431 protein-coding genes, 7 tRNA genes, 1 other RNA gene and 14 pseudogenes (2 of these 453 cut by a window edge) are annotated in these 461,373 nt (G+C 49.0%); 203 read left to right on the top strand and 250 right to left on the bottom strand.

What is annotated here, in order from left to right; translation table 11 throughout:
- Positions 1-134, top strand: partial view of a BCCT family transporter gene (locus MCB1EB_RS08605; RefSeq protein ID WP_045365153.1) — the 3' portion only. Its footprint begins 1,537 nt before the window's first position; only the last 134 of its 1,671 coding nucleotides appear in the window; its start codon lies beyond the left edge, outside the window; it ends in the stop codon at positions 132-134.
- Positions 135-197: 63 nt separating this feature from the next.
- Here the strand turns inward: MCB1EB_RS08605 and MCB1EB_RS08600 are convergent, their stop codons facing one another.
- From MCB1EB_RS08600 to MCB1EB_RS08590, 3 genes and pseudogenes are all read right to left on the bottom strand, one after another.
- Positions 198-917, bottom strand: a complete 720-nt coding sequence (locus tag MCB1EB_RS08600) for a 3'-5' exonuclease (RefSeq protein WP_026921236.1) — start codon at positions 915-917, stop codon at positions 198-200.
- Positions 914-2,791 (bottom strand): DUF294 nucleotidyltransferase-like domain-containing protein, encoded by a 1,878-nt coding sequence (locus tag MCB1EB_RS08595; protein WP_045365156.1) that lies wholly within the window; start codon positions 2,789-2,791, stop codon positions 914-916. Before MCB1EB_RS08595 ends, MCB1EB_RS08600 begins: the two co-directional genes overlap by 4 nt.
- A gap of 473 nt (positions 2,792-3,264) precedes the next feature.
- Positions 3,265-3,402, bottom strand: a pseudogene (locus MCB1EB_RS08590) (ISNCY family transposase); the annotation flags it as partial.
- A 314-nt stretch (positions 3,403-3,716) separates the two neighbouring features.
- Between MCB1EB_RS08590 and MCB1EB_RS12100 the strand changes: the two are divergent.
- The 3 genes from MCB1EB_RS12100 to MCB1EB_RS08580 all read left to right on the top strand — a co-directional run bounded on the left by MCB1EB_RS12100 (position 3,717) and on the right by MCB1EB_RS08580 (position 5,511).
- Positions 3,717-4,064 carry a hypothetical protein gene (locus tag MCB1EB_RS12100; RefSeq protein WP_161566174.1) on the top strand — a complete coding sequence of 116 codons (348 nt, stop codon included), beginning with the start codon at positions 3,717-3,719 and terminating at the stop codon, positions 4,062-4,064.
- A 351-nt stretch (positions 4,065-4,415) separates the two neighbouring features.
- A complete protein-coding gene (locus tag MCB1EB_RS08585; RefSeq protein WP_026921234.1) occupies positions 4,416-4,595 on the top strand; it encodes a hypothetical protein in 180 nt (59 codons plus the stop codon).
- Between the two features lie 10 nt (positions 4,596-4,605).
- Positions 4,606-5,511 (top strand): LysR family transcriptional regulator, encoded by a 906-nt coding sequence (locus MCB1EB_RS08580; RefSeq protein WP_045365162.1) that lies wholly within the window; start codon positions 4,606-4,608, stop codon positions 5,509-5,511.
- Positions 5,512-5,548: 37 nt separating this feature from the next.
- Here MCB1EB_RS08580 and xth read toward each other — a convergent pair whose 3' ends face one another.
- The 6 genes from xth to MCB1EB_RS08550 form a co-directional block, all read right to left on the bottom strand.
- Positions 5,549-6,328, bottom strand: a complete 780-nt coding sequence (xth, locus tag MCB1EB_RS08575) for an exodeoxyribonuclease III (RefSeq protein ID WP_045365165.1) — start codon at positions 6,326-6,328, stop codon at positions 5,549-5,551.
- Positions 6,329-6,384: 56 nt separating this feature from the next.
- Positions 6,385-7,062, bottom strand: coding sequence for a glycine zipper 2TM domain-containing protein (locus MCB1EB_RS08570; protein WP_045365168.1), 678 nt, complete (start codon positions 7,060-7,062; stop codon positions 6,385-6,387).
- Between the two features lie 141 nt (positions 7,063-7,203).
- Positions 7,204-8,712, bottom strand: coding sequence for a lysine--tRNA ligase (gene lysS / locus MCB1EB_RS08565; RefSeq protein WP_045365171.1), 1,509 nt, complete (start codon positions 8,710-8,712; stop codon positions 7,204-7,206).
- A 20-nt stretch (positions 8,713-8,732) separates the two neighbouring features.
- A protein-coding gene (gene prfB / locus MCB1EB_RS08560; RefSeq protein WP_174232250.1) for a peptide chain release factor 2 occupies positions 8,733-9,837 on the bottom strand; the annotation gives its coding sequence in 2 pieces (ribosomal slippage) (positions 8,733-9,764 and positions 9,766-9,837; 1,104 coding nt in all).
- A 137-nt stretch (positions 9,838-9,974) separates the two neighbouring features.
- Positions 9,975-11,666: a single-stranded-DNA-specific exonuclease RecJ gene (recJ, locus tag MCB1EB_RS08555; RefSeq protein ID WP_045365174.1), complete on the bottom strand. Its 1,692-nt coding sequence runs from the start codon at positions 11,664-11,666 to the stop codon at positions 9,975-9,977.
- Positions 11,663-12,844, bottom strand: a complete 1,182-nt coding sequence (locus tag MCB1EB_RS08550) for a hypothetical protein (RefSeq protein WP_045366411.1) — start codon at positions 12,842-12,844, stop codon at positions 11,663-11,665. Before MCB1EB_RS08550 ends, recJ begins: the two co-directional genes overlap by 4 nt.
- Positions 12,845-12,916: 72 nt before the next feature.
- On the opposite strand from MCB1EB_RS08550, the gene MCB1EB_RS08545 reads away from it, so the two are divergent.
- Together MCB1EB_RS08545 and lolD are read left to right on the top strand one after the other, a co-directional pair.
- Positions 12,917-14,170 (top strand): lipoprotein-releasing ABC transporter permease subunit, encoded by a 1,254-nt coding sequence (locus MCB1EB_RS08545; protein ID WP_045365177.1) that lies wholly within the window; start codon positions 12,917-12,919, stop codon positions 14,168-14,170.
- Positions 14,163-14,882, top strand: a complete 720-nt coding sequence (gene lolD / locus MCB1EB_RS08540; RefSeq protein ID WP_026921225.1) for a lipoprotein-releasing ABC transporter ATP-binding protein LolD — start codon at positions 14,163-14,165, stop codon at positions 14,880-14,882. The genes MCB1EB_RS08545 and lolD overlap by 8 nt, the downstream gene beginning before the upstream one ends.
- A gap of 17 nt (positions 14,883-14,899) precedes the next feature.
- On the opposite strand, the gene MCB1EB_RS08535 is transcribed toward lolD, so the two are convergent.
- Entirely contained in the window at positions 14,900-15,277 is a 378-nt protein-coding gene (locus tag MCB1EB_RS08535) for a CCDC90 family protein (RefSeq protein WP_052394035.1), read from the bottom strand.
- A gap of 212 nt (positions 15,278-15,489) precedes the next feature.
- Between MCB1EB_RS08535 and MCB1EB_RS08530 the strand changes: the two genes are divergently transcribed.
- From MCB1EB_RS08530 to MCB1EB_RS08495, 8 genes and pseudogenes are all read left to right on the top strand, one after another.
- Positions 15,490-18,006 (top strand): DNA internalization-related competence protein ComEC/Rec2, encoded by a 2,517-nt coding sequence (locus MCB1EB_RS08530; protein ID WP_045365180.1) that lies wholly within the window; start codon positions 15,490-15,492, stop codon positions 18,004-18,006.
- 214 nt (positions 18,007-18,220) lie between these two features.
- Positions 18,221-19,897 (top strand): CTP synthase, encoded by a 1,677-nt coding sequence (gene pyrG, locus MCB1EB_RS08525; RefSeq protein WP_026921223.1) that lies wholly within the window; start codon positions 18,221-18,223, stop codon positions 19,895-19,897.
- Entirely contained in the window at positions 19,894-20,748 is an 855-nt protein-coding gene (gene kdsA, locus MCB1EB_RS08520) for a 3-deoxy-8-phosphooctulonate synthase (protein WP_045365183.1), read from the top strand. Before pyrG ends, kdsA begins: the two co-directional genes overlap by 4 nt.
- Before the next feature lie 47 nt (positions 20,749-20,795).
- Complete coding sequence (gene eno, locus MCB1EB_RS08515) at positions 20,796-22,091, top strand: phosphopyruvate hydratase (protein WP_045365186.1); 1,296 nt, start codon at positions 20,796-20,798, stop codon at positions 22,089-22,091.
- A 108-nt stretch (positions 22,092-22,199) separates the two neighbouring features.
- Positions 22,200-22,505: pseudogene (ftsB, locus tag MCB1EB_RS08510) on the top strand (cell division protein FtsB); the annotation flags it as partial.
- A 102-nt stretch (positions 22,506-22,607) separates the two neighbouring features.
- Complete coding sequence (locus MCB1EB_RS08505; RefSeq protein WP_081953574.1) at positions 22,608-25,043, top strand: penicillin-binding protein 1A; 2,436 nt, start codon at positions 22,608-22,610, stop codon at positions 25,041-25,043.
- Positions 25,044-25,196: 153 nt separating this feature from the next.
- Positions 25,197-25,979, top strand: a complete 783-nt coding sequence (locus tag MCB1EB_RS08500) for a GNAT family N-acetyltransferase (RefSeq protein WP_313790305.1) — start codon at positions 25,197-25,199, stop codon at positions 25,977-25,979.
- Positions 25,980-26,117: 138 nt separating this feature from the next.
- A tRNA-His gene (locus MCB1EB_RS08495) sits at positions 26,118-26,193 on the top strand.
- A 66-nt stretch (positions 26,194-26,259) separates the two neighbouring features.
- Here MCB1EB_RS08495 and MCB1EB_RS08490 read toward each other — a convergent pair.
- The 11 genes and pseudogenes from MCB1EB_RS08490 to MCB1EB_RS08435 all read right to left on the bottom strand — a co-directional run bounded on the left by MCB1EB_RS08490 (position 26,260) and on the right by MCB1EB_RS08435 (position 37,539).
- Positions 26,260-27,387: a site-specific integrase gene (locus tag MCB1EB_RS08490; RefSeq protein ID WP_045365193.1), complete on the bottom strand. Its 1,128-nt coding sequence runs from the start codon at positions 27,385-27,387 to the stop codon at positions 26,260-26,262.
- A complete protein-coding gene (locus MCB1EB_RS08485) occupies positions 27,350-27,580 on the bottom strand; it encodes a DUF4224 domain-containing protein (RefSeq protein ID WP_045365196.1) in 231 nt (76 codons plus the stop codon). The genes MCB1EB_RS08490 and MCB1EB_RS08485 overlap by 38 nt, the downstream gene beginning before the upstream one ends.
- 13 nt (positions 27,581-27,593) lie before the next feature.
- Positions 27,594-28,837, bottom strand: a pseudogene (locus MCB1EB_RS08480) (2-hydroxycarboxylate transporter family protein).
- A 135-nt stretch (positions 28,838-28,972) separates the two neighbouring features.
- Positions 28,973-30,370: a DEAD/DEAH box helicase gene (locus MCB1EB_RS08475; protein WP_045366421.1), complete on the bottom strand. Its 1,398-nt coding sequence runs from the start codon at positions 30,368-30,370 to the stop codon at positions 28,973-28,975.
- Between the two features lie 2 nt (positions 30,371-30,372).
- On the bottom strand, positions 30,373-30,660 hold the full coding sequence (locus tag MCB1EB_RS08470; RefSeq protein ID WP_045365199.1) for a PDDEXK family nuclease: 288 nt from the start codon (positions 30,658-30,660) through the stop codon (positions 30,373-30,375).
- Positions 30,661-30,760: 100 nt separating this feature from the next.
- Complete coding sequence (locus MCB1EB_RS08465) at positions 30,761-32,941, bottom strand: DNA polymerase (protein ID WP_081953575.1); 2,181 nt, start codon at positions 32,939-32,941, stop codon at positions 30,761-30,763.
- On the bottom strand, positions 32,942-33,538 hold the full coding sequence (locus tag MCB1EB_RS08460) for a Rha family transcriptional regulator (protein WP_052394041.1): 597 nt from the start codon (positions 33,536-33,538) through the stop codon (positions 32,942-32,944). It lies immediately after the preceding gene.
- Between the two features lie 578 nt (positions 33,539-34,116).
- The gene (locus tag MCB1EB_RS08455; protein ID WP_026921842.1) at positions 34,117-34,692 is read right to left on the bottom strand and encodes a DUF2815 family protein; all 576 of its coding nucleotides are present in this window, start codon (positions 34,690-34,692) and stop codon (positions 34,117-34,119) included.
- 184 nt (positions 34,693-34,876) lie between these two features.
- Positions 34,877-36,112, bottom strand: coding sequence for a DUF2800 domain-containing protein (locus MCB1EB_RS08445; RefSeq protein WP_045365205.1), 1,236 nt, complete (start codon positions 36,110-36,112; stop codon positions 34,877-34,879).
- A 3-nt stretch (positions 36,113-36,115) separates the two neighbouring features.
- The gene (locus MCB1EB_RS08440; RefSeq protein ID WP_152034322.1) at positions 36,116-36,616 is read right to left on the bottom strand and encodes a hypothetical protein; all 501 of its coding nucleotides are present in this window, start codon (positions 36,614-36,616) and stop codon (positions 36,116-36,118) included.
- A gap of 200 nt (positions 36,617-36,816) precedes the next feature.
- Entirely contained in the window at positions 36,817-37,539 is a 723-nt protein-coding gene (locus tag MCB1EB_RS08435) for an XRE family transcriptional regulator (protein WP_026921839.1), read from the bottom strand.
- 128 nt (positions 37,540-37,667) lie between these two features.
- Between MCB1EB_RS08435 and MCB1EB_RS08430 the strand changes: the two genes are divergently transcribed.
- From MCB1EB_RS08430 to MCB1EB_RS08325, 21 genes are all read left to right on the top strand, one after another.
- Positions 37,668-37,883 carry a helix-turn-helix domain-containing protein gene (locus MCB1EB_RS08430; RefSeq protein ID WP_232034100.1) on the top strand — a complete coding sequence of 72 codons (216 nt, stop codon included), beginning with the start codon at positions 37,668-37,670 and terminating at the stop codon, positions 37,881-37,883.
- Between the two features lie 189 nt (positions 37,884-38,072).
- On the top strand, positions 38,073-40,346 hold the full coding sequence (locus MCB1EB_RS08425) for a phage/plasmid primase, P4 family (RefSeq protein WP_081953576.1): 2,274 nt from the start codon (positions 38,073-38,075) through the stop codon (positions 40,344-40,346).
- Between the two features lie 570 nt (positions 40,347-40,916).
- Positions 40,917-41,231 (top strand): DUF5681 domain-containing protein, encoded by a 315-nt coding sequence (locus tag MCB1EB_RS08415; protein ID WP_045365210.1) that lies wholly within the window; start codon positions 40,917-40,919, stop codon positions 41,229-41,231.
- Positions 41,221-42,624, top strand: a complete 1,404-nt coding sequence (locus tag MCB1EB_RS08410) for a terminase large subunit domain-containing protein (RefSeq protein ID WP_045365212.1) — start codon at positions 41,221-41,223, stop codon at positions 42,622-42,624. The genes MCB1EB_RS08415 and MCB1EB_RS08410 overlap by 11 nt, the downstream gene beginning before the upstream one ends.
- On the top strand, positions 42,621-44,573 hold the full coding sequence (locus MCB1EB_RS08405) for a hypothetical protein (RefSeq protein WP_175577356.1): 1,953 nt from the start codon (positions 42,621-42,623) through the stop codon (positions 44,571-44,573). The genes MCB1EB_RS08410 and MCB1EB_RS08405 overlap by 4 nt, the downstream gene beginning before the upstream one ends.
- 3 nt (positions 44,574-44,576) lie before the next feature.
- Positions 44,577-45,635 (top strand): hypothetical protein, encoded by a 1,059-nt coding sequence (locus tag MCB1EB_RS08400; protein WP_045365215.1) that lies wholly within the window; start codon positions 44,577-44,579, stop codon positions 45,633-45,635.
- A gap of 87 nt (positions 45,636-45,722) precedes the next feature.
- The gene (locus MCB1EB_RS08395; RefSeq protein ID WP_045365218.1) at positions 45,723-45,977 is read left to right on the top strand and encodes a type II toxin-antitoxin system Phd/YefM family antitoxin; all 255 of its coding nucleotides are present in this window, start codon (positions 45,723-45,725) and stop codon (positions 45,975-45,977) included.
- A 7-nt stretch (positions 45,978-45,984) separates the two neighbouring features.
- The gene (locus MCB1EB_RS08390; RefSeq protein WP_045365221.1) at positions 45,985-46,389 is read left to right on the top strand and encodes a type II toxin-antitoxin system VapC family toxin; all 405 of its coding nucleotides are present in this window, start codon (positions 45,985-45,987) and stop codon (positions 46,387-46,389) included.
- Between the two features lie 344 nt (positions 46,390-46,733).
- Positions 46,734-47,780 carry a phage major capsid protein gene (locus tag MCB1EB_RS08385; protein WP_045365224.1) on the top strand — a complete coding sequence of 349 codons (1,047 nt, stop codon included), beginning with the start codon at positions 46,734-46,736 and terminating at the stop codon, positions 47,778-47,780.
- Positions 47,781-47,839: 59 nt separating this feature from the next.
- A complete protein-coding gene (locus MCB1EB_RS08380; RefSeq protein ID WP_052394047.1) occupies positions 47,840-48,151 on the top strand; it encodes a hypothetical protein in 312 nt (103 codons plus the stop codon).
- A 5-nt stretch (positions 48,152-48,156) separates the two neighbouring features.
- Positions 48,157-49,578 carry a gp53-like domain-containing protein gene (locus MCB1EB_RS08375; protein ID WP_045365227.1) on the top strand — a complete coding sequence of 474 codons (1,422 nt, stop codon included), beginning with the start codon at positions 48,157-48,159 and terminating at the stop codon, positions 49,576-49,578.
- A 46-nt stretch (positions 49,579-49,624) separates the two neighbouring features.
- Positions 49,625-50,050: a hypothetical protein gene (locus tag MCB1EB_RS08370; RefSeq protein WP_052394049.1), complete on the top strand. Its 426-nt coding sequence runs from the start codon at positions 49,625-49,627 to the stop codon at positions 50,048-50,050.
- Positions 50,047-51,048 carry a collagen-like protein gene (locus MCB1EB_RS08365; RefSeq protein ID WP_045365229.1) on the top strand — a complete coding sequence of 334 codons (1,002 nt, stop codon included), beginning with the start codon at positions 50,047-50,049 and terminating at the stop codon, positions 51,046-51,048. Before MCB1EB_RS08370 ends, MCB1EB_RS08365 begins: the two co-directional genes overlap by 4 nt.
- Positions 51,045-51,731: a phage adaptor protein gene (locus MCB1EB_RS08360; protein WP_045365232.1), complete on the top strand. Its 687-nt coding sequence runs from the start codon at positions 51,045-51,047 to the stop codon at positions 51,729-51,731. The genes MCB1EB_RS08365 and MCB1EB_RS08360 overlap by 4 nt, the downstream gene beginning before the upstream one ends.
- Positions 51,732-51,734: 3 nt before the next feature.
- The gene (locus tag MCB1EB_RS08355) at positions 51,735-53,129 is read left to right on the top strand and encodes a hypothetical protein (RefSeq protein ID WP_045365237.1); all 1,395 of its coding nucleotides are present in this window, start codon (positions 51,735-51,737) and stop codon (positions 53,127-53,129) included.
- The gene (locus MCB1EB_RS08350; RefSeq protein ID WP_052394051.1) at positions 53,129-53,806 is read left to right on the top strand and encodes a hypothetical protein; all 678 of its coding nucleotides are present in this window, start codon (positions 53,129-53,131) and stop codon (positions 53,804-53,806) included. Before MCB1EB_RS08355 ends, MCB1EB_RS08350 begins: the two co-directional genes overlap by 1 nt.
- Positions 53,807-53,822: 16 nt before the next feature.
- Complete coding sequence (locus MCB1EB_RS08345) at positions 53,823-54,401, top strand: hypothetical protein (protein ID WP_045365240.1); 579 nt, start codon at positions 53,823-53,825, stop codon at positions 54,399-54,401.
- A 43-nt stretch (positions 54,402-54,444) separates the two neighbouring features.
- Entirely contained in the window at positions 54,445-55,692 is a 1,248-nt protein-coding gene (locus MCB1EB_RS08340) for a hypothetical protein (protein WP_045365243.1), read from the top strand.
- Positions 55,692-57,485 carry a hypothetical protein gene (locus MCB1EB_RS08335; protein ID WP_045365246.1) on the top strand — a complete coding sequence of 598 codons (1,794 nt, stop codon included), beginning with the start codon at positions 55,692-55,694 and terminating at the stop codon, positions 57,483-57,485. The genes MCB1EB_RS08340 and MCB1EB_RS08335 overlap by 1 nt, the downstream gene beginning before the upstream one ends.
- 9 nt (positions 57,486-57,494) lie before the next feature.
- Positions 57,495-57,920, top strand: coding sequence for a glycoside hydrolase family protein (locus MCB1EB_RS08330; RefSeq protein WP_045365249.1), 426 nt, complete (start codon positions 57,495-57,497; stop codon positions 57,918-57,920).
- The gene (locus MCB1EB_RS08325; RefSeq protein WP_052394052.1) at positions 57,920-58,489 is read left to right on the top strand and encodes a hypothetical protein; all 570 of its coding nucleotides are present in this window, start codon (positions 57,920-57,922) and stop codon (positions 58,487-58,489) included. The genes MCB1EB_RS08330 and MCB1EB_RS08325 overlap by 1 nt, the downstream gene beginning before the upstream one ends.
- Here the strand turns inward: MCB1EB_RS08325 and MCB1EB_RS08320 are convergent.
- The gene (locus tag MCB1EB_RS08320; protein ID WP_052394055.1) at positions 58,486-63,030 is read right to left on the bottom strand and encodes an NACHT domain-containing protein; all 4,545 of its coding nucleotides are present in this window, start codon (positions 63,028-63,030) and stop codon (positions 58,486-58,488) included. The two genes, MCB1EB_RS08325 and MCB1EB_RS08320, sit on opposite strands and share 4 nt — an antisense overlap.
- Positions 63,031-64,229: 1,199 nt before the next feature.
- Here MCB1EB_RS08320 and MCB1EB_RS08315 point away from each other — a divergent pair.
- Positions 64,230-64,538, top strand: a complete 309-nt coding sequence (locus MCB1EB_RS08315) for a group II intron maturase-specific domain-containing protein (protein ID WP_126353998.1) — start codon at positions 64,230-64,232, stop codon at positions 64,536-64,538.
- A 231-nt stretch (positions 64,539-64,769) separates the two neighbouring features.
- On the opposite strand, the pseudogene MCB1EB_RS08310 reads toward MCB1EB_RS08315, so the two are convergent.
- From MCB1EB_RS08310 to istA, 6 genes and pseudogenes are all read right to left on the bottom strand, one after another.
- Positions 64,770-65,920: pseudogene (locus tag MCB1EB_RS08310) on the bottom strand (IS3 family transposase); the annotation flags it as partial.
- Between the two features lie 202 nt (positions 65,921-66,122).
- Entirely contained in the window at positions 66,123-67,109 is a 987-nt protein-coding gene (locus MCB1EB_RS08305; protein ID WP_126353997.1) for an IS110 family RNA-guided transposase, read from the bottom strand.
- A gap of 4,539 nt (positions 67,110-71,648) precedes the next feature.
- The gene (locus MCB1EB_RS08295; RefSeq protein WP_052394060.1) at positions 71,649-72,008 is read right to left on the bottom strand and encodes a hypothetical protein; all 360 of its coding nucleotides are present in this window, start codon (positions 72,006-72,008) and stop codon (positions 71,649-71,651) included.
- A 26-nt stretch (positions 72,009-72,034) separates the two neighbouring features.
- A pseudogene (locus tag MCB1EB_RS08290) lies at positions 72,035-72,876 on the bottom strand (transposase).
- A 38-nt stretch (positions 72,877-72,914) separates the two neighbouring features.
- Positions 72,915-73,079: a hypothetical protein gene (locus tag MCB1EB_RS12095; protein ID WP_161566211.1), complete on the bottom strand. Its 165-nt coding sequence runs from the start codon at positions 73,077-73,079 to the stop codon at positions 72,915-72,917.
- 60 nt (positions 73,080-73,139) lie between these two features.
- A complete protein-coding gene (istA, locus tag MCB1EB_RS08285) occupies positions 73,140-73,808 on the bottom strand; it encodes an IS21 family transposase (protein WP_161566210.1) in 669 nt (222 codons plus the stop codon).
- 190 nt (positions 73,809-73,998) lie between these two features.
- Between istA and MCB1EB_RS08280 the strand changes: the two genes are divergently transcribed.
- From MCB1EB_RS08280 to MCB1EB_RS08265, 4 genes are all read left to right on the top strand, one after another.
- Positions 73,999-74,190, top strand: coding sequence for a hypothetical protein (locus MCB1EB_RS08280; protein WP_045365261.1), 192 nt, complete (start codon positions 73,999-74,001; stop codon positions 74,188-74,190).
- 9 nt (positions 74,191-74,199) lie between these two features.
- Positions 74,200-74,625, top strand: a complete 426-nt coding sequence (locus tag MCB1EB_RS08275) for a glycoside hydrolase family protein (protein ID WP_045365263.1) — start codon at positions 74,200-74,202, stop codon at positions 74,623-74,625.
- Positions 74,559-75,164, top strand: a complete 606-nt coding sequence (locus MCB1EB_RS08270) for a hypothetical protein (RefSeq protein ID WP_161566209.1) — start codon at positions 74,559-74,561, stop codon at positions 75,162-75,164. Before MCB1EB_RS08275 ends, MCB1EB_RS08270 begins: the two co-directional genes overlap by 67 nt.
- A gap of 397 nt (positions 75,165-75,561) precedes the next feature.
- Positions 75,562-79,137, top strand: a complete 3,576-nt coding sequence (locus MCB1EB_RS08265) for an NACHT domain-containing protein (protein WP_052394067.1) — start codon at positions 75,562-75,564, stop codon at positions 79,135-79,137.
- Positions 79,138-79,823: 686 nt separating this feature from the next.
- Here MCB1EB_RS08265 and MCB1EB_RS12545 read toward each other — a convergent pair.
- Positions 79,824-79,949, bottom strand: coding sequence for a hypothetical protein (locus MCB1EB_RS12545; protein ID WP_269471763.1), 126 nt, complete (start codon positions 79,947-79,949; stop codon positions 79,824-79,826).
- A 55-nt stretch (positions 79,950-80,004) separates the two neighbouring features.
- On the opposite strand from MCB1EB_RS12545, the gene MCB1EB_RS08260 reads away from it, so the two are divergent.
- The 5 genes from MCB1EB_RS08260 (at position 80,005) to MCB1EB_RS08235 (ending at position 97,172) form a co-directional block, all read left to right on the top strand.
- Positions 80,005-85,032 (top strand): NACHT domain-containing protein, encoded by a 5,028-nt coding sequence (locus MCB1EB_RS08260; RefSeq protein ID WP_126353995.1) that lies wholly within the window; start codon positions 80,005-80,007, stop codon positions 85,030-85,032.
- Positions 85,033-85,038: 6 nt separating this feature from the next.
- Positions 85,039-88,986, top strand: a complete 3,948-nt coding sequence (locus MCB1EB_RS08255) for a WD40 domain-containing protein (protein WP_052394068.1) — start codon at positions 85,039-85,041, stop codon at positions 88,984-88,986.
- Between the two features lie 632 nt (positions 88,987-89,618).
- Positions 89,619-89,903, top strand: coding sequence for a hypothetical protein (locus MCB1EB_RS08245; RefSeq protein ID WP_232034099.1), 285 nt, complete (start codon positions 89,619-89,621; stop codon positions 89,901-89,903).
- 14 nt (positions 89,904-89,917) lie between these two features.
- A complete protein-coding gene (locus tag MCB1EB_RS08240) occupies positions 89,918-92,536 on the top strand; it encodes a WD40 repeat domain-containing protein (protein WP_052394070.1) in 2,619 nt (872 codons plus the stop codon).
- A gap of 376 nt (positions 92,537-92,912) precedes the next feature.
- On the top strand, positions 92,913-97,172 hold the full coding sequence (locus tag MCB1EB_RS08235) for an NACHT domain-containing protein (RefSeq protein ID WP_052394073.1): 4,260 nt from the start codon (positions 92,913-92,915) through the stop codon (positions 97,170-97,172).
- A 192-nt stretch (positions 97,173-97,364) separates the two neighbouring features.
- Here the strand turns inward: MCB1EB_RS08235 and MCB1EB_RS12090 are convergent, their stop codons facing one another.
- Both MCB1EB_RS12090 and terL (MCB1EB_RS08230) read right to left on the bottom strand, forming a co-directional pair.
- Positions 97,365-97,532 (bottom strand): hypothetical protein, encoded by a 168-nt coding sequence (locus tag MCB1EB_RS12090; protein WP_161566208.1) that lies wholly within the window; start codon positions 97,530-97,532, stop codon positions 97,365-97,367.
- Between the two features lie 298 nt (positions 97,533-97,830).
- Positions 97,831-99,038 (bottom strand): annotated as a pseudogene (gene terL, locus MCB1EB_RS08230) (phage terminase large subunit); the annotation flags it as partial.
- Positions 99,039-99,565: 527 nt separating this feature from the next.
- Here terL (MCB1EB_RS08230) and MCB1EB_RS08225 point away from each other — a divergent pair.
- Together MCB1EB_RS08225 and MCB1EB_RS08220 are read left to right on the top strand one after the other, a co-directional pair.
- Positions 99,566-100,267 carry a hypothetical protein gene (locus MCB1EB_RS08225; RefSeq protein WP_052394079.1) on the top strand — a complete coding sequence of 234 codons (702 nt, stop codon included), beginning with the start codon at positions 99,566-99,568 and terminating at the stop codon, positions 100,265-100,267.
- Between the two features lie 311 nt (positions 100,268-100,578).
- A complete protein-coding gene (locus MCB1EB_RS08220) occupies positions 100,579-100,833 on the top strand; it encodes an addiction module antidote protein (RefSeq protein ID WP_197721995.1) in 255 nt (84 codons plus the stop codon).
- On the opposite strand, the gene MCB1EB_RS08215 is transcribed toward MCB1EB_RS08220, so the two are convergent.
- Complete coding sequence (locus tag MCB1EB_RS08215) at positions 100,830-101,033, bottom strand: hypothetical protein (protein ID WP_081953577.1); 204 nt, start codon at positions 101,031-101,033, stop codon at positions 100,830-100,832. The genes MCB1EB_RS08220 and MCB1EB_RS08215 overlap by 4 nt on opposite strands.
- A 40-nt stretch (positions 101,034-101,073) precedes the next feature.
- On the opposite strand from MCB1EB_RS08215, the gene MCB1EB_RS08210 reads away from it, so the two are divergent.
- From MCB1EB_RS08210 to MCB1EB_RS08165, 8 genes and pseudogenes are all read left to right on the top strand, one after another.
- The gene (locus MCB1EB_RS08210; protein WP_197721974.1) at positions 101,074-101,244 is read left to right on the top strand and encodes a site-specific integrase; all 171 of its coding nucleotides are present in this window, start codon (positions 101,074-101,076) and stop codon (positions 101,242-101,244) included.
- Between the two features lie 183 nt (positions 101,245-101,427).
- A complete protein-coding gene (locus MCB1EB_RS08205; protein WP_126353993.1) occupies positions 101,428-102,615 on the top strand; it encodes a hypothetical protein in 1,188 nt (395 codons plus the stop codon).
- Positions 102,616-103,119: 504 nt separating this feature from the next.
- Positions 103,120-104,496 (top strand): hypothetical protein, encoded by a 1,377-nt coding sequence (locus MCB1EB_RS08195; RefSeq protein WP_126353992.1) that lies wholly within the window; start codon positions 103,120-103,122, stop codon positions 104,494-104,496.
- Between the two features lie 933 nt (positions 104,497-105,429).
- Positions 105,430-106,623 (top strand): hypothetical protein, encoded by a 1,194-nt coding sequence (locus MCB1EB_RS08185; protein ID WP_126353991.1) that lies wholly within the window; start codon positions 105,430-105,432, stop codon positions 106,621-106,623.
- 716 nt (positions 106,624-107,339) lie between these two features.
- Positions 107,340-111,359, top strand: coding sequence for an NACHT domain-containing protein (locus MCB1EB_RS08180; RefSeq protein WP_126353990.1), 4,020 nt, complete (start codon positions 107,340-107,342; stop codon positions 111,357-111,359).
- A gap of 67 nt (positions 111,360-111,426) precedes the next feature.
- Positions 111,427-111,684, top strand: a pseudogene (locus tag MCB1EB_RS08175) (transposase); the annotation flags it as partial.
- Positions 111,685-111,787: 103 nt separating this feature from the next.
- On the top strand, positions 111,788-114,382 hold the full coding sequence (locus MCB1EB_RS08170; protein WP_052394083.1) for a WD40 repeat domain-containing protein: 2,595 nt from the start codon (positions 111,788-111,790) through the stop codon (positions 114,380-114,382).
- A gap of 879 nt (positions 114,383-115,261) precedes the next feature.
- Positions 115,262-119,209 carry an NACHT domain-containing protein gene (locus MCB1EB_RS08165; RefSeq protein ID WP_052394085.1) on the top strand — a complete coding sequence of 1,316 codons (3,948 nt, stop codon included), beginning with the start codon at positions 115,262-115,264 and terminating at the stop codon, positions 119,207-119,209.
- A 32-nt stretch (positions 119,210-119,241) separates the two neighbouring features.
- Here MCB1EB_RS08165 and MCB1EB_RS08160 read toward each other — a convergent pair whose 3' ends face one another.
- A complete protein-coding gene (locus tag MCB1EB_RS08160; protein ID WP_045365291.1) occupies positions 119,242-119,445 on the bottom strand; it encodes a hypothetical protein in 204 nt (67 codons plus the stop codon).
- 243 nt (positions 119,446-119,688) lie between these two features.
- Here MCB1EB_RS08160 and MCB1EB_RS08155 point away from each other — a divergent pair.
- Positions 119,689-120,561: pseudogene (locus MCB1EB_RS08155) on the top strand (helix-turn-helix domain-containing protein).
- 231 nt (positions 120,562-120,792) lie between these two features.
- Here MCB1EB_RS08155 and MCB1EB_RS08150 read toward each other — a convergent pair.
- Positions 120,793-122,019 carry an IS256 family transposase gene (locus MCB1EB_RS08150; protein WP_034956854.1) on the bottom strand — a complete coding sequence of 409 codons (1,227 nt, stop codon included), beginning with the start codon at positions 122,017-122,019 and terminating at the stop codon, positions 120,793-120,795.
- Between the two features lie 31 nt (positions 122,020-122,050).
- Here MCB1EB_RS08150 and MCB1EB_RS08145 point away from each other — a divergent pair, with 31 nt between their 5' ends.
- From MCB1EB_RS08145 to MCB1EB_RS08135, 3 genes and pseudogenes are all read left to right on the top strand, one after another.
- Positions 122,051-122,347: a Mu transposase domain-containing protein gene (locus MCB1EB_RS08145; protein WP_197722002.1), complete on the top strand. Its 297-nt coding sequence runs from the start codon at positions 122,051-122,053 to the stop codon at positions 122,345-122,347.
- A pseudogene (locus MCB1EB_RS08140) lies at positions 122,284-122,513 on the top strand (ATP-binding protein); the annotation flags it as partial. The gene MCB1EB_RS08145 and the pseudogene MCB1EB_RS08140, both read left to right, overlap by 64 nt.
- 178 nt (positions 122,514-122,691) lie before the next feature.
- Positions 122,692-123,948 (top strand): hypothetical protein, encoded by a 1,257-nt coding sequence (locus MCB1EB_RS08135; RefSeq protein ID WP_126353989.1) that lies wholly within the window; start codon positions 122,692-122,694, stop codon positions 123,946-123,948.
- An 895-nt stretch (positions 123,949-124,843) separates the two neighbouring features.
- Here the strand turns inward: MCB1EB_RS08135 and MCB1EB_RS08130 are convergent.
- The 3 genes and pseudogenes from MCB1EB_RS08130 to MCB1EB_RS08115 all read right to left on the bottom strand — a co-directional run.
- A pseudogene (locus MCB1EB_RS08130) lies at positions 124,844-125,787 on the bottom strand (IS110 family RNA-guided transposase).
- Between the two features lie 5,939 nt (positions 125,788-131,726).
- Positions 131,727-131,924 (bottom strand): hypothetical protein, encoded by a 198-nt coding sequence (locus tag MCB1EB_RS08120; protein WP_126353987.1) that lies wholly within the window; start codon positions 131,922-131,924, stop codon positions 131,727-131,729.
- 343 nt (positions 131,925-132,267) lie between these two features.
- Positions 132,268-133,418: pseudogene (locus MCB1EB_RS08115) on the bottom strand (IS3 family transposase); the annotation flags it as partial.
- 40 nt (positions 133,419-133,458) lie between these two features.
- On the opposite strand from MCB1EB_RS08115, the gene MCB1EB_RS08110 reads away from it, so the two are divergent.
- From MCB1EB_RS08110 to MCB1EB_RS08070, 9 genes are all read left to right on the top strand, one after another.
- Entirely contained in the window at positions 133,459-133,986 is a 528-nt protein-coding gene (locus tag MCB1EB_RS08110; RefSeq protein WP_045366667.1) for a hypothetical protein, read from the top strand.
- Positions 133,987-134,013: 27 nt separating this feature from the next.
- Entirely contained in the window at positions 134,014-134,634 is a 621-nt protein-coding gene (locus MCB1EB_RS08105; RefSeq protein ID WP_045366665.1) for a hypothetical protein, read from the top strand.
- A 40-nt stretch (positions 134,635-134,674) separates the two neighbouring features.
- On the top strand, positions 134,675-135,988 hold the full coding sequence (locus tag MCB1EB_RS08100; RefSeq protein ID WP_126353986.1) for a 2-hydroxycarboxylate transporter family protein: 1,314 nt from the start codon (positions 134,675-134,677) through the stop codon (positions 135,986-135,988).
- Positions 135,989-136,002: 14 nt separating this feature from the next.
- Positions 136,003-136,320, top strand: coding sequence for a hypothetical protein (locus MCB1EB_RS08095; protein WP_126353985.1), 318 nt, complete (start codon positions 136,003-136,005; stop codon positions 136,318-136,320).
- 13 nt (positions 136,321-136,333) lie between these two features.
- On the top strand, positions 136,334-136,636 hold the full coding sequence (locus tag MCB1EB_RS08090; protein ID WP_045366593.1) for a hypothetical protein: 303 nt from the start codon (positions 136,334-136,336) through the stop codon (positions 136,634-136,636).
- A 9-nt stretch (positions 136,637-136,645) separates the two neighbouring features.
- Entirely contained in the window at positions 136,646-136,924 is a 279-nt protein-coding gene (locus tag MCB1EB_RS08085; protein ID WP_045366596.1) for a DUF4224 domain-containing protein, read from the top strand.
- The gene (locus MCB1EB_RS08080; RefSeq protein WP_045366599.1) at positions 136,905-137,975 is read left to right on the top strand and encodes a tyrosine-type recombinase/integrase; all 1,071 of its coding nucleotides are present in this window, start codon (positions 136,905-136,907) and stop codon (positions 137,973-137,975) included. The genes MCB1EB_RS08085 and MCB1EB_RS08080 overlap by 20 nt, the downstream gene beginning before the upstream one ends.
- 124 nt (positions 137,976-138,099) lie before the next feature.
- Positions 138,100-140,700 carry a WD40 domain-containing protein gene (locus MCB1EB_RS08075; RefSeq protein ID WP_126353984.1) on the top strand — a complete coding sequence of 867 codons (2,601 nt, stop codon included), beginning with the start codon at positions 138,100-138,102 and terminating at the stop codon, positions 140,698-140,700.
- Positions 140,701-141,629: 929 nt separating this feature from the next.
- The gene (locus MCB1EB_RS08070; RefSeq protein ID WP_126353983.1) at positions 141,630-146,855 is read left to right on the top strand and encodes an NACHT domain-containing protein; all 5,226 of its coding nucleotides are present in this window, start codon (positions 141,630-141,632) and stop codon (positions 146,853-146,855) included.
- Between the two features lie 5 nt (positions 146,856-146,860).
- On the opposite strand, the gene MCB1EB_RS08065 is transcribed toward MCB1EB_RS08070, so the two are convergent.
- The 27 genes from MCB1EB_RS08065 to MCB1EB_RS07945 all read right to left on the bottom strand — a co-directional run bounded on the left by MCB1EB_RS08065 (position 146,861) and on the right by MCB1EB_RS07945 (position 165,144).
- Complete coding sequence (locus MCB1EB_RS08065) at positions 146,861-147,403, bottom strand: hypothetical protein (RefSeq protein ID WP_052393546.1); 543 nt, start codon at positions 147,401-147,403, stop codon at positions 146,861-146,863.
- Positions 147,393-147,683 (bottom strand): phage holin family protein, encoded by a 291-nt coding sequence (locus MCB1EB_RS08060; RefSeq protein ID WP_045361450.1) that lies wholly within the window; start codon positions 147,681-147,683, stop codon positions 147,393-147,395. Before MCB1EB_RS08060 ends, MCB1EB_RS08065 begins: the two co-directional genes overlap by 11 nt.
- Positions 147,684-147,698: 15 nt before the next feature.
- The gene (locus MCB1EB_RS08055) at positions 147,699-148,124 is read right to left on the bottom strand and encodes a glycoside hydrolase family protein (RefSeq protein ID WP_045365305.1); all 426 of its coding nucleotides are present in this window, start codon (positions 148,122-148,124) and stop codon (positions 147,699-147,701) included.
- Between the two features lie 68 nt (positions 148,125-148,192).
- Positions 148,193-148,612, bottom strand: a complete 420-nt coding sequence (locus MCB1EB_RS08050; RefSeq protein ID WP_045361453.1) for a tail fiber assembly protein — start codon at positions 148,610-148,612, stop codon at positions 148,193-148,195.
- Positions 148,613-148,664: 52 nt separating this feature from the next.
- Positions 148,665-149,522 carry a gp53-like domain-containing protein gene (locus tag MCB1EB_RS12085; RefSeq protein WP_045361459.1) on the bottom strand — a complete coding sequence of 286 codons (858 nt, stop codon included), beginning with the start codon at positions 149,520-149,522 and terminating at the stop codon, positions 148,665-148,667.
- A complete protein-coding gene (locus MCB1EB_RS08040) occupies positions 149,519-150,172 on the bottom strand; it encodes a baseplate wedge 1 family protein (protein ID WP_045361462.1) in 654 nt (217 codons plus the stop codon). The genes MCB1EB_RS12085 and MCB1EB_RS08040 overlap by 4 nt, the downstream gene beginning before the upstream one ends.
- 12 nt (positions 150,173-150,184) lie before the next feature.
- On the bottom strand, positions 150,185-151,330 hold the full coding sequence (locus MCB1EB_RS08035) for a baseplate J/gp47 family protein (RefSeq protein WP_045361464.1): 1,146 nt from the start codon (positions 151,328-151,330) through the stop codon (positions 150,185-150,187).
- Positions 151,331-151,489 carry a hypothetical protein gene (locus tag MCB1EB_RS12080; RefSeq protein ID WP_161566207.1) on the bottom strand — a complete coding sequence of 53 codons (159 nt, stop codon included), beginning with the start codon at positions 151,487-151,489 and terminating at the stop codon, positions 151,331-151,333. It abuts the gene before it with no gap.
- Between the two features lie 90 nt (positions 151,490-151,579).
- A complete protein-coding gene (locus MCB1EB_RS08030; RefSeq protein ID WP_045361467.1) occupies positions 151,580-151,927 on the bottom strand; it encodes a contractile injection system sheath initiator in 348 nt (115 codons plus the stop codon).
- Positions 151,924-152,622 carry a Gp138 family membrane-puncturing spike protein gene (locus MCB1EB_RS08025; RefSeq protein WP_045361469.1) on the bottom strand — a complete coding sequence of 233 codons (699 nt, stop codon included), beginning with the start codon at positions 152,620-152,622 and terminating at the stop codon, positions 151,924-151,926. The genes MCB1EB_RS08030 and MCB1EB_RS08025 overlap by 4 nt, the downstream gene beginning before the upstream one ends.
- Complete coding sequence (locus tag MCB1EB_RS08020) at positions 152,619-153,458, bottom strand: phage protein (RefSeq protein WP_045361471.1); 840 nt, start codon at positions 153,456-153,458, stop codon at positions 152,619-152,621. Before MCB1EB_RS08020 ends, MCB1EB_RS08025 begins: the two co-directional genes overlap by 4 nt.
- Entirely contained in the window at positions 153,455-153,772 is a 318-nt protein-coding gene (locus tag MCB1EB_RS08015; protein ID WP_045361473.1) for a phage baseplate plug family protein, read from the bottom strand. The genes MCB1EB_RS08020 and MCB1EB_RS08015 overlap by 4 nt, the downstream gene beginning before the upstream one ends.
- A gap of 3 nt (positions 153,773-153,775) precedes the next feature.
- The gene (locus MCB1EB_RS08010; RefSeq protein ID WP_045361476.1) at positions 153,776-154,516 is read right to left on the bottom strand and encodes a phage baseplate protein; all 741 of its coding nucleotides are present in this window, start codon (positions 154,514-154,516) and stop codon (positions 153,776-153,778) included.
- Positions 154,513-156,177, bottom strand: coding sequence for a phage tail tape measure protein (locus MCB1EB_RS08005; protein ID WP_045361477.1), 1,665 nt, complete (start codon positions 156,175-156,177; stop codon positions 154,513-154,515). Before MCB1EB_RS08005 ends, MCB1EB_RS08010 begins: the two co-directional genes overlap by 4 nt.
- Positions 156,167-156,298, bottom strand: a complete 132-nt coding sequence (locus MCB1EB_RS12540; protein WP_269471762.1) for a hypothetical protein — start codon at positions 156,296-156,298, stop codon at positions 156,167-156,169. The genes MCB1EB_RS08005 and MCB1EB_RS12540 overlap by 11 nt, the downstream gene beginning before the upstream one ends.
- Positions 156,299-156,324: 26 nt before the next feature.
- Positions 156,325-156,726: a phage tail assembly chaperone gene (locus MCB1EB_RS08000; RefSeq protein ID WP_045361478.1), complete on the bottom strand. Its 402-nt coding sequence runs from the start codon at positions 156,724-156,726 to the stop codon at positions 156,325-156,327.
- Entirely contained in the window at positions 156,723-157,163 is a 441-nt protein-coding gene (locus MCB1EB_RS07995; protein WP_045361482.1) for a phage structural protein, read from the bottom strand. The genes MCB1EB_RS08000 and MCB1EB_RS07995 overlap by 4 nt, the downstream gene beginning before the upstream one ends.
- A gap of 5 nt (positions 157,164-157,168) precedes the next feature.
- The gene (locus MCB1EB_RS07990; protein WP_126353982.1) at positions 157,169-158,692 is read right to left on the bottom strand and encodes a DUF3383 domain-containing protein; all 1,524 of its coding nucleotides are present in this window, start codon (positions 158,690-158,692) and stop codon (positions 157,169-157,171) included.
- 16 nt (positions 158,693-158,708) lie between these two features.
- Positions 158,709-159,209 carry a phage neck terminator protein gene (locus MCB1EB_RS07985; RefSeq protein WP_045366619.1) on the bottom strand — a complete coding sequence of 167 codons (501 nt, stop codon included), beginning with the start codon at positions 159,207-159,209 and terminating at the stop codon, positions 158,709-158,711.
- Positions 159,133-159,501, bottom strand: coding sequence for a hypothetical protein (locus MCB1EB_RS07980; protein ID WP_045366622.1), 369 nt, complete (start codon positions 159,499-159,501; stop codon positions 159,133-159,135). Before MCB1EB_RS07980 ends, MCB1EB_RS07985 begins: the two co-directional genes overlap by 77 nt.
- Complete coding sequence (locus MCB1EB_RS07975) at positions 159,491-159,952, bottom strand: hypothetical protein (protein ID WP_045366625.1); 462 nt, start codon at positions 159,950-159,952, stop codon at positions 159,491-159,493. Before MCB1EB_RS07975 ends, MCB1EB_RS07980 begins: the two co-directional genes overlap by 11 nt.
- A gap of 2 nt (positions 159,953-159,954) precedes the next feature.
- Positions 159,955-160,317, bottom strand: coding sequence for a DUF4054 domain-containing protein (locus MCB1EB_RS07970; protein WP_045366628.1), 363 nt, complete (start codon positions 160,315-160,317; stop codon positions 159,955-159,957).
- A complete protein-coding gene (locus MCB1EB_RS07965; protein WP_126353928.1) occupies positions 160,318-161,286 on the bottom strand; it encodes a DUF2184 domain-containing protein in 969 nt (322 codons plus the stop codon).
- Between the two features lie 29 nt (positions 161,287-161,315).
- A complete protein-coding gene (locus MCB1EB_RS07960; protein ID WP_126353980.1) occupies positions 161,316-161,846 on the bottom strand; it encodes a structural cement protein Gp24 in 531 nt (176 codons plus the stop codon).
- Between the two features lie 25 nt (positions 161,847-161,871).
- Positions 161,872-162,972 carry a DUF2213 domain-containing protein gene (locus MCB1EB_RS07955; protein WP_052393547.1) on the bottom strand — a complete coding sequence of 367 codons (1,101 nt, stop codon included), beginning with the start codon at positions 162,970-162,972 and terminating at the stop codon, positions 161,872-161,874.
- Positions 162,969-163,802 (bottom strand): phage head morphogenesis protein, encoded by an 834-nt coding sequence (locus MCB1EB_RS07950; protein ID WP_045361487.1) that lies wholly within the window; start codon positions 163,800-163,802, stop codon positions 162,969-162,971. The genes MCB1EB_RS07955 and MCB1EB_RS07950 overlap by 4 nt, the downstream gene beginning before the upstream one ends.
- Positions 163,738-165,144 carry a DUF1073 domain-containing protein gene (locus MCB1EB_RS07945; RefSeq protein WP_052393549.1) on the bottom strand — a complete coding sequence of 469 codons (1,407 nt, stop codon included), beginning with the start codon at positions 165,142-165,144 and terminating at the stop codon, positions 163,738-163,740. The genes MCB1EB_RS07950 and MCB1EB_RS07945 overlap by 65 nt, the downstream gene beginning before the upstream one ends.
- A gap of 192 nt (positions 165,145-165,336) precedes the next feature.
- Between MCB1EB_RS07945 and MCB1EB_RS07940 the strand changes: the two genes are divergently transcribed.
- Both MCB1EB_RS07940 and MCB1EB_RS07935 read left to right on the top strand, forming a co-directional pair.
- Positions 165,337-165,579, top strand: a complete 243-nt coding sequence (locus tag MCB1EB_RS07940; RefSeq protein ID WP_026921980.1) for an antitoxin — start codon at positions 165,337-165,339, stop codon at positions 165,577-165,579.
- Positions 165,579-165,980 carry a type II toxin-antitoxin system VapC family toxin gene (locus MCB1EB_RS07935; RefSeq protein ID WP_045361497.1) on the top strand — a complete coding sequence of 134 codons (402 nt, stop codon included), beginning with the start codon at positions 165,579-165,581 and terminating at the stop codon, positions 165,978-165,980. Before MCB1EB_RS07940 ends, MCB1EB_RS07935 begins: the two co-directional genes overlap by 1 nt.
- 6 nt (positions 165,981-165,986) lie before the next feature.
- On the opposite strand, the gene terL (MCB1EB_RS07930) is transcribed toward MCB1EB_RS07935, so the two are convergent.
- The 8 genes from terL (MCB1EB_RS07930) to MCB1EB_RS07895 all read right to left on the bottom strand — a co-directional run bounded on the left by terL (MCB1EB_RS07930) (position 165,987) and on the right by MCB1EB_RS07895 (position 170,949).
- On the bottom strand, positions 165,987-167,522 hold the full coding sequence (gene terL, locus MCB1EB_RS07930) for a phage terminase large subunit (RefSeq protein ID WP_045361500.1): 1,536 nt from the start codon (positions 167,520-167,522) through the stop codon (positions 165,987-165,989).
- Positions 167,473-167,943: a terminase small subunit-like protein gene (locus MCB1EB_RS07925; protein WP_045361503.1), complete on the bottom strand. Its 471-nt coding sequence runs from the start codon at positions 167,941-167,943 to the stop codon at positions 167,473-167,475. Before MCB1EB_RS07925 ends, terL (MCB1EB_RS07930) begins: the two co-directional genes overlap by 50 nt.
- A gap of 166 nt (positions 167,944-168,109) precedes the next feature.
- On the bottom strand, positions 168,110-168,349 hold the full coding sequence (locus tag MCB1EB_RS07920; RefSeq protein ID WP_126353924.1) for a hypothetical protein: 240 nt from the start codon (positions 168,347-168,349) through the stop codon (positions 168,110-168,112).
- Positions 168,346-168,747 (bottom strand): hypothetical protein, encoded by a 402-nt coding sequence (locus tag MCB1EB_RS07915; RefSeq protein ID WP_126353923.1) that lies wholly within the window; start codon positions 168,745-168,747, stop codon positions 168,346-168,348. Before MCB1EB_RS07915 ends, MCB1EB_RS07920 begins: the two co-directional genes overlap by 4 nt.
- Positions 168,747-169,166, bottom strand: coding sequence for a RusA family crossover junction endodeoxyribonuclease (locus MCB1EB_RS07910; RefSeq protein WP_126353979.1), 420 nt, complete (start codon positions 169,164-169,166; stop codon positions 168,747-168,749). Before MCB1EB_RS07910 ends, MCB1EB_RS07915 begins: the two co-directional genes overlap by 1 nt.
- A gap of 22 nt (positions 169,167-169,188) precedes the next feature.
- The gene (locus tag MCB1EB_RS07905) at positions 169,189-169,842 is read right to left on the bottom strand and encodes a DUF6475 domain-containing protein (RefSeq protein ID WP_126353978.1); all 654 of its coding nucleotides are present in this window, start codon (positions 169,840-169,842) and stop codon (positions 169,189-169,191) included.
- A gap of 7 nt (positions 169,843-169,849) precedes the next feature.
- The gene (locus MCB1EB_RS07900) at positions 169,850-170,686 is read right to left on the bottom strand and encodes a phage replication initiator YdaU family protein (protein WP_126353977.1); all 837 of its coding nucleotides are present in this window, start codon (positions 170,684-170,686) and stop codon (positions 169,850-169,852) included.
- Positions 170,687-170,748: 62 nt separating this feature from the next.
- The gene (locus tag MCB1EB_RS07895; protein ID WP_045361507.1) at positions 170,749-170,949 is read right to left on the bottom strand and encodes a hypothetical protein; all 201 of its coding nucleotides are present in this window, start codon (positions 170,947-170,949) and stop codon (positions 170,749-170,751) included.
- A 29-nt stretch (positions 170,950-170,978) separates the two neighbouring features.
- Here MCB1EB_RS07895 and MCB1EB_RS07890 point away from each other — a divergent pair, with 29 nt between their 5' ends.
- Complete coding sequence (locus tag MCB1EB_RS07890) at positions 170,979-171,224, top strand: hypothetical protein (RefSeq protein WP_045361510.1); 246 nt, start codon at positions 170,979-170,981, stop codon at positions 171,222-171,224.
- Between the two features lie 133 nt (positions 171,225-171,357).
- Here the strand turns inward: MCB1EB_RS07890 and MCB1EB_RS07885 are convergent, their stop codons facing one another.
- Positions 171,358-171,576, bottom strand: coding sequence for a helix-turn-helix domain-containing protein (locus tag MCB1EB_RS07885; protein ID WP_045361513.1), 219 nt, complete (start codon positions 171,574-171,576; stop codon positions 171,358-171,360).
- A gap of 111 nt (positions 171,577-171,687) precedes the next feature.
- On the opposite strand from MCB1EB_RS07885, the gene MCB1EB_RS07880 reads away from it, so the two are divergent.
- The 3 genes from MCB1EB_RS07880 (at position 171,688) to MCB1EB_RS07870 (ending at position 173,641) form a co-directional block, all read left to right on the top strand.
- Entirely contained in the window at positions 171,688-172,155 is a 468-nt protein-coding gene (locus MCB1EB_RS07880) for a helix-turn-helix domain-containing protein (protein WP_052393550.1), read from the top strand.
- A 260-nt stretch (positions 172,156-172,415) separates the two neighbouring features.
- Positions 172,416-172,706, top strand: coding sequence for a hypothetical protein (locus MCB1EB_RS07875; protein ID WP_045361516.1), 291 nt, complete (start codon positions 172,416-172,418; stop codon positions 172,704-172,706).
- Positions 172,707-172,819: 113 nt separating this feature from the next.
- Positions 172,820-173,641, top strand: a complete 822-nt coding sequence (locus MCB1EB_RS07870) for a phage antirepressor KilAC domain-containing protein (RefSeq protein WP_052393551.1) — start codon at positions 172,820-172,822, stop codon at positions 173,639-173,641.
- A 286-nt stretch (positions 173,642-173,927) separates the two neighbouring features.
- Here MCB1EB_RS07870 and MCB1EB_RS07865 read toward each other — a convergent pair whose 3' ends face one another.
- The gene (locus MCB1EB_RS07865; protein WP_045361519.1) at positions 173,928-174,260 is read right to left on the bottom strand and encodes a CCDC90 family protein; all 333 of its coding nucleotides are present in this window, start codon (positions 174,258-174,260) and stop codon (positions 173,928-173,930) included.
- Between the two features lie 102 nt (positions 174,261-174,362).
- Between MCB1EB_RS07865 and MCB1EB_RS07860 the strand changes: the two genes are divergently transcribed.
- From MCB1EB_RS07860 to MCB1EB_RS07795, 15 genes are all read left to right on the top strand, one after another.
- Positions 174,363-174,671 carry a hypothetical protein gene (locus tag MCB1EB_RS07860; protein ID WP_045361522.1) on the top strand — a complete coding sequence of 103 codons (309 nt, stop codon included), beginning with the start codon at positions 174,363-174,365 and terminating at the stop codon, positions 174,669-174,671.
- Positions 174,668-174,808 carry a hypothetical protein gene (locus tag MCB1EB_RS12075; protein WP_161566206.1) on the top strand — a complete coding sequence of 47 codons (141 nt, stop codon included), beginning with the start codon at positions 174,668-174,670 and terminating at the stop codon, positions 174,806-174,808. Before MCB1EB_RS07860 ends, MCB1EB_RS12075 begins: the two co-directional genes overlap by 4 nt.
- A gap of 21 nt (positions 174,809-174,829) precedes the next feature.
- Positions 174,830-175,624 carry a RecB family exonuclease gene (locus MCB1EB_RS07855; protein ID WP_045361524.1) on the top strand — a complete coding sequence of 265 codons (795 nt, stop codon included), beginning with the start codon at positions 174,830-174,832 and terminating at the stop codon, positions 175,622-175,624.
- Positions 175,625-175,637: 13 nt separating this feature from the next.
- Entirely contained in the window at positions 175,638-176,609 is a 972-nt protein-coding gene (locus MCB1EB_RS07850; RefSeq protein ID WP_232034098.1) for a hypothetical protein, read from the top strand.
- Between the two features lie 42 nt (positions 176,610-176,651).
- The gene (locus MCB1EB_RS07845) at positions 176,652-178,364 is read left to right on the top strand and encodes an AAA family ATPase (RefSeq protein WP_045361527.1); all 1,713 of its coding nucleotides are present in this window, start codon (positions 176,652-176,654) and stop codon (positions 178,362-178,364) included.
- 27 nt (positions 178,365-178,391) lie between these two features.
- Entirely contained in the window at positions 178,392-179,012 is a 621-nt protein-coding gene (locus tag MCB1EB_RS07840) for a hypothetical protein (RefSeq protein WP_045361530.1), read from the top strand.
- 40 nt (positions 179,013-179,052) lie between these two features.
- Entirely contained in the window at positions 179,053-180,366 is a 1,314-nt protein-coding gene (locus MCB1EB_RS07835; RefSeq protein ID WP_126353976.1) for a 2-hydroxycarboxylate transporter family protein, read from the top strand.
- A gap of 14 nt (positions 180,367-180,380) precedes the next feature.
- Complete coding sequence (locus MCB1EB_RS07830) at positions 180,381-180,707, top strand: hypothetical protein (protein WP_126353975.1); 327 nt, start codon at positions 180,381-180,383, stop codon at positions 180,705-180,707.
- Positions 180,700-180,903: a hypothetical protein gene (locus tag MCB1EB_RS07825; RefSeq protein ID WP_126353948.1), complete on the top strand. Its 204-nt coding sequence runs from the start codon at positions 180,700-180,702 to the stop codon at positions 180,901-180,903. The genes MCB1EB_RS07830 and MCB1EB_RS07825 overlap by 8 nt, the downstream gene beginning before the upstream one ends.
- A gap of 43 nt (positions 180,904-180,946) precedes the next feature.
- A complete protein-coding gene (locus MCB1EB_RS07820; RefSeq protein ID WP_126353974.1) occupies positions 180,947-181,249 on the top strand; it encodes a hypothetical protein in 303 nt (100 codons plus the stop codon).
- 9 nt (positions 181,250-181,258) lie between these two features.
- The gene (locus tag MCB1EB_RS07815; RefSeq protein ID WP_045361534.1) at positions 181,259-181,537 is read left to right on the top strand and encodes a DUF4224 domain-containing protein; all 279 of its coding nucleotides are present in this window, start codon (positions 181,259-181,261) and stop codon (positions 181,535-181,537) included.
- Positions 181,518-182,588, top strand: a complete 1,071-nt coding sequence (locus MCB1EB_RS07810) for a tyrosine-type recombinase/integrase (protein WP_045361537.1) — start codon at positions 181,518-181,520, stop codon at positions 182,586-182,588. Before MCB1EB_RS07815 ends, MCB1EB_RS07810 begins: the two co-directional genes overlap by 20 nt.
- Positions 182,589-183,155: 567 nt before the next feature.
- A complete protein-coding gene (locus MCB1EB_RS07805; RefSeq protein WP_052393552.1) occupies positions 183,156-186,971 on the top strand; it encodes an NACHT domain-containing protein in 3,816 nt (1,271 codons plus the stop codon).
- Positions 186,972-187,852: 881 nt separating this feature from the next.
- On the top strand, positions 187,853-191,683 hold the full coding sequence (locus MCB1EB_RS07800) for a WD40 domain-containing protein (RefSeq protein ID WP_052393553.1): 3,831 nt from the start codon (positions 187,853-187,855) through the stop codon (positions 191,681-191,683).
- Between the two features lie 329 nt (positions 191,684-192,012).
- Positions 192,013-195,885, top strand: a complete 3,873-nt coding sequence (locus MCB1EB_RS07795) for an NACHT domain-containing protein (RefSeq protein ID WP_126353973.1) — start codon at positions 192,013-192,015, stop codon at positions 195,883-195,885.
- Positions 195,886-196,620: 735 nt separating this feature from the next.
- On the opposite strand, the gene MCB1EB_RS07790 is transcribed toward MCB1EB_RS07795, so the two are convergent.
- The 35 genes from MCB1EB_RS07790 to MCB1EB_RS07630 all read right to left on the bottom strand — a co-directional run bounded on the left by MCB1EB_RS07790 (position 196,621) and on the right by MCB1EB_RS07630 (position 220,097).
- Complete coding sequence (locus MCB1EB_RS07790) at positions 196,621-197,163, bottom strand: hypothetical protein (RefSeq protein ID WP_052393554.1); 543 nt, start codon at positions 197,161-197,163, stop codon at positions 196,621-196,623.
- Entirely contained in the window at positions 197,153-197,449 is a 297-nt protein-coding gene (locus MCB1EB_RS07785; protein ID WP_045361549.1) for a phage holin family protein, read from the bottom strand. The genes MCB1EB_RS07790 and MCB1EB_RS07785 overlap by 11 nt, the downstream gene beginning before the upstream one ends.
- 16 nt (positions 197,450-197,465) lie before the next feature.
- On the bottom strand, positions 197,466-197,891 hold the full coding sequence (locus MCB1EB_RS07780) for a glycoside hydrolase family protein (protein WP_045361552.1): 426 nt from the start codon (positions 197,889-197,891) through the stop codon (positions 197,466-197,468).
- A gap of 52 nt (positions 197,892-197,943) precedes the next feature.
- Entirely contained in the window at positions 197,944-198,381 is a 438-nt protein-coding gene (locus MCB1EB_RS07775; RefSeq protein ID WP_045361555.1) for a tail fiber assembly protein, read from the bottom strand.
- 54 nt (positions 198,382-198,435) lie between these two features.
- The gene (locus MCB1EB_RS07770; protein ID WP_045361558.1) at positions 198,436-199,401 is read right to left on the bottom strand and encodes a gp53-like domain-containing protein; all 966 of its coding nucleotides are present in this window, start codon (positions 199,399-199,401) and stop codon (positions 198,436-198,438) included.
- Positions 199,398-200,051 carry a DUF2612 domain-containing protein gene (locus MCB1EB_RS07765; RefSeq protein ID WP_045361562.1) on the bottom strand — a complete coding sequence of 218 codons (654 nt, stop codon included), beginning with the start codon at positions 200,049-200,051 and terminating at the stop codon, positions 199,398-199,400. The genes MCB1EB_RS07770 and MCB1EB_RS07765 overlap by 4 nt, the downstream gene beginning before the upstream one ends.
- A 12-nt stretch (positions 200,052-200,063) precedes the next feature.
- Positions 200,064-201,209, bottom strand: coding sequence for a baseplate J/gp47 family protein (locus MCB1EB_RS07760; RefSeq protein WP_045361564.1), 1,146 nt, complete (start codon positions 201,207-201,209; stop codon positions 200,064-200,066).
- Positions 201,210-201,350: a hypothetical protein gene (locus MCB1EB_RS12070; protein WP_161566205.1), complete on the bottom strand. Its 141-nt coding sequence runs from the start codon at positions 201,348-201,350 to the stop codon at positions 201,210-201,212.
- A gap of 133 nt (positions 201,351-201,483) precedes the next feature.
- Entirely contained in the window at positions 201,484-201,831 is a 348-nt protein-coding gene (locus tag MCB1EB_RS07755) for a contractile injection system sheath initiator (RefSeq protein ID WP_045361570.1), read from the bottom strand.
- Positions 201,828-202,529, bottom strand: a complete 702-nt coding sequence (locus tag MCB1EB_RS07750; RefSeq protein WP_045361573.1) for a Gp138 family membrane-puncturing spike protein — start codon at positions 202,527-202,529, stop codon at positions 201,828-201,830. The genes MCB1EB_RS07755 and MCB1EB_RS07750 overlap by 4 nt, the downstream gene beginning before the upstream one ends.
- Positions 202,526-203,356 carry a phage protein gene (locus MCB1EB_RS07745; RefSeq protein ID WP_045361576.1) on the bottom strand — a complete coding sequence of 277 codons (831 nt, stop codon included), beginning with the start codon at positions 203,354-203,356 and terminating at the stop codon, positions 202,526-202,528. Before MCB1EB_RS07745 ends, MCB1EB_RS07750 begins: the two co-directional genes overlap by 4 nt.
- Positions 203,353-203,670, bottom strand: coding sequence for a phage baseplate plug family protein (locus MCB1EB_RS07740; RefSeq protein ID WP_045361579.1), 318 nt, complete (start codon positions 203,668-203,670; stop codon positions 203,353-203,355). Before MCB1EB_RS07740 ends, MCB1EB_RS07745 begins: the two co-directional genes overlap by 4 nt.
- A 3-nt stretch (positions 203,671-203,673) precedes the next feature.
- Entirely contained in the window at positions 203,674-204,414 is a 741-nt protein-coding gene (locus MCB1EB_RS07735; protein WP_045361582.1) for a phage baseplate protein, read from the bottom strand.
- Positions 204,411-206,075 carry a phage tail tape measure protein gene (locus MCB1EB_RS07730; RefSeq protein WP_052393555.1) on the bottom strand — a complete coding sequence of 555 codons (1,665 nt, stop codon included), beginning with the start codon at positions 206,073-206,075 and terminating at the stop codon, positions 204,411-204,413. Before MCB1EB_RS07730 ends, MCB1EB_RS07735 begins: the two co-directional genes overlap by 4 nt.
- The gene (locus MCB1EB_RS12535) at positions 206,065-206,196 is read right to left on the bottom strand and encodes a hypothetical protein (RefSeq protein ID WP_269471761.1); all 132 of its coding nucleotides are present in this window, start codon (positions 206,194-206,196) and stop codon (positions 206,065-206,067) included. The genes MCB1EB_RS07730 and MCB1EB_RS12535 overlap by 11 nt, the downstream gene beginning before the upstream one ends.
- Before the next feature lie 26 nt (positions 206,197-206,222).
- Positions 206,223-206,618 carry a phage tail assembly chaperone gene (locus MCB1EB_RS07725; RefSeq protein WP_045361585.1) on the bottom strand — a complete coding sequence of 132 codons (396 nt, stop codon included), beginning with the start codon at positions 206,616-206,618 and terminating at the stop codon, positions 206,223-206,225.
- A complete protein-coding gene (locus MCB1EB_RS07720) occupies positions 206,615-207,055 on the bottom strand; it encodes a phage structural protein (protein ID WP_045361588.1) in 441 nt (146 codons plus the stop codon). The genes MCB1EB_RS07725 and MCB1EB_RS07720 overlap by 4 nt, the downstream gene beginning before the upstream one ends.
- A gap of 5 nt (positions 207,056-207,060) precedes the next feature.
- Positions 207,061-208,584 carry a DUF3383 domain-containing protein gene (locus MCB1EB_RS07715; protein WP_045361592.1) on the bottom strand — a complete coding sequence of 508 codons (1,524 nt, stop codon included), beginning with the start codon at positions 208,582-208,584 and terminating at the stop codon, positions 207,061-207,063.
- A 17-nt stretch (positions 208,585-208,601) separates the two neighbouring features.
- Complete coding sequence (locus tag MCB1EB_RS07710; protein WP_161566204.1) at positions 208,602-209,102, bottom strand: phage neck terminator protein; 501 nt, start codon at positions 209,100-209,102, stop codon at positions 208,602-208,604.
- Positions 209,026-209,394: a hypothetical protein gene (locus MCB1EB_RS07705; protein ID WP_045361598.1), complete on the bottom strand. Its 369-nt coding sequence runs from the start codon at positions 209,392-209,394 to the stop codon at positions 209,026-209,028. The genes MCB1EB_RS07710 and MCB1EB_RS07705 overlap by 77 nt, the downstream gene beginning before the upstream one ends.
- The gene (locus tag MCB1EB_RS07700; RefSeq protein WP_126353971.1) at positions 209,384-209,845 is read right to left on the bottom strand and encodes a hypothetical protein; all 462 of its coding nucleotides are present in this window, start codon (positions 209,843-209,845) and stop codon (positions 209,384-209,386) included. Before MCB1EB_RS07700 ends, MCB1EB_RS07705 begins: the two co-directional genes overlap by 11 nt.
- A 2-nt stretch (positions 209,846-209,847) precedes the next feature.
- Positions 209,848-210,210 carry a DUF4054 domain-containing protein gene (locus MCB1EB_RS07695; RefSeq protein ID WP_126353956.1) on the bottom strand — a complete coding sequence of 121 codons (363 nt, stop codon included), beginning with the start codon at positions 210,208-210,210 and terminating at the stop codon, positions 209,848-209,850.
- Complete coding sequence (locus MCB1EB_RS07690) at positions 210,211-211,179, bottom strand: DUF2184 domain-containing protein (protein WP_126353955.1); 969 nt, start codon at positions 211,177-211,179, stop codon at positions 210,211-210,213. It lies immediately after the preceding gene.
- A 30-nt stretch (positions 211,180-211,209) separates the two neighbouring features.
- A complete protein-coding gene (locus tag MCB1EB_RS07685; RefSeq protein ID WP_126353954.1) occupies positions 211,210-211,719 on the bottom strand; it encodes a structural cement protein Gp24 in 510 nt (169 codons plus the stop codon).
- A gap of 26 nt (positions 211,720-211,745) precedes the next feature.
- Complete coding sequence (locus MCB1EB_RS07680) at positions 211,746-212,843, bottom strand: DUF2213 domain-containing protein (protein WP_126353970.1); 1,098 nt, start codon at positions 212,841-212,843, stop codon at positions 211,746-211,748.
- Positions 212,840-213,673, bottom strand: coding sequence for a phage head morphogenesis protein (locus tag MCB1EB_RS07675; RefSeq protein WP_126353969.1), 834 nt, complete (start codon positions 213,671-213,673; stop codon positions 212,840-212,842). Before MCB1EB_RS07675 ends, MCB1EB_RS07680 begins: the two co-directional genes overlap by 4 nt.
- Positions 213,609-215,015, bottom strand: a complete 1,407-nt coding sequence (locus MCB1EB_RS07670) for a DUF1073 domain-containing protein (protein ID WP_126353968.1) — start codon at positions 215,013-215,015, stop codon at positions 213,609-213,611. Before MCB1EB_RS07670 ends, MCB1EB_RS07675 begins: the two co-directional genes overlap by 65 nt.
- 120 nt (positions 215,016-215,135) lie before the next feature.
- Positions 215,136-216,671: a phage terminase large subunit gene (gene terL, locus MCB1EB_RS07665; protein WP_045361605.1), complete on the bottom strand. Its 1,536-nt coding sequence runs from the start codon at positions 216,669-216,671 to the stop codon at positions 215,136-215,138.
- Complete coding sequence (locus MCB1EB_RS07660) at positions 216,622-217,092, bottom strand: terminase small subunit-like protein (protein WP_045365346.1); 471 nt, start codon at positions 217,090-217,092, stop codon at positions 216,622-216,624. The genes terL (MCB1EB_RS07665) and MCB1EB_RS07660 overlap by 50 nt, the downstream gene beginning before the upstream one ends.
- A 167-nt stretch (positions 217,093-217,259) precedes the next feature.
- Complete coding sequence (locus MCB1EB_RS07655; RefSeq protein WP_045361607.1) at positions 217,260-217,499, bottom strand: hypothetical protein; 240 nt, start codon at positions 217,497-217,499, stop codon at positions 217,260-217,262.
- Positions 217,496-217,897 (bottom strand): hypothetical protein, encoded by a 402-nt coding sequence (locus tag MCB1EB_RS07650; protein ID WP_045361609.1) that lies wholly within the window; start codon positions 217,895-217,897, stop codon positions 217,496-217,498. The genes MCB1EB_RS07655 and MCB1EB_RS07650 overlap by 4 nt, the downstream gene beginning before the upstream one ends.
- Complete coding sequence (locus MCB1EB_RS07645) at positions 217,894-218,316, bottom strand: RusA family crossover junction endodeoxyribonuclease (protein ID WP_126353966.1); 423 nt, start codon at positions 218,314-218,316, stop codon at positions 217,894-217,896. The genes MCB1EB_RS07650 and MCB1EB_RS07645 overlap by 4 nt, the downstream gene beginning before the upstream one ends.
- A 23-nt stretch (positions 218,317-218,339) precedes the next feature.
- The gene (locus MCB1EB_RS07640; protein WP_126353965.1) at positions 218,340-218,993 is read right to left on the bottom strand and encodes a DUF6475 domain-containing protein; all 654 of its coding nucleotides are present in this window, start codon (positions 218,991-218,993) and stop codon (positions 218,340-218,342) included.
- Positions 218,980-219,837 carry a phage replication initiator YdaU family protein gene (locus MCB1EB_RS07635; protein WP_126353964.1) on the bottom strand — a complete coding sequence of 286 codons (858 nt, stop codon included), beginning with the start codon at positions 219,835-219,837 and terminating at the stop codon, positions 218,980-218,982. The genes MCB1EB_RS07640 and MCB1EB_RS07635 overlap by 14 nt, the downstream gene beginning before the upstream one ends.
- A 56-nt stretch (positions 219,838-219,893) precedes the next feature.
- Positions 219,894-220,097 carry a ribbon-helix-helix protein, CopG family gene (locus MCB1EB_RS07630; RefSeq protein WP_126353963.1) on the bottom strand — a complete coding sequence of 68 codons (204 nt, stop codon included), beginning with the start codon at positions 220,095-220,097 and terminating at the stop codon, positions 219,894-219,896.
- 26 nt (positions 220,098-220,123) lie between these two features.
- Between MCB1EB_RS07630 and MCB1EB_RS07625 the strand changes: the two genes are divergently transcribed.
- A complete protein-coding gene (locus tag MCB1EB_RS07625; protein WP_045361612.1) occupies positions 220,124-220,369 on the top strand; it encodes a hypothetical protein in 246 nt (81 codons plus the stop codon).
- Between the two features lie 54 nt (positions 220,370-220,423).
- Here the strand turns inward: MCB1EB_RS07625 and MCB1EB_RS07620 are convergent, their stop codons facing one another.
- Entirely contained in the window at positions 220,424-220,720 is a 297-nt protein-coding gene (locus tag MCB1EB_RS07620; RefSeq protein WP_045361614.1) for a transcriptional regulator, read from the bottom strand.
- 120 nt (positions 220,721-220,840) lie between these two features.
- Here MCB1EB_RS07620 and MCB1EB_RS12255 point away from each other — a divergent pair, with 120 nt between their 5' ends.
- Positions 220,841-221,260 (top strand): hypothetical protein, encoded by a 420-nt coding sequence (locus tag MCB1EB_RS12255; protein WP_197721973.1) that lies wholly within the window; start codon positions 220,841-220,843, stop codon positions 221,258-221,260.
- Between the two features lie 207 nt (positions 221,261-221,467).
- Positions 221,468-222,319 carry a phage antirepressor KilAC domain-containing protein gene (locus MCB1EB_RS07610; RefSeq protein WP_081953427.1) on the top strand — a complete coding sequence of 284 codons (852 nt, stop codon included), beginning with the start codon at positions 221,468-221,470 and terminating at the stop codon, positions 222,317-222,319.
- A gap of 280 nt (positions 222,320-222,599) precedes the next feature.
- On the opposite strand, the gene MCB1EB_RS12210 is transcribed toward MCB1EB_RS07610, so the two are convergent.
- Positions 222,600-222,986, bottom strand: a complete 387-nt coding sequence (locus MCB1EB_RS12210) for a CCDC90 family protein (protein ID WP_045361617.1) — start codon at positions 222,984-222,986, stop codon at positions 222,600-222,602.
- Between the two features lie 102 nt (positions 222,987-223,088).
- On the opposite strand from MCB1EB_RS12210, the gene MCB1EB_RS07600 reads away from it, so the two are divergent.
- The 16 genes from MCB1EB_RS07600 (at position 223,089) to MCB1EB_RS07535 (ending at position 239,690) form a co-directional block, all read left to right on the top strand.
- Positions 223,089-223,397, top strand: coding sequence for a hypothetical protein (locus tag MCB1EB_RS07600; protein WP_045361619.1), 309 nt, complete (start codon positions 223,089-223,091; stop codon positions 223,395-223,397).
- Complete coding sequence (locus MCB1EB_RS12065) at positions 223,394-223,546, top strand: hypothetical protein (RefSeq protein ID WP_161566203.1); 153 nt, start codon at positions 223,394-223,396, stop codon at positions 223,544-223,546. The genes MCB1EB_RS07600 and MCB1EB_RS12065 overlap by 4 nt, the downstream gene beginning before the upstream one ends.
- A gap of 34 nt (positions 223,547-223,580) precedes the next feature.
- Entirely contained in the window at positions 223,581-223,817 is a 237-nt protein-coding gene (locus tag MCB1EB_RS12205) for a hypothetical protein (RefSeq protein ID WP_175577355.1), read from the top strand.
- Entirely contained in the window at positions 223,802-224,395 is a 594-nt protein-coding gene (locus MCB1EB_RS12200; RefSeq protein ID WP_052393560.1) for a hypothetical protein, read from the top strand. The genes MCB1EB_RS12205 and MCB1EB_RS12200 overlap by 16 nt, the downstream gene beginning before the upstream one ends.
- Positions 224,388-225,050, top strand: coding sequence for a lambda exonuclease family protein (locus MCB1EB_RS07590; protein ID WP_045361621.1), 663 nt, complete (start codon positions 224,388-224,390; stop codon positions 225,048-225,050). The genes MCB1EB_RS12200 and MCB1EB_RS07590 overlap by 8 nt, the downstream gene beginning before the upstream one ends.
- Positions 225,051-225,142: 92 nt before the next feature.
- Positions 225,143-225,760, top strand: a complete 618-nt coding sequence (locus MCB1EB_RS07585) for a hypothetical protein (protein WP_045361624.1) — start codon at positions 225,143-225,145, stop codon at positions 225,758-225,760.
- A 40-nt stretch (positions 225,761-225,800) separates the two neighbouring features.
- Complete coding sequence (locus MCB1EB_RS07580; RefSeq protein ID WP_126353962.1) at positions 225,801-226,757, top strand: 2-hydroxycarboxylate transporter family protein; 957 nt, start codon at positions 225,801-225,803, stop codon at positions 226,755-226,757.
- A gap of 12 nt (positions 226,758-226,769) precedes the next feature.
- Positions 226,770-228,149 (top strand): IS4 family transposase, encoded by a 1,380-nt coding sequence (locus MCB1EB_RS07575; protein ID WP_126353912.1) that lies wholly within the window; start codon positions 226,770-226,772, stop codon positions 228,147-228,149.
- Positions 228,150-228,152: 3 nt separating this feature from the next.
- Positions 228,153-228,656, top strand: a complete 504-nt coding sequence (locus tag MCB1EB_RS07570; protein ID WP_348535748.1) for a 2-hydroxycarboxylate transporter family protein — start codon at positions 228,153-228,155, stop codon at positions 228,654-228,656.
- Positions 228,657-228,670: 14 nt separating this feature from the next.
- The gene (locus tag MCB1EB_RS07565) at positions 228,671-228,997 is read left to right on the top strand and encodes a hypothetical protein (RefSeq protein WP_126353960.1); all 327 of its coding nucleotides are present in this window, start codon (positions 228,671-228,673) and stop codon (positions 228,995-228,997) included.
- Positions 228,990-229,193: a hypothetical protein gene (locus MCB1EB_RS07560; RefSeq protein WP_126353948.1), complete on the top strand. Its 204-nt coding sequence runs from the start codon at positions 228,990-228,992 to the stop codon at positions 229,191-229,193. Before MCB1EB_RS07565 ends, MCB1EB_RS07560 begins: the two co-directional genes overlap by 8 nt.
- A 43-nt stretch (positions 229,194-229,236) precedes the next feature.
- On the top strand, positions 229,237-229,539 hold the full coding sequence (locus tag MCB1EB_RS07555; protein WP_126353959.1) for a hypothetical protein: 303 nt from the start codon (positions 229,237-229,239) through the stop codon (positions 229,537-229,539).
- Between the two features lie 9 nt (positions 229,540-229,548).
- Complete coding sequence (locus tag MCB1EB_RS07550; RefSeq protein WP_045361631.1) at positions 229,549-229,827, top strand: DUF4224 domain-containing protein; 279 nt, start codon at positions 229,549-229,551, stop codon at positions 229,825-229,827.
- Positions 229,808-230,878, top strand: coding sequence for a tyrosine-type recombinase/integrase (locus MCB1EB_RS07545; protein WP_045361633.1), 1,071 nt, complete (start codon positions 229,808-229,810; stop codon positions 230,876-230,878). Before MCB1EB_RS07550 ends, MCB1EB_RS07545 begins: the two co-directional genes overlap by 20 nt.
- Before the next feature lie 140 nt (positions 230,879-231,018).
- Positions 231,019-233,673: a WD40 repeat domain-containing protein gene (locus MCB1EB_RS07540; RefSeq protein WP_052393561.1), complete on the top strand. Its 2,655-nt coding sequence runs from the start codon at positions 231,019-231,021 to the stop codon at positions 233,671-233,673.
- A gap of 953 nt (positions 233,674-234,626) precedes the next feature.
- A complete protein-coding gene (locus tag MCB1EB_RS07535) occupies positions 234,627-239,690 on the top strand; it encodes an NACHT domain-containing protein (RefSeq protein WP_126353958.1) in 5,064 nt (1,687 codons plus the stop codon).
- Positions 239,691-239,886: 196 nt separating this feature from the next.
- On the opposite strand, the gene MCB1EB_RS07530 is transcribed toward MCB1EB_RS07535, so the two are convergent.
- The 29 genes from MCB1EB_RS07530 to MCB1EB_RS07400 form a co-directional block, all read right to left on the bottom strand.
- Entirely contained in the window at positions 239,887-240,411 is a 525-nt protein-coding gene (locus MCB1EB_RS07530) for a hypothetical protein (protein WP_052393562.1), read from the bottom strand.
- Positions 240,401-240,691 (bottom strand): phage holin family protein, encoded by a 291-nt coding sequence (locus MCB1EB_RS07525; protein WP_045361638.1) that lies wholly within the window; start codon positions 240,689-240,691, stop codon positions 240,401-240,403. Before MCB1EB_RS07525 ends, MCB1EB_RS07530 begins: the two co-directional genes overlap by 11 nt.
- Positions 240,692-240,707: 16 nt before the next feature.
- Positions 240,708-241,133: a glycoside hydrolase family protein gene (locus MCB1EB_RS07520; protein ID WP_045361641.1), complete on the bottom strand. Its 426-nt coding sequence runs from the start codon at positions 241,131-241,133 to the stop codon at positions 240,708-240,710.
- Between the two features lie 62 nt (positions 241,134-241,195).
- Positions 241,196-241,615: a tail fiber assembly protein gene (locus tag MCB1EB_RS07515; RefSeq protein ID WP_045361453.1), complete on the bottom strand. Its 420-nt coding sequence runs from the start codon at positions 241,613-241,615 to the stop codon at positions 241,196-241,198.
- 52 nt (positions 241,616-241,667) lie between these two features.
- The gene (locus tag MCB1EB_RS12060) at positions 241,668-242,657 is read right to left on the bottom strand and encodes a gp53-like domain-containing protein (protein ID WP_045361644.1); all 990 of its coding nucleotides are present in this window, start codon (positions 242,655-242,657) and stop codon (positions 241,668-241,670) included.
- The gene (locus tag MCB1EB_RS07505; protein ID WP_045361648.1) at positions 242,654-243,307 is read right to left on the bottom strand and encodes a baseplate wedge 1 family protein; all 654 of its coding nucleotides are present in this window, start codon (positions 243,305-243,307) and stop codon (positions 242,654-242,656) included. Before MCB1EB_RS07505 ends, MCB1EB_RS12060 begins: the two co-directional genes overlap by 4 nt.
- A 12-nt stretch (positions 243,308-243,319) precedes the next feature.
- A complete protein-coding gene (locus MCB1EB_RS07500; protein ID WP_045361651.1) occupies positions 243,320-244,465 on the bottom strand; it encodes a baseplate J/gp47 family protein in 1,146 nt (381 codons plus the stop codon).
- Positions 244,466-244,624: a hypothetical protein gene (locus MCB1EB_RS12055; protein WP_161566202.1), complete on the bottom strand. Its 159-nt coding sequence runs from the start codon at positions 244,622-244,624 to the stop codon at positions 244,466-244,468.
- 88 nt (positions 244,625-244,712) lie between these two features.
- Positions 244,713-245,060, bottom strand: coding sequence for a contractile injection system sheath initiator (locus tag MCB1EB_RS07495; protein WP_045361654.1), 348 nt, complete (start codon positions 245,058-245,060; stop codon positions 244,713-244,715).
- Complete coding sequence (locus MCB1EB_RS07490; protein WP_045361658.1) at positions 245,057-245,758, bottom strand: Gp138 family membrane-puncturing spike protein; 702 nt, start codon at positions 245,756-245,758, stop codon at positions 245,057-245,059. The genes MCB1EB_RS07495 and MCB1EB_RS07490 overlap by 4 nt, the downstream gene beginning before the upstream one ends.
- Entirely contained in the window at positions 245,755-246,585 is an 831-nt protein-coding gene (locus MCB1EB_RS07485) for a phage protein (protein WP_045361661.1), read from the bottom strand. The genes MCB1EB_RS07490 and MCB1EB_RS07485 overlap by 4 nt, the downstream gene beginning before the upstream one ends.
- Entirely contained in the window at positions 246,582-246,899 is a 318-nt protein-coding gene (locus MCB1EB_RS07480; RefSeq protein WP_045361664.1) for a phage baseplate plug family protein, read from the bottom strand. The genes MCB1EB_RS07485 and MCB1EB_RS07480 overlap by 4 nt, the downstream gene beginning before the upstream one ends.
- A 3-nt stretch (positions 246,900-246,902) precedes the next feature.
- Positions 246,903-247,643, bottom strand: a complete 741-nt coding sequence (locus MCB1EB_RS07475; RefSeq protein ID WP_045361667.1) for a phage baseplate protein — start codon at positions 247,641-247,643, stop codon at positions 246,903-246,905.
- Positions 247,640-249,304 carry a phage tail tape measure protein gene (locus tag MCB1EB_RS07470; RefSeq protein ID WP_052393563.1) on the bottom strand — a complete coding sequence of 555 codons (1,665 nt, stop codon included), beginning with the start codon at positions 249,302-249,304 and terminating at the stop codon, positions 247,640-247,642. The genes MCB1EB_RS07475 and MCB1EB_RS07470 overlap by 4 nt, the downstream gene beginning before the upstream one ends.
- Entirely contained in the window at positions 249,294-249,425 is a 132-nt protein-coding gene (locus MCB1EB_RS12530; RefSeq protein WP_269471759.1) for a hypothetical protein, read from the bottom strand. The genes MCB1EB_RS07470 and MCB1EB_RS12530 overlap by 11 nt, the downstream gene beginning before the upstream one ends.
- Positions 249,426-249,451: 26 nt before the next feature.
- Positions 249,452-249,853, bottom strand: coding sequence for a phage tail assembly chaperone (locus tag MCB1EB_RS07465; protein ID WP_045361670.1), 402 nt, complete (start codon positions 249,851-249,853; stop codon positions 249,452-249,454).
- The gene (locus tag MCB1EB_RS07460; RefSeq protein WP_045361673.1) at positions 249,850-250,290 is read right to left on the bottom strand and encodes a phage structural protein; all 441 of its coding nucleotides are present in this window, start codon (positions 250,288-250,290) and stop codon (positions 249,850-249,852) included. Before MCB1EB_RS07460 ends, MCB1EB_RS07465 begins: the two co-directional genes overlap by 4 nt.
- A gap of 5 nt (positions 250,291-250,295) precedes the next feature.
- Positions 250,296-251,819 carry a DUF3383 domain-containing protein gene (locus tag MCB1EB_RS07455; protein WP_045361676.1) on the bottom strand — a complete coding sequence of 508 codons (1,524 nt, stop codon included), beginning with the start codon at positions 251,817-251,819 and terminating at the stop codon, positions 250,296-250,298.
- 17 nt (positions 251,820-251,836) lie between these two features.
- Positions 251,837-252,337: a phage neck terminator protein gene (locus MCB1EB_RS07450; protein WP_161566201.1), complete on the bottom strand. Its 501-nt coding sequence runs from the start codon at positions 252,335-252,337 to the stop codon at positions 251,837-251,839.
- Complete coding sequence (locus tag MCB1EB_RS07445; RefSeq protein ID WP_045361679.1) at positions 252,261-252,629, bottom strand: hypothetical protein; 369 nt, start codon at positions 252,627-252,629, stop codon at positions 252,261-252,263. Before MCB1EB_RS07445 ends, MCB1EB_RS07450 begins: the two co-directional genes overlap by 77 nt.
- Complete coding sequence (locus MCB1EB_RS07440) at positions 252,619-253,080, bottom strand: hypothetical protein (RefSeq protein ID WP_126353957.1); 462 nt, start codon at positions 253,078-253,080, stop codon at positions 252,619-252,621. The genes MCB1EB_RS07445 and MCB1EB_RS07440 overlap by 11 nt, the downstream gene beginning before the upstream one ends.
- A gap of 2 nt (positions 253,081-253,082) precedes the next feature.
- Positions 253,083-253,445 carry a DUF4054 domain-containing protein gene (locus MCB1EB_RS07435; protein WP_126353956.1) on the bottom strand — a complete coding sequence of 121 codons (363 nt, stop codon included), beginning with the start codon at positions 253,443-253,445 and terminating at the stop codon, positions 253,083-253,085.
- On the bottom strand, positions 253,446-254,414 hold the full coding sequence (locus MCB1EB_RS07430; RefSeq protein WP_126353955.1) for a DUF2184 domain-containing protein: 969 nt from the start codon (positions 254,412-254,414) through the stop codon (positions 253,446-253,448). It lies immediately after the preceding gene.
- A gap of 30 nt (positions 254,415-254,444) precedes the next feature.
- Positions 254,445-254,954: a structural cement protein Gp24 gene (locus MCB1EB_RS07425; protein ID WP_126353954.1), complete on the bottom strand. Its 510-nt coding sequence runs from the start codon at positions 254,952-254,954 to the stop codon at positions 254,445-254,447.
- Positions 254,955-254,980: 26 nt separating this feature from the next.
- A complete protein-coding gene (locus MCB1EB_RS07420) occupies positions 254,981-256,081 on the bottom strand; it encodes a DUF2213 domain-containing protein (protein WP_052394127.1) in 1,101 nt (366 codons plus the stop codon).
- On the bottom strand, positions 256,078-256,911 hold the full coding sequence (locus MCB1EB_RS07415) for a phage head morphogenesis protein (protein WP_045366582.1): 834 nt from the start codon (positions 256,909-256,911) through the stop codon (positions 256,078-256,080). Before MCB1EB_RS07415 ends, MCB1EB_RS07420 begins: the two co-directional genes overlap by 4 nt.
- Entirely contained in the window at positions 256,847-258,244 is a 1,398-nt protein-coding gene (locus MCB1EB_RS07410) for a DUF1073 domain-containing protein (protein ID WP_052394123.1), read from the bottom strand. The genes MCB1EB_RS07415 and MCB1EB_RS07410 overlap by 65 nt, the downstream gene beginning before the upstream one ends.
- 145 nt (positions 258,245-258,389) lie before the next feature.
- Positions 258,390-259,925: a phage terminase large subunit gene (gene terL / locus MCB1EB_RS07405; RefSeq protein WP_126353953.1), complete on the bottom strand. Its 1,536-nt coding sequence runs from the start codon at positions 259,923-259,925 to the stop codon at positions 258,390-258,392.
- Positions 259,876-260,346, bottom strand: a complete 471-nt coding sequence (locus MCB1EB_RS07400; RefSeq protein ID WP_045365369.1) for a terminase small subunit-like protein — start codon at positions 260,344-260,346, stop codon at positions 259,876-259,878. The genes terL (MCB1EB_RS07405) and MCB1EB_RS07400 overlap by 50 nt, the downstream gene beginning before the upstream one ends.
- A gap of 272 nt (positions 260,347-260,618) precedes the next feature.
- Between MCB1EB_RS07400 and MCB1EB_RS07395 the strand changes: the two genes are divergently transcribed.
- Together MCB1EB_RS07395 and MCB1EB_RS07390 are read left to right on the top strand one after the other, a co-directional pair.
- Entirely contained in the window at positions 260,619-260,918 is a 300-nt protein-coding gene (locus tag MCB1EB_RS07395) for a type II toxin-antitoxin system RelE/ParE family toxin (RefSeq protein ID WP_045361684.1), read from the top strand.
- A 1-nt stretch (position 260,919) separates the two neighbouring features.
- Positions 260,920-261,225, top strand: a complete 306-nt coding sequence (locus tag MCB1EB_RS07390) for an addiction module antidote protein (RefSeq protein ID WP_045365370.1) — start codon at positions 260,920-260,922, stop codon at positions 261,223-261,225.
- 21 nt (positions 261,226-261,246) lie between these two features.
- Here the strand turns inward: MCB1EB_RS07390 and MCB1EB_RS07385 are convergent, their stop codons facing one another.
- From MCB1EB_RS07385 to MCB1EB_RS07360, 6 genes are read right to left on the bottom strand one after another with little or no spacing between them, the layout of a single operon-like run.
- Positions 261,247-261,480 carry a hypothetical protein gene (locus tag MCB1EB_RS07385; RefSeq protein ID WP_045361687.1) on the bottom strand — a complete coding sequence of 78 codons (234 nt, stop codon included), beginning with the start codon at positions 261,478-261,480 and terminating at the stop codon, positions 261,247-261,249.
- Positions 261,477-261,878, bottom strand: coding sequence for a hypothetical protein (locus MCB1EB_RS07380; RefSeq protein WP_045361690.1), 402 nt, complete (start codon positions 261,876-261,878; stop codon positions 261,477-261,479). Before MCB1EB_RS07380 ends, MCB1EB_RS07385 begins: the two co-directional genes overlap by 4 nt.
- A complete protein-coding gene (locus tag MCB1EB_RS07375; RefSeq protein ID WP_045361692.1) occupies positions 261,875-262,297 on the bottom strand; it encodes a RusA family crossover junction endodeoxyribonuclease in 423 nt (140 codons plus the stop codon). The genes MCB1EB_RS07380 and MCB1EB_RS07375 overlap by 4 nt, the downstream gene beginning before the upstream one ends.
- A 23-nt stretch (positions 262,298-262,320) precedes the next feature.
- The gene (locus tag MCB1EB_RS07370) at positions 262,321-262,974 is read right to left on the bottom strand and encodes a DUF6475 domain-containing protein (protein WP_045361694.1); all 654 of its coding nucleotides are present in this window, start codon (positions 262,972-262,974) and stop codon (positions 262,321-262,323) included.
- Complete coding sequence (locus tag MCB1EB_RS07365; RefSeq protein ID WP_126353951.1) at positions 262,961-263,818, bottom strand: phage replication initiator YdaU family protein; 858 nt, start codon at positions 263,816-263,818, stop codon at positions 262,961-262,963. The genes MCB1EB_RS07370 and MCB1EB_RS07365 overlap by 14 nt, the downstream gene beginning before the upstream one ends.
- 56 nt (positions 263,819-263,874) lie before the next feature.
- Positions 263,875-264,075 (bottom strand): ribbon-helix-helix protein, CopG family, encoded by a 201-nt coding sequence (locus tag MCB1EB_RS07360; protein WP_026921972.1) that lies wholly within the window; start codon positions 264,073-264,075, stop codon positions 263,875-263,877.
- A 29-nt stretch (positions 264,076-264,104) separates the two neighbouring features.
- Here MCB1EB_RS07360 and MCB1EB_RS07355 point away from each other — a divergent pair, with 29 nt between their 5' ends.
- The gene (locus MCB1EB_RS07355; RefSeq protein WP_045361699.1) at positions 264,105-264,356 is read left to right on the top strand and encodes a hypothetical protein; all 252 of its coding nucleotides are present in this window, start codon (positions 264,105-264,107) and stop codon (positions 264,354-264,356) included.
- Between the two features lie 120 nt (positions 264,357-264,476).
- Here the strand turns inward: MCB1EB_RS07355 and MCB1EB_RS07350 are convergent, their stop codons facing one another.
- Positions 264,477-264,698 (bottom strand): transcriptional regulator, encoded by a 222-nt coding sequence (locus tag MCB1EB_RS07350; RefSeq protein WP_045361702.1) that lies wholly within the window; start codon positions 264,696-264,698, stop codon positions 264,477-264,479.
- 95 nt (positions 264,699-264,793) lie between these two features.
- Between MCB1EB_RS07350 and MCB1EB_RS07345 the strand changes: the two genes are divergently transcribed.
- Both MCB1EB_RS07345 and MCB1EB_RS07340 read left to right on the top strand, forming a co-directional pair.
- Positions 264,794-265,474 (top strand): S24 family peptidase, encoded by a 681-nt coding sequence (locus MCB1EB_RS07345; protein WP_052393566.1) that lies wholly within the window; start codon positions 264,794-264,796, stop codon positions 265,472-265,474.
- A 487-nt stretch (positions 265,475-265,961) separates the two neighbouring features.
- Positions 265,962-266,792, top strand: a complete 831-nt coding sequence (locus MCB1EB_RS07340; protein WP_081953429.1) for a phage antirepressor KilAC domain-containing protein — start codon at positions 265,962-265,964, stop codon at positions 266,790-266,792.
- A gap of 1 nt (position 266,793) precedes the next feature.
- Here the strand turns inward: MCB1EB_RS07340 and MCB1EB_RS07335 are convergent, their stop codons facing one another.
- Positions 266,794-267,192, bottom strand: a complete 399-nt coding sequence (locus MCB1EB_RS07335) for a CCDC90 family protein (protein WP_045361705.1) — start codon at positions 267,190-267,192, stop codon at positions 266,794-266,796.
- 102 nt (positions 267,193-267,294) lie between these two features.
- Here MCB1EB_RS07335 and MCB1EB_RS07330 point away from each other — a divergent pair, with 102 nt between their 5' ends.
- The 15 genes from MCB1EB_RS07330 to MCB1EB_RS07265 all read left to right on the top strand — a co-directional run bounded on the left by MCB1EB_RS07330 (position 267,295) and on the right by MCB1EB_RS07265 (position 278,164).
- A complete protein-coding gene (locus MCB1EB_RS07330) occupies positions 267,295-267,606 on the top strand; it encodes a hypothetical protein (protein WP_045361709.1) in 312 nt (103 codons plus the stop codon).
- Positions 267,607-267,654: 48 nt separating this feature from the next.
- Complete coding sequence (locus MCB1EB_RS07325) at positions 267,655-268,584, top strand: hypothetical protein (protein WP_045361712.1); 930 nt, start codon at positions 267,655-267,657, stop codon at positions 268,582-268,584.
- Entirely contained in the window at positions 268,581-268,727 is a 147-nt protein-coding gene (locus tag MCB1EB_RS12050) for a hypothetical protein (RefSeq protein WP_161566200.1), read from the top strand. Before MCB1EB_RS07325 ends, MCB1EB_RS12050 begins: the two co-directional genes overlap by 4 nt.
- A 236-nt stretch (positions 268,728-268,963) precedes the next feature.
- The gene (locus tag MCB1EB_RS07320; RefSeq protein ID WP_045361716.1) at positions 268,964-269,644 is read left to right on the top strand and encodes an ATP-binding protein; all 681 of its coding nucleotides are present in this window, start codon (positions 268,964-268,966) and stop codon (positions 269,642-269,644) included.
- A complete protein-coding gene (locus MCB1EB_RS07315) occupies positions 269,632-270,273 on the top strand; it encodes a hypothetical protein (RefSeq protein ID WP_045361719.1) in 642 nt (213 codons plus the stop codon). The genes MCB1EB_RS07320 and MCB1EB_RS07315 overlap by 13 nt, the downstream gene beginning before the upstream one ends.
- 7 nt (positions 270,274-270,280) lie before the next feature.
- Positions 270,281-270,778 carry a siphovirus Gp157 family protein gene (locus MCB1EB_RS07310; RefSeq protein ID WP_045361721.1) on the top strand — a complete coding sequence of 166 codons (498 nt, stop codon included), beginning with the start codon at positions 270,281-270,283 and terminating at the stop codon, positions 270,776-270,778.
- Between the two features lie 83 nt (positions 270,779-270,861).
- Positions 270,862-271,143, top strand: a complete 282-nt coding sequence (locus tag MCB1EB_RS07305) for a hypothetical protein (RefSeq protein WP_045361724.1) — start codon at positions 270,862-270,864, stop codon at positions 271,141-271,143.
- Positions 271,144-271,199: 56 nt separating this feature from the next.
- On the top strand, positions 271,200-272,543 hold the full coding sequence (locus tag MCB1EB_RS07300; protein ID WP_081953431.1) for a 2-hydroxycarboxylate transporter family protein: 1,344 nt from the start codon (positions 271,200-271,202) through the stop codon (positions 272,541-272,543).
- 17 nt (positions 272,544-272,560) lie between these two features.
- Positions 272,561-272,884 (top strand): hypothetical protein, encoded by a 324-nt coding sequence (locus MCB1EB_RS07295; RefSeq protein ID WP_126353949.1) that lies wholly within the window; start codon positions 272,561-272,563, stop codon positions 272,882-272,884.
- Positions 272,877-273,080, top strand: coding sequence for a hypothetical protein (locus MCB1EB_RS07290; RefSeq protein ID WP_126353948.1), 204 nt, complete (start codon positions 272,877-272,879; stop codon positions 273,078-273,080). Before MCB1EB_RS07295 ends, MCB1EB_RS07290 begins: the two co-directional genes overlap by 8 nt.
- 43 nt (positions 273,081-273,123) lie before the next feature.
- Complete coding sequence (locus tag MCB1EB_RS07285) at positions 273,124-273,426, top strand: hypothetical protein (RefSeq protein ID WP_126353947.1); 303 nt, start codon at positions 273,124-273,126, stop codon at positions 273,424-273,426.
- 9 nt (positions 273,427-273,435) lie between these two features.
- Positions 273,436-273,714: a DUF4224 domain-containing protein gene (locus tag MCB1EB_RS07280; protein WP_045361631.1), complete on the top strand. Its 279-nt coding sequence runs from the start codon at positions 273,436-273,438 to the stop codon at positions 273,712-273,714.
- Positions 273,695-274,765, top strand: a complete 1,071-nt coding sequence (locus MCB1EB_RS07275) for a tyrosine-type recombinase/integrase (RefSeq protein ID WP_081953432.1) — start codon at positions 273,695-273,697, stop codon at positions 274,763-274,765. The genes MCB1EB_RS07280 and MCB1EB_RS07275 overlap by 20 nt, the downstream gene beginning before the upstream one ends.
- Before the next feature lie 36 nt (positions 274,766-274,801).
- A complete protein-coding gene (locus MCB1EB_RS07270; protein ID WP_052393569.1) occupies positions 274,802-275,176 on the top strand; it encodes a DUF1828 domain-containing protein in 375 nt (124 codons plus the stop codon).
- A gap of 300 nt (positions 275,177-275,476) precedes the next feature.
- On the top strand, positions 275,477-278,164 hold the full coding sequence (locus tag MCB1EB_RS07265; protein ID WP_052393570.1) for an NACHT and WD40 repeat domain-containing protein: 2,688 nt from the start codon (positions 275,477-275,479) through the stop codon (positions 278,162-278,164).
- 790 nt (positions 278,165-278,954) lie between these two features.
- Here MCB1EB_RS07265 and MCB1EB_RS07260 read toward each other — a convergent pair.
- The 4 genes from MCB1EB_RS07260 to MCB1EB_RS07245 form a co-directional block, all read right to left on the bottom strand.
- Positions 278,955-279,045, bottom strand: a tRNA-Ser gene (locus MCB1EB_RS07260).
- Between the two features lie 93 nt (positions 279,046-279,138).
- On the bottom strand, positions 279,139-279,693 hold the full coding sequence (gene phaR, locus MCB1EB_RS07255; protein WP_045361731.1) for a polyhydroxyalkanoate synthesis repressor PhaR: 555 nt from the start codon (positions 279,691-279,693) through the stop codon (positions 279,139-279,141).
- 63 nt (positions 279,694-279,756) lie between these two features.
- Positions 279,757-280,596, bottom strand: a complete 840-nt coding sequence (gene pgeF, locus MCB1EB_RS07250) for a peptidoglycan editing factor PgeF (RefSeq protein WP_126353946.1) — start codon at positions 280,594-280,596, stop codon at positions 279,757-279,759.
- A 14-nt stretch (positions 280,597-280,610) separates the two neighbouring features.
- Positions 280,611-281,741 carry an RluA family pseudouridine synthase gene (locus MCB1EB_RS07245; protein ID WP_045361734.1) on the bottom strand — a complete coding sequence of 377 codons (1,131 nt, stop codon included), beginning with the start codon at positions 281,739-281,741 and terminating at the stop codon, positions 280,611-280,613.
- A gap of 17 nt (positions 281,742-281,758) precedes the next feature.
- On the opposite strand from MCB1EB_RS07245, the gene MCB1EB_RS07240 reads away from it, so the two are divergent.
- Complete coding sequence (locus MCB1EB_RS07240; RefSeq protein WP_045361737.1) at positions 281,759-282,562, top strand: outer membrane protein assembly factor BamD; 804 nt, start codon at positions 281,759-281,761, stop codon at positions 282,560-282,562.
- Positions 282,563-282,611: 49 nt separating this feature from the next.
- On the opposite strand, the gene rpiA is transcribed toward MCB1EB_RS07240, so the two are convergent.
- From rpiA to rnr, 3 genes are all read right to left on the bottom strand, one after another.
- Positions 282,612-283,328: a ribose-5-phosphate isomerase RpiA gene (gene rpiA, locus MCB1EB_RS07235; RefSeq protein WP_045361738.1), complete on the bottom strand. Its 717-nt coding sequence runs from the start codon at positions 283,326-283,328 to the stop codon at positions 282,612-282,614.
- 61 nt (positions 283,329-283,389) lie between these two features.
- Positions 283,390-284,133: a 23S rRNA (guanosine(2251)-2'-O)-methyltransferase RlmB gene (gene rlmB / locus MCB1EB_RS07230; protein ID WP_026921959.1), complete on the bottom strand. Its 744-nt coding sequence runs from the start codon at positions 284,131-284,133 to the stop codon at positions 283,390-283,392.
- Positions 284,134-284,148: 15 nt separating this feature from the next.
- Positions 284,149-286,572: a ribonuclease R gene (gene rnr, locus MCB1EB_RS07225; RefSeq protein WP_045361740.1), complete on the bottom strand. Its 2,424-nt coding sequence runs from the start codon at positions 286,570-286,572 to the stop codon at positions 284,149-284,151.
- A gap of 241 nt (positions 286,573-286,813) precedes the next feature.
- Between rnr and rimO the strand changes: the two genes are divergently transcribed.
- The 6 genes from rimO (at position 286,814) to MCB1EB_RS07195 (ending at position 293,673) form a co-directional block, all read left to right on the top strand.
- Positions 286,814-288,190 (top strand): 30S ribosomal protein S12 methylthiotransferase RimO, encoded by a 1,377-nt coding sequence (rimO, locus tag MCB1EB_RS07220; protein ID WP_026921957.1) that lies wholly within the window; start codon positions 286,814-286,816, stop codon positions 288,188-288,190.
- Positions 288,191-288,224: 34 nt separating this feature from the next.
- Positions 288,225-289,400: a cystathionine beta-lyase gene (locus MCB1EB_RS07215; protein ID WP_045361743.1), complete on the top strand. Its 1,176-nt coding sequence runs from the start codon at positions 288,225-288,227 to the stop codon at positions 289,398-289,400.
- A gap of 6 nt (positions 289,401-289,406) precedes the next feature.
- The gene (serB, locus tag MCB1EB_RS07210; RefSeq protein WP_045361746.1) at positions 289,407-290,246 is read left to right on the top strand and encodes a phosphoserine phosphatase SerB; all 840 of its coding nucleotides are present in this window, start codon (positions 289,407-289,409) and stop codon (positions 290,244-290,246) included.
- 101 nt (positions 290,247-290,347) lie between these two features.
- The gene (locus MCB1EB_RS07205) at positions 290,348-290,890 is read left to right on the top strand and encodes a DUF6013 family protein (RefSeq protein WP_232034097.1); all 543 of its coding nucleotides are present in this window, start codon (positions 290,348-290,350) and stop codon (positions 290,888-290,890) included.
- 756 nt (positions 290,891-291,646) lie between these two features.
- The gene (locus MCB1EB_RS07200) at positions 291,647-292,582 is read left to right on the top strand and encodes a LysR family transcriptional regulator (RefSeq protein ID WP_045361749.1); all 936 of its coding nucleotides are present in this window, start codon (positions 291,647-291,649) and stop codon (positions 292,580-292,582) included.
- 26 nt (positions 292,583-292,608) lie between these two features.
- On the top strand, positions 292,609-293,673 hold the full coding sequence (locus MCB1EB_RS07195; protein WP_232034096.1) for an ABC transporter substrate-binding protein: 1,065 nt from the start codon (positions 292,609-292,611) through the stop codon (positions 293,671-293,673).
- A gap of 264 nt (positions 293,674-293,937) precedes the next feature.
- Here MCB1EB_RS07195 and MCB1EB_RS07190 read toward each other — a convergent pair.
- From MCB1EB_RS07190 to thiC, 4 genes are all read right to left on the bottom strand, one after another.
- Positions 293,938-294,011: transfer RNA gene (locus MCB1EB_RS07190), tRNA-Met, on the bottom strand.
- 86 nt (positions 294,012-294,097) lie between these two features.
- Positions 294,098-297,523 carry a hypothetical protein gene (locus tag MCB1EB_RS07185; protein ID WP_045361754.1) on the bottom strand — a complete coding sequence of 1,142 codons (3,426 nt, stop codon included), beginning with the start codon at positions 297,521-297,523 and terminating at the stop codon, positions 294,098-294,100.
- A gap of 451 nt (positions 297,524-297,974) precedes the next feature.
- Positions 297,975-298,193, bottom strand: coding sequence for a YMGG-like glycine zipper-containing protein (locus MCB1EB_RS07180; protein WP_045361756.1), 219 nt, complete (start codon positions 298,191-298,193; stop codon positions 297,975-297,977).
- A gap of 204 nt (positions 298,194-298,397) precedes the next feature.
- Positions 298,398-300,350 carry a phosphomethylpyrimidine synthase ThiC gene (gene thiC, locus MCB1EB_RS07175; protein ID WP_045361759.1) on the bottom strand — a complete coding sequence of 651 codons (1,953 nt, stop codon included), beginning with the start codon at positions 300,348-300,350 and terminating at the stop codon, positions 298,398-298,400.
- A gap of 389 nt (positions 300,351-300,739) precedes the next feature.
- On the opposite strand from thiC, the gene rimP reads away from it, so the two are divergent.
- From rimP to MCB1EB_RS07125, 10 genes are all read left to right on the top strand, one after another.
- Positions 300,740-301,174, top strand: a complete 435-nt coding sequence (gene rimP / locus MCB1EB_RS07170) for a ribosome maturation factor RimP (protein ID WP_045361761.1) — start codon at positions 300,740-300,742, stop codon at positions 301,172-301,174.
- Between the two features lie 12 nt (positions 301,175-301,186).
- Complete coding sequence (nusA, locus tag MCB1EB_RS07165) at positions 301,187-302,662, top strand: transcription termination factor NusA (protein ID WP_026921948.1); 1,476 nt, start codon at positions 301,187-301,189, stop codon at positions 302,660-302,662.
- Positions 302,663-302,760: 98 nt separating this feature from the next.
- Positions 302,761-305,688: a translation initiation factor IF-2 gene (gene infB / locus MCB1EB_RS07160; protein WP_045361764.1), complete on the top strand. Its 2,928-nt coding sequence runs from the start codon at positions 302,761-302,763 to the stop codon at positions 305,686-305,688.
- A 14-nt stretch (positions 305,689-305,702) separates the two neighbouring features.
- A complete protein-coding gene (gene rbfA / locus MCB1EB_RS07155) occupies positions 305,703-306,071 on the top strand; it encodes a 30S ribosome-binding factor RbfA (RefSeq protein ID WP_045361766.1) in 369 nt (122 codons plus the stop codon).
- 41 nt (positions 306,072-306,112) lie between these two features.
- Positions 306,113-307,099 carry a tRNA pseudouridine(55) synthase TruB gene (gene truB, locus MCB1EB_RS07150; protein ID WP_045365395.1) on the top strand — a complete coding sequence of 329 codons (987 nt, stop codon included), beginning with the start codon at positions 306,113-306,115 and terminating at the stop codon, positions 307,097-307,099.
- A gap of 461 nt (positions 307,100-307,560) precedes the next feature.
- Positions 307,561-308,286, top strand: coding sequence for an osmolarity response regulator transcription factor OmpR (gene ompR / locus MCB1EB_RS07145; protein ID WP_026921943.1), 726 nt, complete (start codon positions 307,561-307,563; stop codon positions 308,284-308,286).
- Between the two features lie 26 nt (positions 308,287-308,312).
- Positions 308,313-309,692, top strand: a complete 1,380-nt coding sequence (locus MCB1EB_RS07140) for an ATP-binding protein (RefSeq protein ID WP_045361772.1) — start codon at positions 308,313-308,315, stop codon at positions 309,690-309,692.
- A gap of 171 nt (positions 309,693-309,863) precedes the next feature.
- A complete protein-coding gene (locus MCB1EB_RS07135; RefSeq protein WP_026921942.1) occupies positions 309,864-310,412 on the top strand; it encodes a peroxiredoxin in 549 nt (182 codons plus the stop codon).
- A gap of 59 nt (positions 310,413-310,471) precedes the next feature.
- Positions 310,472-310,996, top strand: a complete 525-nt coding sequence (locus tag MCB1EB_RS07130; protein WP_045361775.1) for a carboxymuconolactone decarboxylase family protein — start codon at positions 310,472-310,474, stop codon at positions 310,994-310,996.
- Between the two features lie 37 nt (positions 310,997-311,033).
- Positions 311,034-311,120 (top strand) — tRNA-Leu (locus MCB1EB_RS07125).
- 176 nt (positions 311,121-311,296) lie between these two features.
- Here the strand turns inward: MCB1EB_RS07125 and MCB1EB_RS12525 are convergent.
- Complete coding sequence (locus MCB1EB_RS12525) at positions 311,297-311,419, bottom strand: site-specific integrase (RefSeq protein ID WP_269471760.1); 123 nt, start codon at positions 311,417-311,419, stop codon at positions 311,297-311,299.
- 95 nt (positions 311,420-311,514) lie between these two features.
- Here MCB1EB_RS12525 and MCB1EB_RS07115 point away from each other — a divergent pair, with 95 nt between their 5' ends.
- Positions 311,515-311,844 carry a hypothetical protein gene (locus MCB1EB_RS07115; RefSeq protein ID WP_045361778.1) on the top strand — a complete coding sequence of 110 codons (330 nt, stop codon included), beginning with the start codon at positions 311,515-311,517 and terminating at the stop codon, positions 311,842-311,844.
- A gap of 5,155 nt (positions 311,845-316,999) precedes the next feature.
- On the opposite strand, the gene tnpC is transcribed toward MCB1EB_RS07115, so the two are convergent.
- Positions 317,000-318,538, bottom strand: coding sequence for an IS66 family transposase (gene tnpC / locus MCB1EB_RS07105; RefSeq protein WP_045366642.1), 1,539 nt, complete (start codon positions 318,536-318,538; stop codon positions 317,000-317,002).
- A 152-nt stretch (positions 318,539-318,690) separates the two neighbouring features.
- Here tnpC and MCB1EB_RS07100 point away from each other — a divergent pair, with 152 nt between their 5' ends.
- The gene (locus MCB1EB_RS07100; RefSeq protein WP_034956854.1) at positions 318,691-319,917 is read left to right on the top strand and encodes an IS256 family transposase; all 1,227 of its coding nucleotides are present in this window, start codon (positions 318,691-318,693) and stop codon (positions 319,915-319,917) included.
- Here the strand turns inward: MCB1EB_RS07100 and tnpB are convergent.
- The 3 genes and pseudogenes from tnpB to MCB1EB_RS07085 form a co-directional block, all read right to left on the bottom strand.
- Positions 319,898-320,284 carry an IS66 family insertion sequence element accessory protein TnpB gene (gene tnpB / locus MCB1EB_RS07095; protein WP_126353943.1) on the bottom strand — a complete coding sequence of 129 codons (387 nt, stop codon included), beginning with the start codon at positions 320,282-320,284 and terminating at the stop codon, positions 319,898-319,900. The genes MCB1EB_RS07100 and tnpB overlap by 20 nt on opposite strands.
- Positions 320,278-320,607 (bottom strand): IS66 family insertion sequence element accessory protein TnpA, encoded by a 330-nt coding sequence (tnpA, locus tag MCB1EB_RS07090; RefSeq protein ID WP_045361781.1) that lies wholly within the window; start codon positions 320,605-320,607, stop codon positions 320,278-320,280. The genes tnpB and tnpA overlap by 7 nt, the downstream gene beginning before the upstream one ends.
- 161 nt (positions 320,608-320,768) lie before the next feature.
- Positions 320,769-321,031 (bottom strand): annotated as a pseudogene (locus MCB1EB_RS07085) (integrase core domain-containing protein); the annotation flags it as partial.
- Between MCB1EB_RS07085 and MCB1EB_RS12765 the strand changes: the two are divergent.
- From MCB1EB_RS12765 to MCB1EB_RS07045, 9 genes and pseudogenes are all read left to right on the top strand, one after another.
- Positions 321,017-321,140 (top strand): annotated as a pseudogene (locus MCB1EB_RS12765) (IS5/IS1182 family transposase); the annotation flags it as partial. The pseudogenes MCB1EB_RS07085 and MCB1EB_RS12765 sit on opposite strands and share 15 nt — an antisense overlap.
- A 566-nt stretch (positions 321,141-321,706) precedes the next feature.
- Positions 321,707-322,204: a tRNA adenosine(34) deaminase TadA gene (gene tadA, locus MCB1EB_RS07080; RefSeq protein WP_052393571.1), complete on the top strand. Its 498-nt coding sequence runs from the start codon at positions 321,707-321,709 to the stop codon at positions 322,202-322,204.
- Complete coding sequence (gene ldcA, locus MCB1EB_RS07075) at positions 322,201-323,124, top strand: muramoyltetrapeptide carboxypeptidase (protein ID WP_045361786.1); 924 nt, start codon at positions 322,201-322,203, stop codon at positions 323,122-323,124. Before tadA ends, ldcA begins: the two co-directional genes overlap by 4 nt.
- A gap of 1,067 nt (positions 323,125-324,191) precedes the next feature.
- Positions 324,192-324,401 (top strand): hypothetical protein, encoded by a 210-nt coding sequence (locus MCB1EB_RS07070; protein ID WP_126353942.1) that lies wholly within the window; start codon positions 324,192-324,194, stop codon positions 324,399-324,401.
- A 95-nt stretch (positions 324,402-324,496) separates the two neighbouring features.
- Positions 324,497-326,680, top strand: a complete 2,184-nt coding sequence (locus tag MCB1EB_RS07065) for an NACHT domain-containing protein (RefSeq protein WP_045361789.1) — start codon at positions 324,497-324,499, stop codon at positions 326,678-326,680.
- A 577-nt stretch (positions 326,681-327,257) separates the two neighbouring features.
- Entirely contained in the window at positions 327,258-331,043 is a 3,786-nt protein-coding gene (locus tag MCB1EB_RS07060; protein WP_126353941.1) for a WD40 domain-containing protein, read from the top strand.
- A 288-nt stretch (positions 331,044-331,331) separates the two neighbouring features.
- Complete coding sequence (locus MCB1EB_RS07055) at positions 331,332-332,351, top strand: IS110 family RNA-guided transposase (protein ID WP_126353940.1); 1,020 nt, start codon at positions 331,332-331,334, stop codon at positions 332,349-332,351.
- Positions 332,352-333,101: 750 nt separating this feature from the next.
- Positions 333,102-334,415: a group II intron reverse transcriptase/maturase gene (ltrA, locus tag MCB1EB_RS07050; protein ID WP_126353939.1), complete on the top strand. Its 1,314-nt coding sequence runs from the start codon at positions 333,102-333,104 to the stop codon at positions 334,413-334,415.
- 82 nt (positions 334,416-334,497) lie between these two features.
- Positions 334,498-334,968 (top strand): annotated as a pseudogene (locus MCB1EB_RS07045) (IS110 family RNA-guided transposase); the annotation flags it as partial.
- Positions 334,969-335,440: 472 nt separating this feature from the next.
- On the opposite strand, the gene MCB1EB_RS07040 reads toward MCB1EB_RS07045, so the two are convergent.
- A complete protein-coding gene (locus tag MCB1EB_RS07040; RefSeq protein WP_045361793.1) occupies positions 335,441-336,100 on the bottom strand; it encodes an MBL fold metallo-hydrolase in 660 nt (219 codons plus the stop codon).
- A gap of 77 nt (positions 336,101-336,177) precedes the next feature.
- Positions 336,178-336,672: a helix-turn-helix domain-containing protein gene (locus tag MCB1EB_RS07035; protein ID WP_126353938.1), complete on the bottom strand. Its 495-nt coding sequence runs from the start codon at positions 336,670-336,672 to the stop codon at positions 336,178-336,180.
- Between the two features lie 328 nt (positions 336,673-337,000).
- On the opposite strand from MCB1EB_RS07035, the gene MCB1EB_RS07030 reads away from it, so the two are divergent.
- From MCB1EB_RS07030 to MCB1EB_RS07025, 3 genes are all read left to right on the top strand, one after another.
- Positions 337,001-337,723 carry a hypothetical protein gene (locus MCB1EB_RS07030; RefSeq protein WP_045361800.1) on the top strand — a complete coding sequence of 241 codons (723 nt, stop codon included), beginning with the start codon at positions 337,001-337,003 and terminating at the stop codon, positions 337,721-337,723.
- Positions 337,724-337,945: 222 nt separating this feature from the next.
- Positions 337,946-338,122 carry a hypothetical protein gene (locus MCB1EB_RS12045; protein ID WP_161566199.1) on the top strand — a complete coding sequence of 59 codons (177 nt, stop codon included), beginning with the start codon at positions 337,946-337,948 and terminating at the stop codon, positions 338,120-338,122.
- A gap of 119 nt (positions 338,123-338,241) precedes the next feature.
- Entirely contained in the window at positions 338,242-339,666 is a 1,425-nt protein-coding gene (locus MCB1EB_RS07025; protein WP_126353937.1) for a 2-hydroxycarboxylate transporter family protein, read from the top strand.
- 218 nt (positions 339,667-339,884) lie between these two features.
- On the opposite strand, the gene MCB1EB_RS07020 is transcribed toward MCB1EB_RS07025, so the two are convergent.
- The 24 genes from MCB1EB_RS07020 to MCB1EB_RS06910 form a co-directional block, all read right to left on the bottom strand.
- Positions 339,885-340,652, bottom strand: coding sequence for a class I SAM-dependent methyltransferase (locus MCB1EB_RS07020; RefSeq protein WP_197721971.1), 768 nt, complete (start codon positions 340,650-340,652; stop codon positions 339,885-339,887).
- Positions 340,653-341,149: 497 nt separating this feature from the next.
- Positions 341,150-341,290 (bottom strand): hypothetical protein, encoded by a 141-nt coding sequence (locus tag MCB1EB_RS12040; protein WP_161566198.1) that lies wholly within the window; start codon positions 341,288-341,290, stop codon positions 341,150-341,152.
- A 269-nt stretch (positions 341,291-341,559) separates the two neighbouring features.
- Positions 341,560-342,606, bottom strand: a complete 1,047-nt coding sequence (locus tag MCB1EB_RS07015; protein ID WP_045361807.1) for a hypothetical protein — start codon at positions 342,604-342,606, stop codon at positions 341,560-341,562.
- 208 nt (positions 342,607-342,814) lie between these two features.
- Positions 342,815-343,537: a hypothetical protein gene (locus MCB1EB_RS07010; RefSeq protein WP_152034320.1), complete on the bottom strand. Its 723-nt coding sequence runs from the start codon at positions 343,535-343,537 to the stop codon at positions 342,815-342,817.
- Positions 343,538-343,682: 145 nt separating this feature from the next.
- Complete coding sequence (locus tag MCB1EB_RS07005; RefSeq protein WP_045361810.1) at positions 343,683-344,741, bottom strand: hypothetical protein; 1,059 nt, start codon at positions 344,739-344,741, stop codon at positions 343,683-343,685.
- 143 nt (positions 344,742-344,884) lie between these two features.
- Entirely contained in the window at positions 344,885-346,090 is a 1,206-nt protein-coding gene (locus tag MCB1EB_RS07000; protein ID WP_045361814.1) for a carbon-nitrogen hydrolase family protein, read from the bottom strand.
- A gap of 71 nt (positions 346,091-346,161) precedes the next feature.
- Entirely contained in the window at positions 346,162-347,355 is a 1,194-nt protein-coding gene (locus MCB1EB_RS06995) for a hypothetical protein (protein ID WP_052393573.1), read from the bottom strand.
- A gap of 30 nt (positions 347,356-347,385) precedes the next feature.
- Positions 347,386-347,973 (bottom strand): type 4 pilus major pilin, encoded by a 588-nt coding sequence (locus MCB1EB_RS06990; RefSeq protein WP_081678064.1) that lies wholly within the window; start codon positions 347,971-347,973, stop codon positions 347,386-347,388.
- Positions 347,974-348,046: 73 nt separating this feature from the next.
- Positions 348,047-349,201 carry a hypothetical protein gene (locus MCB1EB_RS06985; protein ID WP_045361817.1) on the bottom strand — a complete coding sequence of 385 codons (1,155 nt, stop codon included), beginning with the start codon at positions 349,199-349,201 and terminating at the stop codon, positions 348,047-348,049.
- Positions 349,174-351,090 (bottom strand): GspE/PulE family protein, encoded by a 1,917-nt coding sequence (locus MCB1EB_RS06980; RefSeq protein WP_052393574.1) that lies wholly within the window; start codon positions 351,088-351,090, stop codon positions 349,174-349,176. The genes MCB1EB_RS06985 and MCB1EB_RS06980 overlap by 28 nt, the downstream gene beginning before the upstream one ends.
- Positions 351,091-351,154: 64 nt before the next feature.
- On the bottom strand, positions 351,155-351,679 hold the full coding sequence (locus tag MCB1EB_RS06975; RefSeq protein WP_045361820.1) for a hypothetical protein: 525 nt from the start codon (positions 351,677-351,679) through the stop codon (positions 351,155-351,157).
- A complete protein-coding gene (locus tag MCB1EB_RS06970) occupies positions 351,666-352,973 on the bottom strand; it encodes a type IV pilus inner membrane component PilO (RefSeq protein ID WP_045361823.1) in 1,308 nt (435 codons plus the stop codon). Before MCB1EB_RS06970 ends, MCB1EB_RS06975 begins: the two co-directional genes overlap by 14 nt.
- The gene (locus MCB1EB_RS06965; protein WP_045361826.1) at positions 352,973-354,715 is read right to left on the bottom strand and encodes a type II secretion system protein GspD; all 1,743 of its coding nucleotides are present in this window, start codon (positions 354,713-354,715) and stop codon (positions 352,973-352,975) included. The genes MCB1EB_RS06970 and MCB1EB_RS06965 overlap by 1 nt, the downstream gene beginning before the upstream one ends.
- A 16-nt stretch (positions 354,716-354,731) precedes the next feature.
- A complete protein-coding gene (locus MCB1EB_RS06960) occupies positions 354,732-355,502 on the bottom strand; it encodes a TrbG/VirB9 family P-type conjugative transfer protein (protein WP_052393575.1) in 771 nt (256 codons plus the stop codon).
- On the bottom strand, positions 355,499-356,791 hold the full coding sequence (locus MCB1EB_RS06955; RefSeq protein ID WP_045361829.1) for a TraB/TrbI/VirB10 family type IV secretion system protein: 1,293 nt from the start codon (positions 356,789-356,791) through the stop codon (positions 355,499-355,501). Before MCB1EB_RS06955 ends, MCB1EB_RS06960 begins: the two co-directional genes overlap by 4 nt.
- The gene (locus tag MCB1EB_RS06950; protein ID WP_052393576.1) at positions 356,792-357,718 is read right to left on the bottom strand and encodes a TrbG/VirB9 family P-type conjugative transfer protein; all 927 of its coding nucleotides are present in this window, start codon (positions 357,716-357,718) and stop codon (positions 356,792-356,794) included.
- On the bottom strand, positions 357,715-358,446 hold the full coding sequence (locus tag MCB1EB_RS06945; RefSeq protein WP_045361832.1) for a VirB8 family type IV secretion system protein: 732 nt from the start codon (positions 358,444-358,446) through the stop codon (positions 357,715-357,717). Before MCB1EB_RS06945 ends, MCB1EB_RS06950 begins: the two co-directional genes overlap by 4 nt.
- A gap of 20 nt (positions 358,447-358,466) precedes the next feature.
- Positions 358,467-359,486 carry a TrbL/VirB6 family protein gene (locus MCB1EB_RS06940; RefSeq protein ID WP_026921916.1) on the bottom strand — a complete coding sequence of 340 codons (1,020 nt, stop codon included), beginning with the start codon at positions 359,484-359,486 and terminating at the stop codon, positions 358,467-358,469.
- The gene (locus MCB1EB_RS06935; RefSeq protein WP_026921915.1) at positions 359,483-359,770 is read right to left on the bottom strand and encodes a hypothetical protein; all 288 of its coding nucleotides are present in this window, start codon (positions 359,768-359,770) and stop codon (positions 359,483-359,485) included. The genes MCB1EB_RS06940 and MCB1EB_RS06935 overlap by 4 nt, the downstream gene beginning before the upstream one ends.
- 19 nt (positions 359,771-359,789) lie before the next feature.
- Positions 359,790-360,608 carry a TrbJ/VirB5 family protein gene (locus MCB1EB_RS06930; protein ID WP_052393577.1) on the bottom strand — a complete coding sequence of 273 codons (819 nt, stop codon included), beginning with the start codon at positions 360,606-360,608 and terminating at the stop codon, positions 359,790-359,792.
- Positions 360,595-363,225 (bottom strand): VirB4 family type IV secretion system protein, encoded by a 2,631-nt coding sequence (locus MCB1EB_RS06925; protein ID WP_045361836.1) that lies wholly within the window; start codon positions 363,223-363,225, stop codon positions 360,595-360,597. Before MCB1EB_RS06925 ends, MCB1EB_RS06930 begins: the two co-directional genes overlap by 14 nt.
- Positions 363,219-363,542: a VirB3 family type IV secretion system protein gene (locus tag MCB1EB_RS06920; protein ID WP_126353936.1), complete on the bottom strand. Its 324-nt coding sequence runs from the start codon at positions 363,540-363,542 to the stop codon at positions 363,219-363,221. Before MCB1EB_RS06920 ends, MCB1EB_RS06925 begins: the two co-directional genes overlap by 7 nt.
- Before the next feature lie 24 nt (positions 363,543-363,566).
- Positions 363,567-363,884: a hypothetical protein gene (locus MCB1EB_RS06915; RefSeq protein ID WP_126353935.1), complete on the bottom strand. Its 318-nt coding sequence runs from the start codon at positions 363,882-363,884 to the stop codon at positions 363,567-363,569.
- Positions 363,868-364,947, bottom strand: coding sequence for a TadA family conjugal transfer-associated ATPase (locus tag MCB1EB_RS06910; protein WP_045361840.1), 1,080 nt, complete (start codon positions 364,945-364,947; stop codon positions 363,868-363,870). The genes MCB1EB_RS06915 and MCB1EB_RS06910 overlap by 17 nt, the downstream gene beginning before the upstream one ends.
- 678 nt (positions 364,948-365,625) lie before the next feature.
- Here MCB1EB_RS06910 and MCB1EB_RS06905 point away from each other — a divergent pair.
- Positions 365,626-366,273 (top strand): hypothetical protein, encoded by a 648-nt coding sequence (locus MCB1EB_RS06905; protein ID WP_045361842.1) that lies wholly within the window; start codon positions 365,626-365,628, stop codon positions 366,271-366,273.
- Positions 366,274-366,501: 228 nt separating this feature from the next.
- Here the strand turns inward: MCB1EB_RS06905 and MCB1EB_RS06900 are convergent, their stop codons facing one another.
- The 5 genes from MCB1EB_RS06900 to lptF all read right to left on the bottom strand — a co-directional run bounded on the left by MCB1EB_RS06900 (position 366,502) and on the right by lptF (position 370,799).
- Positions 366,502-366,969 carry an RES family NAD+ phosphorylase gene (locus tag MCB1EB_RS06900; RefSeq protein ID WP_045361846.1) on the bottom strand — a complete coding sequence of 156 codons (468 nt, stop codon included), beginning with the start codon at positions 366,967-366,969 and terminating at the stop codon, positions 366,502-366,504.
- A 40-nt stretch (positions 366,970-367,009) separates the two neighbouring features.
- Positions 367,010-367,951 (bottom strand): LysR substrate-binding domain-containing protein, encoded by a 942-nt coding sequence (locus MCB1EB_RS06895; RefSeq protein WP_045361852.1) that lies wholly within the window; start codon positions 367,949-367,951, stop codon positions 367,010-367,012.
- A 25-nt stretch (positions 367,952-367,976) separates the two neighbouring features.
- Positions 367,977-368,420, bottom strand: coding sequence for an Xre family toxin-antitoxin system antitoxin (locus MCB1EB_RS06890; protein WP_026921908.1), 444 nt, complete (start codon positions 368,418-368,420; stop codon positions 367,977-367,979).
- An 84-nt stretch (positions 368,421-368,504) separates the two neighbouring features.
- Entirely contained in the window at positions 368,505-369,683 is a 1,179-nt protein-coding gene (gene lptG / locus MCB1EB_RS06885; protein WP_034957254.1) for an LPS export ABC transporter permease LptG, read from the bottom strand.
- Positions 369,684-369,701: 18 nt separating this feature from the next.
- A complete protein-coding gene (lptF, locus tag MCB1EB_RS06880) occupies positions 369,702-370,799 on the bottom strand; it encodes an LPS export ABC transporter permease LptF (RefSeq protein ID WP_045361855.1) in 1,098 nt (365 codons plus the stop codon).
- 94 nt (positions 370,800-370,893) lie between these two features.
- Here lptF and MCB1EB_RS06875 point away from each other — a divergent pair, with 94 nt between their 5' ends.
- The gene (locus MCB1EB_RS06875) at positions 370,894-372,420 is read left to right on the top strand and encodes a leucyl aminopeptidase (protein WP_045361856.1); all 1,527 of its coding nucleotides are present in this window, start codon (positions 370,894-370,896) and stop codon (positions 372,418-372,420) included.
- 13 nt (positions 372,421-372,433) lie between these two features.
- On the top strand, positions 372,434-372,850 hold the full coding sequence (locus MCB1EB_RS06870; RefSeq protein ID WP_045361860.1) for a DNA polymerase III subunit chi: 417 nt from the start codon (positions 372,434-372,436) through the stop codon (positions 372,848-372,850).
- Between the two features lie 6 nt (positions 372,851-372,856).
- Here MCB1EB_RS06870 and ilvD read toward each other — a convergent pair whose 3' ends face one another.
- Complete coding sequence (ilvD, locus tag MCB1EB_RS06865) at positions 372,857-374,530, bottom strand: dihydroxy-acid dehydratase (protein ID WP_045361862.1); 1,674 nt, start codon at positions 374,528-374,530, stop codon at positions 372,857-372,859.
- Positions 374,531-374,711: 181 nt separating this feature from the next.
- Here ilvD and lgt point away from each other — a divergent pair, with 181 nt between their 5' ends.
- Positions 374,712-375,614 (top strand): prolipoprotein diacylglyceryl transferase, encoded by a 903-nt coding sequence (gene lgt / locus MCB1EB_RS06860; RefSeq protein ID WP_045361863.1) that lies wholly within the window; start codon positions 374,712-374,714, stop codon positions 375,612-375,614.
- Positions 375,615-375,662: 48 nt separating this feature from the next.
- Here lgt and ssrS read toward each other — a convergent pair.
- From ssrS to MCB1EB_RS06845, 3 genes are all read right to left on the bottom strand, one after another.
- A non-coding RNA gene (gene ssrS / locus MCB1EB_RS06855) (6S RNA) lies at positions 375,663-375,842 on the bottom strand.
- Positions 375,843-375,933: 91 nt separating this feature from the next.
- Positions 375,934-376,275: a cell division protein ZapA gene (locus MCB1EB_RS06850; protein WP_045361866.1), complete on the bottom strand. Its 342-nt coding sequence runs from the start codon at positions 376,273-376,275 to the stop codon at positions 375,934-375,936.
- Between the two features lie 16 nt (positions 376,276-376,291).
- Positions 376,292-376,561, bottom strand: a complete 270-nt coding sequence (locus tag MCB1EB_RS06845) for a hypothetical protein (protein WP_045361868.1) — start codon at positions 376,559-376,561, stop codon at positions 376,292-376,294.
- Here MCB1EB_RS06845 and MCB1EB_RS06840 point away from each other — a divergent pair.
- The 3 genes from MCB1EB_RS06840 (at position 376,560) to MCB1EB_RS06830 (ending at position 380,443) form a co-directional block, all read left to right on the top strand.
- Positions 376,560-378,566 carry a TonB-dependent receptor domain-containing protein gene (locus MCB1EB_RS06840; protein WP_052393578.1) on the top strand — a complete coding sequence of 669 codons (2,007 nt, stop codon included), beginning with the start codon at positions 376,560-376,562 and terminating at the stop codon, positions 378,564-378,566. The genes MCB1EB_RS06845 and MCB1EB_RS06840 overlap by 2 nt on opposite strands.
- Positions 378,567-378,623: 57 nt before the next feature.
- Positions 378,624-379,616, top strand: coding sequence for a FecCD family ABC transporter permease (locus tag MCB1EB_RS06835; RefSeq protein WP_081953578.1), 993 nt, complete (start codon positions 378,624-378,626; stop codon positions 379,614-379,616).
- Positions 379,617-379,702: 86 nt separating this feature from the next.
- Positions 379,703-380,443 (top strand): ABC transporter ATP-binding protein, encoded by a 741-nt coding sequence (locus MCB1EB_RS06830; RefSeq protein WP_045365439.1) that lies wholly within the window; start codon positions 379,703-379,705, stop codon positions 380,441-380,443.
- A 15-nt stretch (positions 380,444-380,458) separates the two neighbouring features.
- Here the strand turns inward: MCB1EB_RS06830 and MCB1EB_RS06825 are convergent, their stop codons facing one another.
- Positions 380,459-382,132 (bottom strand): electron transfer flavoprotein-ubiquinone oxidoreductase, encoded by a 1,674-nt coding sequence (locus MCB1EB_RS06825; protein ID WP_081953437.1) that lies wholly within the window; start codon positions 382,130-382,132, stop codon positions 380,459-380,461.
- A 155-nt stretch (positions 382,133-382,287) separates the two neighbouring features.
- On the opposite strand from MCB1EB_RS06825, the gene MCB1EB_RS06820 reads away from it, so the two are divergent.
- The 4 genes from MCB1EB_RS06820 to MCB1EB_RS06805 all read left to right on the top strand — a co-directional run bounded on the left by MCB1EB_RS06820 (position 382,288) and on the right by MCB1EB_RS06805 (position 390,924).
- Positions 382,288-384,534 carry a RelA/SpoT family protein gene (locus MCB1EB_RS06820; RefSeq protein ID WP_431311527.1) on the top strand — a complete coding sequence of 749 codons (2,247 nt, stop codon included), beginning with the start codon at positions 382,288-382,290 and terminating at the stop codon, positions 384,532-384,534.
- 75 nt (positions 384,535-384,609) lie between these two features.
- The gene (locus MCB1EB_RS06815) at positions 384,610-385,350 is read left to right on the top strand and encodes a sulfite exporter TauE/SafE family protein (RefSeq protein WP_045365445.1); all 741 of its coding nucleotides are present in this window, start codon (positions 384,610-384,612) and stop codon (positions 385,348-385,350) included.
- Positions 385,351-386,676: 1,326 nt separating this feature from the next.
- Entirely contained in the window at positions 386,677-387,390 is a 714-nt protein-coding gene (locus MCB1EB_RS06810; RefSeq protein ID WP_045361879.1) for a hypothetical protein, read from the top strand.
- A gap of 810 nt (positions 387,391-388,200) precedes the next feature.
- The gene (locus MCB1EB_RS06805) at positions 388,201-390,924 is read left to right on the top strand and encodes a WD40 repeat domain-containing protein (RefSeq protein WP_052393580.1); all 2,724 of its coding nucleotides are present in this window, start codon (positions 388,201-388,203) and stop codon (positions 390,922-390,924) included.
- Positions 390,925-391,038: 114 nt separating this feature from the next.
- On the opposite strand, the gene MCB1EB_RS06800 is transcribed toward MCB1EB_RS06805, so the two are convergent.
- A complete protein-coding gene (locus MCB1EB_RS06800; protein WP_126353934.1) occupies positions 391,039-391,815 on the bottom strand; it encodes a hypothetical protein in 777 nt (258 codons plus the stop codon).
- Positions 391,816-392,087: 272 nt separating this feature from the next.
- Here MCB1EB_RS06800 and MCB1EB_RS06795 point away from each other — a divergent pair, with 272 nt between their 5' ends.
- On the top strand, positions 392,088-392,381 hold the full coding sequence (locus MCB1EB_RS06795) for a site-specific integrase (protein WP_126353933.1): 294 nt from the start codon (positions 392,088-392,090) through the stop codon (positions 392,379-392,381).
- A gap of 258 nt (positions 392,382-392,639) precedes the next feature.
- Here the strand turns inward: MCB1EB_RS06795 and MCB1EB_RS06790 are convergent, their stop codons facing one another.
- Together MCB1EB_RS06790 and MCB1EB_RS06785 are read right to left on the bottom strand one after the other, a co-directional pair.
- The gene (locus MCB1EB_RS06790) at positions 392,640-392,975 is read right to left on the bottom strand and encodes a BrnA antitoxin family protein (RefSeq protein WP_045361888.1); all 336 of its coding nucleotides are present in this window, start codon (positions 392,973-392,975) and stop codon (positions 392,640-392,642) included.
- Positions 392,962-393,228, bottom strand: coding sequence for a BrnT family toxin (locus tag MCB1EB_RS06785; RefSeq protein WP_045361892.1), 267 nt, complete (start codon positions 393,226-393,228; stop codon positions 392,962-392,964). The genes MCB1EB_RS06790 and MCB1EB_RS06785 overlap by 14 nt, the downstream gene beginning before the upstream one ends.
- A gap of 614 nt (positions 393,229-393,842) precedes the next feature.
- Between MCB1EB_RS06785 and MCB1EB_RS06780 the strand changes: the two genes are divergently transcribed.
- The 3 genes from MCB1EB_RS06780 (at position 393,843) to MCB1EB_RS06770 (ending at position 401,491) form a co-directional block, all read left to right on the top strand.
- Complete coding sequence (locus MCB1EB_RS06780) at positions 393,843-394,616, top strand: tetratricopeptide repeat protein (RefSeq protein WP_126353932.1); 774 nt, start codon at positions 393,843-393,845, stop codon at positions 394,614-394,616.
- 42 nt (positions 394,617-394,658) lie between these two features.
- Complete coding sequence (locus tag MCB1EB_RS06775) at positions 394,659-397,244, top strand: hypothetical protein (protein ID WP_126353931.1); 2,586 nt, start codon at positions 394,659-394,661, stop codon at positions 397,242-397,244.
- A gap of 116 nt (positions 397,245-397,360) precedes the next feature.
- Positions 397,361-401,491 (top strand): NACHT domain-containing protein, encoded by a 4,131-nt coding sequence (locus MCB1EB_RS06770; protein ID WP_126353930.1) that lies wholly within the window; start codon positions 397,361-397,363, stop codon positions 401,489-401,491.
- A 163-nt stretch (positions 401,492-401,654) separates the two neighbouring features.
- Here the strand turns inward: MCB1EB_RS06770 and MCB1EB_RS06765 are convergent, their stop codons facing one another.
- The 35 genes from MCB1EB_RS06765 to MCB1EB_RS06605 form a co-directional block, all read right to left on the bottom strand.
- Positions 401,655-402,215 carry a hypothetical protein gene (locus MCB1EB_RS06765; protein ID WP_045361901.1) on the bottom strand — a complete coding sequence of 187 codons (561 nt, stop codon included), beginning with the start codon at positions 402,213-402,215 and terminating at the stop codon, positions 401,655-401,657.
- Complete coding sequence (locus MCB1EB_RS06760; protein WP_045361904.1) at positions 402,205-402,501, bottom strand: phage holin family protein; 297 nt, start codon at positions 402,499-402,501, stop codon at positions 402,205-402,207. The genes MCB1EB_RS06765 and MCB1EB_RS06760 overlap by 11 nt, the downstream gene beginning before the upstream one ends.
- Positions 402,502-402,517: 16 nt before the next feature.
- Positions 402,518-402,943, bottom strand: a complete 426-nt coding sequence (locus MCB1EB_RS06755) for a glycoside hydrolase family protein (protein WP_045361907.1) — start codon at positions 402,941-402,943, stop codon at positions 402,518-402,520.
- Positions 402,944-403,011: 68 nt separating this feature from the next.
- Positions 403,012-403,431 (bottom strand): tail fiber assembly protein, encoded by a 420-nt coding sequence (locus tag MCB1EB_RS06750; RefSeq protein WP_045361909.1) that lies wholly within the window; start codon positions 403,429-403,431, stop codon positions 403,012-403,014.
- A gap of 52 nt (positions 403,432-403,483) precedes the next feature.
- Positions 403,484-404,473 (bottom strand): gp53-like domain-containing protein, encoded by a 990-nt coding sequence (locus MCB1EB_RS12035; RefSeq protein WP_045361912.1) that lies wholly within the window; start codon positions 404,471-404,473, stop codon positions 403,484-403,486.
- Positions 404,470-405,123, bottom strand: a complete 654-nt coding sequence (locus tag MCB1EB_RS06740) for a baseplate wedge 1 family protein (protein WP_045361914.1) — start codon at positions 405,121-405,123, stop codon at positions 404,470-404,472. Before MCB1EB_RS06740 ends, MCB1EB_RS12035 begins: the two co-directional genes overlap by 4 nt.
- A gap of 12 nt (positions 405,124-405,135) precedes the next feature.
- Positions 405,136-406,281, bottom strand: coding sequence for a baseplate J/gp47 family protein (locus tag MCB1EB_RS06735; RefSeq protein WP_045361917.1), 1,146 nt, complete (start codon positions 406,279-406,281; stop codon positions 405,136-405,138).
- Positions 406,282-406,422: a hypothetical protein gene (locus MCB1EB_RS12030; RefSeq protein WP_161566196.1), complete on the bottom strand. Its 141-nt coding sequence runs from the start codon at positions 406,420-406,422 to the stop codon at positions 406,282-406,284.
- A gap of 133 nt (positions 406,423-406,555) precedes the next feature.
- A complete protein-coding gene (locus MCB1EB_RS06730; RefSeq protein ID WP_045361919.1) occupies positions 406,556-406,903 on the bottom strand; it encodes a contractile injection system sheath initiator in 348 nt (115 codons plus the stop codon).
- Complete coding sequence (locus MCB1EB_RS06725) at positions 406,900-407,598, bottom strand: Gp138 family membrane-puncturing spike protein (RefSeq protein WP_045361922.1); 699 nt, start codon at positions 407,596-407,598, stop codon at positions 406,900-406,902. The genes MCB1EB_RS06730 and MCB1EB_RS06725 overlap by 4 nt, the downstream gene beginning before the upstream one ends.
- Positions 407,595-408,425: a phage protein gene (locus tag MCB1EB_RS06720; protein WP_045361925.1), complete on the bottom strand. Its 831-nt coding sequence runs from the start codon at positions 408,423-408,425 to the stop codon at positions 407,595-407,597. The genes MCB1EB_RS06725 and MCB1EB_RS06720 overlap by 4 nt, the downstream gene beginning before the upstream one ends.
- On the bottom strand, positions 408,422-408,739 hold the full coding sequence (locus MCB1EB_RS06715; protein WP_045361928.1) for a phage baseplate plug family protein: 318 nt from the start codon (positions 408,737-408,739) through the stop codon (positions 408,422-408,424). The genes MCB1EB_RS06720 and MCB1EB_RS06715 overlap by 4 nt, the downstream gene beginning before the upstream one ends.
- Positions 408,740-408,742: 3 nt before the next feature.
- On the bottom strand, positions 408,743-409,483 hold the full coding sequence (locus MCB1EB_RS06710) for a phage baseplate protein (protein WP_045361931.1): 741 nt from the start codon (positions 409,481-409,483) through the stop codon (positions 408,743-408,745).
- Positions 409,480-411,144: a phage tail tape measure protein gene (locus tag MCB1EB_RS06705; protein ID WP_045361934.1), complete on the bottom strand. Its 1,665-nt coding sequence runs from the start codon at positions 411,142-411,144 to the stop codon at positions 409,480-409,482. The genes MCB1EB_RS06710 and MCB1EB_RS06705 overlap by 4 nt, the downstream gene beginning before the upstream one ends.
- Complete coding sequence (locus MCB1EB_RS12520) at positions 411,134-411,265, bottom strand: hypothetical protein (RefSeq protein WP_269471759.1); 132 nt, start codon at positions 411,263-411,265, stop codon at positions 411,134-411,136. The genes MCB1EB_RS06705 and MCB1EB_RS12520 overlap by 11 nt, the downstream gene beginning before the upstream one ends.
- 26 nt (positions 411,266-411,291) lie before the next feature.
- On the bottom strand, positions 411,292-411,687 hold the full coding sequence (locus tag MCB1EB_RS06700; RefSeq protein ID WP_045361936.1) for a phage tail assembly chaperone: 396 nt from the start codon (positions 411,685-411,687) through the stop codon (positions 411,292-411,294).
- Positions 411,684-412,124 (bottom strand): phage structural protein, encoded by a 441-nt coding sequence (locus tag MCB1EB_RS06695; RefSeq protein WP_045361939.1) that lies wholly within the window; start codon positions 412,122-412,124, stop codon positions 411,684-411,686. The genes MCB1EB_RS06700 and MCB1EB_RS06695 overlap by 4 nt, the downstream gene beginning before the upstream one ends.
- 5 nt (positions 412,125-412,129) lie before the next feature.
- Positions 412,130-413,653 carry a DUF3383 domain-containing protein gene (locus tag MCB1EB_RS06690; RefSeq protein WP_045361943.1) on the bottom strand — a complete coding sequence of 508 codons (1,524 nt, stop codon included), beginning with the start codon at positions 413,651-413,653 and terminating at the stop codon, positions 412,130-412,132.
- A 16-nt stretch (positions 413,654-413,669) separates the two neighbouring features.
- The gene (locus tag MCB1EB_RS06685; RefSeq protein ID WP_161566195.1) at positions 413,670-414,170 is read right to left on the bottom strand and encodes a phage neck terminator protein; all 501 of its coding nucleotides are present in this window, start codon (positions 414,168-414,170) and stop codon (positions 413,670-413,672) included.
- Entirely contained in the window at positions 414,094-414,462 is a 369-nt protein-coding gene (locus MCB1EB_RS06680; protein ID WP_045361946.1) for a hypothetical protein, read from the bottom strand. Before MCB1EB_RS06680 ends, MCB1EB_RS06685 begins: the two co-directional genes overlap by 77 nt.
- A complete protein-coding gene (locus tag MCB1EB_RS06675; protein WP_045361949.1) occupies positions 414,452-414,913 on the bottom strand; it encodes a hypothetical protein in 462 nt (153 codons plus the stop codon). Before MCB1EB_RS06675 ends, MCB1EB_RS06680 begins: the two co-directional genes overlap by 11 nt.
- A 2-nt stretch (positions 414,914-414,915) precedes the next feature.
- A complete protein-coding gene (locus tag MCB1EB_RS06670) occupies positions 414,916-415,278 on the bottom strand; it encodes a DUF4054 domain-containing protein (RefSeq protein WP_045361952.1) in 363 nt (120 codons plus the stop codon).
- Entirely contained in the window at positions 415,279-416,247 is a 969-nt protein-coding gene (locus tag MCB1EB_RS06665; RefSeq protein WP_126353928.1) for a DUF2184 domain-containing protein, read from the bottom strand.
- A gap of 29 nt (positions 416,248-416,276) precedes the next feature.
- Positions 416,277-416,807 (bottom strand): structural cement protein Gp24, encoded by a 531-nt coding sequence (locus tag MCB1EB_RS06660; protein WP_126353927.1) that lies wholly within the window; start codon positions 416,805-416,807, stop codon positions 416,277-416,279.
- A 25-nt stretch (positions 416,808-416,832) separates the two neighbouring features.
- Positions 416,833-417,933 (bottom strand): DUF2213 domain-containing protein, encoded by a 1,101-nt coding sequence (locus MCB1EB_RS06655; RefSeq protein ID WP_052393587.1) that lies wholly within the window; start codon positions 417,931-417,933, stop codon positions 416,833-416,835.
- Positions 417,930-418,763 (bottom strand): phage head morphogenesis protein, encoded by an 834-nt coding sequence (locus tag MCB1EB_RS06650; protein WP_045361955.1) that lies wholly within the window; start codon positions 418,761-418,763, stop codon positions 417,930-417,932. Before MCB1EB_RS06650 ends, MCB1EB_RS06655 begins: the two co-directional genes overlap by 4 nt.
- Complete coding sequence (locus MCB1EB_RS06645; RefSeq protein ID WP_052393591.1) at positions 418,699-420,105, bottom strand: DUF1073 domain-containing protein; 1,407 nt, start codon at positions 420,103-420,105, stop codon at positions 418,699-418,701. Before MCB1EB_RS06645 ends, MCB1EB_RS06650 begins: the two co-directional genes overlap by 65 nt.
- Positions 420,106-420,225: 120 nt before the next feature.
- Positions 420,226-421,761, bottom strand: a complete 1,536-nt coding sequence (gene terL, locus MCB1EB_RS06640; protein WP_126353926.1) for a phage terminase large subunit — start codon at positions 421,759-421,761, stop codon at positions 420,226-420,228.
- Complete coding sequence (locus tag MCB1EB_RS06635; RefSeq protein ID WP_152034319.1) at positions 421,712-422,182, bottom strand: terminase small subunit-like protein; 471 nt, start codon at positions 422,180-422,182, stop codon at positions 421,712-421,714. The genes terL (MCB1EB_RS06640) and MCB1EB_RS06635 overlap by 50 nt, the downstream gene beginning before the upstream one ends.
- A 167-nt stretch (positions 422,183-422,349) precedes the next feature.
- Complete coding sequence (locus MCB1EB_RS06630; protein ID WP_126353924.1) at positions 422,350-422,589, bottom strand: hypothetical protein; 240 nt, start codon at positions 422,587-422,589, stop codon at positions 422,350-422,352.
- On the bottom strand, positions 422,586-422,987 hold the full coding sequence (locus MCB1EB_RS06625) for a hypothetical protein (protein WP_126353923.1): 402 nt from the start codon (positions 422,985-422,987) through the stop codon (positions 422,586-422,588). Before MCB1EB_RS06625 ends, MCB1EB_RS06630 begins: the two co-directional genes overlap by 4 nt.
- Positions 422,987-423,406, bottom strand: coding sequence for a RusA family crossover junction endodeoxyribonuclease (locus tag MCB1EB_RS06620; protein WP_126353922.1), 420 nt, complete (start codon positions 423,404-423,406; stop codon positions 422,987-422,989). Before MCB1EB_RS06620 ends, MCB1EB_RS06625 begins: the two co-directional genes overlap by 1 nt.
- A 23-nt stretch (positions 423,407-423,429) precedes the next feature.
- Positions 423,430-424,083 (bottom strand): DUF6475 domain-containing protein, encoded by a 654-nt coding sequence (locus MCB1EB_RS06615; protein WP_045361961.1) that lies wholly within the window; start codon positions 424,081-424,083, stop codon positions 423,430-423,432.
- Positions 424,070-424,876: a YdaU family protein gene (locus tag MCB1EB_RS06610; RefSeq protein ID WP_052393592.1), complete on the bottom strand. Its 807-nt coding sequence runs from the start codon at positions 424,874-424,876 to the stop codon at positions 424,070-424,072. The genes MCB1EB_RS06615 and MCB1EB_RS06610 overlap by 14 nt, the downstream gene beginning before the upstream one ends.
- 161 nt (positions 424,877-425,037) lie before the next feature.
- A complete protein-coding gene (locus MCB1EB_RS06605) occupies positions 425,038-425,238 on the bottom strand; it encodes a ribbon-helix-helix protein, CopG family (RefSeq protein WP_045361964.1) in 201 nt (66 codons plus the stop codon).
- Positions 425,239-425,266: 28 nt separating this feature from the next.
- Between MCB1EB_RS06605 and MCB1EB_RS06600 the strand changes: the two genes are divergently transcribed.
- Positions 425,267-425,512, top strand: a complete 246-nt coding sequence (locus MCB1EB_RS06600; protein WP_045361967.1) for a hypothetical protein — start codon at positions 425,267-425,269, stop codon at positions 425,510-425,512.
- 75 nt (positions 425,513-425,587) lie between these two features.
- On the opposite strand, the gene MCB1EB_RS12415 is transcribed toward MCB1EB_RS06600, so the two are convergent.
- Positions 425,588-425,833, bottom strand: a complete 246-nt coding sequence (locus MCB1EB_RS12415) for a Cro/CI family transcriptional regulator (RefSeq protein WP_081953440.1) — start codon at positions 425,831-425,833, stop codon at positions 425,588-425,590.
- Between the two features lie 82 nt (positions 425,834-425,915).
- On the opposite strand from MCB1EB_RS12415, the gene MCB1EB_RS06590 reads away from it, so the two are divergent.
- On the top strand, positions 425,916-426,581 hold the full coding sequence (locus tag MCB1EB_RS06590) for an XRE family transcriptional regulator (protein ID WP_161566194.1): 666 nt from the start codon (positions 425,916-425,918) through the stop codon (positions 426,579-426,581).
- A 350-nt stretch (positions 426,582-426,931) separates the two neighbouring features.
- Positions 426,932-427,657, top strand: coding sequence for a phage antirepressor KilAC domain-containing protein (locus tag MCB1EB_RS06585; protein WP_052393596.1), 726 nt, complete (start codon positions 426,932-426,934; stop codon positions 427,655-427,657).
- Between the two features lie 64 nt (positions 427,658-427,721).
- On the opposite strand, the gene MCB1EB_RS12410 is transcribed toward MCB1EB_RS06585, so the two are convergent.
- Both MCB1EB_RS12410 and MCB1EB_RS06580 read right to left on the bottom strand, forming a co-directional pair.
- Complete coding sequence (locus MCB1EB_RS12410; protein ID WP_232034095.1) at positions 427,722-427,874, bottom strand: hypothetical protein; 153 nt, start codon at positions 427,872-427,874, stop codon at positions 427,722-427,724.
- Positions 427,875-427,937: 63 nt separating this feature from the next.
- Entirely contained in the window at positions 427,938-428,222 is a 285-nt protein-coding gene (locus tag MCB1EB_RS06580; protein WP_026921967.1) for a CCDC90 family protein, read from the bottom strand.
- Positions 428,223-428,324: 102 nt separating this feature from the next.
- Between MCB1EB_RS06580 and MCB1EB_RS06575 the strand changes: the two genes are divergently transcribed.
- From MCB1EB_RS06575 to MCB1EB_RS06525, 12 genes are all read left to right on the top strand, one after another.
- Positions 428,325-428,633, top strand: coding sequence for a hypothetical protein (locus tag MCB1EB_RS06575; protein ID WP_045361970.1), 309 nt, complete (start codon positions 428,325-428,327; stop codon positions 428,631-428,633).
- Positions 428,630-428,770 carry a hypothetical protein gene (locus MCB1EB_RS12025; RefSeq protein ID WP_161566193.1) on the top strand — a complete coding sequence of 47 codons (141 nt, stop codon included), beginning with the start codon at positions 428,630-428,632 and terminating at the stop codon, positions 428,768-428,770. Before MCB1EB_RS06575 ends, MCB1EB_RS12025 begins: the two co-directional genes overlap by 4 nt.
- Entirely contained in the window at positions 428,734-429,675 is a 942-nt protein-coding gene (locus tag MCB1EB_RS06570; RefSeq protein ID WP_161566192.1) for a YqaJ viral recombinase family nuclease, read from the top strand. Before MCB1EB_RS12025 ends, MCB1EB_RS06570 begins: the two co-directional genes overlap by 37 nt.
- A 24-nt stretch (positions 429,676-429,699) precedes the next feature.
- Positions 429,700-430,641 carry a hypothetical protein gene (locus tag MCB1EB_RS06565; RefSeq protein WP_045361976.1) on the top strand — a complete coding sequence of 314 codons (942 nt, stop codon included), beginning with the start codon at positions 429,700-429,702 and terminating at the stop codon, positions 430,639-430,641.
- A 51-nt stretch (positions 430,642-430,692) separates the two neighbouring features.
- Positions 430,693-431,295, top strand: a complete 603-nt coding sequence (locus tag MCB1EB_RS06560) for a hypothetical protein (protein ID WP_045361978.1) — start codon at positions 430,693-430,695, stop codon at positions 431,293-431,295.
- A 39-nt stretch (positions 431,296-431,334) separates the two neighbouring features.
- A complete protein-coding gene (locus MCB1EB_RS06555) occupies positions 431,335-432,678 on the top strand; it encodes a 2-hydroxycarboxylate transporter family protein (protein WP_052393598.1) in 1,344 nt (447 codons plus the stop codon).
- Positions 432,679-432,694: 16 nt separating this feature from the next.
- Positions 432,695-432,973 (top strand): hypothetical protein, encoded by a 279-nt coding sequence (locus MCB1EB_RS06550; protein WP_045361981.1) that lies wholly within the window; start codon positions 432,695-432,697, stop codon positions 432,971-432,973.
- 72 nt (positions 432,974-433,045) lie between these two features.
- The gene (locus MCB1EB_RS06545; RefSeq protein WP_045361983.1) at positions 433,046-433,258 is read left to right on the top strand and encodes a DUF4224 domain-containing protein; all 213 of its coding nucleotides are present in this window, start codon (positions 433,046-433,048) and stop codon (positions 433,256-433,258) included.
- 52 nt (positions 433,259-433,310) lie between these two features.
- Positions 433,311-434,309, top strand: coding sequence for a tyrosine-type recombinase/integrase (locus tag MCB1EB_RS06540; protein WP_232034094.1), 999 nt, complete (start codon positions 433,311-433,313; stop codon positions 434,307-434,309).
- Between the two features lie 87 nt (positions 434,310-434,396).
- Positions 434,397-434,471: transfer RNA gene (locus tag MCB1EB_RS06535), tRNA-Gly, on the top strand.
- Between the two features lie 25 nt (positions 434,472-434,496).
- Positions 434,497-434,571: transfer RNA gene (locus MCB1EB_RS06530), tRNA-Arg, on the top strand.
- A 111-nt stretch (positions 434,572-434,682) separates the two neighbouring features.
- A complete protein-coding gene (locus tag MCB1EB_RS06525) occupies positions 434,683-435,888 on the top strand; it encodes an MFS transporter (protein WP_045361986.1) in 1,206 nt (401 codons plus the stop codon).
- 18 nt (positions 435,889-435,906) lie between these two features.
- Here the strand turns inward: MCB1EB_RS06525 and MCB1EB_RS06520 are convergent, their stop codons facing one another.
- The 6 genes from MCB1EB_RS06520 to MCB1EB_RS06495 form a co-directional block, all read right to left on the bottom strand.
- Positions 435,907-437,652, bottom strand: a complete 1,746-nt coding sequence (locus tag MCB1EB_RS06520; protein ID WP_045365476.1) for an ArnT family glycosyltransferase — start codon at positions 437,650-437,652, stop codon at positions 435,907-435,909.
- Between the two features lie 114 nt (positions 437,653-437,766).
- A complete protein-coding gene (locus MCB1EB_RS06515; protein WP_026921882.1) occupies positions 437,767-438,039 on the bottom strand; it encodes a type B 50S ribosomal protein L31 in 273 nt (90 codons plus the stop codon).
- Between the two features lie 183 nt (positions 438,040-438,222).
- Positions 438,223-439,485 (bottom strand): transcription termination factor Rho, encoded by a 1,263-nt coding sequence (gene rho, locus MCB1EB_RS06510; protein WP_026921881.1) that lies wholly within the window; start codon positions 439,483-439,485, stop codon positions 438,223-438,225.
- A 174-nt stretch (positions 439,486-439,659) separates the two neighbouring features.
- Entirely contained in the window at positions 439,660-439,986 is a 327-nt protein-coding gene (gene trxA, locus MCB1EB_RS06505) for a thioredoxin TrxA (RefSeq protein WP_026921880.1), read from the bottom strand.
- Positions 439,987-440,463: 477 nt separating this feature from the next.
- Positions 440,464-440,841, bottom strand: a complete 378-nt coding sequence (locus tag MCB1EB_RS06500) for a hypothetical protein (RefSeq protein WP_045361991.1) — start codon at positions 440,839-440,841, stop codon at positions 440,464-440,466.
- A 110-nt stretch (positions 440,842-440,951) separates the two neighbouring features.
- Positions 440,952-441,260, bottom strand: coding sequence for a hypothetical protein (locus MCB1EB_RS06495; protein WP_045362000.1), 309 nt, complete (start codon positions 441,258-441,260; stop codon positions 440,952-440,954).
- A 424-nt stretch (positions 441,261-441,684) separates the two neighbouring features.
- On the opposite strand from MCB1EB_RS06495, the gene tig reads away from it, so the two are divergent.
- The 6 genes from tig (at position 441,685) to MCB1EB_RS06465 (ending at position 449,926) form a co-directional block, all read left to right on the top strand.
- Positions 441,685-443,073 carry a trigger factor gene (tig, locus tag MCB1EB_RS06490; RefSeq protein ID WP_045362003.1) on the top strand — a complete coding sequence of 463 codons (1,389 nt, stop codon included), beginning with the start codon at positions 441,685-441,687 and terminating at the stop codon, positions 443,071-443,073.
- A 95-nt stretch (positions 443,074-443,168) separates the two neighbouring features.
- A complete protein-coding gene (gene clpP, locus MCB1EB_RS06485; RefSeq protein ID WP_045365479.1) occupies positions 443,169-443,822 on the top strand; it encodes an ATP-dependent Clp endopeptidase proteolytic subunit ClpP in 654 nt (217 codons plus the stop codon).
- A gap of 115 nt (positions 443,823-443,937) precedes the next feature.
- Entirely contained in the window at positions 443,938-445,218 is a 1,281-nt protein-coding gene (clpX, locus tag MCB1EB_RS06480) for an ATP-dependent Clp protease ATP-binding subunit ClpX (protein WP_045362005.1), read from the top strand.
- Positions 445,219-445,279: 61 nt separating this feature from the next.
- Positions 445,280-447,712 carry an endopeptidase La gene (gene lon, locus MCB1EB_RS06475; protein ID WP_045362007.1) on the top strand — a complete coding sequence of 811 codons (2,433 nt, stop codon included), beginning with the start codon at positions 445,280-445,282 and terminating at the stop codon, positions 447,710-447,712.
- 130 nt (positions 447,713-447,842) lie between these two features.
- Positions 447,843-447,918, top strand: a tRNA-Val gene (locus tag MCB1EB_RS06470).
- A 97-nt stretch (positions 447,919-448,015) separates the two neighbouring features.
- Positions 448,016-449,926, top strand: coding sequence for a SurA N-terminal domain-containing protein (locus tag MCB1EB_RS06465; RefSeq protein WP_045362008.1), 1,911 nt, complete (start codon positions 448,016-448,018; stop codon positions 449,924-449,926).
- Positions 449,927-449,979: 53 nt separating this feature from the next.
- Here the strand turns inward: MCB1EB_RS06465 and MCB1EB_RS06460 are convergent, their stop codons facing one another.
- From MCB1EB_RS06460 to pgi, 3 genes are read right to left on the bottom strand one after another with little or no spacing between them, the layout of a single operon-like run.
- Positions 449,980-450,348 carry a LexA family transcriptional regulator gene (locus tag MCB1EB_RS06460; protein WP_045362009.1) on the bottom strand — a complete coding sequence of 123 codons (369 nt, stop codon included), beginning with the start codon at positions 450,346-450,348 and terminating at the stop codon, positions 449,980-449,982.
- 13 nt (positions 450,349-450,361) lie between these two features.
- Positions 450,362-451,675, bottom strand: a complete 1,314-nt coding sequence (locus tag MCB1EB_RS06455) for an FAD-dependent oxidoreductase (RefSeq protein ID WP_045362011.1) — start codon at positions 451,673-451,675, stop codon at positions 450,362-450,364.
- 9 nt (positions 451,676-451,684) lie between these two features.
- A complete protein-coding gene (gene pgi / locus MCB1EB_RS06450; protein ID WP_045362013.1) occupies positions 451,685-453,304 on the bottom strand; it encodes a glucose-6-phosphate isomerase in 1,620 nt (539 codons plus the stop codon).
- Between the two features lie 263 nt (positions 453,305-453,567).
- On the opposite strand from pgi, the gene MCB1EB_RS06445 reads away from it, so the two are divergent.
- The 8 genes from MCB1EB_RS06445 to purL form a co-directional block, all read left to right on the top strand.
- Complete coding sequence (locus tag MCB1EB_RS06445; RefSeq protein ID WP_052393600.1) at positions 453,568-453,882, top strand: hypothetical protein; 315 nt, start codon at positions 453,568-453,570, stop codon at positions 453,880-453,882.
- A complete protein-coding gene (locus MCB1EB_RS12655; protein WP_081953441.1) occupies positions 453,866-454,180 on the top strand; it encodes a leucine-rich repeat domain-containing protein in 315 nt (104 codons plus the stop codon). Before MCB1EB_RS06445 ends, MCB1EB_RS12655 begins: the two co-directional genes overlap by 17 nt.
- Complete coding sequence (locus tag MCB1EB_RS12650) at positions 454,167-454,373, top strand: leucine-rich repeat domain-containing protein (protein ID WP_081953442.1); 207 nt, start codon at positions 454,167-454,169, stop codon at positions 454,371-454,373. The genes MCB1EB_RS12655 and MCB1EB_RS12650 overlap by 14 nt, the downstream gene beginning before the upstream one ends.
- A complete protein-coding gene (locus MCB1EB_RS12645) occupies positions 454,334-454,615 on the top strand; it encodes a hypothetical protein (RefSeq protein WP_126354057.1) in 282 nt (93 codons plus the stop codon). Before MCB1EB_RS12650 ends, MCB1EB_RS12645 begins: the two co-directional genes overlap by 40 nt.
- A gap of 69 nt (positions 454,616-454,684) precedes the next feature.
- Positions 454,685-455,474 (top strand): IS5 family transposase gene (locus MCB1EB_RS06425; RefSeq protein ID WP_126353921.1). Its coding sequence is split into 2 segments (ribosomal slippage): positions 454,685-454,947 and positions 454,946-455,474, totalling 792 coding nucleotides; the frame shifts between segments, so codons are not numbered across the junction.
- Between the two features lie 791 nt (positions 455,475-456,265).
- Complete coding sequence (locus MCB1EB_RS06420; protein WP_126353920.1) at positions 456,266-456,862, top strand: leucine-rich repeat domain-containing protein; 597 nt, start codon at positions 456,266-456,268, stop codon at positions 456,860-456,862.
- A 58-nt stretch (positions 456,863-456,920) separates the two neighbouring features.
- Entirely contained in the window at positions 456,921-457,547 is a 627-nt protein-coding gene (locus MCB1EB_RS06415) for a hypothetical protein (RefSeq protein WP_045362019.1), read from the top strand.
- A gap of 195 nt (positions 457,548-457,742) precedes the next feature.
- On the top strand, positions 457,743-461,373 hold the 5' portion of the coding sequence (purL, locus tag MCB1EB_RS06410) for a phosphoribosylformylglycinamidine synthase (protein WP_045362020.1). 422 nt of this gene lie beyond the right edge of the window; the window shows 3,631 of its 4,053 coding nt (coding positions 1-3,631); it begins with the start codon at positions 457,743-457,745; its stop codon lies beyond the right edge, outside the window.

Raw genomic sequence — 461,373 nt, 5'->3', positions numbered from 1 at the left:
TTGCCCTGTTGTTGGGCGGAGGTTTGATCGCGTTGCAAGCCATGGCGGTTTCCACGGGTTTACCGTTTGCCATTGTCTTGCTGCTGGGCTGTATTTCTCTGGTCAAGGGATTGATGTCTGAACCGCGAGCCTGACCCATTAGTAAAGTGTTAACCCCATTGTGGCGAGGAAGCGTGCTCCCTCGCCACAATGTCATTTCAATCCCACAATTGCCTGATGGCGATGGATGGGCTGTAGTGAGTGGCTATTTGCGCTTGCAGCAGCTCCGCGGTAGCTAGGGCATCGGTCAAGGCATGATGGGCGTGATAGGGCGGCAGATGGTAGCGCACGCGACTGTCCGCTAGCCGGATAGAGGCAGGGGACCGCCGAAACAGCCGGTAAAGCCAACCGCGATCACCGCAGACCTGTCGCGCCTCCAATTGCATGGTGTCAATCACCGGGAAATGCAGGCCTTCCCCGAAGTGGTGGCGTAACGCCTGATCTAGAAAGTTGCGCTCAATGGCTCGGTAATGCACGACCATGATTTTCCCTTCCATGGTCTCCAGCACTTTTTTCATGACGTCCGGCAACCGAGGTGCATGGCGGACGTCGGCGTGGGTGATGCGGTGAAACGTCACCGATTCATGGCTCAGCTGCGAAGGCTTGATCACCCAATACAAGGCTTCGCCACAGCGTATCCGCTTCAGGGTGAAAGGTAGCAGGCCGATACTGACGATACTGTCGGTGAGCGCATCCAAACCGGTGGTTTCCAGGTCCATGGCCAGCAGTTCTACCTGCTCCAGCGGGGTCTGGGCGCTGATGACGCCAGCCTGATAGAAACGCTGCAGCAGGGGGTGCCGGGCTTGCTGCGCTAGTAGCTTAAAGCGTGCCGCCCAGTCTAGAGTTTCCTGCCCCTTCGGGGTCTGTGGGTGGTTCATCGTGTTGGCCGGGCATGACCGGGATAACGGAACCGCAAGAATTTCTGCGCATTACTCAATACCTGAAACGCTTCCTTGAGGTTGTGACGCTCAGTCGTGGAAAAGCGCTCAGGCTCGATGTAGTTGTCCGGTTTGTGGCCTTGTTCGATGGCATTGGCCTGGTGTCGAATGCGCACCATCGAAAGAAATTCCAGTGCGTAGCGTAAATGCTCGATGGCTTCGGGTTGCACCAGCTGCGTGGTGCTGATGGCTTCGAGTCGATCAAAGGAGTTTTGCGCTGTGGTCCCGCAAGCCAGGGCATGGATGCGGATCAGGTCGGTCAGGGGCCCTGTACCACGGCCCTTGAGGTTGATGATCTGTTTCTGCCTGCCATCGGTTTCCATCACAAATGTGCGAAAGAAACCTAACGGTGGCGTCCGGTTCAATGCATTACGGGCCATCGCCGCTAGGAAGGCGGGCGTCACTCTGGATCTTTCAGCGCAGAGTGCCTTTAGCGCGTCCACCATGTCCAGCTGACCATAGACCCCGTCCAGATCAAAGAAGATGTAACTGTTGAGAAGGGTGGCGGCGTTCGGCTTCTCGATCCACTGGCTGAAATAGTCGCGCCACACCCGCAATGGCTGACGCCATTGGACATTGGTTGCCATGATGCCGCCCTTGCAGTAGCTATAGCCACATTGTGCGAGCCCGTCGCTGACGAAGGTGGCCAGTTTCCTGAAATATTCGTCGTGCTGCGCCGGGTCGAATCTATCGTCCAGCACCAGTGCGTTGTCCTGGTCGGTGACCAGCAATTGCTCGTCCCGCGCCATCGATCCCAGCACCATGAAGCAGTACGGAACCGGAGGCGGTCCCAGCTCCCGCTCGGCCAATTCGAGCAATCGCTGGGTGAAGGCGCGGCCAATGCCCGAGATGGCGCTGCCGATCATATGGGCCGTCGCGCCATTGCGCACCATGCGAATGTAGGTGCCGCGCAGATCCCTGTGCCGCGATCGCAGGCCGTCGACGGAGGTCTGGTTGGAGATGCTGTTAACCAGGTACAGGCTGCTCTGGGACTCGTGCCGGATAATGTCCGACAGGTTGATCAGGCCCAGTGTACGGCCCTTGTGGACCACCGGCAGGTGATGAATATTGCCCCTGAGCATGCACAACATGGCTTCGAACAACGAGTCATCGTCCTGGATGACCACCAGATCGGTCGACATCACTTCGCCGATGGCGGTGTCGCCAGTGCGGTTGGCGGCTACCACGCGGGTACGCAGGTCCCGGTCGGTGACGATGCCGAGCATTTTTTCCGGATTTTGCCCGGCCGGCTCCAGGACCACGATACAGGAGACACTTTCCTGGGACATCAGCCGTGCGGCTTCGTGGACGCTAGTCTTGGGGGTTACCCAGACCAGATCCCGCGAAATCAGCGCACGGGCCTTGAGCTGGATCAGTTCGCTTGCACGCCCCTGGGCCTCGACCGCCGACTTCAGCCTTGAGTGACCTTCGGCCTCGACAAAATCGGCGAAGCTGTCATATCGCTCACACAGCTGGGCAAAAACATCCGCTGGGATGAAATAGATCAGGCTGTCTTCAAGGGCCCGTGCTGGGAAGCGAACCTTGTTACTACGCAACAGGCCGGCCTGACCGAAGATATCGCCCTCCACCAGACGGTTGTAAAGCTCGCCACTGCGCCGATAGATTTCGACTGCGCCACTGCGCACATAATGCAGGTCGTGAATGACGGCACCGGCCTCGAGGATCTCGCTGCCGGCCTTGAAGTAGCTGACCTCGACGCGTCGGGCGATGGCTTCCAGGGTTTCCTGGGGCAGGGCGTCGAAAGGGGGAAAGCGATGAAAATGCTCGCTGATTTCCAGTAACTCGATCTGCATGGAACCTCGTGGTGTCAACCGCAATTGAAAATTGATACAGTTTTTGAAGAAGCAGTAACCCTGCCCGATTTTGACGTACAGTCATTTTTTATTGCAGAAACTTAAATGACGTTCATATTGAGCAGGAGATTGATAATCAATTGCGGAATGCAAACAATATGAATTATAAAATCCCTCAATCCAATTTACTAAATCAATATTGACCCCGAAATCACCGTAGAACACGTGGCGCGCAGGCTCGGGGTGTCGGGTTTATCCACCTGGGATCGCTATCTACCCGCTGTGCGCCAAATGGCGCAAGGGGTGAAAGGATAATCATATAGCTATTTTCCAGTTAAGGAAACGTTGATTTAATGGAGAATTTCCGCAGGCATGAAAATTGCTACTGAAAAATACAGAATCAATGAAATGGTGTGCAATTTTTGAGCTTAAACAAGCCATTTTTGTCTGAATTTCCCGTTTAACCCGCAGCTACGTTCTATTTGTTGACGACTCAAGTCAAGCCATTCTGCTGCTTTCCACGGCATTAATAAACCATCTACCACAGCCTGAATCACTTTAAGTCGATCTACTTCCTGCATCTTCATGGTAATCGTATCTGGTGCAGCCATACCTCGCTCCTATATCAAGGAGCTCGAGCATGACATGCGACATCTGAACTTTGGTGCGACCTGAAAAGTCGTTTGAATTTCTGTCTTACAGGAGAAATATAACCAGATAAGACCGATTGCTCCATCAATCGTTCCCTAGTCGGACATGCGGGGCTGGCAACGGTCCGGTGTGAAGCTCCGATGACAATGTAACCGCCGAGTAATCGGTAAGCCGAGCCGCGAGGCAAAGCCGAATCTGCTAGCACTAAAGCGGAGAGGGGCTAGGGATGTGCGAATACGATCAACACACGTGAATCTCTGTAATTGTCGTTAAAATGAACAGGCCAAAGGTGCTGGGCCTGAACCAAAATGGTACGCGGTTAGGTTTGGTCGCTCAAAGTTCGGCCAACATGGACAAACAACCGCCGGCAAAGAAGAGGGATCCGACTCGCACTGAAATTCAAGCGGAACAGGATAAGCCCGTAACGCTGCCAGAAATGGTAGGCAAACCGCGAGGAATGCTGTTGGCGCTGCGGGTACAGGAAGGAGCAAAAAGCGAAGGCCGCCTTGTAATGAGGGGGATAAAGAGTGAAACATTCTCTTGCGCGAAAGCGAGCAGACTTGCTCTTGGTCAGAGTGGGCAAGAAATCTTGGCAAACCGTTATACGCGGGAAAGCAGATGAGGCAGACCGTTTAGGTTTGTTGTGCGCTTGCGCGCCCAGGTGAATTAAGAAACCAGGTCAACTGGTTCGATTTTACCAGAAGGGCGAAATGGCTCCAGGCGTATATTGCTCAGGCAGCCAGTTTGTTAGACTGCCCGGTGCCTTAGCCAGCGCTGGACTCTTGGCTTGAGCCGTGTGCGAGGTGACTCGCCTGCACGGTTCTTAGGAGAGGGAGGGTTAGTAATAGCCCTTCCTTATCCGACCTCTTACGCGACGGCATGATTTTTATTATCTTATGCCAAATAAATCTAGAATTTCTCTGTGAGCTTATCGTACTTAGGAAAGTATCCCTAAGTTAACCTTAAAAAGGTTATGATTAAAGCTACTTTTGTGGCGGGAAGGTTTTGCATAAATGGTGAGCGCAAAGACGAGTTATTTGATATAGAAAAAGCAAGGGCTTTGTTAACAGAAGCAGGCCAGTCTAAAGGTTTTTTCAATGTTTCTTGGAGTTTTGTTGGCGCAACGCTGTTTACGGGCGTTAGCGTGAAATAAAGGCAAATTAATGAACGAGATTAACCAACGGCGCATGCAGTATTTTTACGAAGTGCTTACCCAAGGCTCTATCCGTGAAGCAGCAGAAACTTTGAATACCGCCCCTTCAGTGGTGACTCGGCAAATTCGATTGTTGGAAAAAGAACTGGCCGTGACGTTATTTGAGCGTCACCCACGTGGTTTGCAGCCGAATGAAGCTTCTGAAATTGTGCTTGAATATTGCCGGAGCTGCCACTCGCACCAAAAGCGTTTAGAAACCTATCTGCAGGAAATGCGTGAGCTACAGCGTGGTTATATCCGCCTTGCAGTGAATCAAGGGTACATTGGGCCGCTGATGGATGACGTACTGAATGACTTTTGTCGACAGTATCCTCGCTTAAAGATTCATGTCGAGACGGTATTGACCAATGAAGCGGTGACCCAGGTGATGCAAGATATTGCGCATATTGGCTTGGCGCATAATCCGCCAGATGTTCCTGAACTGCGTTCCTGTGCTCGAGCGAAACGGTTAGTGCGTTTGGTGGTAGGCAAAAATCATGTGTTGGCTCGTCAGCATAAGGTTACGGTAGCGGATGTCTTGCGCTATCCACTAGCGCTTTTTTCCTCTTCTGCAGGGTTGTCGCAAATACTTCAAGCATTAGAGGAGTCGGAGAAAATAAGATTAACCCCCACTTTGACGACTAATTCAATTACTGTGCTGGAACGGTTTGTGAATGCCGGCAAGGGGGTGGCATTTATGGTGACGAGTCTAAAACCAGAAGTTGAAGAAGTTCATGGCTTGGTTCCTTTGGAGGTCGAAAATCTTATCCTGAGCAATACGGAGAGCCGTTTATTTGTTAGGCGAGGCCGGCCCCTTTCTGCTGCGGTGAATCAACTGGTAAGGCAGATCATCACTCAGTTATCGCTGTTTAAATAAAATTTTGGCTTGGGCGCTGCAGCCCCACTGCTAATAGTCAATCTCTGATTTCAGCAATGACTGGGGCATGGTCAGAGGGCTGGAGCCAGCCACGCGGGGTTTTATCAATGATGCAGCGCTCGCAAGCCGCAGTCAGTGGGGGCGATAACAGGATATGATCAATTCTAAGTCCGGCATTGCGACGAAACGAAAGCATGCGGTAATCCCACCAACTATAAGATTTTTCAGCCTGCTCGAAGCAGCGGAAGGCGTCGGTAAGACCTAGTGAACAAAGTTTGGCAAATGCCGCTCGCTCAACGGGAGAAACGAGATTTTGCCCTTCCCAGGCTAATGGATCGTGTACATCGCACTCGGCTGGGGCAATATTATAATCTCCGAGTAAGGCTAACCGGTCGTACGTGGCCAATTCGGTCGCCAACCAATCGCTGAGTGCGTCCATCCATTTGAGTTTATAAGCGAATTTGTCGGTTCCTGGCGCTTGACCGTTCGGAAAATAGGCGCAAATGATCCGGATGCCGTCCAGTGTAACTGCAAGCAGCCGTTGCTGCGGATCCTCAAAGCCTGGAATATTGCGTTGAATGCTAGCTTCATTAAATGGCATGCTGTCCCGCGCGAGGATGGCTACCCCATTATAGGTTTTTTGGCCTAAATAGAAACTGTGATAGCCGATGGCTTTTAACTGTGCATAAGGGAATTTTTCATTTGGCAGCTTGAGCTCTTGCAAACAAAGCACATCGACTGGATTAGCGCTAAGCCAGTCGATAACATGCGGTAGGCGGACGTTGAGTGAATTAATGTTCCAGCTTGCGAGTTTCATCCCATTAGTATAACTTGCCCAGATTGAAACGGTTGACTAGATTAAGCGTTTAGGGCTTAGGTGATGCGTGAAAGCGAGCCGTGCAGGACGCGCACTCGATTACCAGGTTGATAAGGAGGCGCATAGTGATAAGTAAAGGTCCGCCGGTAGCCGTTTTCCATGCGCACTCTGACTTTGTAGATGGCTTGGGTGTTGATATTGCGCTCGACTGAATTACCGGCGAGCCCGCCACCTAAAGCGCCAAGAAGCGTCATTGCAGTGCGGCCGCCGCCACTGCCAAATTGATTGCCGACGACGCCGCCTGCGATGGCGCCGCCTAGTGCACCAACACCGGAGCTATGGCCAGGCAGTTGCACGACTCGTACCGATTCAACTACGCCGCACAATATGCATGACGCGGTGGATTGTGATTGACCTACTGCGGGCTGAGCGGGATTGAGTTGCTTAGGTTGTAAGGCAAGCTCGGCAGGCTGGATGGGGCCGTCGGTTTGCCCGTTGTGCAGGAGTTGTGCATCAGTTGCGACCGGCGCAGGCATGATCTGCGCTAAATTATTTGGCGCGCTTGAATTCGGTAGCGCTTGGTCGGGCTTGGTTTTACTGAATGCGGTTGGCAAGACGCCCGTAACGGTGGCGACCACGATTAAGCATGTGATCAGTACGGCCGCCGTGGCTAGCGTAACCAGTGGGTGCAGTTGAGTAGAATGGTGGGTTGCAGGCGCGCTTGAATTTTTCATGCTGGATCCCGTTGACAGACGTTTCATTTGCTATGAAACGTAGTGTCGGTGATCCGCGCGCTGACAGTTGTTTAAATTTGTAAGGAATTGTTGAATACGTATGAAATTAAGAAGGTGCACATAGACAATCGCCTAATCGTGTTACGCTGAATCTTCGCGCCGTAGATGCGGGAACAAAATCACATCGCGAATACTTGCATTATCAGTTAATAACATAACCAGCCGATCGATGCCAATACCGCAACCACCAGTAGGGGGCATCCCATATTCAAGTGCGCGAATATAATCGGCATCATAGTACATGGCTTCTGCGTCCCCCGCATTTTTCTGTTCGACCTGTTTTTTAAAGCGCATGGCTTGGTCCTGCGGGTCATTCAATTCAGAAAAGCCATTGGCAATTTCACGGCCAGCAATAAAGAGCTCGAAGCGCTCGGTAAGGCCGGGTTGGGTATCTGATGCGCGCGCTAGCGGTGAGACTTCAAGCGGATAATCAATAATATAAGTCGGCTGCCATAGCTTGGCTTCAGTCGTTTCTTCAAATAATGCGAGCTGTAGCGCGCCAATGCCGGCATTGAGAAATTTGGCATCGTGAATATTCACGCCGAGCTTTTCAAGCTCGTTGATCAAAAACTGTTTATCGTCTAAAGGTGCGTCACGGTAGACACTATTATAGTGTGTGATCGCTTGCGTGATGCTTAAGCGCTGAAAGGGCGCAGTCAGGTTGAGCGGTTGGCCTTGATAGTGAATCTGGGCAGCGCCTAACGCGTCAATCGCCGCTTGTTGAATCAGTTTTTCAGTGAACTCCATCAGCCATTGATAATCAGTATAGGCGGCATAGAATTCCATCATCGTAAATTCAGGGTTATGTCGCGGCGAGACGCCTTCATTCCGAAAATTACGGTTGATCTCAAAGACGCGTTTAAAGCCGCCCACAATCAGCCGTTTTAAATAAAGCTCGGGTGCAATCCGCAAAAACATTTGCATATCGAGCGCATTATGATGCGTCGAGAAAGGCTGGGCGGCTGCTCCGCCCGGGATCGGGTGCAGCATGGGCGTTTCAACTTCCAGAAAATCCGCGGCTTCCATCTGGCGGCGGATAGATGAAATCGCGTTCGTGCGTGCTATAAAGGTTTTGCGGGTGCTTGGCGTAACGATTAAATCAACATAACGTTGCCGATAGCGCATCTCCTGATCAGCGAGCCCATGGAATTTGTCGGGTAGCGGGCGTAAGGCTTTCGCCAATAACCGTAGGTTGGTGCAGCGTATTGACAGCTCCCCTTTATTGGTGCGAAAGAGTAAACCACGCGCTGCGATAATATCGCCGAGATCCCATTTTTTAAACGCTTCGTAGGCTTCGGCTCCGGCTTCGGCGGGAGTAATAAAAAATTGAATTTGCGCCGCACCATCTTGAATCGTAGCGAAGCTGGCTTTACCCATAATACGCTTGAGCATCATGCGTCCGGCAAGGGTCACTTCGAGCGCCTGCGCTGCGAGCGTTTCTTTGTCAGCCTCCGCATATTGGGCGTGGAGCTCGCTGGCTTGATGGCTGGGCCGAAAATCGTTTGGATAGGCGCAACCTTGCGCGCGTAATGCGTTTAACTTTTCTTGCCGCTCATGAATACTGGTCGGCATTGGGGTGGCATCAGTCATAATGTGTTTTTAGCTAGTGTTTATACACCTTGTTTTAGGCTGGCGCCGATCAAGTCGTCAAGATCGCCGTCTAATACTGCGCGCGTATTGCTGATTTCGACGCCAGTGCGTAAATCTTTAATACGGCTTTGATCCAGTACATAAGAGCGGATTTGATGGCCCCAGCCCACATCGGTTTTGTTGGATTCAAGTTTGTCTTGTTCGGCTTGCCGCTTGCGCAGTTCAGCCTCATATAAACGCGCCTTGAGCATGGACATCGCTTCAGCGCGATTACGGTGCTGCGAGCGGTCACTTTGGCATTGCACAACGATCCCGCTTGGCATATGGGTGAGACGCACGGCAGAATCTGTTTTGTTAATATGCTGTCCGCCTGCGCCCGAGGCGCGGAACGTGTCAACGCGTAAATCAGCCGGATTAACGTCTACTTCGATTGAATCATCGACTTCTGGATAGACAAATACAGAAGCAAATGATGTGTGCCGTCCACCGGATGAATCAAATGGAGATTTACGCACGAGCCGGTGCACACCGGTTTCGGTCCGTAAATAGCCATATGCATATTCGCCTTCGACCTTAATCGTTGCGCTTTTAAGGCCTGCCACCTCACCCGCGGATTCTTCTAGCAAGCTGGTTTTAAAACCTTTGCGTTCGCAGTAGCGGAGGTATTGTCGCAAGAGCATAGAAGCCCAATCACACGCTTCGGTTCCGCCTGCGCCTGATTGAATATCCACGAAGCAATGATTAGGGTCGGCCGGGTGATTGAACATGCGGCGAAACTCAATATCCGCAACCTGGACGGCTAACGTCTCGACGTCTACTTCAACGGCTGAAAGCGTGTCTTCATCTGCTTCTTCGCGCGCCAGCTCGAAAAGATCTTGGGTATTGCGTAAGTCATCATCCAAAGAAGCCAGCATCGTGACGACCCCTTCGAGCTGCTTTTTTTCTTTGCCAAGAGCTTGTGTGCGCTTTGTGTCGCTCCAGACAGCAGGGTCTTCAAGCTCTTGATTGAGGGTGCTTAAGCGAATTTTTTTGGCATCGTAGTCAAAGAAACCCCCGAAGCTCTTCAGCACGAGTGCATAAGCTGGTGAGGGTGGCGTTGATGGAGTTTAGGCGTTCTGCTTCCATATAAGCGTATTCTTTGCTGAAAAAAAAGAATTATAACGGATTGGCGAGGATGACGCCCTGTAAGCTACGGTTCATGCGGGTCTATGATTGAATCAATTAGGGCCGTAGCGTGCGACCGTTACCGCCCAAAAGTTTAATCAAGTTGCATGCTCGACCACCAATTGCAGACGCGCAACGCCATTCCAGGTATCGCGCACGAGTCGATATGCAATCAGGGCGCGGGCCGGCAATGGCTCGGTGCGGTTGAACCAAATGGCTTGATAACGATGTCTGCCGCGTATTAATTGGAGTTTTAGATGCCGCTCTTTAACTAATGCTTGTGAGGCAATCTCAAATTCAGTGGAAAAAATCGGTGCTGGAAAACCTTGTCCCCAAACTAAATTGTCGAGTAATTCGACAAATTGCGGGGTGAAATAAGCTTCTTCAAGATCGCCATCGGTTTCTAACACGCGGGTTAGCGCGTTAGGACCCAGCCATTCTCGGCCAATTGCTTCAAAAGCTTGCTTAAAGTGCGGCACATCGACGGTGCGTAGGGTCAATCCGGCCGCCATTGCATGGCCGCCAAATTGAATTAATAAACCTGTATGCCGCTTTGAGATCAGGTCGAGCGCATCACGTAAATGAAAGCCTGGAATCGAGCGTCCAGAGCCTTTCACCCGCTCGCCGCCGTCATCCGCCAGCGCAAAGGTTATCGTGGGCCGGAAAAAACGTTCTTTGAGCCGTCCTGCAACAATCCCGATGACTCCTTGGTGCCAACTTGGATTGAAGAGGGTCAGGGTGGCGCAATCCGCTGGATCAACCTCGTTTAGCTCAGCAAACGCTGTTTGTTGCATCTCGGCTTCGATTTCTCGCCGCTCGCGGTTGATGGCATCAAGTTGCTGCACTAGCGCCCAAGCACGCCCAATATCATCCGTCAGCAAGCATTCAATGCCAAGCGTCATATCCGCCAATCGGCCGGCGGCATTCAGGCGGGGGCCAAGCGCAAAACCAAGATCAAAACCTGATGCGCATTTCGCATCGCGGCCAGCGACGCGAAAGAGGGCTGCGATACCAGCTTGCATCCGGCCAGAGCGGATGCGCGCGAGTCCTTGGGCCACCAAGATTCGGTTATTGGCATCGAGTTTAACCACATCAGCCACAGTGCCGAGCGCGACTAAATCAAGCAAGCTATCTAAGCGGGGTTCTGGACGATTGCTAAAGGCGCCGCGCTTACGAAGTTCGGCGCGTAAGGCAAGCAAAACATAGAACATCACCCCTACTCCAGCGAGGTGTTTGCTAGCAAATGTGCAGCCTGGTTGATTCGGGTTAACAATCGCGCGCGCCGCCGGCAAGGTTGCACCAGGCAGATGGTGATCTGTGATCAGCACATCTAGGCCAAGCGCTGTAGCGGCAGCCACCCCATCGACGCTGGCGATGCCATTATCAACTGTAATCAGGAGCTTGGGCTCTCGCTGCGCGGCAAGCGCAACGATATCCGGGGTTAGGCCATAGCCGTAAGTAAAGCGATTGGGGACTAAATAATCGATCTGTGCGCCAAACAAGCGTAGACCCCGTACGGCAAGGGCGCAAGCGGTTGCGCCATCGCAATCATAATCTGCGATGACAATCATTTTGCCACCCGTTTGCAGGGTGTCGGCAAGCAAAGTGGCGGCGGTATTCATGCCTTTGAGTTGATCTGGCGCGATGAGGCGCGCCAAGTGAGTTTCAACCTCATCGGTGTGACAGATGCCGCGCGCGGCATAGAGGCGGGCCAGCACAGGATGTAATCCGCTACGAATTAAAACTTCGGTCTGGGCGGGCGTAGGTAAGCGCGGAATAATTTGAGTCATGCTTCAAGCAGAGAGACAGTTGAGCGGCGGCGCCAGAATTTGCGCAGATCAGCGCGCGTGGCGGTTAACGTAATTGAGGAAATTTCGCCACATAGAGTTAAAGTCAGGGTGCGCAAGGTTCCGTTTTGCAGCGCAGCAAGCGCGGGTGCAAACCAATTTTGCTCAAGAGCTGAGAGCGCGGCAGCCCAGTCAGGCCAATCTTGCTGCAAAAATGGCGCACTTAGAGTATCGAGCTCAACCAGTATTTTGGCTGCAGCTGCGCGCGTAGTGGGTGCAGTGGTAAAGGGCTTGAGCAAGTTAAAATGAGCAGGCGGAAAGCCGATTTGATGCGGCGCGCTTAATCCGGCGGCAAGTGCGAGGCCGCGTGCCGCCGGCGTCTTCGCTAAAATGCTGGTAAACGGACGGGTGACGGACCGTTTTTCGCCTTGCGCATGGAGCCAGATCGAATTTGCCGTATAAGCGCCGCGTGTTTCGCGTGCCTGATTGATCGGATGTTCAAACCAAGCCATTTGGACTTCATTTTGCACCTTTAACCAGGTGCGCGAAGGGGCGTCTGTCCGCGTTTCGCGCGGCAGCCAGATTTCAATATTACGCCCCGCGGCGCGTAGGGGAGAAGCGCCTGAGATTCCGTGCAATGAGGGCGCTGAGAGATACCAACGTAATGGGGTGGGCGCAACCAGCGTGATGCCTAGCGAAGTAATCAGGGGTTGAGCCGTTTTAAGAAGCGCGGCGGCCTCCTCCGCAGCAAGCACTAGATGCGTTGGATCAATAAGGATGAGGTGATCATGCGCGATTTGCAGATGCACCGGTTCTACGCACGCCCAAACGGTTGACTCGTCTGGCTGAACGATAGTATTGGGAGGGTTATCATCAAGCGCCGCCGCTGCGGTATGCGCGACTGTCTCAGCCTGAGCTTGTGCTTGATCGGCTAGCAGCATATAGGGCGCGAGCGGCGCTTCATCAACGGAAGTTGATCCAATCACATTAAAGCGCTGCGCTAGCCAACGCTCATGCGGTAAGGTCCGCTGAAAATCTGCGCCGAGCGATTTTTCTGTTAAGGTTGCACGGGCGAGGAATTTAGCTAGTGCACCTTGTTCTAAAGCGGGTAACGTATAGTTGGCGGCGCGCTGGGCCGGTAGCGAAAACGGCAATAGAAGGTGCAGCTCAGGAGATTGCATAGTCATAGCAATCGCATTGTATGGCAAACTCCACCCTCATTTAATATAGATTTTTGATTTTGGTAGCTTAACTTGAAACTTCCTTACGAATGGCAGATCGGCTGGCGCTATACGCGCGCGGGTAAAAGGACCACCGGCAATGGCTTTATTTCCTTTATTGCGCTGATGTCGATGACGGGTATTGCGCTGGGCGTAGCGGCGCTGATTATCGTGCTCTCAGTCATGAACGGTTTTCAGAAGGAAGTGCGTGATCGAATGCTGTCAGTGCTTGCCCATGTTGAAGTTTTCGCACCTAACGGAGGGCTGACTGATTGGCGGCAAACCGCGCATGAAGCATTGCGCAACCCAGCCGTGCTGGCGGCTGCGCCTTACGTCGAAGCGCAGGGATTATTGACTCGCCAAGGTGCGATGAGAGGCGTTGTACTGCGTGGGGTAGAGCCATCCCTTGAACAACAAGTATCGGGCCTAGGCGCAGAGATGAGGGCGGGGCGGTTAGCTGATCTAAAGCCGGGTGATTTTGGTATTGTATTAGGCGCCCAACTATCGCAACAGCTTGGGGTCGAAGTGGGCGACAAGCTGATTTTGCTTGTGCCGCAAGGCTCACTGACGCCGCTTGGCATGCTGCCACGGTTTAAGCAATTTACAGTAGCCGGTATTTTTGAGTCGGGACATTACGAATTTGATAGTGCCTTAGCATTAATCAATATCGCTGATGCCCAGACGCTTTTCAGTTTGGCCGGCCCCACCGGCGTGCGACTCCGTATACAAGATATGCAGCGCGCACCAGAGATTGCGCTTGAGCTGACCCGTTCGTTGTCAGGGAATCTTTATATTCGGGACTGGACTCGACAGAATCAGACGTGGTTTGCGGCGGTGCAAATTGAAAAACGCATGATGTTCATTATTTTGACGCTGATTATTGCAGTCGCTACCTTTAATTTAGTTTCCTCATTGGTTATGACGGTGACGAACAAGCAGGCCGATATAGCGATTTTACGCACGCTAGGCGCGCAACCTGCCTCGATTATGAAAATCTTTATGGTGCAAGGCATGACTATTGGTTTGTTCGGCACTCTGTTGGGGGTGGCGTTAGGCTGTTTAATTGCGGTCAATATTCCGACTATTGTGCCGTTTATTGAGCATATATTGGGCATCCGCTTTCTACCCCCTAGTATTTATTTTATTAGCGAGTTGCCATCAGATCTTAAGCTGTTAGACGTGGCCAAAATTGGTGCCATCTCTTGTTTATTATCTGTGCTGGCAACGCTATACCCCAGTTGGCAGGCTGCCCGCGTGCAGCCTGCGGAGGCTTTACGTTATGAGTAAACTCAGCCCGCCGCTCAATCCGGCCGCAGAAATTGTATTGCAAGCGAGTGGAATTACAAAAACTTTTGTCCAGGCTAACACACACCTGGAAGTTCTACAGAATGTGCAGCTAGCGGTGCAGCGCGGAGAAAAGCTCGCCATTGTCGGCGCATCGGGTTGCGGCAAGAGCACTTTATTGCATATCTTAGGCGGGCTGGATGCCGCGGATAAAGGGGAGGTGTCCCTGTTGGGTAAAGCATTTAGTGCGCTGAATGATCGAGAACGAACCACGTTACGTAACCAAGCATTAGGTTTTATCTATCAATTTCATCATTTGCTGCCTGAATTTAGCGCACTGGATAATGTTGCCATGCCGCTTTTGATCCGTCGTCTTACCCTAACAAAGGCGCGTGAGATTGCTGCTCAAATGCTAGCGCGAGTGGGCTTGATGGCGCGCGCCAAGCATCGTCCAGGCGAGCTGTCAGGCGGAGAGCGGCAACGAGTGGCGGTAGCGCGCGCATTGGTCAATGATCCTGCTTGTGTGCTAGCGGATGAACCCACTGGCAATCTTGATGCCAGCACGGCCAAGACAGTATTTGAGTTGTTGATTGAATTATCACAAACCTTAAATACAAGCTTTGTGATTGTCACGCATGACGCCGAGCTTGCTATGCGTTGTGATCGGATCTTGCGGCTAAAAGAAGGGGCCTTACTCGAGACGAAAGTTGTTTGATGGTTTTTTCTGAATAACTATAGAAAAGTTGAAACGAGGGCTTTTATAAAAATGCCCAATGCCCCTAAGCCGGCAATCAAAATACCGCCAATAATGGAGCTTATTTTAATCACTAAATGTAGCTGAAGGTTTTCTAATTTAGCATAGACCGCCGTAAACTGCGTGTTCATATCTTTACGTAGATCGCTTATTTCATGGCGCAGTTCGATCGAAAGCTTTTCTAAGTCTGCGCGAATGCTTGTTTCAAACAAACTGAAATCTTTTTTAGTGACGAATTCCGCTATTTTATACGAATCATGCACTGCAGTAGAAATGGCTTTGGCTTGCTTTTCATCGATGCCTGTTTCTGTAAGAGTTTCAACAAATAATAGCGCATCAAACGAGATAGCACTCATTACATTTAACCTTGTGAAAGTTTAAATTTAAACCAAATAATAGCATGAATTAAAAATTTTTCTGAACCCAATTTTTAATTCATTACAACATAAAATAGCTAAATACAGACGGTAAGTTTTATAGACCTAATAGCCAATTTTAGAGGTACGTTAGGCTAGGCTGACGCCATTTGTTCATAATTAAAGCAACGAGAAACTCAATATGAGCCAATATGGTAAGAGTTGCGTTAGTTTGCTTTGCAGCGGGGACTTGGGCATTACAGCAAAGTGCTGAACTTCCTTCGCTCTGTGGCGGCCTAGGCTTAGGAGTTGCATCGCTTAGCCTTTGCGCCCTGGTCCCCCGCGTTTTGCATCATATACAGTGGCCGTGGGGCAGAGTTCTATGGTTCATGTGTGCGGCTTTTTTGGCAGGGTATAGCTGGGCCGCCTGGCGCGCACAGCTTCGCTTAGCCTATACCTTGCCGCTTGAATTCGAGCGGCGCGATATTCAAGCGACGGGCATCATCGCCAGCGTGCCACTATCTGATGCACGTCGTACGCGTTTTGTCTTCAAAATTGAGCAGAGCGATCCCGCTGTGCCTTGTATGCCGCGTTTGGTCCAACTTAGTTGGTACGCGCAAAGAGGGCTGCCGCCTGTACGCATACATCCAGGTGAACGTTGGACGTTCACGGTGCGGTTAGTGCGCCCACATGGCAGTGCTAATTATCACGCGGCTGATTTTGAGGCATCTATGCTTGAACGTAATCTGCGGGCAACGGGTTATGTGCGTGACCGCCCCACGCCACCGCGTATGGTGGGGCATGCGAACGGTATTCTGATTACGCTTGAAGGTTGGCGCGATAGACAACATAAGCGTATCAATGAAGTGTTAGGTAATGCACCGCATACAGGAATCGTGAGTGCACTGGCGATTGGACTGCAAATGGGCATCTCGCCAGAGGATAGGCGGCGCTTTACGCGCACTGGCACAAATCATCTGGTGGCAATCTCGGGTTTGCATATTTCCCTGGTCGCCGGTTTTGCAGCGGCGCTAGCGGGTTGGTTATGGCGGCGCTCTTGCTGGATCAGCAAGGATTGGCCATTAAGGCTGGCGGCGCCGCGAGTTGCTGCCGTGGCCGGTGCTGGCGCTGGCTTGCTCTATGCTGGCCTGGCTGGATTTGGCATCCCCGCACAACGAGCATTGCTGATGCTCTTGATCGTGGCGCTGTCTTTTTTAAGTGCGCGTCGAGTTGCAGCCTCGGCAGTCTTGGCTTGGGCCTTGGCGGTGGTGGTTGCACTTGATCCTTGGGCGCTGATGTCAGCAGGTTGCTGGCTCTCGTTTGGTGCGGTGGCGGTGATTTTATTGGCGGCTAGCGCCAGTCGTGTCACTCAATCTAAGTCTATCGATCAAGTAACTAAAGTCAAAGCTGGGGGGCAGTTGTTTGTCTCCGGCATTTATAGCTGGCTAGCCTTTCGATGGTGCCGGATGTTATCAGGATTCAAGGCAGCGGCTCGAATTCAGGGAGCCGTCAGCCTTGGTCTGATCCCGTTGACGGCTCTGTGGTTTTCTCAAGTACCGTTGTTAAGCCCGTTAGCTAACGCCTTTGCGATTCCGTGGGTGAGCTTTTTAGTCACGCCTCTTGTACTGATAGGGATGGTGGTGCCAGCTCCGCTCGATGCTCTGGCGTTGCAAGCAGCGCATGCATGCTTGGTGGTGTTGGCTGCGCTGCTGGATGTGATTGCTGCTCCATCGTGGGCGCTGTATTCATTACGCACGCCAGATGCGTTGGCACTGGCATTGGCTGCGTTTGGCATTAGCTGGAGTTTGCTGCTACCTGGTTGGCCCTTGCGTGGTGCGGCGCCAATTTTGTTTTTGCCACTGGCTTTGCCACCTTCATCCGCTCCCGCAGAAGGTGAATTTCGTATGACGGTGCTAGATGTAGGGCAAGGAGCCGCAGCTTTGATTGAAACCGCGCATCATCGCCTGCTGTTTGATACCGGACCGCGTTACGACGTGACTTCTGACGCAGGGCAGCGAATTATTATGCCGTTTCTTCGTGCGCGGGGCATTAAACAACTCGAGGCGCTGGTGATTAGTCATGCAGATATGGATCATGCAGGCGGTGCGAGGACTGTGTTGACAGAGTTGCCAGTCGTTCGCATGCGGGCCTCGCTAGCGCCTAAGCATCCGTTATGGAGTCAGGCGCGCGCGCAGCAAGTTAGGGACCTTGCCGCATGTCGCACAGGCGAAAGTTGGGTGTGGGACGGCGTGACTTTTACCATGCTATGGCCGGATGAACAGTCTAGGCGCGGGGCCACCTTAAAAGCCTTTCAAAAAAGTCGGGGACGTGAGGCGCGCAATCAAGTAAGTTGTGTATTACACGTGAGTAACGCGCATCATGCCGCATTGCTGCCAGGCGATATTGAGGCGCGCGAAGAGCGTGCTTTGTTGGCGCAGCAACCGGCGGCATTAAGCGCAACTATATTGTTGGCGCCCCATCACGGCAGTCGAACCTCATCAACGGCGAATTTTTTGGCGGCCGTTGCGCCGCGCGATGTGGTTTTTCAAGTGGGTTACCGTAATCGCTTTAAGCACCCTAATGCAGGGGTAGTGGCTCGTTATCAAGCGCATGGCATTACCTTACATCGGAGTGATCAGGATGGCGCGGTGCAGTTTCAAAGCATCGGCGCTAAAATTTTTGTTGAACGCTATCGCACTGCGCACCGACGTTATTGGATGGGACACTGATGGCATGAGCAAAGTTAAGCCAAACTAAGGCCCGCTTATTTGGAGCACTGGTTGGGACAAAATTAGAGTGCTCTAAAGAGGCCAAAACTGAAGATTTGGCAAGGGCGCATAAACACATACGCAGATACACACATAAGCGTATAAGTGTGTAAGAGCATAAACACATAAGTGCTTGCACACGGTATAATTCGGCTTTCCTGCGAGCAATTTAGCAATGACTCAATACGTGTTTGTGACCGGCGGTGTCGTCTCTTCTCTTGGCAAAGGCATTGCCGCTGCTTCATTGGCCGCGATTCTTGAATCGCGTGGCCTTAAAGTAACCCTGCTTAAACTTGATCCGTATATCAATGTCGATCCTGGCACCATGAGCCCATTCCAGCACGGTGAGGTGTTCGTGACGGAAGATGGCGCAGAGACGGATCTTGATCTCGGCCATTATGAGCGTTTTATTAGCACTAAGATGCGCAAGGCGAACAACTTTACGACTGGGCAAATTTATGAATCAGTCATTCGTAAAGAGCGTCGTGGCGAATATCTTGGTAAAACCGTGCAAGTGATTCCGCATATCACGAACGAAATTCAGGCTTTTATAGAGCGTGGTGCGCAAGCGGCAACGTGTGGCAAACCTGATGTTGCGATAGTTGAAATCGGCGGTACGGTAGGCGATATTGAATCCCTTCCTTTTCTTGAGGCAGCTCGGCAAATGAGTTTGCGCTTGGGTCGTCGCCAAGCTTGCTTTGTGCATTTGACATTGGTTCCTTATCTAGAGGCTGCGGGTGAACTGAAAACCAAGCCCACTCAACATAGCGTACAAAAGCTGCGAGAAATTGGCATTTTGCCGCACGCCTTGCTGTGCCGCGCCCAAAGCCCGATTCCGGCTGATGAGCGCGCTAAAATTTCGCTCTTTACGAATGTGCCGCAAGAGGCTGTCATTTCAGTCTGGAATGTCGATAATATTTATAAAATTCCACAGATGCTGCATAACCAGGGCCTCGATGAAATTATCTGTAATGAACTCGGGTTAACGCCTGCGCCAGCTAATTTATCGGTATGGGCTAAGCTGGTTGAGGCTCTTGAGCATCCCCAGCAGCGTGTGGTGATTGGGATGGTGGGTAAATATGTTGAGTTGACTGAATCTTATAAATCGTTAATCGAGGCGCTGAAGCACGCAGCCATTCACACTTCGACCAAAGTCAGCATCGAGTATATTGATTCAGAGCTGATCGAAAGAGAGGGGCCACATAGTCTTCAGCATTTAGATGCAATTTTAGTGCCAGGTGGTTTTGGTGCACGAGGTACGGCAGGCAAAATCGCTGCGATTCAATACGCGCGCGAAGCCAAGGTTCCTTATTTGGGTATTTGCCTAGGGATGCAACTCGCGGTGATTGAATTCGCCCGTCATGTGGCCGGACTGAATCAGGCAAATAGCACTGAGTTTGAGCCGGCAACGCCATATCCGGTAGTTGCGCTGATTACTGAATGGCAAGAGAGCGATGGTCGGATTGAAAAGCGCAGCGCGAACTCAGACTTGGGGGGAACCATGCGTTTAGGCGCTCAGCGCTGTCCCATCAGACCAGCTACGCGCGCTGAAGCAATCTATGGCGCTTATGTTAACGAGCGTCATCGTCATCGTTATGAGGTCAACAATCATTTCGTGCCAATGCTTGAAACGCAGGGAATGTTAATCAGCGCCCGCACGCCGACTGAAAATCTACCTGAGATGATGGAATTGCGCAGCGATTTACACCCCTGGTTTGTGGGGGTGCAGTTCCACCCTGAATTTACTTCGACCCCGCGCGATGGGCACCCGCTTTTTAAAGCCTTTGTGACAGCGGCGCTGAATTATCAGTGCAGCCGTAGCGAGACTGCACCCGCAGGGAGCCTTGCATGAAGCTTGGCAATCTCGAAGTTGGCCTTAACCAGCCATTTTTTTTGATTGCGGGTACCTGTGTTATCGAATCTGAGCAGCTCACGCTAGATACGGCTGGCACGCTCAAAGAAATCTGTGCTGAGTTAGGTATTCCGTTCATTTATAAAGGCTCATTTGATAAGGCCAACCGCAGCTCAGGCGAGTCATTCCGTGGCTTGGGCATAGATGCAGGACTGCATATTCTGGCAGAAGTAAAGCGGCAGATTGGCGTGCCGGTGCTTACGGATGTGCACACCAAGGATGAAGTGCCGTTGGCAGCTGAAGTCGTCGATGTCTTGCAAACCCCAGCTTTTTTATGCCGCCAAACGGATTTTATTCAAGCTTGCGCGCGTTCCGGCAAGCCAGTAAATATTAAAAAGGGTCAGTTCCTTGCTCCGCATGATATGAAGCACGTTATCGACAAAGCACGTAGCGCCGCGCGCGAGGCAGGGCTTGATGAAGATCGGTTTATGGCGTGCGAACGGGGCGTGTCATTTGGTTACAACAATCTTGTTTCCGATATGCGAGCGCTAGCGATTATGCGCGAGACGGGTGCGCCGGTCGTATTTGACGCCACCCATTCAGTGCAATTACCCGGTGGGCAGGGCACGTCTTCAGGCGGCGAGCGTCAGTTTATTCCAGTGCTGGCTCGGGCAGCAGTGGCAACGGGCATTGCTGGGCTTTTCATGGAAACCCATCCAGAGCCGTCTAAGGCAAAATCAGATGGCCCGAATGCGGTGCCGCTTAAACGCATGCGCGCGTTGCTTGAAACCCTTAGCACATTAGATGCGGCGGTCAAGCGAACGCCATGGCTTGAGCAAGATTTTAATTAAATCAGTGCTCTCTAATCTAACAACTTAACGACTTTTTTGAGGACAATATGAGTGCCATCGTTGACATTATCGGCCGCGAAATACTCGATTCCCGGGGTAACCCTACGGTCGAATGCGATGTATTGCTCGAATCCGGCACCATGGGCCGGGCGGCTGTGCCATCAGGCGCTTCAACCGGCTCACGCGAGGCGATTGAGCTGCGCGATGGCGTTGACGGGGATCAGCCGAGTCGCTACCTAGGTAAAGGGGTGCTCAAAGCGGTCGAACATATTAATACTGAAATTTGTGAAGCCGTGATCGGTCTTGATGCTTGTGAGCAGGCGTTTTTGGATAAAATCTTACTCGAGCTCGACGGCACTGACAACAAAGGGCGGCTTGGCGCTAATGCATTGCTAGCGGTATCCATGGCGGTGGCGAAAGCCGCGGCTGAAGAAGCCGGTTTACCGCTATATCGCTATTTTGGCGGCTCAGCAGCGATGCAAATGCCGGTGCCGATGATGAATATTGTCAACGGTGGCGCGCATGCGAATAACCGCTTGGATATTCAAGAATTTATGATTGTGCCGATAAGCCAGCCGAGTTTCCGCGAGGCTTTGCGTTGCGGCGCTGAAGTGTTTCATGCGCTCAAAAATATTTTGGTAAAGCGCGGAATGAGCACAGCCGTTGGCGATGAAGGCGGTTTTGCGCCGGATTTTGCGAGCAACGAGGAATGCTTGTCGACAATATTGCAAGCAATAGAAGCGGCAGGCTATCGGGTGGGCGAAGATGTTTTACTGGCGCTTGATTGCGCCGCGACCGAATTTTATCGAGAAGGGCGTTATCAACTTGCTGGAGAGGGGCTGCAACTGCACGCGCATGAGTTTACTGATTACCTAAGCGCGTTGGCTGATAAATTCCCGATTGTCTCCATCGAAGACGGCATGGCTGAAAACGACTGGGATGGTTGGCGGTTATTGACCGATAAATTGGGCAAAAAAATCCAATTGGTTGGTGATGATTTGTTCGTCACCAACACGCGTATTTTGAAACAAGGCATTGACAGTGGCATTGCCAACTCAATTTTGATCAAAATTAATCAAATCGGCACGCTAACGGAGACTTTTGCCGCGATTGAAATGGCGAAACGCGCTGCTTATACTGCCGTGGTCTCGCACCGCTCGGGCGAGACGGAAGATGTGACGATTGCCGACATTGCGGTAGGTCTCAATGTAGGGCAAATCAAAACAGGATCGCTGTCACGTAGCGACCGAATTGCAAAATATAATCAACTACTGCGAATTGAAGAAGATTTAGGCGAGATCGCCAGCTATGCTGGTCGCGCCGCATTCTATAATCTGCGGTAATGGGTCACTGTAAAGCGCTGGTTTTTTGTAGCGCTTATTTGCCTAGACGACCGCAACTGTCTAGTGCGTAAGCGCGAAATTGAAGTGCCCTAGCTTTTTTGTTATACGATGCGGCTTGTCACAATTGTTTTAACCATTCTCTTGGTCCTCATCCAGTATCCATTGTGGTGGGGACGGGGTGGTTGGTTGCGCGTGCATGAACTTAAACAGCAGCTTGCACGTCAGCAACACAAGAATGCGGAGCTAAAATTGCGTAATGAGCAATTAGTGGGAGAAGTACGCGATCTGCAGAACGGTGAGGCAGCCATTGAGGAGCGCGCCCGCTATCAACTGAACATGGTTAAAAAAGGAGAAATTTTTGTCAGGGTAGTGTCTGATCCGCCGCCTCGTGTCGAAACTGGAGGAAGCGCAGCTAAGCCTAAACCGAACCGTAAATAGCTGTATTCCGCTCAGCCGGCAAGAAAGCGAGCTAGGCACAATGCAAAGACGAAATTTCTTTTATAGGCGATACGCTCGATGCAACCCAACCATACCCCTTCCCCTGAGCCCACGCGCGCTAAGCGCCATCCTTTACTAGATAAACGCAGGCTATTGGCGTGGCTTGGCGGCGCCGTGGCAGTTTTCTTGTCATTAAGCGTGCTCTTCGCTATTTATCTGTTGGTTGTGGTGATCCCTAGGCTTCCCCCACTTGATGCTCTGACCGATTACCAGCCTAAAGCTCCGTTGCGGGTCTACACTGCCGATCATGTTCTGATTGGCGAGTTTGGCATTGAACGGCGCCAAGCAGTGGACTTAGACGAAATCCCACAGACCATGAAAAATGCGGTGTTAGCGATTGAAGACGCTCGTTTCTATGAGCATGGCGGGGTTGATTTCATTGGCATGATGCGGGCGCTGCTGGCCGATATATTGCACACTGACGCAGTTCAGGGGGCGAGTACGATTACCATGCAAGTTGCGCGTAATTTCTTTTTAAGCAACGAAAAAAGCTGGGGGCGTAAACTCGTTGAAGTGCTATTGGCCTATCGAATTGAAGCAACTCTGAATAAAAATCAAATTCTTGAAGCCTATATGAATCAGATTTATCTGGGACAACGGGCATATGGGTTTGCTGCCGCCGCCAATGTATATTTTGGTAAAGAGCTTAAAGATATTACCCTGGCGCAAGCGGCTATGCTGGCGGGCCTGCCTAAAGCGCCGTCCGCCAATAATCCAATTGTTAATCCAAAGCGCGCAAAAATCAGACAAGCGCACATTCTAAAGCGTATGCGTGATTTGCATTATATTGACGCGACTCAATACGAAACGGCTTTACGCGAAGAATTACAACTTAAGAGTGCGAGCAATCAATTTAGCATGCATGCCGAACATGCCGCCGAAATGGTCCGTCAGTATATGTATGAACAATATCAAGACGAAATTTACACCCAGGGTTTTAACGTAGTCACGACGCTTCGATCAGTCGATCAAATGGCGGCTTATCGAGCCATGCGCAAAGGGATTATGGATTATGAGCAACGCCATGGCTATCGCGGACCCGAAGCCTATATTAAGTTACCGGCCAAAGCAGAAGCTCGTGAGCAAGCCATTGTTGAAGCCTTGCAGAAAGAGCCAGACGAAGAATTGATAAGAGCGGTGGTGCTATCAGCGCAGCCGAAGAAAGTACAAGCTGAATTATTAAACGGCGATTTGATCACGCTTGAGGGCGATGATTTACGTTTTGCATCACTCGCGTTAAGTACGGGTACGCCAGAGGCTAAGCGAATTAAAGCAGGCGCTATTATCCGGGTGATACGTAAGAAAAACGGCCGTTGGGCGATTACACAAATGCCACAAGTGGAAGGCGCATTAGTATCGCTGACCCCTCAAAATGGCGCAATACGCGCGTTAGTAGGGGGCTTTGATTTTGGCAGAAATAAATTTAATCGCGTTACGCAAGCCTGGCGCCAACCTGGCTCTAGCTTTAAGCCATTCATTTACTCTGCCGCATTGGATAAAAAAATAGGGCCGGCCACGATTATCAACGACGCACCGCTTTATTTTCCATCTGGTCCTGGAAGAGACGCATGGGAGCCCAAGGACGATGATCAGCCCGAAGGCCTAATGACTTTACGCACCGCTCTTGAAAAATCGAAAAATCTAGTCTCGATCCGTATTTTGAATTATATTGGCTTGCAATATGCGCGGGATTTCATTACCAGCAAATTTGGTTTTGAAGAAAGTAAACTTCCTCCGTATTTGCCCTTGGCCCTTGGCGCAGGGTCGGCCACACCTCTACAAATGGCAAGCGCTTACGCAGTATTCGCCAATGGCGGCTACCGCGTGGTACCCCATCTGATTACCAAAATAACCACTGCAAACGGCGAAGAACTGCCAAGTCCCCCGCCCTTAATCGCCGGCCAAGACGCCCCGCGAGTGTTGGAAGAACGTAATGCTTGGATGATGACCCAACTGCTGCAATCTGTTGCGCAAAATGGTACAGGGGCCGGGACAAATGTCTTAAAACGCGCCGACTTAGCGGGCAAAACGGGGACGACTAACCAGGCGCGGGATGGCTGGTTTACCGGTTTTCAGCACAATTTGGTTGCGGTCGTCTGGATCGGATATGATCAACCCAAAAGCTTGGGTACCCGTGAATATGGCGCGCGGCTGGCTTTGCCAATTTGGGTCGACTATATGGGCCGTGCTTTGCGCAATGAACCCCAATATCAGGCGCCCATGCCAGCTAGCATCGTCTTATTCGACGGCGAGTTCTACTATAATAACGTGACCCCAGGCGTGGGTTTCGTTAAAAAGATTGAGCTTGATCTTGAGCATATCAACGTATCCGAGCTTCCGACTGAGGTCGAGGCAAGCGAAGGGGGCGAGCCTTCTGCTGAAGATAGGCCTCCCGCGTTGCCAGCCGCGGCCGATTCAATTGAGCGCAACCAGATCCTTGACTTATTTAAATAGCCACCGCCATGATTTTAGATACGTTGTCAGCTTGCAACAATTCCATTAAGGGGGAACTGGAGGCATGATATCTAGCTGCTTTATAGTATCGAGTGGTGACCAAGGAATTGGCGAGAGTGAGATACTAATTACATGGAACAAAGGCTAAATCGAGTGCAATGGTCGAGCTCTGATACGCCATTCTGTGTGGGTGATAAGCACGCAAAACCATTGTTGGTGAATTGGGCGCGCGATGAGGCTGAGGTGCGCGCTGCGCAACGTTTGCGCTACACGGTATTTGCCGAAGAACTGGGCGCTCGCATTGGGGGCGCGCCTGGCCTGGATAACGACGAATTCGATGCGCACTGTGATCATTTACTTGTGCGCGATCCGCAAACATTTGAAATAGTAGGCACTTACCGCGTTTTACCGCCACATCGGGCTATGCGCCTTGGACGTTTATATGCACAAGGCGAATTTAATATTGAGCAATTAGCGCCTTTACGCCATAAAATGGTTGAAGTAGGTCGCTCGTGCGTGCATCGTGATTACCGCCGCGGCATGGTCATTATGTCGCTATGGACAGGTTTGGCTGAATATATGTTGCGCCACGGCTATGAAACTATGCTGGGTTGTGCGAGTGTTTCCGTAGCTGATGGTGGGCATTTTGCGGCTAATCTATACCGGGCCTTAGAAGCTGAATCGATGACTACTGCGCAATTTCGCGCCTTTCCGCGTGTCGCTTTGCCCATCGACTCTTTGCAAACAGGGGCAAGCGTTACATTGCCACCTCTGATCAAAGGCTATTTACGCCTTGGCGCAAAAATTTGCGGCGCACCGGCATTTGATCCGGCTTTTAACACGGCTGACTTTCTTACACTATTCAATCTCTCGGAAATTAATCCCCGTTACGCCAGGCACTTTTTAGTTGCTGAACAACGTAGTGAGTGTTTTTAGAAAGCGCCAGTGGACGATTGAAGTTGAAGTGTAATGCATAAGATTGCTAAATAGTACTAGCGAAAGAGCCTTGGGCTTTGTATAATGCGACTCTTTCTGCAAGCTATTTCTTGGCTGGCAGATATATGTTTATCAGTGGTGGCCGTAGCTCAGTTGGTAGAGTCCTGGATTGTGATTCCAGTTGTCGCGGGTTCGAGCCCCGTCGGTCACCCCACCGCATAAGGCTTTGCGGGAAGTGCCCACCCCAATTTGTCAACGAAATTCCCGATTTGTCAATTTTCTAATTTGTAGCAGCGGCTTTTTTAACCTTCCGACGATCATAATGTTTGTGCGTGGTTGTAGGGTTTGCATGGGCCGCAAAATCATAAACATCCGCATCTCTGCGCTCTAATTTTTTAGTAATTGCCGTTGGGCGACCATCGTTTAGAGTGAAGTAAAAGGTCTCCCTAATCTGGTTTTCGGGTTGGTTTACTTTTTCTGCCTCGGTTTTAATCCAAGCTTGCATTGCATCCTGCCACACTGCGCCCCAGCCACTGCGCGTATAAGCCAGTCCCTTTTTGTTTCCGAACAGCGCTGAACCGAAAAATCGTCGGTTTTGCTGAGCACGGGCAACGACAGTGCGTAGCCGAGGGGACCACTCGCGTAATTTAAAAACAGCTTTTTCGCCCTTTTTACGTTTGGCGCTTTCAACTATCACCCCTTCCTTTTTGATTCCATTCATATCAAATGGGCGCACCTCGGCTGCCCGAAAGCCCGTTAGGTACGCGAATAAAGCCGCACATCCCATGGTTTTAAAGGGTAAATCTTGTTTGACTGCCCATAAATAAAAGCGGATAACTTGGCGGGGCGTGACAGTACGTGTTTTGGTTTCTGTTTTATTGAGGAGTAAGCCAATGAAAGGATTCGCTTCAATGACTCCCCATCGAACCGCATAGTGACAAATAGTTTGCATGGCTGCTATATCTTTATTAGCGCTGGCCGGTGCACCCGCCTTGGCGCGAGCATCCAGATATTGATAGCCGTGCACCATTTTGAGTGAGCGAGGAGCCATTTTGCCGAAGAATTTCTGTAAATTCGCGTAGCGCAGCTTACGTACATCGATACCGTGTTTGGATTGATCTCTGTAATGCACCGGGTCGATTTCACTCAGGAAGCGATCAATCAATTCAGCAATCGAACCGACAACGATTTGACCGGCTTGAATATCCAAAGCCCGACGCTTGGCTATTAATTCTGCTCTTGCCGCTGCTGAACGATCCCCGCGTGGTGCGGATGCAAGAGTTTCACCGCGTCCATCTGGATAAAGGTAAATGAACGAGGTTTTTGTAATGCCGGTACGCTTATACAGGCGAGCAATCCCTGTGGGTTCTCTACGAAGCGAAGGCTTGGAGGTTGGGAGTTTCTGCATACTTTGTTTGAAATTTTTCTTCAAAAATGCCCATTTTTTTGTTGTGATAGGCACGAGCTACTTTGGGTAACCCAAATCGATCTATTACAAATCTCCAGCGATGGTTTTCAAGCCACCTAATCATCTGGTTGCGTTGATTAGATTTACAGCCGACCAAATTGGCTAATTCGCTTGCGGATAAATAATCATTCATTACAATTCCTTCTTCACACGGAACATTGACTAAACATCATCAGTGCGATGATGATCGTGAGCGCTCCGCCAATACGCGTTGCCAATTGTGCGAATGGCATCAGTTGCATACGATGCGCGGAAGTCAGAATGGCCATATCGCCCACACTGCCCATACCGCTGTGGCAAACATTGATGATGGCGCTTTCAATCGGGTTTAAACCAATCCAGCGCCCGACAATCAAACCTGTCAAAGCGAGGGTCACGACGGTCACAAAGATCGTCACGAAATAAGCGGGGTTAAGGGCTGAGAGCAAAGTTTCCCACGGCGTGAGCGTGAGTCCCAATCCAAACAAAATGGGATAGGCGGCGGCTTTGGCAAAGAAGTGGTGCATTAAATAAGCCCCTTCTTCTAGGTTGGATGAAAGGCTCAAAGTGAGTTTGATGAGTACGGCCAGGCCCAGCATTACAAGCGGCGCAGGCCAGTCGGTGAATTGATTCACCAAAACCCCGACCAGATAGAGACCCAGGGCCAACATGCCTACTGAGGCCAGTGATTCCATCAGAGCGGTTGGTGTTGAATAGTTCTGTCTAGCCCTAGGGTGATCCGCAGACAGTTTTTGGCCGGTCTGACTGAGGTGAGGAAAATGTTGGCCTAGGTGGTGAAGCCCGCCCGCGCAAGCCACCGCTGCCAGATTGCCGAGAACAATCGGGGGCATGACTTGTGCAAAGAGTTCAGGCTGCGAGATGTTTAGAATCGCCGCATAACCTAGCGTGAGCGGAATGGCCCCTTCGCCTAGGCCGCCGGCCATAATCGGCACCACGATATAAAAGAATGTGTGACGGGCGCTCAGCCCCAATGCCACGCCGTGAGGGTGCCGATGATCGCTGAGGCTATTGAGCCGGCAGCAAGGGGAATGAAAAGCTTAACGAACCCCTTGATTAGAATATGCCGATCCATGCTCAGAATGCCGCCGACTACTACCGCTACCGTAAACAGATAAAGAATATTCGTTGCGTGCCAGAAGTCGCTGATTGAGCCGACTAACTCAGTGGGCATTAACTCGCTGTAGACGAAATAAGACGGTAGCAAAACTGTCACAATGACGGGACCGCCCATGTGACGCAACAGGGGTAGATGTTTGCCCATTTCGGCGCAGCCAACGCTAAGCACTGCCATGATGGGCAGCACCACCGAAATTTCGCTCGGCACTTTGCCCAATGTAACAAGCGCAATCAGGCAAAACCCAATCAGGCTAAAAATAGGCAAGGGAATCATGCCGATTTTGAGATTCATCCATCTAGGCGCGCTTGCCCGATGTGGTGCAACCTTCAACCAACTTTGATAGCAGTGTCTGGCGTAATAGAAAAAAGCGTGCATGATTGGATCTCCATCTGTTTAGATAGCCTGGTTTCAGGCGGCTCTCTTTCTCTTCATGGCTTCTAGCAATAAATCTTGAATGCCCCGTTTTGAATCTCGTCGCGCCATCACACTTTCATCCACGGTGTCCGCTGCGACGATGGAGTAAACGAATACCGGCCGGTTATGTCCTGCTTGGGCTTGGCGAGTCGGTCCGATCCGTTCGATAATCTGTAAGAATTGTTCAAGGTCCCACCAGTGGCCGAAGAACACTAAAATATTTCCACCGTCTTGCAGATTTAAGCCATGGCCTGCGCTAGCAGGATGGGCAAATAGAACGGGTATTTTTCCTGCGTTCCAATCTCGTATCGTGTGAGGGTTTTGATCAAGTGCACGGCCTTTAGGGAAGGCTTTTTGTAATCGGATCAGGTCGCTTTTGAAGTGGTAAGCGACGAGCACAGGCATACCGGCTGCTTCTTCAATAATTTCTTCGAGCGCTTGTAATTTGACATCGTGAACTTCGGCCCACGCACTGCCAGTATCGTCTGTATAGATTGCCCCGTTTGCAAGTTGTAAGCATTTGATCGTTTTGCTCGCTGCATTCAATGCCTCAATTTCAGTGCCGCAGTCCAGCGCCAGAAACATTTCACGCTCCATTTCTGTATAAATCTGACGGGCTTTGGTCGGCAACTCAACGTAAATGGTGTGCGTGACAGGCTGTGCGGTATCAAAATAGTCTCGCGCATCCAGGGAGATACACAGGTCGCGTAACCGCTCTTCAATTTGCTCTTGAGCAAAGGGTAAGGGGTTGAGCTTGACCGCGTGCCGATCAGAACCCACTTGAATCGACTGGAACCAGCGGGATTTAAAAGCTTCAAAACTGCGTCCAAGCCGCACCCCTTGATCGAGGAACCATGCTTGCCCCCAAAGATCTTGTAATCCGTTCGGACTAGGGGTGCCGGTTAATTCAATAAACCGGTTTATTTTGGAATGAGCCACACAGCCTAGCGCATGCGCACGCTTACTGCCCTGACGGATTCTAAAAGATTTAAGTTTTGTCGATTCGTCAGCGACGACTTTGAGGAACGGCCACTTATTGCCATAGTGCTCAACTAACCAGGGGAGGTTGTCGTAGTTAGTGGTGTAGACGGTAGCAGGGCGTTTGAGTGCGGCACAACGCTCAGCCGGTGTGCCGACTACTGCGGAAACTTCGACGTCTTTTAAATGCACCCATTTCTTCGCTTCATCCGGCCAGGTGCAGGCTGCAACGCGTAATGGCGCTAACACTAAGGCGGGACCCGGCTCAACCAACTCCAGAATATCCAGCGCGGAGAGCGTAGAAACAGACTTACCCATGCCCATACCCGCCCAAACAGCACCGCGTTTGGTCGATAGCGTGTGATCGATCATCCTGTGCTGGTAGGGCCGGGGGGTGAATGTCTGACGGGCCATGTTCATCCTCGGTTTTGGATACTGAAAAGCAGGTCATCCACGCCTTCCAAGGAGTTGATGACAAAAACACGCTGCCCCATTCGCTTCATGCGTTCGTGCTCGCGGATTTGGTGAGGACGGCAATTCTTACCGGCGGCTTTGAGTTCAACCCATAGCGGGCCGCAGACATCGGGCAACATCGCTACGCGGTCCGGTGCGCCGCGCCGACCGATCCATTTAACTTTGCGAATTTCTCCGCCCAGTGTTTTGACGCGCTCGACCAGATGTTTTTCAATCATGCTTTCTTTCATGCTGAGCGCTCCCAAGAAAGGCGGAGTGCTACGTTCAATGAAAATCCCCAGCTGCGGTACATAGAGAAAAGGCGAGTGGCATTGATGATGCGTTGCATGTCTATTGCTTCCTATATCTGTAGGTTTCAAAACCTGTAGCGGCAAGCGGTAATCCCTCAGCCCATAGGGGATTGCTTGACATCATCGCTGCGAGGCGGTCGACATTGAATTCTTCGGAATCGGGCGTTTCTGTAATCAGCTCGTCATGTACGGAAAGCACAATCTTGTAGCCGGCATCCTCAATCGCCTGCATATTCGCGGCAAGGAGGTCGCGGCTAACCGCTTGAGTGATGTTCTCGGCCAACTTCCCGCCGTATGTGTTTAGACGGCTCCATTTACGGGTGTACTGGTCTACGCCCATGTAAGAGATTTTTTCGGATTCACTGATTTTCGGGCTGGGGTAACAGAGGTATCGGCCGGAGGGCAGGTGAATCCGCATCCATGCACCATCGCGCTGTAGCTTGAGGCGGCGGCAAGTAAAAGTCATACCTGGACAAAAAATAGCTGAGCGTGCCGCTTCTTCCAGTTCTTTCCAAAAGGAGGTGATTTTCGGGTGCGCGTAGCGCCACGAGCGCTTAAATGAATCGCAGACTAACCATGCTCTCTCGGATAACCCAAAGGTGGGGCGTTTCATCATCCTAGCCCAAGCGAGCGCTTTTTCGGCTTCTGCTAGGAGATTGCCAGGTATTGAGCCAATGGCTTTTTCGCTCATCGCTTCTAGATCGATGCGGTAGACTGCTGAAAAGGTCAAAAACGCGCCCACGCCCCCTTCATAGCCGAGTGCGAGTTCTTGCACCTTGCCGACTTGCCGATTTTCGTCCGTCACGTTTTCTGGCTTAATCCCAAAGGATTTGGCAAAAGCCAGTTTGTAGAGATCCTGCCCAATACCCGCATCAAAATCACGAAAGGCTTGCAACTTCCACTCTTCGCCCGCAAGCCAGGCCAATACACGGCCTTCAATATTGGATAAGTCTGCGATCACCAGTTTTTTACCTTGTGGTGCAATAATGCTGCCCCGAATGGCGCTGCTGGTCAGTTCCATCACATTATCGAAAATCAGGTCAGCACAATCCGATTTGATGGCGTCAATACCGATATTGATATGAGACTGGCTCAACGCAGGTTTTGGGATGTTTTGAGGTTGAAACAAGCGACCCGCCCAACGACCGGTACGATGGGCACCATTAAATTGCAAGGTGCCGCGTAGCCGATCGTCTTTGCTAACGCCATTGACCAGGGTCTTATATTTGCTGGTGCTGGTCGTGCTGGCTTGTAATCGGATAGCAAGTAATTCACGTAGTCCCGAAGGCAATGCGGGGTCTTGAATGCGACGCTCCAGCGTGCTTTTTTGCAAGTCTGGCAATTCGATACCGTGCGTCTTTAATAAATAACCTAGCAGGGCATCTCGTTGGGTCGCTGTATTGACGTCGCCTTCCGTCAGCTCTTGGGTGCGCGTCGCCAGTTTCTCTTGCTCGCGGTTTACTGTTTCAATCGCCGCATGGGCTAAAGCGGTGTCCACCAGAAAGCCACGATCATTGATGCGCTGATCCAGGTGCCACAGCGCAAGTTCAGCGCCGCGATAATTCCATTCGGGCAGCTTCTGATCAATGGCGCGCATCGCCTCTATGTCCAGTCGGGCGTACTCGACAAACTTAGCCCACTCTGCCGGATGGGTTTCGCGTGTAGCACGGCGTATCTTGCTGGTAGCAGGACGGGGTTTGCAGAATAAATTGACTAACTGGAGACCTTCTTTATCTTTGGCTTGGTCTGTGGGTATCTTGAAAATTTCACACAGGGTACTCAGTGCGCCAGGTAGAGAATGGGCAAACGCTTTTACCAGAGTGTCGCGCCAGCGCTGGACATTTTGGGCGGCAAGATAGGCTGCCGGAAATGGAGCTGCATGGGCGAGTACGGTACGATCAAAATGTGAGTTGTGCGCCCAAATCTCTACTGAGGGATCGTTGAATGCGCGGAGTAGATCGGGCGGAACTGCTGGATCCGCTGTGCAGTCCCACACATTCACAGCGCTATCATCCAGCGCCCAGGCAAACAACATGATCTCTGCATTTTCAGCATACGCATGCGTGCCATGGGTAATCGGCGTTTCGCAGTATGTCTCAAGGTCAATGTAGAGCTTTTTTATGGCAAGGCCTTCCCGATAATGGACTGCTTGAGCTTGCTTGGCCAGGGCCGAGACAAGAGCATCCTTATCGTATTGAGAATGTATGGAGTGGGCGAGCATTTAGACCTCCTCCAGTTCATGTTTTGGCGCTAATTTCTTGGTAGGAGATACGTGAAATTTCCAGGTGGGCCAGTTCTCGTGAATCTCAGCAGATGTATCGAGGACGTTAACGTAAGAAGGCACAGGTTTATTCAACCTTGGGCAGCGTCCTCTTAGCAAACGAGAAATGTCCGTGACATCACCGAAAGGCTGACTGAGTGGGTTAAATAGATTGCTCAAGCGATCCAAACGGATTTGGAGTTCTTTGATTTGCTCTACAGGCAAAAGCGTAGTCGATGGTAAAGATCGCTGTGCAGCTTGTTTTTCTAGTTCATGCCACCGTTGGATGATAGACCAACGGTATTTAACACTATAGCCACTGACGATTAGATCGCATTCTAGACGAGGGAGGTTATAGACAACACGGGTACGATTGTTTGCGAATTTTTCGATCTGCTCAAATCTGAGCAGATCGATTTCAGCTTGAATTAAAACGTTGCGAATGTCCCTTAAAACATTATTGTGCGTTTTATCAGTTAACCTAGCGATCTCCAAGCTAGACATCGTAGGGATATTGGATCGGGCAATTGCGCCCGTAGTAATAATGGACGTAGTCATGAAACGCTCCTTATCGAGACGTTGTGATAAACGTCTTGCCGGAGCGTTTCTAGACACATCCGGCAAGGCGGCCGGGAGGCTAGAAACCTAGGATAAGCTAGGTGGACTTCTTTCCCTTTTGGGTCTTGTATCCGTCGCCCTCCCGGCCATGGCTGAATGTCCGGGGCGTAAAAAAAACGCAAATCTATCGGGTGCGGGCACCGCTTATCCTTGGAGGTTCTAGGCTCCATCTCTCTCGAGACAAGACTAGAATAGTTGAATCCGTTAAAAATTGCAAATAGAGTGTCGTAAATATTTTTGTAAAGGTTCTCAAATTTGGAGGGCCTTGCTTTGATCTGCATTAAGTCGTTCGCAATCGGCTTTTTACTACCTGTTTTCGCTAATTCAATTCTGTTTAACATGGCGTGTCCCGCTGACAATATGTTGTACGTTCAGGCTATTTCGGCGAAAGCGACTGCTTACGGCAGTCAATCGGCCAGGTCACGATTTAAAAGGAGGAAAAAATCGCCCTGGCTGCCAGGATTCCTCCTGGCTGAAGATTCGGCATTACTTCTGCAAGAAGAAGAATGAAAGTCTCTCTATGCGGCTGCTTTCATTAGAGGCACAAGATCTTCAATGTTGGTATCTACGCTAAGATCATCAAACTCTTCTTCACTGGCGCAGCCGCCACCAGTGAATGCATCGCCTTCGGCGAAGAACTGGACGCCGCGTAAAGTGGCATTGATACGTTTTCCATAGTTGTTGTCTTGTGCCCAGAGTTCTACGCTAGCGTTTACGTAACAGCCCGCATAGGGTCTACCCTCCATTTCGACCAAGGGGGTTTTATCGAGGTCGAGAACCAGAGGACGTGCGCTGTTGCGGGCGGATAGGTATAAATTGCCTTCAAAGCCGTCGTAATCTTTTTTTGAGTCGCTATCGCCATCGTGCAGAGCGGTTTTATCCTGGTTACGTAATTGCTTGAGGATGCTTTCTGCTTTTGCGCCCCACTTCTCTTTTGCAGTTATATCGAAGGCCTGCATGATGATTTTGACTTGAGGATCATGTTTGCTTATCAGGAAAACGGCGGAAAACGAAGGCTTGCCTTCACCATTCACAGTTTTGGCTTCAAATAACGCAGGGAATGCGAGACGTACATTATTTAGTTTGAGTTTCATATCTATTCCTATCTAAAAAATTGTGGGTACTTTCGTTTAATCCAATCGGTGGCCTGGTCGATTGCTTCTATCCTCGACTGCGAGTCGCATATAGAAATCGGGGTTTGCGCTGCATGGTGCAGTAGCTTGGCTGCATGAAGCGGTAGTACTTTTGCAAGCCCAAGTGGGTAGTCCTGGTCGTCTTTCACGCTGCTTCTTTCAAATTTTCAAAGTCATCAGAGACCGATGCAATACCAAGTGCGGGGCGCTTATCGGATTCAGGCGCAACGCTTGCTTTACCCTCTGACTGAGTAATCAGCGCTTGCAACTTGGGCCATTGGCGCGGACCAATGCTGCCGGATTTGTGCAGTTTCTCAGCTGTTGTTGGGGAGATTAGCGAAAGCTCATACATCTGCTCGGTTTTTAAACGCATGGTTTTGAGCGTTTTTTCGACTTCGGCTGCATCCATCCATTTACGGGAGCCACGGCGACCCTCAACTAACTTGTAGCCAGATACTGGATTGCCGGTTAGGAGTTCGCTTTCGACTTTGCCGCGGATGGCTTTGCACCAGTTCTCGATCAAATCCACGGATCCAAGCAGATTGCCCAGAGTTTTGTTATCGACCGTACGATTCGTAGCGTTTTCGATCTGCGGTGCAATGGGTTTGGCTAAATCTACAAAATCATCAGCAACAGTCGTTAGTACATGCTGGGCTAATACGGGACAGGTTGCTTTTGCTTTGCAGAAGCGGCATTGCTTTTCGCCTGGCATGAAATAATTGGGATGAAGCGTATTGTGTTGCTTAAAGTAGGTGACAGCGGCTTTGCATCGATCCGCGCCGATCTTGACGCGATCAGTAAAAGATTGAAGATAATCGAGGCTGCTGCTGGCCCATTCACTAATATGGCCTAGACGAGGCTGAACAATGACCAGACGCATGCGTTTAAATTCACCAAGGAACCCAAACGCGTCAAGTGCAGCCTGGGCATAAATTGCCAATTGCTCGTTATGGTCAGCCTCTACTTTGACGCCACGGCCATATTTAAGGTCGACAATGATAAGTTCATCGCCAGCCAGAATCACAGCATCCGATGTGCCTTTGGCTCCTTCTTCACCCGTAATATCCTCGATGGGTAAACGTTGTTCGACCATCAGCACACCTTTGATGCTACGGACGTAATCCAGATATTTCTGAACATATCCGGTCATCTCATCAGTGAACTCCCACTCTTTGTTGTTGACTTTGGTGGTGCGCCCCAGGTAAGCAACCGCATCTTTACCTTCTGTAAGAGCCAGAGCAGCCAAGTCGTGAGCGGCGGTCCCTTCGTCCGCGAATTCGCTTGACTCATCAAGATAGGCAGCCTCAAGGGCTACGCTAGCGGGGCAGTACAGCCAACGATGTGCGCTGGAAGGGGATAGTTGCGCATGTGCCAACGCCATGACTTACCCCTTTGCGGCCATTACAGCTTCAATCACTGCTGCATAGTTTTCCGGCTTAATCTCAGGCAGGTTATTTGCACCGAATTGCCTCAACACGGCTTTAACCGTACCGTATCCATCGGTCTTTGAGAATTCGAGGAGCACTTTCGCGGCCTCTTCGTATGTGTAGGTTGGTTGCTTATTAGCTACCAATATTGCTGGCACCTCGGTGGTCGTAAGATTTGCTGGCGCAGAGCTATCCTTTTTAACCGTTTCTTTTTTGGGCGCAGTTTTGCTCTTGGCATTTATTGCAGGGGAGGTATTGATTACTGGCTCGTTATCTGCATTTTGAAATAAGGCCATAACGGCATTGAATTGTGCCTGGTTGCTGATGGTGACGGTGATTGGAAACATAGAAGCTCCTAAATTCTTAAGTTGGTTTGAGTCATTTAGACGGACATCATTTGCCGCTTCTTCATTTTTGATACCCGAGTGAATAATGTTATTTCGTGTTTTATATGTCAATACGTAAACGTATATTAAATAAACTTAAAGCGAAAAAAATCCCGCCGATGGTAAATGGGCGGGATTTGCGCAGTTGGAGGAGATGGCTATCGGGCCTGTTGGAATAAGCAATAGTCAGGATATTCGTTGTATCACTGCTGCCATGCTGGAGGTCTCAAAATTAAATTAGTATTTTTACTCTAAAATATTTTTCTGTCTTTCTACTCAGCTTTATAAGCTTTGCCTCTCGGGATAATGGCTGCGACATATTGTAATTTTAGGTCTTTAGTTGGAATGCTGATGGGCACAGAATTACCGTTAATGGGGCCTAGGGTAACGTCTCCATCACGAACATAAAGCAGTTCTCTTAGCATCTTCTTTCCATCATCGAAAATGACAATAACGTCATCAGCTGAGCGAGGTTCAGTGAACGGCTCAACAATAATAAATTCTCCAGATCGAATCCTGGGGCGCATGGCTTCGCCTTTGATTCTTAGGGCGTAGACATCTTTGCCTCGGCCTGGGTACTCAATGACCAAGTTGCTGAAATCCTCGGTGGGCCTCATTTCTTTTAAAGAACCGTCTGTTGCACCTTCTACAGTACCTATAACTAGCACTTCCTTCATTTTTTTTACAAGTGGAGCTAGAAACGCAACGTTGGTTGCCGCGTTGTTCTCATCTTTGAGGTTTTCCATAAGCTTTAGCATCGTCTCTGCAGGGTGCTTTTCATACATCCGTTCTAGATCTATGCTGCGCAACGCTTCAGCAGAACATCCAAAGTATTCCGCCAAAGGGGCTAGGGTAGTTGAGCGAGGATCATCACTTTCCCCTGAAAGAATGCGGTGGACTGTTGGCTGGTTAATCCCAGTGGCTTTCGCCAGTTTGGTGGCATTGATGCCGGCCTTTTTTATTAAAAAAGCCAAATTTTTGTTCACGGTTTTCATATATTTCCCCGGTTAAACCACGCATGCGTAAACGTATATTATTATAATACAAACCATTAAGGTATTTCATTTTTTGGAAAGTATAGCTATAGTATGCGCTCCTGATCAAAACGAAAGGGTATTTAATAGTGAACAATATCCCACAAGCATATCTGCACACACCTTCTGAGCTTGTTGTTTTGTTAGTTAGGGCGGGTTGGTCTCAGGAGGAGATTGCCAATGAGACTGAATCGACACAAGCCACCATTAGTCGGATTTTGCACGGTATGCACAAAGACCCGAAATACAGTCTGGTAGTTAAATTACGTAATGCTGTTCTTAAACTGGAGGAGTTAGTTGAATGAATGTGAATAGAGGTGAAGAGACGATAGTAGCAAACGCCCATGTCAAAGCACTTTATTGAAAGAGAATGTAATGAATTTCTTCCACAATATGAAATGTTGCAAGAAGAACGCTTCTGTTAAACAATTTTTTGAAAGCGTAAAGAATCTCCGTCATGTTCGCCAGTACTCAGCAAGTTTACAGGATGGCGCATGATGAATGCTCCCTCGTTGTTGAAAGAGATGCGTGGCTGGCTGGTGTGGAAATTTGTCCAGGAGCCAGGGGGGAAGAAGCAGCTCAAGGTACCTTTTTATGTTAACGGCGTACCACGTAACGGCAAGCAAGGCAGCGTGGCGGATAGAGCGAACCTTGCTTCGTTCGATGAGGCTATCGCGGTATTCGAGGCAGGTGGCTGGGATGGAGTCGGCTTCGCCATGCTACCGGACTGGGGCTTGGTCGGTCTGGACTTCGATGACGTCGTTGACCTGGAGGGGAATTTACTGCGGGAAGTCGAATGTCTCATCGCAGGCACCTACGCCGAATGGTCGCCCAGCGGCAAGGGCGTACATGCCTTCATGCGCGGCATGCTTGCCGACAAAAAATCTCGTGCAAGGCCAGGCGTTTTCGGCTTCGAGACGTTTTGTAGTCGAGGTTTTCTGACCTTTACTGGGGATGTCTTGCCTATTTGCGAAATGCTTGGTTTCGAAGACAGGATAGAAGACCTGAGTGATGACATCCTGACGCTGTTTAACGAACGATTTCCCGGGGCCTCGACTCATCCAGCGATAACTGATGATGACGATCCTCTAATGACGTATGTTTCTCCGCTTAATGCTTCAGATGATGAGATACGGGAATGGCTGTCCTGTCTAGATCCTGATATGGGTTATCTAGATTGGTTACAAGTCGGGATGGCGCTGCATCATGAAACCGGTGGGGAGGTGAGGGGGATAGATTTGTGGGATGCCTGGAGCGATAGCGAGAAAACAGGAAAGTATCCTGGGAGAGAATTGCTCGAGGCCAAATGGGATGGTTTTGGACGCTTAGGAAGCCGGCCTCCAGTGACATTGCGATATATTCGTCGGGCCGCGACTCTGGCTAAGAGCAAAGATGATGTGGTGTTAGATGCCAAAGATTTTATCAGCATGGCGCATCGCTACATCGAGTGTGAGGCGCAGGGCGACGAAGGTCAGACTCTGCAACGAGTCCAAGGGGTATGGTACCGGCACGTCGGCAGCCACTGGGTCGAGATGTCTGACGATGAAATTCGTGCGTCCTTCTGGTTGTGGTTGGGAAAATCTAAAAAGTATGCCAAGGAAGGTGGAATTGAGCCTTTCAAACCGAGCAAGTCGCAAGTGGAAAGCGGCTTGGACGCATTGCGGGCAGTTGGCGCTTTGCCTGGGGTCGCTGCGCCTCGCTGGTTGCCTGGATACAGCGGCGCTGCACCCCATGATCTAATTACCGTGGCGAATGGCCTTCTCCACGTGAAGAGCCGGCAGCTTTTGCCGCATACGCCAGGTTACTTCAATCTCAACGCACTTCCTTATCCATGGGATGCCGATGCCACGCCGCAAAACTGGCTAACATTCCTCGACCAGGTTTTTGAGGGGGACACCGAGAGCATTCAGACATTGCAAGAGATGTTCGGCTATTTAATTACAGCTGATACTCGCCAGCAAAAAATGTTTCTCCTTATCGGGCCCAAGCGCTCGGGCAAAGGCACCATTGGCCGTGTGCTTTCTGTACTGGTGGGGCGTAGCAATGTAGCCAGTCCGACACTGAATAGCTTGGCTTTGAACTTTGGTATGCAGCCCCTGATCAACAAGTTACTCGCCCTGGTGCCTGACGCCCGTATTAGTGGCCAGTCGAATACGCAAGCTATCGTAGAACGCCTGCTAATGATCTCGGGCGAGGATGACATAACGATTGACCGTAAAAACAGGGAGGCGTGGCATGGACGCTTATCTACTCGGTTCGTGGTGTTGACCAACGAGACGCCCCAACTTGGTGATGCCTCTGGGGCTCTAGTAGGCCGCTTCATCATCCTATCTCTACGCCAGTCGTTCTACGGACGGGAAGACCTTGGGCTAAGCGATCGGTTAATCGCAGAGATGCCAGGTATTTTGCGGTGGTCACTGGAAGGGCTGGATCGCCTTCGCCAGCGAGGGCGCTTTATACAGCCAGCAAGCGGGCAAGTTGAGGTTGACGAAATGGCTGCGTTAAACAGCCCGATTGGGGCGTTCGTGGACGAGGTTTGCGAACTAGGCAGTGAATTTTTTACCCCGACCAGTGAACTTTTTGGAGCCTGGCGAAGCTGGTGTAACGAACAGGAACGCAAGCAATTGTGGAACAGGGAAATTTTTGCAAAGAACTTACGTGCAGCTTTTTGCGGATTGAGGGCGATGCGGCACAGAGTTGGCGATGCGCGGATATGTGGCTATACGGGTATACGCGTTAAACACGTAGATTTATGCGGATTCGCTTGATCGTGGTCAGGGTCGGTCAGGGCTTGTCCAGGGTGATTGTCCAGGGTTAAAGTCAATAATCATAAAGGTTGGTCAGGGTGGTCATGGTTATTTTCTATTTATTACATATAAATAAATAAATAAATATATATATATAAAGAGTAAAGGGATTGTTTCCCTACCCACCCTGACCAAGCCTTGTAGTTACTGGCTTTTCACCCTGACCCGGAACCCTGGCCAAGCCCTGGCCGACCGTGGGCAAACAAAAAATTATCTAATCAGTAGAAATTTATATGTTTCTAAAAACTGTAGCAGTGAATGACAGGGGCTTAAGGATCGGCGAAAGCCATCACATGGCGAGGCTGACGAATAGGGAAGTCGAACTGATCCGAGATTTGCACGATGAGGGGATGGGTTACGAGGCCCTGGCTGAGAAATTTGAGATCAGCCGGTGGACCGTTGGACGCATCTGTCGGTTCGAATGTAGAGCGCAGTTGCCTACAAGATATAAGAAGGTGCATGTACCGAAGAATTTCAGGTGTAGAGTGATGCGGAGTGAATCTTTTAACGTATTGAGAGCAAGCGATAACAATGCCGTTTAAAAAAGGTAAATCGGGCAATCCAGGCGGACGGCCCAAAGAAATTACCCATGTTCGGGAGTTGGCGCGCCAACATACGACCTCGGCGGTCGAAACACTGGTTCAAATCATGCACGACCCCAAGGAAAAGGGCCAGGCGCGCGTATCAGCCGCCAAAGAGCTGCTTGATCGTGGATTTGGTAGGCCTCCACAAGATATTGATGTGAAGAGCGATGGTAAGGCGCTGCAATCGGGTGTACTAGCGATTCCTGTGCTGCAAGGCGAGTGGGAACAGATTGCTCCTACGATGCAAAGTCATGGCAAGTAAATTGCCTGATCATGTTGTTTGGACACCGTTGCCAGGTAGCCAAATGCTTTTTCTGAGCTGCCCAATCTTCGAGGCGTTATTAGAAGGCACGCGCGGCGGCGGGAAGACGGATGCGTTGCTGATGAGTTTTGCTCAGCACTGCGGCAAAGGCTTTGGTGAGCACTGGCGGGGCGCGTTGTTTCGATTGACCTACCCCCAATTGGCTGATGTAGTCGCTAAATCCAAGCGCTGGTTCTATCGCATTTTCCCTGGCATTCAGTTTAATGAGTCTAACTATGTCTGGAAGTGGCCGACTGGCGAGATGCTGTTTTTTCGGTATGGCAGCAGCGAAGAGGATTATTGGAACTATCACGGCCATGAATATCCCTGGCTGGGTTTTGAAGAGCTAACCAACTGGCGCACGCTGGGCTTTTACGAGGCGATGCATTCGACGTGCCGCTCCTCATGTCCCAATATGCCGCGCATGGTGCGAGCCACATGTAATCCCTATGGAGTAGGGCATGCCGCTGTGAAGGCGCGTTTTAAGCTTGGCATAGAAGGCGCGCCTCCTGGCACCGTCATTCGTGAGTCGGACCAACAACCCCGTGTGCGCATTCATAGCCGCCTTGAAGAAAACCGTCATTTGCTCCAGAACGATCCGAATTATTTGCCAACGTTAGAAAGCATTAAAGACCCAAACCGCAGAAAAGCTTGGCTCGAAGGCAGTTGGGAGATTCACGCGGGGGCTTTTCTCGAATCTGTTTGGCAGCCTCAGAAGCATATCGTCGCGCCTTTCCCAATCCCATCTACATGGAAGGTCTGGAAGGCGCTGGATTGGGGCTATGCTCGTCCGTACGCGGTGTATTGGTTTGCGCTGGATCAAGATGGGTGCTATTACATTTGGCGCGAGCTGTACGGCTATGGCGGCAAAGACAATACCGGCACACGTGAAGATGCGGCGGCGGTGGCTAAAAGAATTAAAACCATTGAAGAGCACGATGCCCGTTTAGGCTATGACTATCGCCAAAACCTAGCTGACCCATCGATTTTTAGCAAGATTGGCGCGGATCGATCGATTGGGCAAATTTTTAAAGAAAGCGGAATCCGTTGGCAAGAGGCTTGGAATGGACCGCGCTCACGGGTCAATGGCGCCCAGGAAATTATCCGGCTACTCAGTGAAGACAAGCTGAAAGTGTTTTCAACGTGTAAGCACTGGATCCGCACGATACCGGCGCTGCCTGCCGACCATATGAATCCAGAAGATGTTGATAGCGATGCAGAGGATCATGCTTGGGATGCAACGCGCTACGGCTTAATGCGCCGCCGTCGCATGCCCGAAGAAGAGCGCGCATCAGCCCATCTCGATCATCCTGATTATCAGCACGAAAACGATTGTTACTCATTCAACGTATGAAACTTGAAGAAAACCCATCAAGCAGTTTGCCCAAACCAGAGCCGGATGCATTGGCGCGGCAGTGGAATCAACGCTTAAGCACTGCTCGTAAGCACTGGGATACGCTGCATAAGCGGATGCGCCACAATCGTAAGCTGGTGAGTGGTTTTAACTGGAGCAAAGAGCCAGATAAAGAAGATTTTTATACGCTGCGCACCAACCTGATTTTCGCTACGGTAGCGGCGACACTCCCAAATATTTATGCGCGTAATCCTGAAATCAGTGTCTCACCGCTTCATGCCAATGTGGATCGCTCGCTCTTTTGCAAAACGCTAGAAACCGTATTAAATCGCTCTCTGGCGGATGCCAAGCTCAAGAAGCGCGCTAAATCGGCGGTGCTCGCTGCAATGGTGACCTACTATGGGGCTTTAAAAGTCACTTATCAGCGCGACATGCATCAAGATTCACTCATTATGGATCGAATGAACGATGCTCAGAGCGCTCTAGCGCATTTAGAGCATCTGATGCAACGTACACAGAGACCTGAAGAGGCAGCACAGCACGAAGCCCACCATGCGGAATTAAAGCAGACTTTGCAAGCCTTACAAGAACAAGTGGATGTGGTGTCGGCAGAAGGGATCGTGATCGATAAGGTGCTGTCGGAAAACGTGTTGATCGATCCAGCGGTATGTGAGTTTCACGATTATGAGTCAGCGGACTGGATGGCGCAACTGGTGCCGATGAAACGCGCTCAGGCTGAATCTGTGTTTAAGGTCGATTTACGTGGGGCCAAACCGTATAAAGAAGCGAATGGTCAAGCCACAGAGCACAGTAGCCGCTTCGCGATGCCGGATGCGCCAGCAAGCGAAGACGAACAAATTTGCCTGATTGAAATTTGGGATAAGCAATCGAAGCGGGTGTATACCTTGGCGGATGGATGCGATTTTTTTGTGCGTGAGCCGTATTCGCCAAGCCGAGTGGGCTGCCGCTGGTATCCGTTTTTCCTGCTGCCCTTTGCTGTACTGGATGGGCAATTCACAGCGCCTTGCTTGGTGGACTTGACCGAGAAATTACAGCGTGAATACAACGATACGCGAGAAAAATTTGTTCAGCATCGAGACATGAACAAACCGCATTGGGTGGCGTCCTCCGATATTTCAGAAAAAAGTATTGAGCGACACATTCAGACGGCGATTGGTGAAATTGTTTTACTGGATACAGATGGTCGTCCAGTCAATCAAGTGATTACGCCAGGGCAGGGCATACCCATTCAACCAGCAGATTACGATACCGGCCCGATTCGGGCGGATTGGGAGCAAGTCACGGGCTTGCAAGATGCGGCGCGCTCGACGATTGTGACACCCAAAACGGCGACCGAATCGAACATTATGCAGCAGGCACTATCTGGCCGCATTGGTGAGTTTCGGGACAAGGTCGAGGATTGGTTGCAAGAAATGAGCATCTACACGGCGCAGATTCTGTTGCAGGAACTCACGCCAGAACAGGTGCAACGTTATATGGGACCGCCTAAAGAGCAAATGACTCCTGACGGTCAAGTGATTGAAATTTCATCGTTTGATTGGCCGCAAATGTCACGCGAACAGGTGTTTGATATGGTCGAAGTGACGATTCGAGCTGGGACCACGGGCGCACCTGACAAATTGCAGAATCAAGAGGGGTGGGCTAAAGCATTGCCGATTGTACAGCAGATGATTATGCAAATGATTCAGTTGTCGGCGCAGGGCGTCGATATTGAGCCGATCAAAGCCTTGTTGCGCGAGACGATGACTCGATTCGATGAGCGGATTGATATTGAGCAGTTTATCCCACGCCCGCCACAACCTGCGCCAATGGGCATGCAGGGAGCGCCTTCAGACATGCCCCCTGAAATGAGCGAGCATTCTCTGCCTGGTGGCCCTGCCGGGCTGCCGCCTAGCGAGTCCCCTGTTTCTACTTTTAATGGAGTTTAAATCGTGTCACAAGATGAAATCGCAATCGAAACGGCTGACCAGGATGTATCGGGGCTGGCTGAGTCTGAGTTAGAGCAAGGCCATGAAGCCTCCTCAGAACCGTATAGTGTCGATAATCTGCCCCCAAAAATGTCAGCGTTATTGGATTCGATGACGGCGAACGGTGATGAGACGTCACAGCCTGTGCCAGATGAAGATCAAGACGAAGAGCCAGAGCCGCCCTCGCGTGGTTCAGATGGGCGCTTTTTACCTAAAGAGAGCGCACCGCAGGGCGAGACTGAGGTATTACCAGGCAATCAGGAAGAGGGCGAATTGTTAGAAAGCCTGAACTCTGAGCGTGGGCGTGAACGCATTCGCCAAGTGTTTGCTGAACGTAAGCAGTACGAATCAGATCTGAATGAAATCCGCACGATGGTGAGTGCAACGGGCATGTCGGCACAGGATTTTGCGCAAACACTAGAATATGGCCGTCTAGCAATGTCGAATAATCCTGCTGATTGGCGCGTAGCGTTGCAAATGGCTGATGCGCAGCGGGATACGCTGTGTAAACGCTTAGGGGTGGATGCGCCTGGGGTGGATACGTTAAGTGATTTTCCCGATTTGGCGCAAGCGGTCACTGGTGGGGAAATCCAGCGCGAGCGAGCCATAGAGATGGCGATGCTACGGCGAGAACGTCATGTTATGCAGCAACGCCAACAGGCTGAATTTGCTGCGCAGCAAGAACAGCAAAAATTTACGGTGTCCGTTGAGGAAGGAAAAGCTTCGATGGCACAGTATTTGCAAAGCCGTAGCCATGAAATGGATCATTCTGCACGGATGAAAGTGGTTGAGTCGTATTTTGCTGACCCGAGCAAGCTTCAAGAATTTGCTTCAACCTATCAGCCGCAGCAGTGGGCCTCAGCGGTTCGTATGCTCTACGATTCAGTCCAAATTGCTGCGACGCAACCAAAATCCCCATCGCCGATTAGCTCGCGTCCGTCTACGTTAGGCCGGCCCGCTGTCAACTCTGCACAAGAGCCTGAAAAGCGGATCGAGCAGATTATGAATAGCATGGGGTTGTAACGATTTTTTAGCCAAAAGTAAAAAGCATTTGTAGTATTGCCAAAACCTTGATAGACTAGTCATAAACCTAGTCACCTTGGAGTTATTATGCATATTTGGCCCGTACAAGACGCTAAAGCTCGTTTCAGCGAGTTACTTGACACCTGCATAAACGAGGGACCGCAGGTAGTAACCCGGCGTGGCACAGAAACCGCTGTGCTCGTGCCTATCGTGGAATGGAACCGATTGACTAATGCGGCACGCCCCTCCCTCAAGGCTTTGCTAATGTCCGATGTGGGCCGTGCTGATTTTGATCTACCTCAGCGCGGATTGGCAAAACGTCGAACGATTGTAGAGTTGTAAGAGCACCATGTTTCTTTTGGATACGAATATTGTTTCGGAGCTACGCAAACCACGACCGCATGGAGCAGTTGTGGCGTGGCTTGAAAGCGTTGCTGATGCTGATCTTCATCTTTGTGCTGTCACACTCGGCGAAATTCAAGCGGGTATTGAAATCACCCGTGAGCAAGATGCCGCTAAAGCAGCAGCGATAGAGGCATGGGCCGATCAGGTCGGAGCAACCTACAATGTATTACCGATGGACGTAGCAACCTTTCGGCAATGGGCAAAACTGATGCACCGGCAGTCGAATACTGTTTATGAGGACGCTATGATTGCAGCCAGTGCGCTTGTGCACAAGTTCACAGTTGTTACTCGAAATACGCGGGATTTTGATCGCTTCCAAGTGCCTGTGTTTAACCCGTTTTTGGGATGACATTCATTGGGCGCTTTGCTGTATAGATTTTTAAGTAATAAATATTGACTTATAAATTACTATTGGTTATATTATTTCGTAGGTGTAACCTGTTAATGCGATTTGTCTGGAAATACAACTTGATTAGTTCGTGTGCAGCCAGATGAACAGTCTTAACGGGAAATGCCGTCACACTTGAATTTGTCGCTGTTACCGCGGGGATCGCGTCCCGTAGCGCAGTGGTTTGTTTGACTAAGTCGAAGTAATCCGAAGGTCGCGCACGGAATCAAACAAGCCTATTTTCCCAGCTTTGCGTTCTGGGTGGTGTGAAAGTTGTTTATTTAACTTTCATTCTAGAGCGACAAATGCCTATATCCCAAGCTGACCTGGCGGAACTCGCCAAGGTCTCATTAGACGAATATCTACGCAATATCCCGGTCGATAACATCGGCACGGAACATCCCTTCCTTAAGAAACTCCTGTCCAAACGCAAGTCGTTTATGGGCGCAAAGCAAAATATTGTTGAAAACGTCCGTAAGGAATACGGCTCTGGCTTTAAATGGGCTTACGGAGCTGAACCCGTTGTTTTCAATAAACGCAATACAACCGAATCTGCTGCCTTTCCATGGCGTCGTGCGGTGGATGGACTTTATCTTGAGCATGATCGACTGTTTGGTAATGGTATTAAAGTGCGCGAAGGTAAGCGTGGCGCACACAAGCTTGAACAAAATGAAAAAGTCCAACTGATTAATTTGCTCAACGAGCAGATGGAGGCGTTGCGGCTTGGCTTTTTAGAAAGGCTGGATATTGAGCTGCATCGTGATGGGACGTCCTCGGCCGATGCGATCACGGGCCTGGATGCGATTATTGCGACTAAACCCACGACAGGGATCATTGGCGGTATCAACCGCGCTACGGCAACCTACTGGCGTAATTACGCTGACTTAACATTGGATACGACGGCCGAAGGAGACCTCTCTGGCAAGCTAGAAAAAGCTTGGCGTGCGTGTATCCGCAATGGCGGTAGTCCAAACTTTATTTTAGCGGGTTCGGATTTTATCGACGCGTATAAGCAAGAAATAACCCTTACTCAAAACGCGGACGCAGCCAAACCCAAAACGGTAGATTTGGGGATTGGCACAGCGACCTCTACAGGTCTCTTCTATAAAGGCATTGAGATTATTTGGGATCCTATCTTTCAAACGTTGGATACGCTTGAAACGCCAGAGACTCAGTGGGAAAAGCGTTGCTACTTACTCAATACTCGGTATTTGAAATATTCCGATGACGATATGGATATTGTGACGCCCACACGTCCGCATGACACGTTAGCGCTCTACACAATGGTCAATCTACGATGTGCATTGAGTACCGATCGAAGTAATGCTCACGCCGTCTTGGCGATTAAATAACTACCTCGCGCCGTTAGTAGCGATACGAGCGGTGCGGGCTTCATTAAGAGAATTCAACTATGACTCAAGCCCCTATTGTGTCCGTCGAAATTCGGCGGGACGCGCATACCACGACGCCGACTAGCGTGTTCAAGCATGAACTCGGTATTTTGTGCAGTCTGTACGGTAAGGAAAACGTGAGTGTCGGTAACCCGCTTTGCGAACGCGAGATCGACCTCGATAACGAGTATTCACGTTTGGTTGGCAAGTATGGTGAGAAAGTTGTTGCGGGTATTTTTGGTGTGGCCGAATCGCCAGCGCTGGCCAATGTCATTCAATCTAATGCCCAGCAAAAGCCGGTTGCTAAGGCGACTGCCTCGGCTAAAGGATAGATTCGATGCAGCCGCCTCGTTATCACCGGCAAAAGGATTTTGCCGTCGATTATGGCAATGAAACCGATCACACCGCATTGAATGCCGAATTGGATCGGGTCGCGTCTTCGATTAATCCGCTGCGGCAAAATTTGGTATTGTTGCAGTTAGACGATGGCAGTTTGCGTGATGGCATTGTCGAGGAAAGGAGTCTGACACCTGCTTTTCGGGATGACCTGGTGAAATATCTATCCGGCGAGATCAAGGCAAATGTACAAGAAGCCTCAGCGGCAGCGAATGAAGCGACGCATGCAGCGATTGCTGCGCGTGATGCCGAGCAAGTGGTTGAGCAAGCGCGAACACGAGCAGACGAAGCGGCAGAGACAGCCCAATCCAATTCAGAGCTGATCATTTTAAATGTGCAAACGGCTTTAGAGGCGAAAGAAGAAGTGGTGCAGTTACATGCACAAGCAGATGAGGCCCAAAAAGCGATAGTTCAGTTGCAGGCAAAAGCCCAGGAATCGCAAATTGCAGCCTGCGGCTTTGCATTGCGCGCTGAAGCAGCACACGGGCAAGCAAAACATTATGTGGAACAGTGCCGGCAATTGCAAGAAAAGGCAGAACGGGATGCGGATCATGTGGCCGGAGTTGCCAGGGAGTTTGCGCAAACGTCTCGACAGGCGCTCCAATCTGCCAGCGTAGCGCAAGAAGCGAAAAATAGTGTGCAAGAAATGGTTCAGCAAACGAATCATCTCAGTGAGTGGGTGAATAAAGCGGCTCAGACCGTTCAATTAAAAGCGGAGCAAGTGCAGACTCAGGCGGAGATCTGCAAAGCTCAGGCGGAACAAGCACAGTCGCTGGTAGAGGAAGATAGGGCGCAAATTATCAGGACAAAAAAAGAAACAGGGGACGCGGCTCAACGCGCATCGCAATATGCGAATACAGCGCGAGAAGCGATCAGTCGTGTGCAAAAAATGGTCCGCCAAGCTAAGCAGCTTAGTACGCCCGCCGATGGAAGTGTCACCACCGACAAGCTCGCCCCTGATCTCTTTTTGATCGGCACGCCCAACGCTTCGACGCCCGATGCAGATGATAAGAGTACACGGATCGCCACGACCGCTTTCACACAAACGGCTATTTTGAGGATGTTTGACGAGCCTAGGTATAAATCAATCGCAGACGATGGTTATCAAAAACTACCAGGGGGGTTCATCCTCCAGTGGGGCGAGATCATTACCAGGGCAGGCGGCATTGCAGACATCAAGTTTTTAACGCCTTTCTTAAACAAGTGTTTGTGCATTCAAGGCATGTATAGAGGCAGACTATGCGTGACAGTTACCGAATCTTCGTCGGGACGATCGCAAGAAGGGACTCAATTACGCTGCTTTGATAACACTGCAGAAGGCCACGCAGGGTGGGAAATTCAATGGTTTGCGCTCGGTTATTAATCAGACTTGCTGATTCAATCAATTCATTATGTCTCGGACTTCACAGATGGAACCCACTACCTCTACGGGTATAGCTGCGCTAATTAAGTATATCGGCGCGCAAGCCGCCATTGCAGTGATGACGATCATCCTGACGCTGTTGCTTTCCTGGCCTAAAAATGCTCAGGAGGGCGCGGCTCGCTTGGCCGGCACATTCTTTTTATCGTTCATCTTTGGGCCATTGGCCGCGATGGCAGCGTATTGGGCTTGGCCTGGCTTATTCGAGGTTGCCAAGCGTCTGACTCAAGCGCATCAATTTGATCCGATGTTTGGCTATCTGTATGTCTGTGCACCGTTTCAAGTGTTAGCAGGGTTGCCTGCTTGGTGGATTGTCGGGGCGATAGTGCGCTGGTTTGAACGCCGCAAAGGGATGGATATTGGCGAGATTATTGAAGACGGTCGCCGCACGCTTTCAGGTCGAAGCAAAGTATGAGTCAGCCCAGACCTTATCACCGTAAGAAGAATTTTTTAAATAACAATCCAGACCGGACCGATCATGGCGCATTGAATGCTGAGTTGGATGCAGTCTCGCAGACGCTTTCTGATGTGCGTGCGAATGCAGCGTTGCTTCAAGAAGATGATGGGTCGCTCAAAGCGCAGACGGTAGGCGCCAGGCACTTGATGCCCGAGGCGCTCGCGGCGCTGGCTGCGGCTGGACTGCAAGGCGAGCCAGGTCAGCCAGGCCCTAAAGGGGATAAAGGCGAGGTTGGCCCTCGTGGTGAAGTGGGACCCTCTTTTGAAGCCAAGGTGCGCGCATTAGAAAGCGAGCGGACGAATTATGGGGCGAATCCAGAAGGATTTTCTTTTTTAGCCATCGATACCGGGCGGCTCTATTTTAAGCTTTCGGATGAGTGTGATGATTGGTCTGAGGCGTTCGAATTTAGTCGGGGTCCTAAAGGAAATAAAGGCGATAAAGGGGCACAAGGCATTCAAGGATTACGTGGCCCGAAAGGCGACAAAGGCGAATGCGGCGAGTCGGGCGTACAGGGGCCAACGGGTAGAGTGGATTACGCCCGTGTCATTTTAAACGACCTGGATACCGATCAATCGCTACAAGGTGGCTTAGCGGCGCGCACGATCTCAGGGGCTATTTCAGCTGCTGCACCGCGTTATGATTTTTCCGGTGCGAATATTCGCTTGCGTCCGAACAATACGCGCTTACGGGTCGATGATGGGCGGGATAGTGCTGCGTTGGTTGATTTAGAAGTCGGGCGGCTGCATACCGCGGGAACCGGAGCCGCGAATACGGGTGTGAAGATTGCGACCGGCGCGGACATTGGCACGCTATTTGATCCAGCCGGTAGCGCTGCGTCTAAACTGGCAAGCGTTGATCCGAGTAAACATACAGTGTCGATCGCAGGTAAATCGACCTTGACCTTGTCGCTATCGGTGGTGAATAACCAGGTGATTTTGAAGGTGGAAGCGGCATGAGTGAAGGATTGAATCGCACATTAGGCGAGTTGCGCAAAGCGTTGCGGGTGCGCATGGGGTTCGTTCATCAAGGCCCCGCCTCTGAAAACAACCGTGATCTTCTGAATGCGTTTTTACAGGAAGCGCATACCTATGTGGCGAAAGTCGGCGGCCTGCCTCTGCGCCGCAAGCGGGCTACGATCACGACTTCACCCGGTTCATCCCTTTATGACTGGCACAACAGGCAGGAGGATCAGCCGATTGAGCCAGCGCAGGTACGTTCGATCTCAGTCAAAAGGGGCAATGCCTACTCCCCGTTGGTCCACGGTATCGCACAGCCTTCTTGTACCCAGGGTATGCCCAGTCACTATGACACACTGATGAACCAACTCGAAGTGTGGCCGGTACCTGACGCTCGATATGAATTACTCATTGAGTATAGTGCGCCGCAGGGACGCTTTGAGCGCGATGATGATCGGCCTTGTGTACCCGATGAATTGGTTTTGCTCTATGCGCTGGCGGTAGCGAAAGCCCATTATCACCACTCCGATGCGCAAGTAGCGGGGCAATCCTTTGAACGATTATTGGCGCGCTATAAAAGCGAACAGCACGGCCAGCGACGCTATTTTGCAAAAAATACTGATTCAACCCTTTCATCTCAAGTGGTACGTACCGCTCGGGGCTATACCGTCTCGGGGCAATAAAACATGGTAGTTAAATCCATTACATTTGACCGATTTGATCTCGGCATTGATTTAAGAAAAGGCGCGAGCGTGTCAGATGCGAATCGTTTACGTGAAATGAAGAATGCCTATGTGACAACGGGGCTGGCGACACAAAAGCGCCCAGGCTTGGTGAAGGTGACAACGCTTGAGCCAGGCACGCGAGGACTCTTTGCGGCGTCTGGCAAATTGCATACATTTTACGGGCAAGGATCTGTAACGCACGCCGATACTCGATTTGAAGCGCATAAAGTGGCTCATCCAGAGGGTGAACAGGCACTGAAACAAGTTTGGTTTACCGATGTGTTTGATGCATTTATCTATGCTTCGGTTGAGTATCAGGACGGGACAATTCGACATCATTATTTAGACGGTAGTCCTCAGACAGCGATTACGGATCCGCAGTGTCCGCATACGCCCGCCGTAATTAAAGCCGCGTCGAGAATTTTTGCGGTGGCGGGCGATGTCGTACGGTATAGCGCAGCAGGTAGGCCGCGCGACTGGTCCAGCCCTAATAATGCGGGGGCTTTGCCCACAGGACTGAATGCGCGGGGTGAACGTAACGCCAATGCGCTGGGGATATATCGGAATGAACTGGCTGTTTTGTCGCGTGACAGTGTTCAGATGTGGGCGCTCGACTCAGATCCGCAAGCGATGAAATTGTCGGACGTCGTGGAAAACGTGGGGACCTCTTTCTCGCGCACCGTCACTAATGTGAGCGGCGATTTATATTTTCTGTCAGATTTTGGATTCCGCTCGATTACGACGATGCAGTATACGGATCGTCTGACCCATGTCGATATTGGCAGTCCAATCGATGTGCTGGTGCGACGGGAAACCCAGGCGGCGCAGTCCGCTCCGATGGCGTATTTCCATTACGGCACAGGGCAGTATCTATGCATGATGGGGTATCAGATTTTTGTTTATTCTATATCAGCGACGTCAAAAATCGCCGCGTGGTCGCGCTACGAGTTGCCGTTTCAGGTAGAAGCCTTTGCTGAACTGGGTGGCATTCTGTATCTACGCAATGGAGATGACATTTATCGCTTTGATGAAAATGCGCACGATGACGCGGGTACGCCAATTGAAGTGCTGTTAGAGCTGCCCTATATGGACTTCAAAACGCCAGGGCAACTCAAACGGATACAGGGGGCGGATTTGGTGATGGAGGGAGAGTGCACGTTCTCTGTAGCGTTTGATGTGCGCCAGTCAGATGCCTTTACCTCGCCGGTTCGTATTCGTGGCAATACCCGATCTGGCGGGAAAATTCCAGTTACTTGCGCAGGTACGGCCTTCTCGTTGAGGTTTCACCATTTGTCCAATCAGCCCTTCAGGCTGGAGGCAGTCACGTTGTATTACGATGTATTGGGAGCTAGATAATGAGTTTTTTGGGAAACGCGCTTGGTTTTGTGGGAAACATGTTTGGTCTTGGTGGCGATGGTGGTCATGATGATGGCAGCGCTGCACGTCAGATAGAGTTTGAGCGTCAACAACGAATTAACTTATCCATGCAGAAAATCAATGAGATTTTCAATCAGGCGAAGCAAAACCCTGGGTATGAGGCGCATCGACAGGACATTACAGATTTAAATGCACGAGACGTCGAGCGGCAGTTTACGGAAGCTGAGCGGGCCAATTTGTTTGGCTTGGCAAGGTCAGGTCTGCGGGGCGGTTCTGTTGATACTTATAGCAATGCTGAGCTGCAACGCCGTAGAGACGAAGGGGTACTCAGAGCAAAGAGGATCGGTGACCAAGCATTAGCCAATTGGCAGAATGCAGACGACCAGGCGCGACACCAGTTGATCTCGCAGGCGCAAGCAGGGATTGATCCGGCAGAAATGGCTAGGATGGCGCACGCCACCTTAGCGACAAACTCGCGCAACGCGATGTTGTCCAATACAGGGGCGAATATAAAGGGTCTGTTTGACAGCCTGGCGAATGCCCATCTGCACACTAAGCAGATGCAGGGTCAGCGCTCAGGTTACGCGCCGTTTCAGCAATGGAACCCGAGTATGGCGCACAGTGTACGTGACGGGGATAGCGGCCGGATTGTGTAAAAAAAGAGGAGATTAAATGATTCCGTTATGGGCCGCGCTTGCGTCGATGGTAGCAGGTACTGCGTTGCGTCAGAAAACATCGCAGGATGCACATAGACGCCAGCAGCATGAAATAAATCTATCCCTGCAAAGGCAGCACGACTATCAGCAGCAGGCGCAAAAGGCCGTAATGGACATGGCTCGTCAATTTGAGCCTGAAGTACGCCAACAACAGCGCGGGCAGTTGGTTGAGCAGTTCGAGCAGGAAATGATGCAGCCGATTAGAGCATCGATCCAGCAGCAAAAACCTCAAGTGCAGGGGAATGTATCGTCTTCTTATCTGGATGAATTTAAACACTCTCAGGAAAGACGATTGAAGGATGCGCAAGCGCTGGCCCGTATTCTGAGCGGTATAAAAGCGACGGAGCAACTACGGCGAAATGAGATACGAGGGCTGGCAGATACTGGCCAAAGGGTCGGCCTGCTGGGGAATTATAGCCAGGGTCAGATGAGAGCCGATCGCACCGGAATTCAACAAGCGGGGATTCCGAATGGATGGATGCAGCTTGGAGGTAGCGTGCTATCAGGGCTTGGGCAAACGGGTATGATGGGTTAATCCCATTGAGTTTAAAGAAGTTTTATCGTTTTTGGATAGGCAGATGAGTTTCGAACTAAACGGCTTGGCAGCCGAGCCGATCAGTGCAGGGATCAATAAACTGTTCCAGGCCATAGCCATGGGGCCGATGGTCAAAGAGAAAGCGCAGATGCAAGCGGGCTTAATGGGTGCTCAACAGATGCGAGCGCAGGCAGAAGCTGACGCCTCAAACTACACGCTGGACAATCGAAAAAACATTGCTCAGTGGCTGGATAACGATCCCGATATTCAGAAGTTAGCGCAACAGAATCCTCACTATGCGCAAGCCCTGCGTCTAGGCTACAAAATGTTTGGTCAGACCGGCCACCACGATGTTTCTAAGTTTGTAGGGGACGCGCAGAAACAAGCACTAATCGGTGAAGCACGCCAGGTGATTCCGGCGGATTCGCAGGATCTTGATTTACAGAACCGGCTGGTTTCAATTGCGTCGAGCAAGCCTTATGAGCCGTTTAAGAATATAAGCAACACCGGCTATATGGCTAATCATGCTACAGGTCAGATTCTCCCAGGTAACGCGGAGACGGTGGATTTTTTTAGACAGGCCCAAAATGCCCAAAATGCATTGCGTAATGCACAAACTCAAAAAGTCTTAGAGGAAGCGTCATCGCCGTTGACGCAGCTTAAAATTGAAAATGAGCGAGCCAGGCTTGCTGATACGCAGGCCAAAACTGCGGGGCGTCATAAAAAAGCTGAAACAACTTTACGAGAGCATACAGCATTGCATGAAACGAATGTAAAGTCACTTAACCGCGCTTTGGGATTTTTGGACCGGGTGCTGAAGAATGAAGAAGGTTTGAAAGGCATAAGTGGTCCTCAGCTAAGCCATAAGCCTACTGTGCTGATGACACCTGCTCAGTCCAATGCCAAGTCTGACCTAGAAACAATTAAATCGAAAGTTTCATTAGGTGTGATTCAGGATATGCGCAAGGGCAGTGCGGCAGGGGCAACGGGCTTTGGTAATATGAATGAAAGACAGACAAAGCTTATTGAGGAAGCGTTAGGAAGTCTGGATCGAGCGCAAAGTTATGAACAGGTGGTGGGAAACCTAAAGATTATTCAGCAGGCTTTTCAGGAAATGCGCAATAATTCGTTGCAGGATATGGACCGAATAAACTTGGAGTTACTTCAATTTCCTGCTCAGAAAGAGGGTACGCGTGTTTCGCAAACGCCACGTAAGATTATCAGACGCGGAAAATTGAAAGATGGCCGAGTAGTAATTCAATATTCAGATGGCGATACGGAGCTTAAGTGATGAGCTTGCTTCCTGAGAAAACAGTGCCGGCTAGATCCCCTAAAATTGCACCTGGGATTAACCTGGAAGAAGTCATTTGGGAGGATGAACTTGATGCTACGCCACCCCAAGCCCATGGGCCTAAAATTGCCCCAGGAATTAATTTGGAAGAAGTGATTTGGGACGATGAGGCTCCATCCTCACTCAACACCCCAAATACATCTGCTGCGTCTCCTACGTCTTGGCAAAAAGCGGCGTTTGTTCCAATGCAAATGCTCAAAGGCGTCAGCGATCTACCCGACGCACTCGCACAGAATGTCATGAATGCCTTACCGGATAAGGTCTCTGGCGCAATCAATCAAGGTATTCAGTATGTGAATGATCTGCCCATCGTCGGTCCAGTCACTCAAGCATTGGGCCTGGTGCCTCTGAGCAATGAAGCCTTCAAGCAAAGAGAAGCGGCTTATCAAGCGGCGCGTCAGGCAATGGGGCAAAGTGGAACGGATTGGGCGCGCCTATCTGGCAATATGGGTATAACAGCGCCGTTGGCTGCTGTGGTACCCGCTGCGGGGCCTGCATTAGCGGGTCGCTTAGCAGCCGGTGCGGGTACAGGGGCCGTGCTGGGCGCACTCGAGCCGGTGACAGACGGGGAGTTCTGGAAAGAGAAAAACAAGCAAATTGCCTTTGGAGCCATGACAGGCGGTGCAACGACGGGGGTGGCTGGCGCTTTAGCGCGGATCTTAAGCCCCAAGGCCTCGACCAATAAGAATGTTCAGCTACTACTTAAAGAAGGCGTTACGCCAACGCCAGGGCAGGTCATGGGCGGTACGGCCCAAAGGATTGAAGACAAATTAACCAGCGTACCCATAGTGGGTGATGCGATTACATCCGCTCGCCGACGCGCTGTGGAAGATCTTAACCGTGCCGCCTATCATCGGACTTTAGACCCGATTGAAGAAAAGGTTTCTAGCGAGGTTGGACGTGAAGGAGTGAGGCACGTCTCGCGCCAACTGTCTGATGCGTACAATAAATTGTTACCCAACTTAAAGTTTCGCGCAGATAACCAATTTAAGACGGAAATCAATCAACTGCAATGCATGGCTCAGACGTTACCGAAGGCAGAGGCGCAAGCGTTTAAGACAATTCTGCGTGAAAAAGTGCTTCGCCATTTAACGCCACAAGGTCATGCAACAGGAGATAGTATTAAAGTCGTAGAAAGTGAGTTGGGTCGCTTGTCTTCAGGCTATCGAGGTGATCCATCATTCGATAAGCGGGAGTTAGGTACCGCACTGAATGAGATAAGCACGTCCATTCGGGCTAGCTTGCAGCGCTCTAACCCTGAACATGCTGGGCAATTAAAAGCAATTAACGATGGGTATGCCGCTTATACGCGCATTCGAGATGCATCAGGGCGCATCGGTTCTACCGACGGAATTTTTACACCCGCTCAACTCGCTTCTGTTGTGCGTTCGATGGATAAAAGCGTGGGTAAAGGAAATTATGCACGGGGATCGGCCTTGATGGAAGATTTATCGGATGCAGGAAGAAGCGTATTAGGTTCAGCTTATCCTGATTCAGGTACAGCAGGTCGACTGCTTAATATGGCTGCCCTTGCCAGTGGATTAAAGCAGCCCGCTATTCCGCTGAGCCTCGCGGCAGCGAGTATGCCGTATTTACCGTTTTTGAATCGCCTGACGGCAGCAGCGCTTGCGAAGCGCCCACAGGCTGCACGACCCATAGCTGAGCGCATACGCCAGCTCGGACCTAAAGCGAGTGTTTTGACGACACCGGCGGCATTCGAAGCTTCGAATTGAGTCAATCGAATGGATCAGCACACCAGATCTTTGCTCACTGCTGAGCTTAAGCGCGATGAAGGCGTGAGCCTTAAACCTTACACGGACACGGTGGGCAAGCTCACGATTGGCACGGGACGTAATCTCAGCGATATGGGTATTAGCGCCTTTGAAAATGATTATTTACTGAGCAACGACATTGTCCGTGTTGAAAGCGGGCTGGATGAACATATGCCGTGGTGGCGAACGCTTGACCCTGTGCGCCAACGGGTATTGGCGAATATGTGTTTTAACCTTGGGATTAGCAAATTGCTAGGGTTTAAACATACGCTGCACTTGATACAAAGAGGCCAATACACACAGGCAGCTGATGCGATGTTGCAATCGAAATGGGCTGTGCAAGTGAATCAACGAGCGGTGCGATTAGCAAACATGATGCGTTTAGGTCAAACGTAATGGGCCGGTTCATACGCCTTTTTAGCCAGCGGCTGCCAGCTTTACTCATACTGACGAGTGCCTTAATGGCGAGCAGCGTAGCTTGGAAAGTACAGGAATGGCGCTATGCAGGGCAGATTCACCAATGTAAAGCCGAGCTTGAATCCTATCAGGCGCGTATAAAAATGGCTGTGGCTCAGCTTACTAAAGCCCAAGCCAAAGTCGTCATACAAACTGAAATTCAATACCGTGACCGGATCAAAATTGTCAAAGAGAAAAGTGAAACCATCATCAAGGAGGTCCCTGTCTATGTTACCCAAGCTGATACTCACCACTTTGGCGTTAATGTTGGCTTCGTGCGCCACTACAACTCTGCATTTACCGGCGAGCCTGCCGGATCTCCCGCCGAGTTTGACCGAGGACCCACCGGCATTTCGCTTGCTGAGCTGGCCGAAGTGAATGCTTATAACGCCAGTGTCTGCTGGCAATGGCGCGAGCAAGCACTTGGATTAAGGGCATTTTATCGGCAGTTGCAGCACGCTCAACAATCCACTACAACAAAGAGTCAACATTCGGTGTCAAGTAATTAAACTCCCGGCCAATTAGTAATGAGGGCCGGCTTACTTAATGTATCTTTTTGGTCAGGCGGCTCACACCGTGCTCCCCTTTGTCTGAGCAAACGCGTATCCGTTGAACTCAAACCATCAGCGTTTTGGATAGACATGTTGTTTACATTCAATGCGCTTTGAGACGGAGCCCAATATAAATTCAGTTCCCTATCCTCTATTTTTTTATCTATTGGTCCCGAAATCTTAACCCCACGACATCCTTCAGAAAAATCCCCGTAGTCGAATGCGCAATTGTTAGGAATTGATTTTAAAATTATTGAATTTATTTTTATAATATGACCCGTTATCGTTACTTTAAATCTCGTATCACGCATTAAGAGTCCCGAATTTTCCCCTCCTAAATTTTCCCGTCCTAAAACCTTCTCTGAAAGCAAATAGTCCTCACAATAGAAATACGAATAACTATCCCACCTCCAATTAATGGCTTCGAAATTCGTAAATGGCTGATAGTTTTTATCCGTTACGTACTGCAGTTCTACTGTGCCATCAATACTTTCAGATACAACCGCGGCACCCCCCTTTTCTGATAACAAAAAGGTCATTCTGACCACCTCCCCACTATGCCCTGGTAGCGTATGCATCAATTCTCCGCTTTCTACTCGCCATAGCTGCACTGTGCCATCTATACTCCCCGATGCCACCATTTCTCCTGACGCAGAAAAACTTATACTACTCACCTCGCTATTATGCCCTGGCAGCGTATGCATTAATTCTCCGCTTTCTACTCTACATAGCTTCACACTACCATCTACATTCCCCGACGCTAGAATTTTTCCTGATGGCGAAAATGCCTTTCTATTCACCTCACGACTATGTTTTTCTAATGTACGTAATTCTATGATATCAGCTTTATAATATTTAATCTGATCGCCTATATGCATGGTGTTAGTAGCTAACCAAGAGCCATCAGGTAAATCATAACTTCTACTATCTATAGCCTTTAGCTCTAAATTAGGCAGCTGCCCAAAGTTAACCTCATCCAGTTTCGCCTTTTCCAAATTCGCGCTTTCCAACCATGCACCTTGGAAATCTACTCCGCTCAAATCAGCACCTTTAAATTGGGTTTCCTCAAACAATCCATCACTTAAGTCTGCTCCCGGCACTTTGATTCGGCTTAAATCCAATCCATTCAACCGCACACCTGCTTTAACCACAATCGTTAGCGCATTCGCCGCTGCTCTTTCAACATTATCTCGGGCCTTTGAAGCTTTTACCCAACCTAAAAGCGGTTTCAATAAACCTGGATCCTGCCGTACTTGCTCTATTAAAAAACTCTGTACTGCTGGGTCTTTCACTACGTTTAGCACATTGAACAAAGCCGACTGCTCCAAATCCAAGCCATCTCTCAAATCGTCCCACAGCCGACCTATATTTTTTACTACACTAAGTTTCTTAGATAACTCTAAATCCTCACCATCAGCATTCCCTCTCAGCTCTTCCCCCAGTGCCTGCGCCACAAAATAATCCTGTAACGATTTATGGATAAACCGATACTCTTGGCCTGAGCCACTAGTTTTGTTTTGACAGATCAATGGCGCATTTAAGCGTTTTAATTTCGTTTGCACGCTATCGTTACTGAGTAGCCTCTTGCGCCAATTGTTTTCTGGAGCAGCATTGATCCTTCGCTCCCGCGTAGCGGTCGCTGAGTAAGTAGTCACCACTTCTCCTGCTAGGTACATTTCCTTAGCTAATTCTTTGCTAAAATCCATTCCATGCTCCGCGAATCCCTCCTGCTCTAGGCGTTTAAACTCTGTAATTTCTTCTGCATTGAGTTGAATTTGAGCCAGACGCTGTTGCGAGCGATCAAACCAGCTCTTCACAAACTGGTCATAAAGGGCAATTCGGGTAAAACGCTGACTTTCTGCTTGTCGAATCTGACTCAGTATGGGTAGCTCACCCATGGCCATTTTGAGCAAAAAGGGATTACTCACCAACTCTTTTAAGCCCGGTTCTTCTAAGGCTTTTTTGTATCTTTCTGCGCTCCATAAAGCGTGTGGATGAGTTTCGCTATATCGATCAATATACAGTTTTACCGTTTTCTCGGAAAAAGGTGCTAACCAATATTCCTGCAGTGCAGTGGATTCTTCTGACGAGTGGAATTTGTATTGATAATTAGGCCCTAAATATTCTGGGCGGCTACTAATGATGATTTTGGCGTTTTTCCATTTATCTAATTGGTTATCTTTATAAAATGACCGATGACGATCCTTGATTTCATCGAAACCATCCAGAATCAATACGAAGCGATGTTTGATTTGTAATTCCCTAATTTGCTCTTTTGAGAATTCTTGCGTTTCAAAGAATGTACTGACCAGATTTGGGCCCGTTTCTGGCAGGCTTGACAACGAAATAAACACAGGGATTACAATATCTTCTGCCGCACTGGTTTGGATATAAGTCTCCCATAAAGTACAGGCAAGGTGACGGTTAAAGGTGGATTTGCCTGAGCCAGCGTCACCCAACAAAAGCAATGTTTTTTTGTCTGAGTTCAAAAAATCTTGAACCTTACTCTTCAAATCAAAACGGCCTGTATCGTTAAGTAATATCCCTTCGGGAGCGACATAGTTTGTTAGCGCATCCTTGATCTCTTTGTCTTGCTGCAGGCCCTCTAAATATGTGCTTTTCAACTTCTGAATATTGTCCTGCAGGTTGCCCAACAGCTTCTGGAGCAGTAATTTTTTCAACTTGGCACGAGCCGCGTCTAACAACTGGGTGCTTAAATCACTTTGGCTTACCGAACCCCAGCCCCAGGATACATCAATATCATTAGACTCAAGCTGAGTGGCGCGCCTCTCCAATTGTTCTAAGGTTGTTTGCGCTTTCTGTTTGACTTTCGCGGAACCTTGCTTAAATAATGCCTGTGCCCCAGCCTTCTCATTCATCCATAGAGTGGTATCTTGTTGCAGACTTTGTAAGAACTGGATTGCCTGTTTTTGGATTGTCTCGTCTTCTTGAGTACAGATAATCCTCTCTAAGCGTTGGCATATCCCCTGTAAAAAATCGGCATTTTGACGGTAAGCGCTTTGACGCACAAATGCTTCGAACTTCACCCACTCTTTAGTTCCAATCAGCATATCCAAACATTGCAGGGCGGCGTACCATCCTTTCTGGCGACTCCTATCTTGACAGTCTGCTTTGAGCTCGTCAAACGAGGCACTCGCTTCTTTTACACTATTGATCGCTTCTTTGAGACCACTCGATGATCCTATCGTATTAGCTACCTCAAGGACGCCTGCGAAAGTGTCCTCAAAGTGGTCAAAACTCTCCAGCAATTTACCTACATCGCAATTTTTAACTGCACTTGCTAATTTCAAAATCCCTACTCCAGCATTAAAGAGGCAACGCAGCACGGCTTTCGCTGTACTCTCATCATTGGGTATATAAGCCAAGGCTTCACGCGCATAACGAATTTGCCAGGCGAGCTCCGCGTCTTTATGAGGATTAAGCTTGTCTTCATCTCGTAGCTCATCATTGAGTGGCTTTTGCAACTGCTCGCGACTTATGCCCGCAACCCCCGCTTGCACCATCGCATCGAGCAACTGCGAGATCGACTGTACTAACTGCTGCACAGGCACAGTCTCGCCTTTATGTACAATTTTTAGACGTTCCAGCGAAACACTCAATATGCTTGTCCAGATATTCGCATTCACCCCCCCTTCTTTTTTCAACAGTGGCTCCGGGCAGTTCCGCACGATTATGGCTAGACCTTGCACCACATCTATATTGAGGGTGGGGTGCAGCTGGAGGTTAAGTGCCTGCACCGCGTGGTCAATTAATTGACTATATATTTTTATATATGGAACCGTGGCTAATTCAGCCGCTTCTCGCATGCATATTAGGTCTTTGCCTTTTCTTTTACCGAATTGTTCAATCACCTCACGCGCAAGTGAATATAATTGTTTTTGCACTTCGCTAGATTCAGGATCACAGGCAGTTTTTTGCAAGCACCATGCCAAGTGCCGAGTATCGGTAATATCGTTAGGACCGACAAAGCGATAGGACTTAAGAGGTTGGTTGGGCGTAGAGGAGGATGTGGTGCCAGTAAAAAATCCGGCGGGTAAGCCAGTTATTGAAGCAAGTATAGCTGGCACAGAAGAGGGAGGAAGAGTGGGTTTTCTCTGTATCTGCCGATGGGCGGGGGAAGCCGGAAAACTAGCCAGGCAAGCTCTTATCTCTTCTTGTTTATTTTCATCCAAAAGATAGCGCTGTGCTTTTGTATAGTTCTTGCGTACCTCTTCAATCGTAAAGTTTTGACTGAGTTTCAAGAGGTCTGCGCATTTCAGATAAACTTCTCCGAGCAAAGGCTTAATCTCGGTTTCTTTCCCGCTTGGAAGAGCGTGTTTCAAGGCGGCTTTTGCTTTATCAAGACTATGCTGTGCCTGAGCGGATTCATTTTTTCCTATAAACTCATCAGCTTGTTTTAACAAGTCCTCCCCGCGTTTCATAGCACTTGCCTTCGGTTGCAATGACTCAACAAATTTTACGGTGATTTTTGAAAGCATAGTTTTTACCTCTCTTTTATTTTGAACGAGTTGTAAAAGGGCCCACCGAGCTTTTGCTAAAAAAACCAGCCTTCCCAAAATCAGTATAGGCTAAGAAATGCTGAAGCATTCGAAAACGATATTGCCGCATTTTAATTTTAAGGTTGCCCCAAAATCACCATACAGCATGAGCGTTAATGACACATCTGGGTGGAAACCATAGTTTTATCAAGAAAAAAATACAAGCAGATTTTTGTCAATGACATCCCGTAAATGCTTATAAACACAGAGCGTTATTCTGCAATATTATTGACAATTATTTTTATTAAATTATTGATTTATAAAGATAAAGTGCGTTTTGCCGTCCGGATTGTGATTCCAGTTGTCGCGGGTTCGAGCCCCGTCGGTCACCCCACCACATAAGGCTTTGCGAGGTTTTTGAATCGAAACTTTACAACGGATTTTGGAATTTTACAATTTAGTGGTTCAGCCTTAATTTTCATCAAGATAAAAATAACTTAGAAATTAACTGCAATTTTAGGCGGCAAATATCACTATCTAGCAGGTCGTGATTTGCTCATATTGAACTCACTATTGTCTTTTTAAAACGATTGGAATAAAAGCCGAAATAAAGGTCAGACTTTTTCATGAAAAAATTGCTGTGTTGAAATAAAAAATACTGTGACCTCGAAAATTAGTTAGTTCACTCTATTGTTAAAAAGGCTGCTAGAATCAGCTCAGCAAAAAGAAGTCGAAGTAAAAATGCGCAGTTGAATGGCGCTGAGGGGTTCTATGTCCATCAGGTGAGCATAGAGCGTTGACCGTACAACGAGGATGCGGACTGAATCGGTCAGCCAGAGGCGGGGCGCTTTACCTCCCCTAGATGCTGAATGCTGAGAAAACGCATAAAGACCATGACATCAACAATATCGGCAGTTTCCAGTTTCAAGCGCACCGTGTTGGGCCACGACGCTCATTATTACATTAAAAAAGCACCGACTATTTAAATCGGGCCGACCAGCAGCACCAAAAAAAGTATTTTTCTGAAGCGCAACGCTTAGTCGACAAAGCGCACAGCACCTTTAATAAACTTCTACCCAAAACGAGCCTGTCCGCATGTGCAATTCACATTCCTCGGTTTTACGTTCAGGCGGAGGAAGGCTCAGAGCAAACAAGGCAAGATATTTACTAGTTTCCTGCCGGGAGTGAGCAATGATGCCATGAAACACATGCGGCAGACCGTGCGAGGATGGAAGCTTCATCGACAAACGCTGAAAACGCTTGCTGATTTGGCGCAGCAATGCAACTCAACGACCCGAGGGTGGTGGAACTACTATGGGGCATTTTATCAAACGGCAATGCGCAAGCTAGTCCGATATCTGGATCAACGGTTTGAGCAATGGGCCAGAAGGAAATACAAAACACTGCTGCGTCACAAGCGACGCAGTATGGAATGGCTCCGCAAGATGAAGAATGAGTATCCACGGATGTTTCACTACTGGCAGGCAGGGGGAAGTAGGGTTGGATGACAGGAGCCGTATGAGGCGAGAGTCTCACGTGCGGTTCTGTGAGCACCTGAGGGTGATGTTGCCCCCTTCTCACGGACAGTAAAGGGTTTCCATAAATCAATTGGAAACAGAGATGAAATTGTTTTGTAAGTCGGCATGAATACTAGGTAAAACAGAATCCATTGTGCCCAGTATCAGACCCTCTGACTCGTATAGAGAGTCATCAGGCTGAATGTCGTTTTTTTGCAAATGTTTCCTTTCAAAATGAATCGGTGAAACGTAATCAAGAGAGGAATGCCTACGTTTAGGGTTATACCAAGCCTCAATCCACGTAAATACAGCTAAGCGAGCGTCAGACTTACTTTTAAAGCTACGCCGATCCAGCAATTCGCACTCAAGACTGGCAAAGAAGCTCTCTGCCATCGCATTGTCGTAGGCATCACCAACGCTGCCCATAGACAGTTTCACGCCCGCTGCCTTGCAGCGATTGCTAAAGGCAAAACTGGTGTATTGACAGCCCTGGTCGCTATGATGAATCACATTCTCAGGCTGACGTTGTTCAAGTGCCATATTCAAAGCGTCGAGCATCAGCTCTGTAACGAGAGACTCGCCAATGGCCCAGCCCACGACACGTCGACTCCACACATCCAAGACAATGGCCAGATAGATAAAGCCAGCTCCAGTCGGCACAAACGTAGCATCCGCCACCCATAGCTGATTCGGCTCATCAGCAACAAATTGACGCTTCACCAGATCAGGTGCGGGCGGCTGCCGTAAGTCACGCCGAGTGGTCACTTGATAGCGACGACGGCACACGCCACGTAGGCCCTGAAGGCGCATCAGCCTTGCTACTCGGCGACGGCTAACGGCCCAGCCTTGCTCCATCAGCTCAGCTCGAATACGGGGCATTCCATACGTCGCATCTGACTCAGCATGAATGATGCGAATCTCTTCTATCAGCTGCGTATTTTCTTGTTGACGAGCACTCGGTTTACGCTGACTCCAAGCGTAATACGCACTACGCGAAACTTTTAACACTCGGCACAGCACCTGCACGGGGAATTCGGCCTGATTCGCCATCATGAGCTCGAAGAGGGGGTAGATATCTTCTCGCCTTTTGCGGCAAACCAGGCCGTAGCCTTTGCCAAGATATCGCGCTCCATTTGAAGCTGTCGTACTTGACGCCGTAAGCGACTGAGCTCTTCTCCCTCTGCCGTAGTTAGGCCCACCTTGATCGATGATTTAGGGGCTTGAGCTATTGAGGCTTGGGCGACCCAACTCAAGATTGTTTTAGTGCAGCATCCGAACTCTTTAGATAGCTCTTTAGCGCTCTTACCTGCTTGCACAAGCTCTACGATTTGTTGACGAAAGGCCGATGGATATGGCGCTTTGCTTTTACGCATTACAGACTCCTTTTTGATAGTTTAAGGGTGTCCGTGAAAAGTGGTCAACATCAGGGGGCGGTTCCCTCGGGTGACTCGACGAGATTTTGGTATTGCCTAAGCGCCAGCTCGAAGCCTTGAGTTTTATTTCGTGAAAGCCAGATTGTTAACTGGTGTCTTCAGAGATAAGTAAACACAAAATATAGAGATACCGTCTTCCAAGTCAAGCAATATTTCGATAATTTTCTTGGTAAGGCATACGTGTTTTAAGCACGCCAAAACACAGGTGAACCAGTTTTCTCATGCAAGCGCCCAGAGCCGACATAGCGGATTTACCGCGCGCGCGTAGACGTTCGTATAGAGCTTTGACGTGTGCGTTATAGCGTATAGCGACAACAGCGGCCATATAAAGCTTAGCGCGGATTTCAGGAGAACCTGCTTTAGAAAGTCGGGAGCGGCCCAATACAGAGGAACCGGATTGTCTTTCTACGGGCACTAGGCCCAAGTAAGCGGCGAGTTGTTCGGCCGTTTTAAATGAATGGGTTTGCATCACAGAAAGCATCGCTTTGCCGACTTGTGGGCCAATCGCGCGAATGCTTTTTAGCAAACCTAAGTCTTCTCTCAAAGCAGGATGCTTGTCGATATGATCATCGATCTCTTGTTGAAGTTGTTTTAACTGGGTTTGCAGAAAATGAATGCTGTCATCAAGCGATTTCTGAACACGCTCTGGAGTAGTCGAAATGCTGGCTTTTTCTTGGCGATTACGCTCACGCTGTAGGTCTTCAGAAATAGCTTCCTGGCGGGCGAGCAAAGCTTTAAGCGCTCTTGCTTCTGGAGCTGAAGGAACCCAAACATCAGGTTTGCATAGCAAGCCAAAACGAGCGATCAAGAAACTGTCAACTGCGTCAGTTTTAGTCCGTATGGCTAGGGTCTTTCCTAAAGCCTTTATTTGGGCCGGATTGACGATGGAAACCGCAACACCTGCATCGTGTAAGGCTTGAGCGGCTTGCTCATGATAACCCCCCGTAGCTTCCATTGTGACGTGAAGCTCCGTAAGCTCAATACCTTGTTTGGCAAGCCAGGTTAATAGTTCACTGAACCCAGCTTGGCTATTGGTTACTTTTTTGGATTTACGTTTAAGACCGGTTTCATCCAGTAAAAACGAGCAATCCAGCTTGGCTTTGGCGACATCGATTCCGAGGTAATACATCTTTATGTTCTCAATTTACAATAGAATTACCAACTCACTCACTATCCTTGTGCATACAGGGTCGAACCCTTGGCTACCGTTCAGTTTTATGTTGGTGAGAAGTGAAGTGAAGGGTTTGATCTTTATAACAAGGTCTATGCCTTAAGAGGAGTAACAAACTCTCTTCACTTCGTGTGATGGGAGCTAACCACCACGGAAATAATGATACAAGAGGAGTAACAAACTCTCTTCACTTCGTGTGATGGGAGCTAACCACCACGGAAATAATGATACAAGAGGAGTAGTCAGCAATGTTGTCAATTTCAGGTTCAAATGTCCCCCATATCTCCAACGCTTCGACTCGGTCCAATCTGCTGACACGGGTTGAAGCAATTCATGAGCAAGCGAGCGGAGAGGGACAGACCATTGTGCAAGCCAGCGAAAATTGTTTGGTGAGCAATCAAGCCTCTGGAGATAACAATGTATTTACAACGTACATTGCCTTAACGGCTTCAGATTCAAATGCCAAGTTAGTATTTGAAAAGTTGAATGGCCATGCAGAGGCCGCGCGTTATAAGCCCTTGGCTCAATTAGGCACGCATATTGAAGAGCTAAGGACTGCCTACCTTAATGTGCTCGAAGAAATTGATGAAGTAAGAGACGGTCTCAAGCTATATATTCCTTCTGAAGGACAAGAAACGGCGGATAGTAAAATTATCTTTCCACTCATTGATAAAGTACGCGAATTTTTATCGTCTAGCAAAAAAGTACTTTTGCTACTTGGAGAGGCGGGCTCAGGTAAATCCACCTTTAATAGACATTTAACGCGCATGCTATGGGATGAGTATCAACAATCCTCTACTACCCCTATCCCGGTTTTTATTGCACTTGCTGAACATACGCCGTCTTGTAAGGATTTAATAGAGAGCTATTTACTGGAACAAGAGTTTTCGCCAGAAGCGATTACTGGGCTTAGAAAAGCAAAACGTCTGGTTTTTATTCTAGACGGTTTTGATGAAATTCAAGATCGTACACAAGCCTTTTATACTGAGAATAAGCTCGATCACTGGAAGAATGCTCAAGTTATTATTAGTTCACGCCCCGAGTATCTCGGAGGAAACTATCGTAGTCAATTTCAGAAACGGGGGCAGACTTCTGTTTTACAAGAATATTGGCTTTCTACGATTTCAGATGATTGGATCACCGCCTATATACAAAAATATATTCAACATACCCAACGCACTGGATGGAATCTAAAACGATACCAGGACGCCTTAAATAATTTACCGACGTTAAAAGAAGCGATCCGCCGTCCATTTTTACTGCGGATGGCGCTTGATCTTTTACCCGATTTGGCCGAAAGCGGGTCAGCGCCGATGACTCGTATTGCACTATACGACGAATTTATATCGCGTTGGTGGAATCGATCAGAAGAGCGGTTGCTGCATATTACTTTAACCGATGAAGAGAAAAAAGCACGAAGTAAGTTGGGGCAACATCTGGTTGCAAAAGGGCTAAAGGCGAGCCAAGAGATGGCGATTGCTCTAACTCAAAAACACCTTGTACAGGCTTTCTATGACCCTGAAAAAGAAGAGATTATTCCAAAAGCCTGGGGGAAGTACTTTAATGAAAAGGATGCAGAAAAACGTTTATTACTGTTCAATGCACCGCTGATTCACCAAGGACAACACTATCGTTTTATCCATAAATCGATTCAGGAATATTTAGTGGCTCGAGCGATTTGCGGTCCTGATTTTAAGGTGACGGAATCCTATCCAAAAGATGTAATTAATCAGCTTTCTTTGGTTAAAGAGCCGGTTATTTTAGATTTTCTTGTGGAGCGGGTTAAAGAACGAGCGCAGTTTAAGGCCTATCTTCACGCGTGGATAGAAGCCTCTAAAAACCCAAATATTTCTGTAATGGTAGGGGCGGCGAATTCGATGACGGTATTGGTCAGAGCCGGGATACAATTTAACAGTGCGGATTTAAATGGAATCCGGATACCAGAAGCGGATTTGAGTAATGGTGTATTCGATTCAGCGCAATTACAAGGAGCGGATCTAAGAAAGGTTAAGTTTCACACGAGCTGGCTACGGCAGGCGAATTTAAGAGGAGCGCAGATGACCGATGTGCAGTTCGGCGAATGGGTGTATTTGCAGGAAGAGAGTGAGGTATTTTCCTGTACCTATTCGCCGGATGGTAAAACCTGTGCGATGGGCTTTGATAACGGCGTGATTCGTGTGCATGATACGTCAAACTGGGCAACAATCCACACCTCAGAAGGCCATACCTCCCGTGTTATGAGCGTGGTGTATTCGCCGAGCGGTTTGCAGCTCGCCTCGGGGAGTGATGATTGGACGGTACGTCTGTGGGATGCGCAAAGCGGCGCGGCGGTGCACACCTTAAAAGGCCATACTCGCTCTGTTTGGAGCGTGGTGTATTCGCCGAGCGGTTTGCAGCTCGCCTCGGGGAGTGTTGACGGGACGGTGCGTCTGTGGGATGTGGAAAGTGGCGCATCTGTGCACACTTTAGAAGGCCATATCGCCACTGTTAGAAGCTTGGTGTATTCGCCGAGTGGAGCGCAGCTCGCCTCGCACAGTAATGACAAGACGGTGCGTCTGTGGGATGCGAAACGCGGCACGGCTGAGCATACCTTAGAAGGCCATACCAACATTGTTACTACGGTGGTGTATTCGCCGAGCGGAACGCAGATCGCTTCGGGCAGTTGGGATGCTACGGTACGTCTGTGGGACGCGGAAAGCGGAGTTGCTGTGCACACTTTAGAAGGCCATAATTCCTGTGTTAATAGCGTGGCGTATTCGCCGAGCGGAGCGCAACTTGCCTCGGGCAGTGATGACGACACGGTGCGACTATGGGACGTAGAAAGCGGCGCGGCTGCGCACACTTTAGAAGGGCATAACGAGGCTATTAGTAGCGTGGTGTATTCGCCGAGTGGTTTGCAGCTCGCCTCGGGGAGTTATGACTGGACGGTATGTCTGTGGGATGCGGAAAGCGGCGCGGCTGAATACACTTTAGAAGGCCATCTCGACGCTGTTAGAAGCTTGGTGTATTCGCCGACCGGAGCGCAACTCGCCTCGCGCAGTGATGACGAGACAGTGCGTCTGTGGGACGCGAAACGCGGCACGGCTGAGCACACCTTAGAAGGCCATACTTACCCTGTTAGTAGCGTGGTGTATTTGCCGAGTGGCGCGCAGCGTGCCTCGAGCAGTTGGGACAATACAGTTCGTCTGTGGGACGCGCAAAGCGGCGCGGCTGTGCATATCTTAGATGGCCATACTTCCATTGTTAAAAGCGTGGCATATTCGCCAAGCGGTTTTCGGATCGCCTCGGGCAGTGCTGACAAAACGGTGCGTCTGTGGGACGCGCGAAGCGGAGCAGCTGAACGCACCTTAGAAGGACATACAAGCGCTGTTATTAGCGTGGCGTATTCGCCGAGCAGTACGCAGCTTGCCTCAGGTAGTGCTGACAACACGGTACGTCTGTGGGATGCGGAAAGCGGCACGGCTGTGCGCATCATAGAGGGTCATACCAGTGGTGTTAGGAGCGTAGTATATTCACCGAGCGGAGTGCAGCTCGCCTCGGGCAGTGCTGACAAAACGGTACGTCTATGGGACGCGCAAAGCGGAGAGGCTGTGCGTACCTTAGAAGGCCATGCAGAAGTTGTTACTAGTGTGGTGTATTCGCCGAGCGGTTTGCAGCTCGCCTCTGGCAGTAATGACAGGACGGTGCGTCTGTGGGACGTGCAAAGCGGAGTGACTGTGCGCACCTTAAGAGGACATACCGGGTGGATTTATAGTGTGGTGTATTCACCGAGCGGATCGCAGCTCGCCTCGGGCAGTTATGATAAAACGGTGCGACTGTGGGATGTGAAAAGCGGAGTGGCTGTGCGTACGTTAAATCATACTGACTTTGTTGATAGCGTGGCGTATTCACCGAGCGGATCGCAGCTTGCCTCGGTCAGTTCTGATAAAACAGTGTGGCTGTGGGAAGTTGTCTCGGGGAATTGTCTAAAAATCATTGAAGATTTTAGTTGGCAAGTTTCTAGTATTGCCTGGACAGTTCTGAATGGACAACAGTATTTGGCGACGGGTGGCCGAGATAAGTCAGTGCGGCAATGGGAGCTCAAAAAAGAAGGATCAGGGTATCAAGCGAAACTGTGCTGGGGTAATCCGAGGCATGAAGTGCTGAACTTGAGGAATATGCAGATAGAAGGGGTGCAAAGCTTAAGCGAGAGGAATGTGCGGCTTTTAAAACAGCGTGGAGCAATAGAAGAAATGCGAGGCTTAAGTGTGGAGAACGAGGAACTCTTAAAGCCGCATTGGGCACTAACAGGTGATGTGATAGAGCAAAGTAAATCATTTATAAAGAGAGGTTTAAAGAAAGTGCTAAAATCAAAGTAGAGAAGATTGGTTGCTATCAAAATTGAATAAAATCAAGCGGCAAGGAAATAAATATTAATGTGTTCTAATAGGTTTTCGTTTTAAATAGATGATATTTTGCAAAGCCCTAAGCTTAATGTTGAAAAATAGCGATAAGGAATTATTTTCGATCGTATCTCATGGTGTAAGGCGAGGGTGCTGTCTCTATTTGTGAGCTTTGTAACTGCCGATAAAACGCTCTCAATCCAAGCGCCTGCTCACGCCATTGCCAGCAGACGTTGGCGTTATAGGCATTGACTTCGGCAATCTCAGCAATCGAAATGCTGGCGGGTTCTCGGTCAAACTCGTTGGGAGGTCCGGTAGGTTCGTTGGCAAATGCTGCGTTGTAGAGGCGCACGAAGCCAACGTTAACGCCAAAACGGTCAGTATCAGCTTGGGTAACATAGATAGGCACTTCCTTAATAATCGTTTCACCTTTTTCTTTGACGATTTTGATGCGGTCGCGGGGTAATCCCCCCATTTTTAATAGATTTTAAAAGTAGAAAGCTAAGCCACAAGGGCCAATTTTTGTTTAGGGGTAATGCCTCCAATGGCCATATTGGGGCGTTCGTGATTATATGTCCATAGCCAACGTGTGGCGCAATCCTGCACCTGCTCAAGCGTATCAAATAAATCCTGAGCCAGCCAATCGTAGCGAACAGTTCGATTGTAACGCTCAATATAAGCATTTTGCTGCGGCTTACCCGGCTGAATAAACTCCAGGGTGATACGGTGTTTTTGAGCCCAAGTTTGCATTACAACACTGACATTTTCCGGACCATTATCGCAACGAATGCGCTTTGGCTGACCTCGCCACTCAATGATTTGTTCCAACGAGCGAATCACGCGCTCTGAGGGCAGAGAGAAATCCACTTCGATACCTAATCCCTCGCGATTAAAATCATCGATGACATTAAATAGCCGGATGCTTCTTCCATCCGAGAGCTGATCGTTTTCTGAAGACTGCTTAGGCTTATAACGGTAGCATGTTTGGCTTACCCCAAACATCTCACAAGCCAGCCGGACACTCACTTCCTTTGTCTCTACTGCCCATTGCGCCACCTTGCGTCGGCAAGATGGCGTCACCACTTTTTTTGCATGGCCTCCTGGATAATTTCCGCCTTTAATCTTTCTTCTGCATACATCTTTTTTAGACGACGATTCTCTTCTTCAAGCTCTTTTAGCCTCGCTATCATCGACGCATCCATTCCCCCGTATTTGCTCCGCCATTTATAAAATAGCGACGAGCTCATCCCATGCTCTCTGCATAGCTCTGGTACCGGCGATCCCGCTTCCGCCTGATTCAAAATACTGATGATCTGGCTTTCTGAAAACTTTGATTTCTTCACGTAAAACTTCCTTTTTCTCTTTGGAGGAAATTCTACTTTCAAATCCTATCAATTTGTGGGGGGATTACCATAGGGCGTCCACTATGGCAGGAGTGTTTGCGTTGAGCGAGTTCTCGGCAGCGTATAGCCAGCCAGTCATTGAGTTCGACCAGATTAGAAAAGCGCGCAAGCGGCGTGAATAACCATTCCCGTACATTGCCCACCTGATTCTCAATTTGCCTTTTCTCCCAGCCTGCGGCTGGTGTACAGGCGACTGGCTCGAATCAGTAATGATTGGCTAGAGTCAGAAAACGCCGATTAAATTGACGCTCCTTACCGACTAAAATGGTATCCACCACCGTCTTGAGATTATCGTAGATGATTCGGTTGGGCACGCCACCCAGAAAAGTGAAAGCCTGTCTATGTGCATCGAATACCATCTCTTGGGTTTCGCGCAGATAGGCTACAACAAAGAGCTGACGGCTATACGCCAGCCGAAAATGGGCCACCTTAACTGTTTGCCCAACACCCCCTAATTCGACATGCTCATGGCTCCAATCAAATTGGCAAGCATCAGCAGGCTCAAAGACGAGGGGTACAAAAACTTGTGTGACTCGCGGTCCTTGAGCCTTTAGTTTCCAATCCTTAACAAAGCGTTGCACGCTGTCGTAAGCGCCCGGGTATCCTATTTCTTGTAACCCTTCAAACAGTCGACGAGCAGTACGACGGCGGCCACGGGGAAACTTGGCTTCCTGTTCTAACCACTGCTTTAGTTGTCCTTCATAAGCACCCAATTGGGGCCGTATCGGTTGTGTTCGATCGTACTTGGGTTCCTTTACCGTCTCAATATGTTTGCGCACTGTCGGACGCGATAAACCCATCTCTCGTGCTATCGCGCTGATGCTCTGCTTTTGTACTTTGTATCGACGTCTTATCTCGTAAATCATTTCCATGTAAAACACTCCAGTTTCCCCGGCAAATTCGCCGGATCTTTGCATAAATAGGATGGAAACTTTTGGACGCTGTTTCCTCTAATAAACTGGTAAGTTTTGCACGCTGTTTTACAGTTCAAAGTATCCCGATTCAGGTACAGCGGGCCGACTGATACTCAATAACACTACGGCATTGATGACAGCAGGGAAAATGATTAATCCAGCTATTCCGTTGAGCCTCGCGGCAGCAAGTATGCCGTATTTACCGTTTTTGAATCGCCTGACGGCAGCAGCGCTAGCAAAGCGCCCACAGGCGGCGCAGCCCATAGCCGAGCGCATACGCCAGCTCGGACCTAAAGCGAGTGTTTTGACGACACCGACGGCATTCGAAGTCTCGAATTGAACAAACCGGATGGATCAGCACAACAGATTTTTGCTCACTGCTGAGCTTAAGCGCGATGAAGGCGTGAGCCTTAAACCTTACACGGACACGGTGGGCAAGCTCACGATTGGCACGGGGCGTAATCTGAGCGATATGGGTATTAGCTCCCATGAAAATGATTATTTACTGAGCAACGACATTGTCCGAGTTGAAAAAGGGCTGGATGAACACATGCCGTGGTGGCAAGCGCTTGACCCTGTGCGCCAGCGAGTATTGGCAAATATGTGTTTCAACTTAGGGATTGGCAAATTGCTAGGGTTTAAACATACGCTGCACTTGATGCAAAGTGGCCAATACACGCAGGCAGCCGATGCGATGTTGCAATCGAAATGGGCTGTGCAAGTGAATCAACGAGCGGTGCGATTGGCAAACATGATGCGTTTAGGTCAAACGTAATGGGCGGGTTTGTACGCCTTTTTAGCCAGCAGTTGCCAGTTTTACTCATACTAACGAGTGCCTTACTGGCGAGCAGCGCAGCCTGGAAAGTACAGGAATGGCGGTATACAGGACAGATTTACCAGTGCAAAGCTGAGCTTGAAATTTATCAAGCGCGTATTGCAACCGCTACGGCCCAACTCGCCGAAGCCCAAGCCAAAGTTGTTATACAAACTGAAATTCAATACCGTGACCGCATCAAAATTGTCAAAGAGAAAGGTGAAACCATCATCAAGGAAGTCCCTGTCTATGTTACCCAAGCTGATACTCACCACTTTGGCGTTAATGTTGGCTTCGTGCGCCACTACAACTCTGCATTTACCGGTGAGCTTGCCGGAGTTGCCACAGAGCTTGACCGAAGACCCGCCGGAATTTCGCTTGCTGAGCTGGCCGAAGTGAATGCCTATAACGCCAGTGTTTGCTGGCAGTGGCGCGAGCAAGCACTTGGATTAAGAGCGTTCTATCAGCAGCTACAGAATACACACAAAGAAATGCCATAGCGCCTTCTAGCATTTATATAGTAAGTACAAATTGCTTCGAGAGCAGGAAGGGAGAATCAGCTTTGGTAGTACGCTCGGGAAGCTTGCGCCGGATTTTTAATTCGAAAAAAATGAATAAAAATTAATGAAAAAAAAGATAGGTTACTCTCCGCTTCGGAGTTCAATCCAAATTAAAGATTTTTATGCCTTATTAAAAATTAAGTATGAGCTTTCCGAAACAAATTTGAAGTAGAATTTCTCGAGTAAAACCTCAAATAAAAGTCGAATTCTCTCGAAGGTTTGGGAGTTGTCTACGAGCCAGCTTTGAAGTGAGGGGTTTCATTCAGCAAAAGCTGGATTTTTAGCTGGTAGAAGTGTATTGAGCCGATCAATAAATTATTAGAGAGGAGCGACCACCATGTTGCCTATTTCAAATCAAAAAAGTCATCCGCCTTCTTCTATCCCCTCGAATACGCCAGCACGGCCGGATTTGTTTCATGTCGTTCATGAGGCAGAGGTGAGTTCCTACACACAAACCAGCGTAGGCTTAGTCAGTATCCCAATCCATGGTTCGCATAACGAGAATACCATACATTACCATGGAACGGCTTTAGATCCTAAGTTGTTAGAAACCTTAATTCAAGGGTATGAGAAGAGTTTGGCGGCGCAGAAGGAAGCGCTGCAGTCAAGCCCTGAACCCCTTGCGATACTGGGCAAAAGTATCGAGAAATTCAAGGAAGAGTATGAAAAGAGTTTAAAGGGTAAGGGGGAATGGGATGTGCTATCGATGTATGTTCCGGTGCAGGGGATTAAGAAAAGTGGACTGAGCGAAGAAACCGTCGATCTTGAAGCAGAATTAGAGCGATTCTTTGCGTCAGATGCGACGGTCTTCTTATTGCAGGGCGTAGCGGGGACCGGGAAATCGACGTTTAATCGTCATTTGGCCCTTAAAAAGCTGGGAGAGTATCAGCATCTATCCGAAACCCAAAACGATCCGCCGTTAGTATTTTTTGTCGAGCTTAGAAGCATAGAAAATCCGAATAAGCAGGTAATCCAACAATTTTTGCAAAGTAAAGGATTTGCGCTGGAACAGATTGAAGCTTTACGGACACATTCACATCAACGCTGTATTTTTATTTTCGACGGATATGATGAGATCAAGGAGCGAAATCGTAATTTTTATGATTTAAATGAATTATGGCAGTGGGAAAATGCAAAATTTGTGATTACAAGCCGACCTGAGTATTTGGAGGCGAATTATCAAACGTATTTCCGTCCTAAAGGAGCGCGTGATGGATTTAGGGAAGCCTGGATGGCGCCGTTTTCTGCAGATCAGAGGTTTCATTATATTGAAAATTATGTGAACAAGATGAACCCTCCGTGGACGGTAGGGCAATATGAGCAGGCATTAAACCAGTTGAGTACTTTAGGCAAAGATCTGGAGCGTCCGATCGTATTGCGCATGCTGTTGCAGATACTGCCTGAGCTGGGGAAAACGGATCAAAACCAAAAAGCGTTAACGCTAGGAGCGGTATACGAGCATTATCTTCAGCATTGGTGGGGGAATTGGCAATCTCGCTTGGGAGCCATTGCATTAACTGATGACGAGGAAAAAGCAAGAAAAGAACTGTGTGAACACGCAGGCGGATTTGTGGAACAGGGTTTTAAATATATAAACAAGTGTGCCGTAGAGTTGAGCAAAGCGGGGTTGACGTTTGCTCAGGATAGCGAAGATTTTGAGAAGCAATATAAAAAAGTTTATTCGGCATTTTTTGCCAATGATGCAAAGACGCGTCTACTGCGCTTTAACGCACCATTCCAAATGAGGCAAAAGCAGCACTATGAGTTTTCGCATAAGTCGATGCAGGAATATTTAGTGGCCCGAACTATTTGTACGCCTGATTTAAAAGCAAGAGAACCGCATCCAGAAGATGTGCTAAATCAGCTCCCTTTAGTTCAAGAACCGGTTATTTTAGATTTTCTAGTTGAGCGGGTTAAAGCGCAACCTCAGTTTGAGGCGTACCTTCATGCATGGATAGAAGTTTCTAAAATCCCAAATACTCCTGTAACGGTAGGGGCGGCGAATGCGATAACGGTGTTGGTTAGAGCAGGAGTGCAGTTTAATGGGAAGGATTTAAAGGGAATCCGAATACCTGGAGCGGATCTGAGCTATGGAGTATTTGATTCGGCGCAGTTGCAAGGATCGGATTTGAGCCGGGTCAAGCTTCGCACAAGTTGGCTGCACCAGGCGAATTTAAGCAGGGCGCAGATGGCCGGGGTGCAGTTTGGCGAATGGCCGTATCTGGAAGAGGAGAGCGATGTGAGATCCTGTGCCTATTCGCCGGATGAGAAATTCTGTGCGATGGGTCTTGGTAACGGCGTGATTCGCGTGTACGAGACGTCAAGCTGGACAAAAATCCGCGCCTTGACGGGCCATACCGACTCTGTTTTGAGCGTGGTGTATTCGCCGAGTGGCGCGCAGATCGCTTCGGGAGGTTATGATGGGACGGTGCGGCTGTGGGACGCGAACAGCGGCGCGCAGACCGCTTCGGGAGTTTGGGACAAGATGGTGCGGTTATGGGGCGAGAAGTGTGGTGCACCCATCCTCACCTTGATGGGCCATACCGGCTGGGTTTACAGTGTGGTGTATTCGCCAAGCGGTTCGCAGATCGCTTCGGGAAGTGCTGATCATACGGTGCGGCTGTGGGACGCGAAGAGCGGCGCACCCATCCTCACCTTGACTGGCCATACCGACTGGGTTTATAGCGTGGTGTATTCGCCGAGCGGTTCGCAGATCGCTTCGGGAAGTTCTGACGAGACGGTGCGGCTGTGGGACGCGAAGAGCGGCGCGTCTGTCCTCACCTTGAAGGGCCATACCAAACCTGTTACTAGTGTGGCGTATTCGCCAAGCGGTTCGCAGATCGCTTCGGGGAGTAGGGACAATACGGTGCGGCTGTGGGACGCGCACAGCGGTGTGGCGGGGCACACCTTAACCGGACATACCAACAGGGTTAATAGCGTGGCGTATTCGCCGAGCGGGTCGCAGATCGCTTCGGGAAGTGAGGACAATACGGTGCGTTTGTGGGAAGCGAAGAGCGGCGCGTCTGTCCTCACCTTGAGGGGTCATACCGGCTCTGTTACTAGCGTGGTGTATTCGCCGAGCGGTTCGCAGATCGCCTCAGGGAGTGTTGACAAGATTGTGCGACTGTGGGACGCAAAGGGCAGCGTGCGTGGTCCCACTTTGACTAGCCGTCCCGACTGGGTCAATAGCATGGCGTATTCGCCCAGCGGTGCGCAGATCGTTTCGATGAGTTGGGACAATACGGTGCAGCTGTTGGACGCGAAGAGCGGCGCGTCTGTCCTCACCTTGAGGGGTCATACCGGCTCTGTTACTAGCGTGGTGTATTCGCCGAGCGGTTCGCAGATCGCTTCGGGGAGTTGGGACAATACGGTGCGTTTGTGGGACGCGAAGAGCGGCGCGTCTGTCCTCACCTTGAGTGGCCATACCAAACTTGTTACTAGCGTGGCGTATTCGCCGAGCGGTTCGCAGATCGCTTCGGGGAGTTGGGACAATACAGTGCGTTTGTGGGACGCGAAGAGCGGCGCACCCATCCTCACCTTGACTGGTCATACCGGCTCTATTACTAGCGTAGCGTATTCGCCCAGCGGCGCGCAGATCGCTTCGGGAAGTTCTGACGAGACGGTGCGGCTATGGAATGTCATATCGGGAGAGTGTCTAAGAGAGATTCGAGATTTTACTGGGGGAGTCTGTGACGTAGCCTGGAAAGCGACGTCGGAGGGATCGCATTTGTTGACAGGCAGTGGTAATAAGTTTGTTCGTCAGTGGGAAATAGGAGAGGGAGCTGAAGTGCGGGTTCGCTTAAACTGGGTGTTCCCGCATGCGACGCTGAATGTGAATAAAACAATAATAGAAGGAGTAGTAGGGCTAAGCGAGATGAATCGAGCACTGATAAAGCAACGGGGGCGCAAATGATGGAGTTGTATTGTCAGACTTCGCGTGAGAGAGACTAAGTTAACGTAGGGTGTTAACAGGGCGTATTGGAAGTTCCTCACGGGACTTCCAATAGGTAAATGTTGGATTTAACTAAAATCATTTCGAGATTATTTTATCTAATATAGGAGATATTTATCTCGCTTCAATTCCTAATTTTTTGGTTCAGGCCAAGTGTATACACAAGGCTTTATAGAAAGAAAGACAAGTAAAATTTTGTCAACGGCATCTGGCAAATCCTTATAAATACTATATGGCTTTTTGCCAAGCTGTTGACAAGTATTTTCTCTAGTCTATTGATTTATAAGCAAAAAATGCGTTTTGCCACTAGGATTGTGATTCCAGTTGTCGCGGGTTCGAGCCCCGTCGGTCACCCCACCGCATAAGGCTTTGCGAGGTTTCTGAATCCAAACTTTACAACGGATTTTGCAACTTTACAACGAACGCCGATTTCGTAGCTGTCCAAATCCTAAAAAACTGAGCACTAAAAAAGCACTAAGAATAGTGCAAAATATCTGTATGGATGTACAGTAAAAAGCATTTTCACTCTAAAAAATTTGAGTTACTATTTTGGTGAGTCACCGTGGTGCAAGAGCAGCAGTAATTTTGCGCATAGAAAAACTCTCCCGTAGTCAAGAACAATAAAACGAAAAACACTTTCCTTGTTTTTATAGAGCAGTGCCACTAATATCCATTAAATCTTCTTGTATCGGGTCGACATATTCGACCGAAATCAGCTTTGCGCAATCTGTATCGAGCATGAGCGAATGACTTCCCGCGATAGCGGTGCGCACTCAAGTACTCCAGCCTGATCTAATTAATACGAATCAAAGAAAATAGGGACTAAAAATGTTAGGAAATATATCCCCCTCGGCGTTACCAGAAACCCTCGCCCGGAACCTCGGTGATTATTATTTAGGTCAAGCTCGCGCTGAGAAGGAAAAGGGAAACTTGGATACAGCGCTGACCTTATACGATCAGCTGAAAGACACATTGAAGTCGCTTGGTAGCGTAAAAGAAGCCTTGAGGAAAGCGCAATATCCTCACACATTAGCAGATGAGACATTGCGAAAGATGATGGCCGATGCCTATTTCGAACGTGGGAAAGTGTTAGAAGGCTTAAATTTATTTTCCAAAGCAAGGGTCAGCTATTGTAAGGCTGAAACATGGGGGCACGATGAAGCCAAGCAACCTCCTGCTGAAGCTGTGCAATTCCCTCTATCAGTACATAGCGCTCCCTCAAGTAAATGGGAGTCGGTTCGGACTGCCATACCCGCCTTAATATCTGTCCAGAAAAAAAGTAATCTGGTGGATTATCTGTTTAAAAAGGCGCTGTTGACGCTGAACTCCTTAAAGGTGTCGAATAAACCGAGTCTTTTTCTGGTGTATGCCCACAACAACGTAGATCACGGAAAGGCCGAAGCTGAGACGTCGAAGTATTTCATCGAGAGGTTATCTGAACTCGAAGGGGTTAAGCTGTATTCGGACCAAGCGCCAATGGGTCGCCCGTACATAATGTCGCCGGAAGAGCTGAAAAAGGACGGGAAACTAGGAGATATCTTAACCAATCAGCTGTGTTTGTTGCCGGCCCAGGTAATAAAAGATGTGAAACCGGTCGATAAGGCCGTGGTGTGTTGTTCTGAGGTATTAGGAAGCTACCTAAAATGGGCGGACTATAAAAAATTTCATGAGGAACTTCGAGAAGCTTATTTCAAAGATCTAGAGGCCTATGGCAAAAACAATGAACAAAATGACACTGTAGCCATACGTAAGGTGCTGAAGAAATTCTCAGAAGAAGCAGAATATAAGGCGGGGTTCCATCATGTGTTGACAGAAATAGCTTTTTTGCAAATCCGTGCAGAGCAGCCCAAAGAGCACGGTATTCTCCCGGTTTCATTAACGCTCAATAGCTATGAGGAGTGCCTAGGGGCTTTTATAAAAGCGACGGTGGTTCGGATAGAGGATATTCCCAGATTGGAGGGGCAAGCGCAAAAAGGAGGAGAAGTCTATCAGAATCAAAGTCGGCACCTGGTGCTGTTTAAGTTGATCGAACGGCTGTTAGTGGGCAGTCCTGAGTCGAAAACGTTTCTGGACAAATTTTGGACGGGGCACAGCACTCTTATTACGCTTTTAAAGAATAATTCAAAGCTTGGCGAGCTTGAGTTTAGCAAACTATTAGAGAGCATCTTCGACGGCATCCAGAGAGCGCAGCACAGCCAGCTTGCCGCAATCATGCAGGAACAAAACGAGCAGCGGTGGGCACTCAATGCAGATCCCAAGGTCGAGTTGGAGACACGGTATTTTGATAGCCTTAAGCAAGATGAGGCGTTTGATCAACTGCTACAACTCTATGTTGAACCCCGTGGCAAAGCGAAGCTGCATGAGGCCGGGACCCACAGCGATAGCGACAACAACAGCGTCAACAATTCCTCTGGCCTCTTACCGCAAGTTGAAGCGTTTCTAAAAGATAAAAAAGTGATTTTGTTGACGGGAGACTCTGGGGCGGGCAAGACGACCTTCAACCGCCGCCTAGAAAAGCACTTATGGGAGCACAAAAAAGCAGACGATGCGATTCCGTTGTTTATATCTCTGCCGAGTATTGACAAGCCTGAGCACGATCTCATCGCCAAAGCGTTAAAGAAAAGAGGGCTGTCAGAATTACAGATTCAGAAATTAAAAAAAGAAAAGTTTGTCTTTATTTTGGATGGGTATGATGAGATACGTCAGACGCAAAATCTGTATGTGAGCAATTTCATCAACAAGTCTGACGGCTGGCAGGGTCAGATGGTGATCAGCTGTCGCAGCGAATATCTTGGCCAGGACTATTGCAGTCGTTTCCAACCGAATCCTATGCTGCAGGACAAGGATACGTTGTTTCAAGAGGTCGTGGTCGAGCCATTTTCAGAAAAAGAGAGCGATCAATATCTAGAAAAATATGTGGCGCACAACCCAACGGGCTGGACGGCACAAGCCTACCGAGAAGCTTTCTCCCAACAATCTAATTTAAAAGACTTGATTAGCAACCCCTTTTTGCTGCGTGTGGTGCTAGACGCGTTGCCGTACGTCGAAAAAAAGGGGAAAGCGGTCTCTGCTATTCAGTTACGTCTGGACCTGTATGATCAGTTCGTCAAACAATGGTTCGAGCGCAACCAGCAGCGCTTAAGCACACAAGAGTTAACGGGAAGCAAAAGAGAGGTCTTTAGAGAATTATCCGATGATGATTTTGCTGAGCACGGTATCGCGTTTGCGCAAGAGTTAGCGGTGCACCTATATACAGAGAATGGAGGTAAACCGGTAGTTGAGTATTCATTGCGTAAAGACAAGGGGAGTTGGAAGGATGCATTTTTCGATCGAAAAGAAGAAAACCAACTGCTGCGAGAAGCGTGGCCGCTGATCCGAAGTGGGACTGAATATCGTTTTATCCATAAATCGCTGCTGGAATATTTTGTGGCAAGGTCGCTGTTTGAGTCGTTCGATAGGTGTATGGATCTAAGCGCCCGCCAGCGTCGAGGTAGCGCTGCTTCAGTCTATAGTTTTGAAGAGCGCGCTGTTTTGCCGCCAAAAACGCAACGAGAGTTATCGTTAACCCCAAAGCATTGGACTGGCGATCTGGGCATTGTGCGCTTGTTGACTGATCGCGTTCAGCAAGAGTCAATATTTAAGGAGCAGCTGTTAGCGATAATCGAGCGCTCGAAAACGGATAAAAGCGTACGCCAAACAGCGTCGAATGCAATGACGATTTTGGTCAGAGCGGGCGTACCGTTTCCTGATGCGGATTTAAAAGGGATCCAAATACCCGGAGCAGATCTGAGTTTTGGGTTCTTCGACTCAGTGCAGTTGCAGGGTGCGGATTTAAGAAAGGCGACGCTTCGCGCGAGTTGGCTACACAACGCCAATTTAAGCGGTGCGCAGATGGCAGGGGTGCAGTTTGGCGAATGGGCGTATTTGCAAGAAGAGAGCGAGGTGAACTCGTGTGCCTATTCACCGGATGGGAAAACCTGTGTGATAGGACTTGATAACGGTACGATCCGTGTGTATGCGACGTCGAATTGGGAAAAGATGCACACCTTAACCGGCCATACCTCCTGTGTTTTTAGCGTGGTGTATTCGCCGAGCGGTTCGCAGATCGCCTCGGGGAGTGGTGACGATACGGTGCGTGTGTGGGACGCGCAGAGCGGTGCGGCGGTGCACACCTTAACCGGCCATACCAACAGGGTTACTAGCGTGGTGTATTCGCCGAGCGGTTTGCAGATTGCCTCGGGGAGTGGTGACGATACGGTGCGTGTGTGGGACGCGCAGAGCGGTGCGGCGGTGCATACCTTAACCGGCCATACTGGCAGGGTTTTTAGCGTTGTGTATTCGCCGAGCGGTTTGCAGCTCGCCTCGGGGAGTTCTGACAAGACGGTGCGTGTGTGGGATGCGCAGAGCGGTGCGGCGGTGCACACCTTAACCGGCCATACCGACTCTGTTAGGAGCGTGGTGTATTCGCCGAGCGGTTCGCAGATTGCCTCGGGGGGTGGTGACAAGACGGTGCGTCTGTGGGACGCGCAGAGCGGCGCGGCGGTGCACACCTTAACCGGCCATAACGAGGGTGTTAATAGCGTGGTGTATTCGCCGAGCGGTTTGCAGATTGCCTCGGGGAGTAGTGACGATACGGTGCGTCTGTGGGACGCGCAGAGCGGTGCGGCGGTGCACACCTTAACCGGCCACACCAGCTGGGTTAATAGCGTGGTGTATTCGCCGAGCGGTTTGCAGATTGCCTCGGGGAGTGGTGACAATACGGTGCGTCTGTGGGACGCGCAGAGCGGTGCGTCGGTGCACACCTTAACCGGCCACACTGGCTGGGTTAATAGCGTGGTGTATTCGCCGAGCGGTTTGCAGATTGCCTCGGGGAGTGGTGACGATACGGTGCGTGTGTGGGACGCGCAGGGCGGTGCGGCGGTGCACGCCTTAACCGGCCATACCGGCTCTGTTAGGAGCGTGGTGTATTCGCCGAGCGGTTTGCAGCTCGCCTCGGGGAGTGTTGACACTACGGTGCGAGTGTGGGAGGCGCAGAGCGGTGCGGCGGTGCACACCTTAACCGGCCATACCAACTGGGTTAATAGCGTGGTGTATTCGCCGAGCGCTTTGCAGATTGCCTCGGGGAGTTCTGACAAGACGGTGCGAGTGTGGGAGGCGCAGAGCGGTGCGGCGGTGCACACCTTAACCGGCCATACCTGGGATGTTTATAGCGTGGTGTATTCCCCGAGCGGTTTGCAGATCGCCTCGGGGAGTGCTGACAAGACGGTGCGAGTGTGGGAGGCGCAGAGCGGTGCGTCGGTGCACACCTTAACCGGCCATACCAAAGAGGTTAATAGCGTGGTGTATTCGCCGAGCGGTTTGCAGATTGCCTCGGGGAGTGGTGACGATACGGTGCGTCTGTGGGACGCGCAGAGCGGTGCGGCGGTGCACACCTTAACCGGCCATACTGGCAGGGTTTTTAGCGTGGTGTATTCGCCGAGCGGTTTGCAGCTCGCCTCGGGGAGTAATGACAAGACGGTGCGTCTGTGGGAGGTTGCCTCGGGTCACTGTCTGAGCGTGATTCAGGCGTGGAGCGCCGTGTTGAGTGTGGCTTGGAGGGGGCAGAATGGACACAACTATTTGGTGAGCGGTAGTGCAGACCGGTTGGTGCGGCAATGGGAGCTGAAAAAAGATCCAGAAAAAGGCTATCAAGCCGTATTGTGCTGGCATATGCCGAGGCATACAGAGTTGATGGTGAAGGATATGCTGATTGAAGAGGCTCAAGGTTTAAGCGAGCTGAATGTGGCCCTTTTAAAGCAGCGTGGCGCGGCGGTATCGCCGAAATTAATGCCAGCAGCAATGATACAAGAGGAGTAGTCAGCAATGTTGCCAATTTCAGGTTCAAACGCCCCCCTTATCTCTAATGCTTCGACTCGGCCCAATCTGCTGACACGGGTTGAAGCGATTCATGAGCAAGCGAGCGGAGAGGGGCGGACTATTGTGCAAGCCAGCGAAAACTGTGTGGTGAGTAATCAAGCCTCTGGAGATAACAATGTATTTACAACGTACATTGCCTTAACGGCTTCAGATTCAAATGCCAAATTAGTATTTGAAAAGTTAAATACCCATGCAGAGGCTACAAGTTATAAGCCTTTGGCCCAATTAGGCACACAGATTGAGGAGTTGAGAGCGGCCTACTTCAATGTGCTGGAAGAAGTTGACGAAATAAGAGATGGCCTCGCACTATATGTTCCTTCTGAGGGACAAGAAACGGCGGATAGCAAAACCTCTTTTCCGCTCATTGATAAAGTACGCGAATTTTTATCGTCTAACAAAAAAGTGCTTTTGCTGCTTGGCGAGGCGGGTTCAGGTAAATCCACCTTTAATAGACATGTAACGCGCTTGCTCTGGGATGAATACCACCAATCCTCTACTACTCCTATCCCGATTTTTATTGAGCTTGCCGAACATAAGCTGTCTAGTGAGGATTTAATAGAGAGCTATTTGCTGAAACAAGATTTTTCGCCAGAATCGATTAATGAGCTTCGGAAAGAAAAACGCCTGGTTTTTATTCTAGATGGTTTCGATGAAATTCAAGATCGCACGCAAGCATTTTATATACATAATAAGCTTGATTACTGGAAGAATGCCCAAGTTATTATAAGTTCACGCCCCGAAGATCTTGGAGAGAATTATCGCACTAAGTTTCAGAGGCGTGGTCAAACCTCGGCTTTGCAAGAATATTGGCTTTCGCCCACTTCAGATGATTGGATCACCGCATATATTCAAAAGTATATTCGGCTTTCCCATCACACTGGTTGGGATTTAAAGCGATACCAGGAAGCCTTAAATAATTTACCCACTTTAAAAGAAGCGACCCGTCGTCCATTTTTACTGCGGATGGCGCTTGATCTTTTACCTAATCTGAGCAGGAATGAGTCGGTGCCGATCACTCGGATTGCGCTGTATGATGAATTTATATCGCGTTGGTGGAATCGCTCGGAAGAGCGGTTGCAGCATGTCAAATTGACCAAGGAAGAGAAAGATGCACGAATCCAACTGGGACCGCACCTTGCTGCAGAAGGGCTGAAAGCAAGCCAGGAGATGGCGCTAGCTCTGACCCAAAATAGACTTGTACAAGCCTCCTATAATCCTGAGAAAGGTGAAGTTGCTCCAGAAACCTGGCGAACATATCTTAATAAAAAAGATGCAGAAAAACGTTTGTTACTCTTTAATGCGCCGCTGATTCATCAAGGACAACACTATCGCTTTATCCATAAATCAATCCAGGATTATTGTGTGGCGCGGGCAATTTGTAGTCCGCAATTTAACGGCGCTCAGCCCGATGTTAACGCGGTGTTGAATCAATTCTTATTAGTGGATGAATCGCTGATTCTTGATTTCTTGGTGGAGCGAGTTAAACAGTACTCGGCTTTTAAAGCCTACTTATATAAGTGGATAGAAGCCTCTAAAGATCGTGCTGCTGCGGTGACGATGGGAGCGGCCAATGCGATAACGATTTTGGTCAGAGCTGGGGTGCAGTTTAACGGGGCAGATTTAAAGGGAATCCAGATTCCCGGGGCTGATCTGAGAGAAGGTGAATTCGATTCTGCTCAATTGCAAGGGTCGGATTTAAGGAACGTCAAGCTTCGTAATAGTTGGCTGCGCAATGCAAACTTAAGTGGTTCAGAGATGGCAGGAGTACAGTTTGGCGAATGGCCGTTTCTCAAAGAGAAGAGCGGGGTAAGGATTTGCGCGTATTCACCGGATGGGAAATCATTCGCTGTGGGTCTCGATAATGGTGCAATCAGCATATATGCTACTTCGAGCTGGGAAAACATACCCACCTTAAGCAGACATAACAATTGTGTTGTGAGCTTGGCATATTCGCCCAACAGCGAGCAGATCGCTTCCGGTAGTAATGACAGAACAGTACGGCTTTGGGACGCGCGAAGCGGTCAGCTGAGTCATACATTATGTGGACATATCAATTATGTTCAGAGCGTGGTGTATTCGCCGAGTGGACGTCAGATCGCTTCAGGCAGTTGGGACTGGACGGTGCGGCTGTGGGACGCGCGCTCTGGCCAGCTCCGCTTCATCTTAAACGGACACACCGATTCTGTTACAGGAGTGGCATATTCGCCCAATGGCGAACAGATTGCCTCCCGCAGTGAGGACAAGACAGTGCGTCTGTGGGATGCGCAAAGCGGTCAGCTCCACCATATCTTAAGTGGACAATTAGGGCCTGTTTTTAGCGTGGCGTATTCGCCTAACGGCAATCAGATTGTCTCCTGCGGTAGGAGAGGAGTGCGTCTGTGGGATACGCGCTCTGGCCAGCTCCGCTACATCTTAAGCGGACATACCAATTCTGTTATAGAAGTAGCGTATTCGCCCAATGGCGATCAAATTGCCTCCGGCAGTACTGACAATACAGTACGTCTGTGGGACGCGCGAAGCGGTCATCTCCGCCACACTTTAAGCGGACATGCTAAAAATGTTACTAAAGTAGTGTATTCGCCCAATGGCGCTCAGATTGCTTCCTGTAGTGATGACAAAACAGTGCGTCTATGGGACACGCAAAGCGGCCAGTTCCGCCATATCTTAAGCGGTCATACCCACTATATTATGAGCGTGGTGTATTCTCCCAGTGGTAAGCAAATCGCCTCGAGCAGTTTGGACAAAACAGTGCGTTTGTGGGACGCACAAAGCGATCAGCTTGGTCGTGCCTTTATCGGACATACTAACGGAATTACTAGCGTGGCGTATTCGCCCAACGGCGCTCAGATCGCCTCTGGCAGTGATGACAAAACAGTGCGTCTGTGGGACGCGCGCAGCGGTCAGCTCCGCCACACCTTAAGCGGGCACACCGATTTTGTTAGGGGCGTAGTGTATTCGCCAAGCGGCGAGCAGATTATTTCCGGCAGTTTTGACAATACAGTGCGGCTGTGGGACGTACGCTCCGGTCAGCTCCACCAAATCTTAACCGCAAATATCGTTTGGGTTACCAGCGTGGCATATTCGCCCCGCGGCGATCAGATCGCCGCCGGTGGCGTCGGCGCAAAAGTGTTTCTGTTGGATGCGCAAAGCGGTGAGCTTCGCCACACCTTAAGCGGACATACCAATTCTGTTAATAGCGTGGCGTATTCGCCCAATGGCGCTCAGATCGCCTCCGGCAGCGAGGATCGTACAGTGCGTCTGTGGGACGCTCAAAGCGGTGAGATCCGCCACATCTTAAGCGGGCATACTAGTATTGTCAGGAGCGTGATGTATTCGCCCCACGGCAATCAGATCGCCTCGGGCAGCGAGGATCGTACAGTGCGGCTGTGGGACACGCAAAGCGGTGAGCTCCACCACACCTTAAGGGGGCATACCGGGTCTGTTGATAGCGTGGCGTATTCGCCCAACGGTGAACAGATTGCTTCAGGGAGTTATGATCAGACAGTGCGACTTTGGAACGTTACTTCGGGTCAGTGTCAGGGAGTGATTCGAAATTTTAAGGGTTCGGTTAAGAGTGTGGCCTGGAAAGCGACTGCCGATGACAACTATTTGGTGACGGGTTGTGAAGATAGGTCCGTTCGCCAGTGGAAGGTGGAAAGAAATGGAGAACAATATAAATTGGTTCTATGCTGGAGTTCAACGCATGAGGCTCTGATCGTGACAGATACCTCAATCGAGAACGTGCAAGGGTTAAGCTGTATCAATAGTCAGCTCTTAAAGCAGCGCGGCGCAATACAGGCGAAGTTCAGTAAATTACAACAGAAGCCACAGGTTAATGAATCGCTACAGCAGCCACAGGTCGATGAATCGCAGCAGAAATGTTTGTTGATGTGATTCTCTAGGAAGGGTACTGCATTTGTTGTAACTGCCAATAAAATTTTTTGAATCCAAGTGGCTGCTCACGACGCTGCCAGCAGACATTGCACCCATAACACTCTCCCCAATGCAAGTTGCAGGTCGAACACCTGAATGCTCTCCCCAGAGGAAGGGGGCCTACCATTCCATCTACTTTTTATTCCTATCAATTTGGGGGGGATTACCTGAGGAGCGTTGGGGGGAGATGAGCGCATTTCTATTCAAGTATTCAAAGAAGATGACTCAAGTCTTGGCAGGTGTAATGTGGAATATGAACTAGTGCCTCAATTTTGGGTCTCTGAAGAAGAGCCCGCTCAACGCTCCAGTCCATGCTGAGGATTGGAAATGGAAATGAGTGAGGTTTTTTTAACGGAAGCGCAGGTGGATGAGCTGACAGGGATCAGACGAGGCAAGACGCTGGAAGCTGGGACCGCGTATGCGCCGCAAGGCAAGCAAATATGAAAGACAGGAAGTGTATTTAAAAGAGCAGGGGTTCGTATTTTTTATAAATGTGCGAGGTCGCCTAATTGTAGCGCGTGCAGCGGTAGAGGGCTGGTCAGAAGAAGTGAAAGCGAAAAGTTGGCAACCGAAATTGGCAGTTTAGTTGAATGATGAGCCGAACCGAGCCTAATTTACCGCCGCGGATGTCGGCGAGGGTACAGCGCAGCGGTCAGACGTATTATTACTATGATACGGGTCATTCCTCGAGGCAGGTGATCGCGCTCGGCGCAGATTATTTAGAAGCGCTGCAAAAGTGGAGTGAGCTGGATAGTCAAAACCAGTCAAGAGTTTTTGTTCAATGGTGCCGAAGGAGACATGTAAAATTTGATGGCCCACATCGTGGGTTGAAAGGAGCCCAGGATGACTGGGATCATTTGAATGAACCTTTTAAGTAAATAAGAGAATATTTATGCTCACCTCTATTTCGAATTCTGCCATTACGTATTATCCGGCGGCACAAAAGACCGTAAAACCATCATACCTTTCACTACCCATAGAAATTCGAGAAGAAATAGAAAAGCCGCTGGATTTTTCGAATCGGCAGGCTTTTTTTAAAGCGCTGACTACAGTGACGCGCAATGGTGCGCCTATAAATTCGCCCGCTCTAAAGCTACATCTGATCAAAGATAGGATTCAATCTCAATATCAAGGGGCTTTAATTCGCTCAGACGAAGAGTTAAAGGAACTTGCATTGAATCAATTACATAAGTTATCGGACTCAGGGCAACTCGATAAGGTTGTGGAGAAATTAGCCCTTTTTGAGTTGGTAAGCCTTGTTAACGATGCAGAGATATTTAAATTTTTACAAGAAAAGGTCCAGAAAGATACACAGATAAAAGAGAAATTATTGAACTGGGTGGAAAGGTCGAAAACAGAAGAAGTACAGCCTGTAGCCGCTAATGCGTTAACGCTATTGGTCAAAGCAGGCATGAGTTTTAGTGGGCAAGATTTCCGTGGAATACGCGTGCCTGGAGCAGATTTAAGTTATGGAGTATTTGACTATACTCAATTTCAAGATGCAAATATAAAAGATGTAAATTTGACAGGGGCTTGGCTGAGAGGAGTTAATCTAAATGGAGCTAATGTTACGGGGATGGAGTTGGGTGAAAAGCCAGCTTTAAAAGGGGGGGGCTTTAGTTATTCGCAAAATGGTTGTTGGCTTGCTGTGGCAAATTCTCGGGATATTTTGCTTTATAAAACTGGGAATTTGCAAAAAGTTCATACATATATGACGGAGCATGAGGGTTATATAAGTAGTATCGTTTTTTCTGCCGACAGTCGTTGGTTAGTCTCGGGAAGTCGGGATGGGGCGATAAAATTATGGAACGTATTGGGCGATCGTTCTCTCATACATACCTATGTTGGCCATTCAAAATTAGTGAATAGCGTCGCATTTTCATCTGACAATATATTTTTAGCGTCTGGAAGTACAGATAAAACAGTGAAATTGTGGCATGCCTCAGGTGAGCGCTCTCTGGCACATACTTATGTTGGGCATAAGGGGGGCATAGAAAGTATCGCTTTTTCACCTGATGGTCAATGGTTAGCATCCGCAGGTGGAATGGGCGATGGAAAAGTCAAGCTATGGAATGTAATTGGCAAGCACACTCTTGCACACACTTATATTTGGCCCAGTATGTATGTAAACAGTGTGGCGTTTTCTGCCGATGGGCGCTGGCTGGCGTCTGGAGATGGTAAAGGTCGGATAAAATTATGGAATGTTTTAGGCGGCCGCGATCTCGTGCACACCTGTGTTGGGCATAAGGAGCGTGTGCATAGTGTCGCCTTTTCGGGCGATGGTCAATGGTTAGCTTCTGGAAGTAGTGACCGTACAATCAAACTATGGAGCGCCTTGGATGACTGGTCTCTTGTGAATACGTATGCTGGGCACGGAAGCTTTGTATCTCGTGTTGCATTTTCGATCGACGGGAAATGGTTAACCTCTTCAGGCGGGGACGCGGTAAAAATATGGAGGGTTTCGTGCGAGCGCCCTTTCTCAAACAACTATGCCGGCCATGAGGGTGCAATAAATAGTGTCGCATTTTCGTCTGACGGAAAGTGGCTAGCGTCCGGAAGCGATGGTGGCATGGTGAGATTATGGAGTGTCTCAGGCAAACACTCTCTTATACATACGTATGAAGCGTGTCATGGTAGCGTAAGGAGTGTCGCGTTTTCCGCCGATGGCCAATGGGTAGCTTCTGGAAGTCAATATTCTTTGAAATTATGGAGCGTTTCTGATAGAGGCTCTTCTCCGCACGAATACGTTGGGCATAAGTTTGGGGTGCGGAGTGTCGCGTTTTCTGTCGACGGTCAGTGGCTAGCCTCCGGAAGTTCTGATAATACAGTAATGCTATGGAGCGTTCCAGGCGAGCGCTCTCCCATACATACCTATAACGGACATAGTTTCTGGGTTACAAGCGTGGCTTTTTCTACAGATGGGAGGCTATTAGCGTCTGGGAGTCCTGATAATACAATCAAATTGTGGGAGGTCTTAGGGGGGCGTTCTCTCCTGCATACCTATGATGGACATGAAAAAGGGGTAAATAGCGTAGCGTTTTCTAATGACGGCCAGTGGTTAGCGTCTGGAAGTGATGATGGGGCAGTAAAACTATGGCATGTCTTAGGCAATCGATCTCTTGAGTATACGTATGCCGGGCATGAGGGCAACGTGGATAGCATAGCATTTTCGCCAGATGGTCAGTGGTTAGCTTCTGGAAGTCGTGATAGTACGGTGAGAATATGGTCTATTTACTCTAATAGATGTCAAGCCATACTGCGAGGTTTTTTGGGAGGCATTCATAGCGTTGCATGGCATTTTTCATCAGATGGGGCTGCCGTCCTTGCCACAGGTGGGGAGGATAATACAGTTCGTCTTTGGCGGATTCCTAATGATTTAACACAAGAGCAAATTAGGTTGGAATGGGCCTCGCAGCAGAACTCGTTAACTGCGGCAGATGTATTAATCGAAAATGTCCACAATTTAAGCTCAGAAAACAGAGCCTTGCTTATGCAACGTGGTGCAACTTAGGCCGAATGTATTTGGGCATTGATTTAAGAAGTATGCTGTATTTGCTGTAACTGCCGATAGAATGCTTCAATCTAAGCGCTTGCTCGCATCATGGCGATGCATTCACTTCGGCAACCTCAGCAAGCGAAATTCCGGCGGGTTCTCGGTCAGACTCGGCGGCAAGCACGTCGGACTCGCGGGTAAATGCTGCGTTGTCGAGGCGCACGAAGCCAACGCTAGCGCCAAAATTATCAGTATCCTTTCAAAGTTTATAATATTGCCCATGCTGTCGTAATTTTGGGTAGATAGGTTTTATTCAATGAAAACTGAATTTTTGTCCGATAGTAAGTTATTCAGATATAGGTTAAATACAAATTATTAAAAAGAGGTCGCCAGCATGTCGCCGATTAATCCAAGCCAAAGTACTCTTCCTTCCCTAGCTTCAACTTTTCCTCAAATAGATTCATCTTTTCCAAATAAGCGAGCACGAACTGATTCAACGCATGAGGCTTATGATGCAGAGATGCAATCTGTCACACAAATTAGCACAGGCTTAGTGAGTATCCCAGTGAGTGGTTCGAATCACCAAGTGGAAGTTCATTACCATGGAACAGGTTTAGACCTGAATCTTTTAGAAACTCTAATACGTCATCAAAACTTTGCCTTGCAACCTAATACTGCCCCCCTAGCTAATTTGGGTGAGAGTGTTGAAATGATGCGAAAGAATTATTTATCGGGTCTACAAGTTGACGAAGCGATAAGAGATGCACTGAGTCTTTACGTTGGGCCTGAAGGTAAGGCGGTGGGCAGCGGAGAATCGGGTAAGCGTTTTGATTTAAGGCACAAGCTCAATGTGTTTTTAGAGTCGGATAAGAAAGTCTTTTTACTGTTAGGAGAGGCTGGGTCAGGGAAATCGACGTTTAATCGGTATTTAGCGCGCGATTTATGGAAAAAATATGAGCAGGCTGATAAGAACGAAAATGAGCGTATTCCGGTATTTATCCAGCTCACGACATTAAAAGATCCGAATGAAAACTTGCTCACTGAATATTTTACTGAGGAAGGTTTTTCAAAAGAGCAGATTCAACAACTACGGCAAAACCATCGATTTATCTTTATTTTGGATGGCTATGACGAGATTAAGTATCGTCATAGCGCTTTTTATACGAATAATAAGCTTGATAAGTGGGATGCTAAAGTGATCATCAGTAGTCGCCCAGAATATTTAGGGCCAAGTTATCAAAGTAAGTTTTATCCTTCCGGTCAAGCGAAAGTATTTGAAGAATGTGAGCTAGCGCCCTTTTCTAAGGCTGCAATTAGAGGCTATGTAGAGAGCCATGTCAGACAAGCTCAAGATCCCAACTGGAATGTGGAGCATTATCAAAGCGCTTTATCGCATCCTGACTTACAGGCGCTGATAGGCAATCCATTTTTACTTAAGATAGTGCTAGAGGTGTTGCCTTCGTTGGTTTCAAAAGAAGGCTTTTCTAATCGGAATTCGTATACTCGAGGAGCGCTCTATGAGCAGTTTGCGAAGAACTGGTTTGCCCGCTCTCAAAGCCGATTACAAGGGATTCGGTTGACAGAAAAAGAACAAGAAACATTTGACCGTTTAGCCGAAGGCGATTTTATTGGTGATGGGATTCATTTCAGCCAAGAATTTGCGCTTGCGTTGTATAAAAAACAAATACTGGTTGCGACGTATTCGAAAGGGAAAGGTAGCGATGGACAAGATTGGAGTCATTTTTTAAGCAATGATAATGAAAAGACGCGGCTCTTACGGTTTAATGCGCCGTTATCTCGTCAAGGAGACCAATATCGGTTTATCCATAAATCGGTACGGGATTATTTTGTGGCGCGAGCATTGTGGGAAGAACTCAGCACTAATGGCAAGCTTGCGCCTTCCTCTTGGTTGAATACACTAAATATTGTGAACGATCCGGCGGTATTGCGGTTTTTAGCAGAGCGCGTGCAGCAAGAGCAGGAGCTAAAAGAGCGTCTTTTAGGGGTGGTTGAGCAATCTAAAGGGGAGGATGGCGCTTATTTTGAGAGAGGCGCGTCGAATGCATTAACCATCTTGGTAAAAGCCGGTATGCAGTTGATTAACAAGGATTTCAATGGAATACGTGTGCGCGGGGCAGATTTAAGTTACGGGGTATTTGACCATACGAAATTTCAAGATGCGGATTTAAGAGAGGTGAAGGGCTACGGCACTTGGTTACGAGGAGCCAATTTAAATGGAGCCGATCTTGATGGATTGAAATTGGGTGAAAGGCCAAACTTAGAGATGGACGATTCTGTTTCTGATTGTTGTTATTCGCGGAATGGGCGCTGGTTTGCTGTGGCAGAGAGCACTCAAATTCATCTCTACGAGAGCGGGAATTTTCAAAAAGTACACACCTATGCTGGGCATTGGGGTTGGGTGAGGAGTATCGCGTTTTCGGTCGATGGTCAGTGGTTAGCATCTGGAGGTGATGATAAGCGAGTGAACCTATGGCATGTGAATGGAGACCGCTCACTTGCGCACACGTATGCTGGACATAAGAAATTGGTGACTAGTGTTGCGTTCTCGGTCGATGGCCAGTGGTTAGCGACTGGAGGACATGATGAGACGGTGAAGCTGTGGAATGTTTTGGGAGATCGATCTCTTGTGCACATTTATGAAGGACATAAGTCTTTTGTGAATAGTGTTGCATTTTCGGTCGATGGTCAGTGGTTAGCGTCTGTAAGTGGAGATAAGACGGTGAAGCTATGGAGTGTTACGGGCGCTCGATCTCTTGCGCACACGTACGCCGGGCATGAAGATTGGGTAAATAGTGTTGCATTCTCGGTTGATGGCCAGTGGTTAGTCTCTGGAAGTAGTGATAAGACGGTGAAGCTGTGGAACGTTTTTGGAGATCGATCTCTTGTACACACGTATGAGGGGCATAAAAGTGGTGTGGATTGTGTCACGTTTTCGGTTAATGGTCAGTGGTTAGCGTCTGGAAGTAGTGATAAGACGGTGAAGCTGTGGAATGTCACGGGCATTCGATCTCTTGCGTACACGTATATAGGGCATGGGTATGCTGTGAAAAATATCGCGTTTTCGGTAGATGGTCAGTGGTTAGCGTCGTCGTCTGCAAATTCGAAAGCAGTAAAGCTGTGGAATATCACGGATGCTCAATCTTTTGTGAACACGTATGCCGGGCATGAGGGTTGGATAAATAGTGTCGCATTTTCGGTCGATGGTCAGTGGTTAGTCTCTGGGAGTGCTGATAATACGGTTAAGCTATGGAATGCCACTGGCATTCGATCTCTTGCGCACACGTATACCTCCGGAGACAAATGGGGCGTTCAAAGTGTTGCGTTTTCGGTCGATGGTCAGTGGTTAGCCTCTGGCGGAGATGAGACGGTAAAGCTGTGGCGTGTCACGGGCGCTCGATCCCTTGCGCACACGTATGCCGGGCATACGGATCGGGTGACTAATGTCGCGTTTTCGGTCGATGGCCAGTGGTTAGCGTCTGGAAGTGAGGATAATACGGTGATGCTGTGGGATGTTTTGGGAGATCGATCTCTTGTGCACATATATGAGGGGCATGAAAAGGAGGTGACTAGTGTTACGTTTTCAGTTGATGGCCAGTGGTTAGCCTCTGGAAGCTATGATAAGACAGTGATGCTGTGGGATGTTTGGGGAGATCGATCTCCCGTGCATATGTATGAAGGACATAAGTCTTTTGTGAATAGTGTTGCGTTTTCGGTCGATGGCCAGTGGTTAGCGTCTGGAAGTGAGGATAAGAAGGTGAAGTTATGGAATGTCTTCAGAAATCGATCACTTGCGCACACGTATGAGGGGCATAAGGGGGGCGTGAATAGTGTTGCATTTTCGATCGATGGCCAGTGGTTAGCCTCTGGAAGCTTTGATCAGACGGTAAGGCTATGGTCAGTTAAAACAGGCGCTTGTCAAGCTGTTCTAAAAAGCTTTGTTAGCACGGTACAAGCTGTTGCATGGCAGCCAACGCAGAATGACGAGGCAATATTAAGCACAGTTGGAGGAGATAATACGATTCGTCTTTGGCGAGTTGCTTATGAGTCAGACCAAATTGACAAAATCATATTAGATTGGACTTCAAGACAAGACATGCTGAGTGCTTCGGGAGCCTTGATCGAAACTGCGCGCAACTTAAATACTGAAAATAGGACATTGCTCTTGCAACGTGGTGCAGGGCGGGCTGAGGTTGGCGAAAGTGCTATAGCATTTTTTGAAGAAGGCTCAAACGAAATATCCTCGGAAGAGGAATATTATACTAGTGAGCTTTCCGAAGAAGATTCAGACGAAATATCCTCGGAAAAAGAAGATTTTGCTGCATCTGATATGAGTCAACCCTTTGATTCAGGAGGGTTATCTGAAGACGCATTTGATTTATTCAGTATAATTAATCCTCCCCTTCAGGATAGCATGGATTTAAGTTTGGCTGAGATTGACCGTATTAGGGGTGAGCTTTTGGCTGATCTAGAACAAGGAAATGAATCAGAAATTGTTAATGGGTTGACCATGCCTAGTCAAAGAACTTTTTCTAGGCAATTAACGTTGATAAGGGAAGAACAAAGAGAGGAGTATCTAGATTTGCCACATAAGCAGCATAAGAGGCATGTGAATAATCAAAGAGATAACGTCTGAGCTTCTCATCGCTGCCCTTGGCTACGAGATAACTGGCACGAAGCTACAAGAAGAATTTAGAAAAATTCACCCCAATGAACCATGCCCTGATAGATATACTTTTAATAAATACTTAGCGCAGATGAGGCAAGAGCAAATAGATAAAAATCCAGCATTGACGGATAATTTGCGATAGTTCAGATCTGATCTGAACTAATATAGCTTATCCACTGTAAGTTGGTGGCGATCCAATGCGATAAAGCTTTGCAGTGCACCCTGTCGGATGCGTTTAATCTCTAACGGCGTCTCGGGGTCCTCGCCGGCTAAGCTGATATACAGTGCCGAGCCAATTTGAGCGGTACATCGTGATGAGTTCATCATGTCCAACGACCTTGCGCCACGCGTATTGGTTATAGGCCATCTTGTCGCTGGCCATCCATGAGGTCTGCGATCAAATTGGTCAGGCTCCTTGAGTGGTGCGGCTTGACCGATCAATGTAGGTTTAGCCCGTTTGACTTTTTTAGAGGCGCGCATCTCGAATTTATATTGCTTTAATAAAATTTAACCCAAATGGTAAAATTATGTATAATGGTGGTCGGGTGCTTGGTGTTCCTACCTCACTGGAAGTTCTCCTCATAACTCCTTGGAATGCTGAGTGCCCACCTTCCTAAGCTTTCCTCTAAGTCCATCCAGACCAATCCGAGCTTTTCGCTAAACAATCGGTAATCGCATCAATCATGGGATCGATCCGGTCATCGTGCGCGTGCGTGTTATTGGCCGTGAAGGCTTCGCATTCGGCAATAAAATCCTCTACCCAAGGCGCTGTTTGGGGCAGCACAATGCGTCCTGACTCAATGTAAGCCAGCACACCCATGATGCGGGTGAGCTTATCGGTGCCGCGGGGAATGCCTTTAACGGAGATATGGCCGTTTTCCTGAATGTCTTGAATCAGAGCCCGATGCCGGAAGATTTATCCTCGACCAACATTTGCGCTAACGATGCGCTGGTCTTATGGTCATAGGGTTTATGACTATTCCAAAAAGCAATCGCACGACGCTTGAGTTCAGGCGCAGGCCATTTGCCGCGGATGAGATCCAGCAGATAGAGTCGGTTATCTTCCCCCAAGCCCCACAGCTGAAACATGCTGTAATTGTTGTGCTCAGCGGTCTTTTGCGCGGTGTCCGCATACACCTTGCGTAAGAGAATGCGGGGCGGTGTTTCGTAATATGAAAACCATTCGCTTTTGATTAAATCACCACCGAGTGCGCGGGGTTGCTGCTGGTACTGACTGGTGAACACATAGCGATCCGCCTGTTCAAGCGCGCATAAATCGTTGAGTGGCTCTTTATATGGCCAGTAGCTAAAGCGCCCATGTTCGTCCCGTAGCGAGGCATCTATCCTGTCTCGATAGCCAGAGGGCAGGGCGGCCACATACGCATCCTCCAACAACGCCGGAATCGAAACGAAGGTCCAGTCGCCAGGCACTTTGCCCATTTGGATAAAGCCGGTAGGGTCTTCCTGGGCTAAGCGCTGCATGATGACAACAATCGGTGTATCCGGCTGGGCTTTACGGCTTTTAACAGTCGAGACCAGTTTACGATTTGCTTTGTCACGGGCAGCTTTGCTATAGGCATCTTCGACTTTAAGCGGGTCATCAATGATGAGCGCGCCTTGCCAGCCGGGGGCCATATGGCTGGCTCTAAAACCGGTAATTTGACCGCCTAATGAGACCGCGTAGACGCCACCGGCCTTCTTACCGTCGAGCAGCACATTCCAGCGTTTTTTACTCTTAGCATCCTGAGCAATCGCGAGCGGCCACAGCGCTTGATATTCCTCGCTACGGATGATTTCTCGCGCCATCTCAAAATTGAGTAAGGCTAAACCGTCAAAGGTAAAAGCAAACAGGCATAAAAAAAGCAGCTTTTAGGCTGCCTGAGGCTGAAAATGAGTGGAAAAAATCCAGTAAAAAGCGCTCAAAAAAGCTGCTGAATCTTCAGGACGGTTTGACCAGCACAAATATTGTCACTTTACAGAACTTAATTTATCACTTTTAGCGGTGCGTCTAAATTTGAAATGTAATAAGAGGCTATCGCAGAAAACACACTCTAAGAACGTTAGTGTTTCAGAAGCACTCAAAGGGCTTTAAATAATATTAAAAATGGGGTGCTACTAGGAGTAATACGTTGCTCTTACTCGACGTTTGACGATGCAGGATTGACCTAAATCAACGCGTGACATTTCGAATCTACCCGAATTCTGCGTCTGCCTCAATTATTGAGAATTTAGAAGAGGCATTCTTCATAAAGAGACACGAAGGATAGTAAAGAAAAATGAATTACTAAAAATCACCTTTCATTTTTACCCACTAGAGTATTTAAAAATCGTTAAATTTCTAAAAATCCATAGGCGTTATTATGACAGACAGAATAAGCAGTTCATCTAATAATTTAAACATTGTAGATACGGATAAAGTAGATACCAAAACGAGTTCGGCATCTACTTTATCTCATACCTCTGCACCTGCCAGAAGCTCTCCTGAACTTGATGAACTTAAAAAAAGGCAAGAATTTGTTGCAAATAAAAGCAATTTTAAACACCAATTTTCTGCCGATAAAGAAAAAAATAAAAATGAAAAAACTTCTAAACCTATATCTCCTTACAAATATGAGTCTAATTATAAAGGGTCAAATAATTCTATATATGGAGAATTTAAAAATAAATTTAAGCCTAAAAAATGGACATTTATAGAAAATATTCGGTTTGACGACGAAAGGAATTTTTTTGCATCCGATATTGCTCAATACCAATATACGCAAGTTTCAGAGAAACATGGCTTTCAAGGTAAGTTGCCAGATATAATAAAAAGAGAGTGCGTTGCAAATGATGATACATTAGAGGGAATAAAAGGACTAGAAAGTGGAACTCAGGAACTTCAGGATAAATTTCTCACGTCCACCCCAAATGGAAAAACTTCCCAAAGAATTATGAATGATTTTGGTTTAACCGCGACTAAAGTTGAATTAAGAAATCCTGAATATGAATCGATAAACGAAAAAGGAGAAGGTGAACTTAAAGGTGTGGATATATTGATTCATGTAAAACCTAAAGATTCTTAATTAGATGAGTATTTCTAATAATTTTCCCGGTAATTCCTTCACAAAATGATTGACTAGGGCCACTTGATTTATAACCCATAGCCTTTCTTTGGAACACGATTTATCTTGACAGATAGTGGGTTATAAAAATACCATTTTTACTTTCAAAAGCGAGGGGTATGATCATGTGGTGGTAATAAGAGCACACAAGCAGATGACGTCAAGAAAGCACAACGCCTAGCAAATGAATAAAATGGCTGAATAATTTAAACCTATGATCCTGCAGAAGACCTAGCGTCTGAAGAAGCGACTGTACTTTTTATGGCAGAAGCATTCCATTCAAGACCGGTGATGTTGGATATATTGCACATGCGCTAGGTGTTGTTGCTCGAGCTAAAGGGATGAACCAAATTGCGAGCCAAACAGGGCTTTCCAGAGAGCAACTTTATCGCTCTTTTAGTGAGCAGGGCAACCCTACCTTGAAAACAACCATAAAGGTCATGAAAGCGCTCGGTATCGAACTAACAGCCTATTGCCAACCTCACCCGCATTTTCAGGTTGACGGTGTTGGGCAGGCTTGGGATTAGCCATGCCAGCGATATAAGGCAAATCCGCCTCGTTTAGAGAAAAGGGGGCGATGGAAAACATAGCCCGTCGCCTCAAGTTCACGAATGACATTGGCAATTTGTATTCTGGCTCGATGTTTCTGTGCTGATGAGGGGGCATTGCCGACGATAGATTTCACTAAGTCCTTCATCCTAAAATCACGCTCAGAATAGGCGCTCATCAGGTCAGGAGAGCGAGGCGCATTAAAGACGCTACAAGCGATGTTTGCGCAAGCGTGCACTGCAGCAGGCGTATGCGCAGAAGAGTATCAATTTCGAGATTTAAGAGCGCAAGCGGGCACGGATAAAGCGGATTTATCAGGGGAATATAAGGCGTGCACAAAAGCAGTTGGGGCATACGAGCATCAAAATAACGGAGCACTATGTGTGTAATCGGCGGGGTGAAAAAGTAGAGCCGACGAAAGAGCCATCAAATGTATGGTTAGAACATTTAATGCAGCATGTAGATAAGAATGCATTCGTGCCTTGTTGAATGATTTCGCATGGCAGCCCGTAAGAAAAAATAAAGAGATTTAGTCTCCTGGCAGAGAAACCCTTTGATAAAAGAAGGCTGACATGCGCCATATTTCTAAAAATCCCTCACCAATTTACCCTCAACAATCTGTATCCAGCGCAGGAGAAACGCCTTCCAGCAGTGGGAATATGCGTCGGGCAAGGAGTCCATCCCCGCTGGGTTCGTCCCCTCTGGCAAAACGTAGACGTGGAGAGGCAGAAGAAGCACAAAAAAGCAATTCAGGAGGTTTTGATAGAGCACGATTTGATGAAGTCGATTACAGAATAGATAATCTTTACGAGCAGTATGGAATTACAACGGATATAAATTCTCTAACGATAGACGATTCGAATAGTTTTTTTGCAGAGGAATTTGAGGCGACATCTCCTTTGTATAAGCAAGATGGAGTCTTAGAAAGCGACTTTTTTCAATCGGAAATGTTATGCGATTCGGAAAGCCAAGAAAGGTTAGAGGAAAGGGGAGAAAATCAAAGCGATAGTGCAGAAAATGCCTTAACGGATTTGCCCACTGCTCATACGGATGATTGGTTAGCAGATGAAGATTGTGAAATGAGTTCGGAGGGAGAGTCAGAAGCGAGTCATGCTGCGCTTTCCGTTAATGATTTTCAGGCTGTAGAAGAAAATACAAGTTTGAAAAGGAAACGCGGCCGTCCTGAAGTATGGACGACTAAATTGAGAAAGATCGCTGAGGAACTTATTGAAGCTAATGCTAATGCCAACCCTAAGCTGAATGGGAGAGAACTGTACGATAAATTGAAAGCGAAGTGTGTTGCCAACAAGCCAGAATTAGCATGTCCTAGTTCTGAATCCTTTCGGATAAATTATCTAAAGCAAGGCCGTAAAAGTCCGGCGCAATGGACGACTGAATTGGATGCGATCGCTAAGGAGATTATTAAAGCTAATGCAAACACCGTTCCTAAGCTGGATAAGATACATCAGCACGCTCAATTGAAAAAATGGTGTAATGATCAAGAGCCAAAATTAGACTGTCCTCTTTATGAAGCCTTTCGAAGGAGATTTAAAAAGGAGCTGAGCGAAACCCACGTGCAATGGACGACCGAATCGAAAAAGATGGCTTATGATGTAATTAATAAAAATCCTAGCCTTAGTTATAGAGACCAATATAAAATATTAAAGCGAAAATGGGAAGAAAAATATCCGTCATTAGGGCTTCCTAAATCGATTGCTTTTTTTAATTTTAAAAATCGAATGAACCAGCAAACGCGATAGTGGATAAAGCGGAAAGATAATCTAAATTTGAGTGCACCGATGAGACCAACAAGTTAGAGTGGATATCTGATCGGCGTGATAACTAATTTAAGATCTGTCATATCTTGACCAAAATTTAGATTGAGAAAGTTGTTTATTTTGCGGAATTTTCCCATCGGGTTTTTGGGGCTTTTTACACAGACACGGCGGAATTATCAGGAGATATTCGTCGAGCGCAAAAGCAATTGGAGCATACGAGTATCAAAATGACGCAGCACTATGTGCGGAATCGTCGAGGCGAAAAAGTGGAGCCGACGAAGTAAGGATTAATAGAGTCCAAGGTTGGCTTGACAGGCGGCTTTTATAAAAAACGAACTCAGGCAAAGTATGAGGCAATGAGAGGGTTTGAATCCTATTAAAAAAGGAGGCTTCGCGAAAATTTGAATCATTTCGTGGGAAGACTGTAAAGAAAGGCAGCAGGATATAAGGTGATGGCATGAAAATATTTTCAAATGAAAGGTTATTATGCATCCATCCTCTATATCAAGACGGCAATTTCAAACACCAGTTACAGAATCAAAGGATTTGAGTTCAAGCCTGGCTGGGCGAAATAATACGAAAAAAAGAAAGGCTTTTTCATCGGCCTTAAATAATATCAACGCTTATAACGACAGTTTAAATAAAGCGTCTCAGAGAGAAGTAAAAAGAAGGAGCGTACGACCTTTTAACTCTCCAAAAGAAACAATACAGAGTGGGGTCGTGCCTGATCGTGGATTGGGAGTTGGAATAGTCACGAGTGATAATCCGGAGAAGGCAAGCAGCCAGCTAAGTTATTCTGACATGCAATATCAAGCATTTTATCAACCAATAGAAACTTTTTGCCGTCAGCCAGATGTATTGAATGCTTTACGTGAAGAGGATTTTTCTTTAGATTTTTTAGAGCAAGGGGTTTCTTATCATGAAAATAATCAGCCAGGAAGTCAAAATGCAGAAATGAGTTTGGAGGGAGAGCCAGAAGCGAATCATGCTGCGCTTTCCGATAATACTTTTCAGGCTGTAGGATTTGGAGTTAGAACAGGTACAAGTGATAATCGGGAGGAGGCAAGTAGCTCGCTAAGTTATTCTGACATGCAATATCAAGCATTATATCAACCAATAGAAGCTTTTTGCCGTCAGTCAGATGCATTGAATACTCTACGTGAAGAGGGTTTTTCTTTAGATTTTTTGGACGAAGAGCTAGAAGCGAATCATGCAGCGCTTTTCGTTAATGATTTTCAGGCGGTAGAAGAAAATACAGGTCAGCAAGCAAAATTGAAGAGCGCCAAGCGTGTGAAATGGACAGATGAATTGATAGAGATTGCTGAGGAGATTATTAAAGCTGATGCAAATGCCGATCGTAAGCTGAATGGGAAAGAACTGCACGCTCTATTGACAGATTGGTGCAATGATCAAGAGCCAAAATTAGCATACCCTGGTTATGACTCCTTTCGGAGAAAATTTCTAGAGCCAAGCCAAACCCTGGTGCAATGGACAGATGAATTGAGAGAGATCGCTGACGAGATTATTAAAGCTAATGTAAATGCTGTTCCTAAGCCGAATGGGAGAAAACTGCACACTCTATTGAAGGATTGGTGTAATGATCAAGAGCCAAAATTAGTATGCCCTGGTTATTCCTCCTTTCTGAGAAAATTTCTGGAGCAAAGTCGTGAAACCCCAGTGAAATGGACAGATGAATTGAGAGAGATCGCTGAGGAGATTATTAAAGCTAATGCAAATGCCGATCGTAAGCTGAATGGGAGAAAACTGCACAATAAATTGAAAGCGAAGTGTGATGCTCACGAGCCAAAATTAGTCTGCCCTAGTTATATCTCCTTTTGGGAAAATTTTCTAGCAAAGCCATGAAACCCTGGTGCAATGGAAGCCTGAATTGAGTGATGTACAGACATCGTTTCCCTTTTCTGGAAACGAATTTGATACCTATATTTCTATATCAGCTTAATTCTAATAACTGTACTGGCTGTATATGTAGCCGTCGCTAAACCAATCTCAATATTACTAATTAGGCTCTTTTGGCGAGCCAATTAAACACAATTTACGCGCCCGAGGCCTTTGTCTAATTGACTTAACTCTTGTTGCCACTGCTTAAGTATCATATTCCAAACATTCATATAAGGCAGCATACGTTTCCTTTGCTGCTAATACTTTGTATTTGTCCGCTCCATTTTAATCAGCTGCTTCTCTTCGCGTTTATTAACGTATTTCAATTGAAACAATGTCTGTAAGTCACACAGTTTAAGAGGGAATTAATTTCAAGGGTTGCATGTTTCGTTGAGCCTTCTATTTTGGCCCACTTTTCTCTATCTGAAACGGTCCAGACTTTTTTCTGAATTGACTTCATGGTTGGATGGGGCAGGGCGCAAGCTATGCAGAAAATACTTTTAAGCCCTGACTGAGCCCAACCGTTTTGTTTTTGTATTGATCGTTGTGATAAACCCAACAACAAAGCTGTCGAAATAACCCATTCTGAAGCAAAAAACCGGCGCATCATGTGGTGCGATGGGGCTAAACACGGGGCGAGAAGGGGTAGTGCGAAGCAAAGCAAAAGCAGTTGGGGCATACGAGCATCAAGATGACGGAACACTATGTGCGTAATCGGCGGGGTGAAAAAGTAGAGCCGACGAAATAGCCATCAAATGTGTGGTTAGAACATTTAATGCAGCATGTAGATAAGAATGGATTCGTGCCTTGTTCAATGATTTCGCATGGCAGCCCGTAAGAAAAAATAAAGAGATTTAGTCTCCTGGCAGAGAAACCCTTTGATAAAAGAAGGCTGCCATGCGCCATATTTCTAAAAATCCCTCACCAATTTACCCTCAACAATCTGTATCCAGCGCAGGAGATAAGCCTTCTAGCAGTGGGAATATGCGTCGTGCAAGGAGTCCATCCCCACTGGGTTCGTCCCCTCTGGCAAAACGTAGACGTGGAGAGGCAGGAGAGGTACAAAAAAGCAATTTAGACGGTTTTGATAGAGCACGATTTAATGAAGTCGATGACAGAATAGATAATCTTTACGAGCAGTATGGAATTACAACGGATATAAATTCTCTAACGATAGACGATTCGAATAGTTTTTTTGCAGAGGAATTTGAGGTGACATCTCCTTTGTATAAGCAAGATGGAGTATTAGAAAGCGACTTTTTTCAATCGGAAATGTTATGCGATTCGGAAAGCCAGGAAAGGTTAGAGGAGAGGGAAGGAAATCAAAACGATAGTGCGGAGGACACCTTAACGGATTTGCCCACTGCTCATACCTATGATTGGTTAGCAGATGAAGATTGTGAAATGAGTTCGGGGGGAGAGTCAGAAGCGAATCATGCTGCGCTTTCCGTTAATGATTTTCCGGCTGTAGAAGAAAATACAGCGCAGCAAGCAAAATTGAAGAGCGCCAAGAGAGTGAAATGGACGTCTAAATTGAGAGAGATCGCCAAGAAGCTTATTGAAGAGAATGCAAATGCCGATCCTAAGCTGAAGGGGACAGAACTGCACATTCTATTGAAAGCGAAGTGTGATGCTCACAAGCCAAAATTAGAATGCCCTGGTTATAACTCCTTTCGGGAAGAATGTCTAAAGAAAATCTATGAAACCCCGGTGCGATGGACGTCTGAATTGAGAGCGATCGCCAAGAAGCTTATTGAAGAGAATGCAAATGCCGACCCTAAGCTGAAGGGGACAGAACTGCACGTTCTATTGAAAGCGAAGTGTGATGCTCACAAGCCAAAATTAGAATGCCCTGGTTATGTATCCTTTTGGGCAGAATATCTAAAAAAAAGCCATGAATCCTCGGCGCGATGGACGCCTGATTTGAGAGAGATCGCCAAGAAGCTTATTGAAGAGAATGCTAGTGCCGATCCTAAGCTGAGTGGGGTAAAACTGCACGTTCTATTGAAAGCGAGGTGTGATGCTCACGAGCCAAAATTAGCATGCCCTAGTTATCCATCCTTTTGGAAAGAATATCTAGCAAAGCTGTAAAACCCAGCGCAATGGACGCCTGAATTGTTGAGTCATCTGTTTTGGCCCGTTTTTTTCCATCTGAAACGCTCCAGACTTTTTAGCTGAATTGACCTCACCTCATCGTTGGGTTGGGCAGGGGGCAGGCTATGCATAAAATACTTCTAAGCTCCGACTGAGCCCAACCGTTTTCTTCTTGTGTTGATCGTTGCGATCAGTCCGCCCACGAAACAGCTGAAATAATCCATTCCGAAGCAAAAAACCAGCGCAGGGCTTGTTGCGATGAGGGTAACCAAGGATTTGGAAGAGGGGGAACGAAGCAAAAACCGGCGCAGAAGCGGAGGTTTTAAACGGGAAAGCCTTATAGAATCAGGGAATTGGCGGAAAGGGAGGGATTTGAACCCTCGATACTGGGGACCAGTATACCCTCGAGTCCTGGAGGGAAATCAACAAAGATGAATATAATCAATAGGATAGACGATTCTCTGCTTCGGAACAATAGCCAAATTAGGGCTTTTTAGGCCTTATTAATGCGAATTAGGCATAAGTTTTCCGAAGCAATTTTGACGTAAAATTGCGCGCACAAAACTTCGAGTAAAAGTCGAATACTTTCGAAAGTTTTGGCGTTGCCTATGTGCCAGCTTTGAAGCCGGGGGTTTTATTCAGCGAAAGTTGGATTATTAGCGGGTAGTGAGGTATTCAGAAAATCAACGAATTATTAGAGAGGAGTGCCCAGCATGTTGCCGATTAGTCCGAATCAGAGCACTCAACCTTCCTTAGCGTCATATATTCCGAAATTGGCTTCAGCTTTTTCTGATACTCAAGAACGAGCCGATGATCTAAGTGAAAGTAATGTGCAAATCGGTAATGGTTTTTTAAATAATTTAACCATTGGAAATAATAATACAGCGAATAACCATATACATTTAGCGGCGGCAGATTCGAAGTTGATAGAAACCCTGATGTTGCAGCATATTTTTGCCTTGCAGCCTAATATTAAGCCGTTGGTCAACTTAGATTCGGCTATTGAGGCGTTGCAGAAAAGGTATGAAAAAAGTTTAGAGGAAGACAACGAAGTTAAAGATGCGTTGTCGAACTATGTGGAGCCGGAAGGGATGGAGCTTCACGATTCAACCCGCTTTGATTTAAAAAGCAAGGTTCAAGATTTTTTGAACTCCAATAAAAAAGTCTTACTCCTACTAGGTGAAGCCGGTTCAGGCAAGTCGACTTTTAACCGAGATCTCGCGGTGAGCTTGTGGGAAGCCTGTATCCAAGGCGGTAAGTCGGAAAATATGCCAATTCCGGTATTTATAGGATTATCGAGCTTGTTAGGGCCGGATCGGAATCTAGTGAGCGCCTTTTTCGAAAGGCATGGATTCTCGAAAGAGCAGATCAAAGAATTACAAAGTAAACATCGATTTGTATTAATTTTAGATGGATTTGACGAGATCGAGCATCGGCAGCAGGTATTTTATAAAGATAATGAGTTAAATGACTGGAAAGGCGCAAAAATCATAATCAGCAGTCGCCCGGAATATTTAGGGCCAAACTATCAATATAAATTTCATCCACCAGGTGAGCGTACCGCTTTACAGGAGTATCGGCTGGCACCATTTTCGGAAGAAACGATAAAGCGGTATGTTGATCGATATAGCGAAATACACCCTGATGCTTTGTGGAGCGCGGAGAAATACAAAAAAGAGTTGGAGGAGCCAAGCTTAAAAGAGCTGGTGAGTAATCCATTTTTGCTGAAAATAACCTTGAGCGTGCTGCCTGAATTGAGCCAAAGTGGCCAAATAGAGAATCAGAGCTTAACTCGAATTGCAATTTACGATCAGTTTGTAAAGAGCTGGTTTGACCGTTCACAACAGAGGCTAGATCAGATACTTGAGCTTAATTCAAAAGAAAGAGATGAGTTCAAAAAAATCGAGCGAGGAGGATTTGCCAACTTCGGGGTGGAATATAGTCAAGAGCTAGCCTTGGAAATGTACCAAGCTGGGGAGGTGATAGCGTCTTATAAAGCCAGTACTTATGCGAAATGGAAAAAAAATAACTCAGCTACAGAGGGAGATTGGCGCAGACGCCTATTAGGCGATGAGGAAACTAGCACAGTGCTGATGCGCTTAAATGCGCCCTTAATCTGCCAGGACAGGCCAAATGATTTGGGCAAAGAATATCGCTTTATCCATAAATCGTTGCGGGATTATTTTGTAGCGCGTGAAATGTGGCAAGAGCTGGAAAGTACAGCTGGATCGGATGCATCGATAGGCGAGCCATTGAACGAAATGAAGAATGTGCAGGGTCTATGGAAGATGCTGAATGATTCGGATCAGGTAGATCAGAAAGGGTTATTGAACCGCTTTAATCTGGTGGAGGATGTGGCGATTCAGCGGTTTTTAGTGGAGCGCGTGCGACAGAACAAAGCGCTGATGAAACCGCTGCTGGCATGGATCAAAGCCTCCAAGCAGGTGGAATCTGTGAGTCAAGGGGCGGCGAATGCAATCACGATTTTGGTCAAGGCAGGGATCCAGTTTAATGGGATGGATTTGAAGGGTATCCGGATCCCTGTTGCGGATTTAAGTTTTGGGATGTTTGACTCAGCGCAATTGCAAGGGTCGGATTTAAGCGGTGTGAAGTTTAGCACGAGCTGGCTGCGGGAAGCGAATTTAAGCGGCGCGCAGATGTCGGGGGTGCAGTTTGGAGAGTTGGCCTATCTGGAAGAAGAGAGTGGAGTGAACTCGTGTGCCTATTCTCCGGATGGTCAAACCTGTACGATGAGCCTTTCGAGTGGTGAGATTTGCGTGTATGGCACGTCAAGCTGGACAAAAAGCCACACTTTGAAGGGCCATACCGGCTCTGTTGGGATAGTGGTGTATTCGCCGAGAGGAGAGCAGATCGCCTCGGGGGGTATGGACAACACGGTACGACTGTGGGACGTGAAAAGCGGCGCGCCCGGTCCCATCTTTAAGGGCCATACCGAAAGGGTTTTGAGTGTGGTGTATTCACCGAGCGGAGAGCAGATTGCATCGGGCAGTGGGGATAGAACGGTACGACTGTGGGACGTGAAAAGCGGCGCGCCCGGCCTGATCTTGAAGGGCCATACCGACTGGGTTGGAAGCGTAGTGTATTCTCCGAGCGGTTCGCAGCTCGCCTCGTGTAGTGATGACTATACGGTACGACTGTGGGACGTGAGAAACGGGTCGCCCGGCCCGATCTTGAAGGGCCATACCGACAGGGTTTTGAGCGTGGTGTATTCACCGAGCGGAGAACAGATTGCCTCGGGCAGTAGAGACAAAACGGTACGACTGTGGGATGTGAAAGGCGGGTCGCCTGGCCCGATCTTGAAGGGCCATACCGGCATGGTTAATAGCGTGGTGTATTCACCGAGCGGAGAACAGATTGCCTCGGGCAGTGGTGACCTTACGGTACGACTGTGGGACGTGAAAAGCGGTGCGCCCGGCTTGACCTTGAAGGGCCATACCGACTTTGTTGGTAGCGTGGTGTATTCGCCGAGCGGAGAACAGATTGCCTCGGGCAGTGGCGACCATACGGTACGACTGTGGGAAGTGAAAAGCGGAGCGCCCGGCCCGACCTTGAAGGGCCATTCCAACTGGATTAATAGCGTGGTGTATTCGCCGAGCGGAGAGCAGATTGCTTCGGGGAGTAGTGACAAGACGGTCCGCTTGTGGGAAGTGAAAAGCGGCGCGCCCGGCCCTATCTTGAAGGGCCATACCAACTGGGTTAATAGCGTAGTGTATTCGCCGAGCGGTTCGCAGCTCGCATCGGGCAGTTGGGATAGTACGGTACGATTGTGGGAGGTGAAAAGCGGCGCACCCGGCCCGACCTTGAGGGGCCATACCCGCAAGGTTTTGAGCGTGGCGTATTCGCCGAACGGTGAGCAGGTCGCATCGGGGGGTATGGACAACACGGTACGACTGTGGGATGTGAAAAGTGGTGCGCCCGGCCCCACGTTGAAGGGCCATTTCTCCTATGTTCGGAGCGTGGTGTATTCTCCGAGCGGAGAGCAGCTCGCATCGGGTAGTGCTGACGAGACGATTCGACTGTGGGAAGTGAAAAGCGGCGCGCCCGGCTCTATCTTGAAGGGCCATACCGGCTATGTTAATAGCGTTGCGTATTCGCCGAGCGGCTTGCAGCTCGCCTCGTGCGGTAATGATAGTACGGTACGACTGTGGGAAGTGAAAAGCGGCGCGCCCGGCCCTATCTTGAAGGGCCATACCGACTATGTTAATAGCGTTGCGTATTCGCCGAGCGGCTTGCAGCTCGCCTCGTGCGGTAATGATAAGACGGTACGATTGTGGGAAGTGAAAAGCGGTGCGCCCAGCCTGACCTTGACGGGCCATACAAGGTCAGTTAATAGCGCTGTGTATTCGCCGAGCGGAGAGCAGATCGCCTCGGGCAGTGAAGATAAGACGGTACGGCTATGGGAGGTAATCTCGGGAGCGTGTCTCAGAGAAATTCAAATGTTGAGTGGTGTAGTTAATAGTGTAGCTTGGACAGTGTTGGATGGAGAAGAGTATTTGGTGACAGGTAGCGTAGATCATTCCGTGCGGCAATGGGAGCTTAAAAAAGAGCTGGAGGGCTATCAAGTGAAATTGTGTTGGAGTTCAGTAGAGTCTAAAGAGTTGACGGTGAAGGATACGTTGATTGAAGAGATAGAGGGCTTAAGCGAGGTGAATCAAAGGTTGTTAACTCAGAGGGGAGCCGTGTTAGCTGCAAATAGTATAAGCGGGCAGTAGAATAGCTAAGCTATAGAGGCGCGTAAGCGCCTTTTGTAATGATTTTAGGCGAACTGACTAGCAAGAAGTCATTCCTTTTTTTGCTTATCCGCAAGAGGTCCGTAAAGTTATTTATACAACCGATGCCATCGAGAGCCTACATATGCAGGTGCGTAAGGTGATTAAAAATCGGGGTCATTTCCCCAATGACCAAGCTGCCATTAAGCTTATTTATTTGGCTTTGCGAAATATCACTAAAGATTGGAAAATGCCACCTATCACGTGGCGGACTGCAAAAATTCAATTTGCCATCTTATTTGGCGAGCGTTTTACAGCTTCATTATAAGAAGCTGTAAAATTTAACCAGAACTTTGGACACACAAAAATTCTGACAGGCTCGACTATAGAGTTTCTAATTGCTTTGTACGAGGCATTTTGAGAGAATATTTATGTTAACACCCATTTCTAACTCTGCCATTACGTCTTATCCAGCAGCCCAAAAGACCGTAAAACCATCGTTCCTTTCGCTCCCCTTAGAAACCCGAGGAGAGATAGAAAAGCTACTAGATTTTTCGAGTCAGCAAGCTTTGTTTAAAGCATTGACCACAGTGACTCGCAATGGTGAACCTATGGATTCGCCTATTTTGAAGTTGCACTTAATCAAAGATAGGATTCAAGCTCAATATCAAGGGGCTTTAATGGACTCGGATGAAGAGTTAAAGGGTTTTGCGTTAAGTCAATTACAAAAGTTAACGGACTTAGGACAATTCGATCAGGTTGTGGAGAGAGCAGCCCTTTTTGAGTTGGTATGGCTTGTTAATGATCCAGAGATATTTAGATTTTTACAAAAAGAAGTCCAACAAGATGCACTGTTAAAAGAGAAATTATTAAACTGGGTCGAACAGTCCAAAACCGAAGAGGTACAGCCAATAGCAGCTAACGCGATGACACTATTAGTGAAGGCTGGGGTGCAATTCAAGGATAAAGACCTGAAAGGGATACGTGTGCCTGGGGCGGACTTAAGTTATGGCGTATTCGATTCCGCGCAGTTGCAGGGTGCAGATTTAAGGGGGGTTAATCTCAGCGCGAGCTGGCTGCGCCAGGCGAATTTGAGCGGATCACAGATGTTTGGAGTGCAGTTTGGTGAATGGCCTTATCTGCAAGAAGAGGGCGCCGTGAATTCGTGCGCGTATTCACCGGATGGGAAAAACTGTGCGATAGGCCTCGAAAACGGTGAGATCAGCGTATATGACACGTCAAACTGGTCAAAAATCCATACCCTGGTAGGGCATCGCTCCTCTGTTCGTAGCGTGGTGTATTCACCCAGCGGTCAGCAGCTCGCCTCGGGTTCGATCTCAGTGCGATTGTGGAACGCGAAAAGCGGCACGCCTGAGAGTACTTTGATATTCCATGAGGGGATTACTAGTGTGGTGTATTCGCCCAACGGAGAGCAGATCGTTGCGGGTGGTGATGACGCAAGTGTGAATTTTTGGGACGCGAGAAGTGGCGAGCATAAAGAAAGATGGGGACATCCCTCCTATGTTAATAGCGTGGCGTATTCGCCGAACGGCATGCAAATTGTCTCGGGCATGAGTGACCCACTGATGTGTCTGTGGGATGCAAAAAGCGGTGAGCTTAAGCACACTTGGTGTGCCCATAACACCGATGTTCATAGCGTGGTGTATTCGCCTAGTGGAGCGCAGATTGCTTCGGGCAGTGCCGACTCCTCGGTTCGGCTGTGGGACGCGCAAAGTGTCGTAGCTATGCGTACTTTAGAAGGACACACCGACGAGGTTATGAGCGTGGCATATTCGCCGAACGGCACGCACATTGTCTCGGGTAGTAGAGACGAAACAGTGCGGCTGTGGGACCTACAAGGTGGAGCGCAGCACGTCTTGATGGGCCATACCTCTGCTGTTAATAGCGTAGCGTATTCGCCGAATGGATCGCAGATCGCTTCGGGCAGCGATGATGGAACGGTGCGGCTGTGGCATACCCAAAGGGGGGCGCTTGGGCACACCTTGCCAAGCTATACTGACACCGTTAGGAGCGTGGCGTATTCGCCCAGCGGATCACAGATCGCTTCAGGCAGCGATGACGGAACGGTGCGGCTATGGGATGCGCAAAATGGCACTCTTGGGTTCACTTTGACTGGCGAAATCGAACGAGTTACTAGCGCGGTGTATTCGCCCAGCGGAGAGCAGATCGCATCAGGCGGTGCAGACGGAAAGATGCAGTTGTGGGACGCGAAAAGTGGCGAGCGAGGGCTCGGCTGGACAGGCCATACTGACCTTGTTACTAGTGTAGTGTATTCACCTAACGGAGGGCAGATTGCTTCAAGCAGTATGGACAACACAGTGCGGTTGTGGGACGTGGAAAGCGGCGAGCTAAAGTTTACCTGGACAGGACATACTGGCGCTGTTAACAGCGTGGTGTATTCACCCAGCGGATTGCAGATTGCTTCGGGCAGCGATGACAGGATGGTGCAGTTGTGGGACGTGAAAAGCGGCGAGCTAAGGTTTACCTTGACAGGCCATAACGACGCTGTTAATAGCGTGGTGTATTCGCCCGGCGGAGTACAGATTGCTTCGGGCAGTTCGGACAAAACGGTACGGTTATGGGACGCACAAAGCGGCACGCCGAGGTACACTTTTACAGGCCATACCTCCGTTATTAGTAGTGTGGTGTATTCGCCCAATGGAGCGCAGCTCGCTTCGGGCAGTCGGGATAATACGGTGCGTTTGTGGGAGGTTGCTTCAGGTACGTGTCTACGAGTGATGCAAGGATTTGACGGATGGGTCACTAGCATAGCTTGGAAAGCGATGCTTGGGGGTTCTTATCTGTTGACCGGTAGTGCAGATAGGTCATTACGGCAATGGGAGATCAAAAAAGAAAGGGAGGAGTATAAGATAGTGTTGTGTTGGAGTCAGGGGCGTGAAGTATTGACTGCAGCAGATATGCTAATAGACGGAGTAGAAGGGTTAAGTGAAATTAATAAGCGACTACTCAAGCAAAGGGGGGCATTGGAAAGAAAAGCAGCGTGAGTGTTCATCTCTTAAGATGCTTAGCTGATTGTATTTGAGCACATTGTAATTGCCGATAGGGTGCTCTGAGTCTTAACGCTTGCTCGCACGATTGCAATGGATTAATTTTGGTAAACTCAGCAATCGAAATTCCGGTGGGTTTTTTTATACCTAGTGCCAGGCCCACCGGTAAAAGCAGCATATATTAGTACAAGAAACCAACAGATCTGGCCGTTCCCTTCCCTATAAAACATCTAGAAATTTCCCCAGCTTGGACTTGCTATGCTGTGTTCTCCACAGCAAGGCGCAAGACGATAAAAAATAATCTCAAGTTTCGACTTAACTCAAACATTTTTTTCTTGCGTTTATCGTTGCGATCCACTCGCCCACGAAACTGACGAAATAATCCATTCCGAAGCAAAAGACCGGCGCAGGGCTTTTAACTATGGGGCCAAACCAGGGATCAGAAGAGAGACAGCGAAGCAAAAACCGGCGCATAAGCGAGGGAGTGAAACTTTAAAACCTTATAAACACAGGGTTTTGGCGGAAAGGGAGGGATTTGAACCCTCGATACTGGGGACCAGTATACCCTCGAGTCCTGGAGGGAAATCAACAAAGATGAATATAATCAATAGGATAGACGATTCTCTGCTTCGGAACAATAGCCAAATTAGGGCTTTTTAGGCCTTATTAATGCGAATTAGGCATAAGTTTTCCGAAGCAATTTTGACGTAAAATTGCGCGCACAAAACTTCGAGTAAAAGTCGAATACTTTCGAAAGTTTTGGCGTTGCCTATGCGCCAGCTTTGAAGCCGGGGGTTTTATTCAGCGAAAGTTGGATTCTTAGCGGGTAGTGAGGTATTCAGAAAATCAACGAATTATTAGAGAGGAGCGCCCAGCATGTTGCCGATTAGTCCGAATCAGAGCACTCAACCTTCCTTAGCGTCATACATTCCGAAATTGGCTTCAGCTTTTTCTGATACGCAAGAGCGAGCCGATGATCTAAGTGAAAGTAATGTGCAAATCGGTAATGGTTTTTTAAATAATTTAACCATTGGAAATAATAATACAGCGAATAACCATATACATTTAGCGGCGGCAGATTCGAAGTTGATAGAAACCCTGATGTTGCAACATATTTTTGCCTTGCAACCTAATATTAAGCCGTTGGTCAACTTAGATTCGGCTATTGAGGCGTTGCAGAAAAGGTATTTAAAAGGGCTACAGGAAGACAACGAAGTTAAAGATGCGTTGTCGAACTACGTGGAGCCGGAAGGGATGGAGCTTTACGATTCAACTCGCTTTGATTTAAAAAGCAAGGTTCAAGATTTTTTGAACTCCGATAAAAAAGTCTTACTCCTACTAGGTGAAGCGGGTTCAGGCAAGTCGACTTTTAACCGAGATCTCGCGGTGAGCTTGTGGGAAGCCTATATCCAAGGCGGTAAGTCGGAAAATATGCCAATTCCGGTATTTATAGGATTATCGAGCTTGTTAGGGCCGGATCGGAATCTAGTGAGCGCCTTTTTCGAAAGGCATGGATTCTCGAAAGAGCGGATCAAAGAATTACAAAGTAAACATCGATTTGTATTAATTTTAGATGGATTTGACGAGATCGAGCATCGGCAGCAGGTATTTTATAAAGATAATGAGTTAAATGACTGGAAAGGCGCAAAAATCATAATCAGCAGTCGCCCGGAATATTTAGGACCAAACTATCAATATAAATTTCATCCACCAGGCGAGCGTACTGCGTTACAGGAGTATCGGTTAGCGCCGTTTTCGGAAGAAACGATAAAGCGGTATATTGATCGATATAGCGAAATACACCCTGATGCTTTGTGGAGCGCGGAGAAATACAAAAAAGAGTTGGAGGAGCCAAGCTTAAAAGAGCTGGTGAGTAATCCATTTTTGCTGAAAATAACCTTGAGCGTGTTGCCTGAATTGAGCCAAAGACTCCAAATAGAGAATCAGCGTATTACTCGAATTGCAATTTATGATCAGTTTGTGGAAAGCTGGTTTGGTCGTTCGCAACAGAGGCTAAACCAGATACTTGAGGTTGGCTCAAAAGAAAGAAAAGAATTCAAAGATTTAGAAAGAGAAGGCTTTGCTGGTTTCGGAGTGGATTTTAGCAAGGAACTGGCATTGGAAATGTATCAAGCAGGGGAAGTGATAACGCATTATCAGGCAGTAACCCATGCGAGATGGAAAAAAAATAATACCTCTACAGAGGCAGATTGGCACAAGCGCTTACTAAGCAATGAAGATACAACGACTGTGTTGATGCGCTTAAATGCACCCTTAATCTGCCAGGACAGGCCAAATAACTTAAGCAAGGAATATCGATTTATCCATAAATCGTTGCGGGATTATTTTGTGGCGCGTGGTATGTGGGAAGAGTTTAGTACAGATAAAAAGCTCGAGGCTTCCTCGTGGTTTAATAGTTTAAATATCGTGAAAGATCCTGCGGTATTGCAGTTTTTAGCAGAACGCATGCAACAAGAGCGGGAGCTAAAAGAGTATCTTTTAAGCGTGGTAGAGCAATCTAAAGGAGAGGACGGTGCTCAATTTGAGAGAGGTGCGGCGAATGCAATAACGGTGCTAGTCAGAGCAGGTGTGCAATTTAACGGAGAGGATTTAAAGGGTATCCGAATCCCTGGTGCAGATTTGAGTTATGGGGTATTTGATTCAGTGCAGTTGCAAAAGGCAGATTTAAGCGAGGTCAACTTGCGAGGTGCTTGGCTACGAAAAGCGAATTTTAATGGTACGGATCTAGCCGGAGTTCAATTTAATGAAAAACCTTCTTTGTATGTGTCAGGGATGGTTTATGACTGCTGTTATTCCTCGGACGGCCTTTGGTTTGCTGTGGTGGACAACGATGTTATTGATCTATATGACGCGGATACCTTGGAACAGGTAGATATTTATTCGGGGCATAAAGATAAGGTAACGAGTATTGCCTTCTCACCTAACAGTGATTGGATTGTGTCTGGTAGTTATGACAACACGGTAAAACTATGGAATGTATTAGGTGAGCAGAGCCTCAAGCAAACTTATATTGGGCATCAGGATGCAGTATGGAGTGTTGCATTTTCACTTGACGGAAAATGGATTGCATCGGGCAGTGATGATAAAACATTAAATTTATGGGATGTATCGGACACACAGGCCCCTATACATACGTATCCTAAGCACAAAGATCGGGTTGGTGATATTGCATTTTCACCGAATGGTCAATGGATTGCATCTATTGATGATCATAAGATTAAATTATGGAATGTATCGAGTCCATGGACACTTGCCCATACTTATGTCGGAGATGAAAAATTGTTCCATGGTATCGCGTTTTCGCCAGATGGGCAGTGGCTTGCATCGAGTGATTTAAATGATGCGGTGAACTTATGGAATATAGTATCTGGCGAGCGAAACCCTGTACACAGATATTTTGAGCACGGGGATGGCATACAAAGCATCGCATTTTCTCATGACAGTCAACTTATCGCATCTGGTAGCGATGATTCAACCGTAAAGTTGTGGAGTGTTTTAGGTGAGCGGGCGCTTATACACACCTATGCAGGGCAGGAAAATAGCATCTTTAGAGTCACCTTTTCACCAGATCGCCAGTGGCTTGCATATGGTGGAGACGGTGGGAAAGTGATGTTTTTGAGAGTATTGGACACACCGAACATTATTCATGCCTATGATAGCCATGATAGTTCTGTGCAGAGTGTTGAATTTTCTCGAGACGGTCGGTGGTTTGCCTCGAGCAGCTGGGACAAGACAGTGAGGCTATGGGATCTGTCGACAGATGTTCCAACGTTGGCGCGTATTTATACTGAACAAGATTACATTAATAGCATCTCATTGGCACCTGATGGCCAATCGATTGTATCCGGTATTTGGGACGGAGCGGTAAAGCTGTGGAGCGTATCAGACACAACAGCGCCCACTCATGAATACGGCAGACGTGATGAACGGGTGACAAGTGTTTCGTTTTCTTTGGATGGAAAGTGGATTGCCTCTGGTAGTTATGATGCAACTGTGAAGTTATGGCATATGTCAGGAGAGCGTGGGCTTGAGCATACTTATAAAGGGCACGAAGACAACATATGGAGTGTCGCGTTTTCGCCCAATGGCTGTTGGCTGGCTTCCGGTAGTGGTGATAAAACAATAAGGTTATGGGATGTATCCGTTCCAAGTATGGACGCGCGTATTTATAGTGAGCATGAGGGCGCGGTGAAGAGCGTGGCATTTTCGCCTGATAGCCAATGGCTAGCATCTGGTAGTAGAGACAATACAGTGAGACTCTGGTCTGTGCGGAAAGGGGACTGTCAAGCAATATTGGAAAGCTTTGTTGGGAGTATATATGCAGTAGCATGGGGCCCGTCGCTGCCTGGAGGATGGATGCTTGCCACGGGAGGCGAAGATAAAGCGGTTCGCTTTTGGCGAGTTTGTGAAGACTCGGGTCAAATAGATCAAGTTAAATTAGAATGGACTTCGTTGCAAGACAGCTTGATGGCAACAGGTGCATTAATAGGAGAGGCGGTAAATTTAAGTGAGTCGAATAAGCTACTTTTGGGGCTTCAAGGAGCGGTATTGCCAAAGAGGAATGAGGTTAGCACAGTAGAGGAAAATCCTGATCAACCCGATATAGGCGTCGTTGCTAAATTGAAAAATTTAATTCAAAGTAAATTCAGCTCGAAAACCTATTATGGAGCATATCGTTTGGTTCTGCACATGTTAGAGCAAAAGATTAAATCTTTTCAGGCACAGGAACTAGAAGAAATTGAGGCAGAGGAATCTGACGAGGTATCTCTTAATGAGGAGGAGAATATTATAGAGCTAGCTTAGAATAAGGTTCGGAACTATAAATGCGAGAGGGGCTACGGCATAGCTTGTATATGCTGTAGTTTCCGATAGAAAGCTTTTAATCCAAGAGCTTGTTCCAGCCACTGCCAGCAGACGTTGGCGTTATAGGCATTGACTTCGGTCAGCTCAGAAAGCGTAATCCTGGAGGCGCTTCGGTCGAATTCGGGAAGCCAGATAAAAACAGCGAGGTCACTTTCAGAGTTTCTGATATTGCCCATGCTTCCATGATTTTGGGCAGATAGGTTTTATTCAGTGAAAGCTGAATTTCTATCAGATAGAAAATCATTCAGATGTAGGTTAAATACGAATTATTAAAAAGGAGTAGCCTGCATGTTGCCAATTAATTGTATTAGTTCCGACTTGATCGTACAGTAAGGCTATTGCCAAATGGTGGGGTTATCCGGTTTGATAGAGGTGCGAATCTTTATTAAACCAGCGCATAAGCGCGTAGGAATAACCCCATGTATAGTGTTCATCAAAATATCATTAAACACAAGGTCGGTCTGCTCAATTTGGCAACAGAACTTGGCAACGTGTCTCGCGCCTGTAAGGTGATGGGATTTTCGCGCGACACATTTTATCGCTATCAAACGGCGGTAGAAACCGGCGGAGTGGATGCGTTGATCGATGCCAATCGTAAAAGCCCAATCTTAGAAATCGTGTTGAAGAAACCACCGAAATAGCGGTAGCTGAATTTGCTCTGGAACAGCCTGCTTTTGGCCAAGTCCGCGTCTCCAACGAACTGCGTAAGTGGGGGTATTTTTGTTTCCCCATCGGGAGTGCGGTCAGTTTGGCTACGGCGCGATTTAGAGTCATTTAAAAAGCGCCTTTCAACGCTAGAGAAGCACGTTGCTGCAACGAGTGGGGTTCTAACTGAAGCACAAGTTGTTGCGCTCGAAAAAAAGCAGGGCGACGACGTAGTGCACGGCGAGATCGAAACATCTCACCCTGGTTATCTTGGCAGCCAGGATGCATTTTATGTTGGCACGATCAAGGGTATAGACCGAATCTACCAGCAAACCTTCGTGGATATCTACTCGAAGCGGGTTGCGGCTAAACTTTCCACAACCAAGTCCAAGGTTCGACATCCGAAGACGAATGGAATTTGCGAGCGATTTCATAAAACTATCCTGCAAGAGTTTTATCAGGTCACATTCCGCCGTAAAATCTATTCTTCAATCGAACAACTGCAAAATGATCTCGAGGATTGGCTGGCGTATTACAACAACGATCGTACACATCAAGGAAAAATGTGCTGCAGTCGAACACCGATTCAAACATTAATTGACGGAAAGGAGGCTTGGCGAGATAAAATCTCAATACTGAACAACTGAATTTGACCTGACAACTACTCTCGTCAAACCGGGTAACTGTCAGATCAGATCGCGACTAATACACATAAGCTGTTAAAGCAGCGTGGTGCCGTATTCTCGGTAAATAGATTATTAAATCTTCTCTATAAAAATATGAAAGCTTGATAGGTGTGGTCGAGGTTACTTTTAAAGTAAAAAGCGAGCCTGTCATTATTTTTGTGTGCGATGAAGCCTCACCAAGAAATTACAGTCTCATGCTAAAGAAACAGTAAATCGGTCGCCAAATAAGATGGCAAATTGAATTTTAGCTGCTCGCCATATAATCGGAGGCATTTTCCACTCCTTAGAGATATTGCGCAAGGCTAAATAAATTAATTTAATAGCGGCTTGGTCGTTAGGGAAATGGCCTCGATTTTTAATCACCTTACGCACGCGCATATGCAAACTTTCAATGGCATTCGTTGTATAGATGATTTTACGAACCTCCAGGGGGTAGGCAAAAAACGGAATAACTTCTTGCCAATGACGTTGCCAAATTGAAGCAATGGGCGGATATTTGAGGCCCCATGGGCCATTGGCAAAGGCTTCAAGCGCTTGAGCCGCTTCCTCTTCGGTCGTGGCTCGATAAATCGTTTTCAATTCTGCCGCCACCGCTTTGCGGTCTTTCCAGCTCACAAACTCTAAGCTATTCCGTATTAAATGGACAATACAGGTCTGAATTTGCGTTTGCGGGAAAGCGGCTGTGATCGCTTCTGGAAACCCTTTGAGCCCATCTATTACAGCAATCAAGATATCCGTCACGCCCCGATTTTTGAGCTCTGTCATCACCCTAAGCCAGAATTTTGCCCCTTCAGTCTGCTCTACCCAGATGCCTAAAATTTCTTTCAGGCCATCGGGTCTTACACCTAGCGCCAGGTAAACCGCTTTATTCTTTACGCTGCCTTCATCCCGTATCTTCACTCGCAGTGCATCAAAAAATACCAACGGATACACGGACTCCAACGGACGATTCTGCCATTCAGTCACCTCATCCATTACGCTTGAGGTCACCTTTGAGATTAGGTCTGGCGAGACTTCTAGACCATAAAGTTCCGTCAGATGCCCTTGGATCTCTCTTACCGGTAAACCCCTTGCGTACAGGGAAATCACCTTATCATCGAACCCAGGTAAGCGTCTTTGGTGCTTCGCTATCAATTGTGGATCAAAATTCCCCTCCCGATCTCGAGGTATATTCAACTCTATCTTATCCTGAGACGCTAATACTGTCTTCTTGCTACTCCCATTCTTATAGTTACTTTTTATTTCTCCCGCATTCCGCTCTTGAGCAAGATGATGGTCTAATTCCGCTTGCAGCATTCTCTCTGCTAATGCTTTTTTTAGCTGACCAAATAACCCGGCCTCTGTAAATAGCGATTGCGGATTCGACGGATCTACTCCTTCTAAGATTTTATCTAATAGTCCTTCGTCTAACTTTGTCATAGGATTCCTTTTTTATTACTTCTATTATCAGATGAATTCCTCTGCACACAAAGTTTCTGACACGCTCCGCGTGGATAGAAATCGTTATAGCGTTCCGGTTCGCTTTGCCGGACAAGCCGTGTCCGTACGTATGAGCGCCAACCTAATCCAGGTGGTGGCCCAGGCTCAGGTCGTTGCGACTCACCAGCGAGTCTTTGGGCGTGACCAACTCATCTGCGATCCTTGGCATTATCTGCCTGTGCTAGAGAAGAAACCCGGTGCCCTACGCAATCCAGTGGCGCACTGTTATTCCAGCTCATCGGACAGCTTTATGAGAAAACTTCTTTAATCATCCCACTAATCTCTCATTTAGCGAATGGGTACAAGTCTTCGGCGACGCAAAAATGACCACCGCTCTGTTAGACCGCATTACTCATCATTGCCACATCCTTGAAACTGGCAATCAATCTTACCGTTTCAAACATCGAAATATCCCTTCTCATTTAGTCCCTTAACTGGAAACTTTTCGGCGCTGTTTACTGGCAAATTTTGGACGCTGTTTGACAATTTAAGGCAGCATGTAGAAAAGGATGGATTCGTGTCTTGTTGAATGATTTCGCATGGCAGCCCATAAGAAAAAATAAAGAGATTTAATCTCCTGGCAGAGAAACCCTTTGATAAAAGAAGGTTGCCATGCGCCATATTTCTAAAAATCCATCACCAACTTACCCTCAACAATCTGTATCCAGCGCAGGAGAAACGCCTTCCCGCAGTGGGAATCTGCGTCGGGCAAGGAGTCCATCCCCGCTGGGTTCGTCCACTCTGGCAAAACGTAGACGTGGAGAGGCAGAAGAGGCACAAAAAAGCAATTCAGGCGGTTTTGATAGAGCACGGTTTGATGAAGGCGATGCAGGAATAGATAATCTTGTTACGCATAAAATTACAACGGATATGAATTTTCTAACGATAGACGATTCGAATAGTTGCTTTGCAGAGGCATTTGAAGCGACATATCCTTCTTATGAGGGGGATTGGAGATTAAGTAGCGATTTTTTCCCATTGGGAATTCTATGCGATTTGGAAAGCCAGGAAAGGTTAGAGGAGAGGGAAGAAAATCAAAGTGATAGTGCAGAGGATGCCTTAACGGATTTACCCATTGCTCATGCGGATGATTCCTTAGCAGATGAAGGTTGTGAAATGAGTTCGGAGGGAGAGCCAGAAGCGAATCATGCGAGGCCTTCCTCTGGGGTGTGGGAGAGTCTGCCTGGGCAGACGCGGATGAGGATTAATCACAAAGCCCTCCAGTCTTTTATCAAGACAGAGTCACCGGATTTGTCGATGAGAATATGCAAGCTGCGAGAAAAATATATAGAGAAATACGGAGAAGAATCGTGTCCTAATTCCCGTGTTTTTGCAAGCGGCTTACAAAAGTTGAAGGCTAAGCAGGTAGGGAAACATCCGAATCAGCCGAAGCTGCGGCGGAAGTATATAAATGCTGACCGCGGTGCCCTCCAGAATTTTATCAAGGCAGTGTCACCGGATTTGTCAATGAGCGCAGAGAAGCTGCGAGATGCATATATAAAGACCTACGGAAAAGAATTGTGTCCTGGCCTCGCTGGTTTTTCAAGAGTTTTAGGAACGTTGAGGGATGAGTGGACAAGGGAAAATCCGAATCAGCCGAAGCTGTGGCAGCAGCATATAAATGTCGACCACGATGCCATCCAGAATTTTATCAAGACAACGTCACCGGATTTGACGATGAGCTTAAAGCAGCTACACGATAAATATAAAAAGACCTACGGAGAAGAATCGTGTCCTAGTCAAGGTGTTTTTTATACAGATTTACAAAAATTGAGGGATAAGTGGGTAAAGGAAAATCCGGGTAAGCTGAAGCCGTGGGAGGTGCATACAAAAGTTCGGAATTTATCGAAGCAGTGTCACCAGATTTGAGTATGGGCGCATCGAAGCTACGAAATAAATATATTGACACCCACGGAGAAAAATCGTGTCCTAGCCCGAAGGTTTTTGACGGAGTTTTATGAAAATTGATAAATCATGTAGAGGAAAATCAGGGATACAAGTTAGCTCGTTCTTGAACTGCTCCCAAAGTTAGATACTGATCTAAATTTTTTTGAGATAGTTTAAGAGGAAATTAATTTCAAGGGCTACATGTTTTGTTGAGACTTCTGTTTTGGCTCGCTTTTCTCTATCTGAAACGCCCCAGACTTTTTTGTTGAATTGACCTCATCGTTGGATTGGGCAGGGCATAGGCTATCCAAAAAATACTTCTAAGCCCTGACTAAGCCCAACCGTTTTGTTCTTGTATTGATCGTTGCGATAAGTCCGCCCACGAAACAGACGAAATAACGCATCCCGAAGCAAAAGACCGGCGCAGGGCTTTTAGCGATGGGGCCAAACAAGGAATAGGAAGAGGGATAACGAAGCAAAAACCGGCGCAGAAGCGGAGGTTTTAAACGGGAAAGCCTTATAGAATCAGGGAATTGGCGGAAAGGGAGGGATTTGAACCCTCGATACTGGGGACCAGTATACCGGATTTCGTACAGGACGTACGTGGACGCTCCCAGTTTGTCAAGGTTTCAATTCATGAAGGCATGAAGGAAAAGATTGCACCCGTACATCCGGACTGTTAGCGTGAAATTGAATCACTGTCCTTAATGGGAATTGCTGGTCGGCACCTCAATCGAGTCCATGCACTTTGTGTGCTTCGAAATCCACGGGTTTTGCCAACCACGGTCTGACCTGTTTTGCCATCACTTCATGTTCGCTTGAGCAATCGGAGGAGTGTTTCTCGTTAAATTAGGGTTATCTGTTTAGCCTGCTTGAATTATGCAGCGGCTCTCAAGGAGGAGTAATTTACTTCATATTGCCGATCATGGGCTAACAATGCCCAAACAATGCGCGCATTTTTGTTGGCCAGTGCGACGGCGGCTACATTGTTGTTTCGTCGATTAACGACGCCGTTAATCCAAGGGTGCAACTGAGGTTTTTTTGACGCATAGTAAATCACAGAACGCGCGCCATGTATAAGTAGCGATCTGAGATACGAGTCGCCTCGCTTGCTGATCCCCAGCAGGTTCTGCTTACCGCCGCTGGAATGCTGTTTGGGTACGAGTCCTAGCCACGCCGCAACTTGCCGCCCACTCTTAAAGTTTTTAGCATCCCCTATTGAGGCAGCCAAAGCGCTAGCGGTAATCGGCCCAATCCCCGGAATTTGTGCAAGCTTACAACTGGCGGTATCGTTGCGATGCCAACTTTGAATCTGCCCTTCAAGTTCACTGACCTGGCGATCAAGTTCCTTGAGATGATCCAGCAGCCGTTGCACAAGCAGACGAAATGGGCCTGGCAATTCATGACTCGCATCTTCAATCAGCTCAGGTACCTGAGTCTTGATGTAGCCAATGCCTTGCGGGATAACCCTTCCGAATTCACCAAGCAGCCCGCGAATTTGATTGGCTTGGGCAGTACGTGCCTTCACAAAGCTTTGGCGCACTCGATGTAGCGACAGTACTGCTTGCTGCTCCAGATTTTTTATCGGTACAAATCGCATGTTGGGTCGACTCACGGCTTCGCAGATTGCCTCGGCGTCAGCCATATCATTCTTGTTGGTCAGGCCTCCATGCCAATCAGACAAGTGGGTAGGTTGGCGAAGAATTCAATCATCTGACCACGGCTTAACTTCTTCTTAAGTACTGTTTTGCCAGATTTGCCTACGGCGTGCAATTGGAACCATGTCTTTGCTAAATCGATGCCTACTGTTGAGATCTCCATGGCGAATGCTCCTGTCTATCAATGGGTGAGATTGAACTCCCATTTTGGCACAGCATGATGCCGTTTAAAGGGGGGAGCGTCCATCCCATTGAGTCCGGAGAAAAAGTAGATAAAAATCAATAAAAACAAATATATAGGCTATTTTTTTGCTTCGGAGCAATAGCCAAATTAAGGGTTTTTAGGTCTTATTAATACGAATTAAGCATAAGTTTTCCGAAGCAAATTTTGATAGACTTCAGGCGGATGAATTCTTTGATACGCGCTAACTGGCATGAGCAAAAAAAGCCTCGGCTTTAAGTATCGAAAGCAGGGAGGTTCATTAACAAAGGCACGCTTAAGAAGTACAAAATTTTGTAAGTGACAGGCTCAGTTATTGATGCTGTTCAAAGTGACCTAAAGAATTCTTTGCAGTGCCAACAATTTTTAAAGAAATAAGACAAAGTTAAGAAAGGGGGAAAAATATGCTATCAAAAATCGTGGTTGGACTCGGCATTCAATCTTCTCAACCCAAGCTTGCTGCTTTTGAGCAGGGTAAAGAGCATCTAGAAAAGGCGCGAATTCATTGTCAAAGACAGGCTTATAAATTAGCTACAGAAGAGTTTAATAAGGCTAAAGAGGCATTTAAAAAAGCGGTGTTTAACGCAGTTAATATAGAAAATAAACAGGAAAGCGAAGCCCTACTAGGGCAATCTTATTTAGAGCGCGGCGATACTTTACATAAGCTTAAAAAGTTTGATAAAGCGCGACTTAGCTATGAGAAAGCGCGCCCGTATCTACCGAAAGAGACCGTTGAGGAAAAATTGAGGCTTTTACTGAGCGTTGAGCCACAATCTCCATCCAAAGCCCAAGCTCAACACCTGAGTCAATTAACGCACCAATTTGCCCTATCTGCGTTGAGCGCAGCCAACCCATTGATTGCGGCGGTCGCTTCTCTTTGCTTTAAGCAGGACCCTAGCCCAGCAGTATATGGATTTGATCGCAACGCGGAGATAGATGATCTACACAATACTCGCCATCTGGCATATTGCTTGCAGGAAGATGGATTGTCTGAGGAGCGTAGAAAAGCATTAAAGAAAACCGCTGTTGCTGTGCTTGAAGCGTTCTCGCAGAAAGGGTTCAAAACGTTAGAGCTGATTCAAGAAATTGTCCCGCTAGCGATGGTAGGGGATTTAGCCCTCCATCGAGGGCTGATTAGCCTGGCCGTTGATGAGCTGGCTTCACATCGCGTCCTTGTCAATAGAGACTTAGCGCGAGGGTTAGCGGCCATGATCCGGCTTAGTCCCTCTAGCGGTTTGAACTCAGGAGATTTAACGCGCATCCTGAATGTTTTCAAGATAAGGCTGGAAACTGCGCACCGAGAAAGAAACGACGAAGAACTACAAAGCTTGCTCCAGGCTGTGACGCAGCTATTAGATGGCATGGTGCAAAGGGGTGTAAGAGGAATCGACCGAATTCGTTTACAAGAGCCGCTAAACGTTATTTTAAAAGAATTAAGTGAATCTCCAGGGATACTGGGATGGCAAGCGGGCTATGCACGCCAGGCTTTGGCACATATATCTAATAATGAAAGCAAGCTGCATGAGATATGGCGTCACACGTTTAATACATTAGGGGTTCTGACGTATTTCAGTGGCGGCGTGATTAAGGCGGGCAATGGGGATATAGAACCTGATAAATTTTATGATGCTTTAGCCAAATTTTTTGAAGTTAAAGGAAGTATAGAGCAGGGTCAAATGAGGCGTGCCAACTGGTATTTAGCGCTCAGAGTGTCAGATTACTTGCTTGAAACGAATCAATTGATGAGGTTCGAGGCCTTCGTAAAGAATAATCAATGCGGTGCAGACCCTAATTTTTTACAAGGCATCTGTCATCGCCTAGAGCAAATTGCGTGTACTCACCCTGATGAACACATTCGCCAAGGTGCCGTGGGGTTCTTAAGCAAACTATCGCAGTCTAATGGTCAGGAGCGATTGTCAGAGGTTGCACAAAGTGCGAAGCATGCATTAGACCGGATTGAACGAGGCCATCATGCCGAAGTTCTTCCGGTCTGGGACCTAAGCGGGTCTCAGCCAGGCGAAAGTATTTTATTAAAAGAAGAGCTGCTTAAATTAAAAGAAGCGCGCTTAAAAGAAGCGCAGCGTACGCAGCTACAACCCGATCGTGAGCCGTTAGCCATTTTAGGAGATGACATCCAAAAAATGCGGAATAACTATCTATTGGGTTTGCAAAAGGATGAAACGGTAAAAGATGCGCTGAACCTTTATGTTGCCCCCGAGGGTAAGGCTGTGGACAGTGGCGAATCGGGCGAACGTTTTGATTTAAGTAGTAAGCTGAATGCATTTTTAGAGTCGGATAAAAAAGTCTTTTTACTGTTGGGCGAGGCCGGTTCAGGGAAATCGACGTTTAATCGTTATTTAGCCCGCGATTTATGGGAGAAATATGAGCAAGCGGATAGTAAAGAAGATGAGCGTATACCAGTCTTTATCCCGCTAACGACACTAGAAGACCCGAATAAAAATCTTCTGACTGAATATTTTACTGAGGAAGGCTTTTCAAAAGAGCAGATCCAACAGTTACGTCAAAAGCGTCGTTTTATCTTTATTCTGGATGGCTACGATGAGATTAAGCATCGTCAACGAGCTTTTTATACGGATAACAAGCTCGATAAGTGGGGCGCTAAAGTTATAATCAGTAGCCGCCCAGAATATCTAGGGCGAAATTATGACAGCAAATTTTATCCGTCCGGCCAAGCCGGCGTATTTGAAAAATGCGAGTTAGCGCCCTTTTCTAAGGCTGCAATTAGAGGCTATGTAAAAAGCCATATCAGGCATGCTCAAGACCCCAAATGGAATGCGGAGCAGTATGAAAGCGCTTTATCGCATCCCGACTTACAAGCGCTGATAGGCAATCCATTTTTACTTAAGATTGTGCTAGATGTATTGCCTTCATTGGGTTCAAAAAAAGATTCTTCTAATCGGAATTCGTATACTCGAGGAGCGCTCTACGAGCAGTTTGCGAAGAACTGGTTTGAACGCTCGAAAAGCCGATTACAAGGTATTCGGTTGACAGAAAAAGAACAAGAAACATTTGACCGTTTAGCCGAAGGCGATTTTATTGAGGATGGCATTCATTTTAGCCAGGAATTTGCGCTTGCGCTGTATAAAAAACAAGTACTGGTAGCGACGTATTCGAAAGGAAAAGGTAGCGACGGACAAGATTGGAGTCATTTTTTAAGTAGTGACGATGAAAAGACGCGGCTATTACGGTTTAATGCGCCATTATCGAGGCAGGGGGATCAATACCGGTTTATCCATAAGTCCTTGCGAGATTATTTTGTAGCTCGGGTGCTATGGGAGGAGTTAGAAAATTCGGCTGGATTAGATACATGGAGGGTTTCTGAACCGTTAGACGGACTGAAAAATGTGCGACGGTTATGGGATGAGCTCAAGGATTCAGAGCAGGTTGATCGAGAGGGATTATTGAACCGATTCAATCTGGTGGAGGATGCGGCGATTCAGAGCTTTTTAGTGGAGCGGGTAGAGCAGGACAGGGCGCTGGTGCAACCGCTGCTGGCGTGGATCCAAGCATCAAAGCAGACAGACACCTTGAGTCAGGGCGCAGCGAATGCGATGACGATTTTGGTTAAAGCAGGGATCCAATTTAATGGGATGGATTTACAGGGTATCCGGGTCCCTAGAGCGAATTTGAGTTATGGCATATTTGATTCTGCGCAGTTGCAAAAGGCAGATTTAAGAGAGGTCAATTTTAGCAAGAGTTGGCTGCGCGAGGCGAATTTAAGCGGAGCGCAGATGGCAGAGGTGCAGTTTGGCGAATGTTCATATCTCCAGGAAGAGGGCCAAGTGTGGTCCTGCGCTTATTCACCAGATAAGAAAACCTATGCCGCAGGGCTTGATAACGGTAAGATCAGCGTGTATACGACCCCGAATTGGGAAAAAATCCATACCTTAAAAGGCCATACCGATACTGTTTGGAGCGTGGCATATTCGCGCGACGGCGATCAGATTGCGTCGGGTAGTTCGGACAAGACGGTAAGGCTGTGGGACGTGAAAAGCGGAACCGTTAGCCGCATCTTAGAAGGCCATAGCGCTGCTGTTTTTAGCGTGGTGTATTCGCCCAGCCGCGATCAGATTGCGTCGGGCAGTTTGGACAAGACGGTAAGGCTGTGGGACGTGAAAAGCGGAACCGTTAGCCGCATCTTAGAGGACCATACTGATGCTATTAGAAGCGTGGCGTATTCGCCCGATGGCTATCAGATTGTGTCGGGAAGTTGGGACAAGACGGTAAGGCTGTGGGACGCGAAAAACGGAACCGTTAACCGCATCTTAGAAGGCCATGCCGCTACTATTGTGAGCGTAGCGTATTCGCCCAACGGCGATCAGATTGCGTCGGGCAGCAAGGACAATACGGTAAGGCTGTGGGACGTGAAAAGCGGAGCCGCTGACCTCACCTTAAAAGGCCATGCTGATGCTGTTTTTAGCGTGGTGTATTCGCCCCGCGGCGATCAGGTTGTGTCGGGCAGTTTGGACAAAACGGTAAGGCTGTGGGACGCGCAAAGCGGAGCCGCTGGCCTTACCTTAGAAGGCCATACCGATGCTGTTGCGAGCGTGGTGTATTCGCACGACGGCGATCAGATTGCGTCGGGGAGTTGGGACAATACGGTAAGGCTGTGGGACGCGCAAAGCGGAGTCGCCGGCCTCACCTTAAAAGGCCATACCGATGTTGTTAGAAGTGTGGCGTATTCGCCCGACGGCGATCAGATTGTGTCGGGTAGTTGGGACAAGACGGTAAGGCTGTGGGACGCGAAAAGCGGAGCCGCCGGCTTCACCTTAAAAGGCCATGCCGCTACTATTGTGAGCGTAGCATATTCGCCCGACGGCGATCAGATTGCATCGGGCAGCAAGGACAATACGGTAAGGTTGTGGGACGCGAAAAGCGGAACCGTTCGCCGCATCTTAAAAGACCATACCGATGCTGTTTTGAGCGTGGCATATTCGCGCGACGGTGATCAGATTGCGTCGGGCAGTGTGGACAATACGGTAAGGCTGTGGGACGTGAAAAGCGGAACCGTTCGCCGCATCTTAAAAGGCCATACCGGTGCTGTTATAAGCTTGGCGTATTCGCCCGACGGCGATCAGATTGCGTCGGGGAGTTGGGACAAGACGGTAAGGCTGTGGAACGCGCAAAGTGGAGCCGCTGGCCTTACCTTAGAAGGCCATACCGCTCTTGTTTGGAGCGTGGTGTATTCGCCCCGCCGCGATCAGATTGCGTCGGGCAGTTCGGACAATACGGTAAGGTTGTGGGACGCGAAAAGCGGAACCGTTAGCCGCATCTTAAAAGGCCATACCGGTGCTGTTTGGAGCGCGGTGTATTCGCACGACGGCGATCAGATTGCGTCGGGCAGTTTGGACTGTACGGTAAGGCTGTGGGAGACCCAAACGGGTGAGTGCCAAATCCTCATTCAGGATAGCGGGTCGGTGGCGAGCCTTGCTTGGAAAAAGATCTCCGATGGCGATTATTTAGGGATAGGCAGTGTGGATAAATCAGTACGGCAATGGGAATTAAGAAAAGAGGATGGGAATTATAAGGCGCATTTTAACTGGAGTACGTGTCATAATTTTTTGACAGTAAGAGGAGCGTTAATAGGAGGAGTAGAGGGCTTAAGCGAAGTGAATCAAAAGCTGTTAACCCAGAGAGGAGCCGCGTTGGCGTAGGGTGTATGGGCGCGTAAGCGCTTGTTTGTAATGAGTGGAGCTATCTCTTTACAGAGTTTTAATATCCCTGTATGAGGAGTTTTGAGGCTCGTTGGTAGAGTTTGAATCGCCGATAGAAAAATAGGTCGGAGCGGGTTCTCGCTGCTATAGGCATTATACAGTATGGTATTTGCATCTTTACGGTATGTGTAAAGCGGTAGATTTCGATTAATCGTGAGAGGAGCTATGGCATGCTTGTGTATGCTGTAGCTGCTTATAAAACGCTTTTAATCCAAGTGCTTGTTCACGCCATTGGTAGCAGACGTTAGCGTTAAATGCATTGGCTTCGGCAATCTCAGCAATTGAAACGTAGGCGGGTTCTCGGTCAAACTCGGTGGCAACTGTGTGTCCAGCGAAGGCTGGCATGTTCAGCAGGAGTTAGTCCTGCCGGGGTAAAAGTCAGAAGCCTCGTAGCTTGGATAGCAGGGTGGCGGGAAACCAAAATTCTGAAGCCTATCGACAATCGCTCTGTAAGAGAGCGCGCGAGTCATCGGGCCGTAATGAAAGTGAACGCAAAAGTGGCCTCGAAAATGATGTTGCCCCCTTCTCACGGACAGTAAAGGGTTTCCATAAATCAATTGGAAACAGAGATGAAATTGTTTTGTAAGTCGGCATGAATACTAGGTAAAACAGAATCCATTGTGCCCAGTATCAGACCCTCTGACTCGTATAGAGAGTCATCAGGCTGAATGTCGTTTTTTTGCAAATGTTTCCTTTCAAAATGAATCGGTGAAACGTAATCAAGAGAGGAATGCCTACGTTTAGGGTTATACCAAGCCTCAATCCACGTAAATACAGCTAAGCGAGCGTCAGACTTACTTTTAAAGCTACGCCGATCCAGCAATTCGCACTCAAGACTGGCAAAGAAGCTCTCTGCCATCGCATTGTTGTAGGCATCACCAACGCTGCCCATAGACAGTTTCACGCCCGCTGCCTTGCAGCGATTGCTAAAGGCAAAACTGGTGTATTGACAGCCCTGGTCGCTATGATGAATCACATTCTCAGGCTGACGTTGTTCAAGTGCCATATTCAAAGCGTCGAGCATCAGCTCTGTAACGAGAGACTCGCCAATGGCCCAGCCCACGACACGTCGACTCCACACATCCAAGACAATGGCCAGATAGATAAAGCCAGCTCCAGTCGGCACAAACGTAGCATCCGCCACCCATAGCTGATTCGGCTCATCAGCAACAAATTGACGCTTCACCAGATCAGGTGCGGGCGGCTGCCGTAAGTCACGCCGAGTGGTCACTTGATAGCGACGACGGCACACGCCACGTAGGCCCTGAAGGCGCATCAGCCTTGCTACTCGGCGACGGCTAACGGCCCAGCCTTGCTCCATCAGCTCAGCTCGAATACGGGGCATTCCATACGTCGCATCTGACTCAGCATGAATGATGCGAATCTCTTCTATCAGCTGCGTATTTTCTTGTTGACGAGCACTCGGTTTACGCTGACTCCAAGCGTAATACGCACTACGCGAAACTTTTAATACTCGGCACAGCACCTGCACGGGGAATTCGGCCTGATTCGCCATCATGAGCTCGAAGAGGGGGTAGATATCTTCTCGCCTTTTGCGGCAAACCAGGCCGTAGCCTTTGCCAAGATATCGCGCTCCATTTGAAGCTGTCGTACTTGACGCCGTAAGCGACTGAGCTCTTCTCCCTCTGCCGTAGTTAGGCCCACCTTGATCGATGATTTAGGGGCTTGAGCTATTGAGGCTTGGGCGACCCAACTCAAGATTGTTTTAGTGCAGCATCCGAACTCTTTAGATAGCTCTTTAGCGCTCTTACCTGCTTGCACAAGCTCTACGATTTGTTGACGAAAGGCCGATGGATATGGCGCTTTGCTTTTACGCATTACAGACTCCTTTTTGATAGTTTAAGGGTGTCCGTGAAAAGTGGTCAACATCAAGGTGACGCAAGCAGATGAGCGTACTGTCAAGGCGCTGTCTGCGCACGAATCGGTTCTGGCGTGGAATGAGATTGCCGATGCATTGGCCCCTAATGGTATTCCAGGAGAAATGCTTGCCGAAGCTTTGACGCCGCTCAATGAGCGTTTGGAAGACTCGGCTGCGATCACAGAATGGGCGCAGGTTGTGGTGACAAAGGATATGCAGGTGCAAGCGGGTGGCCGTTCATATGCGCTGTTATCGGAATCGGAGAAGTGGCGAGTGGATGCGATGTTGGCGGAAGCAATCTCTTATCTGTCCAAAATCAAACTGCTGGTGCTGGATCGGTTTGATGTACTGGATTTGAAAGGCCGAGAAGGGTTATTGGCGTGGCTGGATATTCTGGCCCAAGGCGGAGAGATCGATACCGCGCTGATTTTTGGCACGCTTAAAGCACTGCCTCAAAGTTTTTCCCAAAACATAGAGACGCACTGGCTGGAAAACGGGGTGATTGTCCAACTCAAAGAAGCGGCTTGAATCCAGCCCACACAGATAAGGAAAGTTATGTATCAGTTAAATATAGAAGCCGCGCGGCTAGCGGAACAGCGCAGCAGCCGTATCACAGCGCCAGGGGCATATGAGGGTCAGTTTATGCAGGCGGTAGAGGTGACGAGTCCGCATAAAACTCGTGGTATCGAGTTGGTGTTTGAAACGGAGAACAAGGCGAGGGCATATTTTACGTTGTGGACGTTGGATATAGATAAAAAAGAGCTGTATGGCTATCGGTATCTGAATGCGCTGATGGTGTGTTTGGGGCTTGAAAAGTTGGAATCGGAGCCAGGGGCGATCAGGAAGTGGGAGGAGAATGAGATGGTGAATAAGCGCGTCCAGGTTTTTAAAGCGTTATTGGATAAAGAAATTGGGGTGCTGTTAGACACCGAAGAATATGAAAAGCGGGATGGCGGAATTGGAATCAGGGTAGCGCCGGTGGGATTTTTCTGCACCAGCACGAAGCGAATGGCCTCAGAGATCTTGGACCAAACAAGAGAAGCGGAGCAACTGAAGGAATTATCGAAAATGCTCAAGCATCGCCCGCTTAAAAAAAGCAACATTCCATTCAGTCGTGAGTCATGTGCGACGGCCCCGAGTCCGTTGAGCGATATAGACGACGATATTTCATTTTAAAGCTGTCACACAGGCTCGATGAGCACTTGGAGGCTGAATCATGCAACCCTTATTTCATTATGCCAAACGATTAAGAAACTGGCTCAGTTCAAGGCCCACTCGAATTGGGATGGTTCCGTTACCGGTGTTTGGACTGATGTGGTTATGTTTACTGAGCTTTATCGCGCTGGGTGAGATGCCAGGAGAACTCTCGGTGATGTTGGCGGTGGTGGCGGTATTGGGATTTAGCTGCGCCGAGATCGGTAAACAAATACCGGTTCTGCGGTACTTGGGCGGCCCCGTGATGGTGACCGTGCTCTTACCGTCGTACTGCGTATATAGCGAGCTCATGCCGATGGAGCTGGAAAGCTCGATACGGGAATTTTGGGAGAACACGAATATCCTGTATCTGTTTACGGCTGCGGTGGTGGTGGGCGGTATTTTGAGTATGGAACGGAGTCTTTTGATTAAAGGTTTTGTGAAACTCTTTGTGCCGCTTGCTGCGGGTTCTGTAGCCGCGGCAATCGTCGGCACCCTGACGGGGATGGCGTTGGGACTAAGCGCACACCACACCTTCTTCTTTATCGTGATTCCGATCATGGCGGGTGGCCTGGGTGAGGGGGCGATTCCGCTGACTCTGGGCTATGCGGCGATTTTACACACGTCCCAGCCAGAATTATTTGCACAGGTGATGCCGCCAATCGTGCTGGGGAATCTGACGGCGGTGGCATGTGCTGGGATGCTGCATCGACTTGGGCAGCTTAACTCGGACCTGAGCCAACTAGGTCAAAAGCTGTCCGCAGGGCATTTAAAAAGCCGGCCCACCGATTCAACACCCGCCGCTTTGATGGAGTCGTTGGCCTCGGTGGGGATGGTGGCTTTGAGCCTCTATATGGTGGGGGTTTTGGTACATCAATTGACCGGTTGGCCCGCGCCGTTGGTGATGCTGGGCTTGGCGGTCCTGATCAAACTCACGGTGACGCTTTCATCCGGACTGGAAGAAGGGGCGTATCTGATGCACCACTTTTTTACCAAAGCGGCGGCGTATCCGGTTCTGTTTGTGCTCGGACTGACCTTAACGCCTTGGCAGGTCTTACTTTCGGTTTTAACGCCGGTTTATTTAATCACGATTGTGGTGACGGTGCTGACGTTGGCGCTGGTGGGTCTGATTGTAGGTCGTTGGGCGGGATTAAACCCGATAGAAAGCGCCCTTATCAATGTTTGCCATAGCGGGATGGGTAGCGTGGGGGACATGGCGATTTTGACCTCAGCGCATCGGATGCACCTGATGCCGTTTGCGCAGTTGGCGACGCGTATGGGGGGAGCGCTCACGATAGTGATTGCGCTGATGATGTTTAGCGTTTACCAAAATTAATTTAAAGAAAAGTCATGATGAAGAGCCAAGAAAGTGCAAAGCGTTATAGATATGCGGTGCTGAACTATGGCGAACGATTTGAAGATGGATATGGTTTTGAATCGAAGCTAGATGAAGATGAGGTTGAAGATTTAGTGCGAGCAGCAGCGGAGCATATTGATTCGGAGAGTTTTTGGTGGGCGGATAGTGGAAAGGGTGAAATGGTTATTGAAGTGTTTAAAGAGGATGGTTTAAGTCTAGGTGTTTTTGGAGTTTATAAAAAACGGATAACCCGTTTTAGTATTTATCCAAAAAATAAAAGCCTAGATTCAACGACCCAGGGCCAACGGTAAGCAGTAAAACCCCATGAATGAATGGAGAAAAGAGATGAAGACGTATAAATACATTGTGGATGAACGTTGGGGATTTGAAGATGCGGATTGTTTAGAGTCAACTTGGGGTGAAGAGGATGCCGAGTATGTAGCCAGAGAGGTGGCAGGGAATTATTACTCAGAAAGTGAGGGAACTTGGGAATGGAATGAATCTATTTCAATTCAAATCTTCAAAGAGGATGGGACAAGCCTCGGAGTATTTGAGGTGGGATACGATTTGGAACCTCAATTTTGGGTTTTTGAAGAAAAGCCGGCTCAACGCTCCAGCCTATGCTGAGGAGTGGAAATGAGTGAAGTTTTTTTGACCGAAGCGCAAGTGGATGAGCTGACAGGGATCAGGCGGGGCAAGACGCTGGAAGCGGGAACCGCATATGCCCGCAAGGCGAGTAAATACGAAAGGCAGGAAGCCTATTTAAAAGAGCAGGAGATCGTATTTTTTATGAACCAGCGAGGTCGGCCGATTGTGACGCGTGCCGCGGTAGAGGGTCGGTCAGAAGAAGTGAAAGCGAAAAGTTGGCAACCAAAGTTAGCGGGTCAGGTAAAAGATGAGCCAAACCGAGTCTAATTTACCGCCGCGGATGCGGGCGAGGGTACAGCGTAGTGGCCAAACCTATTATTACTACGACACGGGCCATTCCTCGAGACAGGAGATCGCGCTGGGTGCAGATTATCTAGAAGCGCTGCAAAAGTGGAGTGAGCTGGATAGTCAAAACCAGTCGGAGGATCGAGTCATGGTGACGTTTCGCCATGCGGCACAACGGTATAGACAGGACGTAATCCCAACGAAGGCCCCTCGCACGCAGAAAGATAATTTGGCGGAGTTGGTTAAATTGCTGGAATTTTTTGATAATCCGCCCGCGTTAATAGATGAGATCAGGCCGATCCATATTCGTCAGTTTTTAGATTGGCGCGTGAAAGAAACCGTGAGAAAGCTGAAAGAGGCTGGCAAGGCAGTGAAGGGCACGGAAGGTCAGATCCGAGCGAATCGAGAGAAGTCATTGTTCTCGCATATCTGGAACAAAGCCAGAGAATGGGGGTATACGGATCAGCCGAATCCTTGTTTAGGGATCAAGGGTTACCGAGAAGAGGGGCGTAGTGTCTACATCGAAGACAGTGAATATGGCGCGATTTATACGAAAGCGCGGCAACCGTTACGGGATGCGATGGATTTAGCGTATCTGACGGGTCAGCGCCCCTCGGATATTCTAAAGATGACAGAGCAGGATATCAAAGAAGGCTGTCTACTGGTGCAGCAAAACAAGACGAAGACGAAACTGAGAATAGCGATCACCGGTCATTTAGAAAAGACGCTGGAGCGCATATTAAAGAGAAAGGCTGGGCATAACACTGGCTATTCTGATCTCGTGGTGAATGAGTTAGGAGAGCGCATTGCGTTAAAAACGTTGCAAGCGATGTTTGCGCAAGCGCGGGCAAAGGCAGGCTTATGCAAAGCAGAGTATCAGTTCCGAGATTTAAGAGCGAAAGCGGGCACGGATAAGGCGGAGCTATCGGGGGATATTCGTCGAGCGCAAAAGCAGTTGGGGCATACGAGTATCAAGATGACGGAGCACTATGTTCGTAATCGCCGAGGCGAGAAAGTGGAGCCGACGAAATAATAGAAACCGATGAGTTTAATTTATTTCTGTAAAATCTGGCGGCTCACATGGGTGAGTGATAATAAGCTCTGGACCAGGGCCTATCAAGATTGATTAAATGAATTTACTTTAAAGAACAAGATTTATGTTGAACTCTATTTCAAGCTCTACCAGCCTGCATTATCCTGCAACACAAAAATCTACAGAATCTCGTTTTCTCTCGCTTCCTGTGGAAATCCGAGAAGAAATAGAAAAGCTACTGGATTTTTCGTGTCGCCAGGCTTTGTTTAAAGCACTGACTACGGTAACTCGCAATGGCGAACCTATAGAAGCACCTGCTCTGAAATTACACTTAATCAAAGATAGGATTCAATCTCAATATCAAGGGGCTTTAATGAGCTCGGATGTAGAGTTAAAGAAGTTTGCATTAAGTCAATTGCAAAAATTATCGGACGCAGGGCAACTCGATCAGGTTGTGGAGAAATTAGCCCTTTTTGAGTTGGTATGCCTTGTTAATGATCCGGGGGTTTTTAAATTCTTACAAGAAAGAGTACAACAAGATGCACAGCTAAAAGAGAAATTATTGAATTGGGTGGAAAGGTCGAAAACAGAAGAAGTGCAGCCTATAGCAGCTAACGCGTTGACATTATTAGTGAAAGCTGGCGTGCAATTCAATCATAAGGACCTCAAAAGGATACGCGTGCCTGGTGCAGATTTAAGTTACGGCGTATTCGATTCAGCACAGTTGCAAGGAGCGGATTTGACCGGAGTCAAATTTCGGGCGAGTTGGCTGCGCCAGGCGAATTTAAGCGGTGCGCAGATGGGTGGTGTGAATTTTGGTGAATGGTCTTATCTCCAGGAAGAGAGTTATGTAAAATCGTGCGCGTATTCCCCGGATGGGAAAGCGTTTGCGGTGAGCCTAGAAAACGGTAGGATCAGCGTCTATGAAACCTCGAGCTGGGAGAAAATCCGCACCTTACAAGGGCATGTCTCCAATGTTATGAGCGTGGCGTATTCACCGAATGGTCAGCAGATCGCCTCGGGGGGTTATGACCAAACGGTTCGTCTGTGGGACGCACACAGCGGGGAGGCCGTTCACACCTTACAAGGGCATACCTCCTCTGTTACTAGCGTAGTGTATTCGCCGAGCGGTCATCAGATCGCCTCAGGAAGTTGGGACAATACGGTTCGTCTATGGGACGCGCACAGCGGAGAGGCCGGCCATATCTTACAAGGGCATACTAGTAGAGTTACTAGCGTGGTGTATTCGCCGAGCGGTCAGCAAATTGCCTCGGGTGGTGACAGTACGGTTCGTCTGTGGGATGCACACAGCGGGGAGGCCGTTCACACCTTACAAGGGCACACCTACGGGGTTTTTAGCGTGGCGTATTCGCCGAGCGGTCATCAGATCGCCTCGGGCAGTGCTGACAAGACGGTTCGTCTGTGGGACGCGCACAGTGGGGAGTCTGTCCACACCTTACAAGGGCATACCGATGCTGTTATGAACGTAGTGTATTCGCCGAGCGGTCATCAGATCGCCTCGGGGGGGTATGACAATACGATTCGTCTGTGGGACGCACTCAGCGGGGAGGCCGTTCACATCTTACAAGGGCATACCGCGTATGTTTTGAGCGTAGTGTATTCGCCGAGCGGTCATCAGATCGCCTCGGGGGGGTGGGACAAGACGGTTCGTCTGTGGGACGCGCACAGCGGGGAGACCGCCCGCACCTTACAGGTGCATACCGGCTCTGTTAGGAGCGCGGCGTATTCGCTCAGCGGTCAACAGATCGCCTCGGGCAGTGATGACAAGACGGTTCGTCTGTGGGACGCGCACAGTGGAGAGGCCGGCCACACCTTACAAGGGCATACCAACTCTGTTAGCAGCGTGGTGTATTCGCTCAGCGGTCAACAGATCGCCTCGGGCAGTTGGGACAATACGGTTCGTCTGTGGGACGCGCACAGTGGGGAAGCTGGCCTCACCTTACAAGGGCATACCGACAGGGTTACTAGCGTAGTGTATTCGCCGAGCGGTCATCAGATCGCCTCGGGAAGTTGGGACAATACGGTTCGTCTGTGGGACGCATACAGCGGGGAGGCAGTCCACATCTTACAAGGGCATACCGACAGGTTTACTAGCGTAGTGTATTCGCCGAGCGGTCATCAGATCGCCTCGGGTAGTGGCAGTACGGTTCGTCTGTGGGACGCGCACAGCGGGGAGGCCGTCCATACCTTACAAGGGCATACCGGCTTTGTTAATAGCGTGGTGTATTCGCCGAGCGGTCATCAGATCGCCTCGGGTAGTGGCAGTACGGTTCGTCTGTGGGACGCGCACAGCGGGGAGGCCGTCCATACCTTACAAGGGCATACCGGCTCTGTTAATAGCGTGGTGTATTCGCCGAGTGGTCATCAGATCGCCTCGGGCAGTTCTGACAAGACTGTTCGTTTGTGGGACATCGTTTCGGGTGAGTGTCTCAAAGTGATTCAAGTGTTTATGGGCGCGGTCTTTAGTGTGGCCTGGAAAACGACGGACAACACGCAGTATTTAGTGAGTGGCAGTGCAGATAAGTCGGTGCGTCAGTGGGAGGTCGAAAAAGACGCAGAAGGCTATAAGGTGAAACTAATTTGGAGCTCCAAGCATGAGGTACTAAGCTTGACAGATACGTTAATAGATGACATACAAGAGTTAAGCGAGGTTAATGAGCGCTTACTCAAGCAGAGGGGCACACTAGAAAGAAAAATAGCGTGAGTGCTTGAGATGCTTAGCTGATTGTATTTGAGTACTTTGTAACTGCGGATAGGGTGCCCTGAATCTGAGCGCTTGCTCGCGCCATTGTAATGCACTCACTTTGGCAAACTCAGCAATCGAAATTCCGGTGGGTTTTCTTTCAGACTTAGTTCTAGGCCCACCGGTAAAAGCGGTATATATAAATTACAGAAACCGACAGATTTGGCAGTTACCCCCAATCTAAAGCATCTAGAAATCTTTCTGGTCAAAATGTGCTCCGCTGTTCCGTTCAATAGGGCGCAAGGCGGCAACAAAATTCATTCCTCACCCCGACGCAACTCAAACGTTTTCCTCTTGCATTGATCGTTGCAAAACGCTAGCCGACAAAACGGCTTAAATAATCGATTTCGAAGCAAAATACCGGCGCATAGCGAGTTGCGATGGGGCTAAACAAGGAGTGAGAAGAGGGAGTGCGAAGCAAAAACCGGCGCAGAGGCGAGGGTTTGAAATTGAAAGCCCTTATAAACACAGGGAATTGGCGGAAAGGGAGGGATTTGAACCCTCGATACTGGGGACCAGTATACCGGATTTCGAGTCCTGGAGGTAAATCAACAAAAGTTAATATAAACAACAGGATAGCGGTTTTTTTGCTTCGGAGCAATAGCCCAATTAGGGCTTTTTAGGCCTTATTAGGGCGAATTAGGTATAAGTTTTCCGAAGCAAATTTGACGTAAAATTTCGCTGGTTAAATTTCGCTGGAATAGCGTCGATGTCAGCGAAATTTTAGTGAATTCAGGTGGTTTCCTGGTGAAGTGGAGCTCGCTTGGGTGGCGTTAAATGAATGATCCTGATTCCCTATAAGGGGGAGAGAAGACAAGACGCTGCTTTTATTCTGGTAAGCAGCGTTTTTTATCCACGCAGTTCTAAATAAGTTATAAGAGGGGAAGAAGATGTTTAATTTGAATGCATTGAGGGGGATTGGGAGTAGAGAGGTTAATACGACACCCATTTCAGTTTCTGGCTTGTCAGCAGCTAATAAGCTTCGAGAGGAAGCAACGCGCTATGAGAAGCAAGGAGATCTAGAGAAAGCAAAGGACTGCTTTGAAGGAGGCATTCGCAAAGCAGAAGACGTGCTGCAAAGCACTCAAAATGAGTCTGACTTAAGAAAAATAAGAGAGCAACTTGCCGCAAGCCATTTTTACTATGGCACTTTTCTACGCAAAGACGATAAATTCGGCGCTGAGGAGAATTATAAAAAGGCGTTAGAGTACGCGCCTTATATGGATATGAAGCAAACTGGCGCGCGAATGTTGCATCAACAAATAAGCGCACGGTACAGCTCATTTTTAATTAAAAATGAGAGTGTGAGCGAGGGGAATAGAAAACAACTGGATCCAACAAAAGAGTGGGTTGCAAATGCGCGGCCTTCAAAACTGAGTCTAACGCCTCCGCAACGAGAGGTTGATGTGTCTATCGAAGAAAAAAGCAAGCAGATGGATTACCTGTTTGAAAAGGCGCTATCGACGCTGGGAGCCTTAAAGGTCGCGAATAAACCCAGCCTGTTTTTAGTATATGCGCATGACAATCCAGCCCACGGAAAGGCTGAGGCCTCTACCTCTAAATATTTAATTGAAAAGCTCTCTCAAATTCAAGTGATTTTGTATTCGGATCAAACGCCGATGGGGCAACCGTATTCAAGTGTTTCGAGAGATCTGAAAAAGGACGGCAAGCTAGAAGATATTTTAACCAATCAGCTGTGTCTATTACCGGGGCGGTTGCGAGGCGATGTGACCCCGGTCGATAAGGTCACGGTGTGTTGTTCTGAGGTATTGGGAAGTTATCTAAAGTGGTCGGATTATGGCCACTTTTATCAGAAACTGCGAGAGGCGTATCGCAAAGATCGAGAAGCGTATCTGAAAGATAGTGAGCAAGATAGCGCGATGGCGATACGTGAGGTGGTCAGAGAATTCTCGCAAGAGGAAAGCTATAAGGCCGGGTTCCATCATGTATTGACAGAAATGGCATTTTTGCAAATCCGAGCAGAAGAGCTTAAAGATAAGCATGGGATTATTCCGGTTGCGTTAACCTTGAATAGCTACGATGCGTGCTTGTCAGATTTTGTTTCAGCGACAGCGGTTCGGATGGAAGACATACCGCGCTTTGAAGAACAAGCGCAAGCAGGGCGAGAAGTGTATGCGAATCAAAGTCGGCATGGGGTGCTCTTTAAGCTGATCGAGCGGCTGTTAGCGGGTAGTGACGAAGCCCAAACGTTTCTGAATAAGTTTTGGCAGGGGTACAGCGATTGTATTTCGCATTTGAAGAACGATTCAAAGTTTGATGGGCTTGAGTTTACCCAACTCGTAGACAGTATTTTCGATGATATACGGAAAGCGTTACACAACGAGCTTGCCCTTACCGTGCAGCAACTCCATCAACAATTGAAGCATCAGCAAGAAAAAGAACTGAAATCGAAGAAAGAGCCACTTGCGATTTTAGGTGAAAGTATCCAGGCAGAATATTTCAAGGACTGGGAAGAGCTTGGAGAAATCCAGGATGGTTTGGCGATGTATGTTGCACCGCAAGGTAAGCTCACAGCGGAGGCGACAGAACATTTTGATTTAGAAGGGAAGGTCAATGAGTTTTTGGATTCGGATAAAAAAGTCTTGTTGCTGTTAGGTGAGGGCGGAAGCGGAAAGTCAACATTTAACCGTTACATGGCACGTCGGTTATGGAAAGACTATACACAAGCGGAAAATACCCAAGAAAAGCCAATCCCATTATTCATATCATTGGCTACGCTAGAGAACCCTGGCAGAAATTTGATCGAACAATATCTGGAAGAACAAGGTTTATCGAAACCCGAGATAGAAAATTTACGTAAAGGTGGTCGGTTTATTTTTATTCTGGATGGGTATGACGAAATAGCGCAACGTTCACGCGCCTTCTATGCGGATAATAAACTAGAGCGTTGGCAAGCGAAAGTGATTATCAGCAGCCGGCCGGAATATTTAGGAGATCATTATCAAAATAAGTTTCATCCAATAGGCAGACCTGGCGCATTGGAAGAATATCGGTTGTCGTCGTTTTCGGATGCATCGATAGAGCACTATATTGATCAATATGTGAGTTATACGAAACCGAAGTGGAAAGCAGAGGATTACAAACAGTTATTTAAAGAAATCGCAGAGTTAAAAGAATTAGTGCGCACGCCGTTTATGTTGAAAATGACGTTAGAGGTGTTGCCGAGCCTAAAAGCGGAGGAAGAGCACTCGAAGCTGACGCGTATGGGGTTATATGAGAGGTTCGTGGAAAATTGGTTCAACCGATCACAGGAAAGGTTGGCGCGCATCCCACTCAAACCTAAGGAGCAGCAAGCGTTTGAGGATCTGGATGATGAATTTACACTGCACGGCTTGGAGTATAGTCAGAATCTGGCGTTAGCGATGTATGAAGAGCAGTTGGTGTCGGTGATGTATTCAGAAGCGAAGGATGGAAAAAAAGGGGGGTGGCGAGCGCAGTATTTAGGGGACGCAGAAGAAAAGACGCGGCTGTTGCGGTTTAATGCGCCATTAATTCGCCAAGGAGATCAATATCGGTTTATCCATAAATCGATTCAGGATTATCTGGTGGCGCGCGGCATCTGGCAAGAGGTGGAAGAGTCGGCGGGAGGGAACGCAGGCGAACCCGTGAACACGATGAAGACTGTCCAGGCCCTTTGGAAAGCGCTGAATGACTCGGATCGGGTGGATCCGGAAGGATTATTGAACCGATTTAATCTGGTGGAGGATGCAGGGGTTCAGCGGTTTTTAGTGGAGCGTGTGCAACAGAACAAAGCGCTGGTGAAACCGCTGCTGGCCTGGCTCAAAGGCTCAACGCAGACAGATTTTGTGAGTCGGGGTGCGGCGAATGCGGTCACGATTCTGGTGAAAGCAGGAGTGCCGTTTACTGGGTGGGATTTAAATAGAATTCGGATACCTGGAGCGGATTTGAGCTATGGGGTATTTGATTCTGCTGAACTGCAAGGGGCAGATTTAAGGAAGGTGAATTTACGCAAAAGTTGGTTACGCCAGGCGAATTTAAGCGAGGCAAAAATGGAAGGGGTGCAGTTTGGTGAATGGCCCTATATCCAAGAAGAGAGCAGAGTATATTCCAGTGTGTATTCACCCGATGGGAAAACCTGTGCCATAGGGCTTGAAAACGGTAAGATTAGCGTGTATGGGACCTCGAATTGGGAAAAACTCCGTACTTTAGAAGGGCATACAAATGGAGTTTATAGCGTAGCGTATTCGCTGAGGGGAGATCAGATAGCGTCGGGGAGTGGAGATAAGACGGTGCGACTGTGGGATATAGAAAGCGGAGAGCAGAAGCAGAAGTTAGAAGGGCATACAGATGTAGTTTGGAGCGTAGCGTATTCGCCGAGAGGAGATCAGTTAGCGTCGGGGAGTTTTGATAATACGGTGCGGCTGTGGGATATAGAAAGCGGAGAGCAGAAGCAGACTTTAGAAGGGCATACAAATAGAGTTTATAGCGTAGCGTATTCGCCGAGAGGAGATCAGGTCGCGTCGGGGGGACGGGACACTACGGTGCGGCTGTGGGATCTAGAAAGCGGAGAGCAGAAGCAGACTTTAGAAGGGCATACACATGGAGTTGTGAGTGTAGCGTATTCGCCGAGAGGAGATCAGGTCGCGTCGGGGAGTTTGGACAATACGGTGCGGCTGTGGGATATAGAAAGCGGAGAGCAGAAGCAGAAGTTAGAAGGGCATACAAATGTAGTTGTGAGCGTAGCGTATTCGCCGAGAGGAGATCAGTTAGTGTCGGGGAGTTCTGACAATACGGTGCGGCTGTGGGATATAGAAAGCGGAGAGCAGAAGCAGAAGTTAGAAGGGCATACACATGCAGTTTTTAGCGTAGCGTATTCGCCGAGAGGAGATCAGGTTGCGTCGGGGAGTTATGACAATACGGTGCGGCTGTGGGATCTAGAAAGCGGAGAGCAGAAGCAGAAGTTAGAAGGGCATACAGATGGAGTTCGGAGCGTAGCGTATTCGCCGAGAGGAGATCAGGTCGCGTCGGGGAGTTGGGACAATACGGTGCGGCTGTGGGATATAGAAAGCGGAGAGCAGAAGCAGAAGTTAGAAGGGCATACAGATAGAGTTTTGAGCATAGCGTATTCGCCGAGAGGAGATCAGGTCGCGTCGGGGGGGTGGGACAATACGGTGCGGCTGTGGGATATAGAAAGCGGAGAGCAGAAGCAGAAGTTAGAAGGGCATACAGATGAAGTTTATAGCGTAGCGTATTCGCCGAGAGGAGATCAGGTCGCGTCGGGGGGACGGGACACTACGGTGCGGCTGTGGGATATAGAAAGCGGAGAGCAGAAGCAGAAGTTAGAAGGGCATACAGATGGAGTTGTGAGCGTAGCGTATTCGCCGAGAGGAGATCAGGTCGCGTCGGGGAGTGAGGATAATACGGTGCGGCTGTGGGATATAGAAAGCGGAGAGCAGAAGCAGAAGTTAGAAGGGCATACAGATGGAGTTTTGAGCGTAGCGTATTCGCCGAGAGGAGATCAGGTCGCGTCGGGGGGGGGGGACACGACGGTGCGGCTGTGGGATATAGAAAGCGGGGAGCAGAAGCAAAATTTAGAAGGGCATACACATGGAGTTTTTAGCGTAGCGTATTCGCCGAGAGGAGATCAGGTAGCGTCGGGGAGTTGGGACAATACGGTGCGGCTGTGGGATCCCCAAACGGGAGAGTGCCAAATACTGATTGAAGATAGTGGACGGATTGCAAGCCTAGCCTGGAAAGAGGCATCGGGTATTCACTATTTAGGGATAGGTAGTCTAGATAACTCAGTTCGGCAATGGGAATTGCGAAAAGAAGAGGGGAAATATAAGGCGTATTTCAGTTGGAGTACGGGTCATAATTTTTTGACAGTGAGAGGAGCGTTAATAGAAGGAGTGGAAGGGTTAAGCGAGAGGAATGAGAAGCTGCTAAAACAGCGAGGTGCGATAGTAGATGAAGATCTGTGGGAAACGAGTTCGGAAGAAGAAAGTGTAGTTGAAAAAATTAATAAGCAGGGGAAGAAAAAGATAGTGTTTAGAGAGCGCCAAATAATGCAACGAACAATTTTAAAGAAAGGATTAAATAAGGCAAGAATGTATGCTAGGTCAGGTGCTGGCTAAGCTATTTATTGGCTAAGAGAGTTTGAGGCTGCTGCTTGAGCATTTCGTAACTGCCGATAGAAAGCCTTCAATCCAAGCGCTTGTTCACGCCACTGGTGGCAGATATTGGCGTTAAAGGCATTAGTTTCGGCAATCTCAGCAAGCGAAATTCCGGCGGGTTTTCGGTCAAACTCGGCGGCAAGTCCGGCAGGCTCGTTGGCAAAAGCCGCATTGTAGTGGCGCACGAAGCCAACGTTAACGCCGAAACGGTTAGTATCAGCTTGGGTAACATAGATAGGCACTTCCTTGATCATGGTCTCGCCTTTTTCCTTGACGAGCTTGATGCGTTCACGGTATTGAATTTCGGTTTGTATGACGACTTTGGCTTGGGCTTCAATCAATTGGGCACGGGCCATGGCGAGCTGAGCCCTATAGTGCACGAGCGCTGAGCGTTCTTTCTGAATACGCGGTTTGTAATAGAAAGAACCTGCGCACCCTGCGCCAAGGCTGAATGCGGTTGCTGCAACGCACAATGGTCGTAGGAGAGAGACAATCCAACTATTCAGCATGATTGCGTTTTCCCAACCAGCGTTGTACAGCTAGTTCCAGATAAGACTGGCCGAGAATGCCGAAAGCTGCACCCAGGCCCGTAATCGCAATCGCAGGCAATTCAGGCAAGAGCGTAAGGACGGAACTCGCGGCGACGCTTAAGCCGGCCCCTACAATCATGCGCCCGATAATGAGCCGAGCGGTGATTTTCTCGCCGCCATCGAGCAATTTACCAATTCCAAGCACAGCACCCATCGTAGCCAATATGGCAAGCATTCGGTCATGTTCGTGAAGATTCATTTTTAATATTGAGAGTTAAATTTTTCCGGTGCGCATCCTATTGGCGAGGCGTAGCGCTCGTTGGCCGACTTGATTCGCCCATTTGGAAGCGAGCATCTCATTCGCCGCGGCTGCGTAGTTGTTGCGTTGCATGGCGTTAAGAGTATTAACAAAGGTGAGGAGATTGCCACCCAAGTTAAAGGCCATATGGATCAATACGCGTTGCCGTACTGCATCCAAGGTCCTCCACCAGGGTAAATGCCGATCCAGCCATCTAAGCGTTCGCGCAATATCGTTGTGCAAAAGGATCTCGCATTCGCTCTGAGAGATGCCCCCATCCGTCAAATTGCGCCCGACGCCGATGGTGATTTTGCCGACGGTATCGAAGTAGGGTTTAAAGCGTTCGCCTTCATCGCGTTTAAGCTCTGAAACGAGTGTGGCCCTGTCAAAGGTGTCGGTCATGAATTTTTTATAAGTGTGTAGACGAAAAAAAGACCGCTCTAAGGCGGTCTGCACAATATTGACTGAGTTCAATTCTCATCCGGCGGTTTAGGCCATTCGATCTCGGCGGAAAGGCTAGAGTGCTGCTCAATGCGGTTGAGAGCAACTCGATAAAGTTTCCATTCTTTGAGAAGCTGTTTTTCGTCATCCGTGGCGATGTTGAGGTCTACGGCATCCTGTAAAGGAGCGACTTTTAAAGCCGCTTGACTCAACCGAGCCTGTCGACAGCGTAAATTAATGTCGGCCCACTCCTCAGGGGTAAGTGGAGGCGGGTCAACAGCCACGGGGTAGCCGTTCTCATTAGACTGGATCCATTTGCCTTTGGATTGGGCATTGAGCAATGCGGTGTGCTCTTCTTGAGTAATAGAGACAGCATCTTTAGGGATGTTATCGCCATGTATCCCGACGCAGTAAAATCCGGGTTCTGATTTTGAATAATAAAAAGTCATACTATGAAGAGGGTTTAAATAGAAAACAGAAGAATAGACATGAGAGGGCAAATTAATGTCCAATAGCAAACCAATGAAGGCCCCATCCTGCGCGGGTCATGGCATTTTCATCGAGAGTGCGCAATGTGGCGCCTATATTGGTTCGAGTCCCGACATATTCGATGACGGTTGCACATCCAGTGCCGAGATGAGTGCCATGAATGGCCAGACATTTCGTTGAAAACTTGACAGGGAAAATCACGTTAGACATTCCATTGCCGTGGGTAGAGGTGAAACCCCATTGGAGAATGAGGCCGCCTGGAAGTTTCTGGAACCCGTTGCCTTGAAAGGATTGTCGGTCAGGTCCAGTGAACAGGCTAAGAAGGGTGGCCCAGGTGGAAGCGGTGGTAGCGATACGGGTACTCCTGTCTTGAGCTGACGGAGTGGGTGCGGTAGGCTGGCCGGTGAAAGTTGGGTTAGCAATGGGTGCCGCATCGGTAATACCGTAACCGTCTAATGTTGTTGGCGTTTTGGTGATTTTGGGCCAGGCCAATTCACCGTCTTTGGGGTGAAAGTGCGCATCGAGGGCTTCGCGCGTAAGACCCCATTCTTCCCATTCGGCTAAGCCAGTTGAAGGCACTTTGCCTTGATTCGCTACTTTGGCTCGATAGGTTTTGCCGCCATGCTGAATATAGCTGCCTTCGGGATACTCTTCAGTATTGGACCATTCAGGCAAGCCTCTTTGCATCAGATAGCGTATCGCTTCATCAGCGCGTTTACCGATAAAATTAAACCATTCCATCGGTGGGATGCCGCCGGTCTGTTCAAAGGCAACGCCCCAACCGCGTGAGAGATCGGGAAAGGGTTGAACTTCTCCAGGGCGCGCGCCCTCAGCAAAGATATGTTCATCAGGACGTTGATAAAGGGTCATAAATACCTCGCAAATTTTCCATGGTTAAAAGCGAATGCGCCAGGTGAGTTGGCGAATCCGAAAGCGATAATGTTGGCTAAAACGACATAGTTGACGTTGACGCCTGCGGGTCGGGGCAGAATATCGAGCGTCTGAATGGCATAGCGTTTAAAGGTGGTAATTTGATCGCTGCGAATGGTGACGGTGAAACTCATGTCGTACTGATCATAGACACTGGCTTGCCCGCCAAAGATAAAATCCAGCGCGTGTGTAATGTCAGGAATGGTGCCCGTCATATGATTTTTGGCGATGCGGCATTTGATGAGAAAGCGAAAGTCATCGTCATCGAGCACGACGGAATCGGTAATGACATCGCCCTTGCGATACCATTTGCCGCCGCCACTCCCCATGTTGCTCAACCCCTGAGCGCCAGGGGCGCGTTCAAAGCCGAACAAGCTGCGAGGGGCCAGCCCTTTTAAAATGCGAGATTGCCCGACATGTTGGCCTACCAGGTCTAGGTTTTTGCCTGTTGCGGCCTCAATATGGAGTGCATTCGGTAAATCGGCGAGGCCGCGCCATGTGTCGGTAAAATAGTGATCGATCAGTTGTGCGGTAGCCCGTGCTTTGGGCTTGCCTCTGTATTGCCAGATGAGCAGTGATGGATAGGACATGGTGTGTGATTTTTAGAGCACGACGACTTCAATATCCTTAGGGGCAAAGCGGGCCATCTCGCGCACGCCGATCTCAATATTGCTGGCAGCGAGCGTTTGGCCGTGTCGGCCAATGTTGAGTGTTTCCACCCAAAACCCCTGTACGGTATTGATGGGGCTGTATAAGCGCGAGAGCAGCACGGTTTCGCCAATGCTGAACGCTGTTTTTGTTAGTGTGGCTTTAATCGCCTCGACGTCGACCGCCGTAAAATGGGCGTTACGGCGCACTTCGAGATAAGCGGCGCAAGCGACGACCGCAGGTCGATCAAAGCGGATTGAGCGCGCCATACCTGTGTTGTCGAGAATCTGCGTTTGCACCGCGCCGCGTAGCCCTGTGCCAGCGGTTTTATTCTCAAAGATCACCTGAGCAATCTCGGTATCTGAGCCGCCCTCGACAATAATATTAAGGCTATGCGCCGGTACATTGTTCGCATCGGTTCGATGGCTGTCATTTTCTAAACACACCGCTTGGCGGACATCAGATAGCTGTAAAAGCTTAACGATCATCCCATCGACGGAGTTTTGAGCCGCTTTTGTACGGCTAATAAAGAAACGGCGTCGCAATTCAGCATCGGTTTCTTCCTCTTCTCCGACTTCTGCGGCTTGACTGCTTTGAGCGGAGCGCCAGCCTAAAAAGAGCGTTTCGAGGGTGAGTTCGGTTTGGGCGGGCAGAGGAAAGGCACCGAGCGTTTCGCTTCTTAAATCAGCGTGCGCTGAGCCATTTTCATTCAACGTCGTATCGGCAACCAATAACCACCGTCGATGATGCGGATCGGTGAGGACTGCGCCAGCCGGAATCAAAGTTCGGGGCGTGCCGGTCAAGATCGCATTGCGTAGAGAGCTATAGCGTGCTTGCCGGCGCGTGAGTCCGGCATAGGCGACGCGCTGTTCAAGCCAAACGCCGCTGGCGGCTTCAGGATCGAGCGCTTTGTAAATGGATTCAGCAAGCTCTTCTAGATCGGTTTTAATTTGTGCAATAAGGCCAATCAATTGCCCATCGGGGCTATCAGGATCGGTATTAATGTCCGCGCCATAAATCGTGCGAAAGCCTGCATCGAGCTGAGCGAGGTTGGCATCCAGCCGCTCAATGATGAAGCCTTGTTCAGTGAGTTGAGCCATTTAGTGTGTGGCTTGAATGTATTGACATGCGACAGAGCACACCGCCTTAATCAGCTCAGGCAAACGCCAGATAATTATGCAAATCCATATCTTTGCGGCGATATGCCATAGGGTTTTATGGAACTCGGTAGGGGTAAATGTGACAGTGACAGTTTTCATGAATATCCTATACAGTGTTAAGGTGGAGAATAAAAAAGCCCCGACTGCTTGCTGATTACAGTTCGGGGCTTTTGCTTTTTAGGGGTGAATCTAATTCGTAATGTTGATCAATTGATCATCGTGATTTTTAAGTTGGGCGGTAATGGTTAAACGACGCGTACTAGCGTCCCATTCCAGCTCTAAATTCAGAAGCTCGCGCACCCCGTGCGTGTGTAAAATCGTGCGTTTCACCAGGTGTTCAATCTGCCGCAAATCCGCAGGCCGCTCAAAGTGGGGCAGCCAAGGTAAGCCGTGCTCTAGATCCAAAAACCAATCGCCCTGAAACGACAATAAGCGAGACTTGACGCGCTGGGCGACCGATTCAGCGAGGGTTGCATAATTGGCTCGCCCTTGTCCAAAGGTCCAGTCATGGTTGGCATCGAGCCGCCGCACTTTCATTGTGGGCCACCTGAGCAGTCCCCACCGGCTTTGACGCCGTCATGCCGGTGAGCGTGCAGCGTCACACCATTGGAAATGAGTTCACCTCCGCTATGCGAGATCGTGCCGTTAATGGTGGTACCGGCTGCGCTGCCGGTACCGCTCAAACCTGCTTGGTAGGTTAAAAGCTGTTCAACGATGACGGGGCATTGGATCGTCAATTGGGTGCCTTTGATCGTCATTTTTCCTGCTTGATCTAATTTGAAGTAAGCGCTGCCATCGAGCGTACGCATCATTAATGCATCCATTGCATACTCTGGAATAGCGCGAGGTAAAGAAGAAAACCCGACTAAAGCAAAGCCATCGGAGAGATCATGCAAGCGATAATCCAGTGGAATGCTAGATTGCCCACTGGCAAACCAGCCGTCGATACAGCGTTCGGCAAAGAGAATGAGGCATTCATCGCCTGGCGCTACCGGAAAAGTCATGACAAAGGCTCCGCCGCGTGGAAAGTGCACCGGCACATCGGTGAGCATCGGCAACGGGGCGGCTTGCTCGTTCTGTAAAAGTTGCTCGATCAAGGGCTGCACGGAAGCGGTTTGCGTGCTGGGATCAAAACTCACAATTCGACCTGGCAAGGCGACATGCAGCTTTTTGAGCGCGGCGGAGATGCTGGCCTCAATGGCGGCATCGAGGGAAGGCATATGCCATTTCATTTTTGTCTATCCTGTTGATGAAGGGGAGTGAAATTTCCTCCTATGGCTGTCATCATGGTGAGCCATTCATCGCCATAGGTATCACCGCAATGCGAGACGCTGATGACTTTATAATCGCCATTGAACGATTCAGTGATAGAGTGCACGCGTATTAAACCGCCGATACGGATGGCGGGATTCAGTAAAGCGGTGACGATAAGCCCATCCTCGCTTGCTTCAGGTGCGCCGATCATGCCGGTGTCTTGTGAAACCAAAACGGCTTCATCAGAAAGCACCTGTTGGGCAGGCAGCATCAGCAACTCGCCATCTTGAATCGACCAGTCAGCCTGATTGGCCTGAGCGATTTGACTTAATGCATCGCGGGTATTGCCGCAAAAGATGCGCCCACGAGGCAGGCTATTCAGCCGTCCTTGAGCCACCGTACCGAGTTGGGTTTGATCCAATGAGTGCGCAAGCTGCTGAATGGCCTGTTGATCGGAGGTACCTGCTTTGAGCGTGAGTGAGACACGCGCAGTCCGATAATCGGTATCGCCATCCGCGCACTCCAGTACCAGAATCGAATCGAGTCCATCGCGTTGTAGCGTGGCTTTGAGGATGTCGCCGGTATAGAGCAAGCGTAACTCCGCATAACCGACAGATAAGGCCACGCGTTTAAACGTGCCGCTTAAGAGCTGATTCAAATGCGTGCGATTCAGGTTCCAAATGCAAATCTGAGCCGGATTGGGCTTAGCGTCAATGGTTTTACAGAGGTCAAACGAGACGCGTAGCGCGTCAATCAACACACCATCGTGCGGATTGCCCAGCGCCAACTGATAGCGTCGGCCAAATTGTTTCATAGAGGAATCTGCGTTTTATCAGCAATGTAAAGTAAACAGCGCTGGCCTAAATCTTCTCCGCCGACTGGATCGAGGCCGATACCGCTTTCGTCGGTGAGGATGAAGCAATACTCAACCGGTCTGCGCCATAAAAGAGGAACGCCAACGACCAACGGTAGCCCTTGAGCGGTATAGAGATCCTGCTTTAAATCAAACACATCCATCGCCCAATAATCGGCAAGGCTGTTGTGGCGCAGCGTTAAGCGCAACGAATGCGCTTTAAACGCAATCGTCATTTCTTGATATGGCGCGGAATCAACGGGGATCAAATGCATGGCTTAGCCCAATAGATGCTTCAGCAAAGACTTCTTTTTATCGGCGGGCTGGAGTTGCACTTTGCCTTTTTGCGTTTTAGCGGCGGCTTGCTTGCGGGCGCGGCCAGATTGGCGCTGAATGCCGGCGATCGATTGTGTCGATACGATTAAAATCTCCCGACAGGTGATCGTGAATTCAGCGATGCCATCTTGCATCTGATTCAGGCTGATGGACTGGAGGAGCATATTGGAATACAGCTTAGCGCCCGTTAGAATCTCGATCGGCTCAATGGACCGTTGTAATTCCAGTAGGGCATCATAGACCTGCTGCACGCGTTCTTGCGTTGTGCTGGAATCGATTCCGCTCCAGGCTGGCAACCAGGGAACGAGAGGGCGGGTTTGCTCTAGGGTATTTGCGATTGACTGCTGAAGGGTGTGTGCAGAACCGAGTTCGCGCTGCATCCGCGAGGCGGCTTGCATCGTGACCGACTTGACTTCAGTTGGCAAAGGGAGCTGATTAAAGAAGTCGGGACTTTTGCGCAAAAATGCGCGATTCATTCCTGTGGGGTAGGTGATCGGTGGCTGGTAATCGGTGACAATGCCTGTGATCGTAATTTGTTTTGGCTCCAGCGCCGCATGATCGGCAATCAGCGCACCGGATTCAATCGGGTTTTCAGAAATGCGTAACACCGACTGATGTTGCTCAGCGAGCGTTGCATCGAGCGTGACGGTGCCGATGCGGCGGTGCAGCACCGAGATCGTCATAGCTTGGCCGCACTGTGGCTATTATGCGTAGCAATGCGTTGTTGACGCAGTGCATCTACGGTGGCGCGGCCTGCTGCGACGGGATCGGAAGAGGCGATATGAATTTTAATGTCTTGATTGACTGTCTGTTGCTGAGTGCGCTGCGCATGATGTGTCGTATGGTGGGTCACAGTGTTACTTTGATGCGCAGCTGGATGAGCGGAAGCTGAAGCCAGGTTGACGGCTTGAGAAATATCAATGGCTTGTGTCAGATTCAGTTTTTCGCCCATCCAACGGAAGCTGGATTGAAGTTTGGCCCACCCTTTCGAGATCCATCCAAACACGTTGTCCCAGGCGCACTGTATGCGGTTAAAGGCCGTTTCAAAAGCCTGAGCAATCCCATCCGTGATATTCGTCCATAGCGTGCGAGCGGATTCCAAGAGCGAGAGAAATAGCGTTTTAAGGCGGGTAACAAGTGCAGAACCCTTGGCCAGGATGCTTTCCCAGGTTTGACGAGTGAGCTTAACCAACTGAGCCAAGGTTGAATCAAAAAGTGTTTTGATTTTGCCAGCCACCTGCGCCAGAGTCTTTTGAAAACGGGCTAAATAAGCTTGGCACTGAACAAATCCATTCTTGGCATATTGGATTCCCTTGCCAAGAAAACTCCAAAATTTGGCCAAAGTGGCTTCCCCGCCCTGGATATGGGTCATCAAGTCATCGATCAAGACAATTAGCCCTGCGATAGCCGCAGCGAGCCAAGCAACAGGATTGACGATAAAGGCTGCAATCGTCGCACGTTTAACCCAAGCTAAGACACCCACTAAAGCCCATAGAGCCGCTTTCCAGCCGATCGTATGACGGATCACGCGATCGATGGCGATGCCGGAGTGATAAAGGGCCTGTACGGTAGCAAAAACGATGTCGATGAACCGGCGCAACCCATCCCGAATGAGTTCTTTATTGCGTAACAAAAAAGCTTTGAAGCGATCCGCGAGTAGAATTAACTGAGGCGCTAAGCCCAACGCAATTTGTGTACGCAAAGACTTGAATATCCAGCCCATGCGGGCCATTGCATCGCCCCAGGCAGAAGCCCTATCGGCTTGCTCTTGTGTCGCTATCCCTAAATCCTGTGCCTCTTGCATCAGCTCGAGCAGCTCAGCTTTGGATAAGCGCAGCGTTTGCAGCATCGACGCATCGATACCCATCTTTTGTAAAAAGGCGCTGCGCTGAGGATCAGAGAGGCGCTGCATTTTGTCTTGCAATTCATCCATCATTTGCGTGACCAATTTAATCGAGCCATTGGCGTTTTTGGCGCTTAAGCCGTAATGCTCAAAAGCGCGTGCGCCACGTCCTATGCCATTGGCTGCCTCGCCGATGACTTTAGAGAGCCCGCGTACCGAAGCGGTGGCCGCTTCAAGAGACGCGCCATTTTGCGCCGCAGCAAAGCCGAGCTGCTGTAAATATTCAGCGCTGACGCCGGTTTCGCGCGCCGCTTGATTCAGCGTATTGAGGCCCGTCAGCGCTTTGGCAAAGAAAGCGGTGAGGCCGCCTGCCAGTGCGCCCACGGCGGTTGTAGCAATCGAAGCTTTGCGGGCGACATCAGAAAGCGTTTGGCGAAAGTGCTGAGCTTGCTTAAGATCCGCGACGACGCCGAGCTTAAAGAGAAATTCGTCAACGACCATGGGTGCTTTGAGTTAGTTCGGTTTGAATGATGTCCCACTGTGCAATCGTCTGATGAAACTCGACCAAGTCAGACAATGTATAAACAGAACGCAGTTCATTCAGGGTGCAGTGCTTGCGCATAATGGGTAGCCAAATAAACCAGTCGATTAGGTCTGAACCGGAGTGGGCATGAGGGCGCTTAGACTGTTCCAAGCACCCCCTTTGAAAAAATCAGCGAATTGCACCTTACAGCCTTCCAGCAAAATGCGAATGAGGTGCGAGCGATGTTGATTAAAGTGAACTTCAAGCTGATGGGCTAGGCGAAAGGGTTTATCTTGATTGGCTTGAACAGTCGTATGTTCGTAAATTAGACGTTCGATCTCAGCGACTTGCGGGCTGCCTAAATGGGCTAAAAGCGTGCCGATTTCGATCTCGCCCTGACTATCCGGCGAAACCTTAATCCCTTCAAGTAATTTGCCCGCTTGCTTTAAAGCGGTCCAGCCAGCCATCGCATTCGCGGGCGTCATGCGATAGGTGATGCTATCTAGTTCAAATTGATGCGGGTTCATGAGTGAGCCAATCCTTTTTCTAGAGTAATCGTGAGCTGTTCAAACACCAGCGTCCAGGTCACGGCGTTATGGCCCATGCCTCGCGTATAGTCAGGGGACGTCGTGAAATAGCCATTGAGGCCGCTGACTTTGTCATCATTGAGTAGATCGACAATCGAGAGCGTCATCGGCGTGAAGGTTTTAAGGGTCGAACGCTGCTGCTTGAATAAACGATCTAAATAATGGTTATCGGGGCTATGTTGCTTGATTTTGAGGGTGAGCGTGCCGGATTGATCGGGATTCGCAATAAAAACCCCGGTGCCATTCGCGCCCATCGTGTAGCTGCCAGCATCGGCATTCAATTTCGCCTGAATCACATCGTTGCCGTCGCTCCAATCGGAGAGGCGCACGCCATTAATTAAAACAGAGACCTCGCGGGGACTAAAAGTAGTGCTCATAGGAATTAACGATCAAAATTAATGAGAATGTCAGCGGCATGAATCGCGCCGGCGAGTTTGAGCGCCACTTGAATCGGGGGCGCTTTACGGGCTTCACGGTCGCTGCTGGAGAGGCGATCAACGGTATCGACCCAGACATAAAAGCCTTCTTCAAGCCGCTCGCCGGTGTGACAATGCCCAAACGGATCGCCCCGCCACACGCCTGCGGCAAACGCGCCATTATGTACGCCCTCACGGCAGACTTTTTCGACCGCAGCTAAGAGCTGATGCGTGCCTGCATCCGTCAGAGGGATCTTGGTCGGACTGCGGTGTAATGTGGCGACGACTTCTTTTTGCACGGCATCGACGAACCAATCGAGGCTGTGCACCTCATCAAAGAAGCGCCCGCCTAATACCGTCCCTTCGGCGACCATCGCAGTTTCATCAAAGTAGGTGTAGTAATTGATCCCTAAGGCTTTGCATTGATTGGCTTCAGTGAGCGTTAACGGATGCGGGGTGACGCCAGGCAGTTGCTTGAACTTCATCGTGATCGTCGTGTTATTCCCAGCGAAGTTCACCGATAAAGCACGCGCGAGCCAGCTTAAGACCTCATGGGGATTATCTTTGTCATACAAAGCGACGACGCGTTCATTCTTCTGATCGGCCAACTGCTTAAATACATTTAAAAAACTGGGTTCTAGGTGCTGAGGGTTAGAAGTCGTCAACCCCAAAATCTTTTTATCGGCAGCGAGCACCCAATTGGCGACCTCTTTGATTTGGACATCAGTTAAGGGGTGAAGAATGTTAAGGGCATACCAGTGATTAAAGCGGGCCTCAAGCTGTGAGAGCGCTTCGGTGAGAGATTGTGCTTCAAGGGTGACGGCATCGGTGCCGGCGACTGAATAGGCATCCGCGCTATCCAATTTGAGTAGAGTGCCCAAATAAGAGGGCGAGCTACTTACCGTCAGCGGCTGGCCATCGCTGTTCATTAAACTTAATGTGCGACTTGCGCCGGCTTGATCCGCTTCGACGATAAAGCGCTGGCCCGTACTGTCCCAACGCACGGTGAGTTTATCGGCGGAGGTTTTAGCGGTGATCAGGGTTGCAATCTCTTCATGCGTATTGGCACTAGAGAGATTGATTTTGGAGTAGTTTTTAAGGGAGGAACCGACCTTAATCGAGAAATAGCCAACAGAGATCGCTTTGAGTTGTTCTAATGGGGCGGTCATCGGTCCGCCATAGAGTTTAGAGTGGGTTGCAGCTATCGTGCGTTTAATACGAACCCAGCGCGAAACCACCAGGCGTTTAGGACGTGGGGTTTGAGCAAAGAAGAGGCGAGCGGCCTGAGCGGTGGTGCTATGGCTGCCAAAAGCTTGCTCAACGCTGTTAGCATTCGCAAATTCAGCATACAGCGTATGGGCATCATTAAACACCTGACCGGCTTCAGGGGTCATTAGATTCAACACGCCAAAATCCCGTCGGCTTGGGGCGAGGGGTTGGACGTTGAGTTGAACATTGATAATTTCGCTAAGAGGCAGCGAAGTCGCCATATAAATTCTCCAAAAATTAAATGTTTGAGTGCGTCAGAACGGAGGCGTGCTCAATTCGTTTTAAATCGATCTCAACGCAATCAGAGTGCGAGAAAGTGGCGTCAAACTGAGCGCGTTCCTCAGTTCCTGCGCCCATCACTATGGTTAAATCGCGTAACGGCGAGAGGGTAACTAAACCGGCGTTGAGGCGATTGCGCATCATGGCTTGCGTCGAGCTGGCCTGTAACAGCGTCGTGAGTGTTTGCATTAGCGCGTAGGCATTATTGCCAAAGGCTTCAATCGATATGGTGGTGAGCCGTGCGGTGCTTAAGCGCTCGATTTCACGTGTGCCATCAAACGCTTGTCGGGTGGTGCCGATTTCAACCGAAGTCAGCACAGAAACAATCACACAGGGTTCAGTGCCGGAGGGTCCAGCCTGATAGCTCGGTCGTACCGCGCCATTAGGTAACGACAAAACCTCGCGCAGTAGGCTGCGCAGTCCCTTCATGTCGAACTGCTGTTGCGTCGTAGTAGCCATAGTGAGAGAAGTTAGACAACTGAGTTAAGCGCCAGCGGTGATTTTGATGCAATGCAATATCGCCTTCGATCAGGGGGTCTTGGCTCAAAATCCGAATCGCGGGCAAATAGCGCTCGCCTTCAGGAAGCTTTAAAAGATCGTCCTGACCGGCGGGATAGACAATCGCTGTGACCTCAAGCATGTAATACTGTTCTAACCACTCACCATGGTCGGGATGATGCTGACCATAGCGGCGAGAAAGGGTGAGGCGCTGCGTCAACTCGCTTTCATCAAAGAGTGCCTTAAGATTCATTGACCTCTCGCACGATAGAGGTGATCGACTGATGCAGTTGACCGATATCGATCAGCGGCTGACTGGATTTTTTACGCTGAATTGTTGCGGCTTTGAGTGGCTTATGGGTACCGTGGCGTATTTCGTGCTGGACATTGCTTGCTGCCTTGAGTCCAACCACCTGATAGGCTTGCTCGGGCGATTGCTTCTGCCTCACCGACTTGCGCATCTGTGTAGCAAGTCCATCGGTATAAACCTGCTTATTTCGAATCAATGTCGATCTTAAAAAGGGCCGTGCGGGAATGCCTTTGTTGGATGCGCCAAATTCATGCACGGCAGCAATTTGAGCGTTACTGAAGCTGGCTTTTTGATCCTTGCGTGGCGCGGTTTTAGCGATGACGCCCACACAGATTTCCTTTTGGCCCAGCGCTTTGATTTGATTGAGCAGACCATCTAATTTAGAAAAGTTCATCGTCACACCACGAGCGCACCGAAGCCCACCTGCTTGCGTAAGCTAAGATATTGTTGACCGTAGCTGGTGGCCGCAAGCCAGGCATCTTGCATTTCTAGCGGGCTAGGGGACGCATAGCTAAGCTGAACCTCGCCGGCTTTACGCGCAGTCACAGCATAAACCGGAGCCGTTTCGCCCTTGTCTACTTTCTGCTGCATGCTCCAGAAATGGGCGACCAATAGACAGGCCCCCCTTGGATAAAACGCGCCCCAGCGATCGATATTAAAGAAGGGGCGCGTATCGTCAATCAGGAGTTGAAGCTGCGCCTCCTCCACGGCATCGAGTACAGGAAAGCGCGCTTTAACGTCAGCGGGCGTAATAGCCATTTAAATCCCGTCGATATACAAAGCAGATTTCGGATAGCGGAATTCAACACCGGAGTATTTGTATTCGCCGTTAACAAGTAATTCCATTCCACGTTGCTCAGGCGCATGGAACATCAGGGGCATGGGGATATGAAAGACGAGGTTAACGGGATCTTTTTCGTAGACGACCATCCGAGCGCTTTGATTTTGACCCGCGCGATCGAGGTCAATGCCGCCTCTAAAGTCAATATCGATATTCTTCTCGGCTTTGGCGATGTTGTTTTCGCGCACGTACTGCAAAATAGTTTTATCCGATCCTTTGCTGCGTGGAGTGCTCGCGAGATGAGCATAGTGAGAGCCCGGCAGAATAATCGTATTGGGTGTGCTATTGCGCTTGGTCTGTGTCCAAACTTGCGTAATCGCTTCATTGAGTTCTTTTAAAACCTGTTCAGGCGTCGCCGTTGTCCAGCTACCGAGACCCGCTTGTACTTGAGGGACAGAGGGAGAGTTGAATAAACCCGTAAGTTCTTTTTCGCCAAATAATCCCACCTGGTTGAGATGGGCGCGATAGGCATAAAAAGCGGCTTCAGCGCGATCCTGATCAATCGCTAAGTTTAATTTAGCGGACATGCGCAACTCATCAAACGTATAGGCATAGCCAATCGCTCCTGAGACGACCGGTATGGTATTTTTCTGATAATGAACATCGACGCGAGGAATATCATCGCCTTTGCCGCTATGGCGCTGGCCTTGACCGGCAAAATCCTTCATGCGATAGGTAATCGAAGTGGCCCATTGACCGGCTGCGGTTGAAATAGGGATCAGTGCCTCATAATCGAGCGGCGCGCGCTTTTTCTGATAAATCTGAGTTTCAACGAATTCAAGCTGGCCGGTTAAGAAGGCGAGGGCGTGAGATGAATCTAGAGTAAATTCTGGCGTGCGTAAAAGGGAGGTGCGGTTGAGCGCATCGGCAATCATTTGATTAGACATGATGAAATCTCTGGAAAGTGAATGGGGGGTTAGGAAACGCTCGATGCGCTGTCGTCTGACTCTTTTTTCTTAGACGTGGATGACGTAGGTGGGATCGTATTAGGCGTGAAGAAGAGGTTAATCCGAACACGCGCAATCGCTCCGGCTGCGGCTTGGGTTTCCCATACAGCGCCAGGAACTGCTATCGCTGTGCCAGTCGACAGTGCGCCGTTGGCATCGGTGGTCACAGGATCTCCAGGACTGACCGCCGTTTGAGCGATGGCCCAAAGCCGTCCAATTTCCATGACGGGTACGGTAGCTTTGGGCGCATAGCTGACGTTGCCGGTTTGATTCGCTTGCATCGTAGCGTGGCGTACGCTCAAACCGATGATGCGGCAGCCTGTAGAAGGCAGCACCGCAGTATCTGCGTCAACGCCTGCGGCAACGGCTAAACCAAAGTCAATCTCAGTAGTACTGGCATTACGGCGGTTCACAATACTGTTGGGGCCGTTATCGGCTTCGAGTCCAGGGATACCCCGCTCGAGCTGTGCATCGCCATAGTCGGCGAGTTGAATTGACATAAAAACTCCTGATTGAATAAATAAATTAAGCGGTGTAGGTTGTTTGTAACTGCTGAATGTATTGAACGCGTGCGGCCTGCGGGTCTAACGGGCTGCTATCGGTGTTCATTTGCGTGTTCAGTGCATCCAGAACAGGATCTCGGCGAGGGGTGCTTTGAGGTATCGCGCTTAACACCTTAAAGGCGCGTTGAATCATGGCCTCGTCGGCGCTGTCGAGCGAGTATCCGGCGAGCAGCGCATCGACCACGGGTTTGTGCTTTGGATAAAGCTGCTTAACTACTTCGTGCCGGATCGCATGACAACTTTTATCGGTCGTCGTGATCGTGGGCATTAACTGCTTAGCATCGGTCACCGTTTCAGCCCAATCGGCAATCCAGGCATCGCGTACCGCAGGGGTAGCCTCCTTTTGGCGGAGTGTCTGGTTTTCGGCTTCAAGCTTTTTAATCATTTCAGTCAGCGTGTCCATTTGGATTTGTATCTCGCCGCAGTCATGGCAGGGCGTCGGGGCTGTTTGAACGGTAGATACTGCGTCGGTGCTTTGAGCCGTGGTTTGATCGGGTGTGTCAGACATAAGGAGTTCTCCATGAGGGTTAGAATCTTCAATGCGGCAGGTCGGTCCGCAACGAGGGGTGCGCGTGAGTGCGATATGGTTGACGCGAATATTTCTTTGAATGCCGTCATAGGGCTGTCCATTAGGCGTGATGCCAGGCGTCATATCCTTTTGAGATTGATAGCCTGCGGAGAGCCCCACCTTGCCGCTTTCAATCAGGGCAATGGTGCTTTTGTCTTGAACGATCAAGTCTCCGACGACATAACCCTCTTGCTGCCGGATATTGCGTACAAAGCCCAGCGCCAAATGTCGCCAGTTATCGGCGGTAACAAAAAAAGAGGGCGGATGGTCATTCGTGAGCGGCACGCCTTCATAAGACGCCAGAGATTCGGGCGCAAAGACTTCTTCAGGGGGGCGATAGATATTGAGAATGCGCATCGGATCGCCCGATTTTTCAGCGTATTCGACGGCGCGATAGGGCTGAATCCCACAACGTGCGAGCTTGGCGGGCGCAATTAAAAAACCCTCTGGCGTGTAGGTTCGCTCAGAGGGCAGGCTATCTAAAATTTCGATCATGTTAAGTCAAGAATGGGTAAGGCGACACAGCGACAAGCAATCTCATGGCCTGGATGGCCGGACTCGGGTGGGTTCTCCCATTTAAATCGTTTGCCATCGTTGTCCGCGTGACTGTCTCGCACGCGTTCATCGCCACTGGTTTGCCATTCGTATTCGGTGATGCCGAGTGCCGTTTGTCGGGCTTGGGCAATCGCCGCATGCGTTTTAGCGGTTTGGTCTCGGGCAATTAGACGTGCGCGCTTTTCAGTCGTATGCTTGAGTTTCTGAATCTCCGCAGCCAACTCCGTATAGCGCCGTCCTTCCAAGACTCCGGTTAAAACCGAGGTGCGGAGTGAGTCAAAGTAACGCTGTGGAATCGACCGGATCAAATGCACATTCGTTGCCATCGCCAACTGCAAAGGCGCATTGAGCGTTGGAATATTCAGTAATGGGGTGATATCGATGCCAAAGGCATAGCGAATACTGCCAATCAGCGCCGTGCGGTTGTCTTCATCGACCTGCTCAACTATGCGGTGCGCCCAACGGTGTGCGTGGGCAATCAACGCTAGAAAGGCCCGAGACACACGCTCTAACGCGGCTTGAATCCGTTGAACCAGCGATTCTGATAACGCATCCTGCGTATAGCCGTCCTCTGGTTCTTTCAAGATCGGCAAAATCTCTTCTTTAACGCGCTGATGCATCTGTTTCACCAGGCTCAACAACTGATTGCGGTAAGCGACTTCGGCTCGACGGTTGAGTTTTGCTGACCGTAGTACGCGAGGGCGCTTAGACTGGCGTTTTGTCGTGTGTTTGAGGTGTGCCTTGATCAGGGCGGGTAGCGTCAGGTTCATCCGGTGTGTCTAATTCTTGCGCGAGTGCCTGCGCTTCGTCTAAATCTTCATCGGTAATCGCATAGGTATCATTCGCTTTGAGGCGTTTGAGGCTATGCGCTTCGTGAATCACCCCTTGCATCAGATAAATTTGATCGGTCTCAGCGCGGATTTTTTCAGCGTTGGCGCGTTCCGCTTCACACAATTGCCAGAGCGGATTAAATTCGATCACGAGGTCTTTGAGTGGATGGCCCAGCTCAGACATCGCCATAACGTCGTAAATCTTTTCGACTTGAGGGCGTAAGATGTTTTCTTGCTTGGCTTTGAGCGCATCGTAGTAGTTGCGAATATCGCTTTCCCCCGTGGCGCTCATGCCGGTTGGAGATTGGCCCAATAGACGTGTCGCAGGAATGTCAGCAGCGCCTGAAATACGCTGTAAAAACATCGTAGCGACTTCGCTGACGCCGCTGAAATTAATGGTTTTTTGCTGATACTCATCGGCGCTATCGAGCAGCATCATCCGGTTAAAAGATTTGGCCGTATTGGTGACTTCAAAGCGCTTCTGGACTTCGCGTGTCCCTTCATCGCTATTCAGCTTGGTCGTGAGTCCATCAATTTTTAAGATATCGACGCACATTTCAAAGAACATGCTGGCGGTGCCACTGGCGACCGTATCGCCGCGTTGTAGCTCGTCGTAAAGGGCTTGAAGTACGCTATCGTGCCAAAATCCTTGGTTTTTTAAATCACTGACCGGCACCAGCGCGCCATCGGAGAAGATGAGACGGCTGGCATGAATGATTTGCTGGGTATCGGCAACGCGATAATGCTCCGGCCGCCAATATTCGGGGCGGTTTAAGTCAACCAGGCAAGGTTGCTTATCTACCGTGAGTTGGTGTTGATCCAGAACGAGAAAGCCCTGTAGCGCCCCACGGCGGATACGTTCAATCTCTAATGGTGTCTCGGGGTCCTCACCTGCTAAGCTCATGTAGAGCGCCGAGCCGCCGAAGAGCCGACCCCATTTCAAATTATTCGTGAGGAGCGTCACGAGCTTAAAGCGCTTTTCGGCCGCTTCCAGAGCGTCTTTACTCTTTTCGTCTCCCGTTTCAAGGCTTAGCCATTCACGCGTCATATCCTCAGCCGGCGCATCGATGATTTTGCGGGCAAGCCAGTTAGACCGATACATCGTGGCAAGCTCGGAACGGCTGACTGTTTTGCGAAACGCATAATGGTTATACGCCATCTTGTCGCGGCTATTCATCAGGCCTGCGACGAGATTGGTGAGGCTATCTTGGGTGATGTCCGTTGGCTGGACTGCCAAGGCGGGTATTGCTTGCACCCCTTTATTTTTATGTTTTTTTGACAAAATTTAACCTAAACAGTGAATTCGGGTAAAATAAGAATTGGGCGTTTGGTACTCCCTTCATTGGATTGATCTCCAGTGGCCCGCTAGGGATACTGAGCGCCCACCTTCATAGTTAAGAAAGCCGGACGCAAACTTTGACAAGCGCCAAATAGTGATTTAGCATATGCTTAAACATATGCCAAGGAGGCTATCATGGTGAATACTTATCCAGAACGCCACGTTAAACTATTCAGGAATGGAAAAAATCAAGCTGTGCGCATCCCTGTTGAATTTGAGTTAAACGGGTCTGATGCCATCATGCGTCGTGAAAATAATCGACTGATTATTGAGCTTGCGCCACCGCGCTCTTTATCTGCGCTGTTAGCAAGCTGGACTCCGCTCCAAGAAGGGCTACCGGAGATCGTAGATCTTCCCCCCGAAGACGTGGAGCTTTGATGGCGCTGTATCTGCTTGATACCAATATCCTTTCAGATATTCTGAAAAACCCACAAGGACTCGCTGCGCAAAAACTCACCGAGCATCCGCAAGAATCCCTATGCACCAGTATTATCGTTGCAGCGGAGATGCGCTACGGTGCAGCAAAGAAAAATGCAGAAGCATTAACCGAGCGAGTAAACCAATTACTTGACGTGATTAAAATACTTTCGTTCTCACCCGACGCGGACCACTGCTATGGGCAAGTTCGCGCCGAACTTGAACGAAAAGGGCAAACCATAGGTGCGAATGATTTACTGATTGCTGCTCATGCTTTATCGGTAGATGCGATACTTGTTACAGCGAACGTCAATGAATTTAGCCGAGTCTCCGGATTGGCGATGGAAAACTGGTTAGCCTAGGCCGAACTAAGTCCACCCCGACCAATCCGAGCTTTTCGCTAAACAATCGGTAATTGCATCGATCATCGGATCAATCTGGTCATCGTGTGCGTGGGTGTTATTGGCCGTGAAGGCCTCGCATTCGGCAATAAAATCTTTCACCCAAGGCACGTTTTTAGGTAGCGCAATCCGCCCTGACTCAATGTAAGCCAGCACGCCCATGATGCGGGTGAGTTTGTCGGTACCACGAGGAATGCCTTTAACAGGGATATGCCCATCTTCTTGAATATCTTGAATTAACCCTGTGCCTGAGGATTTATCCTCGACCAGCAGTTGCGCTAAGGGTGCGCTGGTCTTATGGTCATAGGGTTTATGACTATTCCAAAAGGCAATCGCACGACGCTTGAGTTCAGGCGCAGGCCATTTGCCGCGGATGAGATCGAGCAAGTACAGCCGGTTATCTTCGCCGAGGCCCCAAAGCTGAAACACGCTGTAATCGTTGTGCTCCGCGGTCTTTTGCGCAGTGTCCGCATACACCTTGCGTAAGCGAATGCGGGGCGGTGTTTCGTAATATGAAAACCATTCACTTTTGATGAGATCACCGCCGAGTGCGCGGGGTTGCTGCTGGTACTGGCTAGTAAATACATAGCGATCCGCTTGCTCCAGCGCGCATAAATCACCTAATGGCTCTTTGTACGGCCAGTAGCTAAACCGCCCATGTTCGTCTCGTAGCGAGGTATCTATCTTGTCTCGATAGTCAGAGGGTAGGGCAGCCACATACGTATCATCTAATAGGGCGGGAATCGAAACAAAGGTCCAATCGCCAGGCACTTTGCCCATTTGGATAAAGCCGGTAGGATCTTCCTGGGCCAAACGCTGCATGATGACAACAATCGGGGTAGCCGGTTGGGCTTTACGGCTTTTAACGGTGGATACGAGCTTACGATTTGCTTTGTCACGGGCGGCTTTGCTATAGGCATCTTCGACTTTAAGCGGGTCATCAATGATGAGCGCGCCTTGCCAGCCTGGCGCCATGTGGCCGGCTCTAAAACCGGTAATCTGACCGCCCAATGAGACCGCGTAGACGCCACCGGCCTTCTTACCGTCGAGCAGCACATTCCAGCGCTTTTTACTCTTTGCATCCTGAGCAATCGCGAGCGGCCACAGCGCTTGATATTCCTCACTACGGATGATCTCTCGCGCCATCTCAGAATTGAGTAAGGCTAGATCGTCAGAGTATGAAATGTGTAAAAAGCGTGCTCGAGGATTCAGCGCTAAGCCCCGTGCGATCAAGTTAATCGCCACCAGTTCGGTCTTGGAGGAGCCTGGCGGCACATTAATGACGACATTTTTAAGCTCGCCATCAATCACCTTTTGCACCGTATCGGCAATCAACGCATGGTGCCAGTTCAAATGAAACGGAATGCCCTGGCGGTGCTTGAAGAAATACCGCGTAAAAAAGAGGTGATCCCGCTCGCACTTAGCCTTAGCCACCGCCCGAAGCACCTCGGGATCAATAGTTTTCCTCGAGGTGGGCGACAGTGGCTTTGACTTGGACTTCATCGACGATAGTGATTTTTTGTTCAATCGGGCCATCATGTGCGCCGCTGATATTCTGCTGGATGCGGTCACCATACTTCTTGGGCGCTAATTGCCCAGCGAGCCATTTACGAGCATCGACGCGGAGTTTAGAGCGTTGCACGGCTTCGTGGCGCACGCGTTCATGGCCTTGCTCGTCGACTTGCATATCCTGAGTAGCGTCGTCGGCAATATCTAAAACCTCATCGGCAAGCGTGTCGGCTTGCACCTCGCGTGCGCGTGCGTATTGATCTCGAAATGACTCGGACTGCGTGAGCCATCGATACACAGTCGCTTGATAGGGCATATTCTTTTGCGCGCATATGGAGCGCAAACTTTGACCGACCATCAAGCGTTCACAAATCTTTTTTGCTAGAGCAATCGTGTATTTGCTGGGTCGAGCCATCGTCAGAGGTAAAAGCAAACAAGCATAAAAAAGGCAGCGTCTAGGCTGCCTGAGGCTGAAAATGAGGGGGAAAACATCCGTAAAAAATGCTCAAAAGAGCGTCTGAATCTTTAGGACGGTTTTTCCCACCGCCATTGTCGTGGTTTTTGTCGCGGTTTGCAAAAGTTCATGTCGTGGTTTTCCATCGATAAAGCGTATAGCCTCCGTTGCCTGCCCGCGAAGGTATTTTAAATATTCTTCCCATCTCGGTGAGCGTATCCAAAACGCGTAATACCCCTCGATGGGTAGCACAGCGCTCTTTCTTACTTTTTGGATTCGGATTAGCGTGTCGCACGATTTCAATCATTTTAAAATTCCGTTCAGGATACGCACTCATCAGGTCCATAATCTCCCGCGCATATTTCATCCAAAAGCCCTTTCGATTCGATAGCATCCGCTTCTTAAAATGGTTTCATAAGTGGCAAGCGACATTTTGAGGCGTCGCGCAGCGCCAGTTCTGCCATAGTGTATTCGACCAGACTCCCACGGATTAATGTACTCAGCTTTCATCACGTGTTGCTCCTGTTTCAGCATCGCAACGTAAGCCCGCTGCACAATCTTGGCATTCGGGGCGTAGGGTGGAGGGAGAGACGTTTCGGCCTCGCCTAGATCACTTGGCGCACGATAGTAACGCTCAGCCGAAGCACATTGCGTAGGCGGCAGAGGATGCGGCCAGGGGCCAGACCAGCACCAGCGAACCCAATTTTGTATTTCATACTCGACCCACTCGGGAATGCTCCGCCATGAACCTGTGCTTTGCTTCATTAGCTTACCCTCACCTCGACTTCAACGCGGGGCGCGCCATATCGCTTGCTGGCGTGTACGTCGATGACTTGTGAATCATCTTTCCAGGTGACACCGTTCGCGCCGTCCTTAACCGCTTTGACGATGTTATCCAGGTCTGGGCGTTTGGTAGGCATGAATTCGCCGATTGCTGCCGCTCGCTGCTTTTTAAGGCTCCAACTGGCTGGAATCGGTAGGAATGCTCGTACAATCAGCGCTATGGCAGATTCGATTGGGCTTTGTCCGTCCATCGCTTTCTGAGCAGCAAGCTTCACAAGGTTTTCATATCGCACTGTTTTTTCTGGGGTGTAGTGCGCGATGTGGCCGTTACGGATACACGAGCGAGCACGGCCTTTGGCAATGGGCTTGCCTGGGATCATGAAGGTAATTGCGTTAAGCATTTTTTGTTTGAAATGAAAAAGATTAAGCGGCGATTTGTTGAGCTTCGTTTTGCAAAAGCACGGGTAAATTTTTTACGTTTAGCAGTGTGAATTCAAGCAGCGGTTGATCGGTTCCTTGGCGCATGACTTGCTGCGCCATGGCAGCACTGCCGACTAAAAGTGGCGGTGCGACTTCAAACCCAAGTTGTTGATTCGTCATTTCTGCGATGCCAATCAACACGGGTGGATAGTCAGGCACTTCGCTGCGCATCCGGTATCCACGGTAACGATTCACAAACTCATTGCGTACAAACGGCCAGTCGTCCTCATGCTTTGTGCTGAGTTGAATCCAGCCGCCCATTTCTGACAAGACGCGATGAATCAGCGGATCATCAAAAATCACGCTTTGGTACGGGCCTTTCTCACGCATGGTTCGATCTACTTTGCTCCAAGCAGTCAACGCAGAATCTTGCGTAGAGCCTTGCAGCATCTTGTGAATATCGGCAATTTTGGGCATGAACTGGCCCGTATCGGGGTTGTTCACATGCCGGTTGAGCGCTTCGCGTACAGCGGCGAGGTCATAGGCTTGCAAGCCTTGCCAGTAGAGCGCAATGACTCCAGAAGTCAAGTCACGTCCGTACATGGCTGCGACGGCTTGCAGCAATCCATCGAATGCGTTGAAGTCACAGGATTTCATAAACTTCTTACCCGAAAATGAGTGCCTTGGCTTGACGCCCCGCTTCGGCATTTCTGGCCTCCAACTCAGCCTGTTTGCTGAGCTTCGGTGACCCACGGCGATTAAGCCCAAACAGCCCCTTCCAGCTGCTCACGATGCTTTGATCGATCACAGCGGAAGGGTCATGACCGTCGTCCCGAAGCCGAGAAAGCTGAGCAATTGCCCGAACTTGAGCCTCATCGCTCATCGGCGCTTTCAAGCGCTTTCGATGCTTCACGAAAGCTTCCCAATCGGCCAAAGCCAGCCAGTTCGGCAAGGCCACAGCGGGCGCATCGCGTTCGCCAGGGGTTGAAGGGGATTTATCCCCTTTAGGTTTTGAAGAAGAAGGTGAAGATGAAGAAGAAGATGAAGGGGGGGGATATTCTTCATCAGGAAGGGGGGTTTTAGGTTTTGTTTCATAACCCCCCTTATCTTTCTTAGGCCTCCCCCCTTTGTATCCGTGTTCAGCGCCTAATTTGCCAAATTCTTTACCCCCCTTGCCACCTTCGGCGCGGATATTGCGCAGCCGTTCATCATTGATCATTCTGCGTGAATAAATCCCCCCTTCTTCAGTACGGTAAAACACCCCCGCGCTTTCAAGTTCGTTAAGCAAACCCCTAACCACTTTCTCAGTTTCGCCAATCAAACGGGCAAGCTGAGCGACGCTCATGGCTTTACCGTTAATGGCGAGATGCCCGTATGGCTTACACTCATGCATAATACACAGCATCTCAATCCATAAGCCGCGAGCAGCGACGGAACAGCTTTGTAAGGCAGAGTCTTTGCGCCAATCGGCAGGGTAGAATTGAAAAGCAGGAGGCTTCATTTTTAAGTTTTTCCTTTATCTCACGGTTCAATACTTACTCTTTAATATTTAAATTTGCGGTCCTATTCGTCCCGCACCCTCCCTGCCATTAAGTCCCGATCCGGCCTAAGCTTGCCGTATACGAATTCGCTGAGAACGAGTCGAATGAAAGGACTTAAGGAGCCGTAGCCTTTGGCTGCCGCTAGCTCTTTTAGGTCTGCTTTGAGCTTTTCGCCCAACCAAACTCGAATATCGTCTGTGAGTTTTTCACGTTTTTGATTCATGACTTCCCCAACTTGGTATGAAAGTACATATGACTGAAAATGAAATTAAGCTTGGCTCATTAGTATTAGAGCCGCAAAGTAATAGGGTGCTTGCCAAGGCCACTTTTGAACGCATGAACTCTGGAATTCGAGAAAGAATCTCGGCAGAAGTCTTGCTCCCCGTTCATGGCAAAACTTTGGAAGCCATTCAAGAACAATTTTTTCGGCATACTTCCAAACTGCTCGAAGAGTTTTGGTTTGCGAATGATCCACAGAAGTTTTGGCGACCGGCTTGATCTTCTTTCGCTGTTCATGAAAGAAGTTGCAGGTCCATTTGGTAGAGTTTTTTTGATGTGCATTCAAGTGATTTTCTCGTCGGATTTGCGCAGATATTTCCGGTTCACGCAAGCGCACTTTTAATAAAGTAAATTATTCACAGAGCGATAAGACCTGTCGTAGCTCCATACAGTCTTTAGGTGTAACGCTACCGCCAGTGATTTGCTCTATTTGTATGGCTCTATGTAGATTTATTTCGCGGCGGCCATGAAGCCAATTCCCAATGCAACCTTGCGAAACAGGCGGCTTAAGTCGCCGCCCAAATTCTGCCTGGGTGATTCTATTAAGTTGTAAATATTGGTTGAGATGCATATGCGTTCCTTTTTCAATTCATTTTGAACTAATTCGAAATGAATTGCAATACTTCGTTTTAATACGAAACGCTAATGGAGAAAGTTAGCTGGTTCTATCACAATTTAGAATATGGAAAAATGGTTTGATCGTGCTAAGCAGGTGATGCGAGAAAAAAAGGTGAGCCAGGAGCATTTGGCGGAGGAGATGGGAATGTCTCAACCTGGGCTTAGCGCATGGCTCCGTGGTTTCCGCGAACCCGCTTTACATGACATCAATAAAATCGCTGATTTGCTTGGAATATCTCAAGTATGGCTTACTCACGGAGAAGGTTCTAAATACAGACTTGATATGCTTCCAGTTCATGCGCAGCGCCTGATTGAACAACTGATCGAATATCAAACTAATGAGCAAGCTTCAGAGAGAATTTGGCAGGCGCTCGAGGCTGTAGTAAAAGCGACGATACCTCTAAGCAACTTGAAAGATGATGGCGCATATGGTCAGCACTCACCATCTGAACATAGATTGCAGTCAGAGTCTATCCATAGAAAATTTAACTTCAATGGGCGTAAGCGGTCATCGTTCAAAAAAGCTGGGTAGCTCATTAGCCACTAATCTTATGGAGATTTTGGCGATCTAGCTATATCAGTTATTGCTTAAGTCCCGCCTAATGCCAAGCTTTCCTTGGTATTTCTGCCATATTAGCTATGGCAGGCATCCCTTACATTGATGAAGTACTTTCGGAAACTTTTTGTTTTTTGGAGTTGCCTTGATATATGCATTTGGTTGTTACTTTGTTTCTTTCTTCAGGCCGCCTGTGAAGCTTAAGAAAAATTAAGAATTCAATTGGAGAAAGGACGGTGAGTAAGGAGACGCCTTCTGGCAGTGGACAAGAAAACGTTATCTATTTACTTGATTACATACCGCAAAAATTAAGAAAAAAGCGGTTAACCAAGGGAAAAGCACAAAGTCAACTGACTTTGAGTGCCAGTCTGCCACACACTGCACAACTTGTTGTCAAACTTTATCCTGACCAAACTGCGGATTCTCACATAGTGGGAGTGCATGAATCAAATGCTATCAATATGCTTCGTGTTATGGTGAATGCAATGTCCGACGTACTTGATCAAATACCCCTGAAGAAAAATTAGAGCCATCAGCTATCTGCCGTTCGATTGGCTACATCAAAAATATTTCGAAACGTATTGACTTTATTTAATACGTTTTGTAATATTTAATCATCGTCATAAACAAACAACGACAGATGAGCCAAATAGCCAACACCCACATTTATTCCATCTCTCCAGGAAGCCCGAATAGTTTTGTTGCCATTCCTCAGCAGGAAATTGATGCAACGGAAAAGCTGATAGCCATTACGCCTACGAGGTTGAAGGGCCGTTCTGCGCCAACCGTTAATGCACGTAACTTGCACGCGTTTTTAGGAATTGGAAAAGACTTTTCGACCTGGATTAAAAACCGCATCGCGCAATACGGTTTTATTGAAGATCAGGACTTTGTACTTTTCCCCAATTTCGGGGAAAACCTCACCGGAGGTCGTCCAGCCAAAGAATACGCGCTAACTCTCGATATGGCGAAAGAATTATCGATGGTCGAGCGCAATGAAAAAGGCAAGCAGGCCAGACAGTATTTCATTGAATGCGAGCGCCGCATTCATTCGCCTGCAATAGATTTGCACAGTTTTCTTAATGATCCCAAACATCTGCGAACGATATTGCTGGCGTATACCGAAGAGGTCGGGACGCTGCGAAGCCAAGTGGAAGAATTAAAACCTAAAGCGGATTTTTATGACGACGTTGGAAAAGCGATCAATGCTCAAACGGTGCAAGAAGTGGCTAAAGTCATTGGCACCGGGCCTAAAAGGCTTTTTTCCTGGTTGCGTGAGCGCCGTTTATTGATGAAGAACAATTTACCGTATCAAGAACAGATTGAGGCAGGGCGCTTTCGCGTGATTGAGCGGCAGTATGAAGACCCGAGAGGCGAAAACCATATCTATGCGCGCACTTTGGTTACCGGAAAAGGCTTGACATGGATTCAAAAGCAGTTTGCTCAAGGAGCGACCGCATGAATTACAAAGTTATTAATAAGAACACTCCATATCAGTGCGCTTCTTTATGCGTGAAAAATAAACTCACCTTCGTGGGATCTGGAGAAAGTACGTACATGTTAAGACCAGCAAGTGCAATCAGACAGGATAACCACAGAGCAGGGCCTCGGCGGTGGTATAACAGCGCTATAAAGAGAAGTCCCACCGCTATCATTACAGCGCCAATTGTAGAAAGTTTAATCATACTTTGGGCTAGAGCATCAGATATTCAGTGGAATATTTTGGGAAAGATTAGCTCAGAAGAAAATCAAAAAAAGGCTTTGCCAACGAGCGCGAAGATACCGGCAGCGACAAAGCCCAATATCCATTTCAGTGCAGACATTTCGGCGCTTATAGCGATAAATCGGGCTTCCGTATCTTTTCGCAAATCGCTGATCTCATGGCGCAAATTCGTTTCGAGCTTTTCTAAGTCATTTCTTATAACAGATTCATATTCTCGAAAGTCAGCTTTGGTTGCGAGGTCCGCTGTTTCATGTGAACTTCTTACGGCTACGGAAATAGCTTTCGCTTGGGCTTCGGGTATACCGGATTCCTTAAGTGTTTCGACAAACTGCAATGTATCAAATGTAACTACGGCCATAGCTAATACCTCCTGTCTCCAAATTCTAGCACAAGATTTTCTTTGTGATGTTTATACCAGAAAAGCTGCAAACGAGGGCGAATACGACCCATGGAGCTTGGCATGAGCGTGAACGAATTGATGCATAAGGTTGAAGCCCACTACGACCGATTACAGGCACGCTCAGAAGCGGCCGACGAGGATTATTGCGTGCGTGCTAACGAAGTTGAAGAAAACATGACTTTCGATGACTTACTCGAAGCGATGGTTAAGTTACCCGACTCGGTGAAGAAGCAAGCGCTACGTGATGCTGCCCAGGCGCGATCTACGGACTTGTTTGCTGACACTTATGAGCGCCTTTGGGAAACGCAGACAGGCAAAGCACTACAGAGGGCTATTGACTGCGCGTATCAGAGAAAAGATATCGCATGAAACGCCTCGAAAACGACAACGCATTGCTGCGCGCCGCAATACGGGCGGATCGGATTGAGGTTTTCATCAAAGCCAGCGCAGGGATGTTCTTACTCGCTCTGTGTCTCGGTGCAGCCATTCTATTTTTTAACCAGTAAAAGCACTTTTTAGGAAAGGCGATGACACCTGTCACGATTCGAGCCTCAAGCCTGGGTAAGTTATTTGATTGTCCGGCGAGTTGGGCCGCTACTTACCTTTATGGAAAACAAATGCCGTCCAATGGCAAGGCGCTGTTGGGCAAAGCGGTACACGCGAGCACGGCGGTTTTCGACCAATCCAGAATTGACGGAGTGGGCCTCACGATTGACGAATCCGCTGCTGCCGCGGTGGATATGATCCGCCGCCCAGATGAGGAGGTGACATGGGGCGAGGATAAAGCGAGTGACGCTGAGAGGATAGCGCTGTCACTGCACACCAAGTATTGCCAGATGATCGCCCCCCAACAGACTTACCGAGCTGTTGAAGTGAAGTTCGAAGGATTAGAAATTAGTGATTTGGGTCTGATTTTTACTGGCACGACGGACCGCATACGCGAAACTGCAGAAGGTTTATCGATTTGCGATTTGAAGACGGGCAAGGCGGCGGTGGGTTCAGATGGCAAGGTTAAGACGGCTGGGCATGCCTATCAAATAGGCGTTTATGAGCTGCTGGCTGAGCGCGCTGGTGGTATACCGATCACCGCACCGGCGCAACTTATAGGGATGAACACGGCTAAGACGTCGGATTCTCAGCGTATTGGGATGGGCGAAATTTCTGGGGCGCGAGCGTTACTCCTGGGGGATAGTGAATCGCCTGGCATCCTCGAATACGCAGCCAAAATTATTCACAAGGGCATGTTTTGGGGCAACCCAAAATCGATGATGTGCCACGAGCGTTATTGCGTGGCTTTCTCCACCTGCAAATTCCGTCAATAAGGAGTCTCACATTATGAGTGCATCAGCACAACTCGCCACCCTTGCCAAGCTTCGTGAACCGCAAGAGCCACAAGCTGTGGTCAAAATGGGTTTCAGCGATCTCCAGTCGTTTGAATTGATGCAGCGAGCGGCCAAGCTGTTATCGACTTCTACAATCGTCCCAGCAGCCTATCGAACGGTGATTGAGAAATTTGACAAATTCGGCAAATTAAAAGAAACCACGGAAAATAAGAATGGGCTGTCCAATAGCGTGGTAGCGCTGAATATGGCGATCCGGATGGGGGTTGATCCGCTGATGGTGATGCAAAATCTTTACATTGTGGAGGGCCGCCCTTCCTGGTCGTCGCAATGGATTATTGCTTCTATCAATGGCTGCGGTCGCTTTTCTCCTTTGCGGTTTGAGCTTAAGGAACTGGGTGTTAAGGAAGTCGAACGCACGGAGGCTTGCTGGGACAACGGTCAGCGCAGCACGCGTATTGTCAAAATTAAGGTCACCGACAAGGTATGTGTTGCCTGGGCAATAGAAAAGGACACCGGAGAGCGCATTGAGTCCCCTGCCGTATCGATTGAAATGGCGGTGAAAGAAGGGTGGTACACAAAAAACGGCAGTAAGTGGCAGACGATGCCGGAATTAATGCTGCGCTATCGGAGCGCGAGCTTTTTTGGGAAGCTGTACGCGCCTGAGCTGCTGATGGGTTTGCAAAGCCTGGAAGAAGTCCATGACATTATCGAGATGAATCAGGACGGCAGTATCGCCAGCGTAAGCAGTGAGTCGCTGCGCACGAAAGAAATAAAAACGCCTGATTTAACTCAGCCTGCGGCCACGCCTGAGACGGCGAATCACAAAACCGGTGAAATACATAATGGGCCTCCTGTTTTTGCTGAATCGAAACCTCCTCCGTCACTCGAGAAGAGGACGCAGGCGTTTGGCGAGCACGAGCCGCCGAGTACACGCCCTGGACGTGTGATGAGCAGTATCGAATAACTCGGCCCCATTCAAGCTATTGAACCCTGAACAGGAGATTGTATGAAGTTATCACGTTTGAGCATTAAGAATTTTCTGGGCGTGCACGAGGTTGAAATGCCGCTCACGCATCCCGTTACATTGTTTTCGGGCAAGAATGGAGCGGGTAAATCGAGCCTGCAAGAGGCGGTACGTATGGCGCTCACCGGTGAAACCGTGCGTGTGGGTCTTAAAAAAGAGTGCATCCAACTGGTGACCGAGGGCGCTAAATTGGGCTTTGTCGAGGTTGAGATCGACCATAAGATATGCGTCGCACTCTGCTTACCGGCGGGCAAAGCCACGTTGTCGGAGGACTATGTACTGCCGAGAGCGCTGCCGCATGTGCTGGATGCGCAACATTTTACGCGGCTTGGATGCAATGAGCGCGGCAAATTTTTGTTTAGTTTGATGGGTCTGAATGCGGGTCGTACGGAAGTGCAAAGACGGCTATTAGAGAAAGGCTGTGATACGCAAAAAGTAGAAGCGCTGATGCCGCTGCTACGTTCAGGCTTTGATGCAGCACACGAAGGGGCGAAGGACAAGGCTCGCGATCAAAAAGCGGCGTGGCGCACGCTCACAGGAGAAACGTACGGCGAAAAGAAGGCGGCCACGTGGCAAGCCAAAAGGCCAGAGTTTGACCGTGCGGCATCGGCTGATTTGCCCCACCGGTTATCTGCCCTCGATGCTGAACTGGCCGAGACCCACCAGCATCTGGGTGGATTGCAGGCGGATCACAAACGGTATGCCGACTCTGCGCAGCGGCTCGCTGAATGGCGTGAGAAAGGTAGCCAGCATGCGTGTATTGCCGACACGCTCGCCCGTGATCAAGCAGAACTCAAAGAGTGGGAAACAAAAGTCGCCACGCTCAAAGCATTGAGTTTTTCAAAAAATGCGCTGCCTTGCCCACACTGCGACACGCTGTTGGCGCTTGAAGATGGAGAGTTGCATGCCGTGCCGTTAACACAGGGCATAGAGGAGAACCTTAGCCGATTGCCAGAATACGAAGAGGCGGTGTGCCAGTTGAAGCAAGCGGTCACCAACGACGAGCGAGCGTTAGCCGATGCTAAGGCCGCCGTGAAAGCGATTGCTGAATTAGAGTTGGCGCTTGGCGCGAAGCCGGACGAAACCACACTCCAAGCTGCGCGCGAGCACCTCGAAAAACTCAAAATCGACCGCGGTGCTCTAGCAGAAAAATGGGCGGCTTATCAAGAGGCTGAGCGCCAGGTGACGCAAGCAGATGAGCGTACTGCCAAGGCTCTGTCTGCGCACGAATCGGTTCTGGCGTGGAATGAGATTGCCGATGCATTGGCTCCTGAGGGTATCCCAGGGGAAATGCTGGCCGAAGCTTTGACGCCGCTGAATGAGCGTTTGGAAGACTCGGCTGCGATCACAGAATGGGCGCAGGTTGTGGTGACAAAGGATATGCACGTGCAAGCGGGTGGCCGTTCATATGCGCTGTTATCGGAATCGGAGAAGTGGCGAGCGGATGCAATGTTGGCGGAAGCAATCTCTTATCTGTCCAAAATCAAACTAGTGGTGTTGGACCGGTTTGACGTATTGGATTTGAAAGGCCGTGAAGAGTTATTGACTTGGCTAGATCGTCTGGCCCAAGGCGGAGAGATCGATACCGCACTGATTTTTGGCACGCTTAAAGCGTTGCCTCAGAGTTTTTCTCAAAACATAGCGACGCACTGGCTGGAAAAAGGGGTGATTGTCGAATTCAAAGAAGCGGCTTGAGTCAAGTCCACACAAATAAGGAAAGGTATGTATTCGTTAAATATAGAAGCCGCGCGGCTAGCGGAACAGCGCAGCAGCCGTATCACAGCGCCAGGGGTGTATGAGGGGCAGTTTATGCAGGCGGTAGAGGTGAAGAGTCCGCATAAAACTCGGGGTATCGAGTTGGTGTTTGAAACGGAGAACAAGGCGAGGGCATATTTTACGTTGTGGACGTTGGATATAGATAAAAAAGAGCTGTATGGCTATCGGTATCTGAATGCGCTGATGGTGTGTTTGGGGCTTGAAAAGTTGGAATCGGAGCCAGGGGCGATCAGGAAGTGGGAGGAGAATGAGATGGTGAATAAGCGCGTCCAGGTTTTTAAAGCGTTATTGGATAAAGAAATTGGGGTGCTGTTAGACACCGAAGAATATGAAAAGCGGGATGGCGGAATTGGAATCAGGGTAGCGCCGGTGGGATTTTTCTGCACAAGCACGAAGCGAATGGCCTCAGAGATCTTGGACCAAACAAGAGAAGCGGAGCAACTGAAGGAATTATCGAAAATGCTCAAGCATCGCCCGCTTAAAAAAAGCAACATTCCATTCAGTCGTGAGTCATATGCGACGGCCCCGAGTCCGTTGAGCGATATAGACGACGATATTCAATTCTAAAGCTGTCACACAGGCTCGATGAGCACTTGGAGGCTGAATCATGCAACCCTTATTTCATTATGCCAAACGATTAAGAAACTGGCTCAGTTCAATACCCACCCGAATTGGGATGATTCCGTTACCGGTGTTTGGACTGATGTGGTTATGTTTACTGAGCTTTATCGCACTGGGTGAGATGCCAGGAGAACTCTCGGTGATGTTGGCGGTGGTGGCGGTTTTGGGGTTTAGTTGCGCCGAGATCGGCAAACAGATACCGATTCTACGGTACTTGGGCGGCTCCGTGATGGTGACGGTGCTCTTGCCATCGTACTGCGTGTATAGCGAGCTCATGCCGATGGAGCTGGAAAGCTCGATACGGGAATTTTGGGAGAACACGAATATCCTGTATCTGTTTACGGCTGCGGTGGTGGTGGGCGGTATTTTGAGTATGGAACGGAGTCTTTTGATTAAAGGTTTCGTGAAACTCTTCGTGCCACTGGCGGCTGGTTCTATCGCTGCGGCGATCGTCGGCACCCTGACAGGGATGGCGCTGGGACTAAGCGCACACTACACCTTCTTCTTTATCGTAATTCCGATTATGGTGGGTGGCCTGGGCGAGGGGGCGATTCCGCTGACCTTGGGCTATGCGGCGATTTTACAAACGTCCCAGCCAGAGTTGTTTGCTCAAGTGATGCCGCCAATCGTGCTGGGGAATTTGACGGCGGTGGCGTGCGCGGGGGTGCTGCATCGATTGGGGCAGATTAATTCAGACCTGAGTCAAATGGGTCAAAAGCTATCCACAGGGCATTTAAAAAGCCGACCCACCGATTCAACGCCTGCCGCCTTGATGGAATCGCTGGCCTCAGTGGGAATGTTGGCTCTAAGCCTCTATATGGTGGGGGTTTTGGTGCATCAGTTAACGGGTTGGCCTGCGCCGTTGGTGATGCTGGGCCTGGCGGTCCTGATCAAACTCACGATGACGCTTTCACCCAGACTGGAAGAAGGGGCGTATCTGTTGCACCACTTTTTTACCAAAGCGGCGGCGTATCCGGTTCTGTTTGTGCTCGGACTGACCTTAACGCCTTGGCAAGTCTTACTTTCGGTTTTAACGCCGGCGTATTGCATTACGATTTTTGTGACCGTGCTGACGTTGGCGCTGGTCGGTCTGATTGTAGGTCGTTGGGCCGGATTAAATCCGATAGAGAGCGCGCTTATTAATGTTTGCCATAGCGGGATGGGCAGCGTGGGGGATATGGCGATTTTGACCTCAGCGCATCGGATGCATTTGATGCCGTTTGCGCAGTTGGCGACAAGGATAGGCGGAGCGCTCACGATAGTGATTGCGCTGATGATGTTTAGCGTTTACCAAAATTAATTTAAAGAAAAGTCATGATGAAGAGCCAAGAAAGTGCAAAGCGTTATAGATATGCGGTGCTGAACTATGGCGAACGATTTGAAGATGGATATGGTTTTGAATCGAAGCTAGATGAAGATGAGGTTGAAGATTTAGTGCGAGCAGCAGCGGAGCATATTGATTCGGAGAGTTTTTGGTGGGCGGATAGTGGAAAGGGTGAAATGGTTATTGAAGTGTTTAAAGAGGATGGTTTAAGTCTAGGTGTTTTTGGAGTTTATAAAAAACGGATAATCCATTTTAGTATTTATCCAAAAAATAAAAGCGTAGATTCAACGAACCAGACGGAGAGGTCACATGGGTGATATGGGTGAAGATTTCAGAGCGATGAGGGATGACAGGAATGCGCGGCGTGCGAAGTACGGGGTTGATTGTCCGCGCTGCGCGGAGGTGCGGCCCCGCGCCCCCGCATCGATTTTGCTGCCCCAACAGCGCTGCCGTGTGGACGGCTATGTTGATCCACGCTCCGAGCTGACGGACGAACAATGGAATGACGTATGAAACCTGGCTTCATGCAAATGCCAACGGTAAGCAGTAAAACCCCATGAATGAATGGAGAAAAGAGATGACGACGTATAAATATATTGTGGATAAACGTTGGGGATTTGAAGATGCGGATTGTTTAGAGTCAAGTTGGGGTGAAGAGGATGCCGAGTATGTAGCCAGAGAGGTGGCAGGGAATTATTACTCAGAAAGTGAGGGAACTTGGGAATGGAATGAATCTATTTCAATTCAAATCTTCAAAGAGGATGGGACAAGCCTCGGAGTATTTGAGGTGGGATGCGATTTGGAACCTCAATTTTGGGTTTCTGAAGAAGAGTCCGCTCAACGCTCCAGCCTATGCTGAGGAGTGGAAATGAGTGAAGTTTTTTTGACCGAAGCGCAAGTGGATGAGCTGACGGGGATCCGGCGAGGCAAGACGCTGGAAGCGGGGACGGCGTATGCCCGCAAGGCGAGTAAATACGAAAGGCAGGAAGCCTATTTAAAAGAGCAGGAGATCGTATTTTTTATGAACCAGCGAGGTCGGCCGATTGTGACGCGTGCCGCGGTAGAGGGTCGGTCAGAAGAAGTGAAAGCGAAAAGTTGGCAACCGAAGTTAGCGATCCAGGTAAAAGATGAGCCAATCCGCGTCTAATTTACCGCCGCGGATGCGAGCGAGGGTACAGCGTAGCGGGCAAACCTATTATTACTACGACACGGGCCATTCCTCGAGACAGGAGATTGCGCTGGGGCCAGATTATCTAGAAGCGCTGCAAAAGTGGAGTGAGCTGGATAGTCAAAACCAGTTGGAGGATCGAGTCAGGGTGACGTTTCGTCATGCGGCACAACGATATAGGCAGGATGTGATCCCAACGAAAGCGCCTCGCACGCAGAAAGACAATCTGGCGGAGTTGGTTAAATTACTGGAATTTTTTGATAATCCGCCGGCATTAATGGATGAGATCAAGCCGATCCATATTCGTCAGTTTTTAGATTGGCGCGTGAAAGAGACCGTCAGAAAACTGAAAGAGGCCGGCCAAGCCGTCAATGGGAGCGAAGGGCAGGTGAGGGCGAATCGGGAGAAGTCGTTATTCTCACATATCTGGAACAAGGCGAGGGAATGGGGCTATACGGATCAGCCGAATCCGTGTTTGGGGATCAAGGGCTATCGAGAAGACGGGCGCAGTGTCTATATCGAAGACAGTGAATATGGAGCGATTTATGCGAAAGCGAGGCAACCGCTGCGGGATGCAATGGATTTAGCGTATCTGACGGGTCAGCGGCCCTCGGATATTTTAAAGATGACGGAGCAGGATATCAAAGAAGGGTGCCTGCTGGTGCAGCAAAACAAGACGAAGACGAAGCTGCGCATAGCGATCACAGGAGATCTCAAGCAAACGCTGGAACGCATATTAAAGAGAAAAGCCGAGCACAACACGGGGCATTTTGATTTGGTGGTAAATGAGTTAGGAGAGCGCGTTGCGTTAAAAACGCTGCAAGCGATGTTTGCACAAGCGCGGACTGCGGCAGGCTTATGTGCAGGAGAGTATCAGTTTCGAGATTTAAGAGCGAAAGCGGGAACTGATAAAGCGGAGTTATCGGGGGATATACGGCGCGCGCAAAAGCAGCTGGGACATACGAGCATCAAGATGACGGAGCACTATGTGCGGAATCGCCGGGGTGAAAAAGTGGAGCCGACGAAATGATAGAGATCGTCATAAATTAGAGAAAAAACCTATATCCTCGGTTGTTAGTGACAAGTTTCAAAATCCTCTCAAGGGTAGATTGCTGAGCTTTCCCGAAAAAAAGGAGATTTATGCTTACCCCTGCCTTCAAAAAGCAGAATTTTTAACCTATTGATATATAAGAACTTTTATATTTATACTGAAATTCTTTTGAGGTCACTTTGAAGTCCTTGAAGCTAGCGAGCTGCTATATTGCACTCCTAACAGCTTGATTCCCGTATTGGATCCCACCTGCTGCTACTTTTTTAATAAAAATATAACTCATTGATAGATAAAGGTTTTTTATGTATTGAAAAATGAGAATGGGTAGCGGAATGTAGGTTTATGGCCTATATTTGTTAAGTAGGACGGTTAACAGAATAATGAATAATATTTGTTAAGAATAGGCAGACACAACGATCTGGATGGGGTACTTTTGCAGTGGTTCTAGCAGCCAGAGGCACATGGCATGAAAGACAAGTTCAAGGCTAGCTTTGCAGAGCTCAGCTTATACGAATGAGAGCGAATACTTAGAAGAGAATAAGTATCATGTTGCCGATTGGTTCAAATCAAAGCCTTCCATCTTCTTTGACTTCATCCAATATGCGAGCACGGACCGATTTATTTAGTGCAGCCTATGATGCAGGTGAGGCATCTGTCACGCAAATTAGCGCAGGCTTGGTGAGTATTCCAGTGAGTGGTTCGAATCACGAAGTGACAGTACATTTCCATGGAACAGATTTAGATGCGAAGTTGATAACAGAAACGCTTAAGCCACTGCAAAGCATCACCTTGCGGCCAAATATTACCCCATTAGATAGTTTGGACATGGGGATCGAGAAGCTGCAGAAAAGGTATTTAGATGGACTGCAGAAAGATAACGAAATCAAAGATGCTTTAGCGAATTATGTAACGCCTGAAGGGATGGAACTTTACGATTCAACCAGCTTTGATTTAGAAGGTAAAGTTCGAGATTTTTTGGAGTTGGATAAGAAAGTATTGTTATTGTTGGGGGAAGCGGGTTCGGGAAAATCTACGTTTAACCGTTATCTGGCCCGTAGCTTATGGGAAGCCTATACACCCCAAGCCAATATACCTATTCCCGTATTTATTGCCTTGTCAAGTCTGAACAGTTCAAATCAAAATCGAGTCACTACGTTTTTTGAAAGTCAGGGCTTTTCAAGAGAGCAGATAGAAGAGTTACAGAAAAAGCATCGTTTTATATTTATTTTGGATGGCTATGATGAACTTGAGGACCGTCACCGGTGTTTTTATAAAGATAATCAACTAGATGACTGGAGCGGAGCTAAAGTCATTATTAGCAGTCGGCCGGAGTATTTGGGCTCGAACTATCAATACAAATTTCACCCACCCGGGAAACGTACCGCTCTGCAGGAATGCCGATTAGCTCCTTTTTCGGATGAAACGATAAAGCGATATGTGGAACAATACAAAAAGGTTCATCCAGAATGGCTGTGGCATGAAGGACAATATGAAGAAACGTTAAAACATCCTGAATTGAAAGAACTGCTGGGTAATCCATTTTTACTCAAAATAACCTTAAGCGAGTTACCTGAGCTGAGTGAGAAACTCGAAGCAGACGGTCAGCGCCTGACCCGGCTTGTTATTTATGACCAGTTTGTAAAGAGTTGGTTTGATCGTTCGCAACAGCGCTTGGCAGCCATTCAACTTGATCCGAAAGAAAAGGAAGAGTTCAAGTGTTTAGAGAGCGAGGGCTTTGTTGAGCATGGAATGGGCTTTAGCAAAGGGCTGGCACTCGAAATGTATCAAGCTGGAGAAGTGGTGACCACGTATTTAGCCTCAGCTTATGCCCCTGCGAGACAAACGAATGCGAGCGTAGAGCCAGATTGGCGCAAACACTTATTAAGTGATGTTGATATAAAGACGAAACTTATGCGCTTAAATGCGCCGTTGATGAGTCAAAACAAGCAAGGTGTTCCAGGTAAAGAATATCGGTTTATCCATAAGTCACTTAGGGATTATTTTGTGGCGAGAGCTTTGTGGGAAGAGCTTGACGTTCATGACAAGATTGAATTTTCTTCGTGGTTCAACAGATTAAATATCGTGAACGATCCGGCGGTGCTGCAGTTTTTAGCAGAACGCGTGCGTCAAGAGACGAAATTAGAACGCCGGCTTTTAAACGTAGTTGAGCAATCTAAAGGAAAAGAAGGAATTCAGTTTGAGAGAGGTGCGGCGAATGCCCTTACTCTATTGGTGAAAGCCGGTGTGGCTTTGAGTGGCAAGGGTTTCAACGGGATACGAGTGCGTGGGGCGAATTTAAGTTATGGGGTTTTTGACCATACACAGTTTCAAGATGCAGATTTAAGAGAGGTGATTGGGCAAGGGGTTTGGTTAAGAGGGGCCAATTTGAATGGAGCTGATCTGGAAGGATTGGAGTTGGGTGAAAGGCCAACTTTAAAGGTGAAGAATGCTGTCCGGGCTTGTTGTTATTCGCTGGATGGACGCTGGTTTGCTGTGACTGAAGGCAGTGATATTCAGCTTTATGGGGCAGAGGATTTAGAAAAAGTACATACTTATTCTGAGCACGAATATTGGGTGGATAGTGTTGCGTTTTCTCCGGACGGTCGGTGGCTAGCGTCTGGAAGTATGGATAATACAATGAAGCTCTGGAATGTATTGGGTAACCGCTATCTTGCCCATACCTATGTCGGACATACGGGTTGGGTGAGGAGCGTCGCATTTTCTGCTGATGGTCAGTGGTTAGCTTCTGGAAGCGCTGATCGTACGATAAAGCTGTGGAGTATTTCGGGCAATCGATCTCTTGTGCACACTTATGTCGGGCATAGGAATGGGGTGAATAGTGTCGCGTTCTTAAGCGATGGCCAGTGGCTCGCGTCTGGAGGTGATGACAATACGGTGAAGCTTTGGAGCGTCTCGGGCGATCGTATCCTCCTATACACCTATGTTAGGCATGAGGAAGGGGTGTATAGCGTTGCATTTTCTGCTGATGGTCAGTGGTTAGCTTCTGGAAGCGCTGATAGGACGATAAAGCTGTGGAGTATTTCGGGCGATCGTTCTCTCGCGCATACCTATGCAGGGCATGAGAGCGATGTGAATAGTGTCGCGTTTTCTGCTGATGGTCAGTGGTTAGCTTCTGGAAGCGCTGATAGGACGATAAAGCTGTGGAGTATTTCGGGCGATCGTTCTCTCGCGCATACCTATGCAGGGCATGAGAGCGGTGTGAATAGTGTCGCGTTTTCTGCTGATGGGCGGTGGCTGGCTTCCGGAAGTAATAATAATACTGTGAGGCTATGGACTGTTTTGGATGCTAACTCTTTCGTCCATATCCGTGCTGAGTATGGGAATAAAGCGGTGAGTAGTGTTGCGTTTTCTGCTGATGGTCAGTGGTTAGCATCCGGAGGTTTTGATAATACGGTAAGGCTTTGGAGTGTCTCGGGTGTTTGCTCTCTCGTGCATATGTATGCTGGGCACAGGGATAGGGTGAGGAGCGTCGCATTTTTTGCTGATGGTCAGTGGTTAGCTTCTGGAAGCGCTGATGGTGCGATAAAGCTGTGGGGTATTTCGGGCGATCGTTCTCTCGCGCATACCTATGTAGGGCATGAGAGCGATGTGAATAGTGTCGCGTTTTCTGCTGATGGGCGGTGGCTGGCTTCCGGAAGTTATGATAGGACAGTAAAACTGTGGAGTATTTTGGGTGATCGCTCTCTCTCGCACACCTATAAAGGGCATACGAATAAGGTAAGGAGCGTTGCGTTTTCAGTCGATGGTCAATGGTTAGCGTCTGGAAGTATGGATAGCACGGTGAAGCTATGGAGTGTTTTGGAGGATCATTCTCTCGTGCACACCTATATAGGGCACGAAGGTATCGTGAATAGCGTTGCGTTTTCTGCCGATGGTCGGTGGTTGGCGTCTGGTAGTGACGATAGTACCGTGAAGCTGTGGTATGTTTGGGGTGATCGCACTTTAGTGCGTACCTATGTAGGGCATGAAGATGAGGTATGGAGTGTCACGTTTTCAACCGATGGTCAGTGGCTAGCATCTGCAAGCTGGGATAGTACGGTGAGAACATGGTCTGTTCATTCTGGCGATTGCCTGACTATACTGCGAGGTTTCGTTGGACCTGTTCATAGCGTTGCGTGGCAACCTTTGTCGGATATGGCTGCTGCGCTACTAGCTACGGGGGGATCGGATAAGGCAGTTCGTCTTTGGCGCATCTACCATAACGGAAACCGAATGGATCAAATCATATTAGAATGGGCTTCACGGCAAGAGGCGTTGACTGTTACAGATGCATTGATCGAAAAAGCTCGTAATTTAAGCCCTCAAAACAGAGCCTTGCTTATACAGCGTGGTGCAGCTTAGGTCGAATGTATTTGGGCGTTGATTTAAGAAGAATACTGTATTCGCTGTAACTGTCGATAAAATGCCTTCAATCCAAGCGCTTGCTCACGCCATGGCGATGCATTAATTTTGGTAATCTCAGCAAGCGAAATGCCGGTGGGCTCTGGTTCAGATCTAGTGCCAAGCCCACCGGTAAAAGCGGCATATATTAGTACAAAAAGCCAACAGATCTGGCTGTTCCCTTCTACTTCTATCTAAGACATCTAGAAATTTTTTCCGGCGTGGATGTGTTCTGCTGTTCTCCACAGCAAGGCGCAAGACGATAAAAAATTGTCTCAATCCCCGATTCAACTCAAACGTTTTTCTCTCTTTATTTATCATTGCGATCAGCTCGCCCACGAAACTGACGAAATAATTCATTCCGAAGCAAAAGACCGGCGCAGGGCTTTTAGCGATTGGGCCAAACAGGAGATCAGAAGAGGGAGTGCGAAGCAAAAACCGGCGCAGATGTGGCGGTTTGAAACTGTAAAGCCTTATAAACACAGGGAATTGGCGGAAAGGGAGGGATTTGAACCCTCGATACTGGGGACCAGTATACCGGATTTCGAGTCCTGGAGGTAAATCAATAAAGATGAACGTAATCAACAGGATAGCCGTTTTTCTGCTACGGAGCAATAGCCAATTTATGCGTTTTTAGGCCTTATTAGGGCGAATTAGGCATAAATTTTCCGAAGCAAATTTGACGTAAAATTGCGCGCATAAAACTTCGAATACTTTCGGGAGTTTTGGCGTTGCCTATGTGCCAGCTTTGAAGCGGGAGAATTGATTCAACGAAAGCCGGATTCTTAGCGGGTAGCGAGGTATTCAGCAGATCAACAAATTATTAGAGAGGAGCGCCCAACATGTTGCCGATTAGTCCGAATCAGAGCACTCAACCTTCCTTAGCGTCATATATTCCGAAATTGGCTTCAGCTTTTTCTGATACGCAAGAACGAACCGATGACCCAAGTGAAAGTAACGTGCAAATCGGTAATGGTGTTTTAAATAATTTGACTATTGGCAATAACAATACAGCGAATAACCATATACATTTAGCGGCGGTAGATTCGAAGTTGATAGAGACCCTGATGTTGCAGCATATTTTTGCCTTGCAGCCTAATATTAAGCCGTTGGTCAACTTAGATTCGGCTATTGAGGCGTTGCAGAAAAGGTATGAAAAAAGTTTAGAGGAAGACAACGAAGTTAAAGATGCGTTGTCGAAATACGTGGAGCCGGAAGGGATGGAGCTTCACGATTCAACCCGCTTCGATTTAAAAAGCAAGATTCAAGATTTTTTGAACTCCAATAAAAAAGTCTTACTTCTGCTAGGCGAAGCAGGTTCAGGAAAATCGACATTTAACCGGGATTTCGCGGTTAGTTTGTGGGCGGCCTATACCCAGGCAAGTGCCGTGAGGGATAGCCCTATCCCAGTATTTATCCAATTGTCATCGAGCGAGCTAAAGTCAAAGCCGAATTTGGTTGAAAAGTTTTTTGAAATACAGGGTTTTTCAAAAGAGCAAATCAAAGAATTGCAAACTAAGCATCGTTTTGTTTTGATTTTAGATGGATTTGATGAGATCAAGGAGCGGCAACGGGATTTTTATAAAGATAATCAGCTGAATAATTGGCGAGATGCCAAAATAATTATCAGCAGCCGTCCAGAGTATTTAGGGTCCAATTATCAATATAAATTTCACTCATCGGGTGAGCGCAGCGCACTGCAAGAATATCGTTTGGCACCTTTTTCGGAAAAAACGATAGAGCAGTATGTGGATCAATATAAAAAAGTGCACCCAGAAGGGCCGTGGAGTGCGGAACAGTATAAAGAAGCATTAAAGCAGCGAGACTTAAAAGAGCTGGTGGGCAATCCATTTTTACTGAAAATAACGTTGAGTATGTTGCCTGAGTTAAGAAAAAAACTTCAGGCCGAGGGTCAGCGTTTTACGCGAATAGGGCTGTATGACGAGTTTGTAAACAATTGGTTTGAACGCTCGCAGCGACGTTTGGCGCAGATTCAACTCAACTCAGAAGAAGCGAAAGAGTTCAGGCGCTTAGAGCAGACGAGATTTGTCGAGCGTGGGATGGGTTTTAGTAAAAAATTAGCGCTTGAGATGTATCGAGCTGGAGAAGTGGTTTCTACTTATTTAGCCACGGCAGATGATCCTTGGGAAGAGCCGAGTGTTGAATCGAGTCAGGCCTGGCGCAAGCGGTTTTTAGGAAATGACAATGCAATGACTGTGTTGATGCGTTTAAACGCGCCGTTGATCTGCCAAGGCGATCAATATCGATTTATTCATAAATCGTTACAGGATTATTTTGTGGCGAGAGCGTTGTGGGAAGAGCTAGGCACAAACAAGATTAAATTCTCCTCCTGGCTCAACACGTTAAATATTGTGAACGATCCAGCGATATTGTCGTTCTTAGCAGAGCGTGTGCAGCAAGAGCGAGAGCTAAAAGAGCATCTTTTAAGCGTGGTGGAGCAATCTAAAGGAGAGGAAGGTGCTCAGTTTGAGGTAAGTACGGCGAATGCGCTCACGGTTCTGGTAAAAGGTGGCGTGTCTTTAAGTAGCAAAGATTTTAGTGGAATAAATGCGCGTGGCGCAGATTTAGGTTATGGAATATTCGATTCTACGCAATTTACAGGTGCGGATTTAAGAGAGGTGAATTGGTATCGTGCTTGGCTAAAAAAGGCGAATTTGGATCGGGCGAATTTGTCTGGTTGTGAACTCGGCGAAAGACCAACGTTAGAAATGAAAACAGAAGTTTACGCATGTTGCTATTCACCAGATGGTCGTTGGCTTGCCATAAGTGAGGGGAGTGATATTCACTTTTATCAAACTTATAATTTGGAAAAGTCAATGACATATTCGGTAGGTAATGATTGGGTAACAAGTATTGCTTTTTCGCATAATGGCCGATGGTTAGCTGCTAGTAGTGGTAGTACGGTGAAGTTATGGCATTTGTCCGAACCAGTCACATGGACTCCTGCAGAGTTTGGTAGTAAGCATGATAGTGACGCCACGAGTGTTTCATTTTCGCCCAATGGTGAATGGATAGTGTCTGGCAGCGAAGACAAAACAGTGAAGCTATGGAGTATATCAGGCACGCCAGTTCTTATTCGCACGTATACCGGGCATGGGGATAAAGTAACAAGCGTCGCATTTTCACCCGATGGTCAGTGGATAGCATCTGGAAGCGAGGACAAGACAATAAAGTTATGGAGTATATTCCCCAAAGAACCCGCAAGGATTTATACCGGACATGAAGAAGCGGTTACGAGTGTTGCGTTCTCTCCCGACGGTAAGATGGTCGCGTCTGGTAGCGCTGATAAAACAGTGAAGCTGTGGGATATATCTAAGACGCTGGGACCCCTTCATACTTATGTCGGGCATAGTGAAATGGTATCGAATGTTGCATTCTCTCCTGATGGCAATTGGTTGGCCTCCAGCGGTTGGGATAATACTGTGAAGTTGTGGAACTTATCAAGTAATGCACTTATGCACACGTATGCCGAACACCAGGATATGGTGGCTACGATTGCATTTTCTCCTGATAGTCAATGGATTGCATCTGGTAGTGAAGATAGAACGCTGAAAATATATGGTGTATCGGGTGCGCGAGCTTTTTCATGGGCATATAAGGGGCATGGGTCTCGAGTAAATAGTGTCACGTTTTCCCAAAATGGCCGGTATCTAGTAACCAGCAGTGACGATAGTACAGTGAAGCTGTGGAGTTTCCCTAGCATGCAAGTTGAGCATACATATACTAGACATAAATTTGAAGTGAGAAGTGCCGCACTTTCGCCAAATGGTCAGTGGATTATATCTGGCGGCGACGATAATACTGTGATGTTATGGAAAGTATTGGGTGGCGGAGATTTTGAGCATGCTTATATTGATGATGAATGCCCTGTGACAAGCGTTGCATTTTCAGGTGATGGGGAGTGGCTAGCTTCAGGAAGTCTGGATGGTCGGGTCAGATTATGGAATACTTTGGGTGAGCGTGACCTTATTCATACCTCCTACATTGGGCACCAATGGGGAGTGAATAGTATCGCTTTTTCGCCAGATGGCCAATGGTTAGCATCTGGCGGTAAGGATGGTACGATAAAATTATGGGGTTTAATACCTCTATGGAAATTCGAGATACGAAATTTTAGTGGGCATGAAGATCAAGTTTCGAGTGTTGCATTCTCTCCTGATAGTGAATGGTTAATATCTGGAAGCGAGGATAAAACATTGAAACTATGGAATGCCTTCAGAGCTTGGTCTCCCGAACGCACCTATGTTGGGCATCAGAAAGGAGTGACTAGTGTCGCATTTTCAAATGATGGTCGATGGATAGCATCTGGAAGTAGAGACAATACGGTGAGGGTATGGTCTGTTAATTCTGGTGAATGTCAGACTATACTGCAAGATTTTGTTGGGGCTGTTTGTAGTGTCGCGTGGCAAACTTTGCCAGATGGAGTTGCCATGCTTGCTACGGGGGAGGAGGATAAGGCAGTTCGCCTTTGGCGGGTTTTTCATAATATAGACCGAGTGAGCCAGGTCACATTGGAGTGGACCTCATGGCAGGGTGAATTAAATGCAACAGAAGCATTAATCGAAAACGCCCATAATTTAAGTTCTCAAAATGCCGCTCTACTTAGGCAGCGAGGCGCAAGGCAGACTCAGATCAATCAACTGTATCCATAATGTTTGAGATGACCGGTGAATGATGTTGTGTTTGCTGTAGTTTTCGATAGAAAGCCTTTAATTCAAGCACCTGCTCGCGCCACTGCCAGCAGACGCTGGCGTTATAGGCATTGACTTCGGCAATCTCAGCAATCGAAATGCTGATGGGTTCTCGATCAAACTCGGAAATCTAAATAGAGCAAAATAGCGAGACGCTTCCAGAGTTTTTGATATTGCCTATGATGTCGTAACGTGTGGCAGATGGGCTTTATCCAGCGGAAGTGAGACTTTAATAATTAGTGAGTAATGTGCTCATAAGTAAATGTGAGCTATAGAGGATAATAACTAGCATGTTGCCAATTAATCCAAGCCAAAATACTCAACCTTCTTTATCTTCATATTTTTCCCAGTTCTCTTCGGCTTTTGCTAATGCGGCACGAACTAATTCAATGGATCGGGTTGAGCCAGCGGGATCCGTCATGCAAATTAACTATGGCTTGATTAATATCCCAACCGTTGGTTCGCATAATGAAATCAACGTGCATTATCACTCGACGGTTTCAGATGCTCAATTATTACGAGAAATCCTGAGACCACTGCAAAGTATGGCGATGCAACCGAATAATGCACCGCTAGCTAGTTTAGGTATTGAGGGGCTGCAGAAAAAATATTTAGAAAATCTGCAAAAAGACAGAGAAATTAAAGATGCGTTGGCCATGTATGTCTCGCCGGAGTGCACTGCAATTACGGACACAGAAAAGCGCTTTAGTTTGGAAGAGAAGGTAAGAGATTTCTTGGCTTCAGAAGAAAAGAAAGTGCTGCTTTTGTTAGGTGTAGCGGGTTCTGGAAAATCCACCTTTAATCGGTTTCTGGCGCGTAGCCTATGGGAAGGCTATGACAAAGAAGCTAATAAGTCTGGCCAGACACCCATCCCATTATTTATTTCGCTATCGAGCTTAAAGGAGCCCAACGCCAATCTGATTTCAGAGTACCTAAAAAAAGAGAAGTTTACAGAGGACCAGATAGCTGATTTAAAAGCGAATTATCGCTTTATCTTTATTTTAGATGGCTACGATGAGATTAAAGACCGAACCCGTCTTTTCTATGCTGAGAATGAATTGGATGAATGGCAAGCCAAAGTGATTGTTACCAGTCGTCCAGAATATTTGGGGGGCCGATATGAGCGCCAGTTCCATCCAAAAGATCAAGCGTATTTACTTCAAACCTATCAACTCGCCCCATTCTCTGATTTATCGATTGAAGAATATGTAAACAAATATAAGAGCATATACTCGGAGCTAGAAAAGAGTATCGCGGAACATGGAAAAATTCTAGAGCGGCCTGAAGTCAAAGAGCTGATACGCAATCCCTTTTTACTCAAATTGTCTTTGAGCGAGTTGCCGGCTTTAGCCTTGAAATATAAGGATAGCAGCCAACGTATTACTCGGCTTGCATTATATGAGCAATTTGTAGAGAGCTGGTTTGAGCGTTCGCAAGATCGTTTGAGTGGTATCCGCTTAACTGACGCAGAACAGAAGGCATTTCATTTTCTGAATAAAGCTTTTATTAAGCATGGTACAAAATTTAGCCAAGACTTGGCAATAGAGATGTATCAGGCTGGACTGGTGCGTGTAACGTATTCTGAGCTGCTTTCCTACGACGAATCTAATGTAAAACAAGATTGGCGAGATAAATTCTTTAGTGACAGTAATGAAAAGATTAAATTATTACGCTTTAATGCACCGCTGACCTGCCGGGACGACCAATTTGAGTTTATCCATAAATCGATTCAAGATTATTTGGTGGCACGTATAGTGTGGCAAGAGCTGGAGGAATCGACTGGATCAGATGCAACGGCAAGTGAACAGTTGAACGGGATGAAGAATGTCCAGGCCCTCTGGAAAGCTCTGAATGACACGGGTCGGGTGGATCCGAAAGGATTATTGAACCGCTTCAATCTGGTGGAGGATGCAGCGATTCAGCAGTTTTTAGTGGAGCGAGTACAACAGAATAGAGCACTGGAGAAACCGCTGCTGGCATGGATCCAGGCCTCAAAGCAGACAGACTCTGTGAGTCAGGGGTCGTCGAATGCGATCACGATCCTAGTCAAAGCGGGACTTCAGTTGAATGGGCTGGATTTACAAGGGATCCGGATTCCAGGTGCGGATCTGAGTTTTGGGATGTTAGATTTAGCGCAGTTGCAAGGGTCGGATTTAAGTGGGGCCAATCTTCGTGCGATTTGGCTGCGCGGAGCGAATTTAAACGGCGCGCAGATGGCTGGGGTGCAGTTTGGTGAATGGGCGTATATACAAGAAGAGAGCGAAGTCAATTCCTGCGCGTATTCACCGGATGGGAAAACCTGTGCGATGGGCCTTGGAAACGGCAAGATCCGCCTCTATGACACCTCAAGCTGGGCAAAAATCCACACCTTAGAAGGTCATATCTGGGGGGTTCAGAGCGTGGTGTATTCGCCGAGCGGCACGCAGATTGCCTCGGGGGGTTTGGACAAGACGGTGCGTCTGTGGGACGCGCAGAGCGGAGCGGCGGTTCACACCTTAGAAGGCCATACCGACAGGGTTGCTAGCGTGGTGTATTCGCCGATCGGCTCTCATATTGCCTCGGGGAGTTGGGACCATACGGTGCGTCTGTGGGACGCGCAGAGCGGAGCGGCGGTTCACACCTTAGAAGGCCATACCGACGGGGTTCTGAGCGTGGCGTATTCTCCGAGCGGTTCGCAGATTGCCTCGGGGAGTTTGGACAAGACGGTGCGTCTGTGGGACGCGCAGAGTGGAGCGGCGGTTCACACCTTAGAAGGCCATACAGGCTATGTTAATAGCGTGGTGTATTCGCCGATCGGCTCTCATATTGCCTCGGGGAGTTGGGACCATACGGTGCGTCTGTGGGACGCGCAGAGCGGAGCAGCGGGTCACACCTTAGGGGGCCATACAGGCTATGTTAATAGCGTGGTGTATTCGCCGAGCGGCATGCAGATTGCCTCGGGGAGTTTGGACAAGACGGTGCGTCTGTGGGACGCGCAGAGCGGAGCGGCGGTTCACACCTTAGAAGGCCATATAGGCTATGTTTGGAGCGTGGTGTATTCGCCGAGCGGTTCGCAGATTGCCTCGGGGAGTTATGACCAGACGGTGCGTCTGTGGGACGCGCACAGCGGAGCGGCGGTTCACACCTTAGAAGGCCATACAGGCTCTGTTCAGAGCGTGGTGTATTCGCCGAGCGGCACGCAGATTGCCTCGGGGAGTGATGACAAGACGGTGCGTCTGTGGGACGCGCACAGCGGAGCGGCGGTTCACACCTTAGAAGGCCATACCTGGGGGGTTAATAGCGTGGTGTATTCGCCGAGCGGCACGCAGATTGCCTCGGGGAGTTGGGACCATACGGTGCGTCTGTGGGACGCGCAGAGCGGAGCGGCGGGTCCCACCTTAGAGGGCCATACAGGCTCTGTTAAGAGCGTGGTGTATTCGCCGAGCGGCACGCAGATTGCCTCGGGGAGTTATGACCAGACGGTGCGTCTGTGGGACGCGCACAGCGGAGCGGCGGGTCATACCTTAGAAGGCCATACAGACTCTGTTAATAGCGTGGTGTATTCGCCGAGCGGCACGCAGATTGCCTCGGGGAGTGATGACAAGACGGTGCGTCTGTGGGACGTGCACAGCGGAGCGGCGGTTCACACCTTAGAAGGCCATACAGACTCTGTTAATAGCGTGATGTATTCGCCGAGCGGCACGCAGATTGTTTCGGGCAGTTATGACCATACGGTGCGTCTGTGGGACGCGCACAGCGGAGCGGCGGTTCACACCTTAGAAGGCCATACCTCCAGTGTTAATAGCGTGGTGTATTCGCCGATCGACACGCAGATTGCCTCGGGGAGTGAGGACCATACGGTGCGTCTGTGGGAGGTGTCCTCGGGAGTGTGTCTGCGCGTGATTCAGGCGTTTACTGGGCCAGTTTTAAGTGTAGCCTGGACTGAGCGGGATGGACACCAGTATCTGGTGACAGGTAGCCTAGATAAGTCCGTGCGGCACTGGGAGCTGCAAAAAGAAGCGGAAGGCTATAAGTTGAAACTGAACTGGAGTTCGGGGCATGGAGCATTGAGTGTAGCAGATATGTTGCTTGAAGGCGTAGAAGGCTTAAGCGAGATGAATGTGCGGCTTTTGAGGCAGCGAGGCGCGTTAGAAAGTAGAGGAAGAAGAGCGGTAGGTGAGTGATTTGAAAAGATGCAAAGCTGTGATGGGGAGGTTGTGCCATGAAAGTGTTTGCCTGTTGAATGCTATGCTGAACCTGAGATGAAGGTAGGCCCTTCGGAGTCAGCTTGTAGGGGCGGGCTTCAAACAGCCGTAAGCTGCTTCAGATCGAAAGACTGCGGTGGTGAACGTTACGGTCAAAAGTCGAGGCTGGACCTCGGCATGTATGAATTAGAGAGATGAACGCAAGTGAACCACTGAAGACGCATCGAAAAAACAGTTAGAAGACATCAAAACTGAGACGCCTCCCTTCTCATGATTAGCATAGCGGAAACCTACTTATTGGCTATGTGGTGTCCGGTGTACAGGTGGCATGACTCTAATTCAGGCTCAGGTTCGGAACTTGGGAACTCTTCATAGGATGGCAAGGGAAAACTTTATAAGTGCGAACCACGAAGGAGGAAAGTACCGATGCTTATGAAGGGGCGGATTATCCCGTATTAGCGAAGAAGCGCTTGTAATGAGCGTGGAGCGAAGGGGATAACTCAGCTCAAAGAAGATTATTGCCAACCGTGAAAGCGGGAGGAGCTTTGATTTCTGCGTCGATTTGTCACTGCGAGGTGGCAGAAGAATGGCTGGGACGAGCCGTGTAAATCGAGAGGTTTACGCACGGTTCTGTGGGCGGCTGGTGGTGAAATTCTTCCGGCCGACCCGGCGAAACGCAAGGTTCGCTAGATCAAATGCTGGCTAAGAGGTTTTTTATTGGCTCAGGACGTGTGTGGATGCTGTTTGAGCATTTTGTAACTGCCGATAAAATGTCTTGAGTCCAATCGCCTGCTCGCGCCACTGCCAGCAGATATTGGCGTTAAAAGCATTGACTTTGGCGATCTCAGTAAGCGAAACGCTGGCGGGTCTTCGATCAAGCTCAGAGGCAGCTCCGGCAGGCTCGTTGGAAAAAGCTGCGTTGTAGTGGCGCACGAAGCCAACGTTAACGCCAAAATTGGCGGCGTCAGTTTGAGTAACATAGATCGGGACCTCCTTGATAATGGTCTCGCCTTTTTCCTTGACGATTTTGATGCGATCACGATATTGAATTTCGGTTTGGATAACGACTTTGGCTTGGGCTTCAATCAATTGGGCATGGGCCATGGCGAGCTGAGCTTTATAGTGCACCAGCGCTGAACGTTCTTTTTGAATACGTGGGCCGTAGTAAAAATGGCCTGCGCACCCCACGCCAAAGCTGAATGCGGTTGCTGCAATGCACAATAAGCGTAACGGAGCGGCGAGCCAATTAGTCAGCATGATTTGAGTGTTTTCCAAACCAGCGTTGTACAGCCAATTCCAGATAGGACTGGCCGAGAATGCCGAGTGCTGCGCCGAGGCCTGTGACAGCGATCGGAGAGAGTTCAGGCAGAAGCATGAGGATGGAACTGGCGGCGACGCTTAAACCCGCACCGACAATCATGCGCCCAATAATCAACCGAGCGGTGATTTTCTCGCCGCCAGCGAGCAACTGCCCAATCCCAATCGCAGCGCCCATCGCAGCTAATATCGCAAGCAGCGTTCGATCATGTTCGTGAAGATTCATTTTTTAATGTTGAGAGTTAAATTTTTCCGGTGCGCATCATATTGGCGAGGCGCAGTGCTCGTTGGCCGACCTGATTCGCCCATTTGGAAATGAGCATTTCGTTCGCCGCGGCTGCGTAGTCGTTGCGTTGCATGGCGGAGAGCGTATTGCGGAAGGTCAGAAGATTGCCGCCCAGGTTAAAGGCCATATGGATGAGTACGCGTTGCCTTACTGCATCCAAGGTCCGCCACCAGGGTAAATTCCGATCCAGCCATCTCAGCGTTCGAGCAATATCGTTGTGTAAAAGCATTTCGCATTCGCTCTGAGAGATGCCGCCATCCGTCAGATTGCGCCCAACGCCGATGGTGATTTTGCCTACGGTATCGAAGTAGGGTTTAAAGCGCTCGCCTTCATCGCGTTTAAGCTCTGAAATGAGAGCGGCCCTGTCAAAGGTTTCGGTCATGTTGAGAGGGGCGTAGACGAAAAAAAAGACCGCATGAAGGCGGCTCTTAGTGCTACGGATAAGTGGCCCACGAAGTGGCCTCGGGGGCCTTGGGCCAATCGATTTTAGTAGGAAAGCCGGACTGCTGCTCGATGCGGCTGAGTTTAATGCGATAGAGTTTCCACGCTTTGAGGCGCTGTTTTTCTTCGTCTGTCGCCCTCTCCAGGTCTACTGCATCTTGTAAAGGCGTTGACTTGACCAGGCTTTCAATAATCAAAGCGCGGCGTTGGCGCAAATGAATTTCAGTCCACTGTTCTGGGGTAATAGGAGGGCGATCAATGGCAATCGGGTATCCCCTGTGATCGGATTGAAGCATTTTGCCTTTCGCTAACTCTTTGTACAGAGCATGATATTCTTCGTCGGTAATGGGGACGGCATCTTTAGGCATGGCATCCCCGTGCATTTCACGAGTGTAAAAACCAGGTTGCGATTTTGAATAATAAAAAGTCATAGTGGTATTCCAGAATAAAAAAGCGTGAAGGGGGAGACTGAACTCACTTCGCGGCTACCATCCAATGGCAAACCATTGAGTGGGCCATGCAGCGGTGCGCCCATCAGTATCAAATGTGCGCAGGACGATGCCGGCGTTTGACCGGGTTCCACTCACTTCAATCACAATGACAGGTCCCGCACCGATATGGATGCCGTAAACGCCAAAACATGCGTGCAAGAAAGGGGTTGGGAAGATAATATGGATATTGCCCGCCGTATCCGCACCGAGTTGCCCCCATTGGAGGATGAATCCGCCCGGCAGTTTCTGATACCCTTCTATTCTTTCTAGTTTTTGCTGGTTATGCCCCGTAAAGGCAGCCGAGATCGCATTCTGTGTAAAAGCGGTGGAGGCGAGTTGGTTCGAGTGGTTGCGCGGGTCATGGTGAGTGGGCGCGGTGGGCGAGCCGACAAACGCTGGGCTTTTGATCGGTGCTGCATCAGTAATGCCATATCCGCTAACGGTAGAGGGCGTATTGGATATTTTTTGCCAATGTAATTGAAGTTGTGAGAATTGGTCGAGCACACCTTGAGCCGTAGCCGCATCGGTAATACCGTAACCGTCTAATGTGGTGGGCGTTTCGGTGATTTTGGGCCAGGCCAATTCACCGTCTTTGGGATGAAAGTGCGCATCGAGCGCTTCACGCGTAAGGCCCCATTCCTCCCATTCAGCTAAGCTGATTGAAGGCGTTTTACCCTTATTGTCTATTTTGGCGCGATAGGTTTTACCAGAATATTGAATATAACTGCCTTCAGGATAGTCTTCGGTCTCGGACCATTCGGGCAAGCCACGCTGCATCAGATAGCGTATCGCTTCATCAGCGCGTTTGCCAATAAAATTGAACCACTCCATCGGTGGGATGCCGCCGGTCTGTTCAAAGGCAACGCCCCAACCGCGCGAGAGATCGGGAAAGGGTTGAACTTCGCCAGGGCGCGCGCCCTCAGCAAAGATATGTTCATCAGGACGTTGATAAAGGGTCATAAATACCTCGCAAATTTTCCATGGTTAAAAGCGGATGCGCCAGGCGAGCCGGCGAATCCGAAAGCGGTGATGTTGGCTAAGACGACATATTTGACGTTGACGCCTGCTGGGCGCGGCAAAATATCTAAAGTCTGAATCGCATAGCGTTTAAAGGCAGTGATTTGATCGCTACGAATGGTGACGGTGAAACCCATGTCGTACTGGTCATAAACAGTGGCGTGCCCGCCAAAGATAAAATCGAGTGCTCGCGTAATGTCAGGGACGGTGCCCGTCATATGGTTTTTAGCGATGCGGCATTTGATGAGAAAGCGAAAGTCATCGTCATCGAGCACGACTGAATCGGTAATGACATCGCCCTTGCGGTACCATTTGCCGCCGCCTAAACCGGTTCGACTCAAGCTTTGAGCGCCTGGTGCGCGTTCAAAGCCGAATAAGTGGCGTGGAGCCAGCCCTTTTAAAACTCGAGATTGCCCGACATGTTGACCGACTAAATCGAGGTTTTTGCCCGAAGCGGTCTCAATATGGAGCGCATTCGGTAGGTCGGCGAGACCCTGCCATGTGTCACTAAAATAGTGATCGATCAGTTGTGCGGTGGCGAGTGCTTTGGGCTTGCCCTTATACTGCCAGATAAGCAGTGATTCATAAGACATGGTGTGTGATTTTTAGAGCACGACGACTTCAATATCCGTAGGGGCAAAGCGGGCCATCTCGCGCACGCCGATTTCAATATTGTTGGCGGCGAGGGGTGTGCCGCGTCGACCAATGTTGAGTGTTTCCACCCAAAACCCCTGTACGGTATTGATGGGACTGTATAAGCGCGAGAGCAGCACGGATTCGCCAATGCTGAACGCGGTTCTGGTTAGAGTGGTTTTAATGGCCTCGACGTCGACCGCCGTAAAATGGGCATTGCGTCGCACTTCGAGATAAGCGGCGCAAGCGACGACAGCAGGCCGATCAAAACGGATTGAGCGCGCCATACCTGTGTTGTCGAGAATCTGCGTTTGCACCGAGCCGCGTAGTCCTGTGCCAGCGGTTTTATTCTCAAAGATCACCTGAGCAATTTCGGCATCCGAGCCGCCCTCTACAATCATATTGAGGCTATGCGCGGGGACATCGTTCGCATCGGTTCGATCACTGTCATTTTCTAAACAGACGGCTTGCCGGACATCGGCGAGCTGTAAGAGCTTAACGATCATCCCATCGACGGAGTTTTGAGCGGCTTTTGCACGGCTAATAAAGAAACGGCGTCGCAGCTCGGCATCGGTTTCTTCCTCTTCTCCGACTTCTGCGGCTTGACTGCTTTGAGCGGAGCGCCAGCCTAAAAAGAGAGTTTCAATCGATAGAGTGGTCTCTGCGGGCAGAGGAAATGCGCCGAGCGTTCCACTTCTTAAGTCGGCCTGAGCGGAACCATTTTCATTCAGCGTCGTATCGGCCACGACAATCCACCGTCGATGATGCGGATCGGTCAGTACTGCGCCTGCCGGAATCAACGTACGAGGTGTGCCGGTCAAGATCGCATTGCGTAGATAGCTATAGCGCGCTTGCCTGCGCGTGAGTCCGGCATAGGCGACGCGCTGTTCAAGCCAAACGCCACTGGCGGCTTCAGGATCGAGTGCTTTATAAATGGATTCAGCAAGCTCTTCCAGATCGGTTTTGATTTGGGCGATGAGGCCAATGAGTTGCCCATCGGGGCTATCCGGATCGGTATTAATATCCGCACCGTAAATGGCTCTAAACCCTGCATCGAGCTGAGCGAGATTGGCATCCAGTCGCCCAACGATGAAACCTTGTTCAGTGAGATGCGCCATTTATCGTATCGTTTGGATGAGGGAGCAGATGCCCGAAAATAAGACGGTCATGATGTCGGGCAAGCGCCAAATAGCGAGACTCGCTAACCCGAGCTGTAATATTTTGCGTAACTCTTTGGGTTTGATATTGACAGTTTCCATCGATATTCCTAGTATTTTGAAAGTCAATCGTATATCCTTATGTCTCATATGTTTTTGTTTCGTTTGAAAAGCGGGAACAAAAAAAGCCCCGACTGCTGGTTACAGTTCGGGGCTTTTGTTTTTTGGGGTAACTCTAATTCGTGATGTCGATCAATTGATCATCGTGATCTTTAAGCTGGGCAGTAATGGTTAAACGACGCGTGCTAGGGTCCCATTCCAACTCTAAATTCAGAAGCTCGCGTACCCCGTGCGTGTGTAAAATCGTGCGTTTTACAAGATGTTCAATCTGCCGCAAATCCGCCGGTCGCTCAAAGGTGGGTAGCCAAAGTAGGCCATGTTCTAAATCCAAAAACCAATCACCCTGAAATGACAGTAAGCGAGATTTAACGCGCTGGGCGACCGATTCAGCGAGGGTTGCATAATTGGCGCGTCCTTGCCCAAAGGTCCAGTCGTGGTTTACATCGAGTCTTCTGACTTTCATTGCGGCCCACCAGTGGTATCCCCACCCGCTTCGACGCCGCCATGCCGGTGAGCGTGCAGCGTCACGCCGTTGGAGCTGAGTTCACCTCCGCTATGCGAAATATTGCCAGTAATGGTCGTGCCAGTTTCTGCGCTGCCGGTACCGCTCAAACCGGCTTGGTAGGTTAAAAGCTGTTCAACGACAACAGGGCATTGAATCGTCAATTGGGTGCCTTTGATCGTCATGTTCCCCGCTTGATCCAATTTAAAGTAAGCGCTGCCATCGAGCATGCGCATCATCATTGCGTCATTCGATAAATCGGGAATCACTTTGGGTAAAGAAGAAAACCCGACTAACGCAAAGCCATCAGAGAGATCATGCAGACGATAATCCAGCGGAATGCTCGATTGCCCACTGGCAAACCATCCATCAATACAGCGTTCAGCAAAGAGAATGAGGCATTCATCGCCTGGCGCAACCGGAAAGGTCATGACAAACGCCCCGCCACGTGGAAAGTGCACCGGCACATCGGTGAGCATAGGCAAAGGAGCCGCTTGATCGTTCTGTAAAAGTTGCTCGATCAATGGCTGCACGGAAGCGGTTTGCGTACTGGAATCAAAACTCACAATCCGACCCGGCAAGGCGACATGCAGCTTTTTGAGGGCAGCGGTGATGCTGGCTTCAATAGCGGCATCTAAGGAAGGGGTATGCCATTTCATGATTGATCCTTAATAGGCGTAAAGGCACCGCCTACAGCCGTTATTGTTGTGAGCCACTCGTCGCCATAGGTATCGCCACAATGTGAGACGCTGACGATTTTATAATCGCCATTGAAGGATTCGGTGACAGAGTGCACGCGCACTAAGCTGCCGATGCGGATGGCGGGATTCAGTAAGGTGGTAACGATAAGCCCGTCTTCGCTCGCTTCAGGAGCGCCGATCATGCCGGTGTCTTGTGAAATCAAAACAGCTTCATCCGCTAACACCTGCTGGGCAGGTAGCATCAGCAATTCGCCATCCTGAATCGACCAGTCGGCATGATTGGCTTGAGCGAGCTGACTCAATGCATCGCGGGTATTGCCGCAAAAGATGCGCCCACGAGGCAGGCTATTGGGTCGGCCTGGAGCCACCGTACCGAGTTGGGTTTGATCCAATGATTGCGCAAGCTGCTGGAGCGCCTGCTGATCGGATGCACCTGCTTTCAAAGTGAGTGAGACACGCGCATGCCGATAATCGGTGTCACCATCGGCGCACTCCAGCACCAGAATCGAATCGAGTCCATCGCGCTGTAGCGTGGCTTTGAGAATGTCGCCGGTATAGAGTAAGCGCAGCTCTGCATAGCCCACAGATAAAGCGATCCGTTTAAACCTGCCGCTTAAGAGCTGATTAAGATGCGTGCGATTGAGGTTCCATATACAGATTTGAGCAGGATTGGGCTTCGCGTCAATGGTTTTGGTGATGTCAAACGAGACGCGTAGCGCGTCGATCAGCACGCCATCGTTTGGATTGCCCAGCGCCAACTGATAGCGTCGGCCAAATTGTTTCATAGAGGAATCTGCGTTTTATCCGCAATGTAAAGTAAACAGCGCTGGCCTAAATCTTCTCCGCCGACGGGATCAAGGCCGATACCGCTTTCATCGGTGAGGATGAAGCAATAATCAATAGGCCTGCGCCATAAAATCGGCACACCCACAACCAGCGGCTGCCCTTGAGCGGTATAGCGTTCACGCTTTAAATCAAAAATATCTAGCGCCCAATAATCGGCAAGACTGTTGTAGCGCAGCGTGAGGCGCAACGCATGCCCTTTAAACGCAATCGTCATTTCTTGATACGGGGCGGAATCAACGGGGATCAAATGCATGGCTTAGCCCAATAGATGCTTCAGCAACGACTTCTTTTTGTCGGCGGGCTGGAGTTGGACTTTGCCTTTTTGCGTTTTAGCGGCGGCTTGCTTGCGGGCGCGGCCAGATTGGCGCTGAATGCCGGCGATCGATTGTGTCGATACGATTAAAATCTCCCGACAGGTGATCGTGAATTCAGCGATGCCATCTTGCATCTGATTCAGGCTGATGGACTGGAGGAGCATATTGGAATACAGCTTAGCGCCCGTTAGAATCTCGATCGGCTCAATGGACCGTTGTAATTCCAGTAGAGCATCATAGACCTGCTGCACGCGCTCTTGCGTTGTGCTGGAATCGATTCCGCTCCAGGCCGGTAGCCAGGGAACGAGAGGGCGCGCCTGCTCTAGATTGCTAGCGATTGACTGCTGAAGGGTTGGTGCAGAACCGAGTTCGCGCTGCATCCGCGAGGCGGCCTGCATCGTGACCGCTTTAACTTCGGTCGGCAAAGGAAGCTGATTAAAGAAGTCGGGACTTTTGCGCAAAAATGCGCGATTCATTCCTGTGGGGTAGGTGATCGGTGGCTGGTAATCGGTGACAATGCCTGTGATCGTAATTTGTTTTGGCTCCAGCGCCGCATGATCGGCAATCAGCGCACCGGATTCAATCGGGTTTTCAGAAATGCGTAAAACCGACTGATGTTGCTCAGCGAGCGTTGCATCGAGCGTGACGGTGCCGATGCGGCGGTGCAACACCGAGATCGTCATAGCTTGGCCGCACTGTGGCTGTTATGCGTGGCAATGCGCTGTTGACGCAGTGCATCCACGGTGGCGCGGCCTGCGGCGACGGGATCGGAAGAGGCGATATGGATTTTAATGTCTTGATGGACGGTGTTTTGCTGAGTTTTCTGCGCCTGATGCGTAGTATGGTGGGTCACAGTGTTACTTTGATGCGCAGCTGGATGAGCGGAAGCTGAAGCCAGGTTGACGGCTTGAGCAATATCGATTCCCTGGGTCAGATTCAGTTTTTCGCCCATCCAACGGAAGCTGGATTGCAGTTTAGCCCAGCCTTTAGATATCCATCCAAAGACGCTATCCCAGGCGCGCTGTATGCGGTTAAAGGCCGTTTCAAAAGCCTGAGCGATCCCATCCGCGATATTCGTCCATAGCGTGCGAGCGGATTCTAAGAGCGAGAGAAATAGCGTTTTAAGGCGGGCAACAAGTGCGGTACTTTTGGCTAAAAGGCTTTTCCAAGTTTGACGAATCAAATGATCGAGCTGTGCCCAGGTTGAATTGATAAGAGCTTTAATTTTGCTGGCTACCTGCGCCAGCGTCTTTTGAAACCGAGTTAAATAGTTGCAGCATTGAGCAAAAGCTTCTTGGGCATAGTTGATCCCGTTTCCAAGCCAATCCCAAAATCTGGCCAAAGAGGCTTCACCGCCTCGGAGATGGGTCATCAAGTCATCGATCAAGACAATTAGCCCTGCGATAGCCGCAGCGAGCCACGCAACGGGATTGACGACAAATGCGGCCATCGTTGCGCGCTTGACCCAGGCTAAGACACCGACCAATGCCCATAGAGCCGCTTTCCATCCGATCGTATGGCGGATCACGCGATCCATCGCAGACCCTGTATGAACCAGCGCTTGTACGGCAGCAAACAGGATGTCAATAAACCGGCGCAGCCCATCCCGAATCAGCTCTTTATTGCGTAACAAAAAGGCTTTAAAGCGATCCGCGAGTAGAAGTAACTGAGGCGCTAAACCAAGAGCGATTTGTGTACGTAAAGACTTGAATACCCAGCCCATGCGGGCCATTGCATCGCCCCAGGCAGAAGCCCTATCCGCTTGCTCTTGTGTCGCGATGCCTAAATCCTGTGCCTCTTGCATCAGCTCGTGCAGTTCAGCTTTAGATAAGCGTAGCGTTTGCACCATCGCCGCATCGATGCCCATCTTTTGTAAGAAGGCACTGCGCTGAGGATCAGAGAGGCGCTGCATTTTGTCCTGCAATTCGCCCATCATCTGCGTGACGGATTTAATCGAGCCATTGGCGTTTTTGGCTGAGAGTCCGTAATGTTCAAAAGCGCGTGCGCCTCGTCCTATCCCATCGGCGGCCTCGCCAATGACTTTAGAGAGTCCGCGCACTGAGGCCGTGGCGGCTTCAAGAGAAGCACCATTTTGCGCCGCAGCAAAGCCGAGTTGCTGTAAATATTCGGCGCTGACGCCGGTTTCGCGTGCGGCTTGATTCAGCGTATTGAGACCATTCAATGCCTTGGCAAAGAAAGCGGTGAGGCCACCCGCCAATGCGCCCACGGCGATTGTAGCAATCGAAGCGGTACGGGCGACATCGGAGAGCGCTTGGCGAAACTGCTGGGCTTGCTTAAGATCCGCGACGACGCCGAGCTTAAAGAGAAATTCGTCAACGACCATGGGTGCTTTGAGTCAGTTCGGTTTGAATGGTGTCCCACTGCGCTATGGCCTGATGAAACTCGACCAAGTCAGACAACGTATAAACGGTTCTGAGTTCATTGAGCGTGCAGTGCTTGCGCATGATGGGCAGCCAAATAAACCAATCGATTAGGTCTGAACCGGAGTGGGCATGAGGGCGCTTAGACTGTTCCAAGCGCCCCCTTTGAAAAAATCGGCGAATTGCACCTTACAGCCTTCCAGCAGAACGCGAATGAGGTGCGAGCGATGTTGATTAAAATGGGTCTCAAGCTGATGGGCGAGCCGAAAGGGTTTATCTTGATTCGCTTGAACGGTCGTATGTTCATAAATCAGACGCTCGATTTCAGCGACTTGAGGGCTGCCCAAATGGGCTAAAAGCGTGCCGATTTCAAGGTTGCTCTCTTGGGAAACTTTAATCCCCTCAAGTAATTTGCCTGCTTGTTTTAAGGCGGCCCAGCCGGCCATCGCATTCGCGGGGGTCATGCGGTATGTGATGCCGTCGAGTTCAAATGGGTGGGGGTTCATGCGCGTTTTAAACCTTTTTCTAGAGTGATGGTGAGCTGTTCAAAGACGAGGGTCCAGGTGACCGCGTTATGGCCCATGCCTCGCGTATAGTCGGGTGAGGTGGTGAAATAGCCATTGAGGCCGCTGACTTTGTCGTCATTGAGTAAATCGACAATGGAGAGCGTCAAGGGAATAAATGTTTTGATGGTTGAGCGCTGTTGCTTAAATAAACGATCTAAATAATGGTTATCGGGGCTCTGCTGTTTAATTTTAAGGGTCAGCGTGCCGGACTGGTCGGGATTCGCAATAAAAACACCAGTGCCATTCGCGCCCATCGTGTAGCTGCCAGCATCGGCATTCAATTTAGCCTGAATCACATCGTTGCCGTCGCTCCAATCGGAGAGGCGCACGCCATTGATTAAAACAGAGACGTCACGGGGACTAAAAATAGTACTCATAGGAATTAACGATCAAAATTAACAAGAATGTCAGCAGCATGAATTGCGCCAGCGAGTTTGAGCGCCACTTGAATCGGGGGCGCTTTGCGGGCTTCACGGTCACTGCTGGAGAGGTGATCAACGGTATCGACCCACACATAAAAGCCCTCTTCAAGTCGCTCACCGGTGTGTAAATGCCCAAACGGATCACCCCGCCACACCCCTGCGGCAAACGCGCCATTGCGCACGCCTTCGCGGCAGACGCTTTCAACGGCCGCTAAGAGCTGATGCGTGCCGGCATCCGTCAGCGGAATCTTGGTAGGACTGCGGTGTAATGTGGCGACGACTTCTTTTTGCACGGCATCGACGAACCAATCTAGGCTATGCACCTCATCAAAGAAGCGCCCGCCTAATACTGTCCCTTCGGCAACCATCGCGGTTTCGTCGAAATAGGTGTAATAGTTGATCCCTAAGGCTTTGCATTGACTGGCTTCGGTCAGCGTGAGCGGATGCGGGGTGACGCCAGGCAGTTGCTTGAACTTCATCGTGATCGTCGTGTTATTCCCCGCGAAGTTCACCGATAAAGCACGCGCGAGCCAGCTTAAGACCGCATGGGGATTATCTTTGTCATACAAAGCGACGACGCGATCATTCTTCTGATCGGCCAACTGCTTAAATACATTTAAAAAACTGGGTTCCAGGTGCTGAGGGTTAGAAGTCGTCAACCCCAAAATCTTTTTATTGGCAGCGAGGACCCAATTGGCCACCTCTTTGATTTGGACATCGGTTAAGGGGTGAAGAATGTTAAGGGCATACCAGTGATTAAAGCGGGCCTCAAGCTGTGAGAGTGCTTCGGTGAGAGAGTGTGCTTCGAGCGTGACGGCATCGGTGCCGGCGACTGAATAGGCATCCGCGCTATCGAGCTTAAGAAGGGTGCCTAAATAAGAGGGCGAGCTACTTACCGTCAGCGGCTGCCCATCGCTGTTCATTAAACTTAATGTGCGACTTGCGCCGGCTTGATCCGCTTCGACGATAAAGCGGTGCCCCGTACTGTCCCAATGCACGGTGAGTTTATCGGCGGAGGTTTTAGCGGTGATCAGGGTTGCTATTTCTTCATGCGTATTGGCGCTAGAAAGATTGATTTTGGAGTAGTTTTTAAGGGAGGAGCCGACCTTAATCGAGAAATAGCCGACAGAGACCGCTTTGAGCTGCTCTAACGTGGCGGTCATCGGTCCGCCATAGAGTTTAGAGTGAGTGGCCGCTATCGTGCGTTTAATACGAACCCAGCGCGAAACCACCAGGCGTTTAGGGCGCGGGGTTTGAGCAAAGAATAGGCGAGCAGCCTGAGCGGTGGTGCTATGGCTGCCAAAGGCTTGCTCAACGCTGTTAGCATTCGCAAATTCAGCATACAGCGTATGGGCATCATTAAACACCTGACCGGCTTCAGGGGTCATTAGATTCAACACGCCAAAATCCCGTCGGCTGGGGGCGAGGGGTTGGACGTTGAGTTGAACATTGATAATTTCGCTAAGAGGCAGCGAAGTCGCCATATAAATTCTCCAAAAAATTAAATATCTGAGCGCGTCAGAACGGAGGCATGCTCAATTCGTTTTAAATCGATCTCAACGCAATCAGAGTGCGAGAAAATGGCGTCAAACTGAGCGCGTTCTTCAGGTCCTGCGCCCATCACCGTGGTTAAATCGCGTAACGGCGAGAGGGTAACTAAACCAGCGTTTAAGCGGGTACGCAGCATGGCTTGCGTCGAGCTGGCTTGTAACAGTGTCGTGAGCGTTTGCATGAGTGCGTAGGCGTTGTTTCCAAAGGCTTCAATCGATACGGTGGTGAGCCGCGCGGTGCTCAAGCGCTCGATTTCACGTGCGCCATCAAACGCTTGTCGGGTGGTGCCGATTTCAACGGAAGTCAGCACAGAAACAATCACACAGGGTTCAGTACCAGAGGGTCCAGCCTGATAACAGGGACGTACCGCGCCACTAGGTAACGACAAAACCTCGCGCAGTAGGCTGCGCAGTGCCTTCATGTCGAACTGCTGTTGCGTCGTAGTAGCCATAGTGAGCAAAATTAGAGAGCTGAGTTAAGCGCCAACGATGGTTTTGATGCAATGCAATATCGCCTTCGATCAGGGGGTCTTGGCTCAAAATCCGAATCGCGGGCAAATAGCGCTCGCCTTCAGGAAGCTTTAAAAGATCGTCCTGACCGGCGGGATAGACAATCGCGGTGACCTCAAGCATGTAATACTGTTCTAACCACTCGCCATGGTCGGGATGGTGCTGGCCATAGCGGCGGGAAAGGGTGATGCGCTGCGTCAGTTCACTTTCATCAAAGAGTGCCTTAAGATTCATTGACCTCTCGCACGATAGAAGTGATCGACTGGTGCAGTTGGCCAATATCGATCAGTGGCTGGCTGGACTTTTTGCGCTGGATTGTCGTAGCCTTGAGGGGCGCATGAGAGCCGTGGCGGATTTCATGTTGGACGTCTTGAGCGGCTTTAAAGCCCACCTGCTGATAGGCTTGTTCAGGCGATTGCTTTTGCCTGACGGCCTTACGCAGTTGTGTGGCGAGTGCATCGGTATAGACCTGCTTATTTCGAATCAACGTCGATCTTAAAAAGGGCCGTGCGGGAATGCCTTTATTGGGTGCGCCAAATTCATGCACAGCAGCGATTTGAGCGTTACTGAAACGGGCCTTTTGATCCTTGCGTGGCGCAGTTTTGGCAATGACGCCGACATAGATTTCTTTCTGGCCCAACGCTTTGATTCGATTGAGCAGCCCATCCAATTTAGAAAAGTTCATCGTCACACCACGAGCGCGCCAAAGCCCACCTGTTTGCGCAAGCTAAGATATTGTTGACCGTAGCTGGTGGCTGCGAGCCAAGCATCTTGCATCTCTAGCGGGCTCGGGGACGCATAGTTAAGCTGAACCTCGCCGGCTTTACGAGATGTAATGGCATGAACTGGAGCGGTTTCGCCCTTGTCGACTTTCTGCTGCATGCTCCAGAAGTGTGCGACCAATAGACAGGCCCCCCGCGGATAAAACGCGCCCCAACGTTCGATATTAAAGAAGGGGCGCGTATCATCAATCAGCAGTTGAAGCTGTGCCTCTTCCACCGCATCGAGCACAGGAAAGCGCGCTTTAACGTCAGCCGGTGTAATGGCCATTTAAATCCCATCGATATACAAAGCGGACTTCGGATAACGGAATTCAACACCGGAGTATTTGTATTCGCCGTTGATGAGTAATTCCAATCCGCGTTGCTCTGGCGCATGGAACATCAGCGGCATGGGGATATGAAAGGCGAGATTGACGGGATCTTTCTCGTAAACCATCATCCGTGTGCTTTGATTTTGACCTGCGCGATCGAGGTCAATCCCGCCTCGAAAGTCAATATCGATATTTTTTTCGGCTTTGGCGATATTGTTCTCGCGCACGTATTGCAAAATGGTTTTATCCGATCCTTTGCTGCGCGGTGTGCTGGCAAGATGCGCGTAGTGCGCCCCAGGCAAAATGATCGTATTGGGTGTGCTATTGCGCTTGGTCTGTGTCCAGACTTGCGTAATCACTTCGTTGAGTTCTTTTAAAACCTGTTCAGGCGTCGCTGTTGTCCAGCTACCGACACCGGCTTGGACTTGAGGGACAAAGGGAGAGTTGAATAAACCGGTGAGTTCTTTTTCGCCAAACAATCCTACCTGGTTGAGATGAGCGCGATAGGCATAAAAAGCGGCCTCAGCCCGATCTTGGTCAATGGCTAAGTTTAATTTAGCGGACATGCGCAATTCGTTAAAAGTATACGCATAGCCAATTGAGCCTGAGATGACCGGTATGGATTTTGTATCATAATGAACATCGACCCGAGGAATATCGTCGCCTTTGCCGCTATGGCGCTGGCCTTGGCCGGCAAAATCCTTCATGCGATAGGTAATCGAAGTGGCCCATTGGCCGGCAGAGGTTGAGATCGGTAGCAGCGCTTCATAATCCAGAAGAGCACGCTTTTTTTGGTAAATCTGTGTTTCAACAGATTCGAGTTGTCCGGTTAAGAAAGCCAGGGCTTGAGAGGAATCTTGGATAAGGCTGGCGTCTTGGAAAATAGACGTGCGGCTGAGCGCATCAGCAAGAATTTTGTTCGGCATAATTCAATAGAATAAAAGAAGAAGGGGGGGTTATTCAACTTGGGTTGAGGTAGTCTTTTTAGACGAGCTGGAGGCGGCGGGCATAGGGGGGAGGAGGTTAATCCGCACGCGCGCAATCGCTCCGGCCGCGGCTTGGGTTTCCCATAGAGCGCCAGGGACGGCTATTGCCGTGCCGGTGGAGAGTGCGCCCGTCGCGTCGGTCGTCACTGCGTCACCTGGGCTGACAGGGTTTTTAGCGATGGCCCATAGCCGTCCAATTTCCATGACGGGTACGGTAGCTTTGGGCGCATAGCTGACGTTGCCGGTTTGATTCGCTTGCATCGTAGCGTGGCGCACGCTTAAACCGATGATGCGGCAGCCTGTAGAAGGCAACACCGCAGTATCTGCGTCAGCACCTGCGGCAACTGCTAAACCAAAGTCAATCTCAGCGGTACTGGCATTACGGCGGTTCACAATACTGTTGGGGCCATTATCGGCCTCGAGTCCAGGGATACCCCGCTCGAGCTGTGCATCACCATAGTCGGCGAGTTGAATTGACATAAAAAACTCCTGATTGAATAAAAAAGTTAAGCGGTATAGGTCGCTTGTAGCTGCTGAATGTATTGCGTGCGGGCAGTCTGTGGGTCTAACGGGCGGCTATCGGTGTTCAGTTGGGTGTTCAGTGCATCTAGAACCGGATCACGGCGTGGGGTGCCTTGAGGTATCGCGCTTAACACTTTAAAAGCGCGTTGAATCATGACCTCGTCGGCGTTATCGAGCGTGTGTCCGGCGAGCAGCGCATCGACTACGGGTTTGTGCTTCGGATAAAGCTGCTTAACCACTTCGTGCCGAATCGCATGACAACTTTTATCTGCTGTCTGAAGAGTGGGCATTAACTGCTTAGCATCGGTCACGGTTTCAGCCCAATCGGCAATCCAGGCATCGCGTACGGCAGGAGTAGCTTCTTTCTGGCGTAGGCTTTGGTTTTCGGTTTCGAGCTTTTGGATGGTTTGGGTTAGCGCATCCATTTGGTTTTGTATTTCGCCGCAATCATGGCAAGGCACATCAGTTGTTTGAGCGGTCACTGTTGTGTCGGTGCTTTGCGTCGTGGTTTGATCAGAATCAGAGGTCATCATTTCTCCGTTAGGGTTAGAATCTTCAATGCGGCAGGTGGGCCCGCAACGAGGGGTGCGCGTGAGTGCGATATGGTTGACGCGAATACTTTTCTGGATGCCGTCATAGGGCTGCCCATCTGGGGTCACGCCAGAGATCATCTCTTTGTTGGATTGATAACCGGCGGAAAGGCCCACCTTGCCGCTTTCAATGAGGGCAATGGTGCTTTTGTCCTGCACCACTAAATCACCGACCACGTAGCCCTCTTGTTGCCGGATATTGCGCACAAAGCCCAGCGCGAGATGCCGCCAGTTATCGGCTGTGACAAAGAAAGAGGGTGGATGGTCGTTGGTGAGCGGCGCGCCTTCATAAGAAGCCAGAGAGTCGGGCGCAAAGACTTCTTCAGGCGGGCGATAGATATTGAGAATGCGCATCGGATCGCCGGATCCGTCAGCAAACTCGATGGCGCGATACGATTGAATCCCGCTGCGTGCGAGTTTGGCGGGCGCAATTAAAAAACCCTCTGGCGTGTAGGTTCGCTCAGAGGGCTGGCTATCTAGAATTTCGATCATGTTAAGTCAATAATGGGTAAGGCGACACAGCGGCAAGCAATCTCGTGGCCTGGGTGGCCGGACTCGGGTGGGGTCTCCCACTTAAACCGTTTGCCATCGTTATCCGCGTGACTGTCTCGTACGCGTTCATCGCCACTGGTTTGCCATTCGTATTCGGTAATGCCCAATGCGGTTTGACGGGCTTGGGCAATCGCCGCATGGGTTTTAGCGGTTTGATCACGGGCAATCAGGCGCGCACGCTTTTCGGTGGCACCGGTCAATTTCTTAATGTCTTTAGCGAGTTCGGTATAGCGCCGTCCTTCCAAGACTCCGGTTAAAACGGAAGTGCGCAGTTGCTCAAAATAGCGCTGTGAAATCGACCGGATCAAGTGCACATTCGTTGCCATAGCTAACTGCAAGGGTGCATTGAGCGTTGGAACATTCAGTAATGGGGCGATATCGATGCCAAAGGCATAGCGAATACTGCCAATCAGCGCCGTGCGGTTGTCTTCATCGACCTGCTTGACCATGCGTTGCGCCCAACGGTGTGCGTGGGCAATCAACGCTAGAAAGGCTCGAGACACACGCTCTAACGCGGCTTGAATCCGTTGAACCAGCGATTCTGATAACGCATCCTGCGTATAGCCGTCCTCTGGTTCTTTCAAGATCGGCAAAATCTCTTCTTTAACGCGCTGATGCATCTGTTTCACCAGGCTCAACAACTGATTGCGGTAAGCGACTTCGGCTCGACGGTTGAGTTTTGCTGATCGTAGTACGCGAGGGCGCTTAGACTGGCGTTTTGTCGTGTGTTTGAGGTGTGCCTTGATCAGGGCGGGTAGCGTCAGGTTCATCCGGTGTGTCTAATTCTTGCGCGAGTGCTTGCGCTTCGTCTAAATCTTCATCGGTAATCGCATAGGTATCATTGGCTTTGAGGCGTTTGAGGCTATGCGCTTCGTGAATCACCCCTTGCATCAGATAAATTTGATCGGTCTCGGCGCGGATTTTTTCAGCGTTGGCGCGTTCCGCTTCACACAATTGCCAGAGCGGATTAAATTCGATCACGAGGTCTTTGAGGGGGTGACCCAGCTCAGACATCGCCATAACATCGTAAATCTTTTCGACTTGAGGACGTAAGATGTTTTCTTGCTTGGCTTTGAGCGCATCGTAGTAGTTGCGAATATCGCTTTCCCCCGTGGCGCTCAGGCCGGTAGGAGATTGCCCAAGCAAACGGGTTGCCGGAATGTCTGCCGCACCTGAAATACGTTGTAAAAACATCGTGGCGACTTCGCTGACTCCGCCAAAGTTGATAGTTTTTTGCTGATAGTCATCGGCGCTATCGAGCAGCATCATCCGGTTAAAAGATTTGGCCGTATTGGTGACTTCAAAGCGTTTTAGGACTTCTTGAGTGCCGGTATCGGTGCTCAGCATGTGAGTAAGTCCCTCAATTTTTAAGATATCTACGCACATTTCAAAGAACATGCTGGCGGTGCCGCTGGCGACCGTATCACCGCGTTGCAGTTCGTCGTAAAGAGCTTGCAGTACGCTATCGTGCCAAAAGCCTTGCTGTTTTAAATCACTGACCGGCACCAGCGCGCCATCGGAGAAGATGAGACGGCTGGCATGAATGTTTTGCTGTGTCTCTGCGACGCGATAATGCTCCGGCCGCCAATATTCAGGGCGGTTTAAGTCAACCAGGCAAGGTTGCTTATCTACTGTGAGTTGGTGTTGATCCAGAACGAGAAAGCCCTGTAGTGCGCCTTTGCGGATACGTTCAATCTCTAATGGCGTCTCGGGGTCCTCACCCGCTAAGCTCATGTAGAGCGCCGAGCCGCCAAAGAGTCGGCCCCATTTCAAATTATTCGTGAGAAGCGTCACGAGCTTAAAGCGCTTTTCGGCAGCTTCCAGAGCGTCTTTACTCTTTTCGTCTCCTGTTTCGAGGCTCAGCCATTCCCGAGTCATATCCTCAGCCGGCGCATCGATGATTTTTCGAGCGAGCCAGTTCGAGCGATACATCGTGGCGAGTTCGCTGCGGCTAATCGTTTTGCGAAACGCATAATGGTTATACGCCATCTTGTCGCGGCTATTCATCAGGCCTGCGACGAGATTGGTGAGGCTATCTTGGGTGATGTCCGTTGACTGGACTGCCAAGGCGGGTATCGCTTGCGCCTCTTTATTTTTATGTTTTTTTGACAAAATTTAACCTAAACAGTGAATTCGGGTAAAATAAGAATCGGGCGTTTGGTACTCCCTTCATTGGATTAATCTCCAGTGGCCCGCTAGGGATACTGAGCGCCCACCTTCCTAAACTTCCCTCTAAGTCCATCCCGACCAATCCGAGCTTTTCGCTAAACAATCGGTAATCGCATCAATCATGGGATCAATCTGGTCATCGTGTGCGTGGGTGTTATTGGCCGTGAAGGCCTCGCATTCGGCAATAAAATCTTTCACCCAAGGCGCGTTTTTAGGTAGCGTAATCCGCCCTGACTCAATGTAAGCCAGCACGCCCATGATGCGGGTAAGCTTATCGGTGCCACGAGGAATGCCTTTAACGGGGATACGCCCGTCTTCCTGAATATCTTGAATTAGCCCTGTGCCTGAGGATTTATCCTCAACCAGCAGTTGCGCTAAGGGTGAGCTGGTCTTATGGTCATAGGGTTTATGACTATTCCAAAAGGCAATCGCACGACGCTTGAGTTCGGGCGCCGGCCACTTACCGCGGATTAAATCGAGTAAGTACAGCCGGTTATCTTCCCCTAAGCCCCACAGCTGAAACACGCTGTAATCGTTGTGCTCAGCGGTCTTTTGCGCGGTATCCGCATACACCTTACGTAAGCGAATGCGGGGCGGTGTTTCGTAATATGAAAACCATTCACTTTTGATTAAATCCCCGCCCAGTGCTCTAGGCTGCTGCTGGTACTGGCTAGTAAACACATAGCGGTCCGCTTGCTCCAACGCGCATAAATCGTTGAGCGGTTCTTTATAGGGCCAGTAGCTAAAGCGCCCGTGTTTGTCCCGTTGTGAGGCGTCTATCTTGTCTCGATAGCCAGAGGGTAGGGCGGCCACATACGCATCATCTAACAAAGCTGGAATCGAAACGAAGGTCCAGTCGCCAGGCACTTTGCCTATTTGGATAAAGCCCGTGGGATCTTCCTGGGCCAAACGCTGCATGATGACAACAATCGGTGTATCCGGCTGGGCTTTACGGCTTTTAACAGTCGAGACCAGTTTACGATTTGCTTTGTCACGGGCGGCTTTGCTATAGGCATCTTCGACTTTAAGCGGGTCATCAATGATGAGCGCGCCTTGCCAGCCTGGCGCCATGTGGCCGGCTCTAAAACCGGTAATCTGACCGCCCAATGAGACCGCGTAGACGCCCCCAGCTTTCTTACCATCGAGCAGCACATTCCAGCGCTTTTTACTCTTTGCATCCTGAGCAATCGCGAGCGGCCACAGCGCTTGATATTCCTCACTACGGATGATCTCTCGCGCCATCTCAGAATTGAGTAAGGCTAGATCGTCCGAATACGAAATATGCAGAAAGCGTGCTCGAGGATTTAAGGCTAAGCCCCGTGCAATCAAATTAATGGCGACTAACTCAGTCTTGGACGAGCCTGGCGGCACATTAATCACGACATTCTTCAACTCACCATCAATTACTTTCTGCACCGTATCGGCAATCAATGCATGGTGCCAATTTAGATGAAACGGGATGCCTTGGCGGTGTTTAAAGAAATACCGAGTAAAAAATAGGTGACTGTGCTCGCACTTGGCCTTAGCCACCGCTCGAAGTACCTCAGGATCAATAGCTTTCCTCAAGGTGGGCGACGGTGGCTTTGACTTGGGCTTCATCGACGATGGTAACTCTTTGTTCAATCGGGCCATCATGTGTGCCGCTGATATTCTGCTGGATGCGGTCGCCGTACTTCTTGGGAGCTAATTGCCCAGCGAGCCATTTACGCGCATCGACGCGGAGTTTAGAACGTTGTACGGCTTCGTGGCGCACGCGTTCATTGCCTTGCTCGTCGACTTGCATATCCTGAGCAGAGTCATCGGCAATATCCAAAATCTCATCGGCCAACGTGTCCGCTTGAACTTCGCGTGCGCGCGTGTATTGCTTGCGAAATGGTTCGGATTGATTCAGCCACCGATAGATGGTGACTTGATCTGGCATCTCTTTAGCGGCGCAAATAGAGCGCAAACTTTGGCCGACCATCAAGCGCTCACAAATCTTAGTCGCTAGAGCAATCGTGTATTTGCTGGGCCGAGCCATCGTTAAGGTAAAAGCGAACAGGCATAAAAAAAGGCAGCGTCTAGGCTGCCTGAGGCTGAAAATGAGGGGGAAAACATCCCGTAAAAAATGCTCAAAAGAGCGTCTGAATCTTAAGGGCGGTTTTTCCCACCGCCATTGTCGTGGTTTTTGTCGTGGTTTGCAAAAGTTCATGTCGTGGTTTTCCATCGATAAAGCGTATAGCCTCCGTTGCCTGCCCGCGAAGGTATTTTAAATATTGTTCCCATCTCGGTGAGCATATCTAAAACGCGTAATACCCCTCGATGGGTAGCGCAGCGCTCTTTCTTACTTTTCAGATTCGGATTAGCGTGCCGCACGATTTCAATCATTTTGAAATTCCGTTCAGGATAGGCACTCATAAGCTCGATAATCTCCCGCGCATATTTCATCCAAAAGCCTTTTCGATGCGAAAGCATCCGCTACGTAAAATAGTCTCATAAGTAGTCAGCGACATTTGGAGGCGTCGTGCGGCTCCGACCCTGCCATAGTGAGCACGGCCGGATTCCCAAGGCTGAATATATTCTGCTTTTATCACGTGTTGCTCTTGTTTCATCATCGCAACATAAGCCCGTTGCACAATCTCGGCATTCGGGATGTAGGGTGGAGGCAAAGATGTTTCGGCCTCGCCTAGATCACTGGGCGCACGATAGTACCGTTCAGCCGAAGCGCACTGCGTAGGCGGCAGAGGATGCGGCCAGGGTCCAGACCAGCACCAGCGAACCCAATTTTGTATTTCATACTCCACCCACTCGGGAATAAGCCGCCATGAACCTGTACTTTGCTTCATTCGCTGATCCTCACCTCGACTTCAACACGAGGCGTACCGTATCGCTTGCTGGCGTGTACGTCGATGACTTGTGAATCATCTTTCCAAGTGACGCCGTTCGCGCCGTCCTTAACCGCTTTGACGATGTTATCCAGGTCTGGGCGTTTGGTAGGCATGAATTCGCCGATTGCTGCCGCTCGCTGCTTTTTAAGGCTCCAACTGGCTGGAATCGGTAGGAATGCTCGCACAATCAGCGCTATGGCAGATTCGATTGGGCTTTGTCCGTTCATCGCTTGCTGTGCGGCAAGCTTTACGAGGTTTTCATATCGTGCCGTTTTTTCTGGAGTGTAGTGCGCGATGTGGCCGTTACGGATACACGAACGAGCACGGCCTTTGGCAATGGGCTGGCCTGGGATCGTGAAGGCGATTATGTTGAGCATTTGTTTGTTTGAAATGAAAAAGATTAAGCGGCGATTTGTTGAGCTTCGTTTTGCAAAAGCACGGGTAAATTTTTTACGTTTAGCAGTGTGAATTCAAGCAGCGGTTGATCGGTTCCTTGGCGCATGACTCGCTGCGCCATGGCAGCATTGCCGACGAGCAACGGTGGGACAACTTCAAACCCAAGTTGCTGATTTGTCATTTCTGCGATACCAATCAACACGGGTGGATAGTCAGGCACTTCGCTGCGCACCCGGTATCCACGGTAACGGTTCACAAATTCGTTGCGTATAAACGGCCAGTCATCTTCATGCTTTGTGCTGAGTTGCACCCAGCCGCCCATTTCGGAAAGCACGCGATGAATAAGCGGGTCGTCGAAAACAATACTTGGGTAAGGACCTTTTTCACGCATGGTTCGATCCACTTTGCTCCAAGCAGTCAACGCAGCATCTTGCGTAGAGCCTTGCAGCATTTTGTGCACATCGGCGATCTTGGGCATGAACTGGCCCGTATCGGGGTTGTTCACATGCCGGTTGAGCGCTTCGCGTACAGCGGCGAGGTCATAGGCTTGCAAGCCTTGCCAGTAGAGCGCAATGACTCCAGAAGTCAAGTCACGTCCGTACATGGCTGCGACGGCTTGCAGCAATCCATCGAATGCGTTGAAGTCACAGGATTTCATAAACTTCTTCCCCGAAAATGAGTGCCTTGGCTTGACGCCCCGCTTCGGCATTTCTGGCCTCCAACTCAGCCTGTTTGCTGAGCTTTGGTAAGCCACGGCGATTAAGCCCAAACAGCCCCTTCCAGCTGCTCACGATGCTTTGATCGATCACAGCGGAGGGGTCGTGACCGTCGTCCCGAAGCCGAGAAAGCTGAGCAATCGCCCGAACTTGAGCCTCATCGCTCATAGGCGCTTTCAAGCGCTTTCGATGCTTCACGAAAGCTTCCCAATCGGCCAAAGCCAGCCAGTTCGGCAAGGTCACAGCGGGCGCATCGCGCTCGCCAGGGGTTGAAGGGGATTTATCCCCTTTAGGTTTTGAAGAAGAAGGTGAAGATGAAGAAGAAGATGAAGGGGAGGGATATTTTTCATCGGTAAGGGGGGTTTTAGGTTTTGTTTCATAACCCCCCTTATCCTTCTTCGGCCTCCCCCCCTTGCATCCATGTTCAGCGCCCAATTGTCCATATTCTTTACCCCCCTTGCCGCCTTCAGCGCGGATATTGCGGAGCCGTTCATCGTTAACCATTCTGCGTGAGTAAATCCCCCCTTGTTCTGTACATGAAAACACCCCTGCATTCTCGAGTTCGGCGAGCAGCCCTTTAACTACTTTCTCAGTTTCACCAATCAATCGGGCAAGCTGAGTGGCACTCATCGCTTTGCCGTTAATCGCAAGCTGCCCGTATGGCTCGCATTCATGCATGATGCAGAGCATCTCAATCCATAAGCCGCGAGCAGCTACTGAGCAGCTTTGTAGGGCAGAGTCTTTACGCCAGTCGGCGGGGTAGAATTGGAAGGCAGGTCGCTTCATCTTTAAGTTTTCCCTTATCTAATATCTATTACTGTTCAATCTCTTGATCTGAGGCCTTATTCGTCCCGAACGGTCCCTGCCAATAAATCCCGATGCGGACTAAGCTTGCCGTATATGAATTCACGAAGAATCTGACGGATGAACGGGCTTAACGAATCGTGGCCTTTGAGTGCAGCTAACTCTTTTAGATCTGTCTTGAGCTTTTCGCCCAAGTGCAGCTTTATTTCTTCTGTGCATTTTTCGCGTTTTTGATTGAACACTTCTCTAACTCACTATAAGAGTAGATATGACTGAAAATGAAATTAAGCTTGGCTCATTAGTTTTAGAGCCGCAAAATAATAGGGTCCTTGCCAAGGCAGCTTTTGAACGTATGAATTCTGGAATCCGAGAAAGAATCTCGGCAGAGGTCTTGCTCCCTGTTCACGGCAAAACCTTGGAAGCCATTCAAGAGCAGTTTTTTCGGCATACATCCAAGCTGCTTGAAGAGTTTTGGTTTGCGAATGATCCTCAGAAGTTTTGGAGGCCGGTATAACGGCTTTTCTCTGCGCGTTGCAGAAATCGCAAGCCCATTCGGTTATGGTTTTTTTTAAATACATTTAGGCATTTCTTGATTTGGCGCGAGAAAAGAAGGCGTGCTTTGCCCGGACTGTGACGGCTGGTTTGTTAGTTCTGGCCAAATAAGCATCCAGTCATCGGGACGTAAATCGCGGCGCGTGATTTTTCCATTAGTAGCCCTTTCGATTGATGCACAAAGCTCAGCCCCCATTTTTTGTTGGATGCTGATCGCCTTGCGTATATAACCCATTGTGGTATTGCAAGCTGTTGCGAATTCAATTTGCTTGGCAGTAGATAGGCTATTTATATAGGTGCGTAGTTTGCTCATGCCAATTTTTGAAATACGTAGATGTTGGGTATCGGTAATAATAATTTACCCCGGGGTAAATATATTTGTCAATACCTATAGGGTATTTACCGAGCGGTAAAGGTTACACATACTAGAGAAATGGATAAATATGAACGCAGGCGTCAACGCTTGATTGAGTTACGAGACACTAAATGCGGTGGGAATGCCGCGGAACTAGCTCGTAGAATCGAGCGAGACGCATCCTATGTGGCGCGGATGCTTTATCCAGAAGGTAAACGAGGGAAAAAACGTATAGCTGATGAAATGATCGAGGTCATTGAGGTTGCTTTTGGGCTGCCGCAAGGGTGGCTTGATCTTATGTCTGAACCTTCTAAACCAATGGCAGCAGCCCAGAAAGTAGCTGAGAATTCTCCTAAAACAGAGCATCACTCAAATCCGGTAATACAAGAGGTGATCCGATTAATGGAAGCCACAGATAATAACGGTAGAATGATGGTGTTAGGTGCTGTTAAACTTACGCTACTCCAATATATACCTACTAGCAAAAAAAATAAGTAATTGTGATAGCAAGCTAACAATAGCTCTCAAAACAAAAGAGGGGGGACTTCATAAGCCGCGCCCTTCCGCTATACACACGGCCTATAAAAAGGCACATACAACGCCTGTAATCGTTACCTTAGCGCTAAAAATAACACAGAGGTAACCTTCTAACGCATAAATATTTTTACCTGCGGGTATTGACATTAATTTACCTGTGGGTAAAATATGGTCATCGTCATAAATAAACAACGACAGATGAGCCAAGTAGCCAACACCCACATTTATTCTATCTCTCCAGGAAACCCGAATAGTTTTGTGGCCATTCCTCAGCAAGAAATTGATGCAACGGAAAGGCTGATAGCTATTACGCCTACGAAGTTGAAGGGCAGTTCTGCGCCAACCGTTAATGCACGTGACCTGCACGCATTTTTAGGAATCGGAAAAGACTTTTCGACTTGGATTAAAGATCGTATCGCGCAATACGGTTTTATTGAGGATCAGGACTTTGTACTTTTCACCAACTTTGGGGAAAACCTTGCCGGAGGTCGCCCCGCTAAAGAATATGCTTTGACTCTCGATATGGCGAAAGAATTATCGATGGTCGAGCGCAATGAAAAAGGCAAGCAGGCCAGGGAATATTTTATTGAATGCGAGCGCCGCACTCATTCACCTGCAATAGATTTACACAGTTTTCTTAATGATCCCAAATATCTGCGAACGATATTGCTGGCGTATACCGAAGAGGTCGGGACGCTGCGAAGCCAAGTGGAAGAATTAAAACCTAAAGCGGATTTTTATGACCACGTTGGAAAAGCGATCAATGCTCAAACGGTGCAAGAAGTGGCCAAAGTCATTGGTACAGGGCCTAAAAGGCTTTTTTCCTGGTTGCGTGAGCGCCGTTTATTGATGAAGAACAATTTACCGTATCAAGAACAGATTGAGGCAGGGCGCTTTCGCGTGATTGAGCGGCAGTATGAAGACCCGAGAGGCGAAAACCATATCTATGCGCGCACCCTGATTACTGGAAAAGGGTTGACGTGGATTCAAAAGCAGTTTGCTCAAGGAGCGATAGCATGAATGATGAAACCATCGATGTGATTGCTGTATGCCAGAGCGCTATGGAAAATAAATTCGCCTTCATTCAACCTGAAAAAAGGTTGAACAGACAATTACCGATCAATACGGCAAGAACAGACAGGCAAAATTTATTAAAGTCTTTTTTGCTCAAATATTGGCCTATAAACCACATGCCTATGGTCATCATTACAAGGCCAAGAGCAGCAGGTGTAGTCATATTTGGAGTTAAAGCGGCTGATATTCAGGCGAACATTAGCGAAAGAGCTGACTCAGAAGGTAATCAAAAGAAGGCTTTGCCAACGAGCGCGAAGATACCGGCAGCGACAAAGCCCAGTATCCATTTCAGCGCAGACATTTCAGCACCTATAACGATAAATCGAGCCTCCATATCTTTTCGCAAATCGCTTATCTCATGGCGTAATGCTCCGTGCTTGGTATCTATATCTTTACGTAGATCACTTAAATCATGGCGAAAACTTGTTTCGAGTTTTTCTAAATCATTTCTTACAGTAGATTCATATTCTCGCAGATCAGCTTTGGTCGCTAATTCTGCTGTCTCGTGTGAGTTTCTTACGGCGATAGAAAAAGCTTTCGCCTGCGCCTCTGGCACGCCAGCATCTTTAAGCGTTTCAACAAACTGCAATGTATCGAATGCAACTGCACCCATGGTAAATACCTCCTGTCTCCAAATTCTAGCACAAGATTTTCTTTGTGATGGTGATACCAGAAAAGCTGCAAACGAGGGCGAATACGACCCATGGAGCGTGGCATGAACGTGAACGAACTGATGCATAAGGTCGAAGCACACTACGACTGGTTGCAGGCTCGGTCAGAAGCTGCCGATGAGGCTTACTGCTCGCTTACTGACGAAGTAGAAGAAAACATGACTTTCGACGATCTACTAGAAGCCATGGTGGACCTGCCAGATTTGGTCAAAAAACAAGCGCTACGTGATGCTGCTCAGGCTCACCCTACGAATTTGCTTGCTGAAACCTACGAGCGCCTTTTGCAAGCGCAGACAAGCAAGGCTCTGCAAAGGGCGGAAGAATGGGCGTATCAGAGAAGGAGTATCGCATGAAACGTTTTGAAAACGACAACGCGTTACTACGCGCGGCGATATGGGCAAATCGCATCGAAGTTCTAATCAAAGCCAGCACAACCCTTGCGGCTATAGCCGCCTTTTTGACTGGCACCCTCGTTATCTTCATCAATTGGAGTTATGTATGAGCACGCCGATTCCCACATTCAATTGGAGAAAGCTATGAGCGCATTAGTCGAAAAACAGACTTTCGATCTCACGCCGAGATCTCTAGATGAGGTGATGAAATTTGCTGAGTTGATGGCGAGCTCTTCGATTGTGCCAAAGGAATTTATCGGCAAGCCCGGTAATATTCTGGTGGCGATTCAATGGGGCATGGAGCTTGGCTTAAAGCCGATGCAAGCGATGCAAAATATCGCGGTGATTAACGGCAGGCCCTCGCTATGGGGGACGCCGTGATTGCACTCGTGCGCGCGTCTCCACTGTGCGAATACGTCAATGAGTCATTTTCCAATCAGGTAGCAACTTGCCGTGTTAAGCGGGTCGGCGAAGCTGAGCAAATGCGGAGTTTTTCGGAAGCGGATGCCAAGCAAGCAGGGCTATTGAGCAAGATAGGTCCTTGGACGCATTACCCGCAGCGCATGATGCAAATGCGAGCCCGTGCTTTTGCGCTGCGGGATGTGTTTCCTGACGTACTAAGAGGAATGCCGATTGCGGAAGAGGTGATGGATAGTCCTGTTGAAAAGGGGGGCGCATCGCGCTATGTCTCTCCAGCAGAGATTGTCTCCAACACCGCCTTACTCCCCCAACGCACTGAACAGCACATTCACCTCATTGAAAGATTGGAAGAAGTTGCGCGCACAGGCGGCTACGAAGCATTGGCCGCTTGCTGGTCGGGTAAGTGTGCACTGGAGGGCGGTGAAACGCTGACGCTTGAAGACCGCAAAGCCATTGGTACCCAAGAATTAGAACGGCTCAAAGAAATGGCTAAGAGCAACGCACCTCTGTCCCTTCCCGAAGGGGATGGTCATGAGTGACTTGATTGAACAGCGTAGTGATGCATGGCGGTTTGCCCGTGCAGGTAAGTTAACGGCCTCTCGCTTTAAAGACGTGATAGCCGTCAAGTGCGATGGTAAACCGACGGCCGCCCGCGATAAATATATGAGAGAAATGGTATTTGAGCGTTTAGCAGGGGTGCCGCGGCATGAGATCAACGGCCCGTCTCTCAAATGGGGGACTGAAGCGGAGGCTTTTGCTCGCGAGGCTTATGAGCTTGAAACCGGTTATCTGGTTGAACCGTCAGAATTTACTGTGCATCCAGACTATCCATTTATTGGGTGCTCACCCGATGGTTTGATAGGACAGGAGGGCGGCTACGAAAGCAAATGTCCGATGGATGAGGCGGTGCATATTCACACTTGGCTCAATGGTATGCCTGACGAGCACATGCCACAAATTCAGGGGTGTATGTGGGTGACAGGGCGTTCATGGTGGACCTTTGTTTCATACGATCCGCGTTTGAACGAGCGCTTGCGCCTTTTTTATCAGCGCATTGAGCGTGATGACGCCTATATCCAAACCCAGTTATTGCCTGCTTTGCTTCAATTTGAAACAGAAGTCGAACAGATGCGACTGTGTTTAGAAAAGCGAGCGCAAGTGGGTGAGAGCATGACCCAAAATGAGGCAGTGTGAGCACTCTTCATACCTTTTTGAAGAGAACACAACGCGCCCAAAATCTTGACCCCCACCCCCCAATTTTAAGACTGAATTAAATAAGGAACGCTATGTATAGCTTAGATACCCTTGCTGCTCGGCTTGCTGACCAGAACAGTACACGCATTACCCAGCCTGGAGAATATATTGGAGTATTCACGTGTGCTGAAGCGGTCAAGAGTGCCCTAAAAAGCACGCATGGCATTAGATTGACGTTTGAGACAGAAGCCAAACAGAAAGAGTATTTTTCACTTTGGATACGGAGTGCGGAGGGTAAAGAACTCTATGGTCACCTGCAACTCAATGCGCTGATGGTGTGTTTGGGTATTGACCACATTCAACTGACACCAGACTTTATTAAAACATGGGACAACGTCGATAAGCCGACTCAAGTATTTAAAGGCTTAATGAATAAAAAAATCGGCGTGCTGTTGGACACGTCGGCGTATGAAAATCAAGAGGGTCAAATCAAGATTAAGGTTGTGCCGGTTGGATTTTTTAATCCCGAAAGCCGATTAATTGCTTCGGAAATACTGGATGGTAAAGCGCAGCCGCAACGGTTGGCCGAACTCGTTGAAACGCTTAAGCACCGTCCATTCAAAAGATCCAATCCTCCGTCTTCAAGCAATGGGCCATACGTTGAGCCCCATATTGAGTTTAGCGATATAGACGACGATATTTCCTTCTAAAGCTGTCACACAGGCTCGATGAGCACTTGGAGGCTGAATCATGCAAACCCTATTTCATTATGCCAAACGTTTAAGCAGCTGGCTGAGTGCAGTACCCAGCCGAGTAAGTCGGCAAAAACCGGAGAAGGTTCATATCGGGATGATTCCGTTGCCGGTATTTGGGCTGATTTGGTTATGCATTCTGAGTTTTATCGCGTTAGGTGAGGTGCCAGGAGACCTCTCGGTGATGTTGGCGGTGGTGGCGGTATTAGGTTTTAGCTGCGCAGAGATCGGCAAACATATACCGGTTCTGCGGTACTTGGGTGGTCCCGTGATGGTGACCGTGCTGCTGCCGTCGTATTGGGTGCATAGCGAACTCATGCCGATAGAGCTGGAAAGCTCGATCAGAGCGTTTTGGGAGAGCACGAATATTTTGTACCTGTTTACGGTCACGGTGGTGGTAGGCGGTATTTTGAGTATGGAGCGGAGTCTTTTGATTAAAGGTTTCGTGAGACTCTTTGTGCCGCTTGCTGCGGGTTCTATCGCTGCGGCAATCGTCGGCACCCTGACGGGGATGGCGTTGGGACTAAGCGCACACCACACCTTCTTCTTTATCGTGATTCCGATCATGGCGGGTGGCCTGGGTGAGGGGGCGATTCCGCTGACTCTGGGCTATGCGGCGATTTTACACACGTCCCAGCCAGAATTATTTGCACAGGTGATGCCGCCAATCGTGCTGGGGAATCTGACGGCGGTGGCATGTGCTGGGATGCTGCATCGACTTGGGCAGCTTAACTCGGACCTGAGCCAACTAGGTCAAAAGCTGTCCGCAGGGCATTTAAAAAGCCGGCCCACCGATTCAACACCCGCCGCTTTGATGGAGTCGTTGGCCTCGGTGGGGATGGTGGCTTTGAGCCTCTATATGGTGCTCAGGATTACCCACAAATTTGTCGGAAGAATCGCTAGAGAAGTTGTAAATAATTGTATCCTGTACAAACATTGCAGTTTTACCTGCTAAAAAGGCAAAGCAATGGTGGCTGAAAGTGATTTGGAGAGTTGGGCGAATACTGAATTTAGCGAAGCCCACTTAGGAGATGCGCGGCTGACGAAACGGCTGATATTATTGGCGGAACAGTTATCGAAGATGCCGCATGGTTCATTTCCTCACACACTGACGAAGGCGCAGTTAAAATCAGCGTATCGATTCTTCGACAACAAGCAGGTCGATACAGATGGGGTGTTGGGCTCGCATATAGCTCAGACACAAAACCGAATGAATCAAGTGCCAGTTGTGTTGGCGGTGCAAGACACGACAGAATTTAATTTAACGCATCTACCGGCCACGGAAGGTCTGGGTTATTGCAGCAGCAAACATGTACGTGGATTCATGATGCACAGTATGTTGGCAGTGACCCCGGAAGGATTGCCGCTAGGCGTACTGGGGATGAAAGCGTGGGCACGCGATCTGAGTGAGCTGGGCAAAAAGAAACAGCGCGCTAAGAGGTCGATTGATGAAAAAGAAAGCGTAAAGTGGCTCGAGGGCGTAAAGCAATTGACGGCTCTCAAAGCTGGATGCCCTAAAACGCACATGATTAGCGTGTGTGATCGCGAGGCAGATATTTACGACTTATTTGTTGCACCGCGTCCAGATGGAGTCGATTGGTTAATTCGTGCCTCTTGGAATCGCAAAGTGGATCATCCTGATCAATACTTGTGGGAAGCTATGGCATCTGCTTCCGAATTAGGCTGTATAGAACTTAACGTGCCTGCTCGTAGCAACTGTGCACAGCGCATCGCTCAGCTGGCTATAAAATGCGCGCCCGTTACGCTTCGCCGGCCGTGCAATCATCCTAATCCTAATCTGCCTAATGTCGAGGTGTTTGCGATTTGGGCATTGGAAAGCCATCCACCTGAAGGGACTCATCCAATCGAGTGGATGCTATTAAGTTCAGTGCCAACGCATACCCAAGAACAAGCATTGGAAAGACTCACGTGGTATGCGCGCCGTTGGACTATCGAAACTTGGCATCGTATCCTCAAAAGCGGCTGCCAAATTGAACATCGTCAGTTGGGTAGCTTAGATCGCTTTGTCCGCTCTACTGCATTATTTACGGTCATCGCTTGGCGTATTTTGTATGCCACCTTACTAGGTCGAAGTAATCCTGAAATCTCTTGTGAAGTTTTACTTCAGCCCATTGAATGGCAAGCTTTATATTGCCGTGCTCACAATACCAAGCATCCTCCTAGCGATCCTCCTACTTTGAATCAGGCCATTCTGTGGATCGCTAAACTCGGCGGATACCTAGCGCGCAAGCATGATCTCCCGCCCGGCCCTACTGTATTGTGGCGTGGGTTCATGGCTTTGCATGAGGCCACCAAAATGTTTCAAATCATGCACCAGTGTGACTAAAATTTGTGGGTAATCCTGAGCTATATGGTGGGGGTTTTGGTACATCAATTGACCGGTTGGCCCGCGCCGTTGGTGATGCTGGGCTTGGCGGTCCTGATCAAACTCACGGTGACGCTTTCATCCGGACTGGAAGAAGGGGCGTATCTGATGCACCACTTTTTTACCAAAGCGGCGGCGTATCCGGTTCTGTTTGTGCTCGGACTGACCTTAACGCCTTGGCAGGTCTTACTTTCGGTTTTAACGCCGGTTTATTTAATCACGATTGTGGTGACGGTGCTGACGTTGGCGCTGGTGGGTCTGATTGTAGGTCGTTGGGCGGGATTAAACCCGATAGAAAGCGCCCTTATCAATGTTTGCCATAGCGGGATGGGTAGCGTGGGGGACATGGCGATTTTGACCTCAGCGCATCGGATGCACCTGATGCCGTTTGCGCAGTTGGCGACGCGTATGGGGGGAGCGCTCACGATAGTGATTGCGCTGATGATGTTTAGCGTTTACCAAAATTAATTTAAAGAAAAGTCATGATGAAGAGCCAAGAAAGTGCAAAGCGTTATAGATATGCGGTGCTGAACTATGGCGAACGATTTGAAGATGGATATGGTTTTGAATCGAAGCTAGATGAAGATGAGGTTGAAGATTTAGTGCGAGCAGCAGCGGAGCATATTGATTCGGAGAGTTTTTGGTGGGCGGATAGTGGAAAGGGTGAAATGGTTATTGAAGTGTTTAAAGAGGATGGTTTAAGTCTAGGTGTTTTTGGAGTTTATAAAAAACGGATAACCCATTTTAGTATTTATCCAAAAAATAAAAGCGTAGATTCAACGAACCAGACGGAGAGGTCACATGGGTGATATGGGTGAAGATTTCAGAGCGATGAGGGATGACAGGAATGCGCGGCGTGCGAAGTACGGGGTTGATTGTCCGCGCTGCGCGGAGGTGCGGCCCCGCGCCCCCGCATCGATTTTGCTGCCCCAACAGCGCTGCCGTGTGGACGGCTATGTTGATCCACGCTCCGAGCTGACGGACGAACAATGGAATGACGTATGAAACCTGGCTTCATGCAAATGCCAACGGTAAGCAGTAAAACCCCATGAATGAATGGAGAAAAGAGATGACGACGTATAAATATATTGTGGATAAACGTTGGGGATTTGAAGATGCGGATTGTTTAGAGTCAAGTTGGGGTGAAGAGGATGCCGAGTATGTAGCCAGAGAGGTGGCAGGAAATTATTACTCAGAAAGTGAGGGAACTTGGGAATGGAATGAATCTATTTCAATTCAAATCTTCAAAGAGGATGGGACAAGCCTCGGAGTATTTGAGGTGGGATACGATTTGGAACCTCAATTTTGGGTTTCTGAAGAAGAGTCCGCTCAACGCTCCAGCCTATGCTGAGGAGTGGAAATGAGTGAAGTTTTTTTGACCGAAGCGCAAGTGGATGAGCTGACAGGGATCAGGCGGGGCAAGACGCTGGAAGCGGGAACCGCATATGCCCGCAAGGCGAGTAAATACGAAAGGCAGGAAGCCTATTTAAAAGAGCAGGAGATCGTATTTTTTATGAACCAGCGAGGTCGGCCGATTGTGACGCGTGCCGCGGTAGAGGGTCGGTCAGAAGAAGTGAAAGCGAAAAGTTGGCAACCGAAGTTAGCGATCCAGGTAAAAGATGAGCCAAACCGCGTTTAATTTACCGCCTCGGATGCGAGCGAGGGTACAGCGTAGCGGGCAAACCTATTATTACTACGACACGGGCCATTCCTCGAGACAGGAGATCGCGCTGGGGCCAGATTATCTAGAAGCGCTGCAAAAGTGGACAGAGCTGGATAGTCAAAACCAATTGGAGGATCGAGTCAGGGTAACGTTTCGTCATGCAGCACAAAGATATAGACAAGACGTGATCCCAACAAAAGCGCCTCGCACGCAGAAAGACAATTTGGCGGAGCTGGTTAAATTGCTGGAATTCTTTGATAATCCGCCGGCATTAATGGACGAGATCAAGCCGATCCATATCCGTCAGTTTTTAGATTGGCGCGTGAAAGAGACTGTCAGAAAACTGAAAGAGGCAGGTCAGGCCGTCAATGGGAGCGAAGGGCAGGTCAGAGCGAATCGAGAGAAGTCGTTATTCTCGCACATCTGGAATAAGGCAAGAGAATGGGGGTATACGGATCAGCCGAATCCGTGTTTGGGGATCAAGGGCTATCGAGAAGACGGGCGTAAAGTCTATATCGAAGACAGTGAATATAGCGCGATTTATGCGAAAGCACGGCAACCGTTGCGGGATGCGATGGATTTAGCGTATCTGACGGGTCAGCGCCCATCGGATATTTTAAAGATGACAGAGCAGGATATCAAAGAAGGGTGTCTGCTGGTGCAGCAAAACAAGACGAAGACGAAACTGAGGATAGCGATCACCGGTCATCTGGAGAAGACGTTAGAGCGCATATTAAAGAGAAAAGCCAAGTACAACACAGGGCATGTTGATTTGGTGGTGAATGAGTTAGGAGAGTGCGTTGCGTTAAAGACGCTGCAAGCGATGTTTGCGCAAGCGCGCACAGCGGCAGGCTTATGCGCAGCGGAATATCAATTTCGAGACTTACGAGCGAAAGCGGGAACAGACAAGGCGGAGTTATCGGGGGATATTCGTCGAGCGCAAAAGCAGTTGGGGCATACAAGCATCAAGATGACGGAACACTATGTGCGCAATCGTCGAGGCGAGAAAGTAGAGCCGACGAAATGATAGAAGCTGGCGGGTTTAATTAATTTGTATTTTTTCTGTAAAATCTGGCGACTCACATGGGTGAGTCATGAATAAGTCCTGGGTCAGGGCTTATGAAAATTCATCAGATGATTTTACTTTAATTGAACAATAAAATATTTATGCTGAACCCTATTTCAAGCTCTGTCAATCTGCACTATCCAGTAACACAAAAATCCACAGAATCCGGTTTTCTCTCGCTTCCCGCAGAAATTCGGCAAGAAATAGAAAAGCTGCTCGATTTTTCGAGCCGTCAGGCTTTGCTTAAAGCACTGACAACACCGACTCATAATGGTGAACCCATGGATTCACCTGCTCTGAAGCTACATCTGATCAAAGAAAGGATTCAGGCGCAATATCAAGGAGCTCTAATAAGTTCGGATGTAGAGTTAAAGAAATTCACATTGAGTCAATTGCAAAAGTTATCTGACTCAGGGCGACTCGATCAGGTCGTTGAGAAATCTGCACTTTTTGGGCTGATATGTCTTGTTAATGATCCAGAAATACTTAAATTTTTGCAAGAAAAAGTCCAGCAAGACATTTCGCTAAAAGAGAAATTATTGAACTGGGTGGAACGGTCCAAAACAGAAGAGGTGCAGGCTACAGCAGCTAACGCGCTGACGCTATTAGTGAAGGCAGGGGCGCAATTCAATAATAAGGATCTCCAAGGGATACGTGTGCCTGGGGCAGATTTAAGTTATGGAGTGTTTGATTCTACGCAATTTCAAGGAGCCGATTTAACAGGCGTAAATTGGACCGATACTTGGCTGAATGGTGTTAATTTAGATGGTGCTGATTTAGCAGGAGTAGATTTTGGTGAAAAGCCCTCTTTAGAAATGGAAAGCGCTGTTTATGCGTGTTGTTATTCGCCAGTTGGGCGCTGGCTGGCTGTGACAGAAGGCAATGCTATCCATCTTTATGAAACAAAGAATTTCCAAAAAATTCATACTTATGAAGGGCATACGAGCTATGTGTATAGTGTCGCATTCTCAAGTGATGGACAGCGGCTCGCGTCTGGAAGTGGGGATAAGACGGTAAAGATGTGGTGCGTGGAGGGCGAACGCGCGCTAGCCCACTCCTATACGCATACGGGTGTGGTGACAAGTGTAGCATTCTCAAACGATGGTCAGTGGCTAGTATCTGGAGGAGGTGGGGATTGTACAGTGAAGCTGTGGTGTGTAGAGGGCGACCGCACTCTGGCTCACACCTATACCGGGCATATGAGTATGGTGACAAGTGTCGCATTCTCAAATGATAGCCATTGGCTCGCATCTGGTAGCGATGATAAGACGGTGAAGCTGTGGCACGTAGCAGGCGAACGTGCCTTGGCCCACTCCTATACCGAACATAAGAACAAGGTATACAGTGTTGCATTCTCAAAAGATGGGCAATGGCTCGCATCTGGAACAAACGATTGGCAATGGCCTCCACATGGAAATGGTCATACAGTGAATTTATGGCACGTGGAGGGTGAGCGCACTCTGGCTCACACTTATATTGGGCATCCACATGGAGTGAATAGTGTCGCATTCTCAAACGATGGGCAATGGTTGGCATCTGGAGGTAGGACTACGGTAAAGTTGTGGCACGTGGAAGGTGAGCGCACTCTGGCTCACACCTATACTGGGCATACGGATAGGGTGAATAGTGTCACGTTCTCAAGCGATGGTCAGTGGCTTGCATCTGGAAGTTTAGATAATTCGGTGAAGCTGTGGCGCGTGACCGGTGAACAGGTTATGCCCTTCTCCTATGTTGAGCATGATGATATGGTGAATAGTGCTGCGTTCTCAAGCGATGGTCAGTGGCTCGCGTCTGTGGGTTGGGATAAGACGGTAAAGTTATGGTGCGTGGACCGAGAGCGCACTCTGGCTCACACCTATACCGGACATACGGATATGGTGATTAGTGCTGTGTTCTCAAGCGATGGTCAGTGGCTCGCGTCTGGAGGCAGGGATAAGACGGTGAAGTTATGGCGCATGGACGGGGAGCGCACTCTGGCTCACACCTATACTGGGCATACGGATAGTGTGAATTGTGTCGCGTTCTCAAAAGATGGGCAGTGGCTTGCATCTGGAAGTTCAGATAATTCGGTAAAGCTGTGGTGCGCAGGGGGCGAGCGTACCTTGGCTCACTCTTATATCGGGCATACCGATATTGTCAGCAGTGTCGCATTCTCAAACGATGGACAGTGGCTTGCATCTGGAAGTGGGGATAATACAGTGAAGCTGTGGCACGTGGTTGGTGAACAAGCTATGGCTTACTCCTACGTCGGGCATGACGATGGTGTGTATCGTGTCGCATTCTCAAACGATGGTCATTGGCTCGCGTCTATTTGTGATGATGGTACGGTGAAGCTGTGGCACATGAGGGGGGAGCGCGCTCTGGCTCACACCTATACTGGGCATACGGATAGTGTGAATTGTGTCGCGTTCTCAAAAGATGGTCATTGGCTCGCGTCTGGAAGTAGGGATCAAACAATCAGGTTATGGTCTGTTTTAACAGGCGATTGTCAAGCGGTACTCAAAGGCTGTGTGGGTGGTATTAGTACTATTGTGTGGAAACCCACACAGGATGAAGTGGCCCTATTGGCTACGGCAGGAGAGGACAAAACTATTCGTCTTTGGCAAGTCCCTTATCGCTCAGGTGAAATAGGTCCAATTTTGTTAGATTGGACTTCACGACAAGACGGGCTTACTGCATCAGGTGCCCTCATCCAAAATGCCCTTAATCTCAGCTCTCAAAATGCTGCTTTGTTAAGACAACGAGGCGCAATATAGGCCTATTGGCGGAAGGCGGGAGTCTTTGAGTTGGTAGAGAATCCCGCTGCGTTTGCTGTAAGCGCCGATAAAATTTTAAGCGCTGGCGTTTGTTCGCATTACTGCTAGCAGACGCTAGCGTTGAAGTCAGAGTTGACTTTGGTTATCTCAGCAATTGAAATTTCGGTGGGTTTTCGTTCAGACCCACCGGAAAAAGCAATATTGTAGTATCACAAGAAGCCAGCAGGCTTGACAGTTATTCTCCCTCTAAAACATCTAGAAATTCTCCTGACGTGGGTTTGTTCTACTGTTCTTCACAGCACGGCGCAAGACGATAAAAAATTATTCCAAGCTCCGACCCCACTCAACCGTTTTTCTGAGTCTTGATCGTTGCGATCAGCCCGCCCACGCAACGGACGAAATAACCCATTCCGAAGCAAAAAACCGGCGCAGGGCTTTAAGCGATGGGGCCAAACAAGGAATCAGAAGAGGGAGTGCGAAGCAAAAACCGGCGCAGAAGTGCGGAGTTAAAACTGAAAAGCCTTATAAACACAGGCTTTTGGCGGAAAGGGAGGGATTTGAACCCTCGATACTGGGGACCAGTATACCGGATTTCGAGTCCTGGAGGTAAATCAACAAAAGTTAATATAAACAACAGGATAGCGGTTTTTTTGCTTCGGAGCAATAGCCCAATTAGGGCTTTTTAGGCCTTATTAGGGCGAATTAGGTATAAGTTTTCCGAAGCAAATTTGACGTAAAATTTCGCTGGTTAAATTTCGCTGGAATAGCGTCGATGTCAGCGAAATTTTAGTGAATTCAGGTGGTTTCCTGGTGAAGTGGAGCTCGCTTGGGTGGCGTTAAATGAATGATCCTGATTCCCTATAAGGGGGAGAGAAGACAAGACGCTGCTTTTATTCTGGTAAGCAGCGTTTTTTATCCACGCAGTTCTAAATAAGTTATAAGAGGGGAAGAAGATGTTTAATTTGAATGCATTGAGGGGGATTGGGAGTAGAGAGGTTAATACGACACCCATTTCAGTTTCTGGCTTGTCAGCAGCTAATAAGCTTCGAGAGGAAGCAACGCGCTATGAGAAGCAAGGAGATCTAGAGAAAGCAAAGGACTGCTTTGAAGGAGGCATTCGCAAAGCAGAAGACGTGCTGCAAAGCACTCAAAATGAGTCTGACTTAAGAAAAATAAGAGAGCAACTTGCCGCAAGCCATTTTTACTATGGCACTTTTCTACGCAAAGACGATAAATTCGGCGCTGAGGAGAATTATAAAAAGGCGTTAGAGTACGCGCCTTATATGGATATGAAGCAAACTGGCGCGCGAATGTTGCATCAACAAATAAGCGCACGGTACAGCTCATTTTTAATTAAAAATGAGAGTGTGAGCGAGGGGAATAGAAAACAACTGGATCCAACAAAAGAGTGGGTTGCAAATGCGCGGCCTTCAAAACTGAGTCTAACGCCTCCGCAACGAGAGGTTGATGTGTCTATCGAAGAAAAAAGCAAGCAGATGGATTACCTGTTTGAAAAGGCGCTGTCGACGCTGGGAGCCTTAAAGGTCGCGAATAAACCCAGCCTGTTTTTAGTATATGCGCATGACAATCCAGCCCACGGAAAGGCTGAGGCCTCTACCTCTAAATATTTAATTGAAAAGCTCTCTCAAATTCAAGTGATTTTGTATTCGGATCAAACGCCGATGGGGCAACCGTATTCAAGTGTTTCGAGAGATCTGAAAAAGGACGGCAAGCTAGAAGATATTTTAACCAATCAGCTGTGTCTATTACCGGGGCGGTTGCGAGGCGATGTGACCCCGGTCGATAAGGTCACGGTGTGTTGTTCTGAGGTATTGGGAAGTTATCTAAAGTGGTCGGATTATGGCCACTTTTATCAGAAACTGCGAGAGGCGTATCGCAAAGATCGAGAAGCGTATCTGAAAGATAGTGAGCAAGATAGCGCGATGGCGATACGTGAGGTGGTCAGAGAATTCTCGCAAGAGGAAAGCTATAAGGCCGGGTTCCATCATGTATTGACAGAAATGGCATTTTTGCAAATCCGAGCAGAAGAGCTTAAAGATAAGCATGGGATTATTCCGGTTGCGTTAACCTTGAATAGCTACGATGCGTGCTTGTCAGATTTTGTTTCAGCGACAGCGGTTCGGATGGAAGACATACCGCGCTTTGAAGAACAAGTGCAAGCAGGGCGAGAAGTGTATGCGAATCAAAGTCGGCATGGGGTGCTCTTTAAGCTGATCGAGCGGCTGTTAGCGGGTAGTGACGAAGCCCAAACGTTTCTGAATAAGTTTTGGCAGGGGTACAGTGATTGTATTTCGCATTTGAAGACCGATTCAAAGTTTGATGGGCTTGAGTTTACCCAACTCGTAGACAGTATTTTCGATGATATACGGAAAGCGTTACACAACGAGCTTGCCCTTACCGTGCAGCAACTCCATCAACAATTGAAGCATCAGCAAGAAAAAGAACTGAAATCGAAGAAAGAGCCACTTGCGATTTTAGGTGAAAGTATCCAGGCAGAATATTTCAAGGACTGGGAAGAGCTTGGAGAAATCCAGGATGGTTTGGCGATGTATGTTGCACCGCAAGGTAAGCTCACAGCGGAGGCGACAGAACATTTTGATTTAGAAGAGAAGGTCAATGCGTTTTTGGATTCGGATAAAAAAGTCTTATTGCTGTTAGGTGAAGGGGGGAGCGGTAAGTCAACATTTAATCGTCACATGGCACGTCGGTTATGGAAAGACTATATCCAAGCGGAAAATACCCAAGACAGGCCAATCCCGTTATTCATATCATTGGCTACGCTAGAGAACCCTGGCAGAAATTTGATCGAACAATATCTGGAAGAACAAGGTTTATCGAAACCCGAGATAGAAAATTTACGTAAAGGTGGTCGGTTTATTTTTATTCTGGATGGGTATGACGAAATAGCGCAACGTTCACGCGCCTTCTATGCGGATAATAAACTAGAGCGTTGGCAAGCGAAAGTGATTATCAGCAGCCGGCCGGAATATTTAGGAGATCATTATCAAAATAAGTTTCATCCAATAGGCAGACCTGGCGCATTGGAAGAATATCGGTTGTCGTCGTTTTCGGATGCATCGATAGAGCACTATATTGATCAATATGTGAGTTATACGAAACCGAAGTGGAAAGCAGAGGATTACAAACAGTTATTTAAAGAAATCGCAGAGTTAAAAGAATTAGTGCGCACGCCGTTTATGTTGAAAATGACGTTAGAGGTGTTGCCGAGCCTAAAAGCGGAGGAAGAGCACTCGAAGCTGACGCGTATGGGGTTATATGAGAGGTCCGTGGAAAATTGGTTCAACCGATCACAGGAAAGGTTGGCGCGCATCCCACTCAAACCTAAGGAGCAGGAAGCGTTTGAGGATCTGGATGATGAATTTACACTGCACGGCTTGGAGTATAGTCAAAATCTGGCGTTAGCGATGTATGAAGAGCAGTTGGTGTCGGTCACGTATTCAGAAGCGAAGGATGGAAAAAAAGGGGGTTGGCGAGCGCAGTATTTAGGGGACGCAGAAGAAAAGACGCGGCTGTTGCGGTTTAATGCGCCGTTAATTCGCCAAGGAGATCAATATCGGTTTATCCATAAATCGATTCAGGATTATCTGGTGGCGCGTGGGATGTGGCAAGAACTGGAAGAGGCGGCAGGAGGGGGCGCATGCGAATCCTCGAGCGGAATGAGGAATGTCCAGGCGCTCTGGAAAACGCTGAATGACTCGGATCAGGTAAATCCGGAAGGATTATTGAACCGATTTAATCTGGTGGAGGATGCAGGGGTTCAGCGGTTTTTAGTGGAGCGTGTGCAACAGAACAAAGCGCTGGTGAAACCCCTGCTGGTCTGGCTCAAAGGCTCAACGCAGACAGATTTTGTGAGTCGGGGTGCGGCGAATGCGATGACGATCTTGGTGAAAGCAGGGGTGCCGTTTACTGGGTGGGATTTAAATAGAATCCGGATACCTGGAGCGGATTTGAGCTATGGGTTATTTGATTCTGCTGAACTGCAAGGGGCAGATTTAAGGAAGGTGAATTTACGCAAAAGTTGGTTACGCCAGGCGAATTTAAGCGAGGCAAAAATGGAAGGGGCGCAGTTTGGTGAATGGCCCTATATCCAAGGAGAGAGCAAAGTATATTCTTGTGTGTATTCACCCGATGGGAAAACCTGTGCCATAGGGCTTGAAAACGGTAAGATTAGCGTGTACGGGACCTCGAATTGGGAAAAACTCCGTACTTTAGAAGGGCATACAAATGTAGTTTTTAGCGTAGCGTATTCGCCGAGAGGAGATCAGGTAGCGTCGGGGAGTTTAGACACTACGGTGCGGCTGTGGGATATAGAAAGCGGAGAGCAGAAGCAGAATTTAGAAGGGCATACAAATGGAGTTGTGAGCGTAGCGTATTCGCCGAGAGGAGATCAAGTAGCGTCTGGGAGTTCTGACACTACGGTGCGGCTGTGGGATATAGAAAGCGGAGAGCAGAAGCAGAAATTAGAAGGGCATACAGATATAGTTTTTAGCGTAGCGTATTCGCCGAGAGGAGATCAGTTAGCGTCGGGGAGTCAAGATAATACGGTGCGGCTGTGGGATATAGAAAGCGGAGAGCAGAAGCAGAAGTTAGAAGGGCATACAAATGGAGTTGTGAGCGTAGCGTATTCGCCGAGAGGAGATCAGGTAGCGTCGGGGAGTTCTGACAATACGGTAAGGCTGTGGGATATAGAAAGCGGAGAGCAGAAGCAGAAGTTAGAAGGGCATACAGATGTAGTTTTTAGCGTAGCGTATTCGCCGAGAGGAGATCAGGTCGCTTCGGGGAGTTTGGACAATACGGTGCGGCTGTGGGATATAGAAAGCGGAGAGCAGAAGCAGAAGTTAGAAGGGCATACAGATATAGTTTTGAGCGTAGTGTATTCGCCGAGAGGAGATCAGGTAGCGTCGGGGAGTTTGGACAATACGGTGCGGCTGTGGGATATAGAAAGCGGAGAGCAGAAGCAGAATTTAGAAGGGCACACAGATAGAGTTTTGAGCGTAGTGTATTCGCCGAGAGGAGATCAGGTAGCGTCTGGGAGTGAAGACAATACGGTACGGCTGTGGGATATAGAAAGCGGAGAGCAGAAGCAGAAGTTAGAAGGGCATACAGATATAGTTTTTAGCGTAGCGTATTCGCCGAGAGGAGATCAGGTAGCGTCGGGTAGTTGGGACAATACGGTGCGGCTGTGGGATATAGAAAGCGGAGAGCAGAAGCAGAATTTAGAAGGGCACACAGATAGAGTTTATAGCGTAGCGTATTCGCCGAGAGGAGATCAGGTCGCGTCTGGGAGTGAAGACAATACGGTACGGCTGTGGGATATAGAAAGCGGAGAGCAGAAGCAGAATTTAGAAGGGCATACAGATAGAGTTTTGAGCGTAGCGTATTCGCCGAGAGGAGATCAGGTCGCGTCGGGGAGTGAAGATAAGACGGTACGGCTGTGGGATATAGAAAGCGGAGAGCAGAAGCAGAAGTTAGAAGGGCATACAGATAGAGTTTATAGCGTAGCGTATTCGCCGAGAGGAGATCAGGTCGCGTCGGGGAGTGTAGATAAGACGGTGCGGCTGTGGGATATAGAAAGCGGAGAGCAGAAGCAGAAGTTAGAAGGGCATACAGATAGAGTTTTTAGCGTAGCGTATTCGCCGAGAGGAGATCAGGTAGCGTCGGGGAGTTCTGACACTACGGTGCGGCTGTGGGACCCCCAAACGGGAGAGTGCCAAATACTGATTGAAGATAGTGGACCGATTGCAAGCCTTGCCTGGAAAGAGGCATCGGGTATTCACTATTTAGGGATAGGTAGTCTAGATAACTCTGTTCGGCAATGGGAATTGCGAAAAGAAGAGGGGAAATATAAGGCGTATTTCAGGTGGAGTACGGGTCATAATTTTTTGACAGTGAGAGGAGCGTTAATAGAAGGAGTGGAAGGGTTAAGCGAAATGAATGGTAAGCTGTTAAAGCAGCGAGGTGCTGTGTTAGCGTAAATTTGATAAGCGCAAGTTATGCTGGTACAGAGCAGGAGCGTTTAGGTAAGGAAGAGCGTAAGCGCGTGCTGTAATGAGCTAAGCGATCTGCCTACAGGGTTCTAATTGCCGAGTATGAGGCGTTGTGAGGCTCGCTGGTAGAGTTTCAATCGCCGATAGAAAAATAGGTCGGATCGCTGGATCTCAGTATAGCGCGTTATGGCATAGAGTGTATATGCTGTAACTGCCGGTAAAATGCTCTTAATCTAAGCGCTTGTTCCCGCCATTGCCAGCAGACGTTGGCGTTAAAAGCGTTGACTTCGGCAATCTCAGCAAGCGAAATTCCGGCGGGTTCTCGGTCAAAGTGGGCGGCAGGTCCGGCAGACTCGTTGGCAAAGGCTGCGTTGTGGTGGCGCACGAAGCCAACGTTAACGCCGAAATGGTCAGTATCAGCTTGATTAACATAGATGGGCACTTCCTTAATAATCGTGTCGCCTTTTTCTTTGACGATTTTGATGCGGTCGCGGTATTGAATTTCGGTTTGGATGATGACTTTGGTTTGGGCTTCAATCAATTGAGCTTGGGCCATGGTGAGTTGAGCTTTATAGTGCACTAGCGCTGAGCGTTCTTTCTGAATGCGTGGGTTGTAATACAAAAAACCCGCGCACCCTACGCCAAAACTGAAAGCGGTTGCTGCGACGCACAATAGGCGCGACGGACCGGCAAGCCAATTAGTTAGCATTTGAGCGTTTCCCAAACCAGCGTTGTACAGCCATTTCCAAATAGGACTGGCCGAGAATGCCGAGTGCTGCGCCGAGGCCTGTGACAGCGATCGGAGAAAGTTCAGGCAGAAGCATGAGGGTGGAGCTGGCGGCGACGCTTAAGCCCGCACCCACAATCATGCGCCCGATAATCAGCCGAGCGGTAATTTTCTCGCCGCCATTGAGCAATTTACCAATCCCAAGCACAGCACCCATCGCAGCCAATATGGCAAGCATTCGGTCATGTTCGTGAAGATTCATTTTTTGATGTTGAGAGTTAAATTTTTCCGGTGCGCATCATATTAGCTAGGCGCCGTGCTCGTTGGCCGACCTGATTCGCCCATTTGGATGCGAGCATGCCGTTAGCCGCGGCTGCGTAGTCGTTGCGTTGCATGGCATCTAGAGTATGAACAAAGGTCAGAAGATTGCCGCCCAGGTTAAAGGCCATATGGATGAGCACACGTTGCCGCACTGTATCTAGCGTGCGCCACCAGGGTAAATTCCGATCCAGCCATCTAAGCGTTCGTGCAATATCGTTATGCAAAAGGATCTCGGATTCGCTTTGAGAGATGCCCCCATCCGTCAAATTGCGCCCGACGCCGATGGTGATTTTGCCGACGGTATCGAAGTAGGGTTTCAAGCGCTCGCCTTCATCGCGTTTAAGCTCTGAAACGAGTGTGGCCCTGTCAAAGGTGTCGGTCATATATAGAGGTGTGTAGACGAAAAAAAGACCGCTCTAAGGCGGTCGACACAATATCAATGGGTTCAATTCTCATCAGGCGGTTTAGGCCATTCGATCTCGGCGGAAAGGCTAGAGTGCTGCTCAATGCGGTTGAGAGCAACTCGATAAAGTTTCCATTCTTTGAGAAGCTGTTTTTCGTCATCCGTGGCGATGTTGAGGTCTACGGCATCTTGTAAAGGAGCGACTTTTAAAGCCGCTTGACTCAACCGAGCCTGTCGACAGCGTAAATTAATGTCGGCCCACTCCTCAGGGGTAAGTGGAGGCGGGTCAACAGCCACTGGGTAGCCGTTCTCATTAGACTGGATCCATTTACCTTTGGATTGGGCATTGAGCAATGCGGTGTGCTCTTCTTGAGTAATAGAGACAGCATCTTTAGGGATGTTATCGCCATGTATCCCGACGCAGTAAAATCCGGGTTCTGATTTTGAATAATAAAAAGTCATACGATGAAGTGGGTTTAAATAGAAAACAGAAGAATAGACATGAGAGGGCAAATTAATGTCCAATAGCAAACCAATGAAGGCCCCATCCTGCGCGGGTCATGGCATTTTCATCGAGAGTGCGCAATGTGGCGCCGATATTGGTTCGAGTCCCGACATATTCGATGACGGTTGCACATCCAGTGCCGAGATGAGTGCCATGAATGGCCAGACATTTCGTTGAAAACTTGACAGGGAAAATCACATTAGACATTCCATTGCCGTGGGTAGAGGTGAAACCCCATTGGAGAATGAGGCCACCTGGAAGTTTCTGGAACCCGTTGCCTTGAAAGGATTGTCGGTCAGGTCCAGTAAACAGGCTAAGAAGGGTGGCCCAGGTGGAAGCGGTGGTAGCGATACGGGTACTCCTGTCTTGAGCTGACGGAGTGGGTGCGGTAGGCTGTCCGGAGAAAGCGGGGTTCGCAATGGGCGCAGCATCTGTAATGCCGTATCCGCTGAGCGTTGTGGGTTTGTCAGAAATTTTTGCCCAAGGCAATGGACCATTTTTAGGATGAAAGCGCTGATGGATTTCGGAGAAGCGGTGTTCCACATCTTGAGCCGTAGCGGCATTGGTAATACCGTAACCGTCTAATGTTGTTGGCGTTTTGGTGATTTTGGACCAAGCCAACTCCCCATCTTTGGGGTGAAAGTGCGCATTGAGCGCTTCACGCGTAAGACCCCATTCTTCCCATTCGGCTAAATGAGTTGAAGGCGTTTTACCCTTATTCGCTACTTTGGCGCGATAGGTTTTACCAGAATATTGAATATAACTGCCTTCAGGATAGTCTTCTGTCTCAGACCATTCGGGCAAGCCGCGTTGCATCAGATAGCGAATGGCTTCATCAGCGCGTTTGCCAATAAAATTAAACCATTCCATCGGTGGGATGCCGCCAGTCTGGTCAAAGGCAACGCCCCACCCTCTGGAAAGATCGGGAAAGGGTTGAACTTCTCCAGGGCGCGCACCCTGAGCAAAGACGTGTTCATCAGGACGTGCATAAAGAGTCATAAATACCTCGCAAATTTTCCATGGTTAAAAGCGAATGCGCCAGGTGAGTTGGCGAATCCGAAAGCGGTAATGTTGGCTAAAACGACATAGTTGACGTTGACGCCTGCGGGTCGGGGCAGAATATCGAGCGTCTGAATTGCATAGCGTTTAAAGGCGGTGATTTGATCGCTGCGAATGGTGACGGTGAAACTCATGTCGAACTGATCATAGACACTGGCTTGCCCGCCAAAGATAAAATCCAGCGCGTGTGTAATGTCAGGGAGGGTGCCCGTCATATGGTTTTTGGCGATGCGGCATTTGATGAGAAAGCGAAAATCATCGTCATCGAGCACGACGGAATCGGTAATGACATCGCCCTTACGATACCATTTGCCGCCGCCTAAACCGGTTCGACTCAAACCTTGAGCGCCTGGTGCGCGCTCAAAACCGAACAAACTGCGAGGGGCCAGACCTGACAAGACACGGGATTGCCCGACATGTTGGCCCACTAGGTCTAGGTTTTTGCCTGAAGCGATCTCAATATGGAGGGCATTGGGTAGATCGGCGAGACCCTGCCATGTGTCACTAAAATAGTGATCAATCAGTTGTGCGGTGGCGCGTGCTTTGGGCTTGCCCTTATACTGCCAGATAAGCAGTGATTCATAAGACATGGTGTGTGATTTTTAGAGCACGACGACTTCAATATCGTTAGCCGCAAAGCGGGCCATTTCGCGCACGCCGATTTCAATATTACTGGCGGCGAGGGGTGTGCCGCGTCGACCAATGTTGAGTGTTTCCACCCAAAACCCTTGTACGGTATTGATAGGGCTGTATAAGCGCGAGAGCAGTACCGTTTCGCCCATGCTGAACGCGGTTCTGGTTAGTGTGGCTTTAATCGCTTCAACGTCGACCGCCGTAAAATGGGCATTACGGCGCACTTCGAGGTAAGCAGCGCAGTCGACGACCGCGGGTCGATCAAAGCGGATTGAGCGCGTCATACCTGTGTTGTCGAGAATGTGCGTTTGCACTGCGCCGCGTAGCCCTGTGCCAGCGGTTTTATTCTCAAAGATCACCTGAGCAATCTCGGCATCTGAGCCGCCTTCTACAATAATATTAAGGCTGTGCGCAGGAACATCGTTTGCATCGGTTCGATTGCTGTCATTTTCTAAACAGACGGCTTGCCGGACATCGGCGAGCTGTAAGAGCTTAACGATCATCCCATCGACGGAGTTTTGAGCCGCTTTTGCACGGCTAATAAAGAACCGGCGTCGCAGCTCGGCATCGGTTTCTTCCTCTTCTCCGACTTCTGCGGCTTGGCTGCTTTGAGCGGAGCGCCAGCCTAAAAAGAGCGTTTCTAGGGTGAGTTCGGTGTGGGCCGGCAGAGGAAAGGCACCGAGCGTTTCACTTCTTAAATCAGCGTGCGCCGAGCCATTTTCATTCAGCGTGGTATTGGCTACGACAACCCACCGTCGATGATGCGGATCGGTGAGGACTGCGCCAGCCGGAATCAACGTGCTGGGCGTGCCGGTCAAAACCGTATGGCGTAGATAGCTATAGCGCGCTTGTCTGCGCGTGAGTCCGGCATAGGCGACGCGCTGTTCAAGCCAAACACCACTGGCAGCTTCAGGATCGAGTGCTTTATAAATGGATTCAGCGAGTTCTTCCAGATCGGTTTTAATTTGGGCGATGAGGCCAATGAGTTGTCCATCAGGACTATCTGGCTCGGTATTGATGTCCGCGCCGTAAATAGCTCTAAAGCCTGCATCGAGCTGAGCGAGGTTGGCATCCAATCGCTCAATGATGAAGCCTTGTTCAGTCAGTTGAGCCATCTAGTGTGTTGCGTGAATGTATGTACACGCGACGGAGCACACCGCCTTAATCAGCTCAGGCAAACGCCAGATAATCATGCAAATCCATATCTTTGCGGCGATATGCCATAGGGTTTTATGGAACTCGGTAGGGGTAAATGTGACAGTGACAGTTTCCATGCATATCCTATAAATAAGTGCGAGGGGTAGAAACAAAAAAAACCGACTGCAGCTAACAGTTCGAGGTTTTTTCCTTTTTTGGGGAAATCTAATTCGTGATGTCGATCAATTGATCATCGTGATCTTTAAGCTGGGCAGTCATCGTTAGACGGCGAGTGCTGGCGTCCCATGCCAACTCTAAATTCAGAAGCTCGCGCACCCCGTGCGTGTGTAAAATCGTGCGTTTCACAAGGTGTTCAATCTTCCGCAAATCCGCAGGCCGCTCAAAGGTGGGCAGCCAAGGTAAGCCGTGCTCTAGATCCAAAAACCAATCACCCTGAAACGACAATAAGCGAGATTTGACGCGCTGGGCGACCGATTCAGCGAGGGTTGCATAATTGGCGCGTCCTTGTCCAAAGGTCCAGTCATGGTTCGCATCGAGCCGCCGCACTTTCATTGTGGGCCACCTGAGCAATCTCCGCCGGCTTTAACTCCGCTATGCCGGTGAGCATGCAGCGTCACGCCATTGGAACTCAATTCACCGCCGCTATGCGAGATATTGCCTGTAATGGTCGTGCCAGTTTCTGCGCTGCCGGTACCGCTTAAGCCGGCTTGGTAGGTTAAAAGCTGTTCAACGACGACGGGGCATTGGATCGTCAATTGGGTGCCTTTGATCGTCATATGCCCCGCCTGATCCAATTTAAAGTAAGCGCTGCCATCGAGCGTGCGCATCATTACCGCATCCGTTGCATACTCTGGAATGGCGCGAGGTAAAGAAGAAAATCCGACTAAAGCAAAGCCATCGGATAGATCATGCAGGCGATAATCCAGCGGAATGCTCGATTGCCCACTGGCAAACCAGCCATCAATACAGCGTTCAGCAAAGAGTATTAAGCATTCGTCGCCTGGCGCCACGGGAAAGGTGAGTACAAAGGCTCCGCCACGGGGAAAGTGCACCGGCACATCGGTGAGCATAGGCAGAGGCGCGGCTTGCTCGTTCTGTAAAATCTGCTCGATCAAGGGCTGCACGGAAGCGGTTTGCGTGCTGGGATCAAAACTCACAATTCGACCCGGCAAGGCGACATGCAGCTTTTTGAGGGCAGCGGTGATGCTGGCTTCAATCGCAGCATCCAAGGAAGGGGTATGCCATTTCATGATTTATCCTTAATGGGCGTAAAGGCTCCGCCTACAGCCGTTATTGTGGTGAGCCATTCATCGCCATAGGTATCACCGCAATGCGAGACGCTGACGACTTTATAATTGCCATTGAATGATTCAGTGACGGAGTGCACGCGCACTAAGCTGCCGATACGGATGGCGGGATTCAGTAAAGCGGTGACGATCAGCCCGTCTTCGCTGGCTTCAGGTGCGCCGATCATGCCGGTGTCTTGAGAAATCAAAACAGCTTCATCCGCTAATACCTGCTGGGCCGGCAGCATCATTAATTCGCCATCCTGAATTGACCAGTCGGCCTGATTGGCCTGAGCGATTTGATGCAGTGCATCGCGGGTATTGCCGCAAAAGACGCGCCCACGAGGCAGGCTATTCAGCCGACCGTGAGCCACGGTACCAAGTTGGGTTTGATCCAATGATTGTGCAAGCTGCTGAATGGCTTGCCCATCCGAGGTGCCTGCTTTGAGGGTGAGCGAGACACGCGCAGTCCGATAATCGGTGTCACCATCAGCGCACTCCAGCACCAGAATCGAATCGAGTCCATCGCGCTGTAGCGTAGCTTTGAGGATGTCGCCGGTATAGAGTAAGCGCAGCTCTGCATAGCCCACAGATAAGGCGATCCGTTTAAACCTGCCGCTCAAGAGCTGATTGAGATGTGTGCGATTCAGATTCCAAATGCAGATTTGAGCCGGATTGGGCTTAGCGTCAATGGTTTTACAGAGGTCAAAGGAGACGCGCAGCGCATCGATCAGTACGCCATCGTGTGGATTGCCCAGCGCCAACTGATAGCGTCGGCCAAATTGTTTCATAAATGAATCTGCGCTTTATCAACGATATACAGGAAACAGCGCTGGCCTAAATCGTCCCCACCGACTGGATCGAGGCCAATACCGCTTTCATCGCTGAGAATGAAGCAATACTCAACAGGTCTGCGCCATAAAAGAGGGACACCAACAACCAGCGGCAGCCCTTGGGCGGTATAGCGATCCCGCTTTAAATCAAAAACATCTAGCGCCCAATAATCGGCAAGACTGTTGTAGCGTAGGGTTAAGCGCAACGCATGCCCTTTAAACGCAATCGTCATTTCTTGATACGGGGCGGAATCAACGGGGATCAAATGCATGGCTTAGCCCAATAGATGCTTCAGCAAAGACTTCTTTTTATCGGCGGGCTGGAGTTGCACTTTGCCTTTTTGCGTTTTAGCGGCGGCTTGCTTGCCGGCTCTGCCAGAAGCCTGTTTGACGCCTGCGATGGCGTGCGTATTGACGATCATGATTTCTCGGCACGTCAAAGTGAATTCCGCCACGCCCTCTTGCATCTGATTTAGGCTAATCGCCTGTAGCAGCATATTGCTGTAGAGCCTGGCGCCCGTCATAATCTCAATGGGTTCAATGGACCGTTGTAATTCCAGCAGTGCTTCATACACCTGCTGTACACGCTCCTGAGTCGAGCTGGAATCGACTCCGCTCCAGGCTGGCAACCAGGGAACGAGGGGGCGCGCCTGCTCTAGGCTGTTAGCGATTGACTGCTGAAGGGTGCGCGCAGAACCTAACTCTCGCTGAATCCGAGAAGCCGCCTGCATCGTGACTGATTTGACTTCGGTCGGTAAAGGGAGCTGATTAAAAAAGTCTGGACTTTGGCGTAGCAGCGCCCCCGTCATACCGGTTGGGATTGCAGGCGGTGGCTGGTAATCGGTCACAATCCCAGTGATCGTAATCTGTTTGGGTTCAAGCGCTGCATGATCGGCAATCAACGCACCGGATTCAATCGGGTTTTCAGAAATGCGTAACACCGACTGATGTTGCTCAGCGAGCGTTGCATCGAGTGTGACGGTGCCGATGCGGCGGTGCATCACTGAGATCGTCATAGTTTGGCCGCACTGTGGCTATTATGTGTAGCAATGCGTTGTTGACGCAGTGCCTCCACAGTGGCGCGGCCTGCGGCGACGGGATCAGAAGAGGCGATATGAATTTTAATGTCTTGATTGACTGTCTGTTGCTGAGTGCGCTGCGCATGATGTGTCGTATGGTGGGTCACAGTGTTACTTTGATGCGCAGCTGGATGAGCGGAAGCCGAAGCCAGGTTGACGGCTTGAGAAATATCAATGGCTTGTGTCAGATTCAGTTTTTCGCCCATCCAACGGAAGCTGGATTGAAGTTTGGCCCACCCTTTCGAGATCCATCCAAACACGTTGTCCCAGGCGCACTGTATGCGGTTAAAGGCCGTTTCAAAAGCCTGAGCAATCCCATCCGTGATATTCGTCCATAGCGTGCGAGCGGATTCCAAGAGCGAGAGAAAGAGTGTTTTAAGGCGGGCAACAAGTGCGGTACTTTTGGCTAAAAGGCTTTTCCAAGTTTGACGAATCAATTGAACGAGCTGTGCCCAGGTTGAATTGATAAGAGCTTTAATTTTGCTGGATACCTGCGCCAGCGTCTTTTGAAACCGAGTTAAATAGTTGCAGCATTGAGCAAAAGCTTCTTGGGCATAGTTGATCCCGTTTCCAAGCCAATCCCAAAATCTGGCCAAAGAGGCTTCACCGCCTCGGAGATGGGTCATCAAGTCATCGATCAAGACAATTAGCCCTGCGATAGCCGCAGCGAGCCACGCAACGGGATTGACGACAAATGCGGCCATCGTTGCGCGCTTGACCCAGGCTAAGACACCGACCAATGCCCATAGAGCCGCTTTCCAGCCGATCGTATGGCGGATCACGCGATCCATCGCAGACCCTGTATGAACCAGCGCTTGTACGGCAGCAAACAGGATGTCAATGAATCGACGCAGTCCATCCCGAATGAGTTCTTTATGACGTAACAAAAAGGCTTTGAAGCGATCCGCGAGTAGAAGTAACTGAGGCGCTAGGCCCAACGCGATTTGTGTACGTAAAGACTTGAATACCCAGCTTATGCGCATCATTGCATCGCCCCAGGCAGAAGCCCTATCCGCCTGCTCTTGTGTCGCGATGCCTAAATCCTGTGCCTCTTGCATCAACTCGTGCAGCTCAGCTTTGGATAAGCGCAGCGTTTGCAGCATCGCCGCATCGATGCCCATCTTTTGTAAGAAGGCGCTGCGCTGAGGATCAGAGAGGCGCTGCATTTTTTCCTGCAATTCGCCCATCATCTGCGTGACGGATTTAATCGAGCCATTGGCGTTTTTGGCGCTTAAGCCGTAATGCTCAAAGGCGCGTGCACCGCGTCCTATCCCATCCGCTGCCTCGCCAATGACTTTAGAGAGTCCGCGTACGGAAGCGGTGGCCGCTTCAAGAGAAGCGCCATTTTGCGCCGCAGCAAAGCCGAGTTGCTGTAAATATTCGGCGCTGACGCCGGTTTCGCGTGCCGCTTGATTCAGCGTATTGAGGCCGTTCAACGCTTTGGCAAAGAAAGCGGTGAGGCCGCCTGCCAATGCGCCCACGGCGGTTGTAGCAATCGAAGCGGTGCGGGCGACATCGGAGAGCGTTTGGCGAAAGTGCCGGGCTTGCTTAAGATCCGCGACGACGCCGAGCTTAAAGAGAAATTCATCAACGACCATGGGTGTTTTGAGTCAGTTTGGTTTGAATGGTGTCCCACTGCGCTATGGTCTGATGAAACTCGACTAAGTCAGACAGCGTATAAACAGAACGCAGTTCATTCAGGGTGCAGAATTGGCGCATAATGGGTAGCCAAATAAACCAGTCGATTAGGTCTGAACCGGAGTGGGCATGAGGGCGCTTAGACTGTTCCAAGCGCCCCCTTTGAAAAAATCGGCGAATTGCACCTTACAGCCTTCCAGCAAAATGCGGATGAGGTGCGAGCGGTGCTGATTAAAATGGGTCTCAAGCTGATGGGCGAGCCTAAAAGGTTTATCTTGATTGGCTTGAACAGTCGTATGTTCATAAATCAGACGTTCGATCTCAGCGACTTGCGGGCTGCCTAAATGAGCTAAAAGCGTGCCGATTTCGATCTCGCCCTGACTCTGAGGCGAAACCTTAATCCCCTCAAGTAATTTGCCAGCTTGCTTTAAAGCGGTCCAGCCAGCCATCGCGTTCGCGGGCGTCATGCGATAGGTGATGCCATCCAGTTCGAATTGATGGGTTTTCATGAGTGAGCCAATCCTTTTTCTAAAGTAATCGTGAGTTGTTCAAACACCAGCGTCCAGGTGACCGCGTTATGGCCCATGCCTCGCGTATAGTCGGGTGAGGTGGTGAAATAGCCGTTTAAGCCGCTGACTTTGTCATCATTGAGTAAATCGACAATGGAGAGCGTCAAGGGAATAAATGTTTTGATGGTTGATCGCTGCTGCTTAAATAAACGATCTAAATAATGGTTATCGGGGCTCTGCTGTTTAATTTTTAGGGTCAGCGTGCCGGACTGGTCGGGATTCGCAATAAAAACACCAGTGCCATTGGCGCCCATCGTGTAGCTACCGGCATCAGCATTCAATTTAGCCTGAATCACATCGTTGCCGTCACTCCAATCGGTAAGGCGCACGCCATTGATTAAAACAGAGACTTCGCGGGGACTAAAAGTAGTACTCATAGGAATTAACGATCAAAGTTCACAAGAATGTCAGCGGCATGAATCGCGCCAGCGAGTTTCAGCGCCACTTGAATCGGGGGCGCTTTGCGGGCTTCACGGTCACTGCTGGAGAGGCGATCAACAGTATCGACCCAGACATAAAAGCCTTCTTCAAGCCGCTCGCCGGTGTGTAAATGCCCAAACGGATCACCCCGCCACACCCCTGCGGCAAACGCGCCATTGCGCACGCCTTCGCGGCAGACGCTTTCAACGGCCACTAAGAGCTGATGGGTGCCTGCATCCGTCAGCGGAATCTTGGTAGGACTGCGGTGTAATGTGGCGACGACTTCTTTCTGTACGGCATCAACAAACCAATCGAGGCTGTGCACCTCATCAAAGAAGCGCCCGCCTAATACCGTCCCTTCGGCAACCATCGCGGTTTCATCGAAATAGGTGTAATAGTTGATCCCTAAGGCTTTGCATTGACTGGCTTCGGTCAGCGTGAGCGGATGCGGGGTGACACCAGGCAGTTGTTTAAACTTCATTGTGATCGTCGTGTTATTGCCCGCGAAGTTCACGGATAAAGCGCGTGCGAGCCAGCTCAACACTGCATGGGGATTATCTTTGTCATACAAAGCGACGACGCGTTCATTCTTCTGATCCGCCAACTGCTTAAATACATTTAAAAAGCTGGGTTCCAGGTGCTGAGGGTTCGAAGTCGTGATCCCCAAAATCTTTTTATCGGCAGCGAGCACCCAATTCGCCACCTCTTTGATTTGGACATCAGTTAAGGGGTGAAGAATGTTAAGGGCATACCAGTGATTAAAGCGGGCCTCAAGCTGTGAGAGCGCTTCGGTGAGGGATTGCGCTTCAAGGGTGACCGCATCGGTGCCGGCGACTGAATAAGCATCCGCGCTATCGAGCTTAAGAAGGGTGCCTAAATAAGAGGGCGAGCTACTTACCGTCAGCGGCTGCCCATCGCTGTTCATTAAACTTAATGTACGACTTGCGCCGGCTTGATCCACTTCGACGATAAAGCGCCGGCCCGTACTGTCCCAATGCACGGTGAGTTTATCGGCGGAGGTTTTAGCAGTGATCAGGGTTGCTATTTCTTCATGCGTATTGGCGCTAGAAAGATTGATTTTGGAGTAGTTTTTAAGGGAGGAACCGACCTTAATCGAGAAATAGCCGACAGAGATCGCTTTGAGTTGTTCTAACGGGGCGGTCATCGGTCCGCCATAGAGTTTAGAGTGAGTTGCAGCTAACGTGCGTTTGATGCGCACCCAGCGCGAAACCACCAGGCGTTTAGGGCGTGGGGTTTGAGCAAAGAATAGGCGAGCGGCCTGAGCGGTGACACTATGGCTGCCAAACGCTTGCTCAACGCTGTTGGCATTCGCGTATTCAGCATACAGCGTATGGGCATCATTAAACACCTGACCGGCTTCAGGGGTCATTAGATTCAACACGCCAAAATCCCGTCGGCTTGGGGCGAGGGGTTGGACGTTGAGTTGAACATTGATAATTTCGCTAAGAGGCAGCGAAGTCGCCATATAAATTCTCCAAAAAATTAAATATCTGAGCGCGTCAGAACGGAGGCATGCTCAATTCGTTTTAAATCGATCTCAACGCAATCAGAGTGCGAGAAAGTGGCATCAAACTGAGCGCGTTCTTCGGAGCCGGCGCCAACGATTGTCGTTAATTCGCGTAACGGCGAGAGGGTGACTAAACCGGCGTTTAAGCGGGTGCGCAGCATGGACTGAGTCGAGCTGGCTTGTAACAGTGTCGTGAGCGTTTGCATCAGTGCGTAGGCGTTTTCTCCGAAGGCTTCGATCGATACGGTGGTCAGTCGTGCAGTGCTTAAGCGCTCTATTTCACGTGCGCCATCAAACGCTTGTCGGGTGGTGCCGATTTCAACGGAAGTCAGCACAGAAACGATCACACAGGGTTCAGCGCCAGTCGGTCCAGCCTGATAGCTTGGTCGTACAGCGCCACTAGGTAACGACAAAACCTCGCGCAGTAGGCTGCGCAGTGCCTTCATGTCGAACTGCTGTTGCGTCGTAGTAGCCATAGTGAGAGAAGTTAGACAACTGAGTTAAGCGCCAGCGGTGATTTTGATGCAGTGCAATATCGCCTTCGATCAGGGGTTCTTGGCTTAGAATTCGAATCGCAGGCAAATAGCGCTCGCCTTCGGGCAGTTTGAGCAAATCATCTTGCCCAGCGGGATAGACAATCGCGGTGATCTCGAGCATGTAATACCGTTCTAACCACTCGCCATGATCGGGATGATGCTGACCATATCGGCGAGAAAGGGTGATGCGCCGCGTCAGTTCACTTTCATCAAAGAGTGCCTTAAGATTCATTGACCTCTCGCACGATAGAGGTGATCGACTGGTGCAGTTGACCAATATCAATGAGCGGCTGGCTGGATTTTTTACGCTGAATCGTCGTAGTCTTTAAAGGTGTATGCGCGCCATGGCGGATTTCATGCTGGACATCGCTTGTTGCCTTAAGGCCAACCGCCTGATAGGCCTGTTCAGCCGATTGCCGCTGCCTCACCGTTTTACGCATCTGTGTGGCGAGTGCATCGGTATAGGCCTGCTTGTTGTTAATCAGCGTTGTTCGCAGAAAGGGCCGTGCGGGAATGCCTTTGTTGGGTGCGCCAAATTCATGCACAGCAGCGATTTGAGCGTTACTGAAGCGGGCTTTTTGATCCTTGCGTGGTGCGGTTTTAGCAATGACGCCGACACAAATTTCTTTCTGGCCCAACGCTTTGATTCGATTGAGCAGCCCATCCAATTTAGAAAAGTTCATCGTCACACCACGAGCGCGCCAAAGCCCACCTGTTTGCGCAAGCTAAGATATTGTTGACCGTAGCTGGTGGCTGCGAGCCAAGCATCTTGCATCTCTAGCGGGCTCGGGGACGCATAGTTAAGCTGAACCTCGCCGGCTTTACGAGATGTAATGGCATGAACTGGAGCGGTTTCGCCCTTGTCGACTTTCTGCTGCATGCTCCAGAAGTGTGCGACCAATAGACAGGCCCCCCGCGGATAAAACGCGCCCCAACGTTCGATATTAAAGAAGGGGCGCGTATCATCAATCAGCAGTTGAAGCTGTGCCTCTTCCACCGCATCGAGCACAGGAAAGCGCGCTTTAACGTCAGCCGGTGTAATGGCCATTTAAATCCCATCGATATACAAAGCGGACTTCGGATAACGGAATTCAACACCGGAGTATTTGTATTCGCCGTTGATGAGTAATTCCAATCCGCGTTGCTCTGGCGCATGGAACATCAGCGGCATGGGGATATGAAAAGCGAGATTGACGGGATCTTTCTCGTAAACCATCATCCGTGTGCTTTGATTTTGACCTGCGCGATCGAGGTCAATGCCGCCTCGAAAGTCAATATCGATATTCTTCTCGGCTTTGGCGATATTGTTCTCGCGCACGTATTGCAAAATGGTTTTATCCGATCCTTTGCTGCGCGGTGTGCTGGCAAGATGCGCGTAGTGCGCCCCAGGCAAAATGATCGTATTGGGTGTGCTATTGCGCTTGGTCTGTGTCCAGACTTGCGTAATCACTTCGTTGAGTTCTTTTAAAACCTGTTCAGGCGTCGCTGTTGTCCAGCTACCGACACCGGCTTGGACTTGAGGGACAAAGGGAGAGTTGAATAAACCGGTGAGTTCTTTTTCGCCAAACAATCCTACCTGGTTGAGATGAGCGCGATAGGCATAAAAAGCGGCCTCAGCCCGATCTTGGTCAATGGCTAAGTTTAATTTAGCGGACATGCGCAATTCGTTAAAAGTATACGCATAGCCAATTGAGCCTGAGATGACCGGTATGGATTTTGTATCATAATGAACATCGACCCGAGGAATATCGTCGCCTTTGCCGCTATGGCGCTGGCCTTGGCCGGCAAAATCCTTCATGCGATAGGTAATCGAAGTGGCCCATTGGCCGGCAGAGGTTGAGATCGGTAGCAGCGCTTCATAATCCAGAAGAGCACGCTTTTTTTGGTAAATCTGTGTTTCAACAGATTCGAGTTGTCCGGTTAAGAAAGCCAGGGCTTGAGAGGAATCTTGGATAAGGCTGGCGTCTTGGAAAATAGACGTGCGGCTGAGCGCATCAGCAAGAATTTTGTTCGGCATAATTCAATAGAATAAAAGAAGAAGGGGGGGTTATTCAACTTGGGTTGAGGTAGTCTTTTTAGACGAGCTGGAGGCGGCGGGCATAGGGGGGAGGAGGTTAATCCGCACGCGCGCAATCGCTCCGGCCGCGGCTTGGGTTTCCCATAGAGCGCCAGGGACGGCTATTGCCGTGCCGGTGGAGAGTGCGCCCGTCGCGTCGGTCGTCACTGCGTCACCTGGGCTGACAGGGTTTTTAGCGATGGCCCATAGCCGTCCAATTTCCATGACGGGTACGGTAGCTTTGGGCGCATAGCTGACGTTGCCGGTTTGATTCGCTTGCATCGTAGCGTGGCGCACGCTTAAACCGATGATGCGGCAGCCTGTAGAAGGCAACACCGCAGTATCTGCGTCAGCACCTGCGGCAACTGCTAAACCAAAGTCAATCTCAGCAGTACTGGCATTACGGCGGTTCACAATACTGTTGGGGCCATTATCGGCCTCGAGTCCAGGGATACCCCGCTCGAGCTGTGCATCACCATAGTCGGCGAGTTGAATTGACATAAAAAACTCCTGATTGAATAAAAAAGTTAAGCGGTATAGGTTGCTTGTAGCTGCTGAATGTATTGCGTGCGGGCAGTCTGTGGGTCTAACGGGCGGCTATCGGTGTTCAGTTGGGTGTTCAGTGCATCTAGAACCGGATCACGGCGTGGGGTGCCTTGAGGTATCGCGCTTAACACTTTAAAAGCGCGTTGAATCATGACCTCGTCGGCGTTATCGAGCGTGTGTCCGGCGAGCAGCGCATCGACTACGGGTTTGTGCTTCGGATAAAGCTGCTTAACCACTTCGTGCCGGATCGCATGACAACTTTTATCGGTCGTCGTGATCGCGGGCATTAACTGCTTAGCATCGGTCACGGTTTCAGCCCAGTCGGCAATCCAGGCATCGCGCACCGCGGGGGTAGCTTCTTTCTGGCGTAGGATATGGTTTTCGGTTTCGAGCTTTTTAATCGTTTCAGTCAGCGCATCCATTTGATTTTGTATCTCGCCGCAGTCATGGCAAGGCGTAGGGGCTGTCTGAACAGCGGTTGTTGTATCGGTGCTTTGAGTCGTGGTTTGATCGGGTGTGTCAGACATAAGAGGTTCTCCATGAGAGTTAGAATCTTCAATGCGGCAGGTGGGACCGCAACGAGGGGTGCGCGTGAGTGCGATATGGTTGACGCGAATATTTCTTTGAATGCCGTCATAGGGCTGTCCATCGGGCGTGATGCCAGGCGTCATATCCTTTTGAGATTGATAGCCTGCGGAGAGCCCCACCTTGCCGCTTTCAATCAGGGCAATGGCACTTTTGTCTTGTACGATCAAGTCTCCGACGACATAACCCTCTTGCTGCCGGATATTGCGCACAAAGCCCAGCGCGAGATGCCGCCAGTTATCGGCGGTGACAAAGAAAGAGGGTGGATGGTCGTTCGTGAGCGGCGCGCCTTCATAAGAAGCCAGAGATTCGGGCGCAAAGACTTCTTCGGGCGGGCGATAGATATTCAGAATGCGCATCGGATCGCCGGATCCGTCGGAAAACTCGACGGCGCGATACGATTGAATACCACTGCGTGCAAGCTTGGCGGGCGCAATTAAAAAACCCTCTGGCGTGTAGGTTCGCTCAGAGGGCCGGCTATCTAAAATTTCGATCATGTTAAGTCAATAATGGGTAAGGCGACACAGCGGCAAGCAATCTCGTGACCAGGGTGGCCGGACTCAGGTGGGTTCTCCCATTTAAATCGTTTGCCATCGTTATCTGCGTGACTGTCTCGCACGCGTTCATCGCCACTGGTTTGCCATTCGTATTCGGTGATCCCCAGTGCGGTTTGTCTAGCTTGGGCAATGGCTGCGTGGGTTTTAGCGGTTTGGTCTCGAGCAATCAGGCGCGCCCGTTTTTCGGTTGTATGCGTGAGTTTCTGAATATCCTTAGCCAGCTCGGTGTAGCGGCGTCCTTCCAGAGTGCTGGTTAAAACGGCGGTGCGGAGTGATTCAAAGTAACGCTGTGGAATCGACTGGATCAAGTGGACGTTCGTTGCCATCGCCAACTGCAAAGGCGCATTGAGTGTCGGAACATTCAGTAATGGGGCGATATCGATGCCAAAGGCATAGCGAATACTGCCAATCAGCGCCGTGCGGTTGTCTTCATCGACCTGCTCGACCATGCGGTGCGCCCAACGGTGTGCGCGGGCAATCAACGCTAGAAAGGCTCGAGAGATACGCTCTAATGCCGCTTGAATCCGTTGAACGAGCGATTCTGATAACGCATCCTGCGTATAGCCGTCCTCTGGTTCTTTCAAGATCGGCAAAATCTCTTCTTTAACGCGCTGATGCATCTGTTTCACCAGGCTCAACAACTGATTGCGGTAAGCGACTTCGGCTCGACGGTTGAGTTTTGTTGACCGTAGTACGCGAGCGCGCTTAGGCTGGCGTTTTGTCGTGTGCTTGAGGTGTGCCTTGATCAGGGCGGGTAGCGTCAGGTTCATCCGGTGTATCTAATTCTTGCGCGAGGGCCTGCGCTTCGTCTAAATCTTCGTCGGTAATCGCATAGGTATCATTCGCTTTGAGGCGTTTGAGGCTATGCGCTTCGTGAATCACCCCTTGCATCAGATAAATTTGATCGGTCTCAGCGCGGATTTTTTCAGCGTTGGCGCGTTCCGCTTCAGACAATTGCCAGAGCGGATTAAATTCGATCACGAGGTCTTTGAGCGGATGGCCCAGCTCAGACATCGCCATCACGTCATAAATCTTTTCGACTTGAGGACGTAAGATGTTTTCTTGCTTGGCTTTAAGCGCATCGTAGTAGTTACGAATATCGCTTTCCCCCGTGGCGCTCAGGCCAGAGGGAGATTGCCCAAGCAAACGCGTCGCAGGAATGTCCGCAGCGCCTGAAATACGCTGTAAAAACATCGTAGCGACTTCGCTGACTCCGCCAAAGTTGATGGTTTTTTGCTGATAGTCATCGGCGCTATCGAGGAGCATCATCCGATTAAAGGATTTGGCCGTATTGGTGACTTCAAAACGCTTCTGGACTTCGCGTGTGCCTTCATCGCTATTCAGCTTGGTCGTGAGTCCCTCAATTTTTAAAATATCGACGCACATTTCAAAGAACATGCTGGCGGTGCCGCTGGCGACCGTATCACCGCGTTGCAGCTCGTCGTAAAGAGCTTGCAGTACGCTATCGTGCCAAAAGCCTTGCTGCTTTAAATCACTGACAGGTACCAGTGCGCCATCGGAGAAGATGAGGCGGCTGGCATGAATGATTTGCTGGGTATCGGCAACGCGATAATACTCAGGTCGCCAATATTCGGGGCGGTTTAAGTCAATCAGGCAAGGTTGCTTATCTACTGTGAGTTGGTGTTGATCCAGAACGAGAAAACCTTGTAGCGCTCTACGGCGGATGCGTTCAATCTCTAACGGTGTCTCAGGGTCTTCGCCGGCTAAGCTAATGTAGAGTGCTGAGCCGCCAAAGAGCCGGCCCCATTTGAGGTTGTTTGTTAACAGCGTCACCAGCTTAAAGCGCTTTTCAGCGGCTTCTAGAGTGTCTTTACTGCTTTCATCTTTGGTTTCGAGGCTCAGCCATTCCCGCGTCATATCCTCAGCGGGGGCATCCACAATTTTGCGAGCCAGCCAGTTAGAACGATACATCGTGGCGAGTTCGCTGCGGCTAATCGTTTTGCGAAACGCATAATGGTTATACGCCATCTTGTCGCGGCTATTCATCAGGCCTGCGACGAGATTGGTGAGGCTATCTTGAGTGGGCGTGGCTTGGCCGGTCAATGTAGGTTTAGCTCGTTTGGCTTTTTTAGAAGAGCGCATCTTAAATTTACATTGATTTAATAAAATTTAACCTAAGCAGTGAATTATGTATAATGACGGGCGGGAGCTTGGTGTTCCTACCTCACTGGAAGTTTTCCTCATATCTTCTTGGAATGCTGAGTGCCCACCCCTCTAAACTTTCAACTTAAGTCCATCCAGACCAATCCGAGCTTTTCGCTAAACAATCGGTAATCGCATCAATCATAGGATCAATCTGATCATCGTGTGCGTGGGTGTTATTGGCCGTGAAGGCCTCGCATTCGGCAATAAAATCTTTTACCCAAGGCGCGTTTTTAGGTAGCGCAATCCGCCCTGACTCAATGTAAGCCAGCACGCCCATGATGCGGGTGAGCTTATCGGTACCGCGAGGAATGCCTTTAACGGGGATATGGCCGTCTTCTTGAATGTCTTGAATCAGCCCGGTGCCTGAGGATTTATCCTCGACCAGCAGTTGCGCTAAGGGTGCGCTGGTCTTATGGTCATAGGGTTTATGATTATTCCAAAAGGCAATCGCACGGCGCTTAAGTTCAGGCGCAGGCCATTTGCCGCGGATGAGATCGAGCAAGTACAAGCGATTGTCTTCGCCTAAGCCCCATAGCTGAAATACGCTGTAATCGTTGTGCTCAGCGGTCTTTTGTGCGGTATCGGCATACATTTTGCGCAGGCGAATGCGGGGCGGCGTTTCGTAATATGAAAACCATTCACTTTTGATGAGATCGCCCCCGAGTGCTCTAGGCTGCTGCTGGTACTGGCTCGTGAACACATAGCGATCCGCCTGTTCAAGCGCGCATAAATCGTTAAGCGGCTCTTTGTACGGCCAGTAGCTAAAGCGCCCGTGTTCATCTCGTCGCGAGGTGTCTATCTTGTCTCGATAGTTAGAGGGGAGGGCAGCCACATACGTATCATCCAACAGGGCGGGAATCGAAACGAAGGTCCAATCGCCAGGCACTTTGCCCATTTGGATAAAGCCGGTGGGGTCTTCCTGGGCTAAGCGCTGCATAATCACAACAATTGGTGTATCTGGCTGGGCTTTACGGCTTTTAACAGTCGAGACCAGTTTACGATTTGCTTTGTCACGGGCAGCTTTGCTATAGGCATCTTCGACTTTAAGCGGATCATCGATGATGAGTGCGCCTTGCCAGCCTGGCGCCATGTGGCCGGCTCTAAAACCGGTAATCTGACCGCCCAATGAGACCGCGTAGACGCCACCGGCCTTCTTACCGTCGAGCAGCACATTCCAGCGTTTTTTACTCTTAGCATCCTGAGCAATCGCGAGCGGCCACAGCGCTTGATATTCCTCACTACGGATGATCTCTCGCGCCATTTCAGAATTGAGTAAGGCCAGATCATCAGAATACGAAATATGCAAAAAGCGCGCTCTGGGATTCAGCGCTAAGCCCCGTGCGATCAAGTTAATCGCCACCAGCTCAGTCTTGGAAGAGCCTGGCGGTACATTGATGACGACATTTTTAAGCTCGCCATCAATCACCTTTTGCACCGTATCGGCAATCAAAGCATGGTGCCAGTTCAGATGAAACGGAATGCCCTGGCGGTGTTTAAAGAAATACCGAGTAAAAAAGAGGTGACTGTGCTCACATTTGGCCTTGGCCACCGCCCGAAGCACCTCGGGATCAATAGCTTTCCTCAAGGTGGGCGACGGTGGCTTTGACTTGGGCTTCATCGACGACGGTAATTTTTTGTTCAATTGGGCCATCATTTGCACCGCTGATATTTTGCTGGATGCGGTCGCCGTACTTCTTGGGCGCTAATTGCCCAGCGAGCCATTTACGAGCATCGACGCGGAGTTTAGAACGTTGTACGGCTTCGTGCTGAGTTCGCTCGTTACCCTGTTCGTCAATCTTAATATCTCGCGTTGAATCATCAGCAATATCCAAAATCTCATCAGCGAGCGTGTCGGCCTGTACTTCGCGCGCGCGGGCGTATTGATCTCGAAATGACTCAGATTGCGTGAGCCATCGATACACAGTCGCTTGATAGGGCATCTCCTTTTGCGCGCATATGGAGCGCAAACTTTGACCGACCATCAAGCGTTCACAGATTTTTGTTGCTAGAGCAATCGTGTATTTGCTGGGTCGAGCCATCGTCAGAGGTAAAAGCAAACAGGCATAAAAAAAGGCAGCTTGTAGGCTGCCTGAGGCTGAAAATGAGTGGGAAAACATTCAGTAAAAAGCGCTCAAAAGAGCTGCTGAATCTTTAGGACGAATTGACCCGCACAAATATTATCACTTTGGCTATCACTTTACAGAAGTTAATTTATCACTTTTAGCGGTGTGCCTAAGTGTGAAATGTAATAAGGGGATGCTGGCACGTGATTTATCTTGACAGAAAGTAGTTTATAAACTACCATTTTTTCATGGCAATAGAACTTAAGCAAACAGAAGCATTCAGAAAATGGAGAGTGCGACTCAAGGATGAACGGGCGCGAGCTGTAATCGCATCGCGCTTAGATCGACTGGCTTACGGTCATGCCGGAGATGCTGAACCTGTGGGGCGCGGCATTAGCGAATTGCGTATTCACTACGGCCCTGGATACCGTGTTTACTTTCAAAAGCGAGGAAGTACGATCATTGTTTTGTTATGTGGTGGCAATAAGAGCACGCAAGCAGATGACATCAAGAAAGCGCAGCGCTTGGCAGATGAATGGAGTGAATGAAATGACTGAAAAATTAACAACTTATGATCCCGCAGAAGACTTAGCCTCTGAAGAAGCGACTGCGCTTTTTATGGCAGAAGCATTCAAGACCGGTGATGTTGGATATATTGCACATGCGTTAGGCATTGTGGCTCGAGCCAAAGGGATGAACCAAATTGCGAGTCAAACAGGGCTTTCCAGAGAGCAACTTTATCGCTCTTTTAGTGAGCAGGGCAACCCTACCTTGAAAACAACCATAAAGGTCATGAAAGCGCTTGGCATCGAACTTACAGCCTTATTGCCAACCTCACCCGCATTTTCAGGTTGACGGTGTTGGGCAAGTTTGGGATCAGCCACGCCAACGATATAAGGCAAATCCGCCTCGTTTAGCGGAAGGTGGGCGACGGAAAACATAGCCCATCGCCTCAAGTTCACGAATGACATTGGCAATTTGTATTCTGACTCGATGTTTTTGTGCTGAAGAAGGCGCATGGCCGACGATAGATTTAACCAAGTCTTTCATCCTAAAATCCCGTTTAGGATAGGCACTCATCAGTTCCATAATCTCCCGCGCATATTTCATCCAAAAGCCTTTTCAATGCGAAAGCATCCGCTGTGTAAAATCGTCTCATAAGTGGCCAGCGACATTTTTAATTGGCGCGCAGCCCCCGTTCTGCCATAGCGAGTACGGCCCGATTCCCAAGGCTGAATATATTCTGCTTTCATTACATGTTGCTCTTGTTTCATCATCGCAACATAAGCCCGTTGCACAATCTCGGCATTCGGGATGTAGGGTGGAGGCAAAGATGTTTCGGCCTCGCCTAGATCACTGGGCGCACGATAGTACCGTTCAGCCGAAGCGCACTGCGTAGGCGGCAGAGGATGCGGCCAGGGTCCAGACCAGCACCAGCGAACCCAATTTTGTATTTCATACTCCACCCACTCGGGAATAAGCCGCCATGAACCTGTACTTTGCTTCATTCGCTGATCCTCACCTCGACTTCAACACGAGGCGTACCGTATCGCTTGCTGGCGTGTACGTCGATGACTTGTGAATCATCTTTCCAATTGACGCCGTTCGCGCCGTCCTTAACCGCTTTGACGATGTTATCCAGGTCTGGGCGTTTGGTAGGCATGACTTCGCCGATTGCTGCCGCTCGCTGCTTTTTAAGGCTCCAACTGGCTGGAATCGGTAGGAATGCTCGCACAATCAGCGCTATGGCAGATTCGATTGGGCTTTGTCCGTTCATCGCTTGCTGTGCGGCAAGCTTTACGAGGTTTTCATATCGTGCCGTTTTTTCTGGAGTGTAGTGCGCGATGTGGCCGTTACGGATACACGAACGAGCACGGCCTTTGGCAATGGGCTGGCCTGGGATCGTGAAGGCGATTATGTTGAGCATTTTTTTGTTTGAAATGAAAAAGATTAAGCGGCGATTTGTTGAGCTTCGTTTTGCAAAAGCACGGGTAAATTTTTCACGTTTAGCGATGTAAATTTGAGCAACGGTTGATCGGTTCCTTGGCACATGACTCGCTGCGCCATAGCAGCATTGCCGACGAGCAACGGTGGTGCAATTTCAAGCCCAAGTTGCTGATTTGTCATTTCTGCGATGCCAATCAACACAGGTGGATACTCTGGTACTTCGCTACGCATCCGGTATCCACGATAGCGATTCACAAATTCGTTGCGTACAAACGGCCAGTCATCTTCATGCTTTGTGCTGAGTTGCACCCAGCCACCCATCTCGGAAAGCACACGATGAATCAACGGGTCGTCGAAAACAATGCTTGGGTAGGGGCCTTTCTCGCGCATAGTTCGATCTACTTTGCTCCAAGCATTCAAAGCCGCATCTTGCGTAGAACCTTGCAGCATCTTGTGCACATCGGCGATTTTGGGCATGAACTGGCCCGTATCGGGGTTGTTCACATGCCGGTTGAGGGCTTCGCGTACAGCGGCGAGGTCATAGGCTTGCAAGCCTTGCCAGTAGAGCGCAATGACTCCAGAAGTCAAGTCACGTCCGTACATGGCTGCGACGGCTTGCAGCAATCCATCGAATGCGTTGAAGTCACAGGATTTCATAAACTTCTTCCCCGAAAATGAGTGCCTTGGCTTGACGCCCCGCTTCGGCATTTCTGGCCTCCAACTCAGCCTGTTTGCTGAGCTTCGGTGACCCACGGCGATTAAGCCCAAACAGCCCCTTCCAGCTGCTCACGATGCTTTGATCGATCACAGCGGAAGGGTCATGACCGTCGTCCCGAAGCCGAGAAAGCTGAGCAATTGCCCGAACTTGAGCCTCATCGCTCATCGGCGCTTTCAAGCGCTTTCGATGCTTCACGAAAGCTTCCCAATCGGCCAAAGCCAGCCAGTTCGGCAAGGCCACAGCGGGCGCATCGCGTTCGCCAGGGGTTGAAGGAGATTTATCCCCTTTAGGTTTTGAAGAAGAAGGTGAAGATGAAGAAGAAGATGAAGGGGGGGGATATTCTTCATCAGGAAGGGGGGTTTTAGGTTTTGTTTCATAACCCCCCTTATCTTTTTTAGGCCTCCCCCCTTTGTATCCGTGTTCAGCGCCTAATTTGCCAAATTCTTTACCCCCCTTGCCGCCTTCAGCGCGGATATTGCGGAGCCGTTCATCGTTAACCATTCTGCGTGAGTAAATCCCCCCTTGTTCTGTACAGGAAAACACCCCTGCGCTTTCTAGTTCGTTAAGCAAACCTTTAACTACTTTCTCAGTTTCACCAATCAATCGGGCAAGCTGAGTGGCACTCATCGCTTTGCCGTTAATCGCAAGCTGCCCGTATGGCTCGCATTCATGCATGATGCAGAGCATCTCAATCCATAAGCCGCGAGCAGCTACTGAGCAGCTTTGTAGGGCAGAGTCTTTACGCCAGTCGGCGGGGTAGAATTGGAAGGCAGGTCGCTTCATCTTTAAGTTTTCCCTTATCTAATATCTATTACTGTTCAATCTCTTGATCTGAGGCCTTATTCGTCCCGAACGGTCCCTGCCAATAAATCCCGATGCGGACTAAGCTTGCCGTATATGAATTCACGAAGAATCTGACGGATGAACGGGCTTAACGAATCGTGGCCTTTGAGTGCAGCTAACTCTTTTAGATCTGTCTTGAGCTTTTCGCCCAAGTGCAGCTTTATTTCTTCTGTGCATTTTTCGCGTTTTTGGTTCACAACATCACCAACTCATCAGAAAAGTACATATGACTGAAAATGAAATTAAGTTTGGCTCATTAGTATTAGAGCCGCAAAGTAATAGAGGAGGTGTCATCGCCAAAGCAGCTTTCGAGCGCCATAGATTTGGCGTTCGGGAAAGAATCTCGGCAGAAGTCTTGCTCCCTGTTCACGGTAAAACTTTGGAAGCCATTCAAGAGCAGTTTTTTCGGCATACATCCAAGCTGCTTGAAGAGTTTTGGTTTGCGAATGATCCACAGAAGTTTTGGCGACCGGTTTGATATGTTTTCGCTGTGCATTGCAAAATCCTCCGCTCATGCGATAGTGGTTTTTTTGAGGTGCATTTAGATGTCTTCCTGATTGAATTTCGGTGGATAAGTTGTTACCTGTTTAGAGTTTGGTTATTGGTTCGCAAGTTCAGGCCAGATCAGCATCCAGTCGTCAGGACGAAGATCGCGACGCGTCACCGCCCCATCGGTTACACGCTCGATTGCAGCACAATGTTCGATAGGAGCTGGCCGGATACCGTTGGAGATTTGCCAGATATATGCTGCGGCTAGCCCTGTAGCAGAGGCGAGAGCGGCTTGTCTGCCACGAGTGCCAAGGTAGTCCTTTAAGTTCATCGCTTAATTTTAATATGGGAAATGAATAAATTTTAGCTGAGCTAAATAATTTGTCAATAGCCAAGCTATCTATAGCAATGCTTAATATATGTAGCATGGACAGAAAAATTATTCTCCAAGAACTTCTTAAAAGTCGGTTTGGTGGGAGCCAAGCCGCGATGGCGCGTGCTCTCAAGAGGTCGCCGTCTCAAATTCATCAGTGGTTAAGTGGTCACAGGATGATTGGTGATGCGGGTGCTCGCCATATTGAAATGACACTTGGTCTTGCTCTTGGCTGGATGGATGGCAAAGTGTCCTTTCCGCGAAGCTTGAAAGAGGATGTCGGCGTTGCGACAGACGATGAGTTTGCTCTTATTCCACATTTGGATATTGCAGCTGCTTGTGGAGAAGGGCGCTTCGTCGATCAAGTAGTGTTAAAAGGTAGGTTAGCCATTGAAAGGTCAACATTGCGTGATTTGGGTGTATCAGAAGCAGCGGCGCGTATCATCTATGCTGCTGGTGGCAGTATGTGGCCGACTATTCAGGATGGAGGCTTGGTACTAATCAATATCGCTGACATTACGCCAAAAGATGGAAAGGTGTACGCAATCTGTACGCCGGACGGAGGTTTGGTGCTGAAGCGTTTGATCTGGGACTACCATCCAAACATTGGTGCGCAGACATGGATCATGCGCAGTGACAATTCAGACAAGGCTGTGCATCCTGACAAGGTATTGCCGCCAGATGACCGTACGATGATTGTGGGGCGTGCTGTCTGGAACGACAATAGGTTGTGACAATAAATTGAGCTTGCTTAACGTCCTTTTCACCGCTTCTTCATCTATAAATTCTTTCCCATCGCATGGAGACCGCGGTTTAAGCCAACAAATTTATTGAGGAATAAAGTAGTAAATTAAGAACTATAAGGCAAAGTTGGCGCATCGCCAATGTAAGCCAAGCCCATTACCATACTCCTACAATACCTTAAATCTTAAGACGTATATATCGATACTTTCGTCATCCATCAGGGCGCGGTATCAGGCGTGAAAGCAGGGGTTTCAAAGTAGAAATTCAAGTAGAGTTTACTTGTCGGAGCTATGGCTGGTGCTCGAAAAACTACTTCAGCATAGAACCTGTATTTTTACTGTACTCAGTCTTCCTCGGCAGTCTTTATCGAATTTTATTTCGGATAGCAAACAACTTTGCTAAAATGTTTAGCTTAGCTATTGACAAATAATTTAGCTTAGCTAAAATTTACTCATCGTCACCTTTACGGACAGACAAATGGGCCAAACATTCGATACTAACGTTCGTTTCACTGCTGCAGGAGCTTCGAGTAGTCCTGACGTTAATTCTCATCAAAAGAACAGAACAGAAAGTCAAATAGACATGCTGATGGATATTAAGCCTAGCGAACTTAAAGGCGCTTATGTGCCGACAGTTAATGCGCGTGACTTGTACGCATTTTTAGGCATCAGAAAAGATTTTTCTACGTGGATTAAGGGCCGCATTGTGCAATATGGCTTTGTTGACAACCAAGATTACCTGCTCACCCAAATTGGGGAGCAGCTATTCAGCGGCACCAAATATCGAAAGGAATATCACCTGACCTTAGAAATGGCGAAAGAATTGTCGATGGTTGAGCGCAACGAAAAAGGCAAGCAAGCCAGACAGTATTTCATTGAATGTGAGCGCCGCACTCATTCGCCTGCAATAGATTTGCAAAGTTTGCTTAGTGATCCAAAACAGCTACGCACAGCACTACTGATGTATACCGAAGAAGTCGGGGCGCTGCGAAGCCAGGTGGAAGAATTAAAACCTAAAGCAGATTTTTATGATCATGTTGGAAAAGCAATCAATGCTCAAACCGTGCAAGAAGTGGCTAAGGCAATCGGCACAGGACCTAACAGACTTTTTTCCTGGTTGCGCGAGCGCCGTTTATTGATGCCGAACAATTTACCGTATCAAGAACAGATTGAAGCTGGGCGCTTTCGCGTGATTGAGCGGCAGTATGAAGACCCGAGAGGCGAAAACCATATCTATGCACGAACTCTGATCACTGGAAAAGGTTTGACGTGGATTCAGAAGCAGTTTGCTCAAGGAGCGACAGCATGAATTACGAAGCCATTAATGGAAAAATTTTCATGAGGCCAAAGACAAGTCCAGTTTGCGCGAAAGCAAGCCCAATCATCCATTTGACAATCTCAAACTTCATATTAGCCAGTTTGTTATCCATACGCTGTTCTAAGGTGACGAACTTGGTATCCATGTCTTTGCGTAAATCATTTATTTCATGGCGCACGCCTATAACTTCATGGCGCAAGCCTGTCTCGAGTTTATCTAAATCATTTCTTATAGCAGATTCATATTCTCGAAGATCAGCTTTGGTTGCTAATTCTGCTGTCTCGTGTGAATTTCTTACGGCAATAGAAAAAGCTTTCGCCTGTGCCTCTGGCACGCCAGCATCTTTAAGCGTCTCAACAAACTGCAATGTATCGAATGCAACTGCACCCATAGTAAATATCTCCTGTGTCCAAATTCTAGCACAAGATTTTCTTTGTGATGGTGATACCAGAAAAGCTGCAAACGAGGGCGAATTCTACCCATGGAGTTTGATATGAGTTCAAACCAACTGATGCAGAAGTTCGAAGCACACTACGACTGGTTGCAGGCTCGGTCAGAAGCTGCCGATGAGGCTTACTGCTCGCTTACTGACGAAGTAGAAGAAAACATGACTTTCGAAGATTTGCTCGAAGCGATGGTGAAGTTACCCGACTCGATTAAAAAGCAAGCGCTGCGCGATGCGGCCCAGGGACGCACCACCTTTTTGTTTGCTGAAACTTATGATCGCCTTTTGCAAGCGCAGACAGATGAGGCCCTGCAAAGAGCGACAGAATACGCACGATATCTGCCTGTGTATGAAAGCTAAAGCCATACAAAAACGCCATCGATTCCAACCTTCGTAAAGGAGAACGTTATGTCAGAAACATTTCTAGAGCCAAAGAAATACGAATTAGCCCTTGATGATTTTATCGAGGAATCAGGCCATAAGCTCTTCCGAATCCGAGCCTTGCGGGACTTTGACGAGGTCAAGGCAGGCGATCTTGGCGGATATATAGAGCGAGAAGCCAACTTAAGTCACTCAGGTTCTTACTGGGTATACGGGGATGCGTGGGTATTAGAAAACGCCCAAGTTGATGATGACGCGCAAATATGGGACAAGGCCCGCGTATCAGGCAACGCCCAAGTATTGGGCTACGCCTGTGTATCAGGAGAAGGGCAAGTCTCGGGCCATGCCTGTGTATCAGGTGAGGTTCGTGTATCAGGCAACGCCCAAGTATTGGGATATGCCTGTGTATCAGGAGAAGGGCAAGTCTCGGGCCATGCCTGTGTATCAGGTGAGGCTCGTGTATCAGGTAAGGCCCGTGTATTGGAGCAAGCCAGGGTATCCGAGGATGCACGGATATTAGAGCGAGCGCACGTATTGGGCAAAGCGTGGGTATTGGGCTACGCCTGTGTATCAGGAGAAGGGCAAGTATTGGGCCGTGCTCAGATAGTAGGCAGTGCGCACATATCGGGCCACGCTTGTGTATCTGGTGAAGCCCAAGTATTCGGTAAGGCAGAGGTGTCAGGCCGTACGCACTTATCCGGCAATGCGAGAGTGTCGAGCGATCAGGATTTTATTGATTTTTCTCATTTCCGTGGCATAGCTTTGACCATTTATCGCGCGCGTAGCGGTGAGATTGAGGTGAAGCACGAAACCTTTTGCGGCCCCTCCGAAGCGTTCCTGCAAAGAGTCGTTGAACAACATGGTGATTCGGATACGACTCAAGACTATCGACATTTGATCGAATTCGCGCAACGGCACTTGCAGGCCAATAGCTCTTTACCAGAGTTTTCCGCATGACACGCCTTGAAAACGACAACGCGTTGCTACGCGCCGCGTTACGAGCGGATCGGATTGAGGCTTTTATCAAAGCCAGCGCCGTATTTATCTCGATGATCGCCTGCTTGTTAAGCATGTTTTTCATCTTAACCCATTGGAGATAGCCATGGTTGATCGATGCGCGAGTCGGTTTAAGGGCTGGATGAAGAGACTTGAGCAATACGCTCAACGCAATCCGAAGCGTGTGATCGTTGGGTGCACGCTCATCGCTTTTTTCATCCTGTTTGCAGCGCATTGTTTCAATGCTTGATAGAGGAAATCAAGATGGAAGACGGTGACCCTTTTCAACAATGGCAAGAACAGCTTGAAGAGCAGTATTCATTATTTGAAGGATTAAGACATGAGTATTCCCTGCCTAATTTTAGGTCAGCCTGGTACGGGCAAGTCGAGTTCGCTGCGTAAGCTTGATTCGGCTAGCACATTGTTAATTCAAGCGGTCAAGAAACCATTGCCGTTCCGCTCGACAGGGTGGGGCTATTACGACAAAGAGAACAATCCAGGCGGCAATATTTTTGTGAGCGATATTCCGGCAGAGATTTGTACCGTAATGCGTAAAACTCGGCGCAAAGTGATTTGTATAGATGACTCGAACTATGTGATGTCAAACGCATTTTTAAGGCGCGCGCATGAAAAAGGGTATGACAAATTTACGGAGATGGCGAACGATATTTATTCGATTTTCACCACAGCGGCTCATCTAGCCCCTGACGTGCGCGTCTACATCTTTGGTCATACGCAGCAAACCGAAGATGGGATTGTGCGCTTCAAGACGATTGGCAAATTACTGGATGAAAAAGTCTCGCTCGATGGCCTAGTAACGATTTGTTTGCGCACCGTAGTACGAGATGGAACGTACTGTTTCGCCACCCGAAATAACGGTTCCGATACGGTCAAAGCCCCGATTGATCTCTTTAGCAGCGATTTGATCGAAAACGATCTTTCGATGATTGACGCGGCGATTACGGAATTTTACGCACTGAACCCTCAGACTCAACCGAAGGAAACACGATGTATCAATTAAATACGAATGCAGCACGACAAGCCGAGCAATTGAGTTCGTGGATTAATGAACCTGGCAAATATATTGGGACCTTTATTTGTGCCGAGCACGTGACCAGCAGCAAAAAAGGATCACAAGGAATTAAATTCACCTTTGAAACTCAGGAGAGGCAAAAGGGAAGTTTTACGCTGTGGATACTGGATGCACAGAGCAAGGAACTGTACGGCTATCAACATCTGAATGCGCTAATGGTGTGTTTGCGCTTGAAAAATATAAAAGCGATTCCTGGCTCGGCGAAAAAATGGGACGAGTCAAGCCAGTCGATGATCTCAAGCCCTGCTCAGGTTTTTGCGGAGTTGACGGATCAGAAAATCGGTGTGCTATTGGACACGGAAGAGTATGAAAAAAAGGATGGCAGCATCGGCATAAAGGTAGCGCCCGTAGGTTTTTTTGATGCGAAAAGTGACTTGATGGCGTCGGAGATACTGGATCAGAAAGGGCAGCCTGAGCAGCTTGCGAAAATAGTTCGAAAGCTGAAGCACCGACCGCTAAAGCATTTAAGTCCTCCATCGTCAGGCAATGCGCCGTATGTTGTGGCGAAGAGTTCTAGCCATCAGTTTGACGATATGGACGACGACATTCCTTTCTGAGGTCAATATGAAAACGTCACTTTACATCCTTGCTGCTGAATATCGGGAAGCGGCAGACAAATTAACGGACCTTGATCTGGATGAGCAAACGCTTTCAGACACGCTCGAATCGATAGCGGGTGGGCTGGATACGAAAGCTGAAAACCTTGCCAAGCTGATACGGGAGCTAAAGAGTCATGAAGAAAGAGCCAGTACAGAGGCTAAGCGTATTCAAGAGCGCGCTCAACGTTTTACCAGCCGCCGAGAATGGTTAAGCGAATATTTGAAAGACAGCCTTATCCATGCAGGCCGGCTAAAAATAGAGATGCCTTACTTTACCGTATCTGTCAGAAAGAACCCAGCCGCAGTTGTGATTGATGACGAAAAAGCATTACCGAGGGATTATTGGGTCACCCCGACCCCTGAGAGCCGTCCGGATAAGAAACGAATTGCGCAAGCGCTCAAAGAGGGTTTGAGTGTACCTGGCGCCCGTAGCGTTAGCGGTCAGTCGTTGCAGATTAAATAATTTCCCCAGAGGCTGCCCGGCGGCCGTGCCTGAGAAGGTTAAAAGCCGGGACATTTTCAAAAGACCCTTATAGGACTTATGCCATGACACACCCAACGGATCACTTCAAAGCGACCTTGCAAACGGCGGTCAGTGATTTATTGCGACTGAAACAAGATTTACTCCTGGCGCTAAAAAACGAAGGTTTTGAAACATGTGAATGGCAACGTGAGGATAACGAGCGAAACACATGGCGGAGTTCATGCGGCGAACTTTGGTCGTTCGTTGAAGGCGGGCCAATAGAGAATCGAGTGGTTTTTTGTCAATATTGCGGCAAGGGTTTAGAACTCCTCGACGCTGAGTCATCAAGAGAAGACGATAAATAAACCTACACCCGGATTACTTCACACAAGTTGATAGCAGTCATTGATTGGAGGTTGAAATGCAGAATTTCATACATTACGCCAAGCGCTGCCAAAGCTGGCTGAGTTCAATACAAACCCGAGTGAGTTTGCAAAAGCAGGCGAGGAGGCCTATTGGGATGATTCCGTTGCCGGTGTTTGGGCTGATTTGGCTATGCGTTCTGAGCTTTATCGCGTTAGGTGAGGTACCCGGAGAACTCTCGGTGATGTTGGCGGTCGTGGCGGTATTAGGGTTTAGCTGCGCAGAGATCGGCAAACATATACCGGTTCTGCGGTACTTGGGCGGCCCCGTGATGGTGACGGTGCTGCTGCCGTCGTATTGGGTGCATAGCGAACTGATGCCGATGGAGCTGGAAAGCTCGATCAGGGCATTTTGGGAGAACACGAATATCCTGTATCTGTTTACGGCTGCGGTGGTGGTGGGCGGTATTTTGAGTATGGAGCGAGGTCTTTTGATTAAAGGTTTCGTGAAACTCTTTGTGCCACTGGCTGCGGGTTCTGTTGCAGCGACAATCGTGGGTACCCTGACGGGGATGGCGCTGGGGTTGAGCGCACACCACACATTTTTTTACATTGTGGTTCCGATCATGGCCGGTGGCCTGGGTGAGGGGGCGATTCCGTTGACCCTAGGCTATGCGGCGATTTTACAGACGTCCCAGCCCGAGTTGTTTGCGCAGGTGATGCCGCCGATCGTGCTGGGGAATCTGACGGCGGTAGCGTGTGCGGGGGTGCTGCATCGACTTGGGCAGCTTAACTCGGACCTGAGCCAACTAGGTCAAAAGCTGTCCGCAGGGCATTTAAAAAGCCGGCCCACCGATTCAACACCCGCCGCTTTGATGGAGTCGTTGGCCTCGGTGGGGATGGTGGCTTTGAGCCTCTATATGGTGGGGGTTTTGGTACATCAATTGACCGGTTGGCCCGCGCCGTTGGTGATGCTGGGCTTGGCGGTCCTGATCAAACTCACGGTGACGCTTTCATCCGGACTGGAAGAAGGGGCGTATCTGATGCACCACTTTTTTACCCAAGCAGCCGCGTATCCGATTTTGTTTGGGATGGGGTTAACCCTGACGCCCTGGCAAGCCCTGGTTAGCGTTTTAACGCCGGTTTATTTAATCACGATTGTGGTGACGGTGCTGACGTTGGCGCTGGTGGGTCTGATTGTAGGTCGTTGGGCCGGATTAAATCCAATTGAAAGCGCCATTATCAATGTTTGCCATAGCGGGATGGGTAGCGTGGGGGACATGGCGATTTTGACCTCAGCGCATCGGATGCACCTGATGCCGTTTGCGCAGTTGGCGACGCGTATGGGGGGAGCGCTCACGATAGTGATTGCGCTGATGATGTTTAGCGTTTACCAAAATTAATTTAAAGAAAAGTGATCATGAAGAGCCAAGAAAGTGCAAAGCGTTATAGATATGCGGTGCTGAACTATGGCGAACGATTTGAAGATGGATATGGTTTTGAATCGAAGCTAGATGAAGATGAGGTTGAAGATTTAGTGCGAGCAGCAGCGGAGCATATTGATTCGGAGAGTTTTTGGTGGGCGGATAGTGGAAAGGGTGAAATGGTTATTGAAGTGTTTAAAGAGGATGGTTTAAGTCTAGGTGTTTTTGGAGTTTATAAAAAACGGATAACCCATTTTAGTATTTATCCAAAAAATAAAAGCGTAGATTCAACGAACCAGACGGAGAGGTCACATGGGTGATATGGGTGAAGATTTCAGAGCGATGAGGGATGACAGGAATGCGCGGCGTGCGAAGTACGGGGTTGATTGTCCGCGCTGCGCGGAGGTGCGGCCCCGCGCCCCTGCATCGATTTTGCTGCCCCAACAGCGCTGCCGTGTGGACGGCTATGTTGATCCACGCTCCGAGCTGACGGACGAACAATGGAATGACGTATGAAACCTGGCTTCATGCAAATGCCAACGGTAAGCAGTAAAACCCCATGAATGAATGGAGAAAAGAGATGACGACGTATAAATATATTGTGGATAAACGTTGGGGATTTGAAGATGCGGATTGTTTAGAGTCAAGTTGGGGTGAAGAGGATGCCGAGTATGTAGCCAGAGAGGTGGCAGGGAATTATTACTCAGAAAGTGAGGGAACTTGGGAATGGAATGAATCTATTTCAATTCAAATCTTCAAAGAGGATGGGACAAGCCTCGGAGTATTTGAGGTGGGATACGATTTGGAACCTCAATTTTGGGTTTCTGAAGAAGAGTCCGATCAACGCTCCAGCCTATGCTGAGGAGTGGAAATGAGTGAAGTTTTTTTGACCGAAGCGCAAGTGGATGAGCTGACAGGGATCAGGCGGGGCAAGACGCTGGAAGCGGGAACCGCATATGCCCGCAAGGCGAGTAAATACGAAAGGCAAGAAGCCTATTTAAAAGAGCAGGAGATCGTATTTTTTATGAACCAGAGAGGTCGGCCGATTGTGACGCGTGCCGCGGTAGAGGGTCGGTCAGAAGAAGTGAAAGCGAAAAGTTGGCAACCAAAGTTAGCGATCCAGGTAAAAGATGAGCCAAACCGCGTTTAATTTACCGCCGCGGATGCGAGCGAGGGTACAGCGTAGCGGGCAAACCTATTATTACTACGACACGGGCCATTCCTCGAGACAGGAGATCGCGCTGGGGCCAGATTATCTAGAAGCGCTGCAAAAGTGGAGTGAGCTGGATAGTCAAAACCAATTGGAGGATCGAGTCAGGGTAACGTTTCGTCATGCAGCACAAAGATATAGACAAGACGTGGTCCCAACGAAAGCGCCTCGCACGCAGAAAGACAATTTGGCGGAATTGGTTAAATTGCTGGAATTTTTTGATAATCCGCCGGCGTTAATGGATGAGATCAAACCGATCCATATTCGCCAGTTTTTAGATTGGCGAGTGAAAGAGACCATCAGAAAACTGAAAGAGGCCGGCCAGGCAGTCAAGGGCACCGAAGGTCAGATCCGAGCGAATCGAGAGAAGTCATTGTTCTCGCATATCTGGAATAAGGCGAGGGAATGGGGCTATACGGATCAGCCGAATCCGTGTTTGGGGATCAAGGGCTACCGAGAAGATGGTCGCAGCGTATATATCGAGGATGGTGAATATGATGCGATTTATGCAAAAGCGCGGCAACCATTGCGGGATGCGATGGATTTGGCGTATCTAACGGGTCAGCGCCCCTCGGATATTTTAAAGATGACCGAGCAAGATATCAAAGAAGGCTGCTTGCTGGTGCAGCAAAACAAGACGAAGACGAAACTGAGGATAGCGATCACTGGTTATCTAGAAAAGACGCTGGATCGCATTTTAAAGAGAAAGGCAGAGCACCACACAGGGCATATTGATTTGGTGGTGAATGAGTTAGGAGAGCGAGTCGCGTTAAAGACGCTGCAAGCGATGTTTGCGGGAGCGCGAGCAGCAGCGGGCTTATGTGCAGCAGAGTATCAGTTTCGAGATTTAAGAGCGAAAGCGGGGACAGATAAGGCGGAGTTATCGGGAGATATTCGTCGAGCGCAAAAGCAATTGGGTCATACGAGTATCAAGATGACGGAACACTATGTGCGCAATCGCCGAGGTGAGAAAGTTGAGCCGACGAAATAAAGGCACGGTGACGCATATTGATCGAGGGTTATTTTTATGAGTTTCAGCAACGATTTAGTTAACGGCTATTACGAATGGCTGAAATGCAAGACGACCTGGCGCAAAATCGGAGACTGGGTTGAAATCACCACGCCGTATTTAGATCGACATAACGATTATATTCAAATTTACCTACGTCAGCAGGATAACGGTTGGATACTGACCGATGACGGTTACACGCTGAACGACCTGGCTCAATCAGGCTGTCATATTGATACGCCGCACCGCAAGCGTTTATTGGAAACCCTACTGAAGGGTTTCAGTGTGGTGCAAGTATCGAATTGTTTGGAGGTTAGGACGGATGAAGAAAATTTTGCAGCGCGTACACATGACCTCATCCAAGCCATTCTAGCAGTGAATCACTTCTTTTAGCGCGACAGAGCTTGGAACGAAAGCCGCATCATAAAAGCCTGTGAGTATTACGAGTCACTGCAAGAGTTTTTATTCAGCTCAATATTCAAATTAGAGGTTTTTATGCCTTATTAAGGCGAATTAAGCATGAGATATCCGAGGCAAATTTGACATAGAATTACGCTAAGAAAGCTTCGAATACTTTCGAAAATTTTGGCGTTGCTTATTTCTAGCTTTGAAGCTGGGGTATTTGGTGAAGCTGGATTGTTAACCGTGTATTCAGAGACAAGTAAATACAAAATATACAGAGGAGTAGTGAGCATGTTGCCCGTTTCAGGTTCGAAAATCCCCCAAACTTCCAATGCGTTAACGCCCTCCAATTTGCGGACACAGATTGAAGCAATTCATGAGCAAGCGAGCGGAGATGGGCAGAGCATTGTGCAAGCCAGCGAAAACTGTGTGGTGAGCAATCAACTCTATGGAGAGAGTCACACAGTCACAACAAACTTTTTCTTAACGGCTTCCGATTCAAATACTAAGTTGATATTTGAAAAGTTGAATGTCCATGCAGAGGCCGCGCGTTACAAACCTTTGGCGCAATTAGGCACGCATATTGAGGAATTAAAAGTAGCGTACCTGAATGCTCTCGAAGAAGTCGATGTCGTGAGAGATGCCCTCGCTTTATATGTTCCTTGTGAAGGGCAGGAGAGTGCACATGCCGAAGCATCTTTTGCTTTAATAGAAAAGGTACGCGATTTTTTATCATCCGAGAAAAAAGTGCTTTTACTGCTAGGTGAGGCGGGTTCCGGTAAATCCACCTTTAATCAATATTTAGCGCGCACACTCTGGGAAGAATATCAGCGATCTTCTGAAAAAGATGCCCCCCTCCCGCTTTTTATTGCGCTTGCCGAACATAACCCCTCCTGCGAGGATTTAATTGAGAGCTATTTACTTGAGCAAAAATTTTCGCAAGGCGCTATTGATGCACTCCGAAAAGAAAAGCGGTGCATCTTTATTTTAGATGGTTTTGATGAAATTAAAGATCGCTCTCAAGCATTTTATACGCATAATAGGCTAGACCGCTGGAATGCAAAGGTCATTATTAGTTCTCGCCCGGAGTATCTTGGAAAGGAATATAGCAGCCAGTTTCAGAAACGTGGTCAAACCAGTGCGCTGCAAGAATACTGGATTTCGCCGATTTCAGATAACTGGATAGAAGCCTATATTAAAAATTATATTCGGCATGCTGGGCACCAAAATTGGAATTTTGATCGGTATTTAGCCGCGCTGAATAGGTTACCCACGTTAAAAGAAGCGATACGCCGTCCTTTTTTACTTAGGATGGCGCTCGATCTTTTACCTGACTTAACTGAAAATGAGTCGACAGCGCCTATTACTCGTATTGCGCTTTATGATGAATATGTCTCGCGTTGGTGGAGTCGTTCTGAAGTACGGTTGCAGCATATTAAATTGACGGATGAAGAGAAGAAAGCGCTAGAAAAACTCAGACTCCATCTAACTGCGAAGGGACTTGGAGCTAGTCAGAAGATGGCTACTGCGCTTACCAAAGAGGGCTTAATACAAGCGTTTTATGAACCTGAAAATGGTGAGGTTGTTCCTGAAGCGTGGCGAGCCTATTTTGAAGATGATGCGGAAAAACGTTTATTGCTTTTTAATGCACCGCTTATTCATCGAGGACAATACTATCGGTTTATCCATAAATCAATTCAAGATTATTTAGTTGCGCGAGCGATCTGTGGACGGCAGTTTAGCAGCAAAGTACCTGATGTCAAAGCGGAGCTGAATAAGTGCTTACTGGTGGATGAACCGCTCATTCTCGACTTCTTAGTAGAGCGGATCGGGCAACATCCTTTATTTAAAAAATATTTGCATGCATGGATAGAAGCCTCTAAAGATTCTGATGCTGTGACTGTAGGGGCAGCAAATGCGATAACGGTATTGGTTAGAGCGGGGGTACAGTTTAATGGTGCTGATTTAAGAGGAATCCGGATTCGGGGTGCAGATTTGAGAGGGGGTGAATTCGATCATGCTCAGTTGCAAGGGGCAGATTTAAGGGAGGTTAATCTTCGTAGCATATGGTTAAACAAGGCCAATTTAATTGATGTTCAGATGGAAGGCGCCAAGTTTGGCGAGAGGCCGTTTCTAAAGGCAGAGAGTAAGATGGAGTCCTGCGCGTCGTATTCACCGAGTGTGAACTCCTATGCGATTGGCCTCAGGAATGGCCGGATTAGTGTATATGATACTTCGAATTGGAAACGGCTTTTCACCTTAGAAGGGCATACCTCCTCTGTTAATAGCGTAAATTATTCGCCGAGTGGGACTCAGATTATCTCTGTGAGTTCTGACAATACGGTACGTATGTGGGACGCGCACAGCGGAGCCGCTTGTTTCACCTTAGAAGGACATACCGACTATGTTACTAGCGTGGTGTATTCGCCGAACGGTAGACAGATTGCGTCGGGCAGTTGGGACAAGACGGTAAGGCTGTGGGACGCGGAAAGTGGAGCCGCTGGCCTGACCTTAGAAGGCCATACTGATAGTGTTTCGAGCGTAGTGTATTCGCCGAGTGGTGCTCAGATAGCGTCGGGGAGTGATGACAAGACGGTGCGTCTGTGGGACGCGGAAAGTGGAGCCGCTGGCCTGACCTTAGAAGGCCATACTGATAGTGTTTCGAGCGTAGTGTATTCGCCGAGCGGAGCACAACTGGCCTCCGGGAGTTCTGACAAGACGGTGCGTGTGTGGGACGTGAAAAACGGAGAGCTTATACGCACCTTAAAAGGACATGCAGAAGGAATTAGGAGCGTTGTATATTTGCCTAGTGGTATTAGCATTGCCTCTGTTGGCGTGGAAGGCGAAGTACGGGTATGGGATGCTGATACTGGAGATTTGCTGCAGGATGTATCAAGGAGTCATAGCGGTAGTGTTTATAGAATCTTGTATTCACCGCAAGGAGATCAGATAGTTTCTGACAATTCTAGGACATTTTAGAGCAGAAGCGTTAGATTATGAAAGTGTGCAAGCACCGTTTGTAATGAGTGAAGCGATCTGGCTACAGTGTTCTAATTGTCCTGTATGGAGTATTTCGATGCTCGCTAGTGAAATTTTAATCACCGATAGAAAGATTGGTCGGATCGCTGGCTCTCGCTATAGCAGACAGCTAGTGGGGTTATAGGGGCATCTATTTGTATCTTTACAGTATGTGTAAAGCTGTAATTTCAATGGATTGCGAGAAGGGCTAAGGCATAGCTTGTATATGTTGTAGTTTCCGATAGAAAGCTCTTAATCCAAGTGCTTGTTCACGCCATTGGTAGCAGACGTTGGCGTTAAATGCATTGACTTCGGCAATCTCAGAAAGCGAAATGCCGGTGGGCTCATCGTTCAGATTTAGCGAGGTCTGCCGGTAACAGCCGCGCTGTAGTAGCACAAGATGCCAAAAGCAGCATTGTAGCGGCGCAGAAGGCCACCAGGTTAGTTGGTTTCCCATTTAAAACATCTAGAAATTTCCCCCGCTTGGGCTTGTTCTGCTGTTCTCCACAGCAAGGTACAAGACGATAAAAAATCATCTCAAGCTCCGACTTAGTCCAAATATTTTTTTCTTGTATTTATCGCTGCGATAAGCCCGCCCACGCAACAGAATAAATAACGCATTCCGAAGCAAAAGACCGGCGCACGTCTTTTTATGATGAGGCCAAACAAGGCATCAAGAGAGGGAGAACGAAGCAAAAACCGGCGCAGAAGCGGGGGGGTGAAACTGTAAAACCTTATAAACACAGGGTATTGGCGGAAAGGGAGGGATTTGAACCCTCGATACTGGGGACCAGTATACCGGATTTCGAGTCCGGCGCATTCGACCACTCTGCCACCTTTCCTAAATACTTCTTATCGCCGATGAACAACGGCAAAGAGGATGAATTTTATCAGAACAACGCGTGCACTGCGTTAATTTATTATTTCTTTTGGCTTTAGTTTTCGTGGTCGGCGTTAAATTGTGGTTGGAACGCTAACGCGTTGAACATATCTTTTGCGCGATCCCGCATTTGCGTTTGCATTTGTATAAATAAATTTTTCGATTGCTCAAGATAGCTTGTCATCATCGCTTGCATTAGAGGGGCTTGCATATTGATAAATTGGGACCACATGTCGGCAGAGATGCTGCTATCGTAAAGGTCTTTTAGTTGTTCGGTAAATGTGTTCTGAATGTCGACGAAAGCTTGCAGATTCTTTTGCAGGTAGCTGCCGATCATTTCTTGCATAGGGTGGCCGTAAAATTGAATGAGCTGCAGTAGCATTTCATGAGAAAAAATGGGTGTGCCAACACTTTCTTCCTCGAAGCTGATTTGCAGCAAGATGCAGCGAGTTAGGTTCTCGTTGGTTTTTGCATCTACTACCTGAAATACCTGTTTGTCTAGCACCAGTTGTTTCACATCGGCTAGCGTAATATACGTGCTCGTTTGTGTATCGTAGAGGCGGCGATTAGGGTATTTTTTGATTATGCGCAGGTTTTTTTCGTTGGTCATTTTTACTCTTGTTACTTACAGTTTTTATAGTATTCACTAAATTACGCGGATATGCCACTTATCTTAGCTTGGATGCTCGAGCCAGATTAGCGCCGCTTGTCTTCCAGTCAGCGATTGCCGCCGATATGAATAAAAATGAGTGGGGTCCGATGCCGTGCACCAGGCACCGCCGCTGATTTGTTTGATGCCAGCGCGGATCAGCCGTAAACGCGCTAATTCGAATAGATCGGCCCAATATTTTCCAGATAGGTGCGGGCAAGGTCGGAAGGCGGCGGCGGTGGCGCTGCTCTCAGCAGCGGTGGCCATCGTTAAAAAAGTATTGCGCACATCGTCGCCCACTTCAAATGTGCGAGGGCCAATCGCGGGCCCAAGAAATGCATAGAGCTCTTCGTACGGGCTTGTTAATGCCGCCACTGCAGCCGCTGTGCGTTCTAGTACTCCAGCGGCAAGGCCGCGCCAACCGGCATGAGCGGCACCCACTGCGCGACCGGCATGGTCGCATATGAGTACGGGCAGACAATCTGCCGTCATGATGGCGCAGGCAATGCCGGGTTGTGCTGTGACGCTAGCATCTGCGTGTGAAGGGTTACGGGCATTGATGGCGATTTCTGCGCGTATGACGTCTGCTTTGTGAACTTGTTCAAGCCAGGCGATATGGGTCCCAGTGAGAGTGGCGAGTCGTTTGCGATTTTCGGCTACGCATGCTGCTTCATCTCCGGTATGCAGGCCAAGGTTGAGACCCCCCGCGGATTCGGTCCCGTTTTGCACTAGTCCATAAGGTGGCGCGCTGACGCCGCCCGCCCGTGTTGTAAAGAGTATGCGCACACGCGCTGCGACAGGCCAATTCGGCGTAAGGCAATCCGCTAGCGATAATGGCGCATGTCCAGTGATGTCTGTATTCATGTAAGCGGGTGTTTTTAGTCGTTATCATTTAACTCCTCGGCTTCAATTGTATCGTTAATCACGGCGGAGGTTAGACCTAGTGCGTTTGCAAGCAGCAAAATATCAGCCGGCGCAGGTGCGCGCCAGGCACATGTTAGGTCGTTTAGCGGATGCTTTAATTTGAGTTGCCAGGCGTGGAGCGCCTGCCGCGCGAAGCCAGCCGCGCGGGTGGTGGCGAGCAACTGAGTATAGTGGGCCATTTTGCAGTATAGCGGGTCTCCGATGAGAGGATGCCCAAGATGGGCTAAATGCACGCGGATTTGGTGCGTGCGTCCAGTCTCAAGGTCGCACTCTATGAGCGCGAAGGGTTGGCCGGCTAGGTTGCCGCTTGCAATTCTACGATAATGGGTGCACGCAGGTTTGCCGGCTGTCTCTGATACCACCGCCATTCTGATCCGATTGCGTGGATCGCGCCCGATTGGGGCGTGAATCGTGCCCTGTGCGTTGGGCGTACCCCAAACGAATGCAAGGTAGCGACGTTTAACGGTGCGCGCTTGTAGTTGGCGGATTAGGTGCGTTTGCGCAGTGAGCGTACGCGCAATCACCATTAAGCCAGAGGTATCTTTGTCGAGGCGATGGACAATGCCGGCGCGCGGCAGTCCGGCGGCAGCTTTGCCATAGCGGTGTAAAAGTCCGTTAAGCACGGTGCCGCGCCAATTGCCCGCGGCTGGGTGCACCACAAGTCCAGTGGGTTTATTAATCACGACCAGCGCTGCATCTTCGTAAATAATCTCAAGCGGCACCGGCTCAGCCGTAAAGGCGGTTGCTTCAGGCGATAGCTCTGGCGCTATGAGGATCGAGGCTGCGAGTGGAGCGGCTTGTCGGAGCTGGGCGGGGCTGCCGTTGATCTGTACCCGCCCAGTTTCTATCCAGCTTTGTAAACGGTTGCGCGAATAATTAGGAAAGAGGCGGGCGAGTGCTTTGTCTAGGCGCTCGCCTGCCAATTCGGCAGGAATCTGCGCCATCAGATAGGGCAGCTCATCTGTTGGGGCCAACTCGGCCGACTCTGAATCCAGCGCGGATGCACTATGGGCGCGTATATCTGTGGCAAATGCAGCGGTAGAGTCGGGGCTTGGGCTATAATCTTCTACGCGAAAACGAGTCATTGAGATTGAAAAGGCGAATGCAAGTGTTGAATAAATTTAAGTTAGCTGTTTTGTTAGGAAGTATCGCGGCCATTCTGGCTGGCTGTAGCGGTTTGCCTGAAAAAATTGATGAAACAACAACCTGGTCGAATGAAAAATTATACTCGGAGGCTCAGGAAATGCTAACCGGCGGCGATTGGGCACGCTGCGCAAAATATTTTGAAGCGCTTGAAGGACGAGATCCTTTTGGCGAATACGTGCAGCAAGCTCAAATCAATGTCGCTTATTGCAACTGGAAAGATAACGAAACAGCGGCTGCTTTGCAGGCGGTGAATCGTTTTATTCAATTGCATCCGAATCATCCAAAGATTGCTTATGCTTACTACCTAAAAGGCATCATTAATTTTAATGACGAGCTCGGTTTATTCGGTCGCCTTAGCCGGCAAGATATTAGTGAGCGTGATCCTAAGGCGATGCGTGATTCATATAACGCCTTCAAAATAGTCGTTGAGAGCTACCCCCAGAGCCCATATGCACAGGATGCGGCGCAACGGATGCGTTATATTGTCAATGCCCTGGCGGCTCACGAAGTCCATACTGCGCATTACTACTACCGGCGCGGTGCTTACCTTGCCGCCGTGAATCGCGCGCAAACGGCGCTTAAGCAATATGAAAGCGCTCCTGCCACTGAAGATGCCTTGCATATCATCGTGCTGTCCTATCGAGCGCTTGGGCAAACAAAACTCGCTAGCGATGCAGAACGCGTATTACAGGCTTCTTTTCCAACCAGCCGCTATCTGCAAGATGAGCGCAGTAAGTTAAAGGTTAGAGCGTTAAATTGAGTCTATTCATTAGACTAGCGCTAGCGGTCCTACGCTGATTGTGGCAGGTTTATGATGCTTGGGGGCAAGGGCCGTATTCAATCATTTCGATGCCTGTTGCGCTGGCTAATAAGCATAAATTTGCAGGACGTTTGGCAAAAAGTCCAACTGTCACCACACCTGGCCAACTGTTAATTTTTGCTTCAAGCGTGACTGGATCGGTGATCTGCAAGCCGTGCACGTCAATAATTTGATTGCCATTATCTGTCAAATAAGGTGCGCCATTTGCTGTAGTTCGCAATACGGGTCTGCCGCCTAAGGCGAGAAATTTGCGGCTGAGTGCGGCGCGCGCGAGAGGTATAATTTCAACCGGTAGCGCGAAGTGCCCCAATGTATTAACGCGTTTTGAGGCATCTGCAATGCAGATAAAGATCTCAGCGACCTGCGCGATGATTTTCTCACGCGTCAATGCCCCGCCGCCGCCTTTGATCATATGTCCGTGATGATTGATCTCATCCGCGCCATCGATATAGACAGGCAGGGTTTCGATGTCGTTGAGATCCAATACTTTAATCCCATGCATTTTAAGCCGCGCAGTGGTCGCATTTGAGCTCGACACGGCGCCATGATAGCGGGCGTTGAATACCTTGTGGCTAGCCAGAGCGTCAATCAAATAGTTAACGGTTGAGCCCGTGCCAATTCCGATCACAGCCCCTTCTGGTATGCGGGTGAGTATGTAATCGGCGGCGGCTTGGCTAACGAGACGTTTTAAGGTGTCCTGGGACATGCTGACATAGACCGAAAAAGAATTAAAAGAATCAGGGAATTTGCTTATGGGGTTTTAGCGCTTAACTCGCTAGGATACGTTGCCGGCGCGCCTCGAACAGAGCGACGCCGCTGGCTACGGATACATTTAGGCTTTCAACGCTACCGGCCATTGGAATATGCATGACTTCATCGCAGGTTGTGCGGGTTAAGCGACGCATGCCTTCGCCTTCTGCCCCCATGACTAATGCCAGTGAGCCAACTAGTTTGGTCTCATATAAGCTTGTCGGAGCATCATCGGCAGCGCCGACGACCCAAATATCGGCTGCTTGTAATTCACGTAGCGCGCGTGCTAGGTTGGTGACAGAAATATAGGGGGTTGTATCTGCCGCGCCGCTGGCTACTTTTGCTGCGGTAGCATTAAGTCCCACGGCGCGGTCGCGCGGGGCAATCACCGCCTGCGCGCCGGCTGCATTTGCGACGCGCAAGCAAGCGCCAAGGTTATGGGGGTCAGTGACGCCGTCAAGTACTAATAAAAGTGCGGGTCCGCTTATGCCGTCGAGCAACTCGGCCAAATTATGGGCGAGGTGGACCTCGGCTACGCGCGCGACGATGCCTTGGTGGCGATCCGTGCCGGCGAGGCCCCGCAGTCGTTGCTCTTCTGCGGCGATAAGCCGCACCCCGGCGACGCTAGCGACCTTTAAAAAATCTTGCATGCGCCGGTCGCGGCGGCTGGGGTCATATAAGATTTCGCTGATGGTAGCTGCATCATAGCGCAAGCGTGCTGTGACTGCGTGAAAGCCGTAAAGAAGTTTGAGATGGGCCATACTCTAAAGAAGAAATTAAGTGTTTTTGCGCGTGCGTTTTGAGCTAGTCTTAGCACTATCGCGGGATATGGATTGAGCCGTTTCGGCAGACTTTGGGTTTGCGAGTGGGGTTTTTGCTTTAGGTTTTCTCTTAGCTTTGGCAGCGCCAGTCTTGGCTATTGGATGCGCTGGGGTTTTATGAGAGATTTTGCTTGGAGTATCTTGCACCAAAACAAAATCAATTTTACGCGTGTCTAGGTCAACTCGGCTGACCTGCACACGCACCCGATCTGCCAGCCGGTAGCGGGTCCCGGTATGCTCGCCGCGCAATTCATTTTTAATTTCATCATATTGAAAATAATCTGAACCCAGTTCAGTGACATGCACTAGACCTTCAACAAACAGCGTATCAAGCTGTACAAAGATGCCAAATGAAGTCACCGCGCTGATTAAGCCGCCATATTCTGCGCCCAGTTTATCGCGCATAAAATAACATTTAAGCCAGGCTTCAACATCGCGCGAGGCTTCATCTGCGCGTCTCTCATTGGCTGAGCAATGGAGGCCGAGCTCGTTCCAAATAGCTGAATGGCTTTGGCGCGGTCCTTTGTGAGAAGGGTGAGCGCTGTTTTTGTTGGCTTCGTTTTGTAAGGCCTGTGCGCGACTGCTCAGAGCGGTATTGAGTTGCATTTTTGGCAAAAGTGCTGGCTCATAGCGGTTTCCGCTTAAAAGAGCGCGAATTGCCCGATGCGTGAGTAAATCAGGATAACGTCGGATTGGACTGGTAAAGTGAGCGTAAGCTTCGTAAGCCAAGCCGAAATGACCAAGATTGTCTGGGCTGTAAACGGCTTGCTGCATGGAGCGTAGTAACATAGTTTGCAGCATTTGCGCATCTGGCCGTTGGCGGATTTGCGCCATTAGAGCACTATAGTCGCTTGCATGTGGTTTAGCGCCGCCCTCAAGCGAGAGCCCAACGCCGCGCAAAAAGCTGCGTAGATTGGCAAGTTTTTCTTCGGTAGGACTTTCATGGACGCGATATAGCCCAGCGTGTTTATGGCGCTTTAAGAAGTCAGCAGCGCATACATTGGCGGCTAACATGCACTCTTCGATCAATTTATGCGCTTCATTACGCGAGCGCGGGACAATTTGCTCAATTTTCCCAAGTGCGTTACAAATAATATACGTTTCGACCGTATCAAAATCGATCGCGCCGCGCTTCTGCCGCGCGTTTACAAGTAGTTGATAAGCGCCATATAAGTGCTGTAAATGTGGGAGCAAGGAAGCGCGGTTTTGGGCTTCAAGGCTTTTGGTATTCGCTAAGATAGTGGCGACCTCAGTATAAGTCAGGCGTGCCGCCGAATGCATCATAGCGGGATAAAATTGATACGCATGGAGCGTGCCTTGGGCGTCAATCACTAAGTCGCAAACCAGCGCGCAGCGATCTACGCCTGGGTTAAGCGAGCACAGTCCATTCGACAGTTTTTCTGGCAGCATTGGAATCACACGGCGCGGAAAATAAACTGAGGTACTGCGCTCTAGAGCATCCGTGTCAAGCGCATCATTCGGCTTCACATAATGAGATACATCTGCGATCGCGACGATCAGCCGAAAACCATTGCCGCGGCCGACTTTGACCGGTTCGCAATAGACTGCGTCATCAAAGTCGCGTGCATCTTCACCGTCGATCGTGACTAATGGCAAATCGCGCAGGTCAACGCGTTGGTGTAAATCCGCTGGGCGCACTGTGTTAGGCAACTTTGTAGCCTGTGCCAGGGCGGCCTCGCTAAATTGATGGGGCACTCCGTGTTTGCGCACGGCAATTTCAATCTCCATGCCGGGATCGTCGATCTCGCCTAAGATTTCAACAACTTTGCCTAGCGGGGCGGTGTGACGGCTTGGAAAATCAATTAGCTCAACGCTTACGACCTGTCCTGCCTTAGCTTGGCCTTGAGCGCGCGGGGCAATGATAATATCGTGGCCAATGCGTTTATCTTCTGGGGCCAGCACCAGTACGCCATTTTCATTCAGCAAACGGCCAATCACATGAGTATTGGCGCGCTTAGTGATTTCTACAATATGCCCTTCCGGCCGTCCACGGCGGTCGTAGCCAACGATGCGTGCGAGGACACGATCGTTGTGCATGACTTTCTGCATTTCAGCGTTGGAGAGAAAAAGGTCGGTTTGTGCATCGTCACGAATTAAAAAGCCATAACCATCGCGGTGACCTTGAATGCGGCCCGCTATAAAGTTCGAGGATGAAGCTAATTGTAAATAGCCTTCTTGGCTAGATTGAATTTGCTCATCACGCTCCATGGCGGTAAGGCGTTTGAGAAAACCGTCTTGTTCTCTGGCTTTGACCGAGAGGGTTTGCGCAATATCTTTGGCGGTTAGCGGGACAGTGCTCGCGCGCAATACGCTCAGAATCTCTTCGCGGCTTGGAATCGGATATGGGAATTTATTCAATGGCTGATTAATGATTTTTGTTGTAAGCGGGTTTGCTTGTATGAGCGAGGTAAAAGTACAGAAATAAAGTTAATTCACCCCTGCTCTTAGCTAGACAGAGATATTCTAACAGGTAATAATATTTATACAAAATAGTATAAATTTTAAGCTATATCAACCTTTCGCGTTGATGAGTTTGGCTTAATGTTTTCTTTGTTGTATTCTGCGCCCTTCTTATTTTTATCTTTACTCTTAATTATATATGACGGTGCCCGCTCATTCTATACCTAAAGTTGGTTTTGTTTCGTTAGGTTGTCCCAAGGCTCTAGTCGATTCCGAGCAAATTCTGACCCAATTGCGTGCTGAGGGCTATGAAATTTCAGCAACCTATGACGGCGCGGATTTAGTGGTTGTGAACACCTGTGGTTTTATTGACGAAGCCGTGCAGGAAAGTTTGGATACGATTGGCGAAGCTTTACACGAAAACGGTAAAGTGATTGTTACGGGCTGCTTGGGAGCGAGAAAAAGCCAAGGTGGCAGTTCTTTGGTTAAAGACATCCATCCGAAAGTACTCGCCGTTACTGGCCCGCATGCAGTGGGCGAAGTCATGCAGGCGGTGCATCGCCATTTACCAAAACCGCATGATCCATTTGCGGATCTAGTGCCTGCCGCAGGCTTAAAGTTGACCCCTCGCCATTACGCTTACCTAAAAATCTCTGAAGGCTGCAATCACCATTGCACTTTTTGTATTATTCCGTCGATGCGGGGCGATTTAGTCTCGCGGCCGATAGCGGAAGTTATGCTAGAGGCGGAGAATTTGCTGCGCGCGGGCGTACGTGAACTCTTGGTGATTTCTCAGGACACTAGCGCCTATGGGGTTGATGTTAAATATCGGACGGGCTTTTGGCGTGGCCGGCCATTAAAAACCCGGATTACTGAGCTGGCTACTGCATTGGGTGAGTTAGCGGCTGAGCATAACGCCTGGGTACGCCTACATTATGTCTACCCCTATCCACATGTCGACGAACTGCTGCCGTTGATGGCGCAGCAGCGTATTTTGCCTTATCTAGATGTTCCGTTTCAACACGCGCATCCGGCGGTGTTAAAACGGATGAAACGCCCCGCGAATGCGCAAAAATCGCTTGAGCGAGTGCAAGCGTGGCGCGCGCTCTGTCCTGAGCTGACGATTCGGAGCACCTTTATTGCAGGTTTCCCCGGGGAAACGGAGGCCGAGTTTGAAACTTTGCTGGATTTCATCCGCACTGCCGAGTTGGATCGGGTTGGGTGCTTTGCTTATTCTCCGGTAGCCGGCGCTGCGGCGAATGAACTGCCGGGGGCACTGCCTGATGCCGTGCGCAATGAGCGGCGCGCGCGTTTTATGGAAGTGGCGGAGGCCGTATCAGTGCAGCGTTTAAAGCGTAAAGTAGGGCAGACGTTGCGGGTCTTGGTGGATGAAGTGAATCAAGCTGGAGGTATCGCGCGTTCGTCTGCAGATGCGCCGGAAATCGATGGTGTGGTTTATATTGAGCCAGTGACTCATGCTTCCCACACCTATCAAGCAGGGGATTTCGTTGACGTAAAAATTACTGGCGCGCAAGGGCATGATTTATGGGGCGAAGTGTCTAGCGTAACGAACTGAACGGTTAACCTACTAATAAGTACGATGATTGTCTATGGATACGCATTTGCAAACTGAGCTTGTGCATCATGCACAAGCCAACCTGATAGCCGGCTGGGCGGCAATACCAGCGCCCGTGACACGGGCCTCGACCGTTCTCTTTCCCAATCTCGCCGCGTTGCGTGCGCTTGACTGGCGTCATGATGCGCAATGGCGCTATGGTTTGCACGCCACTCCTATTTCTCATGCTCTCGCGCAGCAGTTGGCTGCGCTTGAGGGTGCGACACAGGCTTTGCTGCAGCCTTCCGGCTTAGCCGCCATTGTGAATGTGTATCAGGGTTTGCTACAGCAGGGCGATGATGTGCTGATCCCGGATAATGCCTATACGCCAAATCGTGATTATGGCGCTTGGCTAGCGAGATTTGGTATTTCTGCCCGTTATTATGATCCGCTCATAGGCGCCGACATTGCTCAGCTTATACAGGCTAATACACGTTTGATTTGGCTTGAAGCGCCGGGCTCGGTGACGATGGAAGTGCCGGATGTGCGTGGCATCACGCAAATTGCTCGGGCACGAGGTATTTACACAGCGCTAGATAATACTTGGTCAGCCGGACTCGCTTTTAAGCCGTTTGAACATGGCTGCGATATTTCGGTGCAAGCCCTGACTAAATATCAGTCTGGTGGCAGTGATATTTTGATGGGCGCTACGCTCACGACAGATACGGAACTGTATTTGAAACTCAAGCAAGCGCGTATGCAGCTTGGGTTTGGGGTCTCCGCCGATGATTGTGCTCTCGTCTTGCGCGGTTTGCCTAGTATGAAGGTGCGCTACGCGGCTCATGAACAGAGTGCATTGGCGCTGGCGCGGTGGTTAAAAACACGACCTGAAGTGGCGGCTGTATTACATCCGGCGTTACCGGACTGCCCAGGCCATGCATTTTGGAAACGAGATTTTTCTGGCTCGGGAGGATTATTTTCGGTTGTGTTTGATGAAAAATATACATCCGCGCAAATAGATCGTTTTGTTGAAGGGCTCCAATTTTTTAAATTGGGGTTCAGCTGGGGCGGCGCATTAAGCTTGGCGCTACCTTATGATGTAGCACCGCTGCGCACGGCGACGCGCTGGCCTCATCGCGGCGGGTTAGTGCGCTTTTTTATTGGCTTGGAAGACGAACGTGATTTGCGCGCAGATCTTGAGCGCAGTATGTCGACCCATTTGCTAGGCTAAAGTTCAATGAATCTTATTCTTCAGAGTACTCAACTACTGTCTAGTGCGCAACTTGAGCAGGCGCGCGTAGTGGCTGGTGGCGTAGCGGCGCTGCGCCTGGATGACTATGCCGCACGTATTCTCAATGTGGATTTAGCTTTGCGGGCGCAAGTGACGGCCTGGTGCGCGCAGCACCAACTTGACTGTGCATATATGCCGCCAAGGTCTTTGGCTGAATTTAGTTTAGTCGTGATGGATATGGATTCGACTCTGATCACGATCGAATGCATTGATGAAATAGCTGATTTTTGCGGTCTTAAATCTAAAGTAATGGCCCTGACCGAAGCCTCTATGCGTGGCGAGATAATTGATTTCGAGGAAAGCCTGCGGCGTCGAGTCGCTTTGTTAAAGGGACTCAATGCCAATGTGTTGGAGCAAGTATGGCGGAAACGTCTAAAGCTCTCATTAGGAGCACAACGCATGCTGGCCGGAGTGCAAGCCGCAGGTTTGCATACGCTTTTAGTTTCGGGCGGGTTCACCTTCTTTACAGAGCGGCTGGCCGCTCGTCTCAGATTGGATTATGCATACGCGAATAGGCTTGGCATTCATCATGGCAAGCTCACTGGTGAGGTGGTGGGTGAGATTGTGGATGCTCAGGCCAAAAAGCGGCGGCTCTATGAAGTGTGTGCTGAATTGGGGATTACGGCTTCGCGTGCTATCGTGATAGGAGATGGAGCCAATGATCTGTTAATGATGGCGCCGGCGGGTCTGTCTGTGGCTTTTCGAGCGAAGCCCGTGGTGCGGCAAGCGGCAGATGTATCGTTGGAGTATATTGGTTTGGACGGGATATTGCGCTTATTTGGATGAAATCTCGGCTATTGGTTTAAACTGAAAAACTATTGCCTTATGTCATTTTGACGAAGCGTAATATACTTAAATAAGTTATAAAAAAAGCCAAGGAGTAACTTATGAAATACCCAATCACTAAAGTGGCCAAAGCTTCATGCGTGCTTGCCATCTTTGCCTTAATGGGAATGGGGCAGTTGGCGCGGGGCCAAATGCCTAAATCTCTGGATGCGCCGATTCATTACACGGTCAAAGTGGTGTCCAAGCTCTATGGTAATGCACAAGAAACCCGCCTGATTGCATCCGGTGAAGTGGATGATTTTACCTGGAAAACTGTGCCGCCTGCGGGGGCTGTACCGATAGATCGGCAGTGCCCTGACTGGGAAAATGTACCGCGTGACAGCGAACATGCAATGTTGCGGCAGACAAAAGTGCGGCTTGCGCCGATTGTCGGCCAAGACGGTGTGGCAACGATTCAATTAAGTTTTCGCGCTCATGCGCCTCAAGGAACTTATCTTTATAAAAAGAAAAGCGGCCAAAAGGTGCGCTGCCCTAAAGATCGCGTGCATCACCAAATTGTGCGCTTTACCTTGCCCACTAATGGAGTCTCCAAGACCATCAAGCTGACGGATGGAACAATTTTGACGGTGACTGCGACTAGGTGAGAGGCGTTTGATAGCCCAGCGCGAAGTACAGACAGTAATTGCTCAGAGTGTGTCGCCCCAATAGTGTTTTCTTGGAAGCAGCATATCTATCAAAATGCTTAAATCTAAGCAAAACATATGCCTTACAAGCTACCTAGATAACCTTAAAAGGGGAATGCATATGGATGCTATTTATCGGCTCCGAGCCTATGCTGCTATGAAACCTATGCATTTCCATGTATTGACTTCCACGTTTGTATCGTCGTCAGGGCAGATTTAAATCAATTAGGAATTTAAAATTTTATTGCTGCTCTTTTGGTACAAAGTGGAGTTATATTATTTAGAGAGAGAATGCTATTGGAATGTTGTCATTCTGAGCTGAAATTCACCAAAGAAGCGACGATAGGGAAAATACAGTTGCCTAGAGGGGTGTTAGTCATGGAATCATGCTGCATCGAAGGTATGCTCGTCTTCAATGAACTGATTCCAATGCAAGTATGATCGGAAAAAATTTTATTAAATACGAATTTCATATTTTATCGTAGTTTTTTAATAAAATTTGGCTGCTATATTCCCACTATCTTTAGTGAATAAATCTTTAAAATGTTGCTTATGAACCGCTGTGTATATAAAATTAGTGGTGGGTTTTCTAGGTTTCAAGTAAAGTATTTTATACTAGACAGCAACATTAAAAAATGAATAAGCAAAATTGGCTTTTTTGATTTCGCTCTATAATTTTTTTTGAGATTAAATGGGAGTGCTTTTGGAGCAAAGGAAATGATTATTAATCAAAAGCGATTGCGTTATTTTCACGCAGTTCACACTCATGGGCAAATCCGCAAAGCCGCAGATTATTTAAATACTGATGGTTCTGTTATCACCCGCCAGATTGCACTACTAGAAGAAGAGATAGGTGAAAAATTATTTGAGCGACATTCTCGAGGTATGGCATTAACTGAGGTGGGAGCGTTATTAATTGATTATTATCATCATACTCAGAAAGCTCAGCAAGATTTTGAAGTAGGTTTACAGGAATTGCGCGGAATGAAGCGAGGCACAATTCATATTGTTGTGCTCAAAGCGTATGGTGAGATTCTAGTAGAAAGTGTGCTAGGTGATTTTTGTAAAGAGCATTCTGGCTTAAATATTTCGATTAAAGAAACAAGTACAGCTGATCAAGCAGTAGCCGAAATAATCGCAGATGAAGCGCATATCGGAATTATGAGCCATTATTCTCTAAATGATCCAAATATTAAGTATAGTGTTTGTGCGCCACTTCCTATGTGCTTAGTGGTTAATCCTAATCATCCGCTGGCTAGCCAAAAAAAGGTTACTTTCTTAGAGGCTGCGCGTTACCCTCTGGCGTTGCCGTCCACCGCATCTAATTTGTGGCATATGATTCAAGAAGCCGAACGCATGGAGAATATTCAGCTAATTCCAGCATTTATCAGTGATTCTATTTCTACCCGAAAAAAGTTTTCTAGTATTGGCAACGGCGGAACGTTGATGTCAGCACTTGCTGCAGCTCAGGAAATTAAAATGGGTCAACTGGTGGCGCTTGAAATAGATCACCAATGTTTTCAAGCGTTCCAGCTTTGTTTGGCCGTCAAGAGGAATAAGCCATTTCTTCCGGCAATGAATCAATTATTTAGAATGCTCGAAGCAAAATTAGGAGCTTGCGCGCAGGTTGCTAAGAATCTGAGCGCTCATTAACGAAACTGAACCACTGGTGGATCAACTTGATTACTCGTCGCACAACCATTAAGGCGCTCGCCGTTGCTGCAACCGCCCCTTTTGTATGGGCACCTTCTCGAGCGGCGTCGCGGCGGAAGCCGATCGTCATACGTGATCCTGGTGGAATTTATACAAAAATATATCAAGATATTTTATACCAGCCCTTTACGGACAAGACGGGTATTCCAGTGAGGAGCGTCCAGTCTGATGCAGAACCGACTGCGCAGATTCGAACGATGGTTAAGAGTAAGAGTTATCTATGGGATATGGTGGCAATCAGTCATCGGGCGATTCCATTTCTGACAATAGGCAAGGAGGTTTATCTAGAAAAACACGAGCTTGAAGACGATCCTATTGTTTCATCGATTCCGCCTCATTTTAGATCTAAGTACGGAGTCGGCACGAATGCATATGCGACCGTACTTGCATATAGGATAGATGCTTTTAAAGGGCGTCAAGCACCGCAATTATGGAAGGATTTTTGGGATGTAAAAGGATTCCCGGGCCGTCGTAGTCTACGTAAGCTTCCTTACGACACGATTGAAATTGCATTAATGGCAGATGGTGTTCCGGCAAAAGAGATTTATCCGTGTAATCTCGATAGAGCGCTTCGTAGTCTTGATAAAATTAAGTCTGATGTCTCAGTCTGGTGGGTGGGCAGCGGACCGCAGACCGAACACTTTCTGAAAACCCGTGAAGTTGATTTAATCCCTGTTTTTAGTATTTGGGCGCAGGCTGCCATAGATGCTGGCGCACCGGTCGCAATTTCATGGGAACAGCACCTTTACGGATGTCACAATTGGGCAATTTTAAAGGGAACCCCTAACGCCGATGCATGCCGACAATTTATTCGGTTTGCCTGTCTCCCAGAGCGGCAAGCGCTACTCGCGCCATACGGAATTGGACCGACTCACCCTGACGCTTTTAAGCCAAATTATATTGATCCAAAATATGTTAAGCGTCTTCCGACTCATCCAGATAACCTTAAAAAAGGTTTATTTATTGATGCTTCGTATTGGCTTAAACAGGATGACATCATCCAACGATTTAACCATTGGCTCTTGGGTTGATATCCGAGGTATATCACCAATTCATCTAATGTGCCTGTGACCCAATGTGGCTAGCCCAACAAATGGAATATGCTGACTGAATTATGTCTGTCGTCCGGCGATAAGCCGCTGGATGCTTTCAGCAGATAAAGAAGTAGGGGAGAAGGTACTGCAGTATTTTGGGGGGAAATTCTATTGGAATCTTGTCATTCTGATCAGAAATTCACCAAAAGTATGGCGAAAAACTGCGCTTTGATAAGCTATTGATTTATAAAAATCTGTGGGTTGCGGGGGCAGGATTTGAACCTACGACCTTCGGGTTATGAGCCCGACGAGCTGCCAGACTGCTCCACCCCGCGTCCGGTAAGAGAAGAACTATAACAAAATATTGTAGGATGTGCAATAGGTCATTTCTCTTATTTGCGAATCCACGCGCAGAATTAGATTAGGGTTGATTGATTGGGTTACTCGTTGTCACGTTTTTGAAGGTTGGAATAGGCAGCCTTTGTATATCGCTCACCCCGCTTGCGCTGCGCTCGGGAGTCACTACCACTAGGTATTTTAGGCCTGGCGTATGATTATCTTCTCCTTGCAATTGGCTATATAAATGAGATGGAACCCATGAAGTTTCTGCTTTTATCAGCGTTTTGGCTAGGTCATCAAGCTTTTGAATGCGCTGCGTCAGTTGTTGGATTTGCGCTTTGAGATGGGATCTTTTTTCATGGCTTGCATCTTTTTGCGCGACTAATTTGAGCTCATGTTTTTTCTGCTTTTGCTTTAATACCGTGGCTAGGTTTGCGCATTCGTCCAATTGCGCCGCGATTGCTGGGTTGATGAGCAAACGTTCCGCAGAAACTGGATACGCTTTAGGTGTTTCTATTTTTGTATTTAAGAAACCTTCTAGGGCCTCTTGACCAGGTAGATTAGTCCAACGTTGTCTAGCATGATGTTCAAAGTCGCGCGCTTTTAGATGTATGACATCGCGATATGTCAATTCAGGAATAATGCCCTGTTCGTCTTGTTCTATGTGCACTACATTGAGGTGCCCACGCCGTGATGAAGAAAGTATGAGCGAAGGCAAGAGCGCTTTGCTGCGTAAGCTGAGGGTAAGATCGCTCTCTTTGGAGATTGGAATTCCAGTCGGAGCGAGAGAGGTGGATTGCATGAGCATCGTTTTGTTTCTCCAGCCGCGACTTTTCTCTTCACTTTGTTGCTGATTGCTCTGTACAGTGCGTTTGTCATGGAGCACAGTTTCATTGAAAAGAGTCAGGGCGCCTCCTAATCGTATAGGTTGCTTGACATCTAATTGGGATCCCATAAAAACGCCTGAGAAGAAGCCCAGTTCAGTCTGCCCTATTTTTTGCCAACTTAACGCGATATTAGGATTTTTGTAAAAGCACTCGGATGCGTAATACTCCAAGTTATCTTTAGCATCGGTGGCTTTTTTAACTGATTCCCAATATAGCTTAGCCATCTCTTCGCCATTTTTACGCCATTCCCGTTCGCTGTCTTCGCTAGAGAGTTGGCTGCGGCTAGGCACAGGTCTGCGAGTGGAGATTTCTGCGTCATACCCTTTGGTCCATCGTCCGAAGGGGCCGCCACCTGCGCCAATACCGCCAATAATATTTAATTTAGGTTGTTCTTCAATAAGAGGGAGGCCTGCAACAACGTTAACGCCAGTGTAGCCGGCGTTTTGCTTCGAAGCTCCAAAGGCAAAGAAACGGGTCGATTCGGTGGAGCCAATTTTATAAGTGGCCTGGTTGCTATGGGAAGCCTTTAGAGAAGGAATAATACTGACTCCAAGCCCAATTGGTAATGCTACGTTGATACCCCTTCTACCGCCGCTGGTGGTTTGGCGAGAGTTGCCCGTCTGATGTTGCTCCATGAAAGCTTGTGCTTGTTTATGGAGTGTTTCACTTGTGATTTCATCGAGCGCTGGGGTGATAAAAGGGGCTAATTTTTCTATTTTTTGGATTCGATCATTAAAATTTCTCTGGATATTTTTTAAACCATATTTATCCGAAAATTTTTTTTCATTTTTATTTGAAAAAAAATCTTCGCCTATTTTTTTGAGAGCGTTCAAATCGAATGGAGCAGATTTCAAGTGCTTAGAGCGCGAGCGAAAAAATCTGAAGCGACTCAACGGCACCATTTTTACCTCTAACATCTCAAGCATTGCTTTAATTTCCGTGGCAGGAAGTCGACTGGCTTGGCTTTCAATAAGCCGCGTTGCCTTTTTCCGTATTTTGCGACTGGCACGAGTTGCTAAGTCATAATTTTGGGGGTGGGCAAACCCTTGTTTCGTCTGAGATGAGATAGATTGCTCGGTCCATGCCTCGAGTTGGGCTACCTGAAGCACAGTGTTTAGAAATAAATTCCGCTCGGAATCACGCCGAGGGGTTGGGCTGATTTGGCGGGTATTGAGTCGATTCATGCCTTCGTTATAGAGTAGCTGGCAAGCATCAATCAGAGCGTTGTTATACTCTTGGATCTGCTTCTGATCGATCCCGAATAAGGGATTATCGTTTGGCGCATAGGGCGTTTTATCTTGGTTAGCCACATTGCGCAAATTCTTGGCAATCTGTTTTCCGCGCGCGCGCCAATATCGTTTGCTCCAAATGGACGTTTGTGCGATTTCGTCTCGGATTTTTTTGTGGCGATCCCCGCGCTCGACCCAGTCAGTTCCGGCTTTGTAAGAACGGTCTCTAACTCGGCAAAGTTCCGAGCCTTCTTGATTTTCACGAAAACCCCATTGCCAGAGGCGAAAAGCGGCGGCTTGAGATCGGTCAAGGGATTTTTTTGGAAATTCAGAAGATAAGCTTAGGTCAAGCAAACGGGCGGATTTAAGGGCCTGCAGCGCTAGATCGGCTTTAGGCTCTTGCTCAAGCTGACTCCTTGTGTTGAGATCATTCAGGTTGATCAAAGCCGAGTCGCGTGGGCCTAGTAATTCATTGAGTAAGTATGAGGCTTGTAAATAAACTGTTAAAACCTCTGCTGGGCCGGTGTTAAACATACCGGTTTGCTCACGAGGTAAATTTTGCAGTCTTAATAAAGCAGTTAAGACAGTGCCTTTCAAATGCGCCATTTCTTGGGCGCAACGCCAGGCGAGTTCATCGATCTTAGATGCAACTTGAGCGCCCGTCGGATTTATTTCAAGTTTTTTCGTAAGCCTTTCTAATACCTGCTTGGCCTGCTGCAAGTCGCCCTCACAAACCTGCGCTAGCTGATAGGCAACAGGTATCAGACCGAGTTCTAGAAAATTAGAGGGAGACTGAGTTTTTTGTAAATGCGTGTTGATCGATTGAAGGAATTGATGCGTTTCATGCTTTTTCGCCGCGGGAAATAAGTCGAGCAATACATTGTCGATTTGCCCTGGTGCGAGGCAATTAGCATCAAGTTGCTGTTTTGGTTTAATGGCATACTCAATTGAGCTGGCCCAGTCATCAGCCTCTTTCTTTACTGCGCGCTGCTTGAGTGCATATACCGCTTTTTTTAAATTTAGCTTGGATAACCATTGCGGCCATAATTTTCCAGCGCGTTTAAGATCGGGCGGAGATGCGTCAGAGGTAGGTATGGGAGGAAGAGGGCGGACTTCAGCAATCGTTTTTAATGGCCGTGCCGCGGTATCCGGCGGCCTGACATGATCGCTAATGATCTTAGTCGGGGTAAACGCAAGGTTAGATGAAATGGAGGGGGTCGGCTTACCAAAACTCAGATCGAGCAAATCTGTAAACTCAGCCTGTAATTTTTCGATGCGCTTTTGGATGCGCTTCTCGCTGTAACTCAATGGAGTGTCAGTTAAGGAAGACGTTTCTTCCACTAGAGTTACCAATGACCGGGCGCTGGCTGAAGAGGCAGGCGTGCGTTCCACAGAATATCCTGTTGTGCGACCTAATCAAATTGACTAGGTATCCTATTGCAATGTTGATCTGCTATAGGCTGATTGTTTTACTAATTCAAAAGATTGATGCGGGCGGATGCGAAAAGAAGTTATCCTTAACGATTTAAGAGCAATGGATTTTTCGCCAAGCAAGGCGCCGTTTTGTGTGTCAAGCATTATTTTCTAAAGTTTTTTATGCATGGACGACGGCACTGCGCGCGCTTAGGCTTCGAATTTTTATTCTATGATGGCCTGATGGCTTAATACAGATAATAAAAAAATTTATTTTAAATTACATTGAGCTTTGTGATTGATCAATCCGCCTACTTTATTTTCACTTAAAATAGGTTTATTTAAAGCTAAAGCGCCAAATGAATCCGCCTGGAGTTATTAACTAGGCGAGAGCAGATTTATATCTGCTCGCTGATGATGAAAACCCTGCCTATTTCTTCACCTGATTGCCAATGAGGCCGCCAGCGGCAGCGCCGCCCAGCGTACTCAGCATATTGCCGCCCAGCGCTGCGCCAGCCACGCTGCCGATGCCTGCGCCAATGGCGGTATTGCGCTGGCGAGTTGTCATGCTTTCGCAAGCGGTTAGACTCACAACCATACTGGCAAGAAGAATGGCGGCGCTAAGAGATTTGATCGCTTTTAATTCCATGGTGGGGTTTCCTTCAAAGATGCGCTAAAAAGGTCTGTGTAGCTAAGGCGCAGTGCCAAGCTATAGATAATCTTACGCCATGAATTTGCGTCGAATCGTATGGATTGCGGATAAATTTGTATTTAAATGTTTCTGCACATGCGAAGCTTGCGCACGAGCGGTTTTATTCCGCTCGTCGCATTTTTGATGACGGCCTTATTTTATTTATTGACGCTGATAAATTTCTGCTCCGCTGCGTATGAATTCAATCGCTTTTTCAGTTTGTCCCTGAACCAGTGCCTGTTCCGCTGAGACCCCCGTTTTGGCGGCAAAATCACGCACATCTTGCGTGATTTTCATGGAGCAAAAATGAGGTCCGCACATGGAACAGAAATGGGCTACTTTGGCTGAGTCTTTAGGTAGTGTTTCATCATGAAATTCACGTGCTTTATCAGGATCTAAGCCCAGATTGAATTGATCTTCCCAACGAAACTCAAAGCGTGCCTTTGACAGGGCGTTATCACGAATCTGTGCGCCTGGATGCCCTTTCGCCAAATCTGCTGCATGGGCGGCGAGTTTATAAGTGATAATGCCTTCTTTAACGTCATCTTTATTCGGCAAGCCCAAATGCTCTTTAGGCGTGACATAACAGAGCAGCGCCGTGCCAAACCAGCCAATCATGGCGGCGCCAATGCCTGAAGTAATGTGATCGTAACCTGGCGCAATATCGGTGGTCAGCGGCCCAAGTGTATAAAATGGTGCTTCCCGACACCAATCGAGTTGCAACTCCATATTTTCTTTGATTAACTGCATCGGCACATGGCCTGGGCCTTCAATCATGACTTGCACATCATGCTTCCAGGCGATTTGCGTGAGTTCCCCCAGCGTTTTTAATTCAGCTAATTGAGCTTCGTCATTGGCATCGTAAATCGAGCCTGGGCGTAGCCCATCGCCCAGTGAAAAGCTCACATCATAAGCTTTCATGATTTCGCAAATTTCTTCAAAATGCTCATAAATGAAACTTTCGCGATGATGGGATAGGCACCATTTTGCAATAATAGAGCCGCCGCGCGACACAATCCCAGTCATGCGCTTAGCGGTCATTGGCACATAGCGCAGCAGCACGCCAGCGTGAATTGTGAAGTAATCCACGCCTTGCTCAGCCTGTTCAATTAACGTGTCGCGAAAAATCTCCCAAGTTAGGTCTTCTGCTTTGCCATTGACTTTTTCAAGCGCTTGGTAAATCGGTACTGTGCCAATTGGCACGGGGCTGTTGCGTAGAATCCATTCACGCGTTTCATGAATATTTTTGCCGGTGGATAAATCCATCACCGTATCGGCCCCCCAACGAGTGGCCCAAGTCATTTTATCGACTTCTTCGCCAATCGATGAGCCGAGAGCTGAATTGCCGATGTTTGCATTAACTTTAACCAAGAAATTGCGGCCGATGATCATCGGCTCGATTTCGGGGTGGTTAATATTCGCTGGGATGATGGCTCGGCCGCGGGCGATTTCGTCGCGCACAAATTCTGGCGTAATTTCATAAGCATTGTGCTGTGCGCCTGGCTGGCTTGAGAGCGCGGCGCCAAAAGCTTGTCCAGGATGTTGTCGGCTGAGTAGCTCCACCAGCCGCTCGCCTTGCGGTCCGCTCGCGCGTAGGCTGGCTAGATATTCGGCGCGGCATTGATTTTCGCGGAGTGCAACGAACTCCATTTCAGCGGTGATGATGCCTTGCCGCGCATAGTGCATTTGACTCACATTGGCGCCTGCTTTAGCGCGCCGCGGCGCGCGCTTGGAGCCGGTGAATTGCGTCTCGGTGTGATTTTTGTCCGCTGCGCGTTCGCGGCCAAAGCGGCTCATAGGGTGGGGCAGAGCTTCGGTATCGCCGCGGTCAAGAATCCAGCTATCGCGCAATGGCTCTAGACCACAGCGAATATCAATCTGGGCCTGTGGATCAGTGTATGGACCGGAGGTATCATAGACAAACACCGGTGGATTTTTTTCCGCGCCAAAATTACTGGGGGTATCCGCTTGCGCGATCTGGCGCATCGGCACGCGTAGATCCGCGCGTGAGCCAGTCACATAAATTTTGCTGGAATTAGGCAACGGTTGAATGGCGGCGCTATCGACATGGGCGGTGGCGGAAATGAATTTTGGCTTAGCATTCGCAGTTGTCACAATATACTCCAGTTAGCAGTTACGTATGACTTAGTTTTTTGTCGGACCGAGATCCAGTTTGAGGCCGCTAGCATACAGCGTCGTAGGCGGCGCGCAAAGGACTTGGTTTGGAGGCGTTACAATTTTGCCGTATTATCCGTGTAAAAACCTAAGCCATCGAGCATTTTCAGCCTGGCCTTAATTCCACAATTTTAGATGTGGATTGTCGTTGGACTGAAAAAAGTATAGAATTATAGACGTAATGGGAGCTTAAGCTCAGCACGACGTAAGTAAGACATGTAGCTAGCAAAAAGATGGGCATTGAGCCCATTTTTTTTTGGCGAGCAAATTGGGATTGCTGCATAGGCCGCTTAAGCCATTTTTCAAGCCGCTTTGTGTGGAGCCAATAAATGCAACTGATAGAAACTACTGTCGCCGGGCTGGGTTATGAACTGGTTGATATAGAGTATGGCGCGCGTGGCGTGCTGCGTATATTTATTGATCAAGCAGCAGGGATTACAATTAAGGATTGCGAAAAAGTGAGCCACCAGCTCCAGCAGGTGCTGACGGTTGAAAATGTGGATTACGAGCGCCTTGAGGTGTCATCGCCGGGATTAGACCGGCCGCTAAAGAAATTAGTCGATTTTGAGCGCTTTGCCGGCAGCGAAGCGGTAGTCACTTTGAGAAAAGCACTGGCTGGCCGCAAGCAATACCGGGGTGTTTTGCAGCAACCTCAAGGTGAAACGATGAAGCTGCAATTTGAAGGCAAAGAAGGTCCAGCCGTGCTGGATTTTACTTTAGCTGACCTTGATAAGGCCCGCCTTGTCCCGCAGATCGAATTTTAGGAGTTATAAGCAATGAGTCGCGAAGTATTGATGCTGGTAGATGCGCTCGCCCGCGAAAAAAACGTCAATAAAGAAGTGGTCTTTGTTGCGCTTGAAGCGGCACTCGCTTCGGCCACAAAGAAATTATACAATGAAGAGGTCGAGATTCGAGTAGCGATCAACCGCGCTAGCGGGTCGCACGAAACTTTTCGTCGTTGGTTGGTGGTGCCGGATGAAGCCGGCTTGCAAGAGCCTGATAAACAGATTCTGTTGTTTGAAGCGCTTGAGCAAATTCCCGAGATCGAAGTTGACGATTACCTGGAAGAGCCGATTGAATCAATTGGCTTTGGGCGGATTGGCGCGCAAGCGGCTAAGCAAGTGATTTTGCAAAGAATTCGTGACGCTGAGCGTGAGCAAATTCTGAACGACTTTCTAGAGCGCGGCGAAGTCATCATGACGGGCACGGTCAAGCGGCTCGATAAAGGCAATTTGATCGTTGAGTCGGGGCGCCTCGAAGCATTGCTGCGCCGTGATCAACTGATTCCACGAGATAATCTGCGCGTCGGCGATCGGGTGCGAGCTTGGCTACTTAAAATCGACCGCGTCGCCCGCGGGCCGCAGATTGAACTCTCCCGCACAGCACCAGAGTTTCTAGTCAAATTATTCGAGATAGAAGTACCCGAAATTGAGCAGGGTTTGCTGGAAATTAAATCGGCCGCGCGCGATCCTGGCATACGCGCTAAGATTGCCGTAGTTGCTTATGATAAGCGGATTGACCCAATTGGCACTTGTGTCGGCATTCGAGGCTCGCGGGTACAGGCGGTGCGGAATGAAATCGGCGGCGAAAACATAGATATTGTCCTTTGGTCGGAAGATCCCGCTCAATTCGTTATCAATGCATTGGCTCCCGCGGTGGTTCAGTCGATCATGGTGGATGAAGAAAAACATGCAATGGATGTGGTTGTCGATGAGACTGAATTGGCTTCTGCGATTGGCCGGAGTGGACAGAACGTGCGTTTAGCCAGCGAGCTTACGGGTTGGCAAATTAATATCATGACGCCAGACGAGTCCGCTGAAAAGCAAGAACAAGAGCGCTCAGCTTTGCGTGATTTGTTTATCGCTCGTTTAGATGTGGATGAAGAAGTCGCCAACATTTTGTTGGATGAAGGGTTTACTAGCCTGGAAGAAGTTGCCTACGTGCCGCTTAACGAAATGCTTGAAATTGAGGAGCTTGATGAAGCTACGGTGCATGAATTGCGGAATCGAGGGCGCAATGCATTACTCACCATGGCGATTGCAAACGAAGAGCAAGTTGAAAATATCGCCCTTGATTTGAAAACGCTCGAAGGCATGAGTCCCGACTTGCTTTCAAAACTGGCTGAGCATCAGATACAAACGCGTGATGAGTTAGCGGAACTGGATGCCAGTGAGTTAATTGAGATCGCGGCAATGGATGAAGAAGTCGCGAAAGCTTTGATTATGAAAGCGCGCGAACACTGGTTTCAATAACGTCTCGCGTTATGCATGCTTAGCGAATAAGTTAAGTTAGAGCGTTAAAGAACTGTTTTAGTTTTAGAGTGCGGTAAATAGAAATGAATGAGGTATGAATGGCGAGCAATAATGTAGCTCAATTTGCCGCAGAACTTAAAATGTCTGCTGGCGTGTTGCTAGAGCAATTGCGTGCGGCTGGCGTTGCGAAACAAAGTACGGATGATGTATTGTCGGAAGCTGACAAGGCGCGTCTATTAGAGCACCTGCGTCGGGTTCACGGTGCGGATGACACAGAAAAACGCAAAATCACGTTGACGCGTAAACAAGTATCGGAAATCAGGCAATCTGATGCAACGGGCAAGGCTCGCACCATTCAAGTTGAAGTGCGTAAAAAACGCGTCTTTGTTAAGCGCGATGAAACTGTCGGCGTGAGCGAAACAGCTCCGGTGGAGACCGCGGAAGCGGATAAAGCCGAGTTGGAACTTCGCCGCGAGGAAGAGGCGCGCCGGCAAGCTGAGTTATTTGCTCGTCAGGCCCAAGAACAGCAAGAGCGCCAAGCGCAACTTGCACGTGAAGAAGCTCAGCGCAAGCTGCGCGAAGAGGAGCTTGAAGCTGAACGCCGTCGTGCTGAAGAAGAGGCTGCTAAACAGGCTGTCACTGAAGCTGCAGCGCCAGCTAACGCACCCATTCCCCAACTGCCTAACGCAACTGATGCGGCAACGCAGGATGTGAGCCAAGTGGCGTCAACCACTTCAGCCACAGAGCAGAAAGCGCCAGGACAAACTGCTGCCGTGCCGGCTGAGCAGCCGTCGCGCCAAGCAGCGCGCAGAGCGGGCGCTGCTATTCAAGAAGCGCCAGCGCGCGTCGTTGACGAAGCAGAAATCCAACGCCGGCGCGCAGCGGCTGAAGCAGAGGCGCTGGCGATCCGAGAAATGATGAATACGACGCGCACCGTAACGCGCGCCGTTGCAGTAAAACCGGCAGCAGCGCCGCCCGCAGCGGTTGCGGCCAAAGGGACCTTGCATAAACCTGCAAAACCCGCAGGCGCAACTGGTGTTAAAAAAGACGTTAAGAAAGAAGTTAAAAAACCAGCCACTGCGGTTGCGACAACCGATAAAAAGAAACCGGCAAAGACATCGACTTGGCAAGACGATGCAGCTAAGCGCCGGAGCATCAAAACTCGCGGCGATGCGAGTGGCGGTATGGACCATGGTTGGCGTGGCGGCCCTAAAGGCGGGCGTAAGCATCATCGTGACGATCGCACAACTTTCCAAGCGCCGAGCGAGCCGATTGTGCGCGAAATTCATGTGCCTGAGACCATTAGCGTGGCGGACCTCGCGCATAAAATGTCAGTCAAGGCTTCTGAAGTCATTAAAGTGATGATGAAGCTAGGCCAGATGGTGACAATCAACCAAGTACTGGACCAAGAAACTGCAATGATTGTGGTCGAAGAATTGGGTCACACTGCGTTAGCGGCTAAACTGGATGATCCTGAGGCGCTATTGATTACCGGCGACTCACATGACGCGGAGAAATTGCCGCGGCCACCGGTGGTAACCGTGATGGGCCATGTGGATCACGGAAAAACTTCATTGCTGGATTATATCCGCCGGGCTAAAGTGGCTTCTGGCGAGGCTGGGGGCATTACACAGCACATTGGCGCATATCACGTCGAAACGCCGCGTGGGGTGATCACCTTCTTAGATACGCCAGGCCATGAGGCATTTACAGCCATGCGCGCGCGTGGTGCGCAGGCCACGGATATTGTGGTGTTAGTGGTGGCCGCAGATGACGGCGTGATGCCGCAAACTAAAGAAGCCATTGCTCATGCTAAAGCAGGTAATGCGCCGCTGGTGGTAGCGATCAATAAAATCGACAAACCTGGCGCGAATGAAGAGCGTGTCAAGCAGGAGTTAGTTGCGCAAAGCGTAGTTCCTGAAGAATACGGCGGCGATGCTCCGTTTGTGCGGGTTTCTGCTAAAACTGGAGAAGGCATTGATGAATTGCTCGAGCAAATTTTATTGCAAGCAGAAGTGCTTGAGTTGACTGCGCCGGTCTCTGCCTTAGCTAAGGGTTTAGTGATTGAAGCCAGGCTAGATAAGGGTCGAGGGCCCGTCGCAACCATTTTAGTGCAATCCGGCACCTTAAAAAGTGGAGATATTGTACTCGTGGGTTCGGCTTATGGTCGTGTGCGCGCTATGTTGGATGAAAATGGCAAGCCGACGACGCAAGCCGGCCCCTCAATTCCGGTTGAAATTCAAGGGTTGTCCGAAGTGCCTGGCGCTGGCGAAGAAGTTATTGTGCTGCCTGACGAGCGTAAAGCCCGTGAGATTGCGCTGTTCCGTCAAGGCAAGTTCCGTGATGTGAAACTCGCTAAACAACAAGCCGCGAAGCTTGAAAGCATGTTTGATCAAATGGCTGAAGGGGAAGTGCAAAACTTGTCCTTGATCATTAAGGCGGATGTGCAAGGTTCGCAAGAAGCGCTGATGCATGCGCTGACAAAACTCTCTACAGATGAGGTGCGGGTCCAAGTTGTACACGCCGCTGTCGGGGGGATCAGTGAATCGGATGTAAATCTTGCCACTGCGTCGAAAGCCGTGGTGGTCGGATTTAATACGCGGGCGGATGCGCAAGCGCGCAAACTCGCCGAAACCAACGGCATTGATATTCGATACTACAATATCATTTATGACGCGGTGGATGAAATAAAAGCAGCCATGTCGGGCATGCTTGCGCCAGAGAAAAAAGAAGTGATTACCGGTCTTATCGATGTGCGGCAAGTATTTCGCGTGCCTAAGATTGGTGCGGTCGCAGGTTGCATGGTGCTTGAAGGGTCGGTCAAACGCTCATCTCAAGTACGTGTATTGCGTGCTAATGTGGTGATTCACACGGGTGAGCTTGAATCGCTTAAACGCTTCAAAGATGACGTGCGCGAAGTGAAGACTGGCTTTGAATGTGGTCTTTCCGTGAAGAACTTTAATGATATTGTCGAAGGCGATCAACTGGAAGTCTTCGAGATTACTGAAGTTGCACGTACGTTATAAGAGCCACCTACACTATGCCTAAAAAACGCAGTACCCCTGAGCGCATCAACCGCATCGCAGATCAAATCCAGCGAGATTTATCTGAAATGATTACGCGGGGCGAAGTGAAAGACCCGCGCATTGGTTTTGTCACGCTACAAAGCGTAGAGCTAACGCCTGACTATGCACATGCCAAAGTATGGTTCACCACGCTCTCAGGGGACCCGCAAGTGTCGCGTACAGCCTTGAACCATGCGGCGGGTCATTTGCGTAATTTGTTATTCAAACGTTTACATATCCATACAGTGCCTACACTTCATTTTATCTTTGATGAGACACTTGAAAAAGCGGTTGAGCTCTCGCAATTAATTGATCAAGCGAATGCAGTGCGCGCGAAGGATTAATGCGTTTGATAGTAAATCAACACTATCAATTCAACCCAGTTATGGCGCTTCCTATTCAGCCAAGCAAGCCGGCCCGACACGCTCTGGATGGCGTGCTACTGCTCGATAAACCCCTGGGCCTCTCGAGCAATGAGGCCTTGGTCCGTGCTAAGCGCTTACTCTTAGCTAAAAAAGCCGGACACACCGGCACCCTTGATCCCCTCGCATCTGGCCTGTTACCGCTTTGTTTCGGAGAAGCCACAAAATTCTCCAATGATTTACTGAACGCAAGTAAAGCCTATGAGGCGACTGTAGTACTTGGCGCGTGTACGACAACTGCGGATGCAGAGGGTGAAATCATCCAGAGCCGGCCTGTCAAATGCGAGCTAAAAGCCGTGCATGAAGCGTTGGCTCGCTTTCGTGGTGAAATATGGCAAATCCCGCCCATGTACTCAGCGCTGAAACGTGATGGCAAGCCTCTCTATGAATATGCGCGCGCTGGCTTGACGCTTGAGCGGGCGGCGCGTCCCGTGACGATTGAAAAGCTTGAACTCATCAGTTGCACGCTACCGGTGCAAGCTCAAACCGATCCATTAGCGATGGCGACCGGGACACTGCAAATACGCGTGCAGTGTAGCAAAGGAACCTATATCCGCGTATTAGCGCAAGATATTGGCGAAGCACTCGGCTGTGGGGCCTATTTAGGCGCACTGCGTCGTACCGGCGTAGGCTTATTAAAGCTTGCTGATGCGATCTCTCTCGAGGCGCTTACAAGCACTGATCATGCCGCACGCCTAGCTTATTTGCAGCCTACCGACACTTTGCTCTCTACCTATTCAACGATACAGCTTACACCTGCGCTCGCGCACCGCTTTAAGCAAGGACAGCGCTTACCCACTGAGTTAGTGTCAGAGTCAACGCACAGCAATTTACCCGCGCCGGTTACCGCTGCGTTGGTGCGGGTGTATGACGAAACTTCTCAATTTTTAGGGACCGCGCGTTTAACCGAAAAGATTTTGGCGCCAGAAAGATTGATAGCAAATCAATAAATCAATCTTAAAAGGGGGAGTCAACGTTTGTATATTTCGCGCGCGGCGCTTTCAATATGTTGCCGGAGGAGGCGACGCTCTTCAAGATTCATTACATTTTTATCGCGAGGTTCATGAGAATTAGGTAAAGAAGGCTGCTGGATTGAGTTTACGGTTGTCGTGGGCGAACTACAATCGCGACTGTTGCGGGGTACGCCGTTAAAGTCTGGCTGGCAAGGCAAATTGGTCGCATAGGCAGTGCATATATAGCTAAAAAGCGCGATGCTAAGCCAACTTCTGTTCAACCAGCGAAGCATAATTTCTCATCCTTATTGACTCATCTCAATCCACTAAAGTGTACGCGTGGTACTCTAATGTTCGCGACTTGAGCCGCACAATTTTTGTAATCTTTTGTAATGCCTTTGTTATCAGTTGTTGAACGTTTAAAACAAATTAATTTCGATTCACAATAGAATATAGCTATGGAAAACAAAAACCCACCGAAAATACTGGTAGTGGACGACGACCCACGGCTACGTGATTTACTGCGCCGTTATCTTGGCGAACAAGGCTTTAATGTCTATGTTGCTGAAAATGCGACCGCGATGAATAAACTTTGGATGCGCGAACGCTTTGATTTATTGGTGCTTGATTTGATGTTGCCGGGTGAAGATGGCTTATCGATTTGCCGGCGCTTTAGAGGCAGCGATGAGCGTACCCCTATCATCATGCTCACCGCCAAAGGTGAAGATATTGATCGCATTGTTGGCCTTGAAATGGGTGCGGACGATTATCTGCCTAAACCATTTAATCCACGCGAACTAGTCGCGCGCATTCATGCAGTGCTGCGGCGCCAAGCGCCATCGGAATTGCCTGGCGCACCCTCTGAAACGAGTGAAATGTTTCAGTTCGGAGATTTTTCTTTAAACCTGGCAACCCGCACCCTTAGCAAAAATAATCGAGAAATTCCCCTGACTACCGGGGAATTTTCGGTACTTAAAGTATTCGCCCGTCACCCGCGCCATCCATTATCGCGCGAGAAACTGATGGAATTGGCGCGTGGTCGAGAATATGAGGTCTTTGATCGCAGCTTAGATGTACAAATCTCGCGTTTGCGCAAGCTGATTGAACCTGATCCGAGCAGCCCTCGCTTTATCCAGACCGTATGGGGTCTAGGCTATGTTTTCATTCCGAATGGGGCGGCATGATTGATTAGAGCGATAAGGCTAGGCGTATGCGAATTAATCGACACTTGATAGCGCTTGCCTTCGGCGGGCTTTTCTGGCGTACTTTTCTTTTAATTGCGCTTCTGATAGCGCTAAGTGTTGCGGCGTGGTTTCAGATCTTTCGTATGATTGAACGTGAGCCGCGCGCACAGCGCACTGCATTGCAGTTGGTCTCGGTGGTTAAATTAACCCGCGCGGCTTTACTCTATTCAGATCCTGATTTGCGCCGCGCCTTATTGCAAGACTTAGAAAGTAACGAAGGCGTCAGAGTCTATCCACGCGAATTGACCGATCAATACAAAGCTCAGCCAGACCAAACGCTATACCGACTGATAGAAACGGAAGTCCGTCGGCGTCTAGGGCGAGATGTGATTATTGCTCAATCAGTCAATCGCATCCCCGCAGTATGGATCAGCTTTAAGATCGATGACGATAATTACTGGATTGCTCTTGAGCGAGAACGACTGGATAGCGTATCGGGTTTGCAGTGGCTAGGGTGGAGCGTTTTTGCGCTCGCTGCGTCATTATTGGGCGCTGCGTTAATTACGAATCTAGTGAACCGCCCGATTGCGCGTTTAGCAACGGCAGCGCGCCAGGTCGGTTCCGGGCAAACGCCTAAACCATTGCCAGAGCGTGGCCTAGGCGTGGCGGCGGCAACCAACCGTAGTTTTAACCAGATGGTGCGCGATCTTGAGCAGGTCGAAGCGGATCGAGCTCTCATGCTGGCTGGCATTTCGCATGACTTGCGTACACCCCTTGCGCGTTTGCGGCTTGAAATCGAAATGAGTCCATCCGATGACACCATCAAACGTGCGATGGTCGATGATATAGAACAAATGGATCACATCATCGGTCGTTTTCTCGATTATGCTCGTCAAGCTCAGCGCATAACCGTATCGGTTGATCTATCGCGCCTGGTACGTGACGCAGCAACTCGTCTTGCCTTCGAAAAGGATGTAGAGATCACGGTCGACTTAGCCGATACCGCGATCATTGAAGCGGATTTACTTGATATGCGCCGTATCTTAACCAATTTATTGGAAAATGCGCGCAAATATGGGCGTAGCGAAACCGACCGGATTGCGCATATTTCACTCATTACCCGCATCCAGCATGGGCAGATTCAATTAACCGTGCTTGACCATGGGCCAGGCATTCCCGCCGATCAACTGGAACTGGTTACCCGCCCATTTTACCGAGTGGATACTGCGCGTAGTCAGGCTGATGGCACCGGCTTAGGGATGGCAATTGTGTTACGTTTAGTCAGCCGCCATCATGGCGTGCTACGGCTCCAAAATCGTGAGCCGGGGCCCGGGCTTGAAGTCACTCTCACTTTTCCTGCCTCGCGTTTAACCAACCCCGCTGCGAACGGAAGCGGGGTAGAGTAAATTAATCTTCATGGCTGCCTTCCATGGAAAATCTCCTCTAATTACTAAAATTACTTGGCTATTTAGTTAAATACTATTGGATTTTATAATTAATAGGTTTAAACTTGAGACTAGTTGCTTAAGTCACTTTAGGTTCCAATGTATTTCCAACCCACGCACAGGAGTATCTATATGAAAACAGTTGGTGACAAACTCGAAGCATTTTCCGTCGCTGCTGCTAAGCCTGGTTTCAACCACCATGAAGAAAATGGGCAATCAGCATTTGAAACCATCACTGAACAATCTTTTCCGGGTAAGTGGAAAATTATTTATTTTTATCCAAAAGATTTCACTTTCGTTTGCCCAACCGAGATTGTTGAATTTGGTACGTTGGCTAAAGATTTCGCCGATCGTGACGCGGTTTTGTTGGGGGGCAGCGTCGACAACGAATTTGTCAAACTAGCCTGGCGGCGGGAGCACAAAGACCTAGATAAACTCAACCACTACGCGTTTGGCGATGTGAGAGGCGAATTGATCGATCAGCTTGGCATTCGCGACCGTGAAGCTGGCGTAGCGCTGCGTGCAACATTCATTGTAGACCCAGACAATGTGATTCAGCATGTCTCAGTCAACAACCTGAACGTCGGTCGTAACCCACAGGAAATCTTGCGCATTTTGGATGGTTTGCAAACGGATGAGCTTTGCCCATGCAATCGGACCATCGGTGGCTCAACCCTGTAACGTGAACTTACAAAAAAGCTCGTGGCTGCGGGCTTTTTTTAACTAGTGAAGGTTATCCAATGGAATTTTTAAATGCAATCAAGGACTTGATTCCTGATTACGCGAAAGATATTCGTTTAAATATTGATGGCACGATCGCTCGCTCTTCACTGGAAGGTAGCGACGCAATTAGCGTAGCATTAGCGGCTGCGTTTGCGGCAAAAAGCAGCAAAATCGTGGACATCATCAAACACTCGGGTCAATTACCCGCCGCAGAGCAAAATGGCGCCTTAACCGCTGCCGCCTTAATGGGCATGAATAATACTTGGTACCCTTATTTAGAGATGGCTGACAGCCCAGAGCTAAAGGGGCAACCGGCAGGGCTGAGAATGAATGCTTATGCACAGCATGGTGGCGTAGATAAGCGGCGTTTTGAAATGTATGCACTAGCCGCATCAATTGTCGGAAAATGCCACTTTTGCGTCAAAGCGCACTTTGATACGCTGATTAAAGAAGGCATGAGCACTGCGCAATTGCGGGATGTCGGAAGAATTGCAGCGGTAATCCAGGCAGCGGCTCTAGTGATAGTAGCGGAGCAGGGATGAATCAGTTACAATAACTAGCTTAGCCGTAACGTAGTACGCGAGGGTGGCGAAATTGGTAGACGCACCAGGTTTAGGTCCTGACGCCAGCAATGGTGTGCGGGTTCGAGTCCCGCCCCTCGCACCATAAAATCATTATAAATCAACAAATTACGTTTTTGTGGAAGTCATTTTTTACCCCTGATTTCCCCCGATTTCGGATCGGAATGACAACATTTTTCGGCCGGAAAATTCAATGGCTTTTTCTCCCGCTTTCTCATCTGCTGAAAGCATTTAGCGGCCATAGCGACGGACGATCATTGTCTAATCCAAATGCCCCATCTGCTTAGTTACCCACATTGGATGCTCGCCAGCGGATAGCATCATCGAAGCATAGGTATGTCGCGTCTGATAAAGATGACGATAACGTACCCCAGAGCGTCGCATAGCGGTTTGCCAAATACGCCTATTTGGTGGTCGCCCTCCCGGCGTTCATTAGTAGTCGGATGGTGAAACACAGCGTTACTTTCAAGTAAAAAGGTATGGGCTTTTTGCGCGTTTCCACAAATAAGAATGTGAAGGTATTGCTTGAAGAAGGTATCACCCCTACGCCAGGGCAGATTATGGGCGGTACGGCCCAGAGGATTGAAGACAAATTAACCAGCGTGCTCATAGTGGGCGATGCGATTACGTCGGCTCGCCGACGCGCTGTGGAGGACCTTAACCGTGCCGCCTATCATCAGGCTTTAGACCCGATTGAAAAAAATATTCCTAATGAAGTAGGACGTGAAGGAGTCGATACTGTTTCTCGCCAATTATCTGATGCCTGCAATAAATTGCTACCCAACTTGAAGTTTCGCGCAGATAGCTAATTTAAGACTGAAGTCAACGCTTATAACGCCAGTGTCTGTTGGCAGTGGCGAGAGCAGGCACTTGGACTAAGAGCCTTTTATCGGCAGTTACAGAATACACACAAAGAGTTACCATAGAGCTGTAACACCCTGCAATTGATAACGTGTCAACCTACAATCAACATGATTTTCGACCCGAAGTAACTGCAACTTATGGGGCATTCAAACCGACATTAACTAACGTACTGTTGCTAACCAACAGATAAGGCCTCCCCCCAAAATTTTACGCATGGTGAAAAAAAGCGAGCTCGTCTCAGCGTGTGGGCGTTTCACTACACTGCACTTAAGATGACACTTAGCGCAAAAAGTCTTTTGCTACACTCCCTCCTAAGAAAAATAAGCTAAGGAAAAGAAATGGAACACATAGGACGTGCGCTCGGGAACACATTTAGGAGTACCACAGCGACCCGAAAAGTGGCCGATGATTATCATCAGCAAGCGCTAGCGTATCAAAAGCAAGGGAATGAGACTAAAGCGGAAGAGCAATTCCGGCAAGCGCTGGCGATGGGCCAAGAAGCACAGCGGATCAACCCTAAAAAATCAAAAGTATATCGAACCTTGGCGGTTATTTCTCTTGATTATGCTGACTTGCTGGAAAGGCAGCATCGCACCACTGAGGCTAAAGATGCCTATCAGCAAGCCCAAGAATACGCGGATGAAGCCCATAAGTTAGAGCCGAAGCATCCCAAAGCGCAAGATTTGTTGAGGACTGTTAATTCTCAGCACAGCCGATTTTTACGTGCTCAGAGGCAAAGTACGCAATCAGAGAAAGTGCTTCAAGAAACGGCTCAATTAGTTAAAGAAAATGGGACTAAACAAAAAGCTAGTCCAGGTGGATTTCTATCCCCCACAAACAATTCGGCATCTGCAGCGCATCGGCCTAGTTTTTCGTCCGACTCTCTGCCCTTTTCTATTCAAGCGGGTACCGAAGGAAAGCTTGTTGTACAAAACTGCCAAGGTACGATTAATGCTCCGGTCCAGGGCAAAAATAATACGGTCAATGTGCATTACTACTCAGCGAATCCAGAGCTTCTGCCGCACATCCAAGAAATCCATACGTCCGTTGGAGAATTAAAAACCGCCTATCTCGATCGTGTTAAAGAGCAGCAAGCGCTAGAGCTACGCTCGAAGAAAGAACCTCTGGCCATCCTAGGCCAGAATATCGAGGCAGAATATTTCATCGCATGGGAAGAGCCGGGAGAGATTCAGGATGGGCTAGCGATGTATGTCGCCCCACAGGCGACGACTGTTGCGGATAGAAAGACGCTTTTTGATTTAGACGAAGCGGTAACCGCCTTTTTAACGCAAGCCAGTGCTTCTGGACAGAAAACTCAGGTGCTGTTGTTGCGCGGTGAAGCGGGGTCAGGTAAATCGACTTTTAATCGCCATTTAGCACGCCGCTTATGGCGAGACTATAGTGCTGCTTCAGGCGAGCGACCGCTCCCGCTATATATTTCTTTACCGACGATAGATAGGCCCAACAAGAACTTGATCGGCCAGTATTTATCGGATAAATGCGGTTTTTCGCCAGAGCAGATCGACGCATTGCGGGCAAGCCAAAGCTTTATTTTAATCTTAGATGGCTATGATGAAATACCTGCGGAACAGAGGAATTTATATGCGGATGAAAAACTTGATCAATGGCAAGCAAAAATCCTACTGAGTTGCCGGCCCGAGTATTTAACGGACGGCTATAAAAACCATCTGCAACCGCGAGGGCGGTCACGTGTGCTGCTGGAGTATCAGCTCGCGCCGTTTTCAGAACAGTCGATCGAAACCTATATTCATCAGTACGTTAAATATACACAGGCTCAGTGGAGCGCTGAAGCCTATCAAGACACGTTAGCGCGTATTCCCAATGTCAAAGAGCTATTGGGTACACCCTTTTTGCTCAAAATGGCCTTAAGCGTGTTACCGACGTTAGACGAAACTCGGCCCGGTCAATGGGCGTTAACTCGTATCAAACTCTATGAGCAGTTCGTGCACACGTGGTTTGAGCGTTCTCTGGCGCGTTTAGATGCGATTCAGTCTAAATTGACGGAAGCGGAACAGAAGGCTTTGCGCAGTTTAAAAGACGAAAGCTTTATTGAACATAGTCAAACATTTAATACCGACTTTGCGTTAGCCCTGTCTGAAGCTAAAACCACAGTGGCGGAATATTCAGCGGTCGCTCGCAGAGGAATGTCGCAGGATAAACGATATGAGATATTTCTGAGCAATAAGGCTGAGGAAAAGAACTTACTGCGTTTTAGCGCTTTGTTGACTCGCCAGCAGCAACAATATCGCTTTATTCATAAATCGATCCAGGACTATTTAGTGGCGCGCGCGGTGTGGGAAGAGCTGGAAAACTTCCCGGATTTAGGGTCATCGAATCATTCTACGCCGTTAAACTGGGTAGGAAAGGTGCGGGTGTTATGGGAAGCGCTCAGCCCTTCTGTTCAAGTGGATGCTGCGGCCCTATTGAATAGATTCAATGTGGTGGAGGATTTAGCGATCCAGCGCTTTTTGGTCGAACGAGTTCAACACAATGGGGGGCTGCTGAAACCGCTGTTAGCGTGGATCAAAGCGTCCACGAGCCAGAATAGCGTGCGCATGGCTGCAGCGAATGCGATCACGATCCTGGTTAAAGCGGGGGTGCAGTTCAATGACATGGATTTAAAGGGAATCCAGATATCCGGTGCAGATCTGAGCTTTGGGGTATTTGATTCAGCGCAGTTGCAAGGGTCAGATTTAAGCGAGGTCAATTTTAGGAATAGTTGGCTTCGCCATGCGGATTTAAGCGCAGCCCAGATGGCTGGGGTGCGATTTGGTGAATGGGCTTATCTCCGAGAGGAAAGCAGAGTGAATTCCTGCGCGTATTCCCCGGATGGGAAAAACTGTGCGGTAGGGCTTGCTAACGGCACGATCAGCATCTATTCAACCTCAAATTGGGAAAAAACCTACACCTTAGAAGGAGATACCTCCTCTGTTAGTAGCGTGGTGTATTCGCCGAGTGGTTTGCAGCTCGCCTCGGGGAGTGAGGGCAATACGGTGCGTCTATGGGACGTGGAAAGCGGAGTGCCTGGTCATACCTTAGAAGGCCATACCGACGGTGTTAGTAGCGTGGTGTATTCGCCGAGCGGAACGCAGCTCGCCTCGGGGAGTGATGACAATACGGTGCGTCTGTGGGACGCGGAAAGCGGCGCGACTGTGCACACCTTAGAAGGACATGCCTCCGCTATTACTAGCGTGGTGTATTCGCCGAGCGGAAGGCAGCTTGCCTCGGGGAGTCATGACCATACGGTGCGTCTGTGGGACGCGGAAAGCGGCGCGGCTGTGCACACCTTAGAAGGACATACCGACTCTGTTTGGAGCGTAGTGTATTCGCCGAGCGGAAGGCAGCTCGCCTCGGGGAGTGGTGACAATACGGTGCGTCTGTGGGACGCGCACAGCGGCGCGTCTGGGCACACTTTAGAAGGACACACCGGCCCTGTTTTTAGCGTGGTGTATTCGCCGAGCGGAAGGCAGCTTGCCTCGGGGAGTCATGACCATACGGTGCGTCTGTGGGACGCGGAAAGCGGCGCGGCTGTGCACACCTTAGAAGGACATACCGATGCTGTTTTTAGCGTGGTGTATTCGCCGAGCGGAACGCAGCTCGCCTCAGGGAGTTATGACCAAACGGCGCGTCTGTGGGACGCGGAAAGCGGCGCGTCTGTGCACACCTTAGAAGGACATACCCACTGGATTAATAGCGTGGTGTATTCGCCGAGCGGAACGCAGCTTGCCTCGGGAAGTGATGACAATACGGTGCGTCTGTGGGATGCGCACAGCGGAGCGGCTGTGCACACATTAGAAGGCCATACCTCGGTTGTTAGTAGCGTGGTGTATTCGCCGAGCGGAACGCAGCTTGCCTCGGGGAGTTATGACACGACGGTGCGTCTGTGGGATGCGCACAGCGGCGCGGCTGTGCACACCTTAGAAGGCCATACCTCGATTGTTAATAGCGTGGTGTATTCGCCGAGCGGAACGCAGATCGCTTCGGGGAGCCATGACAGTACGGTGCGTGTGTGGGATGCGGAAAGCGGAGCGGCTGTGCACACCTTAGAAGGCCATACCATTGGCGTTAGTAGCGTGGTTTATTCGCCGAGCGGAACGCAGATCGCTTCGGCGGAGAGTTATGACAACACGGTGCGTCTGTGGGATACACAAAGCGGCGTATCTGTGCACACCTTAGAAGGACATACCGACGCTATTACTAGCGTGGTGTATTCGCCGAGCGGAACGCAGCTCGCTTCGGGGAGTCATGACAATACGGTGCGTCTGTGGGACGCGGAAAACGGAGCGGCTGTGCACACCTTAGAAGGACATACCGACTATGTTTTTAGCGTGGTGTATTCGCCGAGCGGAACGCAGCTCGCTTCGGGGAGTGGTGACAATACGGTGCGTGTGTGGGTCGCACACAGCGGCGCGTCTGGGCACACTTTAGAAGGACACACCGGCCCTGTTATGAGCGTGGTGTATTCGCCGAGCGGAAGGCAGCTCGCGTCGGGGAGTTTAGACAATACGGTGCGTCTGTGGGAGGTCGCTTCGGGTGAGTGTCTAAGAGTGATTCAAGATTTTACTGAGGCGGTCTTAAGCGTAGCCTGGAAAGCGACGCCGGAGAGTTCTTATCTGTTGACAGGCAGTGGTGATAAGTTGGTTCGTCAGTGGGAGCTGATAGGAGAGGAGGATGGAGTTCATACGCACCTGCGTTGGATGTCACGACCGGATAATAAGCTGATGGTGAAGGATACGTTATTGGAAGGAGTGGTTGGGTTAAGCGAGATGAATCGAGCGCTGTTGAAGCAGCGTGGTGCCAATGATGGAGTTGTCTTGTCGGATTTAGCGTGAGAGAGGATGAATTAAAAGTAGGGTGTTAACAGGGCGTAGCGCAAGATCACTCAGGGATTTTGCGCTACAGAATCACTGTGTGATTTACAGACAGATAACTTACCTTAAGTTTACGCAATAAATTAAGAATGACAGCTTTGCGCCAACCTATGCCCGAAAACCCTTATGGAATATAGGTTTAATGCGGGTTCGAGTCCCGCCCCTCGCACCATAAAAGTAAGCGGTCAGCCGGACCACTGTTGACAGGTTATAAAGGAGGCGGTAAAGGGAGCAATTCGTCGATTCGCCGATGAGGCCAAGCAGGTAATTTTTCCAAAGTGTCTTTGAGCCATGCAGCGGGATCAAGCCCATTGAGCTTGGCTGTGGCAAACAGACTTTGAATCGCAGCGGCGCGCCGACCCGCACGTTCAGAGCCTATAAAGAGCCAATTCTTGCGGCCCACGGCAATGGGACGGATGATATTCTCTATGGCGTTATTGTCTATGGGCAGGTTGGCCGAATGGGCAAAGCGGGATAGCGCCTGCCAGCGTCTTAAACTGTAGTCGATCGCCCGCGCCAGCGCGCTGTTATCCGCTACCGTGACGCGAGTCTCCAATAGCCACTGATGGTAGGTCTGGAGTTTTGGAATCGTTTCTTTTCGCCGTAAGGCTTCGCATTCACCAGGACTGGCTCGCGCCCGTTTTTCAATTTCATAGAGTTCGCCAATCATTTCCAGGGCCTGCTGGGCAAGGGGAGATTGATTGGCAGCATAGAGATCAAAGAATTTTCGTCGTGCATGCGCCATACACCCCACTTCAGCGATGCCTTTGCTGAATAAGGCTTTATACCCTTTAAAATCATCCACAACCAGATCCCCTTGCCACCCTTGCAAGAAGGTCTGTGCATGACTGCCTGAACGACTCAATTGATAATCAAACACCGCAATCGGTGGCCCAGTGTCCAGATCATTGCTTCGGTAAGCCCACAGATAGGCACGTTTCGTTTTACCTTTGCCTGGATCAAGTTGGGCCACAGGGGTTTCATCTGCATGTAAAACAGCGCGTTCTCGCAATAATTCTGCCAGGCGCTCTGCCAGCGGCTGTAAAGCAGCACCAGTCTGTCCTATCCATTGCGCCAGACTTGAGCGCGCTAAATGGACGCCTTGCCGCTCTGCAATAGCTTCGAGCCGATACAGAGGCAAATGGTCCAGATATTTGCTGGCGGTAATCCAGGTGAGTAAGCCCGGTGAAGCCAGGCCACCGTCAATAATCGCAGCAGGCACTGGCGCTGCACTCATCGTTTCGCAGGCGCGACAGGCATATTGCGGGCGGATATGCCGATGGACAAAGAAGCGCGCAGGTTCCACATCCAGCTGTTCGCTCACATCTTCGCTTATTTTGACCAGGGCTTGGCCACATTGCGCACAGTCGCACGACTCAGGTTCATGCCGATGCTCGATACGCGGCAGATGCTCTGGTAGGGCCTGACGGCCTGCGCTTTGCCGTGGCGTGCGGGAGCTAGGTAACAGATGCTCAGTGACCTGTGCTTGTATTTCCCCTAAATCGGTTTCCCAGGTCTCTTCAAATAGTGAGCGCTGTTCTGAGGTCAAAGCTTCACTTTTATGGCCGAAACGCAGCCTTTTGTGGTGCGCCAGCTCAAGGGTCAGCGCTTGTATTTTGAGCTGAGCCAACCTTAGCTCAGCCTGTATCTTGTCGGTCTCATTTTGCCAGTGCGCGCACCGCGCAGCCAACCACTGTTCGGCGTGTTCATTCAGCTTAAACGGGGCAATCTCGGCATCCAGATTCATGCCAGGATTCTATCTGTTTTTATCGCTTCGTTGGGCAGTTTTGATGGACTGAACTACACGTGCCAATGGGCAGGCGCCGGCGCGGGAGCGTGTCAGAAACTTTGTGTGAAGAGGAATTCATCTGATAATAGAAGTAATAAAAAAGGAATCCTATGACAAAGTTAGACGAAGGACTATTAGATAAAATCTTAGAAGGAGTAGATCCGTCGAATCCGCAATCGCTATTTACAGAGGCCGGGTTATTTGGTCAGCTAAAAAAAGCATTAGCAGAGAGAATGCTGCAAGCGGAATTAGACCATCATCTTGCTCAAGAGCGGAATGCGGGAGAAATAAAAAGTAACTATAAGAATGGGAGTAGCAAGAAGACAGTATTAGCGTCTCAGGACAAGATAGAGTTGAATATACCTCGAGATCGGGAGGGGAATTTTGATCCACAATTGATAGCGAAGCACCAAAGACGCTTACCTGGGTTCGATGATAAGGTGATTTCCCTGTACGCAAGGGGTTTACCGGTAAGAGAGATCCAAGGGCATCTGACGGAACTTTATGGTCTAGAAGTCTCGCCAGACCTAATCTCAAAGGTGACCTCAAGCGTAATGGATGAGGTGACTGAATGGCAGAATCGTCCGTTGGAGTCCGTGTATCCGTTGGTATTTTTTGATGCACTGCGAGTGAAGATACGGGATGAAGGCAGCGTAAAGAATAAAGCGGTTTACCTGGCGCTAGGTGTAAGACCCGATGGCCTGAAAGAAATTTTAGGCATCTGGGTAGAGCAGACTGAAGGGGCAAAATTCTGGCTTAGGGTGATGACAGAACTCAAAAATCGGGGCGTGACGGATATCTTGATTGCTGTAATAGATGGGCTCAAGGGGTTTCCAGAAGCGATCACAGCCGCTTTCCCGCAAACGCAAATTCAGACCTGTATTGTCCATTTAATACGGAATAGCTTAGAGTTTGTGAGCTGGAAAGACCGCAAAGCGGTGGCGGCAGAATTGAAAACGATTTATCGAGCCACGACCGAAGAGGAAGCGGCTCAAGCGCTTGAAGCCTTTGCCAATGGCCCATGGGGCCTCAAATATCCGCCCATTGCTTCAATTTGGCAACGTCATTGGCAAGAAGTTATTCCGTTTTTTGCCTACCCCCTGGAGGTTCGTAAAATCATCTATACAACGAATGCCATTGAAAGTCTGCATATGCGCGTGCGTAAGGTGATTAAAAATCGAGGCCATTTCCCTAACGACCAAGCCGCTATTAAATTAATTTATTTAGCCTTGCGCAATATCTCTAAGGAGTGGAAAATGCCTCCGATTATATGGCGAGCAGCTAAAATTCAATTTGCCATCTTATTTGGCGACCGATTTACTGTTTCTTTAGCATGAGACTGTAATTTCTTGGTGAGGCTTCCTCGCACACAAAAATAATGACAGGCTCCGGCGCGGATAAACGTTGCCAATCTATCCCTTTCGTTAACCATTCCCACTGCGCTTGCGTTACCGTATACGTCGCTTCTCCTACACGCGGCCATATAAAGTGGCCTCGGTGCAAGCGCCTCTGACATAACCATACTCCGGTCCCATCCCATATCAATAGCTTTAAGCGTGTACCCCGACGATTATGAAACGCATACGCCGTCCCGTCACATGGCTTTTTGCCTAGCCCCTGTTGGACTCGTTGCGATAACCCGTCTATCCCTAGGCGCATATCTACTGGCTCTACCGCTAGCCATACCTGGCACAGTTTCAGCATCCTCCCAGCTCTCGCAACAACTGACCTAGCCAATGCGGACAAACCTTCGCCGGCAATTCCAGCTGCCATCTGTTGACTGCCCGCAAAATTAAATTTGACGAAGTTTCTTCCACCTGTACTTTGACTGGCACCCAGCTCAAACCTTGCTTTGGCTTAGCGGGCAAACCTCCGTCCTTACGTATCTTGACCACCCAATCTTTGAATGTATTCAGTTTCAGTCCCTGGGCCGAGCAGTAGGCCGCTTGGCTTTGACCGCTTGCTTTCCAATTCCCCACATGGCTTGCCCAATCTTTTCGCTTTTGTAATCTTGTCTCTTCTTTCATTTATCTCCCCTCAAATTTAGGGAGATTGCTACAGGATAATGCCTGGCTCAAGGTGGGTGGGATGGATGCTTACCCATAAAATCATTATAAATCAACAACTTACGATTTTATAAAAGTCCCTTTCTGAGCTAGATCGTCAATCGTGGGCGCCATAGATAAAGTCATGCAATGTAGAATTGTTGATAAAATTTTTGTGCAAAGATAGCGCGAGGCAGATATCCAATCCTAGAATGTCTACGCTGTCGGTTATAAAAGAGCTCTATATATTCGCTAATGTCGTTGTGAGCGTGCTCACGAATTAAGTATCGTCGGTGATGGACAAGCTCATTTTTAAGCGAGCCCCAGAAGCTTTCCATTAGGGCATTATATAGCCATTGCCTGTGCGACTCATAGAGGGTTGCATTTTGAATTGTCGCGCCAGTTTGGATACACCAAAGTACGCTTAAAGGACTGGGGAAGAATACGCACAGATCATCACATTATTTGCCTTGAGTAATCTGTGGATGGCGAAGAAGAAAATGCAGTCTGCTTAGAATAAATCCGTCCTCTGAGCTTTTATACAGAGGCTCAGAGCCATACTGACCTTAAAATATTCCTCTCAGTTCTTATTTTTTAGAACATCACTCAATTTAATGCTTTTACTGCATTGATTTGAGGATTATGCAGAGATTCCTTATGATTAAAGTGATTATGGCCGTTCTTATCGGCATGCAGACCAAATGATCTAGATGCTGTTGATGCTTACCGCTTGCTGCCACGCCCCAGCTTAGGCAGTCGGGTTGTGCGTGACAATAGCTGGAGAGGGCAATTAGAGCAGCACCTCTTTGGCTGGTATCATCACTACTTTTGACAGTACGGAAAGGTAGGCTAGATGGTATTTTTCATGGTATTGATCGCCAGGCACCAATCCAAACTCATGCCACTACTGGTGTTTCCTCTGCCGTTGTTAATTGAGAGGGCAAGAACCAAGCTTGCAGGAAACGATGGCTTACCCTATAGCCTGCAAGTCGCTACGAACGATCTCCGATTTAGGCTAGAAAAATTACTCTTAACATTGAAGAGGCAATATGTTTTGCGGTAGCAATCTGCGGTTGTAAATATGATGGTGCCTTACACTGAACAGGATGCGCATTTTATGGCGCTGGCTCTTGCCGCTGCGCGTGAAGCGCAGGGAAGCGGTGAAGTGCCGGTAGGGGCCGTGGTTGTGTATGATAAACAAGTGATTGCAACGGGGTTTAATCAGCCGATCGGCCAACATGATCCATCTGCGCATGCTGAAATGAATGCACTGCGCGCTGCAGCGCAGGCGCTTGGCAATTACCGTTTACCCGAATGTGAGTTATATGTAACGCTCGAACCTTGCTTGATGTGTGCCGGGGCGATCATCCATGCGCGGATTGCGCGTGTGGTGTTTGGCGCATACGATCCTAAAACTGGGGTAGGGGGTAGCGTGTTAGATGTATTTGCTAATACGCAGTTAAATCATCAGACCAAAATCAGCGGCGGTGTGCTGGCTGCAGAATGTGCGCAATTATTGATCGGTTTTTTTGCGGATCGAAGGTGCGCATTACGTGCTGCGCGCCGGTTAAAGCAATGAACAAAAATTTTAAAGTAAGTTTAGTCGCGCCATCCAATTATCCGCTAGAGACGAGCACTGTGCGCCGTGGGCTTGAGCGTTTGCGCGCATATGGTTGCGTTGTTGAGCATGCGGAAGCTGCACAGCGACGTTTTCAGCGGTTTGCCGGCACCGATGAGGAGCGCGCGGCTGATCTAAATCGATTGATTGATCCGACGCAGGTGCGCCCAGATATTGTGCTGGCGGTGCGCGGCGGCTATGGGGCCACGCGGATTTTACCTAAGCTAGATTACGCCGGGCTACGGCGCCGCTTTGTCGGCACGTCAACGGCATTTGTGGGTCATAGTGACTTTACGGCAATTCAAATGGCGCTGTTGGCTCGTTCCGGCTTAATCACATTTGGTGGGCCGACTTTATGCAGCCACTTTGGCGCTGAAACGATGTCTGAGTTTACTTTGCATCATTTTTGGCAAACCCTGGAATCTGCGCAAATCCAGGTAACCAGTAATGTGCGTCAGGCGCAGTCGGTCGCAGTCAGCGGCACGCTTTGGGGCGGAAATTTGGCGGTGCTTGTATCCTTAATTGGCACGCCGTATCTGCCGCAAATCGAGGGTGGCATACTGTTTATTGAAGATGTTAACGAGCATCCGTTTCGCCTGGAACGGATGGTGTACCAGTTACATTTTGCTGGCGTGCTGGCCCGCCAGCGGGCACTGGTGCTCGGTGATTTTAGCGGAATTCGGCTGGCGCCGCATGATAACGGCTACGATTTTATGGCGATGGTTGAGCAGATGCAGGCCGTGATTGGCATTCCAATTGTGACCGGTTTGCCGTTCGGGCATTGCGCTGATGTGGTGACCTTGCCGGTGGGCGCGCCTGCGCAGTTGGTTGCGCAGGCGCAAGGCTTTACGTTGACGGTGAGTGACTATCCACATTTATAAAAAATTTGGCATGTCAAGTAAGAAATTTTTTTCTGCGACTAGAACGTAACGGCTACAGCAGTGGTAGAATCCGCGTTTCACTCCTGCCGGGGTGATGAAATTTGGTAAACATAGCGGACTTAAAAATTTGAGTGCCTGACTGGAAACGGTCAGTGTAGAACCCTTCAAATTCGGTGAACCCCCTGGCGCATGCGCCGAGGCAATGCCGAGCCAAGTCTTTTGCGCCGATTTATTGATAGACGCAAAAGAAAGGTGTAGAGACTAGACGGAGGGCGCCTACTGCGCGTAAGCGTTAGGGCGAAGGCATAGTCCAGCGCACAAACAGCAACTATGCTGGCGTTTAAAGACGTAGTGTGAAGAAAATCCGCCGCCTTCGGGCTTGCCGGTTCGAGTCCGGTCCCCGGCACCAAGTACTCTTTATTCTATAAGCTTATCTGTGATATTTGGCGGGAAATAGGCGGGATAGTCAACCGGTGAATACCGTTTCCACCATGCTTAACCCTGCTGCTCTGTAATCCATTCCGGTTCAATCTGCACCGTCTGGATTGTCCCGAATCGATGGTCCTATTGGGCTTGTTACCGATTTCTTAAATTGGCGCGTACTATGCTACTTCCAGAGTCGCCCACGGCCGGTTCAATTCATTTACTCTCATCTCTATCACTCAAGCGACAACGCACATGTTGAAAAAAATGGGTCTTGTGTCGCTAGCTTTGGGGTTATCCTGACGAAAAGATGATTTGGCGGTATGTTCAGTATCACAAAGGTAAGCTGGTTACGTCGACCAAAGGCTTTAATCTGGCCTCCACGGATTAAAAGGCTCTCGCTAAATATATAAAAATCAAAGAGTTAGGCTAAAATCGGTTCCGCAATTATCCCGTAAACAGGCGATTTAGGCCTTTAATGGGCTTGACTGCCCTCTTTTTTGCGGAACGAAAATAGTGAATTTTCAATGCTAGAATTTGCTTAAATCCGAGTAAAAACAAAAACTGGCTCCTGCGGCCTAACTTCTACTTTTAAGTCCTCTTAAAACGCGGGGATGACTAACGATCAAAGAGGGATCACCAGCATGTTTCCGATTAATTCAAACAAAAGCACTCTGTCTTTCTTAGCGTCCCATTTCCCCAATTTGTTAAATACGCCGGCACGAACGAATTCAACCCAGGTGGCCTATGATGCAGAGATGCAATCTGCTACACAAATTAGTACAGGCTTAGTGAATATCCCAGTGAGTGGTTCGAATCACCAAGTGAAGTTCATTACCATGGAACAGGTTTAGACCTCAAGCTTTTAGAAACTCTAATACGTCATCAAAACTTTGCCTTGCAACCTAACACGGCCCCCTTAGCTAATTTGGGTGAGAACATTGAAACAATGCGAAAGAATTATTTATCGGGTTTGCAAAATGACGCAACGGTAAAAGATGCGCTGAATCTGTATGTGGCTCCCGAAGGTAAAGTCGTGAACAGTGGCGAATCGGGCGAACGTTTTGATTTAAATGGTACGCTCAAAGCATTTTTAGAGTCGGATAAAAAAGTCTTTTTACTGTTAGGTGAGGCCGGTTCAGGAAAATCGACGTTTAATCGCTATTTAGCCCGCGATTTATGGGAGAGCTATGAGCTGGAGGATAGGAAAGAGGATGAGCGTATTCCAGTCTTTATCCCGCTGACGACGCTAGAAGATCCAAACAAAAATCTCCTGACTGAATATTTTACTGAGGAAGGCTTTTCAATAGAGCAGATCCAACAGTTACGTCAAAAGCGTCGGTTTATCTTTATTCTGGATGGCTATGATGAGATTAAGCACCGTCAACGGGCATTTTATACGGATAACAAGCTCGATAAGTGGGACGCTAAAGTAGTAATCAGTAGCCGCCCCGAATATTTAGGGCCAAGTTATCAAAGCAAGTTTTATCCGTCCGGTCAAGTGAAAGTATTTGAAGAATGTGAGCTAGCTCCATTTTCTAAGGCTGCAATTAGAGGCTATGTAGAAAGCCACGTCAAACATGCTCAAGTCTCTAACTGGAATGCGGCTCAGTATCAAAGTGCTTTATCGCATCCAGACTTACAAGCGCTGATAGGCAATCCATTTTTACTAAAGATAGTGCTAGACGTGCTGCCTTCGTTGGACTCAAAAGAAGGCTCTTCTAATCGAAATTCGTATACTCGAGGCGCGCTTTATGAGCAGTTTGCGAAGAACTGGTTTGCCCGCTCGCAGAGTCGATTACAAGGAATTCAGTTAACTGAAGAAGAGCAAAAAACCTTTAACCGCTTAGCGGAAGAAGACTTTATTAAGCACGGCATTCATTTCAGCCAAGAATTTGCGCTTGCGTTATATGAAAAACAGGTGCTGGTAGCGACATATTTGACAGAGAAAGCAAGCGAAGGGCAAGAATGGGGTGCTTTTTTAAGCAATGGTGACGAAAAGACGCGTCTCTTACGGTTTAATGCGCCGTTATCGAGGCAAGGAGACCAATATCGATTTATCCATAAGTCGATACGGGATTATTTTGTGGCAAGAGCGTTGTGGGGTGGAACCGAGAAAGGAATAGAGAGGGGGCAGCTATTAAATCAGCTCCCGCTGGTGAAAGATGCAGCGGTATTGCAATTTTTATCAGAGCGGGTGCGGCAAGAGTCGGAGTTTAAAGCAGCGCTGTTAAGTGTGATTGAGTGCTCAAAAGAAGATGGGGATTTTGGTGTAGGTGCGTCGAATGCAATCACGGTATTGGTGAGAGCAGGGGTGTCGTTTAAAGGAACGGATTTAAAGGGCGTCCAAATATCGGGAGCGGATCTAAGTTTTGGGATGTTCGATTCAGCGCAGTTTGAAGGGGCGGATTTAAGAAATGCGAATCTTCGCAGAATTTGGTTGCGTGAGGCGAATTTAAGAGGCGCGCAGATGTCCGGAGTAAAGTTTGGGGAATTGCCTTATCTCCAGGAAAGGAGCGAGGTGTTGTCGTGCGCGTATTCACCGGATGGTAAGAGTTACGCTGCAGGACTCGCAAGCGGTGAGATTAGCGTGTATACGACTTCGAATTGGGAAAAAATCTATACCTTAGCAGGCCATAGTGCTAGTGTTTTGAGCGTAGTGTATTCGCCGAGCGGCGCGCAGCTAGCGTCGGGGAGTTATGACAATACGATCCGAGTGTGGGATGCGGCAAGTGGAACCGCGGGCCTCACTTTAGAAGGCCATACTGATGGTGTTTTGAGCGTAGTGTATTCGCTGAGCGGCGCGCAGATAGCGTCGGGGAGTTTAGACAGTACGGTAAGGCTGTGGGATGCCCAAACGGGTGATTGTCAAATTCTCATTCAGGATAGTGGTCCAGTGAGAAGCCATGCCTGGAAAGAGACCTTCGGTGTTGACTATTTAGGGATAGGCAGTACTGATAAATCAGTACGGCAATGGGAGTTAAAAAAAGAGGAAGGGGAATATAAGGCGCATTTGAGCTGGGGTACGGGGCAAAATTTTTTGACGGTAAGAGGGGCGTTAATGGAAGGGGTAGTAGGGTTAAGCGAAATGAATCAAAGATTGTTAAAACAGAGAGAGGCAGAGTTAGCGTAAATTTGATAAGTGTATGTCATGCAAGAGTAGGAAGCTTTAGCAATGGAAGCGCGTAAGCGCGCAGAGTGTAATGAGTGACGCGATCTGGCTACAGAGTTCTAATTTCCTTGTATGAGGTATTTTAAGGCTCGCTGGTAGAGTTTCAATTACTAATAGAAATATTGGCCGGATCGCTGGTTCCCGCTATAGCAGGAAGCTACTGGCGTTATAGGGGTATATATTTGCATCTTTACGTATGTGTAAAGTTGTAAATTGCAATTCTTTGTGAGCATGCTGCAACTGCTGATAAAAATGTCCTCAGCCTGAGCGCCTGCTCGCGCCATTGCCGGCAGGCGTTAGCGTTGAAGGCGATAGTTTCTGTAATCTTAGCAAGTAAGTCCTTGGAGGGCCTTCAGTCAAATCTAGAATCTAGATAGAAGTAAAAATAGCGGAATCGCTTTCAGAGTTTCCGATATTGCCTATGATGTCGTAACGTGTGGCAGATGAGCTTTATCCAGCGGAAATGAAATTTTAGACATTAGTGAGTGAGATGCTCACAGGTAGATAAATGTGAACTCTATAGAGGAGAATAACTAACATGTTGCCGACTGGCCTAAACCAAACTCAACCTTCTTTATCTTCGTATTTTTCTCAAATCTCTTCGGCTTTTTCGAGCGCGGTACGGACCCATTCAACAGATAGGTCTTATGAGGCCGCGGGATCTGTCATGCAAATTAACTATGGCTTGATTAATATCCCAGCTGTTGGTTCGCATAACGAAATTACAGTGCATTACCACTCAACGGGCTCAGATGCTCAATTATTACGAGAAATCCTGAGACCACTGCAAAGTATGGCGATGCAACCGAATAATGCACCGCTCGCTAGTCTAGGTATTGAGGGGTTGCAGAAAAAATATTTAGAAAGCCTGCAAAAAGACAGAGAAATCAAAGATGCGTTGGCAATGTATGTTGCGCCGGAATGCACTTCAATTGCGAATATAAAAGAGCGTTTTAGCTTGGAAGAGAGGGTAAGAGATTTCTTAGCTTCAAAAGAAAAGAAAGTACTGCTTTTGTTGGGCGTAGCGGGTTCTGGTAAATCAACGTTTAACCGGTATTTGGCGCGAAGCTTATGGGAAGCATATGACAAAGAAGCCAATAAATCTGGTCAGACACCCATTCCATTATTTATTCCGCTATCGAGCCTGAAGGAGCCGAATAGCAATCTTATTTCGGAGTATCTAAAAGAGGAAAAATTTACAGAAGAGCAAATAGCTGATTTAAAAGCGAATTATCGCTTTATTTTTATTCTAGATGGCTATGACGAAATTAAAGACAGAACCCGTCTTTTCTATGTTGAGAATGAACTGGATGAATGGCACGCCAAAGTAATTGTTACTAGTAGGCCAGAATATTTGGGCGACCGATATGAACGCCAGTTTCACCCAAAAGGTCAGGCATATCTGCTTCAAACTTATCAATTCGCCCCATTCTCTGATTTATCGATTGAAGAATATGTAAACAAATATAAGAGCACATACCCAGAATTGGGAAAGAGTGTTTCAGGGTATGGAGAAATTCTAGGGCGATCTGAAGTCAAAGAGCTGATACGCAATCCATTTTTACTCAAGTTGTCCTTGAGCGAATTGCCAGCTTTGGCTGAGAAATACAAGGATAGCAGCCAGCGTATAACCCGACTTGCGTTATATGACCAATTTGTAGAGGGGTGGTTTGAACGTTCACAAGATCGCTTGAGCGGTATCCGCTTGACAGATAAAGAACAAGAAGCATTTGATCATCTGAATAAAGATTTCACTAAATATGGAGCAGAGTTTAGCAAAGATTTCGCAGTAGCCTTGTATCAAACTGGGTTGCCGCATGTAACGTATCTGGCACAGCCATCGTGGAAGAGAAATTCTACACAGGATTGGTGTGAAAAGTTCTTAAATAATCGTGATGCAGAAACAAAATTATTACGCTTTAATGCGCCGCTGATCTGCCGAGACGAACAATATGAGTTTATCCATAAGTCAATTCAGGATTATTTCGTAGCGCGGGTGCTATGGGAAGAGCTCGGCGCTCATGACAAGATTGAGCGTTCTTCGTGGCTCAATACATTAAATATTGTGAAAGATCCAGCGGTATTGCAGTTTTTAGCTGAGCGCATGCAACAAAAGAGAGAATTGAAAGAGCATCTTTTAATGCTGGTTGAACAATCTAAAGGAAAAGAAGGAGCTCAGTTTGAGAGAGGAGCGGCGAATGCAATAACGGTGCTAGTCAGAGCGGGCGTGCAGTTTAATGAGGCAGACTTAAAGGGCATTCGGATACCTGGAGCAGATTTGAGTTGTGGAGTATTTGATTCAGCGCAATTGCAAGGAGCAGATTTAAGCGAGGTGAATTGTCGTCAGGCATGGCTGCGTGGAGCGAATTTAAGCAAAGCGCAGATGACTGGGGTGAAATTTGGCGAATGGCCGTATTTGCAAGAAGAGAGCTCGGTAACATCGTGCGCGTATTCACCGGATGGGAAAAACTACGCGGTAGGTCTTGGTAACGGAAAGGTCAGCGTGTATTGGACTTCGAATTGGGAAAAAATCTACACTTTAGAAGGGCAGACTACCACTGTTACTAGCGTGGCGTATTCGCTGAGCGGAGAGCAACTAGCATCGGGGGGGTGGGATCGTATGGTTCGTCTGTGGGACCCGCAAAGCGGAGCCTTGGTTCACACCTTAGAAGGCCATACAGAGATCGTTACTAGCGTGGCGTATTCGCCGAGCGGAGCGCAGCTTGCGTCGGGGAGTAAGGATAATACAGTGCGGTTGTGGGAAGCGGAAAGCGGAGCCCTAATTCACACCTTAGAAGGTCATATATATGATGTTAGTAGCGTGGCGTATTCGCCGAATGGAACACAGCTAGCATCGGGAAGTATGGATTATACGGTGCGACTGTGGGATGTGCAAAGCGGGGCTCTGGTTCACACCTTAGAAGGTCATATATATGGTGTTAGTAGCGTGGCGTATTCGCTGAGCGGAGCGCAGCTTGCGTTGGGGGTAGTTGGTAATATGGTGCGACTGTGGGATGTGCAAAGTGGGTCCATGGTTCACACCTTAGAAGGTCATATATATGGTGTTAGTAGCGTGGCGTATTCGCCGAACGGAGCGCAGCTTGCGTCAGGTAGTCAGGAGGGGGTGGTTCGTCTGTGGGACCCGCAAAGCGGAGTCCTGGTTCACACCTTAGAAGGCCATATAAGCAATGTTACTAGCGTGGCGTATTCGCCGAGCGGAGCGCAGCTAGCGTCGGGGAGTTTGGATTGTACGGTGCGGTTGTGGGACTCGCAAAGCGGAGCTTCCATGCCCTCCCTAGGGCATACTTTATGGGTTACTAGCGTGGCGTATTCGCCGAGCGGAGCGCAGATCGCATCGGGCGGTTGGGACAAGACGGTACGACTGTGGGAAGCGGAAAGCGGAGCCCTAGTTCACACCTTAGAAGGCCATAAATTAGGTGTTAGTAGCGTGGCGTATTCGCCGAGTGGAGCACAGCTTGCGTCGGGGAGTTCGGATTGTACGGTGCGGTTGTGGGACTCGCAAAGCGGAGCACTGGTTCACACCTTAGAAGGCCATACAAGCCTCGTGGATAGCGTGGCATATTCGCCGAGCGGAGCACAGCTAGCGTTGGGAGGCGTGGATAATACAGTGTGGCTGTGGGATGTGCAAAGCAGGTCCCTGGTTCATACATTAGAGGGCCATACAAACAATGTTAGAAGCGTGGTGTATTCGCCGAGCGGAGCACAGCTTGCGTCGTCGGGGAGTAGAGATAATATGGTGCGGCTATGGGATGTGCAAAGCGGGTCCCTAGTTCGCATTTTAGAAGGCCATACAGGCGCTGTTAATAGCGTAGTGTATTCGCCGAGCGGAAAGCTGGTTGCCTCGGGCAGTTCGGATAAGACGGTGCGCTTGTGGGAAGTAGAAAGCGGGGCGTCGGTTCGCACTCTAGAAGGTCATACAAGCTCTGTTAAAAGCGTGGTGTATTCGCCGAGCGGAGAGCAGCTAGCGTCGGGGGGTAATGACAAAACGGTGCGGCTGTGGGAGGTTACCTCGGGTGAATGTCTAAGAGTGATTCAAGGATTTAACGGAGATGTTAATAGCGTAGCCTGGGAAGAGACGTCTAAGGGTTCTTATCTGGTGACAGGTAGTGCTGATAAGTCAGTGCGCCGGTGGGAGGTGAAGAAAGAGGGAGAAGAGTATAAGGTGAGGCTGTGTTGGAGTAAGGGGCCAGGATATTTGACAGCGAGTGGAGCGTTCCTAGAAGGAATAGAAGGGCTAAGTAAAGTAAATGAGAAGCTGCTAAAGCAAAGGGGAGCGGTAACAAGTAGAGAATTGTTAGAATGAAGCGGGAGGAAGGTGCAAAATTGGTTATCAAAAAAGGGATGATGAAAGCATTTTATCGATTTAGAGAGTGTGCGGCTGCTGTTGGGTGAGCCTGTCAGATATTAATGAGATGGGTCCCCCCCACAGTCTAAACTGTTAAGTTAGTGGGGAATTTTACGGAGAATGTAATGAACGCCTCCCACCAGTCTGTAGGGCGAATGGAATAGGACCCTCCAGGCCGACGGCATCAGAGTGCCTAAAATGGAAGATCACGAAGATTTTCTTCACAGGCAAACAGGAGAGTCCAAAATGAAGCTTACAACAGTCGGAATTGATATTGCAAAAAATGTGATGCAGGTGCACTACATAGACGTAGAGACAGGGGAAATAGTGAACAAGCCGATTAAACGCGCGAAGTTCCTTGAGCACTTTGCCAATCGGGAGTCCTGTTTAATAGGCATGGAGGCATGTGGTGGAGCCCAACACTGGGCTCGGCAATTGATCCTAATGGGACACCAGGTGAAGCTGATGCCAGCGAAGTTTGTGAAGGCTTTTAATGTGCGTAATAAGAATGATGCAGCGGATGCACGAGCCATCTGGCTAGCCGTGCAGCAGCCAGGTAAGGCAATTGCCGTCAAGACAGAAGCGCAACAAGCGGTGCTGGCGTTACATCGAATGCGTCAGCAGTTGGTGAAGTTTCGCACGATGCAAATAAACAGTTTGCACGGTTTATTGACTGAATACGGTGAAGTGATAGGAAAAGGGCGAGCCGCGCTGGATAAAGCGATGCCTATTGTGTTGGAAAGGATAGCCGATCGCCTGCCAAGCATGTTGCTTGACACGTTACGAGAACAGTGGAATGGGTTAAAGCAGCTGGACGCACAAATCGCTGAGATCGAGAGACGGTTGCGTGAATGGATGAAAGAAGATAAAGCAGCCAAGGCCCTGATGGAGATACCTGGGGTTGGGGTGCTCACCGCGAGTGCTGCCGTTGCAACGATAGGGGATACGAAAGTGTTCAAGTCAGGTCGAGAGTTTGCGGCCTGGATTGGTCTGGTTCCCAAGCAAACCGGCTCAGGCGGCAAAGTGAAGTTGCAAGGCATCAGCAAGCGTGGTGATGTGTATTTGCGTACCTTGCTCATTCACGGAGCGCGTAGCGTGCTCGCACATGCGAAACAGCCAAGCTTATGGGTTGAGCAGATGCTCAAACGGCGTCCATTGAATGTTGTGGTCGTCGCGCTCGCCAACAAGATGGCTCGAACTATTTGGGCACTATTGGCTCATAACCGGTTGTACCAAACAGACTACGTTAGCGTTAAGCCTGCATAAGCAGGCCGCACGGTGTAGAAAGTTTATCTTTATTTTTTAAAGAGTGACACCTCCAAAGGTTGCGCAGGCATTTCAAATGGGATGACAAAACAGGTTGGACCGGGACTCACTAAACCTGCATGATGGCCAGAGCTTTAAGTTCGCTCGAAGAATGAGGTGTGAGTCAGCGAATTTCATCGGGGCCCGCAGCTTTAGTATCGGCTGCAAGAGGTCGAATATAGAGCTGCAGCCTAACCTATCTGTCTGAACTTAAGAAAAGTTTGCTCAAACGGGAGGCGTTCATAGTGTGTTACGAATGCGAGCGCAGTGGTAGCGTGAGCAATGCTTTATTGAAGATGAGGGTAGGCCCCTCGAAGGCAGCTTACAGGAGCGGGCTTCAAATTACCTCAAGCTGCGTAGATAAAGAATCTGCGTGGTGAGCGTTGAGGAAAAGGCAGAGAAGAAATCTGTCAAATGAGTACTAATGAGACGAACGTAAGTGAACCACTGATGACGTGTCGAAACCCCATGATGACACCAAAACCGGGGGGTATGGATGACCCGGGACGAGGACAGACGGAGCCTGTTGACGGGCTGTCTGGTGTCCGGCATGAAGGTGGCGTGACGCTAGTACAGGCTTCAATAAGGAACGTAAGAACCTGTCGCCGTGATGCTAAGGGAGGAGTTCAAGCAGGAGGACCCTGCAAGAGCCAGAGTACCGATGCGCGGCACAGGGGCGGCGTCGCCCGTAGTAGGGAAGAAGGCCCTGTAATGGGGTTGGACCAAAGGGGCGGCATTGCCCGGCAGGAAGAGGCAGACAACCGGCAATGGGAGGATCTGTCTCGACCTGCAAAACCATTTGATATTTCTAAGCGCGAAGTGTGGGAGGCCTACAAGAAGGTCAAGGCCAACCGAGGTGCTGCAGGAGTTGATCGACAGACGATTGCGGAATTTGAATTGAGATTGGCTGACAATCTCTACAAGCTCTGGAATCGGCTGGCCTCGGGTAGTTATCAACCCCCACCCGTTCTACGAGTGGAAATCCCAAAGGCAGGGGGAGGTGTGCGACCGCTGGGTATACCTACAGTTAGCGATCGAGTGGCTCAAATGGCGATTAAACAGCGTCTTGAGCCGCAATTGGAACCCCATTTCCACCCCGACTCTTATGGCTATCGGCCTGGTCGATCAGCACATCAGGCGGTTGCTAAGGCGCGTGAGCGTTGCTGGCGATATTCCTGGGTACTTGATCTCGACATCAAAGGCTTCTTCGATTCCATTGATCACACCTTATTGATGAAGGCGATGAGACGTCACACGAAATGCAGGATGACGCTTCTGTACATTGAGCGGTGGCTTCAGGCACCGGTCAGGTTGGCAGATGGCACGATGCAGCCGCGGAACTCTGGCGTGCCGCAAGGTGGGGTCATCAGTCCGTTGGCGGCTAATCTGTTCCTGCATTATGTGTTCGATGAATGGATGCATCGCAACCACCCGAACGTGCCGTTTGAGCGGTATGCGGATGATGCGGTGTGTCATTGCCGTACTCTAGTAGAGGCACAGGTACTCAAGACAGCCTTGGAGCAGCGAATGGCGCAGTGTTCTCTGGTTTTGCATCCACAGAAGACGCAAGTTGTCTATTGTAGGGATGATAATCGTAGAGAGCACTTTAGCGTTTATCAGTTTAACTTCTTGGGCTTCTGCTTCCGACCACGGCTCGCAAGATCTCGGATCGGTAAAGTGTTTGTGAGCTTTCTACCCGGAATTAGCCCGGCGGCAGCCAAAACCATTCGCCAGATTGTACGCCGATGGCGATTGCATTGTCGACACACTGTAGGTTTGACGGATTTGGCTCAGGAGATCAATCCTGTGCTGAAGGGGTGGCTGAATTACTACGGTCGCTTCTACCGTTCGGCATTGTATGCGGTGTTTGATTCGTTGGATCAATATCTAGTACGGTGGGTTCGCAGAAAATATAAGCGTTTAAAATCCAAAGTAACACGGGCACGGGAACTGATAGTCAAAATACAGCATCAGCAGCCACGCTTGTTTGCTCACTGGACACTGACGCAAAATGGTGGGCAATAGGAGCCGCATGAGTTGAGAGGCTCACGTGTGGTTCTGAGAGGGCTTGCAGGTGCGATTCTTGTGAGCTACTCACCTAGCCATCATGGATAAAGTGAAGCTGGTAGGTATTGATCTGGGTAAAAAGTTATTTCACGTTCATGGACAAGACAAGGCTAAACGGATGGTACTTTGCAAGAAGCTCACCCGTAAGCAATTGCTTGAGTTTTTTAGCAATTTTCATTCAAGCACAGTGGTCATGGAAGCGTGCGCTGGAGCCCACCATATGGCTCGCAAGCTGAAGGAATTTGGTCATCAGGTTAAACTCATTTCTCCGCAATTTGTGCGCCCATTCGTCAAGAGCAACAAGAATGACTTTGCAGATGCCGAAGCGATTTGTGAAGCGGCCTCAAGGCCTTCAATGAGATTCGTGACGCCAAAGACAGAGTCGCAGCTCACGTTATCTGCTCTGCACCGAGTACGCGAAGCGTTGATTAAGGATAGAACTAGCACGATCAATCAGATTCATGGTTTTCTGCTCGAATTTGGTGTGAGTTTGCCGGTTGAGCGCTTACCGCTTACAAGCAATAAGAAAAGGTTGACACTACTTTAAGTTCTGTGTGAATGGGTTTTAGGGATTCGAATCCAAATGGGACAGATTAAGAAATTCCCGGTATTTTTTGTTGCGTAGTAACCACGAATGTTAAACTGTTAGTGTAGGTATTTTTGTGGGCATCCAAATTTAAATACATAGGTAAAGCATTATAAATACTGAATGTGTGCATTACCCTCTCGTCCTTGCTCATCCCGAATATTTCCTGCCAAGTAACGTGGGTAAGCTTATAAAATAAAGGGATTTAGGCGCCGGTCCCCGGCACCAGCTTGCTTCTTGATTGAGGCAGCGTCTATCAGCGCGCTTTAGCGTATTTCATTATATTGGTTATACCGTTTCTATACTTCAATCTGTCAGCCGCAATTTCTGGCATGGGTATTGTATCCGCCCTTGTCAATCTAAGCTTAAGGGACGCAGGCGTACTTATAAATTTATCCTAATTGACGCTAGCTGATGAAATCACGTCATCTGCAACATAAGGATTAGTTTTTCGCTCTTGCCCAAAAGTAGAGGTGCGGCCATGTCCTGGAATGAAGGTTACATCATCGCCCAGAGGCCATAGTTGGCTTTGGATGGAATGGATCAACTGGGCCCGATTGCCGCGTGGAAAATCGGTGCGGCCGATAGCGTGGGCGAATAATACGTCGCCCACCATAGCTAGGCGCTGTGCTCGGCTAAAAAAAATAATATGCCCTGGAGTGTGGCCTGGACAATGATAGACTTCTAGCGTTTCTTCTCCAAAATGCACACAATCTCCGTTTTCTAGCCAGCGATCCGGCATAAATACACTCGCTGGCGGAAAACCAAAACGGATACTTTGCTCGGGCAATAAATCTAGCCAAAAGCGTTCCTCCTTATGAGGCCCTTCAATTGGCACATGATATTTGTGCGCCAGTTCCTGCGCACCGCCGCAATGATCAAGGTGGCCGTGGGTGAGAAAGACTTTCTCTAACGTCACACCCGCCTTCTCGATATGTTCCTCGATCTGCTCTAAGTCTCCGCCCGGATCTACCACAGCAGCGCGCTGACTGGCTTCACAAATCAGTAAAGTGCAGTTTTGCTTAAAAGGCGTAACCGGAATGATTCTAGTTTTCATGGCGATTAGATCGATACTGTGGTCTTATTCTAGACGGGCATAATAAAGTATGCCAGGCGATTTTTTGCGGAAGTTGGCTAGGGCGCGCTGGTTTTTTGTGGTTTTTGATGCTGGAATGCTTGACGCAGTTCCAAATAAACCCCTAAAACGCTATCAAGCGCGGCTACTACGTTATTGGGTAAGGTGCTTACTGTATCCGCATCGATCAATTTTTGAATCAATTGGCGCACAGCAATTGAAAGATTTTCATGGTGGTTTATTAGTTTTTGCTCAAGCGTTGACATGGGCTTGCCTTTTCTACCGCGTTTTCGAGCAGAAGTCGCTTCGTCCCCAAATTGTAGCCACTCTGGCGATACGCCTAACGCTTTAGCAACCAAAGGTAGCCGATTCCTATGAGGCGCTGTGCCCCCTTTATTTTCGGGCCGCTCCCAATGCTGAACAGCCTGCCAACTTTTAACTCCTACTTTTTGGGCAAGCTCTTCTAGCGAAAACTTTTTTTCTAAGCGTTTTTGTTTGATTCGTGCATGTATATCCATGTCATACAATGTACCCGCCAGAAAAAGTAGCGTCACTGCAAATTTTTCTTGTTAAGCAAAAATAACTGGCATATATTGATGCATAAGATGGTTTTAGAGCGAATCCTTTAACCATTTTTCTACCCTAAACCACTGAAAATAAAGTGAGAAAGGGAAAAGTCAGATTTCCCAAGAGGGCGCATGAGGGAGGGAAATCAGTGTGTTAAACCATTTATAGCGAATCACAGGAAGCGCTGATGTTGACGATTAGCTCACTGGTTTTGACCAGGAACGGGCACGGGAGCTTATATAGCTTCTTGCCTTATCATCTATTCGATGCTCCAATTGTTGTCACGCGGGAGGTTTTTTGCGCGCAGGAGTTCCTATGAGCCAAGTTACCCGTAAATTTAGAGCGGAAGAGATTAAAGCGAGGCTCGCCTTGTGCTCAAATGCTCAAAATCCTCCTAGCGAGCCGCCCTCAAGTGATTCACCCGTCGCTGTGGCGACTCAATCTGCTCAGACGCAACAGTCAAATCCGAGCGAGTGCTTAGCGCCAGATTACCGCTTAGGCGAGCGCTTGATTGAACTGCATTCAAATACTCTGCGTCGGCTTGCGTTGCTTGAATTAATCACTTCTATCCGAGCGCATGTCAAATTTGATGGGCTTTCGAGCACGGCATTGTATATTTTGCGCAAGCCGGATATTGAAAAATTGATCAGTCGACTACTCGCAATGAATTCAGTGTGCGTATTAATCCGCGCGCATACGTTAAATTTTCGGTGTGAGCATATTGAATCAATGGAATGGGAAGAAGCTGCGTTACAGTACTTTGTGCGAGCGCAAGCAAGCCTGACGATACTGCGCAGTGCTTTTCCGCAAGTGACGCGCGCCCAGGTTAGCCGATTACGCAAGGTGTTAGCAGTAACGCCTCCGGCTAAAGCGGTCCACCTACCGCTGCAACAGCTCCAGGAGATTTATCGCATATGGCAAAAAATTTGCCAAGAGCGCGAAGACAATCGTGAGCGGTATATTGCGCTCCATGGTGAATTTCCACAGTTCACGTTGACTACATTATGCGCCGCCTTGAATGTTAAAGTGAGAAAGTAATGGGTAGGGAACGTTATGCAGAGATATTGCTGAGTGAAATGGATGATTTTGAGCGGCAATTCAATCGCTTTTGGATGAGAGCGGCGGGGCTATATGTGGTGTATTTTGCGTGCTGGGTCTATTATTTTTACGCCGTTGTATGGTTTTGGCTACTGATAATTGAATTCAATCACACGTGTCTGCGCTGCTCGTTTGCGCACCAAATGGATATAAGGCATTGTTATGGCGTCTAAAACGCTTCTCCGACTTCGGCGTTCGTTTTCGACGTCAATAAATGCGCCTTTTCCAGGCCATTATGATTTGGACGTCGAGCGCAAGGTGAAGAGCAAAGGGCTTGCTTATTCGATCTTGCAAGCTCGTGAGCCAGCTACGATTCATCTTGGCTTAACTTTTCCATAAAACCAGATCTGATACTCGGAATAACCGATAAGAAACCTCGCAAGATGACCTGTCGCTATCAAAAAGAGAAGAGCCTACATATCCTTCAACTGTAATGATTGGCGTAAAAGGGAGCGTTTATGGAATTTCAATCCAAAATGCATTGGTCGCATATTTGTCGCGCGTATTTAATGCGTTTTAAATTATTTCGCTGTCAGACAAAGCTGGTTTTATATAAAGGCTTGCCGGTCTCTAAAAGCGACCTTTATACGCTCCGGCCCCACTCTTGGTCAGCCTCATGGCTACAGCTTTTACAGTTTCGTATTGGAATCGTGCCATTGCCTCTATATTGCGCTATTTTTGCTTGCTTAGGCGCTTTCCTAAATTGGGGTATGCTACCGGGTGAAATTCCAGTGATGTTCGCCACTCTGGCCGTGCTGGGATTTACATGCGCCGAATTGGGCGCGCGCCTACCCGGTTTGCGCTGCATTGGGGGGCCAGTGTTAGTGACGCTCTTACTCCCTTCATGCCTAGCGCATTACGAGTGGATACCTGCCGATTTAGTGCGCTCAATTAATGAATTTTGGCATGCATCGAATATTCTTTGCTTGTTTACTGCCGCCGTTATTGTGGGGAGCTTGCTCAGTATGGAGAGGCGGGTGTTGATTCAAGGGTGCGCTAAGATTTTTATGCCACTGGCGGCAGGCTCGATTGCCGCAGCATTAGTGGGTACTTTGACTGGCTTGGCGTTCGGTTTAAGTGCATATGATACGTTTTTCTATTTAGTGATTCCGATTATGGCGGGTGGCCTTGGTGAAGGGGCGATTCCATTAACATTAGGCTATGCGGCGATTTTACAGGTACCGCAACCTCAGCTTTTTGCGCAAGTTGTGCCGCCAGTGGTGCTGGGCAATTTGATGGCGATTATCTGTGCGGCTTTATATCGTCAGTTTGGTGCGCGTTATCTGCGCTATCGCGGAGAAGGCTCTAGATTACTGTCAGGTGCTTCAACTCGCAAAAGCAAGCTGCCGCTTATTTCGGTTGAGCCGTTAGCAGAAGCGGGCATGGTGGCATTGGGTTTCTATATGATTGGACTGGTTGCGCATCAATGCACGGCATGGCCCGCGACGATTGTGATGTTGGGTTTAGCTGTATTCGTTAAATTGACGCGCACGGTGTCGCCTAAATTGGAATATGGTGCGCAGATGATGCATCGTTTTTTCTGCCGCGCGGTAGCTTATCCATTATTGTTTGGCATCGGGTTGACTCTGACGCCGTGGAACGGATTGCTAGCAGCGCTTACGCTAGCTAATTGCATTACGATTATGGCGACTGTATTGACGTTAACGACGGTGGGTTTTGTGGTTGGACGCTGGGTTGGCTTGCATCCGGTTGAGAGTGCGGTGATCAATGCCTGTCATAGCGGTATGGGCGGGATCGGTGATATGGCAATCCTGACTGCGGCTGATCGCATGAGCTTAATGCCGTTTGCTCAATTGGCAACGCGTATTGGCGGGGCTTTGACCGTGCTATTAGCGCTTATTTTGCTTGCCCAAATACAGTAAACGATAACAGCACAAAAGTGAAGGAATCGAAGCCATTTGGGCTGTGACAAGCAGCTTAACCTCTAGGGTTGGCGCGCCGGCTTAATATGACCTGGAGGTGAGGGTAAATACACGAGATTTTTCACCTGCCCTCTCAGCAGTCGAATCGGGTATCGGTGCGGATTTATCAAGCTCTCTACCTTTTTAACGAGGTTGCGCCTGAGGGGCATGGCTGTTCTTCAGATTTTCATGGGGCCATAATAACATTTTGTAGAATAGATAAAGTCAACGTATCCATTCTCTTGGTGTTCATCGAATAAATCTTTGGCAGCCTGAATCATTGCTTCATATTGTGGATGATCTGGTTTAATCATAGAAGAAACAGACAATAAGCGGCCCAGAAATCCATTCTTGTCCAATCTTTGCTGATTGGGAAATGATGCAACCTTAACTGTAATTGGCCTAAAGAATTTTCCGATTCCTTTTTCATCGATTTTTTGGGGAGATATTTCTTTATAGTCAGTTCCATACTGATTTAATAAAGATTCATATTTTTCCATCAGCGGCGAAGCCTCAACAATTCGCAAATTCCATATCAGAACGCAAAAGCCATCTGGTCGGAGGATACGGCTAAATTCGACTCTAGTCTTTTCTTTATCAAACCAGTGAAATGCCGTAGCAGCCGTTACACAATCTACACTATGGGTACTAAGCGTCGTCATCTCAGCAGTACCATCGATGCTAGTAAAATTAGAATAGTGTGAAAGTAACTCTTCTGATTTTTTCCGCATCTTCAAATTAGGCTCAACTCCAAATACCTTATATTGATGATCTAATAATAGTTGAGTAAGTAGCCCCGTTCCTGAGCCAATATCTGCAACTCGTGCTTTAGAATGAAGCCCACACTCTTGCTTTAGAAAAGCAACAATATTAGAGGGATAATGGGGTCGATATTTGGCATAATTTTCAACCACATCGCTGAACCGAGCGGTTGGAGGTAAAGACACGGAGTGCAAGGAAGGAGAGATCGGCATTTTCTACCTCGATGTGTTAAAAAATTAATCAGCTAATATGCATCTGCTGGCTATTTCCCTTTGTAACGATACTTATATTTAATTTTTAGTCTGAAAGGTACGTTATCTGATCAAATTAAATTTATTGTCATACCTTGGCCAGAAGCGCTGCAATTCGGACTCCTTCAGTTTACACCGAATATCTTTTTAGACAAAGCCTATGTAAATAAAAGAAAATCCCACCGCATAGACAGGATTTTCCAAGGTTAGGCGTTTTTCCTAAAGCATGATTCAATGCGGATCTAGGAGTTTTATGATGTCCTCGAGTACCGCTTATTCACCATCAATGAAACGTAAATTGGCATCGTGGTTGAGCTCAGGTTTTTTAATGCTGGCCCAATTTAGCCGAAACAACCGTTTTTGGGACATCCAATCCATGTTCATCCAACGAATGCCTTTGGCCTTACCCAGAAAAACTGAAAAAGCCCAAGTTAAAAAAGTTGATTGGATTCAACGGGTTGACCAAATCCGCTTATTTTGAGCGGTTTTTCACGGTTAAAAGCTAAAGAGTCAATGCCTATAATTTGATAATCAAATAGTTGGACCTCATCAAGTTGATTGATTGACTTCATGATGGTTCTCCTCAAATAAAAAGGGGTATTCATCATGTGCTCTAGCCGGGGAAGAATAAGTTCCCGATTAGGGTTAAAAGCTCTGAGTCAGTTAGACCCGCGGCCGTTCAATAGGAACAGAGCCAAACCGCGAAAGCTTCATTGGCACAGATGAGTGAGCTAGCTTTATATTACGCGGCTAGAATGAAAACGCAAGAAAATAGGCGATTTAGAATCAATAATTAGCTAATTGGTGGAGGTTGGTTGGTTTTTTTAATTTTTTATATGGGTTAAATACTTTTTAAGTGCGAAAGAAAACTACTTTTCCTAGTCGATCGTATATCCCAGTTAGGATGATTAGGAATAAATTTCCCCGCTTCTTTTTGGATGGCATAATATTTTTCAAGCTTCTCCGTTGATATTTTATCAAAGGTTTGTGAGACATCACCTTTAACTCGATAACGTGTACTTGGATCTTCGGTTCCAACTCGTTTATCTAAACATGTTTTTGGATTATGTGTCTTTTTGTAAAGAAATTCAACTAGTTCATTTCCCACCTTTGGATAAGATTTATGGTCTAAATACTGATTAACACAGTCAGTATTGACAGTCTGATGTACCTTTATTGACTCAGGTGTTGGCGTTGACGCTGGGTGTACCAGGGTTACTTCTGGGTTAGTCTTCAGATTATATCGAGATTTATTAAGGGTATAGGCGGTTCCGTAAATAGGCCAGGCGTCTACAACGACAGTATTGGTTTCCCCCCATTCACGTGCTCTCGGATCACCAATCAAGGTGTAGGCGTGATCTTGTTGTATGTCCGCCATACTGAATAAGGGCGCATTTAGCCCTTTGGTTTGAAGTATGTTAAAAACTATAGCATTCGTTTCATCACAATTTCCAGCTTGATATTGTATGGCATATTTGATTTTTCGTTCGATTTTTCCCATTGAACTTTCTTTCTCAGCTTTTCTAATTGATTCTCGAGACATTTCTGTGCGTATGGCGCTTTCTCCTCCTGTGTCAAGCATACTAAATAATTGATTGCCAGCGCCATAACGCATAATATTTTTAACTTCTGCAATAACTTCCGAACAAATCTTTAAATGTTTCATAGTTTCTTCTGTGACTATTTGAGTTTTTTTGCCATATTCCTTTAGGTTTAGATTTAAGTCTTTGGGTTTTAATGCTTGATGGAGATTAATTGGCCTACGAAGGGGATTAAATGTTGTATAGCTTGATGAGCTAGGCAGAGGAATGTCTTGCCCTGGATCTTTTCTAGAGTAAATAAGACGCGGAAAATCCCCCTTCTTTTGATAAACAAATCCATTACCCATATTAGTAACTCCTATCCGTTTGCATTTCATGATAGGTAATTTTAATTTTATGGGGAATTTTTGTATTTTCTGGCGCGAAGATAAGTAGATCAATGCGTTTAGTACAGTTTCGCTTACTTAAAAATCTCATTTTTTTTAAATTTTATGATTTTAATGTGTTAATTTGAGATTATTGATTCCACTTATGATGCTGTTCCAGAAAAGTATTTTATATTTTAAGGGCGTCTTTTTGTTCTTGAAGAAATTCAATTGACATTTCATCAAAGGTTTGCAAAATTTCATCATTGTTTTTGTATATCGTACTTGGATCTTTAGCTCCATCTCGTTCATCTTGGCATAATTCAGGAGGTGAAGTTTTATAAAAATATTCAAGAGGATCATTGCCTACATTAGGAATCTCATTATTTTCTGTGAATAAATCAATCTCCACTATATTAACTGTGCGAGGTTTTTTCTCAAGGAGAGTCGTTATCAAATCGGGAGCGGGTGTTGATGCTGGATGCTGAAAAAATATATCGGGTTCAGAATTTAAAATACAACTTTGTCCCAGTGTATAGACAGTTCCGAAAGGATGCCAGGCATCTACGACCACCGTATTTTTAGTTCCCCATTTTCGACCTTTGGGGTCGCCAATAAGTGTATAACAGTGATCTCGATCATGATCAAATGCACTTAATATTGGCGCAGATAAATTTTGAGTAGCAAGAAGACTAAAAATTATAGCTTCCATCGCATCGCAGTTTCCAGCTTTAAATCGAATTGCACGCTCGGCTACTTGCCTGATTTGCTGGATGGGCTCTTCTGATTTTGGATTTTGCCCAAATAGATAGCCGCTTATATAAGAACGTATTGCACTTTCGCCTTTTGTGCAGACGATATTAAACAACTGGTTGTCTGCTCCATAAGGCATTAGACGTGTGGCCTTTGTCACTACGTCAGAAGCGACGTTTAAGTGCTGAAATGTTTGGTTTTCGACGTTTTCAATTTTATGCCGGTACTCGTTTACTTTTAAATCAAAATGGGTAAATTCTTTGTGTAATTTAAATTTTTTTGGTTGGGAATTCAGTTCAAGATTTTTAAGAATCTTTCATTGGCCTAAAAGAAGATTTATATCTATTAAGCAGGTCCTCTGATATATCATCAAAAGTTCGCCTAGGTTCATATCCGTCCGTGTAATGTATGCTTGGATCTCGAGTCCCAACGCGTTCATCACGGTGGTATCCTGGGATAAAATTTTTATAACAGTGTTTAAGATATTCGTTACCTACCGGAGGCAGGTTATTACTAGCTAAATGTTGATTGACATAAGTTGTATTAAGAATTGGGTATTTTTCATGAAAAAATGCATTAATTGAATTAGGTGAGGGAGTTGATGCTGGATATTCAAGGATTATCTTGGGTCTAGACTCTAGATTATATATTGCATGTTTTAGTGTATAGGTCGCTTTATAAATAGGCCATGCATCCACAACTACCGTATTTTTCTCTCCCCATTTGTGATCTCTGGGGTCGCCAATGAGCGTATAAACATGGTCTCGTATATCGTCAGCTACAGTCAATATAGGTGCATCCAGCCCTTCGGTGATAAGCCTATGATGAGCCATTATTGACATTTCAGTGCAATTTCCAGCCTGATATTGACGAGTAAGATGTACGTTTAGTCCAGTCATAGCCATCGATTTGGCTGGTCCTTCTAGCTCTTGGAGTTTCCCCATTACTTCATCGATCTTAGTGTGAAGCATCCTGCAACGTATGTTGCTTTCGCCATTTGTCGCAATGACATTAAGCCATTGATTTCCTGCCCCGTAGGGCATTATGCGATCAATTTCCTGTATCGTTTTCGAAGCGATGTTTAAGTGCTTAAGTGTTTGTGTGTTGACATACTCGGTTTGATGCTGATACTCATCTATACCCAGATAAGACGGGTTGAATGTTTCATGTAACTTATGGGTTTTGGGTTGCTTACTCTGTGGTATGCGCGCAGGGGGCGGATTATATATTGTGCCGTAGGACGGGTTAAAATGGGAGGCCGGTTGTTCGGGGTGTGGATAGAGGCTGTTATGGGACAAAGTATCAACATTATTTCGTGAATAATAACCTTTATACATATTAAAATATCTCAGAAGTTTATTCATTGGAGTAATTTAAGATTTTAATGATGAAAAGATGGTTTATTGAAGTGGGTGCGAAAGTTAGATGCATAAAATGAAGCAGTTGTAGATTTATCAAACAATTGCTGATGCTTCGACAAAATTTGAGTATTTTGGAATGGGTCTGCTTAGCGATTGGTCGATCGTAATAATGGAGCTCCGACTAACCGAGCTAACGACTGGATGCTTTGTTGCTGGATTTGGGCTGCGGCTAAATCACTGTTAAACCATTGATTTGAGAAGCTGATTAGGATGTCTGGAGGGCTGAAAAGTATGCGCCAATGCGGCCACCACAAAAAATCCTCATAACAGATGGAAAAAGCCGCTTGTAGGCCGTTAAGTTTGAGGTAGGGCTGCGTTAATTTGCCGGTTAGAGCGCTGATTCTTGCGCCTGGGCGCCATAAGCCGACGGGCATGGGCATGCGGCTGTCTAATTGAGCTGAATGGTGTCCGAGCGCTAATACGCTATTGGTGTAGCGCAGCGGCATTTCTGGTTTGAGAATATCGGCGCCGAGTAAGAAAGTTTGGCCTTGACATGCGGCTTGGCGTATCTGTTCTTGCCACACCCAAGCCAGCGCTGGATGCCAGAGTCCGATAATTCCTTCAGGTAGTACAACAATTTTCGTGGCGCGCTGTGCAAGGGCTTGGGAGAGCGTATTTTGCACTTGATCAGTGCGTTTAAATAATGCAGCTAGCGTGTTTTGATCAAGACGGCCAAATTGTAAGTTAAGCGCTTGCCATCCCGTGGGTATGGTTGGGTGTATCTCATTTTTATGCGCGCTCAGAACCATGCAAACTGCGCATAAAATAAGCCATAGAGTTTTATTACGGCCTAGATTTGCAGCCATTAGGCAAAGAGTTCCGATGCCGAGTAATAAGCCTAAGCCGCCCCAAGCGGGATAGAGTGCGCTGCTGATATGCAGTGGCGAGAGCCAGCCAATGATGCCAAGTGGGGGGAGCAGAGTGAAAAACAGTGCGCTGAAGGTAAGGATGAGCGTTTTGGACGCAGAGGTTTGGGCGGTTGGATAGAATAAGATCCATGGGATAGAAAGCAAGGTCGCCTGGGTTAGCCAAAAAATGACGCCAAGTAGATAGCCTAAGCTTGCAGACAGCTCATTATGGCCGCTGAAAAATCGCGCGCACATGATTGGGATATCGCGTGCCCCGGTCAGATAATAGCCGATCCAAAGCGCGGCAGCTTGCCAGTGGGTCTGTGCTTTGCGCCAGAGCGATGGCAAGAGTGCTAAGCTGGCTAGCCAGTGGCCAGGAAACCAGGCGAGCAGCGCAATTATGGCGCCTGCCAGGCTGTAACTGATTAAGCGAGGCGGTTGCATGTGCTTAGGAGAAGCGGCGGTGTTGGCAAGAGCGCTCAATTCAGGTAAGCAATTTGGTCAATGGCAAAATTTTACAGGGCCATAAACCAGACTCTTTCTGCGCCGTGGATAATAAAGCATTCCCCTTGCATGATCGGCATTAGCGCACTGTTTTTCCCTTGTCCATATTTGTCGCGTCTAGAATCTTCGAAGCGCAGAACCCCGGATGTGTAGCCAGCCATATGCGCATTGAAATGTGAGGTGGCGAGCAGGAAACCGCTGGCATGCACGCATCCAGAGTTGGGATAGCCCTGCCATCCTTTGAAAATGCTTGAGGCGGAGGAGCGCCAAGCGCCGCTTTGACACGTCAAAAGCAAACCCGAGCGAGCAATGGCCATCGCGCCATGACCTTCATGGCAACTTTCTCCTACTTCTTGAAAGCGGGTTAATTGTAGCTCGTGGGTAGTCAGTCGATTTTGCACCAAGATGTTATTAGTTTTGATGAGTTCTGTTGCAACGGCTTTGGCATTGTGAATCTCTTGCCCGGCGGCATTCATTGAGCCGCTTAATTGACGTGAGCCGTCTAGTTTATAAAATTGGGCAAGCTGCCAAGTTAAATTGCCTGCAACGACGCCCACGCGCGCCGCCAGCGTGCCGGGTATGTCGCCAAGGGGATTAGCTTGCCGCCATTTATTATCTAGCCCAACCAGTTGGTCGCCATGGGCGGGGGTAGAAAGGGCGGCATCTGCGCCAGCGGAAAATCTGGCTTGAGATAATAAATCGATCCGCAATGCGCCTTCTTTGTCATGATACGGATGCTTAGAATAGATGAGGCCAGTAATTGAGCATGCTAAACCTGGGCAGTTTTCGCGCTTGAGTTGGGTCGTGAAAGAAAGCCCGAGCGGACTGTTATCGGCAAATGTGGGGAGCAGAAATTTAAGCGCGCGCAATTCGGCGACCGTGGGTTCCAGAGGATTTGTTACCTGAGGCATGGGATTGCCGCTGGCGAGCGTATCGTAGTGGGTTTGCACATAGCGATTGACGCCGGTTTGCAGTGCGTACAAGTATTGGCCTGTCGCTTTTGCGAAAATCTGCGTAATCTCAGTTTGGACTTGGTAAAGTGTTGCCACTATGCCGACCGTTGAAAGAGTGATGGCTAAAGCAATATCAAGGGTGATAAAGCCAGGTTGACATCTGCGGCGCCAGCTCATATTGGGTGTTAGTTGAGCGCTTTGGCATTGGCCGGCCGAGCGGTGGACTAAATGGAGGGGGGTAACGGTTTTCATGGAGAGTGTTTAGGGGTAAAGACGAGCCGCTTAGCCGACTACCAGGGTGAGTGTATTGGCGTCGCCTATGCAGCGGATCTGTGAGGGATCCGGTTGGCCGCCAGGAGCTTTCACTTCACTGGTATTAATCGTGAGCCGTGAAGCGCTGCGGGCCAGGGCCGTGACGAGGGGGAGGCAGGTTATATCTGGTAAATTGGTAATTTGGTATTGAACCGCGTCGCCAGTTGCGTTGATTTGACTCGGTGTCACAGTCAGTACGCCATTGCCGGGTGATATGGTGACGGCGCCGTGGTTATCTTTGAGTGAAGGCAGGGAGCGGAAAAAACCGCCTTGATGTAAAGCCGTATTGTTAATTGCTTGATAATTGCCGGAATAAGCCGTGCGCACGCTGCCAATCAGACTGTTAAGATCCATGGCCAGAGTATTGGCATGTGTGACTTGGCTATTGGTGGAAAAATAAACCAGGGTGCTCACTAGGCCAAAAGAGACGAGCAAGAGCACTAAGCCATATTCAGCCATTAATGAGCCGCGCTGGTGGCTATTTTGCGTTTTCTGACGATTGGGCGTGGTGTACTTCAATCGACTTGAGGGTAGCAGTGAAGGTGGAGGTGTCTTCATGGTGTTGATCCAGGTTGAATAAATCAAATGAAAAAGGGATTAGGCGCTAACTGCACGGGGATTTCTGACGGCATTAGGGGCTTTGCATGATGTGTTGCAGGGTGGCTGAAGCTTGGAATTCGTGAATCATCCCAAGCAGTCCAAAATACAATCCCATCATGCCTGCTGCGGTCAAAAATGAGACGCTGTAGCGAATCAAGGTAGCGGTTCGTTTAATGCGGTTTGGGGTTTCGCGCAAAATATACTGGGAGACGTTGAATAGCGCGCACTCGAGCTTTTGGTATTCGCTTAGGTCTTGCAAGCGGTATTGGAATTCACGCTTGAGGATGCCAGTGGCGAATGCCTCGCCGCCACTATTGGGGATTTCTTCAAAATTGCGTGAAATGCGCTCAATATGTTGCGCGAGCCAAGTCGAAGCATAGGGTTTAATGCGTGCTAAGGCTTCGTGGATGCTAATTGCGTGTGCTCCGATTTTCTGCGTGATTGAGGAAAGGGTGGCTAAAAAAAGCGCACCTGCAAAATCTCGATATAAGGCGTAAAAGAGGATGTGTTGGTCAAGCCACCCTCGAAAGCGTCCAGTATAATTTTTGATTGACCAAGAGCCCCATAGCAATCCTGCTAAAAGTAGGGCAAGCCAGGCTGGACCCACGCTACGGATAACCGTGGCGAAGCCATGATAGGTCTGCGCGATGGGACCATAAAAACGCGTCTCGAGGTTCATCGCAGTTTCGATTTGAGGCACAATCCAATAGCCGATCAAACCTAAAAAAATATGCGCAATAGCCAGGCCAACGAGTGCGCTGGTAATGATTTCAAGAAATAAACGCTGAGTGGCTTCAAGTGTCTCTATATTGGCGGCTAGGGTGCGCAGTCCTATTTTAAGGTCGCCAGATTCTTCTGCAACGGCAAGCACGGTGGTTTCTTCAGGTGGTAGCGTATGCGCTACGGCGCGTGAGAAACGGGCCGTTTCTGCAAAGCGCGCGAGCCAGTGAGCGCACACTATGCCGACCGGTTCACCGGGGTAGCGGAGGGCGTATTTTTGCAGAAATATGGCAAGGGTTTGCCCGGGTTGAGAGTCGATTTGACTAGCGAGATCATTATAGAATTCAGCGCGTTTTTTGCGAAAGCAGCGCTGGGCCCAAGCCAAGCGTCGAGTGCGCCGCGTTCTGCATAAGTTATGCATGAACTGCCAGAGTTGCTTCAGTATGGCGCCGGGTGACGGATGCATCGGGGGCTCCTTTGGTGCAGTTGCAGCTGCCGTTGATAGTGTATAAATGAACCAAATTTTGCTTCTATATCGAGTAGGTCGATTTCCCCTTGCAAGGCTTTATACAGCGCAATTTCGAGTGCGGATTTGCCTGTGGTCGATACGCTATCGAGGGGGGCCTTATGCAAGTTGTAAAGATATTGATGCAGCTCTAGATTTTTATGGGCGCGCACCAATGCCAGCATTGGCCGGTCTAATTCGAACATTTCAGCGACTACAGTGCGTTGGTGTAAACCATTTAACTCGGGTAGCCCTTCGCGTTGGCAGTGCGCGCAGCCAGTTGGGTTGCGGCAAAAAAGCTTATGCTTTAGCGCATTATCAAAGAGCTCGAGTTTGAAGCAGTGAGCAATGCGCGCGACGTAGGCGGCTAGCCCTTCGGAGGTGGCGAACAGGTCTGACGCCGGAAAAATCTCCGCCAGCAGTGCCAGATGGTGGGTTTGTGCGCTGGCTGAATGTACCAGCTCAAACAGAGGTATTTTGCAATGTGGGCAGAGCGTGGGCAGCAGTGTTTGATATACCAGTAAATTAAGAAAGCCTGGTGTCGCTAATACTTCGCGTGGAATGCCGAGTTCGTGATCGGCTAGACGATCTACAATGCCAAGCGCGGAAGGCGTATGCAACGTACTTAAGGCGCGATGGCCTGATTCGGCAACGTCGCGCAATAAAGCGGCACTCGGCCGGTCTCGAATCTCCCCAATCAAGCATACGTCTAAGTCGCCGCGTTTGAGCTGCCGTTTGATAGTTAAAAATGGATCGCCACTATGATCTTGTTCGCTCAGCGAACGCGCGATCGAGACTTGAGAAACGCCTGGGATTAAATATTCAACTGGGTCTTCAATCGAAAACTTTTTAGCCCACTTGGGCATCTGCGCTAATACGGTTTGCAGCGTAGTCGATTTGCCGGAATTAACCACGCCGGCGACAATTGTTGCACCGCTTAAGCGAGCTATAGTACGTCGCCACAGCGCCACTTGGTCTGGCAGATAGCCTAAATCTCCCAGGGAACGAATGGTTTGCGCGTTGCTTTGAAACAGCAGACGCAAAACCACATCGGTGCCATTAACGAGAGGGAATGTCGCTAAACGAAAGAGCACATGGCGCTCATCGATAGTGGCTGGCACTTGGCATTGCTGCGCATAATTTTCGTTAAAGACGGATTCGGACACTGAGTTGCCGCGGGAATAGATAATCGCGGCCATATCGGTTAAATGGGTGGTGAACATATGGAAAGCGGAGGGGCGGACTAGGCGTCCGGCGACCCTAAAGCCGATTGGCGAGCGTTCTTGCGCGCGCCGAATCTCCAGATGAATATCAGATGCGCCATTAGCGATGGCAAAGCGCGCGGCCGTTAAAAAATGGGCCCATAATGCATTGTCATCGAGTTTTTTCGAGGTGACGCCTGGTATTTGGCGATGGCTGTGTGGTTCGTTGCGGACCCGGCACAATTCAATCATTAAAGTTGGCGCTGCTACGTAATACAAAGGGTCGGCTGGGATATAGCGCAGACTGAATTGGCGCACGATCTCTTCTGCTATATCTGAGCGTAGCATGCTCTCAAGCAAAATAAGGGCAAAGCGGCCGCGCTGGATTTTTTCTGTCGCGGATTCAATCAGGACTGGGCAAATTTGGTTGCGTAATGAGGGTTGCAGAGAGATTTCTTCATACAGCGTGCGTACGAAATAGGGCAATTCATCGGGCAAGTTAATCGCGGCTTTGGTCGGTGCGCCTAGTAAGGTAGCGCAGAGCGCTTGAGGCGCAGGCGTGAGCCGGCTCGCTTGCCGAAAATGCTTGGCGGCATCGGTGTCTACCGAATTTGGGCTATTTTGTTTAGCGGTCAATTTGGAGCGCATGGGCAAATTACGTTGAGATCAAACGTTAGTTGAAATTTGGTTTAAATCCAGTTGCAGAGGGTAATCAGTTTGTCACGGCGGGAAGCGGTGGTAGATTGGGTTGCTGGGATGATGCGGAGGGCATTGCAGGCGGTGCAATGCGCGTATCGAAAGCAAATGAAATGGATCGAATCTGGCCCTTTGACGAGCGTAATTTAACGGCTTGTGGGCTGAGTTCGGTCACCTTATAGTTGCGCACGATTGCACCAGCATAGAGGGGATAGATGTGTTTCCCCCAAATCAGATAGCCGCGATAATCCGGCGCCATGCCAAACACGGCAATGTAGCGAGGCTGCTCCGTGGAGTTAGACAGCATAGAGTCAAACGGTGGCCGGTGCGCGGCCATGGAAGGGGCGGTGGGTGCAGAATGTGCTTGGCGCAATTCATTTTTCAGTTTTTGTAGCTTGAGCTGGCTTTCTAACTGCATGAGCTCACTGACGGTAGGCCCGGTTTGAGCACTGGCGGTGCTGGAGGAATTTAACCAATACAGTGAGATGAGTGTGAGTTGCGCTAGGGTATGGCGCTTGTACGATCGATTAGTCACGGGCATAAATGTCTCCTTTGACCTGCAACATTAGGCTTGAGGCTTTGAGTGAAGTCGTGGGGGGAGGATCTTGAATCGTGAGAGAAAGCTGGGTGAAGCTGGCGCTGGCTGGGAAGGTTTCAAATAAAGCGATATTGTGTAGGGGTCCATTGACCTCCCAGGCTGCATGTTGGATTTGCGAGGGGAGAGCGCTTGGTGATATGCCTGCTGGCGCGTCATACGCACGGAAACTCTCCAGCTTAGTTGCGGCCACTTGTTGCATGCGCTGTAATTGCGAAAGGAAAGTTAAGCGAATGGCGCGCTGACTTGGCAAGTTAAGCAGATGTTGTTGTAGGTTCATGGTCGAAATACTGGGTAGCGCCATGCTGACCTGTAAGGATTGATCGCTGACTGTGTCGATCTGCTCAGCTTCATGGTGCGTTGCAGCTTCTATAAAAGTCTGGGGCGTAGCTTGTGGCAGCTTGCGTTCGTAGTTCAATAAGCATTTTGGCTTAGGGGGATGTGCGGTACAGTCTATGCGGCGTAGATGCCAACCGCCTACGCTAAGCGGTAGCGCCTTTGCCCATTCGAACCAGGCGCTGATCATCGCAGGTGCGCTAAGCAATGGCTGGCTGAGTGCCGTGCTGGACGGTGTGAGTGGTTGGGTCGTCGTGAGTTTGGCTGCCGTGGTCGCGGCGCGTTGGTTTTGCCAGTGCGTGTAGCTGGCATAGAGGGCGGTAGCGGTCCCGAGCGCGATGAATAGCCGGAGCAGGTAGGGCCGAAATACGCTGCGCCGCGGCTGATACATGCGAGAAATCGGGCCCGCACAGTGTGCCAACTCAGTTAATTGGAATGGGTTACAGTCTGCCAGCGCGACATTTCCGAGTAGCGTGTAGCCATGCTCACCGCATAATTCCGCAAACTGTTGAATGAGTTGAGTTAATTCTGCGCTAGAGAGCCCTACTTTATCAAAATTTTTGCCGCTCGCAGTCGCGTTTCCCCACGGCCGACCTTGAAAAATCCCACATATCGAATGGCCCCCGTCTTGCTCACGGATGGCTAATAGTGCGTTTGGGCCGCAACCTGGCACGGTCGATAGGACGTGCGCAGCGGCGTAAACAGGTTGATGGCGCAGCGGAGCGGGCAAGCTTTCAAGATAGAGGCCGATGAGCGGCGCTGCGCCATCTTGCCAGATCAAAGTGGGGTTGAATTTATCCGCCTCCGCCAAAGCGAGAGCCTCGTAAGATTCCGTGGCGCTGAGCAAGAGCTTCCAGCGTAGACCAAAGGCCAGGTGCTTGCCGTTGATGGTAGTGATATGCATTAAATATCATCCTGAATAATGGCGGAAATGACAATCAAAGTGGTGCTGCGTTGACGGCTTGCGCTGGTTGACCCTCCGCTGAGTAAAGGCATATGCGCCCCGAGCGTTCTACGCCTAAAGTGATCATCAAAGCGCTCAAAGCCGGTGAGGACAATGGTCGTGCCGCTGCGTACGGTAGTGTGTAAGGTCGCTCCTTGGCGATCAATGTTAGGCAGTTGTACGGATTGGCTTTGCGCGCCGGCTCCAGCGTCGAAACGATCGAGGCTTTTTAGCATCGAATCTTCAATCGAAAAGGTCAGGTCGACCGTATCTTTGCTGGTCGCATTGGGATAAATCAAGAGCTTTAAGCCGGTTGAGATCTGGCTGGTCTTAAGACCAGGCACGCCGCGTGCACCACTTCCCGTTGAGCCCGCTGGCAAGGCTGCCGAGACGTAAGAAAAAGCATTGCCAATGTCATAGCTCATCGGTTGCCGATTGCGAATGGTTAGCGGTAGTTCAGTCGATGATTGCACGCGCCCGATCTCACTTAAAGCCTGGATGATGGTTGTTGAGTGATTGAATGCGCCCGCTAGGATATTGAGATTCAAGCCACTGGCATGAGAACCTGCCAGCGAGACGGGTGAATGGGTTGTCAGTTTGAAATTAGGTTGCTTAGAAAGGGCCTGGGTCAGTGCCAGATTCCAGTCGATGCTGGCTGTGCCGGTGTCATGGGTGAGCACTTGGATTTTTTGTAGTTTAAGGAGTACGCGCCGCGACAAGATATGAATCTCGCGGGTGATGATGTCATCTGCGCGTTCTACGACCTCTTTAGTGTCGGTGAGCGTGAGCGTACCTGTCGCCGCGTTGGTGGCAATCGAACCGGCCCGTGTCATCAGCGTTTCGATGCTTTGACGCACTGCGTTCAGTTCATTAATCTGAGACGCTTCACGCTTAGCCGTAGAGTTAGCATAAGTATTTTGCGGCAGCAGCGTAGCGTTAGTATTGCTAGATTGAACTGTACTGCCCTGAAACGCAGTAGTGAAAGACATTTCTCCGGCTGAGCCAGGAAGTTGCCAGATTTTGGTGAGCATTCGGTAAAAACGAATCGCGCCGCGTACTTCATCATAGCGCCAGTTGATAGATAAGCGCGTAGCGATCAGATCGAGCATTTGATTCAGAGGTATTTCAGCGGGTTGAAACTCAACTTGTGGGAACGTGTCGCGCGGGCTTGCAGCATTTAAACTGGCAAACCCTGGGGGGAGATGAGGTGTAAATGGATTGGATAGGGTTGGGGCAAAAGGCGCATCTGCTTGATGGGGGGCGCTATGGGTTGTCTGTAGCTCGGCGTTGGTGTTTTGTGCGCGTGGCAAGAGCGCTGAGGCGGGGAGATAAACATCTGGCTCGATCTTAACTGGAATCCCCGTTGCCAGGGTGATGCGTTCGGCGGCTAAATTCAGAGGGACGGTTTTTTCTGGGAACATCACGGCTGTTTTGACTCCTTTGCGCAGGGCATAAGGTAAGGTTACTTCACGCGCGAGGGGTACTGGGTTGCCTGCCAAATAGGGTAGATCGACTTCATCATTGACGGCGCTTTGCGGTTTGCCTTCGGGTATTTGAGTGAGGAGCGTAGCGCGTAACCGTTGTGCTTTAGCTTGAGCCTGTTCGATGCTGGCGTGGGTTTTTTGTATGAGTTCGGGTGAGATGCAGCCGCTTAAGATAAACCCAGCGAGCGTCGCAAAAATGGGGGAGCAAAAATTTTGCATAACGGATTTGAGAGGTTTACTGATGGGGGTTACAAACGGTGGTTTTACGCACCACGCGCACGACGCGGTTCGCATAAAAGCACGGTTTAATCTGGTATTCGGTTAATGCTGTGCTGCCTAGCACGCGGCGTACGGCTTCCTTAAAATTACTGTGGCTTTGGTCTTCGGCTTGAATCGGAATATCTTGGTTTACATCCCACACTAAATGCCAGTTCTCTATTTGCGCCCAGCGCGTCAGGAGTCGTCGTAAATTTTCATCAGAGCGTTTGACTTGCCACAGCGTGGTGGTGTGCTGGTGTGGTTCTGGTTGAGTTTTTTCAGGTATTTTTGGGGTATTTGTGGGCAGAAAAATTGCCTTTGGCGCTGTGGTTTTTACGGTTTTGTCAGGCCAGGCTGCCGCCATATAGGGTTTGGCGTTTTTGCGCCAAGCCTGCGCGCGCTGCTGACCTAGACGAAAATACAAGCGTGATGCAAACTGGTTGACCACAATGTAAGGCGGTTCTACGCGCCAATGGAGCAAAATTTGCCCATCAGGTTGGTCAGCCAGAATGGCTGGTGTAGAGACGCCGGCACGAAATTGTAAATAGAGTTGCTGGCCGTTATCAAAGACTTGGATTGGAGCAACTTCTGGCGCGCCTGATATCTGCCAGTCGAAATGATAAGTTTTAGGCGTTTGCGTTTGGAGCCTAGACTCTTGGATGGGGGAGGCATAAAGTGTTTGGCTTGAGTCGTATAAAAAGCTCAGTAACGCAGGCATGATCAAAAGCAGCGCAGATAAATTTTTCATAGAACGTCTTCGTAATTGGCAACCACAGCGGGAGGAAGCACCATATCGCGCGCGACAATAATGGTGATTTTTTCACCGGGCGACAAAGTGAGCGTGGGTTTAATATTTTGGTGTTGATCGAGCAGGCGCCGCGCGATGTCTGAAAGGGTTTGTGCGGCGGTTTGAGAAAATGTCGAAGGCAATGCTGAGCCGCTCACATTGATCGTCACATGCGGCGCTGCTGAGGGTTGGCGGCCGGCCCAGGCGGCCACGCCTGCGACTAGAAAAGCCTGGCTGAATTGACGCAGAAAATGGTTGTTTACATGAGCTTGCAAGCCGGATGATCCACTGCGGTCGATGGCTGGGACGCCGCCAATATCTAAGTATGCTCCGCTTGGGAAGTTCATGCGGTTAAAGGCGATGAGCAAGCGGCTTTGACCCACGGCAACATCGGCGTTACTGATTCCTACCAAAATAGTGCCACGCGGAATCACCTTGAAATGGCCGCGCACGCTGTCATAAATATCCCGCGTCACCATGGCGCGCACCGTCCCGGGCAGGTCGCTGTTGACGCTTTGCAGGGTGACCACCGGGATCGGTTCGCCCATCATCAGCAGATAAGGTGAGGCGGCGCTGGTTGGCATCAGAGGTAGGCTACTGGCGTAGGTGTTTTGGTGACGTAACCAGTGTTCGTCACGACTGATTGCTGGAGCCGCGCTAGCGTGCTGGTTGAGTAGTTGCTGCAAAGCTGTGGTAGAGGGCGTGGGAGGGGGTGGCGCGCTGGCTGTGGGCGGCACAGACAATGGCGCAAGCTGGGTTGAATACCCTGGATGATCCCCTGACGCGTGGTGCTCCGCCGCCTCATAGACCGCCATATCCGTGTCGTCGTTAAGCGCGGCGCGGGCCCGTTCAAGCGTGAGTTTTTGTTCGTTGTTTAAAGGATCGAAGGGAATGTTCGGGGCGGGTAAGGTGTATGCGGGCGGCAGTGGCGGCGCGATAATGAGGGGCGCTTTGGGTTTGATTTGATCTTCGGTTTTCTCTTGTAGTTGGGCGTGATAGGCGCGCTCGGCCTGTTGGCGCAGGGCCGAGCGTATATCATTGGCATTTCCAGCAGATTGCATCCGGTATTCAGCATGGTGTTGCAAAATTTCTCGTTGCGCGGGAGCGTGGGCCGCGCCAGTGAGGCGGCGCGCCAGCACGATGGCTAACATAGAAATCATTAATACCGTCAGTAATACTTGGACGAGATTGCGTTTAACGCGCTGGATTTGACGCGGTGTAGTGGCATTCGCTAAGAAGGGGGGCGCCATTTAATGCTCCCACAAATGATTGATTTGCGTACCTGTCGAGCAGCCCCAAAAACCGCAGGTCCGGCGTGGGTTGTGATAGATGCGGACTTCATCTTTGCCGAGTTTAAGCAGTGCGCCATGGCCAAGCATTTGCCGAATGACAAAATAATCACCTTGGACCATAAAATTAGCTAACTCCACCGCGCCATCTTGAGCCAGCATAAAGATGGCTGGAATTTCTTGAATAGACGGCATTTTTAACCAAGTGAAGCGGCCATCGTCAAAGACCGCAAGCGGCTTGAAGGATGCTTTACCTTTAACCGTATAGTCAAAATTGGCGCGCTCCAAGTTTAATGGTAGGTGCGTGCTGGTCTGATGCGGCCGGTGGCTTTTTGCGGATTCAGATAAGCTGGCACGTGTGCGTTGGGTTGGTGGTTTGGCGTTGTTCTCTACGTTAGTCGTGGTCTCAGGCGTAAACCCATCTAGCTGATCGCTCTCCTGATGCTGCCAAGATACGCGTTGGTAATATTGATCTGCGTTTTGTTTGAGCATCAATTCATAACGACGTTTGTTCGTGATAATGGTGGCGGTATTGGCGAGCCCCGCTAGCTTGGGTTGGATAAAAAAGTCGCGCCGCGTTACTGCGGTTTTACGGTGCCAGCTTTTAGGATCGGCTAAATAGATGCCGATGATGGCTTCGTCTTCTTCAAACTCAAGATGCGTGAGCCGTCCGGTTTGCGTCAAAATTGGATAGGTGTAGTCTGGGTCGTATGTATATACGACTAATTTGGGATCAAGCGCTGCCGGCTCAGCCCGCATCAGGTCTGGCAGTGAACTCGGAGGTACTGGATGAGTTTTAGCGGCGTGCGCGGTGCTAAGGAGCAAAGCCGTTAATAATGCGGTGATAGGTTGGTAAAGAGAGCGCTTGCCACGCTGGAGCAATTTCATGATGCAGAGTGAGTTGAGGGGTTAGGGCCGTAATAGGGGGTAAGCGTGAAATGAGTTACCATTAAACCGATTGGATTAGTGCGCCGCTGCTGTTCGTCAAAGCGTTCGGGGGCCAGGATGAGATTCGCCGTTAATACTTTTTGCGCGCGCTTAGTCTCAATCCCATCGATGCGTTCAATTAGAGTAAGGACCATATAGGCGATCCCTCCTTCGTTAGCGTATGAAGTTGAATTTTCCACTACTTCGCGGGTTAGTCCAGGCTGCTTGGCGAGCCGCTCGGCGACGCGATCAGTCTGGGCAAAATATTCAGTGAAGACCTTGGTTGCGGCGCCGACTGTCCAGGCGGCTGCGGCAGGTATATCGTTTTCTTGAGTTTGCTTTTGATCAGGCTTGATCGAGAGCATATGCGTCGCCCAAATACGCAGAAAGTAGGTGATATTGGCGGCATTTGGCGTAAATTGTTGGGCCACTCGGGAAGATAAATAAACCGCTCCAGAAGTTTCATCATGCTCGATAAAATAAGGGCGTGGGCCAGCGTTTTTGAGGAGTTGCAGGAGTGCAATGGTTTCAATTAAGGCCAATATGAAAAATCCTGCTGCCGCTAAGCGCGCCCATTTGGCATTCAGTAGTGGCTTCTGGAAATAAGCAAACCAGGCCTGGCTGGCGGCTATTGTTGCGCCAGGAGGGGGAGCGTTTTCTGTTTGAGAAGAAGGTTTTGAGAGTGGCATCGTAGCGAAGCTCCTATGATTTATCGCCGATGGTTGGGGGGTAGAGGCCCCGCCATCCGGCTAGGTCCAAACCCTTGAAAATTAAGTGCGCCATGGCCTGAAACGATCCCTTGAGCAATTTGTGGCACTTGCCACATCATGTAGGCCCCCACGCTAGAGGTGAAGGCAAGTCCAAGCATCGTTAGGCAATGAAAATCGAGTTGAGAGCTGACATAAGGGCCAACGCCTGCCCCGAGTTGCACAACGAATTTCTGCATGGCGGGATTGATGCCAGCTTGGACAATTGTCAGCATGAGCCAAGCGATCACTTTGTATAAACCCGCAACGATGATGAATCTTAGCCAGCCGTTAAATAAGAATTCAGTGGCTGGAAAAATATACCAAGGCAGTAAAATAGGACCTAGGCAAAAGCCAATTGCCAGCAAGAAGGATGACATTTGGGCGACGAGCATGAAGGCCACAGCCATTTGAGCAATCGCTAGCACCGCAATGACTTTGAATATGAATGACAATAAGACAAACGATAAATTGCTTAAGGTATCGAACCAACTGTTTTTCTTGTTTGCGCCGTGGCCAAGATGGCAAATTCGTTGGTTGCCGGCCAATTGTGCGTCATCGTCGGCGAGCTTGGGTAATTCTTCACAGATACTGCTTGCATCAGCGCGGGTCAGCGAGAAAATAGTTTGAGCGGCGCTCCATAGGGTCCGCACGGTGTCGACTGGAGCGGCGCTATTGGCGCTAATCTGCTGGGCGGTTCGCTCCATATTACCGATGAAAAAATCGCGTACGGTGTCTGTCCAAGCCGTTAACATTAAAAGAAGGATGGCGACTTTAACTAATAAATTTAACTGGTTAACAAAATAGTCGATGGTGGTATCCGCCAGCATCCACATCAGGGTATGCCAAGTTGTCATCACCAGACCCAGAACCAACAGCAATTCAATCCCTTCGCTAATAAATTTTCCGTATAGCTCAAGACCAACCTTTTGCATGAGCTGGAAGAGTTCATTGACAATGCCAAGCGGATCGTTTGCATTCATTTGAGCGACCTTATGCCAGTGGCGCAATGTAAAGCGATCACAAAAAGCAAGCCGGCGAACGCCAAAATGCCAGTGGGCAACAACGTGGGTTGCTCTAGCGTTAGGCGGCAACAGGCCCAAGCCAACGATAAGCGGGGTTTATGAAAACCTCGCGGTGCGCGCAATTCTTCTATGGCGGCCTGTGGGGAGGCATTTGCATAGCGTTGATAGGCGCGCTGCAAGCGAAAAATTTCGTTGCGGTTATGGCATAGTTGATAAGTTACCCACCGCAAAAATAGGGGCATCGCTCGCTTTCTCAACGGCTTAGGGTTGCTCTTGCAAGACATGGAATGGACCATTATGGATAAGTTGGCGCTCATGCGTATCGAGTTGGCGCGCTTGTGCCTGGCGCGCCCGGATTAAATCGAAGTGGATGCGGTCGCCCCATTCTTGTTCTTGCCGATCTTTGCTTTGCATGGCTAATTGGCGTTGCATCAAAGCGCGTAATTCGAGCATTTCAGCCGCTAAGATGGAGGCTTGTTGGTTGAGTAGCTGGAGACCTTGGATGGTGCTCGTGATACCCGGAATTTGACTGGATAGGGTGTGTACGCTGCGTGCGCGGTGAGCGAGGGTATCTAATGCGGCTAGATCTTGTCGCCATTGATGCTGATACAGGCCGTCTCGACTTTTGGCTAAATTGCTATGGGCGGTTAGCCATTGCTCTGGAGTCAGGTTTAGCTGGGCGATTTCGCTTAGGCTACGTTTAAATAAAGCGCGTGTTTGATGCGCAGCTTCTAGTAATGCCTCAACTGAATCGGCAAGTTGCATAAACATCTGCAATTGATGTCGCCAGGGAGCCATGATTTGCTCAAGAGCGTGGGCTGGAAGTTGCGCGAGATTTTGCAGCATTGCCATGTATTGCTGCACACGCGTAATGTGTGCCGTAATATTTTGCGTGACCATTGCGCTTTGTTGGCTGACGCTCGTCAGCAGTTCAAAGTGGTTCATCATTTGCGTTAATTCAGTGGCGCCGCCTATGGTTGCTCCAACGCCACCGCCCGCTAACGTCAGTTTTGCCGAACCGAGGGCGATGCAGCACACCAATGTGCGCCAGCCAGGTTTGTGCAATTTAGCGTGTCGCATGGGTCATTTCTGCAAAATAGCGGGCGCGCCAGGCTGGGTGACCTGAGCGGTAGTGGCGCTCGAAGATGGCTTGTGCGCTCAGCTCGCTGCGGAGTATGGCAAGTGTGCGAAGATCTAACGCCAGTGAAATGCGGCGTGCAAATCCATTTTTTTGGGTGATGAAATAGTCGCGTTTGCGCGTGCCTTTTTCAATGCCTTGGATCTGGCCCGCATGTAACCCCAAACCGGTTTCAAGCGCGGCACGTTGTGACGGGTTGAAGCTGCCGCTAGGAGGCAGGAAAATACAGGTTGGCACATTGTCGCGTAGGCTCGGATAAACGGGTGAATGCAGGTAACTTTCGGGGGACTGTGTATCCATCCAGACGCTACCTAACTTTTTGCGCAAGGTACTGATCCAATCCACGATTTTTTTGGCAAAGCGTGGGTTATCAAGCAAATGCCATACTTCAGGCAAACCGATAAAGGTGGGGGCTATGGCGCCGTTTAGCCGGTTCATGGTTAGGGTATCGTCCAGCCGATAAAAGCATAGATCGAGCAGAGGAGGGGCGACCAAAGGGTGGTGAATAATTTTGCCGACCTCTATGCCAATCAGGTTGGTCGCGGTGAAGCTATCTTCAAGGTTGTCAAAGTAATGGGCGTAAGCGCCGTCGCCCACCCATGAAGCCAGTTGTCGTTTGAACGGTCCATCAGGGAGCTGGCTATAGATCGCGCAGAGGCGCCAAAGCGCGCGATCAATGTTGCGGGTTGCGCGCAAAACGTTGAGCAGCTGCATGTCGTCTTGTGCGCCAGGCTGATAGCCGCGTAAGCTGCCTAGAAATAAAATCCAGTCTTTAAGCCATTCTAAATGGCGTTCATGCGCGAGTAAGGCGATTGGATTAAAGCAGGCGGCGCTCTCTCCACGTTCTGGAGCAATATCTAAATAAGTGCCGCCTTGCATCAGCACCGGGATGCGCGAAGAGTAGTCTTTATCGAATAAATAGATCGTCGCCCCGCTATATTTGCGAAACAGCGTCCAGCTCAGGTTGAGAAACGAGGTTTTGCCAGAGCCGGAGTCGCCGCAGAGCAGCACATGCCCGACATCATCAAAATAGCCGGTGAAATGAAACGGGGTGCCATATTCGGTTGGAAAGGTCGCTAATGCTGGGCAAGCGATTCCCATTTCCCGGCTGAGGTGCAAGTTATAGCGTTCTCCTTGCGCGACAGTACGCAGCGGCGCAAGCCGCGCGAGCACTTGGGCATCAATAAAAGCCCAGCGCGCGCATTCGCGCCACATACCGGGAATGGTTACGCTAAAGGCTGAGAGGGCATGGAGTTTTTCGCGCACAGGAGTGAAATGGGCGGTGCGCAAGATAGCTTCAGCGGCTTTACAGGTGGCGCTTGCTTGCGCATAAGCGGTGTGTTCGGCGCTGGCGGATTGAATAGAATCCGGTCCGCCAGCTTCAAATACCGGTGACCAGGCCAGGATAGAGAGGTTGTACCAGCCGTATGCTTGTTGTCCCATTGACACTTCGCCATGCAGCGCATCCGTTTCGCTGGCGGCTTGGGCACGGGCTAAGTTGTGCCGCACCTGGTCAGAATTCCCTTTTTTTAAAGCGGCGCTGAGCAATCCGCGCACATCCAGTTGCCGGTTATCGTGATACTTGCGCATACTGTTGATAAAGCGTTCTGCGCGGGCCTGACTGGCGAGGCGATAAACCTGGCTGATGGTGAGTTCCCCCTGAATTTTGAGGAGGTCGTCAAGGGTTGTGGGAGCGACCTGGTCAGGCCAGTTTTCGCGGGCCACTGGGATGCTGAGCGCAACCGCGTAACGTTTGCGGCCATTGCTTTCAAAAGATAAAAAATCATGGCCCGGGATGATCTCCGTATCAGGTAGCGCAAGATCCAGAAAAGGATGGTCGGATAGATCCACGCTGGTTTGATTTTCTGCACAAGGGGAGCACGTGGCATGTAAGAACGCACTCAATTGAGCGCCGCTTAAACGACTGCATTTCAGGTTAGGCAAGCCAGCCAGCAAGTGACCTAATAATGCTTCGAATTCTTCTATTTGATGGTGCAGTTCTGCGGCAGTATAAGCAAATGCGTACTGATCAGAGAAAGTGCCGCGCAGCGCTTGCAAGAGTGATTTGTAAAGCGGCAAGCCATCATGAGATAAAGCATGCGAGAGCCTGCCTGAGAAGCGGTCTAGACCTGCTTCAGGTGGACGGATGATTGTCAGGTAGTGACGGTTTAAATGACTGCCACTTTGCGCAAAAGCCTGCCGTCTTTCATCGTCGACAATCTGAGCATAAAGATCGGGTAGCGGTAGCGTGTCATAGCCGCTAATGCGCCGGCGCTGCACGGTCCACCAGAGTGTCAGAGGTTGGCGGCTTAGGCTAATTAAAGTTTGGGTTAAATCTTCAATCAATTTGAGCATCTCGCCAGCCGTGATGCTATCGGTATCAGGGCCGCTATATTCAAAAGCAGCGAGCAATGAAGAATCTTTACAAACTACAGTAGCTGGATTGCACGCAAAAAGCCAAGGCACTAATTCAGAGCAAGTGCGTGTATCAGAGCTGCGGCGTTGGCCTGGCGAATCTTGCTCCAAAGCACTTGTTTTGGGTGGCTTAAGTTTTAACATAGATGTTTCCGGGCAAAGCCTAATGGGCGCTGATTGCGTTTTTGCAAGAGCTGCTGACGCGGTTCGTAATAGTCCGCTTGGTGGCAGTATTTGAGGTAAATATCGATCAAATCAGGATCTCGTTGGCTGGCGAGCCAAATGCTGCCGTAGCCTGGCAGCGCCGTGAGTAGAACCCAATAATTGCGCAATGTAGTGGCAACTAAAAAGACGAGAATCAGCAGCAGCGCGAGCATGCGCTTATCCACTGCGAGTAAGCGCTGGCGTTCAAGCAGAACTTTTTTGACTTGAGCGTTAAGAGATTGGCTTGAGCTAGGCATAAGTATTGTGTTGCCGTTTTATAGTTAACTGCAAACCGGAGAACGGCCAAAGATGGTCGTCCAGAAAATCGGGAGGTTAAAGATTACGAGCGTTGCCGCTACGATGCGCAACATCCATAACTTAATCGAAGATGATCTGTCATCTAGCATCCATAAAATGATGGCGAGAGCGCATGAACCGATACTGACAAAGGTGATTAGTTCGTCATCGATGACTTGTTTGTAAAAGCGGCATAACCCTCCGCCCCAGATTCCGGCGTAAGCATAAGTTGACCAGGTGCATAACAGTCCAGTCAGGAAGATAATCTGCGTTCCAGGTTTGCGTTTATTGAACGGTGTCATAAGTAGAGGTTTCTTGCTGAATTTTGGAAAATAGCAGGCGGGTTTGATAGTAATTGTCTTTGATGCCAAGGATTTCTCGGATCTCCCAAGGGCCTCTTAGAACGCCTGCACGCTGGGTTTGCACTACATAGCGGAAAGTCGCCGCAATCTGCTGGCGTAGATCGGCTAAAGGCCAGGTTTGTGCTTCAGGAGCCATCCGCACTAAGGTTTCAAGACGGGTGAGCGCTAGTTGGCAGGAGTCGGCGTGAAATGAAACGACTGAACCAGGATGACCAGTATTCAGCGCATTAAGCAAGTCAAATGCCTCTGCTCCCCGAATTTCACCGATGATGATGCGCGTAGGTCGGCAGCGTAGCGCCAGACGCACGAGCTCGCGTATGTTAGCGCCTTGCGCTGGGTGCGTTTCAAACGCTACATAATTGGGGACGCAGACTTGCAACTCACGCGTATCTTCAATCGTGATGAGTCGGTCATCCGTCGGGATGACTTCGATTAAGGCATTAAGCAGCGTGGTTTTACCTGATGAAGTTGCACCGCAGACCAGCAAATTTTGGCGCATATGCATGACCCACTCAAAGAAATGCTGCAGCGCTTGGCCGCCACTTTGCATCGCGCGGCGTAAAGCTGGATTCAACGATGTGGTGGGCGGCGCAGGCTGTAATGAGTTGTGCGAGGCCTGTGGCCAGGCGTCAAAAGCTCCGTTCTGCACATAGTGCTGTAAGTGTAGACGGTGCACGCTATGTTTGCGGATACACAGCATTGGACCATATATCGAAACGGGTCGGCGCGCGGTAGCGATGCGTAGACCCGGTAGCCAGCAGTCCATCATCAATGCATCTGGCTTATGATTTAAATTGGCTAGTAACGTAATGGCTGCTTCGAGACTCGTTTCAGTTAATTTTATGTCGTCCAGATAAAGCGTATTGCCGTCGCGCTCAAGCCAAATATTATCGTAACGATTGATCATGACCTCTTGCACGTTTGGATCATCCAGGAAGCGGCGAATGGGCCGTAAATGTTCATTCAGAACGTGTTGAGCTACTTGAGCAGCGGATTTGTCCATGTCTCGCATTTTCTGGGGCTTCAAAAAAACCCACCGGACGGGGATCACGCCCGGCGGGAAAGACCTGTCGGCGCAAGAGGAAGCGACCGACAAAACGTAATTTAGAAAATGGATTGACCGCTGTCTGTAGTTTGCCTGCACAGTGTATTGACGCGTTGTGCAGGCAGTTTTTAAGGTTTAGGGTTATTGGGTAACCAAAGGTAATGAAAAGGAGTGCTTGGCCTGGCGCTGAAGTTTTTCAAAAAAGCAAAAAAAAACAATGAGTTGGAGAATCGAATTAAGCTGGAGAAATAAAAATTAAAATCTTAAAATCGGCTTAAAAAAGATTATAAGCAAGCAGAAAAACTTTATAGTTTAATTGCGTATCGTCGTTTATGTCACTAAGTTGTATGCATCGCATATCCGCTTTGTGTGCATCCAAATTTCTGCTCATGCAGGCTTTTTGCCTACAGTGATATTTTTCATTATGCGGGAGTCGATATGGGTCGCTTTTAATTAGCGATAAGTAACCGAATCTAGAACACTAAGAAACTCTTGGCGAGTCATTTTTAGCTATTGGTTTGTCTGACCATAAAAGTAATGATTCGGTTATCGTTTAACGGTTTCGTGGATGAAAGGTTAAAAAGATAGTTTGTTTATATCTTAGCGCTTTATATTCTACTGCGGTGAGGAAAATGTATGAATCGTATTCAATCGTCAAGAGGATCCGAGGGTAACAACGGACCACTCGAAACAGTAACATCAACACCTGCGCCAAAAAGAAAGCGGGATGAGACACGGTCGTGGCTAGAAACGGTACTTAACAAAGAAGTTGTCGACCCGAAAGGTAAAAGGAGGGAATATAACATCGTGCAGTTTAGCGTGAACAATGCGCTAACGTCGGATGGGCCGCGATTACGTTGGAACCCAGAAAATGATAACTTCATTCTCAGCGGCGTAAAAACATACAAGGATTTTTTGGCTGCTTGCAAAGAGAGAGGAGACACCGTTTTTCCTGGACAAACTACATTTAATAAGAGACGGGGAGAATTATTTCCCGACGAAATACGGCGGCGGAGTCCGAGAGTGCAGTGGACGGACCAGCATAAAAAGATCATCCAACAAATGTTAAAACTTCCTATAATCACCTGGGAGTCAGAGGGGCGTAAGGACGTTCAACAGTTCAATGAGTTCAAGCGATTGTGTCATGAGAAAGGATTGACATGCCCTTTTTCTATGGAACAGTTTAAGAGCAAAATGCGGTCATCGATAAATAAGAGCCATATGCAACCATCGCTAAAGCCATTGCGTTTTATAACAGTTCAATTTACGAACCGAAAAGAGTAGAGGAAAGGGTTTTTGTGAAAAAACCTGATGTTATCGAACCCGCAACCGTATTTTGTGCAATTGCTTGATCCAAAACGCAAAACGCGTAATAAGCTTGAAAACAGTGTAATGGTTACGCGGTGCGCAGTACTTAGCATTATGAGGATTGGGTAGAGATAGAGGACTTTAGCCATGAGACTTCTAAAAGGAACTTGATCGACGCTGTAGCTACCAATAGGCGGCCTATACCTATTGCATCAGATTGCTTAAAAGCCGCATATCAAGCGTAAATGGAGTAGGTTGCCCAAGCTCAATCTTAGGGAAATCGGGATGCTTCGGATTCAGTATGTAATTCAATTCGGTTGGGATAATCACACTAGGAACCGCAAGTACGGCACTCTGTCCAGTATTAACCCAGGTTGCGCCAATCATTTGTAGCGTACTGCGCGCCGCGGGTTCGCGCCAGTTGCTGGGGAGTTGTGGCAAGTCGAGGGCGGCAATCAGTTGCTTGGGCACTTTGGCTGGAATCATCAGATAACGAGCGCGTAGCGGCATATCTTGCGCAAGCATTTCTAAGGCGGCCAGCGACTGACTTTGGGCCGTATAAATAACGGAAATTCCTTTGGGATTCCAGCGCCCGCCATATAAACGCGCCCCTTCACCCGAAAAAGCTGTGGGGGCATGCTGCTCAACTACAATCCGCCAAACGGTTAGCATGGATTATGCACACCAGAGCAGTGTTAATTCGTCTATGGGTTTAAAGTGCGTTAGTTGAATATTCGTCATTTGGCATGGGTTCAACTTCGCTGTGTTGCGCCGCTAGCATTTCAATCAGGGTAGTCATATAGCGGCGTAGGTAAACCCCTTGTTTATGCACAATATAGCTCATATAGCTGCCAAATAAATGAGCTAATGACAGTGCGCGTAGCGTGCCGCTCTTGAGTTGGGCATCCACGGTGATATTGGGTACGATCCCAATGCCTAAACCTAGTTCAAGATAGGTTTTGATGGTGTCAGCGTCAGTCGCTCTAAGCGCAATTTCTGGGGTTAGTGACTGGAGCTCAAACGTTTGAATCAGCTTAGCGTAGCTACTTGTGCAGCCAGTGTCATAGATCAGTAGCGGATAGCGTGCGAGCTCTTCAAGGGTGAATAGCTCATTGGCCATCAGCGGGTGATTGCTCGGCATGACAGCGACATAATGCCAGGGCGCAGAGGGTACTAAATTGAGTTCTGGATAACCCGTCACCGCTGCGGTAATTAGCCCGAGATCTGCCTCCTCGCTATTGACTCGATCTGCTACTTGAGTGGGCGTGCCTGGCATAATGGATAAGCGCACGCGGGGAAATTTTTTCTTGAATTCCGTAACGATAGAGGGCAGCGTGTAGCGGGTGCAGGCTTGGGCAGCAGCCAGTACGAGTTTGCCCTGATCTTGCTCAGCATACTCTTTGCCTACACGTTTAATATTATCGATTTCTTGCAGAATTTTTTCAACGGATAGTAAAATCGCGCGTCCAGGCTCAGTGAGTGAGCGTACTCGCTTGCCATGCCGCCTAAAAATATCGACCCCTAATTCATCTTCAAGTTCGATAATCGCTTTTGATACGCCGGGCTGTGACGTCGCCAGTGCTTTAGCCGCTTCAGTTAAATTGAAACTTCGCCGAACGGCTTCGCGCACAAAGTAAAACTGATGCAGGTTCATATCTGAGTGGGCGCTGTGGAGTCGTTTAGCAAAACACCCCTTGTTCGATTCGACCTAGGGTGTCCAAGACGCTCTCCGCGCCAATATCCGTATCGACTAGACTGAGTGGAGTTGCTCCACCCAGCGCTGGGGTAGGGGATTTTAGCCAATCGGTAGCCGTTTTTAAGTCTGCGAAAGTCTGTGTAGCGCGCACGACGACGCGTGCTAGTCTAAAGAGTTTGGAGGATTCTTCGCTACTCAGCAAGCCTTCACGCTTGCGCCGAGCAAGGGTGCGCTCCGGAATCGCAAGGGCTGTGGCAAGCTCGGCTTGCGATAGGCCAATGGACTTCAGCATGGCATCTACCGCGCGGGATGAAATGCCGCGCCGAATGATGTTAACCCATTCTAGCGCTGAGTGCGGCGCTTGATTTAAGACGGCTGTGCCGCCCAGTAAAACGCCAGTAGAGATATGGGCTGCGGTAGAGTTCATATCACCTTCCTAAGGATGCCAATATAAACATAGTTTACGCAATTTTGGCGTGAATGGCGAGAGATTTAATCTGTGGCTAGGCCATTAATGGCGGTCAACCCAACGCAGTGCAATTAAGCCAAATGCAATATAAATCAGGCTTGGCGTAGCAGCGGTAAGCGGCGCGGGCCAGGTATTGAGCGTGCCGATATGGGAGAATAGGGTGTTGATGAGCTGAAAGCTCATGCCGAGCATAATGCCGCCAAATACTTTAACGCCGACTACGCCGGCGCGGGTATGTAGATAGGCAAATGGCAAAGAAAGCGCAAGCATGACCCAAACCGTGAAGGGGTAGAGAAATTTGCGCCAGAGGGCAATCTCATAGCGCTGCGTGTCTTGATGATTTTCTTGTAAATGGCGAATATATGAAAATAAATCGAGCATTGACATACGGTCAGGCGCGACCAGCAGCACAGAGAGAATTTGGGGGGTCAGTTGGGAGCGCATTAAATATTCGGGCAAGGCAACTTGAGCCGCGTGATAAATCGGTTGCAACAGGTCAGGTTTTTGATTCACCACACTGCTTGATGGCGGCAAGGAGGTTGGTTTAGATAAGTGGGTTGCATGAACCTCAGTCAGCTGCCAATGATCAGGAGGGATAAATTTGCCTCGTTGAGCAACGCGTACATCGGTTAATTGAAATTGATGATCGAATTCATAAATTCGAACATGGCGAATTGTTGCATCAGGCATGAGTTCGCCAACATTCAGAAAGCGCATGACTGGACGCCCTGCGCCGTCATTGTCTAGCGTATCTTTGACCCACACCCCAGAGCGAAAATTCGAGGATACGGAGGAGCCTAATGCTTCGAGTCGCACACGCTCCGATAATTGATCTGCGTAAGGGCTCACTGCTTCGCCCAGGAGAAAAGTAGCGGCAACTAACGGTACGCCAATTTTGGCTAAAGCGCCAAGGGCGTGCCGGGTCGATAAACCGCTAATGCGCAAGATGGTGTACTCCGAGTTGGCGGCCATGGTGGCGAAGATATAAATTGCGCTAATTAACGCCGCCACTGGAATAATTTCGTATAAGCGAGATGGAGCGAGTAAAGCGACGCGTATCACAGCGTAACCAAACTTATAATTGTGCTGTCCGATTGAGTTGAGCTCGCTAATCAAATCAAAAAAGAAGAAGAGCCCAGAAAATGCAAACAGCACAAAGCCGAACGTGGCATAAATCTGGCGCGCTAAATAACCTTCGTAGACCAATAGAGAAGTGGGCATTGCAGGAGCAGACATAATTTATTTCTCTTTAGATCTAGCCATCGATAGATAGCTAAGCCACGGCCGCTGAAGGGTGCGTAACCCAAAAAGTAGCGCGACCACAGCGGCAGCAATCAGATGCAAGATGCATAGCCCTACGCCGAACGAGATTTTGCCTTGCTCAATCCAAGATTGCATTAAGTTCAGTAGATTTGAATAGGTCAGGTAAATCAAAACCGCCATAACCAAATTGATGGTGCGGCTGCGGCGGGGATTTTGATAGGCCAGCGGAATGGCGAGCAGCATCAAATTGATCGCAATCAATGGCAAACCTGCGCGCCATGCAAGTTCGGCTAAATTGACTGAACTGGGCTGCTGGATAAGTTGTAAAGTTGAGGTGCTGGTCGAGGAGGGGGTGTTAACAAAGCGTTGTTCGCCAATGCGCACCCCATAGCGTTCAAATGACATAATGCGGTAGTCAGGTTGGCCCGGTTGACCATCGTAGCGACGCCCATTTTCAAGCACCACAAAACGCTCGCCATCAGGTTGCGTCATGATGTGCCCCTGGCTTGAAACGATAATGCTGACTTTGCCATTTTCGGTACTACTGACAAAAACATTGCGTACCTGGGTGGCGTCAGGCGAGATGCTTTCGATGAAAAAAACCCGCTTGTTCGCGGCGGATTCTCGAAACTGACCCGGTGCCAGCAAAGAAACCTCGTCACGCTGCGCAAAATGTTCGCGCAAAATTTTGCTCTGTTCGTTTGACCAGGGCCAGCCGACGAAAGCGAAAAACGTAATGGCTACAATCAACGGCGCCGAAAAAACCGCAATTGGCTTAATCAAATGCGTCAGACTAACGCCAGATGACATCCAAACCACCATTTCTGAATCTCGGTACCAGCGGGTCAGTACAAACAGAATTGTGACAAATAGTGTCACAATCAGCATGACGGCGAGATAACCAATCACGGTAAGGCCAATCAGCGAAAGTACATCGCGCGGATCGACCTTGCCTGAGGCGGCAAAGCCGACAATGCGAATCATCATGGTGGCTAACATAATGGTTAGCAACACCATAAACACGGCTAGCGCCGTATATGCAAGCTCGCGTTGCAGGGAACGTTCGAAAATCATGGCGGTTGTAGCGGCCACATAGTAGCGACTAAAGAAAATAGCGGATAATCATGGTTTGCTTCAAAGCAACCCCAATTTATCCAAGGAGAGCGCGATGGACTTTAGCATAAAAGCATGTAACTGGAATAGAGCCACCCAAACTGAAATGCTGCAGGCGCAGTCTAATTGTATAGTGATTGGGCTCTTTGAAGGCAGTTCCCTGTTAGGTATTGCTAAACAAATCGATCAAGCAATGGATGGCGCAGTGGGTCGGCTCGTAAAAGCAGGCGAGGTCAGCGGCAAGTGCGGCGTGGTGCGGATGTTGCATGAGACCGTCGGTCCGAGCGCAGCTCGCGTTTTAGTGGTTGGCCTTGGGCCACGTGAGAATCTTAACGCGAAAGTTTTTACGCAAGCCACGCGGGCCGTGGCGCGCGCGCTTTTAATCACGCCCACGTTGTTTCCACGCATCAAAAATGTATGCTGGACACTGGCCCAAGAATGCAGCAACGAATTGGCTGCGGCAGCAGGGGTGCGCTTGTCGATTAGTTTAATGCGCGAAATCGCCTATCAATTTACGCAGCTAAAAAGCACCTCTGAGCCTAGCCAGGCTCGGCCCCAAAAGGTCATTATCACGGTGCATGCAGCGGACGAAAAAAATGCCAAAGTGGCGGCTAAACAGGGTGTTGCGCTGGCTAACGGGATGGATCTTACGCGTGATTTAGCCAATTTGCCTGGCAATATTTGCACGCCAGCTTACTTAGCGCAGACGGCGCAAGAGCTGGCGCGTGAATTTGCATTAAAAGCCGAGGTATTGGAGCAAAAACAATTAGAAAAGCTAAAAATGGGCGCATTTCTAGCGGTTGCCAAAGGCTCGACCGAAGCACCAAAACTGATTGTGTTGCATTATCAAGGGGCGGCGGCAAAAACCAAGCCGATTGTCCTGGTCGGCAAGGGGATTACTTTCGATGCGGGCGGGATTTCGCTCAAACCCGGCGAAGGCATGGATGAAATGAAGTACGATATGTGTGGCGCGGCCGCGGCGCTTGGCGTGTTGCGTGTGGTAGCCGAACTCGGTGTAAAGCTGAATCTTATTGTCGTGATTCCAACTTGTGAAAACCTGCCCGCGGGCAATGCCTATAAACCAGGCGATATTTTGACGAGCATGTCAGGACAGACGATTGAGGTTTTGAATACAGATGCTGAAGGGCGTTTGATTTTGTGCGATGCACTAACTTATGTTGAGCGTTTTAAACCGGCGCTTGTGATTGATATTGCAACCCTAACCGGGGCGTGTGTGATCGCGCTAGGCCACCATCATAGTGGCTTATATACGAAAGAAGACGTAGTCGCGAATGAATTACTTGCGGCTGCCGCAGTGTCGGCTGATGCGGCATGGCGTATGCCGCTTGATGATGAATATCAAGAACAACTGAAATCAAATTTTGCCGATATGGCGAACATCGGCGGGCGTCCTGCCGGTAGTGTTACTGCGGCTTGTTTCTTAGCTCGCTTTACGCAAGCTTATCCTTGGGCGCATTTGGATATTGCAGGTACTGCCTGGAAAAGCGGCGCGGCCAAAGGCGCAACTGGGCGGCCGGTGCCATTGTTGACGCAATTTTTGCTTGAGCGCGCAACTCGCTAATGGCTTATCCGTTATGACGCAAATTGATTTTCATACGCATGTTGGAGATCCGCTTGACTATGCGTGCCGGCTCGCGCGCAAAGTCTATGCCGCAGGCCAGCCTTTGCTAGTGCTGGCTGAGCCTGCGCTTTTGCGAGTTTTTGATGCGCGCTTATGGACCTTTTCCGCGCTTGAATTTATTCCGCATTGCATGGCAGATGATGCGCTTTGTGCAGTCACCCCGATCGTTTTAGCGACGCAGGCAAAACCCGCCTTATATGGCCGGATTTTGCTCAATCTTGGGACTGTTGTAGCGTCGGATTTTGCCCAGTTTACGCGCGTGCTTGAAGTCGTTGGCAGCGGGGCGGATGAGCTTGCCGCTGCGCGTGACAGGTACCGCTTTTATCGTGAGCAAGGTTATCAGCCTAACAGTTATAAGCGGGGTGATTAATTCGCTTTAGCAGGTGGATGCACCGAGGTTTGCAGGCAATGCTAGAGTCGCAAATTTGGCTAATACGCCACGCGTATAGCGAGGTGCTGGCTGCTTCCAGGCGGCGCGGCGGCGCTCTAGCTCAGCCTCCTCGACATTTAATTGCAGGAGTAATCGGTGCGCATCGATGGTAATCGAATCGCCTTCTTGCACCAGGCCTATCATGCCGCCTACAAACGCTTCAGGTGCAACGTGCCCTACCACTAAACCCCAACTCCCGCCAGAAAAGCGGCCGTCGGTAACTAAACCAACTGATTCGCCTAAGCCTTTGCCAATGAGGGCAGAAGTGGGGCTGAGCATTTCAGGCATGCCAGGGCCACCTTTGGGACCCAGATAGCGTAGTACAAGAATATCGCCGGCTTGAATCTCATCCGCCAGAATCGCGGCAAGCGTGCTTTGTTCGTCATCAAATACGCGCGCTGGGCCGGTCATTACAGGATTTTTGAGGCCACTGATTTTTGCAACCGCGCCATCTGGCGCTAAATTGCCCTTCAAAATGGCGAGATGACCTTTCTGATATAAGGCTTTTTCAATGGGAAAAATAACCTTTTGTTCAAGGTTAGGCGTATCTGGCACGGAGGCTAATTCTTCAGCGAGTGTAGCGCCGGTGATGGTGATGCAATCGCCATGCAGTAAGCCGGCATTTAATAAAATCTTCATCACTTGCGGAACACCGCCGGCGCGATGTAAATCGGTCGCCACATACTGACCCGACGGTTTGAGATCGCAAATCACTGGAACGCGTTGACGAATCCGCTCAAAATCATCGATGGTCCAATCGATCTCAGCGGCATGGGCCAGCGCCAGATAATGCAGAATTGCATTGGTTGAGCCGCCGGTCGCCATGACCACGGAAATGGCGTTTTCAATCGATTTTTTGGTGATAATATCGCGCGGCTTTAAATTGCGTTTGACCGCTTCAACCAGAACGCGCGCCGAGGCGGCAGCGGAGTCAATTTTTTCTTGATCGGGATTCGCCATGGTGGACGAATAGAGCAATGACATGCCAAGCGCTTCAAAGGATGAGCTCATGGTATTTGCGGTATACATGCCACCGCAGGAGCCGGTGCTCGGGCAAGCATTGCGTTCAATGCCCTCAAAATCTTCCTGATTGATGCGGCCAGCCATAAATTGCCCCACCGCCTCAAAAGCTGAGATAATCGTTAAATCTTTGCCATGCCAGTGACCTGGCTTGATCGTGCCGCCATAGACGTAAATCCCGGGCACATTCATGCGCGCTAGCGCAATCATCCCGCCTGGCATATTTTTATCGCAACCGCCAATCACAACCACGCCATCCATCCATTGGCCTTGCACTGCAGTCTCAATGCAATCGGCAATGACTTCGCGCGAGACCAGTGAATATTTCATGCCTTCGGTCCCCATCGACATGGCATCGGAAATCGTGGGCGTGCCAAAAATTTGAGGATTCGCGCCAGCGCTTTTAATTGAATTGACAGCAGCGTCTGCCAGGGGTTGCAAGCCGGCATTACAAGGCGTGATAGTAGAGTGGCCGTTGGCTATGCCAATCATGGGTTTATCGAAATCTTCTTTTTTATAACCCAGCGCGTAATACATAGACCGGTTGGGCGCGCGTTCGACACCTTGCGTGATATGGCTTGAACGTGAATTATGAGGCATTGATTCTCCTTTAAGCAAAAGCAACGGGCAAAAAAAGCAACACCTATACTCGGCGGTGAGCTTGCCACGATTAAATTCCAGTTATATCTGTCATCACTAAGCTAAGTATAGCAATGAAAGCTCAGTTTATTTATTACAAATACTATAATGTGTGGTTTCTGAACGGTTTATAGGTCATCTGATGCTGAGCCATCCACAATTCGATCCGATTGCACTTCAACTGGGCCCGCTTGCGGTGCATTGGTACGGCTTAATGTATTTGGTAGCATTTCTTGCCGCGATTGGGTTGGGCCGCTGGCGACTACGTCTGCCGCAGATCATGGCGCAAGGCTGGAGTGCAAAAGCCTTAGAGGATCTGATGTTTTATGCCGTCCTTGGAACTATTTTAGGGGGGCGGCTGGGTTACGTAGTGTTTTATAAGGCGAGCTATTATTTAGCTCACCCGCTAGATATTTTTAAAGTATGGGAAGGCGGGATGTCGTTTCATGGCGGTTTTCTTGGCGTAAGCTTTGCTCTGTTGATTTACGCTCGTCAACATCAGCGCCGGTGGCTGGAGGTGACTGATTTTATGGCGCCGCTGGTACCTGCGGGTTTGGCCGCGGGTCGTTTTGGTAATTTTATTAACGGCGAACTGTGGGGCCGCGTGACCGCCCCTGATACTTGGTGGGCAATGTTGTTTCCACAGGCGGCGCGCGCCGATTACGCCTGGTTATTGAGTCATCCGCAACAGGCTGCTGCATTCGGGTTGCAAGCTATTTTTACACAATACGGCGCCTTACCGCGTCATCCTTCCCAGCTCTATGAAGTTGCTCTTGAAGGGTTTGCGCTGTTTCTGCTGGTTTGGTTATTTGCACGCAAGGCGAGACCGGTTGGCGCGGTTTCAGCCGTTTTCTTGATTGGATATGGCTGCGCGCGTTTTCTGATTGAATTTTTGCGTGAACCGGATGCGTTTCTTGGCTTGCTAGCGCTGGGTTGGTCGCTCGGGCAATGGCTTTCAATACCGATGGTGATTACCGGGGTTGGTGTGCTGATGTATACCTATCGAGGGTGCCAATCAACTTCTCTGTCAAAGGCTAAGAAGTAAAATTGAGAGGATAAAAAAAACGGCGTCGAGAATTCGACGCCGTGTTATAAAATCCCCGCCTTAGCCGTTAGACCAGCATCCTGAACCGGGGTTCAAGATGGTCGCAGTTAGTAGTACTTTGAGTGCATCAGACAAGTGATGCTCACACCCGTACCACAAATTTCCGCAACCTTTGCGTATCGCATTGGTTCAAAGAGTATATGGCCCGCACGAACCAGGCAGGGAAACCTGGAGTTTAAATTACAACTTTAGCTTTTTAAACAAATCAAAAAATTGACTCAACAACTATACTCTACCGGCCCCTATTTAGAGCCCTCAATTAGGTTGGATCGCTGTTTGACGCTAGCATATTTTGCTCATGCTGCTCAATCGTAGTGGCAATCCGTTGATTCATACGTTGCATTGTACGTCGAATTTCTTCAGTAGGGAATGCTTCATTTTGGCGTACGCTCCGTTGCAGCAATAAAAGCTCAGAAGCTAACGAAAGTGCGGCCATGACAGCAATCCGATCAGTGCCGCGAGCAGTGCTTTGAGCGCGCACTTTCGTCATTTCTGCGTCAACGCGGCTAGCGGCTTCCAATAAGGTCGCCTCGTTCTCTGCTGAACAGGCGAGGCGGTACTGTTGATCCAATATTTGGACTTCAATTTGTTTATTTGTCATGAGAACTTACTGGTGTTTATTGAAAAGAATCAGTGTGCGGCGCAGTGGGTAGTGCCGGCGGTAATTGGGTAAGAATCGCATTCAGTTGAGTCTGCGCTTCTTCGATTTTGGCGGCTAGGGCATCGCGTTCACTGCGAGTTTGCTCAAGTGCCATGTGGGTTTCGGCTAAGGTTGCTTGGGTTTGCGCCAACTGTTGGGTGACTTCTCGCGATTGTTGGCGATAGCGGTCGAGCAATGTAATAAGCCGACTAATATTTTGTCGTAAAGAATCTATTTCGTTAAGCATGAGCTGCATCCTTGGAAGTCAGCGTATTTTAACCGGATCAAATCGCGTTGCGGCAGTTTGCGTTAAGAAAGGCAAACTTAAGCATAAATTAGCGACGATATTCGTGTGGCCGATGGTCGTCATCTTAATGACGCTATCGCGGTTGGCGCACGCCGATACAAACCCGTCGGATACTGAAAAGATGAGGTCAGTTAAATTAGCCATCAACCCAATCCCGGTCCAGCCGCCAGTGTTGGCTCAAGTGGTGGTGACGGCTTCTCGCATGGCGTTGCCGTTAAAACACACGCTGGCGCCCACTACATTATTTAATCAGCAGGATATGGTGGAGAGTGGCGCCCTAGATTTACCGGCATTATTGCCTGTTGTTGCGGGGGTACAGGTGGTTAGAAGTGGTGGGCCTGGGGCAACCAGTAGTCTTTTTTTGCGGGGCGCTGCGGCGTCGCAAACCCTAGTATTGATTGATGGGGTACGGGTTGACTCAGCGAGTCTTGGGAGTGCGCAGTTATCGCAGTTGATGTTGGATCAGTTTGAGCGGATCGAAGTGGAGAGTGGCAACGCCTCTGCGCTGTATGGCTCAAATGCGATTGGCGGCGCGGTGCACATTTTCACGAAAGAAGGGGGCCAGCATGCACCCAAATTAAATTTTTCGGCGGAAATGGGTAGCCATCATACCCAGCATCAACAAGTCGGCATGGCTGGCGCATTGGATGCCGCAGGTGACACGACCTTTAACTTGAATGGCTCGCGCCTGAAAACGGCGGGCTTCGCCGCGCGGGAGAGGCAACCCATGCAAGTAGCCTCTCCGCCAGCTTACGGCTTTTTTACGGAAAGTATCGGAACTCAGCTTAAGCACCGCTTTACGCCCTCTTGGCTGGCAGGGATACGCTTTTATCAATCAGAAGGGGCGGTGGGTTCTGATCTGGCCTACGGTTGCCCTACGGACCTCAATTTAGCCCATAATCGGGTGCGCACTGCATCGATTTTTGTGGACGGAAAATTAGGCCAAGTTTGGCGCACTTCCTTGCTGCTGGCCAGTAGTAACGACCAAAACCTAAATTGGCTAAATGGCATATTCGATAATCATTTTAGCACCACCAATCGCCAACTGACCTGGCAAAATGAGCTGACGCTAAGGCCCAAGCAACGGCTGCGGTTTGGCTATGAATACCTTCAGCAAAACTTAGATGCCAGCCTTTATGCAGCCGCCAGCCGGCATTTGCATGCCAGTTTTGCGGGCTATCAGGTTGGCTTGGGCGCACATCAGTTACAGTTTAATGTGCGGCGCGATCAATCTACGCAGTTTGATGTGGCGCATAGTTACTATGCCGGCTACGGTTACTCCTTCGATCCGTATTGGAAATTTACGGCGAGCCATTCGACTGCATTTCGCGTGCCATCGTTTAATGATTTATATTATCCGAATTATGGTAATGCCAAATTACAACCTGAATCTAGCCACGCGGTGGAGGCGGGGATTGAACATGTTTCAGATCAATTGGGCATGACGCGTTTGAGCGTATTTCAGACGCGTTACAATGATTTAATTGAAGCTATACCCATTCCCCCCGCCGAGAGCAATGTATTTCAGTTATATCAAGCTCAAAATATTGGCCGCGCGCGGGTGCAGGGACTAGAAGCAACCTGGCACGGACGTGTGCTAGGTACGCGGATACGGAGTTCAGTGACGGCGCAACGCGCCCTGGATGAAACCCATAAGCGTGATCTTCCGCGCCGCGCGCGGTATTTGGCAAACTTATTTGCGACGCGTCGCTTGGGCGATTGGCAGGTGGGTGGCTTATGGTTGATGAGCGGTCAGCGTCATGACAACGGCACCCTGCTAGGTGGCTATGGAGTGGTGAACTTGAATGCGCGTTACGATATATCCCGCTCATGGTACTTCGCAACCCGGATTGAAAATCTGTTAAACAAAAACCATGAACTGGTGCATGCTTATCGCGCCGCGCCACGTAGCGTATATTTCACGTTAGGGTGGCGACAGCGTTAAGTTTGCAAGCATTGCCACGCCCAATTGAATTATGTCAAAAAGCCAATGATCAAAAGCATGACGTTACAGCGAGCTGCCTCCATCTGGGCGATACTTTTCTTGATTGCAGTTATCGTATTTGTAGTCTCGCTCGCAGTCGGCAGCGTTACGTTGTCTTTCGCGCAATTATTGCGCGTTTGCTTCATCGCTGAGGACAGCGTTGCGGCACAAATTGTTCATACTTTGCGGCTACCTCGCGCGGTAGCAGGCTTTGCTTGCGGTGCATTGCTGTCGGTGGCGGGCGCGCTACTCCAAATTTTATTGCGTAATCCACTTGCCGATCCTTATGTGCTAGGCGTATCAGGCGGCGCAGCCAGTTTTGCTTTGGGTGCGATGATGCTCTCGGTACCGGCTTTTTATATTAATCTTTGTGCTTTTGCCGGCGCGCTTGTGGCCATCATGATTTTATTGCTCGCCACGCGGCGCATAGGGTTGCAGCACGCATCGCTTATCGCTGCGCCGCACTTATTATTAAGTGGAGTTGTGTTAGCGACAGGTTGGGGTGCATTGATGATTCTTTTACTCACGCTAGCGCCAGAGCGCGCATTGCGTGGCATGATGTTCTGGCTGGTCGGAGATTTGAGCGGCGTAACGCAAGGTTGGTTTGCATTAGTCGTGCTTGCCGGGGTGCTCAGCATAAGCTTAAGGTATGCGACACAATTAAATGTTTTGCTGCGCGGCGAGACTACGGCGTATGCGCTAGGGGTTGCGGTTGTGCCATTGCGGCGGCGGATTTATTGGTTGGCTTCACTGGCCACAGCAACCGCAGTAAGTAGTATTGGGAGCGTTGGATTTATTGGCCTAGTGGTACCTCATGGATTGCGCCTTTTACTGGGAAATGATCAACGCATGTTGTTGCCGGCGGTGGCCCTGGCCGGCGGGGCATTGACCCTGGTGGCGGATCTTGCGGCGCGCACTATAGCCGCGCCGCTTCAATTACCATTAGGTGCCGTGACTGCATTGATTGGGGTACCGGTCTTTTTATGGTTGCTTGCCAGCACGCGCCGATGAATCAGTATTTGTCAGAGGGCGCAGCAACTGCCGCAGATACAGAAATAGGTGCGCCCGTGGTGCCCGGGCTGGCTGTGCGTGAGCTGATGCTCGCGCGGGGTTCTCGCACTCTCGTGGCTGGCTTCACACAATGCTTTTTGCCGGGGCAGATATGGTGTATTGCTGGCCCTAATGGGGTGGGTAAAACAACTTTAATCGAAAGCTTAGCGGGCTTGTGCCAAGCGCAGCAAGGTGAGATTAAGCTGGATGGTCGCGTGCTGCCCTCATGGTCAACCGTTGCGCTCGCGCGGCGACGAGCGTTATTGCCGCAAACTTTGCAAGATATATTTAGCTCCAGTGTATTTGAGACCGTCTTACTCAGTCGTTATCCTTATCTGGCAGGTTGGGGTTGGGAGACCAAGCAAGACCACCTGGCTACTTGGGCGGCGCTCGCGAGCTGGAATTTAGCGTCGCTGGCTACGCGTGATGTGATGTCACTCTCGGGCGGCGAGCGGCAGCGGGTTGCGTTGGCGGCAGTGCTCTGCCAGCAGACGCCATTACTTTTATTGGATGAGCCGCTAGCGTATTTAGATTTACCTTACCAAATTGATTGCCTACAGCGTTTACGGAGTTGGGTGGGGGATGCGCAACGCACAATTATTTTTTCATGTCATGATTTAAATTTGGCGCGCCGGTTCGCCACCCACGCACTTTTGCTGGATGGCAATGGAGCTGCCTATAGTGGCCTAGCGCGGGACATTCTCTCGCCGATCCTAGTGAGCCGCGTGTTCCAATATCCGTTTAAACTTTTGCAAGACGCTGAACAAGAAATCTTGACGCCGGTTTAATTTTCATTGCGCCCATCACATATTGGGATAATTCGGCCCGCCGCCGCCTTCTGGCGCCACCCATACAATATTCTGCGTCGGATCTTTAATATCGCAGGTCTTGCAATGCACACAATTTTGCGCATTAATCTGTAAATGCGGCGGGTTATTGTTGTCGGCCACGAATTCATATACAGCAGCAGGGCAATAGCGAGCTTCTGGCCCGGCATAGAGCTGTAAATTGACATTGACTGGCGTAGTGGGATCTTTCAACGTCAGATGTGCGGGTTGATTTTCTGCGTGGTTGGTATTGGAAAGAAAAACTGAAGAAAGCCGATCAAAGGTGAGTTTGCCATCGGGTTTGGGATAAGCGATCGGCTGAAATTGTGCCGCAGGTTTTAGGCTCGCATGATCTGCTTGCCGATGGTGCAAAGTCCACGGCATTTTGCCGCCGAGCAGTTTTTGCTCAAGTCCCGTCATTAAGGTGCCCAGCGTGAGTCCCTTGCTCATCCATTGTTTAAAGTTGCGGGCTCGAGAGAGCTCCTGGTGTAGCCAGGAATGCTTAAAAGCTTGGGGGTAAGCGTGCAGCACATCACCTTGGCGACCTTCTGCTAAAGCCTCGAAAGTTGCCGCGGCGAGCAGCATTGCGCTTTTAATTGCGGCATGACTGCCTTTAATGCGGGCGGCATTCAAAAAACCTGCCTCACAGCCAGCTAGCGCACCGCCTGGAAAGATTAATTTGGGTAACGACATTAAGCCACCCGCAGCGATCGCGCGGGCGCCATATGAAATGCGCTTGCCCCCGTCAAGAAAGGAGCGAATCGCTGGGTGTGTTTTATAGCGTTGGAACTCTTCAAAGGGCGAAAGATAAGGATTCTGATAGCCTAGCCCAACCACGAGCCCAAGCGCCACTTGCTGGTTGGCCATATGGTATAGAAAAGAGCCGCCGTACGTCGCATGGTCAAGGGGCCAGCCGGCCGTATGTATGACCAGACCAGGCTGATGTTGCGCGGCCGGGACCTCCCATAATTCTTTAATGCCCAGGCCGTAAACTTGCGGATCGGAAGCAGCGCTGAGCTGGTATTTTTCTTGTAATTGGCGACCTAAATGTCCGCGTGCGCCTTCGCAAAAAAGCGTATATTTGGCATGCAGCTCTAGGCCCAGCTCAAATTGCTCAGTCGGCTGGCCATCACGTCCTACGCCCAGATTACCCGTGGCAACGCCTTTGACAGCGCCATCCGCACCATATAGAATTTCCGCAGCGGCGAAGCCTGGGAAAATTTCAACCCCAAGCGCTTCGGCTTGGCGCCCGAGCCAGCGCACGACGTTGGCCAGGCTAATCAGGTAACTGCCATGATTTTTGAAAGTCTCAGGTAGGATCCAAGCAGGTGCTTGATACGCTCGTTTGGATGTCAGAAATAAAAAGCGATCTTCAGTGACAGGCGTCTCAAGTGGAGCGCCGCGTTCTTTCCAATCGGGAAATAATTCACTCAGCGCGCGTGGATCCATGACTGCGCCCGACAAAATATGAGCGCCAATTTCTGAGCCTTTCTCAAGTACGCATACGCTAATTTCAGCGCCTTTCTGTTGGGCAAGCTGTTTTAAATGAATCGCCGCCGCGAGGCCGGCTGGGCCGCCGCCGACGATAACTACATCGTATTCCATCGATTCGCGCTGGCTGGATGGATCAGAAAAGGGGGTAGATGACATAGCTCTCCACTGCGAATTATGATTTGTTTTAGCGAACAATATTGTGCTGGAAGTAGCCCTCTACTGCAAGCAATCAGTAAGCTGTGACAAATTGAGATTTTGTTAATCTAACTTTTTTGGGCGCATAAATTTATGTCCATTTTTGTGACTTGATAATGAACCATGAGATGCTTTCTCAACCCGCAGCGAGTGCTTTAGGGCTTGGAGATGCGCTAGCCTTTGTGCGTGAGCAAGCGGGTACGCTTAGATTAGATTCGGGAGAGCCTGTCGTTGATCATGCGCTAGGCGTTGTGCGTATTATCGAAGCGCTGAATGTAGATCAACCCACCTTGATTGCTTCAGTTATCTTTAATACCCTCAATTACAAAGCCCAGCCTGATCCGCTTCTGGTGGCTCGCTTTGGTCCTGAAATTACTCAGCTCGCAACGGATGTATGCAAGCTGATGCGGCTTGGCGTCAGCAAAGAACAGACGACACTCGCGGCCGGGCCGCATCGCGCTGGCCGCGATATTGAGGCAGCGCGGCGTGCGCAAATCGAAGCAGTGCGCAAAATGTTATTAGCCTTTGCCCAAGATGTGCGAGTGGTGTTGATCCGCCTGGCCTCTCGGCTGCAGACCCTACGCTACTATGCTGCGGCGCAGCAGCGACCAGCGCTTGCAGTGGTACGTGAAATGCTTGAGTTAGACGCGCCGCTGGCGAATCGTCTTGGCATTTGGCAGCTAAAATGGGAACTCGAAGACTTGGCCCTTCGCTTCGAGGACCCAGTGACCTACAAACACATTGCAGGCTTACTGGACGAAAAGCGGATTGAGCGTAAAGCCTATATCGTGGAGACGATCACTCAATTGCAACTCGAGTTATCAAAGGCGAGTATACGGGCCGACGTCAGTGGTCGGCCCAAGCATATCTATAGCATTTGGCGCAAAATGCGCAGTAAGCAGCTCGATTTTTCTGAGCTTTATGATGTCCGCGCATTGCGCGTGATTGTGGATGACATAAAAGATTGTTACAGCGTGCTTGGTATTGTGCATAATCTTTGGCAGCCGGTCCCAAAAGAGTTTGATGATTATATTTCACGGCCTAAGCCCAACGGCTATAAATCATTGCACACCGTAGTGTTAGATCATGAAAGTCGCGCCTTGGAAATTCAAATTCGCACCCATGAAATGCATCGCTTTGCAGAATATGGCGTTGCGGCGCATTGGCGCTACAAAGAAACTGAGGGGCAAAATTATGACGGGCAGACGGTGGCCCAAAGCCGTTATGATGAAAAACTAGCCTGGTTGCGTCAATTGCTTGCGTGGAAGGACGAGGTAACGCAGAGTGAAGCCGCAGCAAATTTATACGCTGACAAAAAACCGTGGGAACAATTAAAACAAGCGTCGCTGGATGATCGCCTCTACGTACTCACGCCGCAGGCACATGTGGTTGCTTTACCGCAAGGATCGACCGCCATCGATTTTGCTTATTATTTGCATACGGAACTGGGCCATCGTTGCCGCGGCGCTCGGATTGATGGTGCCATGGTGCCGCTGAATACGCCGCTGCACAATGGCCAGACGGTTGAGATTATCGCGGTGAAACAGGGCGGTCCATCGCGTGATTGGCTGAATCCGCAATTGGCCTATTTAAGCAGTGCGCGCGCGAAACAAAAAGTGCGTGCTTGGTTTAATGCAATTGATTTGCAACAAGACATCGTTAGTGGGCGCGCTTTGGTCGAGAAAACCTTACAGCGCGAAGGAAAAACCTCTACTAATTTAGAAGAGCTTGCGGCTAAATTGGGCTTTAAGTCAGCCGAAGAATTATTTATTGCCGTCAGCAAAGAAGAGCTAAGCCCACGCAGCATTGAGCAGGTATTAGTTATCCCAGGCGCTGAGCAAAACCACAGCGCCGCTGCGTGGGTAACTAGAAAAAGCAGTGACTTAAGCGTGCTGCAAGGTGCGTCAAGCGGCGTGCTAGTGGTTGGAGTCAGCGCTTTAATGACGCATTTTGCCCGTTGCTGCCGACCGGCTCCTCCCGATCCAATTGTCGGCTTTGTGACGCGAGCTCGGGGCATATCCATTCATCGTGCTCAATGTGCAAGTTTTCTCCATCTGGCGCAGCGCATGCCTGAGCGGGTTATGCAAACGACTTGGCCTAGTCATGCCCAAAGCCGATTAGGTACAATAGTCTATCCAATTGACCTGGTCATAGAAGCAACTGATCGGCCCGGGCTGCTGCGTGATATATCGGAAGTTTTCGCGCGGGAAAAGATCAATGTCATTAACGTAAAAATTGTTAGCCGGCGCACCATTGCACTCATGCACTTCACGGTTGAAGTGACCAGTACCGCGCAGGTTTCGCGGGCGGCGGCGTTATTGATTGAAGTAGTAGGGGTGTTGCGCGCTATGCGTAAAAGCTAAATGCTTTTGCCTTTATCTAGTGCGATAACTATAGTGAAATCTTAGGGCAGCGCTCTCTTTAGAGCGCTGATGGCGATGTCTTTTGACTCAGTTTTTTTTATTTTAATACTTGGCGCGATGGTCGCCGGTTTTGTCCAGGGACTTTCTGGCTTTGCGTTTGGCATGGTCTCTATGTCATTCTGGGCTTGGGTTCTCGAGCCGCAGCTTGTGATTGCGATGACCGTTTTTGGGGGGCTGACTGGCCAGTTATTGGCTGTGACGACAGTGCGTCGTGCCCTGAATTTGCCATTACTACTGCCCTTTCTTATAGGTGGGCTAATAGGCATTCCTATTGGCGTAGCGATATTGCCCTACTTAAATGTGAGCCTTTTAAAAACGATTTTAGGGTGCTTACTTATTGTTTGGTGTCCTATTATGCTTTTAAAAGATCGACTACCACCGTTTAAATTGCGGTCGCGCCTAGCTGACAGCATAGTAGGCGGCTTGGGCGGCATCATGGGTGGACTCGGAGGATTCGCCGGCGCGCTTCCGACTTTATGGTGTATGTTGTCCAGCTTTGATAAAAATACGCAGCGTGCGGTGATTCAGAATTTTAACCTTTCCATCTTGGCTGCGACCATGGTGAGCTACATTGCCACGGGTGTTGTAACGCGCAGCATGTTACCGATGTTTGCGGTGGTAGCCGTGGCTATGCTGATACCGACTTTAATTGGGGCGCGCTTATATAAGGGGATTGATGAGCTTACTTTTCGCAGAATCGTGCTAGGTTTGCTTACCTTTTCGGGAGTGGCTTTATTGGTTTCTGTTTGGATTTAATTGGTTAGCAAAGCTTATCTCTACGCTTTGCTAACCAAGCCGTCCCACGCTCCTGTATGGGTTGACAACTAGCTGACAACCTTCGACTGCAGGATTTCCTTTATTTTGCGTGTTGTCTCATTGCTATCATCCGAGGAACCTCCTGCTCTATGCATGATTTCGGACAGTTGGGCGCCAGTTGCGAGCTTGTTTAGTGCATTCAGCCCAACCGCGGCTACTTTTATGCCCGGATGAGGAATCATTCCGACTGCTGCCAGTACAGAGCTAGTAATACCCGCGTTTACCACCGCCTGTTTGGTTTCATGCTTTAAGCGCTGTGTGATGGTTTCGGATGCTTGTGCAATTCCTTCCGGTGTCGTGGTCGCGAGGGCTTAGGCGCTGCTAACAAAAGCCTTCGGGACGCCCCACAAGTTAGTCGCTTTTTCGATCGCGGCCGTTCGCACAATCGAACTGGCATCGTTAGCTGTCAGCTTTTCTTTGCCGCTCGCGATTGCCGCTGCTCTACGGATCGTGTTGATTTCTTCCTTAACATTGCCGTACGCTCATTTCAAGTTGTCCGCTGCGCGGGAATATCTAGGCAAATATCTTTGCTTTTTTCATAACGTTTTTTTATGCTTTTCATATGGTGCGGGGTCACTTGCACCTGCTTGTGGGCGTGGACCGGCCGCATCGGCCAGGCGTTGGTCACCTGTCTTAAAACACGAAGTCGTTATTGGTAGAGCTGGAATTGATTTATAGGCTGCGCCGCGGTCGATTAGCGCCCCGACCAATAATGTGCCGCTTGTCTTTGCTGTAGTAGTTAGAACCCTTGAAAACATTTTGCTTACCTTATGGGTGGATTAATGATTGCTTTACGCCCAGAGCACCAGCGACTGCGTAACTTAAAACTCAGACGCTGCTTGTGCGTGAATATGCATATAATCGTTAAAAGGTCAGAGCATAGTTTTCGAAAAAGCGACTGCTTTACTGTTTTTTATACGCCGCCGAAATCACTTTATAAATATAAGTTTTAAAGCTTTATCGAGGCATGTCGCAAGGCCTTACAAATACGAGTAGAGACATGGCAAATCTAAAGTCGTTGCCCTAGACGTGAGTAGGAATGCTTTGCACTCGTAAATTAAATTTTTCTATTAATTCTAATAAGCTATCTAAAAAATTTTAACTTGTCTTAAATAATTTATAACTATAATGGCCGAAAAATTTTAAGAATGCAGTAGAACAAGAAGATTGACGAATTGTAGGAAAATCCGTTTCAAAGTGTTTTTTGAAGTGCGTGTTTAGTACGTTTTAACATTCGATCAGTACCAACTAAAATAAGGGGTTTGTATGGTTAACACAATAGGCACAGCTACTCAGTCATCAACATTTTCCTCCACTTTAGTGTACTCAAGGCCTTTAGTAGAAGGGGAAGCTGCTTTAAGACTTGCTACTACACAGCAAAAGCAGGACCCAGAGAGCGCGTTGAAGTCTTTAGATATAGCAGAAAAAAGATTTAGAGATGTGCTCACCCAGAGTCAAGAGCTTTCTCTTGATGAGAGGCGAGATGTTCAAGCTAACCTTGCTCAGGTTTTTTTATTAAGAGAAGATATTTTACGAGGTTTGTCGACGGTTAAAGAGGCGTCGGCTAATGATAATAAGGCTCGAGAGCATGAAGCGCGTGACGCAGAGCAGAGATCATCTTCACAACAAGCATCACGCGAGGGAAGGGGGGGAACTAAACTTCAAATGATAGGTGGTCTGGTTAGCATTGCATCAGCTGGCCCAGGGAACATCTCCGACGTGGATTACCAGAAGACTGATAATGATCAGAAGTTTTTAGAGCAAATCGGAAATCAATATACTCAGAATATGAATCATCTGCGACCAATGTTTTCTCAGCCGCAAGCTGCATCAGGAGAAGATCATTTGTACCAGTTTTCATTCGGTGTGATTGCCGGTGCAACAGCTGGTGAAAATAACAGGTTCAACGTTCGATATGGTGTGAACAATGCTATCGAAAGGGATTTCAATCAAGCAAACGCTGACGCTCAAAAAAAGTAATCTGAAGCATCGTAGCGTAAACCAATCTGATTAAATTCGGAATAGTAATCACCAAAGAGAGCTTGGCGTAAGAGACAATAAGCGAGGTTAAATTTGGTGATTCAGCTGTTTGCCTTTATCTTAAAAGGTCGCACTGTTTCTGTTCATAGTGTGGTGTATTCGTCTCACTGGAGTTGCATCTTTTTCACTCACACCTTTAAATCATTTTAAAGGAGTCTGTAATGCGTAAAAGCGAAGCACTGTATCCATCGGCATTTATCAACAAATCATAGAGCTTGTGCGAGCAGGCGTTTGACATGACGCTCATGTTCGGTTTCTCTGCCAGCTTTAAATGATGGCGCGTTGTGTTCATCGAGCATCCAACTTCTTCGACTATCTTTGGCAAGCTTTTTCCATGTTTCTTTAATAATCTGATTTCCTTATAGGCCTCATTTGTTATCAACGCCGCACCAGAAAATGCAGCTATTCTCTCAAATTCAGTGTATCAATTTTCAATCGTTGCTGCGTATTAGTTTACATCCGCTGCTGACAACAGCCCATAAGCTTACTCGTCTTATTTACGCTATGCTGATCAAAGGGACTGAATATATGGACCAGGGCCAAGATTATTATGAAAAGTGCTACCAGCAACGTGTCGTGCATAGCCTCTCTCAACGCGCTGAAAAAATGGGATTTCAGCTTACGCCTATTGTACAAAAAACCTAAAAAAACATTTATATAACAAATGTTTATAATTTGTTTCTTAGGAGGTTCCTTAATTTCCCGCAAAAAATTCTTGATTAAATCAGCTTCTCCCTAAGGAGGTAGTAAATGTTAACTCCAATTTCGAATAAAGCTATTCCAGCCTGTTTTATTGCACAAAAATCGGCGCAGCCATCATTTTTATCGTTACCCCTAGAAATTCAGCAAGAGGTAGAAGATCTATTGGATTTTTCAGGTCGCCAGGCAATGTTTGGAGCTAAGATAACAGTGACTCGGAATGGTGAGGCAGTAGAAGAGCCAGCTGTGAAACTCCGTTTAATCAAAAGCCGTATCAATGAAAAGTATCAAAGGGACTTGGTGAATTCGGATAGGGAGTTACATAAATTTGCATTCAGCCAATTAGAAAGATTATCTGCCTTGGGAAAACTCGATGAGGTGATAGAAAAGAATGAATTTTGTTGGCTGCTGTGGCTTATTGATAAGCCAGAAATATCGGAATTTTTACAAGTAAAAATAAAAGAAAATCCTGAATTAGAAAGAAAATTATGGAATTGGGTAATGCTCTCTAGGCTAGAAGAGGTGCAAATCAAAGCAGCGCATGCGATCACATTCTTAGTAAGAGCGGGCGTCCAATTTAATAATAAAAATTTAAATGGAATACGTGTGCCAGGTGCTGATTTAAGTGATGGTGCATTTGATTCAGCGCAATTGCAGGGAGCAGATCTAAGAAACGTCCATTTTCATCGGACATGGCTGCAACAAGCGAATTTAAGCAGAGCACAGATGTCAGGAGTGCAGTTTGGCGAATTGGCCTATTTGCAAGAAGAAAGCAATGTGACTTCATGCGCCTATTCCCCGGATGGTAAAGCATTTGCTGTAGGACTTGGCAACGGCAATATCAACGTATATACGACTTTGGCTTGGGAAAAAGTACTCACCTTAGAAGGACATACAAACTCTGTTAGGAGTATTGCCTATTCACCAAGCGGGATACAGATTGCTTCTGGTAGTGAAGATGAAACGGTCCGCGTTTGGGATATGCAAAGCGGTGCGGTTGTATATATTTTAGAGGATCATACCGATCCTGTATGGAGCGTGACATATTCACCAGATGGATTACAGATTGCCTCGGGCAGTGTTGATTACACAGTACGTCTATGGAACGTGCAAAGCGGCATGGCTGTGTCCACCTTAAAAGGGCATACCTCCTCTGTTCTTAGTTTGGCGTATTCACAAAACGGGACGCAGATTGCCTCGGGCAGCTTGGACAAAACGATCCGTATTTGGAATACACAAGACGGCTCGCTTATACGCACGTTGGAGGGACATAAAGGTGGGACCTATAACATAGCGTATTCACCGAATGGGATGCAGATTGCCTCGGGTGGCGTGGATACAATGATCCGTATCTGGGATGTGCAAAACGGTGCGGCTATATACGTCTTAGAAGGACATAGAGGTGAGATCCATAGCCTGGCGTATTCGCCGAACGGGATGCAGATTGCATCAGGTAGCGACGACTCGACTGTCCGTCTATGGAACGCGCAAACTGGCATGCCTTTGCAAATTTTAGAAGGACATACACACCCTGTTTTTAGCGTAGTGTATTCGCCAAACGGAACCCAACTTGCCTCTGGTGGCGATGATGAAACAGTCCGTTTATGGGACACGCAAAGAAGATCTTCTATACACAGGTTAGAGGGACACTCAGAATCTATTACAAGTGCGTGTTATGCGCCAGATGGAGAGCAGGTTGCTTCAGGCAGTTTTGATAGTGCGGTTCGTTTATGGGATGCACGTGGGGCGATTGCACGTATCTTAACGGGGCATACAGCCGAGGTTTACAACGTAGTGTATTCACCAAGCGGAACGCAGATCGCCTCAGGTAGTGCCGATAAGACCATTCGTCTGTGGGATGCGCAAAACGGCGCAGCTTTGCATACTCTAAAGGGACATAATGGACCGATTAGTAGTAGGCTAGTGTATTCGCCAGATGGATTACAAATCGCCTCCAGTTCTGATGAGACGATTCGTTTATGGGATACGCAAAGTGGCATGACCGCAACCATTTTAGAAGGGCATACAGGCGATATTTTAAGCGTGATGTATTCACCGGATGGGTTGCAGCTTGCTTCGAGCAGTGTTGACCAAACTATCCGTGTGTGGGATGTACAAAGCGGTGCGACGGTACGTGTTTTGAAAGGACATACTAAGTGGGTTAGTGGGATAGTATATTCGCCAGATGGATTACACATCGCCTCAGGCAGCGCTGATCATACAATTCGTTTGTGGGATGTACAAAGTGAAGTAACTATACATATGTTAGAAGGACACACTGACGCCGTTTTGAGGGTGGTATATTCACCAAGTGGCACACAGATTGCCTCAGGCAGTTCTGATAAGACAGTCCGTTTATGGGATGTGTATAGTGGAGCGGTGATACATATCTTACGTGGACATACAGATAAAATTTCGAGTGTGGCGTATTCGCCATGCGAAGCGCTAATTGCTGCAGGCAGCGATGACAATATCATCCGTGTGTGGGAGCTTGCTTCTGGAGAGTGTGTAAAAGTGATTCAAGAAATGTGTGGCGATAGCATAGCCTGGAAAAAGACACCTGAAGGCTCTTATTTATTGACGTGTGGTGAAGAAGATCGTTTATTGCGTCAGTGGAAGGTAAAAAAAGAAGAAGGGTATACAGCAGAGTTGGAGTACATATCATTGCACGGACAACTCAATGTGAGAAATATGCTAATTGAAGAAGTAAGCGGTTTAAGCCAGACACATGAAAAACTCTTAAAACAGAGAGGGGCAGTAGACCGCTGTAAATAAAAAAAGGGCATAGTGCAAAAAGCCCTTTTTTCTGCATGCTGTTTTGTTCACTTTAAAAGCACTTTTAACATGATGCGCATCACTAATGCCATACTATTTTAATGCAAATGTGATTTAATCTTGTGTATCGTAATCAGAAGAAAAATATTTAAAATCTATAGCGGGAATTGGGTCGTTATTCTTAGCAAAATCTCGGCCATGCAAACTATGGCTATTGATGACAACAGTCCGTTTTTCGACAGTTTCATCATCGCTATCAGGCTCGCTGCTATAGCCTGGGTCCAATTTTTTGGCTATTTTAAGATCATGCGCTAGGCGTGCATGAGTAAATCCATGTGCATCCTGTGTGCCATGATATATATTGCCGAAATACATAGGAGCCAGGGGCACTTCTGCCAGAACAGTACAATTTTGCTGGCGAGCTCCAGAACAAGGTTGGTTGCTTGAAGCAGTGTATTCTAGCTTGTATTCTGAAAGATCGAGTATTTCGTCGCCTACCTTAAGTTTTTTGACCGTTGTTATCAAACCAGTCATAACAGCTTCACTATGTGTGCGTTTTTTAAGGTCCTTCCCTCCATGAACTCTTGCTGTATCTGTCTCCGGAGTTAGACTTATACCAGGGGTACCCATACCCATGCTACGCGTTATAACTTTAATCGAGGTCTTGCGCCCGTTCGCATTGATTTTTGAGAGTTTTCCCGCAAGAATGTTGCGTGTACTTGGATGGCTTGGATTTGCCTGTGCGGTTTTGCGGTCCATTTCTCGAAGAACCTTAAGCTTATTACTATTTATATTGACTTTTTGTGCAGGAATTCGTTTATTTTCTTCTCGCTCTTGCTTTAGATTCAGTGGCGGACAAGAAAGACTTTGTGAAACATTGCTATTTTTCATGATTATCTAAAATTTTTAAAAGAGTTGAAAATTTAAAAATAAATTTATTTATATAAATTTCTATAATCAATATAGCAATGACAAGTTAATTTTTCATTAGAAAGCGCGAAATTCTGTATCATTAAAAGAATCGATTTTTTATGGGGAATTAGATTTAAGAGAATCTTACTTAATAAATCTCTGCATAACTGCGCAATAAATGCAGAAAAATAATTAAAAAGCCCTATTAAAAAGATAATAGAATAATTGATGACTTTTAACTCACGGTTGGCTTGACGAAAACTATTAAAAATGAGGGGATTACCACACTACTGGGTAAGCCAATGACAAAAGGCTCGTTGAAATATTATTTTGATAGTGCTCGAGAAAAAGCAGCGAAAGCGCATCCAGAATTTAAAGATCAACTCAAGGCTTTCTGGCTCTATGATTTACGGGCGAAAGCCGCAGATGATACGTCGGCCGAAAAAGGAGACCAGGCGGCAGCTGATTTATTGGGTCATATTGACGTGCGCACGACCAAAAGACACTATTTGCGCCGTGGAAAAAAAGTGGCACCAACCCGGTAGGAGAGGGCGAATTGCGGAGCAAGCACAGAGGTTAAAAATCTGCTAGAATCCATACCGCATAAGGCAAAGCGGGCGTCGTATAATGGCTATTACCTCAGCTTCCCAAGTTGACAAAGAATCGAGCGTTTAAGCGGAATTCTTGATTTTTCTGCTCCGCAATGCTGTGCTTTTCGGCATCCGAAAGCCCTTATATTTGCTCATATTGATTCAATTTTGCGGAGCAAAAAAGCGACTTAAATTATCGCGGAATCCATCTACTTATTGAGCCAGCGGGTGCTCGGCCAAGTACTGGCGCAAAGCAGCATTCACGCGGGTTTGCCAGCCCTTACCAGTTGCCTTGAATTTATCTAACAAGTCGGCATCTAAGCGAATCGCAGTAAAGACTTTGGTTTCATCAGCTTTCGGGCGCCCGCGAGGGCGCTTGGCAACTAACGCGGAGTATATTTCAGGCGGGAGCACTTTATTTGCGGGCTTGGCTTTAGCGAACCACTCATCATCAAGCTCACGGCTATCAGGGTCAGCAGCAATGCCTGCGTTGATGATAACTTCTTCATCTGGTGTAGGGATAACTGTCCCAGGTTTAAGTTTCGGCATAACGTTTTACCTCTCTCGGGTTGGCCTTGCGCAAACTGATGATGCGATAAGCATCACCTCGCAGGCAGTAGACCATCACATGCAAGCGCTCGCCGATATAGCCGGTTACTTCAAACCGACGCTCGGCATATTGCTGGCGAGTGTCTTCATAGACTACGGCTGTTTCCCATTCAAAGTTCTCAGCGTCAGCCAGCGACAAACCGTGTTTATCAAGATTGCTTTCGTCTTTGGCTGGGTCAAATTCGTAATCCATAGTAATTATTGTATAAACATAAAATTGAGAGTGTCAAGCTATTTTTGTATAAACAATAAATCTGCGGATTAAAAGGCTGTCGTTAAATATAGAAAAATCAAAGAGTTAGCCCAAAACCTGTTCCGAAATTAACTCTTAAACCCGATCTTTAGGGCCTTAGTGGGCTTAAATGGTCTCCTTTTTGAGGAACAAGTGTACCCACACAAAACAGAGGTTCGTGTAAGACAGGAGATAGTTCAGCATTTGATTGATACCTTTTGCTATGGAGCCGCGGTGTCCAACCGTTTGCTATGTCTATTCGAAACGGAAGCTCTTGTTTCAAGCAGGACAGCCGCACGAGAACAGACTTACTAAGAAAAACCGAGAAATTAAGCACAGGCTGTTCTGCCAAATGTTCATAAAACAAGTTATCAGTATTAGAGCATCACATTAAGAAAATATAAAAAAAGCACTCTATAGTATAGAAATGTTAAATAAGTATTAAAGATGTAAGAAGGAAAATACGTTTTTGAGAGCTGCTGATAGCCATCAGTGCATTTATCGAAGATGTGTGAGGTTTAGCCTGATGAATTATTTCAGTATTTGATCAATACCAAAGAGGTATGGAGATTGATATGAACAACATACAAAGCATAGGCGCTTCAGCCCCAACCCAAACTGTCACTTTACCGCAATTGAGCCTTTTAGAACAAGGCCAATGTGCTTTAAGGCGTGCTGAGGAGCAGCGCCAGAAAAATCCAGAAGACGCGCTCAATTCATTTAACGAAGCACAAAAAAGCTTTAGCGATGCGCTCTTTCAGAACAAAGCACTCTCTTATGATGAAAGACGAGATATTGAAGTGGGTCTTGTGCGAGCTTACTTTGGAAGCGGAGATATTTTACGCAATTGTGGCAGGATCGAAGAGGCGCGCGCCAGTTATGAGAAAGCTCGGCCGTATTGCCCGAATGAGGAGATAAAGCAGAAATTATCTTCCTTATCATTTTCCTCGCAAGCAGCGCATGAGGAAAGAGAGGAAATTGTAATGCAACTCGCAGGTGGTTTGGCTGGCGGTGCAGTAGAGGGCTTGGGTCATATCTACAACGTGCACTACAATCCAACGGCCTTGGATCGGCAGTTATTAGCGGAAAGCCAAAGGCACCACTCTCAGAATTTGGCGGCTGCGTTTTCTGCGCTCTCCCAGTTGCCGGCTGTAAAAGGGAGAAAAACAGTGTTTCAATCTGCAGGTGGCGTGGTTGGCCACGCAATAGCCGGCGAGAATCATAAGGTGACCGTGACATATGGTTTGAGCAGTACTTCTGCAGTGGCCTCTGCCCCGGCAATCCCAGGCGATATAAAGCAACAATCTAAAGAGTTACCGCAGCCACCTGAGGAGGAAATGGAAAGATAAATTTCAAGTCCATTTAACACTAACAGGAGAAATAAGATGATCATGTTGGGGAAAATAGACGCTGCGGTTGCTTTGCAACGAGGCACAGCTCTTGTGGAGAACGCTCATGAGCACCGAGATAAAAATGAGTTTGATTTTGCGCTCAGCCAGTTCAATCGAGCGAAAAGCGCGTTTAAGAAGGGCACCCCACGTACTCAAGAGATCAACACCGCCATTACCACAGTCTATGTGGAGCGAGGCGATCTTTATCAGGAGCGCGGTCAGCTCTATGTGAGAGAAGATATCCTGTGTGCTCACAATTTATTCAAACGAGCACTCGCTAGCTATAAAAAGGCTACTATTGAACCATACAATTCGCGTGCGGATGAGGTGGAGCAAAAAATAGCTGGACTACTGTCAGATACGCTGTCCCCTGGGAAATCTGTGTTAAAAGTGGAGGAAGCTCAAGGTTCGATCAAACAACAGTTTTCATCGACACCTCAGCCCATCGCACACTTTTTTAAGCTAGATCAAAATTTGACACTGCCTGCACTCGGCAAAATCTATGATCCTGTAACTGATCCCGATCAGCTTGTCGACACCAGGCATTTAGCTTGGTGTTTGCAACAAGGCTATCTTTCTGAAGCACAAGAAAAACAGTTTAAGCAACTTGCCCGCAGCATAATCGAGGTTTTTGCAAAGACTAAAACTAAAGACTACTTCGAATTGGTACGAGAAATTGTGCCGCTCGCATCGATAGCGGATATTGAATTGTACCAGCAGTTAATGAGCCAAACGGTGAATGCATTGTCCGCGAACCAATCAGTCTCGCTGAATGTATCGGTGGCGCAAGGACTGGCTGTGATACTCCGGCACTGTCCACAAACGCTATTAAGCCAAGTGCGCTCCGGGGATTTAGTGGGAGCACTTGAAGTTCTTGGAGCGCGCTTAGATAAAGTGCATAAAGAAGACAATAAGGTCCAGTGTCAGACCTTGCTGCAAACGTCTTCGCAGTTGCTGGATGTGATGACGTGTTTGGGCGTGAAAGGTATCAACCGCGAGGAGGTGCAAGCTCCGCTCTACGCCATGTTCTATGGATTAATCGACCATTCTGACCCGTCGCTGGCTTGGCAAGCACGCTATGCGCGTCAGGCATTGGCGCATATTCCCAATGATGAAGCCGTTTGGCGGAGCGTATTACGTCACACCTTTAATGTAGGGATGGGGGTTTTAAACTTGGCCGCTGCGGTTAAAAATCTTGATGTGGATAAATTAGAAGAGTCTCTGGGTAGATTCGAAGAGGCGTTTATCGGCGCGCGCGACGTGGCGCTCGCGATAGGCCAAGTCGGCGATGCAGCAAAAGTTACCGTCGAGGCATTGACGACGGCGTACCAATCGGCTAGCGAAGGGGTTGAGCAATTCAACCGCCCGCATGGATGGTATGGAGCGCTACGGTTTATTGATCTGTTGCTTGAAGAAAACCAGTGGGTGGCATTCGAGAAACTCGCGCGCGACTCTCGGTATTGTAAGGACGAAAAATTCTTGCAAGGGTTATGTCATCGTCTAGAACAAATTGCCCGCACGCACCCGGGTACCGAAATGCAAGAAGGCGCGGAGCAATTTTTAGAAAGCCTTATGCAACACAAGGATCACTGGGGCGGGCACGAGCGCGTTGTGAAGATGGCAGAGGCCACCTTACAGCGCTTAAAGCAACCTCTACCAAAGGGTGGCCAGGATTACGTTCCTGTCTGGTCTTCTCTCTGGCAGGAGCCGTTAGGCACGGAATTGTTAGATAAGGTGCGGGGGGATATTCATCTCAACCAGATGCCCGCCAAGCTAGAAGGAATGAGCCTTATGTTAGAGCAGCTGCCTAACCTCAAGCAACAAATGCAAGCCGTATTAGAAAGTCAGATGCAGCAGACGCAAGAAAGGATAGAGCAGCGGATGCAGCAAATGCAGAGTCTGCTAGAGCAGCAAACGCAATTGCCGCTTCCTGACTTAGCCTCATTGACTATTTTACTGACAGATCTTAAAGAGCAGAAAGACGTTTATTTAGGAAACTTAGAGAAGAGTGGTGAAATCAAGGTGGCGCTTGAGATGTATAGAGCGATGCAAGGTCATACGACGACTGAACCAGCCCGATCCTTTGGTTTAGACGACGCAGCGACCGTTCTCTTCGCCTCCAACGAAAAAGTAAGGCAGATATCGCAGCAGCTCGAAAAGATGAAGTACGAAATAGTACCCATGCTGTTTGAGCTTGAGTGGAGACAGCGCATGCATTTACTACCAGAGGAAAACGAGGGAACTGTGGTGCAAATAGGTCGTGGTGTAGGCAATGCACTGATGGAAGGCTCAGGTAACAAGAGCACCACGCATTGTAACCTTACAGCGTTGGATCCGCAGTTGGTGACAGCAAGCCAAGAAGTGCAGTCCTCTCAGGATTTAGCGGCTGCTTTTTCTGCGCTTGCTTTGCGTTCTCAGGCAAGAGGGGAGAAACTCGTGTTCCAATCAATCGGGGGAGTAGTCAGTAGTGCGATATCAGGCAAGAATAACGAAAACACGGTCTACTTGGGTTCAAGTCCCGCTTCTACGCTGGCTTCTGATCCAACGACCCAAAAGATGGAAAAGAAACAATTCGAAGGTTTGTAGATCAGTCTAACTGATTCAAGCCAAAATGCGCTACCTATATGAGCCTAGCTTGAGAGCGAGCAAAGCTAAATGGGTAGTGCAATGGCATACCAAACAAGTCGAGAGGTACAATTATTATGTTGCCGAGTATCTCAAACCAAAGCACGCAGCCTTCTTCACCTTCATATTTTTCTCAATTAGCTTCCGCCCTCTCTAACACGCAAGCACGAACCGATGACTCAAGTGAAAGTAAAGTCCAAATTGGTAATGGTTTTATAAATAACTTAACCATTGGCAATAACAATACAGCGAATAGCCATATACATTTAGCAGCTTCAGATTCCAAGTTGCTAGAAACGCTAATGCTGCAGCATATTTTTGCCTTGCAACCGAATATTAAGCCATTGGTTAACTTGGATGTGGCTATTGAAAAGCTGAGAGAAAAGTATTTAGAAGGTCTACAGGAAGATAACGAAATTAAAGATGCGTTGTCGAATTATGTAGCACCAGAAGGGATGGGACTTTACGATTCAACCCGTTTCGATTTAAAAAGCAAGGTTCAAGATTTTTTGAACTCCGACAAAAAAGTCTTACTTTTACTGGGCGAAGCGGGTTCAGGTAAGTCGACGTTTAACCGAGATCTCGCGGTTAGCGTGTGGGAGACCTATGTCCAGAGCGGTAAGTCAGAAAATATGCCAATTCCGGTATTTATAGGGCTATCAAGCTTGTCAGGGCCGGGTCGGAATTTGGTGAGCGCTTTTTTTGAGAAACAGGGGTTCTCAAAAGAGCAGATCAAAGAGTTACAAAATAAACATCGATTTGTATTAATCCTGGATGGATTTGACGAGATCGAGCATCGTCAGCAGGTATTTTATAAAGATAATGAGTTAGATGACTGGAAAGGCTCGAAAATCATAATCAGCAGCCGTCCAGAATACTTAGGGTCAAACTATCAATACAAATTTCATCCGTCAGGTGAGCGTATCGCGTTACAGGAATATCGGCTGGCACCATTTTCGGAAGAAACGATAAAGCGGTATATTGATCGATATAGCGAAATGCACCCCCATGCTTTGTGGGGCGCAGAGAAATATAAAAAAGAATTAGAAGAGCCGAGCTTGAAAGAGTTGGTGAGTAATCCATTTTTGCTGAAAATAACCTTGAGCGTGTTGCCTGAATTGAGCCAAAGACACCAAGTAGAGAATCAGCGCTTAACTCGAATTGCAATTTATGAACAGTTTGTAAAAAGCTGGTTTGATCGTTCGCAACAGAGGCTAAACCAAATACTTGAGGTTGGTTCAAAAGAAAGAAAAGAGTTTAAAGACATGGAGCGAGCAGGCTTTGAGGGTTTTGGGATGGATTTTAGCCAAGAGCTTGCATTGGAAATGTACCAAGCTCGGGAAGTAACAACACATTATCAAGCTATCGCTTATGCGAAATGGAAAAAAAATAACTCTGCTCCAGAGGGAGATTGGCGCAGACGATTATTAGGTGATGAGGAAACTAGCACAGTGTTGATGCGCTTAAATTCGTTGTTAATATGCCAGAGCGGGTCAAATGATTTGGGCAAGGAATATCGGTTTATCCATAAATCATTACGTGATTATTTTGCGGCGCGGAAAATATGGGGCGAAATTGAAGAATCTACTGGGAAAAATAACGCAGAAGATATCAAGTTCAATACGTTAAATCTTATTAATAAAGACCCAGCGGTACTTCAATTTTTAGCAGAGCGCGTGAAACAGGAGCCAGTATTCGAACAACAGTTACGCGTGTGGGTCGAGGATTCAAAGACGAAAAAAGAAAAGGTTCAAACCGCAGCGGCGAATGCACTGACAATTTTGGTCAGAGCAGGAGTGCAATTCAATGGAGTGAATTTCGACAATATTCATGCCTCGGAGGCAGATTTAAGTTATGGGGTATTTGACCACGCCAGATTCGAAGGTGCAGATTTAAGCAAAGTGAAATTCCGAGGCGCGTGGTTACGTGAAGCCAATTTCAATGGAGCAAAGCTAGCTGATGTTGAATTTGGGGAAAAGCCAGCGTTAGAGTTCAAAGAATCTGTTGGAGCGTGTAGCTTCTCCTCTAATGGAGGCTGGTTGGCAGTTGGAACGGGACAGGGGCAGAGTGCTCCGTGTGGCCTGATTGAACTATACCAGGCTGAGAGCTTGTACCAGGCTGAGAGCTCTTTAGAACCGGTGCGTCGGTATAGAGGCCACAAATGGGAAGTGACTAGTGTGAGCTTTTCGTCAAAGTGGAAATGGTTAGCCTCTGGAAGTGGAGACGGGGGCGTGAGTCTATGGAATCTAGAAAACGAATCTCGCGAGCCGGAGTGTGTGTATGAAGGGCATGATGGAGATGTAATGAGTGTGGGCTTTTCGTCAGACGATATGTGGTTGGCCTCTGGAGGGATTGATGGGAGCGTGAAGCTGTGGAACGTAGAAAGTAAATTGCCTGGGGCGGAGTATGTGTATGAAGGACATAATGGTGGAGTGAATAGCGTGAGCTTTTCGTCAGACGAGACGTGGTTGGCCTCTGGGGGTAATGACAATAGCATGAAGCTGTGGCATGTAAAAAGCGGCTCGCGCGAGTCAGACGCGCTCAGATATACAGCACATAGTGATACGGTAAATAGCGTGAGCTTTTCGTTACAGGGGAACTGGTTAGCCTCTGGGAGTGATGACAAGACTGTGAGGTTGTGGAGCCTAGAAAACGAATTGCTGGTGCTGAAACGCATATATAGGCATGACGGTAGAGTGACTAGTGTGAGCTTTTCTTCACAGGGGAATTGGTTAGCCTCTGGAGGTGGTGACCGTGCTGTGAAGCTGTGGCGGGTAGAAAGCGAATCGTGCGAACCGGTACATACGTATGAAGGGCATAGTGCTTGTGTGATTAGCGTGAGTTTTTCGTCAGATGAGAAATGGTTAGCTTCTGGGAGTGATGACCATACTGTGAAGCTGTGGGATTTAAAAAGCGAATTGCGTGAGCTCGAGCACAGGTATGAAGGACATAATGGTGGAGTGAGTAGTGTGAGCTTTTCGTCAGACGATATGTGGTTAGCCTCGGGGAGTTGGGACGGTACTGTGAAGCTGTGGGATGTAAAAAGCGAGCTATGCGGGTTAGCGCACACGTATAAAGGACATAGTAAGGGTGTGTCTAGTGTGAGCTTTTCGCCTGATGGGCAGTGGTTGGCCTCTGGGAGTTATGACGGTACTGTGAAGCTGTGGGGCGTAGAAAACGAGTCACGCAAACTGGTGCGGACGTATGAGGAACATGATGGTTGTGTGTCTAGTGTGAGCTTTTCGCCTGATGGGCAGTGGTTGGCTTCAGGGAGTTGGGACTGTACTGTGAAGCTGTGGCGCGTAAGAAACGAATCGTCCGAGTCGTGGCACACGTTGAGAGATCATAGTAGTCAAGTATTGAGTGTGAGTTTTTCGCCAGTCGGGAACTGGTTAGCCTCTGGAGAATTGAGTCGGAGGGTGATACTGTGGGGGGGGAAAGATGAAGTGTTCGAGCTGGTGGGCGAGTCGAGAAATGTTCATAATAGTCAGGTATCGAGTGTGAGTTTTTCGCCAGTTGGAGAATGGTTAGCCTCTGGGAGTGAAGACAATACGGTGAGGCTATGGCACGTAGAAAGCAAAAAGACGGAAAGTTGTGAGCTCGATAGACGTATATTTGGGCACGAGTGTTATGATTATGATATGGAGAGGGTTACCCCATATTACGATCATGGGGGGATGGTAAAGAGTGTGAGCTTTTCGCCAGACGGCAGGTGGGTGGCCTCTGGGGGAGGTGATGGGAATGTGAAGTTATGGTTGGTAGGCTCAAAACAATGGGTGGCGACAATTAAAGGTTTTAACGGGGGTGTTCAGTCGGTTGCGTGGCAAAAGACAGTAGAAGGCGCGATGATACTGGCAACCGGTGGGAGCGATAAAGCAGTTCGCCTGTGGCAGGTGGAAAAGAATGGGGAAGACTACCGGGTCATTTTAAGCTGGACATCACATCAAGCCGTACTTACCCTCGTCGGTGCGTCATTCGAAAGGGGAGAAGGCGAAAGGGGAGAAGGCGAAAGGGGAGAAGGCTTAAGTCCGATGAATGCCCGCTTGATTGCACAAAAACGGGGAAATGTGGCAGCATTTTCCGGAGAAAATTCTGGCGAATCCAATATAAACCCACCCTCTGAATTAGAAGATGCATCTCAAAACGATCTGAATTTAACCGATGCGTCTATTCAAAGAACTCAGGATTTTAGTCTGACTGACCGATAGCGCCAATTGAACGCTTTGAGCAGGGACAGAGAACTGAGCCAGAAGTCTCTGATGAACTCATCCTCGAGGACGAAATATTCCTTGAATCGGAAGAGTCTGGTGAAGTATCCTCTGAGGAAGAAGGATCCGCTGAGACATCTGTTTAAAGGAAAGTTTAACTATTTTAACCCCCTAGTTTTCCTGAAATAGGGTGAGAAGAAGTTACCGCATCTCTTTGTAGCCGTAGCTGCCGATAAAACGCTCTTAATCCAAGCGCTTGCTCGCGCCATTGCCAGCAGACACTGGCGTTATGGGAGTTGACCTCGGCAATCTCAGCAATCGAAATTCCGGCGGGTTCTCGGTCAGACTTGGCGGGAGCTCCGGCAAGCTCGCCGGTAAAAGCGGCGTTGTAGTGGCGCACGAAGCCAACACTAACGCTAAAATGATCATTATCAGCTTGGGTAACATAGATGGGGGTTTCCTTGATAATGGCGTCGCCTTTTTCTTTGACGATTTTGATGCGGTCGCGGTATTGAATTTCAGTTTGAATGACGACCTTGGCTTGTGCTTCAATCAATTGGGCATGGGCCGTGGCGAGCTGAGCTTTATAGTGCACCAACGCTGAGCGTTCTTTTTGAATACGTGGGCCGTAGTAAAAAGAACCGGCGCACGTTATGCCAAAGAAAAAGGCCGTTGCTGCAATGCACAATGGTCTTAATAGAGCGGCCATCCAATTATTCAGCATGATTCGAGCGTTTGCCTAACCAACGTTGCACAGCCAGTTCTAGATAGGACTGGCCGAGAATACCGAGTGCTGCGCCGAGGCCTGTGACAGCGATCGGAGAAAGTTCAGGTAGAAGCATGAGGATGGAACTGGCAGCGACGCTTAAACCCGCCCCCACGATCATGCGCCCGATAATCAGTCGAGCGGTGATTTTCTCGCCACCGGTGAGCAGCTGGCCAAACCCAATCACCGCGCCCATCGCAGCAAGCGTGGCAACAAACGTTCGATCATGTTCGTGAAGATTCATTTTTTAATATTGAGCGTTAAATTTTTCCGGTGCGCATCATATTGGCTAAGCGCAGTGCTCGTGCGCCGACCTGATTCGCCCATTTTGAAGCAAGCATTTCATTAGCTGCAGTTGCATAATTGTTGCGTTGCGTAGCTGCGAGCGTATGAACAAGGGTCAGAAGATGGCCGCCCAGGTTAAAAGCCATATTAATGAGTACGCGTTGCCGTACTGCATCCAGAGTCCGCCACCACGGTAAATGCCGATCCAGCCATCTAAGCGTATTTTGAATATCGTTGTGTAAAAGCATTTCGCATTCGCTCTGAGAGATGCCACCATCGGTGAGATTGCGCCCAACACCAATAGTGATTTTGCCGACGGTATCGAAGTAGGGTTTAAAGCGCTCGCCTTCATCGCGTTTGAGTTCGGCTAGGAGGGCGGCCCTGTCAAAGGTGTCGGTCATGAATTTTTTATAAGTGTGTAGACGAAAAAAAAGACCGCTCTAAGGCGGTCGACACAATATCAATGGATTCAATTCTCATCAGGCGGTTTAGGCCATTCGATCTCGGCGGAAAGGCTAGAGTGCTGCTCAATGCGGTTGAGAGCAACCCGATAAAGTTTCCATTCTTTGAGAAGTTGTTTTTCGTCATCCGTGGCGATGTTGAGGTCTACGGCATCTTGTAAAGGAGCAACTTTTAAAGCCGCTTGACTCAACCGAGCTTGTCGACGGCGTAAATTAATGTCGGCCCACTCCTCAGGGGTAAGTGGAGGCGGGTCAACAGCCACTGGGTAGCCGTTCTCATTAGACTGGATCCATTTACCTTTGGATTGGGCATTGAGCAATGCGGTGTGCTCTTCTTGAGTAATAGAGACAGCATCTTTAGGGATGTTATCGCCATGTATCCCGACGCAGTAAAATCCGGGTTCTGATTTTGAATAATAAAAAGTCATACTATGAAGTGGGTTTAAATAGAAAACAGAAGAATAGACATGAGAGGGCAAATTAATGTCCAATAGCAAACCAATGAAGGCCCCATCCTGCGCGGGTCATGGCATTTTCATCGAGAGTGCGTAATGTGGCGCCGATATTGGTTCGAGTCCCGACATATTCGATGACGGTTGCACATCCAGTGCCGAGATGAGTGCCATGAATGGCCAGACATTTCGTTGAAAACTTGACAGGGAAAATCACATTAGACATTCCATTGCCGTGGGTAGAGGTGAAACCCCATTGGAGAATGAGGCCGCCTGGAAGTTTCTGGAATCCGTTGTCTTGAAAGGATTGTCGGTTTGGCCCAGTGAACAGGCTAAGAAGGGTGGCCCAGGTGGAAGCGGTGGTAGCGATACGGGTACTCCTGTCTTGAGCTGACGGAGTGGGTGCGGTAGGCTGGCCGGAGAAAGCTGGGTTAGCAATGGGCGCAGCATCTGTAATGCCGTATCCGGTGAGCGTTGAGGGTTTGTCAGAAATTTTTGCCCAAGGCAATGGACCATTTTTAGGATGAAAGCGCTGTTGGATTTCGGAAAAGCGGTTTTGCACATCTTGAGCGGTAGCGGCATCGGTAATACCGTAACCGTCTAATGTGGTGGGTGTTTTAGTGATTTTGGGCCAAGCCAATTCACCGTCTTTGGGATGAAAGTGTGCGTCGAGGGCTTCACGCGTAAGGCCCCATTCTTCCCATTCGGCTAAGCCAGTTGAAGGCACTTTGCCTTGATTTGCTACTTTGGCTCGATAGGTTTTGCCGCCGTGCTGAATATAGCTGCCTTCGGGATACTCTTCAGTATCGGACCATTCAGGCAAGCCTCTTTGCATCAGATAGCGAATGGCTTCATCAGTGCGTTTGCCGATAAAATTGAACCATTCCATAGGTGGGATGCCGCCGGTTTGCTCAAAGGCGATACCCCATCCTCTGGAGAGATCGGGAAAGGGTTGGACTTCGCCAGGGCGCGCGCCCTCAGCAAAGACGTGTTCATCAGGACGTTGATAAAGGGTCATAAATACCTCGCAAATTTTCCATGGTTAAAAGCGAATGCGCCAGGTGAGTTGGCGAATCCGAAAGCGGTAATGTTGGCTAAAACGACATAGTTGACGTTGGCGCCTGCGGGTCGGGGCAGAATATCTAAAGTCCGAATCGCATAGCGTTTAAAGGCAGTGATTTGATCGCTGCGAATGGTGACGGTGAAACTCATGTCGTACTGGTCATAAACAGCGGCTTGCCCGCCAAAGATAAAATCCAGCGCGTGTGTAATGTCAGGGATGGTGCCCGTCATATGGTTTTTGGCGATGCGGCATTTGATGAGAAAGCGAAAATCATCGTCATCGAGCACGACGGAATCGGTAATGACATCGCCTTTGCGATACCATTTGCCGCCGCCTAAACCTGCTCGGCTCAACCCTTTAGCGCCTGGTGCGCGTTCAAAGCTGAATAAGTGGCGTGGAGCGAGTCCTTTTAAAATGCGAGATTGCCCGACATGTTGGCCTACCAGGTCTAGGTTTTTGCCTGAAGCGGTCTCAATATGGAGCGCATTGGGTAAATCGGCGAGGCCGCGCCATGTGTCGCTAAAATAGTGATCGATCAGTTGTGCGGTGGCATGCGCTTTAGGCTTGCCCTTATACTGCCAAATAAGCAGTGATTCGTAAGACATGGTGTGTGATTTTTAGAGCACGACGACTTCAATATCGTTAGCCGCAAAGCGGGCCATCTCGCGCACGCCGATTTCAATATTGTTGGCGGCGAGGGGTGTGCAGCGTCGACCAATGTTGAGTGTTTCCACCCAAAACCCCTGTACGGTATTGATGGGGCTGTATAAGCGCGAGAGCAGCACGGTTTCGCCAATGCTGAACGCGGTTTTTGTTAGAGTGGCTTTAATTGCCTCGACATCGACCGCCGTAAAATGGGCATTGCGTCGCACTTCGAGATAAGCAGCACAAGCGATGACCGCAGGCCGATCAAAGCGGATTGAGCGCGTCATACCCTTGTTATCGAGAATGTGCGTTTGCACTGCGCCGCGTAGCCCTGTGCCAGCGGTTTTATTCTCAAAGATCACTTGGGCAATCTCGGCATCCGAGCCGCCTTCTACAATAATATTGAGGCTATGCGCGGGTACCCCATTCGTATCGGTTCGATCCGTGTTATTTTCTAAACAGACGGCTTGGCGAACATCGGCGAGTTGAAGCAACTTAACGATCATCCCATCGACGGAGTTTTGAGCCGCTTTTGCACGGCTAATAAAGAACCGGCGTCGCAATTCAGCATCGGTTTCTTCCTCTTCTCCAGCTTCTGCGGCTTGGCTGCTTTGAGCTGAGCGCCAGCCTAAAAAAAGCGTTTCGAGGGTGAGTTCGGTGTGGGCGGGCAGAGGAAAGGCACCAAGTGCTTCGCTTCTTAAATCAGCGTGCGCCGAGCCATTTTCATTCAGCGTGGTATCGGTCACGACAATCCAACGGCGATGATGCGGATCGGTGAGGGCTGCGCCTGCCGGAATGCTTGTGCCTGGTTCGCCCGTCAAGATCGTATTGCGGAGATAGCTATGGCGTGCTTGCCTGCGCGTGAGTCCGGCATAGGCGACGCGCTGTTCAAGCCAAACGCCGCTGGCAGCTTCAGGATCGAGCGCTTTATAAATGGATTCAGCAAGCTCTTCCAGATCGGTTTTGATTTGGGCGATGAGGCCAATGATTTGCCCATCAGGACTATCCGGCTCGGTATTGATGTCCGCGCCATAGATCGTGCGAAAGCCTGCATCGAGTTGAGCGAGATTGGCATCCAATCGCTCAATGATGAAGCCTTGTTCGGTGAGTTGAGCCATTTATCGTATTGTTTGGATAAGGGCGCAGATACCCGAAAATAAGACGGTCATGATGTCGGGCAAGCGCCAAATAGCGAGACTCGCTAACACGAGCTGTAATATTTTGCGTAATTCTTTGGGTTTGATATTGACAGTTTCCATCGATATTCCTAGTATTTTGAAAGTCAATCGTATATCCTTATGTCTCATATGTTTTTGTTTCGTTTGAAAAGCGGGAACAAAAAAGCCCCGGCTGCTGGTTACAGTTCGGGGCTTTTGCTTTTTGGGGGTGACTCTAATTCGTGATGTTGATCAATTGATCATCGTGATCTTTAAGCTGGGCAGTCATCGTTAGACGGCGAGTGCTGGCATCCCATTCCACCTTTAAATTCAGCAGCTCGCGCACCCCGTGCGTGTGTAAAATCGTGCGTTTCACAAGGTGTTCAATCTGCCGCAAATCCGCAGGCCGCTCAAAGTGGGGCAACCAAGGCAAGCCATGTTCTAAATCCAAAAACCAATCACCCTGAAACGACAATAAGCGAGACTTGACGCGCTGGGCGACCGATTCAGCGAGGGTTGCATAATTGGCTCGCCCTTGTCCAAAGGTCCAGTCATGGTTGGCATCGAGCCGCCGCACTTTCATTGTGGGCCACCTGAGCAATCCCCACCGGCTTTGACGCCGTCATGCCGGTGAGCGTGCAGCGTCACACCATTGGAAATGAGTTCACCGCCGCTATGCGAGATCGTGCCGCTAATGGTGGTGCCGGCTGCGCTGCCGGTACCGCTCAAACCTGCTTGGTAGGTTAAAAGCTGTTCAACGACGACAGGGCATTGGATCGTCAATTGGGTGCCTTTGATCGTCATATGCCCCGCCTGATCCAATTTAAAGTAAGCGCTGCCATTGAGCGTGCGCATCATCATTGCGTCATTCGATAAATCGGGAATCACTTTGGGTAAAGAAGAAAACCCGACTAACGCAAAGCCATCGGAGAGATCATGCAGGCGATAATCCAGTGGAATGCTGGATTGCCCACTGGCAAACCAGCCATCGATGCATCGCTCAGCAAAGAGAATGAGGCATTCATCGCCTGGCGCAATCGGAAAGGTCATGACAAAGGCCCCGCCGCGTGGAAAGTGCACCGGCACATCGGTGAGCATAGGCAGAGGCGCGGCTTGCTCGTTCTGTAAAATCTGCTCGATCAAGGGCTGCACGGAAGCGGTTTGCGTGCTGGGATCAAAACTCACGATTCGACCTGGCAAAGCGACATGCAGCTTTTTAAGTGTGGCGGTGATGCTGGCTTCAATAGCGGCATCGAGGGAAGGGGTATGCCATTTCATGATGGATCCTTAATGGGCGTAAAGGCACCGCCTACAGCCGTTATTGTTGTGAGCCATTCATCGCCATAGGTATCGCCGCAATGCGAGACGCTGACGACTTTATAATCGCCATTGAAGGATTCGGTGACAGAGTGCACACGCACTAAGCCGCCGATGCGGACGGCGGGATTCAGTAAAGTGGTGACGATCAGCCCGTCTTCGCTCGCTTCAGGCGCGCCGATCATGCCGGTATCTTGTGAAATCAAAACAGCTTCATCCGCTAACACCTGTTGGGCAGGCAGCATCAGCAATTCGCCATCCTGAATTGACCAGTCGGCATGATTGGCCTGAGCGATTTGATGCAATGCATCGCGGGTATTGCCGCAAAAGATGCGCCCCCGAGGTAAGCTATTGGGCCGTCCTTGAGCCACCGTACCGAGTTGGGTTTGATCCAACGATTGCGCAAGCTGCTGAATCGCCTGTTGATCGGATGTACCCGCTTTCAAAGTAAGCGAGACACGCGCAGTACGATAATCGGTATCGCCATCCGCACACTCCAACACCAGAATAGAATCCAGTCCATCGCGTTGCAGAGTGGCTTTAAGGATGTCGCCGGTATAGAGCAAGCGCAGCTCTGCATAGCCCACAGATAAAGCGATCCGTTTAAACGTGCCGCTTAAGAGCTGATTGAGATGCGTGCGATTCAGATTCCAAATGCAGATTTGAGCGGGATTGGGCTTTGCGTCAATGGTTTTGGTGATGTCAAAGGAGACGCGCAGCGCATCAATGAATAACCCATCGTGTGGATTGCCCAGCGCCAACTGATAGCGTCGGCCAAATTGTTTCATAGAGGAATCTGCATTTTATCAACGATATACAGGAAACAGCGCTGGCCTAAATCTTCCCCGCCGACTGGATCGAGGCCGATACCGCTTTCATCGGTGAGGATGAAACAATACTCAACCGGTCTGCGCCATAAAATCGGCACACCCACAACCAGCGGCAGCCCCTGGGCGGTATAGCGATCCCGCTTTAAATCGAAGACATCCATCGCCCAATAATCGGCGAGGCTGTTGTAGCGCAGCGTGAGGCGCAACGCATGCCCTTTAAACGCAATCGTCATTTCTTGATACGGCGCGGAATCGATGGGGATGAGATGCATGGCTTAGCCCAATAGATGCTTCAGCAAAGACTTCTTCTTATCGGCGGGCTGGAGTTGCACTTTGCCTTTTTGCGTTTTAGCGGCGGCTTGCTTGCGGGCGCGGCCAGATTGGCGCTGAATGCCGGCGATCGATTGTGTCGATACGATTAAAATCTCCCGACAGGTGATCGTGAATTCAGCGATGCCATCTTGCATCTGATTTAGGCTGATGGACTGGAGGAGCATATTGGAATACAGCTTAGCGCCCGTTAGAATCTCGATCGGCTCAATGGACCGTTGTAATTCCAGTAGGGCATCATAGACTTGCTGCACACGCTCTTGCGTTGTGCTGGAATCGATTCCGCTCCAGGCTGGCAGCCAGGGAACGAGAGGGCGCGCTTGCTCTAGGCTGTCAGCGATTGACTGCTGAAGGGCGTGTGTCGAGCCTAGTTCGCGCTGCATCCGCGAGGCGGCCTGCATCGTGACCGCTTTGACTTCGGTCGGCAAAGGGAGCTGATTAAAGAAGTCGGGACTTTGGCGCAAAAATGCGCGATTCACTCCTGCCTGGTGCGTAATCGGTGGCTGGTAATCGGTGACAATGCCTGTGATCGTAATTTGTTTTGGCTCCAGCGCCGCATGATCGGCAATCAGCGCACCGGATTCAATCGGGTTTTCAGAAATGCGTAAAACCGACTGATGCTGCTCAGCGAGCGTTGCATCCAGCGTGACGGTGCCGATGCGGCGGTGTAGCACCGAGACCGTCATAGTTTGGCGGCACTGTGGCTATTATGCGTGGCGATGCGCTGTTGACGCAGCGCATCCACGGTGGCGCGGCCTGCTGCGATGGGATCGGAAGAGGCGATATGAATTTTAATGTCTTGATTGACTGTCTGTTGCTGAGTGCGCTGCGCATGATGTGTCGTATGGTGGGTCACAGTGTTACTTTGATGCGCAGCTGGATGGGCGGAAGCCGAAGCCAGGTTGACGGCTTGAGCAATATCGATTCCCTGGGTCAGATTCAGTTTTTCGCCCATCCAACGGAAGCTCGCTTGCAGTTTAGCCCAGCCTTTAGAGATCCATCCAAAGACGCTATCCCAGGCGCGCTGTACGCGATTGAACGCGGTTTCAAAAGCGTATGCAATCCCATCCGTGATATTCGTCCATAGCGTGCGAGCTGATTCCAAGAGCGAGAGAAATAGCGTTTTAAGGCGGGCAACAAGTGCGGTACTTTTGGCTAAAAGGCTTTTCCAAGTTTGACGAATCAATTGATCGAGCTGTGCCCAGGTTGAATTGATAAGAGCTTTAATTTTGCTGGCTACCTGCGCCAGCGTCTTTTGAAACCGAGTTAAATAGTTGCAGCATTGAGCAAAAGCTTCTTGGGCATAGTTGATCCCGTTTCCAAGCCAATCCCAAAATCTGGCCAAAGAGGCTTCACCGCCTCGGAGATGGGTCATCAAGTCATCGATCAAGACAATTAGCCCTGCGATAGCCGCAGCGAGCCACGCAACGGGATTAACAATAAAGGCGGCCATCGTTGCGCGCTTGACCCAGGCTAAGACACCGACCAATGCCCATAGAGCCGCTTTCCATCCGATCGTATGGCGGATCACGCAATCCATCGCAGACCCTGTATGAACCAGCGCTTGTACGGCAGCAAACAGGATGTCAATGAATCGACGCAGTCCATCCCGAATGAGTTCTTTATGACGGAGCAAAAAGGCTTTAAAGCGATCCGCGAGTAAAAGCAATTGAGGCGCTAGGCCCAACGCAATTTGCGTACGTAAAGATTTAAATATCCAATTTACGCGGGCCATGGCGTCCCCCCAGGCAGAAGCCCTATCAGCTTGCTCTTGGGTCGCAATGCCTAAATCGTGCGCTTCTTGCATCAGCTCGTGCAGTTCAGCTTTGGATAGGCGTAGCGTTTGCACCATCGCCGCATCAATGCCCATCTTTTGTAAAAAGGCGCTGCGTTGAGGATCAGAGAGGCGTTGCATTTTTTTTTGCAATTCACCCATCATCTGCGTGACGGATTTAATCGAACCATTGGCGTTTTTAGCTGAGAGGCCGTAATGCTCAAAGGCGCGTGCGCCCCGACCTATGCCATCGGCCGCCTCGCCAATGACTTTAGAGAGTCCGCGCACGGAGGCCGTGGCGGCTTCAAGAGAAGCGCCATTTTGCGCCGCAGCAAAGCCGAGCTGCTGCAAATATTCAGCGCTAACGCCGGTTTCGCGTGCCGCTTGATTCAGCGTATTGAGGCCGTTCAACGCTTTGGCAAAGAAAGCGGTGAGGCCTCCGGCCAATGCGCCCACAGCGGCAGAGGCTACCGAAGCTTTGCGGGCGACATCAGACAAGGTGTTACGGAACTGTTTAGCCTGATTCAAATCGGCTACGACGCCGAGCTTAAAGAGAAATTCATCAACGACCATGGGTGTTTTGAGTCAGTTTGGTTTGAATGGTGTCCCACTGCGCTATGGTCTGATGAAACTCGACCAAGTCAGACAACGTATACACAGAACGCAGTTCATTCAGGGTGCAGAATTGGCGCATGATGGGCAGCCAAATAAACCAGTCAACTAGGTCTGAACCGGAGTGGGCATGAGGGCGCTTAGACTGTTCCAAGCGCCCCCTTTGAAAAAATCGGCGAATTGCACCTTACAGCCTTCCAGCAAAATGCGAATGAGGTGCGAGCGGTGCTGATTAAAATGGGTCTCAAGCTGATGGGCGAGCCTAAAAGGTTTATCTTGATTGGCTTGAACAGTCGTATGTTCATAAATCAGACGTTCGATCTCAGCCACTTGCGGACTGCCTAAATGAGCTAAGAGCGTGCCGATTTCAAGATGACTCTCTTGGGAAACCTTAATCCCTTCGAGTAATTTGCCGGCTTGTTTTAAAGCGGTCCAGCCCGCCATCGCGTTCGCGGGCGTCATGCGATACGTGATGCTATCCAGTTCGAATTGATGCGTGTTCATGAGCGAGCCAATCCTTTTTCTAAAGTAATCGTGAGTTGTTCAAACACCAGCGTCCAGGTGACCGCGTTATGGCCCATGCCTCGCGTATAGTCGGGTGAGGTCGTGAAATAGCCATTGAGGCCGCTGACTTTGTCATCATTGAGTAAATCCACAATGGAGAGCGTCATCGGCGTGAAGGTTTTAAGGGTTGAGCGCTGCTGTTTAAAGAGGCGATCCAGATAGTGATTGTCTGGGCTATGTTGCTTGATTTTGAGGGTGAGCGTGCCGGATTGATCGGGATTCGCAATAAATACGCCGGTGCCATTCGCGCCCATCGTGTAGCTGCCAGCATCGGCATTCAATTTAGCCTGAATCACATCGTTGCCGTCGCTCCAATCGGCGAGGCGCACGCCATTGATTAAAACAGAGACGTCACGGGGACTAAAAATAGTACTCATAGGAATTAACGATCAAAATTAACAAGAATGTCAGCGGCATGAATCGCGCCAGCGAGTTTGAGCGCCACCTGAATCGGGGGTGCTTTGCGGGCTTCACGGTCACTGCTGGAGAGGCGATCGACGGTATCGACCCAGACATAAAAGCCCTCTTCAAGCCGTTCGCCGGTGTGACAATGCCCAAACGGATCACCCCGCCACACCCCTGCGGCAAACGCGCCATTGCGCACGCCTTCGCGGCAGACGCTTTCAACGGCCGCTAAGAGCTGATGCGTGCCTGCGTCGGAGAGCGGAATCTTCGTAGGACTGCGATGTAACGTAGCGATGACTTCTTTTTGCACGGCATCAACAAACCAATCGAGGCTGTGCACCTCATCAAAGAAGCGCCCGCCTAATACCGTCCCTTCGGCAACCATCGCGGTTTCATCGAAATAGGTGTAATAGTTGATCCCTAAGGCTTTGCATTGACTGGCTTCAGTGAGCGTGAGCGGATGCGGGGTGACGCCAGGAAGTTGCTTGAACTTCATCGTGATCGTCGTGTTATTCCCCGCGAAGTTCACCGATAAAGCGCGTGCGAGCCAGCTTAAGACCGCATGGGGATTATCTTTGTCATACAAAGCGACGACGCGTTCATTCTTCTGATCGGCCAACTGCTTAAATACATTTAAAAAATTGGGTTCCAGGTGCTGAGGGTTGGAAGTCGTCAACCCCAAAATCTTTTTATCGGCAGCGAGCACCCAATTCGCCACCTCTTTGATTTGGACATCAGTTAAGGGGTGAAGAATGTTAAGGGCATACCAGTGATTAAAGCGGGCCTCAAGCTGTGAGAGTGCTTCGGTGAGAGACTGCGCTTCAAGGGTGACCGCATCGGTGCCGGCGACTGAATAGGCATCCGCGCTATCCAATTTGAGTAGAGTGCCCAAATAAGAGGGCGAGCTACTTACCGTCAGCGGCTGCCCATCGCTGTTCATTAAACTTAATGTGCGACTTGCGCCGGCTTGATCCGCTTCGACGATAAAGCGGTGCCCTGTACTATCCCAACGCACGGTGAGTTTATCGGCGGAGGTCTTAGCGGTGATCAGGGTTGCTATTTCTTCATGCGTATTGGCGCTAGAGAGATTGATTTTGGAGTAGTTTTTAAGAGAGGAACCGACCTTAATCGAGAAATAGCCGACAGAGATCGCTTTGAGTTGTTCTAACGTGGCGGTCATCGGTCCGCCATAGAGTTTAGAGTGAGTGGCCGCTAACGTGCGTTTAATACGGACCCAGCGCGAAACCACCAGGCGTTTAGGGCGTGGGGTTTGAGCAAAGAAGAGGCGAGCGGCCTGAGCGGTGGTGCTATGGCTGCCAAACGCTTGCTCAACGCTGTTGGCATTCGCATATTCAGCATACAGCGTATGGGCATCGTTAAACACCTGACCGGCTTCAGGGGTCATCAGATTCAACACGCCAAAATCCCGTCGGCTCGGGGCGAGGGGTTGGACGTTCAATTGAACATTGATAATTTCACTAAGAGGCAGCGAAGTAGCCATATAAATTCTCCAAAAATTAAATGTTTGAGCGAGTCAGAACGGAGGCGTGCTCAATCCGGTGCTGCTCAATGTCGACGATATGGGTATGCGAGAAAGTGGCATCAAACTGAGCGCGCTCTTCAGGTCCTGAGCCCATCACCGTGGTTAAATCGCGTAACGGCGAGAGGGTGACTAAACCGGCGTTTAAGCGGGTGCGCAGCATGGACTGAGTCGAGCTGGCTTGTAACAGTGTCGTGAGCGTTTGCATCAGTGCGTAGGCGTTATTGCCAAAGGCTTCAATCGATACGGTGGTCAGCCGTGCAGTGCTTAAGCGCTCTATTTCATGTGCGCCATCAAACTCTCGTCGAGTGGTGCCGATTTCAACCGAAGTCAGCACAGAAACAATCACACAGGGTTCAGTGCCGGAGGGCCCAGCCTGATAGCTCGGTCGTACAGCACCACTAGGTAACGACAAAACCTCTCGTAGTAGGCTGCGCAGTGCCTTCATGTCGAACTGCTGTTGCGTCGTAATAGCCATAGTGAGCAAAATTAGAGAGCTGAGTTAAGCGCCAACGATGGTTTTGATGCAGCGCAATATCACCTTCTACTAAAGGGTCTAGGCTCAGAATCCGAATCGCGGGCAAATAGCGCTCGCCTTCGGGCAGCTTCAGCAAATCATCTTGCCCTGCGGGATAGACAATCGCGGTGATCTCGAGCATGTAATACTGTTCTAACCACTCGCCATGATCGGGATGATGCTGACCATATCGGCGGGAAAGAGTAAGGCGTTGCGTCAACTCGCTTTCATCAAATAGCGCCTTAAGATTCATCGACATCTCGCACAATAGAAGTGATCGACTGGTGCAGTTGGCCAATATCGATCAGTGGCTGGCTGGACTTTTTGCGCTGAATCGTTGAGGCTTTGAGGGGCGCATGAGAGCCGTGGCGGATTTCTTGTTGCACGTCGCGGGCCGCTTTAAAGCCCACCTGCTGATACGCCTGCTCGGGCGATTGCTTCTGCCTCACCGCCTTACGCATCTGTGTGGCGAGTGTATCGGTATAGGCTTGCTTATTTCGAATCAACGTCGATCTTAAAAAGGGCCGTGCGGGAATCCCTTTGTTGGGTGCGCCAAATTCATGCACAGCAGCGATTTGAGCGTTACTGAAGCGGGCTTTTTGATCGGTGCGTGGCGCAGTTTTAGCAATGACGCCCACACAGATTTCTTTTTGCCCGAGCGCTTTGATTCGATTGAGCAGCGCATCCAATTTAGAAAAGTTCATCGTCACACCACGAGCGCACCAAAGCCCACCTGCTTGCGTAAGCTAAGATATTGTTGGCCATAGTTGGTGCTCGCGAGCCACGCATCTTGCATCTCTAGCGGGCTGGGAGAGGCATAGCTAAGCTGAACCTCGCCCGCTTTACGAGACGTCACGGCATGAATCGGAGCCGTTTCGCCTTTATCAAACTTCTGCTGCAGGGTCCAAAAATGAGCGACCAGCAAGCACGCCCCCCGCGGGTAAAATTTGCCCCAGCGTTCGATATTAAAGAAGGGGCGCGTATCGTCAATCAGGAGTTGAAGCTGCGCATCCTCCACGGCATCGAGCACAGGAAAGCGCGCTTTAACGTCAGCGGGCGTAATAGCCATTTAAATCCCGTCGATATACAAAGCCGATTTCGGATAGCGGAATTCAACACCGGAGTATTTGTATTCGCCGTTAACAAGTAATTCCATTCCACGTTGCTCAGGCGCATGGAACATCAGGGGCATGGGGATATGAAAGACGAGGTTAACGGGATCTTTTTCGTAGACGACCATGCGAGCGCTTTGATTTTGACCCGCGCGATCGAGGTCAATGCCGCCTCTAAAGTCAATATCGATATTCTTCTCGGCTTTGGCGATGTTGTTTTCGCGCACGTACTGCAAAATAGTTTTATCCGATCCTTTGCTGCGTGGAGTGCTCGCGAGATGAGCATAGTGAGAGCCTGGCAGAATAATCGTATTGGGTGTGCTATTGCGCTTGGTCTGTGTCCAAACTTGCGTAATCGCTTCATTGAGTTCTTTTAAAACCTGTTCAGGCGTCGCCGTTGTCCAGCTACCGAGACCCGCTTGTACTTGAGGGACAGAGGGAGAGTTGAATAAACCCGTAAGTTCTTTTTCGCCAAATAATCCCACCTGGTTGAGATGGGCGCGATAGGCATAAAAAGCGGCTTCAGCGCGATCCTGATCAATCGCTAAGTTTAATTTAGCGGACATGCGCAACTCATCAAACGTATAGGCATAGCCAATCGCTCCTGAGACGACCGGTATGGTATTTTTCTGATAATGAACATCGACGCGAGGAATATCATCGCCTTTGCCGCTATGGCGCTGGCCTTGACCGGCAAAATCCTTCATGCGATAGGTAATCGAAGTGGCCCATTGACCGGCTGCGGTTGAAATAGGGATCAGTGCCTCATAATCGAGCGGCGCGCGCTTTTTCTGATAAATCTGAGTTTCAACGAATTCAAGCTGGCCGGTTAAGAAGGCGAGGGCGTGAGATGAATCTAGAGTAAATTCTGGCGTGCGTAAAAGGGAGGTGCGGTTGAGCGCATCGGCAATCATTTGATTAGACATGATGAAATCTCTGGAAAGTGAATGGGGGGTTAGGAAACGCTCGATGCGCTGTCGTCTGACTCTTTTTTCTTAGACGTGGATGACGTAGGTGGGATCGTATTAGGCGTGAAGAAGAGGTTAATCCGAACACGCGCAATCGCTCCGGCTGCGGCTTGGGTTTCCCATACAGCGCCAGGAACTGCTATCGCTGTGCCAGTCGACAGTGCGCCGTTGGCATCGGTGGTCACAGGATCTCCAGGACTGACCGCCGTTTGAGCGATGGCCCAAAGCCGTCCAATTTCCATGACGGGTACGGTAGCTTTGGGCGCATAGCTGACGTTGCCGGTTTGATTCGCTTGCATCGTAGCGTGGCGTACGCTCAAACCGATGATGCGGCAGCCTGTAGAAGGCAACACCGCAGTATCTGCGTCAGCGCCTGCGGCAACGGCTAAACCAAAGTCAATCTCAGTGGTGCTGGCATTACGGCGGTTCACAATACTGTTGGGGCCATTATCGGCCTCGAGTCCAGGGATGCCACGGTCAAGCTGCGTATCGCCATACTCGGATAATTGAATCGACATAAAAACTCCTGATTGAATAAAAAAGTTAAGCGGTATAGGTCGCTTGTAGCTGCTGAATGTATTGCGTGCGGGCAGTCTGTGGGTCTAACGGGCGGCTATCGGTGTTCAGTTGGGTGTTCAGTGCATCTAGAACCGGATCACGGCGTGGGGTGCTTTGAGGCAGAGCGCTTAACACCTTAAAAGCCCGTTGAATCATGGCATCGTCGGCACTATCGAGGGTGTGTCCGGCTAACAGCGCATCGACCACGGGTTTGTGCTTTGGATAAAGCTGCTTAACCACTTCGTGCCGGATTGCATGACAACTTTTATCGGTCGTCGTGATCATGGGCATTAACTGCTTAGCATCGGTCACCGTTTCAGCCCAGTCGGCAATCCAGGCATCGCGCACCGCGGGGGTAGCTTCCTTTTGGCGGAGCGTCTGGTTTTCGGCTTCAAGTTTTTTAATCGTTTCAGTCAGCGTATCCATTTGATTTTGTATCTCGCCGCAGTCATGGCAAGGCGTAGGGGCTGTCTGAACAGCGGTTGTTGTATCGGTGCTTTGAGTCGTGGTTTGATCGGGTGTGTCAGACATAAGAGGTTCTCCATGAGAGTTAGAATCTTCAATGCGGCAGGTGGGACCGCAACGAGGGGTGCGCGTGAGCGCGATATGATTAACGCGAATATTTCTTTGAATACCGTCATAGGGCTGCCCATCTGGGGTCACGCCAGAGATCATCTCTTTGTTGGATTGATAACCGGCGGAAAGGCCCACCTTGCCGCTTTCAATCAGGGCAATGGTGCTTTTGTCCTGCACCACTAAATCACCGATCACATAACCCTCTTGCTGCCGGATATTGCGTACAAAGCCCAGCGCGAGATGTCGCCAGTTATCGGCTGTGACAAAGAAAGAGGGTGGATGGTCGTTCGTGAGCGGCGCGCCTTCATAAGAAGCCAGAGATTCGGGCGCAAAGACCTCTTCAGGCGGGCGATAGATATTCAGAATGCGCATTGGATCGCCGGTCCCGTCAGAAAACTCGACGGCGCGATACGGCTGAATGCCGCAGCGTGCGAGCTTGGCGGGCGCAATTAAAAAACCCTCTGGCGTGTATCTTCGCTCAGAGGGTAGACTATCTAAAATTTCGATCATGTTAAGTCAATAATGGGTAAGGCGACACAGCGGCAAGCAATCTCGTGACCAGGGTGGCCGGACTCAGGTGGGTTCTCCCATTTAAATCGTTTGCCATCTTTGTCCGCGTGACTGTCTCGTACGCGTTCATCGCCACTGGTTTGCCATTCGTATTCGGTGATCCCAAGCGCCGTTTGTCGGGCTTGGGCAATTGCCGCATGGGTTTTAGCGGTTTGGTCTCGAGCAATCAGGCGGGCGCGTTTTCCGGTTGCACCGGTTAATTTCTGGATGTCTACGGCCAGCTCCGTATAGCGCCGTCCTTCCAGAACGCCGGTTAAAATGGAGGTGCGGAGTGATTCAAAGTAACGCTGTGGAATCGACTGGATCAAGTGGACATTCGTCGCCATTGCTAACTGCACCGGTGCATTGAGCGTCGGAATATTCAGTAATGGGGCGATATCGATGCCAAAGGCATAGCGAATACTGCCAATCAGCGCCGTGCGGTTGTCTTCATCGACCTGCTCGACCATGCGGTGCGCCCAACGGTGTGCGTGGGCAATCAACGCTAGAAAGGCTCGAGACACACGCTCTAACGCGGCTTGAATCCGTTGAACTAGCGATTCTGATAACGCATCCTGCGTATAGCCGTCCTCTGGTTCTTTCAAGATCGGAAAAATCTCTTCTTTAACGCGCTGATGCATCTGTTTCACCAGGCTCAACAACTGATTGCGGTAAGCGACTTCGGCTCGACGGTTGAGTTTTGCTGACCGTAGTACGCGAGGGCGCTTAGACTGGCGTTTTGTCGTGTGCTTGAAGTGTGCCTTGATCAGGGCGGGTAGCGTCAGGTTCATCCGGTATGTCTAATTCTTGCGCGAGTGCCTGCGCTTCGTCTAAATCTTCATCGGTAATCGCATAGGTATCATTGGCTTTGAGGCGTTTGAGGCTATGCGCTTCGTGAATCACCCCTTGCATCAGATAAATTTGATCGGTCTCAGCGCGGATTTTTTCAGCGTTGGCCCGCTCCGCTTCACACAATTGCCAGAGCGGATTAAATTCGATCACGAGGTCTTTGAGCGGATGGCCCAGCTCAGACATCGCCATCACGTCGTAAATCTTTTCGACTTGAGGACGTAAGATGTTTTCTTGCTTGGCTTTGAGCGCATCGTAGTAGTTACGAATATCGCTTTCCCCTGTGGCGCTCAGGCCGGTTGGCGATTGGCCCAATAGACGTGTCGCAGGAATGTCTGCCGCACCCGAAATACGCTGTAAAAACATCGTAGCGACTTCGCTGACTCCGCCAAAGTTGATGGTTTTTTGCTGATAGTCATCGGCGCTATCGAGCAGCATCATCCGGTTAAAGGATTTGGCCGTATTGGTGACTTCAAAACGCTTTTGAACTTCGCGTGTGCCTTCATCGCTATTCAGCTTGTTCGTGAGTCCATTAATTTTTAAAATATCAACGCACATTTCAAAGAACATGCTGGCGGTGCCGCTGGCGACCGTATCACCGCGTTGCAGTTCGTCGTAAAGAGCTTGCAGTACGCTATCGTGCCAAAATCCTTGCTGCTTTAAATCACTGACCGGCACCAGTGCGCCATCGGAGAAGATAAGGCGGCTGGCATGAATGATTTGCTGGGTATCGGCAACGCGATAATGCTCAGGACGCCAATATTCGGGGCGGTTTAAGTCAACCAAGGAAGGTTGCTTATCTACTGTGAGTTGGTGTTGATCCAGAACGAGAAAACCCTGTAGTGCGCCTTTGCGGATACGTTCAGTCTCTAATGGCGTCTCGGGGTCCTCACCCGCTAAGCTCATATAGAGCGCCGAGCCACCAAAGAGCCGACCCCATTTGAGATTATTCGTTAAGAGTGTGACGAGCTTAAAGCGCTTTTCAGCGGCTTCTAGTGTGTCTTTACTGCTTTCATCTTTGGTCTCGAGGCTCAGCCATTCCCGCGTCATATCCTCAGCCGGCGCATCGATGATTTTGCGCGCCAGCCAATTTGAGCGATACATCGTGGCAAGCTCGGAGCGGCTAATCGTTTTGCGAAACGCATAATGGTTATACGCCATCTTGTCGCGGCTATTCATCAGGCCTGCGACGAGATTGGTGAGGCTATCTTGGGTGATGTCCGTTGGCTGGACTGCCAAGGCGGGTATCGCTTGCGCCCCTTTGTTTTTATGTTTTTTTGACAAAATTTAACCTAAATAGTGAATTCGGGTAAAATAAGAATCGGGCGTTTGGTACTCCCTTCATTGGATTGATCTCCAGTGGCCCGCTAGGGATACTGAGCGCCCACCTTCCTAAACTTCCCTCTAAGTCCATCCCGACCAATCCGAGCTTTTCGCTAAACAATCGGTAATCGCATCAATCATCGGATCAATCTGGTCATCGTGTGCGTGCGTATTATTGGCCGTGAAGGCCTCGCATTCGGCAATAAAGTCCTTCACCCAAGGCGCTGTTTTGGGTAGCACAATGCGTCCTGACTCAATGTAAGCCAGCACGCCCATGATGCGGGTAAGCTTATCGGTGCCACGAGGAATGCCTTTAACGGGAATATGCCCATCTTCTTGAATATCTTGAATCAGACCTGTGCCTGAGGATTTATCCTCGACCAGCAGTTGCGCTAAGGGTGCGCTGGTCTTATGGTCATAGGGTTTATGATTATTCCAAAAGGCAATCGCACGGCGCTTAAGTTCAGGCGCAGGCCATTTGCCGCGGATGAGATCGAGCAAGTACAAGCGATTGTCTTCGCCTAAGCCCCATAGCTGAAATACGCTGTAATCGTTGTGCTCAGCGGTCTTTTGTGCGGTATCGGCATACATTTTGCGCAGGCGAATGCGGGGCGGCGTTTCGTAATATGAAAACCATTCACTTTTGATGAGATCGCCCCCGAGTGCTCTAGGCTGCTGCTGGTACTGGCTCGTGAACACATAGCGATCCGCCTGTTCAAGCGCGCATAAATCGTTAAGCGGCTCTTTGTACGGCCAGTAGCTAAAGCGCCCGTGTTCATCTCGTCGCGAGGTGTCTATCTTGTCTCGATAGTTAGAGGGGAGGGCAGCCACATACGTATCATCCAACAGGGCGGGAATCGAAACGAAGGTCCAATCGCCAGGCACTTTGCCCATTTGGATAAAGCCGGTGGGGTCTTCCTGGGCTAAGCGCTGCATAATCACAACAATCGGTGTATCTGGCTGCGCTTTACGGCTTTTAACGGTGGATACGAGCTTACGATTTGCTTTGTCGCGGGCGGCTTTGCTGTACGCATCTTCGACTTTAAGCGGGTCATCAATGATGAGCGCGCCTTGCCAGCCTGGCGCCATGTGGCCAGCTCTAAAACCGGTAATCTGACCGCCCAATGAGACCGCGTAGACGCCACCGGCCTTCTTACCGTCGAGCAGCACATTCCAGCGTTTTTTACTCTTAGCATCCTGAGCAATCGCGAGCGGCCACAGCGCTTGATATTCCTCGCTACGGATAATTTCTCGCGCCATTTCAGAATTGAGTAAGGCCAGATCGTCAGAATACGAAATATGCAAAAAGCGCGCTCGAGGATTCAGCGCTAAGCCCCGTGCGATCAAGTTAATCGCCACCAGCTCAGTCTTGGAAGAGCCTGGCGGCACATTAATCACAACATTCTTAAACTCGCCATCGATGACTTTCTGCACCGTATCGGCAATCAACGCATGGTGCCAGTTCAGATGAAACGGAATGCCCTGGCGGTGTTTAAAGAAATACCGAGTGAAAAAGAGGTGACTGTGCTCACATTTGGCCTTAGCGACCGCCCGAAGCACCTCGGGATCAATAGTTTTCCTCAAGGTGAGCGACGGTGGCTTTGACTTGGGCTTCATCGACGAGGGTGATTTTTTGTTCAATTGGGCCATCATGTGCGCCGCTGATATTCTGCTGGATGCGGTCGCCGTACTTCTTGGGAGCTAATTGCCCAGCGAGCCATTTACGAGCATCGACGCGGAGTTTAGAGCGTTGTACGGCTTCGTGGCGCACGCGTTCATTGCCTTGCTCGTCGACTTGCATATCCTGAGTAGCGTCGTCGGCAATATCCAGAACCTCATCGGCGAGCGTGTCGGCCTGCACTTCGCGCGCGTGCGTGTATTGCTTGCGAAATGGTTCAGATTTTTCTAACCAACGATATACAGTCACCTGGTCGGGCATTCCCTTTTGCGCACAGATAGAGCGCAAACTTTGACCGGCCATCAAGCGCTCACAAATCTTTTTCGCTAGAGCAATCGTGTATTTGCTAGTCCGAGCCATCGTTAAAGGTAAAGCAAACAGGCATAAAAAAGGCAGCGTCTAGGCTGCCTGAGGCTGAAAATCATTGAGAAAAACACCTGCAAAAACCCACTCAAAAAAGCGACTGAATTTTTAGGGCGGTTTTTCCCACCGCCATTGTCGTGGTTTTTGTCGCGGTTTGCAAAAGTTCATGTCGTGGTTTTCCATCGATAAAGCGTATAGCCTCCGTTGCCTGCCCGCGAAGGTATTTTAAATATTCTTCCCATCTCGGTGAGCGTATCCAAAACGCGTAATACCCCTCGATGGGTAGCACAGCGCTCTTTCTTACTTTTTGGATTCGGATTAGCGTGTCGCACGATTTCAATCATTTTAAAATTCCGTTCAGGATACGCACTCATCAGGTCCATAATCTCCCGCGCATATTTCATCCAAAAGCCCTTTCGATTCGATAGCATCCGCTTCTTAAAATGGTTTCATAAGTGGCAAGCGACATTTTGAGGCGTCGCGCAGCGCCAGTTCTGCCATAGTGTATTCGACCAGACTCCCACGGATTAATGTACTCAGCTTTCATCACGTGTTGCTCCTGTTTCAGCATCGCAACGTAAGCCCGCTGCACAATCTTGGCATTCGGGGCGTAGGGTGGAGGGAGAGACGTTTCGGCCTCGCCTAGATCACTTGGCGCACGATAGTAACGCTCAGCCGATGCACATTGCGTAGGCGGCAGAGGATGCGGCCAGGGGCCAGACCAGCACCAGCGAACCCAATTTTGTATTTCATACTCGACCCACTCGGGAATGCTCCGCCATGAACCTGTGCTTTGCTTCATTAGCTTACCCTCACCTCGACTTCAACGCGGGGCGCGCCATATCGCTTGCTGGCGTGTACGTCGATGACTTGTGAATCATCTTTCCAGGTGACACCGTTCGCGCCGTCCTTAACCGCTTTGACGATGTTATCCAGGTCTGGGCGTTTGGTAGGCATGAATTCGCCGATTGCTGCCGCTCGCTGCTTTTTAAGGCTCCAACTGGCTGGAGTCGGTAGGAATGCTCGTACAATCAGCGCTATGGCAGATTCGATTGGGCTTTGTCCGTCCATCGCTTTCTGAGCAGCAAGCTTCACAAGGTTTTCATATCGCACTGTTTTTTCTGGGGTGTAGTGCGCGATGTGGCCGTTACGGATACACGAGCGAGCACGGCCTTTGGCAATGGGCTGGCCTGGGATCGTGAAGATGATTGCGTTAAGCATTTGTTTGTTTGAAATGAAAAAGATTAAGCGGCGATTTGTTGAGCTTCGTTTTGCAAAAGCACGGGTAAATTTTTTACGTTTAGCAGTGTGAATTCAAGCAGCGGTTGATCGGTTCCTTGGCGCATGACTTGCTGCGCCATGGCAGCACTGCCGACTAAAAGCGGCGGTGCGACTTCAAACCCAAGTTGTTGATTCGTCATTTCTGCGATGCCAATCAACACGGGTGGATAGTCAGGCACTTCGCTGCGCACCCGGTATCCACGGTAACGGTTCACAAATTCGTTGCGTACAAACGGCCAGTCATCTTCATGCTTTGTGCTGAGTTGCACCCAGCCACCCATCTCGGAAAGCACACGATGAATCAACGGGTCGTCGAACACGATGCTTGGGTAAGGGCCTTTCTCACGCATGGTTCGGTCTACTTTGCTCCAAGCAGTCAACGCAGCATCTTGCGTAGAGCCTTGCAGCATCTTGTGAATATCGGCGATTTTGGGCATGAACTGGCCCGTATCGGGGTTGTTCACATGCCGGTTGAGCGCTTCGCGTACAGCGGCGAGATCATACGCTTGCAAGCCTTGCCAGTACAGCGCCACCAGAGCGGGGGACAAATCCCGTCCGTACATCGCCATAATTGCTTGCAGCATCTGGCCGAAAGCAGCAAAATCACAGGATTGCATCAGCGCTCTCCCCAAAAATCAGCGCCTTGGCCTCAAGGCAGGCTTGGGCATTGCGCGCTTCCAACATCGCCTGCCGGTTGAACCCGTGCGCTTCATGGCGCTTGAGGTCAAACAGCCCTTTCCAGCCGTTCACGATGCTCTGGTTGAGCACGGCGCTTGGGTCATGGCCGTTGTCTCGAAGTCGCGAAAGCTCGGCTATCGCTCGTACTTGGGCCACTTCGCTCATCGGTGCTTTCAGCCGCTTTCGATGCTCGGCAAAGGCCAACCAGTCCTCTTTCGCCAGCCAGTCTGGCAACGTCACCGCCAGCTTTTCGCGTGCCCGAGGGGTTGAAGGGGATTTATCCCCTTCTTTCTTCGAAGAAGAAGGTGAATATGAATGTGATTGTGAAGGGCATTCATCAAGCATTGCACTGGCATTGCTGCAAGCATTGCTTGTAGCATCTTCTAAGGATTGCTTGGACCATCGTTTAGTCGCTGCTTTGCGAGCGCGTTCCGTATGCTTGACTGAATTTCTAGCGACTCGCTCCAATTCGGTATCAATGCGCTTGTGACGCCATTCGTCGTGACCAACTTGGAATAGTCTGGACAACACGCCACGCTGCTTTTTCCAATGCGATAGGGAAAGGCGTGTGATATTTGCAAGCGCAGCATCATCATCCGGCAGTGCACCATTGCGCCAGTAATCCATGATTAGCAGCAGGTAAGCCCCGTGCTGTTCAGTGGTTAGCCGCGTTGTGTCCGCCAGATAATCGGCGATATAAAGCGGCATCCAGATATTGGGTTTCTGGCTCATTCGCAAGCCTTATATGCAGATGCGCACGCCACCACTGAGCGATCTTGCAAAGCAGTGTCTGTATGCCAATCGGCAGGGTAGAATCGGAAGGATGGACGCTTCATTTTTAAGTTTTCCCTTATCTAATAGTCTATTACTGTTCAATCCCTTGATCTGCGGCCTTATTCGTCCCGAACGGTCCCTGCCAATAAATCACGATTCGGACTAAGCTTGCCGTATATGAATTCACGAAGAATATTACGGATGAACGGGCTTAACGAATCGTGGCCTTTGAGTGCTGCTAACTCTTTTAGATCAGCCTTGAGCTTTTCGCCCAAGTGCAGCTTTATTTCTTCTGTGCATTTTTCGCGTTTTTGGTTCACGACATCACCAACTCATTACAAAGCACATATGATTGAGAACGAAATTAAACTTGGCTCATTAGTTTTAGAGCCACAAAATAATAGGGTGCTTGCCAAGGCAGCTTTTGAACGTATGAATTCTGGAGTGCGAGAAAGAATCTCGGCAGAAGTCTTGCTCCCCGTTCACGGTAAAACTTTGGAAGCCATTCAAGAGCAATTTTTTCGGCATACATCCAAACTGCTCGAAGAGTTTTGGTTTGCGAATGATCCACAGAAGTTTTGGCGACCGGCTTGATCTTCCTCCTTCTCGATCACAGAAGCTGCAATCCTGTTCGACAGAGGCTTTTTCAGTACGCATTTAGACTATTCCTTAATTTGGGCGAGCTCGATGGGTTGAAGGTCTCGCGTTGGAAACTTGCGATAACTTAATAAGTATTTCGTAGCTCTCAGGCAGTAGTTTGCCAAGGCGAAGTGCAGCACCAATAACCAAATCAGTTTGCCTCTGGTCCAATCTATCAGGCCACTGAGAGATAGCGCTACGGGTTATGCCGATAGCACGCCCGAGGTTGGCGCCACTACCAAATACTCGTATAGCTTGCTGTTTTGAAATGAGCATGGTGTTCTGAGCCCGGATGTCAATTCTATCAAACAATAATACGTCAATCACATTAATCAATCAAGCGTTTAATGTACTTAACATGAACTTCAAAGATAGATTACAGTCCTTACTCGACGAGCACGAGCTTACGCAGGCGGAGCTTTCGAGGCGTGCAAAAATTTCACGTGCAACCATTTCTCTTTGGTTTACCGGTAATGTAACTGAGCCATCGGGAAAAAACTTGGTCAAGGTATCTAAGGCTTTACGAGTGCGTCCTGAATGGCTTGCAACGGGAATTGGGACTAAAGAATGGGGCGAGAAAGTCGGGCAGACTGAATATGAAGGTGGTAATTGTTTTGTAGTTTACAGAGTGCATATTAAGTTCTTCGAAGGCTCACGTGAATTTTCCACTGAGTCAATCGGAGACAATATGGCACCAATCCTTTTTTCCCAAGAATGGTATAAAAAAAACGACTTTAACCCGGAAGAACTCTTCGCTATTAAAGTAACGGGCTCGGCTATGGAGCCGGGTCTATATGATGGGGATTGGGTTGTTGTTAATACCGCTGATGTTAAGCCCAGAGATGGGGTTGCCTTTGCTATTAATGACGAGGGCGAAGCCGTGGTTAGGCGTCTTTTTAAAGTAAACAATCAGTGGTTGGCTGCCTCTGACAATCCAGATAAGAGAATTTATAGGGACAAACCAATTACCGAGGAAACTTTTGTCCTCGGTCGTATTGTCCATAAGCAAAGCGAACGCATCTAACGAAAATAATTTGCGTGGGAGGAGCTAGACCTCTTTCTTGCTTCCTATCCAGTCTACAAAAACACTTTTTTATTGCCGTAAGCCTACTAGAGAGAATTAATTTGATTAATTCTCTTGACATCGTCGCGCCCATATTGTTTAATTAAATTGACAAGTGATGTTTGATGGAGTTGATGAAGCATCGGGTAGTTGTCGCCTGTTAGAACAAATTTGGCTGTTGTGATGATTGACGTAAAGGAAAGTTATAGCAGGCGTAGCCGAAAAAACAATCCACGTAAGAAAGTTAAATCAGTCACTGGTGGTTTTACAGAGTAAGGCAGAAAAAACTGTAATAGGAAGGGTACAAAGAAATGTTGATAGCTATTACTCCTACGGAGCTTCGAGGTACTTCTGTGCCGACTGTAAATGCGCGTGACTTGCACGCATTTTTAGGCATCAGAAAAGATTTTTCGACCTGGATTAAAGATCGCATCACGCAGTACGGCTTTATTCAAAACCAAGATTATCTGCTCACCGAAATGGGGGTGAAGCTACCGAGCGGAACTAAGTATCGCAAAGAATATCACTTGGCTTTGGGGATGGCGAAAGAGCTGTCAATGGTCGAGCGCAACGAAAAAGGCAAGCAAGCCAGACAATATTTCATTGAATGCGAGCGCCGCACTCATTTACCTGCAATAGATTTGCACAGTTTGCTTAGTGATCCAAAACAGCTACGCACAGCACTACTGACGTATACCGAAGAAGTCGGGGTGCTGCGAAGCCAGGTGGAAGAATTAAAACCTAAAGCGGATTTTTATGATCATGTTGGAAAAGCGATCAATGCTCAAACGGTGCAAGAAGTAGCCAAAGTCATGGGCACTGGGCCTAAAAGGCTTTTTTCCTGGTTGCGTGAGCGCCGTTTATTGATGAAGAACAATTTACCGTATCAAGAACAGATTGAGGCAGGGCGCTTTCGCGTGATTGAGCGGCAGTATGAAGACCCGAGAGGCGAAAACCATATCTATGCACGCACCCTGATCACTGGAAAAGGGTTGACGTGGATTCAAAAGCAGTTTGCTCAAGGAGCGACAGCATGAATGATGAAACCATCGATGTGATTGCTGTATGCCAGAGCGCTATGGAAAATAAATTCGCCTTCATTCAACCTGAAAAAAGGTTGAACAGACAATTACCGATCAATACGGCAAGAACAGACAGGCAAAATTTATTAAAGTCTTTTTTGCTCAAATATTGGCCTATAAACCACATGCCTATGGTCATCATTACAAGGCCAAAAGCAGCAGGTGTAGTCATATTTGGAGTTAAAGCGGCTGATATTCAGGAGAATATTAGCGAAAGAGCTTACTCAGAAGGCAATCAAAAGAATGCTCTTGCAACAAGCGCGAGCACTCCGCCAATAATTGCACCTAAGCCCCATTTCAGCATCGAAATTTCAGCTTTCAGGCCAATGAACATTTTTTCCATATCATGGCGCAGGCTATTAATTTCACGGTTTACGTCTTCTTTGGTTGCCAGTTCGCGCAAATTCAAATCAAAGATTTCAGATAAAACTTCCGCTTCCGCTACTGCTTGCGGACGCGAAACGCCAACCGCTTCAAGCTTGTTGACGAATTTAAGTGTATCGAATGCAACTGCTGCCATAGTAAATATCTCCTGTCTCCAAATTCTAGCACAAGACTTTCTTTTCGACGTTTATACCAGAAAAGCCGTAAACGATGGCGAATACTGCACAAGGAGTTTGATATGAATTCGAGCGAACTGATGCAGCAGTTCGAAGCTCGCTACGACCGGTTGCAGGCTCGGTCAGAGGCTGCCGACGAGGCTTACTGCGTGCTTGCTGACGAAGTTGAGGCGTCAATAACCTTCGATGCCCTGCTAGAAGTCATGGTGGAGTTACCCGATTCTGTCAAAAAACAAGCGCTACGTGATGCGGCCCAGGCGCAATCGACGGACTTGTTTGTTGAAACCTATGAGCGCCTTTTGGAAACGCAGACAGGCAGGGCGCTACAAAGAGCTATTGACTGTGCGTATCAGAGAAAGGCCACCGCATGAAACGTCTCGAAAACGACAACGCGTTGCTACGCGCGGCTATAAGGGCTGATCGCATTGAGGTTTTCATCAAAGTCAGCGTGGGGATGATCTTACTCGCTCTGTGCCTGGGTGCAGCCATTTTACTGGAGATCAAATGAACGCTTGCATGCGCCAAGAATTCCTGGCCGCCCGCCGGACCGGCATAGGCGGTTCTGACATCGGGGCCATCCTGGGCGTTAGCCCGTTCAAGACGGCGGTTGATGTGTATCTGTCGAAGACGCAGCCCACTCCTATGGATGAGCCTGCTGAATACACCTATTGGGGGCATGCGGTCGAGCCGATTATCGCTCAGCGCTTCTCAGAGGAGCATGGCATCGAGGTGATACGGCCCGATACGATTATGCGTCATCCGGAACACGAATGGATGGTCGCGAATCTGGACGGAATCATCCCAGGTGAGCGCCCAGGCGTGCTGGAAATCAAGAATGTCAATACATTCAGTGCCAAAGCATGGGGTCTAGAGGGGAGTGACGAAGTGCCGCTGACGTACGTCGCGCAAGTCGCATGGTATATGGCGGTGAAGGACTATGACTACGCAGTGATTGCGGCGCTGTTTGGCGGCAATGAGTATAGGGAATTTCGCGTGGAGCGGGACAGCGAGCTAGAAGCTATCCTAATCGATGCGGGTCGTACGTTTTGGTTCAAGCACGTCCTGCCCCGCATTGCGCCGGAGGCAAAGACATTAAGCGACGTGGCGAGTTTGTTTAAGAGCGACGATGGGGGTGCCGTTGAAGCGGATGATGCCCTGTTTGATTTATGCACACAGTTGAAATCTGCCAAGGCGCAGTCTAAGAGCATGGTGAGCAAAATCGAACTTCTCGAAACCAAGATCAAGGCTTGCATGGGCAAATCCGCAATGCTGCGCTACCAAGGCCAGCTTCTGGCGACGTGGAAAACCCAGGCTTCGCAGCGTGTGGATATCAAAGCCTTCGAGCAAGCCCATCCTGAGCTTTGCCAACAATTTCGCAAAACCAGCGAATCTCGCACATTTCGCCTGAAGTAACCCACTGTATTGAGGAGAAAAACCATGAGTGTTCAAGCGTTAAAAACCGCTGTGGCGCAGGGAAACAGCGTAGTCCCCAATGTTGGGGGCAACTTCAATTCGGAAGCGTGGCACGCCATGCAGGCACGGGACGACCAATTGATTCGTGATTCAGTGTTGCACGGGCATACGGGGAATGAATATGTCTATTCCTTCGATATTGGGGGTAATAAAGTCAGCGGAATTTCCGTAGTCGGAGCGCGCGAACTTGCTTCGCACTACGGCGGTATCAAATCGCGGATTGTGGCCAGTGTGGACAAAACGGGTTCGCTATTTGTCTTTAAGAGCTTCGAGCCGTTGGCGATCCAAGCACAGATCATTCCGCAGCTTGCGGATGAGGACGACTTCTATGAAGTTGTGATGGAAATCACCGACCTCAAAACGGGCAACTCCAATCAGGTTCGCAAGAAGGAAACCAAGCAAGAGAAGCGCCGCAATGGAACGAAATATGATCGTCAGCACTATGACGTGATTGCGGAATCGAAGGCGTTTCGCAATGGGGTGCTGTCAATCATTCCGCAGAACGTCATCAGTGCGTTTGAGAAGCGGGCACTGGAAAACGGTCACCACTCGAAAGAAAAGACTCTCGACGAGTTGCGACAAAACATCGTTGCATACGCCACCAAGATTGGGATTGGGATTGATCGCAGCGTAGTGAATTCGCTCACTTACGCTGAAATCAGTGGCCTGGGCAGCGCGAACAAGGAAAGCGTTGATGCATTCAAGGCGGCTGCGCAAGCGCTCGGCGTGTTGCGCGCTGAGGCTGAATTGAAGCCTCTGACGACGGATATGGATCGAGAAACTGGAGAAATCCTAGGTGCAAAGCCTGCTGCTCACGCCCTCGCGCAGCAGGCCGAAGCCAAAGTGATAACCCAGCCTCGAGGAACGGGCAGAAATCCGTGCGCGCGAGATGGAGGAAGCGTATAGGGGGCCAGAGCTATAGCGAACGTACTCACACTCACTTAAATAAGGAAAGTCATGTATCAGTTAAATATAGAAGCCGCCAGGCTAGCCGAGCAGCGCAGCAGCCGTATCACAGCGCCAGGGGTGTATGAGGGTCAGTTTATGCAGGCGGTAGAGGTGACGAGTCCGCATAAAACTCAGGGTATCGAGTTGGTGTTTGAAACGGAGAACAAGGCGAGGGCATATTTTACGTTGTGGACGTTGGATAAAGATGGCAAAGAGCTGTATGGCTATCGGTATCTGAATGCACTGATGGTGTGTTTGGGATTGAAAAATCTGGAATCAGAGCCAGGGGCGATCAGGAGGTGGGATGAGGAAGAAAGTGGAATGGTGAATAAGACCGCTCTGGTTTTTAAAGCGCTATTGGATAAAGAAATTGGGGTGCTGTTGGACACCGAAGAATATGAAAAGCGGGATGGCGGGATTGGAGTCAAGGCGGTGCCGGTGGGGTTTTTCTGCGCCAGCACCCACCGCATGGCCTCAGAGATAGTAGACCAAAAAAGAGAAGCGGAGCACCTGAAAGAATTGTCGAAAATGCTCAAGCATCGCCCGCTGAGAAAAACCAAAGAGGCAGAGTCTGAGACCACGTTCAATGATGAAGAGGCGATTCCATTTTAAAACGATTCAACGTGCTTTGAGACCCAATGGAGGGTGACCATGCAAAAGATCAAACATTATGCCAAGCGCTGCCAAAGCTGGCTAAGAGCAGTGCAAAACCGAGTGAGCTGGCAAAAACAAGAAACCGTTCATATCGGGATGATTCCGTTGCCGGTGTTTGGGCTGATGTGGCTATGCGTTCTGAGCTTTATCGTGTTAGGTGAGGTACCCGGAGAACTCTCGGTGATGTTGGCGGTGGTGGCGGTATTAGGTTTTAGCTGCGCAGAGATCGGCAAACATATACCGGTTCTGCGGTACTTGGGTGGCCCCGTGATGGTGACCGTGCTGCTGCCGTCGTATTGTGTGTATAGCGAGCGGATGCCGATAGAGCTGGAGAACTCGATCAGAGCATTTTGGGAGAGCACGAATATTTTGTACCTGTTTACGGTAGCGGTGGTAGTGGGCGGTATTTTGAGTATGGAGCGGGGTCTTCTGGTGAAGGGTTTCGTGAAACTCTTTGTGCCGCTTGCTGCGGGTTCTGTCGCTGCGGCGATCGTCGGTACCCTGACGGGGATGGAGCTGGGACTAAGCGCACACCACACCTTCTTCTTTATCGTGATTCCGATTATGGCGGGTGGCCTGGGCGAGGGGGCGATTCCGCTGACCTTGGGCTATGCGGCGATTTTACAAACGTCCCAGCCAGAGTTGTTTGCTCAAGTGATGCCGCCAATCGTGCTGGGTAATCTGACGGCGGTGGCGTGTGCGGGGGTGCTGCATCGACTGGGGCAGCTTAACTCGGACCTGAGTCAACGGGGTCAAAAACTATCCGCAGGGCATTTAAAAAACCACTCTACCGATTCAACGCCCGCCGCTTTGATGGAGTCGCTGGCCTCAGTGGGAATGTTGGCGCTAAGCTTGTATATGGTGGGGGTTTTAGTGCATCAGTTAACGGGCTGGCCCGCGCCGTTGGTCATGCTAGGGCTGGCAGTACTCATCAAACTCACGATGACGCTTTCGCCCAGACTGGAAGAGGGGGCGTATCTGATGCACCACTTCTTTGCCCAAGCGGTCGCGTATCCGATTCTGTTTGGGATGGGATTAACTTTGACGCCATGGCAAGCCCTGGTTAGCGCTTTAGCCCCAGTTTATTTAATTACGATCTTCGTCACGGTACTGACGCTGGCGTTGACCGGTTTCATGGTGGGTCGTTGGGCCGGATTAAATCCGATAGAGAGCGCGATTATTAATGTTTGCCATAGTGGGATGGGCAGCGTGGGAGACATGGCGATTTTGACCTCAGCGCATCGGATGCATCTGATGCCGTTTGCGCAGTTGGCGACAAGGATAGGCGGAGCGCTGACGATAGTGATTGCGCTCATGATGTTTAGCGTTTACCAAAATTAATGAAAGGAAAGTCATCATGAAGAGTGAAGAAAATGCAAAGCAGTATAGATATGCGGTACTGAGCTACGGTGAACGATTTGAAGATGGATATGGTTTTAAATCGATGCTGGATGAGGGTGAGGTTGTAGATTTGGCCCAAGCCGCAGCGGAGTGTATTGGGTGGTCGATTATCGGAGAGGATGCAATTGATATTGAAGTGTTTAAAGAGGACGGCTTAAGCCTAGGAGTCTTTGAGGTTCATAAAAGATGGATCCCTCGTTTGAGTATTTATCCAAAAAATAAAAGCATAGATTAAATTTAATAAAACTAATGATTAGCTAAATAAAAGTTATTTTCCATTTAATGTAAGTCTAAGCAATTTTTAATCATGAACGATACATTTTTGAAGCCTGAGGAGCTAGTTGAGTTAACGGGCGCTTCTTTTAAAGAGAAACAAAAAGAGACTCTGCGCAAAATGCGTGTACCTTTTTACGTTAACGCGAACGGACGTGCCGTTGTAGCGCGTGCGGTTATCGTAAATCCGCAAATAGTGCAGCCGGCAACGGTGCGTGCTTGGTCGCCGCGTCCTGTTTTGGTATAGAGATAAATCGATGGGTCGGAAGCCTACGAAAAACTTTAATTTACCGCCGCGTATGCGTGCACGTATGCATCGCAGCGGACATGTTTATTACTACTATGATACGTGTAAAAAACCTCGCAAAGAAATACCGCTTGGCTCTGACTATATTCTTGCACTTAGGCAATATGCCGAACTCGAAATTAATGTAATTGATTTGTCCAACGAAATATTTTTCCCAGAGGTGATGAATCGGTACAAAATTGAAGTGATTGCGACAAAGGCGCTTAGCACACAGGCAACAAATTTATCAGACGTAAAAGTGCTGGAGAGATTTTTTAGTGATCCGCCTGCGCCCCTTGAGAAAATTGAGCCTCATCATATTGCTGAGTTTTTGCGTCGTAATGAAGCGTATCCAACGACAGCGAATCGTTGCAAACGGTTGTTTTCGCATATTTGGAACAAAGCCCGCGAATGGGGGTATACGAATTTGCCAAATCCTACAATGGGTATACGAGGCTATTCACTTGGCAAACGGGATGTGTACATTGATGATGAGCTATTTACGCTGGTTAAGAGCTATGGACTACCGCCGCTGCAAGAGGCAATGGATTTAATGTATTTGACGGGACAGCGTCCTGGTGATGTAATGAAATTAACTGAGCACCATATTCAAGACGGCGAATTGATTTTGCGCCAGTCTAAAACTAAAACCGCATTGCGTATAGTTATCAGTGCGGCACTATTTGATGTATTCGCGCGCATTCGTAGCCGAAAAACAACTCATAAAATAGTCAGTACCAATTTGCTGGTTACGCTACAGGGTAAGCCAATGACAAAAGGCTCGTTGAAATATTATTTTGATAGTGCTCGAGAAAAAGCAGCGAAAGCGCATCCAGAATTTAAAGATCAACTCAAGGCTTTCTGGCTCTATGATTTACGGGCGAAAGCTGCAGATGATATGTCGGCCGAAAAAGGAGACCAGGCGGCAGCTGATTTATTGGGTCATATTGACGTGCGCACGACCAAAAGACACTATTTGCGCCGTGGAAAAAAAGTGGCACCAACCCGGTAGGCGAGGGCGAATTGCGGAGCAAGGCCCGAATTGCGGAGCAAGCACAGAGGTTAAAAATCTGCTAGAATCCATACCGCATAAGGCAAAGCGGGCGTCGTATAATGGTTATTACCTCAGCTTCCCAAGCTGAAGACGTGGGTTCGATTCCCATCGCCCGCTCCAATCTGCAATATTTTTCTGCATGATTCTCCCCGTAGTTCAATGGATAGAACGAGTGCCTCCTAAGCGCTAGATACAGGTTCGATTCCTGTCGGGGGGACCAGCGCTAAGTCTTGCCCCTTAGCTGCTCCTAGCAATATAAAAAAAATTACACCTATTATTCATATATGTGAGTCAATACAGGGGAGGTGTTTCCCCTAGCTAGGAGACCACGATGAAAAAAGCCACTCTGCCGCGCATTGTTTGGGTGTTAGGGGCAGTCAGTTTCTTTATGTCACTCTCTTTTGAGTTAGGCCATGTTTTATTGCCGATGTTACTGGTTGGCACAATGGGCATGAGTGTGACTGCGCTGGGCTTCGTTGAAGGTATGGCCGATGCGACGAGCTTTATGATTAAAGTACTGTCTGGCGCGCTCAGTGATTATCTTAAGCGGCGTAAATGGCTCGTATTATTGGGCTATGTTTTGGCGGCTTTAAATAAACCATTTTTCCCCCTTGCGAATCTGCCCGCTATGTTGGTGGCTGCACGTTTGCTTGAGAGCCTTGGCCGCGGTATTCGGAGCGCGCCAAGAGATGCGTTAGTTGCGGATATGTGTTCGCCTACAGTTCGTGGCGCTTGTTTTGGTTTGCGTCAATCAGCTAGTACTTTCGGCGCGGTTATGGGGGCTTTGCTGGCGCTGGGGCTGATGTTTTGGTCGGGAGAAAATATTCGGTTGATTCTTTGGTTTCCGGTTCTCCCAGCCTGGATTGCCGTGGCTCTGGTAATTTTTGGGATTCATGAAAAAAAGCGCGCACCGCGCAAACCTTCTTTACAAGCATTTCCTTTGCGCTGGCGGGAATTACGTAAATTCTCAACCTATTATTGGTTAATCGTAATTATTATAGCGCTTTTCTCTATGGTGCAATTTAGGCCAGCTTTTATTCTGTTGCGTGCGCAACAAGCCGGCCTTGAGCCGAGGTGGGTTCCTAGCATTATTGTAGTCATGTATTTGGCGTATTCGCTGTCCGCTTATCCAGTCGGCAAAATCTCGGACCGCATAGAGCGTGGGTTTTTGCTGGCTTGCGGCCTAGTACTGATGATTTTAGCGGATCTGCTGCTTGCGTTAGGTCATTCTCTCGCCCTTTTGTTGCTTGGCGTTGTCATATGGGGCTTGCATATGGGATTTATTCATGGCATTTTAGCCGCGCTGCTAGCAGAAGCAGCGCCAGCAGAGTTGCGCGGCACAGCGTTTGGCATTTCTAACCTAGCTAGTGGCGTATGCATTGTCATGGGAAGTGTGGGGGCCGGCTGGCTCTGGGACCATCTAGGATCAGCAGCGAGTTTCTTGATAGGCGCTTTATTGGCGCTGATCCCTTTATTATTATGCTTTTTGGTGCTGCGCTTCAAAAAATTGGAGCGGCGTATCGGCAGCAAACATTAAATAATTGTATTCCGTTAATCAATTTTGGGGCCGTTGCTTTTGCTTACTGGCCCGCTCGGTACGCAGATAAAGCCGAAAACGTTCGTCACGATCTGCCGGTCGGCGGCCTTCCCAGATGAGTTTCCAAACAAAGGGCGAGAGTGAGGCGGGAGGACCGTAATCCCAAGTATCTTGACGTAGTAATACATCGCAATCTTCGTTGCCAAAAGCGAAACGCATTTTGCCAAAATAAGCAAAAGAGGCAATTTGCGCATCGCCTAGGCGCACCGGACTAATGCATTGATAATCAGTGGGTAAGCGACTTGCAATCTGGGTCGCGACATCCCGATAAGTACGGCTGTAATTGACCAGCGGCAGCCATAACGTCATCAATAAGACCCACATCAGCGTGGTGCCTGCGCTAGAGAGGACGACGCTACGCCATAATGCTTTAGGACGGCGCGCGAGGCGCCAATAGACGAGAATGATCCAGCAGCCAGTGACGAGTATGGCAATAATAAACGCGGGGGGCCTAAATTCAGCCTGAAAACCAGGCGCAAACCGAGTTAAATTGCGCGCAATTTGAGTGGGGAAACCGGTTTGCTGGGCGATCCAAACCAGCCAGACAAATGAACTGAGAATGGTAAAACTTAATAGCGCGAACCAATCAATGGCGTTGGTTGCGCCACGCTTAAGGGTCGGCAAACCGAAGGCCGCCAGCACCGATAGCGCAGGCAATAATAACAAGAAAAGCCGGTTAGTCTGATGGGTTTGTAGGGCGATCAATATGAGTAGCGCACTTATTACGGACAGCGCAATCATGATATGCGGTGCGCGTCGTAGACCGGCCCAGCTATACCAAGACCAGGCTGCCAGTGGCCAGGCCGGCCACGTGTAAAGCGGTAGGTTTTTTAAAGCGTAAAAAAGTGTGCTGGCGGGTGAGCCAGAGAACGTGCGGAGATTGCTAAAGAACCAGGCGTGTAAATAGGGGCTAGCTTCGCTGCTCAAGGCAATGTATGCGCTGAGCGGCCAAGCAAGCGCAATCAGAGTGAGCACTGGCACGCCAAGCGTGAAGAGCGCCTTGACCCGCAGCTCGTGAGTTACGAGCATTAAGACCAGGGTGCTGATCAGGAGCGCAACCACTAAAGGTGGGTTAGCGGCAAGCGACAGCAGGCCAAGGGCGAGCCCCCAACAGAGCGCGCCTTGCTTGGGTTTATCTATGCAGCGGATGAGGCCATAAAGCATCATCGCAACGCAAGCAAATTGCGTAATTTCAGGCGTAGTTTCATGACTGCGCTCGGCTAACCCAAAGCAGCCAAGTAGAACCAAGAGTGCGCCATCGGCCAGAGTGCGGCCATAATCTCGCGACGAAGGTTCGCCACCGAAAGCATATTTAAAAGGCTGGACTTCAGCGCGGCGGCCTAGCAAATAGCCGCTATGCCAAACAAAGGCGCAGCTTATGCACAGCAGACATACTGTGACAATATGCGTCGCGCCAATCGGACCTATCCAGCCGCCAAATACGCGCATACTGAGAGCGCCGAGCCAATAAGCAAGAGGGCCACTGCTAGTAATGACTTTACCCGCTAGATTAGGTAATAGCCAATCTTGCCAACTGCCATTGGCAAGCGTCCACATCATGCCGAAACCGGCCGCATCTTCATTTTTCCATGGGTCGCGCCCAAATAGGCCGGTTACCGCATACACGATGCAAATCGCGAATAATAACCAGCGCGGCAAGGTGCGCGTAGCGGTAGTAGTCAAACGAACAACGGTGGACTTCATGCGTGGCGACAAATCATTCAAGCAAAAAATAAAAAAAAAGGCAGCTTATGCGCTGCCTAGATCGCCTCGGTGTAAGCACTTGCTACACCGATGCCAAAGCTCTGCGTTTGAGCATTATGCGGGGTCTGAAGTTTTTACCGCTTTCGTGTAACTTGCATATTTCCGGTTGAATTTTTCGACGGTCCCTTCACTATCGACGATTTTGTTTTGGCCGGTATAAAAAGGGTGGGAGGCTGACGAAATTTCGATCTTTGCCAGAGGATATTCTTTGCCTTCGAATTCGGTCGTTTCTCGGGTTTTAATCGTCGAGCGAGTTAGGACTTTGTCGTTAGACGACATATCCATAAAGACGACCTCGCGGTATTCTGGGTGGGTATTTTCTTTCATATTCATTCCTTGCATGGCGCAATCACTTCTGTCTACGTCTAATGAACGCGGACTCCCTTGCTGCGCGAAAGCGATTTAAAAGTGGGAAACACAGTATTATGCCAGAAAATTGGTTGCTCAATAGAGCAAAGGTTTGGTTTTAAGCAACCTGCTGCCTGTGCATAGCCGGTATTTGTATCAAACTTATCCGCCGCGGCGCATTAGATCGAAAAATTCAGCGTTGTTTTTAGTCTGTTTAAATTTATCCAGCAAAAATTCTAATGCTTCAACTTCATCCATATCATGGATAAATTTACGCAGAACCCAAATCTTTTGTAAGATTTCTGGTTTGATCAGCAGCTCTTCGCGTCGGGTGCCTGATTTATTCAGATTGATCGCGGGATAAATGCGTTTTTCAGCCATGCGCCGCTCAAGATGGACTTCCATATTGCCGGTGCCTTTAAACTCTTCATAGATCACATCGTCCATGCGGCTGCCAGTTTCAATCAAGGCCGTGCCGATGATAGTCAGCGAGCCGCCTTCTTCGACATTGCGCGCGGCGCCAAAGATGCGTTTTGGACGTTGTAGCGCATTGGCATCTACTCCACCCGTTAAAACCTTACCTGAAGTTGGCACCACGGTGTTATAGGCGCGCGCTAGGCGCGTAATGGAATCCAGCAAGATGACCACATCATGCTTCATTTCGACTAAGCGTTTGGCTTTTTCAAGCACCATTTCCGCAACTTGTACATGGCGTGAAGCGGGTTCGTCGAAAGTTGACGCAATCACCTCACCGGCCACGGAACGTTGCATTTCGGTGACTTCTTCAGGGCGTTCATCAATGAGTAAGACGAACAGCTTAATATCTGGATGATTTGCTTTAATCGCGTGAGCGATATGTTGTTGGATCACGGTTTTGCCTGACTTGGGCGAGGCCACAAGTAAACCGCGTTGGCCTTTGCCAATGGGTGCGATCATATCGATGATCCGCCCCGTAATGTTTTCTTCGCCGCGCAATTCACGCTCTAGCAGAAGCGGTTTATTCGGGTGGAGCGGCGTGAGGTTCTCAAACATAATTTTATGTTTCGAGGCCTCAGGGGGTTGGCAATTGACTTTATCCACTTTCACGAGGGCGAAGTAACGCTCGCCATCTTTAGGGGTACGGACTTCCCCTTCAATCGTATCGCCAGTATGTAAATTAAAACGTCGAATTTGCGATGGACTGATATAAATATCGTCGGGACTCGCTAAGTAGGACGTTTCTGGCGAGCGTAAAAAACCAAAGCCATCCGGCAACACTTCGAGCGTGCCATCGCCAAAGATAGTTTCGCCAGTCTTTGCGCGTTTTTTTAAGATCGCAAACATGAGTTCCTGCTTACGCAGGCGGTTTGCATTTTCAATTTCTAGGCCATTGGCCATTTCAATAAGGGCGGATACGTGTAAAGATTTGAGCTCAGATAAGTGCATAGAGAATCCCGCTAGGGAGGAAGTTTGCCGCTAAGGACTATAGAAAGGAAGAGCGAACGCTCAAGGAATCAAACGATATGTAATTTTTCGTATTCTAGCATAACGTAGTCCGGCTACTCGGTTTTTTTTAGAAACTTTTTTGTAGCCGGTACAGTTTTAAGCAAATGCGAGGTATCAAAGATGGCTATCAAGAAACGAAGTCAGTTGGTGTTTCGACAAAGCACCGACTTTTTGTGCGGCGACAGCACCGTTTTTAAAGAGAATTAAGGTTGGAATGCCGCGCACACCAAATTTTGCTGGTGTGGCTTGATTCTCATCGACATTGATTTTGGCAATATGTAAGCGATCACTGTAGGTTTGTGCAAGTTCATCTAGGATCGGCGCAATCTGCTTGCATGGGCCGCACCAATCAGCCCAAAAATCTAATAATACTGGCCGTTCCGCCTTGAGCACTTCTTCTTCAAATGACGCGTCGTTAATAATCTTGATAAGTGGATTCATTGTGAATGTACCTCTTCCAACCGGGGAAATTGTGGCTAATTTATAAACAGGCGTTATCTTAGCCTAAATTGTTTAAGTTGTGAGAGGGTTTCATAAGTAGGCTAGGGCCATCTAACGGCAAGTTTGTTAGGCTGTTGCTGTGCGCCTATGCCACATGTATGCCATTTTCTGGCAATTTATGTACCTCCATTTCGACGCAAAACCTTTATCAATAAAGACTTTACGCATTATCCAGAACCGACTCATGAGGTGGGCTTAGAGATATTTGTACGAGGAGAGGCTTTTTTTATTGCAACATACTCCTTTCCAAACTTTTTATTAAATTTGTTAAAAATTTCTTTTTCTTCATCTTTAAAAATATAGTTTGATTTTTATATAAAACTCTGACAAATATAAAAATCTTTATTTAATTCAGATGTTGTTTCTTTTCTGGGATCTCTGTCATTGTTAAATTTGCTTAAATTTTGAATTGCAGCATCAAATCTTTGCTGTGTGTCTGCAGGAGCTTTGATGCGACCTCTCTTTGCATAAGGTGAGTACTTTGCTCTGCCAAAGCCCCGCATCCCCCTCAGCAGAAAAATAATCGACCGCTGGCCCTTCCTCAGAATGTATTTCAGAATCTTCACTTCCTAACTCTAAAGGATCCCCTACACAATTATCGTCGATATATTCGTCGAACCAACCCTCATCCTCCGCATCACTTTGATTCCCCAAGCTTTGTTCTACGATCTGCTTTGTACGTTCTGCTTCTTTCAAACCGTTCTCTAATGCGGCCTGTAATTCTGTTTCGAAAAATAATAATGTTAATGTACTTATTAAATGGCTATCGTTTAGATCATCCGTGCTAATGTTCATTCCCGATTCATCACTGAACGGCTTTAGCGGATCCTTTAAGCGAATTCTTTTGGGCTTTGGCGGTGAAGCATTATTGACACGTTTCTTATTAGAATTAGAAGTATTAGACCCTAACGAAAAAGATCAGCCTTTTTCTGGAAGACGACGTTGACTGCTTGGGGGCGGCTCTGCGACTGCTCCATTTGATGCAGAGTGTTGACCGAATACCTGAGATCGAGAAACAGAATGCATGGCAGCGCTTTTCTTGAGAAAAAATCCAATGCCATGAACTTATTTTCCCAACCGCTTTTTTGTATCCTTTTCGCGAATTCCTTGCAAAGAAGCCGAAAATAGCCTTCTGACTTTTGCGCACGATTGCCAATTTTGTACTCAAGGGCCAGCCGCGACGCGCTGAATCCTTTAAATGAGCCGCTGCCCACAGCACGAACCTAATTACAAGGTCACGCAGACTGGCGACGCCCACATGGTTTCTCTTGATGGAAAGGCTCTCATTGGCGAGCTTGCAGAAGTAAGCTCACAGATCCCGCTATAAATGTGTGACAAATACAAGATCGCATGATGAAGTCACCTCCCCAGCGAAATTCCAGGGCGTAGGTCCCTTTGAGATGAAGTATTTTAGGTGGAGCTGAATATTTGATAGAATGACGACGTTCAGTCGCACTTTCCAATTTAGGTTACTTGTTCCGTTATTTTTAGTGCAAAACTTCTAGTCCCCTAGAACGCAGATTCAGATTTGTATGACTGCGGCAGTAGGGTATTGGAAGCAGTGCTGTTAGCAGAATTTTGAGCATACTCATACTCACGCACTTGGCTGAGTGTTTTTAATTAGGACAATTTGATTCCATGACCGCAAACATCAATATAGAAAACCTTGGCAAACTTGAGCGCAGCGTTCGTCTCCCGATACCGAAAGAAGGCGTGCAGCAAGAGATCAATCAACGTATTAGTAAGATCGCAAAAAATTTCAAACATCCTGGTTTTAGGCCGGGTAAAGCGCCACTCAAAATAGTCGCGCAACAGCACCAAGAACGGGTTCAGGCTGAAGTGCTTTACGCCAAAGCAAGCCAGGAATTGTCAGTGCTTAGCCAAGCGCAAAATTTTAGAGTTGCTGGGCTGCCAAATTTAGAAATCAGGAATGATTTAGCGGATGCTAATACCTATACGGTAGACGCCACCTTCGAGGTCTTCCCTGAAGTGAAAGTGGGTGATTTATCTAGTGTGGAAATTACTCGCACGACAACTAAGATTGGCGCGGAGCAAATTGATTATACGCTTGACATGCTGCGCAAGCAGCGCGTCCATTATCATGTGCGGGGCGAGGCAGACGCACACGGTGATGGCGGTGGGTTGGCTGCACAAGCAGAAGATCGGGTGCGCGTAGATTGGAATGGCGAGCTAGATGGCAAGCCGTTTAATGGCGGTTCTGCAGAAAATGTTGAGCTGGTGCTTAATCAAAAAAAAGCGGACCAGAGCGAGCCCAAAAATCATCAGCAGTTGATTCTAGAGCAGTTTGAAAATGCGGTGCTGGGTCTTGAAGTAGGGCAGACCAGGGAATTCGACTTGACCTTTCCAGAGGGCTACCAGGATAGCGAAATGGCTGGCAAAACAGCCAGGATTACACTAACGCTTAAAAAAGTCGAGTGGCCGCATTACCCAGAAATCGATGCCGCATTTGTGCAAGCAATGGGGATTGAAAGCGGAGACGTGGAGAAATTGCGCGAGGCGATTCAGGCGAGTCTTGAGCGCGAAGCCAAAAAGCGCACGCAATCTCTGCTGAAGCAACAAGTCATGGATGCAATTATTGCAGCGACAGAGCTGGATGCGCCCAAAATATTGGTGGCCGAAGCGCAGCAACATCTGCTTGAGATGATGCACGCGAATTTGGAGCAGCGCGGCCTAGCCAAGGCGAAACGGCCAGCGATTCCTGCTGAAATATTCAAGGACCAGGCTGAACGCCGCGTCAAATTGGGCTTATTGCTCAATGAATTAGTTCAAGCGCATAGTTTGCGGGTAAAGCCGGAACAGCTTCGCGTTGAAGTTGAAGAGCGCGCTCAAGGTTATGCTGACCCACAAGAAGCCGTGCGCTGGTATTATGCTGATCGTACGCGTTTAGCTGAAATAGAAAATGACCTTACGGAAGGCAATATCGTTGATTTTGTCCTGGGTCAGGCCAAGGTCACGGATAAGGAGGTGAGCTTTGAAGAATTGGCGCAAGCAGCAACCGCGCAATAAAATAGGTCCAAATAAGTTATAACGACAGCGGGTTGATAGGGTGAATCCCCTAGCTGATGCGCTGTGGTTATTTAAAAAGTGAACAAGGATGGCGTATGAGGTCTTACGGTGATTTAGCTGGGCAGCGGTTTGCCCTAACTTCTAGTGGGTTTGATCCGCAAGCATTAGGCCTTGTGCCGATGGTGGTTGAAACTAGTGGCCGCGGCGAACGTGCTTATGATATCTACTCGCGTTTGCTTAAAGAGCGCGTGGTTTTTCTGGTGGGTGAAGTGAATGATCAGACCGCTAATCTGGTTGTTGCGCAATTGCTCTTTCTTGAGAGCGAAAATCCAGACAAAGATATTAGCCTATATATTAATAGCCCTGGTGGTTCAGTCTCGGCAGGCATGGCGATCTACGATACCTTGCAATTTATCAGGCCTGAAGTTTCAACCTTATGTTTGGGGCTGGCGGCTAGCATGGGCGCTTTTTTGTTGGCGGCGGGCGCGAAGGGTAAGCGTTTCGCGCTGCCTAATGCGCGTATCATGATTCATCAACCGTTAGGCGGCGCACGTGGCCAAGCCTCGGATATTGAAATTCAGGCACGCGAAATTCTCTATCTAAAAGAGCGGCTTAACCAATTGTTGAGTTCTCATACTGGACAATCGGTTGAACGGATTGCGCGCGATACAGATCGTGACAATTTTATGTCAGCCGATGATGCCAAAGTCTATGGTTTGGTTGACCAGGTCTTGTATAAACGTATTTAGTACCTATGTATTTAGTACCTATTTACCCATATACTGGGTAAATAGGTCGTGTGGATTATTAGAGCGCTGGCAAAAATAGCGAGCGCTATTTCTTACTGTCCGGAGGGATTCGTCGATGGCGGACAACAAAATTTCTAGCAACGATAAAGTGCTTCATTGCTCGTTTTGCGGCAAAAACCAGCATGAAGTCAAAAAATTGATTGCTGGCCCATCTGTTTTTATTTGCGATGAATGTATTGATTTATGCAACGACATCATCCGTGAAGAGCTGGCTGGGGCAACCAGCGAGGCTAACTTGGCTAAGTCGGCTTTGCCAAGCCCTAAAGAAATCAGCGAAATTCTTGATCAATATGTGATTGGGCAAGAACGCGCGAAAAAAATTCTCGCCGTTGCTGTTTACAATCATTATAAAAGACTCAAGCACTTTGATAAAAAAGACGAGGTTGAACTCTCTAAGAGCAATATTTTGTTGGTGGGGCCAACCGGCTCAGGCAAAACCTTGCTGGCGCAAACGTTGGCGCGCTTACTGAATGTTCCGTTTGTGATGGCGGATGCAACCACGTTGACAGAAGCGGGTTACGTGGGCGAGGATGTTGAAAATATTATCCAGAAGCTATTGCAAAATTGTAACTACGAAGTTGAAAAAGCTCAAAAGGGCATCGTCTATATCGACGAGATCGACAAGATTAGCCGTAAGTCCGCTAATCCATCGATTACCCGCGATGTCTCGGGTGAGGGCGTACAGCAGGCTTTGTTAAAACTGATTGAAGGAACCATGGCGTCAGTGCCGCCACAAGGTGGACGCAAGCACCCCAATCAAGATTTTATACAGGTCGATACCACTAATATCTTGTTTATTTGCGGTGGCGCTTTCGATGGTCTTGAAAAAGTGATTATCGACCGTACTGAAAAAGCGGGGATTGGTTTTGGCGCTACGCTTAAAAGCAGTCAAGAGCGTGATGCGGGTGAAGTCTTACTTGAGGTCGAGCCGGAAGATTTAATCAAATTTGGTTTGATTCCAGAATTAATTGGCCGTTTGCCGGTGGTTGCGACGCTCAGCAAACTAGATGAAACAGCGTTGGTCAAAATTCTGGTTGAACCGAAAAACGCAGTGATTAAGCAATATCATAAACTTTTTGCGATGGAGAATGTCGTACTTGAAATCCGGCCTGCCGCATTACAAGCGATTGCTCGGAGAGCTATTCGCCGTAAAACCGGCGCGCGCGGCCTACGCTCGATTTTAGAGCAGACCCTGCTAGATACAATGTATGAATTACCGATGCTAAAAGGTGTGAGCAAAGTCATCATTGATGAAAATACGATTGAAGGTGAGGGGAAGCCCTTGCTCATTTATGAGGAAACGCAATCCTTAGTTGCTAAGCAGAGCGCCGGCTAAGATGGCGCTGACTCTCTATTTGTAAAAGTGGCTCAATCGATTTGACCTATAGGAAAATAAAATGCCAGGAATTCAACTCCTTCCATCAGAGCCCATCCTGTTACCGTTGCTTCCATTGCGCGATGTGGTGGTTTTTCCGCATATGGTCATTCCATTATTTGTTGGGCGTCCCAAATCCATTAAAGCACTTGATGCTGCGATGGAAAGCGGCAAGCGGATCATGCTGGTGGCGCAAAAAACCGCTGGCAAAGATGAGCCGGCGGCTCACGATATGTATGAGATTGGCTGTGTGGCGCATATCCTGCAAATGCTTAAGCTGCCTGATGGCACAGTTAAAGTGCTGGTTGAAGGGATACAGCGCGCGCAAGTTCTGTCAATTGAAGAGCAAGATGCGCAGTTTTTTTGCATGGTGCAACCCCTTGAGCCGGAGCAGGCCGAAAGCGCGCAAACGGAAGCACTGCGCCGCGCGCTGATTTCGCAGTTTGAGCAGTATCTGAAGCTGAACAAGAAGTTGCCACCTGAAATTCTAACGTCACTGGCTGACATTGATGAAGCTGGCCGCTTAGTGGATACAATCGCCGCTCATCTACCGCTTAAACTGGAACAAAAACAACGTGCCCTCGAAATGTTTTCAGTGCTTGAGCGGTTTGAGCATTTGCTGGCGCAGCTAGAAGCAGAAATCGATATTTTGCAGGTGGAAAAGCGTATTCGCGGCCGCGTAAAGCGTCAAATGGAAAAAAGTCAGCGCGAGTACTACCTGAATGAACAAGTTAAAGCGATTCAAAAAGAATTAGGCGAAGGAGAAGAAGGCGCTGATTTTGAAGAAATTGACAAGCGCATTACCACGGCGCGCATGCCTAAAGAAGCTAAAAAGAAAGCCCAAGCTGAACTGAAGAAATTAAAGCTGATGTCGCCCATGTCGGCGGAAGCGACGGTGGTGCGCAATTATATTGATACGCTGATTAACTTGCCATGGCGTAAAAAAAGCAAGGTCAATAATCACTTACCGCATGCAGAAAAGGTCTTAGATGAAGACCACTATGGTCTGGAGAAAGTCAAAGAGCGGATTCTTGAGTATCTTGCAGTGCAACAGCGTGTCGATAAAGTCAAAGCGCCGATTCTATGCTTAGTTGGGCCGCCTGGAGTCGGTAAGACCTCGCTCGGCCAATCGATTGCGCGTGCGACAAATCGAAAATTTGTCCGCATGGCTTTAGGTGGTGTGCGCGATGAAGCGGAAATTCGCGGCCACCGGCGCACTTATATTGGTTCGATGCCGGGTAAAATATTACAGAGCCTAACCAAGGTAGGCGTGCGTAATCCATTATTCTTGCTAGACGAAGTGGACAAGCTGGGCATGGATTTTCGCGGCGACCCTTCATCGGCGCTGCTTGAAGTGCTCGATCCCGAGCAGAACCATACCTTTGCCGATCATTACGTTGAAGTCGATTTTGATCTATCCGATGTGATGTTTGTGGCGACTTCGAATTCACTGAATATTTCGCCGCCATTGCTTGATCGGATGGAAGTGATTCGGCTCTCGGGTTATACCGAAGACGAGAAAATCAATATTGCGCTACGTTATCTGCTGCCTAAGCAAAAACGCAATAACGGCCTGCAAGAGGGAGAATTTGAGCTGGCTGAGGAAGGGATCCGCGATATCATCCGTTACTATACGCGTGAGGCAGGCGTACGTTCGTTAGAGCGCGAAATCTCAAAAATTTGCCGTAAGGTCGTTAAGACCTTGCTGTTACAAAAAGAGCTTAAAAAAACCGTTAGCCCCATTCTTGTTAACAGTGCTAATCTCAGCATTTTTCTGGGGGTGCGCAAATATGACTTTGGTTTGGCGGCCAAAGAAAACCAAGTGGGTCAAGTCACCGGCTTAGCCTGGACTGAGGTGGGTGGCGATTTACTCACGATTGAGGCGGCCGTAATGCCTGGCAAAGGTAATGTGTTGCGCACGGGCTCCCTTGGCGACGTGATGAAGGAGTCAGTTGAAGCGGCGCGTTCTGTCGTGCGTTCGCGTTCGCGGCGCTTGGGCATCACGGATGAAACTTTTGAAAAAAAGGATATCCATATCCATGTGCCTGAGGGCGCCACACCGAAAGATGGACCATCGGCTGGTGTCGCCATGGCGACCGCGCTGGTTTCCGTGCTCACCGGTATTCCGGTGCGCGCGGATGTGGCGATGACTGGCGAAATCACCTTGCGCGGAGAAGTTTTGCCGATTGGCGGACTCAAAGAAAAACTGCTGGCGGCGCATCGAGGCGGTATTAAATTGGTTCTGATTCCAGAAGAAAATGTGAAAGACTTGGCCGAGATTCCAGACAATGTGAAAAGCCACATTGAAATTGTGCCAGTACGCTGGTTCGATAAAGTACTCGAGCTAGCACTTGAACGTTTGCCTACTGCGCGGCCGGAAGAGGAGCTGAAAAATGAACCCGTCAAGGAAGTGCCTTTGCCGGCGACCGTAACGCAAGGAGTCGTCAAGCATTAACCAAAAAGTTTGGGTTTTCCTGTCTTTTAGTACTGGTCAGCCTAAACAGAATGCTGTAAACTAGTCGTCTTTGCAAGATTGCAGATCAGTAATGTGTTTCTGCAATCTTGCTATAGTCTCCGATGGAATTGGGTGCTTAGCTCAGTTGGTAGAGCGGAGCCCTTACAAGGCTTAGGTCGGGAGTTCGAGCCTCTCAGCACCCACCAATCCCATCACAGAAGTATTTAGAATGACTCGCCCCGAAGTTCTTGCTGGGCAAAATGATCCCATCTTCGGCTATCGCTTCTCTGATCTCTCACTTCTATGTTCGACTTCATTCGCAATCATAAACGTCTCATGCTGATTTTATTGGCTTTGCTTATCGTGCCGGGCCTTGGCCTGGTCGGCGTGCAGGGCTTTCGCGGGTTTTTTGATAATGGCGCTAATGTAGCTGAGGTAAGCGGCTCCAAGATCACGCGCCAAGAATACGATGCGCTCCTGAAGGAGCAGCTTGAGCGGATGCGCGAAATGTTTGGCGGGGCGGTGAATACGGCCGCCGTGGATACGCCTGTGTTGCGCCAGATTCTGTTAGATAGTTTGATTCAGCAACGGATCTTGGCTGATGAAGCCAAGCGTCAGCGCCTAAGCGCGTCGGATGAAGCTGTGCGGAAAACCATTCTAGAGATTCCAGCGCTGGGAGCATTGCGTAAGTCAGATGGATCAATTGATACAGAAAAATATCATGACCTTCTGGCTAAACAGGGGATGACGCCTGAGCAATTTGACGCTCGCGTGCGCCGTAGCTTAGCGATCGCTCAGATCGGCGATAGTATTGAAGCGAGTGCTCTAGCGCCTAAAAGTTCGGCAGCGCAACTCGCTCAGTTATCGATGCAGCAGCGTGAAATGCGCGAACTGGTTTTGCATCCGCTCGACTATAGTGCAGAAGTAAAACCGACTGAAGAGCAATTAAAGCAATATTACGACACGCATCAAAAAGAATTCGAAACGCCAGAAACTGCGACGATAAGTTATGCAATTTTAAGCGCTGAGATACTGGCTGCTAGCATTACGCCAAGCGAAGAAGAGCTAAAAAAAGCTTATCAAGATAACCTCGCAACCTATCAAACGGCTAAGCAAGTTCGCGCTAGCCATATCCTGATTGCTACGCCTAAAGCTGACACGGTAGCGAGTGCTAAAGCCAAGGCTGAAGCGTTGCTGGCTCAGCTACGCAAGCAGCCGGGTCAATTTGCTGAAATGGCTCGCAACGAATCTCAGGATCCTGGTTCTGCGGCTAGAGGCGGTGATCTGGGTTATTTTGCTGCGGGCATGATGGTCAAACCCTTCGAAGAAGCAGCATTTAAACTCAAACCCAATGAAATCAGCGGCTTGGTGCAATCGGATTTTGGCTACCATATTATTAAAGTGACGGAGATTAAACCCGCTCAGACCCGTCCGTTGAGTGAAGTCAAACAAACTTTACTCAGCGATCTGAAAAAACAGCAAGCGACGCAGCGCTTTGCTGCTGCGGCCGACCAGTTTTCTAATCTGGTCTATGAACAGACTAACAGCCTAACGCCGGCGGCTGAGAAATTTAATTTGGTGGTGCAAACGGCAACTGTAGCGCGGCAAGCGATGCCGGCGCCTACTGCAGTTCCGGCGTTGGCTAATCCCCAATTTCTGGCGGCGGTATTTGAGAGTGAAACGCTCAAAGGCAAGCATAATACAGCGGCAATCGAGGTTGGCGATAACACTTTAATTGCCGCGCATGTCACCGCGCACAAACCGGCCTCTGTGCTACCGTTTGAAACGGTTAAGCAGGGCGTTCAGCAGAAAGTAACCTTGCTCCAAGCGGCTGAGTTAACGCGCAAGGCAGGCGAAGAAAAACTGGCCAGTTTGCAGCAATCTAAATCGACGGCAGGCTTTTCGCCGGTGATCAAACTCTCGCGTGCTGGCGCACGAGGCTTAACCCCGGCTGCCGTGAGCGCCATCTTTAAGGCGGATGCTGAGCAACTACCGCAATACGTAAGTGCTATCTTAGACGGTGGAGTCTATGCGATCTATCGAGTTGAGTCGCTTAGCCCACTGCCCGAGCTTGAGCCGCAACGACTGACCGCTTTGCAGCAGCAATTGGCACAATTGACCGGGCAGCTAGAGTTGAATGCCTATCTTGCATCGCTACGCGCTCGCTCAAAAGTTAAAATTTACGCAACAGAAAACGCAGCGGCTAGCGAATAAAACGCTTGATTAGGATAAGGGCCTTACCTGTAGCGGGAAGGCCCTTTTTCTTTTTATACAAGCGGGTCAGCGACTAAAGCGTCAAACGGTTTTGCCAACTTATATTTTCTGGCTTTATTCGAGTGATCAACGATTTCCAAAAATCTGGCTTCAACCCATTTCTTACAAAGAGTCGTATTCGTTCTGGATTTAAAGCCAAATAACTCACCAATTTGAGCACTTGTAACGACCGTATAACTCTGAAACAATTCTAAGGTTCTGCGTTGCTTGGGGTCTAGCGTTCGCATTAAAATCGCATGGTCTTTATCTTCTTTATTTTGGGAGTCCGTCATTTGGAGTACAACTTCCTCGAAAGAAAAAGCTATCTCATGCCGATAAATAGACAAGAACATGCGGTTAACGGGGGCTACCTCGGCATTCATTCATATCCTAGTACTAAAAACGTGCAGGCGAGAGTGATCTCAAGGTATCCTCATCGATTTCACTCACTCGCCCCGTCATTTGATCCGCTAATACCTTAGCCGCCCCACAAGCCAGCGCCCAGCCTACTGGCCCATGGGCGAGATTAACCCAAAGGCGTGGATGAGCGGTGGCCCCTACAATTGGTAAGCCATCGGGGGATAGCAGCCGCTTGCCATCCCAATAACTACCGGTAGAGAGCTTCGTGACCCCGGGGAGCCAATCATGTACCGCATGCGCTACCTTATTTAGCGTTTGTTGGCGCAGTTTATGATCTAGGCCGGCTTGAATTTGAGTCAGGCGCGGGCTGACCAGGCCACCTGCAATCCGTAACCGGTTATTAAACCGCGCCATGGTAATCTGCCGTACCGTATCAATCATCGTGAGACGAGGCGCGCGCTCTTCGCTGGCAATCGGCGCAATAATTGTATGCAATTGCATCAGCTGCAGCGGTAAGCGTACTCCAGCCTGGGCTAGCAATGGCAAGCTGCCGGCCCCTGCGGTAATGACAATTGCATCGGCGATTATGCTTTCCAAGGTTGGATTGGCCAAATGACTTAAAGTACTGTCGAAATGGTTCTGCTGCGGCTCGAGCTCAACCCGAGCCAGCATAGGATCGATGCGTGCCACCTGGCGGCCCAGTAAAAAACGTACGCCTGCTTCTTCCAGTACGGGTTTAAGCTGCTTTGCAAAAAGTGGGCAATTGGCGCTGCGATCATCGGGTAAAAAAACCCCACCCGCAAGTGGCGGATGCATCGGTATCGAGGGCTCTGCACGGTAGCATTCCTCAGCATTGAGCAATTGGTATGGATGCTCATGCTGTTGCAAAAATAATAGAGCAGGCGCAATTCTCTTAAGCTCGGAGGCGTGCCGAAATAAATGCAAAATCCCGCTTCTCTGCTCAAACTCAAAGGCATAATGGGTTTCAATTTCCGCCAGCGTAATCGCAGCTAAATCGATCAGTGGTTTGAGACGAGCGTAGCGAGTTAGACACTGCTCCGCGTTAGGTTTTTTAAAAAAGCGGCGCGTCCAGCTACAATTTTTCAGGTTTTGGCTTAAACGGATTCGAGTCGATTCCCCACCCAACCACGCGGGCCATGAACTAAACGAAAGCTCTGGACCAAACCAGGTATCAAATGGCGTTGGCAGTATCACGCCGCCATGGCCAAAACTAGCCTTTTGGGCGACTGTGGTTTGCTGTTCAATCACGCACACCCGGTGACCGGCGGTATGTAGGCAATAAGCCGTAGTGATGCCGGCAATCCCAGCACCAATCACAATAATATCCATAGGGTGTGATTATAGATGCGTCACGCGTAGCGCGTGGGCAATTAATGCACGCGTTGATGAATCATGTGCTTGATTCACGGTTTGAGTGACTAAATCATTTTCAATCACAGCGCTGAGTTGCTTGCCAAGTTCTACACCCCATTGATCGAACGGGTTTATATTCCAAATCGTGGCTTGCACTAGGGTTTTATGTTCGTAAACCGCAATTAACGCTCCCAACGTATGAGGTGTTAGGGCATCCAGCATAATCGTATTACTCGGCCGATTACCTGCAAAGGTTAAATGAGGGCATATCGCTTGCTGGTCTGGCCCTACCCGTTGCTGAGTGGCCTCGAGCGTGCGTCCCAGCATAAGCGCTTGGCTTTGCGCGAAACAATTAGCCAGTAATTTGGGATGATGGTGAGCCAGCTCATGCTCAGGCGTGAGTGGGAGAATAAAATCAACCGGCACCATCGTAGAGCCTTGGTGCAACATCTGGAAAAATGCATGTTGTCCGTTCGTCCCAGTTTCCCCCCAAACGATTGGAACGGTCTCATAGTCGGCAAAAGATCCATCTAAACACACGGATTTGCCGTTACTTTCCATCTCCAACTGTTGCAAATACGCCGGAAAATAGCGTAAAGCCGCGGCATAAGGCGCAATCGAGTAGCTCGGTGCACCAAAAAAATTGCGATACCAAATGCCGAGTAAAGCCAAAATAATCGGTAAGTTGCGTATCAACGGTGCTTCACGAAAATGCTGGTCCATTTGTGCGGCGCCCGCCAGTAACTTAGCAAAGTGCGTCGGCCCAAGATACAGCAGAGCGGATAAGCCCACGGCTGACCATAATGAATAACGACCGCCTACCCAATCCCAGATTTTAAACACTTGCTCTGGCAGAATACCGAATTGGACCGCCTTCGCTGGATCAGCTGTGACCCCGACCAAATGCTGGCCAAGCTTAGCTTCAGGCACGCCATGGTTAAGCAACCAGTGACGCAAAGACTCTGCATTGGTCATGGTTTCAAGGGTGGTAAATGTTTTTGAGACAATCACGGCGAGTGTAGTCGCTGGATCAAGCTGGCTGAGTACCCGCTGTAAATCTGCGCCATCCACGTTCGAGACAAAGTGCATCGATAGCCTAGGGTCACCTAAAGGAGCCAGTGCATGGCACAGCATTTTGGGTCCCAGATCCGAACCACCGATACCGATATTCACAATAGATTGAATCGGTTTGCCCGTATGACCTCGCCATTGCTGTTCACGCACTTGATTTGCAAAGTCGACCATGCGGTTCCACTCGTGCTTAATCTGTGCGGCATAAGGCGCGGGTGGATTCTGCGCGCGTAAGGCCGTATGTAAAGCAGCGCGAGCTTCGGTCGGATTAACAATCTCGCCTGCAAACATAGCGTCACGCGCTGCTGGCACGCAAGCTTCATGAGCAAGTTGCATCAGCAACTGAAGCGTTTGATCTGTAATGCGGTTTTTTGAGAAATCAAGCGTGATGCCACAGCTTTCAAGCGTAAAACGTTGAGCGCGAGTAGGGTGGAGATCGTTTGCTGCAGCAAACCAATCACGCATGTGCTCTGTGCCAATAGCAGCATAATGAGCATCTAGTGCAGTCCAAGCAGCAAGTGATTTTAAGGGCATGGTGTGGGTAAAATGCCAGTCAAAAAGTGAATAATTTTAGCTCAAGCATCTATACTACATAACCTATATATCTGCCAAGCCAGGCTAGCACATTACGCGCTGCGCATTGATTACAAAGTGTGAGTAAATATAATTTCTTTTTTTGATAGAAGATTGACAATGCTGCCAATTACGCCTTTCAATGGTTCGTCCTTAAGCCCGCTTCAGCGACACTTTAATCCTAAGCCTACTCTAGCCGAACTTGAGTCCTCATAAAAGCTTGGATGAACCAGGCAAGCTCAGGGGAAAACCGAGCAGAAGCGGCACGGAGAATTTTATCGAATGCGACCCGCGTCGAGCTAGACCCAAAAGAATTAGATTTGACGAAATTAGGCTTACGCAACCTGCCTGATGCGCTACGTTTTTGCCAAGATTTGACGGTTTTAAATTTGCGCTCTAATCAATTGGAAAGCATGCCCACCTGGATTAAAGAGCTGCAAGCATTACAGGACTTGGATGTGTCCAGTAATCAGCTAAGCCAGCTACCCGAATCTATCGGTGCGTTGTCGGAGTTAAAAAAAACTGAGTCTGTCGCATAATAAGTTAAACGATCTACCCCAATCTATTGGAAATTTACGCCAGTTAGCGCATTTATACCTTCAGAAAAATTGTCTAACTAGCTTGCCAGAAGCGATCGGTGCATGGTGCGAGTTAAAAGATTTAGATCTATCATCTAATCGATTAAGTAGCTTGCCTGGGTCGATCGGAAACTTACACGGTTTAATGCGCTTACATCTCGAGAAAAATTGTCTGAGTTGTTTACCAAAATCGATGGGCGCATGGCGAGCGTTGGAGACTTGTGTTCTAGCAAGTAATCAATTAGATAGCGTACCCTGAGGAGATTGAAAAACTCCAAAAGTTGCGGCATTTAGATTTGTCCAATAACGCGCTAAGCCATGTGCCCGATGGAATTGGCAACTTGCGGAAGCTAGCTTTGCTGAATCTATCTTCCAACCAGTTGAGCGGTCTACCTGAAGCGCTTGGAAATTTATCGCAATTAACGCTTTCTACCTCAATAACAATCGCTTAGGGAGCTTACCTAGATCGATTGGCGAATTTACCCAATTAGAAATTTTTGACCTATCTTTTAATCAATTAGAGATTTTTCCAGAAGAGATTGGAAAGTTGCGCGCCTTGCAGATTTTAAATTTATCTAATTTTAGTTTATCGCATGCTTTAAAGTTTCATAAGCACAAGAGCGAGTTTTTCGAACTTCATGATAACCTTGGCAAAGATCCTACTAATTTATTAGATGCAGAGTATCGCTCTTAGAGCCTGTTTAGCATTTAACACAAATCTGAGATACTCATTGCACTGAAAGATACTGCAAGAGTAATTGAGATGAGAAAAGCGTACCCAAGTGATATAAGCCGTGAGCAGTTTGACATGATACGTCCGATGCTAGAAGGGTCAAAAAAGAAGCGTCGTGCGCGGAGGTTCGACCTGTACGATATATTTTGTGCGATTACGTATCTGTTGAAGAGTGGTTGTCAGTGGCGGATGTTACCGAGCGATTTTCCCAAGTGGCAAGTGGTGTATTTCCATTACCGTCATTGGATGAAGGCATCCTCGGACGAAGCCAGCCTGCTAGAGCAGGCTTTAAAAAAATGTAGTTGGCGCGGTCCGTATGAAACGGGGGCGGAGCGCCAAAACAAGCTTTTGTATAGTTGATGCCCAAAGCGTGAAGAATACGGATACCGCGCAGGCGAAAGGGTACGATGCGGGGAAAAAGATATCCGGCATCAAGCGCCACATTCTTGTGGATACGCAAGGGTTCCCTCATGCGATGGCAGTAACGACGGCGAATGTGACGGATCGTGCTGGGGTGCTCATTGCGGTTGAGCGCAGCAAGGAGACTCTCTGCGAAGTGACGGCTGTCTTGGCGGATAGTGGCTATACGGGACAACCTTTTGCACAGAGAGTCTACGAAAAAATCGGCGCTTCTGTGCAGATTGCCAAACGCCATGAGTTGCATATTTTTGCGGTGCTTCCTCAGCGTTGGGTCGTAGAGCGCTCCTTCGCCTGGCTTGAGAAATGCCGACGATTATGGAAAAACTGTGAGCGTAAACTCAATACCAGCTTGCAGTTTGTACATCTCGCTTTTTTGGTATTACTTCTTAAAAAATGCTAAACAGGCTCTTAGCCATGGCGAGGACCTCTTTCAGCTAAAAAAACTTTTAATAATATTTATTGCGGCTTATGATAAGCAGAAAAAATACTGCCTAGTACATTTTATAAGCATGCTCAAGTGAAAACGTCTCTGGAAGATATGGTTAGAATTAGAGGCTGGGATGAAGAGCAAGTAAGTAAAAAATCTACCCCCAAAACCTTGCGGAGTCGATAACCAGAACAATCAACTGAACGGATTGAGAAAGGCTTGAAGAAAACCCGGAATATTTCTATGGAAAACAAAAGATCCGTGTTTATTCAGCGTTCATTGGCTTATCTTGATGGGTTAGAAAAAGCCTCGAAGAGTGAATGAACATTGCCCCACGGCAGGGCTGTTGATTGTGAGATAAGGCTAGGCTCGATGCGGTATTACGGCCAGCCAACAGAGCGCAGGGTCTTTCTGCGCCCCTAGATGATGCTCAACTTAGCATAATTAACATCCTAAGTGGCTCCCCCTTTTTGGATTAAATATTTCTCTTTAGGATGCCATTCGTGGTTCCGTTCATTTAGATATTGTGGCTGTTGGACACTGCCAACGTATTCGCTTCCTCGAGTGCGGCCGTTAGTCTCCCAAATGAAACACTTTCCTTTCGACTAAGTAGAATAAATTGCCTAATGCTTTTTCCTCTCCTATATTTGACATCAGCATCGCCCTTGGCGCTGCGCCAGCGGCAATGTTTATATCTTTGCATTTCTCGCTATGAGGTTATGCAGAGGTTTATTAGCAATAACAAACCCTCAGAGGATAAAGCAATGAAAAAACGACAAAATTGGCTAGGTTGGTGCGCACTGATTAGCATGTGTCTCGCTTTAAGCGGCCAGGTTGGAGCTCAGCCCGTAGAGGGTGTATTTACCCATAACTTAAACGTTTGGATAGATCAAGCAGAACCATATGAAACGGACGCTAGAAAAGAAGCGGCACAAAGTATGCAGGCTGCCTATGAGAATCGGGCGGAGTCATTGGATCTTTCTGGCATCAAAATTACCAGTCTGCCTACAGGATTAAACAAGCTGTCAGAATTAAGAAATCTAAATTTATCGAACACATTAATTGACAGCTTTCCAAGCTTTTTAGTTGACTTGAAAAACCTTGAGCGACTAAATTTATCAGATACTCCGATATCGATAATTCCAGAAAACGTGGGAAGTATGTCTAGTTTAAAAGATTTGAATTTATCAAAAACTCCTATAAAAACATTGCCAGATAGTATAGGAAATCTTGTGAATTTAAATAAACTCAATTTATTTGAAACGCAAATTGTAGAAACGGATTTACCGGAATCAATAATTTGTCTTAACTTAAAAGAAGTGATATGGCCCGATGGAGAATACGTTACCCCTAATTTATAAGGTATTAAATTTAATTTAAATTCACATTAAGTTTATATTTAAATTATAGGTATAGGCAATGGATAGTGTGTTATTAAATATGGGATGCGGATATTTGCCGCTCGTGCCAGACGATTTAAATTTTAATGGTAAAAATATATTTGATTACGTAATAAATTACGATCCTTTGTATCTGGTAAGTAAAGAGGGTGAAGAAAATAGTAGAATATTAAATGATATAGATTTCATTACATATTTTAATGCAGTTGAACGTGGGAAAGCACAATTTACACAATATCCAACAGAAATACATCATGAAATTGTGGATGTAATTTTGGCTATTTCTCCATTCGGTTTTAGAGTAATCAATGAATGGAGTCATAATTTATTAACAAGAGGTGGTTTTGTTATAAGAATTGGAAGTGTTTCAAATCCTTATCTCAATGAGAGAAAGTTGTTCGACGATTCAATCACAATCGAATCCGGTCTGCAGGGAGAATACACCTTATTGGAACAGGATTATAATTTGCCAAGAATTATAAAATTTATAATAGCAAGAGTAAAAGATAAGTATGTTTCTAACAAAACCGGATTAGTACAGGCTGAAAAAACATTATTGAATTTATCCAGAGTGGCGAGAAAAGGAAGCCTAATAGATTCTTATAATGTTGGGTTGGTTGGAGATGATAATGGTATCGTTCAATAAAAATATTTAGGTACAATTATTTTTTTGTATGCGCAATTTTGTTATAGATGTAAGTCAATCGCTCAGAGCAGAGGGTAAAAGTGGGTAGGGCGAGCAAGCGCTTTGGCTCTGACCCAGCCGCCCGGCAATTGCAGGTATAATAAACGTTTATCTGCCTTGCGGCGTACCTCACACGTCACTCTACGCATCCGCTACATGACCCACTTCTCATATTTCCCTGGCGCGTTAGCGCTTTCTAATTTTCGTTGCGCGCAGCTATTGCAAATGCTGCAAACGATAGATTCTAATATTGTGGATCTGCATGCACGCTACTTGCATTTGGTGCACAGTACTGCGCCGCTCAGTGCCGGCGAGTCAGAGCGGATTGAAGCGCTACTGCATTATGGTGAGTTAGGATCCGATAAAGGTCCTAAAAAAGGCGAGACTTTCTTAGTCATACCGCGTTTTGGTACGATTTCACCGTGGGCCAGTAAAGCGACTGAAATTGCGCATCATTGCGGTTTGCAAACTGTCCGCCGGATTGAGCGGGCTATCGAATATACGGTGATTTTTAAAACCGGTAGCGTCTGGTTTGGCAGTAATAAGGCTGTCACGGAAGAATCCCGCGCCGCAATTGCCGAGGTTTTGCATGATCGAATGACTCAAACGGTACTGGCAAGCCGCGCTGAAGCACAACGCTTATTCGATGAATTACCTGCCCAACCCTTGCAAAGCGTTGAGCTGAGTCTCGGCCGGCGAGCCCTGGAAGCGGCGAATCTTACGCTTGGTCTGGCCTTGGCTGAGGATGAAATCGATTATTTGATGGCGGCTTTTAAACAACTGGGCCGTAATCCGACCGATGTTGAATTAATGATGTTTGCGCAAGCAAATAGCGAGCACTGCCGCCATAAGATTTTTAATGCGCGTTGGACGATTGATGGTGAGCAGCAGGATCATTCTTTATTTGAGATGATCAAAAATACGCATGCATTACACCCGCAGCGCACGATTGTTGCCTATTCAGATAATGCGGCAGTGATGCAAGGGGCGCAGGCGCAACGTTGGTTTGCGCAAGGAGCGGACCATCAGTATCAGTCCAGTGAAGGGTTGATGCATACTTTGATGAAAGTCGAAACGCATAATCACCCTACCGCGATTTCTCCATTTCAAGGCGCCGCCACGGGTGCTGGTGGTGAAATTCGAGACGAAGGGGCTACCGGTCGCGGAGCTAAACCCAAAGCTGGGTTGGCGGGGTTCTCGGTATCACATCTCCATTTGCCTGGCGCGGTAGCCAATTGGGAGAATGCCTGCGATGTGACGCAACCGGTGCATACGAGGCCGGGCGCGGCGGCACCAACACCTTATGGCCGCCCAGTGCAAATTGCTTCTCCGTTACAAATTATGATCGATGGCCCGCTCGGTGCGGCAGCGTTCAATAATGAATTTGGTCGGCCCAATTTAGGCGGCTATTTCCGCGTTTATGAACAAAACGTGGGGCAAGTAATGCGCGGTTATCATAAGCCGATTATGATTGCCGGCGGCATGGGCAGCATTGCGGATGAACTGACGCATAAAATTGATTTTCCGGCAGGTACCTTGCTGGTGCAAATCGGTGGGCCAGGGATGCGGATTGGCATGGGCGGCGGAGCAGCGAGTTCAATGGCGACCGGCACGAATACCGCTGAGCTTGATTTTGATTCGGTGCAGCGCGGCAATCCTGAGATGCAACGCCGAGCGCAAGAAGTGATTAACGCTTGCTGGCAGTTAGGCGCGGAGAATCCGATTCTTAGTATTCATGATGTGGGGGCGGGTGGTTTATCCAATGCTTTGCCCGAATTAGTCGCTGGCGCAAACCAAGGCGCGTGTTTTGCGCTGAACGCTATACCGCTAGAGGAAAGCGGTCTCTCGCCTCGTGAGATCTGGAGCAATGAAGCGCAAGAGCGTTATGTTTTGGCGCTTGCGCCGACTGAGCTGAAAGCCTTTGAGGCAATCTGCTTACGCGAGCGCTGTCCGTTTGCGGTGGTGGGTAGCGCCACCGATCAGCAGCATTTGCAACTGATTGATACGCAGCCACTAACCCAGACAGCTGCGCCGATCGACTTGCCAATGGATATTTTGTTTGGCAAAGCGCCGCAGATGAAACGTCAGGTTAAGCGTACTCAGCCAGACTTGGCGCCGCTCGAATTGACTGGGCTGGAGTTAGCGGAAATCGCTTTGGCGGTGCTTAAGCATCCGAGCGTAGCGAGTAAATCATTTTTAATTACGATTGGCGATCGTACCGTAGGTGGTTTATCGGTGCGTGACCAGATGGTCGGCCCCTGGCAAGTGCCAGTCGCGGACTGCGCGATTACGGCCTTGGATTATGCGGGCTATCAAGGTGAGGCAATGACGATGGCGGAGCGCGCGCCGCTCGCGGTTATCAATGCGCCGGCTTCAGGTCGTATGGCGCTCGGCGAAGCCATTACTAACCTTGCGGCAGCCCCGATTGCAGATTTAACGGAAGTCAAATTATCCGCTAACTGGATGGCCGCCTGCGGTAGCCCGGGCGAGGATGCGGCCCTCTATGACACGGTGCGCGCGATTGGACTTGAATTGTGCCCAGCACTGGGGATAAGCATCCCAGTGGGCAAAGATTCATTATCGATGCGTACCCAGTGGCAAGACGACGGGGCGCATAAAGAAGTGACATCCCCGGTTTCATTGATTATTTCTGCCTTTGCGCCGGTGACTGATATCCGCAATCACTTGACCCCTCAATTGCGTACTGCAGAAGAGGGCGAAACTTTATTAATTGCGATTGATTTAGGACGGGCGCAGCATCGTCTAGGCGGCAGTATCTTGGCACAGGTTACGCAGCAAGTTGGCGACACCGCGCCGGACCTAGATGATCCGCAAGCTTTGCAGAGTTTCTTTGCGGCGATTCAGCTACTGAATGCACAGCGTAAATTGCTGGCGTATCATGACCGTTCGGATGGGGGATTTTTTACGACGGTGTGCGAAATGGCTTTTGCGGGTCATCTGGGGGTTTCACTGAATATCGATATGCTGACCCTAGAGGCTGGGCACGAGTCCGACTACGGCGACGCCAAAGATTGGGCGCGACAAATTGTCGGTCGGCGTGAAGAGCTCACCTTGCGCGCGCTATTTACTGAAGAACTCGGTGCGGTGATACAAGTCGGGGCAGCAGAGCGCGATGCGGTTTTTGCGGTCTTGCGCGAGCATGGGCTAGCAGCGTGTAGCCATGTGATTGGCAAACCTAATCAAGCCGATACGATTGAGATCTGGCGTGATACCAAAAAGATCTTCAGCGCGTCACGGGTTGAATTGCAGCGCGCCTGGAGCGAACCGAGCTGGCGCATTGCGCGTTTGCGCGATAATCCAGAGTGCGCAGATAGTGAATACGAGACATTGCTGAGCGCGGATGATCCTGGTTTATCCGCGCAACTCAATTTTAATCCTGCGGAGGATATTGCTGCGCCGTTTATCGCCACGGGTGTGCGGCCCCGTGTCGCGATTTTGCGGGAGCAGGGCGTCAATTCGCATCTTGAGATGGCCTATGCCTTTGATCGTGCTGGTTTTGCTGCGTATGATGTGCATATGAGTGATTTGCTGGCAGGTCGGGCGTCACTGGCGGACTTCACTGGGTTGGTTGCGTGTGGGGGATTTTCTTATGGCGATGTTTTAGGGGCGGGCGAGGGCTGGGCCAAAACCATCCAATTTAATACCCTGCTCGCCGCCATGTTTGCTGAGTTCTTTACGCGTGGCGATACCTTTGCGCTTGGCGTATGCAATGGCTGCCAAATGCTAAGCGCCCTTGCGCCGATGATTCCGGGTGCGCAAGCCTGGC

This window comes from Mycoavidus cysteinexigens (assembly GCF_003966915.1).
GTDB classification, from domain to species: domain Bacteria; phylum Pseudomonadota; class Gammaproteobacteria; order Burkholderiales; family Burkholderiaceae; genus Mycoavidus; species Mycoavidus cysteinexigens.
The sequence above is the reverse complement of the archived record's forward strand: the minus strand, read 5'-3'. Positions and strand labels throughout refer to the sequence as shown.

Bases quoted from the DNA above. Each gene is read 5' to 3' on its own strand.
- MCB1EB_RS07245 (WP_045361734.1), bottom strand. From the start codon at position 281,741: ATGACTCGTTTTCGCGTAGAAGATTATAGCCCAAGCCCCGACTCTACC.
- MCB1EB_RS08060 (WP_045361450.1), bottom strand. From the start codon at position 147,683: ATGAATCTTCACGAACATGACCGAATGCTTGCCATATTGGCTACGATG.
- MCB1EB_RS07535 (WP_126353958.1), top strand. From the start codon at position 234,627: ATGTTTAATTTGAATGCATTGAGGGGGATTGGGAGTAGAGAGGTTAAT.
- MCB1EB_RS06915 (WP_126353935.1), bottom strand. From the start codon at position 363,884: ATGACACCGTTCAATAAACGCAAACCTGGAACGCAGATTATCTTCCTG.
- MCB1EB_RS07925 (WP_045361503.1), bottom strand. From the start codon at position 167,943: ATGGCTCGACCCAGCAAATACACGATTGCTCTAGCAAAAAAGATTTGT.
- MCB1EB_RS12530 (WP_269471759.1), bottom strand. From the start codon at position 249,425: ATGCGCCAATTCTGCACCCTGAATGAACTGCGTTCTGTTTATACGCTG.
- MCB1EB_RS07765 (WP_045361562.1), bottom strand. From the start codon at position 200,051: ATGTCTTATGAATCACTGCTTATCTGGCAGTATAAGGGCAAGCCCAAA.
- MCB1EB_RS06995 (WP_052393573.1), bottom strand. From the start codon at position 347,355: ATGAAAACCGTTACCCCCCTCCATTTAGTCCACCGCTCGGCCGGCCAA.
- MCB1EB_RS07840 (WP_045361530.1), top strand. From the start codon at position 178,392: ATGTATTCGTTAAATATAGAAGCCGCGCGGCTAGCGGAACAGCGCAGC.
- MCB1EB_RS06565 (WP_045361976.1), top strand. From the start codon at position 429,700: ATGAGTGTTCAAGCGTTAAAAACCGCTGTGGCGCAGGGAAACAGCGTA.
- MCB1EB_RS08270 (WP_161566209.1), top strand. From the start codon at position 74,559: ATGGGCTGTGCAAGTGAATCAACGAGCGGTGCGATTGGCAAACATGAT.
- MCB1EB_RS07750 (WP_045361573.1), bottom strand. From the start codon at position 202,529: ATGAAATGGCATACCCCTTCCTTAGATGCCGCTATTGAAGCCAGCATC.
- MCB1EB_RS12070 (WP_161566205.1), bottom strand. From the start codon at position 201,350: ATGGAAACTGTCAATATCAAACCCAAAGAGTTACGCAAAATATTACAG.
- MCB1EB_RS07485 (WP_045361661.1), bottom strand. From the start codon at position 246,585: ATGAAACAATTTGGCCGACGCTATCAGTTGGCGCTGGGCAATCCACAC.
- MCB1EB_RS06700 (WP_045361936.1), bottom strand. From the start codon at position 411,687: ATGAACACGCATCAATTCGAACTGGATAGCATCACGTATCGCATGACG.
- MCB1EB_RS06525 (WP_045361986.1), top strand. From the start codon at position 434,683: ATGAAAAAAGCCACTCTGCCGCGCATTGTTTGGGTGTTAGGGGCAGTC.
- MCB1EB_RS07375 (WP_045361692.1), bottom strand. From the start codon at position 262,297: ATGCTCAACATAATCGCCTTCACGATCCCAGGCCAGCCCATTGCCAAA.
- MCB1EB_RS07495 (WP_045361654.1), bottom strand. From the start codon at position 245,060: ATGAAAGTGCGGCGGCTCGATGCGAACCATGACTGGACCTTTGGACAA.
- MCB1EB_RS08330 (WP_045365249.1), top strand. From the start codon at position 57,495: ATGGATCAGCACACCAGATCTTTGCTCACTGCTGAGCTTAAGCGCGAT.
- MCB1EB_RS07490 (WP_045361658.1), bottom strand. From the start codon at position 245,758: ATGAAATGGCATACCCCTTCCTTGGATGCTGCGATTGAAGCCAGCATC.
- MCB1EB_RS07470 (WP_052393563.1), bottom strand. From the start codon at position 249,304: ATGGTCGTTGATGAATTTCTCTTTAAGCTCGGCGTCGTCGCGGATCTT.
- truB (WP_045365395.1), top strand. From the start codon at position 306,113: ATGGCGCTTCCTATTCAGCCAAGCAAGCCGGCCCGACACGCTCTGGAT.
- MCB1EB_RS07745 (WP_045361576.1), bottom strand. From the start codon at position 203,356: ATGAAACAATTTGGCCGACGCTATCAGTTGGCGCTGGGCAATCCAAAC.
- xth (WP_045365165.1), bottom strand. From the start codon at position 6,328: ATGAAACTCGCAAGCTGGAACATTAATTCACTCAACGTCCGCCTACCG.
- MCB1EB_RS07060 (WP_126353941.1), top strand. From the start codon at position 327,258: ATGTTGCCGACTGGCCTAAACCAAACTCAACCTTCTTTATCTTCGTAT.
- MCB1EB_RS06965 (WP_045361826.1), bottom strand. From the start codon at position 354,715: ATGCAAAATTTTTGCTCCCCCATTTTTGCGACGCTCGCTGGGTTTATC.
- lon (WP_045362007.1), top strand. From the start codon at position 445,280: ATGCCAGGAATTCAACTCCTTCCATCAGAGCCCATCCTGTTACCGTTG.
- MCB1EB_RS07645 (WP_126353966.1), bottom strand. From the start codon at position 218,316: ATGCTCAACATAATCGCCTTCACGATCCCAGGCCAGCCCATTGCCAAA.
- MCB1EB_RS12025 (WP_161566193.1), top strand. From the start codon at position 428,630: ATGAAACGTCTCGAAAACGACAACGCGTTGCTACGCGCGGCTATAAGG.
- clpX (WP_045362005.1), top strand. From the start codon at position 443,938: ATGGCGGACAACAAAATTTCTAGCAACGATAAAGTGCTTCATTGCTCG.
- MCB1EB_RS07455 (WP_045361676.1), bottom strand. From the start codon at position 251,819: ATGGCGACTTCGCTGCCTCTTAGCGAAATTATCAATGTTCAACTCAAC.
- MCB1EB_RS07620 (WP_045361614.1), bottom strand. From the start codon at position 220,720: ATGAGCAAACTACGCACCTATATAAATAGCCTATCTACTGCCAAGCAA.
- MCB1EB_RS06455 (WP_045362011.1), bottom strand. From the start codon at position 451,675: ATGGATATTATTGTGATTGGTGCTGGGATTGCCGGCATCACTACGGCT.
- MCB1EB_RS07810 (WP_045361537.1), top strand. From the start codon at position 181,518: ATGAGCCAATCCGCGTCTAATTTACCGCCGCGGATGCGAGCGAGGGTA.
- MCB1EB_RS07325 (WP_045361712.1), top strand. From the start codon at position 267,655: ATGTCAGAAACATTTCTAGAGCCAAAGAAATACGAATTAGCCCTTGAT.
- MCB1EB_RS07790 (WP_052393554.1), bottom strand. From the start codon at position 197,163: ATGCTGACTAATTGGCTCGCCGCTCCGTTACGCTTATTGTGCATTGCA.
- ompR (WP_026921943.1), top strand. From the start codon at position 307,561: ATGGAAAACAAAAACCCACCGAAAATACTGGTAGTGGACGACGACCCA.
- MCB1EB_RS07390 (WP_045365370.1), top strand. From the start codon at position 260,920: ATGACTGAAAAATTAACAACTTATGATCCCGCAGAAGACTTAGCCTCT.
- MCB1EB_RS06580 (WP_026921967.1), bottom strand. From the start codon at position 428,222: ATGGCAGCAGTTGCATTCGATACACTTAAATTCGTCAACAAGCTTGAA.
- MCB1EB_RS07460 (WP_045361673.1), bottom strand. From the start codon at position 250,290: ATGAGTACTACTTTTAGTCCCCGCGAAGTCTCTGTTTTAATCAATGGC.
- MCB1EB_RS08485 (WP_045365196.1), bottom strand. From the start codon at position 27,580: ATGAATGATTATTTATCCGCAAGCGAATTAGCCAATTTGGTCGGCTGT.
- MCB1EB_RS06970 (WP_045361823.1), bottom strand. From the start codon at position 352,973: ATGCATATCACTACCATCAACGGCAAGCACCTGGCCTTTGGTCTACGC.
- MCB1EB_RS07780 (WP_045361552.1), bottom strand. From the start codon at position 197,891: ATGACCGAAACCTTTGACAGGGCCGCTCTCATTTCAGAGCTTAAACGC.
- MCB1EB_RS06840 (WP_052393578.1), top strand. From the start codon at position 376,560: ATGAGCTGCATCCTTGGAAGTCAGCGTATTTTAACCGGATCAAATCGC.
- phaR (WP_045361731.1), bottom strand. From the start codon at position 279,693: ATGACCAACGAAAAAAACCTGCGCATAATCAAAAAATACCCTAATCGC.
- MCB1EB_RS07935 (WP_045361497.1), top strand. From the start codon at position 165,579: ATGGCGCTGTATCTGCTTGATACCAATATCCTTTCAGATATTCTGAAA.
- rlmB (WP_026921959.1), bottom strand. From the start codon at position 284,133: ATGGCCCATCTCAAACTTCTTTACGGCTTTCACGCAGTCACAGCACGC.
- MCB1EB_RS07280 (WP_045361631.1), top strand. From the start codon at position 273,436: ATGAGTGAAGTTTTTTTGACCGAAGCGCAAGTGGATGAGCTGACAGGG.
- clpP (WP_045365479.1), top strand. From the start codon at position 443,169: ATGAGGTCTTACGGTGATTTAGCTGGGCAGCGGTTTGCCCTAACTTCT.
- serB (WP_045361746.1), top strand. From the start codon at position 289,407: ATGAATCTTATTCTTCAGAGTACTCAACTACTGTCTAGTGCGCAACTT.
- MCB1EB_RS07800 (WP_052393553.1), top strand. From the start codon at position 187,853: ATGTTGCCGATTAGTCCGAATCAGAGCACTCAACCTTCCTTAGCGTCA.
- MCB1EB_RS07215 (WP_045361743.1), top strand. From the start codon at position 288,225: ATGGATACGCATTTGCAAACTGAGCTTGTGCATCATGCACAAGCCAAC.
- MCB1EB_RS08095 (WP_126353985.1), top strand. From the start codon at position 136,003: ATGATGAAGAGCCAAGAAAGTGCAAAGCGTTATAGATATGCGGTGCTG.
- MCB1EB_RS07640 (WP_126353965.1), bottom strand. From the start codon at position 218,993: ATGAAATCCTGTGACTTCAACGCATTCGATGGATTGCTGCAAGCCGTC.
- MCB1EB_RS07555 (WP_126353959.1), top strand. From the start codon at position 229,237: ATGAATGAATGGAGAAAAGAGATGACGACGTATAAATATATTGTGGAT.
- MCB1EB_RS12200 (WP_052393560.1), top strand. From the start codon at position 223,802: ATGGGGGACGCCGTGATTGCACTCGTGCGCGCGTCTCCACTGTGCGAA.
- MCB1EB_RS07275 (WP_081953432.1), top strand. From the start codon at position 273,695: ATGAGCCAAACCGCGTTTAATTTACCGCCGCGGATGCGAGCGAGGGTA.
- MCB1EB_RS08600 (WP_026921236.1), bottom strand. From the start codon at position 917: ATGAACCACCCACAGACCCCGAAGGGGCAGGAAACTCTAGACTGGGCG.
- MCB1EB_RS08390 (WP_045365221.1), top strand. From the start codon at position 45,985: ATGTTTCTTTTGGATACGAATATTGTTTCGGAGCTACGCAAACCACGA.
- MCB1EB_RS08165 (WP_052394085.1), top strand. From the start codon at position 115,262: ATGTTGCCGATTAGTCCGAATCAGAGCACTCAACCTTCCTTAGCGTCA.
- MCB1EB_RS06920 (WP_126353936.1), bottom strand. From the start codon at position 363,542: ATGCCTAGCTCAAGCCAATCTCTTAACGCTCAAGTCAAAAAAGTTCTG.
- MCB1EB_RS06415 (WP_045362019.1), top strand. From the start codon at position 456,921: ATGGATAGTGTGTTATTAAATATGGGATGCGGATATTTGCCGCTCGTG.
- MCB1EB_RS07525 (WP_045361638.1), bottom strand. From the start codon at position 240,691: ATGAATCTTCACGAACATGACCGAATGCTTGCCATATTGGCTGCGATG.
- MCB1EB_RS08215 (WP_081953577.1), bottom strand. From the start codon at position 101,033: ATGAGCGCCTATTCTGAGCGTGATTTTAGGATGAAGGACTTAGTGAAA.
- MCB1EB_RS08145 (WP_197722002.1), top strand. From the start codon at position 122,051: ATGAATTCCTCTGCACACAAAGTTTCTGACACGCTCCGCGTGGATAGA.
- MCB1EB_RS07115 (WP_045361778.1), top strand. From the start codon at position 311,515: ATGGGCTTTTTGCGCGTTTCCACAAATAAGAATGTGAAGGTATTGCTT.
- terL (WP_045361605.1), bottom strand. From the start codon at position 216,671: ATGAAGCCCAAGTCAAAGCCACCGTCGCCCACCTTGAGGAAAGCTATT.
- MCB1EB_RS08035 (WP_045361464.1), bottom strand. From the start codon at position 151,330: ATGGCTCAACTCACTGAACAAGGCTTCATCATTGAGCGGCTGGATGCC.
- MCB1EB_RS07970 (WP_045366628.1), bottom strand. From the start codon at position 160,317: ATGGCTATTACGCCCGCTGACGTTAAAGCGCGCTTTCCTGTACTCGAT.
- MCB1EB_RS07585 (WP_045361624.1), top strand. From the start codon at position 225,143: ATGTATAGCTTAGATACCCTTGCTGCTCGGCTTGCTGACCAGAACAGT.
- MCB1EB_RS07180 (WP_045361756.1), bottom strand. From the start codon at position 298,193: ATGGAATTAAAAGCGATCAAATCTCTTAGCGCCGCCATTCTTCTTGCC.
- MCB1EB_RS08325 (WP_052394052.1), top strand. From the start codon at position 57,920: ATGGGCCGGTTCATACGCCTTTTTAGCCAGCGGCTGCCAGCTTTACTC.
- MCB1EB_RS07740 (WP_045361579.1), bottom strand. From the start codon at position 203,670: ATGCATTTGATCCCCGTTGATTCCGCCCCGTATCAAGAAATGACGATT.
- MCB1EB_RS08135 (WP_126353989.1), top strand. From the start codon at position 122,692: ATGCGCCATATTTCTAAAAATCCATCACCAACTTACCCTCAACAATCT.
- MCB1EB_RS07705 (WP_045361598.1), bottom strand. From the start codon at position 209,394: ATGAATCTTAAGGCACTCTTTGATGAAAGTGAACTGACGCAGCGCATC.
- MCB1EB_RS07575 (WP_126353912.1), top strand. From the start codon at position 226,770: ATGGTGGCTGAAAGTGATTTGGAGAGTTGGGCGAATACTGAATTTAGC.
- MCB1EB_RS07340 (WP_081953429.1), top strand. From the start codon at position 265,962: ATGGGCCAAACATTCGATACTAACGTTCGTTTCACTGCTGCAGGAGCT.
- MCB1EB_RS08355 (WP_045365237.1), top strand. From the start codon at position 51,735: ATGGTAGTTAAATCCATTACATTTGACCGATTTGATCTCGGCATTGAT.
- MCB1EB_RS08570 (WP_045365168.1), bottom strand. From the start codon at position 7,062: ATGAAAAATTCAAGCGCGCCTGCAACCCACCATTCTACTCAACTGCAC.
- tnpB (WP_126353943.1), bottom strand. From the start codon at position 320,284: ATGCTGAAACTGTGCCAGGTATGGCTAGCGGTAGAGCCAGTAGATATG.
- MCB1EB_RS07755 (WP_045361570.1), bottom strand. From the start codon at position 201,831: ATGAAAGTCAGAAGACTCGATGTAAACCACGACTGGACCTTTGGGCAA.
- MCB1EB_RS06835 (WP_081953578.1), top strand. From the start codon at position 378,624: ATGACGTTACAGCGAGCTGCCTCCATCTGGGCGATACTTTTCTTGATT.
- MCB1EB_RS08465 (WP_081953575.1), bottom strand. From the start codon at position 32,941: ATGCTCGCCCACTCCATACATTCTCAATACGATAAGGATGCTCTTGTC.
- MCB1EB_RS06520 (WP_045365476.1), bottom strand. From the start codon at position 437,652: ATGAAGTCCACCGTTGTTCGTTTGACTACTACCGCTACGCGCACCTTG.
- MCB1EB_RS07130 (WP_045361775.1), top strand. From the start codon at position 310,472: ATGGAATTTTTAAATGCAATCAAGGACTTGATTCCTGATTACGCGAAA.
- MCB1EB_RS12100 (WP_161566174.1), top strand. From the start codon at position 3,717: ATGAACAGGCCAAAGGTGCTGGGCCTGAACCAAAATGGTACGCGGTTA.
- MCB1EB_RS06635 (WP_152034319.1), bottom strand. From the start codon at position 422,182: ATGGCTCGGACTAGCAAATACACGATTGCTCTAGCGAAAAAGATTTGT.
- MCB1EB_RS06825 (WP_081953437.1), bottom strand. From the start codon at position 382,132: ATGTCATCTACCCCCTTTTCTGATCCATCCAGCCAGCGCGAATCGATG.
- nusA (WP_026921948.1), top strand. From the start codon at position 301,187: ATGAGTCGCGAAGTATTGATGCTGGTAGATGCGCTCGCCCGCGAAAAA.
- MCB1EB_RS07320 (WP_045361716.1), top strand. From the start codon at position 268,964: ATGAGTATTCCCTGCCTAATTTTAGGTCAGCCTGGTACGGGCAAGTCG.
- MCB1EB_RS06950 (WP_052393576.1), bottom strand. From the start codon at position 357,718: ATGAAATTGCTCCAGCGTGGCAAGCGCTCTCTTTACCAACCTATCACC.
- MCB1EB_RS08585 (WP_026921234.1), top strand. From the start codon at position 4,416: ATGATTAAAGCTACTTTTGTGGCGGGAAGGTTTTGCATAAATGGTGAG.
- MCB1EB_RS07975 (WP_045366625.1), bottom strand. From the start codon at position 159,952: ATGAACTTTTCTAAATTAGATGGTCTGCTCAATCAAATCAAAGCGCTG.
- MCB1EB_RS08260 (WP_126353995.1), top strand. From the start codon at position 80,005: ATGTTAGGAAATATATCCCCCTCGGCGTTACCAGAAACCCTCGCCCGG.
- MCB1EB_RS06890 (WP_026921908.1), bottom strand. From the start codon at position 368,420: ATGAACTCTACCGCAGCCCATATCTCTACTGGCGTTTTACTGGGCGGC.
- MCB1EB_RS08455 (WP_026921842.1), bottom strand. From the start codon at position 34,692: ATGAAACTCAAACTAAATAATGTACGTCTCGCATTCCCTGCGTTATTT.
- MCB1EB_RS07440 (WP_126353957.1), bottom strand. From the start codon at position 253,080: ATGAACTTTTCTAAATTGGATGGGCTGCTCAATCGAATCAAAGCGTTG.
- MCB1EB_RS08365 (WP_045365229.1), top strand. From the start codon at position 50,047: ATGAGTCAGCCCAGACCTTATCACCGTAAGAAGAATTTTTTAAATAAC.
- MCB1EB_RS06500 (WP_045361991.1), bottom strand. From the start codon at position 440,841: ATGAACATTAGCACGGATGATCTAAACGATAGCCATTTAATAAGTACA.
- MCB1EB_RS06735 (WP_045361917.1), bottom strand. From the start codon at position 406,281: ATGGCTCAACTCACCGAACAAGGCTTCATCATTGAGCGATTGGATGCC.
- MCB1EB_RS07330 (WP_045361709.1), top strand. From the start codon at position 267,295: ATGAGTTCAAACCAACTGATGCAGAAGTTCGAAGCACACTACGACTGG.
- ilvD (WP_045361862.1), bottom strand. From the start codon at position 374,530: ATGCCTCATAATTCACGTTCAAGCCATATCACGCAAGGTGTCGAACGC.
- MCB1EB_RS12535 (WP_269471761.1), bottom strand. From the start codon at position 206,196: ATGCGCAAGCACTGCACGCTCAATGAACTCAGAACCGTTTATACGTTG.
- MCB1EB_RS06555 (WP_052393598.1), top strand. From the start codon at position 431,335: ATGCAAAAGATCAAACATTATGCCAAGCGCTGCCAAAGCTGGCTAAGA.
- MCB1EB_RS07845 (WP_045361527.1), top strand. From the start codon at position 176,652: ATGAAGTTATCACGTTTGAGCATTAAGAATTTTCTGGGCGTGCACGAG.
- MCB1EB_RS08405 (WP_175577356.1), top strand. From the start codon at position 42,621: ATGAAACTTGAAGAAAACCCATCAAGCAGTTTGCCCAAACCAGAGCCG.
- MCB1EB_RS07820 (WP_126353974.1), top strand. From the start codon at position 180,947: ATGAATGAATGGAGAAAAGAGATGACGACGTATAAATATATTGTGGAT.
- MCB1EB_RS06960 (WP_052393575.1), bottom strand. From the start codon at position 355,502: ATGAAAAATTTATCTGCGCTGCTTTTGATCATGCCTGCGTTACTGAGC.
- MCB1EB_RS07000 (WP_045361814.1), bottom strand. From the start codon at position 346,090: ATGCAACCGCCTCGCTTAATCAGTTACAGCCTGGCAGGCGCCATAATT.
- MCB1EB_RS12525 (WP_269471760.1), bottom strand. From the start codon at position 311,419: ATGCGACGCTCTGGGGTACGTTATCGTCATCTTTATCAGACGCGACAT.
- MCB1EB_RS07240 (WP_045361737.1), top strand. From the start codon at position 281,759: ATGCAAGTGTTGAATAAATTTAAGTTAGCTGTTTTGTTAGGAAGTATC.
- MCB1EB_RS08015 (WP_045361473.1), bottom strand. From the start codon at position 153,772: ATGCATTTGATCCCCGTTGATTCCGCGCCATATCAAGAAATGACGATT.
- istA (WP_161566210.1), bottom strand. From the start codon at position 73,808: ATGGAAATGATTTACGAGATAAGACGTCGATACAAAGTACAAAAGCAG.
- MCB1EB_RS07480 (WP_045361664.1), bottom strand. From the start codon at position 246,899: ATGCATTTGATCCCCGTTGATTCCGCCCCGTATCAAGAAATGACGATT.
- MCB1EB_RS06610 (WP_052393592.1), bottom strand. From the start codon at position 424,876: ATGAGCCAGAAACCCAATATCTGGATGCCGCTTTATATCGCCGATTAT.
- MCB1EB_RS07850 (WP_232034098.1), top strand. From the start codon at position 175,638: ATGAGTGCATCAGCACAACTCGCCACCCTTGCCAAGCTTCGTGAACCG.
- MCB1EB_RS08340 (WP_045365243.1), top strand. From the start codon at position 54,445: ATGAGTTTCGAACTAAACGGCTTGGCAGCCGAGCCGATCAGTGCAGGG.
- MCB1EB_RS07890 (WP_045361510.1), top strand. From the start codon at position 170,979: ATGACTGAAAATGAAATTAAGCTTGGCTCATTAGTATTAGAGCCGCAA.
- kdsA (WP_045365183.1), top strand. From the start codon at position 19,894: ATGAAGCTTGGCAATCTCGAAGTTGGCCTTAACCAGCCATTTTTTTTG.
- MCB1EB_RS06585 (WP_052393596.1), top strand. From the start codon at position 426,932: ATGTTGATAGCTATTACTCCTACGGAGCTTCGAGGTACTTCTGTGCCG.
- MCB1EB_RS06420 (WP_126353920.1), top strand. From the start codon at position 456,266: ATGAAAAAACGACAAAATTGGCTAGGTTGGTGCGCACTGATTAGCATG.
- MCB1EB_RS07650 (WP_045361609.1), bottom strand. From the start codon at position 217,897: ATGAAGCAAAGTACAGGTTCATGGCGGCTTATTCCCGAGTGGGTGGAG.
- MCB1EB_RS06690 (WP_045361943.1), bottom strand. From the start codon at position 413,653: ATGGCTACTTCGCTGCCTCTTAGTGAAATTATCAATGTTCAATTGAAC.
- MCB1EB_RS07960 (WP_126353980.1), bottom strand. From the start codon at position 161,846: ATGTCAATTCAACTCGCCGACTATGGCGATGCACAGCTCGAGCGGGGT.
- MCB1EB_RS07200 (WP_045361749.1), top strand. From the start codon at position 291,647: ATGATTATTAATCAAAAGCGATTGCGTTATTTTCACGCAGTTCACACT.
- MCB1EB_RS08275 (WP_045365263.1), top strand. From the start codon at position 74,200: ATGGATCAGCACAACAGATTTTTGCTCACTGCTGAGCTTAAGCGCGAT.
- MCB1EB_RS07315 (WP_045361719.1), top strand. From the start codon at position 269,632: ATGTATCAATTAAATACGAATGCAGCACGACAAGCCGAGCAATTGAGT.
- terL (WP_126353926.1), bottom strand. From the start codon at position 421,761: ATGAAGCCCAAGTCAAAGCCACCGTCGCTCACCTTGAGGAAAACTATT.
- MCB1EB_RS12210 (WP_045361617.1), bottom strand. From the start codon at position 222,986: ATGGGTGCAGTTGCATTCGATACATTGCAGTTTGTTGAAACGCTTAAA.
- MCB1EB_RS06895 (WP_045361852.1), bottom strand. From the start codon at position 367,951: ATGAACCTGCATCAGTTTTACTTTGTGCGCGAAGCCGTTCGGCGAAGT.
- MCB1EB_RS06800 (WP_126353934.1), bottom strand. From the start codon at position 391,815: ATGAAAAATAGCAATGTTTCACAAAGTCTTTCTTGTCCGCCACTGAAT.
- MCB1EB_RS06805 (WP_052393580.1), top strand. From the start codon at position 388,201: ATGTTAACTCCAATTTCGAATAAAGCTATTCCAGCCTGTTTTATTGCA.
- MCB1EB_RS07025 (WP_126353937.1), top strand. From the start codon at position 338,242: ATGGAATTTCAATCCAAAATGCATTGGTCGCATATTTGTCGCGCGTAT.
- MCB1EB_RS07335 (WP_045361705.1), bottom strand. From the start codon at position 267,192: ATGGGTGCAGTTGCATTCGATACATTGCAGTTTGTTGAGACGCTTAAA.
- MCB1EB_RS07895 (WP_045361507.1), bottom strand. From the start codon at position 170,949: ATGAATCAAAAACGTGAAAAACTCACAGACGATATTCGAGTTTGGTTG.
- MCB1EB_RS08460 (WP_052394041.1), bottom strand. From the start codon at position 33,538: ATGACTACGTCCATTATTACTACGGGCGCAATTGCCCGATCCAATATC.
- MCB1EB_RS08370 (WP_052394049.1), top strand. From the start codon at position 49,625: ATGGAACCCACTACCTCTACGGGTATAGCTGCGCTAATTAAGTATATC.
- MCB1EB_RS08315 (WP_126353998.1), top strand. From the start codon at position 64,230: ATGAAACACATGCGGCAGACCGTGCGAGGATGGAAGCTTCATCGACAA.
- MCB1EB_RS12050 (WP_161566200.1), top strand. From the start codon at position 268,581: ATGACACGCCTTGAAAACGACAACGCGTTGCTACGCGCCGCGTTACGA.
- ldcA (WP_045361786.1), top strand. From the start codon at position 322,201: ATGAACAAAAATTTTAAAGTAAGTTTAGTCGCGCCATCCAATTATCCG.
- MCB1EB_RS08170 (WP_052394083.1), top strand. From the start codon at position 111,788: ATGTTAACACCCATTTCTAACTCTGCCATTACGTCTTATCCAGCAGCC.
- MCB1EB_RS06670 (WP_045361952.1), bottom strand. From the start codon at position 415,278: ATGGCTATTACGCCCGCTGACGTTAAAGCGCGCTTTCCTGTGCTCGAT.
- MCB1EB_RS06925 (WP_045361836.1), bottom strand. From the start codon at position 363,225: ATGTTAAAACTTAAGCCACCCAAAACAAGTGCTTTGGAGCAAGATTCG.
- MCB1EB_RS07385 (WP_045361687.1), bottom strand. From the start codon at position 261,480: ATGAAATATGCGCGGGAGATTATGGAACTGATGAGTGCCTATCCTAAA.
- MCB1EB_RS07760 (WP_045361564.1), bottom strand. From the start codon at position 201,209: ATGGCGCATCTCACTGAACAAGGTTTCATCGTTGGGCGACTGGATGCC.
- MCB1EB_RS06850 (WP_045361866.1), bottom strand. From the start codon at position 376,275: ATGACAAATAAACAAATTGAAGTCCAAATATTGGATCAACAGTACCGC.
- MCB1EB_RS07540 (WP_052393561.1), top strand. From the start codon at position 231,019: ATGCTGAACCCTATTTCAAGCTCTGTCAATCTGCACTATCCAGTAACA.
- MCB1EB_RS07735 (WP_045361582.1), bottom strand. From the start codon at position 204,414: ATGACGATCTCGGTGTTGCACCGCCGCATCGGCACCGTCACGCTCGAT.
- MCB1EB_RS06675 (WP_045361949.1), bottom strand. From the start codon at position 414,913: ATGAACTTTTCTAAATTGGATGCGCTGCTCAATCGAATCAAAGCGCTC.
- MCB1EB_RS12415 (WP_081953440.1), bottom strand. From the start codon at position 425,833: ATGCTCATTTCAAAACAGCAAGCTATACGAGTATTTGGTAGTGGCGCC.
- MCB1EB_RS06655 (WP_052393587.1), bottom strand. From the start codon at position 417,933: ATGATCGAAATTTTAGATAGTCTACCCTCTGAGCGAAGATACACGCCA.
- MCB1EB_RS12255 (WP_197721973.1), top strand. From the start codon at position 220,841: ATGGATAAATATGAACGCAGGCGTCAACGCTTGATTGAGTTACGAGAC.
- pgi (WP_045362013.1), bottom strand. From the start codon at position 453,304: ATGCCCTTAAAATCACTTGCTGCTTGGACTGCACTAGATGCTCATTAT.
- MCB1EB_RS07770 (WP_045361558.1), bottom strand. From the start codon at position 199,401: ATGACCCTTTATCAACGTCCTGATGAACATATCTTTGCTGAGGGCGCG.
- MCB1EB_RS07300 (WP_081953431.1), top strand. From the start codon at position 271,200: ATGCAGAATTTCATACATTACGCCAAGCGCTGCCAAAGCTGGCTGAGT.
- MCB1EB_RS08240 (WP_052394070.1), top strand. From the start codon at position 89,918: ATGCTCACCTCTATTTCGAATTCTGCCATTACGTATTATCCGGCGGCA.
- MCB1EB_RS06905 (WP_045361842.1), top strand. From the start codon at position 365,626: ATGAATCGTATTCAATCGTCAAGAGGATCCGAGGGTAACAACGGACCA.
- MCB1EB_RS06620 (WP_126353922.1), bottom strand. From the start codon at position 423,406: ATGCTTAACGCAATCATCTTCACGATCCCAGGCCAGCCCATTGCCAAA.
- MCB1EB_RS08580 (WP_045365162.1), top strand. From the start codon at position 4,606: ATGAACGAGATTAACCAACGGCGCATGCAGTATTTTTACGAAGTGCTT.
- MCB1EB_RS07880 (WP_052393550.1), top strand. From the start codon at position 171,688: ATGGAAAAATGGTTTGATCGTGCTAAGCAGGTGATGCGAGAAAAAAAG.
- MCB1EB_RS06590 (WP_161566194.1), top strand. From the start codon at position 425,916: ATGAACTTCAAAGATAGATTACAGTCCTTACTCGACGAGCACGAGCTT.
- MCB1EB_RS07270 (WP_052393569.1), top strand. From the start codon at position 274,802: ATGAGTTTCAGCAACGATTTAGTTAACGGCTATTACGAATGGCTGAAA.
- MCB1EB_RS06980 (WP_052393574.1), bottom strand. From the start codon at position 351,090: ATGCGCTCCAAATTGACCGCTAAACAAAATAGCCCAAATTCGGTAGAC.
- MCB1EB_RS08205 (WP_126353993.1), top strand. From the start codon at position 101,428: ATGCGCCATATTTCTAAAAATCCCTCACCAATTTACCCTCAACAATCT.
- MCB1EB_RS07065 (WP_045361789.1), top strand. From the start codon at position 324,497: ATGCGAAAGAATTATTTATCGGGTTTGCAAAATGACGCAACGGTAAAA.
- MCB1EB_RS07725 (WP_045361585.1), bottom strand. From the start codon at position 206,618: ATGAACCCCCACCCATTTGAACTCGACGGCATCACATACCGCATGACC.
- MCB1EB_RS06810 (WP_045361879.1), top strand. From the start codon at position 386,677: ATGGTTAACACAATAGGCACAGCTACTCAGTCATCAACATTTTCCTCC.
- MCB1EB_RS12030 (WP_161566196.1), bottom strand. From the start codon at position 406,422: ATGGAAACTGTCAATATCAAACCCAAAGAATTACGCAAAATATTACAG.
- MCB1EB_RS08195 (WP_126353992.1), top strand. From the start codon at position 103,120: ATGCATCCATCCTCTATATCAAGACGGCAATTTCAAACACCAGTTACA.
- MCB1EB_RS08380 (WP_052394047.1), top strand. From the start codon at position 47,840: ATGACTCAAGCCCCTATTGTGTCCGTCGAAATTCGGCGGGACGCGCAT.
- MCB1EB_RS07505 (WP_045361648.1), bottom strand. From the start codon at position 243,307: ATGTCTTATGAATCACTGCTTATCTGGCAGTATAAGGGCAAGCCCAAA.
- MCB1EB_RS07135 (WP_026921942.1), top strand. From the start codon at position 309,864: ATGAAAACAGTTGGTGACAAACTCGAAGCATTTTCCGTCGCTGCTGCT.
- MCB1EB_RS06900 (WP_045361846.1), bottom strand. From the start codon at position 366,969: ATGCTAACCGTTTGGCGGATTGTAGTTGAGCAGCATGCCCCCACAGCT.
- MCB1EB_RS07660 (WP_045365346.1), bottom strand. From the start codon at position 217,092: ATGGCTCGGCCCAGCAAATACACGATTGCTCTAGCGACTAAGATTTGT.
- MCB1EB_RS08595 (WP_045365156.1), bottom strand. From the start codon at position 2,791: ATGCAGATCGAGTTACTGGAAATCAGCGAGCATTTTCATCGCTTTCCC.
- MCB1EB_RS06765 (WP_045361901.1), bottom strand. From the start codon at position 402,215: ATGCTGAATAATTGGATGGCCGCTCTATTAAGACCATTGTGCATTGCA.
- MCB1EB_RS06760 (WP_045361904.1), bottom strand. From the start codon at position 402,501: ATGAATCTTCACGAACATGATCGAACGTTTGTTGCCACGCTTGCTGCG.
- MCB1EB_RS07355 (WP_045361699.1), top strand. From the start codon at position 264,105: ATGACTGAAAATGAAATTAAGTTTGGCTCATTAGTATTAGAGCCGCAA.
- MCB1EB_RS07305 (WP_045361724.1), top strand. From the start codon at position 270,862: ATGACACACCCAACGGATCACTTCAAAGCGACCTTGCAAACGGCGGTC.
- MCB1EB_RS06985 (WP_045361817.1), bottom strand. From the start codon at position 349,201: ATGCATCCGTCACCCGGCGCCATACTGAAGCAACTCTGGCAGTTCATG.
- MCB1EB_RS07885 (WP_045361513.1), bottom strand. From the start codon at position 171,576: ATGCATCTCAACCAATATTTACAACTTAATAGAATCACCCAGGCAGAA.
- MCB1EB_RS07625 (WP_045361612.1), top strand. From the start codon at position 220,124: ATGACTGAAAATGAAATTAAGCTTGGCTCATTAGTTTTAGAGCCGCAA.
- eno (WP_045365186.1), top strand. From the start codon at position 20,796: ATGAGTGCCATCGTTGACATTATCGGCCGCGAAATACTCGATTCCCGG.
- MCB1EB_RS07140 (WP_045361772.1), top strand. From the start codon at position 308,313: ATGCGAATTAATCGACACTTGATAGCGCTTGCCTTCGGCGGGCTTTTC.
- MCB1EB_RS08305 (WP_126353997.1), bottom strand. From the start codon at position 67,109: ATGTATTACCTCGGAATCGATGTCGCCAAAGCCAAGCTGGATTGCTCG.
- MCB1EB_RS08435 (WP_026921839.1), bottom strand. From the start codon at position 37,539: ATGAAAACCGTGAACAAAAATTTGGCTTTTTTAATAAAAAAGGCCGGC.
- MCB1EB_RS07985 (WP_045366619.1), bottom strand. From the start codon at position 159,209: ATGGCTACTACGACGCAACAGCAGTTCGACATGAAGGGACTGCGCAGC.
- MCB1EB_RS06540 (WP_232034094.1), top strand. From the start codon at position 433,311: ATGCGTGCACGTATGCATCGCAGCGGACATGTTTATTACTACTATGAT.
- MCB1EB_RS12085 (WP_045361459.1), bottom strand. From the start codon at position 149,522: ATGACCCTTTATCAACGTCCTGATGAACATATCTTTGCTGAGGGCGCG.
- MCB1EB_RS07910 (WP_126353979.1), bottom strand. From the start codon at position 169,166: ATGCTTAACGCAATTACCTTCATGATCCCAGGCAAGCCCATTGCCAAA.
- MCB1EB_RS06930 (WP_052393577.1), bottom strand. From the start codon at position 360,608: ATGCGACACGCTAAATTGCACAAACCTGGCTGGCGCACATTGGTGTGC.
- MCB1EB_RS07265 (WP_052393570.1), top strand. From the start codon at position 275,477: ATGTTGCCCGTTTCAGGTTCGAAAATCCCCCAAACTTCCAATGCGTTA.
- MCB1EB_RS07410 (WP_052394123.1), bottom strand. From the start codon at position 258,244: ATGCGCTCTTCTAAAAAAGCCAAACGAGCTAAACCTACATTGACCGGC.
- MCB1EB_RS08055 (WP_045365305.1), bottom strand. From the start codon at position 148,124: ATGACCGACACCTTTGACAGGGCCACACTCGTTTCAGAGCTTAAACGC.
- MCB1EB_RS06445 (WP_052393600.1), top strand. From the start codon at position 453,568: ATGAACCAGGCAAGCTCAGGGGAAAACCGAGCAGAAGCGGCACGGAGA.
- MCB1EB_RS08350 (WP_052394051.1), top strand. From the start codon at position 53,129: ATGAGTTTTTTGGGAAACGCGCTTGGTTTTGTGGGAAACATGTTTGGT.
- MCB1EB_RS07775 (WP_045361555.1), bottom strand. From the start codon at position 198,381: ATGACTTTTTATTATTCAAAATCGCAACCTGGTTTTTACACTCGTGAA.
- tnpC (WP_045366642.1), bottom strand. From the start codon at position 318,538: ATGAATCTGGATGCCGAGATTGCCCCGTTTAAGCTGAATGAACACGCC.
- MCB1EB_RS07295 (WP_126353949.1), top strand. From the start codon at position 272,561: ATGAAGAGCCAAGAAAGTGCAAAGCGTTATAGATATGCGGTGCTGAAC.
- MCB1EB_RS06750 (WP_045361909.1), bottom strand. From the start codon at position 403,431: ATGACTTTTTATTATTCAAAATCAGAACCCGGATTTTACTGCGTCGGG.
- MCB1EB_RS08005 (WP_045361477.1), bottom strand. From the start codon at position 156,177: ATGGTCGTTGACGAATTTCTCTTTAAGCTCGGCGTCGTCGCGGATCTT.
- MCB1EB_RS07965 (WP_126353928.1), bottom strand. From the start codon at position 161,286: ATGTCTAATCAAATGATTGCCGATGCGCTCAACCGCACCTCCCTTTTA.
- MCB1EB_RS07395 (WP_045361684.1), top strand. From the start codon at position 260,619: ATGGCAATAGAACTTAAGCAAACAGAAGCATTCAGAAAATGGAGAGTG.
- MCB1EB_RS07600 (WP_045361619.1), top strand. From the start codon at position 223,089: ATGAACGTGAACGAACTGATGCATAAGGTCGAAGCACACTACGACTGG.
- MCB1EB_RS08550 (WP_045366411.1), bottom strand. From the start codon at position 12,844: ATGCAATCTCCTGAGCTGCACCTTCTATTGCCGTTTTCGCTACCGGCC.
- MCB1EB_RS07730 (WP_052393555.1), bottom strand. From the start codon at position 206,075: ATGGTCGTTGACGAATTTCTCTTTAAGCTCGGCGTCGTCGCGGATCTT.
- MCB1EB_RS07940 (WP_026921980.1), top strand. From the start codon at position 165,337: ATGGTGAATACTTATCCAGAACGCCACGTTAAACTATTCAGGAATGGA.
- MCB1EB_RS07860 (WP_045361522.1), top strand. From the start codon at position 174,363: ATGAGCGTGAACGAATTGATGCATAAGGTTGAAGCCCACTACGACCGA.
- pyrG (WP_026921223.1), top strand. From the start codon at position 18,221: ATGACTCAATACGTGTTTGTGACCGGCGGTGTCGTCTCTTCTCTTGGC.
- MCB1EB_RS06820 (WP_431311527.1), top strand. From the start codon at position 382,288: ATGAACCATGAGATGCTTTCTCAACCCGCAGCGAGTGCTTTAGGGCTT.
- MCB1EB_RS07870 (WP_052393551.1), top strand. From the start codon at position 172,820: ATGAGCCAAATAGCCAACACCCACATTTATTCCATCTCTCCAGGAAGC.
- MCB1EB_RS07580 (WP_126353962.1), top strand. From the start codon at position 225,801: ATGCAAACCCTATTTCATTATGCCAAACGTTTAAGCAGCTGGCTGAGT.
- MCB1EB_RS12065 (WP_161566203.1), top strand. From the start codon at position 223,394: ATGAAACGTTTTGAAAACGACAACGCGTTACTACGCGCGGCGATATGG.
- MCB1EB_RS06990 (WP_081678064.1), bottom strand. From the start codon at position 347,973: ATGAAGACACCTCCACCTTCACTGCTACCCTCAAGTCGATTGAAGTAC.
- MCB1EB_RS08185 (WP_126353991.1), top strand. From the start codon at position 105,430: ATGCGCCATATTTCTAAAAATCCCTCACCAATTTACCCTCAACAATCT.
- MCB1EB_RS06515 (WP_026921882.1), bottom strand. From the start codon at position 438,039: ATGAAAGAAAATACCCACCCAGAATACCGCGAGGTCGTCTTTATGGAT.
- MCB1EB_RS07520 (WP_045361641.1), bottom strand. From the start codon at position 241,133: ATGACCGACACCTTTGACAGGGCCACACTCGTTTCAGAGCTTAAACGC.
- MCB1EB_RS08445 (WP_045365205.1), bottom strand. From the start codon at position 36,112: ATGGCGTTGGCACATGCGCAACTATCCCCTTCCAGCGCACATCGTTGG.
- MCB1EB_RS08025 (WP_045361469.1), bottom strand. From the start codon at position 152,622: ATGAAATGGCATATGCCTTCCCTCGATGCCGCCATTGAGGCCAGCATC.
- rimP (WP_045361761.1), top strand. From the start codon at position 300,740: ATGCAACTGATAGAAACTACTGTCGCCGGGCTGGGTTATGAACTGGTT.
- MCB1EB_RS08090 (WP_045366593.1), top strand. From the start codon at position 136,334: ATGAATGAATGGAGAAAAGAGATGAAGACGTATAAATACATTGTGGAT.
- MCB1EB_RS06650 (WP_045361955.1), bottom strand. From the start codon at position 418,763: ATGAACCTGACGCTACCCGCCCTGATCAAGGCACACTTCAAGCACACG.
- MCB1EB_RS07550 (WP_045361631.1), top strand. From the start codon at position 229,549: ATGAGTGAAGTTTTTTTGACCGAAGCGCAAGTGGATGAGCTGACAGGG.
- MCB1EB_RS07635 (WP_126353964.1), bottom strand. From the start codon at position 219,837: ATGAAGCGACCTGCCTTCCAATTCTACCCCGCCGACTGGCGTAAAGAC.
- MCB1EB_RS07015 (WP_045361807.1), bottom strand. From the start codon at position 342,606: ATGGGTAATGGATTTGTTTATCAAAAGAAGGGGGATTTTCCGCGTCTT.
- MCB1EB_RS06575 (WP_045361970.1), top strand. From the start codon at position 428,325: ATGAATTCGAGCGAACTGATGCAGCAGTTCGAAGCTCGCTACGACCGG.
- MCB1EB_RS07435 (WP_126353956.1), bottom strand. From the start codon at position 253,445: ATGGCCATTACACCGGCTGACGTTAAAGCGCGCTTTCCTGTGCTCGAT.
- MCB1EB_RS07915 (WP_126353923.1), bottom strand. From the start codon at position 168,747: ATGAAGCAAAGCACAGGTTCATGGCGGAGCATTCCCGAGTGGGTCGAG.
- MCB1EB_RS08535 (WP_052394035.1), bottom strand. From the start codon at position 15,277: ATGAGTGCTATCTCGTTTGATGCGCTATTATTTGTTGAAACTCTTACA.
- MCB1EB_RS08210 (WP_197721974.1), top strand. From the start codon at position 101,074: ATGTTTGCGCAAGCGTGCACTGCAGCAGGCGTATGCGCAGAAGAGTAT.
- MCB1EB_RS08105 (WP_045366665.1), top strand. From the start codon at position 134,014: ATGTATCAGTTAAATATAGAAGCCGCGCGGCTAGCGGAACAGCGCAGC.
- MCB1EB_RS06780 (WP_126353932.1), top strand. From the start codon at position 393,843: ATGAACAACATACAAAGCATAGGCGCTTCAGCCCCAACCCAAACTGTC.
- MCB1EB_RS07290 (WP_126353948.1), top strand. From the start codon at position 272,877: ATGGGTGATATGGGTGAAGATTTCAGAGCGATGAGGGATGACAGGAAT.
- MCB1EB_RS08100 (WP_126353986.1), top strand. From the start codon at position 134,675: ATGCAACCCTTATTTCATTATGCCAAACGATTAAGAAACTGGCTCAGT.
- MCB1EB_RS08245 (WP_232034099.1), top strand. From the start codon at position 89,619: ATGAGCCGAACCGAGCCTAATTTACCGCCGCGGATGTCGGCGAGGGTA.
- MCB1EB_RS07865 (WP_045361519.1), bottom strand. From the start codon at position 174,260: ATGGCCGTAGTTACATTTGATACATTGCAGTTTGTCGAAACACTTAAG.
- MCB1EB_RS06460 (WP_045362009.1), bottom strand. From the start codon at position 450,348: ATGAATGCCGAGGTAGCCCCCGTTAACCGCATGTTCTTGTCTATTTAT.
- MCB1EB_RS07905 (WP_126353978.1), bottom strand. From the start codon at position 169,842: ATGAAATCCTGTGACTTCAACGCATTCGATGGATTGCTGCAAGCCGTC.
- MCB1EB_RS07365 (WP_126353951.1), bottom strand. From the start codon at position 263,818: ATGAAGCGACCTGCCTTCCAATTCTACCCCGCCGACTGGCGTAAAGAC.
- MCB1EB_RS07450 (WP_161566201.1), bottom strand. From the start codon at position 252,337: ATGGCTACTACGACGCAACAGCAGTTCGACATGAAGGCACTGCGCAGC.
- MCB1EB_RS07715 (WP_045361592.1), bottom strand. From the start codon at position 208,584: ATGGCGACTTCGCTGCCTCTTAGCGAAATTATCAATGTTCAACTCAAC.
- MCB1EB_RS06830 (WP_045365439.1), top strand. From the start codon at position 379,703: ATGCTCGCGCGGGGTTCTCGCACTCTCGTGGCTGGCTTCACACAATGC.
- MCB1EB_RS07955 (WP_052393547.1), bottom strand. From the start codon at position 162,972: ATGATCGAAATTTTAGATAGCCTGCCCTCTGAGCGAACCTACACGCCA.
- lolD (WP_026921225.1), top strand. From the start codon at position 14,163: ATGAGTAAACTCAGCCCGCCGCTCAATCCGGCCGCAGAAATTGTATTG.
- MCB1EB_RS06870 (WP_045361860.1), top strand. From the start codon at position 372,434: ATGACGCAAATTGATTTTCATACGCATGTTGGAGATCCGCTTGACTAT.
- MCB1EB_RS07685 (WP_126353954.1), bottom strand. From the start codon at position 211,719: ATGTCAATTCAACTCGCCGACTATGGTGATGCACAGCTCGAGCGGGGT.
- MCB1EB_RS06785 (WP_045361892.1), bottom strand. From the start codon at position 393,228: ATGGATTACGAATTTGACCCAGCCAAAGACGAAAGCAATCTTGATAAA.
- MCB1EB_RS07400 (WP_045365369.1), bottom strand. From the start codon at position 260,346: ATGGCTCGACCCAGCAAATACACGATTGCTCTAGCAACAAAAATCTGT.
- MCB1EB_RS07795 (WP_126353973.1), top strand. From the start codon at position 192,013: ATGTTGCCAATTAATCCAAGCCAAAATACTCAACCTTCTTTATCTTCA.
- tnpA (WP_045361781.1), bottom strand. From the start codon at position 320,607: ATGAAAGAAGAGACAAGATTACAAAAGCGAAAAGATTGGGCAAGCCAT.
- lgt (WP_045361863.1), top strand. From the start codon at position 374,712: ATGCTGAGCCATCCACAATTCGATCCGATTGCACTTCAACTGGGCCCG.
- MCB1EB_RS06465 (WP_045362008.1), top strand. From the start codon at position 448,016: ATGTTCGACTTCATTCGCAATCATAAACGTCTCATGCTGATTTTATTG.
- MCB1EB_RS06710 (WP_045361931.1), bottom strand. From the start codon at position 409,483: ATGACGGTCTCGGTGCTACACCGCCGCATCGGCACCGTCACGCTGGAT.
- rho (WP_026921881.1), bottom strand. From the start codon at position 439,485: ATGCACTTATCTGAGCTCAAATCTTTACACGTATCCGCCCTTATTGAA.
- MCB1EB_RS12035 (WP_045361912.1), bottom strand. From the start codon at position 404,473: ATGACCCTTTATCAACGTCCTGATGAACACGTCTTTGCTGAGGGCGCG.
- MCB1EB_RS07445 (WP_045361679.1), bottom strand. From the start codon at position 252,629: ATGAATCTTAAGGCACTCTTTGATGAAAGTGAACTGACGCGGCGCATC.
- MCB1EB_RS08150 (WP_034956854.1), bottom strand. From the start codon at position 122,019: ATGACAAAGTTAGACGAAGGACTATTAGATAAAATCTTAGAAGGAGTA.
- MCB1EB_RS08030 (WP_045361467.1), bottom strand. From the start codon at position 151,927: ATGAAAGTGCGGCGGCTCGATGCCAACCATGACTGGACCTTTGGACAA.
- MCB1EB_RS12410 (WP_232034095.1), bottom strand. From the start codon at position 427,874: ATGACTACACCTGCTGCTTTTGGCCTTGTAATGATGACCATAGGCATG.
- MCB1EB_RS07380 (WP_045361690.1), bottom strand. From the start codon at position 261,878: ATGAAGCAAAGTACAGGTTCATGGCGGCTTATTCCCGAGTGGGTGGAG.
- MCB1EB_RS07805 (WP_052393552.1), top strand. From the start codon at position 183,156: ATGTTGCCGATTGGTTCAAATCAAAGCCTTCCATCTTCTTTGACTTCA.
- MCB1EB_RS12075 (WP_161566206.1), top strand. From the start codon at position 174,668: ATGAAACGCCTCGAAAACGACAACGCATTGCTGCGCGCCGCAATACGG.
- MCB1EB_RS08490 (WP_045365193.1), bottom strand. From the start codon at position 27,387: ATGCAGAAACTCCCAACCTCCAAGCCTTCGCTTCGTAGAGAACCCACA.
- MCB1EB_RS06955 (WP_045361829.1), bottom strand. From the start codon at position 356,791: ATGGCGCCCCCCTTCTTAGCGAATGCCACTACACCGCGTCAAATCCAG.
- rbfA (WP_045361766.1), top strand. From the start codon at position 305,703: ATGCCTAAAAAACGCAGTACCCCTGAGCGCATCAACCGCATCGCAGAT.
- MCB1EB_RS08345 (WP_045365240.1), top strand. From the start codon at position 53,823: ATGATTCCGTTATGGGCCGCGCTTGCGTCGATGGTAGCAGGTACTGCG.
- MCB1EB_RS08010 (WP_045361476.1), bottom strand. From the start codon at position 154,516: ATGACGATCTCGGTGCTGCACCGCCGCATCGGCACCGTCACGCTCGAT.
- MCB1EB_RS07030 (WP_045361800.1), top strand. From the start codon at position 337,001: ATGAGCCAAGTTACCCGTAAATTTAGAGCGGAAGAGATTAAAGCGAGG.
- MCB1EB_RS08530 (WP_045365180.1), top strand. From the start codon at position 15,490: ATGGTAAGAGTTGCGTTAGTTTGCTTTGCAGCGGGGACTTGGGCATTA.
- MCB1EB_RS07425 (WP_126353954.1), bottom strand. From the start codon at position 254,954: ATGTCAATTCAACTCGCCGACTATGGTGATGCACAGCTCGAGCGGGGT.
- MCB1EB_RS07070 (WP_126353942.1), top strand. From the start codon at position 324,192: ATGTTTCCGATTAATTCAAACAAAAGCACTCTGTCTTTCTTAGCGTCC.
- MCB1EB_RS07475 (WP_045361667.1), bottom strand. From the start codon at position 247,643: ATGACGATCTCAGTGATGCACCGCCGCATCGGCACCGTCACACTCGAT.
- MCB1EB_RS06730 (WP_045361919.1), bottom strand. From the start codon at position 406,903: ATGAAAGTGCGGCGGCTCGATGCCAACCATGACTGGACCTTTGGACAA.
- MCB1EB_RS07950 (WP_045361487.1), bottom strand. From the start codon at position 163,802: ATGAACCTGACGCTACCCGCCCTGATCAAGGCACACCTCAAACACACG.
- MCB1EB_RS06600 (WP_045361967.1), top strand. From the start codon at position 425,267: ATGATTGAGAACGAAATTAAACTTGGCTCATTAGTTTTAGAGCCACAA.
- MCB1EB_RS07590 (WP_045361621.1), top strand. From the start codon at position 224,388: ATGAGTGACTTGATTGAACAGCGTAGTGATGCATGGCGGTTTGCCCGT.
- MCB1EB_RS08395 (WP_045365218.1), top strand. From the start codon at position 45,723: ATGCATATTTGGCCCGTACAAGACGCTAAAGCTCGTTTCAGCGAGTTA.
- MCB1EB_RS06705 (WP_045361934.1), bottom strand. From the start codon at position 411,144: ATGGTCGTTGATGAATTTCTCTTTAAGCTCGGCGTCGTAGCCGATTTG.
- trxA (WP_026921880.1), bottom strand. From the start codon at position 439,986: ATGAATCCACTTATCAAGATTATTAACGACGCGTCATTTGAAGAAGAA.
- lysS (WP_045365171.1), bottom strand. From the start codon at position 8,712: ATGACTGATGCCACCCCAATGCCGACCAGTATTCATGAGCGGCAAGAA.
- MCB1EB_RS06940 (WP_026921916.1), bottom strand. From the start codon at position 359,486: ATGAATGCAAACGATCCGCTTGGCATTGTCAATGAACTCTTCCAGCTC.
- MCB1EB_RS08385 (WP_045365224.1), top strand. From the start codon at position 46,734: ATGCCTATATCCCAAGCTGACCTGGCGGAACTCGCCAAGGTCTCATTA.
- MCB1EB_RS12045 (WP_161566199.1), top strand. From the start codon at position 337,946: ATGGCGTCTAAAACGCTTCTCCGACTTCGGCGTTCGTTTTCGACGTCA.
- MCB1EB_RS06660 (WP_126353927.1), bottom strand. From the start codon at position 416,807: ATGTCGATTCAATTATCCGAGTATGGCGATACGCAGCTTGACCGTGGC.
- MCB1EB_RS07655 (WP_045361607.1), bottom strand. From the start codon at position 217,499: ATGAAATATGCGCGGGAGATTATCGAGCTTATGAGTGCCTATCCTGAA.
- MCB1EB_RS06975 (WP_045361820.1), bottom strand. From the start codon at position 351,679: ATGCCCGTGACTAATCGATCGTACAAGCGCCATACCCTAGCGCAACTC.
- MCB1EB_RS07690 (WP_126353955.1), bottom strand. From the start codon at position 211,179: ATGCCGAACAAAATTCTTGCTGATGCGCTCAGCCGCACGTCTATTTTC.
- MCB1EB_RS06910 (WP_045361840.1), bottom strand. From the start codon at position 364,947: ATGGACAAATCCGCTGCTCAAGTAGCTCAACACGTTCTGAATGAACAT.
- MCB1EB_RS08375 (WP_045365227.1), top strand. From the start codon at position 48,157: ATGCAGCCGCCTCGTTATCACCGGCAAAAGGATTTTGCCGTCGATTAT.
- tig (WP_045362003.1), top strand. From the start codon at position 441,685: ATGACCGCAAACATCAATATAGAAAACCTTGGCAAACTTGAGCGCAGC.
- MCB1EB_RS07815 (WP_045361534.1), top strand. From the start codon at position 181,259: ATGAGTGAAGTTTTTTTGACCGAAGCGCAAGTGGATGAGCTGACGGGG.
- MCB1EB_RS08470 (WP_045365199.1), bottom strand. From the start codon at position 30,660: ATGAAAGAAAGCATGATTGAAAAACATCTGGTCGAGCGCGTCAAAACA.
- MCB1EB_RS06935 (WP_026921915.1), bottom strand. From the start codon at position 359,770: ATGCCCCTATTTTTGCGGTGGGTAACTTATCAACTATGCCATAACCGC.
- MCB1EB_RS08360 (WP_045365232.1), top strand. From the start codon at position 51,045: ATGAGTGAAGGATTGAATCGCACATTAGGCGAGTTGCGCAAAGCGTTG.
- MCB1EB_RS08505 (WP_081953574.1), top strand. From the start codon at position 22,608: ATGCAACCCAACCATACCCCTTCCCCTGAGCCCACGCGCGCTAAGCGC.
- MCB1EB_RS08000 (WP_045361478.1), bottom strand. From the start codon at position 156,726: ATGAACCCGCATCAATTTGAACTAGATAGCATCACCTATCGCATGACG.
- MCB1EB_RS06755 (WP_045361907.1), bottom strand. From the start codon at position 402,943: ATGACCGACACCTTTGACAGGGCCGCCCTCCTAGCCGAACTCAAACGC.
- MCB1EB_RS12060 (WP_045361644.1), bottom strand. From the start codon at position 242,657: ATGACTCTTTATGCACGTCCTGATGAACACGTCTTTGCTCAGGGTGCG.
- MCB1EB_RS07835 (WP_126353976.1), top strand. From the start codon at position 179,053: ATGCAACCCTTATTTCATTATGCCAAACGATTAAGAAACTGGCTCAGT.
- MCB1EB_RS07920 (WP_126353924.1), bottom strand. From the start codon at position 168,349: ATGAAATATGCGCGGGAGATTATGGACCTGATGAGTGCGTATCCTGAA.
- MCB1EB_RS07980 (WP_045366622.1), bottom strand. From the start codon at position 159,501: ATGAATCTTAAGGCACTCTTTGATGAAAGCGAGTTGACGCAGCGCCTC.
- MCB1EB_RS08425 (WP_081953576.1), top strand. From the start codon at position 38,073: ATGATGAATGCTCCCTCGTTGTTGAAAGAGATGCGTGGCTGGCTGGTG.
- MCB1EB_RS06725 (WP_045361922.1), bottom strand. From the start codon at position 407,598: ATGAAATGGCATACCCCTTCCCTCGATGCCGCTATTGAAGCCAGCATC.
- MCB1EB_RS07900 (WP_126353977.1), bottom strand. From the start codon at position 170,686: ATGAAGCCTCCTGCTTTTCAATTCTACCCTGCCGATTGGCGCAAAGAC.
- MCB1EB_RS07680 (WP_126353970.1), bottom strand. From the start codon at position 212,843: ATGATCGAAATTCTAGATAGCCAGCCCTCTGAGCGAACCTACACGCCA.
- MCB1EB_RS08120 (WP_126353987.1), bottom strand. From the start codon at position 131,924: ATGCCAGCCTTCGCTGGACACACAGTTGCCACCGAGTTTGACCGAGAA.
- MCB1EB_RS08475 (WP_045366421.1), bottom strand. From the start codon at position 30,370: ATGGCCCGTCAGACATTCACCCCCCGGCCCTACCAGCACAGGATGATC.
- lptF (WP_045361855.1), bottom strand. From the start codon at position 370,799: ATGATTTTCGAACGTTCCCTGCAACGCGAGCTTGCATATACGGCGCTA.
- MCB1EB_RS07310 (WP_045361721.1), top strand. From the start codon at position 270,281: ATGAAAACGTCACTTTACATCCTTGCTGCTGAATATCGGGAAGCGGCA.
- MCB1EB_RS07350 (WP_045361702.1), bottom strand. From the start codon at position 264,698: ATGAACTTAAAGGACTACCTTGGCACTCGTGGCAGACAAGCCGCTCTC.
- MCB1EB_RS08160 (WP_045365291.1), bottom strand. From the start codon at position 119,445: ATGGGCAATATCAGAAACTCTGAAAGTGACCTCGCTGTTTTTATCTGG.
- MCB1EB_RS07560 (WP_126353948.1), top strand. From the start codon at position 228,990: ATGGGTGATATGGGTGAAGATTTCAGAGCGATGAGGGATGACAGGAAT.
- MCB1EB_RS07710 (WP_161566204.1), bottom strand. From the start codon at position 209,102: ATGGCTACTACGACGCAACAGCAGTTCGACATGAAGGCACTGCGCAGC.
- MCB1EB_RS06845 (WP_045361868.1), bottom strand. From the start codon at position 376,561: ATGCTTAACGAAATAGATTCTTTACGACAAAATATTAGTCGGCTTATT.
- MCB1EB_RS06740 (WP_045361914.1), bottom strand. From the start codon at position 405,123: ATGTCTTACGAATCACTGCTTATTTGGCAGTATAAGGGCAAGCCTAAA.
- MCB1EB_RS06615 (WP_045361961.1), bottom strand. From the start codon at position 424,083: ATGCAATCCTGTGATTTTGCTGCTTTCGGCCAGATGCTGCAAGCAATT.
- MCB1EB_RS07990 (WP_126353982.1), bottom strand. From the start codon at position 158,692: ATGGCGACTTCGCTGCCTCTTAGCGAAATTATCAATGTTCAACTCAAC.
- MCB1EB_RS07515 (WP_045361453.1), bottom strand. From the start codon at position 241,615: ATGACTTTTTATTATTCAAAATCAGAACCCGGATTTTACTGCGTCGGG.
- MCB1EB_RS07995 (WP_045361482.1), bottom strand. From the start codon at position 157,163: ATGAGCACTACTTTTAGTCCCCGCGAGGTCTCTGTTTTAATTAATGGC.
- MCB1EB_RS07530 (WP_052393562.1), bottom strand. From the start codon at position 240,411: ATGCTAACTAATTGGCTTGCCGGTCCGTCGCGCCTATTGTGCGTCGCA.
- terL (WP_126353953.1), bottom strand. From the start codon at position 259,925: ATGAAGCCCAAGTCAAAGCCACCGTCGCCCACCTTGAGGAAAGCTATT.
- MCB1EB_RS06665 (WP_126353928.1), bottom strand. From the start codon at position 416,247: ATGTCTAATCAAATGATTGCCGATGCGCTCAACCGCACCTCCCTTTTA.
- MCB1EB_RS08075 (WP_126353984.1), top strand. From the start codon at position 138,100: ATGTTGAACTCTATTTCAAGCTCTACCAGCCTGCATTATCCTGCAACA.
- rimO (WP_026921957.1), top strand. From the start codon at position 286,814: ATGACGGTGCCCGCTCATTCTATACCTAAAGTTGGTTTTGTTTCGTTA.
- MCB1EB_RS07285 (WP_126353947.1), top strand. From the start codon at position 273,124: ATGAATGAATGGAGAAAAGAGATGACGACGTATAAATATATTGTGGAT.
- MCB1EB_RS06770 (WP_126353930.1), top strand. From the start codon at position 397,361: ATGTTGCCGAGTATCTCAAACCAAAGCACGCAGCCTTCTTCACCTTCA.
- MCB1EB_RS07415 (WP_045366582.1), bottom strand. From the start codon at position 256,911: ATGAACCTGACGCTACCCGCCCTGATCAAGGCACACCTCAAGCACACG.
- MCB1EB_RS08225 (WP_052394079.1), top strand. From the start codon at position 99,566: ATGACAGACAGAATAAGCAGTTCATCTAATAATTTAAACATTGTAGAT.
- MCB1EB_RS07565 (WP_126353960.1), top strand. From the start codon at position 228,671: ATGATGAAGAGCCAAGAAAGTGCAAAGCGTTATAGATATGCGGTGCTG.
- MCB1EB_RS07465 (WP_045361670.1), bottom strand. From the start codon at position 249,853: ATGAAAACCCATCAATTCGAACTGGATGGCATCACCTATCGCATGACG.
- terL (WP_045361500.1), bottom strand. From the start codon at position 167,522: ATGAAGTCCAAGTCAAAGCCACTGTCGCCCACCTCGAGGAAAACTATT.
- MCB1EB_RS12540 (WP_269471762.1), bottom strand. From the start codon at position 156,298: ATGCGCAAGCACTGCACCCTGAATGAACTGCGTTCTGTTTATACATTG.
- MCB1EB_RS06815 (WP_045365445.1), top strand. From the start codon at position 384,610: ATGTCTTTTGACTCAGTTTTTTTTATTTTAATACTTGGCGCGATGGTC.
- MCB1EB_RS06560 (WP_045361978.1), top strand. From the start codon at position 430,693: ATGTATCAGTTAAATATAGAAGCCGCCAGGCTAGCCGAGCAGCGCAGC.
- MCB1EB_RS08050 (WP_045361453.1), bottom strand. From the start codon at position 148,612: ATGACTTTTTATTATTCAAAATCAGAACCCGGATTTTACTGCGTCGGG.
- MCB1EB_RS12040 (WP_161566198.1), bottom strand. From the start codon at position 341,290: ATGAAGTCAATCAATCAACTTGATGAGGTCCAACTATTTGATTATCAA.
- MCB1EB_RS07100 (WP_034956854.1), top strand. From the start codon at position 318,691: ATGACAAAGTTAGACGAAGGACTATTAGATAAAATCTTAGAAGGAGTA.
- MCB1EB_RS07720 (WP_045361588.1), bottom strand. From the start codon at position 207,055: ATGAGTACTATTTTTAGTCCCCGTGACGTCTCTGTTTTAATCAATGGC.
- recJ (WP_045365174.1), bottom strand. From the start codon at position 11,666: ATGACTCAAATTATTCCGCGCTTACCTACGCCCGCCCAGACCGAAGTT.
- MCB1EB_RS08080 (WP_045366599.1), top strand. From the start codon at position 136,905: ATGAGCCAAACCGAGTCTAATTTACCGCCGCGGATGCGGGCGAGGGTA.
- MCB1EB_RS06720 (WP_045361925.1), bottom strand. From the start codon at position 408,425: ATGAAACAATTTGGCCGACGCTATCAGTTGGCGCTGGGCAATCCACAC.
- MCB1EB_RS06715 (WP_045361928.1), bottom strand. From the start codon at position 408,739: ATGCATCTCATCCCCATCGATTCCGCGCCGTATCAAGAAATGACGATT.
- MCB1EB_RS08335 (WP_045365246.1), top strand. From the start codon at position 55,692: ATGAGCTTGCTTCCTGAGAAAACAGTGCCGGCTAGATCCCCTAAAATT.
- MCB1EB_RS08085 (WP_045366596.1), top strand. From the start codon at position 136,646: ATGAGTGAAGTTTTTTTGACCGAAGCGCAAGTGGATGAGCTGACAGGG.
- MCB1EB_RS07040 (WP_045361793.1), bottom strand. From the start codon at position 336,100: ATGAAAACTAGAATCATTCCGGTTACGCCTTTTAAGCAAAACTGCACT.
- MCB1EB_RS12055 (WP_161566202.1), bottom strand. From the start codon at position 244,624: ATGGAAACTGTCACTGTCACATTTACCCCTACCGAGTTCCATAAAACC.
- MCB1EB_RS08415 (WP_045365210.1), top strand. From the start codon at position 40,917: ATGCCGTTTAAAAAAGGTAAATCGGGCAATCCAGGCGGACGGCCCAAA.
- MCB1EB_RS07430 (WP_126353955.1), bottom strand. From the start codon at position 254,414: ATGCCGAACAAAATTCTTGCTGATGCGCTCAGCCGCACGTCTATTTTC.
- infB (WP_045361764.1), top strand. From the start codon at position 302,761: ATGGCGAGCAATAATGTAGCTCAATTTGCCGCAGAACTTAAAATGTCT.
- MCB1EB_RS07545 (WP_045361633.1), top strand. From the start codon at position 229,808: ATGAGCCAAACCGCGTTTAATTTACCGCCTCGGATGCGAGCGAGGGTA.
- MCB1EB_RS06625 (WP_126353923.1), bottom strand. From the start codon at position 422,987: ATGAAGCAAAGCACAGGTTCATGGCGGAGCATTCCCGAGTGGGTCGAG.
- MCB1EB_RS08020 (WP_045361471.1), bottom strand. From the start codon at position 153,458: ATGAAACAATTTGGCCGACGCTATCAGTTGGCGCTGGGCAATCCGCAC.
- MCB1EB_RS06545 (WP_045361983.1), top strand. From the start codon at position 433,046: ATGAACGATACATTTTTGAAGCCTGAGGAGCTAGTTGAGTTAACGGGC.
- MCB1EB_RS12205 (WP_175577355.1), top strand. From the start codon at position 223,581: ATGAGCGCATTAGTCGAAAAACAGACTTTCGATCTCACGCCGAGATCT.
- MCB1EB_RS06775 (WP_126353931.1), top strand. From the start codon at position 394,659: ATGTTGGGGAAAATAGACGCTGCGGTTGCTTTGCAACGAGGCACAGCT.
- MCB1EB_RS08295 (WP_052394060.1), bottom strand. From the start codon at position 72,008: ATGGGGGGATTACCCCGCGACCGCATCAAAATCGTCAAAGAAAAAGGT.
- MCB1EB_RS06630 (WP_126353924.1), bottom strand. From the start codon at position 422,589: ATGAAATATGCGCGGGAGATTATGGACCTGATGAGTGCGTATCCTGAA.
- MCB1EB_RS06695 (WP_045361939.1), bottom strand. From the start codon at position 412,124: ATGAGTACTATTTTTAGTCCCCGTGACGTCTCTGTTTTAATCAATGGC.
- MCB1EB_RS08070 (WP_126353983.1), top strand. From the start codon at position 141,630: ATGTTTAATTTGAATGCATTGAGGGGGATTGGGAGTAGAGAGGTTAAT.
- MCB1EB_RS07675 (WP_126353969.1), bottom strand. From the start codon at position 213,673: ATGAACCTGACGCTACCCGCCCTGATCAAGGCACACCTCAAACACACG.
- MCB1EB_RS08235 (WP_052394073.1), top strand. From the start codon at position 92,913: ATGTCGCCGATTAATCCAAGCCAAAGTACTCTTCCTTCCCTAGCTTCA.
- MCB1EB_RS07370 (WP_045361694.1), bottom strand. From the start codon at position 262,974: ATGAAATCCTGTGACTTCAACGCATTCGATGGATTGCTGCAAGCCGTC.
- MCB1EB_RS07610 (WP_081953427.1), top strand. From the start codon at position 221,468: ATGGTCATCGTCATAAATAAACAACGACAGATGAGCCAAGTAGCCAAC.
- MCB1EB_RS08180 (WP_126353990.1), top strand. From the start codon at position 107,340: ATGTTGCCGATTAGTCCGAATCAGAGCACTCAACCTTCCTTAGCGTCA.
- MCB1EB_RS07825 (WP_126353948.1), top strand. From the start codon at position 180,700: ATGGGTGATATGGGTGAAGATTTCAGAGCGATGAGGGATGACAGGAAT.
- MCB1EB_RS07055 (WP_126353940.1), top strand. From the start codon at position 331,332: ATGAAGCTTACAACAGTCGGAATTGATATTGCAAAAAATGTGATGCAG.
- pgeF (WP_126353946.1), bottom strand. From the start codon at position 280,596: ATGAATACAGACATCACTGGACATGCGCCATTATCGCTAGCGGATTGC.
- MCB1EB_RS07700 (WP_126353971.1), bottom strand. From the start codon at position 209,845: ATGAACTTTTCTAAATTGGATGGGCTGCTCAATCGAATCAAAGCGTTG.
- MCB1EB_RS08320 (WP_052394055.1), bottom strand. From the start codon at position 63,030: ATGCTTTCAAAAATCACCGTAAAATTTGTTGAGTCATTGCAACCGAAG.
- MCB1EB_RS06945 (WP_045361832.1), bottom strand. From the start codon at position 358,446: ATGCCACTCTCAAAACCTTCTTCTCAAACAGAAAACGCTCCCCCTCCT.
- MCB1EB_RS08255 (WP_052394068.1), top strand. From the start codon at position 85,039: ATGTTGCCAATTTCAGGTTCAAACGCCCCCCTTATCTCTAATGCTTCG.
- tadA (WP_052393571.1), top strand. From the start codon at position 321,707: ATGATGGTGCCTTACACTGAACAGGATGCGCATTTTATGGCGCTGGCT.
- MCB1EB_RS06875 (WP_045361856.1), top strand. From the start codon at position 370,894: ATGGACTTTAGCATAAAAGCATGTAACTGGAATAGAGCCACCCAAACT.
- MCB1EB_RS12080 (WP_161566207.1), bottom strand. From the start codon at position 151,489: ATGAAAACTGTCACTGTCACATTTACCCCTACCGAGTTCCATAAAACC.
- MCB1EB_RS07855 (WP_045361524.1), top strand. From the start codon at position 174,830: ATGACACCTGTCACGATTCGAGCCTCAAGCCTGGGTAAGTTATTTGAT.
- MCB1EB_RS06550 (WP_045361981.1), top strand. From the start codon at position 432,695: ATGAAGAGTGAAGAAAATGCAAAGCAGTATAGATATGCGGTACTGAGC.
- MCB1EB_RS07205 (WP_232034097.1), top strand. From the start codon at position 290,348: ATGAAATACCCAATCACTAAAGTGGCCAAAGCTTCATGCGTGCTTGCC.
- rpiA (WP_045361738.1), bottom strand. From the start codon at position 283,328: ATGTCCCAGGACACCTTAAAACGTCTCGTTAGCCAAGCCGCCGCCGAT.
- MCB1EB_RS07420 (WP_052394127.1), bottom strand. From the start codon at position 256,081: ATGATCGAAATTTTAGATAGCCGGCCCTCTGAGCGAACCTACACGCCA.
- MCB1EB_RS07830 (WP_126353975.1), top strand. From the start codon at position 180,381: ATGATGAAGAGCCAAGAAAGTGCAAAGCGTTATAGATATGCGGTGCTG.
- MCB1EB_RS12090 (WP_161566208.1), bottom strand. From the start codon at position 97,532: ATGATGAACTCATCACGATGTACCGCTCAAATTGGCTCGGCACTGTAT.
- MCB1EB_RS12520 (WP_269471759.1), bottom strand. From the start codon at position 411,265: ATGCGCCAATTCTGCACCCTGAATGAACTGCGTTCTGTGTATACGTTG.
- MCB1EB_RS08280 (WP_045365261.1), top strand. From the start codon at position 73,999: ATGATTAATCCAGCTATTCCGTTGAGCCTCGCGGCAGCAAGTATGCCG.
- lptG (WP_034957254.1), bottom strand. From the start codon at position 369,683: ATGCCCACTTCTCTATTGGTCTACGAAGGTTATTTAGCGCGCCAGATT.
- MCB1EB_RS08040 (WP_045361462.1), bottom strand. From the start codon at position 150,172: ATGTCCTATCCATCACTGCTCATCTGGCAATACAGAGGCAAGCCCAAA.
- MCB1EB_RS08065 (WP_052393546.1), bottom strand. From the start codon at position 147,403: ATGCTGAATAGTTGGATTGTCTCTCTCCTACGACCATTGTGCGTTGCA.
- MCB1EB_RS07785 (WP_045361549.1), bottom strand. From the start codon at position 197,449: ATGAATCTTCACGAACATGATCGAACGCTGCTTGCGATATTAGCTGCG.
- ltrA (WP_126353939.1), top strand. From the start codon at position 333,102: ATGGGGTTGGACCAAAGGGGCGGCATTGCCCGGCAGGAAGAGGCAGAC.
- MCB1EB_RS06680 (WP_045361946.1), bottom strand. From the start codon at position 414,462: ATGAATCTTAAGGCGCTATTTGATGAAAGCGAGTTGACGCAACGCCTT.
- MCB1EB_RS06790 (WP_045361888.1), bottom strand. From the start codon at position 392,975: ATGCCGAAACTTAAACCTGGGACAGTTATCCCTACACCAGATGAAGAA.
- MCB1EB_RS08410 (WP_045365212.1), top strand. From the start codon at position 41,221: ATGGCAAGTAAATTGCCTGATCATGTTGTTTGGACACCGTTGCCAGGT.
- MCB1EB_RS07005 (WP_045361810.1), bottom strand. From the start codon at position 344,741: ATGAATAAACTTCTGAGATATTTTAATATGTATAAAGGTTATTATTCA.
- MCB1EB_RS07500 (WP_045361651.1), bottom strand. From the start codon at position 244,465: ATGGCTCAACTGACTGAACAAGGCTTCATCATTGAGCGATTGGATGCC.
- MCB1EB_RS07345 (WP_052393566.1), top strand. From the start codon at position 264,794: ATGGACAGAAAAATTATTCTCCAAGAACTTCTTAAAAGTCGGTTTGGT.
- MCB1EB_RS08265 (WP_052394067.1), top strand. From the start codon at position 75,562: ATGTTGCCTATTTCAAATCAAAAAAGTCATCCGCCTTCTTCTATCCCC.
- MCB1EB_RS07695 (WP_126353956.1), bottom strand. From the start codon at position 210,210: ATGGCCATTACACCGGCTGACGTTAAAGCGCGCTTTCCTGTGCTCGAT.
- MCB1EB_RS06685 (WP_161566195.1), bottom strand. From the start codon at position 414,170: ATGGCTATTACGACGCAACAGCAGTTCGACATGAAGGCACTGCGCAGC.